Below are 461,373 nucleotides of genomic sequence, written 5' to 3'. Positions count from 1 at the left end.
CCCGGATGTGGATGCGGTCGTATCGGTGACGCCTAATAACGTCCACGCGGATATCGTCCGCGCCTGCCTGCAGGCAGGCAAGCCTTATCTGGCGGAGAAGCCGTTCACCCGCGTATTCGAGGAGGCAGCGGGGCTGCTCGAGCTGTACGAGCAGCAGCCGGTTAACGGCATGGTTGGATTCAGCTACCGTTATACGCCCGCTTTCCGTTATGCGCGGGAGCTTGTAAGGGAAGGGAAGCTGGGCAAGGTGCGGAGCTTTGCGATCCAATACCTGCAGGACTGGGGAGCGGCTCCGAATCAGACGCCGTATATTTGGCGCTTCAACAAGGACATTACCGGCACGGGGACGCTTGGCGATCTAGGCTCGCATATGATCGATATAGCGCGGTTTCTATTCGGTGAATTTAAGGAACTGTCCGCGCAGCTGCGCACGCTAGTGCCGGAGCGTCCGGATCCGGCAACCGGCCGGATGGTGAAGATCGAAGTCGACGACTTCGTAAGCTTCCAGGCCCGAATGTCCGGCGATGAGGTTGGCATCTTCCAGTCGTCGCGCAATGCGATCGGCTCCGGCAACCAGCATGAAGTATCGATTTTCGGCGATGCCGGTACGCTGCACGCGTCGACGCTGAACCCGGATCAGATTGTCTGGATTCGCGAGGAAGCGCCGGGTCAGCTGGCAAGAGCGGTAATTAACGTACCGGAGAGATGCCGGGTAACCCAATACGGCGACTTCCTGTCGCTGCTGGATGGTACGGCATCGGAGAGTCTCCCGGGCTTTATGGACGGCTACCGCAACCAGGAGATTATCGACGCGGTCATTCGCGCGAGCGAAGAGAAGCGTACGATTGTGATTTAATTGATTGGGATAGGGTACCTGCGTTTAATGGACGCAGGTACTTTTTTTATTTTTTTACTGCAGATTTGATTTCTGTTATATGGTATTATTTGGATAATTTTAAAATGATTATTTTTAGAGAGGATTGAGCCCGTTAAGCTATGAAAATACTGAAAATAGGTGTTCCTGCCGTTATTCTGCTTTTGCTTATAGCCTCGTTCTATTTTCTAAAAACTAGAGTGTGGGTGGATAGATACGAAATTAGAGGCGACGCCATCGTATTTGAAGATAATCGTTATGTCTATGAAGGATCAAGCGCCGATCATCTTGGAAAAACAATCGGTATCGCATACAACGAGGGAGAGAAAAGAGGAATAACCGATTACATTTGGCCCGAATGGGTGTATGCATACAAAGGCGATAAAACTCATAAGCGTATTTACGTAAGAGGGTTAATGGATATAGGGGGGACCTATATTAGGCAGTAACAAGACATTAAAAGCCCGTCTCGGCCTTGCGGTTAGACGGGCTTTTTGATTTTGATCATACCTTGACCTTCCGGGATGCAATGGACTTCATGCTTCTCTCGGTGGTATGATTTGTGCTGAAAATCGGACCAATCGCCGGCAGACGGGCCGAATAGGCGCGGCTTCGCCGTTAATGTTATAATGGCGGCAAATCCTAACTATCGAAGAGAGAGGGCACGGGCGCTTGAGATTCCGGAAAATTTACCGTAATTATATACAGAACAACCTGTTCGTCAAAGTCATCCTTGTCTTCGCGGTCATCGTGCATTTGACGATCATCACGCTCTCATACTTGCTATTTGGCCTCATATCCCATTCCATCGTGAACAGCGAGCTGAACAACCAGAAGCAGGCGATGGAGCGGGTGAACCGCTATATGGAGCAGAAGTACGACTGGGTGCAGAATACGGTGCAGGACATCTACCGCAACAACCTGCTCGCGAGCAATGCGTCCTACTTTCTCAGGCATTCCTACAGCGAATACGCGCAGTACATGCTTGACCAGAATTATGCGGGCGGCAACGAGAGCGCGGTTGATATTCTGAGCTATCTCGCGGACCGGATGGATGCCGATCCCGACATCCAGAACATCCTGCTGTACAGCACGGACATGCAGCAGCTGTACGCCTTCAACCGGAACGGCCCCCGGCGGCTGTACAAGACCAATCCGACCCGCTCGTACATCCCCGAGATCATGGCGGCGGAAGGGCCCGTGGCGGCGACGCCGAACATCTGGATCCGCGGGCTGATCGGCCAATGGAACTCGCAGCTGTATTCCATGCGCGTCCAAGTGAACGATAAGAATACGCTCAAAAATATCGGACAGCTGCTCGTATACTTCGATTCCGGCATGGTGAACCGATCGCTGGACCAGCAGCGGACCCCGCTTAAGGGCGAGATTCTGGTTCTATCGCAGGACGGGCAGGTGCTGTCCGATTCCGCGAACCGGTACTACGGACAGATCTTCCCGTACATGAAGCAAATCGGCTCCCTGAAGGAAACCGAGGTGCTAGACGAGCCGTCGTACATCTCCACGCTGACGCAGAACGCAGCCGGTTATTTCGTCGTTGGTATTATGCCAAAAAGCGTGATGGCCGAGGCGTACGCAGGCCTCAAGCGGACGATCATTATGATCAGTTCGATCTGCATCGTCGTCGCGGTGATCATTCCGTCCATCTTGATCGTCAATATCTCGCGGCGGACGAACCGGATCGTGCACTTCATGCGGAAGGTGGAAGGGGGCAACCTTACCGCCCGCCTGCAGGACGCCCGCGAGGACGAGCTCGGGCAGATCTCTCAGAGCTTTAACGAGATGCTCGACGAGCTGGGCCGGCATATCGACCGGGAATACAAGGCGGAGCTGAGGCATAAGCAGACGGAGCTTGCTGCTCTTCAGGCAAGGGTAAACCCGCATTTTCTTTACAACACGCTGGAGGTTATCCGGATGCGGGCGATGTCCCAGGGCGCGGTCGACGTCGGCGAGATGATCTACAGCCTCGCGGCGCTGTTCCGCAACTCGGTCAGCGCGAAGGCGGAGAACACGCTTGGCGAAGAGCTTGAAATGTGCAGGCTGTACCTGGAGCTGTTCCGGATCCGTTACAAAGACAAATTCGCCTATGAGGTCGAATGCGACGAAGAGCTGCTGCGGGTTCCGGTTGCAAAGCTGCTGCTGCAGCCAATCGTGGAGAACTATATCGTGCACGGGATGGATTCCCGGCGCAAGAACAATCGCCTGACTATCGAGGCAACGCAAGAGAACGGCCTGATCCGGGTCCAGGTACGCGACAACGGCAAAGGCATCGAGCCGGAGCAGCTTGCGGGCATTATGCGGCGGCTGAAGATGCCGGAAACCGAAGAACAGCAGTCCTTCGGGCTGCGCAGCGTGCACGAGCGGATTGAACTGGTGCACGGACCCGGCTATGGGTTAAGCATAGAAAGCACGCCCGGGAAGGGGACATCGGTGACGGTGATCTGGCCCGCGGTTGAACAACAGGAGGAAGCTGGCGATGTATAAAGTATTGCTTGTGGATGACGAACCGTTTATCACGGAAGGCTTAAGCGACGCCGTCGATTGGTCCGCCTTCGGCCTGGAGGTCGTCGGCAGCGCCGAAGACGGCGAGGAAGCGCTGGAGCGGCTGCGCGAGCTGCCGGTCGACCTGCTCATCACCGACATCTCGATGCCGATCATGACCGGGCTTGAACTGATCCGCAAGGCACGGGAGCTGCAGCCGCGGTTGAAGGTGATCATTCTGAGCGGGTTCAACGAATTCAATTATCTCAAGGAAGGCATGCGCCTTGGCATCGAGAACTACCTGCTCAAGCCGATTAACTTCGGGGAGCTGGAGGCGACGCTGACGGATACGGTACGGAAGCTGGAGGTGGATAAGCCGGAAAAGCCGCTGGAGGAAGATGAGATCGGCATCCTGCGGGACAACGTCATGACCCGGTGGGTAAACGGGCGGATCGCGTTGCCCGAGCTGGAGGAACGGACGGCCCTCCTTGGCATCGATCTCTCGAAGCCGTATGCGGCGCTGGCAATCATCCGTTTTCGCTCTGAACAAGGTGTCGCGGGTTACGGCCCGAACGATTGCATCAAGGATCTCTTGGCTCAGGAGTCCGACGGCCTGTCGTTTGTTCCCTTTCTCAACGACGAGGGCGAGCTGGTCGTCGCCTGCTGCATAAACGAGGGCATGCGGAATAAAGCTAAGGTAACGGAAGCGTTGGAAAGAGCGGCGGACAAATGGGAGAACAGGCAGCTTGGCCCGCAGATCGCGCTCGGCGGGATCGTGGCGACGGCCGATGCCGCAGCAAGCTATGCAGAAGCGCGCAAAGCGCAGCAATTTTTCCTGGTGCGGCATGACCGGCATTTGCTCGATTATGCGGATATTTCCGCGGAAACGGCGTCTCTTCCTTCGGGGTTGTTCGAATGGGAGGCGTATGCGAAGCCCATTCTCGCCAAGGACAAAGCCGAGCTGGAGGAGGTTATCGCCCGCGATTTCGCGACTATTCGAATGGCGGAAAGCCTGCATCCGGTCCGGGCGAGAGGCGCCGCCATCGAGCTCATGATTCTGATGAAGCTCGAGGTCGACAAGCTTGGGCGCGCGGATGCCGCGGACGTGTTCCAGGACGCGCTTGACCAAGCGGTGACAGCGGCAACGCTCGAAGGGGTGGAGAATGCCGTACGGACGGCTGCTTTCTTTGCGGCCGATTCGTTCTCCGGAGAAGACATGAGCCCCGTCATCAAGCAGGCTCTGCGCTACATCCAGGAGCACTATGCGGAGGCGCTGACGCTCAAGTCGCTTGGCCACCAATTCCATATTCACCCCAATTACCTCGGACAGCTCTTTCATAAGCAGACGGGGGATACGTTCACGGATTACCTGAACAAATTTCGAATCGACAAAGCGAAGGAACTGCTGGCGGACAGCCGGCTTAAGGTGAACGAGATCGCAAGACAGGTCGGGTACTGGGAGACAGGCTACTTCTACAAACAGTTCAAGAAGCATGTCGGGATGGTGCCGGGCGATTTTAAGGAGCTGCTGTGACGCTGAGGCGTCATTCGCGGTTCCTTTCTTTATTTTGTACACTTATTCTTTGTTTTCTATTATTTTTGAAAATGTTTTCATCTTCTAAGATGAAGTAGCAAGAAGTCGCGACTATTGAATGCTACACAGACAAAAGGGAGGCAACACCAATGGGAATCCGTAAAAAGGCATCGATCGGCCTGACATCCGCGATGGCCGTCATGCTCTTGCTGAGCGCCTGCGGAAGCAACGGCGGCAATACGGCCGCAAGCAACAACACTTCTTCGTCCAGCAACGCTGGCAGCAACGCTAAACCTGTCGAGTTGAACTGGTACACAATCGGCACGCCGCAGAAAGACGTCGACAAAGTCATGGAAGCGGTTAGCGAATACACGAAAGAAAAAATCGGCGCAACAGTCAAAATGACGATGATCGACTGGGGCGATTACAACCAGAAGATGCAGGTACTGACCGCTTCCGGCGCGGATATGGACATCATGTTCACCGCCGCATGGGCATTCGATTACGTGCAAAACGCGCGCAAAGGGGCTTTTGCTCCAATCGACGATCTGCTGGCGCAATACGGCAAAGGCATTACCGATACGCTGAACCCTGCCTTCCTTAGCGGTTCCAAGGTCGACGGCAAAAACTACGGCGTACCGGCAAACAAAGAGCTTCCGACATCCGAGGTATGGCGCTTCAACAAAAACATCCTTGACGAAAACAAGCTGAGCATTACGGACGTGCGTACCCTGGAAAGCCTCGAGCCTTTGCTCAAGACAGTCAAACAAAACAACCCGGACGTGACTCCACTGCAAGTGGACAAGACCTTCACGCCGTACATTCCATACGACTATTTGATCGAGAAATTCCCGCTGGCCGTGAAGCTCGACGACGCTAGCTACAAAATCGTAAACGTATTCGAAACGCCTGAAATGAAGCAAGCGCTCGAAACGATGCACAAATACTACCTGGCCGGCTACATTCCGACGGAAGCCGCGACGCTGGAATCGTCCTCGGACGTTCAGGCAACGGGCAAATGGTTTGCCGACAAGGCGACAACGCAGCCTTTCGCGGACAACGTATGGTCGACCAGCTACGGCTATCCGATCGTATCGACACCTATGAGCGACGCGCTCATCTACAACCAATCGGTTATGGGTTCCATGCAAGCCATCTCCGCGAACTCGAAGCATAAAGAGAAAGCGATGGAATTCCTGAACCTGCTCAACACCGATCCGGTCCTCCGCAACATGGTCGATTCCGGCATCGAAGGCACGCACTACAAAGTAACCGACGGCGACTACATGGAGAACCTTCCTGAGTCCAAGAACTACGACATGCCAACGTTCTCGCTTGGCAACATTATGATCACTCACCTGAACCCGGGCGATCCTGCCGACAAATGGGAACAGTTCAAGAAATACAACGATGCAGGCAAACCTGCAGCACTGCTCGGCTTCAACTTCGATCCGACGAAAGTGTCAAACGAGATCGCAGCCGTGCAAAACGCGAAGGAATCCTTCTGGGCGCCGCTCATGACGGGTACCGTCGATCCGGATAAATACTTGCCGCAAGCGATCAAGAAGCTGAACGACGCGGGTCTTGGCAAAATCATGGCCGAAGCGCAAACGCAGCTCGACGCTTGGAAAGCCGCGCAAGGCAAGTAATCATTTATAGCACCGAAGGGCGAATGTTCGGCATTCGCCCTTTTTTCAAAAAGAGAGAAACTAACGGGATACCGTACGTTGTTTCTCGTTCTAAGGGATGAAACTTGCGCCGCCGAAAGTGGACGGCATCAGCCGTTTCATCTTGGAACGAATTGCCGCAGGCCCTTGGCGCTGCAAACCGACTTCGCTTAGAAAGGGTGAACCCCATGAAGGCCTTTGGGCGTTTCTTCAAAGACATCAATCGCAATAAAGCCCTGCTCCTGATGGTGCTTCCGGCTACCGTCTGGTTTCTTTTCTTCTCGTACCTGCCAATGCTTGGCACCGTGATTTCCTTCAAGGAATACCGCGTGCACGGCGGATTTCTCTCCAGCATCATCCACAGCCGCTGGGTCGGCTTCGATAATTTCAAGTTCCTGTTCAGCACAAACGACGCGTATGTCATTACCCGCAATACCTTGCTCTACAACATCGTGTTCATCATCATTGGTCTAGTTCTGGCAGTGGCCTTGGCCATCGTTCTTTCCGAAATCGCAAACAAGCGGCTGGCGAAATGGTACCAGACGGGAATGTTCATGCCTTATTTCCTGTCCTGGGTCATCGTCGGTTATTTCGCATATAGCTTCCTCAGCTTCGACCGCGGCGTGATGAACAAAATCGTCCAGGCGTTCGGCATGGATCCGCAGCAATGGTACTCGGAGCCGAAATACTGGCCGTTCATCATCGTCATCGTGTTCCTATGGAAATCGCTCGGTTATAACAGCGTGGTCTATCTGGCCGCAATCATGGGCATCGACAAATCGCTGTACGAAGCGGCGATGATCGACGGCGCGAACAAATGGCAGCAGATCCGCAACGTCACGCTGCCGATGCTGACGCCTCTCATGACTATTTTGACCTTGCTGGCCATCGGCCGCATTTTCTACGCGGATTTCGGCTTGTTCTACCAAGTTACCCGCGATTCCGGCACGCTCTACAACGTCACGAACGTTATCGATACTTACGTGTACCGCGGCCTGAAGACGACCGGGGAGATCGGCATGAGCACAGCGGCCGGCCTGTACCAATCGTTCGTCGGCTTCGTGCTCGTCATCACGTCCAACTGGATCGTCCGTCGCTTCAATAAGGACAACGCGTTATTCTAAGACGAAAGAAAGGAGCATCAACATGGCATCCCTTAGGAAAACCAAGGACTTCCACCGGCTGACGCCGGCCTGGAACGTCATCTTCAACCTCATTGCCGGACTGTTCGCGCTGGCTTGCGTGTTTCCGTTTCTGCTCGTCATGGTCATCTCGTTCACGGACGAGAAGACGCTTGCGCTGGACGGATATTCGTTATTTCCGAAAAAATGGAGCACCGACGCCTACAGTTATCTGTTCAAGGCGGGCGACCAACTATTGCGCTCCTACGGCGTGACGATTCTCGTTACGGTCGTCGGCACGGTGATCAGCTTGGTCTTTATCTCGCTCTTCGCGTACGCAATTTCCCGCAAAGGATTCAAATACCGTAAATTTTTCTCGTTCCTCGCCTTCTTCACGATGCTGTTCAACGGCGGGCTCGTACCGACCTACATCGTGACGACGAAGCTGCTCGGACTCGGGAATTCCCTGTGGGCGCTTATTCTGCCGCTCGCGGTAAATGCCTTCTACATCATGATCATGCGTACGTTCTTCTCGACCATGATCCCGGACGCCATCATCGAATCCGGTAAAATTGACGGCGCCGGCGAATTCGGCATTTTCTTCCGGCTTATCGTTCCGCTTGCGCTGCCGGGCCTCGCGACAATCGCGCTGTTCAACGTGCTTGGTTACTGGAACGACTGGTTCAACGCCCTGCTGTATATCGAGAACCCCGACCTGGTGCCGCTGCAATCGATGCTGATGCGGATCGAGAACAGCATGCAGTTCATTCTCGCCAACAGCAACAACGCCTCCTTGGGGACGTCCGTGCTGCAGTCGATGCCGCAGGATACGTCGCGGATGGCGATGGTTGTCCTGGCGACAGGTCCAATCGTGCTCGCGTATCCGTTCTTCCAGCGCTATTTCGTGCAAGGGCTGACCGTTGGCGCCGTAAAAGAGTAATGCCTTTAAGCATCGAAGGTTAACGCAGCGAAAGATTAACATCGTCACGACATTTCACACCGCAAGCGGCCCGCGGCGCGGACAACCGCCGACGGGCCGTTTTTGCTGTGACGCATAAGCAATAAGCAAAGCGATAAAGTAACGACAAAGGGGAAAACAACCATGGAACAATTCAGATTGCCCAAAATCGATATGCCGAACCTGCCGCTGCCGCAATCCGTGCAAGCGGTGCTGGCGGAGGCGGAGACGCGCCTTGCGCACCGGCCTAAGCTGCTTCAGCTGTTCAAGAACTGTTTCCCGAATACGCTGGAAACAACGACTAAGCTGCTGGACGACGGCACAACGTTTGTCATTACGGGAGATATCCCCGCGATGTGGCTGCGCGATTCCGTGGAGCAGGTTATGCACTATGTTCCGTTTGCCAAGGACGACGCCGACCTCCAGCGGATTATCGGCGGCTTGATCAAGCTGCACATGCGCAACATTGTCATCGACCCGTACGCGAACGCGTTCAACGAAATGGCGAACGACTGGCACTGGAATACCGACGACAAGACGGACATGTCCCCTTGGGTATGGGAGCGCAAGTTCGAGCTCGATTCCATCTGCTTCTCGATGCGCCTCGCGTTCGCGTACTGGAAGGAAACCGGCCGCGCCGACATTTTTGACGCGGACTTCAAGGTTGCGATGCGCGCCGCTGTCGACCTGTGGAAGCGGGAGCAGCACCATTTCGAGCGTTCGCCGTACCGCTTCGAGCGGGACAACGGAATCATGACCGATTCCCTCATGAACGATGGCATCGGCATGCCGGTCAATTACACGGGCATGATCTGGTCCGGCTTCCGGCCAAGCGACGACGCCTGCGATTTCCATTACAACATTCCGGACAACATGTTCGCCGTTGTCACGCTGCGCCAGATGCGCGAAATCGCCGAATTCGTCTTCCGCGACCTTTCGTTCGAGAAGGAAATGGCGAAGCTGGAGCGCGAGATCAACCACGGCATTCAGCTGTACGGCATCTACCGGCATCCGGAGTTCGGCCCGATCTACGCGTACGAGACGGACGGCTTCGGCAACTACTGCCTGATGGACGACGCGGGCACGCCGGGCTTGATCTCGATTCCGTACCTCGGCTACGTGGACGGTGACGATCCGATCTACCAGAATACGCGACGTTTCGCGCTGAGCAAGGAAAACCCGTTCTATTACGAAGGCACGGCCGCGAAAGGCATCGGCAGCCCTCATACGCCTCCGGGTTATATCTGGCATATGGCCTTGTCCATGCAGGGGCTCACGGCCAAGACGGACGAGGAAATGCTTGATATGATCGCGGTTTTGGAAGCGACGGACGCCGACACCGGCTTCATGCATGAAGGCTTCCATTCGGACGATCCTGCCGTATTCACGCGCAAATGGTTCGCCTGGTCCAACAGCTTGTTCTCTCAGCTGGTCTATAAAGCGATGAAAGCGGGACTCCTCGATGCTTAATTCGACGATCATTTTCTATGATGGCGCCTTTCCGGGCGCCTCTCCCATTGACGGAGCGGAACTGGAACAGCTGCGGGGCGTCGGCGAGGTATACGGCGCCGATGCGCTGGCGGCAAGACTGGAAGGGTCGGAAGGCGGCGTATTCGTATCGCTGCACGCGCCTTATTTCCCGGTTGATGCATGGGAAGCGCTGCTCGGGTTTTTGAAACGCGGCGGCGGCTTGATCAGCTTGGGCGGCGCGCCTTTCCGCGTGCCGGTCCGCAAAGAAGCGGGCGAGTGGTTTGCAGAGCCGGAGCAAACCGCGTATCACCGGCAGCTGCGCATTCACGAGATGCTGCCGGTAAAGGCGGAGCCCGTTCTGAAGCTGGCCGCTATCGAAGAGATCCCTCTATTCAAGGGCAGAGAGGCGCTGCTTGACGCCCAGGATACGTGGAACCTCGTGCCGCATGTGACCAAATCAAGCGACCTGCCGCTGCAGATGGGGTCGGCGGGTCCGATGGACGCGCATATTTACCCCGTGCTGAAGGGCATCTCCGCCGAAGGGCGTGAAGTTGCCGCACCGGCCGTGCTGTGGGAGAACACGAAAGGCGATTTCGCCGGCGGACGCTGGCTGTTCGTCAACCTGCCGCTTGGCGCGGATTTCTTCGCGCGCGGCGGTGCCGAGGCTCTTGAAGCGTGGGCGGCGTTCTGCGCGGCCGGCGTAACCGAGCTGTGGCTGAAGCCGGGTTATGCTTCCTACGAGCTGCATGAGCGGCCGTTGCTGACGCTCCAGGCGCAGAAGCTGGGCCGCGGACCGGCAGGCAAGACGAACTGGACGTTCGACATTAAAGTCAGCCGCGCGGAAGGATCGGGCGACGTGTCTACTTACCGCCACGAGGCGGAAATCGGCCCCGAGCTGGAGCTGAAGCGCATTCCGCTGCTTGGCGACATCCAAGCGGGTTATTATCTGGTGGATTGCGTGGCCAAGTCCTCGGACGGCGAGACGCGCCTGCTTCGCCAAGGCTTCTGGGGTATGGACGCCGATTTGCTGAACACCGGCGGGCTGCTCGCGCGCGGCCGGGATTATTTCGAGAAGGATGGGCGGCCGATGCCTGTCGTCGGCATGACGTACATGACATCGGACGTCGCGCGCAAGTTCTTGTTCCTGCCGAACGTATCGGTATGGGATCGCGACATGGCGCAAATGCGCAAAGCGGGCATTAACTGGATCCGCACGGGCATCTGGACGGCGTACCGCAATATCATGCAGGTGGACGGGCATGCGTCCGAAGAAGTGCTGCGTTCGATCGACGCGTTCTTCATGACCGCGAAGCGGCACGGCCTGCAGGTAACGTTTACGTTCTTCTCCTTTACGCCGGAGACGTGGGAAGGCACGAACCCGTACCTCGATCCGCGCAGCGTGGAGGCGCAGAAGCGGTTCATCCGCTCCATCGTCAGCCGTCACCGCGAGACGACAAACGTGGATTGGGACCTGATCAACGAGCCATCGATGTTCGATCCGCCGCGCATCTTCTCCGACGGTCCGCGCTCGAGCCGCGACCGGTTTGAGAAGGCGGCTTACGCGGAATGGCTGGCGGAGCGCCACGGCTCAATCGCGAAGCTGCGCGAACGCTGGGGCATGACCCCGGGCGAGCTGCCGGATTTCGCATCCGCTGTCATACCGGAGCCGGAGGACATCAACTTCGACGTGCAGGACATGCACCAAGGCAAACGGGGTACGCGCTGGCTGGATTACGCGCTGTTCTCCATGGATATGCACAACCGCTGGGCGAAACAGCTCGTCGATGCGATCAAGGAAAGCAATCCGTCACAGCTCGTGACGGTTGGCCAGGATGAAGCGCTTGGCGCGCAGCGTCCTTCTCCGTTCTTCTACGGGGAAGAGGTTGATTACACAACCGTGCATTCCTGGTGGCTGAACGACCATTTGCTGTGGGACGGCATCTTCGCGAAGACGGCCGACAAGCCAAACGTCGTGCAGGAGACGGGAATCATGTACGTGGAAACGCCGGCGGGCTTCGCGAAGCGGTCCGAGGAAGAGCTGCGGGCGATGCTGGAGCGCAAGTACGCCTATGCCTTCGCGGCAGGCGGGGCGGGTGCCGTGCAGTGGATCTGGAACACCAACTTCTATATGGACAACGCGAACGAATCCCATATCGGCGCGCTTCGGGCGGACGGAACCGAGAAGCCGGAAGCGGACGTCTCCTACCGGTTCGGCAGCTTCATGGAGCGGATCCGCGATCTGTTCCGGGACCGCGAGCTGGAGGATGTCGCTGCCGTATTCCCGTACTCCAACGACTTCTCCAACCGCAAGCTGGCGTTTGACGCGACGACGCGCCTGACGCGCGTGCTCGGCTACGAGCTGAAGACGCCGTTCCGCGGCGTCTCGGAGTACCATCTGGACGCGCTGGAGACGGCGCCGGCCAAGCTGATCATCGTGCCGTCCGCGCATAACTTCGCTGATGAAGCGTTCGCGCGGCTGCTGGACATTGTGGACAGGACGGCTGCCACTCTCTTGTTCACGGGTCCGCTTGGGCTCGACGCCTACTGGCGGGAAGCGGATCGGCTCGCCGATACGTTCGGCCAGCGGAAGCCGGCTAACGTCGTTCGGGAAGAACGGCTCGCGATCGGAGACAAGGCGTATCCGGTATCGTACGGTCACCGGAGAATCGCCGAAGTGTTCAAGGAAGCCGGTTACGGCGCCGAAGCGGGAGCGGATCAGGTCATGGAAGCCGCTTACGGACAAGGACGCCTGATCTGGTGTCCGCTGCCGGTGGAGCTGAACGAACGCGCCGAGCCGGTCGCGGCGCTTTATGCGCACGCGCTGGAGGCATCCGGCGCTCGCCGCGAATTGGAATGGCTGAAGGGCGGCGACCTGGCCGGCGTGTACGGTCGGAGTCTTCGCTTCAAGGACGGCGAGCTCTTCGTGTTCGTATCCGAATACGCGCACGACGCGAAGATCGAAGTGAAGTCCGCCGCGACGGGAACAACGTATTCGTTCATGCTGGAACGGGAGCGCGCGGTACTGTTTGCCGTCGACCGCACCGGCCGAGTGACGGAGGTTTATCGCCCGGACGAAGTGGAAGTGCTGGCGCTGCCGGCCGAATAAGGCTTGAAATCGAAAGGAGACGATCGCCATGGCGAACGCTGATCATAGAAAAACGGCGCATATCATCTCGCACACGCATTGGGACCGCGAATGGTATCTGCCTTACGAGAAACATCACGTGCGGCTTATCGCGCTTATGGATACGCTGCTGGACACGCTGGAGAAAGACGAGGAATACCGCAGCTTCTATCTGGACGGCCAGACGATTATTATCGAAGACTACCTGCAAGTACGCCCCGAAGAGCGGGAGCGCCTGGAGAAATGGATCCGCGAAGGCCGCATTCATATCGGTCCGTGGTACGTGCTGCAGGATGCGTTCCTGACCAGCAGCGAAGCGAACGTCCGCAATCTGCAGATCGGGCACCAAGATGCCGCGCAGTACGGCACGATTGCGAAGGTCGGGTATTTCCCCGACACCTTCGGTAACATCGGCCAAGCGCCGCAGCTCATGAAGCAGGCGGGCATCGACAACGCGGTGTTCGGCCGTGGCGTCAAGCCGACGGGCTTCAACAACATGGTATCGGACTCCGCGTACGAGTCGTCCTTCTCGGAGCTTGTATGGGAAGGACCTGATGGCTCGCAGGTGCTTGGCATTCTGTTCGCCAACTGGTACAGCAACGGCAACGAGGTACCCGTGGACGAAGCGGAAGCCAAGGAATACTGGGACCGCAAGCTGGCCGATGCCGGCAAATATTCATCGACGGGGCAGCTGCTCTTCATGAACGGCTGCGATCATCAGCCGATCCAGACGGATCTGGCCGAAGCGATTCGCGTTGCTCGCAAGCTATACCCGGATACGGATTTCGTTCATTCGAATTTCCCGGATTATCTGACGTCGCTGAAGTCTTCGCTCGAAGACAAGCAGCTGTCGGTCGTGCGCGGCGAGCTGCGCAGCCAGCGGACGGACGGCTGGTCGACGCTCGTGAATACGGCGTCCGCCCGCGTCTACCTGAAACAGATGAACCAGGTCGGCCAGACGATCCTCGAGAAGGTCGCCGAGCCGCTCGCCGCGTTCGCTCATATGACGGGCAAAGCCAAGTACCCGCATCATCTGCTGAAGTACGCTTGGAAAACGCTCATGCAGAACCATCCGCACGATAGCATCTGCGGCTGCAGCGTCGACGAGGTGCATCGCGAGATGGTCACCCGGTTCGACAAGAGCCGCCATGTGGCGGAGACGATCGTCGACGACAGCAAGCATGCGGTTGCCGGTGCTGTAGACACGAGCGTTTTCGCGAACTACGGTCAGGATGCGCTGCCGCTTGTCGCGTTTAATACGACGGGATGGACTCGGAGCGGCGTCGTGGAAATCGAGCTGGACGTTGCGCGCGTGTATTTCCGCGAAGGCATCGCCCCGAATGACATGATTCGCATGATGAAGGAAATTTCCCTGGAGGGCCGCACGCTTGTGGATGCCGACGGCAATGCCGCCCCGCATACGTTCGAGGATTTGGGCTTGCAGTTCGGCTACGACCTGCCGGATGACAAGTTCCGTCAGCCGTATTGGACGCGTCGCGTGAAGCTGACGTTCGAAGCGACCGCCGTTCCGGCGCTTGGCTTGAAGACGTACGCTTGGGTGCTCGGAGCTGCAGACGGCGCTTCGTCGCCGTCTCTGGTGACCGGTCCCCGTACGCTTGCGAACGCCAACCTGAGCATCGAGATCGCCGAGGACGGAACCTTGGCGGTAACGGATATCGCCAGCGGACGCACGTTCCGCGATCTGCTTATCTATGAAGATGCCGGAGATATCGGAAACGAGTACATGTTTAAGCAGCCGGACGGCGAGCCGGCGCTGACGACCAAGGGTCTTAAAGCAAAGATCCGCGTTATCGAAGATAATGCTTACCGCGCCGCGTTCGAGATCGTTCATCATTGGTCGATCCCGGCTTCCGCCGACGAGTTGTTCGAGCAGGAGAAGCAGGAAGCCGTTTATTATCCCGAGCGCAAAGCCGGCCGTTCGAAGGACTACGTGCCGTTCACGATCCGCACCGTCGTCAGCCTGGAGCGTTCCGGACACGGCGTAGGCATCCGTACCACGTTTAATAACCAAGCGAAGGACCATCGCGTGCGCGCCTTGTTCCCGACAGACTTGGCGGCGTCCGTTCATCGGGCCGACGCGATCTTCGAAGTGGCGGTTCGCGATAACGAGCCTGCCGCCGAATGGGAGAACCCGAGCAACGCGCAGCATCAGCAAGCCTTTGCCGATGTCAGCGACGGCACGCAGGGCCTCACAATCGCGAACCTTGGCTTGAACGAATACGAAGTGCTCCGTGACGGCCGCAATACGATTGCCGTTACGCTGCTTCGCTCCGTTTCCGAGCTGGGCGACTGGGGCGTCTTCCCGACGCCGGAAGCGCAATGCCTCGGCGAGCAAACGGTGGAGCTCTTGATCCTTCCCCATGGCGGAGACGGCGCGGCGACGGGCGCGTATGCGTCCGCTTATCAGTTCCAAGCGCCGTGGACAAGCACGCAAACCGGCGTACACGGCGGAACGCTGCCGCCGGCGCACTCGTTCCTGGCTTGGGAAGGTGAAGGCATTGCGTTCTCCTCGGCCAAGATCGCGGAAGCGACGGGCGATCTCATGCTGCGCTGGTTCAACATGCGGCCGGAAGCGGCGCAGCTGCAGGCGCAGCCGAACGTCGGCTCTGCCGTAGTGGCATACGCGAGCGACGTGCTAGAGCAGGCGGGCGAAAGCCTGCAGCCGTCCGGCGAAGGCGCGAACGGCTCGTTCGCGGCGGAGCTTGGGCCGTGCGAGATCTATACGGTAGGCATCACGGCAGCGAAATGACGCCGCATGGGCACTTGTGAATTTGATATATAATGAACAGACAAAAAGCAGCATTTCCTTTTATGGGAATGCTGCTTTTTAATTTTCGATAATAATAGCATGCACTTTACAGGGATTGATTTAATATCCTGATATTTCCTATTATATAGATCAAAAGTACTAGAAATACGATTTTTTTCACGAAATTATTACAAATTGTAAACAATATTTACACAGTTTTTTTTGTTTTGCTATTCAACTTGTAGTTATATAGTACGATACTATATAAATAGTCTATGTCGAAATTTGGCAGCATTGCGAGAATCAATTTGTATTTTTCAGAAATTATTCCAAATCATAATTCCGTAAAGGGGGTTAATTACGCTTCGGTTTTGAATATGCGGCCAAATAGACAATTAAATCATACTAGGAGCGTTTTACAGATGTTGTTGATCAGACGGATGTCGTTTTTCACCAAGATGTTGCTGTTAGCTTTTATTAACATTATTTTAATCGGCACGATTCTAATCTCCTCCAGCTATATGACCCAAAAAGACATTCTGATTGAGCAGCTGCGAGGCCAGATTATTGCCATTACGCAGGAATGGGCAAAAGAAATCGACCCCGCGGTCGTTGCCCAGGCGATTGAGCAGAAGAGCTACAAAGGCTCGGCGCAAGCCCAGCTTCAGGTTCAATTCGATCAAATCCATAAATATAATCCGAATATTGCTCAAGCTTACATATTTGGTACCGAGCTTGCGGACGGCAATAAAACCTCGCTTGTCGCCATGCCTACTAGCCTCGTAGAAGCGTTCTCGGCCGAGAACATCAATATCGGCGACATGTACGAGCAGCCGGCCGCGATGGCGAACGCCGTTGCCAAGATGCTGAAGAGCGGCAAGCCGACCTTTACCAGCTTCTATTCCGACAGCTTCGGCACATGGACGTCGGTTCTTTACCCGATCGTTGACAGCCAGGGCAACAGCCTTGGATTCTTCGCTGCCGATGTGGATGCCAGCGCTGTTCCGGAGGGGCTGCACAAGCTTCTTGTGAACGGCATTACCATAATGGTCATTTTCATACTGATCATTTTCCTAATCCAATTTTTAGTGTCCCGTCGAGCGATGAAGCCGATTAAAGAGCTGGTACGCGGCATTGAAGTAGTCAGCACCGGAAATCTGAACGTAGAGCTGAAGACCGGACCGGATGATCTGGGAACCGTCAATAAAAAGTTTAACGGTATGGTCAGCCGAATTAACGATATGATGCTTCAAGTTCAGCATACCTCGCATGCCGTTACGAATTCTGCCAAGAACCTGCATGAAATCTCGGAGCTGAACAGTAAAAATACAAATCTGATCACGGCAAGCGTACAGGAAATCTCGGGAGGCATCGGGGAGCAGAAGCAGGCGACCATGGATACCGCCAGAGCGATGACCGAGCTTGCGGCGGTAATTCAGACCATCGCGGAGAATTCCTCGAAGGTCGCTCACGAGGCTTACGACATGGAGCAAAAATCCATCGAGGGCAATTCGGCGGTTAAGCAGGTTATGACGCAGATGGAGCAAATCCAGACCGTGGTCAGCAAGTCCACGAATGCCATCAAGCTGCTGGACAGCCGCTCGCAGGAAATCGAAAATATCGTATCGATTATTATGAATATCTCCGGCCAAACGAATCTGCTCGCGCTGAACGCGGCTATCGAGGCAGCGCGGGTAGGCGAGCATGGCAAAGGCTTTGCCGTTGTTGCCGGCGAGGTCCGGAAGCTGGCGGAGCAATCCGACCAGTCCGCGAACCAGATCTCCGAGCTGGTGAAGGAAATTCAGGACGTCATCCGGATTGCCGTAGAGGCGCTGGAGCAAGGCACCTACGAGGTTATTGACGGCCTGAAGATTACAAACGCAACAGAGCAGCTTTTGAACGAGATTTTGCAGGCTACGCAAAACGTAACGATGCAAATTCAAGAGGTGTCGAGTTCGACAGAGGAGCTGTCGGCAGGTACGGAGGAGCTTACGGCAACCTCCGAAAGCTTGTCGTCGGCGGTAAGCGTTACGGCCGTAAACAGCGCCAAAATATCCGATTCCGTCGAAGAACAGAAGGAAAGCATGTCCGCTATCGTGGACTCTTCAACGGAGCTTACCGCTCTGTCGGAAAAACTTCAGAAGCTTCTTAACCAATTCCAAGTTAAAGGTTAAGGCTAACCTGTTCCATCCTCGCATCGGATTCGATGCGGGGACATTTTTACTGCTCGGAAGGAGTACAGAGAGATATGACGGAGATCAATCATCACACTAAGGTAACAGAAAATTTGCTGCTATTTATCCCGCTGGATTCATCACGTCACAGCCGCACTTATTCCTACTTAACAGTAGAAGCAGCTTTTGAAGACGGCTTAAACGAGAAGCTGCAGGCTTTGAAGGATGGCAGAGAGCAAATCGCGGCGGCAGCCTATATGGCGTTGCTGTACCGATTGTCCGGAGAAACCGGCATTATGGCGGAGTGGATTACGGGCGGCGGGACGCCGGTACCCCTTCTTCTAAGCTTTGAACAGAAGCAGACTTTCGCTAGTTTGAAAGAGACCATTAACAGCCAGGCTGCTGCCGGAGCTGTCGCTTCGCCGGAGCTGCAATTCGACACCCGCTTCTCGTGCGGTCAGCCGATCGGCACGGTGCAGGAGCTGCTGAACTGGCAGCTGCTTCACGAAGACGGACGCTGGATGCTGCGAGTGGATTACGACAGCTCGGTGCTTGCGGAATCTACGATTCGCAGGTATATGCAATATTACAATATCCTGCTGGAAGCAGCTCTTGCGGATGAAGGCAGCCTGATTGCCGCTGTTGATATTTTGCTGGGTACGGACCGGGCGGTCTATGATCGGATGAACGATACGGCTTATCCTTACGATCGAACAAAAACGATTCACGGCATGTTCGAGCAGGCTGCGGCGGCTTATCCGGACCGTATTGCGGTCTCTTCCATTCATGGTCAGCTGACTTACCGCGAGTTAAACGAGAGAGCAAACAGCACGGCAAGAATGCTGCTGCACCGCGGCCTTGGCAAAGGGGATTTCGTCACCATCTTTATGGAGCGGAGCCTCGAGCTGATCGTCAGCCTGCTTGGCATCCTTAAGGCGGGCGGCGTTTACGTTCCGGTTGACCCGGAGCATCCGGAGGACCGCAACCGCTATATTTTATCGGATACCGCATCCGCCTTTATCCTGACCAAATCCGCTTATGAAGCAGAAGCAGCCTTGCTCTGCGAAGGCGTGGATACCGTAAAGGAAATCATCGCGTTAGACTCCGGCATGACGGAGGTCTACGAAGGCATATACAATGTCGAGAACGGGGTTGCCTCTGAGGATCTCGCCTATATTATCTATACATCCGGCTCGACGGGAAGGCCGAAGGGCGCGCTGATCGCGCACGAAGGCGTGGTCAACCTGGGCGAGACGGTCCGCACGGATTGCCGGATCGGTCCTGAGGACGTGCTTACGCAGTTCGCAACCTACAGCTTTGACGCTTCGGTATGGGATACGATTGGCGCTTTGTTTTACGGGGCGCATCTCTATCTGCTGTCTTCGGAGGAACGGGTATCCGTCGAGGAGTTCGCAAGCGCTATTGAGAGAACGGGGACAACCATTATTACCATTCTCCCTACCGTGTTCTTTAATCAGCTGTCCGCATATTTGTCGGAAGAAGGCTATCGCAAATTGTCGGGCGTCAAGCTCATCACCGTTGCGGGGGAGGCGTTATACGGCGAGCAGGTCCGGGCTTTCCAGCGCAAATTCCACGACGCGATCGATATCGTTAACGTGTACGGTCCAACCGAATGCACGGTTTGCACAACTACGTTTACGGTTAGAGGTTTTATTCCGGATGAAGTAACGAACATTCCGATCGGCAAGCCGATTCATAATTACAAGGTCTATATTGTGAATGAGGAAAATCAGCTGTGTCCGGTGAACGTGCATGGCGAAGTATATATTTCAACGGTAGGCCTAGCGAAAGGGTACTTGAACCAGCCCGAGAAAACGGCCGAAGCCTTTATCGATAATCCGTTTGGCGAGGGGCAAATCTACAAGTCCGGCGATATCGCAAAGCTGCTGCCTGACGGAACGGTCGAATATGTGGGGCGCCGCGACTCTCAGATCAAAATCCGCGGTCACCGCATCGAAATCGGGGAGATCGAGGACAGCTTCGCCAAAATTCCAAACGTACAGGACGTTGCGGTCATCTGCAAGAAGGATACGGACGGCCAAAATATGCTGGTCGGTTATTACACGACCCAAGACGGCGAACAGCTGCAGTCAGCGGTTATCAAGAGGATGCTTGGAACTAAGCTGCCTTCCTATTTCGTTCCGAAATGGATCGTTCAGCTGGATGCGATGCCAACCTCGCCAACGGGCAAAATCGACCGTAAAGGGCTGCAGCGCTTTAATCATATGGAGACCGCTGCCGCGGATGAAGGCTTTGTGCCGCCGGCTACGGCTATTGAACGGGACGTTGCGGCATCGTGGCAGGAGGCGCTGCGTCTGGAACAGGTTGGACGGTACGATGATTTCTTCTCGATTGGCGGCGATTCGCTGGCGATTATTCATGTGCTCGTCCTGCTGAAGCCGCAATATCCGGAGCTGAAAATCAATGATTTCTTTACTTTCCGGACAGTGGAAGCCTTGTCCTTGCGGATTGAGAAGCTTCAAGCGGAACAGCCTCAGATGGAGGAACGCTCTGCCAAGCCGGCAACCGGACCGATTGTGCCGCTTAACGAAGAGCCTCCGATTCCGGAATGGGGAGCGGAATTGACGCATGGCGATTGCGTTGAACCCAAAGCTATCTTATTAACGGGGGCTACGGGTTATCTGGGCGCCTATCTGCTGCATGAGCTGCTTGAACAGAGCGATGCAACGGTCTATTGCCTCGTCCGTCCGGGCATCGATTCCGGTCTGATCCGCATTCAGGCGCATATGGAATACTTCTTTGGCCAAGCTGCAAAAGAGCGTATCGAGGAGCGGGTGATGGCGGTAGAAGGCGACTTGGAGCAAGAGGACCTGGGGATTTCCGCCGAGATGCGGCAGGAGCTTCTCGGTAAGCTGGATGCCATTATTCACAGCGCAGCCGATGTAAGGCATTTCGGCGAGGAAGAGCAATTTGCGAAGACGAATATTGCGGGCACGCTCGCTTTGATCAATCTTGCCAAGGCTTGCTTGAAGCCGGTTCGCTTCCATCATATTTCTACACTCGGCATACCGGAGGATTTGGCGTTAAGCGGGCAATGGGAAGAGGTATTAAACGAGCAGGCGCTATGGCCTGATCTGAAGGTAGAGAATCTGTATACGAACAGCAAGATGGAAGCGGAAAAAGCGCTGATGTCCGCGGCCGAAGAAGGGCTGAGCGTCAACATCTACCGGGCCGGCAATCTGTCCTCCCATTCCGAGAGCGGCTTGTTTCAGCGGAATATCGACAGCAATTCGTTCTACCGCATGCTGAAGGCGATGCTGCTGCTCGGAAAAGCGCCAAAGGTGGAATGGGAGGTGGACTTTACCCCAATTGATTACGCGGGTAAATCAATCGTTGCGCTTGCACTCCAGTCGGCTCATTCGGGACGATTGTTCCACATTTGCAACCCGGAGACCATCCCGTATACCAAATGGGTGGATCTCATCCGCGAATACGGTTACGCTGTAGAGCTTCTGGAGCCGGACGCTTATACCAAATGGCTGTTTGACGCATCCGTTCCGAAAAACGCGGAAGGCGTCAAGCTGGCGATTGCCCAGCTGGAAGGGGACGGCGCGAAGGATTCGAGCTACCGCTACGGATGCGAATACACGTATGAAATCCTGCAGGAGCTTGGCATTGCATGCGCTGCGCCGGACAGCCGCTTTATGGGGGCTATGCTGGATCATGCCGTGAAAATCGGGTACTTCCCGAAAGCGTTGGTAACGGTATAATAAGTTTGTCCATAAGCAATAGTCTCTATGATCACCGTACATTGGATTTCATCCAATAAAATCCGGCTGACAGGATAAAATGCAGAGGCTGCGTTGGATTCACTCCAGTAAATTAGTCCATATTGAGCCGCTTTCGCCTAATTTGGCAGATTATACGGGATCCAATCCAATGTACTCGAGTAGACAAGCAAAAATGACTTATAATGCTGTACGAAATCCACTGTAGCCCTTCACACCGCTAAGGATGATCCGATAGGGATCGAATGTAGAGGTTGCTATTTAGCTCAAATCTAAAGGGAAATTCCATTGTCGTGTCATGACTAATGGGAATTTCCCTTTTCGCATTTATTCGGGACGGTTGCCTCCATGCCCTAGAAGCTGTGGCGGGCGTTTAAGTCTACGACAACGTAAAGCTTAACAACGTTCCTTTTGCGGCCGGAAGCCGGTTCACGGTCGAATCGTTAGTGATGAAGCCTAGGCGGATGGTGCTGCCCGACGTTAAACCAAGAGAAGAAAGAGGGACTGCGACTTCAATAACCGTATCGTTGCGGACATACTGGGCGGAGCTGAGCGTAGAAGCCAGGCTCCAAGTCCAGCTATTGCCCGTTCCGCTGTAGGCGAAAAGGTTTTGATTCTCCAGCAGGGTATCCACGCCGCTTGTAGCCCAGTTCGCCGGATTATAGCCGGAAGACGCGTTATTATCCGTGTTCAGGTAGAACTGGCTTTTGGCGTTCAAGCCGCTGCCTTGAATAAGCAGATACAGGTTGGTGCCGTCGTTTTTCGCTTTCATGGCGGTAATGGTGCCGCCTGCGCTGCCGTTTAGTGCCGGGACCGATCCCCAGTCGCTTGCGCTGCCGTCGATTGTTATCGTGGTAACGGCCTGAGGTGTCGCGCTGACTGCGGTTGATTTGGCGGATTCATTATTGCTTGTATCCACGGCGCTGATCTGGAACGAATAGGAGGTGCCGTTGGTTAGTCCGGTAGCGGTATAAGTCGTTCCTGTCACGGGGGTGGTATTTAACTTTGTTGTCCCCCGGTAAAGGTTGTAGCCCTGCAGATCGGATTCGGCGTTGGCCGACCAGGTTAACGTGACCTGGCTGCTGCCTGCGGAAGCGGTTAGACCAGCCGGGACGGAAGGCGCTGTCGTATCCGGCGTTGTGCCGCCTCCGCCGGTTCCGCCGCTGCCAAGCGTATAGCCGGGCAGAACGCCGCTGCTGCCGGGCAGCCGGTTCACCGCCGAGTCGTTGCTGATATAGCCGGCGCGGATCGTGTTTCCGTTTGCGAGGTTAAGCGTACTCAGCGGGATCGACAGCTCAACGACATTGTTGTTGCGCTGGAACTCGGCGGTGCTAAGCGTACGGACTGACGTCCACGACCAGCCTGCGCCGTTGTTGCGGTACACGATATTGTTCTCGATCATGTATTCGGCGCCGCTTTCCGCGCCGGAGGTGTTCCAGCCGGCCGCGTTATAACCGGTCAGCGGGTTGTTGTCCGTATCGAGGAACAGCTGGCCTTTGACATTCAAGTTATTGCCTTGGACAAGCAGGTACAGCTGACTTGCCGTATTGGACGCCTTAAGCACCTGCACATCGGAGGTGCCGGAAGCAAGCGCAGGGATTCCGCTCCAGTCCGAGGCTGCTCCGTCAATTGTTATTGTCGCTTGCGTAGTACCGCTAGGCGTTACGGATACGGCAGAACTCAGCGGAGACTCCTGACCGGCATTGTTCACAGCGGATACCTGGAAGCTGTAGGCCGTGCCGTTTGTTAAACCGGTATTGATGTAAGAAGTTCCGGTTATCGGTGAGCTGTTTACTTTCGTGCCGTTCCGGTACACGTTATATCCCGAGAGGTTCGCTTCCGTATTGGCGGTCCAGCTTAAGACGGCCTGGCCGTTGCCGGCATTTGCGGTCAGTCCTGCAGGAGCAGCGGGCGCAACAGGGGCAGCGGGAGTGGCGGATACCGCTGAGCTGAGTGCCGACTGGACGCCGTTTGCATTCACGGCTGCAACCTGGAAGCTATAGCTGGTGCCGTTTGTCAGACCCGTTGCGGTATAGGATGGGCTGGTCACAAGGGTGCTGTTAAGCTTGGTGCCGCCGCGATAGACGTTATAGCCTGCCAGATTGGACTCGGAATTTGGGCTCCAGCTTAAGAATACCTGGGCGTTGCCCGGCGAAGCCGACAGTCCGGTTGGAGCGCTTGGCACGGCAGGCGAGCCCGGAACGGTAAATTTAACAGACGAGCCGCCAAAGTTGGCTGTCCGGAACCACATCCAGATATCCTGCCCGGCAAGCGAATCCGGGAAAATATAGTCCGCGTCGAACATCAGCTCAACCGAATTGCCGGTTTGCTTCGCGATTACCGGCCATCCGTTGTTGCCGACGGTTGTGGACGGGAACTTGAACACGTCGGCCTGCCCGCTTACATGCGGGGCGAGGTACACCTTGTTCATGTTCTCGAAATAGATGCGGGAATCCGGCGTAATGGGCCAGGCCACGCCCTGCCAGCCGGTTGCTCCTTTTTTGTCGTAATCGAAGTAGAGCATTTCCCCTTGCATGTTTATTGTGGATAAGGCATCAATCTTCATCAGGAATTTATCGCCGGCGAACTTGGTGTACACCTTCGTTATGCCTTTGGCATTGCTGCCCGCCGGATCGCTGTAGATTGGCGTTTCGCTGGCCCAGTCCGAGAACTGCCCGTCGATATTGAAGCCGCCCTGCAGATCGGTCGGATGCATGCCGGCGAGCGAGGAAGAAGGCTGGCCGCTTGCATCCAGCCAGTTTTTCGCGTCTTGGTACATATTGGTGAAATTGGTGGCGCCGCTCACGTCGTAACCCATGTAGTGGCTGTTATTCACGATTTCGTTCATCCATTTGTTCGTGCTTGCGGAAGGAATCGTAAAGTCGCAGATGATGATGTTGAAGCCGTCCGGCTGATTCGCCTGGGCGTTCATGTATTCTTTCCAGAAGCCTCCAAAGTTGTCGCGGCTGCGGTAGGTAGGGGAGGCGGAATTGGTGTTCCAGTTGTCTGCGAATGCCGCGTTCTCGTCATAGAATTTGGAGCCTGACGTGATGTAGGGGTTGTAATACCAGGATTCGGTTAGGAAAATGTTAATCGCATGCCGATAGCGCTCGGCGAATTGGGAGGTGCCTTCGTCCGGGTTGAAATACCAATAGCCCCGGTTCGCCGCGACAATCTTGGTTGGATCAACGGCTTTGACCGCTTCGACCAGCTCAACCATGCCTTTGGCCGTGAAGCCGAAGTTGCCGCGCGGACCCCAGGAGGTGGTTGGGCCTGCGCCGCCGATCGGATCCGGCGTATCGACGGTATCCAGGAACACGCCGTCGTACCCGGCATCATGCTCCAGCTTGTCGGTCATGAAGGTAATAAGCTTCTTCCACGTCGGATCGCCGCCGTTTATATAACCGCCTCCGTAGGTTTTGTTCTTGTCGGCAACGCCGTCCCCGGTTTTCCAATACCCTCCGTACATATAGCGGGAGTCGTTCACCCAGGTTCCTTGCTGATCCAGATACCAAGGCATCAGACCGTTATTGCTCCAGCTGAGCAGACTACCGGTAGAGGAGTAGTCGTTCGCAATCGAGATGCCCGCGTAGCCGTTGTAACCGGAATTATAAGTGCCGTCCGGCGTTGCGCCGCCTTCCACGTTTATGTAATTGCCGGAGCTGTTGTAGTTCCAAGGATTAGGACCGTGCAGCGGTCCGCTTGGTCCGCTGTAATCCGCCGGAAGCAGGCCGACGTCCTTGCCGTTCTGAATTGTCATATCGCCGGTAAAGCCGGTAAATACGCTGGAAGTAGCCAGCTCGCCAACCGACATATAGGCCAGCACGATGACGTCGTCGGCCGTACCGAGAATGCCGTCAACGCCCCGTTTTACTTCGTTAACCTGATTGGGGGTAAACGTCTCGAAGTAGAATTGGTTCTTTGCGACGTTAATGATGCGGATGGTAGGCTCAAGGATTACAAGATCGTACATCTTTAACGTATCAAGCTGAGTCTGGGTAGCGGTATTGGTGCCGTACCAGATCATAACCCGGCTGTATTCGCTGAGACCGGGTACTTTGCCGTATAAGGGATCTTTGCCGATGGCGGCGTGTGCGGACGGCGCGAGGCCGGGAGCGCGGAATGTCGGAAACAACAGCAGCAGGACAAGGGATGCGGTGAGCATTCGGCGAGCCAAACGATGGAAGGCTGTAAGCAAAATAGTCACTCCTCTTTTTTTTGAACTGTATTTCGTCGGAAAATTCGGACAAATCACCTCCTAAATCCTTGCATAAATTTGGCGCAAAAAATCAAGAAAATTAACAAGACAAATGAAATGCTCATGCACCAACGAGGCCATTATAATCGAGCATTTACAGGAATACAACAAATAAATTCATAGTTTCCCAAGAGACAGGCTCACTGTTTCAACGTTTAGTGCCCTTAAAGGATGAAACGATTAGTTATTAGTCAGATAAAATATTTGCCGCAAAAATTATAAATATTTTCCTAAAAATGATTGAAATTTGTGTAAATATTTACTAGAATGAGGGGCAACAAGCGTCTAGTGCTTATACAAACAAAGGAGGCTGCGATTGGCAGAGCAACGTCTAGGGGAGAGTTCGTCGAGAATCGCTTCAAACGGAAGGACAAACCGAAGGGATGGGGAAACGATGGGCAAGACGGGGAAAAAGTTAGCGTTAACGGCATTGGCGGCAATGATGGGGGCTCTTCCGGCTGTCGGGCTGCCTGCGACAGCTGCGGAAGCCCGTTCCGGTGCCTCGCCGCTGTACGGGAATTTCGAGGATTGGAATGGCGGGCACACGAATCAGGCAACGGCTAATAACCGGATGGAATCCATTAAAGCCGTTAATCAGGACGGCAAGCTTTATGTCATGGCGAAGGGAAGCGGGATGAACCGCGCCAAGACGCTGTACATAAATGCCGATAATAATGCGGCAACGGGAGCGAATATAGCCGGGTGGAGGGATTCTGGCGGCATTGATTACAAGATCGAAGGCGATGCTGCATATGCGTACGAGAATGGAGATTGGGTGCAGCGGGGACAGGTTGTGCTGAAGGATAACGACACCGTGGCGGAATACGAGATTGACCTGACGGCGCTTCCGGCTGCCGATCCTGCCGGCAAAATCAAAGTGGGCCTGTTGTCGGAAGGCTCGATGCTGCCGGAGCTTGGCGAGTTAATGGTCCCTGTGCAGCCTTCCTCCTCCGGCGGCGCGGCGCAAGCGGCTCCTCCGCCTCCAACCAATCTGGCCATTGACGGGGATGGTGCCGAATGGGCTGACGTGCCTGAGCTGCTCCGCAGCACGGACGGGAAAACGACGGTGAAATACGCGGTATCGTCGGATGCCCTGCACATGCTGATCGAGGGACGCATCGACAACGGCGAATTCCCGGATTTGTGGGAGCATCTGCTGATCGACGTTGACCGAAAGCCTTCAACCGGCAATGCGATGTGGGCATGGGCGGGCACGCTGGGCTCGGAATATCTCGTCCAATCCGGTTTTCTCTATGAGGCAAACGGAAGCGGCGGCTGGCAGGAGGCGGCGACCGGACTGAGCTATGCCCGTTCCGGAACGGGTGATGCCAAGACGATTGAATGGACGCTGCCTCTTGCTGACCTGCATGCCGGCGACGCAAAGTCGGTTCATGTTGCTTTTCTAAGCAATAACTATGCCATGCCGGACCCTGCCGGCGATCCCGCGGAGATTAGCCTCATGGCGAAGCCGCAATTAACGGTGGACGGCGATCCCTCGGATTGGGCGGGTATTCAGCCACTGACCGTTACGGCGGACGGGCTGACGACGGTGAAAACATACGTGACGGACGACAAGTTATTTGCACTCATTGATGGCCGAATCGATAATGCCGAGTTCCCTAATCTGTGGGAGCATCTGTTCCTGGATACGGACAAAAATCCTTCCACCGGTACCTCCAGCTGGGCGTGGGCGGGCAAGCTCGGCGCCGAATACCTGGTTCAGACGGCCATTCTGTACGCTTCGAACGGAAGCGGCGGCTGGGATCAGACGTCTGCGGTATTCCCTTATGTCAGTGCGGGAACGGGCGATCATAAAGTGATTGAATGGTCCGTGCCGCTTAGCGAGCTTGGGATTACCGATGAACAGTCCATTCATGCCGGATTCCTGAGCAACAGCTATGCCGCGCCAGATGCAAGCGGCGATCCGGCTGTTATCCAGCTCCGCAGCAGCGGTTCTTCCATAACGGTAGACGGGGACGACAGCGATTGGAGCGGGGTGGAGCTTGGCGCCGCCGCTGGCGGTTCCTCCTATGTGCTGGACGCAGTGCAGGACGAGCGCAAGCTGTACGTCCAGGTGAAGGGCAAGAACCTCGATCTGCGTAACGTCTATTATCTGAATACGGATGGCGATTCCGCTACGGGAGCGTTAACCGGCTTATGGACGGAGGAAGGCTTCGATTACAAAATCGACCGGGGGACGTTGTACGAATACAACCAACAGAATGGATCGTGGGAGGAGAAGGGTCCGGTTTATCTGGCTGTAACGGACGATGCGATTGAAATCAACGTATACCTGGATCAACTGGGTCTTGATGAACCAGCTCCAATCAAGCTTGGCTATGCTAACCGCGGCATGCTGCAGCTGCCGATGGGCGGCAGCGCGCCGCTGACCGTGGACAATACGGTGCGGACGCAGGAGACGGCAGGAGTATTTTACCCGCGCCAAAGCTTTGAACTGCTGAACAATCCTTTTATGGGATGGGTGGCTTGGGCGAAGGATTCTTCCAAAGCGGACGGCACTCCGTATCCGCAGCAGCACAGTCTGGTGTATGCGGGGATTTCGTGGCGGGAGCTGGAGCCGGTAAAAGGGCAGTTCGACTGGGCAGGCATCGAGCAGAAATATCAGTTCGCTTATTGGGCTTCGCAGGGCAAACGGATCAATCTGCGGATTGTAATGGATACGCCTACGGCCGACCCGTCTCATAAGGATATTCCGGATTGGCTGTACGATGAGCTTGCCGCGGAAGGGAATGCCGGCACCTGGTACGATACGCAGGAGGTTGGCTCCGGCTTTAGCCCGAATTACAACAGCGAGACGCTGCTGGCCGAGCATGAGCGGATGATTGCCAAGGTAGCCGAGCGGTATGACAATGATCCGCGGATTGCTTTCGTGCAATTGGGAAGCCTGGGTCACTGGGGAGAGTGGCATACGTGGCCAAGCGGCTCCGGCGTGTTTCCGAAGCTGAGTATTTCCGATCAGTACGTTCAGCACTACCTGGACGCGTTTAAGCATAAGCAGATTGGCATGAGAAAGCCGTTCCCGATCGCAAGCGAGCAGCGGACCGGATTGTTTAACGACGTGTTCGGCATCAAATCCAGCACGGACGAGTGGGTCGGCTGGACGCAAAACGGCTGGTCGGGCATCGGAGAATTCGTGGATAATCCGGCGGATGCGGCATCTGCGCAAGCGGCTTCGGCGATGCCGGACTTTTGGAAGTATGCGTACTCCGGCGGAGAGTTTGCCAACGGCAACCCGGAAAGCTGGCTGACCGATGATGCCGTAATGGAATCTTTGCGCCAGATGCGGGTCAGCCATACCTCGTGGCTTGGTCCGTCTTCCCCGGCGCGCACGGCTTACGGAACCGACATTCAGTCCAACATCGAGACGATGCAGAAAATGATGGGCTACCGCTATGTTATCGATGCGGTTAAGCATTCGGACTCCGCGGCGCACGGAGCATCTGTTTCCTTCGAGACGGTTCTAAATAATAAAGGGGTTGCTCCGTTCTATCAGGATTGGAAGCTGGAATACAGCCTTGCCGACGCCAACGGAACAATCGTGTACAAAGAGCGGCAGAATACCGATCTGCGTACGCTTCTGCCAGGCCGGCATGTGCTGGAGCAGCAGCTGAATTTGCCAAGTACGCTTGCGGCAGGCAGCTACAAGCTGCTTATTGCCGTCATCGATCCGGCAACCGATTCTCCGGGCATGGAGCTGGCAATTGACGGGAAACGTCCGGACGGAAGATACGGGGTTGGCAGTCTGACGGTGACCGGCTCATCCGGCAGTGCGGGCAGCGGGAACGGCTCGGCGCCGACGGCGGATGACGGCAAGGTTCAGCGCCTGAACAATCCGGTTCTCACGGACGGTAAGCTTGCTGTTACGCTGCTTACAGGCAAAGAGAAACTCGAGGTGCCTCTTCGGGCGTCGGCTCTCGCGGATAATCCGTCCATTGTTGTTTCGGACGGGAAAGTAAGCTGGGAGCTGCCGGGTTCCCTGCTGGCCAAGGCGAAGGAGCAGGCTGGAAGCGGCGCGGCTTGGCTGACGATTACGGTTAAGCCCGGCTTGGATCTTGCTTCCTATGCAGCGAAGGATAACGCTGCGGCACAAGGGATCGGGCAGGCGGTTTCCTTTGGGCTTGCGGTAACTACGGCTACGTGGGAGAAGACGATTGATTTTGCGGCTACGCCCGTCAAAGTGTCCTTGAAGCCCGATTCGACGGATGTAAATGCCGTTAATCTTTACGGTATTCAGAATGAACGGTTAAAAGCGGCCTCTGCGAGCTTCCGTAACGGGTTGTTAACGGCGCTAATAACAACCCCGGGAACCTATCAATGGCTGAATTACGAGAAGGTCTTCCGTGATGTCGCGGCAGGACATTGGGCGGCGGACGCCATCGAAGCGCTGGCGGCCAAGCAAGTGATGCAGGGAGTAGACCGCGATAGGTTTGCGCCTAACCGTTCCGTTACCCGCGTAGAGCTTGCCGCCATGCTTGCAAGAATACTGGGGCTTGGGACGGTGCCGGACGGCGGAACGCAAACGCCGTTCCGGGATGTTCCGGCACAGGCTTGGTATACGAAGGAGTTGAAGGAAGTTTTGGCAGCGGGATTAATGAATGGTTACGGCGATACGTTCCGGCCGAATGCGGAAATCACCCGGGAGGAGCTGGCGGTTCTGGCGATTCGGGCGGCCGCTAAGATTTCCGGGGAAGCAGCTGCGGTAACGTCACCTAATCATGAAGACGCAAGCTATCGGGATGCGGAACAGATTAGCGATTGGGCCTCAGATAGCGTAATAAAGGCGAAGCAGCTTGGTCTATTGATCGGCGATGAGGACGGCCGGTTCCGTCCTCAGGAAGGCGTGTCGCGCGCTGAAGCGGCAGTCATTACGCTTCGATTGATGGAGATGCTGTTGAAATAAGAGTGTGCACGAGAGACTGCCCGGAAAGCCGGGCAGTCTCTTTTTGCCCCAAGAATGTTTGGTAGAAATTTCTTGGCGAATTTTGCTTAAAGTACATTTAATTTGGCGCAAATACTTAAACGAAACTTTACTTATTGGTGTCATATTTCCAAAATTTATGAAGCAATATATTTAAATATTTAGCTAAAAACCCGCGTTATTACTGATAAAAACAAATAAAAAAATTTTGGCGCAAACATGTCAGGTATTTTACCCAAAAATTGTTGACTTGTCGTGAAGGCTGCGTTATGATCAGAACATGAAAACGACTACTCGCCATGAGTTGTAACGATCCGGATCATATTTGGCGCAAAATTATCGATGGAGAGTGTAGACATGGAAAAACTGAGAATGGCATTTATCGGCGTGGGAGATATGGGCTCGCATCATTGCATCGGTTTTGATCTGCTGCCGGAGTGCAAGGTGAATTATATTTGCGACATGAACCAGACAAACGTGGACCGTACGCTTGCGGAGCTGAAGAATAGCAAGCCGGTTATCGTAACCGACTATAAAGAGCTCATACATAAAGAAGACATCGATGCGGTTGTCATCAGCGTTCCGAACTATTTGCACCGTGAAGTAGCGGTTTCTTTTCTCGAAGCAGGCAAGCATGTCTTTCTGGAAAAACCCGTTGCCCATACCCTTGAGGACTGCAACGCGATTATTGAGGCAGCCGAGACTCATAACCGGATTTTGCAGATTGGTCTCGTGTACCGTTACTCCAATGTATACCGGAGAATGGCCGAGGAGCTGGAGCGGGGCCGCCTTGGCGATGTGAAGTTGATGTGGTGCAAAGAGTTCCGCGATCCGTTCCCGCCGACGGAATGGTTCTATGACAAGAGCAAGTCGGGCGGCGCATTGGTCGAGAAGGACTGCCACCACTTTGATATTTTCAATTGGATGATCGGCTCGAAGCCGGTACGGGTATTCGCAACCGGCGGACAACACGTGATGAAGCAGGGGCAACCGAACCTGATTACGAACTCCTACAGCCATTACCCTGCTAAGCCAATCGAGGATGTCTCGATCGTCGACCATGCCTGGGTAACGATTGAATACGAGAACGGAAGCAAGGCGAATCTTGGCCTTTGCATGTACCTGAAGCCTCGCAATTTGATGGGGGACGGCCTTGAGATCGGGCTGATCGGCGAGAACGGCGGCCAGATGGTGGCGAAAAACGACAAAACGATCGACATCGTTGGCGGACAAAACTTTACCCGCGACCACCTCGATATCGACGTTACCTCGGACTCCATTATGGGCGGACATACCGGCGGACAAACGCAGCGAATTGAATTCGTGAAGAGCGTGAAGGAAGGCAAGCAGCCTTTTGCCTCCGCTTATATCGGCAGAGACGCGCTTCTGATTGCGCTGGCGGCGGAGAAATCCATCGTGGAAGAACGCTATGTTTACGTGAACGAACTAATGAAGTAAGGGGGTGCCCGGATGAAAAGCAAGCTGAGAAGATACGACACACTTATTTTCTTCTTATTTATTTCCCCTTGGATAATCGGATTCTCGCTCTTTTTCCTTGTTCCTTTCGGTACTTCCGTGTTTTACGCGTTTACCGATGCCCGCCTGCCGGGCGCGGCGAACTATAACTTCGTCGGGTTATCGAACTTCGTGGACATGTTCAATAATCCGATCTTCAGCAAAAGCTTGGGGAACACGGCCTACTTCGTCATCATTGGCGTTCCGATCGTAACGGCGGGCATGCTGCTGCTGGCCTTGCTGCTCAATATGAACGTCAAAGGCATCGCCCTTTACCGGACCTTTTATTACCTGCCGACGCTTGTGCCGATCGTGGCGACCGTCATCATCTGGCGTCTGGTCTTCAACTCGGAATTCGGCATTCTGAACGCGGGGTTGTCCGTGTTTGGGATCGGAAAGATTGACTGGATGGGCAGCGAAGGCTTGATCAAGCCGGTTATCATCTTGCTGCAGGTATGGATCTCCGGGAGCGGGGTGCTTATCTTCCTGGCCGCTCTCAAGAACGTGCCGAAGCATCTGTATGAAGCGGTTCTCATCGATGGGGCTAACAAGGTTCAATCGTTCTTCCGCGTGACACTTCCGATGATCAGTCCTTCCATTCTGTTTGTTGTCATTATCCAGACGATGTACAACTTTCAGATGTTTACGGAAGCGCTGCTGCTGACGAAGGGCGGGCCCAATTACGCGGCGTACACCTTTGTCTATAACATCTACAAATCGGCATTTACGGATTTGAAATTCAGCATGGCGATGACGCAGTCCATCTTCCTGTTCGCGCTGATCTCGCTGGTTACGTTTGTTCTGATGAAGCTGTCGAAGCGGTTTGTCTATTATGAAGGCGAGAAATAGAAGGGGGATACAAGATGACTACGTCTAACAGACGCGTGATGAAGCAAACCGGCAAATACGCGCTTCTGACAGCCGCGCTGGTGCTGTTCGCGGGACCGCTCGTATGGATGCTGTCGACGATGCTCAAGACAAAAGCCGAAACGTACAAGGTTCCTCCGACGTTGCTGCCTGAATCGCTCAACTTCGAAGCGTTCAACAGGCTGTTTGATGTACAGCCGCTGATGTGGAGGTGGATCCAGAACTCCTTCGCCATCTCCGCGCTTGTGGTGCTTGGCGCGGTATTGTCCAGCTCGATCGTAGCTTACGGCTTCTCGCGTTTTTCAACCAAATACAAGGACCGGCTGTTCCCGATCGTCCTGATGACGCTGATGATCCCGCCGTCCATTCTGATGATCCCGTCCTACGTGCTCTTTACGAAGCTGCACTGGGTGGATACGTGGCTGCCGCTCATCGTTCCGGCATGGCTTGGCGGCGCGTACTACATCTTCTTGTTCCGGCAATTTTTCATGACGATCCCTCAAGAGCTTGACGAAGCGACTTATCTCGACGGAGGGAACCGGTGGACCGTGTTTACGAAGGTTATCATGCCGCTGTCCAAACCGATTGTCGTCACCACAGTAATCTTTGCTTTCGTGAACTCATGGCTCGATTTCCTCGGACCATTCCTTTACATCAAGAGCAACAACATGTTTACCCTCAGCGTTGGTCTGCAGCTGCTCATCGGCCAGACGAGTCAGGATTTCCCGGCGCTTGCCGCCGGCGCTTTTATCAGCATTGTGCCAATCGGTCTGCTGTTCCTGTTCGCGCAACGCTATATCGTTGAGGGGGTGGTGCTCACGGGTTCGAAGGGGTAAGGACGATAGGGAGAACAACACGGGCAGGCATAAGATTTTCAATACTGCTGTTTTCAAAATAATCTAAAGGGGAACTGGATATGAAAACAAACAGAAAGTGGTTATTGGGTCTTTTTACGCTGGTATTATCCATGACGATTATTATCTCCGGCTGCGGCAGCAGCAACAATAATGGCGGTTCGAATACCGCGGCAAACGGCGGGCAAAGCGATAACGGCAGCGCCGAGCAGACAGAGAAGCCAGCCGAGCCGGTTACGATTACGTATTCGCAATGGGGAACGGCGGAAGAGCTGCAGCGTACGCAAGAGCTTCTGGACAAATTCATGGAAGCCAATCCGAGCATTACCGTTAAGCTGGAAGGCAAGGACTGGGGCAGCTATTGGGACGGTCTGACGGCTAACGCCGCTGGCGGCACGCTTCCCGATGTATTCAAAACCAGCTACGCCTTTATTGAGAAATATGCCGAGCTTGGCATCTTCAAAGAACTGGACGGTCCGCTTGCGGACAACGGCTTCGACCTGAACAATATTGACCCAAGCCTGCTCGGTCTACATAAATACAACGGCAAGCAGGTATCGCTTCCGATCGACGCGAACGTTATCGTCTGGTATTACGATAAAGCGATCTTTGCGGATCCGAAGAAAAATCCGAAGAACGCGCCCGTTCCTTCCCTTGAACCAACCTGGAATGAGATTATCGACATCGCAACCAAGCTGACGCTCGACAAGAACGGCAAGAACCCTGGCGAAGCCGGCTTTGACGGCAACAACATCGTGCAATGGGGCATGTCCGTATCGCCTGGTTCCTCCATGGATTGGTTCCTGGAGCCGGAGCTGTGGTCCAACGGCGCGAAGCTTGTGAACGATGACGGATCGCTTGCCCTGAATACCCCTGAAGCACGTGAAGTACTGGACTTCTTTATTGACGCAACGAAGAAAAAAATCAATACAACGCCTGCGCAAATCGAAGGTCTTGGCGGCCAGGTGAACCTCGGCATTACAACCGGCAAGGTTGCGATGAACCCGGGCGGCAACTGGAATACAACCAACTTCAAGGAAGCTAAGGTAGATTACGGCATTACGTACCTCCCGAAATTCAAAGAAAACAAAACGGTTGTACAACCGGCCGGTATCGCGATTTCGAGCAACACGAAGCATGAAGAGGCAGCTTACAAGCTGCTGGCATGGCTGGCAGGTCCTGAAGGTCAAACCGAGCTGGCGAAGCAAGGCTACTCGATTCCTGCGAATAAAGCGGCATCCGATGCTTATATCGCAACCGCAGGCGAAGCGAATAAAATTTTCCTCGACGCGCAGCAGTTCGGCATCATCTCGCCGTTCACGGTGAAGAAGACGGATCTGGTATGGACATACGGCGAGCAATCGCTTAAGAATCCGCTTGCCGGCGACGGCGACGTGGATGCGGCCATTAAGGATCTGGAATCCAAGCTGAAATAAGAGGGTTAAGGAAAAAGCGGGGGAAAGAGGCGTTTGGTCGCTTCTTTTCCCTTTTTTGCTTAGGCCTGAAAGCCTGAAATGACGGTGTTTCTTGACTATTGATGAATAGGGCTATACAATAGAATTTGCCGCAACTTTTGCGTTGTTGCCGCAATTATAGAGAGCATATATTCGATATAGGAACAGAGAGGAACGTATGATGGCCAAGTTGAAGGATATTGCAGAGCAGGTCGGGGTATCGATCTCGACGGTATCGCGGGTCATGAAGAATGACTCCACCCGTTCCGTCAGCGAAGAGACCCGTAAGAAAATTTGGGAAGTTGCGGAGAAGCTCGGCTACAAGGCGAACCGTGCGGAGAAGCTGGGCAAATCCGATAACAAGCTGATGGTTCATATCGGCTGTGTCGTTGCCATTCCTCAGAACAAATATAATAATCCATACTTCTCCGTTATTCTGGAGGGTATCGAGAAAGCATTGACGGAGTCCGGCCTGCGGCTGGATTTTGTATACAGCATCGAGAATCAGCAGGATATCCAGCAGCTGCAGTCCCTCGTGAAGGAGCACCGGATTGACGGCATGATTATTGTCGAGCGGATTGATGCGGATGCATACCAGTGGATCAAGCAGAACGTGAAGGCTGTTGTTGGCGTGGATTTGGCGGACAGAACGATTCCGGTCGTCTGTTACGACCGCGAAGCCGCGGCGAAGGAAGCCGTGCAGCATCTGATCAAGCAGGGACATAAGCAGATTGGATATATTGGCGGTCCGGAGCTGAATGATCCTTTCCGTCAGGAGAAGCGATTCCTCGGCTACCAAAGCGCGATGCGCGAAGCGGGGCTGGAGCTGAACGACAATTGGATCATCGACGTGAAGTGGGATGTATCCCTCAGTTACGAGCTGACCAAGCAGGCATTCGAGAAAAAAGGCTATTCGCCAACCGCCATATTCGCGGCCAGCGATATGATGGCGATTGCGGCAATGCGCGCCGCTTCGGAGCGCGGTCTTCGCATTCCCGAGGATATCGCGGTGGTTGGCGTCGATAATATCGAAATTTCCGAGTTCACTTCGCCGCCGCTTACAACCATCCACGTACCGAAAATCGAGATGGGAATGTTCGCGGTGAAGCTGCTGCTCGATTATTTGAATCATCAATATTCGCTGCCGGTGCGCATGACGATTCCGTACCGGATGGTATACCGCCGCTCTTCCGAATCCCAGCAACCGGCCATCAGCAGCGTGCAATAAAAGAGTAAAGGCGTCCTAAAGTCATCCTTGATGGCTTAAGGGACGCCTTTTTTATGCGCATGGCATTGAACTCTGCAAGTAGAACTGCGCTCCGCCTGGCCCTAGGCACAATGCGCATGCAACCGTATAGCAAACGCGGAGTTGCGATTGCACGAAGTGCAGGATAATGACCCAAAACAGTGGCTGCTGATGAGATATGCTGCATGGAATGCAGTATATTGTTCGTAAGGCGCTCAGATAAACCGTTTTTCCCCTGATATCCTGCACTCCGTGCAGGATATGGCTATTAGAGAGCCCCAAATGTACGATTACACTGCATATCGTGCAACATAAACCAAGGGATTGCTCACCCCTGCGCCCGGGCCTTGGCGGTGCGGGCGTAATCAGACGGCGGCATGCCGGTCGCTTTCTTGAAATCGCGCGAGAAATAATGAATGCTGCTGTAGCCTAACATAGCGGCAATCTCGGTCATGTTGTACTGCTGCTCGCGGATCATCGTTTTTGCTTCCTCGATCTTAAGCTGCTTGAAGTAGTCCATCGGACCAATGCCGGCCTGGGCGTGAAACACTTCCTTAAGCCGGCTTTTCCCCAAGTGAAGCTCCTTGCACAGCCTGTCCAAGGTCAACTGCTCGGCCAAGTGTTCGCGCATATAGGAGATAATCCGGTCGGCCGTTCGCTGCTCCGCTTTCTCCGTCTGGAAGGAGGCGGGCTTGCGCGCGGATTGCCGGTCGGCATCTTCCTGCTGCCGGATCAGCTGAATGAGCAGGATCTCCAAGTAATTGCGCATCGCCTGCTCGCTGGCGAAGGGGGCGTCCTCCCGGGTAACAAGCTCGTGGAGATCGGACTTGTCGTAAGGCGGTTCAAAGGAATAAAAGCCTTCCTGCATGAGCAATGACAGCAGATTCCGTTCTTTTGTCCCGAGCTGCATAATCCGGTTCTCAAAGCTCTGCATGCACGGGGAAGCGCACTCGAAAGAGAGTACGAACAGATTGGGCGGCTTATGCTGGCTGCCAACCTTCACCGTATGGAACTCTCCCGGCTTATGGAAGATGATCATGCCTTGTTCCAGTTGATGCGTCTGCTCATCAGCCCTTACTTCCACATTCCCCTTGTCCACGTAAAGCAGCTCCCAGAAGTCATGCTGCTCCCCTTCAAATATGTAGCCTTTCGCAAATTCAAAGTAATGGAACGAAATCAGCTTGCGTACCGCAAGCATTTCTTTCAACGTATGGCGAATGAATTCCACCTTTTGCCCTCTCCCTTTTTTGCCCTGTTTGCACTAATTATAAATCCTTTTCGCCCTGTGCAAAAGGTCCGGCTGATTTGCTAAAGAAGGGCTTCGCGGCTCCCTTTATAATGGCACTATAAAGAGCTGAAGGAGGCTGCCTCACTTGAAAAAAGGGATAAATATTTGGTCATTTCCGGCAGGCATGAGTATAGAGGAAAGTATTGAACTGGCGAAGGATGCGGGCTTTGACGGCATCGAGCTGTCGCTGAACGAGACAGGCCCGCTGAGCCTGGAAAGTACAACGGAAGAAGTACGAGCAATCCGCCAATTTGCGGATAACACCGGTATCGAGCTGTCGAGCCTGGCAAGCGGCTTGTATTGGGACTACCCGCCAACCAGCGAGAATGAGCAAGTGAGCGCAAAAGCGTTTGACGTTGCAAGAAAGCAGCTTGAGCACGCGGCTGCGCTGGGCGTGGACTCGGTGCTGATCGTACCTGGTGCGGTAGGCGTTGATTTTATTCCGAATGCGCCGGTGGTTCCTTATGACCGGGCGTACGACAATGCGCTGGCCTTCTTCACGAAGCTGGCGAAGGAAGCGGAAGCGGTGAAGGTATCCGTTGGCATCGAGAACGTATGGAACAAGTTCCTGCTGTCGCCGCTTGAAATGCGCGGATTTATTGACGCGGTTGGCTCCGAGTATGTCGGTTCTTACTTCGACGTAGGCAATGTTGTATATTCCGGCTACCCGGAGCATTGGATCTCGATCCTGAACAAACGGATCAAGAAGGTGCATTTCAAGGATTACCGCAGACAAGCGGGCGGACTTCACGGCTTTGTAGACTTGCTTGCGGGTGACGTAGACTATCCGGAAGTTATTCGCGCGCTGGAAGCAATCGGCTATAACGATTACGTAACGGCGGAGATGATCCCGCCATACACCCATCATACGAAACAAATCGTGTATAACACGTCGGCTGCAATGGATGCGATTTTAGGGAGGACGGAACGCTAATGCTAAAAATTGGACTGATTGGACTTGGATTTATGGGCAAGACCCATCTAGAGAACTACCTGCGTCTCGAAAGAGAAGGAGCGCCGATTCGCGTCGTAGCGCTGTGTGACGTGGACGATGTGAAGCTGAACGGCGGCGGCATCGGAGGTAATATCGATACTTCCTCGGAGAACGCGATCGATTACGGCCGGTTCAACAAATATACGTCGGTGCAAGCAATGCTGGAGAGCGAGAAGCTTGATGCGGTGGATATTACGCTTCCTACCTTCCTGCACCGCGATGTCACAACCCAATGTCTGAGCAGCGGCGTTCATGTGCTCTGCGAGAAGCCGATGGCGATGAATGCGGAAGAGTGTGACGCGATGATTGCGGCCGCGGAAGCAAGCGGCAAGCAGCTGATGATCGGGCAATGCCTGCGCTTCTGGCCGGCTTATGTCTACCTACAGGAGCTGGTCAGCAGCGGTAAATTCGGCAATGTAACAAGCGCATACTTCTACCGCGGCGGCGGCACGCCTTCCTGGGGACCTTGGGTGCTGGTGAACGAAAAGGGCGGCGGCGCTTTGCTCGATATGCACGTGCATGATACCGATGTCGTGAACTGGCTGTTTGGGAAGCCGGAAGCGGTATCGTGTTATGGCAGAAACGTAATCGCGGGAAGCGGCTACGATATCGTCTCCACGCATTATCGTTATGCGGATAACAAGATTGTATCCGCCCAAGTGGATTGGACGTTAAATGGCGACTATGGTTTTAAGATGGGCTACAAGGCTAACTTTGAGCATGGAAACGTGCAGTTCGATGGCGCTTCCGTCAAAGTTAATCCGAATGACGGAGCAGGCTTCACGGCCGAGCTGCCGGCTGATCAGGGCTATTACTATCAGCAAAAATATTTCATCGAAGCGCTTATCCACGGCTTGCCGCTGGATACGGCTACTCCGGAGAGCACAAAGGGCAGCATCGAGATCGTAACGGCGGAGCGGGAATCGGCGGATCAACGCGGCGCATGGATTGCGGTACCGTAAAGGATCGCCATGTCATGAGCAAACAGCATGATTTTTCTTTTTCAGCGGGCGCTGCCGGCTTTACGGACAAAGAATGGCGGGAGCTGCCGCCCGCGGAGATTGCTTATCAGCAATGGCTTCAAGTGGAGCAGCCGCCTGAGACGGAGGTTCGCGGCGTATACGATGAAGAGGCGCTGCACCTGCAGTTCCGGGTCTACGAGGAGTCGCCGGTCATGCGTCACAGGCGGCATGGCGATCCGGTCTATCAGGACAGCTGCGTGGAGTTTTTCGTTCAACCGCTGCCCGCCCGGGATTCGCGGTATCTCAACTTTGAGCTGAACGCCGCCGGTGTGCTGCTCTTGGAGATTGGGGAGAGCGGCGGCTCGAAACGCATGCGGATTCTGCCGGAAGCCTCAAGCCAGTTCGGCATACGCACGGCTCTTGGCTTATGGAATCCCGAATGCCGCAGAATGTATTGGGAGCTTAACCTGCGTATCCCGTTTGCTTTCATTAAATACTGGTTTCCGGATTTTCGGGCTGAACCGGGTGCTATAATGAAGGGCAACTTCTATAAGTGCGGCGATCTGACGCCGGCCCCTCATTATTTGAGCTGGTCGCCGGTTCAGTCGGATACCCCAAATTTTCATCGCAGCGACAGCTTTGGAACGCTGGTATTTAAATAAGAACGCATAAAAGCAGTGGTGCCTTGCACCGCTGTTTTTTTGTGTATATCCCGGCAATATCCGTTCAAGTCCGGTTAAGCGACTCGGTTATTCACATAGTTACCCACATATCAACGGGGTGAATATGCGGGAAAAGTAGACTTTCAACAGCTTCTATCCACATATCCACAGGTTATTTTATCCACACGTCATTAATAATTAAGGCTCTTAATTTTTTTGTTAATCCCCTTAAGAATAAGGAGTATAAGCCGCAGGGCTTTAAAAAAACACCGGCCGTTTTCTATATTTTCCAAGGTGTGGTAAGGTAATCATAAGAACGGGGTTCATTATGGATAGGAGGGAAATGATGAGAAAGAAGGGCATGTGGATAGGTGGGGCTATAGGCTTGCTGCTGATTGCCGGATGCGCGAACTCGGACACGAACGAACCAACGCCAACACCAGTGGTTAGTGAACTTGCTGAAACGCCGGTGCCTAGCATAGAAACGCCGGAAGAAGAGCCTACGGAAACGGATAATGGGGCGGTTAACGGACAATTGGAGCTGAGCCGTCTGGAGAACGTATTTGCGTTCGCGGACGAAACGGGGCAGCAATTGATCACTATTCCTAATGATAACGGGGATGAAGTGGAGGATCCCGAGCAGTTTGTTTCGGCTATCGGAAATGGCGGAGATCTAATCCATATCGAGTATGTCCGCCGACAGGAGGCCAATGACCAGGATAACAACAGACAATCGATCAATAACTTCAATAATATGGCGGGGTATATTTACAAGGTGAAGGGCGAAGGAATTCTCTTGTCGAATAAATCCTATCTGTTGGCAAAGGAAGGCGTTGTTAATCAAGGTTCCTTGGTCGACTTAACCAGTGCCGAAGACGGGCAATATGAACAGGCGGATGCCGATACAATAGCCCGGGTTCAGGAATTAAAGGGCAGAAAAGTGACATCGAGCAGCATACTTTCCGAATCGGACCAAGAGAAGATCATCCTGTTTGTATTCGAACGCGAAGGAGACGACATGCTGGCAAGCCTCGCTTACCTTGGCGACGATAAAATGCTGTTCAAGGATTTCCCCGCAACCTATAACGAATCCGGTACTTGGCGGGTAGATGGAGGAGACGACCCGGGACGATTCGAGGTACTGTTCCTGGCCCATTCAGATGAGGGAGTGCTGCTGGGAATCGCATGGGCGGGTTTCGAAGGCGAAAACCTGTTTGTCCTACAGGGAGCAGACGGCGCCCTGCAGGATACGGATCTTAAAGGCGGAAGGTATTGGTCGCCTTCATAACCATTTTGTTTTGAGAGCAGCCGAAAGGCTGCTTTTTTTTATAGAGTATCTAGGCATTACATGAACTATCCGTTTATTCGTCTGGGAAAATAAGTTTGCTTTCGAGCAGTTGACAAGAAACCATACTGAAAGTAATATACCTATAGGGGTATACGTATTACACTCAAATCTACAACCCGTCGGGCAAAGCAAATGATATTTGTTTTTCATATTGGCTAAAAAACCTACAATTTGAGGAGGCTATAACATTGCTTGATATTAAAGTAAATCAGGTACTGGATTGCAAAGGCTTGGCATGTCCGATGCCGATTGTCAAAACAAAGAAAGCGATGGATCAGCTTGAATCCGGTCAGGTGATTGAGGTTCAGGCAACGGATAAAGGTTCGCTTGCCGATATTCAAGGCTGGGCGAGAAACACGGGCCATCAATATTTGGGAACTGTCGAAGAGGGAGATTTGCTTAAGCATTATCTCCGCAAATCCAGCCCGAATGAAGTGAAGGAAGAGAAAAAACATCCTCTTACGGCGTCCAACGACGAACTTTTGAAGAAGCTGCAAGCGGCAGAGAACGTAACGATTCTCGATGTGCGGGAGTCGGCCGAATATTCGTTTAATCGCATACCCGGTGCCGTATCTATTCCGCTTGGCGAGCTGGAAGATAGAATAAGCGAACTGAAGCCGGAGGATGAGCTGTATGTCGTTTGCAGAACGGGCACCAGAAGCGATTTGGCCTGTCAGCTGCTCGCAAGCAAAGGCTTCAAGCAAGTAACGAATGTGATACCGGGCATGTCGGAATGGACAGGGCCAACGGAAAAGCTGTAAACAAACAACCCAAAAAACGGAGGTTATCTAATATGAGCACTAAAGTAGCAATTATCGCAAGCAACGGCGGAATGTTTGACGCGTACAAGGTTTTTAACATTGCAACGGCATCCGCGGCAACGGACGCAGAGGTGGCTATTTTCTTCACTTTCGAAGGCTTGAACCTGATTCACAACGAGATGCATCGTCAGCTGCCGCTCCCGGCAGGAGCGGAGCATATTGCGGAAGGCTTCAAGCAAGCCAATGTTCCGTCTATTCCGGAGCTGCTGGCAATGGCTATGGAAATGGGCGTAAAAATCATTGCCTGCCAAATGACGATGGATGTCATGAATTTGAAAAAAGAAGACTTTGTTGACGGAATCGAAGTCGGAGGAGCCGTTACTTTCCTCGACTTTGCCAAAGACGCTAACGTTTCTTTGACTTTCTAAACCATAATCCTAATTTTATATTCTCCTAAGGAGGCTTCAATAATGACGGATACAATGATTACAAAAATGACAGCGAAAGAGCTTACCCGCATGGTGCTTGATAAGCAGGATTTGTTTATTCTCGATGTGCGCAACGAAACGGATTTCAACGATTGGAAAATCGAAGGCGACAGCATTGAAATCATCAATATTCCTTATTTCGAATTGCTGGAAGGCGTTGACGACATTCTTCCCCGCATTCCGGACGGCAAAAAGATTCTTGTTGTCTGCGCGAAGGAAGGCTCTTCGAAATTCGTGGCTGAACAGCTGGCGGAAGCGGGCCGCGGCGACGTATTTTATCTCGAAGGCGGCATGAAATCGTGGAGCGAATACTTGGAGCCGGTAAAGATCGGCGATCTGAAGGACGGCGGCGAGTTGTACCAGTTCGTGCGGATCGGCAAAGGCTGCTTGTCTTACATGGCTGTATCGAATGGCGAGGCTGCGGTCGTCGATACGCTGCGAATGACGGACGTATTCGAGCAATTCGCTAAGGAGAAGGGCGCGGTAATCAAGCATACGCTGGATACGCATCTGCATGCCGATCATATATCCGGAGGCCGGAAGCTGGCCGAGACAACGGGTGCTACGTATTGGCTGCCGCCGAAGGATGCGGAAGAGGTAACTTTCGGCTACGAGAAGCTGGAGGAGGGCCGCGATATTACGGTCGGAAACACAACAATCCGGATTCAGCCGGTCTATTCCCCTGGCCATACGATTGGCAGTACGTCCTTCATCATTGACGATCAATATCTGTTGACCGGAGACATCTTGTTCATCGAATCGATCGGCAGACCCGATTTGGCTGGCAAAGCAGAGGATTGGGTGAGCGATTTGCGGGAGACGCTGTACAAACGTTATAAATCCTTGTCGGAGGATCTGCTGGTTCTGCCTGCCCATTTCGGCAAGATCACAGAGCTTGGAGAAGGCGGAAGAGTCATGGCGAAGCTGTCCGATTTGTACCGCAGTAACCCTGGTCTCAATATTGCGGAAGAAACGGAATTCCGCCGTACGGTAACGGAGAATCTGCCTCCGCAGCCTAACGCTTATCAGCAAATCCGTGAAACCAATATGGGGAAAATAACTCCAAGCGACGACGAGCAGCGCGATATGGAAATCGGTCCTAACCGCTGCGCCGTTCATGATAAATAAAAATAATCATTCATACTAGGAGGAAACAAACATGAAAACAGATCTTACGGTAGATACAAAGGGAATGGCATGTCCGATGCCGATCGTAAAAGCGAAAAAAGCATTGGATAGCCTGCAGGCAGGCCAGGTTATGGAGGTTTTGTCTACGGACAAGGGCTCGGTAAACGATTTTCAAGCGTGGGTAAAGCAAACGAAGCATGAGCTGCTCAGTCATGAGGAAGACAACGGCATTTATAAATTTTACGTTAGAAAAATTTAAATGATAGGAAATAAGCGAATACGCCTTCGCGCATTCGCTTATTTCAAGCCGTCATAGACGATGGTAACGCCAAGCGTGCAGTAGGTTTCTTCTTTGTAATGTCCCTGAGGGCAGGATTTAGTCGTGCAGGCCGTATTCGACACAGCTTGAAGCTTATCATCGCAAACAGGGCATTTATTATCAAACCAGCCTTTTATTTTGTTGAGCATCATTATACCTCATTTCATATAAAATTACTTGGTATTATTATAGCTTCTTTTATACGCTGCGTATACAGGTTTTTTGTGCAAAAACGTTGTATTGGAAGGAGGGGAACAATGGATACTCTGCTCTACATCATCATGGCAGCCCTTGGGCTTATTGGCTCCTTCTTTTCAGGTTTGCTAGGTATCGGCGGCGCGATCATTAATTTCCCGCTGTTATTATATGTGCCGCCTCTGTTTGGTGCTGCATCCTTTTCAGCCCATGAGGTTTCTTCGATAAGTATGTTTCAGGTGTTTTTCGCCTCGCTTGCCGGCGTACTGGCCTTTCGCAAGAAGGGCAAGGGCGCGCAGGCGGTTCTCCATAAAGGGCTTGTTGCTTATATGGGCAGCAGCATCCTCGCAGGAAGCTTGATCGGCGGCTTCTTGTCGGGAATGCTTGACGGAAACATGATTAATTTGATTTACGGAATCCTTGCCGTGCTTGCCGTTATCCTTATGCTTATTCCCCGCAGAGGGACGGAAGAAAAGGCAGGGGATCTGTCCTTTAATAAGTTTATCGCGGTAGGAGCTTCGTTTCTTGTAGGGATTGTGTCCGGCATTGTGGGAGCGGGCGGGGCTTTTATTCTGATTCCGATCATGCTGACGGTGCTGAAGATCCCTACGCGAACCACTATAGCGTCCTCTCTTGCCATTGTGTTCATTTCGGCGATTGGGGGAGTAGCCGGCAAACTAACCGGCGGAGGGATTCCGCTTTGGCCTACGGTGTTTACCGTAATCGGTAGTCTGATCGGGGCACCGCTTGGTTCCAAGGTGAGCTCCAAAATCAATGTGAAAATGTTGAGATACGGTTTGGTCGTGCTTATTGCGCTTACGGCTGTGAAGACGTGGCTGACGATCCTTTAATTGGAGCGGATGGGGTTATTGTAAAAGAGCTTTTTGTCATTTTATAATACCTATAGGGGTATTAGTATAAAAGAATACAAGATCGAAAGGGTGTCTGAATCAGGACATGGCAGAAAAAACGACGATTGTTTTGTTTAGCGGCGATTTGGATAAGGCGATTGCGGCTTTTATTATAGCAAACGGGGCAGCGGCCTATGATCATGAGGTTACGATCTTTTTCACGTTCTGGGGTCTGAACACGCTTCGGAAAGACGAGGTCGTCAAGACGCGCAAAGGTCCTCTGGAAAAAGCGTTTGGCTGGATGATGCCGCGAGGCGCCCGGAAGCTGGGGTTGTCTAAAATGAATTTTGGCGGCCTTGGACCGCAAATGATTAAGCATGTGATGAAGAAGCATAATGCCTTGTCGCTGCCGCAGCTAATTGAGCTGGCTCAAGAGCAAGGTGTCAAGCTTGTAGCCTGCACGATGACAATGGACCTGCTAGGACTGCAAAAGGAAGAGCTTATCGACGGATTGGAATACGCAGGTGTAGCCGCCTATCTCGGCGATGCGGTTGACGCGAAAGTAAATCTTTTCATTTAAAGGTGTTAGTATAGATGAAATTTGCTCTATACTATACCTATACCGGTATGATATAGAGAGGAAGATAACAAATGGATTACAACTATACGGATGCGATGAAGACCAGATTAAGAAGAATTGAAGGGCAAATCAGAGGCGTGCTTCGTCTGATGGAGGAAGGAAAATCCTGCAAGGACGTCGTATCGCAGCTGTCTGCGATACGAAACGCTTCGGATAAAGCGATTGCGCAGATAGTCGCGGAGAACCTGCAGCAATGCATTCTCGCTGAGCAAGCCGCTGGCAATAAAGATACGAGTAAAATTGTACAGGAAGCGGTAGAGCTGCTGGTAAAGAGCCGCTGATGCTTTCCGATCGAATATGAGAAAAGGAGAATCGTTATGGCATTTCAAGTAACTAAAACGATTTCGCCGGCAGAAGTTGCCGAGAAGCTTAAGCAGGGTGAGACCTTGTATATGGTGGATGTCCGCGAGCCTAACGAGTGGGCGGCAGGCCATGTTGAAGGAGCGAAGCATATTCCGCTAGGCCAGCTTGGCGAACGGCTGCATGAGCTCGATCCTTCCGCGGAGATCATTATGATCTGCCGCAGCGGCAACCGAAGCGGACTGGCCTGTGAATTATTAAGCGAGAAAGGCTTTAATGTTGTGAATATGACGGGCGGATTAAACGCCTGGACAAGCGAGCTGGTCTAATGAGCACGGGGACCCTGATCAATATTGTCATTATCGTGCTGATAGCATGGTTTGCTTATTCCCGCATGAAACCGGGCAAAGGCTTGAGAAACCTGAATGCCGAAGCGTTTAAGGAAGAAAGCGTTAAGTATGGAGCGTTAATTATTGATGTCCGGGAGCCCGGGGAATTCAAGAGCGGATTTATTCCGGGCGCACGGAACATTCCCTTGTCCCAGCTTTCCCGTCGCCTTGGCGATATTCCGCGGGATAAAACGCTGCTGCTATACTGCCGAAGCGGGATGAGAAGCAAAAACGCGGCGGCATTGCTGCGCAAAAACGGATACAGCGATCTTGCTCACCTGCAAGGCGGCATAAGTGCATGGAAGGGCAAGCTGGCAAAATAATAAATAGCGAAATGGCTGTCGGGTTTCCCCGGCAGCCTATTTTTGTCCTATGCTTGTTCTCGCCGGCTTGGAGAATACAGCTTTGCGCTTGCTTGTTACCAGCCGAAGTCTAGCGTTTTACCGGTTTCGCTGTAGGTCTTGATATTGCTTAACATCATCCACCAATGCTCTTTCGAATTTGCAAAGGAGGGATGATCAGGCGTCCATTGGTCATTGACAAGCGTCAGCTTGGTGCATTTGCCTACGGTCTCCATGGTGAACGTTACTCTGGATTCAAGCTCGGCATGGTTGTCCCGGTAAGAAGGGCCCGGATGCTCCCGATAGCTGAGCACTTTGCCTTGATCCGCCTCCAGTATTGTGCCGTATACATGAACCGTATTCTCGCCGTCTGCTCCGGGGCCGACGTACTCGAAGGAAGCGCCGGGCTCCAGGGTAGAGTTCAGGACAGTTCCGAAAAAGGTGCTCCGCGTTCCTTCCGGACTGACAAGCGTCTGCCAAACCTGCTCGGGCGAGGCATCGATATAGAATACATAGTTGAGTTCCATCTTTGAAATATCCTCCTTGGATTCTATCTATATTTTCTTCTAGGCTGAGGGTTCTTCTTAGATGTGTGTGGTAAACTCATTATAGATGGATGCTTTTTCTAAGTATTGTAAAAACGCGACAGGAACAGGAGTGAAGGGATGAGCCATCCGCAAAACCGGCCCAGCATGGGCGTTCTTGGATTAAACGGAGCAGGGGATCAATTCCGGCTGGAGCGTTATCCGGCTTCGGAGGTTTTGTCGCCTTTTATCATGCATTACTGGATTGTTCAATGGAACTTGGAACAGGATGACTCCCATTGGCAGCATGTTGTACCCAATCCGTGCGCCAATCTGGTGGTGGAGCAGGGCAAAACCTTTTTCTACGGACCGGGCAAGGAGAAATTTTCCTATCTGCTGAAGGGAAGCGGAATCGTCTTTGGCGTTAAGTTTCGGCCGGGCGGCCTATATCCGTTTGTGAAAAAAGAGCTGTCCGAGCTGACAGGAGGACCTATAGAGGTGGAGACCGTGCTCGGGATACAAGGCTTGGAGCTTGAAGAGCTTGTGCTTGCCCATCGGGATAGTGACCGCCGGATGATTCAATGCGTGGAGCAGCTGCTGGCCGAGAGGATCCCGCCATATGATGACCAGATCGAGGAAGTTAACCGAATCATCGATTATGCGGCAGACAATCGGGGTATAACCAAGGTAGAGCAGGTTTGCGATGCATTTGATATAAACATTCGGCGGCTTCAACGCTTATTCGCCAAATACGTTGGAGTGAATCCGAAGTCGGTTATCCGGCTGTTCCGGCTGCAAAATGCCGCCGAAGCGATGGATTTGGGGCAAGCCCAGGATTTAGCCGGGTTGTCGGTTGAACTGGGTTATCACGATCAGGCGCATTTCAGCAAAGACTTCAAGGCGGTGATCGGCCGTTCACCCGAGCAGTATTTATCGGGCGTTATAAGCTAAGGCAGGAACAAAAGGAGTGTTGGCAATGAAGAGACAAAAGCTGCTGATTGGCGGACAAGAGGTTGAGACGGCACAATATACGACGCTTTATGCGCCTTATTCAAAGGAAGCGATTGCCGAGATTGCGGATGCCGGATTAGCGGAAGCGAATCTGGCTATTGAAGCAGCGGAGGCAGCCAAGGCAATGATGCGTAAAATGCCGGCCCACAAGCGTGCCGCTATTCTGGAAAAGCTCGTGCAGCTGCTGGCCGAGCGCCGGGAAGAGGCCGCGCGGCTTGTCGCTCTGGAGGCGGCCAAGCCGCTCAAGGCTGCTTATGCCGAGGTAGACCGTACGATTCAGACTTATCAAATCGCCGCCGAAGAAGCGAAACGCATACATGGAGAGACGATTCCCATGGATGCGGTGCCGGGCGGCGAAGGCCGCTTTGGTTATACCGTTCGCGAGCCTATAGGAGTCGTTGGCGCCATAACGCCATTCAACTTTCCTCTCAATCTGGTTGCCCACAAGCTTGGGCCGGCGATTGCGTCCGGGAATGCAATCGTGCTGAAGCCTGCGCCGCAAACGCCGCTGTCCGCGTATTTTATCGCGGAGCTGCTTCAAGAAGCGGGTCTGCCGGAGGGAGCGCTTAACGTGATTACCGGCGATGGCCGTCTGCTGGGCGAGGCTATCGTGAAGGATCCGAGGGTGAACATGGTTACCTTTACGGGCAGTGCGGCGGTTGGCGCAAGCATTCGCGCAATGGCTGGCATTAAGAGGGTAACGCTTGAGCTGGGTTCGAACTCCGCGGTTATTATCGATAAAGGCGTGGATATCAAAGCCGTCGCGGCCCGCGCAGCAGTTGGAGCATTCTCCTACCAGGGACAGGTATGCATTTCGCTGCAGCGCGTTTATGTGCGGGCAGAAGTGTTTGAGGAATTCGTGGAGCGTTTTACGGCAGAGGTTCAAAAGCTTCAAGTTGGCGATCCGCTAGATCCGGCAACCGATGTATCGGCATTGATCTCGGAGCGGGATGTTACGCGGGCGCTGGAATGGATGGAGGAGGCGCGTGAGCTTGGCGCAGCCGTTGCCTGCGGCGGTAAGGCGGAAGGCGGCATTGTGCTGCCGACCGTATTGCTGAACGTCCCTTCCCATGCGCAGGTGTCATGCAAGGAAGTGTTCGCTCCGGTTGTCATTGTGAATCAGGTGGGCTCCCTTGAAGAAGCGGTTGAGAAGGTGAACGATTCCGAATTCGGGCTGCAAGCTGGCCTCTATACGAATGATCTGAAGACGGCGCTTGATCTGTCCGAGCAGCTGCAGGTAGGCGGAGTGATGATTAACGATATCCCGACGTTCCGAGTAGACCAAATGCCGTATGGCGGCATTAAGCAAAGCGGCCTTGGCCGCGAAGGCATTAAATACGCCATTGAGGATATGACCGAGCTGAAGCTGGTCGTCTTTAATCGGGGTTAGATCTTCGTGTTGGCAGGTGTCGTCCTCTCGATAGAGGGCGGCGTCTTTTTGGTCAGTCCGGCTCCCGATGCTCCGTGCTCTAACGAAACTGTGTATGCTTATTTAGCGAAAAACAACCTATTCCAGAATCTAACGAAACGTCGTATCGTTATTTGGCTGGTTTAAGCTGAAAAGACGAGTAAATACGGAGAATAGCGATATGACGTTTCCTTAGAAATGAAAAGCAGCTATTTTGGAGCAAATAGCGTTATGTAGTTTCGTTAAAGCTCTAATGGTGAAACCTTCCAGGAACCGGAGTCGTATATGCGGAAGCAGAAATGCAAGAACGAAGGAAGTAGCCATGACCGGGACCGGCTTCTCCAAAATGTTTGATATCCAGCATAACCAGTTCCTCGTTGTGTACTGCGCAAATTGCGGATACTCCAAAATTTTACAATAAGGAATCTTCGGCAGGCCCCAACCTTTTGGATTTGTTTTTTGGGTAGGGTTAGCGATTAAAAGGTACAACGATTCAAGCGGCCGTCAATCCGATGGCTGCTTTTTCGTGCGGAAATATGCGAAGCGATGATTTTCTCTAAAACGAGTAAAATATATTGTAAAACGATAAATGATATGCTACATTCAAAACGACAATTATGAAGTGAGGTGCATGTTTGTGGAACGGGGATCAACGCTCTTTTTGAAGGTGACCGTGTTTCTTATGGGGCTTCCGGTTCTTGCATTGTGTATTCTAGGGCTGCCTGCAATAATGAAGGAGGCGACGGACACATACCCGGATTATTGGGTTTATCCGATCATTATCGCGATGTACTTGTCGGCGATACCTTTTTATATGGCGTTGTATCAGGCGTATAAGCTGCTCGGTTATATTGACAGGAACCAGGCATTCTCCAAGTTATCCGTGAAGGCGCTGAAAAATATTACGTACTGCGCGATTGCGATTTGCGTGTTTTATGCGGCAGCCGAACCTTTCGTTTATTTCATTGCGGATAAGGAAGACGCTCCCGGTCTGATCGTTGTTGGTTTGGTCGTTATTTTCGCCTCATTGGTCATTGCAGTCTTCGCGGCTGTTCTTCAGAAGCTGCTCAAAAATGCCATCGATATAAAATCGGAAAATGATTTAACGATCTGAGGTGAAATAACATGGCGATCATAATTAATGTCGATGTGATGCTGGCCAAGAGGAAGATGAGCGTGACCGAGCTCTCGGAGCGGGTGGGAATAACGATGGCGAACCTGTCGATTCTGAAGAACGGCAAGGCTAAGGCCATTCGGATTTCAACCTTAAATGCCATCTGCAAGGCGCTGGATTGTCAGCCGGGAGATATATTGGAATACAGAATGAGCGAAGACGACACGGAAGATAAGGAAGAATAGATTTCAGTTAGAAGTTAAGCTGCCGGACGAAATGGCGGCTTTTTGTTTTTTCTCCAGAAAAGTAATGCAAACAAACAGGAGGATAATAAGTCATAGGAATGGAAGAAATAGATAGTTATATTCCTATTTTAGGGAGGGAGAATCTATTGATTCATGACAATGTCATTTTATCGTATACGGTAGATCTGCAAAATGATCAAATCGTGATTCATACAAGAGACGAGTCGTCCTTAAAGGAAGTTGATATTGTATTAAAAGAAGTGAGTTGTCATCATTTTGAGCACCAGTTGAAGGGCAGCGTTATTCTTGCTATGACCGTATCTAACATTTCCAGTTTTATAGCAGGGAACATTGAAATACTGCAAAATGGCAAGAATCACAGTTGGCCAACTGTTTATGAATCGTTAGACGAGCTCGAGCAAAAAATGACTGAGAGCGGATATAAATATTTTAATCTTTATTCCTCTTACGGGATGAATGGTTGGATTGTAGCTAAAGATTTGGAAGTTGTTAAAAAGGGCGAGGAGGAATAGAAAGCATGAAGTTTCGCGCTACGATCGAACTCAGCAAAAAGACAGCAACGGGCATCGAGATTCCTGTGGAGGTTATAGAGAATCTTGGATCAGGCAAGCGGCCCGCTGTTTGCGTAACGCTTGGCGATTATACTTACCGTACAACGGTGGGATCCATAGGCGGTAAATACATGATACCGGTAAGTGCAGAAGTGAGAGCAGCTGCCGGAGTTGCGGCAGGCGAAGAGGTTGACGTGAATATAGAGTTGGATAATGAGCCTAGAGAGCTTGTTATTCCGGAGGATTTCTCCGGGGCACTCGAACAAAAGCAAGAGGCGAAGCAGTTTTTTGATGGATTGTCGTACAGCAACAAGCGGCGCTTCATTCTTAACATTGAGGACGCAAAGACCGCTGAGACGCGGCAGCGGCGTATGGATAAAGCCATTAGCTTGTTAAGCGAAGGACGAATCCAATAGAAAACAGATTTAAGCCCCGTTATCACCGAGATTATAGCGGGGCTTTTTGTTTATTAAGCGTTGGTATCGGAAGTTGCGGCACTATCTGTGCTTACTTGATCCTTCGGTTTTGCTGCACCGCCACGGTGGCCGCCGTCGCCTTTAAGCTGGAACTCGCCATTTACGATGCTTTGTGCCTGTGCAACAGTACCTTCTTTCTTTGTTGCGGCTTCATCGGCTGTCAGCTTGCCGTCGGTGACAGCTTGATCAATTTGAGCGTTAATCGCAGTTTCGAGCGCGCTAACTACGGAATCGGTGCTAACTCCTTTCGCTTTAGCGATATCGGCGATTGTTTTGTCTGCCTGCAGCTCCGTTTTCAGTTCATCCTCCGTCATATTTAATGCCGTGGCAACGGTATCCAAGTTTTGTCCAAAACCGCGTCCTCCTCTGCGGCCTTCGAGTCCTTGAGCAAGTTGATTGGAGTTGATCAGGTTGTCCAGGTTTGCGGTGAACTGGGATTTTTCGTCCGACTGGCGTTGTTCAAAGGCGGTTGTCAGAGCTGCTTTTAGCTCGTCGCTTGAAACGCCCTGCTCTTTAGCGATATCGGCAAGCGTGCTGCCTGCAGCAAGCTTCTCATTAAACGCGTCACGATCCAGCTTAAGCAGCGTAAGTACGGAATCGGAGACGAAGTTCCCGCCAAAACCGCCGCGGCCATGTTTGCCATCCATTTGCTTAGTGGTATCTGTTTGAACTTGCGCGGTATTTGAAGGATTAGTGGTCGACGTTGTGCTCGATGATGCTGCAAATGCGCTTAGCGGAACCATAACCGCCAAAGTAGCTGTAATCCCGATTGTCTTTAAGTATTTGTTCATTTCAATTGCCTCCTTAGGGCTTGTAGATTGTCTTACAGGACCCATTATGGACACGGTACCTTAAATGGAACTGAAATGAATCTCTTGCTGATAATTAAACCTGCATTAGGAGGCACTATGAAAAAAACTAAAATCAAGATTCTAGCCGGATTGGCGGGAATCAGTCTGCTGCTTAACCCTATGGCCACATACGCCGAGGGAGAAAGGGCCGCCCCATGAGTCACCGAAATGACGATGGGACGGCCTCTTTTTTCGCTAACGAAACGTGGTATTCTTATTTACCGAAAATTTGCTGATTCTAAAAGCTAACGAAACCTGGTAACGTTATTCAGCCATATTGGGGTCAATTCCAGCGTAAAAGCAGCAAATAGCGATATGAGGATTCGTTACAATTTCAAACGCATCGAATTCGGGCAAATAGCGTGACGTAGTTTCGTTAGGGAACGGGCAAGCGTGTTCGTATTTGAGCTTAATGAAATTTTTAATGCGAATCCGTCTTATGGTGTCCAGGCAGCGGCGCCCGGCAAAGCCGCTCCGTAAAGACAGAGCCCCATAAGGCGACGCCAACAAGAGTAAGGGTTGCTAGGACAGACAAGAACAGCGGCGAGACGATGCCGTAGAGCAGGAACAAAGCAACAAGAACGATGATTCCAACCGTATACGGTGCAGATATTACACCGGCTACGATCCGCATAAACAGCAGATTGCCAAGCAAATAGAGAGCGGGACCCGCCATCATAACAAGCGCAGTCTTAAGCTCGGTATGCCCGGTTGGGTGCGCGAGCACCAATTCGTCCGCTACGGCCGACAAGATAATGCCCGCAACCAGAAGCAGATGAGTATAGGTATAAGCCGATCGGGCCACTCTGCCCGGATCTTCGGAATGAGCGATAAAATGATGGCCGGTCTTGGACGTCATATTGAAATAGATCCACCACATCGTGACCGTGCTGACAAAAGCGGCGGCAAAAGAACCGAAGGTGAGCATATCCCACTCGAGCTCCGCGAAGGTCGCCCCCGTAACGAGAACGGATTCGCCAAGCGCGATAATAATGAACAATCCGCACCGTTCCGCCATATGGGAGCCTTCCACGTCCCAGACGGTGGTTGGCGTTCTCCCTAGCTTAGGCGTCCAGAAGCCCATCGACGGAGAGAGGTATTCAATCACAAGCGCGATGCACCACAGAACGAGACGGTTCTCTTCGTAAGCAATCCCTCCGGCAATCCAGAAGATGCCTGACAAAGCCAGCCAACTGAGGATGCGGATAAAATTAATCCGCAGCTCGGTAGAGCCATGCTGGAGAACCCAAACGGTATAAGCGGTTCTTCCCACCTGGAACAGGGTGTAGGCACACGCAAAATAAATCCCCGTTTTCTCAAAAGCTTCCGGCAGCGACGACGACATGATAAGTCCAATCAGCATCAGCGCAATAAGCATAAACCGGACGCGTTTCGTTTCCGGATTGAGCCAGTTCATGACCCAAGCGGTAAAAATCCAGACCCACCAGATCGCCATCGTCAAAATGCCGAGATGAATGGCTCCTTCCAAAGTGAAATTTTTCAGAAAGGAATGGGATAACTGGGTAACCGCGAAGACAAAGATCAAGTCAAAAAACAATTCGATAAAAGATACTTTACCGGAATCAATACTGCCCCTGCTTCGGAACAGCATCGAATCTGCTGCCAACCTCTTCATTCGTTCTCTCCTTTGTCCTATATTTCCATAGTTTGCGTCGATTGTATCACGGGAGGCTTGAAAAGTCTTGCGTTAAACGATCTATTCAACTTTTAGATACAACGATGAAGAATTGGGGTAATTTTATCCTAAATAGGCAACACTACCGCATGGATAGGAGGGAATGCCAATGATATCGAAAGAGCTGTACAAAACAAGCGTAAAAGCGGTTGGAGGCCGTAATGGCCGGCTTGAATCGGATGATGGTCTGTTGGCCGTCAATGTGCTTCACCCGAAGGAGCTGGGCGGACCGGGGGGCGCAACCAATCCGGAGCAGCTGTTTGCCGGCGGTTATGCCGCATGCTTCGAGAGTGCGCTGAATGTAGTGTGCCGGGAAAGAAAAATCAAACCGGACAGCACATCCGTGACTGCGCATGTGACGCTGGGCAAGGATGCGGAGGACAATTTCGAGCTTGCGGTTACGCTTGATATTACCTTGGCCGGCGTGGAACGCGCCCAGGCTCAGGAGCTTGCCGAAGCGGCGCATCATGTGTGTCCGTATTCGAGAGCAACCCGCGGCAATATTAACGTTCAACTCCATGTGATTTGACCTTGCTTTGATGACAAAAGGCCCATCCGATCCTAATATCGGATGGGCCTTTCCAAAAAGGATTTTTCATAAGCGGCATGAATGATTAACATCATAGATGTTTATGGAAGCAGGGACATAGGTTGTCCCTGTTTTTTTCATGGATAGACTTATTTCTGTAACATGAGCTTCAAGGAATCAGGGTTACGTCATGGAATAGAAAAATATATCCATGTTAAGGAGGTGTTCTCTATAAAAGATTTCATGCGCTTCCTGCCTGTAATAGAATTACTCATTATTAGTATGGTGGTGTACTCCGTTGTTAGAGCGGTCATCCGTTACGGGAAATCCGCTCAGGGTCAAGACAGGCTTGATACGATTAGAGCGGTGCTTGAACCAAGGCTGGGAAATGGCTTGCTCCTGGAAATCGTCATGGCTGAAATCAACGTCCTGTACTATTCCGTGCTGGTATGGTTCCGGAAGCCAGAGGAAGAATGGCAGGAGGTCTTTTCCTATCATAAAACCTCCCAAATCAAAACCTTTATTATCGTGTTCTCCATTCTTATCTTGGCAGAGGGGCTGTTTGTGCATTTCCTTCTAGCGCAGTGGAATGAGGCTGCGGCATGGATTTTTACCATCTTAAATCTGTACGCGCTGCTCTATATGACAGGCCTCTATAATTCGGTTAGATTCAAGCCTCATAGAATAAAGGAAGAATCCCTTAAAATCCGCCTTGGCTTTCAATATGATGCGGAAACAGAGCTTTCGAACATTATGACAATGAAGAAAGCGACGGATAGGGGATTGGGCATTCCGAAGGATACCTGCTACGCGTTGTTAAAGATTGATTCGCCTCAGGTCGAGCTTACTCTGAAAGAGCCGGTGCTTATGAAAGCCTCCTATGGCAGAAGCAAATATGTCACAACGATTATATTCAGGGCCGATGAACCCGGACGTATGATGGAAGTGATCAGATCGAAAATGGAGAATTTGGATATCCAATGATTATTCAATCATTTTTCGAATCTGAATCAATTCATTGATATAAAAATCAACCTGCTGCTGGATGTTTTCGGTTTGTCTGAACTGATCAACCTCAGCCCGTACTGCGGCGAGGCTCTGCTCTTCCAGCTGACGAAGGGCAATGCCTGCTCCAATGGCCGTTATGCCGTCTCCAATGGCGGCGATAATGGATCCGATATAGCTAAGACGGGCGGCGATAATATCCACGGGGTTAACAGCCTGATTGCTGTTACTGTTGCTATTGTCGTTGCTGTTATTGTTGCTATTGTTACTGTTATTATTTTTATTATTGTTGTTGTTGCTATTACTATTACTATTACTATTACTATTACTATTACTATTGCCTTTGCCCTTACTTTTGCTTTTACCGTTTCCGTTGTTTCTCTTTTGACCGTTGTTGTTCCCCATGAATTGTACTCACCTCGCCCAAGCTCTTTATGATTTCCCCGATATTAGCCTATGCAGGAGGGGAGGGTGGGGTATGGGCGGCCTTCAGCCTAAACGAAAAAGCGCTGAACCAACGGTTCAACGCTTTTTCCTCTGAACGGTTTATTTTGCTGCTTGCAATGCTTCTTCCAGACGATCCCAAGTTTCCGAAATGCCTTGCAGCATCCCCATGTCCATAACCGTCTTCAGGGCGTCGCCCGAAGCATACACGGCACGGTTGATCAGCTTTGTCGTGCCATCCCCCAGATCAACAAACTCCAAAACGATATCCGTAGAAGGCAATTCTTCATTAATATTGCCTTCCGCATCGGAGAAGTAATCCGTGTAGCTGAAGCTGTTCGGCTCATCGATCTCTTTGTATACGGCTTTGCCCCACGATTCCATACCGTAGAAATCGCCTTGGTTCTGATCCATGCACTTCATGCAATAATGCCAAATGCCGCCCGGACGGAAATCGATTGTGCATACAGGCACTTCCCAGCCGCGTGGTCCCCACCAGCGCTTCAGATGCTCCGGTTCTTTGAACATTTTGAACACCAGCTCGCGCGGCGCAGTGAATACGCGCTCCAGCACCAGTACATTGTCATTCTCTACTCTTGATACGATTGCGTTTGTCATTTTAAATCCTCCTCATTATGGTTGTTTGGACTTGGTAACTGTTCTTTACTTTGCAGCTCCCGCAGGTAGTTCTCCAGGTTATCGTAACGCTCTTCCCAGATCCTGCGGAAGGAGTTGACCCATGAATCGAGCGAGTAGAAGGGCTCTGGCCGGAGCTTGTAAAACCTGCGGTTAGCCTCGGCTTTTACTTCCACAATGCCATTGTCGCTAAGCACTTTCAGATGCTTCGAAGCTTGAGGCTGCCTGATCCCCAGCTTATCGGCAATTTCTCCTACTGTCAGGGGACCGTCACGCAGCAGCTCGACAATAAGCTTCCGATTGGGCTCAGCCAATGCGTTTAGCGTTGTCATATTCAAGCCCGGATCATGTCCTGACATGCCTTTCACCTCTTTATGCGTCAGTCTCTCCGGTTGTTGAATTAAATATACACCAAAGGGAATATTCCTGTAAAGGAATATTTAAAAGTTTTTTCGAAATAGGCTCTGCAACATAATCCCGGATGTCCCCGTCAACATCATTAAGAGGGAGGGAATGCTATGAAAAAGCTGTTGTTTGCTGTCTTGTTGCTCGTAACGATGATCTTAGCCGCATGCCAGGACAAAGAAGTAACGGAAGTGCCGGCAGAGCCTGACCTGATTCTTCATCTCAGCAAATCGGAAGGGAAAGACTACACGCTTTATAAAAAAATCGAAGATAAAGAAACCGTAACGATGGTGATGGATATTTTATCTCAAGTCGATTGGGAAAACGCGGAAGTATCCATGTCCCGGCAGCCGGATTACAAAATTCGTACCATTAATACGGATCCAACCGTCAGTTATGAACAAGCTACATACGCGATATGGCTTTCCCCGCAGAAGGACCGCTTGGAAGTCGTGATTGAAGGGCAGTCCAAATACGGAAAAGTGACAAAGGAGAATACGGAAAAACTGCTGCCTATTCTGGAATCTCCCTGACACCTTGTGAAGGTATGCTCTTAAATACCCTGTACCGGTAAGAATAAACAAACCGCTCTTCCCAGGTAAAGCAGCTGATTCCCCGAATCGGCTGCTTTTTTCTATTCAACCTCTGATTTTTGATGAAAAATATCGGATTTTTAAATAGGAATTCGGATCTTGTTAGCAGTATGATCTTTGTGCACTGAAGTTTTGGTAATGACTGCCATGCCTGTCAGAACCCGAAGGGAGGAATGAAGCGTCAGATGATGAGCTGCTATAGGTCAGCAATCCGATTGCTGGCATCGGCTTAACGGTAGTTTTGAAAGCGATTGCAATACAGAGTGCGTAAAGCGTATTGTAAGTCATCTCAAGAGCCTACTGACGAATGATAATAGGGAAGCGGGGATATCCATTATATGCGAATAAGAAGAAGACCGTTGTACATGTCATTGTTAGCTTTTGTCCTGCTCTGGACAACCTTGCTGCCTGGCGTGCAGTTTGGCGCAAAGCCCGCTCATGCAAGCGCGGCAGATCCCGTTGTGCGGAAATTCGATTTTGGCACAGCCTCCAGCCCGGTAATGGCCGGATATACGAGGGTGCATGAGTCGCTGCTGTACACAGCGGAGACCGGATACGGCCTGAGCGTGGCGGTGGCGTCCCGCAACCGTTCGGGCGGCGATGATCTGACGAATGATTTTGTGCTCGGCTTGTCGTATTCGTTCCTTGTTGATCTGCCTAACGGCGACTATAACGTCACCGCCTATTCGGGCGATATCACGGGGAGCGGAACAACCAAGACCAACTTTGTTCTTGAAGGCGTGACGGCGGGATCGATTAGCGGCAAAGCGGCCGTAAACTCGGCTACATACCGGACTACGGTAAGCGACGGACAATTGACGGTAGACATTACGGGCTCCGGCGCGGGAGGTTATTTGAACGGTCTTGTTATTGAGGAAGCGGTAGAAGCAGCTCCTGCAGCTCCGAGTTCCCTTGCGGTGACCGGACTGACCTCTTCGAGCGTAACGCTTGCTTGGAACCGTGTTGATGGAGCGGCGAACTATTCCGTATACCGTGCAAGCAGTGCTGGCGCAACGCCAACGTTAATCGGGCAAACGCAAGCTGCAGAAACGACGTACTCGGATACCTCGGTAAATGTAGGAAGCAGCTATACGTATTACGTATCCGCCCTTAGTGCAGGCGGCTTGGAATCCCAGCGGAGCGCTCCGGTGTCCGTAAGCGAAATTCCGGCTCCGCAGCCTCCGGCCGCCCCAACTGGTGTTTCGGTAGATGAAGTCAACGCCCATGCGGTGAAGCTGAGCTGGAACGCAACGGAAGGGGCAGTCAGCTACAAGATACAGCGTTCCGAAGCGGCGGGAGGGCCTTTTGCAGAGATTGGCCAGTCGACGAATCCGTCTTATACGGACAACACCGCGGATACGTCGAAGCGGTATTATTATCGGATCATAGCGGCGAACGAGGCGGGCGAATCTCCCGCATCCGGCACCGTATCGAGCCCGGTATACGTACCGCCGGCCGAGCTGCCGGAGGGTGGGGTTCAGCGGTTTGACTTTGGCCCGGGTGCCGTTGCCGATGGCTATATCGGAGTTGCGGCAACAACCAAATACTCGCCATCGCTGAAATACGGCTTTGCCGATCCCGCAAAGGTAACGTCCTTTGACCGGGGCACAAGCGATCCGGTTAAATCCGATTTTGCCGTGCCGCAGGACACCTCCTTTATCGTGGACCTTCCGAACGGGGATTACACGGTGTCGCTTGTCGCGGGAGACGATCAAGGAGCAACGGACATTGCGATTAAGGTAGAAAATATGCAAAAGGTGCAGCAGACCGCGAAGACGGCCGGTCAATACCTGGAGATGGAATTCCCGATTGCGCTGGTTGACGGGCAATTGAATTTCGAGTTTGCGGGTACGGCGCCAAAGATCAATTCCATCGTTATTACCAAGCAGGCTGATCGTCAGCCTGGCGAGATTCCAACCGTCTATATCGCGGGCGACTCAACCGTGCAGACCTATGATCCGTATTGGGAGCCGCAAGCCGGCTGGGGCCAAATGCTGCCGCGCTTCTTCAATAACGACGTCGCGATCGTGAACAAGGCGATAGGCGGACGCAGCACCAAAAACTTCATAACGGAAGGCCGTCTCGACGAGATCCTGCGCGCGATCAAGCCGGGCGATTACTTCCTCGTTCAATTCGGTCACAATGATGCGACGATCAGCATTCCTGAACGGTACGCCTCTCCGGCTGATTATAAGAACTATTTGGAGAACTATTATATTGAAGGAGCCATTCAGCGCGGTGCAACGCCAATTCTCGTAACGCCGATGGGCCGCCGCGACTTTAATGCCGTGACCGGCAAGTTCAACGTCAGCTTCCCGGAATACGTGCAGGCGATGAAGGAAGCCGCAGCGGATAAGCACGTTGCTTTGGTGGATCTGAGCGCATTAAGCATTGCTTATTACAATTCGATTGGATTTGAAGCCACAACATCGGTATTCCTTTATGCAGATCCGGGCATCTATCAGGCATTCCCGAACGGTTCGGCGGATAATACGCATTTCCAAGAATACGGCGCCATTCAGCTTGCCCGCATGCTGGCAGGAGGCATTAAGGAGCTGGATCTTCCGCTTGCAAATTCGGTGAAAGAAATTGAGCTTCCGGCAGATGTTCCGGCCAAGATAAGCGGGTTGATTGCGGGCAGCGTGAGCAACGCAGGGGCTGTGCTCAAATGGAATGCCGACGAGACAGCGGATATTTACAAGGTGTACCGAAAGCTCGCTTCCGATCCGGCTTCGGCTTATAAAATGGTAGGAACGGCTACCGTTCCAAGCTTTACGATGGGCGGCATGGCGGAAGGGCTAAGCTACACGGTCCGCGTAACGGCCGTCAACGGACGCGGCGAATCCACGCCTTCCGATGAAGTGACCATTACAACGAAGTCGGCCAAATACCGGTACGATTTTGGCCCGGTTGGAGCTCCGGTTGCGGAAGGTTATACCGAAGTGACGCGCAGCGTCTTGTATACGCCGGAGCGAGGATACGGCTTGACGGACAGCACGGGCATGATCGACCGCGACCGCGGCTCGGCAACGGATGCTTTACGCCGCGACTTTGTGGCTTATTTCGGCAATTCGTACGAGTTCAAGGTAGATCTTCCAAGCGGTTATTACTCCGTGAAGACCTACACGGGCGACTGGATTGGCTCTACGAAAACAAACGTTGCCATTGAAGGCAAAGACTACGGCACCGTCTCGTCCGGCAAGGAAAATATCACGGAAAAAGTATACAACAACATCGCGGTTAAAGACGGTCAGATGAGTCTCGTGTTCAGCGGCCAGACCGCGCATTTGAACGGCCTCGAAATTACGCCGATTCTGCTTGCGCCAACGGGACTAAAACTGGATGAGCTGCAGCTTTCAACCGATCCGGTTGAGGCACAGCTGTCCTGGACGACAGCGGAAAGCGCGTCAGCTTACCGCGTATACCGCAAATCTGCGGATGCGGCTAATGCGGAGCTTCTTGGCGAGGTGAAGGGCACATCCTTCCGCGATACGACAGGCGACGTGGGTCAGCAATATGCATATACGGTTACGGCGGTAGACAGCGCAGGCTTTGAATCCGTTTCTTCGAACGAGCTGACTGTCTCCACTATTGATCCAAATGTACCGCTTGCTCCCGTACCGCAGGATCTGGCTGTCGCCACCATCAGCAAGAATAGCGTAAGCATCACTTGGACCGGTTCTGCGGACGCCCGTGCTTACAACGTCTACCGCGCGTCCAAAGCAAACGGCGCCTTCAAGCTGCTTGGCAAAACAAAAGAACCTTCCTACACCGATTCTACCGTATTAACAACGGTTCCTTATTACTACAAGGTAGCGGCGGTGAACGCGGGCGGTATTTCCGCTCTGTCGGAGGTGCTGGTGACGGAAGCGGTAACCACGCTGTACCGCAATATGGAATACTTGGACCGCGCACCGGTAGCGGTTAAGCAAGCAGGCGGTATTTATATCGGCTGGCGCATGCTGGGTCTTGATCCGGATACGATTGCTTTTAACGTCTATCGCGACGGAGTGAAGCTCAATAAAACTCCTATTACAGGCAGCACGAATTACTTCGACGCAGCAGGCACGGATCAGTCGCAATACCGCATCACGTTAATCATTAACGGCGTTGAAAGACCCGCAACAAAAACGTTTAACGTATGGAAGCAGCAGTACCTGTCCATCCCGCTGCAAAAGCCGGCGGATGCTTATACGAAGGACGGCCAGCCGTATACGTATAGCGCGGGTGACGCAAGCGTCGGCGACCTGGACGGCGACGGACAATATGAGATCGTTATGCTGTGGTCCCCTTCGAATGCGAAGGATAATTCGCAGGCAGGCTATACGGGTATTGTCTATATGGATGCTTACGAAATGGACGGGACGCGTCTATGGCGCATTAATCTTGGGCCAAACATCCGGGCTGGGGCGCATTACTCGCCATTTATGGTCTATGATCTGGACGGGGACGGCAAAGCGGAGGTTGTGCTCAAAACCGCGGACGGCACGATTGACGGTCAAGGCAAAGTAATCGGCGACGCGTCCAAGGATAACCGCAACAGCTCGGGTTACGTGCTGCTGGGCGATGAATTTCTGACCGTATTTAACGGGCAGACCGGCGGAGCCGTATCTACCGTCAGCTATGATCCGCCACGCGGCGATGTTGGCGCATGGGGCGATACGTACGGCAACCGCGTTGACCGATTCCTGGCTTCCGTCGCTTATCTGGACGGCGAGCATCCAAGCGTAATCTTCAGCCGCGGCTACTATACCCGCACCGTCATTGTTGCGTATGACTTCAAAGACGGCAAGCTGGCGAAGCGCTGGCGTTTCGACACGAACGACGAGGGCAACGGCGGTTATACGGGCCAAGGCAACCATAACATGTCGGTTGGCGATGTGGATCAGGACGGCAAGGACGAGATTCTGTTTGGCGCGCTTGCTATCGACGATAACGGCGAAGCGTTATACAGCACGGGCCTTGGTCACGGCGACGCTATGCATTTCGGCGATCTCGATCCAACCCGCCCGGGGCTTGAAGTATTTGGCGTACACGAGCACACGGATGCGGAATACGGCCTCGAAATGCATGATGCGGCAACCGGCGAGATCGTCTGGGGCGTACGTACCGGCATCGATACAGGCCGCGGATTAACGGCGGATCTCGATCCGAATTATCCGGGTGAAGAAATGTGGTCTTCGACGATTACGAACGAACAGCAAATTCAAATTACCGGATTGTTCAGCGCAAAAGGCGAACTCATCAGCACAAGCATTCCTTCGTCAACAAACAACGCCATTTGGTGGGATGCCGATCCGCTTAGAGAGCTGCTCGATCATAAGTGGGATACAGCGCTTAAAGCGGGTACCGGCAAAATCGACAAGTGGAATTACGAGACGAAAACGACGGAAAATCTGCTGACTGCGGAAGGCACCTTGTCCAACAACTCAACAAAAGGCAACCCTTCGCTCCAGGCCGATCTGTTTGGCGATTGGCGGGAAGAGGTGATGTGGCGTTCCGCCGACAGCTCGGAGCTGCGTATCTATACAACAACGGATGTAACCGATTACCGCATCCGGACGCTGATGCAGGATCCGGTCTACCGTCTTGGCGTTGCGTGGCAGAATAGCGGCTACAACCAGCCGCCGCACACCAGCTTCTTCCTTGGAGCGGGCATGGAAATGCCTTCGGCTCCGCGCATCCAATATGCAGCGCCGCAGCCGGAAGAGAAAGCGATGGGCGTACCGGGCAAGCCGGTGCTCGCAAGCGATAACGGCTACGATAACGGATTACTGGACGGCAGCTACAAGATTACGATGAACATGTGGTACGGCTACAACGGAACGACTTACAAGCTGTACGAGAACGGCGTGCTTATCGATACGAAGCAGCTGACGGATAACTCGCCAACGGCACAGACCGCGGCGACCGCGATCAGCGGCAAGGCAAACGGCACGTACACGTATACCTGCAAGCTGATCAACTCGTTTGGCACGACAACATGCTCGCCGCTTACCGTAACGGTCAAGGACGCATCGCCTGGCAAGCCGGTGCTGTCGAACGACAACTGGGATAACAACGGCGACTATAAAGTGACGATGAACATGTGGTGGGGCACCAACGCAACCACATACAAGCTGTACGAGAACGACGTATTAATCGATACCCAATCGCTCTCGTCTCATACCCCAAACGCGCAGACGGCGGTTACGACGATCACGGGCCGCGCCAAGGGCACTTATGAATACCGCGTGGAATTAATTAACGATGTTGGCGTAACGGAAAGCTCCGTCATGAAGGTAACGGTAAAATAACAAATTGTTAGAGGGCAGGCAGCTGACTTAAGGCTGTCTGTCTTTTTTTTCGCTTGATGCTCTTGATCCCGGCGTTTAAGGGTATACTAGGGGACAAAGGAAAAGGGAGCCTGTTATTGGAATGAGATCAATCATAGAGCAAAACAAGGTATTATTGCGGTCATTCGTATTCACGATTCTGATTTTGTTCGTGTTCGGATGGATCGCGCAGCTTGTCAGCAGGCATCAGATTGCGGCTTTTGACAATAAAATAACGGATGCCGTCCGCAGCGTGCGTTCCGATGCCATGACGGCCGTCATGAAAGGATTTACCCAGCTCGGGTCGGAATATTTGGTCATCCTTATCGTCATTGCCTTTTCATTGCTGTTTGCGTTTATTGGCTATCGGAGGGAGCTTATCTTTTATCTCGGTGTCATCGTGGGCTCGGCGTTGCTGAATCTGCTGCTCAAAACGATCTTTCATCGGACAAGACCGGACATTAACCGGATTATCGAAGCGTCGGGCTTCAGCTTTCCCAGCGGGCATTCCATGTCTGCCTTTACGCTGTACGGCATTACGATTTATTTCCTCTGGAAGCATTTGAAGTACCGATGGATGCGGGTGGCAGCGATCCTGGTTGGAGTCGTGATTATAGCCATGATCGGGATCAGCAGAATCTATCTTGGGGTTCATTATCCAAGCGATGTGGTTGGCGGTTATTTGGTCAGCGCGGCATGGCTGACGATAAGTATCGGGTTATACGAACGATTTCTGGAGCAGCGGTGGCTGTCCCGGAAGCTTCGGCTTCGCGGCGGCAAAAGTGAAGGACCTTCCTCGACATAGGATGGTCCTTTTTCATTTGCGGCAGCGGATCATCTCTTCCTCCAAGTGAGCGGCTTCATCACATGCAGCAGCGGAGTAAGGAAGCCTTTGCGGCGGTCCTTTTTCAAGTCGCTGTCGTGTTTGACGTAACGTCCCGAGCGGATTGCCCGGTCGAGTTCGGCCTGGCGCATTTTTTGCAGCTGGTCGACGGTGTGGTAGTCGTTGTAATTGTACGGCATTTCAACATCCCCTTTAATCGGTTGGAGTATTTGTTTTCTTGTTTTCATTATGCAGGTGAAACAAAGAGGTAAAAAGTGTAGAATAATTGCAATAGATTTCCCCTTTTAGCGAGGTGAGGAAAAATTGCTGGCACTGGAACGTTATTTGGCTTTATATAACCGGTTTGCGGGTGGACACGGAGCGGGCGGCACGGCAGAGGCGTCTCTGGAGCAGGTGGCGGAAGCTTTGTTTTGCACGGAGCGTAATGCCAAGCTTGTACTCCGGAAGTTGACCGAAGAGGGACTGATCGAGTGGCAGGCGGGACGGGGAAGAGGGAACCGCTCCCAAATTACATTCCGGGAAGACAGGGAGAAGCTGCTGCTTGATCTGTCGAAGCGATACGCCGAGGACGGGGAATACAACAAGGCGTTCCATCTGCTCCAGACCTTCGGGGAAGGAACGGCCGCGAACGAGAAGTTTATGGAATGGATGAGCGGCAGCTTTGGCTTCAGCAGGCAGCCGGGTAAGGAAGCGGATGTGCTCCGTCTCCCGATTTTTAAGACGATTATGACGCTTGATCCGGCCGATTTCGTTTATTCCTTATGCTCGCATATGATTCAGCAGATTTTCGACCGGCTTGTCCTGCTGGATGAGTCGACCGGACAGATTAAGCCCGGTATCGCGCATTATTGGGAGCATAATGAAGAGGCAACGGTATGGACCTTCCATCTGCGGAAGGGGATTCTTTTCCACGGCGGACATGAGCTGACGGCAGCGGATGTTGCATTTACGGCGGAGCGCCTCAAGAACGGAGGCAAACGCAACAGCTGGATCATGCGTTCCCTGAAGCAGGTGGAAGCCGTATCGGAGCGGATTGTACGATTCCATCTGATACGCCCCAACTGGCTGTTTCTGAAATACGCGGCCTCGAATGTGATGGCGATTCTGCCGGTCAATTTGCTGGGGTTAAGCGAAGAGCAGTTCTGGAAGCTGCCTTCCGGAACCGGACCGTTTCAGATAGCGGAGTGGAAGGACGGGAAGCTGCTGCTTGGAGCGAATCCGCATTATTATCAGTCCCGCGCCCACTTGGATCAGGTGGAGATCGTTCACGTGCCGCAGGAAGAAGCGAGAAAAGCCGGAATGACAAGCTGGCAGCAGTTGATCTGCGATCCGACGCTGCGGGATGTAACGGTGGAAAACGGCTGGATTCAAATCGAATCCAAAAGCTTATGCACCAGTCTGCTCAGCTGGAATATGCAGAAGGCCGGTCCGCAGCGGTCGGAGACGTTCCGCCGTATCGTCAACCGGCTCATTGATCGCCATGCGATGATCCGGGAGTTGTCCGGGTACAGGGACTTTCCGGCAAGAGGTTTTTTTCCCGAGCTAATGACCGCCCAAGAAGCTGATGGGGATAGTCTGGAGCCGGAGGAGGCTGGCAGGCTGCTGCTGGAAGCGGGTTATGACGGAACGCCGTTGTCCTTATGCGCCCACCCGGGTCATGCCGAAGACGTGAACTGGATTGCCGAACGCTGCCGCCGCGCGGGTATTTCAGTAGAGGTCCGTATTGAAGCGCCGTATACGATCCATGATGTCTTGGATGAGATTGATCTGCTGTTCCATGCGCTTGTCTTTCCGGAGGAGGATGTGAGCCTCATTGAGGGCTGCGAGCAGGAGGGAAGCTTTCTGAAGGAGCTGATGAGCCCGGAGCTTTCGCGCTGGACGATGGAAAGCTTCGATCGGGCGCTGGCAAGCGAAGATCCGGCCAGCCGCAAGGCGATTTATACCGCTATCGAGGAAAGGCTGAAAAGCGAAGCACAGGTGCATTTTGTCCTTCATATGAAATTTCATACCGACTATCATCCTTCGCTAAAAGGAGTACGGATCAATTCGCTTGGATGGATCGATTTCAAGGATATTTTTCGTGCTTGAATATAAATTCTTATTATAGGTCTGCCTCCGGCAGGCTTTTTTTTGTGACCCGGCCGGTTATTCGGGTGAAGCATGGGCGAGTCCAACCGTTAAGGCCCTGTTCTTCCAGAACACTTGCTGAACATCATCCGCTTGCGCGGCTTGGCATTGCACAATGACGGTAACCTCCGCTTTATGCTTGTTGCGGCTTCCGTGTTTTTTCGCGAAAACGGCATTGATTCCGAGCCCTAGGCAGAAGCCTATAAAGGCGAATATAAGTCCCCATATAACCGGCCCCCATGTCCATATAAATCCGAGGCTGGTGCCGATAACGGACAACCCCGTAGCAAAGGCTAAGCCAATCTCGACTCCCGTGGCAAGCGAACTCTCTTTGTTTGGCTGATCGGATTGAAAAGTCTTGGACTCCTTGTCCATGCAAACGACCAGCAGCCGCTCCCTGGATATGCCTATGCTCTCCAGCTTGGTCAACGCATGCTCAAGCTCGATGGAATGCTTGAAGGTGCCAATAATAATCATCTGTTTTCACCTGACTTGCCAAAAATTTGTACACCGGAGGAGCGATAACGCTCTGCCAGATACTGGCGCTGCTCCAGGTTAAAAAGCATATTGTGCTCTTTCGCCTTTATAAAGGCATGATACACGCAGCCCCCAATAACGGAAGGCATGAATAACAGCCAATGGGCGCGTAAAACAGCGATAGACTCCGTTAGCTTACCGGACAGGAGATCGATAAGCGATTCATGCACGCGAGACAAAGCAACATACAGCCACCACCAGAACATCGCATAGAAGCCAAGGCCAATCCGATGATTGTACAGCTGCCCCATGCCGGGAAAAAACAGCGAAAGCATGGCTGCAGACAACGGACTTTTAGGCTGGATATACTGAACCTCGGACGTAAATAGCCTCATGCTTGGCAGAGGCTCGTTTTTAAGCTGCGCGATGCTATAGAGCTTATTCTGATAGACCGCGGAGCAATAGCAGTCCCACATGGAGACGAAATAAATAATGATATACCCGATGACATACCGGGGTTCCAGAATCGCCGTGGCCTTGGCAAAATTCCCGCAAACCGTATAGACGATAGCCTCGTTGACATTGCCAAGCGTATTGAATATGACTTCTGACAACGTAAGGAAGGTCCCTCTCAAATACTGGTTCAGCAAAAAATGCCCAAAGCCGGGAAAGGTCGCCGACCACCACAAGACCATATAGGGATTGCGCATATTCAGAGAGGTAATGCCGAACAAGCTTAATTTGGCTACGGGTCGGCGCGAGGAGCTCATCGCTCAGCACTCCCTTCGTCGTGATAGCATAGTTGTTGTAATGATACGGTAGAGCCGGCCCAGCAGCTGAATAACTACGATTTGCAGCATGAGCAAGAGAATCACCAGGCCGATGCCGGATGTATATAAAATATCCCGCCGGATAAGCCACCAGTAGCCGCAGGCCAGAGAAACAATAACGATTGCTTTCCAGATCCAGTTGCCCCGCAAGGAAACTAACAAAGCAAACAAGATGGAATCGATATGGACAATGAGGGTAGCGAATGCCAGATTATCTCTTGCCGGGTCCTCAAACCATCCGGGTCTGAAGCCAATCCGGTAAAAGATCAGCAAGAAGCAGGACATGACGGTTCCCTGCAGAGAAACGTTAATCACATATAGCATAACGAACCGGAACAGATATGGCTGATCGGGCCGCAATAGAGAGTTCCAAAGCCATTTCCCCATAGGGAACAGTAAAGTTAATCCTATCCCCGTATAGATGGTTCTCCACCAGTGATGCTCGAAAATCCCTAAATGAATAAAGGCTTGTTCAATTCCCATAAAGCCCGCAGCAATAAGCAGAATCCACCGGAAGCGAACGCCGTAGACGGCAATGAATGCGCAAGTAGACGGGACGATAAACCCGTTCGATACAATAGCGCCTAGTGCGCTGTCATAAAACGAATTGTGGAGTATCCCCGGTTTATAGATGTAGCTGTTCAAAAGAACAAAGATGATGAGTTCAAAGATGTAGACAGCCCCGGCGATGCAAATGTAGAAAGGGATGAGCTTTAAGCTTTTTGTCTTGAACCAGGAAAGCGCAATGAACGCTAAACTAGCGATAACAAGGAGCAGGTAAGGGAGAAACGGTGGAATAAAATCATCTCCGGGCAACAGGATGCAGGCATTGGGATTATTTTTCCAATCTCGTTCTAATTTATTCCATTTGTATTATCTATGCAGGCAAGCTGGCATCACTGACTCTGTTAGCTGAGCTCTCTAGACGTGTCAGCTCAGCGGCTAACGAAACTCAGACACCTTATTTGCTCGAAATCGAAGCTTTTGCAATTCTAACGAAACACAGACACGTTATTTGTGACATTTCAGGCTAGTTCGGCCCCAAATTCGCAGAATAACGTTACGACGTTTCGTTAGATCTCTGAGTCAGCCGTTTAGCGCGAAATAAGGATATGACGTTTCGTTAGCATGACGGCAAACCGAGTGAAAAGGTAATGCCGAATAGGCTTGGTTTATACCTCAATTCCCTGGTATAGTCAAACTATGACTACATCAGGGAATTGAGGTATTTTATCATGTCTAACAAAACAAATGCCTGCCGCAAGCTGGACTCTTTACATATTAAGTACACGCTTCACGAATACGAGTGGGACGAGGAGCATCTGGACGTAGATACCGTTGCGGCCAAGGTGGGTCTTCCTTCAAACCAGCTTTATAAGACTCTCGTGCTAAGGGGAGATAAGACCGGTGTCATTGCAGCCTGTATCCCGGGAGATAAGGAGCTGAATCTGAAAAGCCTGGCGCAAGTGAGCGGCAATAAGAAAGTAGAGATGGTCGCGGTGAAGGAGATTCAAGGTCTGACGGGATATATTCGGGGCGGCGTATCTCCGCTTGGCATGAAGAAAAACTATCCGTTTTACCTGCACGAAACCGTGATGGATATGGAACTGGTCAGCATCAGCGCAGGCAAGCGGGGCTTGCAAATCTTCCTTAGCGGTGCCGATCTGGCTGCGGCTTCTGAAGGCAAGCTTGTTGATATCGCGCATTAAGGCAGGTTGAATGTTCTTTAATCCGGCAAGTCTAGGACTATACTTGTCAGATGAAGGATCGGTGACTCAAGGTGAAGAACATTGGAAGAGTAGGCGCGTTTATTATGCTGTTCATTGTGCTGGCAGGGGTAGTTCTATTAGTCGGCTACTATGGGAAGGTAGAGCTGCACAAATGGAAGGCGGAGCGGAATACCGAGCATTTTCTTAAGGCCGTTCAACAGCAGCAGTACGATGAAGCGGTTAGTTTGTTCGGTGAGCCGCTCGAATGGAAGAGTCTGCAAAATCTTCAGCCTATGCGGCTAATAAAATACAGCGGGGTAAAAGCCGAGTTTGACGATGGCTGCGTGTGCGGCGGTCACGCGGAGCTTACGTTTCAGGCGGACGGCCCGCCGATTACGGTGCCAGCTATTTTTGTGCTTCGAGAAGGTTATAAACCGGGACAAGTGTGTGCGCTGACCAGCCGCGAACACCGGGCTGTCATGCCACAATTAGGAAAGTGGAATAACATGGCTTGCGGGAGCGACTCCTTCTAAGAGCTACCGCTCCAGCCTCATATAGATGCTTCTCTCCCGAAAACCAAGCGACCGCCAGAACGCGTAAGCGGCTTCGTTCCAGTGCATCACCTCAATATCAAGCTGGTCCGTGTTTAAAAGGGCGGCCAGCTTCCCAAACGCCAATTTCCCATAGCCGTTCCGCCTCTGGTCCCTGCAGATAAAGAACTGCCTTACATACAAAGGCATTCGCGTGTGGTCGACGAGAGCATAACCCACAAGCACGTTACCCCGCTCAAACAGATAGGCCTTATAGGCTGTCCCCATAAAATGCTTCATTCGCTCCTTTAGCTCGTCCACGGTCATGGCATTATCATGCCGTTCATCCTCGATAAGTTGTTTATTCAGCCAGGCAAGCAGCGCCAAATCAGCCTCGCAGCCCAATCGTATTGTTAATTCGCACATCCCCAATCACCTCAATGAGAACCATTCGTTAACGGCCGCAATTCCCCTGCCAAAAACTTTTTTAAATTTTTTTATAACCGATGTCGATTATCCCGTCTGGCGTTCGTCGTTATAGTAAGAAGCACAAAAACAATGGTTAGGAGAGAATGACATGAACACAGTGATCTCGAAGGACGGAACCAAATTGCTTACGATAAAACAGGACGCGGCCCGGCGCTCGTATTGGTAGCGGGGGCGTTTAGCTACCGGAAGTTCCCGGGGCAGGTGGAGCTTGCGAATGCGTTGTCCAGCCGGTATACCGTCTACAACTATGACCGGCGAGGCCGCGGCGACAGCGGCGATGCTTCCTCTTATGCGATTGAGCGGGAGATCGAGGACCTGAACGCGATTATTGAAGCAGCAGGCGGTTCCGCTTATGTCTGGGGATTATCCTCCGGTGCGGTGCTTGCTCTCGAAGCGGCAGCAAGCGGCTCCAACATAACAAGGCTGGCGCTGCATGAACCTCCGTTTATCGTGAAAGCCGAGGACCGGAAGCCGCCAAGCGATTTCACCGAGCACGTCGGTAAGCTGATTGCAGCTGACCAGCGCGCGGAAGCGATCAAATATTTTATGACCAAAGGCATGGGAGCTCCTTCCTTCGTTATTCCGATGATGAGGATGATACCCGGCGTATGGTCAAGGCTGATGGCGGTTGCGCACACGCTTCCTTACGACGCGGCTTTGCTCAAGAGCTACATGAACGGCCAATCGCTGCCGCGAGACAAATGGCGGGGCGTTGCTGTTCCAACCGTCGTGCTGGAAGGCACGGAAAGCCCGGTATCCCTGCGGCACGCCGCGCAGCAGACGGCAGAGGTATTGCCTAACGCGAAGCTGATCAGTAAGAAAGGCCTTGGACATACGAAAAAACTGCAAACGGCCAAGATCGCGCAAGAGCTTACTTCTTTCTTTGCGGTTTAGTTTTCAGGCAGGTAATGGCAATAAGGCAAGAGAAAAGTATTAGAACAATACCAATACCTAGGAGGGAATTACCATGAGATTTATGATGATCGTAAAAGCAACGACGGATTCGGAAGCGGGCGTTCTGCCAAGCCAGGAGTTAATTGACGCCATGCAAAAGTACAACGAGGAGCTTGTAAAAGCGGGCGTATTGCTCGCTGCCGATGGTCTGCACTCCAGCGCGAACGCCGTACGGATTTCGTACCCGGAGCCAGGGGGCAAGCCGAAGGTAGTCGACGGTCCATTTACGGAAGCAAAAGAAATGATCGCCGGTTATACGCTGATCGAAGTGAAATCAAGGGAAGAAGCGATCGAGTGGGCGCTCCGCATGCCGGATCCGCATGGTTACGGCCAAGGCGAGATTGAGCTCCGCCAGGTGTTTGAGGTGGAAGAGCTGATGGAGGATCCGGAATCGCGTGCCAGAGAGGAAGCGCTGCGCAAGCAGATTGAGGAGACCAACAACGCGTGAGCGTCTCCCAAACGCATCGCACTATCGAAACGATATGGCAAATGGAGTCGCCTAAGCTGATCGCCGGCGTAACGCGGATCGTTCGCGACGTCGGGCTGGCCGAGGATATTGCCCAGGATGCGCTTGTCATCGCGCTCGATCGCTGGCCCGAAACGGGCATTCCGGAGAAACCGGGCGCCTGGCTGATGACGACGGCAAAACGCCGGGCGCTGGATCTGCTGCGGCGCAATAAGCTGCAGGATCAGAAATACGTCGAAATCGCCCGGGAAATAGATACGTATACCGAGGACGATGTAGACCGTGCTCTAGACGGGGAGATCGAAGACGATCTGCTGCGGCTGATCTTTATGACCTGCCATCCCGTATTGTCGCAGGACGCAAGAGTTGCGTTGACGTTGCGTTTGTTATGCGGCCTGACAACCGACGAGATTGCCCGTTCCTTTCTTATCGCAAAGTCGACGGTAGCCCAGCGGATTGTCAGGGCGAAGCGCACGCTAAATACGGAGAAGGTTCCCTTTGAGGTACCGGTTGGCAAAGAGCTTGAGGAGCGGTTAACCGCTGTTCTCGAAGTCATTTATCTGATGTTTAACGAAGGCTACTCGGCTACCTCCGGGCAGAACTGGACGCGCCCGCTGCTCTGTCAGGAGGCGCTTAGGCTGGGACGCGTTCTTGCCGCCTTTGTAACGGGAGAACCGGAGGTTCATGGGCTGGTCGCTTTGATGGAGCTTCAATCCTCAAGACTTAAAACCCGCGTGAATGCGCAAGGCGAGCCGATCCTTCTCATGGATCAGAACAGGGCCTTATGGGATCATCTGCTAATCCGACGCGGGCTTTCTGCCCTGGAACGGGGGCAAAAGCTGGGCCGGACGCTAGGTCCGTATGCGCTTCAGGCTTCTATCTCGGCTTGCCATGCGGTGGCACGCACCCCGGAGGATACCAATTGGATTCGAATTGCCGCGCTTTACGAGGCACTATCGAGGCAGACGCCGTCTCCGATTGTAGAGCTGAACCGTGCCGTTGCCATTGGAATGGCATTTGGCTCGGCTTATGGCTTGCAGCTTGTGGATGCCCTTTACGCCGAACCTGCGCTCTCGGGATACCATCTGCTTCCCAGCGTTCGGGGCGATCTGCTTGAGAAGCTTGGCCGTTATGAAGAAGCCGCGGCAGAATTTGAGCGCGCGGCCGCGATGACCCGCAATGAAAAGGAGCAGGCGTTATTGAAGAAACGGGCGGCAGCATGCAGGAAGGAAGGAGGGCAGGCATCATGCGTTACTTAATGATGGTGAAAGCGTCCGGGCTTACCGAAGCGGGTATTGGTATAAGCAGGGAATACAAGGCAAAAATGCTGTCATACCGGCATGACCTGAAACAAGCCGGCGTGCTTCTTGCTCATGAAGAGCTGCAGCCAAGCTCGGCCGGATTAAGAGTCGGTTATCCGACAGGCGGCGGCGAGGCGGAGGTCTGGCCGGGACCATTTTCAATTGACCAGGGACTTATCGCAGGGTTTACCCTAATTGATGTCGATACGGAAGAAGAGGCGCTGCAGTGGGCGCTGCGCATGCCGGTTCCGGCGGGACAAGGGGCATACGAAATTGAGCTTCGCAAACTTGAGGACCGGTTAGAACAACCGCGTGACCCAAGACAGGCTGCCATGGAGCTGGAACTGAAAAATTACCTGCGGATGTAGTACCCCGGTATAGACATGCTAGCGAGCCGTCGTTTGTGGTAATATAAGGCTTGGCAATTACTCTACTCTAAGGAGTGTAGGAATCAATGATTAATCGGCTTGGACAAGTAATGCTGTACGTAAACGACCAGGAAAAAGCACGGGTATTTTGGACGGAAAAAGCAGGGTTTAAAGTAATAGCCGAGGAAGAAGCCATGGGCCAAAAGTGGATCGAGCTTGCTCCGGAAGGCGCGCAGACCTCCATTATTCTGCACGATAAAGAAGTAGTTGCCAAAATGTCGCTCGGAGTAAACCTTGGCACGCCATCGTTAATGTTCTTCTCCGACAAGCTGGATGAGCTGTACAGCGAATTCAAGAACAAGAACGTTACGGTAGGCGAGCTTGTTGAGCTGCCTTTCGGCCGGGTATTTAACTTCGCGGATGAAGAAGACAATTATTTTGCCGTCATGGAAAGAAAATAAATGGTGTTAACAGCCCTAGCCCTGATGATCACGGATCATCGGGGCTGTTTTTTATGGTTTTTGTGAACGCCTATGCGTAAACCTGAAGAAATAAAACCCGATAGTATTACCGGAAACCAAATATTGAAGTACAATAAAAGTCAATCCTGGATACGCTTAAGAAGGTAGGGCCGTATGCAGCGGAAAACATGAATAAAGAAGAGGGACAATAATGGCAACGATTCATGATGTCGCAACGAAAGCCGGGGTATCGGTCACAACGGTATCGCGAGTACTGAACAACAGGGGTTACATTAGCGAGAAGACGCGCAAGAAAGTATTCGATATTATGGCCGAACTTAATTACCAGCCGAACGAAATCGCGCGTTCCTTGCTTCGAAAGCAATCCAATGTAATCGGTTTGATCATTCCGATGGTATCCCATCCGTTCTTCAGCCAGTTGGCGAATGATGTAGAATACTACGCTTATCAAGCTGGCTTCAAGGTGATGCTGTGCAATTCCCAACATGATCCGGTGAAAGAGCGGGAATATATCGATATGCTGAAGCGGAACCGGGTTGACGGCATTATCATGGGCAGCCACACGCTCGAGGTGGAGGAATATCGCCATTTGCATTCTCCGATCGTCACGATCGACCGCCAGATTGACAATGAAATCCCATCCGTGTCTTCCGATAATTATCGGGGAGGCGAGCTTGCCGCGGAGCTGCTCATTATGAAAGGATGCCGCAAAATCGCGCATATATGCGGCAACCAGGAGCTGGACATGCTGTCCAACCTGCGTACGGACGCTTTTTACGAAATCATGCGCAAGTATGGCGTTCAGCCCATTACGCTCCAAACGGACATGAACATGTTCGCGCATATGGAATACGAGCGTATTATCGATAAGCTGCTGGAGGAACACCCGGATACGGACGGTATCTTCACGACCAGCGACATTATAGCCACTTTCGCCATTAAGGGATGCATGCGGATAGGCAAAAAGGTGCCGCAGGATGTAAGAATCATCGGTTATGACGATGTAAACGTCTCCTCCTGGATGCTCCCTGAATTGACAACGATTCGACAGCCGATCGGGGAGATGGGCCGCCTGGCCGTAGAGCTTATCCGCAGGCAGCTGGAGGGAGAGCCGTTCGAGGTGGAGAATGTTCTGCCGGTGCAGCTAGTGGAGCGTTCAACGACCTAGGACGCTCTCCTGGAGGCTCATTTCAATCGATGGACCTTTCCAAACGAAGAATGTCAATCGTTTGACATGTCAAACGATTGACATATGCTAAACGTTTGACATATAATGACTCGTGTAAGCGGTTTATTGGAATGAAACGCGCTTGGCCGCCAATGATGCGATAGCCGTTTCACCTTGCCGCTATCTAAAATTTTCGATCCAAATGGGGGAAGAAACGTGAAGAAAATCAAGGGGATTCAATTATCATTGCTTGCGCTTATTTTCGTAATGGCGATTACGGCGTGCGGCGGCAACAACGCTTCGAATACGGCGGGTAAAGCCAATTCGTCCGGCAATGCAAGTGCTGCCAGCGACAAAGTGAAAATTACTCTTCTGAACTCCAAAGGCGAAATTCAAACCCAGCTTGAAGACGCTGCTAAGGCATTCCATGAAGACAATCCGGAGATTACGCTTGATATCCAGACTGTTCCAAGCGGCTCATCGCCGTTCGAGCGCGCCTCCGCATTATATGCGTCCGGCAATCCGCCGACAATGATCATGCTGGACACCGGAGACGTAGAGAAATTCAAGGACCGCATTCTTGATCTGAGCGGCGAGAAGTGGAATGGCGACGCCGTTGCGAATGCCACCGACCTCACCACCTTCGACGGCAAGAACTACGCGTTCCCGCTGGCGGTTGAAGGCTACGGCTTCATCTATAACAAAGCGGTCGTCGATAAGGCGGTTGGCGGCAGCTTCGATCCGACCACGATCAGAACGACTTCTGATCTTGAGAATCTCTTCAAGCAGATCGAGGCATCGGGCAAGAAGGCGCTTGTCATCTCGCCGATGGATTGGTCGCTTGGCGCGCATTACTTGCCGCTTGCTTACGCCGGCCAGAACAAGGATATGGCGGAAGTGAACAAATTTATCGATTCGCTCAAAGCCGGCACCGCCGATTTGGGAAGCAATAAGGTGTTTAACGGCCTCATGGATACATTCGATGTCATGATGAAGTACAACGTCGATCAGAAGTCGCCGCTTTCCGGCGTATATGAGCGCGGACCGGAACTGCTGGGCAAAGGCGAAGTGGGCATCTGGTTCATGGGCAACTGGGCTTGGCCGCAAATCAGCAGCTTCGATACCGCCAACGGTCAATACGGCTTCCTGCCGGTGCCGGTCAGCAACAATCCGGATGATTACGGCAACCAGGAAATCTCGTCCGCGGTGTCCAAGCGTATCGTAGTCGACAAAGAAAAGAGCACGCCTGCAGAGCAGCAAGCTGCCGAGAAGTTCCTGAACTGGATCGTCTACGAGCAGAAAGGTCAGGATTTCCTGGTCAACAAAGCAAGCATTATTCCGGCATTCAAAAACATAACGCTTCCAGCGGCCGATCCGCTTGGCAAATCGATTCAGGATTACATTGCAAAAGGCAAATCCGAGCAATCGATGAGCGCGCTTCCGGCAGATCACTGGTCGAAGCTCGGCGCGTCCATGCAGAAGTACTTGGCTAAAAAGGGCGATCGCGCGACGCTGGCGGCCGAAATCGAAGACTACTGGAAAAACGTAAAATAGGTTTTATTCAAGAGCACAGATTACATCGAGCAATGGATAAGACAATTGGCGTCTTATCCATTGCTTTCTTTTTAAATTCTCCGGAATGAAACGCGCCACGCCGCCAAAGGACGGCGAAGCCGTTTCACCTTGGACTGTTCCGTATCTAATCCCCCATCAAATAATTCCATACAGATCGAGAGGTATCGTCTATGATTGCGGAAAAAGGAGCGTGGAACCGGATTCGTTCCAGACTGTTGTTTACCGGTCCCACCTTGTTTGCGTTTCTAACCGTCATGATCATTCCGTTTTTCTACGGCATTTATTTAACTTTTACGAACTGGGACGGTATTTCCACGTCGCATTCGCTTGTCGGATTCTCAAATTACGGCGAAGTGTTCAAGGACCACGTGTTCTGGAAGTCGTTCGGCCTTACGCTCAAATATGTATTCATCTCGGTTATTCTGATCAACGCGGCCGCTTTTGCGCTGGCTTATGCGCTGTCGAGGGGAATGAAGGGGCAAAGCCTGTTCAGGGCGGGCTTTTTCGTTCCGAATCTTGTCGGTGGCATCGTGCTCGGGTTTATCTGGCAGTTTATTTTCTCGAACGTGCTTGTTTACTTCGGGACCAAGGCGGATATTCCGTTCTTTGGCGCTTCCTGGCTGGCCGATCCCGACAAAGCCTTTTGGTCGCTTATCATCGTCACCGTCTGGCAATACGCCGGTTACATGATGGTCATCTTCGTTGCCGGATTGATGAGCGTTCCCGGCGATATATTGGAGGCTGCAAGCATCGATGGCGCTAATGGCTGGACGAGAATGCGCAAGATGATTCTGCCGCTGATGATTCCTTCCTTCATCGTCACGATCTTTCTATCGCTGCAGCGCTGCTTCATGGTGTACGACCTAAACCTTACGCTGACGAAGGGCGGGCCGTTCAAGAGCACGGAACTGGTCTCGATGCATGTGTATGAGAAGGCGTTTCTGTCCCGGGATTACGGGGTCGGACAGGCGGAAGCGTTCGTATTGTTCCTGCTCGTTGCCGGAATTACGCTGCTTCAGGTCTATTTCAGCAAAAAATTGGAGGTGGAGGCGTAATGGTAGGAAGCAAACCCGCTATCCCTTGGTTGAAAGGCGTCGTACTCACGGTATGCCTCGTCCTGTTCATCGTTCCGTTCGTGATCTTGATCTTGAATTCGTTCAAAGAAAATCAAGCGATTACGTCGAATCCCTTGTCCCTGCCTCTGCGTCTTGAATTCACGAACTACAAGAACGCGTTCGAGCAGATGAATTATATGTCCGCTTTCTCGAATACGCTGGTGATTACGGTTGTCAGCGTGGTCATTATTTCGCTCTTTGCAGCGATGACCGCGCATTATTTTGTCCGGAATAACACGAAGTTCAATCAGTATACGTTCTTGATCATGGTTGCCTCCATGATTATTCCGTTTCAGGCGATTATGATTCCGCTCGTGAAAATTTACGGCTCGCTTGGACTGCTGGACAATAAATGGTCGCTGATGTATATGTATCTCGGATTTGGCAGCTCGCTCGCCGTCTTTATCTATCATGGATTTGTGAAGAGCATTCCGGCGGAGCTGGAAGAAGCGGCTATGATCGATGGCTGTACGCGGACGCAGACCTTTTTCCGTATCGTGTTCCCGGTGCTTGCCCCAACGACGGCGACAATCGCGATCTTGAACGTCCTATGGATATGGAATGATTACCTGCTGCCGTCTCTTATTCTGGTAAAACCGGAGGAGCTGACGCTTCCGCTCTCAACGTACAGCTTCCAGGGTACCTATACGTCGGACTATGGACCGCTGATGGCTGCTCTCGTGCTGACGATTCTTCCAATTATCGTGGTGTATCTATTCGCCCAAAGATATATCATTCAAGGCGTCATGCAAGGGTCGATCAAATGAGAATGAGCGACCGCGTTTAGAGGTAGGTTTTATCGCCAATAAAAATTTGTACTTCCGATTTGCTCGAAATTATAAATTCTTATGTGGTAAATTATCGCAAGGGTAGGATGGCATATGACACAGACTATAGAGTATTCGAGAGAGCGTGCTGACCGCTTTATCCGGGAATCGAAGCATCTGCTGCGTCCGGATTACAGGCTGAATTATCATCTTATGGCGGAGTTCGGCTGGATGAACGATCCCAATGGATTTGTTCAGCACAACGGCAAGTATCATTTGTTCTATCAGCATTATCCCTATCAATCGGCATGGGGACCGATGCATTGGGGGCATGCGGTGAGCAAGGATTTGATCAAGTGGGAATACCTGCCCGTAGCGCTTGCCCCGGATACGGATTTCGATAGCGGCGGATGTTTCTCCGGCAGTGCGGTGAGCAAAGACGGCAAGCTCTTCCTGATGTATACCGGCCATGTGGTAACCGGCCCGGATAAAGACAGCGACTACAAGCAGTCTCAGGGCATCGCGGTATCGGAGGACGGGGTGAACTTCAAGAAACATCCGTTAAATCCGGTCATCGGCTATGATCAAATACCGGATTGGGCGAGCCAGAAAGACTTCCGCGATCCGAAAGTATTCGAGCGGGACGGTCGTTATTACGTTGTGCTTGGTTCTAACGACGGCGCAGGCAACGGGCTGGTTCTCGTCTACCGGTCGGACGACCTGATGAGCTGGACGTTTGTTGGGGAGCTCGCGCGGAGCGACGGCAGATTCGGCGATAACTGGGAATGCCCGGATCTGTTCGAGCTTGGCGGGAAAGATGTATTCATGCTGTCCCCGCAGCGGATGCCGGCGCAGGGCGAGCAGTACCGCAACCTGCATTCCACGATGACGGTTATCGGCGCATTTGATGGCAAGACCGGCGGGTTCGACATGGAGAGTCATGCCCAGGTGGACCACGGCTTTGATTTCTATGCGCCGCAATCCACGCTGGATGAGAAGGGGCGGCGCATCGTTATCGGCTGGATGGATATGTGGGAAACGGACATGCCGACACAGAATGGCCACCATTGGGCGGGCGCCATGAGCTTGCCGCGGGAAGCGGTATTGGTTGGAGAACGGATTCTATACCGGCCGGTGAAAGAGATTGAGAACTATCGGCTCAATGCCTTCTCGGAGACGGATATTCAGCTGAACGGAGTACGCGAGCTGCCTGTTGGCGGTGATTGCTACGAGCTCGAGGTCGTTTTTGAAGCGGGGCAAGCCGAGCAATTCGGACTGAAGCTGCGCGTCGGCAACGGTGAGGAGACGGTATTGTCTTATCGCCCGGACGATCAGCTCCTGCGATTCAACCGCGACCGGTCCGGCATCGGGCCCGGAGGCGAGCGCCGCGCCCTGACGAGACTTGCGGACGGCAAGCTGGGCTTGCGCATTTTCGTAGATAAAAGCTCGGTGGAAGTATTCGTCGGCGACGGCGAGATCGTCATGACGGGACGGATCTATCCCGATGCGGCTTCAACGGGCATTCATCTGTTCGCAAACGGATCCTGCCGGCTGGTTTCGCTTCGGAAGTGGGACATCAAGTAAGGTTAAGGGGCAGAAGTTATATGGAGGGGAGCATACAGGTGCGGACGGTATTTACGATTGGAGAAGCGTTAATCGATTTTATCCCCCATGAGAAAGGCTGCGGCTTGAAGAAGGTGGACAGCTTCCGCAAGGCCGCGGGGGGCGCGCCTGCTAACGTGGCTTGCGCGGTCGCGAAGCTAGGCGGACGCAGCTCGTTCATCGGCAAGGTCGGAGCCGACGCCTTCGGCGACTTTCTCGTGGAGACGATGGAGCAAGCGGGCGTTGACACACGTTATGTATTCCGGACGAACGAGGCGAATACCGCGCTCGCCTTCGTTAGTCTGCAGGCGGACGGCAACCGGGAGTTCTCCTTCTACCGTCATCCAAGCGCGGACATGCTGCTGAGCGAAGCGGAGATCGGGAACGATTGGTTCGCCGAAGGCGATATTCTGCATTTCTGCTCCGTCGATTTAATCGAGGCTCCGGTCAAATACGCGCACCGCAAAGCGATTGCTTCGGCCAAGGCTGCCGGCGCGATCGTCAGCTTCGATCCGAACGTGCGGCTGCCGCTCTGGCCCGATCGGGAATCGTGCAGGCAGACGATTCTGGAGTTCCTCCCGCTAAGCCATATCGTGAAAATAAGCGATGAGGAGCTTGCGTTCATTACAGGCCATGCCGACGAACGGACCGCAATCGCCTCGCTGTTCGTCGGTAATGTGCAGCATGTCGTATACACGCGCGGTGCGGAGGGGGCGGTCTGGTACGCGCGTGATTTCGCCGTATCGGTACCGGGACAACGGGTGACGGCGATCGATACGACGGGAGCGGGCGATGCCTTTGTCGGCGCGCTGCTGTCCCTCGTCGCTAAGCATCCGGAGTTTCTCGAACGTATTCGCGAAGAGTCGGCTCGCGGCATGCTGGCGTTTGCTAACCGTGCGGCAGCCATAACCGTAACGCGTTCCGGCGCAATCGATTCGCTGCCTACGCTGGAAGAGATCGAGGATTTCGGTTAAGCAGACTATCGATTACCTGCAGGTACGGAGCCGTATACTGTTGATAGTTGAAGGACTTGAACAAAAGGTCTGACCGCCGCGGGCGATCAGACCTTTTGTTCTTGCAAGGAGAAGCAACATCTTCCTCCCTGATCACGTTGTAGGTATAAGTGGATAAGGGAGGAATTTCTAGTGAAAATAGGCATGACTCTGTTGCTATTTCTTGTTATATTACTAGCAGGCTGCGGAACAGGGAATAAGAATAGTTCGGAAACACAGCAGGCAAAGGCGAAAATCAATCCGCCAACAGAGACGACCGGCAGCTCAGCCAGTTGGCCTTTCGCACGGATGATCAAATTCCAGGATAGAATCTATGTCGGGGTGGAAGAGAAGGTAGAGTCGGTAGAAGGGAAGCTTGGGGAGATTAAGCATCTTTTAACTCAAGCAAACTTTGATGAGCCCGACGAATCCTCCAACTATTACAAGGAAGGAACCGCACTCTATCAGATTGCCGGAGTTCCGGTAGAATCCGGGATCGCCGTTGAAGCAGCACCAGGCCAATACGTCAAAGCCTTACCCGTGGAAGAGGTATTAGGAGGAAGCCGTTCGAAATGAGCAATTGGTTAAGATGGGTAGTAACCCTTGTCATCGCCATCGCGGCGGGAACTTGGTATGGACTTCATCCAAGCGTCCCGCCAGTCGTATTTTACATTGGACTTTTTATCGTGGTTTTTGGGGTCAGCATCTTCCCCGTTGTCTATCTTACTTATTTCTCGAAAAATATGAACCGGGTAGAGAAGTTTATGCTGCGTTCATCCCATAAGCCTTATTATGCCGTTACTCTGGATTTGATAAATGGCCGGATCAAAGAAGCTGAGCAGAGAATTGCGCAGATTAAGCACGAACAGCAACGTCTGGCCATGCAGATTTCGATTGATTACTAGAAACAGAATTTTGCTGCCCTGCCGCGTCAAATAGAGAACGTAAAACGGCCTGAAGCAAAGCTTTACTATACCGGGCTCATAGCTGTTATAGAAAATGACTGGGATAAGGTGGAGGCATGCAAAATTCAGATGAGAAGCAAAGCGCTCCGTTCGGTGCTTGATGCTGAAGCGGCTTTCAAAGCCGGCAGGTATGACGAAGCAAAGAAGCATGGCGACCAGGCGATTGCCGATTCGGCAGGCATGCAGCGTTACATCCTCATCAAGATGCTAGAAAGGCAATCCCGCAGCGAGCAGCGCATCAGTTATTTTTAATTGCACCTTTTATTGGACAGCTGAGGCTGTCTTTTTCTGTGGAAACCTTGAAGTTGCCTAGACAGTAATGAAATAAGACCCCGCGAGGGTCTTATTTTGCTTTTGGGCAGCTGAAGTGGTGGTGATAAGACCCTGGTAGGGTCTTATCCTCTGTGCGGGTTGGGTAAAATAGGCGAAATTTACTGCTAGAGAGGGAGTAGCCACTGTCAGTTAATGAGCTCATTCGCATAGTTAATCCCTTTGCAAAATTGCCCCTTTCTGCCCGCATCCAAGTTTAGCCCCCCTCCGCGGATGGTCATAATGGGAAGGATAGACTTTCATCCTGGAGGTAGCTCGCTTATGCATCGGCAACTGTTTACGAAACGTTCGAGCTCCAATGACAACCAAATGCTGCCCGAGTACGCCGATATTCCGATTGATCCTTCGGTTGAGAATAATTTATTGCGGGTAAAGCGCGATATGGGCGGCAGCGATGATCTTATTATGCGGCAGATCCATAATGAAGGGATAAATACGGCAGCTGCGGCGGTCGTCTATATCGACGGACTGTCTAACGCGATGGCCATTAATCAATATATCTACGATGTGCTGGACTATTCCTTGCCCCGCTATGATGGGGAGGACATGATGACGCTGGATGCGGGGACGCTCGCAAAGAAGCTGCTAAACGGCATGGGACCGGTCCGTACCGTATCCGACCTGGGCTCCCTCTACAAGAATCTGTTGTGCGGCGAAGCGATCATACTGCTCCGCGGGCACCAATATGCCTACTGCGCGGACATCCGGGAATGGAAGGGCCGGGACGTTACGGAATCAACAAACCAGACGTCTATTCGGGGGCCCCGGGAAAGCTTCACCGAAACGCTCCGTACCAATACTTCGCTTATCCGGCGGAAGATCAAGGACCCGCGTTTGTGGACGGAGACGGTCACCATCGGCCACCTTACCAAAACCGACGTCACGCTCATGTACATCAACGGCCTTGCGAAACCGTCCGTTCTGCAGCTGGTCCGCGACCGGCTGAGCCAAATCAAGATCGACGGCATTCTCGACAGCGGATATATCGAAGAGTTAATCGAGGACGATAAATGGTCGCTGTTTCCTACCGTGTACAATACGGAGCTGCCGGATAATGCGGCAAGCCAGCTGTTGGAAGGCAAAGTAGCCATTCTCGTTGAGGGTACGCCCAACGTCCTGATTGCGCCTACCCAGATGGTTACTTTTTTTCAATCGACGGAGGATTATTACCAGCGTGCCTTCTATGCAAGCTTATTACGTATTCTGAGGTTCGGAAGCGTCTTTATCTCGCTTCTGTTTCCATCGCTCTATATCGCTATCACGACGTTTCACCGGGATATGCTGCCCGCATCGCTTCTGATCTCCCTCGCCGCGCAGCGTGAAGGAGTACCGTTTCCCGCCTTTTTCGAGGCGCTTATTATGGAGATTACGTTCGAGATTTTGCGGGAAGCGGGACTTCGGATGCCGCGTGCGATTGGCCAGGCGGTATCGGTCGTAGGCACGCTTGTTATCGGGCAGGCAGCCGTAGAGGCGGGGATCGTATCCGCGGCGATGGTTATTGTGGTATCCATTACGGCGATCTCGACGTTTACGCTTCCGGCCTACAGCATGTCGATCCCGGTCCGCATCCTTCGTTTTGCGTTTATGGGGGTGGCTGCAAGCTTTGGCCTGTTTGGCATTATAATGGGGTTCTTTGTCCTTATGCTCCATCTGTGTGCCTTGCGTTCGTTTGGGGAACCGTTTATGACGCCACTGTCGCCATTCCAAAAAACCGAAATGCAAGACGCGTTATTCCGTCTGCCGAGATGGCTCCTGTTCAAAAGGCCGGACACCTCATTAGCATCCGATTCCAGCAGAATCCGCAGAAAATAGGGAGGCGTCATCATGCTCTACAAATTTGCCATTTCGATGCTGTGCCTTCTGCTGATGACCGGCTGTTGGAGCAGAAGGGAGCTGAACGAGCTTCTGATTGTCCTTGGGATGGGAATCGACTGGGAGGACGGGCATTACTTGGTTTCCTTTCAGGTGGTTAATCCCAGCGAGATTTCGAATCAGCAAAAAAGGGGAGACCGCCCTCCGGGCACCCTTTTCCAAGGAAGGGGAAAAACGTTGTTTGAGGCAGCCAGAGCGGTAACCGCGGAGGCGCCGCGCAAGGTGTATCTTGGGCATCTGCAAATCTATGTGATCGGAGAGGAAGCCGCAAGGAAGGGCATCAACGAGTTGATTGACGTGTCCGCCCGCGATAATGAAACGCGGATGGATTTTAATATCATCATCGCAAAAGGAAGCAAGGCGGAGGATGTACTAAAGCTGTATACGCCGGTTGAGAAGCTGCCAAGCTACAGCATGCAGCAGTCGCTGCAGACCTCCGCGAAAAATTGGGCGCCAACCATTGCCGTCACGCTGGATAAAGCGATAACCAATCTCTCTTCCCAAGGGAGCGAGCTTGCGTTGACCGGAATAAGAGTTATTGGCAATCCCAAAGTCGGGGAAAACAAACAAAATGTAGAGAAATTCATGCCGCCAAGCCGATTCCGTTATTCGGGCATCGCCGCTTTCAGGGATGATAAATTGATCGGCTGGCTGAACGAAAGGGAGAGCAGGGGTTATACCGATATTACGAATAATCTGGATAGTACTTCGATCGCTATACCATGCGGGGAACAGCGATATATGGGGATAGAAGTGACGTCCTCCAATTCCAAAATCAAAACAAAGGTTGTAAACGGAAATCCGGAGGTTGAAGTCTCCATCCGGACGGAGGCCAATATCGTCGAAAGATCATGCGCCGACGTGGATTTGTCGAATCCGGAGACAATCAAGCAATTAGAGAAGAAAACAAAAGAGAATATTCAAACCAATGCGGAAGCGGCCGTTAACCATGCCAAAGAAATGAAATCGGATATTTTCGGCTTCGGCACTCAGATGGAGAAGGAGCATCCTGCCTTCTGGTACCGGGTGAAGGATCAATGGCGCGAGGAATATTTTCCGAAGCTTAAAGTGAGCTACAAGATTAAATTGTATATCCGGGAAACGGGTACAACCGAGAATAGTACGATCAGATAATGAGGAGGAGGGGATCGGCAAATGGCATCACTATTTGGCGTTCTGGCTTTGGCGGCGGGAACCTTCTGGCTGGAAGCACGGGGACTAATCCGGCGGCAGCAATTCCGGGAGCTTGCCTTTTTCCTTGTCCTACTGCTGATCGGAACGGCATTGTTCTGTGTTCTGGCGCTTCAAATCGATCTTCCGAACCCCTTTTTATTGGTGAAATGGATGTACGGATGGATAGGGAAATCAAAGTCGTAGGGGTAGAAGGAAAGAAGGGAGGGGAGGTACGGAATGCCTACATACATGAATGGAAAAATATCGGTCAGACAGTTCGGTATCCTGATTGTGATTGGAACGATTGGCGACTCGATTCTCATTATGCCAACCATTACGGCAGCCGCCTCCAAACAGGACTCCTGGCTCTCCATGCTGCTTGCCTTTGTTGCGGGACTTGCTACGGGAGGCTTGTTTGCGGCTATCGCTGGCCGGCTTGACCGGATGAGCCTGTATGAAGCGATTCGGCAAAGGCTTGGAATCTGGTTTGGCGGCTTCTTTTTTATCCTCTTCCTGTTCGGTTCCTTTATGTGCGTGATCACGCTGCTCAGCGAGATGAGCCGGTTCATGACAACGCAATTAATGCCGGAGACGCCGGTTAATGCGATTATTCTAGTGTTTGCGGCGGTTGTTATTATTGCCTACCGGTATGGCATAGAGGCTTATGCCAGGATGGGCGAGCTGTTATTCCCTGTTTTTATGGGACTGTTTGCCATGCTTGTCATATTTCTGATGCCGCAGATCGAGTGGAAGAATCTTCTCCCCATTACGGCCCATGGCATCCTGCCGATTATCAACGGAGCGCTTCCCGCTTATTGCACGGCTTTTGCCGAGATGGTTGTTCTGCTTATGCTGGTTCCCTATGTGGAGGGCAGCGAAAAGCTATCGAAGCACATTCTGAAGGGCTTTGCGGTAGGCGGCATGATTTTGTTTCTTATTGTTCTCCTTAGCGTACTCGTGTTAGGGCCAGCTCTGATGGAGTCCAAATATTATCCGACCTTTGTGTTAGCCCAGAAAATTATGATCGGTCATTTCCTTGAACGGATTGAGGCGGTAATGGCCTTTTTATGGGTCATCACCGTGTTCTACAAATCGCTGCTACACTTCTTTACGCTTACAACCGGGCTCGCGCAGGTGTTTCGTCTGCAAGAGAGCAAGATGCTGACCATACCGCTTGGAATGATCCTGCTTGTCTGCACGGTGATTGGCACGCCTAATATCGTCACTTACAATCAGATCCTGATTGATTATTATCCCTGGTTTGATTTAACCTTTTTCCTTGTGCTCCCGATCATTATGCTGGTTCTCCTGCTGGCAATCAAGCAAAAACAGAAGAAGCAGCCGACACTGCAGGGGCAGCAAGGGCAGGAGGCAACCGAAAAATTAGGCGAATGATTTTCCAAAAAACGCTTGTTCCTTCCGCGGGATCATGTTAAAATGACACTATAAATAATAAAACATGAAATATGAAATATTATTGAGGTGACTGGAATGGCCCGTTTCAACTCCGAAGAAGAAGTTCTCGCCCATTACGATCCGAAGAAGTACCGGACACCGGATGGCTATACAAGCGATATTGCGGTATTTACGATCATTAGCGAGCCAATCGCACCCAATAAGCCGCCGAAGCGGACGATGAAGCTGATGCTGATCCGCCGGGCACAGCATGACCGCGAAGGAAATCCGAACATCGAAGGCGGGAAATGGGCGCTGCCGGGAGGTTTTATAGATCCCGAAGAGGTAGCATACGAAGCGGCCAAACGCGAATTGTCCGAAGAGACCGGCGTAGAGGGCATTCATATTCGGCATTACGGGGTCTATGACAAGCTGGGCCGGGATAAGCGGGGATGGATAATCTCCAACGCGCATTACGCGATTGTGCCGGAGGATTACCTCGAGAAACGCAAGGCGGCCGACGATGCGGAGGAGGTGGAGCTCTTTACGATCGAGGAGATTAAAGAGCTGGAGATGGCCTTTGACCATCGATTGGTGATTGCCGACGCTTACGAAATGATCCGGAAGGATATGCTGCTCTCGACGGTTGCCCGCAGCTTCCTGCCGCAGGAATTTACGTTAAGCGAGCTGCAAAGCGTGCTCTTAACCGTTACCGACAGCCCAAAGGTAGCGAAGTATTCGACATTCCGGAACCGTGCCGAACGCCTCCCGTTTATCGAAGTCGTTCGAATCGACGGCGAAGCCAAAACCACATCAAGAAATTCCAAGCGACCATCGATTTTGTACCGTTTCAAAGAGGGAGAACCTCTGGAGTCGATCTACTTCTAAAGGTATTGTCACAATACCTGTTCTTTTTAGAAATAATATTTCATAAAACATGAAATAAGGAATAAGAGGAGATGGCTAATGATGACGACGAATAATAAGCTTGTTACTCCGTTTGATCGTTTGTTCCGGGAGGCCGATATTGGCGGCAAAAGCAGCGCAGCTATGAATGATGTGCTGACAGAAGCCGCGAAAGAGCAGCTCCTGCCGGCTGAAGCGGATCAAGTGAAAACCCTGCTTCTGGTCATCGACCAGCAGAACAGCTTTATCGAAGGCGGCGAGCTGGGAGTTCCCGGATCGGTCCAGGACACCATTCGGCTTGGAAAATTTATGTATAGAAATTTGCATAAAATCACACAAGTCGCATTAACCAAGGACGTCCATACGCCGCTGCAGATTTTTCATCCTTGCTGGTGGACGGACCGGAGCGGCAAGCAGCCCGTCCCCGTCGAAACGGTCATTACGGTAGAGTCGGTTATAAGTGGGGATTGGACGCCGGTTTTTTCGCCGGCGAGAAGCCTTGCTTATCTTCATGAGCTTAAGGTGGGCGGGAAGCGGGAGCTTCGCATCTGGCCATACCACTGCCTGGAAGGAACAAACGGTGTGGAGTTCGAGAGCCAATTCATGAATCTGGTCTACTTCCATACGGTGGCAAGAAGAAGCACGCCGGTTATTTTGGAGAAAGGACAGGATCCGTTAAGCGAAATGTACGGCGCGTTCTACCGGGAGGATGGCGTGGCGAGCGACGCCAACCGGGCTTTTCTGGACAGCCTCACGGATTATAACCAAATTTATATCGCCGGTCAGGCACTCTCGCATTGCGTACTCGATACGCTGAAGCATATTTTGGAGCATCATGCGGAGAACCGGGCATTGACGGAAAGCATTCATCTGCTGACGGACTGCTCGAGCCCGATACCGGGTACGGAAGCTTTGACGGACACGGCGATCCGGGAACTAGTTAAGCGATACGGCATTCAGCTCGCGACGGCGGAAGGCCTGACGATATAAGCATAAGGATACGGAGGGAACCGGAGATGGACAACGGACAGCAAATCAGGAAATATGCGGACGACAGCCTTGCGCTGCATACGGACTTATACCAGGTCAATATGGTGGAGACTTATTGGGCGGAAGGAATGAGCGAGCGGAGAGCGGTATTCGAGCTCTTTTTCCGCAAGCTGCCTTTCGGGAACGGCTACGCAATCTTTGCGGGACTGGAGCGGATTATCGAGTATGTGCAAAGCTTCGGCTTTACGGATTCGGACCTGGCCTATTTGCAGGAGGAGCTTGGTTATGAAGAGGATTTCCTCGCTTACCTGAAGCAGCTTCGCTTCACCGGCAAAATTACCGCCATGCGCGAAGGAGAGCTGGTCTTCGGCAATGAAGCGATCCTCCGGGTGGAAGGTACGCTGGCCGAAGCCCAATTTATCGAGACCGCGCTGCTTAATATCGTAAACTACCAGACGCTGATCGCGACCAAAGCCTCGAGAATCCGCAATGCCGTTGGAGATGCTCCGCTTCTCGAGTTCGGCACGCGCCGCGCCCAAGAAATGGATGCAGCGCTCTGGGGCTCGCGGGCTGCCATTATCGGCGGCTGCGATGCAACTTCGAACGTGCGATGCGGCAAACGGTTTGGCGCAAAGGTATCGGGCACGCATGCTCACGCGATGGTACAGGCGATGCTTGACGAATACGAAGCGTTCCTCCGTTATGCGAGGCGGCAGAAGCAGATGAACCGCAAATGCGTCTTCCTGATCGACACGTACGATACGCTCAAATCGGGCATTCATAACGCCATCAGAGTCGTGAAGGAGCTTGGCATCAAGGAGTTGTTCGAAGGAGTCCGGCTTGATTCGGGCGACCTTGCTTACCTGTCGAAGGAAGTCCGCAAGCTGCTGAACAAGGCCGGTTTTGAAGAAACCCGGATTTATGCCTCGAATGATCTCGATGAATACACGGTCCTGAATTTGAAGTCGCAGGGCGCGGTTATCGACGCATGGGGAATCGGAACAAAGCTTATAACGGCGTATGATCAGCCGGCTTTAGGAGCAGTCTATAAAATTGTGGCGATAGAAGATGATACTGGAAAAATGGTCGACACGATCAAAATTTCGGGCAATCCCGAGAAAGTGACAACTCCGGGAAGGAAGAGGCTGTACCGGATCATTAATCTGGCGAATCACCGCTCGGAGGGCGATTATATCGCGCTGGAAGAGGAGAAGCCGCAGGAGGAAGGACGCCTTAAGATGTTCCACCCGGTGTACACCTATATCAGCAAATTCGTAACGAATTACGAAGCGAGAGAGCTTCATGCGGATATTTTCGTAGATGGACAGCTGGTCTACGAGATGCCCGGGCTCTATGAGGTGCAGGCTTTTGCCAAAGGAAACTTGGAGCTGCTCTGGGATGAATACAAGCGGAATCAGAATCCGGAGGATTATCCGGTTGACTTAAGCCAGCGCTGCTGGGACAACAAGATGAATCTCATCCATGCGATGAAGGAGAAAGCGGAAGGAGTGGCTAAAGAGACATGACGACAAAACCCCGGAAAATCGGGATCTACGGATCTTCTTTCGACCCGATAACGAATGTGCATTTATGGACGGCTTCGACGGTGGCGCACCGCAAAAACCTGGATTTAGTAATCTTTCTGCCTTCCTCCAGCATGCGCCATGACAAGAAAACGAACACAAGCGACGAGCACCGGGTCAATATGATCAAGCTTGCGATTCAGGATAATCCGAAGTTTGTTTTTGACCCCTATGAGCTTACGGTCCTGGCGGGCATGCAATATACGTTCCACACGATGAGGCATTTCCGCGAGCAATATCCTGAGGATGAGCTGTATTTTATTATGGGCGCCGATCTTCTTGTCGATATCGCGGACGGCAAATGGTCGCATGAGAAGGAATTGATTGAGGAAAATAAGTTTATCATAATGGCACGTAATGGCATTGATATGACGGAAGCGATCTCCCGTTCGCCGCTGCTTCGCAACCATGACGACGGACGGTTCCAATTGATGAGCAAAGGGCTGGCCATGGAAATAAGCTCGACTTACATCCGGGATGAATTCAGCCGGGGCGGGGAGCCGAGATATTTGCTGCCGGATTCGTGTTACGACTATATCAAGCAGAACGGTTTGTACCGTATTTAACGATTGAAGGAGGCGCATGGCGATGACCTTGCAGCAGCAGATTATTGAGAAATTGGGAGTAAAACCGCAAATCGACGCGCAGGAGGAAATCCGGAGAACGGTTGATTTTATAAAAGATTACATGACCTTTGCGCGAAAAACCGCGTTGGTGCTTGGGATTTCGGGCGGACAGGATTCGACGCTTGCCGGCAAGCTTTGCCAAATGGCGGTGAATGAATTAAACGACGAAGAGGGAGTAAAGACCTACCGCTTTATCCCCGTCCGGCTGCCTTACGGCAACCAAAAGGATGAGCAGGATGCGCAGGATGCGATTGCTTTTATCGGGGCCGAAAGCTTTATCACGATTAATATTAAGGCGGCCGTTGACGCCGGCGCGGCGGAATACGAAGCCCGGACGGGGAAGAAGCTGAGCGATTTTACGAAGGGCAACCGGAAGGCAAGAGAGCGGATGATCGCGCAGTTCGAGATTGCGGCGGAGGAGAACGGGCTGGTTGTCGGAACGGACCATGCGGCCGAGGCCATCACGGGCTTTTATACGAAATTCGGCGACGGCGCGGCGGATCTGACTCCGTTATACCGGCTGAATAAACGGCAGGGAAGACAGATTCTGAATGAGCTGAACTGCCCGGAGCATCTGTACCTGAAGACCCCTACCGCAGACCTGGAAGAGGATAAGCCGCAGCTTGCTGACGAAGTTGCCCTAGGTGTAACTTACGACGATATTGACAACTACCTGGAAGGCAAGGAAATTGGCGAAGAGGAGCGGCAAAAGATCGAAAATTGGTATATCCGGACGATTCATAAACGGGAGCAGCCGGTGACCGTATTCGACCGCTGGTGGAAGAAAGTTGACGGAAAATAGGAGTTTGGAAGCATGAAGCCTATCCGACATTCGCGAGGATGACGGGTAGGTTTTTTGTCATGTTCAACCAGGCAAACCATATAGGTCTTTAATACTGAATCCAAATAATTGCAAGAGATTGTTTTTATTTTCGCGGAAATCTGCTATTCTACTGGTGATCAGCTAAGGGATTGGGGAGTGGGAACTTTTGAAACCGGTTACAGTGTATGATATTGCGAAGGAAGCGAATGTATCGGTTGCAACGGTATCGCGGGTTTTGAACAATACAGCCCCCGTAAAGAAGTCAACGAGAGATCGCATCGTAGAATTGATGAACAAGTACCAGTTTCAGCCTAATGCATTAGCTCGAAGCCTGTCTAAGAAGGAGACGGGGATGATCGGCATCATTTTGCCGGACATCACCAATCCGTTCTTTCCGTCCGTTCTGGCGGGGTTTGAGCAAGAGGCGCGAAACAAAGGGTACACCTTCTTTCTATGCGATACCGTTTCGACGAACGGGGATTCGAAGGAGCAATACGAGCGTGAATCGCAATATCTCAGCCTGCTGATGGAGAAGCAGGTAGACGGCATCGTGATGATTGGCGGCCGGATTAACCTGGCTAAGCCTAGCGAAGCTATGGTGAATGAGGTGGTTGATATCAGCAAGCGCGTGCCGACTTTGCTTATTAACGGCAATTTGCCAGGGCAAAATATTCATTCCGTTTGCGTTGACGAGCGGGAAGGGGCCGAGCTTGCGACGCAGCATTTGATCGACCTCGGGCATCGGGATATCGCGTTTGCCGGGGGCTACCAGAGCATGGCGAATACGCTCCAGCGAGTCCAGGGCTTTGTGAAGACCATGCAGAAAAACGGGCTTGTCGTCCGGAAGGAATGGATGTTGGATGGCGGCTTTACGGTAGAGAAGGGCAAGCTGTTCATGAATTATTTGCTTAGCCTGCCAGAGAGGCCAACGGCTTTATTTTGCGCGAATGATCTGGTGGCCATCGGTGCTCTTAAAGCCGCCTATAATGCCGGTGTAAAGGTTCCGGAGGATTTGTCGCTGGTTGGCTTTGACGATGTTCCGTATGCGTCCAACAGCATACCGGAGCTGACGACGGTGTCTCTCAAATGCTATGACATCGGGAAATATGCGGCCGAGCAGCTGCATAAGATGATTACCAAAAGCAAAGTAAGCAGGAAGGCAAAGCTGAGACCGGAGCTCGTCATTCGCGAGTCAACGGCTCCGCCTATAGGCTCAAGGCTAAATGGGCCGAATGGAATATTTAGATAAATATTTCAAAAAACTTTCTTGACAACGCTTTCACGTCTGATTTAGAATCAAGGTGTCAAAGCAATACACGGTTCGAACAAAAATGAAACCCGTTTCAATGTAATCGGCAATCATCATATTTTCACATGAAATGCACGTAAGAATACCGTAAATATGACAGTTAATGTTGTTTCGGATCGAATGTGTATTTTATTTTTACTAAAAAATGAAACGGGTTTCATGAAACGGGATACATGTCACCGATCGGGGGTCGTCTAGAATGGGTTTGGATACACAGGCGATATCGGCAGTTCAGTTCGAGGCCGATGCAGTACGTATACACGGAGAACCCAAGCTGCTCTTAAGTGCCTCGCTCTTTTACTTCCGGATTCCGAGGCTGCTGTGGAAGGAACGGATGGAGCAGTTGAAAGCTTATGGCTATAACAGCATCGATGTTTACTTCCCGTGGAACTACCACGAACGGAAGGAAGGCGAATGGGACTTCAGCGGCGAGCGTGATGTCGAAGCCTTCCTCGAAGCGGCAAGAGATGCGGGATTATGGGTGATCGCAAGGCCAGGCCCTTATATTTGTTCCGAATGGGACGGCGGCGCGCTTCCTGCTTATCTGCTGGCGCAAGGAATCGAGATTCGGCAGAATGATCCGGTATTCCTGACCCGGGTCGCCGGCTGGTTCGACCGGATTATCCCACTTCTTAAAGCCTACCAGGCAGGCGAGGGCGGAACGGTTATCGCGGTACAGCTGGATAACGAACTCGACTTCTATGATTGCAAGGATCCAAAAGGGTATATCGGCGCATTACGGGATTTGGTACTGGCGCATGGGATTTCGGTTCCGCTGTTCGCTTGTGCCGGTCAAGGCGGATTGCTCCAGGCGGCGGGAATTGCAGAGGGAGTAGCCCCAACCTGCAACTTCTATCCGAACGACCGGGATCCAGAGTTCGAGCAGAAAGTGCTTCATTACGGCGGGCTTATGGAGGAGCTTGGTTATCCTCTCCTCGTAACCGAGACAAACCGCGCGCATTACCTGCTTCGCCGATTGCTCGGCTGCGGCGCCAAGCTTCTGGGACCTTACCTTCAGGTATCGGGCACGGATTTTGGCTTTACGAACGCCACGAACAACTGGGGTAAGCCGCTTGCGTTTATGACATCGGATTACGACTTTGGGGGAATGATCTCGCCGGAGGGGCATATCCGGGACGAAGCTTACGAAGGCCGGCTGCTCGGCAGATTAATCGAAGCTTACGGAAGCAAGCTGGCAGAAGCGAAAGCAGTCGGAGCGGCAGATGAGGATTTCGTTAAGGGCGGTCAATGGACTACTATTGCCGGCCCGTATGTGCTCGAACTGAAGGACGGCGGCCAACTGTTGTTCCTGACGAATTTGGATGACGAGGATAAGGAAATTACAATAGCCGGTTCTGATTCGTTTGTCTTGCGGGGAGGCCGATCATTAGCGCTGCCGTATCAAGTTCCGTTAACCGGCTGGGGAATGGCAGGGACGCTGGAGCAATCAACAGCGGAGCTCTACTACGCGAAGCAGGCGGCAGGCAATTGGGTTCTAGCGCTTCATACGGAAAGCGCCGGGCAAATTCAACTTTGCAGCACCGAGATTGCTGCCGTTGAATCCGAGAATTGCGTGACAGACATTCAAGACGGGCGGTTAAGCATCAGGTTCGATGGAATTTCGGATGCCGTATGCCGGATAAATACCCGCAGCGGAGCCATTTTGACAATAGTGATCCATGACAAAGTTAAAGCGCTTTATATGGTGGATATGGATGAAGAAGGGTTATTGCACACCTGTTCAACTGATGTTCAGCCTTCGGATGAAGAGGGGAACGATATTGCTAATTGGCAGCTTAGCCCCTTAAACGGAGCAGAGCCGATGATCTCGCCAGAGTCCAGGCAATCCAGAGATCAAGCCGTATATCTCGAACATTGCGAAATTTATCGAGGGTACGGCTGGTATGAAGCATCAGTTCCGGCGGATCGGGCGGATGCGGCAGAGGGTATACTCGTCCAAAACGGCAGCGACGTGATTTCGCTTTATGCGGATGGCCAATACGTGGGGACTACGGTTCCGGGCGGCAGCAGCAGCTATCTCCCGTTAAAAGAAAGGCTGACGCAGGGCAAGCTGGTCGCCAGAACGGAAATTTGGGGACATTCCAACTTCGATGATTCCAGGCTGCCGGGCTTAAAGCTTAACGCTTTAAAAGGACTTGCGGGCATGACGCTTGTAACGAGGCAGCATGAGCTGAGCAGCAATTGGAGCGTGTACCGTGCCGCGGACCGAACGATTCGACCGGAGCTTACGGCGGAAGCCGACCGGAAGCTGTGGCCGATTGTGAACTTGGGTGGCTGGCTGTCGCCGGATCATCCCGCCTTTGAATATTACCGGAAGAGCTTTGTTCCGGGAGAAGGGGCAAACAGCTGGATTATTCACTTTGAAGGCATGCAATCGACGGCGAAGATATTTGTAGATGGTCAGTGGGCGGGAGATATTGGACCATTTGATCCTTATCTTGACCTCTCCGGTTATCTCTCGGCGGGGCAGCCGGCAGAGCTTGCCATCTTCCTTGAAAGAGTAATTGGTCTTCCTCCCGGAAGAAGAGCGGTTATGTACGAGGGAATCAAGGCAATGGACTGGGTAATCAGCGGGGCGGAAGAGCCTGAGCTGTCAGCCCATTCGGCAGCAGCGCGTTCACAGGCGCTGGCTGCGGAGCTTCCCGTACAGCTGGAGCCGGGTCAGACGGCATGGCTGTACGGCGCCACTCCGAATTCGGATAACGGCAAAGGCTGGCGCGCTATGGTCTCCGGAACAGGGCTTAAGCTGACGGTGTTTCTCGAAGGACGAATGGTTGGACGAATTTGGACACCCGGCGAAGAGGCCCGGCCGGTTATTACGGGCGGCAGCCAGCAGTCGGTTTACTTGCCGGGCGTTTGGTTTAACAAGAAGGAAGGCCAGCTTGCCATCCTCTTGGAAGCCGTTGATCAAGCAGCACCATGCAGGCTGGATGCCATCAGGCTCCAACCGGTCTAGCCTGAAGACAAAGACTGGAAATCAATTAGTAATTGGTAAGGAGGTCTTCACATGGAAAAGGTTATACAACCCGCTATCCAGAGTAAACCGCGAACAGCCAGCTCCGGCAGGCTAAGAAGGTTTTGGAACAACAAGACTTTGCTTCTGATGTGTTTGCCGGCCATTGCTTTCTTTATTATATTTGCTTACTTGCCAATGCCGGGCGTGTATCTGGCGTTCATCCAGTACAACTATGCGGACGGGATATTCAAAAGCCCCTTTGTCGCCTTTGATAACTTCCGGTTCCTCGTCATGAACGGAGATTTGTGGCGGCTGACTTTTAATACCGTAGCTTACAATCTTGCCTTTATCTTGCTGGGGAACGTGCTGCAAATATTCGTAGCGATCCTGCTTAACGAGCTGCGGCGCAAATGGTTTAAGAAAGTGGCTCAAACCTTATTGTTCCTTCCGCACTTTATTTCGGCCGTACTGATCGGTCTAATCGCTTACAACATCCTTAGCTACGATTACGGCCTGCTGAATCATGTGCTTGCATCTCTCGGCATGGATCCGGTAAAAGTGTACTCCAATTCTCACGTATGGCCGTTCATTATCGTATTAACCTACCTATGGCAGTCAACAGGTTATGGCTCTATCGTATACTTCGCTGCCATTATGGGTCTTGATAACGAGATTATCGAAGCTTCTGAAATTGACGGTGCAAACGCTTTCCAAAGGATTATGTACATCGTAATTCCATGGCTAAAGCCAACCTTCATTATCCTGTTGCTGTTCTCGCTGGGCGGCATTATGAAAGGCAACTTCGGTTTGTTCTACAACTTGGTTGGAGCAAACAATACGGCATTGTACTCGACGACGGATATTATCGAAACATACGTATTCCGTTCGCTTATGACGAACTTCAACTTCTCTATCGGTAGTGCGGTTAGCTTATATCAATCGGTGTTCGGCTTCGTGATCGTAATAACGGCCAACTGGCTCGTTAAGAAGGCGTCGCCGGAAAACTCGTTATTCTAGGGGGTGCTGACATGGAAGAGAATATCGTAGAATCCAGAAGCATTCGGACGGATGCGAGCGAAGTCATCGTCAGATGGTTTGGCTATACCGTAATTTCCATCTTTGCACTTTGCTGTTTGCTTCCTTTTCTTCTCATACTGGGTACATCGTTTACATCCGAATCGGCCATTAAGAAATTCGGTTTTAACTTCTGGCCTAAAGAATTCAGCACGTTTGCTTACAAGATTGTATTCGAGAATCCGGATATCATCGTAGGCTCGTATATTGTAACGATTCTGCTTACCGTCGCTGGTACGGCTATCGGTCTATTCATTGTAGCGATGACCGGTTATGCGCTGCAGCGTCCGGACTTTGGTTACCGGAACGGGATCTCGTTCTTTATCTACTTCACGACCTTGTTCTCCGGCGGCCTTGTTCCTTTCTACCTGCTTATAACGCAATATTTGAGCCTGAAGGACAATTATTTAGCCGTGTTGCTGCCAGGGCTTCTCAGCCCGTTCCTGATCATTATGATGAAAAGCTTCGTCCGTTCCATCCCGCATGCCATAACGGAATCGGCGAAAATTGACGGGGCAGGGGACTTTACGATTTTCATGCGGCTTATTCTTCCGATGACGACACCGGCACTTGCGACGATTGGTCTGTTCATCGCGCTTGGCTACTGGAACGAATGGTATAACTCGATGCTGTTCCTGTCGCCGAATATGGAATACCGTCCACTCCAATTGTTCTTGTATAACGTGGTTACCAGTGCCGACTTTGTCCGCAACTCTGCAGCAGCCTCCAATGTCTCGCTTCGGGATGTGCCGCTTGAGTCGATGAAAATGGCAACGGCCGTTGTTGCGACCGGGCCTGTTATTCTGTTCTATCCTTTCGTGCAGCGTTATTTCATTAAAGGTATTACCGTAGGCGCAGTTAAAGGCTGATGTGCCGAAGGCCAAAGGGCCTCTTCACATAACGGGCAAAGCCCGATATTGAAAAACAAAGGGGAGACGTGCATGTTTAAGAAAAGTTCTGCAATCTTGCTGTCTATTTTGATGGCTTCCAGCTTGGCAGCCTGCTCCGGTAACAACAAAGATAACAAACCAGCAGCCTCCGACAAACCAAGCAACAGCGCGAGCTCGGACACAAACGCTTCAACAAACACAGGCGGCGATTCCGCCGTGGACACTTCCAAGTTCGTTAAGATTACCTATCTCGTGCTTGGCAACAAGCCTACGAACGGTCAGTTCGAGAAGGTACTGGCAGAAGTGAACAAAATCATGAAGCAAAAAATCAACGCCGAGCTGGAGTGGAAATGGATTGAATGGACGGACTGGCAAACGAAATACAACCTTGCGCTTGCTTCCGGCGAACCCGTTGACCTGATCACAATCGGTACGGACTGGCTCGATACATGGGGCAACGCACAACGCGGCGCCTTTATGAACCTGGATGACCTGCTTCCGAAATATGCGCCTCAAACCTGGAATTCGGTTCCGCAAAAAGATTGGTCGGAGTCCAAATACAACGGTAAAATCGTCCTTATTCCTGAAGATCAATATACGCAATGGGTTAACCATGGCTTCTTCTACCGCGGTGACTGGGCGAAAGAAGCCGGCATCACGGAGCCAATCAAAGATTGGGAAGGCATTGGCAAATACCTTCAATACATTAAGGACAACAAGCCTGATGTAATTCCTTGGGATGCAACTGCTCAAACGAGCACATTCGGCGGCTTCGATACATCCTACACGGATAACCTTGAACTGCCAATCTCGACAGGCTACCTGCCGGTCTTCACTGCGAAATCCTATGATGAGAAATATACGATCAACAGCCCTGTCTTCGAAGATACGATGGTCAAATATGCAACGATGATGAAAGAATGGGCAGACAAAGGCTTCTGGCGCGAAGACGTATTGAACAACAAAAACGATACCCGCGCTTCGCTCCGTGCAGGCCTGACGGGCATGGACCAGCACCATACGCAAACCTTCGGCGGTCTCCGCGTTCAAATGGACAAAGACCAGCCGGGATCCGATCTGCAAATGTTCCCGTTTGCCCGCCAAGGCGGCAAAAACTTGCTTGAGCTGTCCATCACTCACGGCGGTACTTCCGTTGGCGCACACAGCAAAAATCCTGAGCGCGCTCTGATGGCTTACGACTTGATCCGCAACGACGAGCAAATTTACCACCTGCTCAACTACGGCATCGAAGGCGTGCAATATGAAGTTAAAGACGGCAAGCGTCAACAGCCAGCTGGCTATGACGAAACAAAAGACGGCTTCTACTCCGACTTCTGGGGCGGCCGTGTCGACAAATTCGAGATTCCAAGCGTAACGACGTGGGATAAGCTCGAAGAAACGTATTACGCTGAGTATGACAAAATCAAGAAGCCTTATCCATACGGCCAATTCGTATTCGACAAAACACCGGTTGAAGCAGAGTTGACAGCCATTACGCAAGTAACGGGCGAGATGGGCCCAGCGATTGCTTACGGTAAAGCAGGCGACCCTGTCAAAGCGGTTGAACAATTCCGCAGCAAGCTGAAAACAGCCGGCTACGATAAAGTTCTTGCCGAGCTGCAAAAACAAATGGATGCATTCAAAGCAAAAATGGAATCCGGTCAATAAGCAAGGAAGGAAGCCGGGATTTGACGCTAAGCGTCAGATCCCGGTTTTTCTCATTGCTTGGCAGGGATAAAGATATCAATCTTGGAATCCTGCCGATCCAAGGAGTGGATGTCATGCCAATACTCGATATCAACAGGCCTTTCGCCAAACGTGTTATTTATATAATCATACGTATTGCCAATCTCTGATTCCGGGCCTTCATGAACGATTCTGATGTATCCTCCGGAAGGCAAAGTGTAGGTTGTCATGTCCGCGGGTATATTCTCAAAAGCATTTACTTCGAAAGCGATCACATGCTGGTAAGGGGTGTCATGCGTCCATTGGCCATCCTGATTGTAGATCTGAATCAAATAAATGCCCTCTTTATTCCGGTTCGGCAGCGCATTCCTGCGTTCGGCCAGCTGCTTACGCAACTCGCCTACAATCCGCGATTGCAGAACGCTGTTAAGACTTTCCCTAATCGAATAGCCAACCAGCTTGAGCTCTTCCTGCCCAATCCTGTCGATCTGATAAGTGCTCAATGTTTATATCCCTCCAGACATGGTAAATATAACCATTAATAGAATAACGAATATACGTTCGCTTGTAAAGAGGTGATTTTCGGCTATAACGTTTACGTTGACGTTAATATTAAACAGGAGTATTCTAAGTATAGAAACAATGTTTGAACAAGCTTGGAAGTGGGTATCAAAAGGTTAGGGATAACATTTTGAAGGAGGCATCTCTTATGTACAATCATATCCTTGTTCCCGTTGACGGTTCGCAGCAGGCAAGCAAAGCTCTTGATCATGCGATCAAGTTGGTGAAGGCGCTAAATGCAACGATACGGCTGTCCGTCATCCATGTAACGGGACGCGTCGCGATGAGTCAGGCTTTTGTTTACGTGGATGTGGGAGAGATGCTGGAGAAGGAAGAGAATGAAGTGCTCTCCGCAGCCGCCGAACAGCTGAGAGGCTCCGGAATTGATTATACGCTGCTTAGAGCCGACGGCGATCCGTCCACTCTGATCTGCAACACGGCGAAAGAGCGGAGTTGCGACCTGATCGTGATGGGCAGCCGCGGCGTGGGACTTGTCTCGGAAATCCTGCTTGGCAGCGTCAGCCATGGGGTATCCCAGCATGCTCACTGTCCGGTTCTGCTTGTAAAATAATAGATGTTAAGTGAAAAGGCTGCCCGCGGGCAGCCTTTTTTTCGCTTTCTGATTCCTTTGCGATGCGGCATATCGTTAAGAGCTCGGAAAATGAGCTTTCGTTAATGCTTAACGATGCGGCACATTGTTAAGCCGCCGGAAATCGGCCAAATTCGCTCAATATCGCATAAAAGCAGCCGTCTTAACGATGTGGCACATCGTTAAGGCGTCGAAAAAGTGGCAGCTATCTTTCCTTAACGATGCGGTACATCGTTAAGGCTTTTTGAGCTGTTGTTTTTAAGACAAGCACGAATAGTACATGAATAAGCATATCCTCGAAGTACCACAGAGTAACTGGAAATATTATTTACTCCTTCTGTCTCTCCCTATACGATCTGAAAAATCGGCTGAACCGGGATGAACTCCACCGGGACATCCGGATAAAGCAATTTCAACTCCTCGCTTAACGCGCGCATGCCCGGCTCTTCGCTTTCCGCATGGCCCAAGGTTAGCAAAGCTTTTGCCCGGCCTTGGTGCGCGGCATCCCGGATATATTCCGGCGTTTCCCATTCCGGGCCTTCCCCAACGATAAGCAGATCGAGGTTGTGTTCGCGCATAAAAGGAATTGCGGTTGAAGCGCCTCCCCGGTAACCGACCAGAATGCCCGCCCGGCTGACTGGAGCGGAAGGATCGCCCGTAATCCTGAGGAAAGGCATTCCAAGCTTTTGCTTTACATGCGCGGCAATCTCCGTGACCGTCATGGAAGATAACTCGAGAATGGCCGCGATAGGCAGCATGTCCGTCAAGCGGGATTCCCATTCCAACGCAGACAATAAGCCCGTCATAATAATGTCCGGCTGCTTCCGGTGGCAGTAATCATGGTAACGGAAAATCGCGATGCCGCTTTCTTCAATAAGCTTCAGCTTTTGCGCAAAAACCGGATCGTTCGCGATCAGCGTTTCTTCATGCCGGTGGCTGTAGGAGAGGGGCTCATGCGTAATAAGAAGATTAGCTCCGGATGCGACAGCTTGTTCGATTGCTTGCTGGGTTGGCATGAAGGACACGGCAATTCCGGTTACTTCGTAATTGGACTGGCCGGCCATCAGTTCATCCACGGTGTTAGGAATCGGGGGAACCGATGAGCGTAAGGCATCTATGATGGTTTGAACGGTTATCGGCATTAATCATGATCCTTTCTTGTTCGTTTGATTGGAGCGACAGAACCTCTATCTATTTGCTGCCGGGATAAATTTTTTCGCCCTTCTCCAGCATCTCTATAAATTGTTGAATCTTCTTCACCCGCGTCTCCTGCTTTTTCACATTGTGAATGCGGAACAGAATCGCATACCGGTTCTGCTTGTCCAATGTCTCGAAAAACTGTCGGGCCTGCTCGTTGCGCGCCAGCTCTTGGGCGAAATCTTCAGGAACGGCAGCGTTGGACTGCGATTCGTACGCTTTGTCCCATAATCCGTTCTGTTTGGCTATTTCGATGGCCTTAAGGCCGCTCGGCTGCATTTTGCCTGCAGCGATAAGGGCTTCGGCTTTATCTTTATTAATTTGCGACCAGATGCTCTTTGGTCCCCTTGGCGAAAAACGCTGAATCCAGCTTTCTTCGTCATGCTTTCTTTTATGGCTGTCGATCCAGCCGTAGCATAAAGCAACGTCCAACGCCTCGTGGTAGGTAACCGAGGGTTGCGAGGCGTTCTTTTTCGCAATTTGCAGCCAGATGCCGGACGACTGGTCGTACTGCCCGGCAAGCCATTGCTCGAATGCCGTCTGATCCGGGAAGTGGAGAATAGGCAGTTCTATTTTGCTCATTGTACAAAACTCCTTTATGCCGTTTCCTTCCAACATTATAGCATTGTCGTACCAACCGTATAAGTCTTGAGTTTACAAACTTTTCCTATAAAATGAGGATACCGTCGCATAGGCGGCTGGATGAAGAAAACAGGGAGTGGACAAATGAGCCAAGTTAGAGCTATTCGGGAGCATGAGCTGCAGGAGCTTCTGGACTTATACCGTCATTTGATTCCGAATGATCCGGAGCTTCAGGCAGCGGATGTACGAGAAATATGGAGTCAGATCCGGCAGGATCGCAACATGCATTATCTGGTTGCAGAAGACAATGGCCGGATAGCGGCAGCGTGCGTGCTGATTATTATTCCGAATTTAACAAGAGGGGCAAGACCATACGGACTGATCGAAAACGTAGTTACCCATTCCGATTTCCGGAGAAAAGGTTACGGAACCAACGTATTGCAGGAGGCCCTCGCTATCGCCTGGAAGCAAAATTGCTACAAGGTGATGCTGCTGACGAGCTCCAAACAGGAGGGCACCTTTACTTTTTACGAAAAGGCCGGTTTTGTAAAAGGGATTAAAACGGGGTTTATTGCGAAGCCGTAATCCAAAGGTTAGGAGGGATAAATTGAAACCCGCCAAACGATTAACGAACATAATCGTGTATGGTTGTCTAATCATCGTAATCGGGATTGCCGCCGCAGCAGGCATATGGTATCAGCAAACGAAGCCGCTTAATACCGACGGGCTGTCCACTTTTACGCCCCCAGATGGAAAACCTCCGGAGTATGTGGTTGGTCTGGTGAACAAGGGGCTCCGGAAAATCGACATCGTGAGTGTAACGATTAACGGAGCATCCCCATCCGGCCCCGTGCAGCGTTACGGTCAAATATAAGTATCTGGGATTTACGAAAAAGCTCACGGTTACGAGATGGTTTAATAATAATCGCTAAGCTTATCCAAGCTACGTTGGATTTCATGCAGCGTAATGCAACGTTTTGCCCCGACAACTCGGCCTACGTTGGATTTTCTGCAGGATAATCAGCTCAATCTGGATGAAAGCGGCGGATTCTTTTCACTTTTACTGGAGTGGATCCAACGTAGCTTCGAAAACCTTCCTTATAGCTTTATTTCAGTGTAGAAAATCCAACGTATGGGTAAGCGAGAAAACAGTTATACCTATATGTTATTTAATTCCATTAAAGGAGGCTTATTAGAAGTTGAGAGGAATCATTGTTTTATTAGCCATGTCATTCATGCTGTTAAGCGGATGCTCGAACGGGGGAGCGGGTGATTCTTCTTTAATGGATGACATTAAGCACAGCATGGAGAAGGCAAAGGTGAAGGCTGACGAGATCGTTCATGTGGAAGTCGTGAAGGATGGATTCCAGGTATTTTATCGCGATGGCGAGGCACTGAACACGGGATTTGTGAAAAATAACTCTGCTGCGAAGTGGACGGCTTTTTCACAGGAATCAAACAATCTTAACCCGGAAACCGACCTATCCTGGAGCGCAAATAATAAAGAAGACCTCCTTTTGTACTTCTTCTACGGCGTGATCTCTAATCCGGATATTGCCCGCGTGATCACGAAAAAACCGGACGGATCGTCCGAGAAATCAGCCAAAATCGTAACAACCGAAAGCGGCGTAAGACTGTGGTTCACTTACTACGATGAGCAGGTTGACGCACCGATGGACATCGTCGGATTAGACAAGGACGGAACTGCGGTTTATCCCTGAGTGATTCATTTCACATATCGTTCCGATTTAGTGTGATTGGAATCACATCGGCGGGATGCCTTGCTTCCGTATACTTGGATCATAACAAGTTGAAGAAAGCGGGGAGAGCTTCATGCTGAATGAAAACACGATAGCCATTATTAAATCGACTGTACCGGTGCTTGAGGTTCATGGGACGGCCATTACAAAAAGGTTCTATCAATTATTGTTTGCCAGTCATCCCAAGCTTATGAATGTATTTAACCATGCGAACCAAAGACAGGGCAAACAGCAGACCGCGCTTGCGAATACCGTTTATGCCGCTGCTTTATATATCGATAAACTTGAAACCATCCTTCCGGCCGTGAAGCAGATCGCGCACAAGCACCGCAGCCTTGGCATTACGGCTGACCAATATCCGATTGTCGGGAAAAACCTGCTGCAAGCCATTAAAGAGGTGCTTGGCGATGCCGCAACCGACAAGATTCTGAATGCATGGGCCGAAGCCTACGGCGTTATCGCGAATGTGTTTATCAGCGTCGAAGCGGAGATGTATAGGGAAGCCGAAGAGCAGCAGGGAGGCTGGGCCGGTTACCGCGCATTCCGCATCGAGCGCAAGGTTCAGGAGAGCAATGTCATTACCTCCTTCTACCTGGTACCGGAGGACGGCGGAGCGATTGCAACGTTTGAGCCGGGGCAATACGTGAGCATGAAGATGAACATTCCAAGCGAGAAAAACACACATATCCGCCAGTACAGTCTGTCGGATGCGCCTGGCAAGCCGTATTACCGGATCTCGGTCAAAAGAGAGGATTCGCAAGAAGGCAAGGATGCCGGCGTTGTCTCTGTATACCTGCATGAGCAGGCGAAGGAAGGCGAGGTGCTCTGGCTGTCCGCACCGGCCGGTGACTTCACGCTTGATCTGAAGGATACGCGTCCAGTGGTGCTGATCAGCGGCGGAGTTGGCTTGACCCCAATGGTCAGCATGCTGAATACGCTTGTAGATACGGAAGCAGACCGTCCGATTACTTTCATTCATGCGGCACAAAACGGGCAATTTCATGCTCTCAAGCAGCAGGTAGAGGAGAAAGTCGCTCAAGCGCCGCAGGCAAAAGCTTATTGGTGCTATGCGCAGCCAACGGAGCAGGACGAAGGAACGTATCACAAAGAAGGCTACGTGGATCTTCCGTGGCTGCAGGAAATTATTCCTTCGAAGGATGCCGTGTTTTACTTCTGCGGACCAACGCGGTTTATGGCTCATATCAACCGCCAGCTTCTCGAATGGGGAGTTCCTGCGGAAGATATTCACTACGAATTCTTTGGTCCAAAAGGCAGCCTGGATGAGGCGGAAAAAGAAGCCGTGGCCAAGTAATTAGCTGATCGCAAATTCAGCTTTCCTTCTTGGCCCGCAGCAGCCGGTTGATCGTCTCCCGGCGGAGACCGATAAACTGTCCGATCTCGTCCTGGGTCAGGACATCGGTCAGCTTCTCCGGTGAGATGTACTGATCGAACCACGCTTCAAGCTTTCGCAGCTTGTCCGCCGGCGTAATCGCGGTCAACTGATCGATCCGCTGCTGCATCATGCGGAGCTTGTCCTGCAGCTGCAGCCCGATTGAACGATAGCGCTCGGGATGCTGCTCAAGCTCCTCGTACCAGGCGGCAGCGGGAAGAATATCCACTTCGCTTGTGACGATTGCGATAGCCGTGCCGAAGTAAGGGTTCGGACTTATGAGAGAATGATGCGGGATGATTTCGTCCGGCACGATAATATTGACCAGAATTTGCGAGCCGTCAGGGTGAACGCGCACGATTTTGAGCAGTCCGCTGCGCAGATGGAAGAGCGGCCCTGCCTCTCCCTGCAGAAATAAAGTTTCGCCTTTATGCAAAATCATAAGCGGTGAAGCCTCCGTATAAACAAGCGAAGCCTGAAGCGGGGCTTCGCTTTTTTTGTTTTCATTATACGACAGTTTAGATTTTTATATTGCATTGCCATCCAGTTACGGTATTCTATTAGGGGAACTTGCGTTCGATAAGGAGGGATGGCTTGCGACAGTTGGAGAACGAACAGGACATTATAGAACTCGTGCTCGAGGACGAGTGGATGATGAAGGTACTGCATACGGCGGGATCATTGAATCTGCCGGACTGGTGGGTATGCGCGGGTTTTGTAAGGTCCAAGGTATGGGATTATCTGCATGGCTATACGGAGCCGTTCGCGCTGCCGGACGTGGATTTGATTTATTATGATCCTTCCCAAACGGATGAAGCGGTAGAAAAAATGCTCGAGCAGAAGCTGAGAGACGTCATGCCGGCGGTTCCGTGGTCGGTGAAAAACGAAGCGAGAATGCATCTGGTGAACGATATTGAGCCTTACGCATCCGCGGTTGATGCGATGTCCAAATTCCCGGAGACGGTAACCGCTTTAGGTCTGTCCTTGGACGACCGGAACGGAGTTGTGCTGTCGGCGCCTCACGGAATCCGGGATTTGCTGGACTTCGTTGTCCGGCCAACGCCGCATTTTAAGCAGTCGCCGGCTCTTATGCCGATCTATGAGAAGCGTCTTCTTCAGAAGAACTGGAAGAGCAGATGGAATAAGGTTGAAGCAGCGGTTACTCAGGTTTACATGATTCGGCATGCTCACTCCGTTTATAAGGCAGACGACGAATTGTACAGGCGGTTGTCTCTTCAGGGAGAAGAAGCGGCGAAACGAGTCGCCGATCTTCTGGCGGATGAACCGATTTCGGCTATTCTCTCCAGTCCGTACAAACGGGCGCTTCAAACGGTCGAGCCGTTAGCGGCACGGAAGGGCCTCCCCATTCAAGTGGAGGAAGACTTTCGGGAGCGGTTATTGGCGGACCGGCCGCAGAATGACTTTGATTACGCCATCCGGAAGGTATGGGAAGAGGAGGCCTTCTCCTGGCCGGGCAGCGAATCCAATCTTGTCGCGCAGCATAGAGGGGTACAGGCTCTACAGAGCGTACTCCGGCGTTATCAGGGAGATACCGTTGCCATCGGGACACACGGCAACCTTATGGCATTAATGATTAAGGCCTTTAACCCGGAATACGGCTATGCATTCTGGAAACAGCTAAGCATGCCCGACATTTATAAGCTTAGCTTTAACGGACTTGCGCTGACGCATATGGAACGAATTTGGAATTTAACCTAAATGGTGCCTGCAACACGGAAAATTCCTCCTACAGAGGTTCACCATGTAAATGAAAGTCATACGCTATGAAAAATCTTAATAATATGTAACTAAGAGAGGGATAACCCTCTCTTTTTCATCTAATCTTTTTCGTTAAAGTAATTAAAAGCCTTTGTTAACAATTCGGAAAGCATTAAAGTTTGCTCCTCGCCCAGGTGCTCGACAAGGCCGCTAAGGTGCTGATTCAACTGCTCGTCCGCTTCCTTTGCAATCCGTTCTCCTTTAGGCGTGAGCTCTATTCCCACGGAACGCCGGTCATCCGGGTCTACGGTACGTTCAACAAGGCCGTCGGCTATCAGCTTCTTGAGAAGCTGGGTGACGGTTGGGGTAGTGACAAGCAGCTTGTTGCTTATTTCGGATACTCTGATTTTAGGATTATCGGCATCGGTATTCATCATAATGCAGAACAAAATGCGAAGCTCGCTCTTGTTAAGACCGCTAACCGATCGTTGTCTCCACTCGGCTTTTGCAAAACGGGTAAATGATTCCCTCAAACGTTGGATAGTCTCCTGATGGTTGTCTTTGTTCATACCTACTCCCAATCCCTAAGTTGTTAATTGTTTATACTTGAAATATATCATACTTCTCATTATTATGATTATAGTTAAGTTGGTAAACTAATTATTTAACGCCAAGATAATGGGGTGGAATGATGGTAAACGTAGGAGTAATGGGTACGGGTTACGTTGGACTTGTCCATGGTGCCGTACTATCCAGTTATGGTTTTCGGGTTACCTGCATGGACGTAGACGAACAGAAAATCCGACGTCTGAACCAAGGCATTTCTCCAATCTACGAGCCAGGGCTGGAACAGCTGCTCCAAAACGGTCTTCGAGCCGGGAATCTCGTCTTTACGACAAGCGCGCAGCAAGTCGTTCAGACCAGCGATGTCCTTTTTATTGCGGTTGGAACGCCTGCCAAGGAGGACGGCAGCGCGGATCTTTCGTATGTCTGGGATGTGGTGCAGCAAATCGGCAAACATATCAACGGTTATAAAGTGATTGTCAGCAAGTCAACTATGCCGGTTGGAACGAGCAGAAGCATTGCCATGTATCTTGACGGCATGCTCAGAGGCACCCCGTACCGGGCTCACGTCGCTTCGAATCCGGAGTTCCTAAGACAAGGCAAGGCTGTCGGCGATTCGATGTCTCCATCCCGGGTTGTGATCGGCGCGGAGAGCGACGAAGCGGTGCAAATGCTGAAGAAGGTTTACGCTACTCATCTTGAGCAGGATGTTCCGTTTCTATTCACGAACTGGGAAACTTCCGAGATGATCAAATACGCGTCGAATTCCTTCCTGGCGGTCAAAATTTCGTTTATTAACGAATTGGCGCTGTTATCCGAGAAGGTAGGCGCGAAAATTCAGGATATCGCGACGGGCATGGGCATGGACGACAGGATTTCGCCGCATTTCCTGCAGGCAGGCCCCGGTTATGGAGGCAGCTGCTTCCCGAAAGATACGCAGGCAATCGTGGATGTCGGCAGGAAGAACGGCGAGGAGCTGTACGTCGTGCGTGCGGCTATAGCGGCCAATGAGAAGCAGAAGGCGAAGATGGTGAGCAAGATCGAAGAGGTATTGTCTTTTGCCGGCACTTTGAAAGGAAGAACCGTTGCGATATGGGGGCTTACCTTCAAGCCGGATACGGATGATATCCGTTATACCCCAAGCTACGAGATCATTCAGGGACTGCTGGGAAAAGGAGCCTCCGTCAAAGTCTATTGCCCGCAAGGGATGAAGCAGGCACAACGTTACTGGACGGAATGGAACGGCCGCATCCAATATTGCGACAATGAGGCGGAATGCTCGCAGCAGGCAGATGCCATCGTGCTGATGACCGAATGGGAGCAGTTCCGTCATGCCGATTGGGAGAAAATCGCCCGCGGCATGCGCGGGAACGCGTTCTTTGACATGCGGAACATGTTTGCCGGAGACGATTCCATGCATCAATGGTTTAAATACTACCCGGTGGGCGCAAGCGATCAAGGGTATCCATTGCGGGAGGCACAATGAAGACGTATTGCGTAACCGGGGGAGCGGGTTTTATCGGCTCCCATCTTTGCGAGCAGCTGCTGGACCAAGGCCACCGTGTCATCAATATCGATAATTTCAACGACGTCTACGACTATAAAACCAAAATCAGGAATATCCTGAATAGTACAAGATCGGAATTTCCTTTTCTCTATTCCGGGGAGAAGGCGGACGATTTGGCCAAGCTGCAGGCAGTCGTCGAATCGGATCATTACCGGCTGGTTGTGGCGGATATCCGGAGCTTGGACGAGCTTGATGCCGTGTTCGCCAGCGAGAGAATTGATGCAGTCATCCACCTGGCGGCAATGGCCGGGGTTAGGCCGTCGATTGAGGTTCCGCTGCTGTACGAGGATGTAAATGTGAAGGGAACGCTTCATCTCCTGGAGGTGATGCGCACGCATGGCGTACGCAAATGGTTATGCGCTTCTTCTTCGTCCGTGTACGGAAATAACAGGAAGGTTCCTTTTTCCGAGGAAGATGTCGTTGACTTCAGTATTTCGCCGTATGCGGCGACCAAGAAAGCCTGCGAAGTGCTTGGACATACGTATTATCATCTTCATCATATCGATACGATTATGCTGCGCTTTTTCACGGTTTACGGAGAGCGGCAGCGGCCTGATCTTGCCATTCACAAATTCGCGAGGATGCTGGACAAGGACGAAGAACTGACGATGTACGGCGACGGTTCCTCGAGGCGCGATTACACGTATATCGGCGATATTATCGCGGGTATTCTTGGCGCCTTGTCGTATGCGGAACGGATGGAAAACCTCTATGAGGTTGTGAATCTGGGCACGAACCGAACCATCACGCTCCGGGATTTGATCACTAGCTTGGAACAGGAGTTTGGCAAAAAAGCTCTTATTCGTACATTGCCTAACCAGCCGGGAGATGTGGAGCAGACCTATGCCGACGTATCCAAGGCGAATCAGCTGTTCGGCTACAACCCGCAGACCGATTTTGCTGAAGGAATACACAAGTTTGTTACATGGTACAGGGGGAATAGACATGGTTAAGTTATCGGTCGTTGCGCCAATTTATAACGAAGAAGAAAATATTCAGCTGCTGCACGAGGCGATTACGAATGCGGTTAAAGATAAAGTAGAAAGCTACGAAATCGTCCTCGTCAATGACGGCAGCAAAGACCGAAGCGCTATGCTGCTCGATCAGCTGGCGGAGCAGGATTCCAACGTGAAAGTGATTCATTTCGAGAAAAACTGCGGTCAGACCGCGGCGATTTACGCCGGCTTAAAAGGCTCGACCGGCGAGCTGGTCGCGCTGATTGATGCGGATCTGCAGACGGACCCGCGGGATATTTTCAAGCTCATGCCGTATATCCCGAACATGGATTTCGTCAATGGCAAGCGCGTGCGGCGCAGAGATACCGTCGTGAAGAAGGTATCCTCCCGCGTTGGGAACGGCGTCCGCAACTGGCTGACCGGCGATCAAATCTACGATACCGGCTGCCCGATGAAGCTGATGAAGCGCGAGGTGGCGGACAGCTATTATTTGTATGAGGGACAGCATCGTTTTCTCCCGACACTGGCGAAGATTAACGGCTTTAAAGTTATCGAGGTAGCCGTATCCCATCAAGAAAGACAGCATGGCGTTTCCAAATACGGCGTATTCAACAGAGCCTTCGTGGGGCTTATGGATGCAATCGTCATTGGATGGCTCCGCAAACGGGTCATTCGCTATCAAATCAAAGGCCATTAATCATGTGGTGGCATGCGATTATAGGCAATGTGTCGGCCGGCAACATGGGATGGATTATTTTTGGCTTTATCGGGCAGATCATGTTTACGATGCGGTTCATCACCCAATGGCTGGCGAGCGAAAAAGCGAAAAAAACCGTCGTTCCGCAGTCCTTTTGGATATACAGCATTCTGGGCAGCGCGGTCCTGTCCATTTACGCGATTTACCGCAAGGACCCGGTCTTTCTGCTGGGCCAACTGCCAAGCGTCTTTATTTACTTCCGCAACATATTCCTGAACCGCAAGTCGGAAGTTCAAGCCGCGAACAGCAACTCCGCTGATATGTAGTTAAAACTTTAAATTGAGAAGCACTTAAGGCCCTTTGGGGACCTTAAGTGCTTTTTTATTGGCGGCATGGAGCAGGTTAAAGTCCCTGAGGGATCTTAACCTGCACCAGAAAGTGAAATATGACCGGAAAATAGGCGTTTGTGAGATGATTAAGGCCTTTTAGGGACCTTAAGTTCGACAAATTAGCTAGTACGAAGCCTGTTAAGGTCCCTAAGGGACCTTGGCTTAACGGTTGTCGCGTGAGAAAATCGCTGGAATGATGGAATATGCCAGGGTTAGCGGTTAGGTTGGAATAGGGGAGCAGAGGACCAGGACATCACGATTATGATCGGGCAAGCCCAAGATATCTTGGCATAAATCGCTAAATATTGGCATGTTCTTCCTAAGGTTCGTGGCAGTATACTAATCGGTGCATGGCGATGAAAGCGTTGCCAGAAAATCGTTGATTGAGGAAGGAGGGCTGAAGGAGGCAAATCATGCGATTGGCTGGAGCTTTAGTACGGCCATGAACAAATATGCGAATTAGGAGGAAATAGACGAATGTATACGATGTATCGGGAAAGGGCGACGAGGAAGCTTCTTGTCTTGACGCTATGCGCGGTCATGCTGGTCTCGCTTGTATCGTCCTTGTTTATCCGAGAGGTTCATGCGGCAGGCTCTTATTTATTATCCCAAAATAAAACCGCGTACGCCTCTTCCGTAGAAGGGGGCAACGCCGCGAACCTTGCGGTGGACGGATCAACCGGCACGCGCTGGGGAAGCCAATGGGGTGTGGACCCACAGTGGCTTTACGTCGATCTGGGCGCAAATGCTGCGATTGACCGCGTGAAAATTCAATGGGAAGGCGCTTATGCAAAAGCCTACAAAATCCAGGTATCCAGCGATGAATCGACCTGGAACGATATTTATTCGACAACAACGGGAGACGGCGGCACCGATGATCTTGCGTTAACGGGAACCGGCCGCTATGTAAGAGTATTAGGCACGCAGCGGGCCCTTGCAGCGTACGGATACTCCATTCTGGAGTTTGAGGTATACGGAACCGGCGGCTCTACCGCTCCGCCGGTTGATTACGGTCCAAACGTAGCGTTGAACAAACCGGTGACGGTATCATCGACTGAAAATTCCGCCTATTTGCCTCCGGGCTCGACCGCTGCGTCCAATGCGGTTGACGGCAACCCGGCAACGCGGTGGTCGTCCAATGCAACCGACAATGAATGGATATCTGTCGATCTGGGCTCCTCTCATCAGATCGGCCGGGTGGTCCTGAACTGGGAAGCGGCAGCCGGAAGGGCGTACGACGTTCAAGTATCGAATAACGGCACGCAATGGACAACCGTCTATCGCGAGCTTCACTTTGCGGGAGGCAAACAGGAAATCCCGCTATATACAAACGGGCGTTACGTTCGGATGAACGGGATCGGCCGCGCGTCAAGCTTCGGCTATTCGCTTCTCGAATTTGAGGTCTATGATTATATCGCCGGCCAGCCGCAGCCCACGTATTCGATTCCTGCTCTGCCAACCCCAACGGTTGTGCAATCGGGCTCCGGCAGCTATCTAACCAATGATATCCATATGCCTCAGCCGAAATATCCGGCTAACAAATCATCGAACATCTCGACCCCGATTCCGTCGAATGACTGGTGGCAGTCGATTCTGATCAAGCCATACGGCGATTATCTCGTAACGCTGCCGCTGAAGTCGAAGTACTTCCAGCAAGGGCTTGGCATCCTGAATCCGGGAGCGGGCTGGCTGTCCTCGGATGGCAGAGCGGTCAATGCCGACGGCAATCCGGATTTGTACGTTATGTCCAGCAGCATTAACACTTCCAAGCTGCAAACCCGCGTAACGGGTTACGGCGACTGGTCCGTAGACGCGGTTGTAAGTGACGATGCCACGGACAAAATGAAATCGACCTTCGTCAAAGGCTCTCCTTACGTGTACAACACCTTTGCCGATCCGAGCTCGGTTGAGATCTATTCCTCCCTGATCACGCAGCTGTTTGACGACAATGGCAATGCCGTCCTGACAACCGAAGGCGCTGCATTGACCGCCGACCATATTGGCGTGAAGCTGGTGAACACGGATGGAAGCGGCGCATCGTATACGCGTTACTATGGCCTTTTTGCTCCCGCGGGAACGGTGTTCAAAAAGGTTGGGGCCAAGGTCAAAATCCAGCTCGGCAGCGGAGGGAACTACCTGTCGGTTGGCGCCATGCCTGCTGCTTCTAACCTGAATTACTATTACCAGCATGCCTATGCCTTCGTAACGGATACGAAAGTGAATTACAGCTATAACGAATCTACTTCGCAAGTGACAACGGATTATACGCTGACCACTGCTCTTAAGCGTACAGGGTTCTCGAATCAAGCGTTGACAACGCTTCTGCCGCATCAATGGAAAGTGTCTTCGACACCGCTTACCGCGCTGACTTATCCTTCGGTCCGCGGTACGTTGAAAGTGCGCGAAGGCAATACCTTTACGACGGTCGACCGCTTCTATGGCATCGTGCCTCAGTTTACGGAGCCTACGGATTCGGCATACGACAAATCGTTGATGGTGTCTTACCTGAAGGCTTTGGACGAAGAAACAACAAGCAACCTGATGGCGGCCGACGCCTATTGGCAAGGCAAGAAGCTTCATCCGCTTGCGATGGGCGTTCTTGCGGCTAACGAGCTAGGCGAGACGGCTTACCGGGATAAATTCCTATCGAGGATCAAGACGATTCTGACGGACTGGTATACGTATACAAACGGCGAACCGGACTACTTCCTGTATTACAACTCCGATTGGGGGACAACGTACTACAAATCCAGCGAGTTCGGCGCAAATAACGGCATTACCGACCATCACTTCACGTACGGTTACTATGTATTTGCTTCAGCCGTGCTTGCGACCTTCGACAATGATTTCAAAACGCAATACGGTCCGATGATCGACCATCTCGTCCGCGACTACGCGAACCCTTCTCGCACGGATTCCATGTTCCCGTTCTTCCGCAGCTTTGACCCTTATGAAGGCCATTCATGGGCAGGGGGGTATGCGGATAACGACAACGGCAACAACCAGGAAGCGGCAGGAGAGTCGCTCTTTGGGTGGGTTGGCCAATACATGTGGGCACTGACGAATGGCGATACCGCATTCCGCAACGCTGCCATCTACGGCTTTACGACGGAGCTGAACGCGGTCATGCAATACTGGTTCAACTATGACGGCGACAACTGGATTCCGCAATATACGCATAAAACGGTCGGACAAGTATATGGCTCTTCCAACTTCTTCGGCACTTTCTTTAACGGCGATCCGGTATACGTATACGGTATCCATTGGCTGCCGACATCGGAATATTTGACAAGCTACAGCCTTGTCCCGGGCAAAGCGGCCGGTCTCTACAGCGGTTTTGTAGCCGATAACGGCGGTCCGGAGACAGACTGGTATCATATCGTATGGCCAATCCAGGCGTTAAGCGATCCTCAGGCGGTCATTAACAAATGGAGCGCAACCGGCATGCAGAAGAACGAAATTTTTAACACGTACTGGTTCGTTCATAACATGCAGACGCTTGGCGCGCGCACGAAGGATGTCTGGGCAACGGGCTGGACCAGCGCTACGGTGTACAAGAAAGGCAATACGTACACCGCTCAAATCTGGAACCCGACGGCAAGCCCCGTGACGGTGACGTTTAAAAATGCGGCCGGCACAACGGGTACAGCCGTTGTAGCGGCAAAATCCCTTGTATCGGTTAATCCGATGGTGAATACCAATTCCGGCGATAACTGGCCTCCAGTCGGCAGCGGCGGAGACAACGGCAATGGAGGAAACAATGGTACCGATACAAACGTGGCGCTGAACAAAACGGTAACGGTATCGTCGACCGAAACGCCATTTGCCGGATCAAATGCGGTTGATGGCAATGCGCAGACGCGTTGGGCATCCATTGCGGGTGCCGATCCTCAAACCTTGACGATTGACCTTGGCTCCTCCCAGCAGCTCAGCCGCGTAAAGCTGAACTGGGAGACGGCATACGGCAAATCGTATAAGGTTCAGGTGTCGGCTGACGGAAACAGCTGGTCCGATATTTATACGACAACTACCGGTGACGGAGGCGTTGATGACTTCAACGTAACCGGAACCGGACGTTATGTACGGATTAATATGACGGAGCGCGGTACGATTTACGGCTATTCTCTGTATGAAGTTGAGGTATACGGCCATGCCGCAGCCACTTCGAATGCTACGCTGCTGTCCGTAGGCAAGACGGCAACCGCTTCCTCCTATCAGGATCCTTTTGTCCCGGCTTCGGCGGTGGACAATGATCCGGGTACGCGCTGGGGCTCGGCGACGGGTGCTGATCCGCAGTGGATTACGGTTGATCTTGGCGCAAGCCGCACGGTAACCAACATCAAGCTGAAATGGGAGACTGCTTACGCCAAGTCGTTTAAGCTGCAAATTTCGGCGGATGGCAACAGCTGGACGGACCTGTACAGCACAACGACGGGAACAGGCGCCGACCTTGACCAGAATGTAAACGGCAATGGCCGTTACGTGCGCATGCTGGGAACGGAACGCGGCACGCAGTGGGGATATTCGCTGTGGAGCTTTGATGTATATGGCTATTAAGGCGGCGGGGAGACTGTCCCAGCCGGGACAATCTCTTTGCTTGTTATTACGGTGCTAAGCTGAAATTAAAAGAAGACAGAACAAAAACCGCCTCTTAGGCGGTTTTTGTTCTTATCAAGCCGGGATTTTAAAACATCGGTATAATGTATCTTGCGACGAAATACAGTACTCCGAAAGTAATGATTACATACGCAAGATATTTGATGAAGGTAGATGCCACACGGCTTGGGTCGTGCCTTTTTTCGATATGGCGTTCTTCATAATTATGCTGTTGAACGGACATTCGGATCACACCCTTCGATATTTTGTAACTTCTATTATGTCTTTACCCGCAGTGGTACGGGATTAAACAGACTTATGAAAGTTAAGCTAGAGGGAGGAAACTAATATGCACCTGCTTATACAGGATCTTGAAAATTACTTAAATCGTGCGGTACTTGCAGAACGTAAAGTGAAAACGGTAAACCGGCTGCACGGCGGCGCTCAAAAGGCGGTCTATAAGGTTTCGTGCGACGATGGATTTACTTGTATCTTGTACGTTTGGGATCCGTCGGAAAATTTTATTTTACGCGACGATACAATTGAATCTCGGTTAAAAACGCTGGGTGCGTCTTTTGGGGCTGAATTGTTTGAGTATAATCATAAATATATGAGCCAGCTGGGCGTTAGTCTTCCGAACGTTTTATGCGTGGACAGGACGAAATCAAGTTATCCCTTTGACTTTGCCATAGTTGAGGATGTTGGGAACATGGATTTACCGAATTACATATTGAATTATCCTGAGTCTAAGAAAGAGGTTTTAGAAAAGCTCAATGATATGCTAATAAAGATGCATACTCATACGACTGGCAGCTATGGACAGCTTAACAAGGCAGCAGATATTGTGAATCAGTCTTCCACGCTTGAAGAAGTCGTTCTGGATCATTCATTGCAGGATTTAGAATATCTCTCTGAGAATGTAGCAAGCATTCGTAAAAATAAAGACCGATTAACGGAAGTTTTATATTCGTTATACGATGCTGTTCCGCCACGCAAAGAATACGGGTTGATTCATGGGGAATTAGGTCCGGATCATGTTTTTGTACGTTCCAACGGTGAACCTGTTCTAATAGACATTGAGGGTGTGAAATTTTTTGATATTGAATATGAGCACAGCTTTATGGAATTCCGTTTCCTTGACGATTACAACAATTTACGAAACGATAACCTGGACGCGCATCGTTTGCGATTCTACAAACTCCATTTGCACATGTCTTATGCGTCTGGCCCGCTTCGGGTTATTCAACAAGGAGACTTTCCAAATATCGCATTTATGAGAGATATCGCGGATTACAATCTAAAATCTACCCTCCGTTTCCTAAGGGAATAAGGAAAAGGCTACACATTATGAAGAACGAGCCCGATAGAATCGCGGCTGTCTGTCAATATTCCAATTATTTCCTTTGTTTAAGCGTGGATCGGGGTGTATAATCCGTTCAGACATCGGAGCGAGAAGTGGGGAATCGGTTATGAACTATGGGCTAGTCAACGCCATTATTGCGTATATCATGTGGGGAGTTCTCCCGCTATATTGGAAGCTGTTTAACGACGTGCCGGCAGGAGAGATTTTATCGCATCGGGTTGTCTGGTCGTTCGTCTTTATGGGTATTCTTGTTGCCGTCCAGCGCCGCTGGGGCGACATGAAGCGGATTGCGGCTAGCCGTGCGCTCCTGCTGCCGCTCGCCGCCAGCGGACTGCTGATCGCGGCGAATTGGCTCATCTTCATCTGGGCGGTCAACAACGGCCATGTCGTAGAGACAAGTCTCGGCTATTATTTGAACCCGTTGCTGAACGTGCTGCTGGCTGTCGTTTTCCTTCGCGAGAAGCCGAACCGCGGCCAATGGCTCGCCATTGCCATCGCTGGCGCCGCAGTGCTCATCATCGCGATCGACTACGGGCGGTTCCCGTGGGTTGCGATCTCGCTGGCCGCGTCGTTCGGCTTGTACGGCTTCGCAAAGAAGAAGATCGTGCAAGACGCTTCTGTAGGCTTGCTGTCGGAGACGGCTGTCGTCCTGCCCGTCGCGCTCGGCTACTGGATCTACTTGGCCGCCGCTGGAAAGACAACGGCATGGACGCTGCCCGCGTCCACGTTCGTCGAACTGCTGCTATCAGGCGTGGTAACGGCGTTGCCGCTGCTCTTCTTTGCGCGAGCTGCCGCCCGGATGGCGCTGTCCGCACTCGGATTCGTACAATACATTGGACCGACGATTATGTTGTTACTGAGCATATTCGTATTCAAGGAATCGGTCTCTCCGGTGCTGCTCGTCGGCTTCGCGCTCATCTGGACATCGCTCGTCGTATACGCTGTGGCATCCGTTCGCGGTACGAGACTCGCGAAGGCGAGTTGAGGGTAAAGGCGCTCAGGTGCAACCATAATGGCCATTTCCGTCCGGCCGGGCGGGGATGGCCGTCTTGAGTTTACGGTGATATCCGGCATGCCCCAACACAATCCATTAAATCGAAAAATGGATAATTTCAAACAAGAATATTAATAGTTATTTTGGAGCGATTTGAAATGAACAAAGTGATCGAGATCAATGAATTAGCGCCATCCGATATGGATCCAGCTTACGAGCTGTTCAGGATATCCATTCCCGATGCCTTTGAGCAGGAAGGATTGGCAGCGCTCACGGATGAGATCCAGCAAGAAATTGAAGGCAAAAGACGTATGCTGCACGATGCTTTGTATACTGCGGGCGCTGCGGCTTCATTTCTTGTTGCCCGTATGGACGGTAATATTGTCGGCGTCATTTCATTCGGTCCCTGCAATAATGATATTCTCAAATGTACCGACGGCCGGCTAAAGAATGTTGGCGAACTGGGCAGCCTATACGTGCTGCCAGATTATCAGGGGCGGGGAATCGGCTCCGCTTTAATTAAAGCGATGGCTAACCAACTGGCTGAACGAGGGATCGATCGTTTTTGTCTGGATAGTGGTTACCGGCAGGCTCAAGCCAAATGGCTGCATAAATTCGGTCAGCCTTATACTACTGTGCAAAATTACTGGGGCCCGGGTTCTGCACACATGGTCTGGTACTGTAAAACAGTCAATTATGTGGGTTAATTTGTAAGTTTGGCATGGAATATCGTATAGTCAAAATTGAGGAATGAGTACATCAGTTGAATATCACAATTGACGAGCAGGCATCGCAGCCTGCTCTTCTTTATTAAACTAAAGGGGAGGATTACGCAATATTGTTATCTGCTAAATTCAGATTCCCCTTGAACCTTACGTAACGTAATGATTTATAGTTATCGTAACAACAGGACAAAACACAGGACAACGGCCAACAAATTGAACAAGATAAATTCTAAATCGGAGGAGAAACGGACATGAGAAAACTCGTATTGTTCATGCATGTGTCGCTGGATGGGTATGCGTCAGATTCGAACGGGGGACTGGATTGGATTCCGTACAACGAGGAGTTAGAGAAATACGCCGAGGAGGTCGTAGCCGAAGTTGGCTCTCCCGTTTATGGCCGTACGACGTATCGGATGATGGAGAGCTATTGGCCCGCGGTGCTGGATGATCCGAATGAGTCGAGGCACAGCATAGAGTATGCTAAATGGCTGCAGGATGTTAAGAAGATCGTGATTTCTAGCACGATGGACAAGCCAGAATGGAACAATACTCTGCTGATCAAGGACAATATCGCAGAGGAAATTAAGGCTCTCAAGGAGCAGCCTGGCAAAAATCTCGTTATCTTCGGCAGTCCGGGGGCTGCGAAGACGCTGCTTGAGCTCGGCCTGATCGACGAATTCCTACTGACGATATGTCCGGTCGTCCTAGGCAACGGAAAATCGGTATTTGAAGGCGGCGTTGAGAAAATCAAGCTCAAGCTGTTGTCCAGCCGAACGCTCAAGTCGGGCATTATCGCGACCCGCTATGAGTTGGAGAAATAGTCGCGCGGAGTTTAGCCAACTATCCAAGTATTGAATATGTGTGGGAACATCTATCAAATACACAAACATTTATATCTTCTATCTCCTCTTGCTACCCAACTGGATTTGAATGACCTGGACATAGCCATTTGTGTGATAATTCTTTCGATGCTGGCGCCGGTGGGCGTAGTGGCAGCCGCTTCGGGCAAGGGGCCTCTTGCTTATGAGGATACCCAGTTTTTTCGCTTTATAGATATTACAGAGAACTTCAATGAGTAAAGGGAAGATGCTATTAATGAAGAGTTTTACAAATTGGGGAATTATTCTGGGGGTATTCGTTTTAATTCTTGCTGGATGCAGTAAAGAGATTTCAGGCGATGAAAAAAAAGCTGAGCAATACGTCAAGCAACAGGGTTATAAAGTTACTTCTCGAAAAGGCGAAGTTCAAAGGTACGTTTTAGACAAAAGCAAACTTGCCGGAGGAAGCGCGGAATCAACGCACAATCAACAGATATGGGGCGTTCAAAAAGAAGAGCCTGACCAGTATTTCGGGAAGGCAATAACCGAATATGGATTCATAGTGAAAAATCATCCCCTAGAAAAAGAATACAATACCGAAACCAACGTCTCTGTCATGATATGCGATGGCAAAGTAATAGGCGGCACTTCATTCCCTGTTCAAGGTAAAGTGCTTCTCATGGGAGCGCCCTATTCACTAGACGGCAAAACATTAGAGGAAATGACTGGACAGACTTTTAAAGAATGGTCAGATAATTGGGAAAACAAATACGGAAGATGACTGAACAAACGAAATGTTGTTGAGGTGTCCGATGATCTACTCCGAAGACGGGGGATAACTCTCTCGAATAAAGTCTAAGAAAACCTCGGACACCGGTGTCAATTGCCGGTCCTTCTTCCACACAATTCCGACCGTAAGTTTGCTTGCAGGATCGTCCACTTGCCGGCATCGTAGCGACATCATCCGACCCATCATTTAAGGAAGGAGATGAGGTGCTTGTTACCGGACACGGACTGGGGGCCTCCCATCCGGGCGGGTTTAGCGAGTACGCGCGTGTCCCGGCAGCATGGGTCGTGCCTATGTCGTCAGGTTTGACAGCGAAGGCTGCGATGGCTATCGGCATGGCCGGAATTTACCGCCGCGTTATCCGTGCACCGCATGGAGGAGAACGGTCTGAAGAGGGGACAAGGTTCCGTACTGGTGAGCGGCGCCACCGGAGGCGTCGGAAGCTGGGCAGTATCGATGCTGGCGAAGCCGGGCTATGAGGTGACAGCCAGCACTCGAAAGAGTTCTGAGATTGAATATTTAAAACAAATCGGCGCAACAGAGACGATCTCTCCGTCTGAGCTAGAGATGCCAGGGGGGAAGTCGCTTTATCGGGAGCGCTGGGCTGGAGCCGTCGATCCGGTCGGCGGCTCTGTCATTTTATTTTGCCTGTTGACAAGAGAATGAATATAAGTTATCTTTAATTCAAGATATTTAAATTAAAGACATATAGAGAACACCTTCCAAGTCGTTCAATAGCAGATCGAAGCCTCGAGCAGCAGAGGGAAATTTTTTGCCTTATATCTTTAATTAAAGATAATTAAATTAGAGATATCAACTAATTAAACCAAGGAGTGATTCTTATGTGCAACCGATTGAAGAACAACGCCAAGTAACAGAATCATCACGCTTTCGTCAGTAGCCTACTTATAATTTTGGAATGAGGTGCAGATTATGATTGCCATTCTGGGACGTATTAACGAATTGAGCAGAAAACAACATGCTGAGGGACTTAACGAGCAGGAGAAAAAAGAACAGGCGGAGCTTCGCACGGAGTATTTACGGCAGATTCGCGGCCAAGTTCACGATATGCTGTTGGGTGTCTCGGTAATCGATGACAACGGGTACGACGTAACTCCGGCGAAGCTGGCAGCAGATAAAGCGATTTTACTCAGGCATGACCGCTAGACGGATTCTTATTAAATAGGGCTGATTTACTGAGTTGATTTAAGATAAACACCTTAAATAAAAGTTTTGGGAGATGAATGAAAATGATGGATTTGGGACTTCTTATTATTCGGATAGTAGTAGGATTATTGTTTGTTGGTCATGGAGCGCAGAAACTGTTCGGCTTGTTCGGAGGATATGGTCCGAAAGGGACAGGAGGCTGGATGGAATCGGTTGGCATTCGCCCCGGTGTGGTTATGGCTGTTTTTGCCGGAGTATTGGAACTGTTGGGCGGTGCATTGTTTACGGCGGGATTGTTCACGGCAGTAGCAGCAGCGATGATTATTATTACTATGGCAGGCGCTATAGTTAAAGTGCATCGGCCTAACGGGCTGTGGGCAACGGCAAACGGGTATGAATATCCGCTGGTGCTCGTAGCTGTAGCGATCGGCGTTGCGCTGACCGGAGCAGGAGCTTACTCACTGGATGCGTTGTTGTTCTAATCTAACCGCCAATATAAGTTAAATGCCGAAAAGTCTGCTGAACTTTCTCGGGCACTCTGGGACCACTCTTAGGAGTGGTCTTTGTTACGGCTGCGGATGAGAGGATCAGCTAACGTTTTTAACAGCCTGATTTTGAAATGATTTACAAAAATGGATGGTCGTAATATTATATTTAATATGAAAAATAAAACCAAAAAGAGGGAGTGAGCTGCGTCATGTTTAATTGTGAACTCATTACAAGAGATACCGGATATTTTGCCGGATTCAGCTTTTCAGGACCTTTCCCGCAATCATTTCCTTCCGAAGCTGTGAAAGTTCAGCAACGACTTGGAAGCAGAAAGTCTGAGTTTACTCCAAACATAAACACAGACGTTGTTTTTAGTCCATATTATGTGTGTGATAATCTGGCTACGTATTTTGCTTGTTATGAAGTTGCTGAAGGCAATGCGATTCCAGAAGGCATGGTGAGCTTTAAACTCCCTGGTCATACATACGCAAAGGTGACTTGCACCAATAAATCAATCGGTGAGGGGTATGGCCATATATTTGATTGGATTCAAAAGAATGGGCATAAACAGCTAAGCGGAGCTTGTTCTATTGAAATTTTTTATATAGAAGACGCCGACGAAGAGAGAGTCGAGCTATTAATACCTGTCGAATAACAAAGAGGGAACTAAACGAGGGAAGGGAACGTTCCAATAAGCAGCCAGGACGAAGCTGCTTGCGTGGCTGCTGCATAAAGATCCGGTAACTGCCCCTATCGTTGGAGCTACGAAGGCATCAAATCTTGAGGATGCGAATGCAGCGCTTTCGGTAACGTTGACACCGGAGGAAATTGCGTTTTTGGAAGAACCTTATATACCGCACCGAGTCGTTGGTCATTCCTAAACACGAGGCTGGACGATTTACCGGTGTACGCTGTATATTCCGGCAGATGAGCCTAATTCAAATTCGGGCTTCCGGACATTGCATGCTTCCCTTATCGCCAGGACAGTTGATTTATAAATTGCCTTTTGTATAAGGGAAGCTTGCAATGAACGATAAGCGGCCGAGCCTACAAAAGCGTATTCAAGCAGACGGCTCCGACTTCGCGCACGCGGATCTCGAATAATTCGGTTCCGGTCGTACGCCCGATTAGTTCCCGGTATTCCGCTACCGCCGCATGCGGCAGAACGGCGAGAATCACGCCGGCGAAGCCGCCGCCGTGCACTCTGCAGGCACCATCGCCCAACTGCTCGATGAAACGTTCGGTGATGGCGAGCGTAATCGCAATCCCTTGTTCGCGGGACACCGATTCTTGATAGATGTTTTGCAGCCATTTCCAAGAGGAATTACCCGAGGCGGTAATATACTTTAGCACTTTCTGCCACTCGCCCGACTTAATGGCTTCTACTTGACACCCTACACGGTCATTCTCATCCAGGAAATGCAGCGCCCGCAGCACCGCCCGGTCTCCGGTAGTTTCGCGTAGTTCCGCTAGCCGTCCGTAGATCATCTCTGCCGTCAAATCGCGGCATACCTCTACGCCGAAGGCTTGCGCTACCGCCCGCATCTCGTTCGGAATCGAAGCATAATCCTTCGTCAGATCGGCATGGTTGCCGCCGGTACCGACGATCACAAGGCTGTATCCTGCTGCTTCAAACGTACCCGGAATACGCTCGATCCGAGGCTCTGTCGGCTCCTTAAAATCTATTGTGATCATGCCGCCGTACGAGCAGGCCATCTGGTCCAGCATCCCCGACGGCTTGTTCCAATAAAGATTCTCGGCATGCTTGCCGATGCGCGACATCATAACCGCGTCCAGCTCTCCGTCGTTATAAAGTGTGCTTAGAATCTGGCAGATCAGAACTTCAAAAGAGGCGGAGGAGCTGAGTCCGGACGCCGGAAGAACGTTACTGCTGACGCTGGCATTAAACCCTCCGATTCGGTACCCGTGCTGCCGGAAACCGTGTGCGATACCCCGGATTAAAGCAGCCGTTCCGCTCTCTCCTGCCTTCGGTTCCAGATCATCCAGATGGATGACGGACACGCCCGGATAACCTTCGGAAACGACGGAAATGACTCCGGTGTCCACGGCTGCTGCAGCCGCAATCGTATCTAACTGAATACTAGCCGCAAGTACCTTTCCATTGTTATGATCCGTATGATTGCCGCCTATCTCCGTGCGACCCGGCGCACTGAAGTATTTCAAAGAATCGGTCTTTCCAAATTGCGCACCGTATCCTTCCATGCATTTCCGGTATCTGTCAATCTGTTGCTCCCGTTCTTCGCTGCCGTACAATTGCTCCAGCAGCAGCTGTGCTTGAGCCGAATCAAAAAGCTGCTCGAATTGATCGTTCATCTTGAAAATTCCTCCTGATTCCACCTGTTTGAGTAGTAGTTATCATGTCCATTGTACCGAAATGCAACGTTTACAGAAAGGGAGGATAAACGAATCGATCGGCAGAGTGGGCTTGAATCGAAGGATCAACCTGGAAATAGCCCGCAACGAAAAAAGAATAACCCCAAAAAACCGCGCTCTGCGCGGTTTTTTTCTTTATGCATGCACCTTTTATTAGCGTCAGAGTATTATGTTTGCAGAAGTACCTTGACAGTCACAGTAATATGTCTTATCATGCAGATATGGAGGTGATTGCATGAGCGAGAACAAAATCACATCCGACCTGCTGAGAGGACATACGGATACGATGGTTTTAAGGCTCTTGTCCGAAGCTGACCGTTACGGTTACGAGATTGTGAAGCTGATTGCCGAACGTTCGGAAGGCGAGTATGAACTAAAAGAAGCCACCATGTACTCGAGCTTCCGGAGGCTGGAAGCCGACGGCGATATCGAGTGGTACTGGGGCGATGAATCACAGGGCGGACGTCGCAAATATTTCAGAATTACCGAAAAGGGCAAGGAGACCTACACCCGCAACAAAAGCAATTGGGAGTATGCCAAACGCGTGTTAGAAAACCTATTATAAGGAGAGATTTGACATGACAAATCCAAGATTGAACGATTATCTGAACAGCGTGTTTACCCCATACGACGGGGTGAAAAGCGTTACAGAACTGAAGGCCGACCTGCTTTCCGATTTGCAAGAGCGCTACAACGAGCTCAAAGCGGAGGGCAAGGACGACGAAACGGCTTTTAAGCTGACCATCGAGAGCATTGGCGACATCGAGCAAACGATCTTGGAAGTCGCCAACCTCTCCCGCTCGCTGGAACGTCAAGTGGTGACCAACTTTAACGGCAGCAACCTCGCAGACAGCGACTTTGCGGGCGTTAAGGCACACAAAGGACAATTCAAAGGCAGCGCGCTGCACGGCTCCGATTTCTCGGGGGCCGATCTGACCGGCAGCTCGTTCAAGAGCAGCGACGTACGCCAAGCGAATTTTGACGGCGCGAACCTGACGGACTGCAGCTTCTCCGCGCTTGATCTGACGAATGCCAGCTTCAACAAGTCGACCCTTGTGCGCACCAACTTCAGTAAATCGGGGCTGGACGGAGTCAAATTTACGGGCGCGAAGCTGACCGACGTCACTTTGACGCTGACGGATCTTAGAAAAACGAAATTCGAAGGCTGTTTATTTGACGGAGTAGACTTCAAGTTCTCCGATCTGACGGGGCAATGCTTAGACGGGCAGACGTTTATCGGCGTTAAATTTGAAAAGGCGGCTCTAACAGAAGCTTCGTTTAAGGGTGCTACCTTTAGAAACGTTTCGTTCCAGCCTGGTTTTACGTTGACGAAGAAGTATTACCGCATGATCAAAACCGTCTGCTTCGACGGCGCAACCATGGATAAATTAACTTTCGCGCAACTCAAAGGCATGGATGCCGATCTGTCGAAAGTGACCGTTATTTAAATACGCGATTACCAAGTAAGAATGGCTTCACATACTTTTTTAGGAGGTTACCCCATGCAAACCAAGTCTATTCAAGTAAAAGGTCTGCGGAAATCCTACAAGCAGCTCGAAGTATTGAAGGGCGTAGATTTCGAGGTAGAGCAGGGCAACATATTCGCTCTCCTCGGATCCAACGGGGCAGGGAAGACAACGGTAGTTAAAATTCTCACCACGCTGCTCGCGGCGGACGGAGGAACCGCAGTCGTCAACGGATTTGATGTCTCGTCGCAGCAGGATCAGGTGCGCCAGGCGATCAGCCTGACCGGACAGTTTGCCGCCGTGGATGAAATACTGACCGGCCGCGAGAATTTGATCATGATCGCCAAGCTGAGGTATCTCAAAAACCCGCGCCAGGTCGCGGAAGATATGTTGAAGCGCTTTGGCTTAACAGACGCTGCCGACAGAAGAGTATCTACTTACTCAGGAGGGATGCGCCGCAGACTCGATATCGCGCTTAGTCTTGTGGGCAAACCAAAGATCATATTTCTGGATGAGCCAACGACGGGACTTGATCCCGAAGCCCGCATCGAGGTATGGAAAGTCGTCAAGGAGCTGGCGGACGGCGGAACGACAGTCCTTCTTACTACGCAGTATTTGGAGGAGGCGGAGCAGCTGGCCGACCGGATTGCCATTCTACACGAAGGCCGGATTATTGCCAGCGGCACGCTATCGGATTTGAAAAAGCAGTTCCCTGCGACAAAGGTCGAATATATCGAGAAACAACCGTCATTAGAGGAAATCTTCCTCTCGATTATCGGCAAAAAGGAGGCCATGTAAATGGAAACGGCAAAGAAGCATTTTTTCATCGATATTAGCGTTATGCTTGGGCGTTCCATGCGCCACATTTTCCGCAGCATGGATACCATCATTACGGTTACCATTACGCCAATCGCCATGATGCTGCTGTTCGTGTACGTATTTGGCGGCGCCATAAAAACCGGTACGGATAATTATGTGAATTACCTGCTTCCCGGCATACTTTTGATGGCCATTGCCAGCGGCATAGCTTACACGGCATTCCGGTTGTTCACCGATGTCCAGAAGGGGATATTCCAGCGGTTTCACACGATGCCGATATCGCGTTCCGCCTTGCTCTGGGGGCATGTATTAACTTCGCTTGTATCTAATGCTATTTCGGTAGCGGTCATCATTCTAGTCGCCTTAATCATGGGCTTTCGCTCGTCCGCGGGAGTGCTGCCATGGCTTGCCGTAGCCGGTATCCTTGCTCTGTTTACGCTAGCTTTAACTTGGGTTGCCGCGATAGCCGGATTGTCGGCAAAGACGGTTGACGGTGCCAGCGCCTTTTCCTATCCTCTCATCTTCCTGCCCTTTATCAGTTCGGCATTTGTGCCAACCGAATCGATGCCAACCGTCGTTCGCGTGTTTGCCGAAAACCAGCCAGTGACCTCCATCGTAGAATCCATCCGTGCTTTGCTTGCAGGCCAGCCTTTACACCATGACATCTGGATCGCTCTTGCCTGGTGTGTCGGAATTATGTTCGTCGCTTATGTGTTTGCAATGAGAGTGTACAAAAAGAAGGTATAACCATTCATACAAAAAAAGCAAAAGGCAGGATGGGGCGACGTACCCTGATCCCGCCTTTTGCTTTTTTTGAAATATAAGGACGGCGCAGCCGTTTACGCTTGATGGACTAAGCTTTCCAAATCCGGCTGCAATTTGTTCCGCAGAACATACAGCATGACAGCTCCAACTAGGAACGCTACGGTATCCGCAATGACGAGCGACCAGACTACACCGTGGAAGCCGTTCATTTGATTGGCGATATAGAGCACCGGAATCAGAGTGATTCCTTGAATAATTGACATGATAAACGCGGCGGTTCCTTGCGCCGTTGCTTGGAAGATCCCCGTAAACAACGTGGTCATTCCGGTTATGAACAAGGATAAGAAGGTTACATGCAGAATGTAACTGCCCATTTCAATTAATTGGGGATCGTTTGTAAACAAACCAATCATGTGGTCGGAAATTAGATAGACGATAATGCCGAATACGACCGCCAACGCTACAATCATTTTGATCGTAAATCCGATGGTTTTCTTCATGCGCGATTTATTCGCCGTGAAGGTGAAAGCGATGAGCGGCACAACGCCTTCGCATAAGCCCATCAGGATAAACTCGGGAAACTGCAGTAATCGGGATGAAATGCCGTAAGCCGCTACGGATTGATCTCCATATTCGACAAGATAGTGGTTAAAGATGAGCGACATAGCGCCCAGAAAGATACTCATAATAAAGACGGGAACCCCGATTTTAAATACATTGCTCATAATCTCCTTGCTAGCCTTGAACCATTTCATGGAGATCGTCAAAAATGGGCTCTTTTTCCCCATATAGAAGGCAAAAAATGCACACGCAGCCAAGTTGGAAACAACCGTAGCGGACGCAACGCCGATCACCTCCCAATGGAATACGAAGACGACCAAAGCATCGAGAATAATGTTGACTACAACGCTAAGTATCATGCCGGTCATCGACGTAATAGCCGCGCCCTCCGAACGCACGATGTTCTCCAGCGTGAAGAACAATACGACGATTGGCGAACCGATGAGCATAATCGTGACATAGTCCTTTGTAAATCCGAAGGATTCAGGGGTTGCCCCCAGGCCGTGGACAATGGGATCGATTAACGGGAGGCCAACGGCAATCACGATAAGACCAAGCACTAAACTGCTGTAAAACGCGAAGGAGGACACATGCTTTACATCATCGTATTTCTTCTCTCCCAGCAAACGGGAGATGAAGGTTCCGCTGCCCATGCCGATCAAGTTGCCCAGCGCCATAATAATCGCGAATAACGGCAAGGTTAACGCGAGTGCGGTTAACATGGCGGTGTTGTTTAGGGTACCAAGAAAATAGGCATTCAAGATGGAATAGATGACGCTCATCGACGTGCCCAGCATCATCGGTACGGCGAAGTGAGCTACGGCTTTAGCGACCGGCGCTTTTTCAAAGTAATGGAGGTTTTGCGTATCCATCCGGATCACTTCTTTCTTATGTTTGTATTTGTCTAACGGTGTTAGATTGAACCTTACAGTGTTAGATGATATCATGAACTTATAAACCTGTAAACAACAAACTTACACTGTTAGATAAAAGGGCGGATACGAATGAACAAGAAGCAGAAGCAGCCTCAGATTTCGGAGGATAAGATACTGGGGTCGTCATGGGAGCTTTTGGGGGAGGAAGGGATCGAGAAGTTCAGCATGAGACGTTTAGCCGACCGGCTGGGCATTCAGGCCCCTTCTCTGTACTGGTACTTTAAGAGCAAGCAGAATCTTTATCAGCGTCTAGCCAACCAGGTATCGAAGATTATTTTGGAGGAGTTCCACTCAGACGGGGATTGGAAGGAGCAGCTGGCAGGGCTTGCGGTTACGGTAAGGATTGTGCTCCGCCGTTACCCTTGTTCAACGCAGCTTATGATGATGACGCTTCCTCACGAGCCGGACATCATCCGGTTCACCAACCGTATGCTGCTCTGCGTGGAATCGACGCCGCTTGACCAAGAGCAGAAATTACAGGCTATTCTTACGGTTATGAACTATGTTTTCTACTTCGTTTTGGACGATTACGAGCATCAACGCAATGTCTCCGCTATTGTTAAGGAGCAGGGAGAGATGCCGAGCGGGGAGATGATTCATCTTCTAGACTCGATGAGCGAGACGGATGCGGGATTGTTCCGGAGGATGTTCAAGAGCGGGCTGTTCGAGCTGATGGGGACGGATGGGGCGTTTGAATTCGGCTTGAAGCTGATTTTGTCGGGAATTGAGCAGGTGATTAAAGAACAGGAGACCGCGCAATATAAATAGGAACGGATGGACAGTCTGCCCGCTGCGGCAGGCTGTTTTTTGGTAGACCCCGAGTTGATATTCGAAAAAAGGGCGAAAGCTGGCTTGCTTTTATTCGATATTTAGAATATTATCTAAATATCGAATAGTTACTTCGGGAGGAGTGAGTAAATCTTGAATGATGCCTTTAAGGCGTTGTCCGATCCGACAAGACGGCAGATCCTTCAATTGCTGAGGGAACAAGATCTGTCCGCCGGGCAAATCGCCGACCACTTTAATATATCCAAGCCAAGCATTTCCCATCATTTGAATTTGCTGAAGCAAACCAAGCTGGTGACCGAAGAACGACAGGGACAAAACAGGGTGTACTCGCTGAACATGACCGTTGTGCAGGAAGCAATGGGCTGGTTTCTCGGCATACTCGGAACGAAAGGGGACTGAAGTAAGATGAACGAAACAACGAATCAGACTATACGCTGGGGCAAGCAAGACTGGATTTTGCTCATCGTTAATGCTGTTATTTTTGGCATCGTATTTCTCGTGTTTAACCATCAGCTTCCGGATGTCATTGGGAGCCACTACAACATTAATGGCGAGCAGAACGGCACAATGAACAAATCCAACATGTGGCTGTTATACGCCGGTGTCGGCATCGTACTGCCCGTTTTTCTATCGGTCGTCCGAAATGTCGATCCGCGCCGTCAGAATTATGCCCGGTTCAGCGAGTATTACACGCTGATGCGGTGGACGATCAGCCTGTTTATTCACGGAGTGTTTGTGCTGATGATTCTGCAAAATCTCGATTACGATCTGCCTTTTGTCAATATCGTCTTTGGCGGCCTCGGCATTATGTGGATGATTATCGGCAACCGGATGGGGCAGCTGCGCAGCAATTTCTTTATGGGAATCCGGACGCCGTGGACGATCACGGACGAGAATAACTGGCGCAGCACGCACCGGCTGGGCGGAAGGTTATGGTTTGTTGCGGGGATTCTGATGCTGTTGGGAGGTTGCCTGCTGACGGCCAAGTGGCTGATTGCTGTTCTTATTGTCAGCATGGTGTTGAGCGTCGTTATCCCGTACCTGTACTCGTATCTTTTGTATGCGGGCGCGAAAAAGAAATCGTGAATAAGGGACGAATTAAAAAGGCAGCTGCCGGGGTGATGAACCCGGGCAGCTGCTTTTATTCGTTTGCTTCCCTACACGAACTCCAATGTAGCATAAGGTAACAGCCGAAATTGGCTCATTATCCTGCATGAGATCCATTGTAGCCATTCCTGCGTAACCAGTATCTCTTTATGCTTGCTTAAGAGACGCCAAAAGTGATTTTCCGAACAAGGGAATCCACCTTCTCCGACATCGCTTCGTCGTTAATCTGGGCGAGCACGTCAGGCTTGAACAGCTGCTGCTTCTTGATCTGGTAGTAGTCCCAGATGGCGCCCCGAAGCGTGAGGTTGTGCCTCATCAAATAATGGGGATCGAGCAGCTTCTGGAACATAAGCTCGTCTTGCAGGATGATAAGCATCGCATTCAAATCGTTCATATACCCTTCGGCCATGCCCCGCTCGTAGAACGCCCGAAGCCGGCCGTTGCGGTCACTGATCGATACTTCGATCGAGGCCAGCAACTGCGGGTAGATTTCGCGCAGATCCTGGAAAAAGGGCTCCGTGCCGTAGTTCGCAATAATAAGCGTCTGCGAGAAGGTGGACTGAAAGCCCTTGATGTAAGCTTCGTGGCTTCCTTCCATCAGCTTTGCTTCATCGCAAACTACATACTTAATATAAAGGTCTGTCAGCCGCTCAATGATCTCATCGCGGGAAGGAAAATATTTATATAATGTCGCTTTGGACAAATCCATCGCCTTGGCGATGTCGTCCATGCGAAGTCCCTGAAAGCCGTTTGACTTTATGGGATGCAACAGCTTGGCGACATATTTGTTTTTAGTCGTTTCATCGGTATATCGGCAGCTTTGCGTTTCACCCGTTGTATCCATAAAGTATTCAACCTCTCTTCCTATGTAAGAGTATACACGATTTTGCCGGATAAAGAAATGAACGGATTAGCCGAACTAAACTAATTTTGTGTAAATGAGTTTACTTTGGCTAGTTTTTGCAGTATGATCATTTCTACAGTAGGCCATCCGGCCAAAAGAGATAGGAGAAGAGGAACAAATGAATACATCATCCAGCCAGAATATCCGATTCTGGCCGATTATGATTGCCATATTTTTTGGCGCCTTCCTGAGCATTCTCGGGATCAGCACCATTAATGTCGCGCTTACAATCTTTATGCAGGATTTCCACTCGGACCTGAGCACGGTGCAGTGGACCTTAACGGGCTTTATGCTTTCCCTGGGGACGATAGCGCCGTTATCGGGTTATTTGGGGGATAAATTCGGCTACAAGAACGTCTATCTGTATGCCATGATCGGGTTTGTTATTTTCTCCTTATTGTGCGGCTTTTCCTGGAATGCCGGTTCGCTGATTGCTTTCCGGATTATTCAGGGTATCTTTACGGGGCTTGTTATGCCTGCGACAATGACCATTATTTTTCAGATCATTCCGAAGGAAAAACAGCCGTTTGCCGTCAGCATCTGGGGCTTGTCCGGCATGCTTGCTCCGGCATTCGGCCCAACGCTCAGCGGCTGGCTCATTCAGCAGTTCGACTGGCGCTGGATTTTCTTCATGAACGTGCCGATCGGAATTATCGCGATCTGGTTCATTATTACGATGATTCCTGACGTGAGAGTCGGAACGGCTAAGGTTCTGGATAAGCTTGGCCTTACTACCGTTGTGCTCAGCAGCGTAGCGCTGCTGCTCGCCTTGAGCGAAGGGCGGCAATGGGGCTGGGATTCCGCGAAAGTGCTAGGCCTGTTTGGTTTCGGAGCGGTCATGCTGGCGCTCTTTATCTGGCATGAGCTCAGAACCGAGAGTCCGTTGCTCAACCTGAGAGTGTTCGGCAACTACCGTTTCTCGATTACGCTTGTCGCCAACACGATCATTACGATCAGCCTGTATTCGGGCACCTTGCTTGTTCCGTTATTCCTGCAAAACGTACAGCAGATCACGCCGATGGATACGGGGCTTATCCTGCTTCCTTCGTCTCTTGTCATGGCGCTGGCGATGCCGATTGCCGGCAAGCTGTACCCGCGCGTTGGCGCGAAATGGATGACCATCGGCGGGCTTGTGCTTATTATTCTCGGCAGCTATGAGATGACTCATCTGCATACGGACAGCTCGCATTTTTACGTGATTTTCTGGATGGCGGTGCGTAACCTAGGCGTATCCTTTGCCGCTGCGGCAACAAGCACGGCCGGCATGGAGGAAATTCCGCCGCAAATGGTGGGGCATGCCTCCTCGGTCACCAACTGGGTGCGCAACGTAGGCGGCTCCTTTGCGATTGCCTTGTTCACCTCGCTGCTGGCTTCCCATACCATTACGCATGTATCGGATCTGACGCAAGCCGGCACGGAAAACGCAAAGGTCATTCCGCTGTTTGCCTTTACCCTCAGCGTCAACGACGTGTTTACGATTGCGACTTATATCGCGGTTATCGCGATACCGTTTACCCTTATCATCCGCAAACAAGCGAAACGCTCCAAAAACGCTGCAGCCGCAGCTTAATGAAAAAGCATCATGGCCATAAAGGCCGTGATGCTTTTTTAGCGTTTAAGGATTTTTCGATTGACAGTCAAAAATCCCCATGCTACTCTTATATCAAAGTTAATCAATAGGAATTAACAAGATTAATAAAAACGTCAACCGTTCTAACGGAGGCATTCTCTTATGTGATATGAGGATGCCTCTTTTTTATTTTCGAGAAAAGTGGTGATCAAGATGAGCAGTCAAGCTGCAGCAGCGGGGAAAACGCCGGGCAGGCTGACTCTAACAGGGCTGGCGCTAGTATTTCCGGTAACATTGCTGGTCTTATGGCAGGTGCTTGGGCATTACGGTTATATTTCGGAGCTGCTGTTCCCGACCCCTTATGCGATTGCGGAAGCCGGCATTTCCTTGGCATCGTCCGGCGACCTGTGGTCGAATATCCAGATTAGCGTGACAAGGGCTTTGCTGGGATTTGCGCTGGGCGGCTCGCTGGGCTTGCTGTTTGGCATTGCGGTTGGCTTGTTCCGACGGACGGAAAAGCTGCTTGATCCCACGATCCAGATGATTCGGATGATCCCAAGCCTTGCCGTTGTGCCGTTGTTTATTTTATGGTTCGGCATCGGCGAGGAATCCAAAGTGCTGCTCATTGCCAAAAGCGCCTTTTTCCCGCTGTACATCAATACGTTCCTCGGAATCCGCAATGTGGACAACAAGCTGTTTGAAGTAGCCAGAGTGCTGGGCTTCAGCCGTTTGAAGCAAATCACAAGGCTGATTCTGCCGGCCGCTATGCCGAATATTATCTTGGGCGCGCGCTTGTCGATCGGATTATCCTGGCTTGGCCTGGTTGTGGCGGAGCTGATTGCTTCAACTTCCGGGATTGGTTATATGATGTCGGATGCCCGGCAGTTTGCGGATACGCCGGTGGTCTTCGTAGGCATCTTTATATTCGCCGTTCTTGGGCTGTTCACCGATACGCTGCTCGCCTTGATCGAGCGCCGGCTGCTCAGATGGAAGGACCGTTACAACGGCTAGAAGGGAGGCAAGGTAATTATGAGCAATTCACTCGAAGCGGTTGTTTCTCCTCAAGCGGCACCGGAAGCTGGGTTAGCCGGAGGGGAGAGAGCCGCGGGAAAAGGAGCTGCAAAGCGCAAGCGGCGGTGGTCATCGAAGCTTGCGGCAGTTGTGCTGAAAGACATCGCATTAGGGGCGGCCATTCCGGCCGTGCTTCTTGTTTTGTGGCAGATCGCCGCTTCGGCCGGGTATATCTCGCCTATGTTTATGCCATCGCCTGCCTCGATTCTTCGGGCATTCGGGACGCTGGCCGCCTCGGAAAATCTTCTGCATCATCTGCTCGTCAGCATGGGGAGAGCCGGGTTAGGTTTCCTGATCGGAGGGACGGCCGGACTCCTGTTCGGATTACTGACAGGGCTGTTCCGGAAAGCTCAATACCTGCTTGATCCAAGCATTCAAGTGTTACGGCTTGTCCCGCATCTCGCCATTGCACCGCTTATTATCCTGTGGTTTGGTTTCGGGGAAACGTCCAAAATCGCCATTATCGTGTCCGGTTCGTTTTTCCCGCTGTATATCAACACGTTTCTCGGCATCCGCAATGTAGACAATAAGCTGTTCGAAGTGTCGCGCATTCTGGGCTTCAGTCCGTTCAAACGGCTGACTCGGCTGATTCTTCCGGCTGCGCTTCCCGATATTCTGATCGGAGTTCGAATCTCGCTTGCCGTATCCTGGATTGGGCTTGTCGTGGCGGAGCTGATCGGCTCCCGGTCCGGAATCGGCTTCCTTATCAATGAGGCCAAACAGAACTCGGAAACCTCCGTTATTTTTGTCGGCATTATTATATTTGCGGTAATCGGGAAGCTCATTGATTCCATCATGAAGAGCCTTGAAATTCGCTGGCTGAACTGGCGTGACAGCTACAAGGGCTAATGCTTGAACGGCAATCCCGGTTGTTCTCGCCGGAGCAGCCGTTTTACTCAGTCAATAGTCGAAATATTCAATCAATTATTCGAGGGGGAAAACGAAATGTCGATCGTATTACCATACGGTGCTATTCAATTGCAGGCGGATGTTCTTGTCATCGGGGGCGGACCTGCGGGAACATGGGCGGCCATTACGGCTGCTTCGCAAGGCGCGAACGTTATTCTGGCCGACAAAGGCTATTGCGGCTCAAGCGGGGCAACCGCGCCTTCGGGCACCGGCGTCTGGTATGTGAAGCCGGAGGACCGGCTGCGCGAGGAAGCGAAAGCCAGCCGTTACGAAATGGGCGGCCGTCTTGCGGAGCACCGCTGGATGGACCGGGTGCTTGACCGGACGTACGAGAATATGAACCGGCTTGGCCATGCCGGCTATCCTTTCCCGAAGGATGACGACGGCGAGCTTCACAAGCGGGGACTTCAAGGTCCCGAATATATGCGCCTGATGCGCAAGCTGGTGAAGAAGGCGGGCGTCAAAATTTTGGATCATAGCCCCGCCCTCGAGCTGCTTGTGGACGAACACGGCGTTGGCGGCGCGTCCGGCGTGCAAACGCAAACGGGCGATGCGTGGACCGTGCATGCAGGAGCCGTTGTGATCGCAACCGGCGGATGCGCGTTCTTAAGCAAGGCGCTTGGCTGCAACGTGCTGACCGGTGACGGTTATTTGCTTGCGGCCGAGACGGGCGCTCAGCTATCGGGCATGGAATTCTCCAACGCTTATGCGATTAGTCCGACCTTTTCTTCGGTAACGAAAACGGCCTATTACTCCTACGCTTCCTTCTATTATGAGGACGGAACGCCGGTAGAGGGGGCTGGCTCGAAGCGCGGCCGCTCCATTATTGCCCGCAAGCTGCTGGAAGGCCGCCAGGTGTACGCGAAGCTGGATCTTGCTCCGGAGGAGATCAAGCCGCTGCTTCAGGTGAATCAGACGAACTTCTTCCTGCCGTTCGACCGCCGCGGGATTGATCCGTTCACCGATTTATTCCCGGTAACGCTTAGGCTGGAAGGGACTGTGCGCGGAACAGGCGGTATCCGCATTACCGACGAGACCTGTGCCACTTCGGTGCCCGGCCTCTATGCGGCGGGCGATGCGGCAACGCGCGAGCTGATCTGCGGCGGTTTTACCGGCGGCGGCAGCCATAACGCGGCATGGGCGATGTCTTCCGGTTCTTTTGCCGGAGAAGGCGCGGCAGCGTACGCGAAAAAGCTTGGCGAGCACGCGAATGGCCGCAAGCTGCAGAGTGCCTCCACTTCGGTCATTACGAGCACGGCGGCTGCCTCTCCGAAGAAGACGGAGGAGATTGTCCGCGCCGTGCAAGAGGAGGTAGCACCGTACGACCGCAATTTGTTCCGTACGGAGCAAGGGCTGAAGGGCTCGCTGCAACGGCTTGACGGACTATGGAAGGATCAGCGGAATCAGGAGGTGGAGCTTTCGGCAGGCGGGGTGAAAGCTCGCGAAGCGCAGGCAATGACCGCGACCGCAAGATGGATGTACAATTCCGCGCTTGCCAGGACGGAGACCCGCGGCATGCACAAGCGCGAGGATTTCCCAACGCAGGATGCCGGCCAGCATTACCGGCTTATCAGCGGCGGATTGGATCAGGTGTGGGTGAAGCCGGAAGCCGTTAATGAAGCAGCACGTTCCGAGAAGGAGGTTATCGCACCATGATTGAGGTTGTCAGCGAGAGCCGGTGTGTGTCCTGCAATCAGTGCGTATCGGTATGCCCAACAAACGTATTCGACCGCGGCGATGACGGGATTCCCGTAATCGCCAGGCAGGACGAATGCCAGACCTGCTTTATGTGCGAGCTGTACTGCCCGGTTGACGCGTTATACGTTGCGCCGGATTCGGAGCAGGTGATCGGCATTACCGAGCGGGAAGCGGAGCGGCAGGGATTGCTTGGCGGGTACCGGGAGAAGGTCGGCTGGGGCAAAGGCAGAACGCCAGTCGCTTCGCATGACTATATGTACCGGCTGTCGCTATACGCGAAATTTTAACGAGTACGCAATTATACTTAATCACTGAGAGGGGTCTGTATTTATGAGCGGCAAGGGAAGAGAGAAACAAAGAGGATTACGCGGACCGGTCAGACTAGCGCTGATCGCGGTGTTAATTATGGCAACGGCATGGCTGCAGGCTTGCGGAGCGAACAATAGCTCGAACGGGAATGCGAAGGATAGCGCCAATGCCGGCGCCAGCGCGCCAACGGGAACGGAGACGGCAGCTGCAACTGCCGCGCCGGACAAGGACAGTAAAGTGCCGGCCGTTCTTAACTACGGTTATATCGGAAGCAATGATAAGAATCTTCCCGGCGGAGCGGAAGGCTGGGGCTTTTATAAAGGCATTATCCAAGCGGAATTGAAAAAATACGGCATCGAGGAAGTGAAGCTGACGGGCTTCCCGAACGGTCCGGACCAGACGGAATCGCTCATCAGCGGACGGCTTGATTTTGGCGGCTTGGGCGATACCCCGGCCATTATCGCTTACGCTTCCGGCGCGAAGACCAGGCTCATTAATCAGACGACGATTACAAATATCGGTTACTTGATCTCGGGTCCTAACGGTCCAAAGACGGTCGAAGAGCTGAAAGGCAAAACGATTGCGATTCAAAAAGGCTCCTACATGCACCGTTACGTTGTTGGTCTGCTGAAGCAGGCTGGCGTGACGGATTACAAGCTGGTCCATATGCTTATTCCTGATGCCCAAGCGGCGCTTGCCAAGGGTGATGTGGATGCCATGACCAACACGGGTTATACCGCGCAGAAGCTGCTAGCCCAAGGCTATACGTTAATTGATGATTCAACCAAACATCCGGAGCTGCATGGCACGGGGGTAACGGTTGTATCGGAAAGCTATCTGAAGAAATTCCCGGATTTCCCGAAGGTATGGAATGAAGCCCGCCAAAAAGCGCTGGAGGATTTAAAACAACATGAAGATGAATATTACCAGTTTATTGCCGCTCTGAACAAAACGACCGTAGATCTGGCGAAGAAAGTAAGCCCAATCAGCGATATTACGGTTGAACCGTTCCCGGCAGAAGGGATTACGCGGATTACGGGCACGAAGGACTTCCTTGTCGAGGAAGGGCTGGCGAAGAAGGATTACAAGATTGAAGATTGGGAAATAAAGTAACCGATTGATCAGATAGGAGAGGAATGGTTATGGGAAAGGATACGCTGACCGTCCAGTCATTTACGTTGTACTCGAGCAAGGGCATCCGTTTGCAGGGCGAAATCAAATCCTTGGATGACGGCAAGCCGCATCCGGTTATTATCGTAAGTCATGGCTTTAGAGGCTATAAGGACTGGGCATTCTGGCCGGATGTGACGAACCGTTTGGCTGAAGAGGGCTTTTATTCGGTCAGCTACAATTTCTCGCGCATTGCCGCCAGGGAAGACGGCTTGGAAGAAGCGTCGATTGCAGCCGCATCTACCTTTTCTCAGGAGCTTGACGATTTGGAGACTGTGCTTCGCGCGTTATTAAACGGCGATTTGCCGCAGCCTCAATTGGCTGACCGGACCAAGATCGGGCTGCTTGGCCACAGCAGAGCCGGAGGAAGCAGCATCCTGACGGCCAGCGAGAAGCCTGAACAAATAGCCGCCTTAGCGGTATGGAATGGAGGACCTCCTCCATCCCGCCACCTGCCGGCGGGCGAAACGGTTAGCCTGCTGGATCTGACGGTTCAGGAGGATTGGCAGAGAAATGAAGCGCGCTTTAACATTCGCGAAGCTTTTACCGGTCTGCGTCTCCCCGCCTTGATCGTGCAGGGAGACCTGGATCGGGAGCCGCTGCTCGAACAGCTGCGGTACTTCCAAGATGAAGCTCCGCATCAGCAATACGTGCTGGTGCAAGGAGCGGACCATACCTTTAATACGGTACATCCGTATGGAGGGGCAAACGCGCAGCTGCAAACGGCGCTGCAGGCGACGATCAGCTTTTTCAAGGAGAAGCTGCTATAAGAGAGAAAGGCGCTTGAAGAAATTCAAGTGCCTCTTTTCATGGGATAAGGAGGAAGGAAGATGAGTGATTCAGCAGAGCGGCGGCTTACCGCGGATGTGCTCGTTATTGGCGGCGGACCCGCCGGAGCTTGGGCGGCCTGGAGCGCAGCCACTAATGGCGCGAAGGTCGTGCTGGCAGATAAGGGCTTCCTTGGCAGCAGCGGCGCAACGGCGCCGGGAGGCACGAATCTGCTTTATTTGCCGCCCGACGAAGAAATGAGAAAGCGTGCCGTGGAGGAGCGAATGAAGCAGGGCGGGTATTTGGCGGAGCCGGCATGGATTCACCGGGTGCTTGACCAGGTGTATACGAATCTGGAACGGATTGAGCAGTGGGGCTATCCGTTCGTCCGTGACGAGAACGGCACTCCGATGCGCGATCATCTGCACGGACCCGAATACATGTCGATTATGCGCAAGGTCGTGAAGCGTGCCGGCGTCAAAGTGCTCGACCAGTCGCCAGCCCTTGAGCTGTTGGTCGATGAGTTTGGCGTAGGCGGCGCACGCGGCGTGTCCAGGCAGGATAACCAGACCTGGGAGGTTCGCGCGAATGCCGTTGTTATCGCAACGGGCGGCTGCGCTTTTCTAAGCAACGGACTCGGCTGCAATGTATTGACCGGAGACGGTTATTTAATGGCCGGCGAGCTTGGCGTAGAGCTGTCGGGGATGGAATTTACACGCAAGTACGCGCCGTCCCCGGCTTTTGGATCCAATACCCGCTCGAGACTGCTTGGATGGGCAACGTATTACGATCATACCGGCCAAGAGATCGTTGCGGGGCGGCAGGGAGATTTTCTGGCGGAGGCTCTGCTCAAAGGACCCGTGTATGCCATTATGAACAAAGCGGATACCCCGGAGAAGCAGGCCTTCTTACGAAAATCTCACGCGATCTTCTTCCTGCCGTATGACCGCGCGGGGATTGACGTGTTTACCGAGCCGTTCCCGCTGACGCTGCGGTATGAAGGGACGGTAAGAGGCACGGGCGGCATCCGGATTGTTGGCGATGATTGCAGCACAACGGTAGGCGGATTGTTCGCCGCAGGGGATGCGGCAACACGCGAGCGCATTACCGGTTCGGCATCCGGCGGAGGCGCTTTTAACGCGTCTTGGGCAATCTGCTCGGGAACCTGGGCGGGCAAAGGCGCAGCCGCTTATGCCTTGTCTCACCGGAGCAGCGCGGCGGAACGCGATCTGAAGCCGGCCGGGCGCTACGGGCTTGGCACAGCCCCGGCTTCTTCCGTTGCGTCTTCGCAGGAGCTGATCAAGGATATTCAGAGTCAGGTTCTTCCGCTCGGCATTAATTATTTCCGCACCGAACGGGGGCTGAAGCTGGCTTTGCGTCAGCTGGATGAGGTGTGGAAGCGGGTGAATGATCAAGCGCCGCAAACGATGCTGGAGCAGGTGCGCGCCCGCGAGACAGCCGCGATGGCGGCAACCGCCCGCTGGATGTATACGGCGGCATTGTCGCGGAAGGAATCCCGAAGCGGCGGCCTGCATGTGCTGTCGGAATATCCCGGTCAGGACGAGGAGCAGCAGTACCGGCTGCTCGTCTCGGGACTCGATGAGATCCGCGTCCGGCCGGAGAAGGTGCCGGAATCCGGCGGCGGCGTTGTGCCGGCCGGGGCAGCGGCTGGCTCCGGGGGGGTGCAGGCAGGATGATAGAATTAGTCAGCGAGGAACGGTGCATTTCCTGCAATATCTGCGTTAAGGTATGCCCGACCAATGTATTTGATAAAACCGAGGATGGCATCCCCGTCATTGCGCGGCAAAGCGACTGCCAGACCTGCTTCATCTGCGAGGTTTATTGTCCGGCGGATGCGCTGTATGTCTCGCCGTACGCCGAGCAGAGCGTGGAAGTGAACGAGCGGGAGCTGGCGGAGCAAGGCGTGCTCGGAAGCTGGCGAGCCATTATCGGCTGGGGGCCGGGGCGTACGAAGATTGCGGCCATTGACACAACGCCGTTTATCGACCGGATCCTGCCTCCCCGCACGGTCCGTCCGCAAGGCGTATCGGAAGTCGTTCGTGGCGGGAGCAAAACGAACTGAAATAGAAGGAAAGAAGCAAGTCCCAGGGTAGATTAGATGCCCTGGGACTTGTTTTTTTGCCTGGCCGGTTTAAGCCGGGTCCTGTTTGTGTTTGCCCGTTAATATGCTATGCTATCAACGAAAATACTGGAATAGGACAGGAGGTTGCTAAGATGTATCATTTGCTCCTGGCTGACGACGATCCGAATATTAGAGCGCTTATCCGTTTCGTGATGACCCGTGAAGGCTACCAGGTGTATGAAGCGCAGGATGGGGCCGAGGCGGTAGAGGTCCTGCGGCGCGAGCCGGTAAATCTGGCCATTATTGATGTGATGATGCCGCGGATAGACGGCTTTGAGCTATGCGAATATATCCGGGAGCGCTATGATATCCCGATTATTATGCTCACGGCCAAAGACCAGCTGTCCGACAAAGAGCAGGGTTATCTCAGGGGAACCGACGATTACGTGACCAAGCCCTTTGAACCGGAGGAGCTCCTGTTTAGGGTTAAAGCGCTGTTCCGCCGTTATAATCAGGTATCCCACGACATTATCCGGATGAACCGCATCACCATTGACCGCAAAAATGTTGAAGTGTCCGACGGCCAGTCGGTTCTGCTGCTGCCGATGAAAGAATTCGAGCTTCTTGCCCAGCTCGCTCAATACCCGGGAAGGCTGTTCTCCCGCGAGGAGCTGATTCGTCTCGTATGGGCGGCGGATTTCGAGGGGGACGACCGGACCGTAGACGTGCATATCAAGCGGCTCCGCCAGCGGTTTGCCGATTATGCCGAGGACTTTACCATTCAGACGGTACGGGGAATCGGGTACAAGGTTGAGGTGAAAGGGAAATGAAATCTCTGTACTTTCGGGTATTTCTCATCACCGTTGCCGTTATCTTGGCCAGCAGCATGATCGGATTTCTGTTATCCAACCTGTATTACCATATGAAGCTGAAGTCTTATAACGATGAGAAGCTGGTGGGGATTGCCCAGCAGATGAGAAGCTTTATCGAGACGGATCCTACCGGGATGGAGCGTTATTTGCAAAATGCGGCTTCGCTTGGTTACGAGATTTACGTGACGGACGGCCAAGGAGAAGCCCATTTCTACGGACGAAGCTTTCGTCAGCAGGATTTGGATCAACGGGCCGTTGCGCTCGTGCTCGGCGGAGAAGTGTATCACGGAGTAGCGCAATTCCCTAACAAGCCGTTTATTACCGGGTTCTTCGATAACCGGTTAAGCAATACGGTAGGGGTGCTTGTGCAGTCTTCAGGCAAAAACTATGCCCTGTTTATGAGGCCGGACGTTCTTTTGCAGTTTGGCGAGCTTCGCACCTTTTTTGCCTTGGTCGGTTTGTATACGGTTATAATCAGCATACTCTTTTTCCTCATTAGTACGCGGTATTTGGTCAAGCCGATCACAAGACTTACGGAGGCGACTAAGCGCATCGCGCAAGGGAATTACAATCTTCGTCTGCCCACGAGAAGGCGGGATGAAATCGGCCAGCTTGCCGAGCATTTCATGACCATGAGCCAGGAGCTCGAGCGCGTGGATCAGACCCGTCAGCAGTTCGTCTCGAATGTGTCGCACGAGATTCAATCGCCGCTCACCTCGATCCAGGGGTTTGCCGCCGTGCTAAGGGAGCAAGAGCTTCCAACCGAGGAACGCAGGCATTATGCCGATATTATAGAAGCGGAAAGCCGCCATCTCTCTATCCTTGGCAAGCAGCTGCTGCTTCTTTCCTCGCTTGAGCAGGGCGAAGAGGCTTTGAATAAAAAGCATTTTTCGCTCTATAAACATATTCGCCAAGCCGTGCAGGTTCTGCAGTGGCAGCTGGAGGAGAAGGATTTGCTGCTTAAGCTGTCCGTTCCCGACTCCATTATGCTGTATGGCGATGAAGTGCTGCTGCAGCAGGTGTGGATGAATCTGATTGGCAATGCCATCAACTATATTCCGCCCGGGAGAAGCATTGAAGTTCTCGCGGAACGGACTTTGTCTCATGTCGTTATTGTGGTTTCGGATACAGGTGAGGGAATTCCGCCTGAGCATATTCCTTTCCTGTTTGACCGGTTTTACCGGGTTGACCGTGCCCGCGAGCGGACTTCGGGGCGGACAGGCCTTGGACTGGCTATCGTGAAAAAGATTGTTCAGCTGCACGATGGGAACATCGAGGCAGCAAGCTCGCCAGGAGCGGGCACAAGTATTACAGTTAGACTTCCCGATTTGTAATCATTCGTTCACGCGCCGTTCATTTTCGCTTCCTACACTAGAGACATCAAAGGAGGGAAGCATTATGTATTTGGCTATACGGGAAATGAGATTTGCTAAAGTCCGCTATACGCTTATCGCAACGATTATGCTGCTGGTCTCTTTTCTGGTCCTGTTCGTTACCGGACTCGCGCGGGGACTCGCTTATGACAATGCGGCATCCATAGAAAATATGAACGCTACGCATTTTATAATGGAGAAAGATTCCAATCATCGGTTTACAAGGTCGCAGGTCGGGGCGGAGGTTCTGGAGAAGGCACAGACGATTGCCGGCAAGAATAATGCGCAGCCGCTTGGCGTCCGGATGGCAACCGTAACTACGGGAGGAAATAAGCTGGATGTAACGCTGCTTGCCGTGGATCCCGAAGGCTGGCTTACGCCTCCTGCAGTTGAGGGAAACGCCCTTGCAGAGGCTGGCGCCGGTTCGGTATTGGTCGACAGCAAATTAAAGGATTCGGGAGTCCGCATCGGTTCAACGCTTGTTGATCAGGCCTCCGGCATGAAATGGACGGTTGGCGGATTTGTGAGCCGGGAATCGTTCAGCCATTCCCCGGCCGTATTCCTAAGCGAGCATGATTGGCAGCAGCTTCAGCTGTTATCGGCGGCCAGAAGCGGGATGGCGACTGACACGACTTATAACGCCATAGCGGTCAAAGCCGACAAACAGCAGGCAGAGCGCCTCGCAGCAGCATTGCCGGGTAACGAGATCGTCGCAAAATCGGAGGCTGTCTCGGCAATTCCGGGCTATAAAGAAGAACAGGGTTCGTTAATGATGATGATTGTGTTTCTGTTTGTCATTTCGGCGTTTGTCCTGGCGGTATTCTTTTATGTCATCACGATCCAAAAGAGCAGCCAATTCGGCATCTTGAAGGCTATCGGTACACGCGCCGCTTACCTTGCCGGAAGCGTGGCCTTGCAAGTGCTGCTCTTATGCGTGGGAAGCCTGACCGTTAGCGTGCTTCTGGTTCAGGCACTGGAAGCGGTATTGCCAAGCGGCATGCCGTTTCAGCTTCCTGCCTCTACGCTTGCACTTACAAGCGGTGCTTTTATAGCTATGTCGCTGGCTGGCTCTTTGCTTTCCGTGTGGAAAGTGAACAGAATAAACGCCTTGGATGCAATAGGGAGGACGGCAGCATGAGACAACGGATCGTTTTGCAAAAAATTACGCATTCGTTCGAGGACGGCGGTATGCAGCGCTTAGTTCTGGATAACTTAAATCTAAGTGTTGCGGAAGGCGAGCTTGTTGCGGTAATGGGGCCGTCCGGCTCCGGGAAAAGTACGTTTCTCTCCATTGCGGGAGCGCTTCTTGAACCAACAAGCGGCGATGTGCTGGTGGACGGACAATCGGTCATCGGCAAAGCTCATCAGGAGCTGTCGGACATGAGGCTTCATAAGCTTGGGTTTATTTTTCAAAGCGCCAATCTGATTCCATATTTGAAAGTGGAAGAGCAGCTGCTGTTCGTGGCGAAGCAGGGAGGCATGGACAAAGCGAAGGCAACGGGCAAGGCGAGAGAACTGCTTCAGAAGCTGGGCCTGGCCCACCGCCGCAGCGCCTATCCGGAGAAGCTGTCCGGCGGCGAACGCCAGCGCGTCGCAATCGCCAGAGCGCTAATGAATGATCCGGCCGTTCTGCTTGCGGACGAACCAACGGCAAGCCTCGACGCAAGCCGCGGGATGGATGTTGTGCGCATGATCGCGGGCGAGGCCAAGGAGCAGGGGAAGGCCGCCATTATGGTCACTCATGACGAACGGGTTCTTCCGTTATGCGACCGTGTTTTGTATCTGGAGGAAGGGCATCTGGTTGAGCATTAGTTCATTTGTTCTGGTGTTTGCATGAATACAGTGCGAGTTAACGGAGTGTGAGCTACGTTGGAATTCATCCAGTAAAAGGTGCTGATTTAGCTTGGGAACATGTGCTACGTTGGAATCTATGCAGGATAATCAGTCTATTTGGGTGTTATATGCTCCATTTCCGCAATTTTTACTGGAACAAATCCAACGTAGCTAAGGCACCGGCTCATTCCAGGCTCTTTTTACTGTAGCGAATCCAATGTACAAGGCTCTGGGGGTTCGTTATACCCCAAAGCCTTTTAATTTGAACCTTTTTCGCTGTTGCGCTCGTTCTATTCCATATGGTAATTTCTGAGAATGGGAGGGCGTGGCGTTAATGCTGAACAGAGGATTGAAAATAACCGGTATCGTTCTATTTATTGTATTAGCTTTTGCAGGTTTAATCGTATGGAAATACGATTTTCCGAAGAAGATAAAGCTTACTTATCCTGCAGTGGAGTTCCGACCAGGAGATCCGTCTACGGTCGATAAAACGACGGTGATGGTAAAAGGAACTTTGCACCGGAAGCTGTTTCGTAATCAGAGTTTTACGGGAAAGATTGAGATTGCGAAGTATGACGTGACGAAAGCGAATATGATGCGAACCACTTTTTATGAAGATACAAAAAGTGGTTGGGGAGTTACGGTTTATCTTGATAGCACCCACGATGCAACTACAGGAGCTCTCAAAGCTTGGAATATTGTGCAGTTCAGTTCAATCTGGAAAACAGGCGAATTCGAAAGCTTAAAGCTGCTGCTGTTTGAACCGGTTGGGGCTGCGTCAGGCCAAGGCAAAGATCTCCAAATCCTGGCTCCGGCCACGGATTATGATAGCGCCCTTGCTCTTTCCGAGCAGTATAAAGAGCGGGGGCAATACTAGTCCCATGCCAAAATAGAGCGAAGCTTGCGTTTGCCGTTCGGGCATCCCGCAAGCTTCGCTCTTGTTTGTTTCCCGGCTATTTGCTACAATATTAATTGTAGTTTAGTAAATTTATTAACTAAATTTATAACGAATGAGGCATTTATGGCTACGATTAAACAAATTGCAAGCGAAGCGGGCGTCTCGCCTGCGACGGTATCCCGGGTGCTGAATAATGATTTGTCGCTGAGTGTCAGCGAAGAGACGCGCAGCCGCATCTTTAGTATTGCCGAACAGCTGCAATATAAGCCGGCACGCCTCAAGCGAATGAAACAGGATCAGCTGCTCTCCACGATAAAGGTTGGCCTCGTCATGTGGTCCACGCTTGAGGACGAGCATAGCGATCCGTACTTTGGCGCCATTCGGCGCGGCATTGAAACCCGATGCGAGGAGCTTGGCATCGCAATCGATAAGGTTATCCGCGGTGTTCTGAAGTCCGAGCTGACACCGCTTTCAGAGCTGGACGGTCTTATCGTGGTGGGCTCCGTTGACGAACAAGAGATTCACCGGCTTTATCCGCGCAAGGACAGAATCATTTTCGTCAATCACGACCAGACGCCGGATGATTGCGATTCGGTTCAGCTTAACTTCGGTCAGGCGATGAAGGAAGTGCTTCGTCATTTGTACGAGCTGGGGCATACGGAGATTGGCTTTATCGGAGGCAGTCCGAATCCTATCCTGAATCGCGAAGAGGGACAACATGAGGACCCGCGGACAAGACTGTTCGCCGAGCTGCAGCAGAAGAGGGGCTTTTATAAACCGGAGCTGATGTATTTGGCTGATTGGTCGTCGAATGGCGGGTATGAAGTTATGCTTCGGATGCTGGACGACGGGTACCGGCCTACTGCCTGTTTTGTTGCCAGCGACCCGATGGCGGTTGGCGCGCTTCGCGCCCTTCATGAACGAGGTCTTCGCGTTCCAGAGGATATGGCGGTCATCGGCTTCGACGATATTGAGGTATCCGCCTTCCTTACGCCGCCGCTTACAACCGTGCGCGTCCATACCGAGCTGATGGGCCGGACGGCCGTGCAGCTGCTGCTTGAACGAGTAGAAGGAAGAGAAATCACTTCGCATATTACGATTAATACGAAATTGATCGTTCGGGAGAGCAGCGGAACAAGCAGGTAAATTTTTTATTGCATTTATGAGGAGGAACACGACAATGGCTATTATTTACGATCAGGAATCCCGCGTATTTCATCTGCAATCCAAAAATACAAGCTACGCGTTTCAAATTCTGAAGCAAGGTTATCCCGCCCACATCTATTGGGGCAAGAAGGTAAGAGGCTTGCAGCTTAACCGCCTGCTCCAGATCAAAGAAAGAGCTTCGTTCAGCCCGAATCCGGACCAGAACCAGCTGGATCTGTCGCTTGATGCTTTGCCGCAGGAGTATCCTTCCTATGGAGCAACCGATTTCCGTTCGCCGGCCTACCAAGTGAAGCTGCCTAACGGCTCGACGATTCTGGAATTGACATACCATTCCCATGAAATCTACAGCGGGAAAAAGAAACTCGAAGGCCTGCCGGCTGTTTATGTCGAGTCGGACTCGGAAGCGCAGACGCTTGAGCTGACGCTGAAGGACGACCTGACCGGACTTACGGCGGTATTGTCCTATACCGTGTTCGAGGATCATGATGCGATTACGCGTTCCGTGAAGTTCATTAATAACGGCGAGATGACGCTGGATCTTCAGCGCGCGCTTAGCATGAGCGTGGATTTTGTCCATGATCGTTTCGAAATGCTGCAATTGTCCGGCGCATGGGCTCGCGAGCGTTACGTGCACAAGCGGAAACTTGAGCCAGGCATGCAATCCGTCGAGAGCCGCCGCGGTTCCTCCAGCCATATGCAAAACCCGTTCCTCGCCCTGCTAAGCGAAGGCGCAACCGAAGACCATGGCGATGTTTACGGCGTGAACCTTGTATACAGCGGCAGCTTTATTGCGGGCGTCGAAGTCGACCAATACCACTCGTCGCGTTTGTTTATCGGCATTAATCCATTCGACTTCAACTGGAAGCTGGAAGCAGGAGCGCAGTTCCAGACGCCGGAAGCGGTTATGGTCTTCTCGCCTGACGGACTTGGCGGCATGTCCCGCATTTACCACGAGCTTTATCGCACAAGACTGGTTCGCGGGGAATTCCGCGACAAGACCCGTCCGATCCTCGTCAACAACTGGGAAGCGACGTACTTCAACTTCAACGCGGACAAAATCGAAGCGATCGCTACGGCGGGCAAAGAGCTTGGCATCGAAATGTTCGTGCTCGACGACGGCTGGTTCGGCAAACGCAATAACGATACAACGTCGCTTGGCGACTGGTTCGTTGACCGGAACAAGCTGCCGAACGGACTCGAGGATCTGGTTGCCCGGGTAAAACGTCTCGATATGCAGTTTGGTCTCTGGTTCGAGCCTGAAATGATCTCGCCGGAGAGCGAGCTGTACAAGGCGCATCCGGACTGGTGCCTCCATGTGGAAGGCCGCCGCAGATCGCAAGGCCGCAATCAGCTCATTCTCGACTTCTCCCGCCAGGATGTTAGAGACTACATCGTGAAGACGGTATCGGATATCCTGTCGAGCGCGCCAATCACGTATGTAAAATGGGACATGAACCGCAACATGACGGAGATCGGTTCCGCTCTCCTGCCGGCTGACCGCCAGCGCGAGACGGCTCACCGCTACATGCTGGGACTGTATGAAGTGCTCGAGACGATTACATCGTCGTTCCCGCACATTCTGTTCGAGAGCTGCTCGGGCGGCGGCGGACGTTTCGATCCGGGCATGCTGTATTACATGCCGCAGACTTGGACCAGCGATAATACCGACGCGGTATCCCGTCTGAAAATCCAGTACGGCACAAGCATCGTTTATCCGGTCAGCACGATGGGCGCCCATGTGTCGGCGATTCCTAACCATCAGGTTGGCCGTAACGCATCCTTGGAAACTCGCGGCAACGTAGCTTTGTCAGGCAACTTCGGCTATGAGCTGGACCTCACCGTGTTTACGGATGAAGAAAAAGAAGCCGTGAAGAAGCAGGTTGCCCTGTACAAAGAGGTTCGTCCTCTGGTGCAATTCGGCGACTTCTACCGTCTGCTCAGCCCGTTTGAGGGCAACGAGACGGCTTGGATGTTTGTCTCCAAAGACAAGAGCGAAGCGTTTGTCGTTTACGTGTCCGTTCTTCAGGAAGCGAACGCTAAGCTGGACCGCCTCCGCCTGAAAGGGCTTGATCCGAACCGCGATTACGCATTGGACGGAGAAGAAGGCGCATTCGGCGGCGACGAGCTGATGCATGCCGGCATTCAGGCACCTCTGTTCCATGGCGATTATTCGAGCAAGGTATTCCGTTTCCGCGCGGTAAAATAAATGGTAAAAATCCTGAAAGGGCGGAAGCTCCTTTCAGGATTTTTTTGTAACGATAAAAAAAGGTTAAATTTTACTGGCAAGCATATTTATAGGCCTGCGCTCGAGTACAATAGAAGGAAGAGAATAAGAGCCGAAGGAGGTTAGGAGGCAGGTGAACATTCGTATCCGCAGCTATTCGCTAGATCGGATTTTTACTATTAAAAGCCTTGCAGCCTTGTTGATTGCTTTTATGTTGGCCCCTTTGATTTTAACCTTTCATGCCATCCTTCAGCATCGCTATTCGCAATCCGTCATTGAAGACCATATTTACGCCCGGCAAGGCTACCGGATTACGGGACAGCAGCAGTCGGTGAAGCTGGAATTTCGGATTGATCCGGCCTATATCCCGAAGAAGCAAGGCGATGTGTTTGAGCTGCACAAGCTTATCTATAACCGCAATCATACGAAGATCTACCTGGAGACGGTTGCCTGGTACAACCCTCCTCAGAATTCGGACAATATTTATATCGAGTTGAAGTTTGATCCCACTTATTTGTACAGCAAAGGCAGCTTTGTAACCGACGCGATCTTTAATGAAGATCATTCCTTCAGCAACGTTTTGTTTATGCCGGACTATTATGCCGATAACCGCATTAAGCTTCCGATTAACGACGGTAACAGCAGAAGCTCTGTGTTTATTCCCGCCCGGCAGCTTGCCGGTCTTGAAGGCGGATTAACGCTGAAGTTTGAAGGATTTAACCTGGTTAAATACGAACGGGAGTAAGGAAGGATGGGCTTCTAGCCCCGTGGTGCTCCCTAGTTGTTTGAAATGCAACATATTTTACTAAATTAGCTGATCAACAGAGATATGTTGCACAATATGCAGGATATCTGCCCCCAAAGCATTAAAATGGAGGCAAATGGTCGAATATACTGTAAAAAATGCATCGGAGCGGCGGTTCCAGCTCGATTTTGCCGAATTATACTGCATTTCATACAATTTGCTAGGAGAACATCATGAGTATGGAAGGAGAGAGTCGAATGATCATCCAACGGTTAGAACTCTTTACACATCTCTTACCTGAGCAAAAGAGCTTTTATACCGGGTTGCTGGGCATGCCATTAATCGAGGAAGCAGAGGACTCCTTTACCGTGCGGGCAGGCCATACGCAGTTAACGTTTAAGCAGGCTAACGAAAGCAAAGTCTATCATTTTGCCTTTAATATTGAAGAGAATAAGCTGGAGTCGGCGGTTCGCTTTGTGCGTGAACGGACCGGGACGCTTAGCGACGGTCAGGATGAGATTTTTCATTTTGAAGATTGGAACGCCCATGCCTGTTATTTCCACGATGCCGCGGGCAATATCGTAGAATTTATTGCAAGGCATAACCTGGCTAGCCAAGCCGAGGGACCGTTCTCCATCCATGATGTGATAGGCATTAGCGAGCTGGGGATGCCGGCAGCAGCCGTGCCGGAGGTTGTTCGATATTGTCGGGATGAGCTGGGGCTTGACCCATGGCGCGGCAACGGCATTAGCTTCCAACCAGTCGGAGATGAGCATGGCCTGTTTATCGTGGCCTCCCAGGATCGGTCCTGGTTTCCCACGCAGACTCAAGCGGAGGCTGCTCCGTTTATCGTCACGATAGCGGGATCGCAAGACCGGAGATCCGTCATCCCCGGCTATCCTTACGAGATCATAACCGTAAGCCAATAGGGCATAGCCGAGTACGTTGGATTCAACCCAGTGAAATGAAGATAAAAGGAAAGATACCAGAGACTACGTTGGATTCACTCCAGTATAAGACTCAAAAATAGGCCAATATCGTCAACAAGGAGCGCATTATACTGTAGACAATCCAACGTAGACCGAGCTGCCGGCCAAAAACGGCCTGTATACTGTAGACAATCCAACGTAGACTGAGCTGCCGGCCCAAAAAACGGCCTGTTTACTGTAGACAATGTCAGCCCTGTTCCCGGGACAGGGCTTTTCCCATGCCCATTCCCTCATTGAAATTGCTTCTTGTATTCGCTGGGCGGAATGCCAACGGTGCTGCGGAAAATCCGGCTGAAGTAGAGCGGGTTGTCATAACCGACAACCGCCGCGACCTCCTTCACGTGAAGCGAAGATTCCGACAGCAGTTTTTTCGCTTCGTTTATCCGAATCTCGGTAATATATTTCATCGGCGTCATGCCGGTTACTTCCTTGAACTTGTGAATAAAACGGAATACGCTCAAGGAGCATTCGCCCGCCAGATCGGAGATACTTAAGGAATCGCTGTATTTTTCATGGATATAGGCAATCATCTGATTAATGTCGGGATGCCGTCCCTGCCCCGGCTCTTCCGCCGTTTGCAGCCTTCTGCCAAGCAGCGTAAGCATCTCGAGCAGATAGGCGTTCACCATATGACTGCCCAGCGGCCGGTGACTGTTCAGCTCTTGGATGATTTTTTTGAACAAAGCGGTTACTTCGTCCATCATGCCAATCGTGTGAACCGGCTGCTTCAGCAGGCCGAATTGCCGCAGGTAATCATAAGCGCTGTACCCGGTAAAATGAATCCAATACACCTCCGTGCCGTCCTCGGCCTGATAGCTGTAATGCTGCGGCTGCCCCGGCGTGTAAACGACAAGACTGCCGCTTGCAACCTCGATCGTCTCGTTATCGTTCGCGAATCGGAAGCGCCCTTTGCCGCCCGTTATATAGATCAGTTGAAAATCTACCCGCCCATGCTCGCGATGGCGGGACAGGCTTCTTGTCTGGAGCCTTTGGTAGCCGCACCAGTTGACGGCCAGAAATTGCTCTTTATCCTCAATTCCGCGCTCCTGCCAGCTGTGGGCATCACCGGATATACTGATCACAAGCTCACGCTCCCGGAACAACAATTTTGTGTATGTTTACAGCAATTTGATTCATTCTATATTCCCTATTATAGCTCTATAATCTAGGTGAATCGCAATTAAGGGAATGCGAAAGGGGAAAGCAGATGAACAAGGGGCGTATCATTAACCGTATCAATTTGAATTGGAAATTTCACAGAGGCGATGAGCCGCGTGCCTGGTATAAAGGCTTCAACGATTCCAATTGGCGTCAGGTTACTCTTCCTCATGACTGGTCGGTCGCAGAGCCGTTCTCGGAGGAGCATTCCAGCGGAACAGGCTATCTGCCGGGCGGCATCGGCTGGTACAGAAAAGCGATAACTTTCCCTTCCAATCTTCAAGGCAAGCGTGTTTACATCACTTTTGAAGGCGTTTACAACAATTCGCAGGTATGGTGCAACAGTTATTATATCGGAAAACGGCCTTACGGCTATAGCTCTTTTACTTATGATATAACGGAATTTGTCTCGTTTGGAGACCAGGAAACAATCATTTCGGTAAAGGTTGACCATAAGGATATTGCCGATTCCAGATGGTTTACCGGTTCGGGCATTTACAGGGATGTATTCGTGACGGTTACCGATCAGGTTCATATCGATACGTACGGCGTGTTTGTGACAACGCCCGTCGTAACGAAAGAGCAGGCCGAGGTAGCCGTTAGCGTGAAAGTGGCGAACGGTTCTGCCAAGGATGAGCTGGTAGAAATAAAGAACACTCTCCTGGATCATGCGGGGCAAGTGGTTCAGACCGTGCGCGGCAGCCTTGCCGTGCCTGGCGATTCCTCGAAAGAAACGGAGCAGACGCTGATCCTTGCAAGTCCAAAGCTTTGGTCGCCGGACAATCCTTATCTCTATACGGTCAGAACGGAGATCCTGCGGGACGGCGAGCTGATCGATCATGTCGAGACGCCTGCTGGTATCCGCTGGTTTGAGTTTGATCCGGCAAACGGCTTCTTCCTTAATGGCGTGAATATGAAAATGAAGGGCGTATGCGTGCATCACGACGCAGGCGCTTTAGGCGCAGCCGTTCCGGCCAAAGTCTGGGTCCGCCGGCTTGAGGCGCTGAAGGAAATGGGCTGCAACGCGATCCGGATGAGCCATAATCCGCCGGCTTCCAATCTGCTGGATCTTTGCGATCAAATGGGCTTCCTTGTTATTGACGAGGCGTTTGACGAATGGGAGGGCGTGAAGAACAAATGGTCGACGGGTCATAACGTGTATCCGCCGAAGCATTTTGGCTATTACGAGGATTTCCCGCAATGGGGCGAGATCGACTTGAAGGAAATGGTGCAGCGCGACCGCAACCATCCGTCGATCATCATGTGGAGTATCGGCAATGAAGTGGATTATCCGAATGACCCGTATTGCCATCCTTATTTCGAGACGATGACCGGCAACAACGATGCCAACAAACCGGCTGCGGAGCGTCAATACGATTCGAATAAGCCAAATGCGGAACGTCTCGCGGTTATCGCCAGAAAGCTTGCGAAAGCGGTTAAGGAGTGCGATACGACTAGGCCGGTAACGGCTGCGCTTGCTTTTCCGGAGCTGTCCAACCTGACCGGTTACGCCGAAGCGCTCGACATCGTCGGGTACAACTACAAGGAGCATCTGTACGAGGAGGATCTCCGGAAATTCCCGGACCGGGTAACCTACGGCAGCGAAAACGGCTCCAGCCTGCAGGCCTGGCTGGCGGTTCGGGATAACGATGCGATCAGCGGGCAGTTCATCTGGACCGGCATCGACTATTTGGGCGAAGCCAAAGGCTGGCCCGTGCGCGTAGCCGGAGCCGGGTTTATGGACACGGCGGGCTTCAGGAAAACCAGCTATTATTACCGCCAAAGCTTGTGGAGCGATAAGCCGGTTATTTTCCTCGCCGCAATGAAGACGGAGGACTCCGAGAAGGGCTCGAGAAGATGGACCGGCGGCGTGCCGAATTGGAATTGGGAAACGGGTGACCAGCTGAAGGTAAGCTGTCATACGAACTGCGAAGAGGCGGAGCTGTTCCTGAACGGCCGGTCGCTTGGCGTGAAGAAGCTGGCGGATGCGCCGGAGCTGTACCTGTCTTGGGAGACCGCTTATGAAGAAGGAACGTTGGAAGCGGTGGCGAAAGGGAAAGATGGCGGGACGCACTCCTATGTCCTTAACACGGCAGCCGAGGCGGCTCAGCTGCAGCTGCAGGCGGATGCGTCCGAGCTTCAGGCCGACGGGCTGGATGTAGCGCATATCGAAATTCAGATTACGGATGGCGAGGGTCGTCCCGTGTATCTGGCCGAGCATCCGATTGCTCTGACGATAGAAGGTCCGGGAGAAATCATAGGGATGGAGAATGGCGATATTCAGGACCTTGAGCCATTCAGCTCGCGGATACGCAAAGCTCATCGCGGCAAGCTTCTCGCTTATGTACGAGCAGCAACCGAAGCCGGGGACATTGTTGTCACGGCAGCGGCGGAGGGACTGAAAGCCTCCAAGGTAACGATTAAAGCAATCGACGTCACGGAAGCCGTACGCGTAAGCGGGCAAGATCACCAGCAATTTAAATCCTAGGAGGCTACTCAATAACATGAACGCTTTTAACGGATTAGGAATGGGACTTGGCAATTTGGCGAGAGTATCGAATGCGGTATCGAGATCGATTTCCCCGGAAAATTTTACGGGCGAGAAGGGCAAAGGAGCCATGGCGTCGGAGGGAACGGGGGCTCATGCGGCGCGAGACCTTGGCGTTGGCTGGAAGGTATCTCCTTCGGTCAGCATCGCGGGCCATCAGGAGTTTACGATGGGGGTTATCGACGGGCCCGGCGTTATCCAAAATATTTGGCTGACCTGCTCGCATCAGGCCGTAAGATCGCTTATTTTCAAAATCTATTGGGATGAGGAAGAGGATCCTTCCGTGTACGTGCCGGTCGGAGATTTCTTCTGCAACGGCTGGGGCGAACGCGCGCTTGTGAATTCGCTGCCGATCTCGGTGAATCCGGCGGGCGGCTTCAACAGCTATTGGGAAATGCCTTTCCGCAAAAAGGCGCGGATCGTCATGGAGAACCTGTCGCATGAATCGACGATTCTGTATTATCAGATCAACTACACGCTGACGGAAGTTCCGGACGATATGGCGTATTTCCATGCCCAGTGGCGCCGCAGCAATCCGGTCCAATACAAGGACGTTCATACGATTGTTGACGGCATTAAAGGTAAAGGGCATTACGTCGGCACCTATCTCGCCTGGCAGGTGAACAGCAACAACTGGTGGGGAGAGGGAGAGGTTAAGTTCTACATGGACGGCGACAAGGACTATCCGACAATCTGCAGCACGGGGACGGAGGATTACTTCGGCGGCGCCTGGAACTGGGATATGAACGGGCAGTATGTGACGTATTCCACGCCGTTCCTCGGGATGCATCAGGCGATTAAGGCCGACGGCTTGTACAAGGCGAATCAGCGCTTTGGCATGTACCGCTTCCATGTGATGGACCCGATCCGCTTCGAGGACGATCTGAAGGTGACGATTCAGGCGCTCGGCTGGCGCTCGCATGGACGCTATTTGCCGCTGCAGGACGACATCGCGTCCGTCGCGTACTGGTATCAGCTGGAGCCGCATGCGGCTCATCCGCCAATGCCGGGGATTGACGAGCTTGAGATTATTTAGGCGGTAAAATAGCAGGCTGGCCTGGGGTCATTGGACTTTGAGGGCCAGCCTTTTCTGTTTATCACTATACTATGCTAGGCCTTGCCGATGCCCTGATAATAATACCCGATTCTGCGCATCCGCTTAGCATTCATCATATTGCGTCCGTCGAAGAAGTTGGGCTGCCCGAGAAGCTTCTTCGCTTTCTTCCAATCGAGCCGTTCGAACTCGGGCCATTCCGTGCACAATATAATCGCTTCCGCTCCTCTTAAGGCTTCTTCGGCTGAGGTACAGACCTTCACCGCCCGGTAGGAACCGTGCGGCGGTAAAGCGGCAATGGGATCATACAGCCGAACGTTGGCCTGTTCGAGCAACAATTGATCGATAATCCGTAAAGCCGGCGCTTCCCGAATATCGTCGGTATCCGGCTTGAACGCAAGCCCCAGTATCGTAACGGTTTTGTCCGCGAAGCTCGTGAGCCGCGACCTCGCCTTGTCGAGCAAATAGGCGTACTGCGTGCGGTTCACTTCCATAACTCCCTCCAGGATGCCAAGATGTACATGATGCTTTCTCGAAGTCATAACCAATTCCGAGACATCTTTAGGGAAACAGGAACCGCCGTACCCCAGGCCGGCTTGCAGAAAGCTTGACCCGATCCGGGGATCAAGGCCCATTCCTTCGGCAATCTCCGTTACGTCCACTTCCAGCTCGTCGCAGAGTCTCGCAAGCTCGTTCATATACGATATTTTAGTTGCGAGAAACGAATTGGATGCATACTTGATAAGTTCGGCGGTCCGCGGCGTGGTTACAATCCAAGGGCACACAAAAGGCCAATACAGCTTTTTAAGCTGTTCCGTTGCCCGCTGGCTATCGGTACCGATCACGATGCGGTCGGGATTCAAAGCGTCTTTGACGGCCTTGCCTTCCCTTAAAAATTCGGGATTGGAAGCGACTTCGAAGGGATAGGCTGCTTGCTGCGCCGATTCAATCCACTTTTTGATCTTCTCTTGCGTTCCGACGGGAACGGTGCTTTTGGTGACGACAAGCTTATAGCCTTTCATGGAACGCCCGATATCCTCGGCGGCTTGCCTAATGTAGCGAAGGTCCGCGCTGCCATCCGGCAGCGATGGCGTTCCGACGCAAAGGAAAATAACGTCGTGTTCTTTAATGGCGATTTCCTTATCCGTCGTAAACTGCAAGCGGCCGCTTTGCACATGCTTGGCAATAAGGGCTTCAAGACCGGGTTCGTGAAAATGCAGGCGCCCTTGCTTTAGCCGTTCGATTTTGCCCGCATCGATATCAAGTCCGGTTACTTGCCAGCCGGTCTCGGCGAAAACCATTGCGGTCGTGGCTCCTACATAGCCCGTACCGATAATCAGAATTTTCAAGGTTCCTTCACCTCTTTATCCATAAGTCCCCCGGCGACAATGGAATGTTCGCCGATTATGACATTGTTAATAGGGAATGGGAGATCTTTCATATGAACCCCATTCAAAATGATGCTATTCTCGATTTGACAGTTTTCTAGCCTAGAGCCCGCGCCCACCGAGACGTAAGGGCCGATCCGGCAATCCTTCAGCACGCAGTCTTTATCGATCGATACCGGTTCTACGATTGTGCATCCCTCCATACGGACAGAGTCGTGAATCCGTTTCTTTAATGCGTCCGCGTTCAGCAATTTTTGATTGGCCTGCAGCCAACGCTCCTTCGTGCCGACGTCGATGTTCAATTGATCGGTAACGCGGTAAGCGACGTCATAATTCTGCTCGATCAACCGCTGAATCGCGTCTGTTATTTCGTACTCGCCCCGCTTGGAGGGAGCGATTTCGTTCACGGCGCCAAAGATCTCCTTCGTAAACGCATAGCCCCCTATTACAGCTAAATTAGACTTCGGATGCGCAGGTTTCTCTTCCAGACCTACGATTCGCGAATCTTGGATCTCCGCGATGCCGTAATCGTGCGGGTCCTCAACTTCCGCGAGCAGCAAGGACGCTTGTACACCGCCTTGCTCAATATCGTTCTTCAAATCCGACAACGGGGCGGAGATCAAATTATCGCCGAGCAGCAGCAGGAACGCTTCGCCCGATAAATAATCTTCCGCTTGTTTAAGCGCATTCGCGATCCCCTTTGGTTCATGCTGATAGATGTACGTAATCGAGATACCCCATGCTTCCCCTTCGCCGAATTGCCCGCGAATGTCGGCCTCTTGGGATGGATGAATGACGATGCCGATGCGATCTATTCCAAGCTCCATTAATTTCATGATTGATAATTGCAGCAGGGGCGTATTTGTGACAGGTATAAGCGTTTTTGGCCGATTATTGGTAAACGGATATAAGCGGCTTCCTTTCCCTGCACAGAGAATCAATCCCTTCAATAGCTTCTCACCTCTCTCTATCAACTTCTATTATTCTATGAAAACAGGTTTCACTTGGTATGGGCGTATACTGTACGCGGTATAAAGTAGGTCGCTGATGTTGGTCAAAACGCCGTGCCCTGCGCAGAAGTCCATTCATATCCTAAAAAGAATGCCTGTGGGAAGATTTGACCTAAGGAGTTGAGAGACATTTGAGAATCGCTCAAATATCGACGAATACGATTCCTGTACCTCCGAAGGATTACGGGGGCACGCAGCGCGACGTGCATTATTTAACGGAAGAGTTGGTCAACCGGGGGCATGAGGTGTTTCTGTTTGCCAAGAAAGGCTCGACTTCGAATGCGACCCAAACGTTCGAGTATGATTCGGATGATCCGATAAAGCAGCTCGACTTTATTATTGAAAACCTTCCGCCAGACGTGGATATCATACACGATCATTACGGCATCGTTGCGAAAGCGAACCCGCCTATTCCGACCATCCGCCAATCCCATTCCAAAGGAATCAAGGAAAACGTGCAGCTTCCGGTTTACGTCAGCAAATTCATCCGCCGTAAATATGGAAAACGAAAAGGCTATGCCATCCATAACGGCATCCGCATGGAGGACTACACCTACACGAAAGACAAAAAAAATTATCTGCTCTTCTTAGGAAGATTAATCGAGGAGAAAGGCGTCCACCTCGCCATTAAGGTTGCCAAAAAAACAGGCATGCCGCTCATCATTGCCGGCACGCTGAACGACAAAGCCTACTTCAATGCTAAGATCAAACCTCATTTGGGAAGGAAAATCAGTTATATCGGCCCCGTCGGCGGAGACCGCAAACGCGAGCTGCTCGCCAACGCAAGCTGCGTCCTGTTCACTTCGATTTGGGATGAACCCTTCGGACTCGTGCTCATTGAGTCACTGGCCAGCGGCACACCCGTATTAGGCTTTAAGAAAGGCGGCGTTGCCGAGGTGCTCAAAGGAATGCCTCGGCTCTTATGCAGAACGACGTCCGACATGGCGAAGAAGGTCAAATACCGCAAACGGCTGCCTTCGGCGAGCGCATGCAGACGTTATGTCAGAACCCGCTTCACCGACCGCATCATGACGGATCAATTCCTAAGCTTGTACCAAAAAGTCATCGATAAGAAATTGTACAAAATCAAAAAAAATACATTATGGAACCAACGTAAAGCCAAGCTTCTGGCTGCGGCTGCGCCGAATGGAGATGACAAGTAACATGATCACCGTAATCGCGTGTACCATGAGATCCTCATTCATCGATAACGTATTCGAGAATTACGACCGGCAGCTTTGGAAGGACAAACAAATGATTATCGTTTTGAATAACGACAAAATGGATATCGAACTCTATCGGGAGCGGGCAAGGAAGTATCCGGAGAACGAAGTGAGAGTGATCCAGCTTCCCGAGGAATACAAGCTTGGCAAATGCCTAAACTACGCTATCAATCTGGCCCAAGACGGCCTCATCGCCAAGTTTGACGATGACGATTACTACGGGCCCAAATTTTTGAGTGAAGCCGCCCTTGCAATCAAAAACGGCAAAGCCTCCATCGTGGGCAAAACGACCTCCTACCTTTACTTCGAGGCTGCCCGTTCGCTGATGGTTTTCCGCCAGGGGAGCGAGCAGAAATACACGCGCAACATTAAGGGAGGCACGCTGGTCTTCCGGAAATCGGTCTGGAGGCGTGTAAGGTTTCCCGAGTTCAAGAAGGTCGGCTCGGATTCCGGCTGGGTCGGGCGGTGCATCCGAAGGGGCTATCGCATTTATTCCCTATCCAAGCGGCACTATGTTTGCATTAGGAGAAAGAATACGAACAGTCATACGCAAAAGAAAAGCACGCGCCTCTACATGTCGCATTGCAAGCTTGTTCGCAAGACGAATGATTACAGACGTTACGTAAACTAAGGATGGCATGAATAAGCCGTCATTTTCGGCTTGGCAGGAGTGCGGAGTGCGATTTATAGCGGCAGCGCAAGAAGCAGACGGTTACCCCCGTCTGCTTCTTTTTTATCTTATACCGTCTGTCCCTTCCGAAGGTCACGCGGCGAGATGCCACGCAGTTGGCGGAACAGCTTCGAGAAGCTGTTAATGCTGCTGCAGCCGATCTCGGCGGCGATGTCCGTAACGCTCATCGCGGTGTTTTTCAGCAAATATTCGGCTCTATTAACGCGGTTAAGATTCATGTATTGTACAAACGTCTGGCCGGTAATCTTCTTAAACATGCGGCAGAAATGATACGGGCTCATATGGACAAATGAGGCTGCCTGTTCGACGGTTACCCGTTCGGCCACGTCGGATTCCAGGCGGGTGAGCAGTTCCTTGAACCGGTCGGTCCTCGCGCGGAATGCGTTCATCTCGGCGTCGCTGCGCTGCATGACGGTAAATTCCCGGCTAAGCCAGGTGAAGAGCAGTTGGCAGTAGGAGCGGACCGCAAGCTCATAGCCATGAGGCTTCTGCTCGAATTCCCCGGCTAGCTGCAGCGTTGTTTGCTTCAGCAGCGGGTACCACGGATCCGTCTGTTCAATGCGGCTCGCGATCATGGACATGCCGTTCGTATAAGGAGCGACCAGATCGACAATATGCGGCTCCTTCAGGCCTAGTATGGATGGATTAAACACAAGCGCGTAAATCGTAAAAGACTCGTTCGGATTCATTGAAGCGGCGGAATGAAGCTCGCCGCTGTTGACGAACAGCATGTCTCCCGGTTTGGTCGGGAACGGCTGTCCCCCGATGGTGTAGAGCACCTCGCCGCTTTCGACGTAGATTAGCTCGAAATGCTCATGCCAGTGAAGGGGCAAGGAGCAGCCTACTCCAAAGGTCGGATGAAACACATTGATCGGCAGAGCCGGATCGGTCATAAGGGTATTTTCCCATAAGTCACTTCGCATAGGCGCTTCCTCCAGTCATCAGATTAGCAAGATCGGGATAATAATCAACAAGAAGCATTAAGACATTAATCGGCGAACGTTCTATATTTGTTAATGTTATCACATTTACTCGTTGCGGTTGATATCGATTGTTGGAGCAAAATTGGTTTAAATGACCGGGAGGGTATCGGCAGCTATGGCTCAGATGAAAACAGACAGATCCATCTCTTTGTACGCGCTCGCGTGGCCAATCGCTATCGAGTTGATTTTACAGTTTCTAATGGGAACCGTTGATTCCCTGATGGTAAGCCGCTTGGGGGATAATGCGGTGTCGGCTGTGGGCGTATCCAATCAGGTGATGCGTTCCCTGCTTACGATCTTTGTGCTTATTAACGGCGGCGCGGGTATCGTTATTGCGCGCAGATGGGGAGCGGGCGACCCGACTACGGCAAGGCGTGCCGCGGCTATGGCTATTAAAGTCGGGCTTATTGGCGGGGTTCTGATTAGTCTGCTGTTCGCTTTTGGCTCGGGAACCATTGTCCGGTTAATGGGGACGCCTGCCGAAGTGGTGCCGCAGGCGACCACTTATATGTCCTTTATCGGCGGCTGCTCTCTCTTGACGGAGCTTAATATGATGCTGACCGTGATGATTCGTAACACCGGCAATACGCGCGGGCCGATGATGATTGCTATCGGAATGAACGTGGTTCACGTGCTGCTGAACTATCTGTTTATATTTGGCGAGTTTGGCTTCCCGCAGATGGGGATCGAGGGGATTGGCATCTCGACGATAATCAGCCGTTTGCTTGCGTGCGCTGTGGGAGTATGGCTCTTGCTTCGCTCATTCCCAAGCCCGTTCCAGCGGAGCGACTGGCGCGGGTTTGACCGTCCGCTGCTTAGGGAGATGGTTGGCATCGGTCTTCCGAACCTGGGAAATGCGGCGTCCTGGGGATATTCGCAGATTGTAACGCTGGCGATTGTGTCATCCATGGGGGCGGCGCAGCTGGCTGCCTTCTCCTACTTCAACATTATTCAGCAGCTGCCCTGGCTGATCGGCAATTCGATCGGCATGGCCGTCCAGATTCAGTGCGGTCAGCTGTACGGCGGGAAAAGGTATGACGAGGTCTACCGGGCTCCGTACCGCGCCGCCATGATTGGGATGGTGCCAACCTTTGCGCTGGCCGTGCTGCTGTACGCTTTTGGACATGCAACGATCGGCTGGTTTACGTCGGATCAAGAGATAACCGGCATCCTGCTGCCCCTGTTCTTCTGGTGCATGATTTGGCAGCCGATGCGGACATGGACGTATTCCTTCATCCAGTCCCTGACGGCGATTGGCGAAGCCAAGTTTGTCGCCATGAGCAGCATGCTGGGCATGTGGATCTTCGCGACTGGCGGCGCTTACGTGTTTGGCGTGCTGCTCGATATGGGCATAATGGGGGCACTCATTGGCCTGCTGCTAGACGAACTGTTCCGCGCCATCCTCGTTGGCACGCGCTGGATCCGACGCCGCAAGCTGCCTAGGCAGCAAGGGGGGTCTGCGTCTGTGGTGCAAACGGTTGGTATGAACTAGATTAAGGAAGCCACTCTTGAAGGAGTGGCTTTTTCTGTGTGAGGCGAAAATGCCTTGGCGTATGCGCTACGTTACGTTGAAAAATGTCCAATAAAAAAAACCGAAATTGATCGGTAAGTGAGGCTACGTTGGATTCACTCCAGCAAAATAGGCGCGCATGCTCCTGAACAGATCCTTTAGGCACACGAAATGCGCATTCACCCCCGATATCCGGTTGACACCCAAAATCTCCATATTATATAGTAAAAGCAAGGTTTAGCACTCTAATATAGAGAGTGCTAACGTAATCACATGATATTGGAAGGAGAACATCACACGAATGGAAAAGCAACAGTTCAAAGCGGAATCGAAACGGCTGCTGGAGATGATGATCAACTCCATTTATACGCAGCGCGAAATTTTCTTGAGAGAGCTTATCTCGAATGCCAGCGATGCGATCGATAAAATCTACTACAAAGCACTGACGGACGACCAGCTGGTATTTAACAAAGAGAGCTATTATATAAAAGTAACGGTGGATAAGGATAACCGGAAGCTGATTCTCTCGGATACGGGTATCGGCATGACGCAAGAGGAGCTGGAAAACAACCTTGGCGTTATTGCGAAGAGCGGCTCGCTGGCGTTCAAGAAAGAGAACGAAGCGAAGGACGGCCACAACATTATCGGCCAATTCGGCGTGGGCTTCTACTCCGCGTTTATGGTGGCGGACAAGGTTGAGGTTATCAGCCGAGCGCTTGGCGCGGATAAGGCATTCAAATGGGAGTCGGAAGGCGCTGACGGCTACACGATTACTCCTGCGGACAAAGCGGATGTGGGCACCGACATCATCATGACGATCAAGCCTAACACCGAGGACGACAATTACGACGAATTCCTCGAAGAGTACCGCTTGAGATCGATCATTAAGAAGTACTCGGACTTTATCCGTTATCCGATCAAGATGGATGTAAAGGGCCAGCGTCCGAAAGAAGGCAGCGAAGGCGAGTTCGAGGAATACCAAGAGGAACAAACGATCAACAGCATGGTTCCGATCTGGCGCAAAAACAAAAACGAGCTGACGCAGGAAGACTACGACAACTTCTATTTCGAGAAGCGTTACGGCTTCGACAAGCCGCTGAAGCATCTTCATATCAGCGCGGACGGCGCGGTAGTCTACAATGCGATTCTTTTTATCCCGGAAAATACGCCTTTTGACTATTACACGAAGGAATTCGAAAAAGGCCTGGAGCTCTACTCGAACGGCGTCCTCATTATGGACAAATGCGCGGACCTGCTGCCGGACTATTTCAGCTTCGTGAAAGGGATGGTCGACTCCGAGGATCTGTCGCTGAACATTTCCCGGGAACTGCTGCAGCATGACCGTCAATTGCAGCTGATCGCGAAAAACATCAAGAACAAAATCAAAAGCACGCTGCAAAGCCTGCTTAAAGAAGAACGCGAGAAGTACGTAGGCTTCTATAAGGCGTTTGGCCGTCAGCTGAAGTTTGGCGTGTACAACGATTACGGCGCGAACAAGGATACCTTGCAGGATCTGCTTCTGTTCTACTCCTCGAAGGAGAAGAAGCAGGTTACGCTGGAGGAATACGTATCCCGCATGCCGGAAGACCAGAAGTATATCTACTACGCGTCGGGCGAGTCGATCGAACGTCTCGAGAAGCTGCCTCAAGCCGAGATCGTAACGGACAAAGGCTATGAGCTGCTCTACTTCACCGACGATATCGACGAATTCGCGATCAAGATGATTGGCACGTACAAAGACAAGTCGTTCAAAAACGTGTCCAGCGGCGATCTTGGCATCGAAGCCGACGAAGCGGAAAAGCAAACCGAAGAAGAAGCGAACGACAACAAGGATCTGTTCGCGGCCATGAAAGAGATTCTTGGCGACAATGTTACGGGCGTAAAAGCTTCGAAGCGCCTTAAATCCCATCCGGTCTGCCTGTCCTCCGAAGGCGAAGTGACGATCGAGATGGAGAAGGTGCTGAAGGCGATGCCTAACGGCCAAGACGTGAAAGCAAGCAAGGTGCTGGAAATCAACGTGAACCATGACGTGTTCAAGGCGCTGAAGGATGCTTACGCAACCGATAAAACAAAGCTGAGCCTGTATACCAGCCTGCTGTTCAACCAGGCTCTTCTGATCGAAGGCTTGACGGTGCAGGATCCGGTTCAGTTCACGAACGATATTTGCAAAATCATGCTGTAAACGTCTGTCTCGGCAGACTGCAATTAAAGCCGGCCCCGCAGGGGGACCGGCTTTTTTTGCGTCCGTTCTACCATCAACCTGCCATGCATATGCTTGTATCACTATGGTAGCGTTTTCGTGAAACCGCGCGTCGGAATCTATCAATAACGCTAGCAAGCTACTTTTCGAAAAGGAGATGGTTAGCCCATGATTTACGCTGAGCCGGGTAAGCAGGATTCGAAGATTACGTTCAAGAAACGGTACGAGAATTACATAGGTGGCCGCTGGACGCCGCCAACGCAAGGCCAATATTTCGAAAATGTTTCTCCCGTGAACAACGCGGCCTTCTGCGAAGTAGCCCGTTCCACATCGGAGGATATTGAGCTTGCGCTGGACGCGGCGCATGCGGCAAAAGCCGCCTGGGGACGGACCTCCGCGGCGGAGCGCGCGAATATCCTGAACCGGATTGCCGACCGGATCGAGAGCAATCTGGAGACGCTCGCCGTTGCCGAGACCTGGGATAACGGCAAGCCGATCCGCGAATGTCTGGCAGCCGACCTGCCGCTCGCAATCGATCATTTCCGGTATTTCGCCGGCTGCATCCGCGCGCAGGAGGGCTCGCTCAGCCAGCTCGACAACGACACGGTTGCTTACCATTATCACGAGCCGCTTGGCGTTGTTGGCCAGATCATCCCTTGGAACTTCCCGCTGCTGATGGCGACGTGGAAGCTTGCTCCGGCGCTGGCTGCGGGCAACTGCGTTGTCCTGAAGCCCGCGGAGCAGACGCCGGCTTCGATCTGCGTGCTGATGGAGCTGATCGAGGATCTGCTGCCTGCCGGCGTTGTTAACATCGTTAACGGCTTTGGGCTGGAAGCGGGCAAGCCGCTTGCCTCAAGCAACCGGATTGCGAAAATTGCCTTCACGGGCGAGACGACAACCGGCCGCCTCATCATGCAGTATGCCTCGCAAAATCTCATTCCGGTAACGCTTGAGCTTGGCGGCAAATCGCCAAACATTTTCTTCGAGGACATTATGGCGAAGGATGATGCGTTGTTCGACAAGGCGCTGGAAGGCTTTACGCTGTTTGCGCTGAATCAGGGGGAAGTGTGTACCTGTCCGTCCCGCGCGCTGATCCAGGAGTCGATCTACGACAGCTTTATGGAGAAGGCGCTGCGGCGGGTAGCCTCGATCCGCCAAGGAAATCCGCTCGACACGGATACGATGATCGGAGCCCAGGTGTCCACCGAGCAAATGGAGAAAATCCTAAGCTATATCGACATCGGCCGCCAGGAAGGCGCCGAATGCCTGATTGGCGGAGGCCGCGCGGCTATCGAAGGCGATATTTCGCAGGGCTACTATATTCAGCCGACCGTGCTTCGCGGCAATAACGGCATGCGTATTTTCCAAGAGGAGATCTTTGGGCCGGTTGTTGCCGTCACGACCTTCAGCACGCCGGAGGAAGCGCTGGCCATAGCCAACGATACGCTGTACGGACTGGGTGCCGGCGTATGGACGAGGGACATCAACGCAGCGTTCCGGATGGGACGCCAGATCGAGGCCGGGCGCGTGTGGACGAACTGCTACCATGCTTACCCCGCGCATGCGGCGTTTGGCGGCTACAAAATGTCCGGCGTTGGCCGCGAGAACCACAAAATGATGCTCTCGCATTACCAGCAGACGAAAAACCTGCTCGTCAGCTACAACCCTGATGCGTTAGGCTTCTTCTAATTATGGCCGCGGAAACCGTGCTTAAGGTGCTTGCCACGGAAAGCGCGCTTGAGCTGATCGGACGGCTCCGGGCTAAGCATGGCGACGTCATGTTCCATCAATCGGGCGGATGCTGCGACGGCAGCTCGCCGATGTGCTTCCCGCTGGGCGAATTCCTGATTGGCGAACAGGACGTGTTGCTTGGCGAGATTGGCGGCGCGCCGTTTTATATGACCAAGGCGCAATACGACTATTGGAAAAACACGCAGCTAATTATCGACGTTGTTCCCGGACGTGGAGGGATGTTCTCGCTGGAAGGACCGGAGGGATTGCGATTCCTGACGAGATCCCGCGTCTTTACCGCCGATGAATTGCGAAGTTTAGGTTTGCTGTAAAATAAAAACGGTCTCCGCTTCGCCTTAATTCAGGCATCGCGAGGACCGTTTTTTTTTGTGAGCGATCAGTTCTCGAGTTCCGTGTCTTCCTCGTCATCTTCGTACGAGCCGACGCGGTATTCGTCGGTCTTCTCGCCGTCTTCCCAAATCTCGACGAACAGCGCATCACAGTTCTCGAAATCCTCCGGGTTCAGCGACTGTACTTTTTCCTGGTCATCGCCGACGTATACATTTTCCATCCCGTCCTCCGTGAACGAGACAACGACGTAAATTTTCATGATTGCTGGCCCTCCAATGCAATTCTTTATTGAAGCAGTATACCATAAACGGCTTATCTCGCACCTGCCTTCCTCATGAGATTATTGCCATAATTTGAATCAGCCCCGGAAAAATGGGTAATAGTAGTGGAAGAGTTAGGAACGGGGGGATTTAAGGTGAAGTTTACGCCCGAGCAGCGGATTACGCTGCATGGTTTTAACAATTTGACGAAATCGCTCAGCTTCAATATGTACGATATCTGTTATACGAAGACGAAGGAAGAACGCGAAGCTTACATCGAATACATTGACGAGCAGTACAATTCCGACCGGCTGACGAAAATATTGAAGCAGGTTGCCGACATCATCGGCGCGCATGTCCTGAACATTGCCAAGCAGGATTACGTACCCCAAGGTGCCAGCGTTACGATCCTCGTCTCGGAAGGGCCAATCGTGGAGGTGCCGACCGAATCGACGTTTGACGAGTCGCCGGGTCCGCTTCCGGACAATGTGGTGCTGCAGCTGGACAAGAGCCATATTACCGTTCATACGTACCCCGAATATCATCCGAGCGAAGGGATCAGCACGTTCCGCGCCGATATCGACGTGGCTACCTGCGGAGAGATTTCGCCGCTTAAGGCGTTAAATTATTTGATACATTCGTTTGATACCGACATTATGACGATCGATTACCGGGTTCGGGGCTTTACAAGGGATATTAACGGCAACAAGCTGTTTATCGACCACGATATCAATTCGATCCAGAATTACATTCCGGACGAAGTGATCGACCAATACGACATGATTGACGTAAACGTCTATCAAGAAAATATTTTTCACACCAAATGCAAGCTGCGTGAATTCGATCTCAATAACTACCTGTTTGGCTATACGAAGGACAAGCTGAGCATAGACGAGCAGAAGGAAATTACGGAGCGTCTGAAGGACGAGATGTACGAGATCTTTTACGGGAAAAATATTAAATGAGGCTGGACCGGGGGATGAGGCATCTCCCGGTTTTTTGGCGCGTCCCAAGGGTCATGAAACGCTCTCTGCCACTAATAGATGGCGAAATCGTCTTGTGATATGATTAAGCAAATTCATGTTTATGGGGGAGAACGATTTATGGCATTAGAGATCGAACGCAAATTTTTGCTGGCCGTACCGTATGAGCAGCTGGAGGGCCTGATTCGGGTACGCTCGGAGCAGCGGATTGAGCAGACTTATCTGGCGCTGGATGCCGACCAGGAGCTTCGCGTCCGCCGGATTACGGATGTGGACAGCGGAAAAGTTACCTATACGCATACGTTTAAGCAGGGCTTTGGGCTGAAACGCGAGGAGATTGAGTATGAGATCAACGAGGGGTTGTACGAGCAGGTCGTGAAGGCGTTTGGCGCCGTTGCCCTGACGAAAAACCGGATTACGGCGGAATGGAACGGCGTTGGAATCGAAGTCGATATTTACGACCAGATTCAGCTGACCGTGCTGGAGGTCGAATTCGATTCCGAAGAAGCCGCTCATACGTTTGTCGCGCCGGACTGGTTCGGACAGGACATCAGCAGCTCAAAGGAATACAGCAACAAGACCGTCTGGAAGCAGCTGCAGCGGAAGTAGGGGGCGGAAGTCATGCGAAAGCTTGTGTTTTTCGTCGGCGGTGCGGGAGCTGGGAAAACTACGCTGGCCAAGGCGCTTGCCAAAAAGCGCGGGGCGGCGGTATTTGATATGGACACGATGCTGAGGCCTGCAGCCGTACAGATTATGACGGTAGCCGGACTGGACCCGAATGACCGCGATTCGGAAGAATATAAGAAGCTGTGCCGGGATCTCGGCTATCGGATTACGATGGATGCCGCGCTGGAAAATATCGGCGTTGGCACGGATGCTTTCGTCATCGGGCCGTTTACCAAGGAGATCAGCGACCCGTTCTGGATCGTTAAGGAGCTGGCTTCGGCGGGCGCTTCTCTCGACGATGTCGATGTGAAGGCGGTTGTGGTCTACTTGCAGGATGAGGATATGCATTACAGCCGGATCGAGGAGCGCGGGCTTGCGATGGATCAATATAAGCTGGAGCATTGGGATTCCTTCGCTCGTTCGCTCGGGCGCAGAACGCTTGCGTGGGAGCTGCCGGATTCGTCGGTTTTGTATTACGACAATTCGCATCCGTTTGACGAAGCGGCGTTGGAACGGCTGGAGGGTTTCGTGTATGGCGATGTTATTTGACCCGACCATTTTTGATAATTTGAAGGTCGCCCTGGAAAATCAGCTGTACGATCTGGACAACCTGGACGAACGGATCCGGGTCGTTAACCGCGTGGACCGTCTGGATATGGCGGTGATGGGGCGCGAGTTCGCCCTGCAATTCGTGCTGGCCGGCAGTGACCGGCAGAAGCGGATCATCGGCGAAATCCGGCTGGACACCACGCTCCGCGACCTGGCCACGGAGCTGCTGGAGCTGCAGGAAGGCGAGCCGCCGGGCTGCAGTCTCCGTTTGCTGTTCCATCTGGCCATGCTGGATGCGGAATCGTTGTGCCCGCGAATTCAAACGGCCGTGAGGGAGCTGTGGGGGTCGGAGGTCTCGCTTACCCAGACGCTAAGCTTCGTATACGGAAGCGAGGGCGGGGGCGAGACGGTGTATAAGAACGCGGTGGAGCTGCGCTTCAACCGCCGCATCGACGAGGGACAAATGAATGATTTGCCCGAGCTGATTGAGCATATGCTGCTTACTCTTGAGGCGCTGGAACGGCTGTAAAGGAAGCGTTGGGATAAGACCCTGGCAGGGTCTTATCAGGCGAAAGCAGAGTAATATTAGTGATCATAAGACCCTGTGAGGGTCTTATTTGCTTAGGTGAGTCGGGGAAAGTATGTATTGCGGGCGTGCGGCAGTGGGATAAGACCCTGGCAGGGTCTTATTGAGCGAAAGCAGAGTAATATTAGTGATCATAAGACCCTGTGAGGCACTAGCCTTGCATCAATGATGACATGGCCGGCAAAATGAACGGCTTCTAAAATTTTACAGATGTTTTTTTTAGATAATCTGAAAAAAGAAGAACCTGCAACCAATTTGACGCGTTATCCATTTTATGGATATTAAATTAAGTGAGTTTTAAATGTTTCATGACACCTACAGTCGGAATGTGTACTGATTTGGGCGGCCGATCAGATTTTTGTCTTCCCCGCGAAGAGCGTAGCGCTTTGCGGCGCAGTTCCTTTTGCATCAAGGAGAACGGTTTATCCCAACTGCATCTAACCGTCTGAAGAACCTGCCAATGTGTTAATCGTGTGCCACTTGCCTGTTGAATCAGCAAAGCTATGGCATAAGCGATGAGTGCTAAATAAATTTGGTTCCAGACTCCTTGAGGTTCGTGGCTATAAACCTTTACAATTCTCAAATGCTGCTTTATCCACTTAAAAAATAGTTCAATCATCCAGCGTTGCTTGTAAATTTCAGCTACTTCCAGGGCACTCAGATCATAGCAGGAGGTAACGACGCGATAACATCGTCCCTCCTGATCCAGAAACTCGACGAGACGCAGGGTTCGTTCAGTCTGTGTATAGGCACTGCCAAGTTGAACAATGGCATCACGAACAATTACCGTATTTGTAGGGACTTCACGTTCTTGTTCTACTCGTAGAACCGCATGTTTTTCGTTAATACGAACAACAAACCGAATTTCATTTTCTAACCACTGATCGAAAAATGCATACTTCACATAACCACGATCCATCACATAAATCGTTTCCTTATCCTCGATCAATTGGTTCACCGTTTCATAGTCCGTGACATTTCCTGTGGTTGGGATCATGCTTTCCGGAATGGCTTGAATGTCCGGGACAACAAGCACGCGCATATGAAGCTTGATATGCGTTTGCTTAGGATTCACATAAGCCCATTTGGCCAACCCGGCAGGAAGATTAATGGATGTCGAGTCAATGATCCGAAGCTTTTTGCTGGACGAGGTAGACGCTAAAGTTTGCTTTACTTTAGCAATTAGATTCAAGAATACCGGCTCTAGATTTTCTGTTGGGATGGTGCGCAGTTTCCTGGAGATTTGTGAAGCACTGATAGACGGGAGATTAAGGTCTTTTTGAAGCGTGTTGCTCATCCTTAATGCCCTCGAAATTTGATCAAACGAACCCCAGTGAGCTAATTGTGAAGCAATGATTAATTTGGCGCACTGCATGGTCGTTAGCTTATGCACGCGATAATCCGCAATTGGAAAGCGGACATCATGGTCGGATAAATAGGAAAAACATTGACGAATAACAGATAAATTGTGTATGTTACCCATGGGTGAGCTCCTTTTCTGGAGAGTAGATGGGTAACGCGTCTATCTCAAGAATAGGAGCTTTTTTACGTAATGACCATGAAAATTAAATATATATTTACATTTTAAGTAACTTTTAGTTAGTTTTTTTCTCGTGTTAGGTTTGATGCAAGGCTAGTGCCTGTGAGGGTCTTATTTGCTTAGATTAGGCTGGATATGTACATGTTGCGGGTGTGCGGCGTTGGGATAAGACCCTGGCAGGGTCTTATTGGGCGAAAGCAGAGTAATAGTAGTAATCATAAGACCCTGTGAGGGTCTTATTTGCTTAGATTTAGTGGGATACCGACGGTGTTGAAGGTTAGGTGGCCTAAGAGTGTGTTGGAGATCCAACATGATAAGGTCCCTCAGGGATCTTAATCGGCTCCCTAAGGTGAAAATTGAAGTCCATAAGGTCCCTTAGGGACTCTAAAGACAATCGATATGCTTGAATTGGCAAGAAAAACGCCAATGTTTTCGCACTTAAGGTCCCTGAGGGACCTTAAGCTTCCTTACTAAGACAAAAAGAAAGCCGTTAAAGTCCCTAAGGGACCTTAACGGCGCAACTGACGGGAAGGTACGCAAGCGAGTGCGGCGCTCCAGGTTGCGTGCCGCAGGCGGGATGGCATCCCATCGCTTATGCCATCCCTATGTCCGGTGGCCGGACGCTGCACCGATGGCAAGCCCCGAGCCTTGCCCCACCGGTCCGCGGCTACAACTACCGCCGCCATTACAGCGGCAGATCCCGCCTGCTGAAGGCGATAACACCTGCGGCAAAGCACGCAAGGCCGATCGCGAGCAGCACCAGCGAAGAGAGCAGCGGGTCGCCGCTGCCTGCGGCAATGTCGCTGGGCCGGTACAGCGCGAAGATCGAGATGTAACGGAGCCATTCCACGCTGTCGCTGATTTTGCCAAGCATATCGAGGGCGAACATGCCGATCACAATAAATCCGGAGGTGCCAAGTGCCTTTTTCTCATCATTCATGACGGAAGAGATTAGGAAGGCAATGCCGCTTGCCGCTATAAACAGCATCCAGGCGACGATATTCATCTCGATGTACCGCCCGCCGTTAAACTCGAATTTATCTCCGATGAACCACACATACCCCAATAACCCGGCACCTGTTGTAACCAGCATGATAATGAGAAGTCCCGTGGACAGCACGCCTGCCTGGGTTAAGGCAACCTGCCGGCGGGTCGTTGGCGTGGACAACAGATAAGACATCGAGCCCTGGTCCACCATGCGGGCCATCAGGCCGGTCGACAGCATGATGCTGAAGATCGAGAGCAAGAGAGGAAGGATAAGCCCGTAATATTCGCCGGAGATGAAGGCTTCCATGCTGCCGAAGCCGCCTTGAATATTAAAGGCGTTAACAACGCCTTCAGGCATGGATTTAATCAGCTCATTTAAAGAGCCGGTATTCTCGGCAATGCCGGGATACAGCCAGAACATAAGCAGAATGTAGAAGGCTGAGCCAAACGCATAATTGCTCATGCCTTTTACGTGAATTTTCATCATTTGCTTGAACAGGGGAAAGTTCATAAAGCAGCTTCCTCCTTTCCGTCCTTTTTGTCCTTTTCGTTCTTCCGGTCATAGTACTGCATAAAGACGTCCTCGAGATTTTGCGCCGTAATGTCGAGGCTGCGCACCTTATATTTCGCGGCTTCATGAATCAGCTCGTTATAATTGCCTTGCACAGCTGCAGTGACTCGTCTTCCGTCATGGGACTCCACCGGCACGCGGCCGCTCTGCGCGAAAGCCTCGGCATCCTCCGGATGCTCGAACACGATCGCAATCAGCTTCCGCTGCATCGACTGCAGCTGGTGAATGTTATTGGTAGCAACGATAACGCCATCTTTTATAATAGCGGCGCGGTCGCAGGTCCGCTCAATCTCAGGGAAGCTGTGGGAGGACATGAGGAAGGTGGTGCCGCGGGCTTTCTCCTCCAGCACAAGCTCGATGAACAGCTGCTGCATGAGCGGATCGAGGCCTGAAGTCGGCTCATCCAGAATAATCAGCTCCGGTCTATGCATAAAAGCCGCAACGATGCCGACCTTTTGCTTCATCCCTTTGGACATTTTGCGGATCGGGGTAGAGACGTCGAACTGAAGCCGCTCGATCAGCTCCATGCGCCGCGCCGTGCTGTCCACGCGCTGCATGCGGGCCAGAAACTCCAGAAATTCCTTGCCGTTCATGCCTTCGATAAAAGAGATCTCCCCCGGCAAATAGCCGACCAGCCTTTGCACGATCCCTTGCTGCTTCCATGTATCCAGCCCTTTAATCGACGCGCTTCCGCGGTCGGGCTTCATGAAGCCCATAATATGGCGGATCGTTGTGGATTTTCCGGCGCCGTTAGGGCCAAGAAAGCCAAATACCTCCCCTTGCTCCACGGTAAAGGATACATCGGTAATCCCTTTGCCGCCCGGAAAAAGCTTCGTCAAACCGTCTACGACCAGCATGCTGACCGCACCTTCTTTCGAAAAATTATGAAATTTTATTAGTCTTATATTTCATCATTATGATAGGCTCGGCTAAAAGAGAAGTCAATGGGGTTATGAAATATTTATGTGCTATAATTTCATTAGTTCATATTTATTGGAGAGCCGGAGGGTAACATGAACGGATTTGAAAAAAGAGCCGAGCAGCTTAAAGCAAAGATCAGAGACGCTGTTCTCGCGATGCTTCAGACCTGTGAGCCTAAACATATCCGCATTGCCGATATCGCTGCCGAGGCAGGGGTGTCGCAGGTGACGATCTATAACTATTTTGGCAGCAAGGAGGAGCTTATCCGCGAAGTCTTCAAGCATTATGTCACGGAGCATGTTGACGATTTCGAAGTGTTCATGAGCCGCGGTCCTAGCTTTCAGCAGTTCGTGGAGTATGTGGTGAAGGCCGATACGGAAGCGTTCCGCCGCTTCACGCCGGCCTTCATTCAACAGATGATGAGCGGAGATCCGGCGTTTGCCAACTATATCGACGAGGTGACGCAGCAGAGGGCTATGCCGCTTATGCATGCTTTTATCGAGGAGTGCAAGCAGAAGGGACAAATCTCGGGCAAGGTATCGACGCAGATGATTTTGACCTATGTGAACATGTTTGTGGCGCAATCCCACAAGCTGCTGGAAGAGGCGCAGCAAAGCGGGAAGGGCGAGCAGTTTTTCGAGGAGTTTCTTCACTTGTTCTTTTATGGCGTTTGCGGGATTGAGCCGGACGCCTCAGCTTAAACATTGCTATTACCGCCCCGCTATTGGTACAATACACCGTATTAGAAGACAAGGGAGCGGTATCGATTGACGAAAGCAAAAAAGAGCGGCATCGGACAAGGAACCGGCAAGAAGGGCTGGAGCCGCTGGGATAAGGCAGCCAAGAAGAAGAGCGCGAAGCGGGTATTCAGCAAAGGGCCGAAGGCCGGAGCAGGCAAGAAGGAAGAAGCCGGCGGAGCGAATAATCCGGGCAGCGAAGAATAATAGGTTATTGCCTAATATTCACAGATCCGTTATAGTGAGTGTAATTGCATAATGCGTGCGGGTGCTGGATAAAGTCCGGCTGAGATAGGCAACTTGTTTGCCTGACCGTTAATCTGAACCAGGTAATGCTGGCGTAGAGAACCGATCGAATTACAGCCATTCGTGTATTCGCGGATGGCTTTTTCTGTTGTTCCAGCGCCCCCTCGTTAGTTACCTAAGGTTACTAAAGCAAAGGAGTGGCAGAAAGCAATGCAAACGGAAACGATAAAAACCGGTAAATTCACCGGGAGATTGTACGAGAGCTCGAAGGAGATCTGGGAACAGAGTCACCGTCATCCTTTCCTCGAGGAGCTCAAGGCAGGGACGCTTGATCCAATGAAGTTTATTTTTTACCTCAAACAAGACTACGTCTACTTAATCGATTATGCCAAAATGTTCGCTTACGGCAGCATTAAGGCTAACGACCTCCATACGATGGGGAAGTTCTCCGAGCTGTGTCATTCCATTCTGAACGTGGAAATGGGGCTGCACCGGCAATACGCCGAGCGATTCGGCGTAACAGGGGAAGAGCTGGAGAGTACGAAACCATCGCCTACCACAATCGCTTACACCAAATATTTGCTTGACGTTGCCGCGCATGGCTCCCTCGCCGAGGTTGCGGCGGCCGTACTGCCTTGCATGTGGAGCTACCGGGAGATCGGCGTCCTGTTCGCCGAAGCGCCCGGGGCGCTTGATCATCCGCTCTACCGGGACTGGATTCTGATGTACAGCTCCGAAGAGTTTGGCGAGCTGACCAACTGGTGTATCGGCATCATGGATGAGCTGGCGGAAGCTTTGCCGGAGCCGGAGCTGGCGAGGCTCGAGCAGCATTTCATCATGGCGTCGAGGCTTGAATACATGTTCTGGGATATGGCCTACCGAGAGGAAGAGTGGCCGGTGTGAACAGGCAGCTGGTTACGATAGAGCGGGCTCGGGAAGACGTCTTGCCGGGTTCGGCGGGCTTGACTGTTCAAGGCCTGACATACCGGTTTGAAGGCGAGGAGCCGCTATTCGACGGGCTAAATCTGGAAGTGCCAAAGGGGCAATTCGTCAGTATCGTAGCCGCAAGCGGCATGGGCAAAACAACCCTGTTCCGCCTGCTCGCCGGTCTGCTCCAGCCCGAATCCGGCACGATCACGGCGGCTGGCGCCGTTCCCGGTCAGCGCAGCGCCATCGGCTATATGCCGCAGCGCGACTGCCTGATGCCTTGGCGGACGGTGCAGGATAACGCCGCTATCGGCCTCGAGCTTGCCGGCGTATCTAAGCGCGAGGCAAGGCGTAGAGTGCTTGAGATGCTGCCTGAGCTTGGGCTTGCCGGCACGGAAACGAAATATCCGCATGAGCTGTCGGGCGGCATGCGGCAGCGGGTATCGTTCCTCCGCTCCTTGCTTGCCGGCGGGGAGCTGATGCTCCTCGACGAGCCGTTCAGCGCACTCGACGCGATGACTCGGGTAAGCATGCAGCAATGGCTGCTGCAGGTGTGGGAGAAGCACCGGAAAACGATTCTGTTCATTACGCATGATATCGACGAGGCGCTGCTGCTCTCGGATCAGGTGCTTGTTGCGGCTTCGAGACCAATTACGCAGCTTGAGCCGCTTGTAGTCGACTTACCGCGTCCCCGAACCTATGAGACAACGCTTGACGAGCGTTTTGCCTATTTGAAGCGAAGGCTTCTTGGGCAGCTTGGCCGAATCCCTTCCGACGCGGAAGGAGGCGCGGGCTGATGAAGCTGCTTAAGGATAAGCTTCCAATCCTTCTGTTTATCGTGCTGCTGGCGGCGATCTGGGAGCTCGGTACTCGCGTATTTGATGTTCCGGCTTATATCATTCCCCGGCTGTCGGATGTTTTTGCCGCGCTTCTAAATCACGCAGCGTTGCTGGGCAAACATTTTGCTCTGACGCTATGGGAAGCGCTGCTTGGTCTAGCTTTCTCGGTCTTGTTTGGCGTGTTGTCAGCCATTTGGATCGACAGCTCCAGCCTTGCGCGCAAGACGATTTATCCGTTGATCGTAGCTTCGCAGACTATTCCGATTATCGCGTTGTCGCCGATTATGGTCATGTGGTTTGGATACGAGATCGGAAGCAAAATTTCGGTCGTTATTCTGTTTACTTTCTTCCCGGTTGCGGTAAATACGGCGGACGGCTTCCGCACGGCGGACCGCGAGATCGGGGAGCTGCTCCGTTCCATGGGAGCGGGCAGAGCGCAGCTATTTCTGAAATGGAAGATTCCTTCCGCGCTGCCGTCCTTCTTCACCGGACTTAAAATGGCTGCAGCCATCAGCGTCGGCGGTGCCACGCTTGGGGAGTGGCTGGGCGGAGAATCCGGGCTTGGCGTCTATACGAAGCGGGCGGCGAATATGCTTCGCGGCGACGATGTGTTCGCCGGCGTGCTGCTCTTGTCGCTTATGGGAATTGCTTTGTTTGTTGCCGCGCAAATGATAGAGAGACTGGTGCTTGGGCACCGGCGGAGTTAGATCGTGTGAGCATCGCTGAACAGCCATTATTCTTAAGGAGAGATATCTTATCATGCCAGGAACTTATCGTAATCGATTCATCAAATCAGGATTGGCAGTAGGCCTTGTATTTACCTTGCTGCTGACAGCGTGCTCTTCGGAAAAGGAGAAGAACGGCAGCAGTTCCGGCAACGCCGGGAAAAAGACGGATGAGCTAACGGTGCTGCTGGACTGGTATCCCAATGCGGTACATACGTTTTTGTATGCGGCGGAGGAACAAGGGTATTTTGAAGAAGAAGGGCTTAAGGTCAAGCTCCAGACGCCTGCCGATACGAACGACGCGCTGAAGCTGGTCGCTACGGGCAAAGCCGATCTGGCGCTCAGCTATCAGACTCAGGTAGCCGTTGCCCGCTCGGAGGATATTCCGGTCGTATCGGTCGGGGCGATTGTCCGCCATCCGCTGAATCAGCTTTTTGTATCCGAAGGGACGGGGATTAAAACCCCTAAGGATCTGGAAGGCAAAAAAATCGGCTATCCTTCCCTGCCGCTTGATGAAGCCATGGTTAATACGATGGTGAAGGCGGATGGGGGCGACCCGTCGAAATTAAATTATGTCGATATCGGCTGGGATCTGATTCCGGCGATGACAACAAGCCGCGTCGATGGCATTATCGGCGGTTATATCAATCACGAGAAGCTGCTGCTCGAGAAGGAAGGCGAGAAGCTGATCTCGTTTAACCCGGCGGATTACGGCGTTCCGGATTATTACGAGCTGGTGCTGACGGCAAATGAGAAAGAGCTGGACAGCAAAGGCGATGCCATCAAACGGTTCCTCGCCGCCGCGGCGAAAGGCCAGGAATATACCGCGAGCCATCCGGATGAAGCGCTGAAGCTGCTGCTGGATAAGCAAAGCACCGACTTCCCGTTGGATGCGGATATCGAGAAGCAAAGCCTGCAAATTTTGCTGCCGTTGATGGATGCGGGGGATCAGCCTTTTGCCAGCCAAACCGAGGATTCCTGGACTAACATTATTAATTGGCTGACGGAGCATGGTCAGATCAAGAAGCCGGTGAAGGCGGCGGATGTTTTCCGCAACTTGTAGATTATAGGGTTTGACGCTTACGAAGTAAGAATCGCCGCAATGGCTTTAAAGAGCCCATTAGTGTGACAATTCTTTAAGTGAATGCTTACGAAGTAAGAATTGCCACAATGGCTTTAAAGAGCCCATTAGTGTGACAATTCTTTTTAGGAGGGTTGGCAGATGGATGAGAGACTGGAGAGATATTCAAGGCAAATGCTGTTTGCGCCCATCGGCGAGCAAGGTCAGCGAAAGCTGAGCGAAAGCTCGGTATGCGTGATCGGGATGGGCGCGCTTGGCACCGTGCTGGCGAATCATATGGTTCGCGCCGGTGTCGGACGTGTTCGCATCGTGGACCGGGATTATGTGGAGAAAAGCAATCTGCAGCGCCAAATGCTGTATGACGAGGACGATGTTAACGAGGGTTATCCGAAGGCAATTGCCGCGGAGCGCAAGCTCCGCCGGATCAATTCGGATGTGCGGATCGAGGCTGTTGTGGCGGATGTGACCGTTCACAACATTGATGAGCTTCTGGACGGCATGGACCTCGTGCTGGACGGAACCGATAACTTCCAGACCCGGTTTCTGCTGAGCGATGCCTGCTTCCGCAAAGGTATCCCGTTTACGTATGGCGGTGCGGTCAGCTCGCGCGGCATGAGCGCGATACTGGTCCCGGGCAAGACGCCTTGCCTGCGCTGCTTCCTCACGCCTGGGGACAGCGGCGGCCAAACCTGCGATACGATTGGCGTTATCGCGCCCGTTGTGGATATTGTCGCTTCCTATCAGGCGGTAGAAGCGCTTAAATATTTGGTTGCAGCGGATCAGGCCAGACGGAATAGTCTGGTTACCTTCGATTTGTGGAGCAACTATTACTATGAAATGAAGCTCGGAGAAGCGAAGAAAGACTGCTCTTGCTGCCAGCTGAAGGAATATCCGGCATTGCAGGTGACGGAGACGGATTCCACGGTATCCTTATGCGGCCGCAGCACGGTTCAGATCAGCGGACATGGACCGCTCGATCTGGGGCAATGGCGCAAACGGCTCGAACCGGCTGCGGTGAAGGTGGAGCTTAACGCTTATTTGCTTAAAGCCGAGCTGCCGGAAGGAGAACGGCTGGTGCTGTTCCCGGACGGCAGGGTGCTTGTGCAGGGAACGGAGGATATAGTCCGCGCCAAGACGCTGTACGCGAGATATATCGGATATTGATCATAGGGGAGATGAGAACAGGATGAAGAATTTTCGTCTGTATGCGATCACGGGAGAGCAATTCCATCCCGGCCGAGACATGCTGGAAGTGATGGAGGAAGCAATCAAAGGCGGCGTGGATATTATTCAGCTGCGGGATAAGGACGGCAGCCCCGCGGAGGTGCTGCGCAAGGCGAAGGCGCTGCGTGAGCTGACTCGGAAATATGGCGTGACGTTTATCGTCAACGACTATATCGACATTGCGCTGGAGGTAGACGCCGACGGTGTCCATCTCGGGCAAAACGACGTCTCGCTCACGGAAGCAAGACAACGCGTCGGAGATAAAATCATCGGCATTTCCACGCATGCGATTGAGGAAGCTTTGCTTGCCGAAGAGCAAGGCGCCGACTATATCGGCGTTGGGCCGGTATTCCCGACAAAGACAAAGGTGGACGTCGTTGATCCGGTAACGGTGGCTTATGTTCGGCAGGTAGCGGAGCAGGTCCGCATTCCTTTTGTCGCGATTGGCGGAATTAAGCTTAGCAACGTGGATGAAGTGCTTGCGGCGGGAGCAACAAGAATTTGCGCGGTAAGCGAGATTGTCGGAAGCTCCGATGTCGCGGGCACCTGCCAAGCCTTCCTCCGCAAGCTGGAAGGAGTGCGTTAATCACATGCAGCTCATCGTAAATGGCGAGGTTAAAGAGCTGGAAGCCCGTACGATCGAGGATGTAATCCTCTATTTTGGTTTGGAAAGGCGACCGGTCGTCGTGGAAGCGGAAGGCGAGATAGTCGCGAAGGAACAGTGGCCGGATACGCAAGTAAGGCCGCGGATGAAGATAGAGCTGGTTCATTTTGTCGGGGGAGGCTGAGCGTAGAATGAAAAAGGATGTATGGCATATCGGGGGACATGAGCTCACCTCGCGGTTTTTTATCGGGACGGGATTATTCCCAAGCCCTTACGTGCAGAAGGAAGCGATCCGGGAGTCGGGGGCGGAGGTGCTGACCTTTGCGATTCGCCGGATTAATCTCGCTTCAACCGAGGATGATTCGATTCTGCAGCATGTGGAAGGGGAGGGCTTCCGTTTCCTGCCGAATACGTCCGGCGCAAGCACGGCCGAAGAAGCGGTCCGCATTGCCCGGTTGGCAAGAGCTTCGGGGCTCAGCGATTGGATCAAGGTCGAGATTAGCGCTAATGAGCGCACGCTGCTGCCCGATCCGCTGGAGACGCTGAAGGCAACGGAAATTCTCGTCAAGGAAGGCTTTACGGTCCTTCCTTACACCTCCGATGATCCGATCCTGTGCAAAAGGCTGGAGGAAGCCGGAGCGGCTGCCGTTATGCCGGGTGCAGCGCCTATCGGTACCGGGCTTGGCATATTGAATCCGTATAATATCGGCCTAATCGTGGAGGAAGCGAACGTGCCGATTATCGTGGATGCGGGCCTTGGTTCGGTCAGCGACGTGGCGCAGGCAATGGAGCTTGGCGTGTCGGGCGTGCTGATGAATACGCCGGTTGCCAAAGCAAAGGATCCGGTCGGCATGGCGCGGGCGATGAGGCTGGCAATTGAAGCGGGTCGTCTGTCTTATTTGTCCGGACGGATATCGAAGAAGCGTTACGCATCGGCAAGCAGCGGTCACGAGCAGTTTATTGTGAAATAACGGGCCGATAACTTGATAGAAAGCTGGTCTAACCATGGGAGAAACGATTGTCATTATGGGCGGAGGCGTAGTTGGTCTCTCCTGCGCCTTCGAGCTCCAAAAGCGAGGACATCAGGCTATTGTCCTGGAGATTGGCCGCTGCGGCGGGCAGGCCTCCGGGGCCGCGGCCGGGATGCTCGCCCCCTACTCGGAAAATGTGGAAGGGCCTGATGATTTCTTCCGCTTGTGCCGGGAAAGCCTTCGGCTGTATCCGTCCTGGCGAGATGAAGTCCGGCAGGTGTCCGGGCGGACGTTCGAATATACGGATTCGGGCAGTCTTTATATTGCCTATCATGAAGCGGACCGTCTGGCGCTGGAGGGACGACGCCTCTGGCAAAACGAGCATGGCTCCAGCGGCATTGTGCTGGAAGGGGATGCATTGTTCCGTCAGGAGCCGATGCTGTCCCGCGAGGTGAAGGCCGCGCTATACACGCCGGAGGAAAGCCATGTTTATGCACCGGACTATGTGTTGGCACTTGAGCAGGCTTGCCGCCAGACCGGCGTTCGGATCTTCGAGCAGCTCGGCAAAGTAACCGTTGAAGAATGGCGCGATGAGCTGATCATTACTGCGCAGGAGGGCTGGAGCTTTACCGGCGACCGGCTGGTCGTCTGCTCCGGCGCCTGGGCACAGGAGCTTGAGGATGTATTGGGCATCCGGATTCCGGTATACCCAATCCGCGGTCAGATCTGCGCCTATGAAGCGGAAGTGAAGCCGGTGCGGCATATGGTGTTCTGCAATCAGGGCTATTTGGTTGCAAAAGAAAACGGTACGCTCGTATGCGGAGCTTCCGAGGATGTGGCGGGCTTTGATACAACCGTTACGGAACGGGGAATCGAGCGGCTGCGCAAATGGAACAAGCAGGCGTTTCCGTTTCTCGCCGGGCAGGAGCCGTTTCACCGCTGGGCAGGCCTCCGCCCATCCACGCAGGACGGTTTCCCTTTGCTCGGACCGCTGCGGGAATCGGGCGGCCGCGTCATTATGGCGGCGGGCCATTACCGCAACGGCATTCTTCTTAGCCCGGTAACGGCACAGGTTGTCGCCGATTATATCGATACCGGCAGCAGGCTGCCGGCGTTTGCGCCGGAACGGTTTTCCTACTAAACGATAAACGGGGTGACATAGAGATGGCGGAATACATAAACGGTAATGTCGCGCGGGCTTTGACGATTGCCGGCTCGGACAGCGGCGGCGGAGCCGGCATTCAGGCGGATTTGAAAACGTTCCAGGAGCTTGGCGTCTACGGGATGTCCGCCCTGACGGCGATTACCGCGCAAAATACGCTTGGCGTGCAGGGCGTCTTTCCGCTCGCAAAGGAAGCGGTAAAGGCGCAGATTCACTCCGTCGGCAGCGATATCGGCGTTGACGCTTTAAAGACCGGGATGCTGTTCAGTGCGGAGATTATTGAGGAAGTGGCCGAGGCAATTGCTTTCTTTGGCTGGACGAAGGTTGTTGTAGACCCGGTTATGATTGCAAAAGGCGGCGCTTCGCTCCTGCAGGTAGAAGCCGTTCGGGCTTTAACCCGCAAGCTGCTGCCGCTCACGATGATTATTACGCCGAACATCCCGGAGGCGGAGCATCTGACCGGGATGGCCATCCGGGGCAAGGCCGACAAGCTTGAAGCGGCGAAAAAGCTGTCCAGCCTCGGCGCCCGTTATGTCCTGATCAAAGGCGGGCATGAGGCCGGAGCCGAAGCGGTCGATTTGCTCTTCGACGGCAGCGGCTATAGCGAGCTTTCCGGCAAACGGATCGTCACCGAGCGCACGCATGGCACCGGCTGCACCTATTCGGCTGCGCTAACCGCCGGTCTGGCTCAAGGGCTTGATATCGAGGAAGCCGTGCGCCAGGCAAAGGCCTATATTCAAGCCGCCATTGAAGACGGCATTATCATCGGCGGCGGACATGGCCCAACGAATCATTGGGCATACCGCAAGAGAGGACTAGTCATCAGTTAGCGGGACAAGATCCAGTCTAATTCCGCGCTCCCGGTCATACATATGATTAAGAGGAGCGTGAATAAGTTGGAGGATAACAAAGTCAAGCGGTATTATCAGCTCAAGCAAAAGCAGAAGGAAATCGAGCAGGAATTATCCGAGCTGCGCGGTGAAATTATACAGCATTGCGCCGAGCTGGACCTCTCCGAACTGGAGGTAGGCAGCTACAAGGTGAAGATTGTTTCCCAGGAGCGCAAGGAATTTGATGAGAGCAAGCTGTATGCTGCTCTTCCCGATCCCGACGTATGGCGGCTGCTTTCGAAGCCCGATACCTCCAAAATCGCCGGTTTGATCAAGCTGAATGTTATATCCGAAGATACCATCAAGGATACATTTTCGGTTAAGCACTTATTTCTTCTTCAAGTGGATAAGAAGTGAGAAATCCTCTATCGAAGCATTTCGATGATGAGCGACCGCGTTTAAATGTAGGATTTATCGCCAAATAGAATTTAAGTTTCCAGTGTTTCGAAAACAGGTAAATTCTATTGTGGAGACCTTTCTATTGTGGATCCCCGTCCAACCTTGTCGGAAAATTGGGCGGGGATTTTTTGCTGATGAAATGTTGACAATATTAAGAATTGTGCGATAATTATAATAAGCTTAGTTCTCGGCAATGCCGAGAAGCGGGGAAACCAATCTTTTGGGGCGAATCAGCCGGTTTTTGGCTGTAGGGAACCATCTATCCCGAGTCCGTCAGCTAACCTCGTCAGCTTTGAGATGGGTCTTTTGCGAATAACATTGCAAACGATAGACCCTTGCTGGGTCTTTTTCTGTTTTAAAGGCCCACAATGCACACAGACCATGTTCATGCTCTGTGCTGCTGGGGTCTTTTTTTTCATTTTTCGTGGAGGTGGGATGGACTTCCCGGCATAGGTGATGCTTTTAATAACCTTTTGGAGGGATGCGAAATGGTACAACCAATGGCCGATAACGGTAGATCGGCAGGTCTGTCGGAGGCGGAAAGAGAACGGCTTAAGAAGCATTTTCGCGTCAATGATTATTACTTAAACCTGATTGACTGGGATGATCCGAAGGATCCGATCCGCAAGCATCTGATTGCGGCGGCGGGGGAAGCCCCTCACGGGATCCAGGAGTTCACTTGGGAAGCTGCCGGATGTAAGCACATTTATCAATCGATGGTTCTTCTCCCAGTGTCCCAGGCAGCAGAAGGAATTGCTTACATCGCAGAACATAATGAGATCCATAAGGTTGTGCTGACGGGAGATAGTCTGACGTTGGGTATCGCCAAGCTGACTAGAATTATCGAGCAGCTGCGGGATATCGAGCATATCGGCACGATTAGGCTGGATTCCAGAATGCCGGTTCATAATCCAATGCGGATTTATGAGGATCATGAACTATTAGAGATGTTAAGTCGGTTCTCAAGTCCTCAGAAGCGGATCTATTTGATGACTACGATTAACCATCCGAGAGAACTAACGGCCGAAGCAAAGAAAGCTTTTAATGCCCTTCACCAGGCGGGAGTTGTCGTTCTCAATCAAACCCCTATTGTCAAGGGCGTTAATAATGACCCTCTTCTGTTAGGCAAGCTGATTGATCAGCTGTCCCAGGCTGGGGTTTCGCCCTATTCCTTTATCATTAACCGCCCTAATCCTTCTTATCCCGAGTATAGTCTATCCCTGCAAACGCAGTTCTCCATCGTTCAGCAAGCAAAAGAACTAACCGCGGAGCTTGGAAAGCGGATCAGGCTTTTGATGGCCCATGATTATGGCAAGGTTGAATTGTTGGATATAGAAGGCGGCAAGGCCTACGTGAAATATCATCACTACCAAGAAGAGGGGAAAGGCCGTTTTATCATGTTGGATTGTCCTCCTGAAGCATCGTGGCTGGAGGATCTGTCGGAGCATGACGATCATATGGTCTATCTGCCGTCCGGTCAGCCTGCCAAGAATAAATAAAGGATGTTCGTAAGCAAAAGGAGAAGTAAGAAGGGATCGTATTTCACATCCCGGGAGGCTTCCGTCAATGAGAGTATACAGCCAGGAAATTGTGAACGCCCTGCAGGCTCAGCAGGAAGAAGTAAACTTGAACGGCACGCAGGTTGTTGTGAAGGTTAATCCGGAGGAGACAAGAGCCGGTTATCTGGATCCTTATGAGCTGCAGCTTATTAGAAAATGGATCGGGGAACAAAAGGCAGCACCGGCCGAGGCGCCGTCGCCGGAGGAACAGCTTCAGCTTATTCGCGATTCCATGGGATTTCCGAACCGTAATTTGAATACGGCGGAGATTTACACGAGTTATGAACGAATCCAGCTTGGCGGCAATGAAGTTGGCCTATGGCGGTATTACCCGCGCAAATCGATGCGCAAGCCGGGCAAACCTTGTCTTATTTATATCCACGGCGGCGGCTGGATCGGCGGTACCGTGTTTGCGGTTGAGAACCCTTGCCGGTTGATCGCCGAGCTGGCCGATGCCGTTGTCTTTAATATTGACTATTCGCTCGCTCCCGAGCATAAATTCCCTAACGGGTTTAACGATTGCTTTAATGCCGTTCAATATATTTACGAGCATGCCGAGGAATACGGCATCGACCGGAACCGGATTGCCGTAGGCGGCGACAGTGCGGGCGGCAACCTGTCGGCAGCGGTAGCAACGAAGGACCGGGATTTGGGTACGCGTATGGTTGCCCAGCAAGTGCTGATTTATCCGTGCGTCACCTTCCTTAACGGGGTGAACGGTTATCAGTGGGAGCTGTCCCAATTCGAGATGGCGGACGAACAAAGAGCCATGATTGATTCGATGCTGGGGATTGGACGGCCAACCGAAGCTGATCCGGAAGGCAGAAAAGCATGGGAGCTTTATCTTTCAAGCGAAGATGACGTGCGTAATCCTTATGTCAGTCCGCTTCTGGCAGACAGCACGGGACTGCCGCGCACGTTATGCGTCGGAGCGGAATTTGACGGGCTGCGCATTCAGTCGGAGGTATACAGCAGGCAGCTTGCGGCTGCCGGCGTTCCGGTAAAGACGATCCGGTATAAAGGCTGCACGCATGCTTTTATCGACCGTCTGGGCTTTGTGCCGCAGGCAGAGGATTTATGTATCGAAATCGCAAACGCTTTGAAAGCCCTATAATTGAAGAGATCGTTTTTAAAGCCCGTTCTTCCTTGATGGAAGAGCGGGCTTTTTAACGTTAATCTTGCGCGGGAATTTGAAAAATCAGGATTATAGCATAGTTGACAGCAAGCAACAAGCAAGAAAATACTCATTAAAGGCTCACGCGATTCTCAGAAAGTGTTAAGGACCCAAGAAACGTCTAGATTACAGCGTTTTTAACGCTTTCATTTTCCGCTCGGTGCCAATTTTTGCGGGTGTTATTGGGGTTCCGAGCCTATTTATAATAGCCCTATCAACAAGTTAGGGAGTGAGTAATAAATGAAATTCATGACTAAAATTGCTATGCTGTTGGTAGCTATCGCTTTGCCGGTAACAGCTCTGTTGCATACAACTGCGGATGCGGCGATGTCTGCGGATGCAAAAAGAAACAAGGTTGTTCAAACCGCAATGAATCTAAAAGGTAAAGTCAACTACGTGCACTGGCAAGACCGTCAAGAGAAAAAAGCCCCTTACGCGACAGACTGCTCCGGCTACACGGCGCTTGTATATAAATTGGCTAACGTTGGCGTTACCCTGGTTAACCGCGATGATGATGCTCAAGCAAAAGTGGGCACTAAAGTAGGCTACGGCAACTTCAAAAAAGGCGACCTCTTGTTCTTCTGGAACAGCGGCTCGAAAAACCATAAAGACGTAGGCCATGTCGGCATCTACATCGGCAACGGCAAAATGATTCATAACGCAAGCCCTTCGGCAGACGTTATTATTTCGGATGTTAACTCGAAGTATTATAAAGATCGTTTCATCGTGGGACGTCGTGTGATTAACTAGGTTTGACTGATTAGGTGAGTTAACGCTTACACTGCGCATTCGAATATTCCTTTCGACCGCTGTTGCTCGGGGGTTCCTTGAACAAGTTAAAGTTGGGGGAATCCCCGAGCAAAGGCGGGCTAAAAGCTTTCTGAAAGAAAGCTACATCGGAAGCATAATCTACGCTTCACAAGGAACATTCGAATTCTCCGTTGGAGGTTAACTACAGCTAAAAGGCAATATATTTAATTGCTTAAAAGAACAGGGGAAGGCCGTACGGAGTGATCCGTACGGCCTTTTTTTTGGCGCGTTAAATGATTTCTGCGTTGACGGAGTCGGGATCCTTTACGATATGATGGCGGACATGCTGGATCATCTTTTTTACGCGGACGGCTTCGGCGCTGGAAGGGTCAAGCTTTTTATAATGGGCGGTGAGGGGGACGACCTTGAAGGAGCTTCGGCCTCCCGTTTTGCTGATCCGTGTCCAGGTTGGAATAAATTCGATCTTCTTGATGCGGATCGTGCCGTCGTCCAGCTTGCGTACATGAAGCTGAGTGATTAAACCGGTTAGCGTATGGTCGTTGTAATAAAGGCGGGTCGAAATAATATTGCCGAGGGAATAGATGGCAAATTTGCGGATACCGGATCCGCTTTTGTAGAAGACGGCTGGCTGAATGGTATGCGAGTGGGCGCCAAGAATAATGTCCGCGCCATTTTTGAATAATAACTGCACCAAATCCTTCTGTCTCTGAACCGGGTTGTTCGAGTACTCTCTGCCTACATGCAGGCATACGATAGTCAGATCGACGTTTTTGGCCTTCATCCGCTTCAGGTCGGAGACCATCTTGGTCGGATTGATCAGGTCAACCGCCCATTTATGGTCTGAGGGAACCGGGACTCTATTTGTGGTGTTCGTATAAGCAAGGAAGCCGATTTTGATGCCTTTGATTTCCTTGACGACAAGATTCTGCGCATCGTTCTGCGTCCGGTAAGTACCGGAATGGGCAATTCCTCTGTCGTCGAGTATTCGGAGCGTACGCTTCAGTCCGTTAATGCCGTTGTCCATGCAATGATTATTGGCTGTCGAGACAAAGTCGAAGCCGAGGTTTTTTAACGTATCGGCAAAAGCATCCGGGCAATTGAACATGGGCCAGTTCGTGCGCGGATTCCGTTTTACGACACTGTAAGCGTCCTCGGAGGTTTTCCCCGCAAATACGGTTTCCAGGTTGCCGATGGTCAGATCGGCATTGCGCAGATAAGGGGCGATCGGCTCGAACAGATGGTCGAAGGAGTAACCTTTTTCCCCTTTGCAGGAGTTTATAATACGCGTCTTCATCAGGAAATCCCCGACTGCGGCTATCGTTATTTCCGTGCTCATAATTCATCTCCGTTTATTTGGTTATTGGAAGCAGGCTGCGGGCGTATTGAAAATGCGTATGCCGGCTTTGCTCCCAGGCTTTGACTCCGTATACCTGCCGCATAATCGTTTTACCGGGCTTAATATTGATCTCAAGCAGCCACAGCTTGCCGTGAACATCGACGGCGAGGTCAATGCCAAGCTCGCAAAGGCGGGCATTGTAGGCTTTTTCCGTAAACGTCGGAATATATTCCGCGAGTTCGCGGATGGATTTGGCGAGCTCTTCGCCTTTCTCTTCGCCAAATTCTTTTTTTAGATAGGAGCTTGCTTCATAGGCATGGCCGCCGCTCTTCAGGTTGGACGTGATCCGGCCGCGTTTTGCTTCCCGCACGGCAATCCCCGTCGTCTCCCAGTTCCCTTCGCTTTTCTTCAGAATCAACGCGCGAATGTCATAGATAACTCCTTGCTTGTTCCGGATATCGATCCACTGCTGCATGATTTGACGTTCCTTGCTCAGCGAGCGTCTAATCAACGAACGGATGCCTGCAGCATCCGTCATTCGCCTTTGCTCGCCTTTCTGCACTTTGTACTGTCCTTGCTCCATCGTGACGCGTACGATATCTCTGCCGCCCCAGCCGTTAATCGGCTTCAGCATGACGCTTTTGTACTTTTTTACAAAGGCTAGAAAGCTGCTGGGGTCCTTCACCTGTTCAGTAGGAAGAAGATGCGGCTTCAGAACGGGGGAAGTAACCAGATGCTTCTGGATTCGCATTTTGTTGCCGAGGCCGTAGCCGGTAAACGGGAAAGAGGGCGCTTTTTTGACCAGAGATGCTCTGGCGACTTGCGATCCTTTGTAAAATCCGATATCCATGTTTATCCGGGGGAAAGGCATTGTCTTCCTGCTCCAAGTTCCGCCGTTATATACGTGGCCTGTTATTTTTCTGGTTGTCAGATTCACATCTTTAGGGGTGTAAACGAGAATGCCGCTAAACTTCTCGGCGAGAGCAGATTTGGCATGTCTTGCGAAGCTTCCCGGATGGCCGAATCGATGGGTCATGATTCCTAAGATGTCGCTCATCTTTGTTTCTCCTGTCCTTTGGCCTTAAGCTGTAGTCGGAACTGTGTATTATCATATGAAAAATGATATTTGTCCGGCATGGGATAAACGCCCATTCCTCAAGGAGTAGGCAGGTACGGAAGGTACTTTTTGCAGGGGGAAGGAATAGTATGGAGCAAGCGACTAGCCTCATGCAGAAGGACATGTAACTGCGGTATATCAATGGAGGAGATTCCACCATGAAAGGCTATATGATTAAATATCCGGGGCGAAAATGGTTAAAGCATGTAGCATTGTCAGGCGAAGATGAGCTCCGTGATTACTTGCCGGATACGGAGCAATTTACGCCAAAGGGTTTTATCGGCATGATCGACCGTTACCCCGTCCTGTTCGTAAAGCCGGATCTCGGCATGCAGGGACAGGGCGTCATGAAGGTTTATTATAAGGATGACCGAGTCGTCATTCGGACGGAAAACAGCCGTTATTCGTTCCAATCCGCAAAATTCGCAGCCATCAAGTTGAAGCAGCTGATCGGTACCAAGCGGTATATTATGCAGCAAGGGATCGATCTGATTAAGATTAACGGGAATCCCATAGATTTTCGTATTCTTCTGCATTTGCGGCGGGATGAAACCTGGAAGTTCTTTGGCATTATGGGTAAGATGGCGGCGCCGAACCGGTTCGTGACCAACCATAGCAGCGGGGGAAAAGCGATCCAGCTGCATCGTGCGCTTGGCCTTACGAAGCAGGAATGCGAGCCATGGGAGAAGAAGCTTGGAGAGATCGCGCTTCAGATTGCGCAAGGGATGAAGAAGCATTTTCCGCTGATTACCGAGCTTGGCCTCGATATCGCAATCGATACCGAGCACCGCGTCTGGCTGCTGGAGGCAAATACGAAACCGCAGTTCCAGCTGTTCCGCCATCATTCCAATCCTAAGCTGTACGCCCAGATCGCCAATTCGGTTAAGAATATAAGAAGGGAAGGATAGGGGCGGAGCTAAAAATGATCAGAGTGACTATTAAGAATATCCTAATTGGTATATAATGGGTGATAAATAGCATGTGAAGCATACCGCTCTTTTCCGTTGCAAACGGAAGAGGGCGGTTATTTTATTTTTAGGGGGGTTAGGATGTTCGATTCATATTACGAGGAGTGGCTAGCAGTGCAGTTGAAGGCGGGAAGCAGTGATCGGCAAAGGCGGCTTCGGGAACATGGCTATGCAGAGAGGATATTTATGGAGCAAGTGTGGGTGCCGGCAATCGGACAGAGCGAGTATTTGCATGGCGAGTATGAAGTGAGTGATTTTAAGGATGGCGTGCGTTTGTTGGATTTCGCTTATGTCCGCCATCCGTACAGGATTGCGATAGAGATTGACGGTTATGGGCCGCATTGCCGGGATATCGACAGGCGGGGCTTCGCTGACCGCTTACTTCGGCAGAATCATTTGATGCTGGACGGCTGGGTCGTGCTTCGTTTCTCGTTTGACGATGTGAAGGAGCGTCCGCGTCAATGCCAGCAAATGCTGCAGCAGATGCTCGGGAAATTATACAGCCAGGAAGCCGGCAAGGATATGACATTGCATCAAAGGGAGATTATTCGAATTGTATCTTATCAATAGAAAGCCTGTATCGCCGGTAGAAGTAAGCAAGGCATTGGGGATTAGCACGCAGTTTGCGCGAAAGCTGATGCTGGATCTGGTGGACAAGCAGTATTTGATGTCGGCTTCGCAAGGCGAACGCGTGCGTTACTATCGTCTCGGGAAAAGGAAGCTTGAGCGATAAGAGACGGCGTCGCTTTTTAACGATGTGCGGCATCGTTAAGCCGGTCACGACCGGCGGAAACAAGGAGCCTAACGATACGGCACATCGTAAAGATTCGCGAGTCCGCCCATTTTAGCCGTAAAACGGGATGAAATGGACTTTTAGCGATATGGGACATCGTTAATGCTGCCGGTGCAGGTGAAATAGAAGAGCTTAACGATGCAGTACATCGTAAAGGCTCCACGGGAAGACGCTTGGCGTCTGCGAAAGTGCCCTCACCGTGTCTGCAAAGTGCCCAACAGACCGGGCGCAGCTCGTTTTAAGCCTCATATGGGTCGAATTGAGTCGAAAATTTTACTTTTGGGGAAGCGTTAAAGTATGATGGATACATAAGAAAGTTTTCGTGAGATTTTACCGTGGTATGGAGGGAATTCCCATTACGAACATGATGTTGAACGACGCAATGACGATGCTGAAGCTGACAAGCCGGACCTTTTATATTCCGATTAGCAAGCTGGTACCAGAGTTAAGAGAAGCCGTATCGTCCGCCTACCTGTGCATGAGAGCAATTGACGAGGTAGAAGACGACGAGAAGCTGCCGGCTCCGATCAAAAAAGAGCTGCTGCTTGGAGCGGCGCAAGCGATGAAATCTCAAAATATCGAGGAATCGCTTCATCAGGTGTGGCAGCCTCACCGGGATAAGCTTCCGGAAGTAACGGTGCGCATGTCCGAATGGGCGCAGCTTTGCCCGGCCGGCATTGCCCCTACCGTATACAATTATATTTCGATGATGGCTGAACAGATGGCGGACTGGGTAGGAACCTCGTGGAATATCCGGACGGAAGAGGATCTGGACAAGTACACTTACAGCGTTGCCGGAATGGTGGGCGAAATGCTGTCCGATATTTGGCGCTGGTATGACGGGACGGAGACCGACCGTGTAAAAGCGGTTGCATTTGGCCGCGGCCTGCAAGCGGTTAACATTATGCGCAACCGTGCGGAGGACATGGAGCGCGGCGTAGATTTCTTCCCGGATGGCTGGGGTCTGAAGGAGATGCTGCGTTACACCCGGCGCAACCTGAAGCAGGCGGATGAATATCTCGCAGATCTGAAAAAAGGTCCTGCGCGCACCTTCTGCCAAATCCCGTTGTCGCTAGCGCATGCGACCGTTAACCTGATTGCCGTCGGCGGCAATAAACTGACGCGGGATGCCGTGCTGAAGATCGTCAGCAAGATCAAGTAACTCCATACAAAGAAAGTGCCCCACAGCACCGTGCTGTGGGGCTAAATATTTATATAATTAAAAGGGGGGTTGAGTCTTATTATAGGCAATGTTCATTAAAGAAAGATGAACATTACATTTCGAGTATGTTACAAATATTAACCAAACGATTCCAATCGTTTAAGTGAGCCTATGTCCGCCGTCCACATGCTGGACGGTACCGGTAACAAACGAGCTTTGCATCAAAAAGAGCACGCATAACGCAACGTCCGAAGCAGAGCCGACTCGCTTGGCAGGTAGCTTTCCAGCCACCGTATCATACAGCTGCTTCCGCGCTTCCTCCGGCATTTTGCTTCGCGAAGGAGTATCGATAATGCCTGGAGAGACTACGTTGACCCGAATGGGAGCCAGCTCAAGCGCCAGCGTCTCTCCCAGGTTCGAGACGGCTGCGTTAACGGCCCCCAAAGCCGCTGAACCAGCCATCGCTTTATAGGCCACTACCCCCGAAAATAACGTAATGGATCCGCCATCCGCAAGCTTAGGGGCGCCATATTTGGCCGCATAGTACTGACCCCAGAATTTATTCTCGAACAGCTCGCGGGAACGGGCCGATTCAGTCTGAAGGAAAGAGCCGCCCGAGGTTTCGGCCGCGCTGACTACCAGATGATCCAGATTTCCAACCTTCTCGAAAAAGAGCTTCACCTGCTCCTCGTCTGTTGTGTCCAGCACATAAGCGGATGCGGCGGGACCCAATTGATTAACAGCTGCCTGCAGCTTAGCCTCCGAACGGCTTGCAATAACAACTTCCGCACCTTGCTCTATTGCCTGACGTGCCGTTTCCAGTCCAATTCCGGAGCTTCCCCCGATAATAGCGATCCTTTGATTTTGCAGCATTTTGAATCCTCCCCAATATGAATGCAAGAGCGCTATGCTCTTGCGATGAGCACAGCATAACGCCAATAGTTCCATTTGGGAAGTAGTGTTATTTTATTCATAGAGTTACCGGAAAGTAAGTTTTGTGTCAGAACAAGGATTAGCGGTTTAGTTTATTTTTCAGCCAGTGTAAGGCCAAACCGTTTCAGTTCGATAAAAATTCCCTCAAGCTGCTTGCCCCTCGCCGTTAATGTGTACTCCACTCTAGGCGGCACCTCCGGATATACCTTCCGCTTGATAATCCCTTTTGCTTCAAGCTCCTTCAGCCTGAGCGACAGCGTCTTGGGGCTGATGCCCTCCATCCCTTTAAGCAGATCGCTAAAACGCAGGGTTCCTTCGATAAGCAGATCGCGAATGATGAGGAAGGTCCATTTGGTTCCGATTACGTCCAGCGCAGCTTCAATCGGACACGGCTCCCCGGGTGTTCCTTTATTTAATGCAACAGGTTCCATCACGCTGTCTCCATCCTTCCCTCGGAAGATTTGGTCTGTCTGTTCCCATAGTAGCATAATCGATAGCCCCGGAGGAGAAGATGTCCAAGCCAAATCGCGGGACGCGCATACGATAGAAAGGCAAGTATTCTAGCATTAAAAGGAGAGAGGTAGGATGGCAGCTAAGGGGAAAGGCATCCGGGAAAATCAGGTTTATTCGAACCGGGTCGTACGTTCGGAATTTGATAGGAACTGGAGGAGTATCATTACAAGAAGCGGGTACTTTGTCTATATTGCGAAAAGAAACCATGCCCAAGTAACGGTACTGCTTTCAACAGGATCGGAAAAACTCATTACCTTCAATAAAGGCGGCAAAGTTTTTGTAGGCTCAGGCGGCGTCAGTCATTACACTAAGCCGCATTGGGTGAAAAATCTATAACGCACTAACCTCTTGGAGCCTAGGCGGTGCGGTTTCCAAGGGGTTATTTTTATAGTAAGATGGGTTTGCTAGGATTCGGATGCAGGGAGAGATAGAGCTATGAACGATTTGATGAAAACATTGCTTGCTCAGGAAGAGGAGCTTCAGTTCGATTCTTTCACCAATGAGGACGCGCTGCAATTAGGCAATATCGTGGTACAGCATGCGAAGGATGCGATCGGCAAAGGGATTGCCGTACATATCGAGAACGATGAGCATCCGCTCTATACCCACTATATGGCGGGTACCTCCAAGGACAATATTTATTGGGTGAATACGAAAAAAAATGTTGTGAACCATTTTGGCCACAGCTCTTTATATGTTGGCGAGATGTTCCGTGACAAAGGGACAACGTTCCCGGAAAGCTCGGGTCTGCCGTTGTCCGATTATCAGGGCGAAGGCGGTTCATTCCCGATTATCGTCCGCGGCCAAGGCAAAGTCGGCACGATTACCGTATCCGGTCTGACGGGTGAAGAAGACCATCAAGCGGCGGTAGACGGCATCCGCAAGTTTTTGAAGAAGGAATAGGACATCGTTATGACAAGGCACCTCCGCTTTAATCGTGCAGATTAGGTATGGAGGTGTTTTTTAGGTTTGCCTGCGGTTGAAAGGAGATAGTCCGGATGAGGGGAAAAGCTATTTTTCTTGATTTTTACGGGACGCTTGTGCATGAAGACGACGATATTTTACCGCCGATTTACGATCAGATCCTGGCAAGCATGGAGACCTCTTGCGAGCCGGGCGAGATCGGTCAATATTGGTGGAAAACGTTGTCGGGCTTGTTTGATGCCAGCTTCGGAGAACGGTTTAAGCCGCAGCGGGAGCTGGCGCTTCTGTCTCTTGCCGAGACGCTGGCGCATTTCCAGTCGGATTGTTCGGCGGAGCAGCTTATCGGCAGGCAGTTTGAGCATTGGGTGAAGCCGGAATTGTATGAGGACACGTTGCCTTTTCTCTCGACTTTCAGTCATCTTCCGATTTACATTTTATCCAATATCGATACGGCTGATATTGCGGCAGCGGCTGTTTTTCATGGGATAAAAGTGACGGACATCGTGACGAGCGAGGATGTGCGGGCTTATAAGCCGCGTCCGGAATTGTTCCTTGAGGGCATGAAGCGCTGCGGTCTCAAACCTTCGGAGATTGTGCATATTGGCGACTCCTATAGCAGTGATGTCGTCGGAGCAAGCAGGCTTGGGATTCAGACCATCTGGCTTAACCGGCTGAATAAACGGCAGCCGCAAGGGCTCGAGCCGGATTATATTTGCCATGATTTAAAAGCGGCTGAACAATGGCTGCTGCAGAGTAAGAAAAACGAAGCGAGATAACAAGCAGATGCTTTTAGGAGGATCAAGATGGATAAGCCGCTGACAGGCGTAGGCGTGGGCGTGGGTGCAACTTACGAGCATAACAAGCTGCTCGTAGACAGCTACAGGAAATGGACAGGGCAGGAATTGGTGCCCGGCGAGCACGGTAAGGAGAAGGGGCTGGAGGAGCTGTTGTTTACGGCTCCGAGAGTGATACTGTCGCATGGGACGGAGAGCGATCCGGTACTGAATTACGGCAACCGAATGGCTCTGGGGCTATGGGAGATGACGTGGGAGCAGCTCACGAGCACGCCTTCTCGACTTACGGCAGAGCCGATGGAACGCGCGGAGCGGGACCGGTTTTTTACGCAGGTTACGGCAAACGGTTTTGTCGATAACTATACCGGTATCCGGATCTCCAGAACGGGACGGAGATTTTACATCGTTAACGCTACGGTGTGGAATCTGGTGGATGAGCAGGGGATTTACAGAGGGCAGGCGGCGACTTTCCTGGATTATAAGTACTTGTAGTTTTTTTGCGAACCTTTAATTGTTACGGCTTGTCCCGTCATTTATCTAGTTACAAGCTGCTAGAAAGAGATTTATACTGGGAAGAGATTAACCGACAGGAGATGAGCCTAAGTCATTATGTTAATTCAATCCGTTAATACTTCCATTAAGGCTGTTGCTTTTACGTTTGATGACGGACCCAATCCGATATACACCCCGGAGCTGCTGGAGATCTTCGCTGAAGCCGGAGGGAAAGCAACCTTCTATATGATCGGCGAGCAAATCGCTGCTCATCCGGAGGTGGCGAGGCTTGTCCATGAGCAGGGGCATGAGATCGGCAACCATTCGTATACGCATCCCAATATGACCGAGCTGTCGGATCAAGAGTTCGAGAGCGAGCTCTCGCGGACAGAGGAGCTTATCAAGCAAGTGACGGGAACGCGGGCTGCAACGATGCGCCTGCCATATCTGGCGGGAGACGAGAGAGTGCATGCCATGCTTGAACGCGAAGGCTATCCGTCTATCGGAGCATTGAACATGGATGCGAAGGATTGGGATATGCCGGGCGTTGACCATATCCTCGATGCTACGCGCAAAGCAGTGCGTAATGGCGGTATCTTGATTTTCCATGACGGGTTCGGCGACCGTTCGCAGTCGGTAGAAGCGGTGCGCGTGCTGACGAAGGAGCTGACGGCAAGCGGGTACAAGCTGGTAACCGTAAGCGAACTGCTTCGTTTGGCAGAGTAGTGGGGCGAGAAGCTTAACGATGCGAGGCATCGTTAAGGCGGTTAAAGGGGCAATACGAGGGAGGCTTAACGATGCACGACATCGTTAAGCATGTGAAAAACCTGCGAAAAGGCGGGTAAAGCGCCAAAATCGCATAGCTTACGATACGCCGTATCGTTAAGGTAGTTAAAAAGGCAATACTCGGGAGGCTTAACGATGCGAGGCATCGTTAAGCATATAAAGAACATGGCCCTGCGCTGACTATTCAGCGCAGGGCCATGTCTTTTATTCGGCTGCAGGCGGACGTTTGCCGCTCTGCAAATCTTTTATCGAGTAGCCAAAGTCCATTTGAAGGTGGGGGTAGTCCTTGAAGCTTGTCCAGTCTCCGCCCCAGGCAAAACCAAGCTTCTTGGCTGCCGAGACGACTTCCATCCAATCGGATTTCCCGTTGCCGTTGCCGTCATATTTCATATCCCAGATCACGTCGCCATCGGGCTTGACCAGCGCGAAATCGACCGCGAGGCCGTAGTTATGGTAAGAGGCGCCGCCTTTGACATTAGTGACCACTTGTCCCGGCTCGGACCGGCCTTTCTTATAAAGGGCGTTCTGCTCTTCGCTTGAGCGGAAATCGTCGGTAATCATAATTTTGATACCCAGCCTGCCGGTCTGGGCCACAAGCTCATCAGCTTTCGCTGCAACAATTGGGTTAAGGCCGGATATTGCCGTGCTTTTTGCCGGTGCCTGATCCCGGGCAGGCGCGGGATGATCCTGAACCGATTGAATCCATCTCCAGCCCATCACAATAATCGCGACCAACACAAGCGAGGTCATAACCCGGCTTCTCTTCTGCTTCTGTTCCGGCCTGACATACGGCTGGCCTATTGGGCCAACGCTCGTATTCTGCCTTGCCAAAGGTTCGGGCATTTCTTAACTTCTCCTCTCCAGCTGTTCGTTTTCTCTCTCTAAATCTATGAATCTCTCTATTAGCATGCGCAATTATGTAAGCTTCTAAACACTCGGATTGTCCTATTGTAGCATAGTTCGACATTCGCTTGCCCCCGTCCGGGGTAGGGGACTGCAGCCCAGGCATGTCCCGCCAGACAGGCGGTGCCACGATTGAGGTTTCCCTCATGGGCTAGCCGGTATAAGGCATGTTCCGTTCGATAAGCCCCTTCCTCCATAAAACGCACAAAAGGCCCATCGAAATGGGCCTTTTGCTTGCTGATTATGCTTCGTATGCTGCCGGGATGATTCGTGCAATTAAGCTAGGGATTAATAAAATTTACCAAAGCCACAACCGCAAATAATGATCACCAACAGTATAAAGAGCACCAGGATGAAACCTGTAGAGTTAGCACCACCAACGAAACCGGACATTACAAATGCACCTCCTTCGTCTTGAATACTCTATAACTTATGACGATTTTCACCGGGGTGCTTGGGTGTTTGTTCCTGAGGCAATTGACCAATTATAAATGCAGCTCTATGACGCTTGTACCGGAATTACGGCTGCACCGGAAGCCGATTGCCATTTTCTTGCCGATGAACCCTCGCCGGAACTTTGTTACCATTAGAGAATCATGACCTTTATCTATTACAAAGAAACATCACGGAAAGCCTAGTCTGGCTGTTTGCGTGATCATTCTTTTTGGGAGGACATTCTCTTGATTGCCACCAAGTTTAAGAGATGGGTCGCGGGAGCTGCAGCATTGTCCTGCCTAATGGGAATCGTTCCAACCGTTGATGCAGCCAGCGCGGACAAGCAGCCTTTTGACGATATTGCGGGCAGCTTTGCAAAAGACTCTATCATTCGCTTATACGACAAACAAATATTATCGGGTACTTCCGCTAGAACCTTCTCGCCCAAACAACCCGTTACCCGGGCGGAATTCATTACGATCCTCGACCGCGTACTCGGGATTAAGACCGTTCACGGCGAGATCAGTCCGTTTAAGGATATGAAGCAAACAGACTGGTATTACGATGCGGTTACGGCTGCCGTCCAGGTCGGCCTGGTGGATGGGACAAGCGCACATACCTTTGAACCGTCGAAGCCTGTAACGAGGCAGGAAGCGGCGGTTATGCTTGTGCGCGCCTTCAAGCAGTCCGGCGTATCCGGCGATACCTCGTTTTTCGCGGACGCTGGCGAGATCGCGGATTGGGCAGATAATGCGGTTGGCGCGGCGCTTGCGCTTAACCTAATGGCCGGAGATGCCAACCGTAAATTTCATCCGGCAGACGGGATGACCAGGCAGGAAACAGCAGCCGTCATTGACCGCGCGCTTCAAAATATAAAATGGGCTTCCGCGCTTGCGAAATTGCAGTCTTCTACGCGCATACAGCTTGGCTGGCAATACGGCCAAACGACAGCCCAATATGAGCAGTCGGTTCTTCAAGCAAACGTAACGACGTTATCTCCGCGTTGGTATTTCTTCGACCCGGCTGGAGTTGTGGCGGACTATACGGATCAGTCCCTGGTGAACTGGGCAAGTAAAAACAAAAGACAAATTTGGGCGATGGTCGGCAATCGCTCAAGCCAGGAAGTGACGCATCAGAGCTTGTCCAATGTGACGTACCGCGGTAAAGTGGTCGATCAGCTTACGGGCTATGTGCAGAAGTACGGGCTGAAAGGACTTAACATTGATTTTGAAAATGTCGCACCCGAAGACCGTGCCTACATGACCGCATTTATTAGCGAGCTTAGCGCGAAGCTGCACAAGATTGGCGCCGTTGTATCGGTATGTGTATCGCCCGACCTTGGCAGTGACTGGACCGAAGCGTTCGATTATCAGGCGCTTGGAGCTTCGGCCGACTACATGGTATTGATGGCTTACGACGAGCATTGGAGCACCAGTCCAATTGCAGGCTCAGTCGCTTCGCTGCCCTTTGTGGACTATGCCATCACCGAGATCCTCAAGGAAGTGCCCGCGAGCAAGGTCATTTTGGCACTGCCTTATTACAATCAGGACTGGGTCACGGATAAGACCGGAAAGGTAACGGCTGCGGAATTGACGCTCATTGAGCAGAATAACATCGTCCGCAACCGTTCGCTGCTTCCGGCATGGGATGCATCGGTTTCGCAATATACGGCTTCGTATCAGCTTAACGGCCTTAAGCATCAGCTCTGGATCGAGGATGGACGCTCCCTTGCCGCCAAATACAAAAAAGCTATGGATTATAATCTGGCCGGCCTTGCCTATTGGTTCATGGGAGGAGCCAGCACCGATATTTACGCCAGTCTTAGCAATGCCGAAAGGTTCTATGGGTTAAATTTTAATTAGGTTATGGATTCATGCTCTTATTTATTTACTCGATTAACAATAAAAAGAACGCTTCCCGCACCGTCGTGCGGGCAAGCGTTCTTTTTGTTTTGGGGCGATTGCATTACCGGTTCTTTACGTATTCCAGGAACATCCCTTTGAGGATAAGCAGCTGCGGCCTTGATTCGAGATCCGATTCGAACAGCAGAATGTTGTTTTGCAGCGACAACTGCCGCGAAAAATGGCCAAAGGTGTTCATGATCGTCGTCAACGTTTCTTTGATCTGCAGATCCGGGCGGATCGAACGATCCTCGACGCCGGACTGCACAATGGCGGCAAAATGCAACGAGATCCGCCGATGCAAGGCCACAAACGTCTCCATGTCCTCGACCGGCTCCTGAGAGTGGGCAGCATAGCTGTCGAAGTCGACCATAAATTTGGCGCTAGCGCGGTTATGCTCCTCGATTAGGAAGTCGAATAGCCGTTCCAGCTTGTCCAGACAAGTCAGCGGCAGGGCGGCGGTCGCCATGAAGGCGTCATGAATCGGCTGCAGCAGCTTGGTCGCCACCGCAACGATCAGCTTCTCCTTCTTCGGAAAATACCGAAACAGCGTAGCGATGCCGATATTGGCAGCGTCCGCGATATGCTGCATGGTTGTTTTCTCGATGCCCCGGCGGATAAACTCTTGCTCGGCCGCCTCTAGAATCGCCAGCAGCCTCTGCTGTTTGCCGTCGCTCCGTTCTTTCTCGTACCGTTCTTTAGGATCCATTTGTCGTTACCTTTCATTGGCTAAGCAGCCATCAAATATATGGGTATTATAACGATGCCAACTCCTTCTAGGCAAGAAGCATTGCGCATCGCCGAACATGATGATATAGTTTATATCATAGTGATATACACACTATCATTTTATTATTCGGGGAGAGATGATCCATGAGTCGTCTAGCAGATAAAGTAGCTATCATTACAGGCGCGGGAAGCGGCATGGGCCGGGAAGAAGCGCTATTGTTCGCCCGCGAAGGCGCAAAGGTGGTCGCCACCGACATTAATGAAGCAGCGGTGTTGGCCGTCGTGAAGGAGATTGAGGCGGAAGGCGGCGTTGCAATGGCTATCGCGCATAATGTCGCGTCCGAGGAGCAGTGGACGAGCGTTGTCGCGGCGGCGGTAGAGACTTATGGCCGAATCGATATTCTCGTCAACAATGCCGGTATTTCGTTTGCGGTAGGCATGCTGGATACCACGGTCGAGCAATGGGACAAAGTCATGAATATTAACTTATCTAGCGTGTTTCTCGGGATGAAGCACGTTGTTCCTCATATGCAGAAAAATAACGGCGGTTCGATTGTAAATATCTCGTCGATCGCCGGCCTTACCGGCAGCCAAGGCGCTGGCGCATATACCGCATCGAAAGGCGCTGTTCGCATGCTGAGCAAGGCTGCTGCCGTAGATTACGGCAAGGACAATATCCGCGTTAACTCCGTCCATCCGGGCTTTATCGAGACGCCGATGAGCAAGGAATTCGTGGGCAACGAGCAAATGCTCGCGTGGTTCCTTTCCCAGACCGCATTGCCGCGCGTTGGACAAGCGGTTGAGGTTGCGAAGGCGGTCCTGTTCCTCGCGTCGGATGACGCGTCCTACCTGACGGGTATCGAATTGCCGGTCGACGGCGGTGTGACCGCGAAGTAAGGAAAATAGAGCGGATTATATCAAAGAACCACGCTGAAGGCGAAAGACGCCCGGCGTGGTTCTTTTGCTTTGAGCTATTTTATGCCATGATAAGATTATGCTTACGAAGTAAGAATAGCCGCCAGAGAGCGGCAGCAATTCTTTAAGTTTATGCTTACGAAGCAAGAATTGCCGCCAGAGAGCGGCAGCAATTCTTTGGAGGTGACAGGGTGTATTCTGATATTCAATTCGCAAGCGACCGGCCGGTATCGATGCAGGTCAAGGATTATATGAAACGGCTGATGATAACGGGCGCGCTGCAGGCGAATCAGAAACTCCCGTCCACGCGAGAGTTAAGCCTCTTGATGAATGTTGGCCGCAACACCATCGTGACCGCTTATGCGGATCTGGTGGATGAAGGATTTATATATGCGGTAAAAGGAAAAGGCAACTTCGTTGCGCAATCGGCGGGCGGCGTTGCGGCGGAAGAAGGCACCGGCAAGCAGCTTGACTGGAGCGAGCGGATTAATGATCTGGCCCGCGCGGCGGAAGAGCATGATCTGATGAAGCATGGCATTCGCGCGAAGCGGGGGGCTATTTCTTTTACCAGCATCGCTCCGGACGAAAAGCTGTTTGACCTGCAAAATGTGAAGCGCGCATTCCTCGACCGGATGTCGCTGGAAGGCAACATTATTCTGAATTACGGCTACGCCAAGGGGTATAAGCCGCTGATCGAATTCCTGATGCGTTACATGGAGAACAAAGGAGTCGATCTGGCCGGGAAGGATATGCTCGTTACAAACGGTTTTACGGAAGGGTTCGACCTTGTCCTGTCGGCGCTTGGAAAGCGCAGCGGACACGCGTTATGCGAGAACCCGACTCATCATACCGCAATAAAAAATTTAAAGATGCACCAATTCGCCATTACGGGCGTAGATATGGAGCCTGACGGCATTAGCCTAGAACAGCTGGAAGAGAAGCTTGGCGGGCAGCAATTCGACCTCGCCTATCTTGTTCCTTCGTACCATAACCCGACGGGGATCGTGATGTCCCACGAGAAACGGGCGGAAACGGTGCGGATGCTGAACGACCGCCGGATTCCGATTATCGAGGACGGCTTTAATGAAGAGCTTCGTTATTCAGGTGCTCATGTGGCCCCTCTGCTCGCTTACGGCGGCAACCGCAATAACGGAACGATTTATTTGGGCAGCTTCTCCAAAATTCTGTTCCCCGGCCTACGCGTCGGATGGATTCTGGCGGATAAGGAGCTGATCGGCTATCTGGAAAGCGTCAAACGCGCGCGCACCATTCATACATCAACTCTTGATCAATCGCTGCTCTATCAATATCTTCATAATGGCAACTTCGAGAAATATCTGAAGCGTGCGAAGGCGGAATACAAGCGCAAATACGAGCTGGCCGTGGAGAGCTGCAAGACGTATCTGCCGCTGAAAAGGCTGTCAGGCGACGGCGGGCTTCATTTGTTCGTCGAGTTCGAGGAGAGCTTCTCCACACGGGAGCTGCTGCAGGCCTGCACGGAGCAGGGCGTATTGTTTACTCCCGGCGACATTTTCTACACGGACGGCGGCGGCCGCCATACGATGCGGCTAGGCTTCTCCCGCGTCTCCGACGAGAATATCGTCATAGGGATCCAAAGGATCGGGGACGCTGCGAAAGCTATGCTCGGGAAGTAATTTGCAGGGAGCAAAGCATATGCTTTCGAGCAATATTGCTCGTTAAATTTTATCTGAGTTTAACTCTCACAAAATTTTCAGGAGGCTTATTAACAACATGATGAAAATCGGCGTTATTATGGGCGGCATTTCGTCCGAAAGAGAAATTTCTTTATTAACGGGGCAAGAAATGATCGCGAATCTGGATCGCGGCAAATACGAAGTTGTGCCGATCGAGATTAACACGAAACGCGACTTGATCGATAAAACGGCCGGTATCGACTTTGCGCTGCTCGCTCTTCACGGCAAATACGGCGAAGACGGTACGGTGCAGGGCACGCTGGAATCGCTGGGCATTCCTTACTCCGGCTGCGGCGTGTTGTCGAGCAGCGTAAGCATGGATAAAGAGCTTGCGAAAAAGCTGATCCGCTTTGACGGCATTCTGACGGCCGATTGGATTAACGTCGCCAGCATGGAGGAGCTTGCCGCGGCAAACGTGGAGCGCCTTGGCCTGCCGGTTGTCGTGAAGCCGAACTCGGGCGGCTCCAGTATTGCTACGCGTCTGGTCAAAACGCAGGATGAGATTGCGGAAGCGGTAGCGGAAGCTCTGAAATGGGATGATTCCGTAATGATCGAGCAATTCGTTGGCGGGGAAGAAATCACATGCGCCGTGCTGAACGGCAAGCTGCTTCCGATCGTATCGATTAAAGCCAACTCGGAGTTTTTCGATTTCGATTCCAAGTACCAGGATGGCGGAGCGACGGAAGAAGTGATCGAATTGCCGGCCGACGTGCAGGCCCGCGTCGAAGCGTCTGCGCTTGGCTGCTATAAGTCGTTAAAATGCAGTGTGTATGCGCGCATCGATATGATCATCGCGAACGGTGTTCCGTACGTTCTGGAAGCTAATACGCTGCCGGGCCTGACGAAGAACAGCTTGCTGCCTAAGGCGGCCAAAGCGGCTGGTATCAAGTTCAACGAGCTGCTTGACTACATCATCGATTATTCTCTAGAGGAACGCAAAGAGAAATAATCGGCTAGGGAGAGGATTAACCATGTTGACGACGAGCACATGGGTGACGCCGCTAGTCCGCGATTTGCCCCCATCGGGCATTCGCAAGTTTTTTAACGCGGCTGAGGGAAACAAGGAAATCATTTCGCTGGGGGTCGGAGAACCCGACTTCGCAACGCCCAAGGCGGCCAGAGAGGCCTGCATCCGGGCGCTCGAGCGGGGCCGGACGATGTATACGCCTAACGAAGGCCTTATGGAGCTTCGGGAGGAGATTGCAGCGTACTTGGACAAAAGCTTTGGAGTCAGCTACGAACCGGCCAAGGAAGTGCTGGTGACGGTAGGCGGCAGCGAGGCGATTGACCTGGCGATGCGGGCGCTGCTTGAGCCCGGCGATGAAATGATTATTCCGGTACCCGGTTACATTGCTTATGCGCCGATTTGCAAGCTGAACGGAGGGGTGCCGGTTGAACTGGAGATGACGGCGGCCCAGTCGTTCAAGCTGACGGCGGATGCGCTCAGGCAGGCGATAACCCCCCGTTCCAAGGTGCTCTTCGTCAATTTCCCTAGCAATCCGACCGGAGCGGTCATGTCCTACGAGGACTGGCTGCCTATTACGAGGCTTGTTGAGGAGCATAATCTCATCGTATTGTCCGACGAGATCTATGCGGAGCTGACTTACGAAGGCAAGCATGTCAGTTTCGCATCCCTGCCGGGGATGAAGGATCGGACGGTGGTGATCAGCGGCTTTTCCAAGGCTTTTGCCATGACGGGAATGCGGGTCGGCTACGCATGCGGCGGTCAGGAGTTGATCGCGGCGATGACCAAGATCCATCAGTATACCGCCCTCTGCGCGCCGATTGTAGGCCAGGTTGCGGCGATCGAATGCCTGCGGAACTGCATGGAGGATAAGGATGAGATGATAGAGGCGTTTAATCAGCGGCGGCGGATGTTCGTCAAAGGATTAAGCGAGCTTGGCCTTGCTTGCCGGGATCCGCAAGGAGCGTTTTATGCTTTCCCGTCCATCGCTGCGACCGGGCTTGGCTCGGAGCAGTTCGCTACGCGGCTGCTGCAGGAAGCGAAGGTAGCGGCAGTGCCCGGCTCGGTATTTGGCCGGGGCGGCGAAGGCTTTATCCGCTGCTCGTATGCTTCTTCGGCATCGAATCTGTCGGAGGCGCTGGAGCGCATCGGCCGCTGGATGCGGACAGCGATGTAAAGTTTTTGAGCCTCTCTCGCGGCAGGCTGGCAATTTGCCAGCCTGCCGTTTTGCGTATTTGCTTAGATGCACAACGATGCTGTAAGGGATGCAGCATACTGGGAATGGGTATACCCTGTGCTGGGTGTGTATGCTGCACCAAATACAGCATACGCGCTCGATTTCGCGCTCCGGTCCACCGCGTATCATCGCATGCGTCTAAGCTGGCGTCTCCAGATGCCATATGCCTCGCAGAATGCAGAATGCAAACTAGTGTAAGCCCAGAGTGCCATATACTGCACAGAATGCAACATATACGGCCGGATAAGGTGATCTGGAGCACCGTATGCTGTACGGAATGCAGTATATGAGCCCGATGTAGCACTCTGGAGCACCGTATGCTGTACGGAATGCAGTATATTGGTCTCGATGGGGCTCATTTAGGCCGTTTCGGACGGGATATCCTGCATATTGGGCAGGATATCCCGGGCCTTCGGCGCACATGCGGCAATATACTGCAAAACGTGCAATGGAAGCTGCCGACGTATGCAGCCGCAATCTATGTGCACTAGCAAACAGGTTATTCCGGCGAATCAGTCCTCTTGGGCTGGTTAGCCGGAATAACCTGTATTTGCATCTGTAGCAGCGGTCATTTGCAGAATGCGGAGCAGGTATGATAGGTTGGAGAAACATAGTTTAGTTGGAGAGTTGGTGATTCTATGCCCATTCACATCGGCCTTGCCGGCTGGGGAGACCAAGACGCGCTGTACGGTCCAAGCGTAAAAGCAAAGGACCGGTTGAAGGAATACGCGAAGCATTTCCCGCTAGTCGAGGTGGACAGCAGCTTCTACGCGATACAGCCCCCTGAGAGGTTCGCGAAGTGGACGGAGGAGACGCCGGAGTCGCTGCATTTTATCGTCAAAGCGTACCAGGGGATGACGGGACATCAACGCGGTCCGGCGGCAGCGGCTGCTGCGAATGATCCGGACAGCATGTTTGCTGCCTTTCGCGAATCGATTGCGCCGGTGACGGAAGCGGGGCGCCTGAGAGCGGCTCTGTTTCAGTACCCGCCATGGTTCGACTGTACCAGGGACAACGTGCGTATTCTGCGCGAAACGAAGCGCCGGATGGAAGGGATCCCTGTCGCGCTCGAGTTCCGCCATCAGAGCTGGTTCACCGAGGAATACCGGGAGCGTACGCTGGATTTCATGCGCCGGGAGGGCTGGATGCATAGCGTATGCGATGAGCCGCAGGCGGGCTTGGGGTCCATACCGACCGTGCTAGAAGCAACGGATGCCGCGATGACGGTTGTCCGGTTCCACGGCCGTAACGCCAGCGGCTGGAACCAAGGCGGGGCACCGAATTGGCGGGATGTCCGTTATTTGTACCGCTACAATTCGGACGAGCTGCAGCAGTGGGCGGAATATCTCCGGCTGCTGCAGCAGCAAAGCGAGCATATTTGCGTGATCTTCAACAATAACTCCGGCGGCGATGCGGCGGATAACGCGAAGCAGATGATGGCGCTGCTCGGACAATTGAGGCCCGACGGCCGGGATCCGCTGGAGCCGCGCGAGGAACCGCCGCAATACGAGCAGCTTGATCTTTTTTAACTACTCCAGCCATAAGAGAGAGCATGAAAGAGGCAGCCCTTGAAAAATAGAAGAACGCTGTATATCCTCACGATTGCCGTTTCTATCGGCTTTATCGGATATACGACCTTTATGAACTTTATTTACGATCCCGAAGCGAGCCGCTTCCTGCGTCATAAGACCGACTTGAAGCATGTGTCGCTGTGGTTGGCCATTATGGATGTCCATATTGCGGCGGCTTGCGCGGCCATGATTGCCGGACTTATTAACTTTTCCGGACGGATAAGAAGGCGCAGCTCCAAGCTCCATCGACTAATCGGCTATATTTACGTGCTGGCGGTGGCAATCGTTGATCTGACGTCCGGCTACATGGCCCCATCGTCTACGGGCGGAAGAGTGAACAGCATTGCGTTTAATTTTATTAATATGATCTGGCTTGTTATTACCGTAATTGCGGTTGTGAAAATCCGAAAAGGAAAAGCCGCGGAGCACAGGAAATGGATGATTCGAAGCTATGTTTTTGTCTTTACCAATTTGTTCACCCATCTGATTACAGCGGCTCTTCACAATGGCATCGGGGTGGATTATACGCTGAGCTATACGATCGCTATTTACAGCACGATTGTGCTGCTGCTTTTGCTGGCAGAGGTTGTCATCCGAGCAAACAAAATAAAACAGGAACTGTCTTGAGACCGCAGTTCCGGTTTGTTATTTTAATTGATTTTCGTCACAGTTAGTGAACTTGAACTATTTCTTACTTCACCGGAAGTATTGCTAACGATATACATCTGTATGGTGTCATCCGTATTCAACAAAAGTAGAATGTTGCTGCTTAACGTAAAAGCGTGGCTGGTTCCGAGATCCGGTACGCGATACTGCAGCTGCCCGACCGTTAAAGCTGTATCCCCATTAATGGAATACCGAATCAAGATATTTCCTCCCTCACTGCTGCCATTACTTAAAATGCTGGAAAAAGAAATTGCGTATACGCCTGCGCTATTGACCGTAATGGAATTATCGCTAAGGCTGAGAGATGTTCCGGATGATAAACCTAACGTATCGAATGTAAGAAAGGTTCCCGCTGGCGCCGCATGTGACGAGTTGGCATACAAAGAGCCGTATACCGGGCTGTATCCGGCTCCGGGAGGACCCGGGGGACCCGCCGGTCCTTGAATGCCCTGCGGTCCTGCCGGTCCTGTCAGGCCGGTTAGCCCTGTAAGTCCCGTCTGCCCCGTTTGCCCTGTTTGTCCGCTCATAACATCACTCCAACTTTTTTTTACAGTTATATGCAATTCCAAAGTTGTATCATGATTTTAAATACTAATTTCTCAAAAAACCCATCGCATCATAGGCCCCAAGAATGGACAAACGGGTAAGCTGCAGCGCCATATGGCGGGAAGAGTAGACCATCCGCTGCTCCAGCCATTTGCGGGCCATGTGGAAGGCCGAGAAGCTGATGTAATCTAGCAGCAGATCAAGCGGGACGGATTGTTTCTGGTCCATGCTGAGCGCCGTAATGCGGGCGTAGAAGGCATCGCGGATGACGCCGAGCAGGGAAGACGCATAATCGGCACCGGCTGTTGCCGGATTAATCCTAGTCAGAAGAACGCGGTAGAACACCTCATTTTCTTCGATTTGGCTGAACAGAAGGACGAAAAAAGGATCGGGCGCGTTAAAATCCGGTATGTAAGTTTCGTTCCGGTCTGCATCAATAAGTGCGGTGAGCTGACTTAATTTGTCCTTCACCATATGGTCCAGCAGATCGAATTTGTCGCTGTAATAGGCGTAAAAGGTAGAACGGTTTACGTTAGCCCTCTCCGTTATATCCTTGATGACAATTCCCTCGATATCCTTCTCCAAAAGCAAGGCCAGAAACGCCTCCGAAATAAATTGTTTGGTCCTAGCGATTCTTCGGTCCGTGACGATTTGGTTTTGTTGGACAGACATGTCTCGTTTCCCTCCAATCAGACATTTTTAATAAAAGTGTTGGATATCCAACTTTTAGGTGATCAAGAGATGGCTGATCTCTGCTTAAAGTCAGCCAGACAATTGTTTGCGGATTGTGCGGATATCATTTTCAAATCCTACAAAATGGTCAAAAGTGTTGATTTCACAACGTTTACGTCGCAAATAACGGTTGCTGCAAAATGATTATTAGCTATCATAATAAACAAAGCCGATTAAATCAATTGGGATAGTAAAAATTTTATAATCAAGATGAAAAGGGGAGGTTCGCTTGCGAGGAGAGGCTTTTCTTCAGAGCTTAAATGACGGCCGAAAAATATGGCTGGACGGCACCCAGGTGCAAAACGTGCCTGCGCATGCGGCATTCAAGGGAACGCTCGATACGATCCGGCAGCTGTTCAATATGCTGGATGACCCCGCGGTCCAAGCCAGCGTCGGTTATAAAGTGGAGAGTACCGGGCGTTATGCCCACAGCTCCTTTCTGGTTCCTTACACGCGGGAGCAGCTTGCGCAGCGCAGCGGCTCTTTCAATCGCTGGTCGCAGGAAACGCATGGCATGATGAGCCGCTTGTCGGACTATGCCAGGTCGCTTGTTACCGGCTGGTACGCTGCCCGGGACGAACTCAGCCACCTGGATCCATTATTCAAGGAGAAAATTACTCGTTACTACGAGGAAGCCCGTGACAAGGATTTGTTCCTGACGACGGCGATTATCGATCCGCAGATCGACCGCTCCAAAAATTTGGACGATGACCGGATCGCCGAGCGCTTCCTGCATGTCGTTAAGGAGACTAGCGAAGGAATTGTCGTCCGCGGTGCCAAGATGATTGCGACGGGCGCGCCTTATACGCATGACTTTATCATCTCGTCCTTCTTGAAGTTCGAGACGGCGAACCGGAGCCATGCGCATGTGCTGATCGTGCCGGCCAACTCGCCGGGACTGCATATCGTGTGCAGGGAATCCTTCGCCAGCGCAAGCGAGCGTAACCATCCGCTAAGCGCGAATTACGACGAAATGGACGCGGTGCTCTTTTTCGACGACGTACTGATTCCTTGGGAACGGGTGCTGCTGTACGGCGACGCGCAGAAGGTGCTGACCTTGAGGGCTAACAAAACCGCCAATGCGCTGGCGTTCCATCAGAACATCGTCCGCTATGTTGCTAAGCTGGAATTTGTCACAGGCGTGGCCTTTGCCGTTACGGAATCGATTGGCGCGCAAGGCTTCCTGCATGTGCAAGAGAAGCTGGGCGAGCTGCTGACGCAGATTGAGGTAATCAAAGCGCTTGTTATTGCATCGGAGGCGCAGGCAAAACCGGATAAATCGGGCGTGCTTGTGCCTGAAATATCTTATATCGATACGGCGCGCAATATCGGGACGAAATTTTATCCCCGCGCAATCGAGATTTTGCAGCAGGTCGGCGGAGGCGGCTTCGTTCAGGCGCCTTCCGGCATCGAAGACTTCTATGGTCCGCTCGCGGACCTGATGCACAAATATTACGAAGGCGCGACGGTCAGCGCGGAGAAAAAAGTGCAGCTGCTCAAGCTGGCCTGGGATCTGATCGGCAGTCCGCTCGGATCGCGGCATGAGCTGTATGAACGGTTTTACGCGGGCGATCCGGTGCGCGGCTATGCGAACCAGTTTCTTAGCTTCGACAAGGAGCGACTCACCGCTCCGGTCTGGGATTTGCTGAAGAAGGCAAGCAAGGACGGAAAGACGCTGGTGTAGTTCACAATGAAGGCTGAAATAGAAAGGATGAAGAAACGATGGAATTATTCTGGTTTATTCCGACGCATGGCGATGGACGATACCTCGGTACAAGCGAAGGAGCAAGAGCGGTTACGTACAACTATTGCAAGCAAATCGCGCAAGCTGCCGATGAACTGGGCTACGGCGGCGTTCTGCTGCCAACCGGCAAGTCCTGCGAGGATGCCTGGATTGTTGCTTCAACGCTTGTGCCCGTAACGGAACGGCTGAAATTTCTGGTTGCCGTTCGTCCCGGCCTTACGCTGCCGACGGTAGCGGCGCGGATGTCGGCTACGCTTGACCGCTTCTCGAAAGGCAGGCTGCTCATTAACGTTGTAGCGGGCGGCGATCCGGTAGAATTGGCCGGCGACGGTCTGTTCCTTGACCACGATACGCGTTACGAATTGACGGATGAATTCCTTCATATCTGGCGTAAGGAGCTGGAAGGCGAAAGCGTGGACTTCGAAGGAGAACATCTGAAGGTGGAAGGCGGCAAGGTGCTCTATCCGCCCGTGCAGAAGCCTTATCCTCCTCTCTATTTCGGCGGTTCTTCCGAAGCGGCAATGGACGTGGCGGCCGATCATGTGGACGTCTACCTGACATGGGGCGAGCCTCCGGCAGCCGTCAAGCAGAAGGTCGAGAAGATGCGAGCGCTGGCAGCGGCCAAAGGACGCCAGCTCAAATTCGGCATCCGGCTGCATGTCATCGTCCGTCCGACGGAAGAAGAAGCATGGCGTGCGGCAAACGAGCTTATTGAAAATCTGGATGAAGAGACCATCGCATCGGCGCAGAAGATATTCGCGCGCATGGACTCGGAAGGCCAGAAACGGATGAGTCAGCTGCATAACGGCGACCGTTCGCGGCTTGAGATCAGCCCGAACCTGTGGGCGGGCATCGGCCTTGTGCGAGGCGGAGCGGGAACGGCGCTTGTCGGCAGCGCGGAGCAAGTGGCTGAGCGGATCAAGGAATACGCGGAGCTGGGGATCGAGACGTTTATTTTATCCGGTTACCCGCATCTGGAAGAGGCATATCGGACCGCCGAGCTGCTCTTCCCGCTGCTGCCGCTGGCGAAACGGAGCGGCGAAGGCGACCGCGCATTTATCAGCCCGTTTGGCGAAATGATCGCAAACAACGAGCTTCCCGGACGCGCGCCGAAGGCAGAAGCGGCTGTTTCCGGCAAATAAGAGCAAAGGGGATTGGAAGATGAGCGCAATTGAATTTGGCTATTGGGCCCCCCTCGAGGACGGCGGGCTGCTGGCAACAAAGCTGCCGCAGCAGACCAGCTCCTCCTTCGAGGCAAATATCCGGTACGCGGAGCAGGCGGAGCGCACGGGCTTTGATCATATGCTGCTGCCGACCAGGTTCGTAGCCAGCAGCGATTCGGAGAATCAGTGGGAATCTCTTACCTTCGCGGCGGCGCTTGCGGTGAAGACGCGGAAGCTGGGGCTGATTGTTGCGGTGGCCTCGGGTCTTATCCCTCCCGCGATTGTAGCGAAGATGCTGACGACGATTGATCATCTAAGCGGCGGCCGGGCAGCGATTAACGTTGTAAGCGGCTGGCTGAAGGATGAATACATCGCGCTTGGCCAGCCTTGGCTGGACCATGACGAGCGGTACCGCCGCTCGGAGGAGTTCATCCGCGTGCTGCGAGAGTTGTGGACGGAAGATCAGGCAACCTACGCGGGAGACTTCTTCCGGCTGCGCGAGGCGGATTTCAAGCCAAGACCCGTGCAAGTACCGGGACCAACCATCTACCAGGGCGGCAATTCGAAAGCGGCGAAGCAGATGGCCGGACGCGTATCAGATTATTATTTTATGAACGGCAATACGCTCGAAGGGCTTAAGAAACAGGTCGATGAGGTCAGAGGTTATGCCGCTGATCATAATCGCGAGATCAAGTTTGGCGTAAATGCCTTCGTCATCGTGCGGGATACGGAAGAGGAAGCAAAGCAGGTGCTGCGCGATATCATTTCGAATGCCGATTCGGCAACGGTAGAAGCCTTCCGCGAGCAGGTGAAGCATGCCGGACAATCGTCGGGCGACCGCGACGGCATGTGGGCGAACTCGACGTATGAGGATCTGATCCAATTCAACGACGGCTTCAAGACCGGGTTGATCGGGACGAAAGAGCAAGTGGCGAGGCGAATTCTCGAATTGAAGGAGATCGGCATCAACCTGGTGCTGACAGGGTTCCTGCATTATGACGAAGAGCTGGCGTTATTTGGGGAGCAGGTCATCCCGCTTGTGCGTCAGCTCGAGCTGGAAGAGAGCGTCAGCGCAATCGGCCGGTAATCCCGGCGCGCGTGAACAATGGAATAAAGATAGATCCGATCGGACGACCGAAGGCTCTCTCCTATCCTTTTGCAGGAAAACGCGGGAAGTCTTTTTTTGTTGTCTATTAACGATCGGGAGGAATGGAATTTATGAGTTCATTGGAAAAAGAAACGGTGTCAAACCCGAGGGCGTTAGAGCCCAAGCGAAAGCTGACTTTGGTTGATGCCATTGGCTCAACCTTGGCGCAAATGGCGCCCGCGGCGGCTATTTATTACGGTCTTCCGGTTATCTTCCTGGCGACCGGCGTCGGTTCGCCGCTTACGCTCCTCTTATCGGCCGTCGCGATTATTATCGTCGGGCTCAGCCTTACCCGTTTTTCGGCCAAACATCCGTCCAGCGGCTCGCTCATCAAATATATCGGCATGTCGTTTGGCGGAGTAACGGGCACGGCTTCTTCTATTGTGTTTATCGCGGGTACGGTGTTTCTGGCAGCATCTGCTTTTATCGAGCTTGGCGGCTGGACCGCGGACTCGCTGGCGTTATACGGCATTCATATTCACTGGGCGATCCCGACGGTAGTCCTTGGCGTCTTGATCTGGGGGCTGACGATTATCGGCATCGACCGCTCGACCAAAATCGCAAGCATCGCGCTTATCATCGAAGTGCTTGTGCTGCTTGGCGTGTCGGTCTATATCCTGCTTGATCCGCCTAACGGGCTATCGGCTAAGCCGTTTGTCCCTTCATCGGTAACGGACGGTCTTGCAGGCGTGGGGCTTGGTTTCCCGCTGGCCATCTACCTGTTCATCGGCTTCGAGAATTCGGCTGCGCTGGCGGAAGAAACGCAAAATCCAAAGCGCAACGTCAAGCGAGCCGTACTGGTCAGCATCGCGATTATGACGGTGTTCTATCTGCTTGTCAGCTATGCCGTTATCGCGGGCTTTGGCAACAACAACGAGGAGCTCGTGAAAAGCTCGAATCCGTTCATGACGCTGGCAGACCGTTATTTGGGCGATTTCTCGTTCCTTGCAGTTATCGCCGGTTTTACGAGTATCGTCGGCATGACGATCGCTTGCCTGAACGGCTTCTCGCGGATCGCCTTCAACTCGGCACGCGAAGGGCTGATCACCGTAAAACTCAGCGCGGTCTCCAAATGGCAGACGCCTGCCGGCGCCTTGTCGCTGCTGAGCGGCCTCGGAATCGTATTCGCGCTGCTGTTCGGCTTTGCCGGCGATACATGGGTAACCGGCTTCGGGTACCTCGGAACGATCGGCACGATTCCGCTGCTGCTTATTTATGCGCTGCTTAATATTGCGGTTATCGTGTATCCGAACGAAGAGCTTAACGTGTTCCAGCGCTACGTGCTTCCGGTGCTTGGCGTAATCAGCATCGCGCTTCCGATCTGGGCAATGATTCAGCCGGGGCAGCCGAAGCCGGTCAGCTACTTCCCTTGGGTCATTTTTGCTATCGTCCTCATCAGCCTGGCTTATGCCTGGTTCCGGGTAAAACGCGATCCCTCGCTGCCCGCCCGCGTAGGCGCCGCAGCCGAGCCATCCGGAGAATACGAAGCGAAAGCTTCATCGATATAAAAGGTTATAAAACAAGTTATTAAGGAGGCATTTGTATGGCAACTGTTGCGGCGCAGCCGGATTACGGGCAGCTTGTGGCTTCCATCCGGGAAACCGTTGACCAAGTGATCCGCCCGAATGCGGAACGGATTGACAGAGAGGGCGTATTTCCCTCCGAGAATTTACAGGCTTTAGCGGACAAAGGCTGGAACAGCCTGATCATCCCAACTGACTATGACGGACTTGGGCTGGATTATACCGCGTTTGCGCTGGCCGCGGAGGAGATTGGCAAAGGCTGCCCTTCCACTTCCCTGATTTATGTCATGCATGTCGGCGCGGCGCAGACACTGGTCTATTACGGCTCGGAGGATCAGAAGCAGCGCTGGCTGAAGCCGGTCCGCAGGGGAGCAATTGGCACTCATTCGATGAGCGAGAAGGCGACAGGCGGGCATACCTGGTTCAATTTAAGCGAAGCGAAACGCGACGGCGAGGATTATGTTTTGGACCTGGAAAAATCGTTTACGACCAGCGGCGGCCATGCCGACTTCTATGTGCTGCAGACACGTACGCCGGGTGCGCAGCAGCCGACGGATCTCAGCTATTTTATCGTCGACGGCAAGAATCCCGGGATTACGGCCGGGCCTTGGGAAGCGCTTGGCGTGCGCGGCAACCAGAGCGGCCCGCTGAAGCTGGACAATGTCCATGTACCGCGTGCCGATCTGCTTGTCGGCGAGAACCGGGCGATTGAAATTGCGTTTAACGGCGTTGATCCGCTTTATCTGCTTGGCATCGGTTCTGCATGGATCGGGGTCGCCTCCGAGGCTTTGTCTATCGTAGTAGAACGGGTAAAAAGAACGGTGCACCGCGATTTCAACCGAAGCCTCGCGGACTATCAGGTCATCCGCCAGCAGCTGGCTAACGCGAAGATTGGCCTTAGCGCGCTGAAGCCTTGGCAGCTGTCGCTTGCCGAGAAGTATAACCGTTACGAAGCCGAGGGCCGGCCGCTTGGCGAGCTGTGGTATGAAGCGACGGAGTTCAAGATTCATGCCACGGAGGTTGCCAATCAGGTTGTCTCCATTGCGATGGATGTAACGGGTGGCTACGGGTACAAAAAAGGCACCATCGAGCGGCTGTACCGCGACGTGCGGGCAGGTCTCGTGCTTGCGCCGTCCAACCATCTGGCACGTGAATTAGTCGGCAAAGAGCTTGTCGGCCAGCCTCCCGAGCTGTTCACGCAGGGCGGAGAGTAGACGTTGAGGAGGATGCTGCATGACAACTAGTACGGCTCTGGATTATTTAACTGCGGCAAGGGAGCTTGCGGACCGCTTCCGCGAGGACGCCGCGGAACGCGACAAGGAAGGCGGCACGCCAAAGCAGCAGCGTGACTGGATCCGTCAAAGCGGACTCCTGAAGCTGCTTATTCCGGCGAAATACGGAGGGTATGGCGGGCAATGGTCCGACGTGCTTGGCGTTGTGCGCGAGTTTGCGAGAACGGACGCGGCTTTGGCGCATGTATACGGCTATCACTTCCTCTGCCTGATCGCTCCTCATCTGGCCGGAACGGAGGAGCAAAAGCGGTATTTCTACGAAGTAACCGCCGCGAACGACTATTTCTGGGGCAATTCCTCCAATCCGCTTCAGAAGACCATTGTCGGCGAGCGTTCCGGAGAGGGCGTAATCGTTAACGGTTCGAAGGGCTTCAGTTCGGGCTCGCCGGATTCGGATCTGCTTGCGATCTCCTGGAACGACAGCGCAACCGGCGAATATTACGAGGGGATTATTCCTTCCGGCCGCGAGGGCGTTGAGATCATAGACGATTGGGACAACATGGGGCAGCGTCAGACGGGCAGCGGCACCGTGAAATTTCACAACGTGCGGGTCGAGCCGCATGAAATACTCGAGACGCCGTATGCGGGCCAGACGGTGTTCTCCACGCTTGTTCCGCAGCTGTCCCAAAGTATTCTGGCGAGTATTTTTATCGGCAGCGCGGCGGGGGGGCTGGAGGAAGCAAGGGCTTATACGCTGGAGCATGCGCGGCCTTGGTATACCTCCGGGCTAGAGCGGGCTTCGGAGGAGCCTTCAACCTTAAGCCGTTACGGCGAGTGGTGGGCGGACTATCAGGCGGCGCTTGGTCTCGTGGAGAAGTCGGACCGTCTGCTTGATGCCGCTTGGGCCAAGGAAGAGGCATTGGGCGAGGTTGAACGCGGCGAGCTGGCGGTATTTGTTGCTGCGGCGAATGTGCAGGCCGGCAAAATGGCTCTTGAAGTGACCAGCCGGATTTTCGAGGTGATGGGGGCAAGGGCAACGGCGTCGAAGTTTGGCTTTGACCGGTTCTGGCGCAATGTGCGGACCCACACGCTCCATAATCCGGCGGAGTTCAAGCTTCGGAATGTGGGCAATTGGTATTTGACCGGCATGGCGCCGGTTCCCGGTTTCTATTCCTAAGGGGCTAGACTAGGCAGCTTAGATTCGAACATAGAGATTTCAGCTATTATTCGAAGGAGAGTGTATACGATGTCATTGCAATTTGCTTATTGGGTGCCGAACGTAAGCGGAGGGCTTGTCATCTCCGAAATTCCGCAAAAGACCGGCTGGTCCTTTGAAGATAACGTCCGCTACGCGAAAGCGGCAGAAGAAGCGGGCTTTGACTTTGCCTTGCTTCAGACGCGGTTCGTCGCAAGCTACGGTGCCGAGAACCAGCTCGAGGCGATTACGCTGGCGTCCGCTCTGGCTGCGGTAACCAGCAAAATCAAGCTGATTGCCGCTGTTCTGCCTGGGCTATGGCATCCCGGGACGGTTGCGAAGATGCTGGCTACCATCGATCAGATCAGTAGCGGCCGCGCTGCGGTTAACGTCGTCAGCGGCTGGTTCAAGGGGGAGTTCCACAGCTACGGCGAGCCTTGGCTTGACCATGACGAGCGCTACCGCCGCTCGGAGGAATTTATCCGCGTCCTGAGAGAAATGTGGACGGAGAACGAAGCAAGCTTCCGCGGCGACTTTTACCGGTTGAACCAGGCTCCCCTGAAACCGAAGCCGGCGGCAGCGCCTCCAGTCTTCCAAGGCGGGAACTCGGCTGCTGCGCGCCGGATGGCGGCAAGGGTATCGGATTGGTATTTCATGAACGGCAATACGCTGGAGGGTTTTAAGGCGCAGATTGACGAGCTGAAAGCCGCAGCGGCGGCTAATGGCCGCGAGCTGAAGTATGGCGCAAACGCGTTTGTTATCGTGCGCGACACGGAAGAGGAAGCGCGCCAGGTGCTTCGCGACATCGTGGAGTATGCGAATCCCGAGGCGGTGGAAGGGTTCCGCAGCCAGGTCAGCTTTGCGGGCAAAGCCTCCCCGGAGCGGGATGGCATGTGGGCAAATTCGGATTTTTCCGACCTTGTCCAGTACAATGACGGCTTCAAGACGGGGCTGATCGGAACGGCGGAGCAGGTGGCGGACCGCATTATCGAGCTGCGTAAAATCGGCGTTGATCTGATTCTGACCGGCTTCCTGCATTATGAAGAGGATATTAAGGCGTTTGGCGAGAAGGTTATCCCGCTTGTCCGCGAGAGGGAAGCGGCATTGGGACTGGAAACGTCGGCCGCGCTGTAAGGAATATAGGGACTGGAGCTTGCGGTTGAGCTCCGGTCTCTCTTTTTTTTTATGCGGAATGAAACTAATCCACTGCCTGCATTGTCTAATGTGTGAGAGGTGACAAAATTGGAAAATAACTACTGGCGTTATGTAGACCGCATCGATGCCGCCGGATTAATAGAGCTGATGGATACGTACGGCCAGGATGTATGGAATCTGGCTTATATCATTACACGAAGGCATGATCTTTCCGACGATATTGCGCAGGACGTGTTTCTGAAGGTCTATCAGACCATCGGCTCGTTCCGCGGAGCTTCCTCGATCCGAACATGGCTGCTCGCGATGACAAGGAATACGGCTATTAATTATAAAAGAACGGCCTTTATGCGCCGGGTGCTGCTTGTCGGGAGAGGCGCTGCCCATGACGGGGAAAGCCCGTCGGCCGAGCAGGAGGCTATGAGGCTGGCGTTCACGTCCGAGCTGTGGAATGCCGTCCTGGAGCTGCCCGTCAAGCTGCGGGAGGTGCTTGTCCTCCATGCGAAATACGAGCTCACGACAAAGGAAATCGCCGATGCGCTTGGGCTGCCGGAGGGGACGGTCAAAACCAGGCTGTCGAGGGCGCGCAAACGGATGAACAGCAGTTGGAAGGGGAGTGCCGCGTATGAATGAGAAGCAGCCGGAATGGTACCGCGAATTGCAGCGGGGACCGCATGTCCAGCCGACTTTTACGAGAAATAAGAAGGAAGCGATCTTGCGCCAGGCGGAGGCGATCGGCCGTGGGGAGAAGAGAAGAAGCCTCGGCATGGTTCGTTTATCGTGGGCAGCCGTGTCTTTTATTGTGATAGCCGTGATTGTTGCCGTTGCGTTCCGGGAGGACGTTGGGGCACCTGGAGGAAACGGGGGGAAAGGAGCGGTTATGTCGCCGGAGCCGAGTCCAACAGTGTCGCCGTTGCCGGATGCTCCGCCAAGTCCTTCTCCAATAGAGAAGGGGCAAGTTGTCGTGATTCCATCCAAACAGGAAGGTTATTTAAAGGATGCCTTGCCGTTCTCAACGGAAGAAGTTAAGAAAATATGGGTGAAGGAAACGCTCATTCCGCACGACCGTATGTATGTTATTCTGCAAAATCTGAACTGGCTTGAGATGACGAGGGCAGTGTCGGATAACAAGACGTTTAGCGCGGAGAGCTTAATTCGTTTCGAAACGGCGGATTCGGTGTACGCCATTCCGTATGATGTTAACACAAACGAGTACCATTTAGGCGGCCGTCGTTTTTATGCGGACGATCAAGTGATGCTGCTGATGCATGGCATTCTGCAGCCGGATTCGAAGCTGGCTGAAATCGACAAGGTTTTCGAGCAGGCGCGTCTTGAGATGGAGAACCAGGAAGGCGGGATCGACGATACCTTCTCTTATAAAGGGGAAAGGCTGGCCGTAGCCGACAAACCCTATAATGAATGGGAGCAGCTGCTTCTGCTCAGAAGCAGCGTCCAGCCCATTCTGCTTGGACATTATTACGATGATGCCGTTCAGGCAATAGGCAATGTAACCGAATATAGCGACGGAGTTATGCAGTTGAACCGGAGCATCGTGTTTATGGGCAGCAACTATGCCACATCGGACGGTCTGGCCGTCGGCATGTCGAAAGAGGAAGTTATGGAGAAGCTTGGCAAGCCGAATTTGCAGCTGGATTCCAGGTGGAGCTACAAAATTGGCGACTATTTGAAATTTCATCTTTATTTTGACCACAATAAGATTAGGTACATCGTGCTCAGTCAGCCTCTGTAACATAGGGGAAGAGGAGAGATGGAGATGAGAAAAAGAATTCTAACCGCTGTTGTTGTAACGGTCAGCGCGCTTTTGCTGGCCTCCTGCGAGGGAAGCAAATCATCGGTAAAAACAAGCGGTACGCAAGCTTCTGGGGAACAGGCTCCCTACAAGGTTGCGGCCGAGAAGCTGCGGGCACCGTGGGTGATCGCTTTTGACGGTGATGTGATCTATATCAGCGAGAGGGACGGCAATGTCGTGCGGGTTGCCGAAGGCAAGTCGACAAGGATGCCGGTCCAATTCCATAAAAACGTGCATGCCCAAGGGGAAGGCGGTTTTCTCGGTTTTGTGCTTGCTCCGGATTTTCGGGCGTCGAAGGAGGCTTTTGCCTATCACACGTACGAGGAGAACGGGAAGATCCTGAACCGTGTCATTGTGCTTAAGCTGGAGAGGAATGCTTGGGTGGAATCAAGGGCGCTGCTCGAAGGGATTCCGGGTTCGTATAATCATGACGGCGGCCGGATGGCGATTGGTCCGGACGGATTGCTGTACGTGACGACCGGAGATGCCGGTCAGGAGGAGCTGGCACAGGATAAGAACAGTCTGGCCGGCAAAATCCTCCGGATGAAGCTGGACGGTTCGGTCCCGCCGGGAAATCCTTTTGCCGATTCGTATGTGTACTCCTACGGGCACCGGAATCCGCAAGGCCTTGCCTGGAGCAGCTCGGGCATGCTGTTTGCCGCGGAGCATGGGCCATCGGGCAATCCCGGCGGACATGACGAGATTAACAGTATCGTGCCCGGCGGCAATTACGGCTGGCCGGCAGTGATTGGCGGGCAGCACCGGGAGGGTATGATTGACCCGGTCTATCATACGGGCGAGGATACGATTGCTCCTTCTGGCATAGCGATGGAAGCGGGCAATAATCTGCTGGTGGCTACGCTACGGGGAGAGAAGCTTTTGAGGTACAATACTTTAACGAAAAAGATGTCGGTTGTGCTCCGGAATGAGGGAAGGCTCCGTGATGTGCGCGTTCATAACGGCGATATCTATGTCATAACGAATAATACGGATGGAAGAGGGACACCATCTGATAAGGATGACAGGCTGCTGCTATTGGCGAAATAAGGCTGTTGACAGGAAACCATCTGGTTTCCTATAATGAAAAATGAAACCAAATGGTTTCCTAAATTTTGATGACGCCATGTTATTAAATAATCGGAGGTATGGATCATGAGTAACGGAGTTAATACATTGCCTGACGTACGTCAGACGGTTCAAGTCAATGCGCCTATTCAAAAGGTATGGAATGCGGTATCCACAAGAGAAGGAGTCTCGGCCTGGTTTATGGCGCCAAGCGAAAGCTTTAAGCCGGAGGTTGGCTGCGAATTCCATTTGGAAGCCGGCCAGTTCGGCCAATCTCCTTGCAAAGTAACGGAGGTTGATCCTCCGAACCGTCTGGCCTTCAACTGGGGCAAGGACTGGACGCTGACCTTTGAATTGAAGGAGCTGGAAGGCGAAAAAACCGAATTTACGCTTATTCACGGCGGATGGGATGCGGACAAGGTTACCGAATTCAATCAACCGCATACGCAAGTACGCGAGCATATGGCCGGCGGCTGGGTTGGCCTCGTGAAGAAGTTTGTCAGCTATGTCGAAGGACAATAATCTTGCTTCCGAGCCCAAGCATGACGTCTTCCAGGCGATCGCCGATCCAACCCGCCGCAGCCTGCTGCAGCTGTTAGTCGATCAGGAAATGCCGGTCAACGTCATTAGCGCCCATTATTCCATGAGCCGGACCGCCGTATCGAAGCATCTGCGGGTGCTGGCGGAAGCGGGCCTCGTGAAGGAGCGCAAGGTTGGACGCGAGACGCGATACCGGCTGGAGCCGGAGCCGCTGCTCGAGCTGAAGCGCTGGCTCAGCTACTACGAGCGGTTCTGGGAGAACAAGCTGCAGGCGCTCAAGCGCTTCGTCGAAGAAGACATGCCTGCCGGCGAACCGTCAGGTCCGCTCAAGGTGATTGAAGGCAAACCCCAGGAATAGCGATTAAAGCCGCGATTGGACGAGCTTATGCTCGGACCGGCCGCGGCTTTTTGCTGTGCTTTTGCCTTGGTTGAGTGGCCTCGCCAATCACGCTGCCCCCTAGCTTATCCGCCTATTGGATCCTTTCGGCGCTCGGAGCCAAACCGTTACTGTCGCTGTAAACCCCAAATGCGTCTAGCTGATGGTTATTGTACGAGTAGCTAAGTATGTAAGTCCTATAATCGCCTAGTGGTGAGGTTAGAAAGTCCATAGTTGCGAGTTACTCGCTGTAAGTTCCTAAGGAGGCTAGCAAATGCCGGAGTAAGCCGGAAATGCGTGCTGTAAGCTCCAAAGGAGGCTTATGGGAGCTGAAGTAGCGGAAAAGGGGGCCTGTAAACTCCAAAGGAAGCTAATAGCAGGCTATAGCGGTAGTAGTAAGCCGAAAATGCGTGCTGTAAGCTCCAAAGGAGGCTTATGGGAGCTGAGGTAGTGGAAAGGAGGGCTTGTAAACTCCAAAGGAAGCTAATAGCAGGCTATAGCGGTAGTAGTAAGCCGAAAATGCATGCTGTAAGCTGCAAAAGAGGCTTATGAGAGCTGAAGTAGATGGGAAAGGCATCGAAAGCTTAAAGGAGGATAACGGCAGGTTGGAGAAAGCGGTAGTATTTCGTGCAAGGCTGAAAACAGCCTAACAGTTCTATGAGCCTACGTAATGGGGAAGTGAATCAGGCTATTCCGACCGCTCCTCCAGCCTGACGTCTCGTGGAAAGTTTTCGCAGTATACTGGAAATCTACAAGCCTGCTGGCTTACAATAGACGGGATAAGGAAGCGGCTTAAGGTGGTTAAGCCGGTCGAGTGATAATTCTTTAAGATTATGCTTTCGAAGCAAGAATCATCACGACAGGCCTATATTAGGCCAGTCCTGGTGATAATCTTTATGCTTTCGAAGCAAGAATCATCACGACCGTCGGTCGGGTGATAATTCTTTTTAGGAGTGAGCGTTTTGCGTAAAATCATGTTTACAGGCGGTGGATCGGCAGGGCACGTGACCGTCAACCTGGCGTTGATCCCCCATTTTATACAAGAAGGCTGGTCGGTAGACTACATAGGCTCGGAGGCTGGGATTGAGAAGCAGCTCATCGAGCCTCTTCAGCAGGTGCGCTATCACGGCATCGCAACGGGCAAGCTGCGCCGTTATCTGGATTGGCAGAACGTGAAGGACCCGTTCAAGGTCATCAAAGGCGCCTTCCAGGCTTACCGCATTATTAAGAAGCAAAAGCCCGACGTGCTGTTCTCGAAAGGCGGGTTCGTATCGGTGCCGGTGGTCATTGGCGCACGGCTGAACAAGGTGCCGGTGCTCATCCATGAGTCCGACTTAACCCCGGGCCTCGCGAACAAAATTTCGATTCCTTTTGCGGCGGGCGTGTGCACGACCTTCCCGGAGACGCAGCAGCATCTGCCGGCAGGCAAATCGCATTATGTGGGAGCGGTGATCCGCGACCAGCTGAAACAAGGCGACGCGGCTCGCGGCCGCAAGTTCGCGGGCTTTATTTCGAGCAAGCCGGTGCTGCTCATCATGGGCGGCAGCCTTGGCGCCCGCAAGATTAACCAGGCTGTACGCGCATCGCTTGGCAAGCTGACGGAGAAATTCCAGATCATCCACCTGTGCGGCAAAGGCCAGGTTGAGGCGTCCCTGCAGTCTCCCCAATACAAACAGTTCGAATACGTAAACGAGGAGCTTCCGGATCTGCTTGCGATGTCGGATGTGATCATCTCGCGTGCCGGCTCCAACTCGATCTTCGAGTTCCTGTACCTGCGCAAGCCGATGCTGCTTATCCCTCTGACGAAGGAAGCGAGCCGCGGCGATCAAATCCTTAACGCGCGTTCGTTCCAAGCGGCAGGCTTCTGCGAGGTGCTCTATGAGGAGGACATGACGCCGGAGACGCTCGTCAGCCATGTAACCGATTTGTATGCGAACCGCGATAAATACGTGGATAACATGCAGAAAAACGACCGCAGGGACGCTTTGTCCCAGCTGATCGACCTAATCAAGAAGACGGCGAAATAATCGCTCTCATCCTTCAAATGACCGCCATTAACCAGCAAGATTGTCTTGTGGTTACGGCGGTCTTTTTCTATAATAGGGGGAAGGTTAGGCAATAGTAGGAGGGAATTACAGATGGAATATATCAGTACTCGCGGAAATGTAGGCAAAATCGGCTTTGTCGACGCTTTCCTCATGGGTCTTGCAGACGACGGCGGACTTCTTGTGCCTTACGAAATACCGGTTGTTTCCGCGGCTAAGCTGAAAGAATGGCAGGAGCTCAGCTATCAGGAGCTGGTGCTTGAAATTTTCTCGCTTTATACGAATGATGAAATTCCTTATGAAGATCTGAAGAAAATGGTATACGACGGCTATGCGACGTTCCGCCATCCGGAAGTAACACCGGTTCACAAGCTGAAGGATGACCTCTATTTGCTGGAATTGTTCCATGGTCCTACTTTTGCATTCAAGGACATTGCGCTCCAGTTCATGGGCCAATTATATACGTACGTGTCCCGCAAGCAGAACAAGAAGATCCACATTCTGGGCGCTACCTCCGGCGACACAGGCGCTTCGGCGATCGAAGGCGTCAAAGGCAAGGAAGGCATCAAGATCTGCATTCTGCATCCGAACGGCAAAGTAAGCAAAGTGCAGGAGCTGCAGATGACGACGGTTCAAGAGGACAACGTTCTGAACCTGTCCGTGGAGGGCAACTTCGACGACTGCCAGCGCATCATTAAAGACTTGTTCGCTGATCTGGAGTTCAAAGCGTCAAACCATCTGTGCGCGATTAACTCGATCAACTTCGTGCGCATTATGGCGCAAACGGTCTATTACTTCTATTCGTACTTCCAAGTGGCAAAGCAAACGGGCAAGCAAGGCGCAAAAGTGAACTTCAGCGTGCCGACGGGCAACTTTGGCGATATTTTTGCGGGATACCTGGCGAAGCGCATGGGTCTGCCGGTTGACAAGCTTATTCTCGCTACGAACGAAAACAACATCCTTGAGCGCTTCATCAAAGAAGGCGTGTACAAGCCGGGCGATTTCCGCACGACTTACAGCCCTTCGATGGACATTCAAGTGGCAAGCAACTTCGAGCGTTACCTTTACTATGTACTGAACGAAAATCCGGAGCAAATCCGTTCCCTTATGGACGGCTTCAAGTCGGAAGGGCAAATCGTCGTATCCGGCGACGCGCTCCTCAAAGTACAGGAAGAGTTCGCTGCGCATGGCGTAGACGGCCGCGAGTGCCTCGATACGATTGCAGCTTACAATAAAGAAACCGGCTATTTGCTGGATCCTCACTCCGCATGCGGCGTAGCGGCATCGGACCAACAGGCGGCAGCAGGCTCGGTAACGATCTCGCTGGCAACGGCGCATCCGGCGAAATTCAACGAAGCGATTGAGCTCGTTGGCATTGAGCAGGAGTTCCCTGCGCAAATTCAGGCGCTATTCAACAAGCCGCAGCGTCAAACACAGGTGGACGGCACGCAGGAAGCGGTCGTGCAAGAAATCTTGAAATTCTACAACGCGTAATTGACGCGAAAAAAAGAGGCTGCTTCGAACAATCCGAATGTTACATTCATTCGGTTTGCTCGGAGCAGCCTTTTCTTGTTGCGCCGACGTATCGATGTTTTGCTTAGCCGCGTTTTTGCTCCAATTCCAATAAAGCGGTCTTCATTGGAAGACCTCCGCGGTAGCCGGTCATGGAGCCGGTCTTGCCCACAATCCGGTGGCAGGGAAGGACGATCAGGAGCGGGTTGGCGCCAACGGCGGCTCCTACCGCCCGGGCAGCCTGCGGACGTCCGATGGTCTCGGCGAGGTCGGAATAAGCAGCCGTGCTGCCATACTGCACCGCGCTCATCGCTTGCCACACTCTTTGTTGGAAATCGGTTCCTACCAGATCAAGCGGCAGCGTAAAGACGTCGAGACTCCCTTGAAAATACTTCGTAAACTCATGCGTATAACGCTCCATCTCCGCGTCATGACGAATCAGCTCGTAGCCGGGCAGGCGCGCTTCGGCCCATTCGGCCAGCTCTTCATAGGAAGCCCCTTGGGAGCCGACATAACAAAGGCCGTTATCGGTCGCGGCCAAATGCAGGTTCCAATCGTCATGCTGAAGCAGGGTCCAGTATATATTTTTGCTCATGGCTGTTGTTTCGCTCCTCGGTATTGGGTTGGGGTAAGGCCGGTCACGTTCTGAAATCTTGTCGTAAAATGGGCGGCGTTCGCATAGCCAACCTGCCCTGCAATATCGGTCACGGGAAGATGTGTTGAGGCAAGCAGCTTCATCGCTTCCCGGATACGGATTTGCTGAATATAGGCTGCGGGCGTTAAGCCCGTAAGTCTTTTGAAAGTCCGCTGCAGATGATAAGGGCTCAGATGCAGCACGTCCGCGAGATGGGATAAGGTCAGCGGCTCTTGGTAGTGCGCCTCGATATAAGCGCGTGCCTGCGCTTCCCATTCCTCGTCCGGCAGCTGTTGCTGGACCGGCTTGCATCGTTTGCAGGGGCGGAATCGCTCGGATAAGGCATCCATTGAAGTCTGAAAGATCCGGACATGCGAACGGTTTGGAGGCTTCGACTTGCAGGACGGCCGGCAAAAGATTCCCGTCGTGGTCACTCCATAATACCATTGCCCATCGCAAGAGCCGTCATTCGAAAGAACGGCAAGCCATTTGTCCTCCGGGATGCCGGTCGCTTCTGTATTTCCCATTTTGCTCACCTCCAGGTTTAGTATACCTTGATTGGAGCGCAAATCGTAAGCGGGCACGAATGAAAGCGCAAGATTGCGAAAGCGGCGGACCGATTTGGTGTGGTTGAATGAATGGAGTAGAATGAAAGTAGAATAGAGGGGAGAAGGAAGGATGCCCATGACGGAGTCAGCGCTGCTGCATATCCAGGTGCCGGAGCCTTTCAGCTATAAGGAGACGGTTAATTATTTGCGGAGATCGGCGAACGAGCCGCTGTATCAGGTGGAGAGGGATGCCGTTTACCGGCTTATTCCTTCGGACGGCGGGGAAGAGCCCGCGGCGGTTGAAATCCAAGAGTCCGGCGATGGCGGACTGCTTGTGCGGGTCATTGGCGAGGAACGGGTCAGCGAGGAACGGCAGCGGGGGATCGAAGCTTACATCCGGGAGTGGTTTGATTTCGATACGGATTTGCTGCCTTTTTACGAAATGGCGGAGAAGGATCCGCTGCTTGTTCATACGATCGGACGTTTTCACGGCTTAAGGAGTGTCGGGATTTCGGATTTGTTTGAGGCGTTGTGCTGGGGGATTATCGGGCAGCAGATCAATCTGGCTTTTGCATATACGCTCAAGCGGCGCTTCGTGGAGGCTTACGGGCAAAGCGTGGAGAGGGAGGGCAGGACGTTCTGGCAGTTCCCGGTTCCCGAGACCATTGCGGCGTTAAAGCCGGAAGATATGGCCTCCATGCAAATGACCGCCAAAAAGTCCGAGTATCTCATTGGCGTAGCAAAGCTCATGGCTGAGGGTGCTCTAGACAAGCAGAGCTTGCTTGCGCTTGGAGATTTCGCTGCGATCGAAAAACAGCTGACGGGGATCCGCGGCATTGGACCGTGGACGGCTAATTACGTGCTAATGCGATGCTTGCGTTTGCCGAATGCTTTTCCGATCGCGGATGTGGGTCTTCATAATTCGATTAAAGCTTTGACGGGCAGCGAAGAGAAGCCGGCCATCAGCGAGATCAGGCGGATGGCGGAAGGCTGGAGAGGCTGGGAGTCGTACGCGACCTTTTATTTATGGCGGGTGCTGTATTAGGAAAGGAGTCAGATAAAGATGAAGTTTGACGGAATGGTCGTTGTCATAACGGGAGCGGGCAAAGGAATCGGCGCGGCGCTGGCCGCTGCCTACGCGGCCGAGGGAGCAAGGATTGCGGCGGTTGAGCGCGATGCCGAGCTGGTAAAGCGGACGGTGGACCGAATTGTGGAGGCAGGTGGTCACGCCATTGGTTTTACGATAGACGTTAGCCGCCCGGAAGAGATTGAAGCCGCATTTGCGGCGATGGACGAGCAATTTGGGCGAATCGATGTAATGATCAACAATGCGGGCTTGGGGAACTGGAAGTCGCTTTACGACCTGAGCTTGGATGAGTGGGATTATGTGCTGAATACAAATTTGCGGGGGACTTTCCTTTGCGCAAGAGAAGCGGGCAAACGGATGAGAGAAAACGGGGGAGGCTCGATTGTCAATCTGGCTTCCACAAGGGCGTTGATGTCCGAGCCGAACTCCGAGGCGTACGCGGCTTCAAAAGGCGGTATCGTTGCGTTGACGCATGCGCTGGCCGTATCGCTCGGACCCGATCATGTGCGTGTCAATGCGATCAGCCCGGGCTGGATCGAGAACAGCGATTACGATGCGCTGCGCGAGGAGGATCATTCGCAGCATCCGGCAGGGCGAGTAGGCAGACCCGCTGATATCGTCCGCGCTTGCTTCTATTTGACGGATCCGGAGAATGATTTCGTGACCGGCATCAATCTCGTGGTCGATGGCGGCATGACGCGGAAAATGATCTACGAGGAGTAGCCGGGAACTGTCGTTTCTGCTGGAGAAACGCATACTCAGCCTGGCGGGGCGCCAGTGCCGCTTCCCTTAAAGTCCAAAGAAGCTCGTATGTGCTACAATGGATTTCATCCAATGAAATAAGCCGAAAATGGATGAATGGTTCCTACGTTGGATTTCGTCCATTAAAGTCGGCTGTTTTTGAAGCAAAGAGGCGAATGGAGTGCATTACGCTGGACAGAATCCAACGTAGCCTCTATTCGCCTCTTTTTCTGGTTATTTTATTGGATCGAATCCAACGTACGTAGCAAATAGGCCGCTCGCATCGAGCTGTTCATAGCAACCGCTCTCGTGCAATTGCTCCATGCAACTCCATGCAATTCGCTCCATCGTTACGCAATTTATCCCTGCAGGCCAAATGCCTCGGCGATCAAGCGGTACGACTTCACGCGAGCATCAAAATTGTGGACAGAGCTCATGACGAGCACTTCATCGGCCTGGTACTGCTCGGCCATCTTCAGGATGCCGGCTTTTACCTGTTCCGGCGTGCCGATAACTCTCCGCTCGCGAGCCCGGTTAATCCGGTACAGGTCGGACTCCGTATACGGATAATCGTAGGCCGTCTTTACGGAAGGGAAGCTGAGCTGGTCTACGCCGTTCTCCAGCAGCAGGAAGAACAGATCCGTGCTGAGCGCAAGCTCGTTTGCCTCTTCCTCGGTATCCGCGCAAATGGCAAGCACGGCGATCATCGAAAGCGGCTTGTCGTACAGCACGGACGGTTCGAAGTTTTCATGGTAATGCTTCATCGCGGTCTCGCCGCCCGGCGTACCGAAAAACTGCGCAAACGCGTAGTTCGTTCCAAGCTGCGCGGCAATCCGGGCGCTCTCATAGCTGGAGCCAAGCAGCCAGACCTCGGGAACCTGCTCGATTGCAGGAGCGGCATGCAGTCCGGCAAAAGGATGGCCTTCCGGCATTTTTCCCCGGAGGTAACCGATTAAATCGATAATTTGCTGTGGATACTTGTTAATATCCACAAACTTGTTTTCCTGAAGCGCACGGGTCGCCGTTGGCATGCCGCCAGGGGCGCGGCCAAGGCCAACATCGATGCGGCCCGGATGAAGAGCTTCGAGCAGCTTGAAGTTCTCGGCAACCTTGTAGGAGCTGTAATGAGGCAGCATGATGCCGCCGGAGCCTACGCGGATGCGCGAGGTTGCCGCGGCCAGATGGGCGATCAGAATCTCCGGGCTGGAGAAGGATAGCATTTTGCCGGCATGATGCTCGGAGATCCAGTAACGGCCGTATCCGAGTTTTTCCGCTTCTTGTGCAAGACGGGTCGTGTCCGCCAGCGTGGAAGCCGCATTCTGTCCTTCGTTAATATGTGACTGGTCGAGAATACCCAGTTTGATCATGAGTGCGGTGCACCTCCTGTGCATGTAAGTATGTGCAACCTTGATTATACCCTAATTCGCGAACTGTTACAAAAATAAGTACAGTAGGCGTTAGGGCCGCATCCCATGCCGCAAATATTGACTTCAGGCGCTATAAAGGGTATTATTACACAAGCTTGAATACGAAAAGTAAGGGTGAAGATCTTGAATTCGAAACTTCAAATTAAGAGCGTAACCTTAGCGGACAAAGACCTGAAATCCGGTTTATTCCAGTACATTATGACGCTTGCCGACGGCTCCAGAGCAAGACTTTTCTACAGCAACAAGCCAGAGTGGCATCTGACAGGCGTAACGCGTCTGCTCAACGTTCCATGCCCGCTGTGCATGAAAGACTACTACTGCGGCTGCTTTGAGAAAAATGCAGAGCTGTTCGACCGTCAAGTGAATGAGCATGATTTTATTCCTGCTTCCATGAGAGCTTAAGCTTTCTAAAAATGATGAAACGGCTTCTGCCAGGCGTGAACCATTGTCCGCAAGGACGGTGATTCACTCCGGCAGAAGCCGTTTGTCGTTATGATGATTACGAGACGATATTTATTCCAGCGCTCCGCATACGCATTCGGTAGGGGTCACTTTTGCATGCACGCTGAAACAAGGTTCGTCTCCCAAACTCCCCGATATTCCTGATCCCACTCAGATCGGAGTCAAATGGATCCCGATTTCGGAGCTGCCTGCCATTGTGCTGTATCCGGAGATTCAAGCGGATATCATCCATTATTGCCGTGGAGAGGCTTACCGCAATTATGTGGAGGAATACGAGATTCAACAAAGAAAGCTATAATCAAACGGAAGGGGCAGGTCCGCAGTCAATAGGCGTCTGCCCCTTTGTGCATTTACATCTCCTTCAGCGGTCTGACTCCCAGCAGCTTTAGTCCGTCCTCGAGAGTTTCGGCCGTCATGCGGACAAGCGCCAGCTTCGCGGCTTGTTCGGCTGTATTGCCGGTAATGATCTTCTCGTGGTGATAGAACCGGTTGAACGTCTGCGCGAGCTCGATGAGGTAACGGGCTAAGATGGAAGGTTCATAACGCTGCGCCGCTTGCGCGAGCGCATCCGGGTAGCGCATCAAAGCCTTCGCCAGCTGCCAGGATTGATCGCCTTCGGCATAGTGGTAATCGGCAGCTACAGCATGTTGACCAGGTTCAACAGGAACACCGCTGCCTGCTCTGCGCAGCAGGCTTTGCGTTCTTGCATAAGTGTATTGCACGTAAGGACCCGTTTCGCCTTCGAAGTTAACGACGTCTTCGAGGGAGAAGTTTACTTCATGAAGACGCGAGTGGAGCAGGTCGCCAAAGATAACGGCGCCTACGCCAACGGCTTCCGCAACATTGGCTTTACCCGCGAGGTTAGGGTTCTTTTCCTCAATAATGCACAGAGCATGCGCCGCCGCTTCATCCAGCACATCCTCCAGGAAGACGACCTTGCCTCTGCGGGTAGACATTTTTTGCCCGTCCATCAGCATGAGGCCAAACGGAATATGCTTGCACTCTTTCGCCCAATCAAAGCCCATCCGCCCGAGCACCAGGAATAACTGGCGGAAATGCAAGGATTGCTCCGCGCCAACCACATACAGCAGCTCATTGCCCTGCATCTGATCGTGCCGGTAGATCGCGGTGGCTAGATCGCGCGTGGCGTAGATCGAGGTGCCGTCGGATTTTTTGATAATGCAGGGCGGCAGTCCTTCTTCGTCCAGCCGCACTACTAACGCGCCGTCGCTCTCTTCGAGCAAGCCTTGACGGTTCAACCGATCCACTACCGCATCCATTTTATCGTTATAGAAGCTTTCCCCAAGGTAATGGTCAAAAGCCACGCCAAGGCGGTCGTACAGCTTGTTGAAGGCGGCCAGACTGTCCTCGATAAACATGCGCCAATAGCGGTTGGCTTCCGGGTCGCCGCTCTCCAGCTTGACGAACCATTCCCGTGCTTCCGCCTCCAGCTCCGACTGGAGCTGCGCTTCCTCATGGAAACGGACATAAAGCTCGAGGTAGGCTTTAATCGGATCCTCGGCTTTGCCGGCGGGGTCTCCCCATTTCAGGTAAGCCGTAATCATTTTGCCGAATTGCGTGCCCCAGTCGCCTAGATGATTAACGTTAACCGTGTCGTAGCCCACCTTGCGGAGCAGGTTGTAAAGGGCGTTGCCAATCATCGTCGAGCGTAAATGCCCGATGCCAAACGGCTTGGCGATATTGGGGGAGGACATGTCGATAATGACGCGCTTGCCTCCGCCAATCTCCGGTATTCGCGCTCCGCCATCCAGCACGAATTGTTCGATCACCGCGGCGCGGTTGAACTTGAAGTTAAGGTAGGGACCGGCAGCGGATATCGTCCACTGGCTGCTCTCCGGCAGGGTAGCTGCTAATTGGCCGGCGATTTGCGCCGGGCTTTGCTTCATTAGCTTTGACAAGGCAAAGCAGGGAAAAGCGACGTCTCCGAGCTGCTCGTTAGGAGGGAACTCCAGAAGCTCCGCAATTTGCTGGATCGAAAGGGCGCAGTGCTCCGCCAGACTGGCGGCAATTTTTTCTTTTAACATAAGGGTAAGCCTCCTGAAAAAATGGTAGCAAAATAAAAACATAAAACCCCCGTCTCGTAAGAGACGGGGGTTAATCCCGTGGTGCCACTCTTGTTGCTTATAAGCAGGCGGAAGTGTTAAATAAACGCGCTGCTATAAGCATCTCGCCGTTGTAACGGTACTGAACCGGGCTGGCCTACTGTAAATGAAATTCCGTTCGGCGAGCCATCTCCCGGGTCCTCTTCGCAAAAGGCGCCATCGCCGGCTTTCACCAACCCGGCTCGCTGCTCATGGTCATCATCTTCGCTACTGTCCCGTTCCTCGATGTTATATAACGACCATCATACTTGATGTTATCTGAATAATCAATCTATTGTTTCGTTCTATGGCTAAGAATTTGAATAAACGACATGCAGGCCACGAAAGTCCGCATCACCGTAATCGGCTCGCCATCCTTATACAAGGCCATGGCGGGAACGGCGCGCAGCTCAAGCGGGGCGGCTGTCTGCGGGAACAGGTCGACGTTAACCGAAGCGACAGTCATTTCTCTGCGAAGAGAAGGGATGGCGGCCTCGAGCTCTCCGGCAATCGTATGGCATGGCGTGCAGAAGGTGCTGCGGTACAGAACAAGCACGGAGCCTCCGCTTGCGATTGCTTCCCGAAGCTGTTGATCAGTGAGCTGGTTCAAAGACATAAGATACGATCTCCCGGATATTAAGAATAGGAATGATGCCCTTCATTGTATCATCCCAGCCTCAACTGCTCAATTGCTTCGCGAATGATACGGCAGGAAAATGCCATCTGCTCATCTTCCTCCGGCGTCAAATTAAGCTCAACGATTTCTTTGGCGCCGCTACGGGTAATGATGGCGGGAACGCCTGCCGCAATGCCCGTCTCGTTGTATTCCTGCTCGAGAATGGAAGAGACGGCGATGATGCGATGCTCATCGTTCAGAACGGAGCGGGTAATGTAGGCGAGCGCATTGCCGATGCCGTAGTGGGTGGAGCCCATGCGGGTGTAAATTTCCCAGCCTGCGTTTTTGGTCTGCTCGGCAATTTCACTCAGCTTGAGATGTCCGAACCGGACTGGATGCTGGGTAAGAATATCCCGAATCGGCTTGCCTCCAATCGTCACATGCGACCATGCCGGGAATTGGGATTCTCCGTGTTCACCCAGCACGTAGCCGTGCACGCTGCGCGGATCAACGGTGAAATGCTCGCAGAGCAGCGTTTTGAGCCGGGCGGAGTCTATGGATGTGCCGGATCCTATAACCTGGCTGCGGGGCAGTCCTGACAATTTCCATACGGCGTAAGTAACCACGTCAACCGGATTAGCCGCCGCGAGAAAAATACCGTTAAACCCGCTGTCCATAATCCGCGGAATGATATGGCCATAAATATCGGCAACCTCGCTTAGCGTGCCCATCCGGTCCTGGCCCTTTGGCGGATATCCCCCGGCCGATAGAATAACGACGTCCATATCCGAGCAATCCTCGTACGTGCCGGTATAAATCTTCGTGCGGGAGTGGATAAAATCCATGCCATGCGACATGTCGAGCGCTTGCGCCGCCGCGCGGTCAGGCGTCCGTCCAATCAGCATGATCTCATCGCATATCGACTGATTGATGAGGGAATACGCGCAGCTTGAACCTACGTTGCCCACGCCGACGATCGCTACCTTGCGCGCTTTGCTTCTCATGCCCATCCAGCCCCTTGCCCCAAATGTTGTTACTTCTAGTATATGGGCTTGCATACCAATCATGTGACGGCGAAGTTACGGTCGTGTTTGTCCTTCTTCCATTGCGGTTAGCCGGACGAACATAGGTTGTGAGCATGGCGCCTTCCTTGCACGACCATGTCAAAAGTCTTGCCGCGAAAACGAACATTGGCGTTAATGCGACCTAAAACTCCATGAATCTACACATTACGACAAATATATTAAATATATTATATAGATTTATGGAGATTAGGGTAGGCTAGAAATCGAAAGAAATACCCATATTTTATTTAAAAAATAAGCTTATTTGCCCGAATAATCCCTAAAATCGTTCGATGGTCGTATTGATTGTATATATTAAATATATTATATTATTATTAGGTGTAACCGCTTTCAAGATATGAATAAAATGTGGCCGATTCCGCAATTGAACTAGCACGCTGCTTTTAAGCCTAAGCAATTGCTTAAGAAGTATGAATTGTATTACTGGCAAAAGCCTGGCCGTCGAGTGTTATTCATTTTAGGAGGTGGAAGAGACAATGATCGTGAATGAGGCAAAAGTCGAAGTCATGCCGATCCCGAAAAAAAAGAGCCAGACTTGGTCTAGAGTTTGGTATTTCAGGCATGCGTACTTGTTTATGCTTCCGGCTGTTATTTGGTATTTGGTGTTCAGCTATTATCCGATGTATGGCGTTTTGATCGCATTTAAAGATTTCAAGTACAACCTCGGAATAATGGGAAGTCCATGGGAGGGACTGCGGTTTTTCAAGCAGTTCTTGAACGATTCCAACTTTTATTCCGTCCTCAAAAATACGCTGTCGATCAGCGGCCTTAAGCTGTTGTTCGGATTTCCGGCGCCGCTTGTTCTCGCTTTAATGCTTAATGCCGTGATGCGCAGCAAAATAAAGCGGATTTTTCAAACGATTTCTTACCTGCCGCATTTTGTATCCTGGGTCGTTGTCGTGACGCTGATGCAAAAGATTCTTTCTCCCAACGTTGGTCTTGTGAATGACATCCGCGAAAAAATGGGACTCGACTCGATCTTTTTTATGGGAATGCCGTCCTTATTTTATCCTCTGGTTATCACTTCCGACATCTGGAAAGGCATTGGCTGGGGATCCATCATTTATTTGGCCGCACTGACCAACATTGATCCGCACTTGTATGAAGCTGCGGAGATGGACGGGGCGGGCCGCTGGAGCAAGCTGTTTAAAATCACGCTTCCAACCTTGGTGCCTACGATCGGCATTCTGCTGATCTTCTCCTTAAGCGGCATTCTGAATGCCGGGTTTGACCAAATATGGCTAATGCAGACGCCTGCTACGTTAAGCGTCTCTGAGATATTGGACACCTACGTGCTCAAGACGGGTATCCAGCAAGGGCAATTCGCTTATTCCACGGCGATCGGCTTATTCAAATCGGCCATCTCGCTGATCCTCATTATTACGGTTAACAAGATAGCCAAGAAGGTAAGCGACGTGTCTTTATGGTGAGGAAAGTCAGAACGGCCATTTGGGTGATAATTCATTTCAGGAGGTGCGGGAATGGGCACGAGAAGAATGTCGGCAGCCGATAAAATATATTCGACCTTGAATTATACCGTGCTGCTCCTATTTTGCCTGACGGCACTCTACCCCTTTATTTATTTTTTGGCGCTTTCGTTTAATGACGGCTATGACGCCATGAAAGGCGGCATTTACTTTTACCCCCGCGTATTTACGCTTGAGAACTATTCCAAGGCATTTAATAATCCGCAGGTCTTGAACGCCTTTTGGATTTCCATTTCACGGACGGTAATCGTTACCCTGTGTTCCGTCATGCTGACCTCCTTGCTCGCTTACGGCCTTTCGCGGAAAGGTCTGCCGGGAAGGAAATACATCGTCTTTTTCTTCTTCTTTACGACCTTGTTCAGCGGCGGATTGATTCCGACTTTCATCTTGTACCGGCAAATTCATATTATCGATACGTATTGGGTGCTGGTGCTGCCCGTGCTGTACGACTTTTTTAACGCGATTGTGATGAAAACGTTCTTTGACGGGATCCCTCCCAGCTTGTCGGAGTCGGCCCGAATCGACGGGGCAAGCGAGCTGCAGGTGTTTGCTCGTATCATTCTCCCGCTATCCATGCCGGTACTCGCAACCATAGCTTTGTTTGTAGGGGTTGGCGTATGGAACGACTGGTTTACCGGGCAGTTCTTCATCTCGAAAGAAAACCTTCAGCCTGCGGCGACGTTCCTGAACAAAATGATCAGCGAAGCGTCCTTCCAGACCATGACGGGTTCAAGCGGCGGTTCGACTATCCAAAACATGAGCCAATCCCAAATGGAGCTGCGGGGCGTAACGCCAGAAGCGCTTCGAATGACGTTTGTCATTATCATTACCACTCCGATCCTCTGCGTGTATCCGTTCCTTCAAAGGTTCTTCGTAAAGGGCGTGCTGGTAGGTTCGCTCAAAGAGTAGTCGCGAGGGGTATAAGAGGCATTGCCTTTTATATATACAATTAATAAATGAGAGGGGCTTGTCAAATGCGTAAAACCAGATTAAAAGGTTCTCTTGGCCTGGCTGCCGCGATCCCGCTGCTAGCATTGTCGATGACGGCGTGCAGCGATAATGGGGGGAACAACGAACCAAACGCGACTGCAGGGAACGCAACGAACACGGGGCAAAAAGAAGCGGATGCACCCAAACAGGTCACGTTAACGTTCCTGAGCGCATGGAATGGCGGCGGAGCGGGCTTCCCGCAAGACCAGGTGAACAATCCGGTAGCCAAAGCGATAAGAGAGAAGACTGGCGTCACGCTCAAGATGGAATCGATCACGACAAGCGAAGTCGAGAAGCTGAATACGATGTTCGCTTCCGGAACGGTTCCGGATATCGTAAACGCTCCGTACTGGTCGACAACCGGCGGTGAAGGTCAAGTTATCAAGAAAGCCGCTCTGGAAGGTCAGCTTCTTGACTTAACGCCTTATCTCGATAAATATCCGAATATTAAGAGACTGATTACGACTGGCATAGCCAAGGACTTTGCCGAGTTTGACATGAATAGCCCTGATCTCAAAGGCAAGCAATATATCATTCCGACGGAAACGCCGGACGGTTCGATCGAAAGCATTCATAACTGGAATTACGGCCTTTATGCCCGCGGCGATATTTTGAAGGCGCTGAATGTCAATGCGGCGGATATTGATACGCAGGAAAAGCTGTACGACTTGCTGGAAAAGATCAAAAACGGCAATTTCAAAGATATTAGCGGCAAGCCGGTTATCCCTGCCGGAACGCTGCACAACGGTTGGGATTCCAGTCAATTCACGAAGGGCTGGACGGGTTACAATATTTCGGACTTCCGTGAGGAAGACGGCAAGCTGACCTTCTGGGCTTTATCCAAAGACGAAGAAGACAAAATGCTGTATTTGCGCAAGTTGATCAAAGACGGACTATTCGATCCTGAAGCATTCAGCAACACCGACACGACGGCGATGGAGAAGCTGACCACCGGCAAGCTGGCCGTATTCGGAGCCCAACCAATGCTCGGGGATTTGTCAAAAACGCTGTATAAAACCAATCCGGAAATGCAATACGAGCTGCTTGGTCCTATGAAGAATAAGAACGGTGAAATCGCAACGCAGGTTGAGAAGCCGGGACGTTCCGGATTCCCTGCCATCTTCTTGAGCGCGAAGATCAAAGACCCGGATGCGGCACTGCGTTATATTGATTTCGTAAACAGCGACGAAGGGCGTCTGCTCGCTTACTGGGGCATTGAGGGCAAGGATTATACGATGGTGGACGGAAGACCGCAATGGATTCCGGATGTGAAAAAGCAATTTGACGAGAATCCGGACTTGAAACGCGATGAAGGACTTAACTTCTTGCCGGGAAGATTTACCGGCGCCTTCTCCGATACGGTGACATGGCCGAAAACGGATGATCAAAAAACGCAATGGGATAAGCTGGAGGAAAGCTTCTCGGCGAAAATGCCGATTAAAATTATTGATAAAGTAAGCGCCTCTTATCTTGAAAGAGAATGGCCGAAATATCAGCAATATCGCGACAAGATAGGCGGCTTTGATTTTAACGCGGAATTGCAGAAAGCCTACTTCGCGAAATCGGATGAAGAAGCTTTGAAAATCCTTCATAACGCCCAAGAGAAGTTCAAGGATGCCGGCGCCCTGGAGATGACGGAGTTTGTCGCTCAGAAAGCCGCAGAACGGAATGACATTGGTTTCTAAGATAAACTAGGACTATAATAAATAAACCGCCCGAGAGCTCTCGGGCGGTTTATCGTGTTTATTGTTTAATTAGCATGAAACATGCGCATCGTCACCGTCGCCGCGTAACGCGGCCGGAGCCCATCCGGATCTTCGGCGCCGATTTCTTCGGCTTGGTGAAGACCGAGCTCTTCTTCGAAGAGCTTGATGACGAGCCGCCGGTAATGACCTTGCCGGTCTTGCCGGTGGAACCGCTGCTGCCGGAGCCGACCGCCGTGGAGTCGGCATTCTTCGAACGCTTGAAGATGGTCCCAGTACGGTTCACCGTCATCGGCGGTGCTTTCTTCAGATCCTGGTCGGTTGGCTTGTGGTAAGTGGTCTGCGGTTTATAGACATCCTTCTGGGAGTAACCGCGGTAATTGCCGTGACCGTACTTGCCGTTATCGAACAGATCGTTCAGCACGCTGGCGAGCAGGTAGCCCTGCAGGAAGCTGCTGCTATAGTTGTTGCGGACATATTCCTTGGAGTCGATCTCGATTAGGGAGTCCGACGGATTATCGGGAGCCTGCTGGATCTGGACGACCTCATCGCTATAGACAAGGAACATCCTCTCGGTGCTTTCCGCAGACTGCTGCTCCGGCTTCTTTTTATCGACGAGCTGCTTGGCGACCTCCGGAACGGTCTGGTCCGCAGCCCGGTAGACGTAAGACGTCTGGCTGCCCGAACCGTTCACCGATTCAAGCGGATACTGCTCCTTTACGGTATCGGAGATGGCGCAGGCAGCAAGCATGGGAACGATGAGGCTGAGTAATAGAATAATTTTGATGCTATGAAGCCACCACTTCTTCATCCGTGCTCCTCCTAAAAGAATTGCGAAGCAATTCTTACTTCGAAAGCTTAATCTTAAAGAATAGCTTCGCCTTATGCGCCCCGGATCACGCGGACATCCGCGGGCAGCACCGATTCGCCTACGTACAGCATGAATCGTCCGTCGAGCCATTCCACGCGGAGCAGCTTCATATCGTCGGACTGATACTGCCATACGTATTGCTCGCCGCCTTGCATAAACGGCGTTTTGCCGTTGGCCGCGATCATACCCGAGAAGTTTTCTTCCATGTGATAAGCCCGGTCATCCAGCTCAAGAGTAGTTGGTACTTCGTCAAAGGTATCGAGTCTTCCGTCGATTTGCTCATACAGCGCGAAAACCGTTCTTTCGCGTTCCTCAATGGACAGATAACGGATGTCGCTTCCGTCCTGCAGCGTCAGCACAACCGCGTTGCGGCTGCGGTTCCGGCTGCTGCCGGTTACTTGATACGTGACCAGGGAGACTTCGCATACATCGCCGGGAGCAAGAGACAGAATGCTTTTCTCCGCTTTGACCGGCTCAGGCTTTGCCATAATATTTTTAATCCGTTTAAAAATGCTCATCTAGGTTTACTCCTTCGTACGATCGTTCTGTTAGACCGAAGCAATAATCAGCGCACCCGCAATGTGAAGGGACCCGGCGATTAACGCGTAGCCTACCTTGCCCTCGTGAATACCTTTGTCCAGCTGAATGCCGGCAATGGCACCGAATATAATCCGGAAAATCGCTTCAACAATCAGCAGGGTGATAAACGATGCAAGCGAGATCACAAGAGCTTCCCACATGTAAGTTGCCTGTCCGATCGACGAAGCAAGGATGTATGCCTGTGCGCCCAGCTTCATGACGAAGCGGACCGCTACAGCAATATTACCATCTTTCATTTCCTTAAAATCATGGTATTTCGTGGACAATGAGTCTAAATACATGAGGATAAAAAGCAGCAGCGCCCCAGCGCCTGTCCACACCGGAATTTGCAGCAAATCCGTCCAAGTCATGACAATTCTTCCCCCAATAAAGTAATAGAACCGCAAAATCCGCCGGCGCTGCCGTTAAGCTATGGCGCCGGCGGACATGTTTGCGTCAGTCCATTTTATTCCATGCGTGCAGGAGCTATTCCTTCTTTTCGTACTGTTTCATCAGAGCGGCAAGCTCGTCTTCAACCGCTTTGTCCTTGCCAAGAGCCGCGAACTCGTCGTCAAGCGATTTGCCTTTGGACTGGGCAAGTTCGTTCGATGCTTCGGCGCGCGCTTCGGCTTGAAGCATTTTTTCTTCCATGCGTTTCAGGCCTGCGGAAGCGGAATCGGAGCTGAAGCCCGCGAGCGATTTGTTGATGTGCTCTTGCGCTTTGGCCGCTTGGTAGCGGGCAACCAGCGTCTCGCGTTTGTTTTTCATTTCGGTCAGCTGTTTGCGCATTTCGTCGAGCTTCGCGCGGAGGTTATCGGCCATCGCTTTGTTGTTGTCAAAGCTTGTTTTGTATTCGGCGGCTTTCGCTTCAGCCGATTTCTTCTCTTCCAGCGCCCGGCGGGCAAGGTCGATGTTTTGAGCTTGAGCCGCGATATGCGCTTGCTCGCCGCGTTTTTCCACCAGTTGAGCTTGTTCTTCATACAGCTGCTTGAATTTTTTCTCGAGGGCGATTTGGGCGGCTACCGCTTTTTCGGCATCCTCAAGATCTTCTTGCATGTCACGGATATATTGGTCAGTCAGCTTGATCGGATCTTCCGCTTTCTCAATCAGAGCGTACACATTCGATAAAGTAAGGTCACGAAGTCGTTTGAAAATAGACATTTTAAACATCCTCCCGGAATTTTCATTTTTCAATATGGGGTCTTATAACACCTACATACGATTATACGCTCGAATAGGTTTCATTTCGATAGCTCGGGAAAAAGTGGTGCCCCGGTTTCATTGAATAAAATTTGAAATCTTTGGTAAAATGGATAGGCAATCTAGCCGTTTTACCTCAAGGAGATGAGAAGGAATGAGTCATGAAATTATCCGCCAATTCGAATATCATGCATGGGCCAACAATCGGCTGTTCGAGCATTTGAGGCAGCTTCCCGAAGGAGCGTATGCGGCAGAGGTGCAAAGCGTGTTCCCGTCCGTAGCCGCAGTGCTGGAGCATCTGTATGTACGAGATGAGCTGTGGCTTGCCGTCCTGTTGGGGGAGGAGACCGATCTAATTGGCCTGGTTAACCGCAAGGCGGAGGAAGTAAAGGGGATGACGGCGGCATCGCTGGAAGAACGCTACAACCGGATCGCGGACCGTTTCCGTACCTATATGGCCGGTGTAGAAGATCTGGACAAGCTGACGACCATTACGCATCCGAGATTCGGGTCCATGACGGCACCTCTATCCGGTATTATTCAGCATGTTGTGAACCACGGGACGTATCATCGGGGCAATGTGGCGGCTATACTAAGACAACAGGGCCATCCGGGCGTTGCAACGGATTATATATTTTTCCTGTACGGCCAATATAATTAATCCACAGGCTTATCCACATTATCAACATGAATAATCCCCAATAACATCGAGACTTTACACAAAGTTAATAACATATCCACAGCAGAGGATGTCCACATAAAGTCCTAGTCCGTAAGTCAGGTTGTACATGCAAAAATGTAGAGATTTGTCGGAGGTTCCCACTTGAAAAGATGGATTCGTTTGGAGTGGCTGATCGTTCTAATTGCAGCCGCTATATTATTGCCTCTGTTATTCTTCAGCCCCGTCGGTGTTGCGAATAACGGAGATTTTTACCGGATGATGCTTGCGGGCGGAATCGATTTCGCCGATCCTGGGGAATCTTACCGGGACAAGTATTTCGGATATTTTCATAGGTTGTATCATTACGGACCGTTCTCGGCGGATAGATATATTTCCTCCCAGATCATCCCTGTATTTATTGCCGGAATTATCGGTAGAGCGGTCAATTCGCAGACGTTTGACATTCGGATCCTAGCGCTGCTGTATTCCGTGCTGTATGTCGCGGCCTTGTATATTATCGTCAAATCCAATAAGCAACGTTCGGTTATCTTCAATACCGTACTTATCGCAAGCTTATCGCTTGTGTTTCTGGATGTCGGGTATGTGGCTTATTTCAACTCGTTCTTCGGTGAAGCGGTCACCGTGATCTTTATGCTGTTCACCTTCGGATTGGCTTTGGCTCTGCCACGCACGGACAAGCCTTCTATCTGGCTTTTAACGGCCTTTTATCTGTCCGCAGTCTGTCTTGTCGGCACCAAGCTGCAAAACGCTCCTATCGGACTTCTGCTCTTGCTGCTTGGTCTGCGTTATTGGAAATTGAGAGCGGACCGGGCATGGCGATGGACAGTCGGAATCTGGTCAGCCGTGCTGCTGCTTGCTACCGTTACGATGTATGCCGCTGCACCAAGCGGACTGAAGCATATTAACCTGTATCAAACGGTGTTCTTTGGTGTGCTTAAGGACTCGCCCGACCCCGCGGCGGATCTTAGGGAGCTTGGTTTGCCGGAGGAGTTCAAGGTGAATGCCGGTACGAATTATTTTCAGAAGGACACGGTAATCAAGCAGAATGACCCCCGCATTATTTCGGCGCTCAAGGAGATCAGCCATAAGGATGTGCTGCTGTATTATGCGAAACATCCGGATAGATTCCTGCACAAGCTGGAGCGCGCCGCGAAGAACGGAATGAGTATCCGGCCTTTGTATCTGGGCAGCTATGAGAAAGAGGCGGGCAAGCCTTACGGGGCGATCAGTTATGCCTATAGCACCTGGAGTACGTTCAAGCTGAAGGTTATGCCGAACAACTTTGGCTTTGTTGCGGCGTTTGCGGCAGCGTATCTCATCGTTCTTGCCGTGGAGTATATAAGGCGTTGGAGATCAGTACAGCAGCGGCTCTATCTGGAGGCATTGTTTATACTTGCCCTTGCCGGGATGTTTGGTTTTGCGGTACCTCTCGTTGGCGACGGGGAGGCGGATCTCGGCAAGCATTTGTTCCTGTTTAACGTCTGCTTCGATATGATGATGGTGGTCAGCGTACTGTATGTCGTGCGGATCATCGTAAAAAAAGCAGGGCTGCTGCGTGGAGCTTGACCTCCATGCGAACAGCCCTGCTTTTCTTTTGCGTCTGCTTAGCCTTGCGCGCCAGGACGGATGCGGACGACGCCAATCTCGGAAGCGTTGATGGCAAACGCGTTGCCGCCTTGGTTAATCGTTGCGTTTGCGGATTGGCCAACGCGGACGTTTGTTGTTCCCGAGCTCCATTTGACAATGTTCTTGTCAGAGGACTTCGTTCTTTTACGACCCATTTCAATCACCTCCTCGCCATTATTTGGACGAACAGCGAGGCTGATTAACGTTTGCGGTACTTTTGTTTCGCAAGCCGCTTCATAATTTGCACGTTAACGGCGTTGCTTGCGAGCACATTGCCGGCCTCGGCCTTTGCCGAGGCTTTTTGATAAATATTAATGACGATGTAGTGGTTGCGGCCGATACGGTATCGGTAGGACTTCACATTTTGATGATTCATAGGGGAAGCCTCCTCCTGATAGACTGGTATAGTCTATGATTGATAGGTAGGATCGGTCGCGGCTGAAGGTAGTAGAGATATAAATTGAGTATGGTTTACGCAGGAAAGTATCTCCTTCCGGTTGCTGTTGTTATCTTGATATTCTGATCGAATTTTCAGCGGATATATCAAGAGTAACAAAGGCAAGCGCTGACGCTCCTCCATGAGATACTATTCCTTCTCCACCTATCAATCGGGGTGTGGGCAGAAAAAGGGGCAGAACAGGTTTTGAAATCCTGTTCTACCCCTTATTTCAAAAAATAATCGATAGGATCCGAAGAGAAAATATCTCCCGGAAGAGTGTAACGCTTGCCTTTGAAATCGAGATAAAACCTTAGACAATTTATTCAAATATCTCGATTTCAACAGCAACTGGAGGGAGATGTTTACTCGGCGGGATCACCGTCGATAACAAAGCTCAGTAGGATCACTGTCGATTAAAACGCCCAGTTGCCGTTAACCAGGATTGGCTCGCGGGTGCCGTCTTCGGTGATGCCGTACAGGTTGAGCTCGGCGGAGCCAACCATGAAGTCGGTATGCGCCATGCTTTGGTTCAGCCCTCGCTCGAGCAGCTCCTCGCGCGACAGGCCGGCGCCGCCTTTGATGCAGGACGCGTATGCGCTGCCCAGAGCCAAATGGCACGAAGCATTTTCGTCGAAGATCGTTTTGTAGAACAAAATATTCGAATCCGAGATTGGCGAGGTATGCGGCACCAGGGCAACTTCGCCGAGGAATTTTGCTGCGTCATCGGTATCGAGCAGGCCTTTAATGGCTTCCTCGCCTTGCTCCGCCTTGAAATCGACAACGCGGCCGTTCTCGAAGGTAAACGAGAAGTTATCGACGATATTGCCGTTATAGCTGAGCGGTTTCGTGCTGGAGATGGTTCCGTTCACGCCGGTACGAAGCGGCGCCGAGTAGACTTCTTCGGTTGGCAGGTTTGGAACAAACCAGGTGCCTTGCTCATTTTGCTTGCTGCCGCCAAGCCAAATTTGATCTTTTGGCAATTCGAGCGTCAGATCGGTGCCAGGGGCAACATAGTGCAGATATTTATAGGCTTTATCGTTCAAATATTGCGCTTTGGATTTCAGCTGCTTAATATGCGCTTCCCAAGCGGCGATTGGATCCGGCTGGTCGGCACGTACCATTTGGAAGATCGTATCCCATAGCTTTGCGACCTGCTTTTCCTGCGGAAGATCGGGAAAGACCTTGGCTGCCCAAGCAGCGGAAGGAGCCGTTGCCAGCGACCAAGTAAATTTGAAAGCCTGGGACATTTGGCGGTATTTCTCGTTTGCCTTGCGCGACGTGCGGTCCGCGTTGCGGATTTTTTCCTGCGACACGCCGCGGAGCAGATCCGGATCGGCAGATCCGATCGTAATGGAGGCAGCGCCTTTTTCCGCCATCTCGAGCTTTTCGCCGGCGGACCATTTTGGCTCCTCCAAGAAGGATTCAAGCGGAGCAAGATCATAATGAATGCGGGATACGGCATCGTCATGCCAGAATACCTTCACTTGGTAGGCACCGGCTTCGTACGCTTTTTTCACGACGAGTCGAACGAGCTCTGGCGCGTCAATTGTCGCATTAACCATAACCGATTGCCCTTGTTGTATATTCGCTCCGATTTTTACGATGATGTCCGCATAGTTGTTTAATTTCTGCTCAAAAGTCAGCACGGGGCTTCATTCCTCTCTCGTTAACGTTATGTATAGTTTCCTGTGGACCCTATAGCTATAGTATGAACTTATTTTTGGGGAATTTCAAAATGGTAGAGGAGAGGCCGGATGGTTTGGTAACAGCCCGGGACGGCGTTATAATAGCAGGGAAGGCTTTTACTGAGAAACGGAGTGAATATGCATGGAATCCATTTGGCAACAGAGAAAAGGGCAGCTGGCTGCTTATTTGAAAGAGAACGGCATTGATATCGCCTTTATTACGTCTCCGACGAATGTATATTATTTTACGGGCTTTTCCTGCAATCCGCATGAGCGGTTCCTGGCATTGGCACTGGATGCGCGGACGGGGGAGGAGACGCTGTACATGCCGCTTCTCGACCTGTCGGCGGCGGAGCCTTTTGGCGGGCAAGGCAAGCTTGTGCCGATTTCGGATACGCAGGATGCTTACGAGGTGCTGAAGCAGCATACGGCATCGGGAGTCGCGGCAGCGGGCATTGAGAAGGAAGCGGTGTCGATCGCCAAGGCTGAGCGGATTCAAGAAGCTTTGGGCGGCACGCGTTTTATTGACCTCGAGGGCTTTATTCTGTCCCTGCGCACGAAAAAAAGCGAGGAAGAAATCAGCAAGGTGCAAACCGCCGTCCTTATGGTTGAAAAGGTTGTGGCGCACGCCGCTTCCCATGCCAAAATCGGCATGACAGAGCTTGAGCTGACGGCGGAGATTGAGTATCAGATGCGCAAGCTTGGCGCAGACCGTCCGGCCTTCGAGTCGATTGTGCTGACCGGCGCCCGTTCCGCTCTTCCGCATGGTACGCCGGGCTACGACACGATCAAGCATGGCGACTTTGTGCTGATCGATATCGGCGTTCAGGCCGACGGCTACTGCTCCGACATTACGAGAACGTTTGTGATGGGCGAGGCCTCAAAGGAGCAGCGCGCCATCTACGATACGGTGCTTGCGGCCAACATGGCGGGAATAGCGGCGGCGAGAGCGGGCGTTACGCTTGCTTCCGTGGATAAAGCGGCCCGCGACGTTATTGAGCAGAAGGGCTTTGCGCCGCTGTTCACTCATCGTCTCGGACACGGCTTTGGCATGGATGTTCATGAGCAGCCTTCCGTTTCGGGGCAGAATCAATCGGTTATCGAGCCGGGCCTGCTGTTTACGATTGAACCGGGCATTTATGATCCGGTGGTTGGCGGCGTCCGGATTGAGGATGACGTGTACATTCAAGCAGACGGTTCCGTCCGCGTGCTGACCAGCTACCCGAAAGAGCTGATTTTGCTGGGCAACTAGTAGAGCGATGTGGCGGTAGTGGGGTAGCCTTCGCGTGGCGCTAACGAAACTACAGCACCTTATTTGGCGGTTTTTGGGCCGCTGTGATTTCTAACGAAACTCAGTAACGTTATTTGGGGCGAATGAGCTACATTTGGCTTGAAAACGACCAAATAGCGATACCAGGTTTCGTTAGCTTTGGAAAACGGGCTGTTTTTTCGAGAATAACGTTACTACGTTTCGTTAGCCGGGGTGGGGTGCATTGGATTTGAGCCCGCCTGCAGCCCGCTTGCGTCTTTGCATCCTCGGCCCATGTAGCCGGCAAAAAGAAATCCCTGCGTACCCGCAGGGATTTCTTTTTGTGATATTTTACTGAGCACAACGTTGGGTGGGCCCTCGCGCGGCGCTAACGAAACTATAACACCTTATTTGGCGGTTTTTGGGCCGTTGTGATTTCTAACGAAACTCAGTAACGTTAATTGGGGCGAATGAGCTACATTTGGCTTGAAAACGACCAAATAGCGATACCAGGTTTCGTTAGATTTAGAAAACGGCCGTTTTTCCGGAAATAACGATACTACGTTTCGTTAGCGGGGTGAGGGAGGCTGCGAGAGTTTATTCTTGAAACTTGCGGTCCCCGACAAAGTGTAACAGATAAGTGCCATTACACTTTGCGGTTACCCGACAAATTTCAACTAAAGTACATCGTTGAAATTTGCGGTTACTTAAACATATTCTTCAAAACCAGCGCCAGATTCGCCGGCTTTTCGGCCAAACGGCGGGTGTAATACGGGTACCACATCGTACCGTATGGCACGTAGCAGCGGACGCGGTAGCCTTCCCGTGCAAGCTCGGCTTGCTTGCCCATCCGAAGGCCGTAGAGCATCTGGAACTCGAAGGCATCTTTCGAAATATGGTTCGCCTCGGCGAAAGCCTTGGTGAAGTTGATGACCTTATCATCATGAGAAGCTACGGCCGTATACACTCCGTTCGTCAGGCGATGCTCAATGAGCTTTTTGAAGTTGCCGAGCACCTGCCCCGCATTCTGATACGCCACCTCCGGGGGCTCTTTGTACGCTCCCTTCACCAGCCGCAGATTAACCTTTTCCTTGCTAAGCGCCTTCACGTCATCCTCGGACCGGTGCAAATACGCTTGAATGACGGTGCCGACATTCGTCATCCAGCCGGCATGCAGCCTCCGCACCAGATCGATGGTCGCCTGCGTATAGGGCGTATCCTCCATGTCGAGCCGGACAAAAATCCGGCTGTACTTCGCCTCCGACACAACCGCCCGGATGTTGGCGTGGCACTGCTCCTTATCCAGCGCGAGGCCGAATTGGGTCGGCTTAAGCGAGACGTTGGCGTTCACTTTACGTCTCGCGATCTCGCGGACGATCTTTAAATACTCATCCCTGTAGCCCTCGGCTTCCTTCAAGTCTTTGATGCCTTCTCCAAGATGGTCCAGCGTCACCATGATGCCCTGGCTGTTGAGCTCCTCCGTTCGATCCATCGCTTCTTCCAGATTGTCGCCGGCGATGAATTTGGAAGCGAGCTTGCGGCCGTAGCGGATGGACAAATGCTCAACAAGCTTGTTGCCCGTGATGCCCAGCATTGTTCGGCGGTAAAGGCCTGCACCCATTGTCTATCGCTCCTTTCTAAGGTTCAAGGGAAAGTCCGTCATAGATCCCTTGTATGCCAGACTTCCAGTTAAGACACATAACGTCCTGCCGGATGAACTATAAATGGAATAGTGAGCATGTATCGAAGGGGGATGCGGGTATGAGGGCAACATTTAAGAACGAGCCTTTTACGAACTTTCAGTTGGAAGCAAACAATAAGGCGTACGATGCGGCGCTTGAGCTGGTGAGATCAAAGCTGGGCCGGGAGTATCCGCTTGTGATCGGAGGCCGCCGGATTACGACAACGCGGACATCGCTGTCCACAAATCCTGCCTCCAAAAATCAGGTGATCGGCGTAGTCTCCCAAGCGGATGCCAATCTTGCGGAAGAGGCCGTTCAGACGGCGGCTCGCACCTTCGACAGCTGGAAGCATACCGAGCCGAATGAGCGGGCCAGGTATTTATATAAAGCGGCGGCCTTGCTTCGGCGGCGCAAGCATGAGTTCTCCGCATGGATGACGGTTGAAGCGGGCAAAACGCGCGCCGAGGCCGATGCGGATACGGCGGAAGCGATTGATTTCATGGAATTTTACGCCCGCGAGCTGCAGCGTATAAGCAAGCCGCAGCCTCTAACTCCTCTTGACGATGAGGAGAATCAACTTTATTATATTCCGCTTGGCGTCGGTATTGTCATTCCGCCCTGGAATTTCCCTCTCGCTATTATGGCGGGCATGACTACGGCCGCTCTCGTATGCGGCAATACGGTTGTCCTGAAGCCGGCCAGCCCGACTTCGGTTATTGCGGCGCAGTTTTTCGAGCTGCTTGAAGAAGCCGGCGTTCCTGCCGGCGTAGTCAATTATTTGCCGGGGCCGGGCAGCGAGGTTGGCGACTATCTGGTTGACCATCCGCTGACGAGGTTCGTCAGCTTTACCGGTTCCCGCGAGGTTGGACTAAGGATCAACGAACGGGCGGCAAAGACGCAGCCGGGGCAAAAATGGATCAAGCGCGTCATCGCCGAAATGGGCGGAAAAGACGCGATCATCGTGGATGCGGAAGCGGATCTGGATCTGGCCGCGGATTCGATCGTCGCTTCGGCCTTTGGCTTTTCCGGGCAAAAATGCTCCGCCTGCTCCAGAGCGATCGTCCACGAAGCGGTGTACGACGAGGTGCTTGCGAAGGTGCTGGACCGCACGAACCGGTTAAAGGTAGGCGATCCCGCCGACGCCAGCACGAATGTAGGGGCCGTTATCGATGACAAAGCATTCACCAAAATCCAGGAGTATATCGAGATCGGCAAGGGAGAAGGCAGGCTGGTCGCGGGGGGGACGTCCGATGATTCGGTTGGTTATTTTATCGAGCCTACGATCTTTGCGGATGTAGACGCGAATGCCCGCATCTCGCTGGAGGAGATTTTTGGTCCGGTGCTTGCTTTTACGAGAGCGAAGTCCTTCGATGAGGCTCTTCAAATGGCAAACAATACGGATTTTGGCTTGACGGGAGCCGTCATTTCGAGAAACCGGGCGCATCTGGAGCAGGCTCGGCGCGAGTTTATGGCAGGCAATCTGTATTTGAACCGCAAGTGCACGGGAGCACTTGTTGGCGCCCATCCGTTTGGCGGGTTCAATATGTCGGGTACGGATTCGAAGGCGGGCGGCCGCGATTATCTGCTCCTGTTCACGCAGGCGAAGATTGTATCGGAGAGATATTAAGGAATGTAAGCGTCCAGCAAAGGGAGTTTGGCTCAGCGCCGCGAATAGAATACAATAGTGGAAGCGGGTACTTGGAAATGCAGGATTTATGGATAAAGGGGATCGATCATTATGACGCAGCAGGAAACCTATATCATCGCGCTGGACCAAGGGACAACGAGCACACGTGCGATTTTATTCGATAAAGCGGGGAATCCGCGCGCAGTAGCCCAGACGGCGGTGGACTGCACGTTCCCGCATCCGGGCTGGGTGGAGCAGGACGCCGAGCAGCTGTGGGAAACCTCGCTTAGGGTTATACGCGAGCTGCTTGAGAAGGAAGGCCTAAAGGCGGAGCGCATCGCCGCAATCGGCATCTCGAACCAGCGGGAGACGACGATTATCTGGGACAAAACGACGGGCAAACCCGTCTATAACGCCGTCGTCTGGCAATCGCGCCAGACGTCGGGCATTTGCGAAGCCTTGAAGGAAGCTGGCCATGAGATGCCGATCCGGGAAAAAACAGGGCTCTTGATCGACCCTTATTTCTCCGGAACTAAGGCGAAATGGGTGCTCGACGAGGTAGCGGGAGCGCGTGACAAAGCGGCGGCCGGCGAGCTGTTGTTCGGCACCGTGGACAGCTGGCTGATCTGGAAGCTGACCGGCGGAGCGGTTCACGTGACGGATTATTCGAATGCGTCGCGGACGCTGCTGTATAACATCCATGAGCTGAAGTGGGATGCCGACCTGCTCGAATGGCTGGACATTCCGGCTTCCATGCTTCCGGAGGTGCGCTCGTCTTCCGAGGTGTACGGCACAACGGACGCGGCGTTGTTTGGCGGGCCTATTGCCATCGCGGGCGCTGCGGGCGACCAGCAGGCGGCTTTGTTTGGGCATGGATGCTTTGAGAAGGGCGAAGCGAAAAACACGTACGGCACCGGCTGCTTTATGCTGATGAACACCGGCACGGAGCCGATCCGTTCGGAGCATGGCCTGCTGACGACCATCGCCTGGGGCTTTGACGGACAGGTGGAATACGCGCTTGAAGGCAGCGTTTTTGTAGCCGGATCGGCAGTGCAGTGGCTGCGCGACGGCATGGAATTGATCGAAACCTCGGAGGAAAGCGAAAAGCTGGCGTCTTCCGTTGAGTCGACGGAAGGCGTTTACGTCGTTCCGGCTTTTGTCGGTCTGGGAACGCCTTATTGGGACAGCGAGGTGCGCGGCGCGGTATTCGGCATGACGCGCGGGACGCGGCGCGAGCATTTTGTCCGGGCAACGCTCGAGTCCATTGCGTATCAGACGAAGGATGTGCTGGACGCGATGGAGCAGTCGGCGGGCATTCCGCTGCAAACGCTTTGCGTGGACGGCGGCGCGATCCGCAACAATCTGCTCATGCAGTTCCAGAGCGATCTGCTTGGCGTGCCGGTTGAACGGCCGGTCATCAGCGAGACTACGGCGCTAGGCGCCGCTTATTTGGCTGGGCTGGCGGTCGGTTATTGGCAGGGCCGCGGGGAGATACTGGAGCAGCGGCGGCTGGACCTTGTTTTTGAGCCGGCGATGGCGCAGGAGCGGGTGGATCAGCTGTATGCCGGATGGCAGAAGGCCGTGCAGGCGGCAATGGTTTTTCGATAAGGGAATAGACCGTGGCAGTTCTTCATCATGCGTAATAGCATAATGGAGAAATGTTCGCGGTTTTCTTTTTTACGCATAAATAAAGAATTTGCGATAGGAGCTGTTCGTAATGGCAAGCGGGAACGGACATGGGGGAGGACCAGCTTTATTTAACGCTCTAAAGAGAGAGGAGCAGTTCGGGAGACTGCAGGCGGAGGAATATGATCTGCTTATTATCGGCGGAGGCATTACCGGAGCGGGGATCGCGCTTGATGCGGTTACGCGGGGATTAAAGACGGCGCTGGTGGAGATGCAGGATTTTGCCGCGGGGACGTCAAGCCGTTCGACCAAGCTGGTGCATGGCGGTCTGCGTTACTTGAAGCAGCTCGAGATCGGAGTTGTAGCCGAGGTCGGCAAGGAACGAGCCATTGTGTACGAGAACGGGCCGCATGTGACCACGCCGGAATGGATGCTTCTCCCGATCTATAAAGGCGGTACCTTCGGGATGTTCAGTACTTCGCTTGGGCTTCGATTGTATGATTTTCTGGCCGGGGTCAAACGTTCGGAGCGGCGGAAAATGCTTGGAAAAGACGAGACCGTCACGCGCGAGCCGCTGCTGAAGCGGGAGGGCCTGAAGGGCGGCGGCTATTATGTCGAGTACCGCACCGACGATGCCAGATTAACGATAGAAGTGATGAAGAAAGCCGTAGAGCTAGGAGCTTGCGCGATCTCTTACGTGAAGGCAGAATCGCTGCTTTACGAGAACGGGCGGATCATTGGTGCGGAACTAAGGGACCGGCTGACGGGAAATACGGGACAAGTGAAGGCAAAGGTTACGATCAATGCCGCTGGCCCTTGGGTAGACGCGATACGGGAGAAAGACGGATCCAAGAAGGGGAAGACGCTCCATCATACGAAAGGCGTCCATCTCGTATTCGACCAGAGACGTTTTCCGCTTGGTCAGGCCATCTACTTCGACTCGGAAGACGGGCGGATGTTGTTTGCGATTCCCCGCGACGGAAAGACGTATATCGGCACAACCGATACCGATTACAAGGAGGACCTTGTCCATCCGCGGATGACCGCCGCAGACCGGCAGTATATTTTGAAGGCCGCTAACGATATGTTCCCTACGCTCGGGCTGAAAGCCGAGGACGTGGAATCGAGCTGGGCAGGCGTACGTCCGCTTATTCATCAGGAAGGGAAAGACCCGTCCGAGATTTCGCGGCGCGACGAGGTGCTGGTGTCGCCGTCGGGCCTTCTCTCGATGGCAGGGGGCAAGCTGACCGGCTACCGGAAGATGGCCGAGACCGTTATGAATCAGGCCGCAGAGCAGCTTGCCAAATCTGGGCGAAGCGGTATAGGCGAGAGCCGGACGAAGACGCTTCCGATCTCGGGCGGCAACGTTGGCGGTTCTGAGGGATATGAGCGATTTGTTGAGGAGAAAAAGGCGGCAGCGGTCGGGGCGGGGCTCGCCGGCCCGGATGCGGAAAGGCTTGTCCGCCGGTTCGGGTCCAACATCGATACCGTGCTCAGCCTTATGCCCGAAGCGCAGGAAGAAGCGATCCGCCGAAAGCTTCCGGTTACGCTGCTTCTTGAGCTGCTTTATGCGATCCGCCATGAAATGGCCTGCAAGCCGGTCGACTTCTGGATCCGCCGCAGCGGCAGCCTCCTGTTCGACCGCAGCCGGGTTATCCGCTGGAAGGACGGCGTTCACCGTTATATGGCGGAGCTGTTCGGCTGGTCGGCTGGCGTCAGCACGGCTTATGCGGAGCAGCTGGAGCGCGAGCTCCAGCTGGCGGTGGAACCGATGGAGTAGGATTAGCATGTTATGCCGGGAATAGCGTACCCGACAGCTGGATGATGATCGTTAGCGTCACGCTGCTGAGCAGGGTGGAGAACAGCACGGCCTGGGCGGCAAAGCCAGGCTCATTGTTGTACTCAAGGGCAAGTGCGGCACTGTTGCGGCTAGTCGGAATTGCGCTTGCGATAAAGAGCGCTTGCGCCGTAACGCCTTGTACATGCATGAACTCAAGAAGCAGCCAGGCTATAAAGGGAGCTGCCGCAAGCCGGATGAGACTGCTCCATAGGACGGTAATCGTATGAAGCTTAAGCATCGTAGATGCCATTTGAGCACCAATCGTAAGCAAGGCAAAGCTGAGCATCCCGTCGGCAATGGTCGATAAAGGCGTCAGCAGCGGCTCCGGCATAGGAATGCGAGCAAGCCGCAGAACAGTACCTGCAATAATGGCATATAAGACAGGTGTTTTGACAAACTGCAGCAATGAGGTCTTAAGGCCGCTTGCCGCCCTGCTTGCATTAAGCAGACCAAAGGTAAAGGTGGCGAACAGCTCAAAGGTGACGACCATCATTTGAATTGACATTGCGAAAGGGTCATGTTTGAATGCCATGGCATTCACGGGGATACCGATATTGCCGTTATTCGTTAAAGCGATACTGTTGGAGAAGCTGGCTGCCAGGGTCTTAGGATGGCGAAGAATCCGGCTTATCCCATGACCGAGCAGGACAATTAGGATAAACTGTGCAGCGAGGAACAGGAAAATGGTACCCACCAAGGAAGCGGTCAGCTCGGCTTCATATACTTTTACGAAGGCAAGCGCGGGAATGTAGTAATACATGAGCATCTTGGAGAAGCCGCCAAGCTCGAACTTGAATTTATGATGAAGCCATGCCCCGATGATCAGCGGGATAAGGATCGGAACGATAATGTAGAGGAATGTATGCAATATATTCATAAGGGCATCTCCTTTGGTTTGCCTGAGTGAATGACCAATTGCTCGCCGGGTTCGAGTACCTGACCGGCAATTCCTTTCTGCAGGAGCATCTGGACGAAAAGAGAGGCATCCTGCTTAATGCCAGGGAATGTATTGTAATGAATGGGAATGACGCGGCGCGCTTTAATCCAAGACGCGGCAATTGCGGCGTCTTCCGGCCCCATCGTAAAACGTCCGCCAATCGGCAGGAATGCGATGTCGATATCGAAACGCTCCCCAATAAGACGCATATCGCCGAATAATCCCGTATCTCCCGCATGATAGAGGGTAATTCCGTCTATCTGGAGAATAATCCCGACCGGAGATCCGGTATAGACAATCTGGCCATCCTCGGATAGGGCGGATGACGTGTGAAGGGCAGGAGTTAGAAAGACGCGCCCAAACGGAAAGTCCCAAGCTCCGCCGACATGCATCGGCTCGACCTGAGCGCCATGCCTTCCCAGATGGACGGCCAGCTCTTCAACGGCAATAATCGGGGCATGGTTTTGTTTTGCCAGCGGAATGGCATCGGTGATATGATCGGAATGACCATGGGTCAGCAGGATGTACTGCGCTTTAATCTGTTCCAGGTCTTTGGAGATGGCGAGCGGATTGCCTGTCAAAAATGGATCAATGATGACGGAAACGGCATCATGGGTCACTTGGATACAGGAATGTCCGTGATAAACAATGCGCATAGGTAAAGCCTCGCTTTCAAAACGAATTTTATAATCATTTTATATACGAACGTTTATATTTATGTTATATTATTGACAGTGAGTAAATGTCAATCTTTTTTTGTTTATTTTTGTCAAAGGAGTCGTGGGGCCTTTGTTATCGATCGAAAAACAGTTGCTGTATCTCCTGACCAGCGGAGATGGAGCCGGGCCGGGAGCAGCCGTCAGCCGGCTTATCGAGGTGTATGAAGCACGGGGAATCTCCCATCAGATTGTGCGCAACGCTCTTTCCAGGCTGAAGAAGGAAGGCTATGCCGAATCGGCGGAGCGTTCCCGGTACAAGGCAACGCCACTTGGCGAGGAATTCATCCGGATCATTAACGCTAAGCCCAGTTTGTACGAAAAGGAATGGGACGGGCAATGGTGCATGGTTATGTTCGAGATTCCGGAATCGGAGCGCCGCAGAAGGGATAGCTTCCGATCGGAGCTGTTGCAGCTAGGTTTTGGTTCGCTTTATAAAAGCGTCTATGTCTCGCCTTGGGATTACAGGGACGAGGTCATCCGGCTCGGCCGGCAGTGCGAAGTAGCCGGATATATAACGGTTACGAGCACAAGGATTGTACATAACGACATTACGCCCGAGCACTCCTTCCGTCTATGGCCGCTTAAGGAGCTGCAGGCGTTGTATCGGGATAAAGACCGGTGGTTACAGGAGCACCTGGTACCTGCTCTGGCGGGGCTTGAACATACGAGAGACGAGGACGGACTGCAATTATTTGTCCTTTTTCTCGAGCTGGGCGAGATCATTGCGGAGCTTGGCTTGCGTGATCCCATGCTCCCGGATGCGCTGCTTCCGGACGATTGGACAGGCAAGAGGCAAATGCAGCAGTTTCAGGCAAGCCTGCGTCAAATCGCGCAAGCGATACCCGAGCAATCGCCGTACCGCGCCTTTGTGGACCATTTCCTCGGACGCTAGAGGAGATGCCGGATGAGCCAAGCGGAACCTCACTGACAGTGAGGCTCTTTGCGCTGTTCTTTTTCCTCATTGCCGGAATTCTATTTCGCTGACTATAATAAAAGCGCATACAATTCCAATCCTGATAGGTAGTGGGGGAATGACCTTGTATACGATATTGCTGGTTGACGATGAAGCGGTCGTAAGGGAAGGCATCAGGGAACGCATACCATGGGAGGAGCTTGGCTTTCAGTGCGTGGCGGATTGCGAGAATGGCGTGCAGGCGCTGGAGGAGATCGAACGGCTGCGGCCGCATATCGTGCTGACGGATATTAATATGCCGTTTATGGACGGACTGGCCTTGTCCCGCCAAGTCATGGAACGATATCCGGGGACAAAGGTCGTGATCCTGACCGGATACGATGATTTCGAATACGCGCAGCAGGCGCTGAAGCTGAAGGTGAAGGATTTTATCCTGAAACCGGTAACCGCAGCCGAGTTCTCGGCGATGCTGCATAAGCTTCGGCTGGAGCTGGACGAGGAGAAGAAGGAGCGGGAGGATTTGGCCCGGCTGCAAAGCCAGCTGCATGAGAGCATGCCGCTCCTCAAGGAACGTTTCCTCGAGCGGATGTCGACGATGGCCTTAAGCGAGAAGGAGATTGCGTCGCGCCTGCACTATTTCCGGATTCAACTCTCGGGACCCTGCTATCTGGGGCTGGCGATCGACACGGACCGGCTTGAAGAGCAGGGCGGTGCGGATACGGACCGGGAGCTGCTTCGGTTTGCCGTATACAATATCGCGCAGGAGATTATTAGCGCGGAGCCGGGGGCCGTTGTGTTCCGCAGCAGAGAGGAACGGGTGATGGCTATCCTTGGCGGGGAGCGCGAGGAGCTGCTGCAAGAGAAGGCGCAGGAGCTGGCCGAGCGTATCCGGCAATCGGCGGTGCAATTCCTGAAGCTGACTGTTTCGGTCGGAATCGGGATGACCGTCCTTGGCTATACCCGGATCAGAGAAACTTGCAAAGCAGCGGCGTCAGCGCTGGACTATCGGCTTGTGCTTGGCGACAACAGCGTCATCAGCATTCTGGACATGGAGAAACGTCGATGCTCGCCGGCCGGGCATCCGGCCGAGTTCGACCGCGAATTAATAGCGGGGATCAAGACCGGTACGGCGGATGAAGTAGAACGCGCTATTGAGGCGCTGATCCGGCATAACAAAGCGGAGTTGACCAGTATTGATCATTGTTATCTGCGTATCCAAAAGACCATCCTTGCCGTCATGCAGGCGCTTGGCGATATTGGCTGCAAGGAGTCCGAGGTGTTCGGGGAAGGCATTAACCCGATGACCGAAATCTACCGGTTCAGGACAATGGAAGAGATCGGGGAATGGCTGAAGACCGCCTGCCGGCAAGCCGTTTATAGCGTAACGGCGACACGCCACGACCAGTGCCGGTCGCAGATTGCAGAAGCGATTGCCTATCTGGAATCCAATTACGAGGATGAGAATCTATCGGTGAAAGCCGTCTGCAAGCGGGTTCATATGAGCGTCAGCTATTTCAGCGCAGCCTTTAAAGCCCATACCGGCAGAACCTTTATCGAGTATCTGACTGCCGTCCGGATGGACAAAGCGAAGGAGCTGCTGAAATTTACCGGTCTCCGAACGTACGAGATTGCCGCTAGAACCGGCTACAGCGATGCGCAGTATTTCAGCGTTTTGTTCAAGAAGCACACGGGGGAGTCCCCAACGGATTACCGTCATCGGACGGCGGCGGAACAGGCATGAGGCGCGCTTATGGAATTATTTAAATTCAAAAGCATTCAGACGAATATCGCCGCCGCCTCCGCTTGTCTCATTCTTCTTACGGCCATCCTGCTTGGCGTCATCTCTTACCAGCTATCGGCCTCGTCCGTCCGCGAGACGGCCCAGGACTATACGGCGGAGCTGATCCGCCAGGTGAATGCCAACATCCAGACCTACATTACCAGCATGGAAAATATATCGATGCTCGCGCTCAGCAACGAGGATGTCCGCGAGCTTGTAAGCGAAGCGGGTAATGGCGGGACAAGCTCGGAGGAGCTGGCGCGCGAGCAGCGGATCTCGGCGTATTTTCACTCCATTATCTCTTCGCGCAAAGATATTGCTTCGATTAACGTGATTGGCTACAACGGCCGGTTTGTCTCGGACCGCGAGCATGTCGAGCTGAATCCAAGCATCAGGCTGGCGGAACAGCCTTGGTACAAAAGCGCGCAGGAAGCATCGGGCCGGATCGTCGTGTCTTCCTCCCATGTTCAGCATATGTTCAAGGATGAATACGACTGGGTCGTATCGCTCAGCCGGGAGCTGTGGAGCAAGGATCAGACGGAGCCGCGCGGCGTGCTGCTTGTCGACTTGAACTTCAGCGTGATCAACGACACTTTGAACAATATTGACTTAAGCAAGCGGGGGTACATTTTTATCGTGGATGAAGACGGCAATATCGTATACCATCCGCAGCAGCAGCTGATCTACAGCAACTTGAAATCGGAGAAAATCGACGAGGTGCTGGCAAAGGGCAGCGGCAGCTTTACGACCGACGAAGGGAAGACCAGCCGTATCTATACGATTCAGGATACCGGCTTCGGCTGGAAAATCGTTGGCGTGTCCTACGTCAACGAATTGATCGGCAACAAGCGCGAAATGCAGCTGTCGATGGTGACCGCGGGGATCTTTTGCCTGATTGTAGGCCTGCTGCTTGCCGTCTTTATTTCGCGTAATCTGTCCCGTCCGATCAAGCAGCTGCAGGAGCATATGAAGAAGGTGGAGAAGGGGATTTTTAATATTCGGGTGCCTATCGGCAATTCAAGGGAAATTGCTTCTCTTGCCCGCACGTTTAACCTGATGGTCGTCAAGATCGAGGAACTGATGAGTCAGGTCGTCCGGGAGCAGGAAATTAAGCGGAAGAGCGAGCTGACGGCGCTGCAGGCGCAGATTAATCCGCATTTTCTGTACAATACGCTGGATTCGATCATCTGGATGGCTGAGGGGAAAAAGACGGACGAGGTTGTTCTGATGACCTCCGCGCTGGCCCGGCTGTTCCGTTCCTCCATCAGCAGGGGACAGGAGCTGGTCTCGATCCGGACGGAGATTGAGCATGTCGCCAACTACCTAACGATTCAGAAAATCCGGTATAGGGACAAGCTGGATTTCCACATCGATGTGGATCCGGATATCTACGCGTACCGAACGCTGAAAGTGCTGCTCCAGCCGCTGCTCGAGAACGCGATCTACCATGGCATCAAGAACAGAATCGGGACGGGAACGATTCAGGTTACCGGCGGCAAGCGGGACGGTTATATTTGGCTGGAAGTAAGCGATAACGGCGTTGGGATGGAGGCAGAGGCGCTCCGAACCATTCTGGAACCGAGGAGAAGCGACCGGGAAAGCAAAGGCGTTGGCGTGGTGAACGTCCACGAGCGGATCCAGCTTTATTTCGGGAAGGATTATGGCCTGGCATACAAAAGCGTACCGGATGAGGGAACAACCGTAACGGTGCGAATTGCTGCCATTGAAGGCGAATTGGCCGGAGGTGTTGGCGCATGAGCGAGTACAGACGCAGATCGGCATCCGTCGCGATTGCCGCGATTCTTATCTTGGCGGCGGTCGTTGGCATCTATAAATGGGCGGCAAGCCAACGCGCGGAGAAGCCCGTCAACATCATCGTTACGGTAAAAGCAAAAAGCTCGGCGATTGACTTCTGGAAGGTGCTCATCACCGGAGTTGAGGACGCGGCCAATGAATTTGGCGCCGATGTCACGGTTATTGGACCTCCGTCCGAGACGGAGATTGCTGTTCAGATGGAGCAGCTGGAGCAGGCCATCGGCGAGAAGCCGGATGCGATCGTGATGGCCGCTACCGATTATAACAGGCTGGTTCCTATCGCCCGGCAGATCGTGAAGGCGGGCATCAAGCTCATTACGGTCGACTCCAGCATAAACAGCGATGAGGCGCTCAGCTTTATCGCAACGGATAATATCGCCGCCGGGGAGAAGGCCGGAGAGGAGATAGCCAAGCTGCTGCCGGAGTCCGGTTCCTCGAAAATCGCGATTATGAGTTACGTTTACGGAACTTCTTCGCAGCTCGAGCGGGAGAAGGGCGTGCGCCAGTGGCTGGAAGATCATTCACAGGTTAAGGTGGCGAATACGTTCTACAGTGAGGGCCGGCTCGAGAAGGCTTACGAACTGACCAAGAAGCTTCTCTCTGATGATCCTGGCATTAAAGGAATAGTTGGGCTGAACGAGCCGTCAACCGTTGGCGCCGGGCGGGCCATCGAGGAGCTTGGGCTCAGCGGCAAAGTAAAGCTTGTTGGCTTCGACAGCTCGGTGGATGAAGTAAAGCTGATTGAAGGCGGCGTGCTGCAGGCAACGATTGTTCAGAAGCCTTACAATATGGGCTACCTTAGCGTGAAGACGGCTATCGAAGCGGTGCGGGGCAAGAAGGTTCCTAAGCGGATTGATACGGAATCGGTCATTATTAACAAAGACAATATGTACACGGAACAAAATCAGAAGCTGCTTTTCCCCTTTGTGGGAAAGTAGCTTTTTTTCTTTTTTATAAACCAGATTTTTTTCAACTATTCAAATACATTATTCCATTCTGGCAAAAGCGAAAGCGCTTTAGAATGAGCTTAGTTACAGCGGGATGGAGTGATTGAGGCATGAAGGAGAAGGACATACTCGTTCGCATGGAAGGGATCAACAAGTATTTTCCGGGCGTTCAAGCCTTGCAGGACTGCCGCTTCGAATTAAAGCGAGGCGAGGTGCACGCGCTGGTCGGAGAGAACGGGGCCGGCAAGTCTACCATGATGAAGGTGCTGACCGGCGTCTATCAGAAGGATGGGGGAAGCATCGTATACGAAGGAACGGAAATCGAGATACCGAGTGCAAAAGTCGCGCAGAACCTGGGTATTTCGGTCATCCATCAGGAGCTCAACCTGGCTCCGGATCTGACGGTAGCGCAGAACATCTATATCGGACGCGAGCCCCGGCGGGGACTTCGGCTGTTTCTGAACGAGCGGGAGCTGAAGCGGAAGGTGGAGCGGTTGTTCGAGCGGCTGAACATGGAGCTGGATCCGGATGAACCGGTCGCCGATCTTACCGTAGCGAAGCAGCAGATGGTGGAGATCGCCAAAGCTTTGTCTTACGACGCCAAGGTACTCATCATGGACGAACCAACCGCGGCGCTTAGCGATACGGAGATCGATGATCTGTTCGTTATTATAAACCAGCTTAGAGCAAGCGGAGTTGGCATCGTCTATATCTCGCACCGGATGGATGAACTGAAGAGGATTACCGACCGGATTACCGTCATGCGGGACGGTCGATATATCGACACGGTGCCGACGGCTTCCGTTACGAACGAGCAGATTATTGCGATGATGGTCGGCCGCGAGATCTATGACAGCAAGAAGCAGAACCGGATAGCGGAGAACAGCGAGACGGTTCTTGAGGTGAAGGGGCTAAGCCGCAAGGGAGCGCTGGACAATATCAGCTTCAAGCTCCGCAAAGGAGAAATCATCGGCTTCGCGGGGCTCATTGGAGCGGGTCGAACCGAGGTGGCGAGAGCGATTTTTGGCGCCGATCCGATCGATTCGGGCGAGATAACGGTACATGGCCGCAAGGTTGTGATGAAGCAGCCCTATGACGCGGTACAGGCGGGAATCGGCTATCTGTCCGAAGATCGCAAGCGGTTCGGCTGCATCGTGGAGATGGACGTGAAGACAAACGTGGCCGTCGCCTCGCTCCGGCAATACGTGAATGGGGTAGGTTGGGTGAACCGGGGCAAGATTACGGAGGCAGCTAATCGGATTGTCGAGATGCTGAAGGTGAAAACGCCTCATATCGACCAGGACGTCAAATTCCTCTCCGGGGGCAATCAGCAGAAGGTGGTTATCGGCAAATGGCTGACCCAGGGCTGCGACATTCTGATCTTTGACGAGCCGACCCGCGGAATCGATGTAGGAGCAAAAAGCGAAATCTACAAGCTGCTGAACGATCTCGCCGCCAAGGGCAAATCGATCATTATGATCTCCTCGGAGCTTCCCGAGATCCTGCGGATGAGCCACCGCATCATCGTTATGTGCGAAGGGCGCATCACGGGCGAGCTGGACCGCGAGGAAGCCACGCAGGAGCAGATTATGCGATATGCGACTCTAAGAGCTTGACCGGCGGCAGGTTTACGACATTGTCCGGTAGCAGGCAAAAACCGAGTTACAGGGGCGCTTGCAGCAAGGGGTAACCTCGGATGAGTCAAATAGCAGGAAAAAACCGAGTTACAGGGGCGCTCGCAGCAAGGGGCCACCTCGGATGAGTCAAATAGCAGGAAAAAACCGAGTTACAGAGGCGCAGGGCGCCTAAGTCCAGCTCCGAACGAGGCAAATAAGAGGAAAAAACCGGGTTACAGAGCCGCGAGCACCCAAGTCCAGCTCCGAATGAGGCAAATAAGAGGAAAAAACCGAGTTACAGAGCCGCGAGCACCCAAGTCCAGCTCCGAATGAGGCAAATAAGAGGGAAAAACCGAGTTACAGGGGCGCAAGGGCCTTAGCCTAGCCTCGAACGAGGCAAATAAGAGGGAAAAACCGAGTTACAGAGGCGCAGGCGCCTAAGCCTAGCCTCGAACGAGGTAAATTAGAGGGAAAAACCGAGTTACAGAGGCGCAGGCGCCTAAGTCCAGCCTCGAACGAGGCAAATAAGAGAAAAAAACCGAGTTACAGAGCCGCGAGCACCCAAGTCCAGCTCCGAATGAGGCAAATAAGAGGGAAAAACCGAGTTACAGGGGCGCAAGGGCCTTAGCCTAGCCTCGAACGAGGCAAATAAGAGGAAAAAACCGTGTTACAGGGGTGTGGGCACCCAAGAGCAGCCTCGAACGAGGCAAATAAGAGGAAAAAACCGAGTTACAGAGGCGCGTGACCCGTGAGTCACGCTAGCCTCAAATGAGGAGGTACGTCCATGAAAATGCAGCCAAAAGCCGAAATGGCGCAGCTTGGCGGCAAGCAGACGGCAATTATTCTGAAGCCGGGCGTTCTGCAGCAGGTGCTTGCTTTTGCCAGTCTGATCGTCCTTATTCTCGTATTCACCTTTTCTTCCAGCAACTTTTTTCAATTCTCCAATATCGTGGGGATTTTGCTCTCGACCGCGGTGACCGGCGTCCTGGCGCTGGGCTCTACGTTTGTCATTATAACGGGGGGCATCGATTTGTCGGTCGGAACGGTGATGACCTTAAGCGCGGTAATGACCGGGGTGTTTATCACGTACTGGGGGCTGCCGGTTCCGATCGGCATTATCGGGGGCATCCTGACGGGCGCCGTTTGCGGACTGCTGTCCGGCGTGATGGTCGCGAGGCTCAAGATCCCGCCTTTTATCGCCACCCTTGCCATGATGATGATCGCCAAAGGCCTGGCTCTAGTCATTTCCGGTACGAAGCCGATCTACTTCAACGATCATCCGGTGTTCAGCGAGGTGTCGCAGGGCTCGTTCTTCGACAAGATCATCCCGGGCTTTGCCATCCCGAATGCGGTTGTCATCTTCTTCATCGCCGCGATTATCGGAAGCGTTCTGTTGTCCAAGACGATCGTCGGCCGTTATAACTTTGCCCTAGGCAGCAATGAGGAAGCAACCAGGCTGTCCGGCGTTAACGTGAACTATTGGAAAATCGTCATTTACACCCTCACCGGTGTCTTCACCGGTCTGGCGGGCATTCTGATTGCTTCCCGGCTCAACTCCGCCCAGCCTGCGCTTGGCGCCGGTTATGAGCTTGAGGCTATTGCGGCGGTTGTGATTGGCGGCACCTCTCTTAGCGGAGGGAAGGGTACGATCGTGGGCACGGTTATCGGCGCTCTGATTATGAGCGTGCTGACGAACGGCCTTCGCATTATGTCCGTTCCGCAGGAATGGCAGACCGTAGTGGTCGGCATCGTCATTCTGCTTGCCGTTTATGCGGATATTCTGCGCCGCCGCAAAGCGTAAGTCCGGTTCACGCTGGAAACTCTGGCGCCTTCGCAAGTCCCGCGAGCTCCGGAACCAGAGAATTCTATATAGGATGATTTAATCTATTACCTGTATTAAACAAAACGAAAGTCAAAGGGGAGATTTCGGTGAAAAAGTTTACGGCATTGCTGTTAGTTGCTTTAATGACGGTGGTTACGCTGAGCGCCTGCGGTTCGAATAATTCGGACAGCCCAAGCAAATCCAGCGCGAACAACGGCGGGACCAAGGCAGGCGGAGATAAAAAGATTTATATCCCAATCATCTCGAAGGGCTTCCAGCATCAATTCTGGCAGGCGGTAAAAGCCGGGGCAGAGAAAGCCGCCACGGAATTCAACGTGGAGATTACATTCGAAGGACCGGAGACCGAAGCGCAGGTCGACAAACAGATCGAAATGCTGCAGGCAGCTCTCGACAAAAAGCCTAGCGCGATTGGTTTTGCGGCTCTCGACAGCCAGGCCTCTATTCCGCTCCTGCAAAAAGCGAAGGATGCCGGCATTCCGGTTATCGCCTTCGATTCCGGCGTAGACAGCGATATTCCGATTACAACGGCCTCAACCAATAACGTAGCCGCCGCTGCTCTCGCCGCCGACAAAATGGCGGAGTTAATCGGCGGAGAAGGCGAGGTCGGCGTCATTGTGCATGACCAGACCTCCGTTACCGGCGTTGACCGCCGCGACGGCTTTGTGAACCGGATCAAAGAAAAATATCCGAATATTAAGATTGTCGACATTCAATACGGCGGCGGCGACCATCTGAAATCGACGGACCTGGCGAAAGCGATGATTCAGGCTCATCCGAATATTAAAGGCTTCTTTGGCTCGAACGAAGGCTCTGCCGTTGGCGTGATCAACGCCGTTACCGAGCTGAAGAAGGAAGGCCAAATTACCGTAATCGGCTTCGACTCGGGCAAAGCGCAAATCGACGCGATCAGGAGCGGAGTGATGGCCGGAGCGATTACGCAGAATCCGGTGGGCATTGGTTACGAGACGGTTAAGGCGGCCGTTGAAGCGATTCGCGGGGAGAAGGTAGAGTCCACTATCGACACGGGCTTCTATTACTACGATAAGTCCAATATCGACAGCGACGAAATTAAAGCTGTACTATATGAATAAACAGTAAAATGGTGGAACAAAATAGCAGTCGGGTGTCATAAAAGATGACGCCGGCTGCTATTTTTTTGCCTCATTTTTTGAAAAGACCTGAGGATTGTGTTACCCTAAAAAGAAAAGGCTGGAGGTCACGATGGCAAAAGAGCACAAAAAAATATCAGCATTAGAGATTTTTAAAAGGGCCGTTTTTATCACGATTGGTTCCGTATTAATGGGTGTATCACTGGAATTATTCCTCGTACCAAATGACGTAATCGACGGAGGAATCACCGGTATCTCCATTATGGTATCCGAATTAACCCACTTACCTCTTGGTTTATTCATCTTCATCCTGAACATTCCGTTCCTGTTTATCGGCTTTAAGCAAATCGGCAAAACGTTTGCCATATCCACTCTCTACGGGATCGCCGTTATGTCGATTACCACGCAGCTGCTTCACCACGTGCATGCTTTTACGGAAGAAAAACTGCTTGCCGTCCTGTTCGGCGGGATTATTCTTGGAGCAGGCGTTGGTCTTGTTATCCGGTTCGGCGGTTCCCTCGACGGCACGGAAATTCTAGCGATTCTGGCATCGAAAAAATTCGGCATGCCGGTCGGTCAGATCATCATGATCGTCAACGTTTTTATCTTTATCCTCGCAGGTTTTGTGTTTGAATGGAATTCCGCGATGTATTCGATGGTCACCTACTATCTCGCAACCAAGGTTATGGACATCGTTGTTGAAGGTATTGAGGAATCCAAATCCGTTACGATTATTTCCAGCGCGTACGAAGAAATCGCCGAGACGATTATGACGCGCCTGGGACGTAGCACGACTTATATACAAGCACGCGGCGGTTACTCCAGAGAAGAAACGCAAATGGTTTATTGCGTAGTCAGCCGTCTGGAAGTGGCGAAGCTGAAAGCGATTGTGCATGACATTGATACAAGAGCGTTTATCGCGATTGAAAATGTTGCCGACGTACAAGGCGGCGGCTTTACGAAGAAAAGCATCCACTAACGGATTAAAGCTTGTTTAGCAGAGCAGTGAGCCGTTCCGGGTAATCGGTAATGATCCCCGCGACTCCCGCCTGGATCAGCCGACGCATCTCGGCCGGTTCATTGACTGTAAACACGTTATAGATAATGCCATGCTGGGCGGCTTCCGCAACCCAGTCCGGCAGCACGGCAAAATGCGAGGCATGCAGGGCGGAAGCTCCAATCGACAACGCGTATTTCCACGGACGGTATAAGCCTTCCATGTACAAAATGCCCGTTGGAATTTCAGGCGCGAGCCGCTTGCATTCGATAAGCGAATAATGATTAAAGCTGGAGAGAATCACCTGATCCTGCATTCCGTAAGCACGAACGGTTTCGATTACCTTTTGCTCCATTCCGGGGTAGGGTACGATGCCGTTTTTTAGTTCGATGTTAATGATCGTTCCGGTCTGCTTGGCAAGGTCCAGCAGCTGTTCCAATGTCGGAATCCTTGCATCCTTGAAATTCGGAGACAACCAGCTGCCGGCATCCAGCTTCAGCAGATCATCGGAGGGCATATCCGCGACAAGGGTGTTCACGCCGGTGGTCCGTCTCAGCATCTCATCGTGGATGAGCACCAGCTTGCCGTCCTTGGTCATCTGCACATCGGTTTCAATCCCTGTTGCGCCAAGCTCAATCGCCTTCTCGAATGCGATCATCGTATTCTCCGGATAATTGCCGGAAGCTCCCCGGTGCGCATAATTCACAAGCGTAGTCATAACCGTTCTCCCACTCCCATCTCCATCATAAAATTGAATTGATTTTACTTTACTTCTGATTTGTTTGCGGCATATTAATCTTTATTAGGATTATGCGCAAATTGCGGATTGCATACCCCTAGGGGGTATGATATGATAAGACTATGCCATACCCCCTGGAGGTATTTGAAGATGATTGAACAAGAGAAAACCGAGCATTGCCATTCTAACGAGTCGGAGCAACAAGGCTCAGAGCGGAAGAGCCATCATTCCGATAAAATGAAATCCAACCTCGTATCGCGCTTGAACCGGATTGAAGGTCAAATCCGCGGCGTTAAGGCGATGATCGAGAAGGATACGTATTGCGATGATGTGCTGAATCAGATCGCCGCGGTGCAGTCTGCGCTAAACAGTGTCGGGAAGCTTTTGCTGGAAGGTCATCTGAAAAGCTGCGTGATCGAGCGCATTCAGGCGGGAGAAAGCGAAGTTATTGACGAGCTGCTCGTTACCGTAAATAAATTGATGAAATAAGATCGGGAGGGATTTGTGTTATGGCAAATGTAACGTTAAAGGTTGAAGGCATGTCGTGCGGACATTGCGTAAGCGCGGTCGAGAAGGCCGTTACCGGAGCAGGAGCAAGCGGTACTGTGGATCTGGCTGCAGGCAAAGTAACCGTTCAGTACGATGAGAAAAAGGTATCGCTCGACGCGATTAAGGAAGCGATTGAAGATCAAGGCTACGATGTCGTTTAATCCACTATAGAGAGGCGCTGCCAGCTCCGACGGAGTCAGGCAGCGCCTTTTGTTAGGTTATAGTAGCCCTCAAGCCCCTTATCCACGCGGGATTGGGGGCTTATTGCTGCTTCCATAGGTGATTAGCCAATACCGGCTATGGGTATATTGTTAGGGATAAATGGAAGGAGCGAATGCAGCATATGAAGCATAGACGTCATCGAAAAAATCGAAACCGCACTCTGCATATCGGACTTATGGCCGTTCTTTTATCGGCTGCCTATACATCCAGCCAAACGGGTTGGGCGGCTTCCGGTTCTGCCGCCGCAGCAACGGCTTCCGCATCAGGGGCAGCCTTCAGCCAAGCCGGCACTCGGCTAACGGACGGCACCGGTCATGAGCATCACCATGCTCAGGAAGAAGGGCATAAGCAGAGTACCACCGTACAGTGGAGCTTCATGCCGAAGCAGCCTGCGGCAGGCAACAATACAACCATTCAACTAAACTTCACGGATGCGAACGGCCGTCCGGTTCAAAGCTTTGCCCTGAACCATGAGAGGGAGATTCATCTGATAGCGGTTAGCAGCGATCTGAGCGAATTTCAGCATCTTCATCCGGTTGATGAAGGGCAAGGACATTTTACGGTCGATACCGTTTTTCCGAAAGGCGGAGCATATAAGCTCTTTGCGGATTTTGTCCCGGTTGGGAAAAGCCATCAGGTTGCTCAATCGGAGGTGACGGTTGGCGGCGAAGCAGCCGCAGCCGAGTCTCTTGCGCCGGACAAGAAGCTTGTTCAGACGGCAGAAAATACCGTTGTATCGCTGCAAACCGGAGAGCTGCAAGCGGGTAAAGAGACATCCCTCGCCTTCTCCTTCAAGGATGCGGCAACAGGCAAACCGGCGCAGGATATGGAGCCTTACCTCGGCGCGGCGGGACATGTCGTCATCATCAGCTCGGATCTCCGGCATTATTTGCATGTCCATCCGAAGGAAGGGCAGACGGCCGGACCGGAAGCTTTATTCGAGACGGCGTTTCCTGCTCCGGGCATTTATAAACTATGGGGCCAATTCCAGCGCCACGGCGATATTTTTACCGCTTCATTCACGATTAAAGTCGGCGAATAAGCATAGCTGCCGCTGTCCTTGCGCAACCTAGGTCAATAATGGAAGCGAAGGGATGGTCTAAAGAACCATGAATGAGAAGGTTATTTCGATTCTCGAAGGAAAAATCCGGCATATCGACAGCGAGGACGGGGAGATTTATTTGGTTGGGCCGATCAAGCTGCCGGTTAATCTGGATGACCAAACGGCAATTTTTCATTGGTATTGCTGGCTGCTCTGCAAGGAAGAGACAGACAAGCTCGAGGATATTATACATAAGCTGTCCGGCGCCAATCTCGCGGAGATGCAGCAGTCCAGCGTGCTTGTCTACGGCGATTTCGAGCATGCGGACGAGGCGTTTATCCGGATGCACAGCATCTGCCATACGGGCGATATATTCGGCAGCAAGCGTTGCGACTGCGGCTACCAGCTGCATCAGTCGATGAAGATGATTGTGGCGCATGGGACGGGAGCGCTTTTTTACCTCGCGAATCATGAAGGGCGCGGCATCGGGCTGTTCAGCAAAGCGATGGCTTATTTGCTTCAGGAGCAGGGCTACGACACGGTTGAGGCGAACCTTAACCTCGGTTTTGTGGATGATGCCCGCAATTACGGCGACGCCATCCGGGTACTGCGCTCCATACGGCCGAAAGACAAGCCGGTTACCTTGATTACGAACAACCCGCGCAAGCTGGATGCGCTGCGCAATGCCGGGCTTGATGTCGCCGACCGGATTCCTCTCTGGGGAGATGTGTCGGAGTATAACGAGAAATATTTGCAGACGAAGATCAACCGTTCGGGCCATCTCGTCAGCGGTTGTCCGGAGCAGTAGCGGCATGCCATATAATGACTACGTCCCATCTCTATAATTCCTGTGATATAATTCAAGAAAAAGCGCAGGAAGCGGTGAGGTCGCGTGACTTGGCAGACGAATCGGGACGGTGAAGTGCCGGAAGTCATTCATGAAATCATACTTGAAAGCTTTCGGCTTGCCTTTCAGCTGTTGGGCACGCATTGGCGCACCGTCGGAAAAGGCTGGTCTTACAAGGAGCATCAGCATCCGCTGCTGGAGCTGAATATTGTGCTCCAGGGGACCCAGTTAACCGTGTTGGCCGGCGAGGAATATATCCAACAGGCCGGGGATTTGCTGCTCATCCGGCCGGATGAGGTTCATCAGAGCCGCAACGCGTCCGATGAACCGATGACCTATTTTTCGATGCATCTGGATGTGGACGACCCGGATTTGTTTGGCTTGCTGGGCCGAATTGAGCAGCATCTGTTCCGGGCGGAATCGCCGACCGTGCAGCAGTTGATGCCTCATATTGAAGAACTAATGGAGCTCTGCTCGGCGGAACCGGAAAATGATCTCGTTAGGCGGCTGGGTATCCGGGTGAAGGTCATGCAGATATTGCTGATTCTAACAATGGAGGCCAGAAGCCTGACGCAGCCCCATACGGGAAATGCCGGTAAGCCGCAGGGCGAGTCATCGGTTCCCTTATTGCGCTATCGCGAGCAGAGCTCCCTGGAGAAGAAGGTTCAGACCTTGTTCTCCGAGCCGTACATGCGCGATGTCCAGAGGGATGAGGCAACGCTGCCTTCCTTCCGCTGGGCCGGAGTCTTTACGTTTCAGATGGAGGACAAGCCGTTCTGGCAGTCGACGGACCGTTTCTGGATGAAGGAACAGCTGACAGAGAATATGAAGGAGCTTGGGACGGTTGTTGTTATCGATGATCCTCCCTTTATGAATGCTGCCGTCTTGACCTCGAAGCATGCGGTTCCTAATATGGAAGAGATTGTGCTGAAGAAAAAAAGAGAGCTTGAAGAGCGGCTGGGCATCCCGATCAAGCTGGGGTTTGGCGGGATTACCGCGGCGGTGTCGGAGCTTCGTTCCCTGTACCTGAATAGTCTCCGTCAGCTGGGGCATGCGGAGGAAACGGATGAGAAGCTGCTCCGTTATGAATTCGTGAGCCGCATTATCCGCTCGGCGATGCAAATTATGGAGACGGAGTACGGCGATAAGGGGCTGACTCTTGGTACGCTGGCGAAGCGGCTTGGCGTTACGCCCAATTATTTAAGCAATCAGTTCAGCTCGCAAACAGGCGATACGTTTACGCATCACTTGACAAGCATTAGGATTCGCCAGGCCATTCGGCTTATGAGGGAGACAAATCTGAAAATTTATCAGGTGGGGGAGCAGGTCGGGTATACCGATCACGCCTACTTCAGCCGGTTATTCAAAATGACCGTGGGGGTAAGTCCCGCCAAATACCGTCTGTCCGAGCAGTAAAATGAGCGGTATGAGTTGTAGGTATGAAACGGCCACGGCAGTCCCCGGGTAACCGGGGGTTGATGTATTTTTTTAAATAACCATTCGTAAACGCTTACATTTTATCTTAAAATAATCCAATAAATCTTAACTTTTTAACATTGCTGATGATTTAAGCCTATGTGACACTGAGTTTAGGTATTGACGACGAAGACAAACGTCTGAAAGGTGGTGCTCGCATGTACAACGTACTTGTTGTAGATGATGAACCGTTTATGCTGGAGGGCTGGAGGACCATGGTGGATTGGGAAGCGCATGGGTTCCGGCTTTGCTGGGCGGTTTCGGACGGCAGGGAAGCGCTCGAGGTTATGGAACGGGTAGTGCCGGATCTTGTATTTACCGATCTGCAGATGCCCGTTATGGATGGACTTGAGCTCATCCGGCAAATGAAGCAAAGTCAAGGGCTGAAGGATATAAAAACGGTGATCGTGAGCGGGTATTCGCGGTTTGATGCCGCGCAGTTTGCGATCCGCCATCAGATTGAGCAGTACTTGTTAAAGCCGCTTATCGAAGAAGAGATACACGAGCTGCTGGATTCGCTTCGGTTAGACCTGGATCAACGTAACAGCATGTTGGCATCGGCGAGCGAATCGTTATCCGTCGTATTTGCCAGAGCGCTGCAGGAGGAGAACGAGGAGGCGCGGACAGCCTTGCTGTCTCATCTGGGCTGCGTGCCGGAGGCGCCGGGAAGACTGATTGTTCTGGACGGAGCGGGCGGGAAGCCTGGGCCGGCTATTGAAGAAGTGGAAGCTGTATTGACAGGACTACCGGCTGGCTGCGGTTGTATGGAGGAGCCATCGGGTTCAATCGGACTGCTGGTGTGGTCCCGGCAGCAGGATGCCCTGGAAGAGGGACTCGATTCGGGCGTTAAGCGGATTGTAGAGAGACTTTCCGGCCAGTGGCCTTCTTGCGCGATCTATGTTAGCGGGGAAACGCAGGGCTGGCGGCAGCTAAGGCAGCTGTATACGCAGCTCCAGGAACTTCGGTGCATGGGCTTGTGCAAGGGACGGGCGGGGGTCTTTTGGCATGAACACAAGCATGAGCAGACGCATTGGCGGTGGGAGGATGCGGCGAGCCGGGCGGAGGCTTTATTGGCGGCGGTAGAGCGTAACAATGTTACCGCGATAGAACAGGCTGCCGGCGCACTCGTTGAGTTTATTGAAGGAACCCATAAACCGGCAAGCAGCTTGACGGCCTGTCTCTCTTATCTGCAAGGCGGGCTGCTTCGCGCTTATCATAAAGCCGGCGGGGATCCGGTCAATCCGCCGGAATGGATTTTGCCCCAAAACGGTCTGCACGTGAATGTAAGGGAACAGTTGTCGGCAGCGTGCCTGCAGGCAGCCGGGCAGATCGAGGAGCTGAACGGCAAGAGGCCGGAAGGGCGGCTTCAAGAGGCCGTTGCGTATGTAACCGCCCACTACCGGGAGAAGCTGCAGCTGAAGGAACTCTCGGAGCTGTTCCGTCTGAATCCCGTCTATCTGGGCCAGCAGTTCAAGCGGGTGACCGGTTATTGCTTTAACGACTATATGCATCTTCTGCGGATTAAGGAAGCGAAGAAGCTGCTGCTTCGCACCGATTTGAAGGTTTCCACAATCGCAAACGAGCTTGGCTATCACAGCACGGAATACTTCGGCTCCGTCTTCAAGTCCCTAACGAAAGTATCGCCTTCCGCTTACAAATCGAATCAAAAAGGGGATTGTCTTTGAGTGATGAATAAGCTGTTTTCCAATAAAATCAACGATATTCCCCTAAATCTGAAGTTTCTAATGATTTACGTGTTATGCATCCTCATCCCCATTATCGGAATCAACGTTTTTTTCTACCAGCAGAACTCGGACAATATCAAGATTCGCGAGCAGGAGAACCTTCGCAAATCGATGGACCGGGCCGCAGCGGAGCTGCACAGCATGATTGACGAGAGCGTTGCGGTCAGCCATTCCATTGAAGGCGACGATTCTCTGAACGAAGTACTCGACAAAACCTATGACAGCCCTGTCTCCTCTTATGAAAGCTATGACAGCGTGCTTCGCAATAAATTGAAACGCTATATGCCGGTTTATCCGAACATTCTTGAAATCCGCATTTATACGTATAACCGTTCCATCCAGACCGGAAGCAATTATTTTGTCATTAACGCAGCCGTAGAGAAGAGTCCTTGGCTGGAGCCGATATTAAAGCAGCCCGGCCATGCTTTTCGAGTTGTTGCTTATACGGAAGCATCCGGAACAACGGGCCCAACCAAAAAAATGAGCGTTATCAGCGATATGGACCAGGGCTTCAGCATTGTAAAACCTCAATACCGGAAGTTCCTTCGGATCGACTTGAACGTGGACAAAATCTACGATATTTTGAGCAGGGAAAGCGACAGTCTGCAGCTCGAGCTGGTAAACGAGCAGAATCAGGTTGTGGCGGAAACGGGTGGCCGCAGCAAGCCGGTTTATGATGCCGATATGTCGGATTGGGAAACGGGGAACGTTTTTGTATCGAACCTCGGCACGGTCAGTTACGTGCAAGGATGGAAATTGATAGGCAGGGCTAACAATGAACGGATTACAATTCTACTGGATGAGGCGCGACGCTCCATCCTTTGGCTTGCGGTGATAAGCACGCTTATCCCTTCGCTGTTAATATTCGTTATGCTCCGTTCTTACCATTATCGGATCAAGAAGTTAGCCCGCCATATGGACCGCGTGCGCAACGAGCGGTTTGATCAGGTTACTCTCCCGGAAGGAAAAGACGAGATTGGCGGACTTATTAACACCTACAATATGATGACCAGGAAGATCAATACGCTGATTAACGACGTCTACAAACTCGAGATTCATCAGAAGAGCCTGGAGGTCGAGCGGGTGCGGATGGAGATGAATATGCTTCAGAGCCAGATGAATCCGCATTTCCTGTTCAATACCCTAAATGCTCTTCTTGTTGTGGCGACGAAAAACGGTTACAAGGATGTGACCGAAATTATAAAAAGCCTGTCGCTTCTTCTCCGGAGGCTGCTCCGGCGGGCAGACGATCTGGTACCGCTGAAGGAGGAGCTGCAGTTCACCCTGATGTACCTGCAGATTGAGAAATTCCGTTTCGGCGACCGGTTTGATTACATCGTTGATATCGATCCGCTTGCCAATGACGTCCGGGTACCGATCATGAGTATTCAGCCGCTGGCGGAGAATGCCTGCAAGCATGGGCTGCAGGCGATTAAAGGCGGAGGAGTCGTCAGAATCGAGGCACGCATGTCCGAACGGGGGTTAACGGTTTCCGTAACCGATAACGGAATCGGCATGGAGCAGGAGGCACTGGACCGGATTCAACAGGCGGTTCGTTCGGAGCAGGCGATGGAGGGGCATGTCGGTCTGCGCAACGTGTACCGCAGGCTGGAGCTTTTTTACCATGAAAGCGTACAGTTCCGGATGATGAACGGCCCCGAGGGCGGGTTGACCGTGAGCTATCAAATTCCGCTCCAGCAGCTTGAGCATAACCAGACGAGGCCGGGTGCGGCTTCTTAAAATAGAAGGGAGGAGCAGCATGTATCGTGTCCTGCTTGTTGATGATGAGCCATTTGCCATAGAAGGCCTTCAATTATTGATCGATTGGAAGAAGAACGGATTTGAGGTGGAATCGGTCTGCGGCGACGGCGAGGAGGCAGCCCGTCTGATCCGGGAATCCAAGCCCGATTTGGTCGTTACGGATATTCGCATGCCGATCATGGACGGATTGGAGCTTATTTCTCAGATGAGGCAGGAAGGCCATAAACAGACTAAATTTGTCGTTATGAGCGGCTACAGCGATTTCGAATACGCTAGACGCGCTCTTCAGCTTGGCGTCTCGCATTATTTGACCAAGCCGATCATGAGCGATGAAGCCGATGAAGTGCTGGAATGTTTAAACAAAGTGTTAGAGGAAGAGAACCGGAAACAGAAGGCTGCCCGCTATTCGGAGCGCTGCGCGCAGCGCCGGGCCTTGAGCGCTTTGATCCGAGGCGAAGAACTGTCTGATGCGGATCAAGCCGCTATTAACCGTATTTCCATTGAAGCTGGCGGATGGGCATATGTTCGTGTTGAACTGGACGGAACGGAGCTAGCTTCTGCAGTGGATGCGGTTGAGGAAATGATTGAGAAGGGGCACGGTGAAGCAGGATTCCGGGGCTGTATCCTGAATCAGGAGTTGACCTCCTTCGGGGTGGCTTGCATCCTTCGGGACGATACCAAACCGGCTATGCGGGATGCGGCTGAGCTTGTCTACAAACGGATCCAAAAATCGGTCAAGGGAAGCTTCAGCATGGTTGTCGGCAGTTTGGTGAAGGCAGCGGAGGAGCTTGACAGCTCGCACCGGCATGCGGAGGAAGCGGGGACGTATCTCTTTTATGACCGAAGAGAGAGACCGCTTTATTACGATGAGATTAAGGAGCAGACCTTCGGCTATGATTCGCATATGTGGGAAGCGGCTGAAAAAATCATCGAAGCCGTCGAAACCAATGACGGGCAGCGGATTATCGAACGTCTGCAGCAGATTTTTGATCATTTCGCCGCTCAGAGAACGATGCCCTCCTTGATCTCGGCATTCTCTACCCATATTATGATGCAATGCTCCGCCATCTACAAAGAGCTTGGCGGAGATGCGGACCAGCTGCTCGAACGGACAGGGTATCCGCTTGCGGGGGTTAACGAGCATTCTTTGTTGAAGCTGCATGCTTTTTTACTGAGCTTTTGCCTATTATGCCGGGAAGAGCTGTCAAAGCTAAGAATCCGGCAGCAGGGCGGAACGATTGCCAAGGTCGAGGAATATTTGCGTCAGCACTACCGCGAATCCGTTACGGTGAAGGAAATCGCGGAAATTTTTTATATGAACCCGGTCTATCTGGGGCAGGCCTTCTCGCGAAAATACGGCGTCAGCATTCATGAATATATGCATGATCTAAGGATGAACGAGGCGAAAGAGCTGCTTCATAATAAGGATATTTCGGGGGCCGCGCTGGCCGAAGGACTAGGCTATTGCAGCTATCAGCACTTCCTGAAGCAGTTTGAGAAGCGTTACGGCATGAAGCTCGCCGAGTATAAAAAAACAATAACGCACCTTAAATCATAGGGGGATAATGCTTAACTCTGATTATGATGTAAACGCATTCAAATGCTTCATAATGAAGAGGTAAGAACACAATCCGTAGGAGGAGAAGCAAATGGGGGTTAAAGCAAAAAAGCCGTTATTGACAACTATGGCAGTCGCGGTTGCCTTGAGTTTAACGGTAGCAGCGTGCAGTAACGGCAATAACGGTGGCAAAAATAGTAACAGCGACGCGTCCACTGCGCCAACTGCATCTGCGAACGCAGGCAATTCGGGCACTAATGCATCGGATGAGGCATTGAAGCCAATTGAGATCTCCGCTTTTATCGGGGCTCCTGGTCAATCGCCAACACCGGACAACAAGCTGTTCAAAAAAATTAAAGACGATCTGGGCATTACGTTTAAGACGGAATTCCTGGTAGGCGATCTGGAGCAAAAGCTTGGTGTTATGATTGCCGGCGGCGACTATCCTGACCTCATTACCGCAAATCCAAAGCTTGTAACGGCGGGTGCAGTAATTCCGCTCGAAGATCTGATTGAGAAATATGCACCAAAGCTGAAGGAACACTACGCGAAATACTGGAACCGGATGAAGGATCCGTCTGACGGTCACATCTACTGGCTGCCGAACTACGGCGCATATCAAGGGAACGTAAACGAGACTTACTACAGCGGCCCTGCCTTCTGGATTCAGAAAGCGGTATTGAAGGAGTTCGGTTATCCTAAACTTCAAACCCTTGACGATTACATGAAGCTGATCCGCGATTATCAGGCGAAATATCCGGAAATCGACGGTCAGAAAACAATCGGCTTTACGACACTTGCGTCCGACTGGCGGACATTTGGACTGCTGAATGCGCCTGAGCATTTGACAGGACATCCGAATGACGGCGGCGTTGTCGTAGACAACGGCGTAGCAAGCGTTTTCGCGACACAGGATATTTCGAAACGTTATTACAAAGAATTGAACGGCCTGTACAATGAAGGGCTGATGGATAAAGAAGCTTTCACGCAAAACTATGACCAGTATCTGGCGAAGCTGACTCAAGGCAATGTCCTTGGCATGTTCGACCAGCACTGGAACTTCCAAACCGCGGAAGATTCCCTGAATACGCAAGGCAAATCCGACCGCACTTATGTAGGCTTCCCGCTTGTTTATGACACAAGCATTAAGGACTACTACCGCGACCGCGCCGTTATCAACTTGAACAACGGCTTTGGTATTTCGGTTGACGCTAAGGATCCGAAGCGTATTATTCAAGCGCTTGAGCAGCTGATGGACGAGAAATACCAGAAGATGTTCACTTGGGGCGAAGAAGGCGTTGACTATCAAGTAGGCCCAGACGGCAAATACACCAGAACGCCTGAGCAACGCAAAAACTATGAAGACCCGGCTTGGAAGCTTGCAAACCTGGGAGACGGCATTTTCGGATACCTGCCTAAGCTTGAAGGCACGCTGAGCGACGGCAATGCAACAACGCCAGGCGGAGATCCGCAAGAGTTCTATGACAGCTTGAAGGATGTCGACAAAGAAGTTCTGAATGCATACGGCCACAAAACTTGGACAGAGTTCTTCACGCAGCCGCCGGATAACCCGGTTTACTACCCAGCTTGGCAGATCGACCTGATTGACGGCTCCGATGCCTCGATTGCCAACAAGAAAATGACGGATGCTTCGCTGAAGTTCCTGCCTAGAGCGATTATGTCGAAACCGGATCAATTCGATAAAGTATGGCAGGACTACGTAGACGAGTATAAGAAAATTAACGTAAAAGCCTACGAGGACCGCATTAACGAACAAATTCAATGGCGTATTAAAAATTGGAGCACCAATTAATGTAAGGCAGCAGAAAGCGGAAGGGATGAAGCAGACTGCCTCAGCCCTTCCGCTTTATCTTTGGAGCGGAGGAAGGAAGAGAGATGGCGAAACCCGTAGATACAATAGCTGTAGAGGCTGCTGTCCAGCCTAAGAAGGCCCGCAAATCCAGGCGGTTCAAAAACCAGGGTCAGCTTATGTGGATGTCGCTGCCCGTACTCATTTATGTCATGCTCTTCTCGTATTATCCGATTTGGGGCTGGACAATGGCTTTCCAGAACTACCGGCCGGCTAAATCTTTTGGCCAGCAAGAGTGGGTTGGTTTAAAGCAATTTAAATTCTTGTTTACCGATGACGGCTTTTTGCGCGTTCTGCGCAATACGATTGGCATGAGTGCCATTAATATGGTGTTGGGCTTCGTAACGGCAATTATTTTCGCGATTTTGTTAAATGAAGTGAAGAACAAACTATTTAAGCGTTCAATTCAAACGATTTCGTATTTGCCGCACTTTCTATCGTGGATTATTGTAACAGGGATTGTTGCAACTTCGCTTTCCGTAGACGGCGGTATCGTCAATGTGGTATTGATGAAGCTTGGGTTTATTCGCGAGCCTATCATGTGGCTTAGCGAGCCTAAATATTTCTGGGGCATTGTTGGCGCATCGCATGTATGGAAAGAAGTCGGTTGGAATGCAATCATCTATTTGGCGGCGATTACTTCGATTGATCCATCCCTGTATGAGGCGGCGGAGATTGACGGAGCTAACCGTTACCATAAGATGTGGTATATAACGCTGCCGGGCATTAAGTCCATCGTTATTATTTTGCTCATCATGAACCTGGGCTGGATTCTGGAAGCGGGCTTTGAAGTGCAATATTTGCTTGGCAATGGCGTTGTTGTCGACTGGTCGGAGACAATAGATATCTTCGTTCTGAAATATGGCCTCAAGCAAGGCAACTATTCGCTTGCAACCGCGGCGGGTATATTTAAAACGGTTGTCAGCATCACGCTTATCTACGCCGCCAATACGATAGCGAAGCGGTTCGGCGAAGAAAGGCTTATTTGATAAGGAGGGGATCACGATGAAAAAAAGAACAGTCCAGCTTGAGCCAGCGATCTTTGGTACAGTCAATGCCATCATTATGATATTGCTGGCCGTAGTTACGCTCTACCCCTTCTTGAATACGCTTGCCGTATCCTTTAATGCGGGGCTTGATACGATCCGGGGCGGTATTTATGTTTGGCCGAGGGAATGGACGCTTCAGAATTATAAAGCGGTATTTATTACGGGCACCGTGTTTAATGCCTTTTATATCTCGATAGCGCGTACCGTTCTGGCAACCGTGCTCAGCTTGTTCCTTACGACGATGCTGGCTTATACGGTCAGCCGGAAGGAATATGCTTTCCGTAAGGCTATAACGATTATTATCGTATTGACGATGTACTTTAACGCGGGTCTGATCCCGTATTACTTCCTGATCAAGGACCTTCATCTGCTCAATAACTTCCTGGTATACATCGTGCCGGGACTGGTCAGCGCATTTAATATGATTGTAATCCGTACCTATATCGGGACGCTGTCGGAGAGCCTTATCGAATCGGCAAAAGTAGACGGGGCGGGGGATTTCCGTATCTTCTTGCAGGTCATTCTACCGTTATGCCAACCGGTGCTTGCGACAGTCGCTTTGTTCGTCGCGGTAGGACAGTGGAACTCCTGGTTCGACACGTTCCTGTTCACCTCCTCGAAGCAGGATCTAAGCACGCTTCAATACGAATTGATGAAGCTGCTCTCATCGGCGATGAACTCGAATAGCAATCCGGCTCTGCAAAACGGCGGCGATGCAAGCGCGGCAAAAGCGATGGTTACGCCTCTTTCGATTCGCGCTGCCATTACAATCGTCGCATCCTTGCCAATTCTCGTAGTCTATCCGTTCCTGCAGAAATATTTCGTTGTCGGCATGCAGCTCGGCGGCGTAAAAGAATAGCGGCACGACAAAAAGACCACCCTAAGATCTTAAGGGGTGGTCTTTTTGTCGTGGTTAAGAGGCGACTGCGCATTCGTTTGTTTAAAGAGGCGACCTACGCATTCGAATGTTCTTCCGATCGCCATTGCTCGAGGATTCCTTGAATCAACGGTAAGGTTGGAATCCTCGAGCAAAAGCGAACGCTTAAAGCTTTCTGAAAGAAAGCTGCTTCGGAAGCATACGCTAGCTTCTACAGAATCATTCGAATTGCTCCGTCTGCCCTTTAACCACTTGTGTTAATAAAAGGGAAAGCTCAGTTACAAGCTTACTGAGCTTATATAACGGTGTTTGTAAGGCTGAATTTCAGCCTTTCGCTAATAAGTTCGGCAGTCAGGGTAAGCTGACTGCCGAAACGTCCCCCAAAAAAAGAAAAGGTGAGGGAGCGCAGCGGAAATAACGTACTGGAGAAACGAAGTGTGCGCCTTTGCCCCCGAATTTCATCCGCAATAAGCGGATTATAATCGAAGAAATTCGGGGGCAACAGCGATCGGAAGGACGTTATTTCCGCGCAGCGGCTGTATACCTTCATCCCAACTGTATTTCACCAAGCTGCGCAGCGAGCTCACCTTTAGTAAATCTCTACATCATTAGGATTAGTCCGGCCAACTTCCTTGCTCAACTCATCGAATGATTTCACTTTGCCATGCGTTGGATGCTGCGTATGCTTACGCTGCTTCCATGCGTTCTCGCGGCGGTTTTTTGGCGATGTCATGGTCATTCCCTCCCTTCATAAGCAATAGGTTGGCGCTTTGGACGCCGAATCATGCAGGACAGAACGCTCATCATAATTTAGGCGATTTAGGAAATGATAACCGGTATTAATGAACGGTGGTGACAACAGTGCCAACGAAAACAAAGGTCAGAAGCTTGCCCGAAGGAAAATTGGATCATCACGCTATTGATCAATTTAAGGATGTTCCCATTCGGCCTTCGATTGAAGAGAACAACAAAATCATGGAGGAGCTCTTCAAGGACAGCTCGGATATGGTGCTACGCCAGTTTGAGATCGAGAGGGGTCCCAAGGCGATGCTCTGCTATGTCGACGGGATGGTAACAACAAGCGCCGTTGATGATGCAATGAAGGCGCTAATGATCCTCGAAGGCGGCGAATTTACCATTGACCTCATAACCGAGCATACGCTTCCGGTTGTCCAGGCTTCCAAGATCCAGTTCTATAAAGAACTGCTGACGAACCTGCTGTCCGGGGACAGCGTGCTGTTCGTTGACGGGCAGGATAAAGCGGTCTGCCTTGGCCTTCGGGGCGGGATACGCCGCAGCGTAGCCGAGCCGGAGACGGAAACAGTCGTTCGCGGCCCTCGCGAAGGCTTTAACGAGCATCTTCGTACGAATACGTCGCTTGTGCGGAGCAAAATCAAGTCGCCGCGGCTGAAGATGAAGTCCTTCGTCATCGGGACCGAGACGAATACGAATGTGATCCTTACTTATATGGCCGGCATTGCAAATCCAAAGCTGCTGGATGAAGTAGAGGACCGCTTAAGCCGGATTCATATCGACGGCATATTGGAAAGCGGTTATATTGAAGAGTTTATTCAGGACCAGGGTTTTTCCCCGTTTCCGCAAGTGCAAACAACGGAGCGCCCCGATACGGTAGCAGCGGCTCTTCTTGAAGGCCGGGTTGCCATACTAGTCGACGGCACGCCGTTTGCCTTAATTGCTCCGTTTGGCTTCTGGCAGTGGCTGCACGCAAGCGAGGACTATTATGAGCGCTTTATGGTGGGAACTTTATTACGTTGGCTAAGACTTTTCAGCCTGTTCTTCGCTTTGTTTTCCCCGGCATTGTATATCGCGGTTTCTACCTATCATCCGGAGATGATCCCTACGAGTCTGCTGCTTAGCATAGCGGCCTCGCGCGAAGCGATACCTTTCCCGGCCGTCGTAGAGGCGTTAATTATGGAGCTCTCCTTCGAGGCGTTAAGGGAAGCGGGCGTCCGGCTGCCTCGGATTGTTGGTCAGGCCGTCAGTATCCTGGGAGCGCTTGTAGTCGGTCAGGCAGCGGTTCAGGCAGGTATCGTATCGGCAGCAATGGTTATTGTCGTATCGATGACAGGTATCGCTTCCTTTACATTACCCCGTTACAATGCGGCGATTGCGATCCGGATGCTCCGCTTTCCGATTATGCTGCTCGCTTCAATCTTTGGCTTGCTTGGCATTATGATTGCGGCGATGGTTGTTGTTGGTCATTTGGCGAAGCTTTCGACATTTGGCGTTCCTTACCTGGCCCCTGTAACGCCGATTGATACGTCCGATATGAAAGATATCATGGTGCGCGCCCCATGGTGGAAGATGCGGAAGCGTCCGAAATATTTGAATCCCGAAAATCTTCAACGCCAGCGTCCGCAGCCTGAATAAGCAGGAGAGGAGTGTCCTATACCCGTATGATAATAATCCTATTATGGCGTGCGGTTTCCATAAGCGTGTGTGTAGGTATGCTCCTCACGCTGACGGGCTGCTGGGATCGCCGTGAAATTAACGACGTAGCTTTTGTATTGGCCAGTGCCATTGATAAAGAAGATGATCATTTCAGGGTTAGCGTGCTTATACCACTCCCTGGCAACATGGGAAGCACTGCAGGCGGAGGAGGAGGCTCCGGCGGGCAAAAACCGTATGCCATTAAGACCGAGACAGGGAAAACGGTCCGTGAAGCGGTCTCCAAGATGCAATTCCGTCTGCCAAGACATCTGTTCTTTGGACATCGGCGTGTCATCATTATTGGTGAGGAGCTGGCAAGGACAGAAGGGGTAGAATCGGTTATTGATGCCTTGACCCGCACGCCGGAAAATCGGCTAACCGCCTTTATAGCGATAACGAAAGGTAAAGCCATGGATGTACTAAATGCCGATACGCGTCTTGAACGCTTCTCTGCGGAATCCATGAGGGAACTTCTTCAATCCGAGGCAAGCGTGAGGATTACCGTGAAGGACATTGTCACCAAAATTATCGTAACTGGGGAAGATGCCTTTTTCCCTTACATCGAGAAAGTAAAGACCAGAATTAAAGGCTCTGAAGCAGAGGATGTTCTGATCGAAGGCTTTGTTTTGACGGATGACGGCAAAATGACAGGGATAGCAAAAGGAAGCGCGGCTATCGGCCTCCGGCTGCTGAATCAACAATTCCGTAAATACGATGAGACCTTTAATGACCAGGGAAATTACATTACTGTTTCCATCAACGAAGCCCGAGTCAGCATCAAACCGATTATTCAGAACGGCAATCTAACCTTTCGGATTCATTCGAAGGTGAAAGCCAGCGTCAATGAAGATAGGAACATGAACAGAAATTATGACGATTATGAGCAACGGAAGCAGATTGAGCGAATGGTTACCAATCGGGCAATAGAGGACATTAAGCTCGCCCTTGAAAGTATGCAGCGTTCAAATTGCGATGCCGTAGGATTCGGACTTCACGTGTACCGCGAGTACCCTCAGACTTGGACCAAGCAGTACCGCAAGGATTGGAAAAAGATTTTCCCTCAAGTCAAGTTTGAGGTCACCGCCGATGCAAACCTGTTCAGATTTGGGATGACCAGCGAGAATCTGGGAAGGAAGGATCAGTAGATGGATTTGGGGTTTATTGTCTTTGTGATTGTTCTGTTGATCGGCTCGGCTACGGTGAAATGGAAGAACATGAAAAACGGAGGAAGCAAAGCGATGTTTTTTACGGTGGTGGGCATCATCGCTGTATTAATCGCATTTTGCGTCAATAAAAAAATCTACTCCATTATGAACATTACCTTCATGCGGGCAATGGTTATGGGCATTTATGTTCTGATGAGGGGGCAGGGGGTCTAGAATGCAAGATCGGATGAAAGTGTCGACCATACAGATGTCAATGCTAGTTGGCTCGCTGCTGATCGCTTCCAATATGAATACGATGCCGACGGCCATTACGATGGCCGCCCAACAGGATGCCTGGTTCGCTTATTTGTTTCCGATTCCGTATGGCATTTTTATGGCCTATTTGATGTGGAGGCTGATGCGCTTCAACCCGGACAAAAATATGTACGAAATGATGCAATACTCCTGCGGCAAATGGCTTGGAGGGCTGCTCAACGGCATATTAATTGCGTATCTTACGCTGGATTTAATAAGCCAGCTGCGCATTTACAGCGACTTCTTCAGTTCTTCCATTCTGCTGCGGACGCCGCAAATCTACATTTTGCTTATGACAATGCTCCTGCTGTCCTACTACGCAGGGGGATCCATGGAGCATTTGTTCCGGACCAATGTGGTGTTTATCCTCTTGTTCCTATCCCTTTATGCTCTAACACCGTTGTTCTTGTTGAACGAAATCGATTTGCACAAGTTAAAGCCCTTTTTAAGCGGCGGGGCCGTTCAGCCGTTGAAGGGGGGAGTACTAGCCTTAAGCTCCTTCACGGACCTGATCATATTCGGGTCCTTCCTGCATCATGTGCGTAAGCCGCGCGATATTTATATCGCGATGAAAACCGGCGTCATCTATTCCGCTATGATGCTTACCATCTGGCTGTTTTGTGTCGTTGGTGTCATTAGTCCGATTCTTTCCTCAAGGGTTCTGTATATCGGTTGGATTCTAGTGCAGCAGATTCATGTTACCGATTTTCTGGACAGGATCGACTTGTTCCTCATTTCACTCTATGTTCCCGTCCTTCTCATCAAATTCGCTGCGCTGTATATTGCGATTCTGACAGGAATTGCTTCTTACACGAAGAAAAAGAAATTCGACTTTATCAATTTGCCCATGGGGATTGTCATAACCATTCTGGCGGCAATCTCATTCGACAATACGGATGAGGTTTCGTTATTCTACGCTTTTGGCATGCTGCCGATATCGTTTGGCGTACAGATTCTGTTCCTTGGAAGCTTATTTATTGGCCTTGCCTTCCGGAGGCAGAAGAGTATGCCGCCTGATATGAGGTTATCCGGTTATGGGATAGGGGTATGGCTGACGCTAGCGGGGGCGATGGCGGTCATATTCGCTGGTACGATGGTTGGCAATATGCGGGGGATCTACGGCAATATAAGCTCCACGTTGTTTATTTGCTTTCTTGTGTTATGCGTTTATATGAGCTTTCAAGAGTATAACAAATTTGCGGCACAGGGAAAAAACGGCTAGAAATGGATAGCGGCACCCGATATCGGGTGCCGCTGATTTGTGTACCTTATATTTAACCTCGGCGGCAGTACGTGTACTCGATTGCAGCATCATCAGCTGACCGCGCGGTTCATATCCCTTGTTAATTGCAACAAGATTTGTGTGAGATGTTCATCTTGCGCATACTCTGGGTTGCTTTGCGTAACGGGCAAAGCAGCTTGTAAGCATACTTTAAAACAACGAAAGCCCTGCCTCTCTTCCGTCCTTGCGGCTCCTAGACCGCGCCAGTGTGAATCAAAGTTCTTACTGTTCGTAAGGATTGGAATTAACAGAAAAAGAAAAATCTAAATTCGAGGAAATCATGAATTTTTCTGTTTTTTGGAGGGATATACAGGGGTTAAATATAACACAACTTTCTTTAGTATACATGCACTCGCCAGAAAAAGCAAGTAAAAGTAAGAAAATGTTAAGCTAAGTCCATTTGGCTGCCCACAGCTTCATTTGCTTCAGAATCGCATGCAGGTCTTCGCCTTTTGGCGTAAGGGTATATTCAACCGTAACGGGTACGGTCGGGAATACATGCCGTTCAAGCACCCCTTTTTCCTCCAGGTGGCGGAGCGTGCTTGTCAGTGCCCGAGGGCTGACCGCCGGAATCAGACGCTGGAGCTCCCCGAATCTTTTTGTACCGCAGAATAGCTCTCTGATTACAAGAAATGCCCATTTCCCGCCTATGACGTCCAATGTTTTCTCGATATTGCATTCAATCGTTTCCGGTTCCTTCGGAATGTAATTATTCGCATTCATGATCATTAAAGCTCCTTTCTTTCTTAACGAGCCAAAGTTACTTTCAGTATAGTATATATAATAGAAATAATAAATTGAAAAAACATTCACTACTTTAAAAAGAATACAGCCTGCCGTACACTTAGCCTTGAAAGAGATCAGGCGAGGAGGAAGTCAAAGATGAAATATAGAAGACTCGGCAGCAGCGGATTAAAAGTTAGCGAGATTGGTCTTGGAAGCTGGCTTACTTACGGCGACGCAACCGAGAAAGACACGGCAAGGGAATGTATCCGGCTTGCTTATGAGAACGGCATTAACTTTTTTGATACGGCTAATGCCTATAATCGCGGTGAAGCGGAAAAGGTAATGGGGGAAGCGCTGCGAGAATTCCGGCGCAGCAGCTACGTGCTGGCTACGAAAGTGTATTTTCCGATGGATGCCGGACCAAACGACCGCGGCTTGTCGCGCAAACATATCATGGAGCAATGCGATGCCAGCTTGAAGCGTCTTGGCACGGACTATATTGACCTCTATCAGTGCCACCGTTATGACCCGGAGACCCCGGTCGAAGAAACGCTTCGTGCTTTGGACGATCTTGTTGCTTCGGGCAAAGTGCTCTATGCGGGCATCAGCGAGTGGACAGCCGCGCAAATTACCGATGCGGTTGGAATCGGCAAACGTCTTGGTCTTCGGCCGCTCGTTTCGAACCAGCCGATCTACAATATGATTGAGCGTTATATCGAGAAAGAAGTGCTGCCGACAAGCGAAAGAGAAGGCCTCGGGCAAGTGGTGTTCTCTCCTCTGGCGCAGGGTGTATTAACCGGCAAATACAAACCGGGTCAAGCCGCCCCTTCCGGCAGCCGCGCGGCCAATGACCGGACTAACTTCGTGATCAACAGCTATATGCGCGAGGATGTATTGGCCTGCGTTCAGAAGCTGGAGCAGCTTGCCGGAGAACTGGGCGCTACGCTGTCGCAGTTTGCGTTAGCCTGGGTGCTTCGCCAGCCCGGCGTAAGCTCCGCGATAATCGGTTCAAGCCGTCCATTGCAAATCGAAGAGAACATAAAGGCCATCGATCTTGTCCTGACAGACGAGGTGCTCGCGCGAGCAGATGAAATTCTCGCTGAGATTAACGGATTTGCTCCTCTTCGCTAAGTGAATGATGAATGTATTCCTTCATCTAAATAGGGTATGATGGGTTCAGGTTAGATGAAGGGATGAAAGATATGAAGCTTGCTTTGCTTAGGGGGTATAACTTCTTCTATTTCTCGATGTTCGCCATGTTCTTGTCCTTCCTGCCATTATATTTCGCAGAGAAGGGCATTTCGGCATCGGAGATTGGAGTGATCCTCGGAACGGGAAGCATCATCGGAGTCGTTTCCCAGCCGTTATGGGGGATGATTAGCGATAAATATAAAAAGGTAAAGGCTGTGCTCCTTATCTTGCTTGCCGCTTCTATTGGACTTGGGATGGCGCTGTTCTCGATATCGCTTATGCCTGCGGCATTTGCGCTTACGGCTGCGATGTACTTCTTCCTGATGCCTGCCGACCCGTTAACGGAGAGCATGAATTACCGCTTGGCGGAGAAAGCGGGAGTTGGCTTTGGCACCGTCAGGATGTATGGCGCGCTAGGTTATGCTGTTGCTTCCTATATAATAGGGTACATTGGAGACAGGTACGGAATGGGCAGCTTTATGTACTTGTATGCTGCTTACGGAACTGTTGCCTTACTGCTCTGCGCCTTGCTGCCCGAAACGCCGGCAGCCGGAAAGCCGGTGGCTTGGCGGGATATGCTGCCTTTCCTGAAGGACAAGCGCACCGTGCAGTTTCTGCTGCTTGTGCTTCTGATCGCTATCCCTCACCGGATGAATGACAGCTATGTCGGCTTGTATGTGCAAAGCCTAGGCGGCGGGGTAAGAATGGTTGGATTGGCCTGGTTCATTATGACGCTGGCGGAGGTTGTGTTCTTTGCGCTTATCAACCGCTTCATCAAGCCTGGCAGGGAATTGCAGGTCATCTCCGTCGCGGCTGCTTTTTACGTGCTGCGCTTTGCCTTGTCGGCCTGGTGGCATAGTCCGGCCGCGATTGTATGGCTGCAGCTTCTGCAAGGGGTTTCGTTCGTATTGTTTTATGCGGCATCCATTCAATACCTGTATACCTTAATTCCTGAGCAATGGAAAGCGACCGGACAAACGATACTTGCGATGCTGCTGTTCGGGATATCGAGTATTATTTCCTCGACGTTAGGGGGCTTGCTCTTCGATTGGATAGGGGGACCTGCTTTATACGCGTGCATGTCGGCCTTGTCGTTTATCGGAGCTTGCTGCGGACTGCTCATTCAGAGGAATGTAAATCAAATGAAAAGGATCAGGGGAACGTAACCTGATCCTTTTTGTATATATAATAGAAGAGATTTTTTTGGAAATCGATTAATGGGTAGGAATAATGGATTGTCCGTTTTTTTGTCTGGCGCGCATATTGTCGTAATCCTTAATCTTCTGCGGCATAATATCTCCGCCCGCAAACTGGTATTTCACCAAGGTATTGAAGTCCTGAAGCCATGGGGTAAGGGAATGATTCCTCCAAGCTTCTTTTGCGTATTCATTTAGTTCGTTCACAAAATCCATATTGGCCGAAATATGCACTTCCTGGACAGCCGGTGCAAGCTCCCTGACTTTCGTGGCTACGGTCTGCTTCAGTTCATGGGAAAGCATGCTGTGATCGTTTACGGTAAATAGGGAGTTATACGGCGTGACCAGATGACGGTTATCCCAACGTTGGCTCCCTGTATCATGGTTGTACACGCCTTCGCTGGTTCCGGAAAGATCCTGCTCATCGGTATGTCCTGCGCTTTTGGTGCCAACGGCAGACCAATCGAGAGCAAGGCCTACGTAAGCATTTTTGTCGGTAAGCATAACAATGGCCGATCCAACCCCGCCTAGCTTGGATACCTCATTGGAAATTTTGTTGCTGTATTCGAAAAAGGCATTGTCATGCTGGCGGGGGTTGTTGGCGGAAGAAGTGCCGTACATTTTGCCGCCAAGCATTTTGGCGTCTCCGGATTTCCTGCTTCCGTAATCGTGATCGCTGCTTTGGATGTTCTTTTCGTAACCGCAGGCTGCAGTCATGCTTATCAATAAACAAGAAATCATCAATAAACCGGATACTCGTTTGTTCATGGGGAATCAGCCTCCATTCGGGCAGTTATAGGAATAGGGTTTGTAGGGAACGATGAAATATACACTTTGGCCTCCATACATAATTGACCATGGGTTTGGTGCACAATGTAGGGTAGGGAAACCGTGTTTAGTAGCACGTTTATAATCACTTTGTCAAAGCCGCGAAACCGTGAAAAACCTGAGTTTTTGACAGCTTTGAGAACAATTTGTGAACTCTCTGTGGAACATTGACAAATAAGTACAGCAACTTTATATTTAATTAAGTGATTTAGTTCCAGTAGTTGTCATAACATCTGTGAAACACGCAGTTTGCCGCATTATTACTAAGATGTTAGCATCTGCGAAAACGTCAAAAGTGGGGTTGATTATTGATGAATCGGTGGCAGTTTTTTAGAAAGCTTGCACCGCTTCTGGCCTTGATGGTGCTCGTGCTGTCGGCATGCGGACGAAGTGACTTGTCCACGCTGAGGCCCCAAGGTCCTGTAGCGGAAGAGCAGTTCGGACTGATGAAGCTGGCGATTTCAATCATGCTCATCGTGATTGTGGTCGTGTTTGCGATTTCTTTCTATGTAATTATTCGTTTCCGCAGACGTCCCGGCGACAACGCCATTCCGAAACAAGTGGAAGGTAACCATAAGCTGGAGATTATCTGGACAGTCATTCCGATTATCCTGCTGATCATCCTGGGTGTGCCAACTATTCAATCGGTATTTAACCTCTCAAAGGATCACACAAAAGATCCGGAGGCGGTTAAGGTTGTTGTAACCGCTCACCAATATTGGTGGGAATTCGAGTATCCTGAACTCGGAATTAAGACTGCACAGGAATTAGTAATTCCTAAAGGCAAGACGATCTCCATCGAAGCGAAATCAGCAGACGTTCTTCACTCGTTCTGGATTCCGTCTCTTGCCGGTAAAATCGATGCAAACCCTGGAGCTAACGTAAACATCATGTACTTCTCGGCTCCAAAAGAAGGCGTTTACTTAGGTAAATGCGCCGAGCTTTGCGGACCTTCGCACGGCTTAATGGACTTTAAAGTAAAATCGGTGGACGAGGCTTCGTTTGACCGTTGGACTGCTGCATTGCAAGCTCCGGTTGCGCTTCCAAGCGACCCAGCTATTAAAGAAGCATTTGTCAGCAAATGTCTGACTTGCCACGCTGTAGGCGATCAAGGCGGTCCGGCATTCCCTAACCTGACTGGTATCGGCAGCCGTGAGACTGTCGGTGGTATTCTCGTTAACACTGATGATCCGAAATATTCCAACGAAGGTTCGACTTACGACAACCTGCATCGCTGGATTGAAGATCCGTCGGCTGTAAAACCTGGCACGCTGATGCCTAAGGTTGATCTTACTCAACAAGAGCTTGACGGAATTTCAAAATATTTATCGGAATTGACTCTCGACTATCAACAATAATCATCGGTGATTAAAGGAGGTACCTACCTTGGCTCATGGACATGCGGTTAAACGTTATTCCGGCCTGATGGACTGGCTGACAACGGTTGACCACAAAAAAATCGGTATTTTGTATTTAATCGCCGGCGGTTTCTTCTTCCTGGTCGGCGGGTTGGAAGCACTTCTCATTCGGATTCAGCTGTGGAAACCGCTTAACGATTTCGTTAGCGCGGATACATATAACGAGCTGCTTACGATGCACGGTACTACAATGATCTTCCTTGCGGCGATGCCTGTCATCTTCGCATTGATGAACGCGATTGTACCGCTGCAGATTGGCGCGCGCGACGTTGCGTACCCATTCGTAAACGCAATTGGTTTCTGGACTTTCTTCTTTGGCGCCGTTCTGCTGAATGTCAGCTGGTTTACCGGCGCTGCTCCGGACGGCGGCTGGACCGCTTATGCACCGCTTTCGGGCACAACTTTTAACGGCGACCACGGTTTTGACTACTACGTGCTTGGCTTGCAGATTGCGGGTATCGGTACGCTGGTCGGCGGTATCAACTTCTTGGTAACGATTATTAATATGCGCGCTCCGGGAATGACCTTCATGCGCATGCCGATGTTTACTTGGTCCGTATTCATTACTTCGGCGCTGATCCTGTTCGCATTCCCTGCACTGACGGTTGGCCTTGCGGCCCTCATGTTCGACCGCATATTCGACGCAAACTTCTTTGATCCTTCCGGCGGCGGCAATGCCGTTCTCTGGGAGCATATTTTCTGGATCTTCGGGCATCCTGAGGTTTATATCCTGATCCTGCCGGCATTCGGCGTTATCTCCGAAGTTGTCAGCACGTTCTCGCGTAAACGGTTGTTCGGATACAGCTCGATGGTCTTCGCTACGATCCTGATCGGTTTCTTGGGCTTCATGGTATGGGCGCATCACATGTTCACGACAGGTCTTGGACCGGTTGCGAACGGCTTGTTCTCCATCGCAACGATGCTGATCGCGGTACCGACAGGTATCAAAATCTTTAACTGGCTATTCACGCTGTGGGGCGGTTCCATTAAATTCACTGCAGCAAACCTGTTTGCCGTAGGATTTATCCCAACGTTCGTAATGGGCGGCGTGACCGGTGTCATGCTGGCAGCGGCTCCTGCCGACTTCCAGTACCACGACTCCTACTTCGTCGTAGCGCATTTCCACTACGTTATCGTTGGCGGTCTTGTATTGGGTCTCTTTGCGGGTCTTCATTACTGGTGGCCTAAGATGTTCGGCCGCATGCTGAATGAAGGTTTGGCAAAGCTGACGTTCTGGACATTCTTTATCGGCTTCCATCTGACGTTCTTCGTACAGCATTTCCTTGGTCTGATGGGTATGCCACGCCGGATCTGGACTTACCTGGACGGTCTTGGCTTTAATCAACTGAACTTAATTAGTACAATCGGCGCAATGCTGATGGGTCTTGGCACCATCTTCTTCGTTCTGAATGTTGTCATTACGGCGTTCAAGCCTAAAAATGCAGCAAACGATCCTTGGGAAGACGGCCGTACGCTGGAGTGGACGATCCCTTCGCCGGCTCCGGAATACAACTTTAAGCAAACGCCGCTTGTTCGCGGTTATGATGCATACTGGAAAGAAAAAATGGATGGTCATAAAGAAATGACGCCGGCTGAACCAATCGGCTCGATCCATATGCCATCCCCGTCCATTCTGCCATTGTTTATGGCGATCGGCTTGTTTATTACAGGTCTCGGTCTCATGTACTCGCATGGCGAATGGGGTAAAATCGCAGGTATTGAAGCAGGATTCGTTGTAGGCGGTATCGGTCTGATCATTACATTTACTTGTATGATTATCCGTTCCCTGATCGATGATCACGGCTTCCATATCGAACCAGAAGAACTGCAAGATAAGGGGGTTAAAGCATGAGTGCACATTCCCATACTGAAGGCCAATTGCCTCATGAGCCTGAAAAAGCAACCCTCGAGGGTCGCAATAAGATTCTTGGTTTCTGGTTATTCCTTGGCGCGGAAACGGTATTGTTCGGAACGCTCTTCTCGGCGTTCCTTGCTCTCCGCGACCAGGTGCTCGACGGTCCGAAATCGCAAGAGCTGTTCGAGCTTCCGCTCGTTGCGCTTGCAACCGGCTTGCTCCTGACTTCCTCGCTTACGAGCGTATTCGCAACACAAGCTCTTCACCTGCAAAAGGTAAAAGCAATGGTCTCGTGGCTGGTTGTTACGGTAATTCTCGGTTTAGGCTTCCTGGGCCTAGAGATTTACGAGTTTACGAATTACGTTCATGAAGGACATGGCTTTACAACGAGCGCATTCAGCTCCTCGTTCTACACATTGGTTGGCTTCCACGGCGCTCACGTAGCGTTCGGTATCGTGTGGATCTCGCTTCTGATCGGACAATTGCTGAAGAAAGGCCTGACGGTTACAACTGCTCCCAAAGCATACGTTGCCGGCATTTACTGGCACTTCATCGACGTTGTCTGGGTATTTATCTTCACCGTCGTTTACCTGATGGGAAAGGTGGGCTAATCCATGGCAAGCAATCATACCACGGAGGAACAACGTCCGGTTCGTCATAAGGTTGAAGGACCTAAGAAACATATCGTTGCCTTTATCTTCTCGATCCTGTTGACACTGATCGCTTTCGCGGCTGTTGCAGGCGGTGAGATTAACACCGACTTCATCTACATCATTCTTATCGGCTGCGCAATCTTGCAAGTATTTGTACAGATGGCGTTCTGGATGCATATGAAGGATCGCGGTCATACATTCGCGATAATCGGTATCCTGTTTGGCGTATTCGTAGTATTCACGTGTGTCATCATGGCAGAATATTGGGCTTGGTGGTAACGTTATTGCATAATTGAAAAGAGGAGGGTCCCCAATACAGTTACGGGCCCTCCTTTTTTGCAGATATTTGAAAGGAGCTGCCATCGATGCTTGGCTTACAGTATTTCAGCTTTGAAGAGTTGTGGACCCCATGGTTTCTGTTCTTCATGATCGCCGTTGTGATTCTTTACTTCTATCTGATTGGACCATGGCGGGAGAAGCATGCACCGCACGCGGATAAGGCAACAGTCTGGCAAAAAATCATGTTTGTGAGCGCAGCGGTCATGTTCTACCTCGTGCAGGGAGGCCCGTTCAGCTTGCTGGGCCACATGATGTTTACGTTCCATATGATAGACATGTCCGTGTCTTATTTGATTGTGCCGCCAATGCTGCTGCTCTCGGTACCCGCTTTTATCTGGCAGAGAATGTTCGCTGCCCAAGGCTGGAAGAAGCTGCGCTTCATGACGCATCCGATTGCTGCAATTTTAACGTTTAACATGCTGTTCTCGCTCTATCATGTACCGCTTCTAAACGATTATGTCATGACGCATTTCTGGCTGCACCGGCTTGTTTATTTCATCTTGCTTGTTGCTGCCATGTTAATGTGGGCACAGATTGCGAATCCGGTTCCGGAATGGAATCGCCTTACCGATCTGAAAAAGATGGCCTATGTATTTGCCAACGGCGTGCTCTTGACGCCGGCTTGTGCTTTTATTATTTTCGCGAGCACGCCGATGTATGCGGTATATAGCAATCCCGATACTTGGGTGAAAGCGATGGGCTATTGCGTAAGCGATCCTTCCCAGCTGCTTACGTTGTTCGACGGACCACAGTTCTTTAATCTTCTGGGAAGCCCGGAGGAGGATCAGCAGCTTGGCGGTATCGTAATGAAGCTGCTTCAAGAGTTCATGTACGGCGTCATTCTGGCTTATATCTTCTTCCACTGGTTCAAACGCGAGCATAAGGATGATGATGTAACAAATGCGACAAATGAAGTGCCAAATGAGCTGTCCAACATGAACAAAGGCACGGTATAATAGAGCGGATGATAGGTACATAATCGTCTGTTTATGTGATAATTCTTTAAGCGTATGCTTTCGAAGCAAGAATCATCATAAACAGACTACACCTAGTCTGTTTATGTGATAATTCTTTTTAGGTGGGATAGCATTGGACAAGTACACAATTTTTCCTACGATCAGTACGAGCTTTATCGTCATAAGCGCGATTCTGGTCGCGATCGGCTGGAATCTCGCTATTAAGCGGAAGCTCGATCAACATAAGAAAGTAATGATAGCCGCGGCTATTGCAGCGCTCATCTTCTTCATCATCTATTCGTCCCGGACCGTTCTAGTCGGCAATACGGAATGGGGTGGACCGGATAGCTTGAAGCCTTATTATTTAACCTTCCTGTTATTCCACATCGTACTTGCTACGGTTGCAGCCGTGTTTGGCATAACAACGCTTGTGCTTGGATTCAGGGAAAAGTTCTCGAAGCATAGGAAGTGGGGAAAAGTCACTTCCGTGATTTGGTTCTTTACGGCAATTACAGGCGTTGCCGTGTATATCCTTCTCTATATGATGTATCCGGGCGGTCATACCAAGCCGGTTATTGACGCGATCTTTGGCTGGTAGTTGGAAGAGAGTGTGTGTCTCAGAGCATGAGGCATACACTCTTTTTTTTGATTAAAAATTGGTAAAATCTGTTGACTCTATCGTATCACCGTGTATATACTGTGTATAAGGATATATACAGTATAATGTCTGTGTTTTGGAAGGAGAGGGGCTTTTGAATTTACGGCAAGGAGCCTGGCATATTGCTAAGCATGAGCTTACGCGGGATTGGATAGGAATTCTGTTTACCTTTTTATTTAGTCTTTATCTGGCCTTAATTACAATTGCGGTCTATAACGATGCGGAAAAAATCACTTCGTGGTTGCTGGATATGATCTTTATCGTTACTTTTCCGAGCCTCGCTTTTGTAATGAACAAGACAACGATGCGCTTCTGGCGGGAGGATATCTTCACCGGTAAGCTTGCGGAATGGCGGACGCTGCCGATTCCGCTATCCCATCTGGTGATTGGGAGGATGCTGCAGCTGGTTATCGTGCTGGGATTGGTGTTGACTTTATTTTTCACGACCCAATATATACTGGTTGACCGCCTGCATGACCATCTATCTATCGGAGCTTATCTGTTGTTCGCGTTGTTCTGGTATTTTTATGCCTTATCGATGGCCGTCTTGTACGTGTACTTTGAAATCGGGCATACGGGCAAAGCTTACGCGATGTTCTGCTATATCAGCGTTGCTGTTTATGTGGCGATTTGCGCGTTGCTTGGTTTTTTCAAAGCAGGTATTGTACTGGGGCTGCTGAATGAAGCGGAGAAGGGACATTGGTGGTATACGGCAGCGGCATTCCTCGTGTGTCTGATTACCGTGTACTCGGGTTATAGGATTATCAAACGCCGGCTCAAGAACCGTCATTATACGAAAAAGATTTCGGTAAGCTCCTGATTTGGAAGAAGGTGAGACTGTGTGGCTGCCAATTCATATTAACGAACAAAGCGCGGAACCGCTCTATTATCAGATTGAAGTACAGCTAAGAGCGCTAATCGTAAGCGGGCAGCTGGAAGAAGGAACTTTATTGCCCTCCATCCGTGAGTTGGCGCAGCTGCTCAAATGCAGCGTTATTACGGTACGCCGGGTCTATCAGGATTTGGAGAATGAAGGGCTTCTCCGGACGAAGCAAGGAACCGGAACCTATGTAGCCCGGATCGAACAGAAAGCGATGGACCGGTACCGTCTGGACGCGGTTACGGAAGCACTTGAGGCGGCCGTTGATGCCGGCAAGCTTGTACAATGCACAAGGGAAGAGATAATGAAGCTTTTCCAAGAAGTGCTGGATCGAAAATTTGGAGGGTGAATGATGACCGACATTGTAGTAAGTTTGAGGGAAGTAGAGCTGCGGCGGACGCATTTTCAACTGGGACCCATTCAATTGGAAGTGCCGAAGGGGTATGTGACAGCCATTGTAGGGCCTAACGGCTCCGGTAAAAGCTCAACCTTCAAGCTCATTCTGGATTTGATAAAACCCCAAAAAGGGGATGTAAAGCTTCTGGGGAACAACATTTCGGAGGATGATGACTGGCAGACGAAGAGCAGAGTCGGTTTTTTGCCGGAGTTGTTTTCTCCGCATGACGATAAGCTGAAGGCTTCTTCCAAGACGGCGTTTGTGAAGAAGTGGTATCCCGATTGGGATGTGAATCGCTATCAGGAGCTGCTTCGGTTATTTGAGGTGGATGACGGCATTAAGCTTGGTAAAATGTCCAAGGGGATGCGGCGCAAATACGAATTTGCTTTAATTCTGTCCCATCACCCGGAGCTGCTCCTGTTAGACGAACCTTCGTCAGGTCTTGATCCTCTGGCCTGGCGGACGATGATAGATGTCCTTCACCGCTATATGGAGCCTGGCGACCGTACGATTCTGATGGCATCCCATATCGTTGAGGAAGTGAAGCGACTTGCGGATTATATCGTATTTATGATTCATGGGCGCGTGCTTGGCGTATACGAGAAGGATGAGTTGTTTGGAAGCTGGCATGCTTTTTACGTGCATGGGGAGCAGGTCAACCGCAAGCGAGTTCAAGCCATGCCGGGACAATGCGGGATTGAGGAAGCTGGCGGCGGTATGCTCCGCGTCATTACGAGGATGGCACCGGATGCCGAGGACTGGTGCGGGCAGGAAGAAATTACGATTACGCACCGGCAGGCTCTGCAGCTTGAGGATATTCTGGCCATATTGGTTGAGCAGGAACGGACGCGGCTCCGGTCATAGTTTATTAGTTTAAAAGGGAGGAATACAGAAGATGAAGCCTTTGGTAGTAGATCGGGTGCATAAGCAGTACGGGGAGAAGAAGGCGGTTAACGGAATCAGCTTTGAGGTGGAAGAAGGGGAAATTTACGGATTGCTGGGAGCCAACGGTGCCGGCAAAACAACGACGATGCGGATGGTGCTTGGACTGATCTATCCGGACCAGGGCAAGATTTTGTATAACGGTCAGCCTTACACAAAAGAGCAGCTCCGCATGCTCGGGTACTTGCCGGAAGAACGCGGACTGTATCCGCGTGTTAAGGTAAGCGATCAGCTGATCTACTTGGCGCAGCTGCGCGGGATGAACAAGAAGGATGCGGATGCCAATCTTAAGCGTTGGCTGGACCGGTTCGAGGTTCCGGACTACTACGGCAAAAGGGTCGAGGAGCTGTCCAAGGGCAACCAGCAAAAAATCCAGTTTATCGCTTCGGTTATACATCGTCCTCGCATCGTTATTTTGGATGAAGCTTTTAGCGGTCTTGACCCGGTTAACGTGGAACTGTTGAAGTCTACCGTTAAGGAATTGCGGGATTCCGGTACCTCGATGCTATTCTCGACGCACCGGATGGAGCATGTCGAGGAGCTGTGCCGCAACATTACGATCCTTCATCGTTCGAACCCGGTACTGCAAGGCAGCTTAAGAGATATAAAGAAACGTTACCCGCGGGAAAAGGTCATACTGCGCACGGAAGGCGAAGTTGCCGGTCTTGAAGGGCTGAGCGGGGTAACCGGTGTGAAGAAGCATGAATACGGCTATGAGGTTGCCATTGCGGAGGAGAGCTCGGCGTCGAATATTTTGCGCCATGCCCTAGAGCAGACGACCATTTACAAGTTCGAGATTATGGAGCCGACGTTAAACGAAATCTTTATTAAAGCGGTAGGCGGTGATTTGCATGAATAGTTTCTGGACGGTAGCAGGCTTTACGATGAAAAACAAGTTCAAAGGTAAATCCTTTCTGATTACGACGCTTATCTTTGTCGTCATCTTATGTATTGGCTCCAACCTGCCTTATATTATTTCGTTATTTGATAAAAACAGCGATAAAACGGCTAACATCGGTTATGCGATTGATGCGCGCGCTGTGGAAGGAACCCAAATCGCGGAGCAGCTGCGCAAGACGTACGCGAGCCAGGAAAAGCCGGCAATCAAGCTGATTGAATACCCGGATACAGGCTCCACGGAGCAAAACGAGAAGACATTGAAAGACGCCGTCGCGAATAAGAAAATCAAAGGCTACCTGATATTTGGCCCTGTCAATGAGACGGGCTTGCCTACGGTAACCTATAAATCCGAGAAGCTGATGGACGAGAAAACGTCGCAAGCGCTGGAGCAGGGCATTCAAATCGTAAAAACCGACATCGTCCTGAAGGACAGCGGATTAACGGATCAGCAAAAATCCATGCTGCTAAGTCCGGTAGTTATTAATACGATGCAGATTGCGGCAAGCGATGGTGCAGGAGGAGCAGGCAATGGCAAGACCGAATCTCAGCAAGGCGTAGACATGGGCTTTGTGACGTTCCTTCTTCTGTTATTGTTCTTCGGCATTATGGTATCGGGTCAGATGATTGCCTCGGAAATTACGGCGGAAAAAAGCTCGCGCGTAATGGAGATCATTGTTACTAGCGTATCGCCGCAAAAACAAATGTTTGGCAAAATTTTCGGAATGTTCGTCGTAGGCCTGACGCAGATTGTAGCTTACTTGGTTGTTGTCATTATTAACATCAACCTGCCGCATAACAACTCGGCCTTCCAGCAATACGATATCGACCTGACGAAGGTAGATCCGCTTCTTCTGGTCTATGGCTTGCTGTTCTATGTAATGGGCTTCCTGCTGTATTCCACTTTGTTCGCTGCGGTTGGTTCCATCGTAAGCCGTACCGAGGATCTGGGCCAAGCGGTAATGCCAATCACGATGCTGTCGCTGGCGGGCTTTTACATTACTACGTTCAGCATTTCCAATCCGGATACGATGCTTGTAAAAGTCACTTCGTTTATCCCGTTCTTCTCGCCTTTCGTCATGCTGCTTCGAGTTGGCCTCGCCAACCCGCCAATCTGGCAGGTTATTGTATCCATCGCGATCCTGCTCGTAAGCATCTATGCGGCAGGCTGGCTGTCAGCGAAGATTTACCGTACCGGCGTCTTGCTCTACGGTAAGCGTCCGAGCTGGAAAGAGCTGCGGAAGGCCATGAAGGCTTACAAGGTGTAACGACTATTTATTATCGCTGCTTGCTGTGAGTGAGTAACGGTTATAAATGAGACAGATGTAAGTAATAATTGAGACAAAACACAATACATGTTTGAGACAGAAAAGACCCTTGATACATCTAAAAAATGAGATGGATCAAGGGTTTTTTATATCATCTTGGTGAGCAGGGTTAAAGTATGGTTGTTTGGGAAAAGGGTTTTAATTCTAAAAATATTTTTTTATTTATAACTGAGATATTTCTTTCCACCAGTGAGTCGCATGTACTGTTGTTACACGTTAAGCGTATGACATTTGAAGAGGAGGCTATCAGACGTGAGTGAAGGGAAGACGACCAATAATAATTGGAACAAAAAGTTTGCTTCAGGAATGGCACTTGGAATTACAATCGGCGTAGCTCTCGGGGGGCGTTAGATAATATTGTAATCGGCATAGCCATTGGCGCCGGATTAGGAGCCGCATTCAGCGCAACATCTTCTAAGCCGCCTAAAAGCAAATAAGTAACAATTATGAAGAAAGAGGGCCATGGGATGCAGAGGATTAAGATGATGTATAAACTATTTTTGAGTGAGCCATGGTGGTTCAAAGTTCTTGTCATTTCCATGCTGTTCATTGCCATTATTTTTAGCGGATCATCGTTTAATGGCTATTATCAGAGTGGGGCTAAGCTTGCCGCGGCTATATTTTTCATTTCATACGGTATCAAATTTAGAAGAAACACTCGAATTGGAATTATTTTCTTCTTAGTGGCGCTTATCTCGCTATATCTGTCTTTTGAGCGTTTTAAAGAGGCAGCTAGCTTTTAATGATAACGAATTCGTAGCAGGGACTCAGCCGTGAAGCTCGAGGAGGGAGATTGGTGAATAACTTCCTTGTCACCCTTATGGAGAGAGAGACGACATAAGCATATATAAATGTATCTAAAAATATTTATTGAAACGTTTCCAAAATGGTGTTAGTATATTGATATCAAGTAAAGAGGTAATATGCATCAGGAGGTATGAGCTTGTCAAATTTGAAAGATGTAGCCGAATTAGCCGGTGTTGGGGTTGGTACCGTATCGCGGGTCATCAACAATCAGGCATCGGTTAAACCGAAGACTCGGGAAAAGGTCATAGCAGCGATAAAGCAGTTAAATTATGTGCCCAATGAAATCGCTAGAAACTTTAAAATGCAAAAATCAAATTTAATCGCATTATTGCTTCCGAGTATATGGAATCCATTTTTCTCCGAACTTGCCTACTATATTGAAGATGAACTTGATCGCGAAGGTTACAAATTAATTCTATGTAACAGCGGTGGCAAGCCCGCGAAAGAACTATATTACTTTGATATGCTCAGCCAAAACAAAGTTGCGGGGATTCTGGGTATTACTTATAACGATATTGAGAGTAGTCTGGATACAGAAATACCACTTGTTAGTATTGACCGTCACTTCTCTAAATCAGTTCCATGCGTAACGTCGGATAATTACACAGGAGGCCGGATTGCAATGCGGGAGCTATACAAAGCCGGTGTTCGTAAGCCTGCATTCCTGGGAGCCATAACTTCCGTGTTCAGTGAGACAATGCTTCGGAAAAAAGGATTTATCGACGAAGCAGAGTCACTGGGTCTAGACTATATTATTTATGAAGAGCCTGATCCGATATTGGACGATTTGAAATATTTCGGAAATTTCTTTAAGGTTAGGGAGAACCGCGAGGTTGATGGTGTATTTGCCATTACAGATCTTTTTGCTGCCAAGTATATTGATCAAGCACAAAAATACGGAATTCAAGTTCCTCAGGACGTAAAGGTAATTGGTTATGATGGCATTCAGGATAGTACGCTGTTTCATCCAATTCTTTCGACAATTCGTCAACCGGTAGAAGAGATGGCACGGACCTCCGTGCAACTTCTTTTAACCCAAATCTCTGGAAATGCGATCTCGCAGGATACGATTCGGATTCCCGTACAGTTCAGGCCTGGAGAGACAACGTAGAACTTTATACGTTAGGCCTGATTTTTTTCTCGCTAATTTGGAAACGTTTCAAAAAAGAAAATCTCTTATGCAAAAAAGATCTAAGTTTTGGAAACGTTTCAAATATAAAATATGTATTCGTTTCCTTTTGTTAAAAATGGGGATTAAACTGCATCAAAATGGAAACGTTTCAAATTAATCGAAAGTGAGGCAAACCCAGTTGAAGTCTAGACGTTTAAAATCAATTCTGAACAATTATCAGCTTTACCTTTTCTTGCTGCCCACTCTTTTGTACTTTGCTATTTTTGCTTACTGGCCGATGTATGGGGTTATCATCGCTTTTAAAGATTTTTCCGTTACGAAGGGAATCTTGGGAAGCCCATGGGTAGGATTCGAGCATTTTGAACGATTCTTTACTTCCTACAATTTTAAAGAGTTGATTGCTAACACGCTTGGACTCAGCGTACTGGGGCTTATTGTTACCTTCCCATTGCCAATTATCCTTGCTTTAATGTTGAATCAAGTCTCCAATTTGCGATTTAAGAAGTTCGTTCAGACAACGGTTTACGCACCATTCTTTATTTCAACTGTTGTCTTGTCTGGGATGATTCTGGTATTCCTCTCACAGACAGGGATTATTAATCAGGCAATCGTACACCTGACCGGTAGTAAGCCCATTTTGTTTATGACTCAACCTGAGTATTTTAAAGCTATTTACATTTTATCTGATGTCTGGCAAGGAACCGGGTTCAGTGCCATTGTTTATCTGGCAGCTTTGGCTGGGGTGAATCCAGAAATTCATGAAGCGGCTATCGTAGATGGCGCTACGAAATGGCAGCGTATCTTGAATGTCGATTTACCTTCGATTATGCCTACGGCAATTATTCTGTTGATTCTCGCGGTAGGAAATGTAATGGGTGTTGGTTTCGAGAAGGCTTATTTACTACAGACACCGACTAACTTACCAAGCTCTGAGATCATATCGACCTATGTTTACAAGGTGGGTCTGAAACAATCCCAATATAGCTTCTCCGCTGCTGTAGGTTTATTTAACTCAGTTATTAATCTTGTTCTACTCTTAGCTGTTAACAAAGCTGCCAAAAAAATGTCTAATACAAGTTTATTCTAGGAGGGACGAACCGTGTCCGTCAGTCAGACAAAATCATTAAGATCTCGAAACGATCTTATATTCGACATCCTGAACTATTTCGTTTTATCGGTAATCGCTTTAATTGTGTTATACCCCTTGTATTTCGTCTTTATCGCTTCCATAAGTAATCCCACAACGGTTCTAAATGGTGAGATGTGGATTTGGCCAAAAGGCATTACGATGGAAGGTTACATGCGTATTTTTAAAGAGGATAGCATTTGGAGAGGGTATCAGAATACCCTTTTGTACACAAGTGTAGGAACCGTAATTAATGTTACGTTCACGGTCCTTGCAGGGTACGCGTTATCCCGCAGAGATTTATATGGCCGAAATACAATAATGGTTTACCTGCTCATCACAATGTTTTTCTCTGGCGGGTTGATCCCCACTTATCTGGTTGTTAAGAAGCTGCACTTGGTAAATACGATGTGGGCTCTGATTCTTCCCAAGGCAGTTTCCCTTTTTAATGTTATTATTGCACGGTCTTTTTTCCAAGACACGATTCCAAATGAACTTCTTGAGCAAGCTAAGATTGACGGATGCTCGGATATTACCTTTTTTACCAGAATCGTGCTTCCGCTTTCTAAGGCTATTATTGCTGTATTGGCTTTGTTTTACGCCGTCGGCTACTGGAACTCGTTCTTCGATGCCCTTATTTATCTGGGAGACGAGAAAAAGTACCCATTGCAGCTAGTACTGCGTAACATTCTTGTCATTCAAAATGAGCTTGCAAGCCAATTTGTAACGGATGTTGAATCGGCGGAAGTCCAGCAGCGTGTAGCTAGCTTACTCAAATATGGTGTTATTGTTATTGCTTCACTGCCCTTATTGGTCGTCTATCCGTTTATACAGCGCTATTTTGTCAAGGGCGTTATGATCGGCAGCGTGAAAGGATAAGCAAAACAACCGAAATTAATGAAGTTCATCACACTAAGGAGGTGGTTAATGTAAGAATAACTATGGCAAGCGAATTCTAAGGGCGGTTGTTTTAACAAAGATAAAACAGGAGGAATTGAAATGAAAAGAAGGTATGCTTCAACTTTATTTCTGTTAGTTTCTGCAAGCCTGGTATTTACAGCATGTAGCAAATCCTCAAATGATCCGGAATCATCATCTTCATCTAAAAATGGCAATGCAACCACGGTGAGTGATATCAATTTAACAGGATATCCAATTGTGCAGGATAAAGTTACGCTCAAATTTGTGTCTCCTAAAAACCCGTTAGCTCCAAGTTTTGGAGACATGACGTTTTTCAAGAACCTTGAAACGCAATCCAATGTCCATATCGATTGGAATAATATTGCGAGCGACGGCTATCAGGAAAAGAAGAATCTGCTTTTGGCTACTGATGATCTCCCAGATGCCTTCTACAATGCACAATTCTCTGATTACGACTTGATTAAATATGGAAGCGAAGGAACCATTATTCCTCTGGAAAACTTGATCGACAAGTACATGCCGAACCTGAAGAAGTTGTTTGAAACACGTCCGGATTTGAAAGCTGTGGTAACGGCACCTGACGGGCATATTTACTCCTTGCCATATGCGGAAGAAATGAATCTAATCGGTATGCCTAATCAGATGTTCATTAATAAGAAATGGTTGGACCAGCTGGGTCTGCCAGTACCAACTACGCTGCAAGAGTATCATGATGCTTTAAAAGCGTTCAAAGACAACAATGTAAATGGAAAGGGAACCGTGATCCCACTCTCTTGGTGGTTCCAAGGCTGGTGCGGTAATGAAGGAGATCTGCTCGGCATGTTTGGAGCACCAGACGTAACGACTGACGATCATCGCATCGTAAAGGACGGAAAGGTTCAATATTCGCTGGCTCTTCCAGAATATAAGGAAGCAATTGCTTATTACCATAAATGGTATGAAGAAGGTTTGATCGATCCAGAGATCGCTAGCATGGACGGCGAGAAGTTGAAAGCCAAAGGTAAAACCGCTGATGAGACGCTTGGTTCCTTCATTTGGTGGGAAGGACCAGAGATTGTTGGTGAAGATCGAATGAAAGATTACGTCCTGATGCCGCCTCTTAAAAATAACGATGGTGAAGTCGTAATTGGCAAAACGAACTACTCCGAGTATTCCCGTGATTCTTTCGTTATCACAAAAGCAAACAAGCAACCAGAAATCACTGCTCGTTGGGTTGACCAGTTGTACGATCCGAAAACGGCTATCCAAGCACATTGGGGACCGATTGGTGAAGTATATAAAGAAGAGAACGGCAAACTGGTAAATCTGCCGGTTCCAGCTGGCACTACAGCCGGTGAATACCGCATTAAAGTGGCACCAGGCGGACCGACCGTGATCACAAAAGATCAATTTGGCACACTCGTCGATATGGAGCCGCGCGCGAAGCAACGGCTGGATGAACTTCAAAAGTATTACTTCCCGTATCAAGTGAAAGAAAATTATCCATTTGTATTCTTCTCCGCAGAAGATCTGGACAAAATCAACCAAATTGAGACACAACTCAAAGAGTATACAAAACAAATGAAAGCGAAATGGCTCATGGATGGCGGCGTTGATAAAGAGTGGGATGGTTACTTGAAGAAACTTGACCAAATCGGATTGCAGGAGCTGCTCCAAATTTACCAAAAGGGCTATGACGATTTTAAGAAAAACAATACTTAAAGCAAGCCGGATAAAACCCTGCAAATAAGACACAGAACAAACCGGAGCAATGCGCTGTTGTTCCGGTTTGTTGTTCCTGCAAGAGTAAGGCTTTTGCTTTCAAATGGAAGGATGAACACGAAATGATAACTCAAATCATGAATCAAAGATACCGACCGCAATTTCACTTTACACCGCAGACCAATTGGATGAATGATCCAAACGGAATGGTTTTCTTTGAAGGTGAGTATCATCTCTTTTATCAATATCACCCGAATGGGACCACCTGGGGACCGATGCACTGGGGTCACGCCATCAGTTCGGATCTTGTACATTGGGAGCACATGCCCATCGCAATGAAGCCAGATCATAACGGTTTTATCTTCTCTGGAAGTATTGTTGTAGATTGGAAGGACAGCAGCGGTTTCTTCGGTGGCCAACCGGGTCTCGTTGCCCTTTTCACTCAAGCAGACCAGTATCCGGACTCAGATCGTCCAAGACAGCGGCAAAGCTTGGCTTACAGTTCAGATAAAGGAAGAAGCTGGACGATGTACGAGAACAACCCTGTATTAGCGAACGAGGAGCATACTGACTTCCGCGATCCAAAAGTATTCTGGTATGAGCAGATGCAGCATTGGGTAATGGTTTTGGCTGCAGGCGATCGTGTTCAATTCTATACTTCTTATGATTTAAAGAGTTGGACGTTTGCAAGTGAATTTGGCATGGAGGAAGGTTCTCATGAAGGTGTCTGGGAATGCCCCGATCTAATCGAGCTTCCAATTGAGGGTACTGAAGGCCAGTGTAAATGGGTACTTATTCTCAGCATCGGAGATCATCCTGATTTTGAGGAGGGCTCCAGAACTCAGTATTTCATTGGAGAGTTCGATGGCACAAGCTTTATAAACGACAACAATTCCGACAGTATCTTATGGCTTGATCATGGCCGTGATAATTATGCCGGTGTAACATGGTCAGATGTTCAACGTCCAGATCAAGCAAAGTTGTTTATTGGATGGATGAGCAACTGGAAATATGCCAATTTAACACCAACACAGGAATGGCGTAGTGCGATGACACTTCCTAGAGAATTACGTTTGCGCAGCACTCCTTATGGCAATCGAGTTGTGCAGCAACCTGTTCCCGAACTTCTTGTATTGAGAGAACAGGGTCAGAATCTACAATGGCAGGGTATTACTATTCGTCCCGGAGATAATTTGTTGGCTGGGCTCAAAGGGGAAAGATACGAACTGATCTGCGAAATTGAAGTTGGAAATATTGAGGAAATTGGGTTTAATCTTCGGGCTTCGGATACTGAAAAGACAGTAGTCGGATATCGTACAGCTGAGAAAAGATTATTTGTTAATCGCTGTGAAGCAGGGGAAAGTGGTTTTCATCATCAGTTTGCATGCAACCATGATGTTCAACTTGAACCAATTGAAGGTCGTATTCATCTTCACTTATTTGTCGATCATTCTTCCATTGAGATTTTTGCTAATGATGGAGAGGTAGTCATTACCGATCAAATTTTCCCGGATCCTTCAAGTGTAGGATTGGAATTGTATAGCCGTGGCGGGGAAGCAATCATACATCGACTTGATTTTTATCCGCTTCAATCTATTTATGCGTGTGAACCGGTATCTAGTTAGGAGGTGAAGTGATATGTTGCTGGGAGCTATTGAAGGCGGAGGAACTAAGTTTGTTTGTGGAGTTGGCACTATGGATGGTGAAATTATAGAACGAATATCCATTCCAACCACGACACCTGAAGCTACTATGGATCAGGCCATGTCCTTCTTTTCTAATAAAGGAATCGTGGCAATAGGAATAGGGACTTTTGGACCTATAGATCTAAACCCTCAAAGTTCTGCGTATGGGTCGGTAACGAGCACACCGAAACCGTACTGGAGTGGATACCGCATTCTGGATCATATAAAGCAAAGCACGGATATTCCACTTGGTATCGATACCGATGTAAATGCAGCTGCCTTGGGAGAGTCCGTCTGGGGGGCGGCAGCTGGACTTCGTAACTGTATATATATGACGGTTGGAACGGGGATCGGTGTGGGTGCGATCGTAGAGGGGAATCTCGTGCACGGCTTAATGCACCCGGAAATGGGACATATTGTTGTGAATCGTCATCCGAAGGACAGTTATGCTGGAAACTGTCCCTATCATGGCGATTGTCTAGAGGGAATGGCATCTGGACCAGCGGTAGAGAAGAGATGGGATAGCAAAGCCATGCTATTGGGAGATTCTCATAATGCTTGGGAATTGGAGAGCTTCTATATTGGTCAGGCATTAGCAAACTACATTCTCGTTCTTTCACCAGAGAAAATCATCTTAGGTGGCGGCATCATGAATCAAAAGCATTTGTTCCCGCTGATCAGAGAACAAGTGAAAAAGCGTTTAAACGGTTATGTAGATCATCCTGTATTTGCTTCCGATTTAGAAACCTATATTGTTCCGCCTTCTCTTGGAGGTAATGCAGGTTTGTGTGGCGCATTGGCTTTAGCAAAGAAAGCATTAATGAAATAAGCAGTAGTTAGTTCTCTCCAACTATACATTGACAAGAGTCCGTATAGATGGGGGGAATTTAATCCGTCAAAATGTAAGCGCTATTATGAGGGATAATGGGGGTAGACTCGTGTTAAAAAGGAAAACTCGTTCGAAGCTTTTCCATTTCTTAATTTCTTCCTTAATTTTATCGACAAGTCTAGGTAGCGGTGTTGGTAACGTCTATGCTGAAGAAATCACACCTGCGGATAATAGCGATGCGTTATCGACTTCTTCAGTATATGCAAATACCATCGAGAATCCCGGTTTTGAAACCGGAGATATGACGGGCTGGACGATTATCGAGGGGACTGCATTCGGGAAAGACAGTGTATCAAATGAAACTACGTATTGGGCCGAAAAAATTCCATATCAACAAGAAGGAACATACCACTTAAATGGATGGAAGGCAGAAGAAGCAGCAACGGGAAGGGTAAGATCTTCAACTTTCACCCTGGATGGTTCAGGGTGGATTACGTTTATGCTTGGCGGAGGCAGACATACAGACCAGGAGTATATTGAAATCCATAATGCAGACACGGGTGAAGTGATTGCTCGTTACGGAAATACGGAATGGAATGCTAACAACTTTCCAAATGTAGACCTTGGCTTGCGTTTAGCTAACCTGGTTAAGTATAAAGCCGATTTAAGCTCTTATATAGGTCAAAATTTGTATATCGATATCGTGGATAACGGAACTACCGATTGGGGACTACTGTTTGCTGATTCCTTCAATACTTATTATGAAACAAAACCAAATGATGGTGCTAGAGCCGATAATTTGTACGATTCGAGTGTGAAAGAAATTGAAAACCCCGGATTTGAATCTGGAGATATGAGCGGGTGGACCGTTGTTGAAGGGGAGGCTTTTGGTCCAGACAGCGTATCGAATGAAACGACCTACTGGGCTGAAAAGATCCCCTATAACCAGGAGGGTCAATATCATCTGAATGGTTGGAAGTATTCGGAGGATAAGACGGGGAAACTGCGATCTACTACATTTAAATTAAGTGGAAGCGGATGGATTTCCTTTAAATTAGGCGGTGGTAAGAATACTGATTTGGTACATATCGATGTTTATGATGCCACTACCAGTGAGTTAGTAGCGCGTTACGGGAACACCGAATTTGCTGATATTAATTTCCCTAATGTTGACAAGGGCCTCCGACTGGCTAATATGGTGCAGTATAAAGCGGATTTGCGATCGTACCTAGGCGAAAATCTATATTTTGAGATTGTTGATGAAGCAACAGCTGACTGGGGAGTAATTTTTGCCGACGATTTTAAGACCTACCTTACGAGTACACCGACTGATGGTGTTTTGGCCAAAAATCTGTATACTCCTGTTCGATATGAGTTACGCAATCCTGGCTTCGAATCGGGTAGCTTATTAGGTTGGACGGTTGTTTCTGGCGACGCATTTGGACCTAGCAGTGTCTCGAGTGATGCGACTTGGTGGGCCGAAAACATCCCATTTAATCAAGAAGGCAACTACCATCTTGACGGTTGGATGTATGATGAGCAGAAAACAGGAGTCCTGCGTTCATCTACATTCACTTTGGGCGGCTCTGGCTGGATGACGTTTAAACTTGGAGGAGGTAAAAACACTGATCTTGTACACGTTGACGTATACAATGCGGATACAGATGAGTTGATCGCCAGGTACGGAAATACGGAATTTAAGGATGTCAATTTCCCGGATATTGAGCAAGGTATGCGGCTTGCCAATATGGTTCAATACAAAGCAGATTTGTCTAAGCACCTTGATGAGAATCTGTATCTTGAAATTGTTGATAATGCCACTTCGGATTGGGGTATGATTTTTGCCGATGCTTTCTTTACCTATCATGAATCTGTTCCGACAGAAGGCGTATTAGCGACAAACTTAAACTCAACCACACCAGATTTCATTGAAAATCCAGGCTTCGAGACTGGTGATTTAAGTGGCTGGACGGTGGAAGGAGATGCCTTTACGGGTGCAGTGACAAATGAGGCTACTTTTGGTGACGATTTAAAGCCATTCGGTCAAGAAGGCACCTATCATGTATCCGGTTATGGCAGAGCCGACGAGCAGACCGGTATGTTAACATCTAACCCCTTCAGGCTGAGCGGAAATGGTTTTATCCATTTTCTTTTAGGTGGCGGAGCCAATAAAAACCAACTTTACGTGGCTCTAGTACGTGCTTCAGATCATTCTGTACTGATGAAAGCGACTGGAAATCAGTCGGAAGCGTACACCCAAGTTAATTGGGATGCAACGCAGTATCTTGGCCAGGAGTTATATATTCAAGTTGTAGATCAAGACCCTACTGGACATATCAATGTCGATGATTTTCAGGTAAAAGGATCAGGATTAGTCGGCTACTGGTCCTTTAATGAAGGACAGGGTACAACCGCTAGTGATACGGTTCGTAATCAGAAGGATGCGGTTAATTATGTATTTAATGATGCGAAATATAAACCGAACAGCGAACCTTTATGGAGAGACGGTATCGTCGGTAAGGGATTGCTTTTCGATGGATACTCTACTTGGATCAACAGACCTGCGAATGAGATCGCCAAACCTGCGGATGAAATCACCATTGAATCTTGGGTTGCACCAAGGTCTTATGAGTGGGGTGACCAAGGAAAACTTTCTGCGATTGTTAATCAATATGACAGCGATAACCGCACTGGTTACATTTTGGGAATGGGCCGTCATGGAGAATGGTCATTCCAGGTAGGAATTAACGGCAAATGGGTGGAGGTATGGGCTGCAGTTGATAAGCCTCTCAAAAAATCCGAGTGGTCTCATATTGCTGCTACCTACAGCAGAACTGACGGGAAGTTAAAGCTGTACTTGAATGGTGAAGTGGTGGGTACAGCAACCGCTGAGAAGAAGTTGCCCATTTCCCCAGCGAACAAAGATTTTATGATCGGTAAAAATAACTCAGGCGTTTTGATTAACGGGGTCTTCACTGCCAATATGTTTAACGGCATGATTGACGAAGTGAAAGTGTATAATCGTTCCCTCTCTCAAGGAGAAATCCAAAGTGACTATCAAACCGTGTCATCCCGTTATGAAGGAGGTATTCTTCCAAAGCCTTCTTTGGATTTTGAACGTACGGATTACGATGGGGACCGTTACCGGCCACAGTATCACCTGATTGCGCCAGGGCATTGGATGAACGAACCACACGCTCCACTATACTTTGATGGAAAGTATCATATCTTCTATCAATTTGATCCGCAAGGTCCTTATTGGCATCAAATTCATTGGGGACATGCAGTGAGTGACGATATGGTGCATTGGAAAGACATGCCGGTTGCCCTTGCTCCGGATGCTAACTCAGAAACACCTGACGGGGTATGGTCTGGCAGTGCTGTTGTCGACGACAATGGTAATCCAGCGTTATTCTTTACAGCTGGGGATGATAAAGCTACACCAAATCAGGCAACAGGGCTTGCGAGAAGCACTTTTAAGGATGACGGCGATGTTAATCTGAAGAATTGGGTTTATAACGGATCTCCGGTAACTACCCAAGCGTCTAATTTACAAGCGGAAGAGGGTCAAGTATGGTACGGCAATTTCCGTGACCCGTACGTATGGAAGGACGGCGATACCTGGTACCAATTAGTTGGTTCAGGAATTAAGAATGTAGGTGGTACTGCTTTACTGTATACATCCGATGATATGATTCACTGGACTTATCAACATCCGTTCTTTGTAGGTGATTATGAGAAATACCATAAAACCGGGCAAGTATGGGAGCTTCCTGTATTGCTTCCACTGGGCAAAGATAACAATGGAACGATGAAATATGCATTCTTCATTAATCCGTGGTTTGACCATTATGATGCGGATAATGTGAAGTACGTCTTTCATTGGATTGGTACTTGGGATAAAGTGACTAACAAATTCATTCCCGACCACGAGGAGCCTCGCTTATTCGATTTTGGTGAACACTTTACGGGACCAAGTGGTATGGTGGATGGACAAGGGCGTTCGATATTATTCAGCATCACGCAAGATCGTCGTACCGAACAGCAGCATTATGATGCAGGTTGGGCGCATAATGGCGGATTGCCACTTGTGTTATCCTTGCTCAGCGACGATACGCTGGGTGTAGAACCGATTCCTGAATTGCAATCGCTAAGAGGTAAAAATTTGGTGGACCTTTCTCAGACTACTGTCGGAGCAGCTAATGCCAAGCTGAATAAGGTGCAAGGAGATATGTTAGAGGTTGTATTGGAAGCTAAGATGAATAACGCGAAAAAGCTGGGTCTCTCTCTGCGGAAGACCGCAGATGGCAGTGAGGAGACCAAGCTCTTCTACGATTCAGAAAAACAACTTCTAAGCTTGGATAGATGGAAATCTTCTCTGGATCCTGATGTACAGAAAGGCATACAATCTGGAAACATGGTGCTCGATGGGGATCTGTTGAAGCTGCATGTCTATCTGGATCGTTCGATGCTTGAGGCCTATGCCAACGGTAAGAATAGCATAACATCCCGCATTTATCCAACACGTGGTGATGCACTCGGCCTTGAGTTATGGAGCGAAGATGGGGCAGTTACCATTCAGAAATTACAGATTTGGGAAATGAACTCCGCTTATGGCAGCTCGGTTCCAGCTAGTTGGCCGGCTATTCAAGATCAAGCTGTGCCAGTTGGGGAACTGCCCAATGCTGATTTTGAAAAAGGTGACTTGTCCGGTTGGACGGCACAGGGACAATCATTTTCGAATCAAAATGTCGTAAAGGTTAACGATTGGGGATGGGGCGGACCATTTAATCAGGCCTCAGTCGCAAAAGACCCTGATCGCTATCATTTGTGGGGATTTACGCCAAAACTCGGAGATTCTGCAACAGGATCACTGACATCTCAAACGTTTAAATTAGGAGGAAACGGCAAAATCAGCTTCCTAGTTGGCGGTGGAATGGATATCGATAAGCTTTATGTTGCACTTGTGCGAGCATCCGATAATAATATTCTGATGAAAGCAACCGGGAACAACAACGAAGCCTACAGCCGTGTTACTTGGGACGCTTCTGCCTATAAAGGAGAGCGTTTATATATTCAGGTCGTTGACCAAGGAACAGGTGGCTTTGGTCATATTAATTTCGACAATTTGAATGTTCCAGTAGCGTTGAATGCTAATAACAATCCAGGTGCTGGAGAGATAGTGAGCAATCCGAAACCAAGTGTTATAACGCTCCCAAAAGCCAATCTGGCTGGTAAAATCTCTGTCAAAATCGACAATGATGCGAAGCAAGTGCTTCTTCCTGCAAATGCAACCATCGACAAGAAGAACGTAATCGAGCTGTCAAATGATAATGTAACCATTCAAATTCCGGGCAGTGTGTTACTCAAACTGCAGAATCTTCTATCGGTGGATCAACTGAAGGATGCGTTGATTTCCTTAAAAATGGAGCCTGTATCTGTTGCAGATCGCACAGAGCTGTTGAAGAAAGCGGAAGCCAAAGCAAAAGCGGATCTGACTGTTGCAGGGAGTATGTTCGAATTTTCGCTTTCTATTATAGACAAGGATGGAATGGAGAAAAAATTATCTCAATTTGACGAGAGCATTTCGATTGGACTCCTTGTACTAGATCAGTCCAAGAAAGAACTGAATGGCATTTATTATATGGCCAGTGACGGTTCTTTGGAGTATGTTGGCGGGGAGATACTCGATGACAAACTGTTTGCGCAAATTAGTCATTTCAGCACATACGCAGTTCTTAGCTATGATAAGTCTTTCATAGATGTGAGCGATTCATTTTGGGCGGCTGGAGTTATTAAGAAAATGGCTGCCAAGCACATTATTGAAGGTATTGATCAAACTCACTTTGCACCGAAAAAGTCTGTGACGCGAGCGGAATTCACAACGTTGATCGTGCGCGCACTTGGTCTTAAAGCACAGGGAGTGACGACCTTCAAAGATGTGGCGCAAAAGAGTTGGTATAGCAGTGAGGTGGCGGCAGCTACAGAGGCGGGGATAGTGACCGGGCTTTCTAAGACTGTATTTGCACCGGATGCAACCATTACTCGGGAAGAAATGGCCGTTATGCTCGTACGTGCTTATGAGTATCTTAAAGGTACTAAGGTAGATCCTGTCTATGTAAAAGACTTTGCTGACCAAGGAAAAGTTAGCAGTTGGGCAAAGGAGGCAGTAAGAAAAGCGCAAGCGTTGGAACTTATAAAAGGACATGGCAATAATCTATTCGTGCCGAAAGATGTGGTTACCCGGGCGGAGAGCGCACAGGTTATTGCTAATCTGATACTCAAGTAAGATGGTTAAAGGGCAAGCTGCAAATGCAGCTTGCCCTTTATTAAAGTGGGAGTTGTCGGGAAGATAACTTAACTACGTATGGTGATGAATCAAACATGTCTATTGTGAATTGGAAGGGTTTTAATGCTATCATCTCGAATATTTGACGAGAGCTAAAGAAGTGACTGAGGAGGTGTTTCTCATGTTGAAAAACTATCGGCTGACCAAAGCGGACAAGCGCGGTCTGAGCCGCTTCGATCCGAACGATACGGGCGGCTATGCAAGTAAAGAGGACATTCAAGATGAGTTTGAACACATGGAACGGAAGCTTCGCGATCTGCAGGACAAGTTATTTGCCTCGAAGACGAATGGCGTGCTTGTTTTGTTCCAAGGGATGGATTGCAGCGGGAAGGACGGCGTTATCAAGAAGGTACTGTCCAATCTGAATCCTCAAGGTTTTCGAGCGGAGAGTTTTAAGAAGCCGACTCCTGAAGAGTCTGCTCATGACTTCTTATGGAGAACGCATAAGGTTGTTCCTGCCAAAGGCTATATTACGGCATTTAACCGTTCTTATTATGAGGATGTGCTCATTACCCGGGTACATGGCTTAATACAGGACGAGGAAGCGGCAGCCCGGATGAAGCATATACGGCATTTCGAGAAGCTTCTAACAAACAATGGTGTATTGCTGATCAAAATTTTCTTGCATATTTCTCCTGAATTTCAACTCGAGAAAATCCGCGAACGGCTGAGCAACCCGGAGAAGTTGTGGAAATTCGATCCAAGCGATCTCAACGAGCGGCATTACTGGGATTCATACATTGACGCATACGAGGATGCCTTCCGGCATACGGCAACCAATCATGCTCCGTGGCATATCGTCCCGGCCAATGAACGATGGTTCCGCGACTACTTGGTGCTCCGGATTATTTTAAATTCCTTGGAGAAGCTGGACCTTTCCTATCCGGAACCGGACATCGATACGGGAAAGCTTCTGGAGCAGCTTCAATCGGACGCCTCCATGTCCCTATAGCCCATTTATAAAAGGAAAGGCAGCCGAAGATCGGCTGCCTTTTGATTACGGGAGCAATGCATCCTATCAGAGCAGGGGGAAGCCATCATGAGTGAAAAGCTTGATGCAGCTGTATTAAATAATATCGTTTGGTGTGGAATCGTATGCGAGACGCACGGTATTGCTGCAACTTCTAGAAAACATATTTGGAAGACAACATCGAAATCTCCGCCGTATTACCCGGACGTGATTACATCAAGCAGGCATGTAACCGTTGATGAGGTAATTGACATCATTGCTAATAAAGAAACAACCGGTATCAAAGATAGTTTTGCTAATCTTGATTTGTCGCCTTTTGATTTTGAAGTGTTATTTACAGCCGACTGGATTTATCATGCACCGGTGGCTAGCTTGGAGTCCATTCAACCTGGATGGTGCCATGTCACAACAGAACATGAGCTAGCGGATTGGACTTCCGCCCATGGCTTAGAAAATGTGATTAAACCTGAACTTTTAGAGCGCCGTGATGTAAAAATTTATCTAAAAAAGAACAAGGATGAAGTGTCAGGATTTATCGCTAATCTAGGCGCAAATGCCATAGGGATATCCAACGTATTTTCGAGTGCTAATATCGAAAATACGTGGTCAGATATTCATAATATAGTCTCATTAGATTTTCCGGGGTTACCCATGGTGGGATACGAAAGCGGTACTGATCTTACCGCAGCACTTAAATCGGGATGGACAACCGTAGGACCGCTTCGTGTATGGGTGAGATCGAGTAACTGATTGAGCAATTTGATTGGGGAACAATTGGAGTTATTATTGAAGGAAAACGTGTTGAATTACCCAAACAAAAGGAGATGTATAAAGCTTAAGAATAGATTCGAATTTACCACGGTTGTTTTATACCATTGGGGATATTGATTTATAAGTTTGAAATAGCCTCCTGTGTCGTCCAAGTAGCACTAGCAAATGCTTTATAATTGGTAACGGCAGCTTGAAAATCATCTTCACTAATTGTTGCGGTGGCATCGTATACAACAGCTGTTTCAAAACCAGTTTCGATTAGATGCCTCATATGTGACTCTACACAAACGTTGGAAAGCACCCCTGCAATAATGATCTTCTCTTTTTTATGTTGTCGTAACTGATATTCCAAGTCATTTGTTTGTGGGCTGGCAACCTTGTGAGGAGTTGCAATGACGGTTCTTTTATCAAAAATATAAGGTTTGAAGGAATGAACAAAATCAGCTCCAAATGACGGTGGTGTGTACGCATTTGCTACTTGATACATTCCAAGACCTAATAGCATCTTTTGTTCATTTCCTGTAAATTGCCAGCCATAATCATGAGGGTATAAATAATGGGGCGATATGAAAAGTTGGTATCCTTTATTCATGGCAGTTCTCATTAATAGTTCAAGGTTTTGTATAGTATTGTTTCGTTCAATAGTTCCTTTAGTCAGATGATAGCCTCTTCCCCCAGGACTCATAAAGTCATTTTGTGGGTCTGTGATTACAAGAGCAGTATTATTGGGATGTGGTTTAAACGGCAAATTACTTACCTCCTTCGCGGCATGAGCATGTGGAAATTTTTGCATCCTGATCAGGGGAGATAGAGGAGTTGTTTTCTAAAAGTTCAGCATTGACACGACAGCTGCACCGAACAAGTACTACATAGTCATTAAAAACTCTATAGGCATCTATATGTATTTGTAGTTTGTTTGGTTCCCTTTGTTATAGAATTTAGTGTACAACTTTGACGAAGCTGGATCGCAATGATGAAAAAAGTGCTCCGATAGTAGATGTGTATCCGGTAGAGAATTTGATTAAAGGGCTCAGTAAAACGAATCAGATTAAAATAGCCGTGGCATTGGATTTAGCTAAAACTGATCTAATATCTTGATATGAGATTAAGCAAACGGGAGACTTTAACTCAATACTTACCCTACAACGAAGCTGCCGGCATGATTGGTGGCTTTATTTCATTAACCTTCATTCATTCTAATCAAGTAATCCTGGATAATATTACGGAAATGCATGTCACGTTTACAATAAGAAACAGAGTAAAAAATTAAAAAAATTGGATATAGAGACGTATCCCATGTATGTCCTAATGAATAAGGATGGGTTTGTATATAAATCACCGTACTTAAGTAACGGGAAATGTATGTTCGATAAGAAAAGCACACAAGGTTGCCGATAATTCTGCAACTTCTTTTTCTTGGTTATAAATTCCGCTTAAGTTTTCTTGATTCCTTAGATAAAATACCAAATGTAATATAAAAATAGTGAGCATGCGCAGAGGATGAAAACATGGAAAACTTGACTGCTAATCTTTCCCTTGAGTACATTGAAGACCCATTCGATGATTCTCCGAGAACTATTACTATTTTTTGTGATGAGAACATCATTGTAGACAAAAAGGATTTAACAGAAAAGATGGAGTTTTGTTTAACAGCTTCAACGATAAAAATTGTTATTGAGAGTATAAAGAATAAAAGTTCACTGTATAAATTTTATTTTTATCTTTTAGTAATTTTTGAAGGTATATTTAACAGTTTTGGTTTAAAGAGCATTGCTAATGCAAGGTTTAAATATGTGCTTAATTTAAAAATTACAGGCAAAGATGCTTACGTATCTGCTCAGTTTGATGCTTTTAAGAGTAAAGACCCATTTTTAATATTGAAGTCAAATTACGTTGAAGTAACCGATTCTTGACGATCCAAGCCTTACGGAGCAATTCTCGGGATTGAAAAGCAGTTCGCTCATCAGCGTATAGGTCGGCTTTGACGTGCCCCATTCAGTGCTCCCCGCCGATGGATTACCCATCCGCGAAGCGTCCAAAGCTTATAGTTCAATACAGCAGCCGGCGTTTTACGTCGGCTGCTTTTTTTATTGTCAATACTTTGTCCCTTATCGAATAGGAATAAACATATACCTATTATGAGGGGTGAGCGCCATGTATTCAGCTGAAATCAGCCGTTCGAATCCGTCTTGTATCTTGTTTATTATCGACCAATCCGGGTCGATGTCTGATCCGTTTGGGGCCAGCACGAAATCCGAGAGCGTATCGGACGCCATCAACCGGTTATTGCAAAATCTCGTTATCAAATGCGCGAAGTCGGAAGGGATACGCGATTACTATCATGTTGGCGTAATCGGCTATGGCGCCGGTGTCGGTCCGGCGTTCGGAGGTGTTCTGGCGGGGAAAGAAGTGGTGCCGATTAGCGAAATTGCCGATAATCCGTCAAGGCTGGATAAGCGGTTGAAAAAAGTGCCGGATGGGGCAGGCGGGCTGGTTGATCAACTCGTCAAGTTTCCGGTCTGGTTTGAGCCCGTAGCTAATGGGGGCACGCCGATGTGCGAAGCGATGAGAACGGCTCAAACCGTTCTGACTCAATGGATCAGTGAATACACTCATTGTTTTCCGCCGGTTGTTATTCATATTACGGATGGGGAATCGACCGACGGCGATCCGGCGCTTGAAATGGAACAACTAAGAGCGCTCTCGACGGATGACGGCAATGTACTGTTATTCAATCTGCACATCTCGAATAGTCCGAGCGCGGTAGAGCTCCGTTTTCCGGAAACCGCGGATGCGCTGCCCGACGCGTATTCCAGGGTTCTTTACGAAGGTTCGAGTCCGCTGACGCCTTTTATGATCCGCGTCGCCAATCAGGAGTACGACTTGAATCTTTCCGATGGAGCGAGAGGTTTTGTGCTTAATGCGGATTTAACTCTCGTGATCCAGGCGCTTGATATCGGAACGCGTCCGGCCAATCTGCGATAGAGCTTCCGTTATGCGAATCGAAAGCGAATGTTTTCTATTGCCGAAGGCAGGTAATCGCAGAGATGAATACGAGGATGCCTCCCATAGCAGCATGCACGTTCACAAGGAGACGACAGTTTGCAGATTCGCCATAGCCGATGGGGCCAGTGAATCCTCTTATGCTGAACAGTGGGCGAATTTGCTCGTAAAGGGTTATTGCTTTGGCAGATTCGGAGGTATGCAGATCCATAGAGCAGTCTCCCCATTATCGAAAGCCTGGCAGAAAAAAATGAACGGCAAAACTCTCCCCTGGTATGCGCAAGAGAAGCTCAGCAGCGGGGCGTTTTCCACATTAGCGGGGATCACGTTCCGATTTGCGATCGATGCCGATGCTGCGGCATTTGACGCGATCGCGGTCGGCGATAGCTGTATTTTTCATATTCGAGAGGATAAGTTGATCGCCTCATTTCCTTTAAGCACAGCCGATGATTTTGGGCGTCGACCGGTTCTCATCTCGAGTAACACGGCCAATAATGCCCAGCTTCATGAGTTTGTTCACAGATGGAGCGATATTGCCGGAGCGGGAGACGAGTTCTGGTTGATGACCGATGCCCTAGCCTGTTGGCTGTTGACTCGCTACAAGGAAGATACCAGCGTAATCAGGATCATGCAAAAGCTAGCCGACGAGCACGACTTTCAACATCTCGTGCATGAAGAAAGACGGCGGCCTCACCATGAGGGCTATTTTTATCTTAGGAATGATGATGTTACGTTTATTCGATTAAAACTGGTTAAAGGGAAGTGAGGCTATTGTTCTGGCCCACTCCGCAGGATTATAGGGAAGCCATCCAAAATCCGCGTATCTGCTTCAAGGACCCAGATCTGCAGGCAAGTCTCCCTGAATTGGATAAGCTTGGCCTCCCCCGTCCGATATCGGGAAGCTTTGCCAGCGTATATAAAATGAAGTGCGGCGAGCGAGAGTGGGCGGTCAGGTGCTTCACGAACAATGTAAAGGATCAGAAGTTCCGTTACGATGCCATCAGCTTGCATTTACGCTCCAATCCTCTTCCTTATCTCGTCCCGTTCGAATATCTTTCCGAAGGCATCAACATTAACGGTCAGTGGTTTCCGGTCGTGAAAATGCAGTGGGTGGAAGGAGAGTCGCTGCTCGCTTACGTGGGGCGGAATTTGCATCGTGCCGACCTGCTGCAAGAACTCGCCGATAAATGGTTAATAATGACCCTCGATTTATGCTCGGCTAATATTGGGCATGGCGACTTGCAGCATGGAAATATATTAATCCATAATAATGAAATCATTCTGATCGATTACGACGGGATGTATGTCCCCGCTTTAAACGGCATGCCAAGCAACGAGCTAGGTCATCGAAACTATCAACATCCGGGAAGGAATGAAGAGCATTTCGGCCCCTATATCGATCATTTTTCGGCATGGGTAGTTTGGATATCGATCGCAGCCGTTTGTTCCGATCCCTCATTATGGCATTCGCTTGAAGCGGGAGAGACGGAGGAAAGCCTTCTTTTTCGACGGAATGACTTTGTTCGTCCAGATGTGTCACGGGCATTCGAGTTGCTGACGCTTGTTGAAGAAGAGGCGGTACGAAATGCTGCAACCGCCCTTCGGGCATTCACGGCAATGGAAGTGCCGGAGGTACCCGGACTCCCCGATCCCCATTCGGAGGGAAAGGATATGCAGCCTTCAAGCCTCCATATCACGTCCTTATCTAAAATTACGGCATTTAGAAATTCACTAATCATCTTGTCTGATCGGGTTTTGAAGCGGAGGCCGCGGAAGGTTGACGCTATATCGCCGCCAGAGCCTTCGTATTCCGGTGGAGCGTCTTGGGTCTTGGACCATATTACGTTGGAAGCGGCGCCGCGCAAGAAGCGATCAATGTATTTGTTTTTGCTGGACAGCTTCGTTTCGTACTTGATTTTACTCGCAGCAGCGTTAGCCGCGGCTGCTTTGTACAGCAGTGCCCCGGTCACGGCGCCGCTCTTCTGTTCGATTATAGGTTTGGGCACGGAGATGGCCTTTTTAAGTTGGCGTTATGGAAAGGTTCCCGCCGTCCGGGAAAAGAGAGCCACCCAGGAAAACATAAAGAGGCTGGAGCCTGCCCTATCCGAATTAAGCAGCGAGCTGAACGAATTAAACGATAGGAAGCAAAAATTCAGTCAAAGCGAAGAGGAATCGATACGTGATTGCATACAAAGGCTCGAGGAAGCGGCTTATCGGGAAAAGCATGAAACGGAAGCGGTAGAGAAGGAGCTTCATATTCATTTAAACGGGTTATTTGGCGAAAGACGGAACATGGACCATGAGGAAAAAACGGAGTTGTCCAGCAGACTGGCCTCATTTCAAAAAACGTGGCTGGAAGAGCAGATCATTAAACATAAGATTAGCCAGGATACTATTCCGGGTATCGACGATGAAATGAAACGCCGTTTAAGAACGAACGGAATTCGAACGCCTGCCGATTTTATGGACATTACGATCAATCAGTCCTATGGCCGCAAACAAATCGATAGGGCATATTTGATTTTAAAAAACGGTGGTTCGGTTCATATAGGCATGAGCCGATCTCAAGCGAAGGCGCTGGTCGACTGGAAAATAAAAATCGAACGCAGGTATCGATCTAAAATTCCCGCAGTCCTTCCTCGCAGCGAAATCTCCGCCATAGCGTTCAAGTATAAGGATCGGAAGTCAAAATTAACCGAGACCGAACAAACGTATAAAACCGCAGCGCAGGAGAAGCTAAATGTGATCAAACAGGCTCATCATCCTGAGCTGGATTCCTTAACAAAGGAATTGGAGGCTGCCAGAATCCGGCTTGAGACCGAGCTTCATAACTTTGACAGGCAGATCGATGAACGAAGTAAACGCCACTCAGAGAAACTGGAGGAATATCGCGACCTAAACAAACGAATGGCATCGTACATGGATGTTCATTTTTTAAGGTATGTAAAGCAAGTATTCCTGTTTCGAGAGTAAATTACCATCATCCTGAGACAACATCCCCTGCCGGAAGCCGGGAGGGGATTTTTTTTGGTCAACGGCAGCTGCTCCTGCTCTTTCTGCTATTAAAGGTAAACAATAAATTTAAATATTTGTTATTACCATATTTAGGATGAAGTCATGTTATTATCAATTAGAGAATATGAAATGAACGAATTATAAAGTCAGGAGTTGTTATCTTTTGAGCGGATATAACTGGGGGAATTGCCCTTCGGAAATAAAGAAGCAGATCATTATGGTAACGGATTTTTTATCACACGCGTTGGGTGAAAACTTGATAGGGATTTACCTTCACGGTTCAATGTGTTTAGGCAGCTTTCAGCCTTCCCGCAGTGATTTAGATATTATGGTTATAACTCAAACCTCCATAAATGCGTCTCAACGTTTTCATTTAATGAATGGATTCTTGGCTCTACATAAAAAACCATCACCAATAGAGTTAAGTGTTTTGTGTATCTCTGACCTTAATCCATGGAGGCATCCCACTCCTTACGAGTTTCACTTTAGCGAGTATTGGCGACCTAAATTTGAGGTTATAGCCCGTGAGAATGATTTGGCATTCTGGGATTTTAAGGAGGTCTGCACGGACGGCGATATCGCATGTCACGTAACTTTAATTAACCAAAGCGGTATTTGTATTTACGGACGAGCCATAAACGAGGTATTTCCTCCTGTACCTGAAGAGCATTTCTGGGATTCCATTTATTGGGGTATAGATTATTTCAGCAAACTGGAGGGGGAGCTTCTCGTTACAGGAATCCTCACACTCCTTAGAATCTGGTCTTATAAAGAAAACAAAGCGATATATTCAAAGGAAGAAGCCGGCAGGTGGGGCATTGATTTAGTTCCTTCGCAGTACCGTCATATCGTTGAAAATGCAATTGAAATACATAATGACCAAGCCCAAATAAAAAACTTTTTACCGTCTGACTTAGATCGTTTAAGGAATTATATTATCAATCAAATCAATGAACCGTCAGCGAGTAACTGAGATACGGTAATATCGCTCCCTTGGCCGAGTAACACTTCCGCTTCGCCTATAATATGATGAGTCTAGAAAGCTAAAGAGGTGAGTCAATGGCAGTCGTAAAAGCCAGGAGTCGGGATATTGATATGTTGGCAAGGTTGCTTCGAGCTGAAGCCGAGACCGAAGGCGAAATGGGCATGCTCCTTGTTGGAAATGTTGGCATTAACCGTATAAGAGGAAATTGCTCCGATTTTAAAAACATCCGGACAATTCCCCAAATGATCGAGCAGCCGCATGCTTTCGAAGCGTTGCAGCATAGTTTGTACTATCAAGGCGCAAGAGACAGGGAACGTCGTCTGGCGCAACGGTCCGTGAATGGGGAGCGGAATTGGCCGGCCGAATTCTCCCTATGGTATTTCCGCCCGGGATCTTTTGAAAATCCCGGACCATGTCCGCCAACTTGGTATGATCAGCCGCTCGTAGGACGCTGGAAGAAGCACTGCTTTTATCAACCGACCGTGCAGGAATGCGAAAATATTTATAATACGTAAATTAAAAAGCGAGCTCCGTCCCTTGAAGGACGGAGCTTTTTGTTTCACTTGGTATGTCCTGTGGAAAGAGCCGTCCGGGTTTGGTTCTGCAGCAGCGGCTTGTAGGTGCTGCAGAACCCAGCGGCGTGCTGGACGCTGCCGATATAGACCCAACCGGTTGTCATAATGAGATCCCCCTCTCTGCGAATATGGATAATTTTGCAGTGCATGCAAAAAAAAGAATCAGCATGAATTAACAATCTTTTAACCACCTTGTTCAATTTATCTACAGAACTATAACATAATCCGTTTGCGCTGGAATGGGGTTAGATTTAGGAGTGTGGTAGAGAAAATCAAGATGTTAGGGAGATATATTCTCGGCTTAGCATAGGCAAATCTTTTTTGGCGTGAGCCGCAATCCTCCGTATCCGCATTATCCAAACCGTGATATTATTCTGATAGATAGGCAGGTTTGCTTGGCAATAACGCGAATTAAGGAGTCAGCCACACTTGAAGGGAGATTCGATAATGAAATTTGGGATCAGCACCTATAGCTACTATCAAGCGCTTCAATCAGGGGAGATGGACGTTCTTGACGTAATTGCCGCGATTGCTGAAATTGGCGGAGAGCATGTTGAAATTGTGCCGCTTGGCTTCAATTTGACGGAGAATCCGGAATTAATTGAAGCGATCCGCCGTAAAGCGGACGAGGTGGGCATTGAAATCTCCAATTATTTGATAGGCGCCAATTTTGCCGGCAAAAGCGAAGCGGAATACGAGCAAGAGATTGAGCGTGTTATGCGGGAAGTGGACATTGCAGCGAAGCTTGGCGTGAGGCTGATGCGCCATGATGTGGCATCGTCGCCGGATACGTCGATCCGTAATTTCAATAACGAGCTTCCCAAGCTCGCAGAGGCTTGCCGCCGAATCGCCGATTATGCGGCAACGAAGGGAATTACAACAACGGTTGAAAATCACGGTTATTTCCTTCAAGCCAGCGATCGTGTCCAGGCGCTCTTGCATGCAACGGACCGGGACAATTTCAGAACAACCCTGGACGTCGGCAACTTTGTCTGCGTGGACGAGAATCCGGTTGTTGGCGTCTCCAATAACATTGATTATGCGGCTATGGTGCACGTTAAGGATTTCTATGTGCGTCATCCCGAAAGCGACCTTGGAGATGGCTGGTTCCGTTCGGCCCGCGGCAATTACTTGCGTGGGGCTATCGTAGGCCAAGGAGATATCGATATGCGCCGGGTGCTTGGCATTGTGAAGCAATCCGGCTATGACGGCTATATTTCCGTTGAGTTCGAAGGCTTGGAGCCATGCCGTTTTGGCGTGCAGCAGGGCCTAAATCAATTGAAGAAGATCTGGCAATCGCTGTAATAACGTGAGAGCTAATCATCATTTAAACAAGGGCGCGGCATGTCTGCTGTTCCTTTTTTGTTATTCTCGACTAGAGAATTTGTGAAATCTGAAGTAATTTTGTTACCCGCTATTCGGATTTAACATATGGAGTGTATAATCGACAATTGAGTCGAGTTCATCGGGAACGGTCGTATCCGTTACTTTTACCGTGGAGTGAGACTACTGATCGGGATAAAAAAGAGTATTTGATCGTGAAAGATCAAATACTCTTTTTGCCTATGTTCCTAAACAACGTTTACTCGTTATGCGTATCCACGATTTCTTCCATCACGGAGGAAGGCTCTTGACTGGCTGCAAGCACCTCTTGGTCGGTTTGGTTAGTGCCCTGGATTTGTTCGGCAGCTTGCGCTTGACGGTTTAATTGTTTCTCCACTTGTCCGATTCCATGGGCCCCTTGATGGCCACGGCTTGATGTCATAGGTTTCTCCACCTTTCTTGTTTGTCGTGCAACCGTTATATTCATCGGCCTGAATAGTATATCCAGCTATACCAGAATAATGATCGGAAGAATCATCGGTCTGCGTTTTGTTTTGGCGTACAGGAATTTTCCGACCGACTCTTTCAGGGTTTGCTTGTACAGATTCCATGGCTTATGGAGCTTGTTCTCCTTCTCCAGAAGCTGTTCCATTTCATTTAGCGTGATCCGGTGTACCTCCTCCATCAGACCTTCCGACTCCTTCACGAATACGAAACCGCGGGAGATGATGTCCGGTCCCGACACAATCTTATTGTCGCTCTTCCCGATTGTAACAACAATAATAAGGATGCCGTCGGCAGACAGCACCTTGCGGTCGCGCAGCACCACGTTGCCTACATCGCCGATCCCAAGCCCGTCGACATAGGTATCTCCGTTCGTGACGCTTCTTTCCTGGAAAGCCTCCGAGCCGGCAAAATCCACGACATCGCCGTTATTCAAAATAAAGATATTGCTTGCTTTAACCCCCACGGATTCGGCTAATTCTCGATGCAGATGCAGCATCCGGTATTCGCCGTGTATGGGAATGAAGTATTGCGGCTTCATGAGCGTGAGCATCAGCTTCAGCTCTTCCTGGCTGGCATGTCCGGATACATGCATGCCGGTGCTTGAGCCGGAGCCGTAAATGACTTTGGCTTTCCTCTCGAACAGGTTGTCTACGATTCGGGCGACATTCCGCTCGTTCCCCGGAATAGGGGAGGAGGCAAAAATAACGGTGTCGCCGGGATGAACGGCGATCTGCCGATGATTGCCGCTGGCAATGCGCCCTAACGCCGCCATGGGCTCGCCTTGACTGCCCGTGCACATCACGGTGATTTCGTTTCGTTTGTATTTATTGACCTCGGCGATGTCCACCAGCATATTTGAAGGCATATTGAGGTAACCCAAAGTGGAAGCGATCTCCACGACATTAACCATGCTTCTGCCGGCCAGGGCAATTTTGCGGTCCGTTTTGACCGAGGCGTCAATAATTTGCTGAAGCCGATGGACATTGGATGCAAACGTCGTTATAAAAATCATGCCGTCGGCATTATAAAAGGCCTCCTGAATATTTGCCCCAACCAGGCGTTCGGAAGGGGTGAAGCCCGGACGTTCCGCATTGGTGCTTTCGGATAACAGCGCTAACACGCCGTTTTTTCCGATCTCCGCCATTTTGTGAATATCGGCATATTGATTATTGACCGGAGTAAGGTCGAATTTGAAATCCCCGGTATGGACAACCGTTCCTTGGGGAGTATGAAATACGACGCCGAGGCAATCCGGAATACTGTGGTTGGTGCTGAAAAAGCTGACGGGAACCTTGCCCAAGGTAATCTCGGACTGCGGTTCAATCTGATGCAGGGTTGTCGAGCCAAGCAGGCCATGCTCCTTCAGCTTTCCTTTGATGAGACCAAGCGTCAGCCTTGTTGCATAAATAGGCATATTCAATTGTTTGATAATATACGGGATTCCGCCAATATGATCTTCATGGCCATGCGTCACGACAAGGCCCCGGACTTTGTCCTCGTTTTCGATGAGATACGTAATATCCGGTATAATCACATCAATGCCAAGCAGGCTTTCATCCGGGAATTTCGATCCGCAGTCCACAACGACGAGATCATCGCCGCATTCAATAACATACATGTTTTTTCCGATTTCATTAACCCCGCCAAGAGGGATAACCGACAATTTATGATTTGCCGCCATGAACCATCCGCCTATCCATAAATGTTTTTTTTCCTCATTTGGTTGGTTTTCCCGTTCTTTAGAGTCATTATTCTCGAAGAGATTGATTAAAAACGGAAGTTTAGTTATGATAATAAACGGAACGTTTGTTCTTGTTTTAGTTGTCTAGAGAGGGGGTTGCCATGGCCATCGAAATCAGAGATATCGTATCCAAGAGTATCCTAAGCGAAGCGAAGGGTTATCTCGATATAGGCTTTACCCATTCCCTTAATCCATATAGCGGGTGCTCGTTTGCCTGCAAATACTGTTATGTGAGAGAGATGCCCATCCAGAAGTTCAAGCAGATTCCATGGGGAGAATGGGTGGACATGAAGACAAATGCCGCGGACCTTTACCGGAATGAAGTGAACAAACTGCGCCGGAAAAATAAGCCGATTCATATCTTTATGTCTTCGGCAACGGATCCTTATCAGCCGATCGAACGGGAAGCGGGGATTACAAGGCGGATTTTGCAGGAAATGCTGGAGGCTCCTCCCGATCTGCTTCAGATTCAGACGCGAAGCCCGCTTATTAGGAAGGACCTCGATCTTATCGTGCAGCTCAAGGATAAATGCGAGGTTCTTGTATCGATGACGGTAGAGACGGACCGCGAGGATATGAAGCGGCTCTTTGCGCCCTATGCACCGGGTATCAAGCTGCGGCTGAAGGCTCTTAAAGAGATGCATGATGCTGGAATTATGACGCAGGCTGCGATCTCTCCGGTGCTGCCGTTTACGCCGGATTTTCCAAAGGTACTGGAAGGAATAGCGGACCGGATCTGGATTGATACGCTTACGATCGGGGATGGCTCCATGGGGAGAAGATCCAAGCGATTAGGCATGCCTCAGCTTTTTGACGACCACAACCTGACGGATTGGTACCGGAGCGATATTCATAACAGGGTGGAGACGTACTTTCGGTCGTTCTATCCAGGCGAGATGATCCATGTGTCGAAGAGCGAAGCTTTTCCGCTGAATTAAGCATGAATTTCGGTAGCCCTTTTTCGGATTTTTGGTATGATGAATGTGGTAGATTCTTCAATTAACTAATTGTTCGGAAGAGGGGGCCATATCAATGTTGTTAGGGCAAAATTCGAAGCTGGTCATGATCGGAGACTCCATTACGGATTGCGAACGGGCTAGACCTAGGGGAGAAGGGCTGTTTGGCGCAATCGGAAAAGGTTACGTGTCGCTGGTGGATGCGCTGCTGACCGCAGCTTATCCGGAGCTTGGCATTCGCGTGGTAAACATGGGGATAAGCGGCAATAACGTCCGGGATTTGACGGATCGCTGGCAGACGGATGTCCTTGATCTTCAGCCCGACTGGCTGTCTATTATGATCGGGACTAACGATGTATGGAGACAATATGATTTGCCCGCTCAGACCGAGCAGCATGTCTACATAGACGAATACGAAGCGAAGCTGGAGGCTTTGGTGGAACGTACGAGACCATCGCTGCAGGGACTTGTGTTAATGACTCCGTTCTATCTTGAGGCGAATGAAGCGGATCCAATGCGCAGAACGATGGATCAATACGGTCGGGTTGTCCAAAAGATAGCGTCCAAGTATGAAGCTCGTTTCGTGGATACGCAGGCAGCGTTCAACAAGGTTCTAGGGTCTATTTATCCGGCAACTCTCGCTTGGGACCGGGTTCATCCAAATATGTCGGGTCATGCGGTGCTTGCCCGGGCCTTTCTGCAAGCGATTGAATACGATTACAACCGCGGGTTGTAGGACCGCTTGATGTAACCGATGATAACAGTGAAATAAAGGAAAGGACCGCTGCTGGCAGCGGTCCTTTCTTGTTGTTATTTTTAATGAGCCCGGCTTGGTTTAGCCTTTTTTAATTCCTTATGGCCATTCGGATTCGAAGATTTGTTAAGCTCCGCAATCAGCTTGTCGCCTTCTACATCAAGGTTTGGAAGAATGCGGTCCAGCCATTTCGGCATGCCCCATGCTTTGTTGCCAAACACAGCCATAATAGCCGGAACAAGCGCCATGCGGACGAAGAAAGCGTCAATAAGAATACCGATGGTGAGAGCAAAGCCGATTTGCTTCAGCATGATGTCCTCGGTCAGAATGAATCCGGCGAAGACGGATACCATGATAACCGCTGCCGCCACAACGACACGGCTCGCTTGCTTATAACCTTCAACCACGCTTGTTGTTCCTTTGTGCCCATGGACATAAGCTTCGCGCATGGAGCTTACTAGGAATACCTGATAGTCCATCGCAAGGCCATATAGGATACCGGATACCATAATCGGCATAAAGCTGAGAAGCGGGCCGCCGGTATCGAAGCCAAACAGATCATGCAGCCATCCCCATTGGAATACGGCCGTCGTAATACCGAAGGTAGCCAGAATGCTAAGCAGGAAGCCAATGGTTGCTTTTACCGGAACGATAATCGACCGGAATACAAGCAGCAGAATGATAAGCGACAGGATGAGGATGATACCGATATAAATCGGGAACACCTCTGCCAGCTTTGCCGACATGTCGATGTTAATCGCGGTGAAGCCGGTAACGCCCAGCGTCACTTTGTTAGATTGAGAGATGCTGGAGTCTTGATCGCGAAGCTCTTTGACAAGCTTTTTGGTCTCGTCGTCTGTAGGACCGGATTTCGGAATAACGCTAATAATCCCGATGTCGCCGGTTTTATTAATGCCCATTGGCGTAACAACCGCAACATCGTCATGCTGCTGGATATCCTGCACAAGCTTGCCGAGAAGTTCAGGCGTAACCTTGTCGGAGGTGCTTGCAGGCTCGGCAACGAGCAGGAGCGGCGAGTTAAAGCCTTTGCCAAAGCCGGCCGAGATTGCGTCAAAGCTTTGTCTAGCCGGCGTATCCAGGTTTGCCGTATCGCCGGATGGCATGCCTAATTTCATATCGGCAGCCGGAATGGATGCAGCGCCAAGGATAACGATCACGCCAATGATCACGAGCCAGCGGCGGCGTACAACTCCGTTCGCCCAGCGATGTGCCGTGCCTTGACGGGCAACGCCTGCTTGCTCGTTGTTTTTCTTCCGTGCTTTCACGGAGACGATCCGTTCACCAACCAGACCAAGCAATGCCGGAAGCAAGGTCAGGGCTACAAGGACGTTAATAAAGACACTTGCTGCAGCGACAAGAGCCATAGCGGTCAGGAAGTCGATATTCATAACAACCATGCCGCATAATGCGATAATAACGGTTAACCCGGCGAAAAATACCGCGCTGCCCGCCGTACCCACTGCACGGCTCGCGGCTTCGCGGGCGCTAAGGCCTTGATCGAGGATCATGCGGCGCTGACGGTTTACGATAAACAAGGAGTAGTCGATTCCGACCGCGAGGCCAACCATCATGGCAAGCGCAGGCGTGATATCGGTCATCGGAATAAATTTGGAGAGGGAATAAGCGCCCCCGACACTGATACCAACACCAAGCAAGGCGGTTACGAGCGGAAGACCGGCTGCAACAACGGAGCCAAGCGTAATAAATAGAACAACCGCGGCAACAACGATACCAACTCCTTCGGTAGCGCCAATTGCCGGCTTGCCTACTAGCGTATCGCTTGGCAGAGCTTTGATTCCCAAGTTCGCTTGCTCTACGGCTGTAACGTCATCCACAACGGTGTCGATGACTTCTTGCGGAAGCGACATTTGCTGAACGGTGAATTGGAATTGGAACAAAGCCACGTTGCCGTCGGCGGAAATCATAACGCCGGGCACTGGATTGCCGTCAACGACGAGCGGTCCGTATGGGGCAGCCGCAGCTGATTGAGATTGATCGGACTGCGTTGCGCTTTGCTGCGCATTTTGCTGCTCGCTGCCGGCAGCCGCATTGCCGGATTGAGCCGCATCCGTTGCCGTTGCGCCTGCCGCGGCGGCTGCTTCAGCCGGATTGATGACATATTCAACGTCGTACACATCGTTAATAGCTTTCGTAATAGCGGCTATACGCTCCGGCGTATCGAGGCGTTCGCCCTGCGGTGCAGTGAATACGACGCTTGCTTGCCCGCCGGAAGCTTCCGGCAGTTCTTTTGCCAGCTGATCCAATACCTTTTGCGCTTCGGTTCCTTTTATCTTCATCTCGGAGCTGGTGTGAATGCCGTTAATGCCGATCAGGGCACCAACAACGCCAAGAATGGCAATCCAGGCAATGATAAAATGCCAAGGCTTGTTATAGGCTGTTTTGCCTATTTTGTACAGGAAAGTCGACATAACAGTGTGGTTCTCCTTTTTTTATAGGATAATATAAAAATCTAAAAACCTTTTTTCAAATAACCAAACATGTCATCCAAATACTGATCGAGCGAAATGGAGTCCGGCGGCTCGTCACCCGATTGACCGGGGAACCGGATGCTGCTGCTGCCATATAGCATCGGGAGAGCTGCTCCATAGGATGCGCCAACGAGCAGCTGAATGTAGCCCTTTGCATAGTTGTCTTCGAACAGATCAAGCAGCAATTGCTCGGCAAGACCTTGATGGCTATGAAGAGCGCTGAGAATGTAGGGCTCCAGGGTAGGATGCTGTTTGGACAGCTTCACGAGCTGGCGCGTTTTTTGGAACAGGCCCGCGGTAAGCTCCATTCGGACCAGATGCTCCATAACCTCAAGCGGTGTGGTGTTCTCCGTCAAGCTCTCGATCAGCTGCTGCACTTCATTCACGTCGTTGAAGGCGGAAGCCCCCATAACAACCGCTTCTTCCTTGCACGAGAAATGATTCGCAAACGTTCTTCTTGAATATCCTGCACGCTGTACAATATCCTCTACTACAAAATTGTCCATCCCACGTTCCATGGCGAGATCAAATGCCGCCTCCGCGAGCGCATTAGCCGTTGCTTCTCTTTTGATTTCACGCAAGCTTTGCTTGTTCATCGTAGATCGGCCCTGTGCCTTCACCTCACTTCGTCGTTGCTCAATGGGCAACGATTGTATAAGTATATTATTGCCCAATGGGCAATGATGCACAACGGGCAGAGTTTGACGTTTTTGTGGCGGAAGCGGGTGAGGGGACCGACAGCCCCGCGAGCGTCCCCGCCAGCCGGATCCGCAGCAGGCAAAAAGCCTGCTAATACGCCCGCGGTCAGAGGGCGTCCCCGCCAGCTGGGGCTGTAGCAGGCAAAAAGCCTGCTAATGAGCCGTGCGATGTCCCGCGCATTCGCCAATATGAGCTGCAGCAGGCAAAAAGCCTGCTAATGAGCCGAGCGATGCCCCGCGCACTCGCCGATATGAGCTGCAGCAGGCAAAAAGCCTGCTAATGAGCCGAGCGATGCCCGCGCACTCACCGACATGAGCTGCAGCAGGCAAAAAGCCTGCTAATGAGCCGAGCGATGCCCCGCCCACTCGCCGATATGAGCTGCAGCAGGCAAAAAGCCTGCTAATGAGCCGTGCAATGTCCCGCGCGATCGCCGATATGGGCTACAGCAGGCAAAAAGCCTGCTAATGAGCCGTGCAATGTCCCGCGCGATCGCCGATATGGGCTACAGCAGGCAAAAAGCCTGCCGAATTTTGCTGCCAGCCAATCCACTTATCTGCCAATATGAGCTGTAACACGAAAATTTCCTCTTACTTACTCGCTAACCCCTGTGCATTCCCGCCAATATGAGCTGTAACACGAAAATTTCCTCTTAATTACTCGCCAACTCCTGTGCATCCCCGCCAATATGAGCGGTAACACGAAAATTTCCTCTTAATTACTCGCCACCACCTGTGTATTCCCGCCAACATGAGCTGCAACACGAAAATTCCCTCTTAATTGGTCGCCATCCTGTGTACGTCCCCGCCAACATGAGCGGTAACACGAAAATTTCCTCTTAACTACTCACCAACCTCCGTACGTCCCCGCCAACACGAGATGTAACACGAAAATTTCCTCTTAATTGCTCACCAACCTCCACACGTCCTCGCCAACACAAGCTGTAACACGAAAACTCGCCACCTCAGCGGATCCAACCGAGACACCGTTCCCTCCTAGAAAGAAGAAGAAAGACCAGGAAAGGAATCCCTGGTCGTTCTTCTAACGCTATCTTTACGCTAATCCCAGCCCAATCGAGTCCAGCCATTCGATACATAAGCCGAACCAGTGGGCGCAATGCGGATTCGGCGTATTTACTTCTTCATTACACAGGGACAGGCCATGCTCACCTTTATTGAAGATATGGCACTCGAACGGTACTTGATGCTTACGCAAAGCGCTTATAAAGAGCAGTGCATTCTCCACCGTAACCGCCGGATCGTCCTCCGTATGCCAGATGAAGGTTGGGGGAGTTTCGCTGGTTACGCGTTTCTCCAGCGAATAAAAGCCCGATGTCTCATCGTCTTCAGGCGAGCCGCTGATGTTGTAGAACGATTGGCGGTGCGCGAATTCACCGGAAGTAATAACCGGGTAGCCAAGAATGAGCGCATTAGGCTTCAGAATATCTCCCTCATAGTTCAAGCGCTTCATAAGCGCGGGCTCATTCCACATCGTACCGGTGGAAGCAGCCAAATGTCCGCCTGCCGAAAAACCGCAAACCGCGATTTTATCCGCAAGAATATGCCATTTCTCAGCATGCTCTCTTAGTATCCGGATTGACTCCAAAGCTTCCGCCATCGGCTGCATATTACGCGCATCCTCCATGAAGGAGTAGCGCAATACCGCCGCATGGTAGCCAGCGTTGTAGAAGGCAATCGCTACGGGCTCGGCTTCCCGCTCGGAGCAGAAACGGTATGCTCCTCCGGGCGTGACCAGAACAATGGGGCGCGCTTTTTCCCTTAATTCCATAATGTCGTGCAGATAAAGCGTTAGCGTAGCCCCGCTGCTAATCTCAAGTTTAATGTTTTCCAGTTTCATAGATTATCCTGTCCCCCTCAACCGAGTCATGAATCGATAACAACTCTCCCAAGTTTAGCGTAAAACCAGCCGGGCTTCTCGCTCGATTTTGTGTTGTTTCGGTTAGATTTGCGCAGGGCAGGCCTTTTTATTTGAACGTTCTATGTCCGTCCGGCCAACTGTGATATGCGTCACAGCCAGCCATGACCGGCAGATGGTAGGCTGAGGCATGAACATTTTTAAGGAACCGGTACGGGAGGGATTGGAATGAGACTGGATCCGTTTAATACGGCAAGGCCAAGCTCCTTTGCAAGGCTGGCGATGAGATTGGAATCGGACCATGAACAAATAAAAGCGATGTGCAGCGCAATATGCCAGCAAAGCATTCATCATGCTACGGGGATGAGCAGTTACGTTACGATAGAGGGCTTAATCGGACTTCGGGAAGAAGCGGAGATGCTTCTGAACGAGCTGAAGCGGCATTCCGCATGGGAAGAGGAGGAATTGTTCCCCGTTCTGATGCATTATTCGCACAAGAAGATCGAACCAACGATAATGCCTTCCTTATGGGTGCTTGAGAAGGATCATGAGCTGGCCGTCCAGTATATTGAATCGTTTATCCAGGCAAGCGGCGCCTTGCTCCATGCGCTCAGGCTGGAGCCTTTAAGCGGGGCCGACCTGCAGCATGAGCTGAAGGAAGGCTGCGATTGCTTGACGCAGGGCTGCTTTATTCTGACCGCCCACTTCCAAATGGAGGAGGAGCTGCTGTTCCCGCTTGCCGAAACGATTTTGACCGACATGGACTATTTATTCTCCTAAAGTGATTTTCCAAAGTGTGAGAAATGTCATAGTGAGCCGGTTTGAATTTCTTTACGATGAAGTCATGAGGAGACGAGAGCTCCGGTACGAGGAGGAGAAGAAGATGGCTGTAAAAGAAAGCAAGCTTGAAGCCCAACACTCCGCACAAGACGAAATCAACAAATTGGTGGCGCGCGCCAAGGCGGCGCAGGAAGCTTACATGCGAATGGACCAGGAACAGGTGGACCGCGTCGTGCAGGCCATGGCGCTTGCGGGTCTCGACCGGCATATGCAGCTGGCGAAGCTGGCCGTGGAAGAGACGGGCAGAGGCGTCTACGAGGATAAAATTACGAAAAATATTTTTGCGACGGAATATATCTACCACAGCATCAAGCATGACCGAACGGTTGGCGTCATTGAAGAGAATGTCTACGAGAACTACAAAAAAGTAGCGGAGCCCGTTGGCATTATTGCCGGCGTAACGCCGGTGACCAACCCGACCTCCACCACGATGTTCAAGGCTTTGATAGCGGCGAAGACGCGCAATCCGATTATATTCGCCTTTCACCCTTCCGCCCAGAAGAGCAGCGCGGCCGCGGCGCAGACGCTTCTTGAAGCGGCGGTTGCCGGCGGGGCGCCCGAGTTCTGCGTGCAGTGGGTCGAGATGCCTTCGCTGGAAGCCACCCAACTGCTCATGAATCACCCGGATGTTGCGCTTGTTCTGGCAACCGGCGGATCGGCGATGGTAAAAGCCGCGTACAGCACCGGCAAACCGGCGCTTGGCGTAGGACCGGGCAACGTGCCTTGCTTTATCGAGCAGTCGGCTGATCTGAAGCAGGCGGTGACCGATCTGATTCTCTCCAAGACGTTTGATAACGGCATGATCTGCGCGTCCGAGCAGGCTGTTATTATCGAGGCCCCCGTCTACGATGAGGTATGCAGGCTGATGAAAGACAACGGCTGTTATTTCCTAAATGAAGAGGAAACGGAAGCGGTATCGAAGCTCGTCATTCACGGAGACCATTGCGCCGTAAACGGTAAGATCGTAGGCCAGCCTGCCGTCCGGATCGCGGAGATGGCGGGGATCGAGGTGCCTGCGGATACGAAAATCCTCGTTGCTCCGCTGTCCGGCGTCGGAACGGATTTCCCGCTGTCGGCCGAGAAGCTGAGCCCCGTGCTGGCCTGCTATAAAGCGGACACGGCGGAGCAGGGCATTGCGCTTGCGGCAGAGGTGGTCGCGTTTGGCGGCCTTGGCCACTCGTCCGTTATCCATTCCAATAATGACGAAGTGATTCAGGCCTTTGCGGACCGGCTCAAGACCGGCCGGGTTATTGTCAACTCACCGTCGACCCATGGCGCAATCGGCGATCTTTACAATACGAACCTGCCTTCCCTGACGCTTGGCTGCGGCTCATATGGCCATAACTCTACGACCTCCAACGTAACGGCCGTCAACCTGATAAACATCAAGCGGGTGGCTTACCGGACGGTGAATATGCAATGGTTCAAAATTCCGCCCAAGATTTACTTCGAGAAAGGCGCGACGCAGTATCTGGAGAAAATGCCGGATATCTCGCGGGTTCTTATCGTCACCGATGCGATGATGGTGAAGCTTGGCTATGTCGAGAAGCTGGAATACTATCTGCGCAAACGGAAAGTCCCCGTCGCTATGGAGATATTCTCGGATGTTGAACCTGATCCGTCGGTGGAAACGGTCGAGCGCGGCACCAGGCTGATGGAAAGCTTTAAGCCGGACTGCATTATCGCTCTTGGAGGCGGCTCCCCGATGGACGCGGCCAAAGCGATGTGGCTCTTCTATGAATATCCGGACACCAGCTTCCATTCGCTGAAGCAGAAGTTTCTCGATATCCGCAAGCGGGTGTACAAATATCCGCGTCTTGGCAATAAGGCCCAATTCGTTGCGATCCCCACAACATCGGGAACGGGCTCGGAAGTGACTTCTTTTGCGGTCATTACGGACAAAAAAGAAGGGCAGACCAAATATCCGCTCGCCGACTACGAGCTGACGCCGGATGTCGCGATTATCGACCCGGAATTTGTATACAGCCTGCCGAAGACGGCGGTTGCCGATACGGGAATGGATGTGCTTACCCATGCGATCGAAGCTTATGTATCGGTCATGGCGAGCGACTATACGGACGGCCTTGCGCTGCATGCAATCCGCCTCGTATTCGAGAATTTGGAGAAGTCGTATCATACGGCAGACCCGCTCGCCCGCGAGAAAATGCACAATGCCTCGACCATTGCAGGCATGGCCTTCGCGAATGCGTTCCTCGGCATCAACCACAGCCTGGCGCATAAATGGGGAGGCCAATACCATACGGCGCACGGCCGCACCAATGCGATCCTGATGCCGCATGTGATCCGCTATAATGCGCAAAAGCCTACGAAGTTCACTTCGTTCCCGAAATATAGCCATTTCATTGCCGATCAGCGCTATGCGGAAATCGCCCGCATGCTGGGCCTGTCTGCCCGGACGACGGAGGAAGGGGTAAGCAGCCTGATTGAAGCGGTGCGGAAGCTGAACCGTTCGCTTGGCATCCCGGAAACCTTCCAGGAGCTGGGCTTTGATCAAGCGGATTTCGAAGAAAGAGTTGACTATCTGGCAGACCGCGCATTCGAGGATCAGTGCACCACCGCTAATCCCCGTATGCCGCTTGTCGCCGAGCTGGCGGACATTTACCGTAACGCTTTTTACGGCAGATTCTAAGATTCATACCTGCAATTGGGGCTGCCGATCTCCGGATCGGCAGCTCTTTCTTACTTCTTAATGTCAGTCGAACGAAAGGTGTGATTAAGGTGGTATCGGGCGTCATTTTAGCAGGGGACGTTTGCGGAACGGAGAGGGCTGATGAGCGTGCTTTTCTTGTCGTTGAGGGTCAGTCCTTGCTGCATCGCCAAATCAAGGAAATGAAAAGTCTATGCGCGGAGGTCACGATTGTTACGAATCATCCTCAACCGTTTCTTCGCCATGTAGACCGGGATATTCGAATCATTAGCGATTATTATGCGGGCCAAGGCATACTGAGCGGTATGCATGCGGGGCTAGCGTTGGCGAGATACCCGGATGTATGGATGCTAGGGTGCCACATGCCTCACCCGTCGGCGGCGGCGGCCAGCCTCTTATTGTTCTGGAGGCGGGAAGGGTATGATGCGGTTATTCCTTTGATCGGCGGCCGTATCTATCCCTTGCACGGGATCTATGACCGCGCCTTATCCGAGCCGATTGGCGCTATGCTGGAGGAGGGTCATACGGACGTCGAGTATCTGCTGCAGCAAATCCATTGGCTGAAGCTGAAGGAACCGACGTTTCGGAGCAACCGGATTGACAGCAGGTTCGTCCGTACGGTTCCCGTTCGGGAGCTGTAAATATCTCTTTCTTTGTGAGGAAGATCACAGCCGCGCACCAAGCAAAGAAGTAACATGGAGACATAGAAAACGGAGGTGCTTGAAGATGGCGATGAAGGAAAACGAAGTCAGAAGAGGGACGGCCGGCAAAGAAGCATGGCGGGGGTTCGCTGACGGTAAATGGCGGAAGCAGATTGATGTCAATTCGTTTATCGAGAAGAACCTTACGCCGTATGAAGGCGGCGAACAGTTCCTCGCATCCGCAACCGAAGACACGAATGCGCTTTGGCGGCAGGTCAGCGCTCTGCTCAAGGAAGAGCGGGAGCGCGGCAGCGTCCATGATATCGATGTTCATACCGTATCCACAATCACCTCGCATGCGCCGGGTTATATCGACAAGGACAAGGAAAGAATCGTTGGCCTGCAGACCGACGCGCCGCTGAAGCGGTCCGTGCAGCCTTTTGGCGGTATTCGAATGGCTGCCGATGCTTGCGAGGCTTACGGCTATGAGCTTGATCCCGAGATGCTCCGTCTATTTACGGATATCCGCAAGACGCATAATCAAGGAGTCTTTGATGCTTATACGACCGATATGCGAGCCGCGAGAAAAGCAGGCATCATCACGGGCTTGCCCGATGCTTACGGCCGGGGCCGAATTATCGGGGATTACCGGCGCGTCGCCCTGTACGGCGTTGACCGGCTGGTCCAAGGGAAAAAGGAGGAGCTGCTGCAGCTTGAAGTCGATGTCATGTCGGAGGAGGTTATCCGGCTTCGCGAGGAATTATCCGAGCAGCTTCGGAGTCTTGGCGAGCTGAAGGCAATGGCTGCCGCGTACGGCTTTGACCTCTCCACTCCTGCGGCAAATGCGCAGGAAGCGGTGCAATGGCTCTATTTTGCCTATCTGGCCGCTATCAAAGAGCAGAACGGAGCGGCGATGAGCCTTGGACGCGTATCCAGCTTCCTCGATATTTATTTCGAGCGGGATTTGAGGGAAGGTACCTTAACGGAGCGGGAAGCGCAGGAGCTGGTTGACCATTTTGTCATGAAGCTCAGAATCGTGAAGTTCCTCCGGACACCCGACTACAATGAGCTGTTCAGCGGCGACCCGACCTGGGTGACGGAATCGGTTGGCGGCATGGGCTTAAACGGAGCGACGCGGGTTACGCGCAGCTCCTTCCGTTTCCTGCATACTCTCTATACGCTTGGGCCGGCGCCTGAGCCCAACCTAACCGTTCTATGGTCGGCTAAGCTGCCCGAGCCTTTCAAGAAATATTGCGCCAAGGTCTCGGCCGAGACCAGCTCGATTCAGTACGAGAATGATGACCTGATGCGTCCCTATTTCGGAGACGACTATGGCATTGCCTGCTGCGTATCCGCCATGCGGATCGGCAAGCAAATGCAGTTTTTCGGGGCAAGGGCGAATCTGGCGAAGGCGCTGCTGTACGCGATTAACGGCGGCGTAGACGAGAAGCTTGGCGTGCAGGTTGGTCCGGCTATCGCGCCTATTACATCCGAAGTGCTGGATTATGAGGAGGTTAAGCAAAAATTCGCCGTCGTCCAGGATTGGCTTGCCAAGCTGTACATGAACACGTTGAACGTCATCCATTACATGCATGACAAATACTGCTATGAACGGCTTGAGATGGCGCTGCATGACCGGGATATTATCCGGACGATGGCCTGCGGAATTGCCGGTCTATCCGTAGTGGCCGACAGCTTAAGCGCGATCCGTTACGCAAAGGTCCGTCCGATCAGGAACGAGAAAGGGATCGCGGTCGACTTCGAGATCGAAGGCGAATATCCGCAATACGGCAATAACGACGACCGTGCCGACCAGCTTGCGGTAGAGCTGGCTGAAGGCTTTATGAACCGGCTGCGGCAGCATAAGGCATACCGCGGAGCCATTCCTACCATGTCCGTCCTGACGATTACCTCCAACGTCGTTTACGGCAAAAAAACCGGCAGCACGCCGGACGGCCGCAAAGCCGGAGAGCCGTTTGCGCCGGGCGCCAACCCGATGCACGGCCGGGACCGCAAGGGCGCGCTTGCTTCGCTCGCTTCGGTAGCGAAGATTCCTTACGAGCACAGCCTCGACGGCGTATCCAACACCTTCTCGATTATTCCGAAGGCGCTTGGCAAGGAAGAGGAGGTACGGTTCGGCAACCTGGCCGCTCTGCTGGACGGCTATACGGCAAGCGGCGGGCATCATCTGAACGTCAACGTCTTTAACCGCGAGCAGCTGCTTGACGCGATGGAGCATCCGGAAAATTATCCGCAGCTGACGATTCGGGTATCCGGCTATGCGGTCAACTTCATCAAGCTGACGAGAGAGCAGCAGCTCGATGTGATCAACCGGACGTTCCATGGCGAAATCTAAGGTGCGGAAGGAGCATGGGGCATGAAAGGACGCATTCATTCGATCGATACCTTTGGCACCGTTGACGGCCCCGGCATCCGGTTTGTCCTGTTCATGCAGGGCTGCGCGCTGCAATGCCAATTCTGCCATAATCCCGATACCTGGGATACGGCCGCAGGCCGGCAAGTGACAGTGGAGGAGGTTTTGCAGGAGATTGAGCCTTATTTGCCTTACTACCGCGGCTCGGGCGGGGGGATTACGGTGACGGGAGGAGAGCCTACGCTGCAGGCTCCCTTCGTCGCGGCTTTGTTCAAAGCCTGCAAAGAGAGGTTTGGCCTGCATACGGCGCTGGACAGCTCGGGCTTCTGCGACCCTTCCCATGCGGCAGAGCTGATGAGCTATACCGATCTTGTCTTGCTGGATTTGAAGCAGATCGACCGCGGCAAGCATGAACGGCTGACTTCGCAGCCCAATGACCGGATCCTGCATTTTGCCGAGTGGCTGTCGTCCTTATCCAAGCCGATATGGATTCGCCATGTGCTTATTCCCGGCATAACCGATCATGCGGAGGATCTGCGCCGCTTGGGCAGGTTTGTCGGTCGATTGGGCAACGTGGAGAAGCTTGAGCTGCTTCCATATCACCGGATGGGAGTTTACAAATGGCAGACGCTGGGGCGCCCGTACCCTCTGGAGGGTGTTCCCGTTCCAACGGAGCAGGAGGTTGCCCGCGCTGCCGCCATCCTTCAGGCGGAATGCCCTCAGGGGCTTCTTCGCCATAAATAAGGAAATATTCCCCTGAAGATCAGGAGATTCCCCGATGTTGCCGCATCTCGAATGACGTTATGATGAGGATAACGATCACTCGGAAGGGGACATCCGCATGGGAACCAACAACGCTTCAATTGAAGGACAGCAGCCCGTTTTATCGCAGGACAGCTTCGAGAAGCTGGACAGCATTATGTACAAACGCAGCTATGACAAGGGAAGCTGCTTGTTCTGGGAAGGCGATGCGGCGGATAAGCTTTATTTTATTATAAAAGGCCGCGTTCGGGCCGCGAAGTCGACGGACAGCGGACGCGCGTTAACTTTGTATTTATATCAGAAGGGTGACCTGATCGGTCAGATGGATCCTTTCCCGGACTCCGTTCACGCCTTCCGGGCCGAAGTGACGGAGGATGCGAAGATTGGCGTTATCCAGCGGAAGGACCTCGAGGTGCTGCTGTGGCAGCATGGCGATCTGGCCGTCGAGTTTATGAGATGGATGGGGCTCATGCACCGCCTGACGCAGACCAAATTCCGGGATCTCATGATGTTCGGCAAGACGGGGGCACTCTGCTCGCTGCTTATCCGTCTTAGCAACTCTTACGGCAGGCCGAAGGCGGAACATATCTACATCACCCTCAAAATCAGCAATACCGAAATGGCCGATATGATCGGGGCGACGCGCGAAAGCGTCAACCGGATGCTGAGCGATCTCAAGAAGGAAGACGTTATCGCTTATGAAGACGGTCATTTTATCATCAAAAATTTGCGGTACCTAAGGGATATTTGCTGCTGCGAGAATTGCCCGAAGGAGATTTGCCGCATGTAACCCCGGCTGCTGTCAGCCGGGGCTTCTTTTCTGTCATAAGGGAATTCCCTGACTCTTGAATAAGGGAACCCCCTTACATACAAGAAATTTCTCATCCCTTACAATAGGACAATAGGTAGGCGGTATCGAATACGAAAAATGAAGGGGATAGCACCTTGGGAGAGTTATCGCAGTCTCCCGGCGAAGAGAATCTGCCGCCGGGGCTTCAGGAAATCCTTCACGGAAGCGGAAGCGACTTTATTGCGTTTGCCGGTTCTGCCGAGCATCACCGGAGCATGAAATGGAATGCGGTGATCGGCAGCCTGAACGGCAAAGTCGAACATATGAGAATTCAACCGGGAATAGGAATAGGCGGAATGGTGCTGCGTCACGGAACGGCTTGGAGGGTGGATAAAAGGACCAATAACGCCCTGCTCCGGGAATGTCCCGTCATGCTGGCCGAAAAGCTGCAAACGGCTCTGGGGCTGCCGGTTCCGGCCAGCCATTCCAATCACGCCGGCGGCATTATGCTGCTGGGCAGAAGGAAGGATCTGCCGTTTACCGAAGAAGAAGCGCAAAGAATATCTTCTTTGCTGCTTAAGAGAGGAGACCGCTAATGATAAAAATGATAATCGTCGATGATCATGCGATGGTTCGCTCCGGCTTGCGCATGCTGTTGAGCGGAACGGAGGAAATGGAGGTTATCGCGGAAGCCTCCGATGGAGATGAGGGCATCCGGACGGCGCTTCAGCTGAAGCCCGATGTTGTGCTAATGGATTTAAGCATGCCGCAGGGAAAAGATGGCCTCACGGCATCCGCCGAGCTGAAGGAGCTGCTGCCGGATACCGCGATACTGATATTGACGATGCATGACGACGATGAATATTTGTTCCGTGCCATTCATGCCGGAGCGGCCGGATACGTTTTGAAGAATGCCCCGCATGAGGAGCTTCTAACGGCGATTCGCTCCGTCGCTAGAGGCGACGCCTACCTTTATCCTACGGCAACGAAACGTTTGATGAAGGAGTACGTGGACCGGATGCAGCGGGGAGACAGCGGAGATCTCTTTCATGCTCTGTCGGAGCGCGAGAAAGAGGTTCTATCGCTAACGGCCAAAGGCTATGCCAACAAGGAGATTGCCGAAATGCTGGTGATCAGCGTCAAAACCGTCGAGACGCATAAGAGCAACGTGATGGAGAAGCTAGGGCTCAAATCTAGACCGGAGCTGATCAAATACGCGATGAAAAAGGGGCTGCTTAACTTTGATTAATCATCGATCGGGGAATAAGGTGCTCGCCGAGAATGTCGACTCCTTGCTGCTCCAGCTGGAGGAGCGGATCGAGGATTCGCAATTCCGAAGCGAGCTGCAGAGCTCGCTTAAGCAGCTTGCCGACGTGAAGCTGGCGCTTGATGCGTCTTCGATTGTGGCGATGACCGATCACACGGGCAGGATTCTTTATGTCAACGATAAGTTCTGCGAGATCTCCCAATATGACCGCTCCGAGCTGCTTGGGAAGGACCACCGGATTATCAATTCGGGCACTCATCCGAAAGCTTTTATGAAGGAGCTGTGGGCAACGATATCCTCCGGACAAGTCTGGTATGGGGATATCAAGAACAAGGCGAAGGACGGCACTTACTATTGGGTGAATACGACAATCGTTCCTTTTGTAGGCGAGAACGGCAAGCCGTATCAATACCTGGCGATCCGTAACGAGGTAACCCGGCTCAAGAAGGTCGAGGAGGAGCTTCAGGAGACCTTGTCCAAGGTAATGACGATTCAGGAAGAGGAACGGCGCAAGTTTTCCCGGGAGCTGCATGACGGCATCGGGCAAAGCTTGTTTTCCCTGCTCATTCAGCTGGATCGTGTCATTTCCGCTCCTGCTCATGGCGAGGAGCAGCTGCCCTTCATCCGCAGCCAGGTAGCGGGCATTATCGAGGAGGTACGGAGCGTGGCTTGGCAGCTGCGGCCGTCCGTGCTGGACGATCTGGGCATTGTTCCGGCGCTTCGGACGCATCTCGAAAACTATACCTCCCATTACGGCATCCAGGTATCGTTCCGGAACAATCTGCGCAAGCGCCTGTGCTTGCAGGTAGAAACGGTTATTTACCGGATCATCCAGGAGGCGCTGACCAATATTGCGAAGTATGCGGACGTATCCGATGCCGAGATGGAAATCCTGGAGGACGAGACGCAAGTAGTAGCCCGTATCGTTGACCGGGGTATCGGCTTTGATACGGCTGCGCAGACGCAAGGCGTGGGACGATACAGCATGGCGGAGCGGGCAAAGCTGGCCGGGGGCAGCTTAACGATCGAATCGGCAATAGGCGAAGGGACAACCGTTACCCTAATTATTCCAAAATAATTTCAAAGGTGTGATTTTTATCACTTCTTCGGCTTACGCAAAGCGGTAAGATGGAATCAAGAAGAAGGAGATGATAAACATGAACGAAAGAGCCTTTGTCATGATAAAGCCGGACGGCGTAAGGCGGGGACTGATCGGGGAGATCGTCAGCCGCTTCGAGAAAAAAGGGCTGAAGCCGGTATACGCAGAGCTGAAGGAGCTGTCCGAGGAAACGGCGCGCACGCATTACCAGCATTTGAAGGAGCAGCTGTTTTTCGAGGATTTGATTCAATATATAACCTCCGGTCCCGTATTCGCGATGATCGTGGAGGGAAGGTCAGCGGTAGGAAACGCAAGAGCCTTGATCGGACCGACGAATCCCGTGAAGGCGCCTCCCGGTACGATCCGGGGCGATTACGGCTCCGATATCGACGAGAATGTCATTCACTGCTCCGATTCCTTCGATCACGCGGGCATGGAAATTCAGCTGTTCTTCGGAAAAACCGGATTGCTGCAAAAGCTGTAGTTTATATGAGGCAAAAACACTGGAGTCAACCGTTATACATGGGGCGGGAGCATCCTGTGCATACGCCTCCTCGCAACTTTGTGATTTTATTCACAATATATTCATTAAGGGAGAGATTATTATGTTAAAGTTTATGCGCGAGAACGTTTATGCTGCGGGACTTGTCCTTTTGATCCGTTTATATGTTGGCTGGCAATGGCTTGACGCCGGTTTTCACAAGCTGAAAGACGGCTTTGATGCCGGCGGGTTCCTGAAAGGGGCGATTGCCAATCCCGTCATTGACCATGAGACAAAAGCCAATGTCTATCCGAACTTCGTCCGGTTTATCGAGCACGTGGCGCTGCCAAACGTGAAAGCAATCAATATTCTCATTCCGCTTGGCGAGACGCTTGTTGGCCTTGGGCTTATATTAGGCGCATTAACGGCAACGGCGGCCTTTTTCGGAATGCTGATGAACTTCATGTTCCTGTTCGCGGGAACCGTAAGCACGAATCCTTGGCTGATTCTTCTTGGAGGCCTTGTGATGATCGCAGGGCTTAACGGCGGTAAATTCGGAGCCGACTATTACCTGCTGCCGCTGCTGCGCAAGTGGACCAATAAACTGCGTAAGGGCGGACACGGCACCTTTCCTCCGGCGGATAAAGCGGCGTAACGATCATATAGGGGTGATGACATGGACGGCAACAATCGAGAAAGCGAAATTACGAAAAACATGATCAAATACTGCTATACCTGCGAGGATGCGCATAAATGCGATACGGAGGAGAAGTGCATCGCCTGCTGGGAAGCGAAAGGCATTATGAAGAAGCGGGAGAAGGAGCAGACGACGGAAGAACTGTTGAGGGAATATGCGCAGTAACCGAAATACGAGAGCGGCCAAGGGTTCCTACCCGCATGGCCGCTTCTTTGCGTTATGACGTTAGCTGCCAAAAGGTCAAAATTTTACACACTCGAAGCAAAAGTTGTCGCTCCCAGGGCTCCGGCATTCGATTACGATAGTGGAAAATCGCAAGGCAAGGGGCGAATAGACATGTGGAAGACGGCAATTGAAGAGGCAATCGCCACGATTACAAGCAATGTTGATAGATTCGGAGAAGCCTACCCTCATGTAGGGGGAGGCAGCCGATATACGTTAATAGAGAACAACGATTGGACCAACGGATTTTGGAGCGGGCTGTTATGGCTCGGTTATGAATATTCGGGTGACGAGAGATTAAGAGAGGCGGCAAGGAAAACAACAACAAGCTTCCGCCAGAGGCTGAAGGACAACGTGGTGCTGGATCATCATGATATCGGCTTCCTGTATTCCTTATCCGCGAAGGCGGAATGGATCGTTGACGGCAGCGAAACGGCGAAGGAGCTTGCGCTTGCAGCGGCTGACGTCATGATGAAGCGCTGGCGCAAGACGGGGGGTTATTTTCAGGCTTGGGGACCGGAAGGGGATCCGGTAGAAGGCGGAAGAATTATTATCGACTGCCTGCTTAACTTGCCTCTTCTCTATTGGGCCTCCGAGCAGACGGGCAATCCGGCGTATAAGAAAGCAGCCAAAGCCCAGGCGGAGAAAAGCAGACGGTATCTGGTAAGAGGCGACGACAGCTCTTATCATACGTTTTTCTTCGACCAGCAGACGGGCGAACCGGTTGGCGGCGCCACGCATCAAGGCTTCAGCAACGGTTCGACCTGGACGCGCGGACAGGCTTGGGGCATTTACGGTTTTGCTTTGTCCTATCGCTATACGCGGGATCCGTTGTTCCTCGAAACCTCGAAACGGATGGCGGTCTATTTCCTTGAGCACCTGCCGGAGGACGGCGTTGCGTATTGGGATTTCCACCTGCCGGAGGAGCAGCGGAAGTACCGGGACAGCTCGGCCTCCGCGATTGCGGCAGCCGGAATGCTGGAGTTATTGTCGCATCTGGATCCGCAGGATACTGCGTTTGATCAATTGCGCGAAGGTCTTCAACGTTCGATGGAATCGCTGGTTTCTAACTATTCGACTAAAGGCTGCGAGGAAGCGGAAGGCTTGCTGAAGCATGGTTCTTATCATGTGCGGGGCGGGCTGGCGCCGGATGATTATATGATTTGGGGAGACTATTTCTACCTGGAAGCTTTGCTCCGGCTTGAGAGAGGAATCGGCGGCTATTGGTATGAAAGGAACAGGGATCGGGACTAACCAATCCTTGGGGATGTTCCCGGTATACCGATACTGCTACAATGAGGATATATCGTATGGGAAGGCGTGCAGCCATGACGAGATTAACCTACTACCGAAGAATCCAGTTGTCCTTTCTCTTGTTTATTATTTTTCCGATCCTCGCCGTTTCGGTTATTTCGTATACGCTATTAAAGCAGAACATGATAGAGAAGTTTCAGATCAGCAACAACAGTATGCTGAACGTTATAGTCGGGGAAATCGACCGGACGATAGACGATGTGACCTTCGCCTCGCATTATATCGTGAATGACTCCGAGCTGCGGGCATCCCTTAATCTGTTCGCGGATACAAGCAGGCTGAATACGTATACCGACTACACCCGTTTCATCCGGATAAAAGACAGCTTCTCGCTGATTACGTCCAAGCCGCTGAACAACAGCATTCATATGTATCTGGTTAACCGGGCGAACTTTATCCTGTCGCCGGATTCGGAGAATTTGGCGGCGATCAACAGCAAGCTGGCACCGCTCCTTAAGAACGTAAATGCCTCGAAGCCGGTTGTGCTGCAGTATCTCGGACTCCTTCATGACAGTCCCGATGACGACGGCACGTATTATCTTGCGAGAGTCATAGGCGACGGGGGCGGCAAGCCCTATACGGCTGTGCTGCTTGTCGGAATTGAAGCCTCTTATTTCGAAAAGCTGCTGAAGCGGGTCGAATTCGGGCAGATTGCGTTATTCGACGGGACAGGCAACCGGATTGCGGGCAGTCCGGATATCCGGCTTCAGCCAACCGGCACCCCGGATTCCGTATACCGGACGCAGCTAACGCTGGACAAAACCGACTGGAAGCTCGCCTATGAGACGTCCGAGGATTCGCTTTTTGGCCAGATTTCGCGTGCCTTTTACATCGGAATCGGATTGGTGCTGGTGTTTACGCTGGTATTCTCGGTCATCTCTCTATTGTTCGCGAGGAGGCTGCATAATCCGATTCAGAAGCTGCAGCGGGTTGCCCGCCAGTTTGCTTTGGGGAACCGCGATATGCGGCTTGAAGTAAAGGGCAAGGACGATATTGCGGAGCTTGGGCATTCTTTTAACCAGATGCTTGACGAGATAGAAGTGCTGATTACGAACATCGAACAGGAACAGGAGCAAAAAAGGGTTATGGAGCTGGAAGCCCTGTTCATGCAGATCCGGCCGCATTTTCTGATCAATACGCTTAATTCGATTAAATGCAGCCTCATTCTTAGCAAGGATCAGGTGCATAGCGGCATTGTCGACTCTTTAATGAATCTGCTGCGCGCCTATCTGAAGGTAAATACGCCATCCTCGCTTGAGGAAGAGTGCAGGCTGCTCGGTTATTACGTCGATATTATGAAGGTCCGCAGCGAGATGCCGTTATCCATTGAAGCCCGCATCGAACCGGAGCTGAAGAGCTTTGTTGTGCCGAAGCTGGTGCTTCAGCCTATAGTCGAGAACGCGATCGTGCATGGCCTGGACGAGAAGGATGAACTTCATATCGTTGTTCATGCTTATCGCGAGCAGGGCCGTATTTATATGGCAATCGAGGACGACGGCTGCGGCATGGAGGAAGAGCAGCTTGTCCGTCTGAACAGGCAATTAAACGCTTCTTCGGATTTGGATACGGACGCGGAAGAGTATGTGCCGTATGAGCGGGTAGGGCTGCGGAACGTCATCCAGCGGCTGAAGCTGACGTACGGCTCGGCAGAGATGAGGCTGCGCTCCAATGCCGCAGGCGGCATTACCGTTATTTTGGCTATTCCAAGTCCAAATCCAAGTCCAAGTCCGTCCGTACAGGAGGTATCCCATGTATAAAGTCATGCTGATTGATGATGATGTCCCGATGCTTAAAGTGCTGCAGCAGATGATTGAATGGAAGCAGCTTGATTTGCATGTAGCCGGAAGCACGTTCTCGAGCGTAAAGGCGCTGCATCTGTTCAAGGAGACGATGCCGGATATCGTCATTACGGATATCGGACTGCCGAAGAAGAACGGAATCGAGCTGGCCGCGGAATTTACGGCTATAAAGCCTGGCGTCCGGATTATTTTTCTGACCTGCCACGAGGAATTTCATTATGCCCAGCAGGCGGTGAAGCTGGATGCCGACGATTATTTGATCAAGGATCAATTGACCGCCGACCAGCTGGAGGAGAGTCTGCGCAGATCGGTTACCCGTCTGAAGGGACGGACGACCGAAAGCGGAACGGATTCCGATGCCTATAGCATCGAGCTGCAAAAACGCGCGTTATTCCAGATGATAATGGACGGAGCGGATTTGGAAAAGACGCGGGCTTACGCGTCCCGCATCGGGATCGAATGGCCGTATGCGTGCTTTATGATGGGGATGATTCATCTTCGTTATTCGGATTACGAGCTGCTCTACAACCGGAGCAATATTCCGCTTATCCGTTACGCCATCTATAATATTGCCCTGGAAATTGCCCAGTCTTATAAAGGGGTAACGCCGTTTATCGACCAGGATCATTTCATGGTGCTGTACAATTACCGCCAGAACCTGGCAGGGAATGATCAGGCTTATCTGCAATCGTATCTGGACGAGCTGCTTCGTCAGGTGACGGCATATCTTAGGATTACGCTGCAAATCGTTCTTGTCACGGACAAGCTTGTCCTGCAGGCGGCCGGTTCCGTCTACCAGCAGATCAGAAGCGGCAAGCCGGAGTTTTACCGGATGGGCCAGGTGGCCGCGGCTTCATCCTCGCAGCTGCTTAGCCAGCTTTTTTATCCGCTGCCGCAGGACTTTAATGCGGCATTCCGCGGCGAGCTTGAACGCACCATTCTGGAGAAGAATGCCGTGGAGCTGCGCGGCGTATTACTCCGTTTCGGGCAGGAGGCGGGCAGCCGCAGGATCGAGCCGGAGGAATGGACCGAGGCGCTTGTCCAGCTGCTTCGCGAAGCCGAAATCCTGTTCCCGCGGAGAAAAGCGGAAGAAGACGTCTACGCTTATATCGGCGCGGCAAGAACGATGGAGGACGCGCTCGAGCTGGCGGTTGGCCGGCTGGAGCGTCTAGCCCAAGAGCAGCTTGGCCATGCCGGGGGCGCCGCCAAATCGCGGGAGCCGCGGCTACAGGTCATTCAAGCTTTTATCGACAATCATCTATCCGATAATATTACGTCCATTGATATCGCGCAGTACCTGTATTTGAATCCCAGCTACTTCTCCCGTTATTTCAAACGGCTGACGGGGCTTAGCTTCACGGACTATGTGCATCAATACAAGATGAAGATAGCCGCCAATATGCTGAAGAGCTCCGGCCAGACGCTCGAGACGCTTGCGGTAGGGCTTGGTTACTCGGACCGCGCTTATTTCTCGAAGGTGTTCAAGAAGTATATTGGCTTCACCCCAAGCCAGTTCAAGCAAAAGCATCAGCTGATCCGTAAATCATAATGTCACTAACCATAGTATCAACTGATCCGTAAATCATAGATTGCAATAGATTAGGCAAGCCCTGGATTTCTCTCTAAAATGCCGCTCCTAGAAGCGGCATTTTGCATGACCGGATCATGCCGGCCCTATTTTACGTTGCACGTAATACAGTATAATGCCGCCTATTGATCTAAAAACACGAATAATGTTGTATTTTTTGCAGTAATATTTCTCTCAAAACGGGCCTAAGAACCCCAATTCAGTTCAATATGCTGCATTTCGTACAACGTACGCAGCCGAAGTGCATGATTTCAGCGTATTATGGTGTAATTTGTGCAATGCAGGTTGAGTGGGAGGGGGCTGAGAGGAGGACTTGTGCGTGGAATATACGCTCAGCATGAATGCTTGATCCACCGGGGGAATCTAATGCAAACAAGTAGTCAGGCCGATCCTCAAGCCATAGCTGTCCCCCGGAAACAAGCTGCGCCTCTGGAGCGCGGCCTTTTTTGCGTTGCCGGCACATGGCCGCCCCGCAAAGAAAAAGGTCAAAATCTTCCCTGTATCGGGTCAGAATACTTCGCTTACAAGTTGGCTCAATCCCTTATTATGATCTCAACATAAGAGTTGAGGTGATTGTATGGAAGTCGTCAAACAAACGGCAGGCGCCAGCCATGCGGCTGAAGCCAGGAAGAGATTTTGGACGCCGTCACGCAGAGAAGCGCTGGTCGGCTGGCTATTTCTTATTCCCGAGATTGTCGGGATGCTGCTGCTAAACGTATTTGCCTTAGGGTTCTCTTTATATTTGAGCTTCTCCAAATGGGACATGTTGTCCGGCCTTCCCGGCATCAAATGGATTGGGCTTGGCAACTACAAGGAGCTCTTCCATGATCCGGCCATTGCGGAGGCGCTGAAAAACAACCTGCTGTACACCGTGATGACAGTGCCGATTCCAATTGCGATTGCGCTGGTGCTGGCCGTTGTTATCAACAACAGCGTTTTCCTGAAAAGCTACTTCAAGGTTGTCTTCTTTATCCCGTATATCTCGTCGATCATCGCGATTGCCGCGGTATGGAGCGCCTTGCTGCATCCGTCTCTCGGCCCGGTTAACCAGCTGCTAATGCAGCTTGGCATTGACGCTCCGCCGAAGTGGCTGGTTGATCCGAAGACCTCGCTGCTCTCCATCGCAATCATCGGCACATGGGCGAGCCTTGGCTACACGATTATCATTTATACCGCGGGTCTTACCAACATCTCGAACGAAATTTACGAGGCTTCCGAGATTGACGGGGCTTCTCCGCTGAAGAAATTTTTCCGGATTACGGTGCCTCTGCTGCGTCCAACGACCTTTTTTCTTGCCATTACGATGCTGATCGGCTCGTTCAAGGTGTTTGATATCATCTCGTACCTGACGGAAGGCGGTCCTAACAATTCGTCTACCGTTCTGGTGTACCGGATCTACGAAGAAGGCTTCCGCAACTACGATATGGGCTATGCCTCGGCGATCTCCTGGCTGCTATTCGCCATTATCGGCATCATTACGGCGGCAACGTGGAAGCTTGGGAAGGACTAAGAAAGGGAGGGATTACCTGTGGCAACAAAACTGTCAAAAAGCATCATTACCGTCTTGCTGGGAGCATTCTCTCTGATGTTCCTGACCCCGCTGGTCTGGATGGTCTCGTCCGCCTTGAAGTTCGAGAAGGATGTCATGCGCTTCCCGATCCAGTGGGTTCCGGAGAAAATCAACGTAATTTACAACTTCAAATCCGTCTGGATGGGCCGTGTTCCGTTCTATCATTTCTACTGGAACTCTCTGAAGGTGGCCATTATCACAACGCTTATTACGCTGCTGATCTCGTCGATGTCCGCCTACGCGCTGACGAAGCTGCGTTTCCGGGGCCGCCACATGATCTTTCTGGCGATGCTGTCCTTTATGATCATTCCCGATCAGGCGACGCTCATTCCGCGGTTTCTCATCATCCGCTGGCTGGGGCTGTACGATACGCATGCCGCGATTATCCTGATGAGCATGTTCTCGATCTACTTCACGTTTCTGCTGCGGCAGTTCATGTCCGATATCAGCGATGAATATTTGGAGGCGGCGCGCATTGACGGCGCGGGACATCTGCGGACGTTCTTCTCGATTATGATTCCGCTCTGCAGGCCGGTCTTGGCGACAGTGGCGATCATCAAATTCATCTGGACGTGGAACGATTACCAGAACCCGCTTATTTTCCTCCTGAGCAAGAAGCTGTACACCATTCCGCTTGGCATTACGCTGTTCCGGGATGATTACACGAATAACTATGCGATTATGATGATGGCTGCCTTATCGGCGATTATCCCTCTTCTGGCCATTTTCATTATCATGCAGAAGCAGGTCATTAACGGGATTGCGTTAGGCGGCGTGAAAGGGTAAGGTAGTCAAAAAAGTACTCGTTACACCTCAAAATTATACACTTTGCGCAATTAGGCGATCGTTATACTGAGTGTGTAGTCATTATAAAGTTCTAGGGGGAAGCAGAAATGAAACAATCGAAACGCAAGTTTACGGCGGTAGCGGGCTTGCTGCTGGCCGGCACGGTTGCGCTGAGCGCATGCGGAGGCAACTCGGCGAATTCGGGCAGCGAAGGCGCAGCTGGGTCGGGCAAAACGGAACCCGTAACGATCAAGTATTACAACTGGGATAACGAAGCCCAAGCGGTTGCAACCGACGCGATGCTGGATGAATTCATGACCAAGAATCCGGATATCAAGGTTGAGCATGTCGTTCTGGTACCGGGTGATTCCGTTGAAATGCTGAAAAAGCTGGACTTCCTGATCTCCTCGGGAGAGGCGGTTGACGTTGTGGCGATGCCGAACCTTGGAGCTGTCTACGAACGTGCGACAAGAGGCGCATTGGCATCCTTAAATGATTTCTATAAGCAGGAAAATCTGGTGCCTGAAGATGAATATTATGTGAATCCGAAGATTGGCGACAACTACTACGGCATGCAGCTGACTTCAAGCTTCAACTACGTGCTGCTGAACAAGGATGCGCTGGATGAAGCGGGCCTGCCGGTTCCAACCTATGGCTGGACCTGGGATGACTACCGTGACTATGCCAAGAAGCTGACCAAAGGCGAAGGCGTGGACAAGCGTTACGGTACGTACTTCCATACCTGGGAGCTGTACATGAACGCGCCGGCGCAGACCGTGATGAAGGATCCGTTCCGTTATGACGACGGTTCGACGATCTTGTCCGATCCTTCCTATAAATACTTCTTCCAGCTCCGCAAGGATATGGAGAACGTCGACAAATCGGCCAAGCCTTACGCCGATGTGCTTGCGGCCAAGCTGAACTACCGGACGGAATTCTTTAACGAGCAGGCTGCGATGATTCTGACGGGAAGCTTTACGATTCCGGACGTAGGCAATCAGGAGCAATACCCGCATACGTTCAAGACGGCATTTGCACCGGTACCGCTGCCTCCGAAAGGCGCCGAGCCGAAAGACTATGAAGGCGGCAAATATTTCACAAGCGGCAGCTCGGTTGTAATGGGCGAAAGCTCCAAGCATAAAGACGCTTCGTTTAAGCTGATGCGCTTTATGACAACGTCGGATTCCGACAAGCGCACCGAATTCTCCGGCTGGAAAAAGGCGGACAACAAAGCGCTTCTGGACCGCATCATTGGCGGGAACAAAGACCTGTACGACGTGGATTCCCTGCAAAGCACGCTGTTTGGCGACAACATCAAATACCTGGACGCTTCCAGCGTTATTACCGTATCGACATCCGAACTGACCAAGGTCATCGACGACGGCTTCAGCAAATTTATGCTGAGCAACGAATCGATCGACGACGTTCAGAAGTGGATGGTTGATCAAGCAACAAAAATAATTAATGAGAAAGAAAACAAATAATCGCTCATAAGCTAACGGAAGAGAGCTTCGGAGACAACCTGCCGGTTGCTCCGGGGCTTTCTTTCTATGCTGGGCGCATGGGCAAATTGGAGGTATAAGGTGAGCCGGTTAACGTGGAAGGATCAGAAATATTGGCTGGATGGCGAGGAGTTCCGGATTTTGTCCGGGGCGATTCATTATTTCCGGGTTGTGCCGGAATATTGGGAGGACAGGCTGCTGAAGCTGAAGGCTTGCGGCTTCAATACGGTCGAAACGTATATTCCGTGGAATCTGCATGAGCCTCGGGAGGGGAGCTTTCGCTTCGACGGGATTGCCGATGTCGCCCGTTTTATAGAGACGGCGGGCCGGCTTGGTTTGTACGTGATTGTCCGTCCCAGCCCTTATATATGCGCGGAGTGGGAATTTGGCGGCCTGCCGGCCTGGCTGTTGAAATCGTCCATGGGCTTGCGCTGCATGGATAACGAATACCTGGAAAAAGTCGACCGCTACTATGACGAGCTTATTCCGCGCCTGCTGCCGCTGCTCGATTCGCAGGGCGGTCCCGTCATTGCGATGCAGGTCGAGAATGAATACGGCAGCTACGGCAATGATACCGCGTATTTGGCTTACTTAAGGGATGGCCTCATCCGCCGCGGGGTTGACTGCCTGCTGTTCACCTCGGACGGTCCAACCGACGAGATGCTGCTAGGCGGCACGGTTGACGGGCTGCATGCAACGGTTAACTTTGGCTCGCGCGTAGCGGAGTCCTTCGGCAAATACCGGGAGTACAGGCAGGACGAGCCGCTGATGGTCATGGAGTATTGGCTTGGCTGGTTCGACCATTGGAGGAAGCCGCATCATGTCCGGGAGGCCGGGGATGTTGCGAACGTATTGGACGAGATGCTGCAGCAAGGGTCATCCGTTAATCTGTACATGTTCCACGGCGGGACGAACTTCGGCTATTACAGCGGCGCCAATTACGGCGAGCATTATGAGCCAACCGTGACCAGCTATGATTACGATGCGCCGCTCACGGAGTGGGGAGATGCAACGGACAAATACAAGGCGATCCGCGGCGTGCTCGAAAAGCACGGCATACCGGAGGGGGCGCCGTTCCCGGCACCGATTCCGAAGAAGGCTTACGGCAAGGTCGCTTTGACGGAAAAAGCGGACCTGTTTGGCCAACTGGAGCTGGCATCCTCCGGCCAGGTTCAATCGGTTAGCATCCGGCCGATGGAGCATTACGACCAGGCTTATGGCTTTATTTTGTACTCTGCACAGGTTAAAGGGCCAAGAAACCGTCAGAAGCTGCATCTTCGCGAAGTGCGCGATCGGGCCCAGGTGTTCCTGGACGGCAAGCTGATCGGCGTCGTCGAGCGGTGGAATCCGCAGCCTATCGAGATCTCGATTCCGAGAGAAGGGGCGAGACTGGATGTCCTGGTCGAAAATATGGGGCGAGTCAATTACGGGCCTTATCTGCGCGATCATAAAGGAATTACGGAAGGAATACTGATCGATAACCAGTTCCAGTCGAACTGGACGATTACCCTCCTGCCGCTCGAGTCCGAGCAGCTTGCGCGGATTCAATATGAGTCCTTGGAAGTAACAGCGGCACGGCAGCCTGACGGTTGTCCCGCCTTTTATCGCGGATTTGTGGAGGTGGACGAGCCTGCCGATACGTTCCTGCGCTTCGACGGCTGGCAGAAGGGAATCGCTTGGATCAACGGCTTCCAGCTTGGCCGTTATTGGGAAGCCGGTCCGCAGCGTACGTTATACGTGCCGGGTCCGCTGCTCCGCAAAGGGAGCAACGAAATCATTATATTTGAACTGCATGGTATAAACGGGCTTCCCGAAGTGGCGTTAACGGATGTTCCCGATCTTGGCGAGACGGCAGCGGTTGACGAGCAGGTGCTGAACTTCGTGCAGGAAGAGGAATAGAGAGAAGAATTTAAGGCGGATCGAAGACAATTCGATCCGCCTTTTTATGTAATATTGAAGTTTTTTACATTTCCGCTATTCCCTAAATCCGATTAATCCTATAAGATAAAATTAATTTAATCGCCAATATAGAAAAAGTCTATCGATAAGGTCGCGGAGGGATTATCCATGAATATTGAGAACATCGAAGCTTTTGTGTATGTCAATCATTACGGCAGCTTTAATAAAGCGGCGGAGGTGCTCTTCCTCTCCCAGCCATCCGTCACCGCCCGCATTCAAACGCTGGAGAGAGAACTCGACTGCCGGCTGTTCGACCGGCTTGGCAAGCAAATTATGCTGACCGAGAAAGGCAAGCAGTTCCTTCCTTACGCCCAGCAGATTCTTCAAACGATTCAGAAAGGGCGTCTTCATCTCCAGGAGAAGGGGGCCCGTCCGCAGGAGCTTCGAATCGGAAGCACGGTGTCCGTCTCGAACTATCTGATACCCGATTTGCTTCCGAGGCTCACTCGTTTATTCCCGCGTTTAACCTTTAAACTAACAACTGCGCCTTCGGATGACCTGGTCAAAAAGCTGCTCGACAAGGAGATTGATATCGCTTTTGTCCGAAAGCTTGTTCATCCTTCCCTGCAGTCGTTTCCTTATTATGAAGATCCTATCCGGCTGTATGTCTACGAGGGGCATCCGTTTGCGGAAGAGGGCCGGGTCTCGATAGACGAGATCCGCGATCAGCCCCTTGTTTTCTTCGAATGCGGCTCGCTTGACTGGCTGAGGCTTCACCGCGTATTCGAGCATCTGGAGCAGCCTCCGCGCATCGTTTTCCATGCGGATAATTCCGAGACGGCGAAGAAGCTAGTGCTGCAAAAGGCCGGCATCTGCTTCCTTCCGGGCTTATGCGCGAGGGAAGAAGTAAGCAAAGGCAGACTTATCCCGATTGAGATTGAAGAGACTAAGGGGATTTCCCTGCAGACGAACCTGATTGCGCTGACGGGAGAGAACGAGGAGTATATCCAGGCGCTGCTGCCTAAGGATAATTTGAGCTTTTACAGCATTTAGCACGGACCAATAGAATCAATCGATCGATAGAGAAAGTCTATTAGCGCGGTTAGGCGGATAGATGATACATTTATACCATCTTAATTCTTAGTAAGTTTATAGGAATTATTTAATTAGACATTTAAGGGGTGGAACTATGAGTGAATTGTTTAGGCAAGCGGTAGTCGAGGATGCGGAGCGTCTGCATGAAGTGACGTATGAAGCCTATTCGCTCATTCGGGAGCTGAAGCTGAATTGGCCAGCGGCGAATGCCGGTCTGGATCAGATACGGGACAACATTACACAGAATGAATGTTACGTGCTGGAGGCGGACGGCGTTATCGTTGCAACGATAACCTTATCGAGAAACGATGAAGTGAAGGCCATTACGGATCTGCCGTTTATCAAATGGTTCGCGGTCCATCCCGGCGAGCAAGGCAAAGGATACGGCGACAAGCTGCTGACCTGGGTCGAGAATACGATTATTCGCGACAAGGAAGGGGCGCCTGCGGTAACGCTTGGAACAGCCGAGAAGCATCCATGGCTTCTGCCGATGTACCAGCGCAGAGGTTACGAAAGCATCCGCTCCTTCGACTCCGGCAACGGGGACGGAACGATGCATTTGCTCCGCAAGATTGTGAACCCGGAGCTGTTCGAGAAAGCAAGCGAAGCACAAGCCACAACAAATTAATGAAAAAGACGGGGGTACTTAAAATGAAGAAAAAAGCATTAGTCGTTACAGCAGCATTGTCGTTGATTCTGGTGGCAGCAGGCTGCGGCTCAAACAATAAATCGGACAATACGCAAGCTCAAAACGGCAATAAAGCTGCTGCTAATGTATCTGCATCAAGCAATGCAGGCGGCGAAGTGAAAAAAGTCGTTATCGGAACAGGGACCGGATTCCCGAAAGTATGCTTTATTGACGAGAACGGCAAACTGACCGGCTTTGACGTTGAGCTTATCAAAGAGATCGACAAGCGTCTGCCGCAATATGAATTCGACATTAAAACGATGGAATTCTCGAATCTTCTGCTGAGCCTGGAGACGAACAAGATTGATCTTGTTGCGCATGAAATGGAGAAAAATCCGGAGCGCGAAGAGAAGTACCTGTTTAACAAAGAGTCTTACGCACACTGGAGAAATAAAATCATTGTCGCAAAGGACAATAACACGATTAACTCTCTTGATGACTTGGCAGGCAAGAAGGTTCTGACTGGCGCAACCAGCGCTGAGGCGCAGATTCTTGAGAACTATAACAAGTCGCATGACAAGAAAATTAATATCGTGTATCAAAACGGCGGAGCCAATGATACGGTCAGCCAAATTACGAGCGGCCGCGTAGACGCTACAATCGGAGCAGACTTTACGCTATCGCTGATCGACCCGCAAGCCAAGCTGAAGACAGCCGGTGATGACCTGTCTGAAGCGGATATTCTGTTCGTGCTCCGCAAGAACGATCCGGCTGAGCAAGAGCTGTCCGATGCAGTGGACGGCGCGTTGAAAGAAATCAAAGCGGACGGTACGCTCGGCAAGCTGAGCACGGAGTGGCTTGGCAGCGACTTTACGGCAGACAACGCGAAATAGCATCGTGATTCAAAGTAAGGAGAGGTGAGACCGCAAGATGGAGTATGGCTTCGATATTAATTATGTGCTCGATTTTATTCCCAAACTGCTGAGTACGCTGAATATTACCCTGCTGATCGTAGCGGGTGCTATCGGACTGGGGCTGCTTGTAGGCTTTCTTGTGGCTCTTCCCCGCCTTTACAACGTACCGGTGCTTCGGAATGTATCGATGGTGTACGTTTCCTTCTTCCGGGGCACGCCGATCCTTATTCAGCTGTTCCTGTTCTATTACGGACTTCCGGAAATATTGAAGCTCGTCTATGTCGATGTGTCTAAGGTTCCGGTTCTCTATTTCGTTATTTTAACGTTTGGCCTTAATGTGGCTGCATTTATATCGGAGACAATCCGGGCCGCCGTTCTGGCGGTTAACCGGGGACAGGTGGAAGCGGCTTATGCCGTAGGCATGACCGGGTATCAGGCTTTTACCCGGATCGTGCTGCCGCAGGCGGTAGCCATTGCGGTTCCGGTATTCGCCAACCTCGTCATTGCGATGCTGAAGGACACCTCGCTTGCCTTCACGCTGGGCGTTATGGAGATGATGGGCAAGGCGCAGACGCTTGGCTCGTTGTCCCAGCATTTTCTCGAAACCTATATTGCGCTTGCCCTTATTTACCTCGTGATCAGCATTGCGCTGGAGAGGCTGATGGTGCTTGCGGAACGCCGCTTATCCCGCCATATGCGCCGGGATACGGAAGTAAAGAACCGCTTGTTCACCCGGAGAAAAAAACGCGTGTCGCTGGGCCGTTTAAACCGTGAGCTGAAGGAGGTGCCGCGTTATGAAGCTTGATCCGGGCTTTATATGGACCGCGTTCCTGCAGTTATGGTCAGCGGTCCCAACTACGCTGCTTATTACGCTCGTATCGGTATCTGTCGGATTTGTGATTGGAACCGTAACGGCGCTTGCGCGAATTTACCGGATTCCGGTGCTGTCCCAGCTCTCGAGCGGTTATGTGACTTTTATCCGCGGGACGCCGATGCTGACGCATCTTCTGTTAATTTATTTCGGACTGCCGATGCTTGTGGACGGCCTGTCGGCACAGCTTGGTCTGGGTTGGAATTCCGCTAAAATCCCGATGATCGGCTTCGCTTATATTTCGTTCTCGATTACGGCAGGCGCTTATTTGTCCGAGGTTGTCCGTTCAGGACTATTGGCGGTGGACCGCGGGCAGATGGAAGCAGCCTGGTCGATTGGCATGACAACGCCGCAGGCGCTTCGACGCATCGTATTCCCTCAAGCGCTGGCAGCCAGCCTGCCGAATTTGTCCAATTCCGTCATCGGCATGCTGCACGGCTCAACGCTTGCTTTTACCGTTTCGGTTGTTGATTTAAACGCCAAAGCGCAGATTGTGGCTTCAACGAACTGGAAGTTCTTCGAAGCTTATATCGCCGCCGCTGCCATATTCTGGGGATTAACGATTTTGATTGAACGCGTAACCGGCCTTATCGAAAGAAGAATCCGCGTGTACAGCAAGGGAGGGGTAGCATGATTAAGCTTAGCGGTATCCGCAAGTCGTTTGGACGCCATGAGGTGCTTCAAGGCATTGATCTCACCGTTAACAAAGGAGAAGTTGTAGCTATTCTGGGGCCAAGCGGCTCAGGCAAAACCACGCTGCTGCGCTGCATCAATTACTTGGAGAAGCCAAACGACGGAGATATCCGGATTGGCGATTTCACCCTAAACGCAAAGCATGCGGGGAAAAAGGACATTTATTCGCTGCGCCAGCGCTCGGCGATGGTGTTCCAGCAGTACAATCTGTTCAGCCATAAGACGGCGCTCGAGAATGTCATCGAGGGACTGATCGTGGTAAAGAAGATCGGCAAGGAAGAGGCTCGCAAACGCGGCATCGAGCTGCTCGAGAAGGTAGGCCTTGGCGCCAAGCTGGATGCTTATCCAAGCCAGCTGTCGGGCGGCCAGCAGCAGCGCGTCGGCATTGCAAGAGCGCTTGCGCTTGAGCCGGAAGTGATCTTGTTCGACGAGCCGACATCGGCGCTCGACCCCGAGCTTGTGGGCGAGGTGCTGGCCGTTATCCGACGGATCGCCAAGGAAGGAATCACGATGATAATCGTGACGCACGAGATGGGCTTTGCCCAGGATGTTGCGAATCATGTGGTGTTTATGGACGGCGGCGTTGTCGTCGAGGAGGGCCCTCCGGCCGAGCTGTTTGGGAATCCGCAGGAAGAGCGGACCAAACAGTTCCTGAAGCGGTTTTCAACGGAGCCGAGCTATTCGATCTAGATATGTGCCTAGCCCAGTCCAGTTTGGTTGTGTGATCATCTTTATAGGAGGTTTATGGCATGTCCATTACAATAAGCATTTTGGATCAAAGCCCAGTCTACCCGGGCGAAACTTCAGCCGAAGCATTCGCTCATACGGTTGCGCTGGCGCAAAAAGCGGAGGAGCTTGGCTTCCGCCGCTTCTGGGTATCGGAGCATCATGATTCCGAGCATGTCGCGGGCTCTTCGCCGGAGGTTCTTATCTCCTATCTGCTCGCCCGCACCAATAAGATTCGGGTTGGCTCCGGCGGTATTATGCTGCAGCACTACAGCCCTTATAAGGTAGCGGAGAACTTCCATGTTCTTGCTTCCCTCGAGCCAGGCCGCGTTGATCTTGGCGTAGGCCGCGCTCCCGGCGGACTTCCGCGCAGCACGCAGGCGCTGCAGCGCAACATCGTAAACCCGTTGTCTCTGACAGACAAAATCGTCGAGCTCCGCGGATACGTGGAAGGACGGACGGAGGAAGAAGGTCCGCTGGCAGGTATTAAGGCGACTCCGATTCCGGCCGTTGCGCCGGAGCTGCATGTGCTCGGTGCTTCCGCGGACAGCGCAGAGCTTGCCGCAAGTCTTGGGCTGCCTTACGTGTTCTCCCTGTTCATCGGAGGAGACGAGCAAGCAGCCGTTGACTCGGTTCTTAAATATAAGCAGGCCTTTAATTATGAGCTGGGCGCCGCGCCGCAAGCGATTCTGGCATTGGCTGCTATTGTAGCGGATACGGATGAAGAAGCGGTAAGCCTAATCCCGCCGCAAAAGCTGGTGAAAGTGCATTTGGCCAGCGGCCGCAAGGTTACCCTCGGCACGGTAGAGCAGGCAGAAGCTTACGGTCAGCAATCCGGCGAGGAATACACCATTGAAGAAAAAGAACCGCTTATTGCCGCGGGCTCCAAGGAAACCGTACGCGGCAAGCTGCTCGCCCTGCAGGAAGCGACCGGCGTAGACGAGTTTATTATCACAACGAATATTTCACCGTTCGAGAAACGGATCCGCTCGTATGAGCTGCTTAGCGAGGCATTTGCCGAAGTAACGGCTTAAGCTGGGGAAGGTGAGGTGGACGAATGAGTAACGATACAACAACCCGCAGCGCTGCTGCGTTGGCAGGCCGGTTGACGGATATCCGCAGGGAGCTGCACCGGAATCCGGAGCTGTCCCACGAGGAATTCGAAACGACAATCCGAATCAAGAGCTGGCTTGAAGCGGGCGGCATCCGTATCGCGGATTATCCGCTCAAGACCGGCGTTATCGCCGAGATCGGGACGGGTACGCCGATTATTGCGCTTCGTGCCGATATCGATGCCCTTCCGATTCAGGAGGAAACGGGACTGCCGTTTGCTTCGGCTGTTCCTGGCAAAATGCATGCCTGCGGCCATGATTTTCATACGGCTGCCCTCATTGGAGCCGCTTATTTGTTGAAGGAACGCGAGCAGGAGCTGAAAGGCACGGTCCGGCTGATCTTCCAGCCGGCCGAGGAGAAGGCGAAAGGCGCTTGGCAGGTTATCGCCAGCGGTGCACTGGAAGGCGTGCAGGCGATATTCGGCCTGCATAACAAGCCGGATCTGCCGGTTGGCACCATCGGCATTAAAGGCGGCCCGCTTATGGCTGCCGCCGACGGCTTTGTTGTTGAGGTTGCGGGACGCGGCTCGCATGCCGCCGTACCGGAAGCCGGCAACGATCCGGTTCTGACGGCTGCACATATCGTTACCGCGCTGCAGTCTATTGTCAGCCGTAATGTCGGAGCGCTCGACAGCGCGGTGATCAGCGTGACGAAGCTGAACAGCGGTACGGCATGGAATGTGATTCCGGAGAAGGCCGTGCTGGACGGTACGATCCGTACCTTTGATCCGGATATCCGACGCCGGGTCCGCGAGCGCTTCGACCAGGTGGTAGCGGGCGTTGCAGCAGCCTTCGATACAACCGCCGCAGTTCGCTGGATTGAAGGTCCGCCGCCTGTTCACAACGATGAAGGGCTAGCGGAGCTGGCATGGCAGGAAGCCGAGCGATTGGAGCTGCTTCCCGTTAGTCCGGTACCTTCTCTTGCCGGGGAAGACTTTGCGGCTTACCAGCAGCAGGTTCCGGGACTATTCGTCTTTATAGGGACGGACGGGCCAAAAGAATGGCATCATCCGGCGTTTGATCTCGACGAACGCGCTTTGCCGGTCGCTGCTGATTTCTTGGCCGGCACGGCCATTCGCGCATTATCACACTTTGCGGCTGAACCGCAAGAACCGAAGGAGGACTTCCAATGAGTGCCATCGATATTCAAGCTTATTTGGACACGCATCTTCAATTGACTCAGGCGATCGCAGGGGTAGAAGAAGCGCAGCTGAAATGGAAAGAAAACGAAGCGAAATGGAGCATTACCGAGGTGCTGTCCCATTTGGCCGATCATAATATCGTAGTATCCTTCCGCATCCGCGACATTCTAGCGGATACGAAGGCGCAGCTTCCCGCTTTTAACCAGGACCTGTGGGTATCTGGCCAGCATTCAAACGACGGCAACGCATCCGATATTTTGAATGCATTTTGGGCGCTGCTGCAGTATAACGGTCTGCTGTTTGGCCGTCTGAGCGAGCAGGATCTGGATAAGACCGGCATCAACTTCAAAGGGGAAACGGTCCGCGTCCGCGACATTATTCAAGGTTTTACGAAGCATGTGCAGCATCATCTGGGTCAGATTGACCGGATCAAAGCCGCTTACATCGCTCAAGGACCGTCCGTTACGATATCGACAGCAAAAGGGGGAAATGCGCAATGACAGCACGCAAACAATTAAAGCTGGGCGCGATGCTTCATGGCGTCGGCAGCAGCACTTCGCTGTGGAGACATCCGGAGATGCCGTCCGATGCAAGCGTCAATTTCGAGCTGTACAAATCGTGGGTCGAGAAAGCCGAAGCCGGCAAATTCGATCTGGCGTTTATCGCTGACGGTCTTTATATTAACGAAAAATCGATCCCGCATTTCCTGAACCGCTTCGAGCCGATTACGATCTTAAGCGCGCTGGCGGCCGTCAGCAAGCATATCGGTCTTGTCGGCACGCTCTCGACTTCGTACAGCGAGCCGTTTACGGTTGCACGCCAGTTCGGTTCGCTTGACGTGATCAGCGGCGGCCGCGCAGGCTGGAATATCGTCACTTCCCCGCTTGAAGGCTCCGCGCTGAACTACGGCAAGAAGGAGCATCCGGACCACGACAAGCGTTACCGGATCGCGACGGAATACCTGGAGGTCACGCGCGGCTTGTGGGATTCGTGGGAAGACGATGCGTTTGTCCGCGACAAAGAGTCCGGCGTCTTCTTCGACCCTGCCAAGCTGCATACGCTTAATCACGAAGGCGAGTTCTTCTCCGTTAAAGGTCCTCTGAACATTGCCCGTTCGAAGCAGGGGCAGCCGGTTATTTTCCAGGCGGGAGCGTCTGATGTGGGCAAGGACTATGCCGCTAAGCATGCGGATGCGATCTTCACCGGCCATGATTCGGTTGAAGACGCGGTTTCGTTCTATCAGGACGTGAAGCGCCGCGCGGCTGCATTTGGCCGCAACCCGGATAACGTTCTCGTCTTCCCGGGCATCGGGCCGATTATCGGCAGCACGGAGGAAGAAGCGGAGCGCAAATACCAGGAGGTTGTGGACCTTGTTTCGGCGGAAAATGCGCTCATCTACATGGGACGTTTCTTCGAGCATCATGACTTCTCCCAATACGATTTGGACGCGCCGTTCCCTGAACTGGGCGATCTCGGCCGCAACAGCTTCCAAAGCGGTACGGACAAAATCAAAGCCAACGCGAAGGAGAAAGGCCTGACGCTCCGCCAAGTGGCTCTGCAGGTTGCGACTCCTCGTCCTATCTTCATCGGCACGCCGGAGCAGGTTGCCGACCGAGTACAGGATTGGTTCGAAGCCGGCGCTGCAGACGGCTTTATGGTTGGCTCTTCGGTACCGCATGGCCTTGAAGATTTCATCGAGCATGTGGTTCCGATTTTGCAGGCGCGCGGCTTGTTCCGCACCGAGTACGAAGGCGATACGCTGCGCGGCAATCTGGGCCTGCCGATCCCGGCTAACCGATATACGAAAGCAGCCGAGCACGTTTGAGCCTGAACATCAATAAAGCAGCCATAGAGGAGATGCTGGCGTATGCGGGCTCGTTGCATGACGAGCTAATCGCGATTCGCCGCGACCTGCACCGTCATCCGGAGCTGCTGTACGATACGAATCGTACGGCGGCATTGGTTGCGGGGCTGCTCGAAGAATGGGGGATCGACGTCCAAACGGGCGTCGGCCCCCATTTTGGCAAAGGCATCGTAGGCGTGCTGCGCGGCGGGCTTGAGGGCGGCCGGACCCTTCTTCTGCGTGCCGATATGGATGCTCTTCCCATTACGGAATTAAACGATGCCGATTATAAATCCTCGGTTGACGGAGTGATGCATGCCTGCGGTCATGATGCGCATACGGCTATGCTGCTTGGCGCGGCAAAGACGCTTGCGGCTTACCGGGAGAGCTTTGCCGGGGAAATCCGCTTTGTCTTCCAGCCTGCCGAAGAGGGAGCGCTGCCTAGTCCGTTGGACGGGCGCCTGCTCTCCGGCGGTAGAGATATGATCGAGGCGGGCATACTCGAAGGCGTTGACCGCTGTTATGCCCTGCATGTATGGCCGGAGCTTGATGCAGGCACGATTGGCATCCATTCGCAATACGCGATGGCGGCCTCTTCCCATTTTCACGTGACGTTTCAAGGGACAAACGGCCATCACAGCTCGCCCCATCTGGCGGCGGATGCGATCCAGATGACGGGTGCTTATATTGCCGGAGTAAACGGCATGATGGCAAACAGCATTGATCCGCGAGAGCAGGCCGTGCTTGCTTTCGGAACCGTGCGCGCCGGTACGGTCATTAACGCGATTGCCGAGCAGAGCACCATAACCGGGACTTTCCGTGCGTTCAGCAAGCAGACCGTTGCGGCTATTACGGCCGGACTGGAACGCCATGCGCAAGCGGCATCGCTTGCCTACGGCGGCTTCTATCATATTGCTCTTCGCGAAGGGATTGCGGTTGTGAATGACAGCGAAGCGGTACTTGAGGTTATCCGTGCAGGCACAGCTGTGCTTGGCGGTGAGAATGTGCGGCAGCAGCTTGAGCCAAGCCTGGCCGGAGAAGATTTCGGCTGGTACTTGGACCGGGTGCCGGGCGCTTTTATTGTGCTGGGCTGCCGGAATGAAGCGCTTGGCATTCGTGAAGGGCTGCACCGGCCCAGGTTTGATCTGGATGAGTCGGTGCTTGTTCATGGTACTAGACTGCTCGTACAGCTCACTGCGGGATCATCTTCATAGGGGTAAGGAACACCGATTGCTGCGGCAGTTGGTGTTTTTTTTGTCTTCGAAATTGTTGACCCATAGATGATACCTAACGGTCGATAGAAGAGATTTATATGCTATTGTGCAGCCGAAAGCCGGGTGTTAGAGTATTGCCAAGATAAATTCCTATTAAACAGATGGGATATGTTACTATAGCGGAATTTTATTGAGTCAAACAAAAATTTAGATAAGGGTGGAGTGTATATGTCGAAGAAGAGAGCATTGAAATTGGGAGCAATTATTCATGGCGTTGGCGGAAGCAGCTCAGGATGGAGACATCCCGATATTCCGGCGGATGCAAGCGTGAATATCGGTTTTTATAAGCAGCAGGCGCTTAAAGCGGAAGAAGGCAAATTCGATTTTCTCTTTATCGCCGACGGTCTGTACATTACGGAAAAATCGATTCCCCACTTCTTGAACCGGTTCGAGCCGATTACGATTCTGTCCGCGCTTGGAGCGGTTACCTCCAACATCGGCCTTGTAGGGACGCTGTCGACCTCCTATAGCGAGCCGTTTACCGTTGCCCGCCAGTTCTCGTCGATCGATCATATCAGCGGCGGCCGCGCAGGCTGGAACGTCGTCACCTCCCCGCTTGAAGGCAGCGCGCTTAACTTTGGCGGCAAGCCGCATCCCGAGCATAGCGAGCGTTACCGGATCGCCGAAGAGTACCTGGAGGTTGCGAAGGGGCTGTGGGATTCGTGGGAAGACGATGCTTTTGTCCGCGACAAAGAGACCGGCGTGTTCTTTGATCCGGAGAAGCTGCACCGCCTGAATCATACTGGGGAATTCTTCTCCGTTCAAGGTCCGCTGAATATCGCGCGCTCGAAGCAGGGCCAGCCCGTTGTATTTCAAGCAGGCTCCTCCGAGAGCGGACGCAATCTTGCCGCGAAGACGGCCGATGCCGTATTTACCGGTCCGGAGTCGCTCGAAGAAGCGAAGGAGTTCTATCGCGATGTGAAGCGCCGAGTGGCCGAAAATGGCCGCAATCCGGAGCATACGCTTATTTTCCCGGGCATTGGTCCGATTATCGGACGTACGCAGGAAGAAGCGGAAGAGAAGTATCAGCAGATTGCTAGTCTCGTTACGATCGAGAAGGCGCTTGATCATCTGGGCAGATTTTTCGAGCATCACGACTTCTCGCAATACGAGCTGGACGCACCGTTCCCGGACCTTGGCGACTTTGGCTCCAACAGCTTCCGCAGCACAACCGACCGGATCAAGCGCCGCGCGAAGGAACAAGGGCTTACGCTTCGCGAGGTTGCTTTGCAGGCGGCAACGCCACGGAACTCTTTTATCGGCACGCCGGAATTTGTAGCGGATAAAGTACAGGAGTGGTTCGAGGAGGAAGCGGCAGACGGCTTTATTATTGCGTCGGCTACGCCGCGCGGCCTGGATGACTTTGTCGAGCTGGTTGTTCCGATTCTGCAGGAGCGCGGTTTGTACCGCACCGAGTACGATGCCGATACGCTTCGCGGCAACCTGGGGATTCCGGTTCCGGAGAACCGTTATGCGGCAGCCCGCAAACAGGCTGGAGTGACCGTTAACTAAGGGAATAGGAGAGAGAGCCAATGAATACATTCAAATCGAAACGGAAGTCACTCCAAAGCTCGGCTGCGTTATTGTTAGTTCTGGCGCTGGTCCTGTCGGCGTGCGCTTCAAATAAAGGGAGCGGCAATAACGGCCAGCAGGCTCAGCAGCCGACGGATACTCCCGCAGCTTCCGCGGAAGCGAAGCAAGGCGGAGAGCTGACATACGCTCTCGCTACTTCGCCGGATACGCTTGATCCGCATCGCAGCGGCCTGGCCGTTGCCGTGCGAGTCATCCGTACCATTTACGACTCGCTGGTCGTACAGCTTCCGGACAATTCCATCAAGCCGTGGCTTGCTACCTCGTGGGAGATTTCGGATGACGGACTCAGCTATACCTTCAAGCTGCGGCAAGACGTGAAGTTCCAGGACGGCACGCCGTTTAATGCCGAAGCGGTTAAATATAACTTCGACCGTATTCTCGATCCGGCTACGAAAGCCGCCAATGCGGCTGCGCTGCTCGCTCCGTACCAATCCTCGGAAGTCATTGACGAGTATACGGTGAAGCTGAACCTTGCTACCCCGTCGCGCGCGTTCCTCGGGAACCTGAGCCAGGCGCTGCTTGGGATCGTATCGCCTACGGCGGCCAAGAAATACGGCGACCAATTTGGTCTGAATCCGGTTGGCACGGGGCCGTTCAAGTTCGTGAAATGGGAGCAGAATGCCGAAATTCAAGTGGCAAAGAATCCCGACTATAAGTGGGCGCCTGAGCTTGTAACGAATGCGGGCGCGCCGTATCTGGACGGCATTACCTTCAAGATCGTGCCGGAGGAAGCAACCCGGATCGGCAGCGTGCAGAGCGGTCAGGTGCTGGCGGCAGAGACGGTTCCTCCGCAAAATATCGTAGCCATAAAAGGCGATTCTAAGCTTCAGCTGCTTGGAGCCAATACGGTTGGCCTGCCTTATACGCTGTTCTTCAATCAGGAGCATGAGCCTTGGAACGATGCCAAAGCAAGACGGGCGGTCCAGCTCGCCGTTGACGTCGACAGCATTGTGAAGACGTTGTATCTGGGGACGTATGACCGCGCTTGGTCGCCGCTTACGCCGGGAACCTTCGGTTACGATCCTTCGCTCGAGAACGGAGTGAAGCCGGATCTCGAGAAGGCGGGCGCACTGCTGGATGAGCTGGGCTGGGTTAAAGGCTCGGATGGCATTCGCGAAAAAGCCGGCAAGAAGCTGACCTTGCATTACGTGGACGGAACGCCAAACCGCGAGAAGCGCAACGATATCGCGGTCATCATTCAGCAGCAGCTGAAGGCGCTTGGCATTGCGGTTGAAGTGGAGATTACGAAGGATGTGCGGACGGTCGTTTTTACCAACGGCAATTATGATCTTTATGGCAACAGCCAGGTAAACTCGGATCCAAACGCGCTGTATTCGTTCTATCACTCTACCGCTCCAAACGCTCCGAAGTCGCTCACGCGTTTATCCAATCCGGAGATCGATAAGCTGCTTGAGCAAGGCCGGGTAGAAAAGGACGATACGAAGCGCGCGGATATTTACAAGCAAATTCAGCATTACATTATCGACCAAGCGGTTATCCTGCCTATTTACGTATTCCCGTATACGGTAGCCGCGGATAAATCCGTGCAAGGACTTGTATTTGATTCGCTGGGCTATCCGCTGTTCAACGGGGTCTCGCTCAAACGATAGGGAGGCGGCTCGCTATGTACATTGCCAATCGTATTCTCTCTTCCCTGCTGGTGATCGCGGGCACCTTGGTGCTGGTGTTCGCGATCCTGTATGTCTTGCCCGGCGACCCGACGGATTCGATGATCGATCCGTCGGTTGCCACGGCCGAGCAGATAGCGAACCTGAAACATCAGTTGGGCGTGGATCAGCCCTTCTATATCCAGTTCATCCGCTACATAACCGATATGGTGCAGGGAGACTTCGGAAATTCCTTGATAAATTCGGAGCCGGTGCTGGATAAAATACTGGAGCATTTCCCCGCAACCCTGGCTTTGACGGCGGCAAGCGCACTTGTCTCGGTTACCATTGGCCTTGTTCTTGGCGTACTGTCCGCCGTTCACCGCAACGGCCCCATTGATTACCTTGCCCGTCTCGTCGGATTGTTCGGCATTTCGATGCCGACCTTCTGGTCGGGCATTCTGCTTATCGTGCTGTTTAGCCTGCAGCTTGGCTGGTTCCCGGCCATGGGCTCGGACGGATGGCGCACGCTTGTGCTTCCGGCTCTTACGCTAGGCATTGTTGGAGCCGGGTTTATCGTAAGAATGGTCCGAAGCAGCATGCTGGACATTATCGACGAGCATTTTATGCTGACGCTGCGCTCCAAAGGGTTGTCCGAGCGTGCCGTTATGTATAAGCATGCGCTCCGGAATGCGCTTATTCCCGCGGTCACGATGATCGGCATGCTGATCGGGGAGATGCTGGCGGGAACCGTTGTGATTGAAACGGTGTTTTCCCGGCAAGGCATCGGACGGATTATCGGGGATGCTTTGATGGCGAAGGATTTGCCGGTCGTGCAGGGCGTTATCTTTTTTACCGCGCTGATCTACGTCCTGGTGAACCTGATTGTTGACTTGTCCTATTCGCTAATTGATCCGAGAGTAAGGCGCTCGGCATAAGGTTATGAAGAAAGGAGCCAAGTACGTATGCGTGAAGCGGCTACGGCCCGTACACTCCCGTACAAAAGAAGCGGAGGGCGACTAAAAGCTATCCGTTTCAAACGTTTGGCGGCAAGCAATCTGTTCCTGTTTGCGGCAGCCCTCGTTATCTTGTTTATTGCGGCATGCGCGGTTGTCCCGTCCTGGATTGCCCCATATTCGCCCACCGAGATGTTAACGGACAGCCTTATGCAGCCGCCAAGCGCGGCGCATCTGTTCGGGACGGATTATTTCGGCCGGGATATATTCAGCGTGGTTGTATACGGCAGCCGGGATTCGCTTTTTATCGGCTTCGCTTCGGTTCTTGTCGGGGGATTGGCAGGCGGGGCGATCGGCGCTTTGTCCGGTTATGCGGGGGGCTGGATCGATGCGGTGCTGATGCGCTGCAACGATATTCTGATGACCATACCGGGCATCCTGCTCGCGCTTGCGATTGCGGGCGCGCTTGGCAAAAGCCTGTTTAATATCGTGCTGGCTGTAGCCATAGCGTCCATACCGGGTTATGCGCGCATTATGCGGTCGCAGATTATGAGCATTAAAGGCCGGACGTTTATTAAGGCTTCGCAGGCGGCCGGCGCATCGCCTTTCCATATCTTCTGGAAGCATGTATTGCCCAATTCGTTGTCCCCGCTGCTCGTCATGGCGACGATTGGCATCGGGACATCGATTCTGACCGGGTCGGGGCTTAGCTTTCTAGGCCTTGGCGTGCTTAAGGAAGTGCCGGACTGGGGAACGCTGCTGTCGCAGGGCCGCGGTTATTTAACGGTTGCTTGGTGGATTTGTACCTTCCCGGGGCTTGCGATCACCATGTTTGTGCTGGCTGTCAATATGATCGGCGACCGGCTGAGAGATGAGCTTGATCCGAAGAAAGGCGCAAGGTAGGAAGGGGGGAGTTCTATTGGAGGCGTTGCTTAATATTCAGGAGCTGTCCGTTGGTTTTCGAACCAAAAACGGCCTGCTAGAAGCGATTACGAATATATCCTTCTCAATACAGCCCGGGGAAACCGTCTGCCTGGTCGGGGAGTCCGGCAGCGGCAAAACGGTCACTTCCAAAGCGATTATGCGGCTCATTGATTACGAGAAGGGTTCCATCACGCGGGGGAGCATCCTGCTTGCGGGCCGGGATATTGCTGCGCTGCCCGAAGCGGAACTCCGGCAATTACGCGGGAAGCGGGTAGCGATGGTCTTCCAGGAGCCGATGGCCGCGTTTGATCCGGTCTTCACTATCGGTCAGCAGATTGTCGAGACGATCATCCAGCACGAGCGTATGAGTCGGCGCGCCGCCTGGGACCGGGGCATTCAGTTGTTAAGCCGCGTTGGCATCCCCGAGGCGGAGATTCGAATGAAGCAGTATCCCGGCGAGTTGTCCGGCGGCATGCTTCAACGGGCGATGATTGCGATGGCGCTCTCCTGCAGCCCGGATCTGCTCATCGCCGATGAACCAACTACGGCTCTGGACGTTACGATTCAAGCTCAAATATTGCAGCTGCTGCAGGAATTGCAGCAGGAGCTGGGAATGTCGATTCTGCTCATTACCCATGATCTTGGCATTGCCGCGGAGATGGCGGACCGGATTGTCGTTATGTACGCCGGACGGATCGTTGAACAGGGGACAGCGGAGGAACTGTTCGCAAGACCCCGTCATCCGTATACGAGAGGACTTCTTCAATCGATCCCGCCTCTGGACAGCGTACGCGGCGAACGGCTCTATGCCATTCAGGGATCTATTCCGTCTCTTTCCGCGCTGCCTGAAGGTTGTTTGTTCCATCCCCGCTGCGAATATGCTACGGAGCGCTGCCGGGTGGAAGCTCCGCCGCTTGTTGAACAGAGCGGAGGCGGGGTAGCATGCTGGCATGCGGAGCGGGTTGCCGCAGAGCCTGCAGTTAGAAGCAAATCGGCCGCATTGCGGGTAGAAGATCCTGCTGCGCATGAAGAGCGGTTGGAGGCTGCCTCTTCCGGCACAGACAGCGAAATCTTGTTCTCTGCGGAGCATCTGCGCAAGTATTATCCGGTGAAGCGCAAGAGCTTTACCGCTCCCCGCACCTTCATCCGGGCGGTCGACGATGTCTCGTTCTCCATCCGGCGGAAGGAGACATTTGGTCTGGTTGGCGAATCGGGAAGCGGCAAATCTACGCTGGGCCGGGTTCTTTTGCAGATGGAGCAGGCGACTTCAGGCAAGGTGCTGTTTCAGGGCAAGGAGCTGACCGGATTAAATAGCGCGCAGCTTCGTCCGTTACGGAAGGATATGCAGGTTATTTTTCAGGACCCTTACGGTTCCTTGAACCCTAGATGGACAATCGGAGACAGTATTGCCGAACCGCTTAAAGTACATGGCACATGGACGGCTGACGAGCGTCGGCATCGCGTGGAAGAGCTGCTCGGGCTGGTGGGACTTGATCCGACGAGCGCCAGCAAATATCCGCATGAGTTCTCGGGCGGCCAGCGGCAGCGGATTGGCATTGCCCGGGCAATTGCCTTGAACCCAACCTTTATTCTTGCCGATGAAGCCGTATCCGCTCTGGACGTGTCCGTTCAGGCGCAGATCGTTAATTTGCTGCAGGAGCTTCAGCAGAAGCTGGGTCTGACTTATTTGTTTATCGCCCACGGCTTGCAGATCGTAAGGCATATTTCGGACAGGATTGGCGTTATGTATCTGGGCAAGCTCGTGGAGATCGCGCCAAGCGATGAGCTGTTCCGCCAGCCTGCTCACCCTTATACGAAGCTGCTTATCGAATCGATTCCGCAGCCCGTCCCGGGTCAGCGCGGCACTGCATCGATCCAGGGCGAAATCCCTTCGCCGGCAAATCCGCCAAGCGGCTGCCGATTCCACCCGCGTTGTCCGTTCGCGACGGAAAGATGCAGGAAGGAGCAGCCGGAGCTTCGCCCGTTAGGCGAGGATCGTTATGCGGCTTGTCACTATACCTTACTATGAAGCAGACGGAGCAGAAGGAGCCGGCGGCAGCATCCTACCCGGCATTCTGGCCGGTGCTGACGGCTATTTTTATCGGATCCTTTGTCGGGATGTATCATGTCGTCTCGCTTAACGTGTCGCTGCCCGGTTTTATCCGGATATTCGGTACGGAGCTGCAGACGGTTCAGTGGATGATGACTGGCTTTACCTTGGCGAGCGGCATTGTTGTTCCTATTACCGGTTATGCGATGGAGCGGTTTGGCTGCAAGCGGCTGTTCCTGTTTGCAATCGGGGGAATTACGGTCAGCTCGTTTCTATGTGCCTTGTCCTGGAATGTCGGGGCGCTTATTGCGTTTCGCATTGTACAGGGGCTGTTTTGCGGGCTTATTCAGCCGGTGTCGCTTGCCTTGATTTACCGGACGATTAGGCCGGAAAAGCAATCCTTTTCCCTAAGCGTATGGTCCTTCTCCACGGTGTTAGGCACCGCCATTGGCCCGTCGCTCAGCGGCTGGCTGCAAAGCTTCGATTGGCATCTTATTTTCCTGGTGACCGTACCGGTAGGATTCGTCGCATGGATTGTAGGGGCGATTGTTATTCCGAAGGATTCGGCAAACGGTCTCGCCAGACTGGATTGGCCGGGGCTGCTGCTTGCAACGGGCGGAAGTCTCGCGCTGCTGCTGTTATTCGGCAACATGACCGTATGGGGATGGAACAGTCTGCTGACTTGGACGATGCTGCTTGTTGGCGTCGGCAGCTTTAGCCTATTTATATGGCAAGCCCGCCGCAGCGAGCATCCTCTGTTGCAGCTTCGGCTGCTGCTCAACCCCAGATTTTCGCTGAGTCTGATGGCTTCCCTTATCCTGTCGTTTGGACTGTATGCGGTGGTCTATTTCATGCCTTTATTATTGGTAGAGATGAAAGGTTTATCGCCGTTCAGGGTTGGCCTTTTGTTCCTTCCCGCCGCGGCATGCTTAACGGCTGCCACGTTTGCCGCCGGCAAATGGTACCGCAGAGCGGGACCGGCCAAGCTGATTATGATCGGCTGCGCAATTCTGGTTGTAAGCACTTATTATTTTAGTCAGATGCCTCCGGAGACCAGTCTTGCCGCGATTATCGTATGGCTGGCTATCCGCAATATCGGAACCGGTCTTGCCTCAACGCCAACAACCAACGCAAGCATGTCGTCCGTTCCCGACGAGTGGGTTGGGCATGCGTCGGCATTGCTTAATTGGCTTCGGCAAGTATTTAGCGCAATGGCGCTAGGCCTCTGCACGTCTTTATTTTATTCCCGGCTGTCGGTCCATCTGGCTGATTCCGGCGGAGGGGCAGAAGGGACGAAGGCATACAGCCTTGCTTACATGCATAGCATCCACGATGTGTTTCTCGTATCCAGCATTATTGTTGCTTGCGCAATTCCGATTGCATTGCTGCTGGGCAGACGGATGCCGGCACCGCCGCTTACGACGCCAAAGGAGAGTGAAAGCCTATGAAATTTATATGGTTCAGCCTGGTCATGAATTTGAAGAACCCGGTGACGGGGGAGCATTTTACAACAAGCGAAAAAATCGAAAATATAATCAAGCAGGCTGTGCTTGCCGAAAAGCTTGGTTTTGAAGGATACGGCATTGGAGAACGGCATGGAGCCCCGTTTCTCTCTTCTTCCCCTCCGCTGCTGCTGACGGCTATTGCGGCAAGAACCTCGCGCATCCGCCTGCTAACGACTGTAACGGTGCTCAGCGTGCTCGATCCGGTGCGGGTCGCCGAGGATTACGCAACGCTTGATCATCTGTCAGGCGGAAGACTGGAGATGATTATCGGCAAAGGCAATGATCCGCGGCATTATCCGCTCTTCGGTATAACGGAAGAGGAGCAATGGGACTCGATGGAGGAGCGGTATGAGCTGCTGCGTCGTCTGTGGAGGGAGGAGGACGTAACCTGGCAAGGCCAATACCGTCCGCCGCTTCATGAGGTGACGACGCAGCCAAGACCGCTGCAGAAGCCGATTCCAATCTGGCACGGGAGCGCGTCCAGCACCCGTTCCACCGAGCTTGCCGCCCGTTACGGCGAGCCGATCTTCTCCTCGAACAGCTTTCACCCGCAGGCAAAATATAAGGATCTCATCGATCATTACCGCGAGAGACTGGCGTATTACGGGCATGATCCGCGTAAAGCCGTTGTAGGCGCCGGTGCTGGCAGTTTGTATATCGCCAATACGACAGAGGAGGCCATCAAGCGGTATCGGCCTTACTATGAGGCGTTCCAGGCAACGGCCGCCGCTCAGCATAACCAATCCCCGTTCACCTCTCTTGAGGATATTATCGCTAGAGGCCCAAGCCTGATCGGAAGCCCGGAGCAGATAATCGAGAAAATATTAAACTACCAAGAAGCCTTCGGGCACCAAGTCCTGTCGCTTAGCGTGGACGGCCTATCCGAAGCCGAACAGCGGGAGCAGATGGAGCGGTTCGCTTCGGATATCGCCCCCGTACTGCGACGGGAAGTGCCAAGCTGGGTGTGGGAGGAGCAAGTGAAGGGACTGCCCGTATAGCTTGTTATTAAATAACGAAAGCCCCTATCCGAGGATGGGGGCTTCTTTGTGTACAGTAATTAGATTGGACTGTTTCCTTCGCATTAACCAATCCCCGCAGTAGATTCCCTGACAAGCGGTTTCGTAAATATATGCGAAACCTGATAGGGCTGTTCCGGATCGCTAATTCGTGACAGCAGCATTTCCGCAGCTTTCACGCCCATTTCGTTGCTGTAAATATGGACGGTCGTAAGATGGGGTTCGACGATCATGGACTCTGGTCCGTTATCGAAGCCGCAAATTGCGACATCATGGGGAACGGAGACGTTCTTGTTCTTAAGCGCTTTCATGAAGCTGACGGCAATAAAATCATTGGCGCAGATGAAGGCGGAAGGCAGCTTCTGCATCTCGTTGAGACGCTCCTCCAGCCAGGTTGGACTGGAAAAGAAGAGTCGGTCGTCGTCTACTATACATTGGCCAAGATCAAGCGGTATTCCGGCTTCGCTGAGAGCCCGGTTGAATCCCAGCCAGCGTTCATAAAAACTGAGACAGTGGTTATAATCCCCGATAAACCCGAAGCTATTATATCCGCTCGCTATTAACCTCCTTGTAAGCTGATAGATGCTATGCTGATTCTCCATCAAAAGAATATCGGCTTTGAATTCGGGATAACTTACCGTGGAAGCGCAGTCTATAAATATAGTAGGCACGCCAAGGCTTGTAATCATTTCGCTATAAGCGGGGTTAAACATTTCAATACATATGATGCCGTCCACATTCGACACATCGAAATTGTTAGGAAGCGATAACGAAGCCTGATCCACTTCTCTAATAATGTGAAAGGACAGGTTATAGCCTTCGGCGCTGATCCGCTTCTCCAAGCCGCTAATCAAAGTCGATCCAAAATGGGAGGTATTCGGAAGGTTTGCCGTCAATAAAGCGATATTCCCTGAATTTTTGGATAACAGCTGATCGCTTTCCAGATAAGAAAATTGCTTGTATTTTAACTCAATTGCTTTTTTGATTACTTTATTGCGAGTTTCCTCGGGAATCTCGCTTCGCCCATTTAACGCCTTGGAGGCGGTATTCCTGGATATGCCGAGCGCGTCAGCGATGTCTTGAATGGTTACTTTTTCTTTATTCATGCAGGTAAGCTCACCTCTTGCGATCTTTGTTCTCTTATTATTGTGATTTTGTAAACCTGATTCATCCATATAGGTAACTCAAATGTATATTAGATTGCGACAAATAGCAATATCAATTTTACAAATGCACAATATTATTTACAAATGAATCATTATTATATGGTCATAAGTAAATATTTTCGAGTGGAATGACCAACGGAACGATGCTGTTGAGCTTACAATGATCAGGTTTTTGTTAAATTTCAATGTCAAATTCCAATAAAAACCATCGTTTTTCCAAGATAAAAGGAAATATCACTTTGATTATGAATAATCTTTAGTTTCCAAATGCGCAAATTATTTTTTACAAAATGTATTGACGTTTGAATGGCTGTTTGATAAATTGTAAATGCAGCAAGCGAAATATATGGATGACAATGAAAGCCCTTACTGCACAAACATAGAACACTTTTGTAAATGGACGGAGGTAAGTCTAACACAATGGAAGCCAAACAGGCCCAAACGGTAGCAAAGCCAGGTAACGCATTGCTTGATTATTGGAGGAAACATTACTTTCTTTACATCCTGCTCGCTCCGGCGCTTATTCTGACACTAATATTCAAGTATGGTCCGATGTATGGTGCCGTTATTGCCTTCAAGGACTTTAGTCCGATCAAAGGCATACTAGGAAGCGACTGGGTAGGACTGTATAACTTCGAGAAGTTTCTGTCGTCGCCGAATTTCGACGTTATTTTTATGAATACGCTTAAATTAAGCTTTTTCGGCCTTATTCTCGGCTTTCCGATACCGATTCTTCTCGCGCTTATGCTGAATCAGATCAGGCATACCGGCGTTAAGAAAAATATTCAATTATTCCTGTACGCTCCCAACTTCATTTCGGTCGTTGTCGTGGTAGGAATGCTGTTTATCTTCCTGTCGCCGACAGGCCCGATTAACCATTTGATTACCTTGGTGACAGGTGAACCCGTGATGTTCATGTCCCGTCCCGAATATTTCCGTGGCATCTACATTTTGTCGGATATTTGGACCGGAGCAGGCTGGGCTTCCATTATCTATGTAGCGGCGCTTGCCAACGTTGATCCGGAGCTTCATCATGCGGCCAATCTGGACGGGGCGAACCTGCTTCAGCGCATCCGGCATATCGATCTGCCGACGATTCGGCCTATTATGGCGATTGTGTTCATTCTGGCAGCAGGCGGCATTATGTCGATTGGTTTCGAGAAGGCTTATCTGATGCAAACGGCCATGAACCTTCCGACATCGGAGATTATTCCGACCTATGTATACAAAATCGGGTTGCAATCCGGTGACTATGCTTATTCTGCGGCTGTTGGATTATTTAATTCGGTCATTAACGTCCTGCTGCTCATTACCGTTAATTTCATTGTCAAAAGGTTGAACGAGGGCGACGGCCTCTACTAAGAAAGGAGATGTACACATGGCTATCAAACATTCCAGACTGGATCGCTTTCTTCTTCTATTAAACGGAATTTTCCTTGCAATTGCTGTGCTCGTCGTCGTTATTCCGCTGCTCTACGTGGTGGTCGCCTCCTTTATGGATCCGTCCGCTCTGTTGAGCCGCGGCTTGTCCTTCAAGCTGTCGGATTGGTCCGTAGAGGGGTACAAGATGATTTTGTCCAATCCGGCGATGATACGCGGCTTCGGCAATGCCGTCCTCTATGCGGTTTCTTTCTCTGTCCTGACTGTGGTTGTTTCCGTCTGTGCCGGATACTCTCTGTCTGATCATCGCCTGAAGGGAAAGGGGTTGTTCATGACCCTGTTCATCATCACGATGTTTTTCAGCGGAGGGCTGGTACCTACTTATTTGCTTGTGAAAAATCTTGGCTTGCTGAATACCGTATGGGCCGTCATTGTCCCGGGGGCGGTAAACGTATGGAATATCATTTTGTCGCGAACCTTCTTTAAAGGAGTGCCTCTTGAACTGAGGGAAGCAGCCAATGTCGATGGTGCCTCGGAGATGCGGATTTTCATGCAAGTCGTCCTGCCCCTGTCGAAGCCGATTGTGTTTGTTCTTGCGCTGTACGCTTTCGTCGGGCAGTGGAACTCTTATTTCGATGCGATGATTTATCTCGACAATCCGAATCTGCATCCGCTTCAGCTTGTTCTTCGTTCGATTCTGATCCAGAACCAGGTTCAGCCGGGCATGATTAATGATCAGCTCGCGGCAGCCGAGCTGAAACGTCTGTCTGAGATTATCAAATATGCGGCTATTGTCGTATCCAGTGTACCGCTCATTATTATGTATCCGTTTTTCCAAAAGTACTTCGAGAAAGGTGTCATGGTCGGTTCCCTCAAGTAGGGACGGATCTTCACATACGCATGGCCATGCGAGAAATAGAAATCATTCATTCATTATTATTGGGAGGTCATCGGTAATGAGTACAATGAACAAATCCAGATTGGTAACCAGGACGGCTACGGCTTCAGCTCTTGCTTCAATCCTTCTTCTATCGGCATGCAGCGGCGGAGGCGGAGGCAATGCGGCCAGCAAGAAACAGGATCCTAGCGGTAAAGTAACCCTTAACTTTATTACGCAAAGCTCGGCTATCGCTCCGGCTGATCCGAATGACAAGCTCATTAACAAGAGGCTCGAAGAGAAAACCAATGTGCATATTAACTGGAAGAACTTTACGAACGATGTTTTTGTTGAGAAAAGAAATCTTGCTGTGGCAAGCGGCGACCTGCCGGATGCGATCTTTAATGCGGATTACAGCGATTATGAACTTCTGAAGCTTGCCAAGGACGGTTCGATCATTCCGCTTAATGATCTGATTGATCAATATATGCCTAACTTCAAGAAAGTGCTGGAGCAGGCTCCTCAATATAAAAGCATGATTACCGCTCCGGACGGCAATATTTATGCCTTCCCTTGGATTGAAGAACTGGGAAGCGGCAAGGAAAGAATCCAGGCCGTGGACAGCATGCCTTGGATAAACGTGGAGTGGCTGAAAAAGCTGAACCTGAAAATGCCGACCACGACGGAAGAATTGAAAAAAGTGCTGATTGCCTTCAAAACGCAGGACCCGAACGGCAATGGCCAAGCGGATGAAATTCCGTTGTCCTTCATTAATAAGCCTGGCGCCGAGGATCTGGCTTTCTTGTTCGCTTCCTTTGGATTGGGCGAGAATCCCGACCATGCGGTTGTATCGAATGACGGCAAGGTGATTTTTACAGCTGCGGACGAGGGTTACAAGAAAGCCGTTTCCTTTGTGAATGAGCTTTACAAAGAAGGCTTGATTGACATTGAGGCTTATACACAAGACTGGAGTACTTATCTGGCGAAGGGGAAAGATCAGAAATACGGGTTGTACTTCTCATGGGACAAAGCGAACATTACCGGAGCGAACGATTCCTATGAAGTGATGCCTCCGCTTGCGGGGCCTGACGGGGAAATCAATGTAACCAGAACGAATGGCCTTGGACTTGGCCGCGGCAAGATGGTCGTTACAAGCGCAAACAAGAACCTGGAAACGACGGCGAAATGGGTCGATCAGCTCTATGATCCGATTCAATCGGTACAGGATAACTGGGGGACTTACGGCGACGATAAGCAGCAAAATATTTTCGAATACGATGAAGCAAGCAAGATGCTGAAGCATCTGCCGCTGGAAGGTACGGCACCGGTTGAGCTTCGTGAGAAAACGAGTATCGGCGGACCACTCGCGATTTTGGATTCCTACTATGGCAAATATACGACAATGCCGGATGATGCGAAGAGCCGGATGGATATTATCAAGAACATTATGGCTCCGCATATGAAAGCTGACAATGTGATGCCTAGCGTATTTAACTCCATTGAAGAGCTTAACCGTCTTACAACGATCGAAACGGATCTGTTCGCTTACGTGCTCAGAATGCGTACCGAATGGTACCAGAATGGGAAGGTTAATGAACAGTGGGATGATTATTTGAAAGAGCTGGACCGTCTTGGTCTGCAGGAATGGCTCAAGATCAAACAAGACGGTTACGACAGAGCGACTAAGGGCTAGTTGCTACCAGCAGCGGTAAAGGCCGTGTTCCGGCAAGGGAACTTGCCGGGCAGGGCTTTCTTTTTGGGAAGAAAGAGAACGGGAGCAGGGGAGAGGAACAATGATGTCTATACTGGCCAAACAAAAATTCAGAGGTGCATACCATATCTCGCCTCAAGTGAACTGGATGAACGACCCGAACGGGATGGTCTATTACGAGGGCGAATATCACTTATTCTATCAGCATCATCCGTATGGAGACACTTGGGGACCTATGCACTGGGGGCATGCTGTCAGCAAGGATCTGGTCACTTGGGAGGAGTTGGACATTGCTCTGGCACCGGATGAGCATGGCACGATTTTTTCCGGCAGCGCAGTAGTCGACTGGAACAATACTACGGGGCTGTTCCCGGATGGCCCGGGCCTGGTTGCGATATTCACTCATCATCTGGAGGTTCAGGGCAGCCATCCGATTCAGCGCCAAAGCTTGGCTTACAGCAAAGACAAAGGAAGAACATGGATGAAGTATGCCGGAAATCCGGTGCTGACGCATGAGACGTTTGTTGACTTCCGCGACCCGAAGGTGTTCTGGCATGAGGAGACGCATCGCTGGGTGATGATTATTGCCTGCGGCCAGACGGTATGTCTCTACCATTCTCCCGACCTCATAAGCTGGACGTTTGGCAGCGAGTTTGGCGAGGGTATCGGATCGCATGACGGCGTATGGGAATGCCCGGATCTGTTCCCGCTGGCTATCGACGGCGATGCTTCAAATTTGAAATGGGTAATGATCGTCAGCATCGGTGCGGACCCGGCTTTCGCGGAAGGATCAAGAACACAGTATTTCACTGGTGACTTTGACGGAATGGCCTTCACGCCGGATGCAGCTTCCTCGGAAGTTAGATGGGTTGACCATGGTCGCGACAACTATGCCGGTGTCACGTGGTCGGATATTCCTGAGTCGGATGGCAGACGTTTAATGATTGGCTGGATGAGCAATTGGCAATATGCAAATCTGACCCCCACCGAGGGCTTTAGGGGAGCGATGACGATTGTCAGGGAAATGTCGCTGGAAACAAGAGAAGGCGTTGTTACCCTGGTACAGAAGCCGGCCACAGAGCTGGAATCGATCAGGAAGCCTATTCTTGCGCTGCAAGGAGCGACAGCTGCTGAAGCAGAGCATGCGCTGCAGAAGCCGCAGCTTGTCAGCTATGAAATCCATGCTGAGCTTTCAACGGAATATTCGTCTGGTTTCGTAGTCCGGACCGGGGCGGCTAACGGGACGGTTGTTGGCTTCGATGCCGTATCGGGCTGCGTTTATGTGGACCGAACAAAGTCGGGCGAGCATAGCTTCCATCCGCTATTCCGCGGTGTTCAAACCGCGAAGCTTGTGTCCGCTGGCGACAGCATAGACCTTCGCGTCTTTGTTGACTCGGCATCCGTAGAAGTATTCGCCAATAACGGGCAAGCCGTCATTACGGATCTCATATATCCGGATGCGGATGCAACGGGGATCTCGTTCTTCTCGGAGCAAGCCGATTCGGTTCTCTCTTCTCTGCGCATTTATGAGCTCATTCCGCATGTTGCGGGCAAGGCCGAATAAGCAAAAATGAGTACCGCCCGCTTTTTCAACATTTTATTGTATGAGAACCAGGAGGGGCACACGCAATGAAACTTGGTTTTATCGGCTGTGGGGTCATTTCCACGGCGCATTTAGAAGGGCTTGAGGAGTTAAAGCGTGCAGGCAAGGAGACGTTTGAGCTTACAGCCGTTTGCGATCTGAAGGCGGAACGGGCCGAAGCGTTCGCGGCCGAAGCCGAGAAGCGGATGGGGAGAAGACCCGAAGTATATACGGATTACCGCCGGATGCTGGAAGAAGCCGGTTTGGATGCTGTGTCAGTTCTGCTCGATCATGATCTTCATCATACGGTGGCGGAGGACTGCTTCGCGGCAGGCATCCACGTGCAAATGCAAAAGCCGCTCGCCTTATCGCCCTCATTCGGACGAAAGATGATCGCCGATGCGGCGAGATACGGCAAGGTATTGACGCTGGCGGAACCGAGCGTATTGGGAGCAGGCAATGTTGCGATGGCGCGGGCGATTCGGGACGGGATCATCGGGTCCGTCTACATGATCATGGATTACGCCACGGTTACGCTCGGCCGCAAATTTTTTGCCGGAACGGCTTGGCGGCATATGAAGGGAAGGGCAGGTGCGGGGTGGATCAACGATCACGGCGTCCACCGCACTCACTTTTTCACGGAAGTGAACGGTCCGATCAAAGAAGTTTTCGCTTATGCGGAAATTTTCGAGAAGCAGCTTAGCAACGGGGAAACGACGATTCATCCGACCGGCGAAGATACGTCGGTAACGGTTTTCCGATTCGATAACGGAGGGCTCGGACACTGGATGTGCAGTACGGCCGCACACGGAGAGAGCACCGGCGGAGTTTGGATCTACGGAAGCAAAGGCTGCTTCCGCCCAGGCCGCCATGCGTCCCTTGAGAACGGACAAATCATGCCGATGGCCGGAATCATCGAACGTTATGCGCCGGATGTGGCGGAGAATCCGTTCGCCCATTCCTATGCGGAGTTGCGGGAGGCGATCGTGGATGGCAAGCCGCCGATCTCAAGCGCTGAACGGGGGCTTGAAGCTCTGGGGGTTGTATTTGCCGCGATGGAGTCGGCGACGATCGGCCAGCCAGTTGCGGTTCAGGATATCCTTCTTGGCCATAAACATGCCTACGAAGATACAGTTCTAGAGGAAATGAAAACATTTAAAAGATAGTCTCGAAATTGGTGGAGGTTATGAAAAATGCGTTTAGGCGCAATCGAAGCAGGCGGAACCAAATTTGTATGCGGCATAGGAAATGAACACGGCGTCATCGAAGAACGCGTAAGCTTTCCTACCGAGCTTCCCGAACGAACGATGGGAAACGTTATCGATTATTTCAAAGACAAGCAAGTGGAAGCCATCGGGATCGGGTCGTTTGGCCCGCTGAATCTCGATCCTCAGAGCCCCTTTTATGGTCACGTCACGACAACCCCAAAGCCCGGTTGGGCGAACTATCCTTTTTTAGGGGTTCTCGGGAATTCATTTGACATCCCGTTCGGATGGGATACCGACGTGAACGCGGCCGCTTACGGCGAAGCGACTTGGGGAGCTGCGAAGGGGCTTGAAAGTTGTGTTTATTTTACAGTAGGTACCGGTATCGGTGTTGGTGTCTATTCGGAAGGGAAGCTTGTTCACGGGCTTGTCCATCCCGAAGGCGGTCATGTGCTGACAAGGCGCCACCCGACAGACCGTTTTGCCGGCATCTGTCCCTATCATGGCGATTGCCTGGAAGGCATGGCGTCCGGTCCCGCGATTGAAGCAAGATGGGGTGTAAAAGGGAGTGAAATCCCTGCCGATCATCCTGCCTGGGAGATCGAAGCGTTCTATATCGGTCAAGCCGTAAGCAATGTCATCCTGATGCTGTCCCCGAAAAAAGTGATTTTGGGCGGGGGCGTCATGCATCAGCATCAGCTATTTTGGCTTATTCGCAGCGAAGTTATTAAAAATTTGAAAGGGTATGTTCAGTCGGAGGAAGTGCTGGATCGAATCGACAGCTATATCGTTCCTCCAGGATTGGGCGAAAATGCAGGGCTGGCCGGTTCGCTGGCGCTGGGGCTTAAAGCTCTGGAAAAATCCCGGAGCAGATCGGTTACTTTTCCTGATTGACGATTATTCATTCCGTAGAAAAGAGGGAGATGCAGCTTGAAACCGGCAACGAATGTATTGAGGTTATTTTTGTCAGCCGCAATCTTTACCGCTTCGATTGGAATTTCTGTTGCCGCTCCGCAAACAGGTTCTGCAGCAGATCTTGTACAGATGAAAGCAAACGCGAGCCTGTCCGGTTGGCGGGTCACAGGAAAAGGAACGCTGGAGGAAACCGGGCAGGGCATGCTGATCACCTCCGAGCCGAGTGACAACGCGATTGTGATGTCCGAGACCAGATCGGACGATTTCATTTATGAAGCGGATATCCAAATCAAGGACGTGAAGGCCGACGCATCACTGGTCTTCCGTTCGAATGAAGACGGCTGGTCTTCTTATATGCTGCAAATTGTACCCAATGCCGGTCTTCTCCGGCTGAAGGATGCCCGCGGGGGCGACGGCAAGCTGTTTCAGGAACGGCGGGTCACTTTAAAAGAAGGAGAAATCTATCATCTGAAGGTGAAGGCCGAAGGCGACAATCTGAAAGTGTACTGGGGAAGCCAATATAAACCGATTATCGACGTGAATGACAGCGCGTACCGTACAGGCTATCTTGGTCTTCATGTTTGGGACGGATCGGCTTTGTTCCAAAACATCCAAGTCAGCAGACTGAACGGCAATTTGGGGCAGACGATCGCACGTCAAGGCACATGGCAGCCAGACCTAAAAGGGGATAAAGGTATTGTGAGCGGCCAGAGCAGAGCGGTGAAAATCTATGAAAAACTGGAAGCGGATTTTGTTTATGAAGGAAATATCGCTCTTGGCAATACGGGCGCAGAAGCCGCGCTTGCTTTCCGGACAAACGCTGACGGGTCGCAAGGTTATGAGGCACTGCTGAAGAAAGAGGGGGATCAAGTCCGCGTACGGCTGCAAAAATCGGATGGCACGATTATACGGGATGCGGTTCAAGCCTATCCAAGCCAGCCGGCGTCCGTTCACCATCTGGAAGTGAATACGGCAGGCAAACGGATTCGGGTCTTCATAGACGGCTATACGCCTGCGGCGATCGACGTCATGGACAGCAGTTTTGTAAGCGGTTACGTGGGGTATGCGGTGGGGCAGGGGACTGCAAGCTTCCAGAATACTTATGTAACGGCTGCATCGGACTACTACACGGAAAAATATCGCCCGCAATATCATTATTCGCCGATCCGGGGATCAGCAAGCGATCCGAATGGGCTTGTCTTTTTTGACGGCGAATATCATTTGTTCCATCAAGATGGCGGGACTTGGGCGCATGCGGTCAGTACGGATCTTGTTCATTGGAAGCAGTTGCCGATTGCACTGCCATGGAACGATCTTGGCCATAAATGGTCCGGCTCGGCGGTTGCGGATATGAACAACGCTTCCGGTTTGTTCGGCGAATCCGGGGGAAAAGGCTTGATCGCCTATTACACGTCCTACAATCCGGACGCTTGGAACGGCAACCAGCGGATCGGCATTGCCTATAGCGCCGATAAAGGCCGTACGTGGCAATATGGGCCGATCGTCATCGAAAACCCGGGCAAAAATGGCGATGATCCGGGAGGCTGGGATTTCCGCGACCCGAAGGTGGTTTGGGATAATGATCACAATCGCTGGGTTATGGTCGTATCCGGCGGCGATCACGTCCGGATCTTTACATCGACGAATTTGATCGATTGGACACTGACGGATTTATTCGGTTATGGCAATTACGTGCGCGGAGGGGTGTGGGAATGCCCGGATTTATTCCAGCTTCCCGTTGACGGCAGCGGCGAGATGAAATGGGTGCTCATGATCAGCACAGGCGCAAACCCGAAAACGGCCGGATCCGATGCCGAATACTTTATCGGGGAGCTGACTGCGGAAGGAAAGTTTGTGAACGATAATCCGGCAGGCAAAGTACTCAAGACGGATTTCGGCAAAGAGTTTTATGCTTCCATGACGTTTGCGGACATGCCTAATGACCGTAGGGTGATGCTGGCATGGATGACGAATTGGGATTATCCGTTCGCGTTCCCGACTTCCGGTTGGAGCGGGGAGATGACCATTCCGAGAGAGCTTTCGCTCAAACCGACTGAAGAAGGGCTGCGTTTATTTCAGGCTCCCATTAAAGAGCTCTCTGCGCTGCGGAACAATCTTTTTTCAGCTGTGAAAAAAGTCATCGGCCCGGATTCTCAAAACTTGCTGAAAGGCCAGGTATCCGGGGCTTATGAAATCGAAGCTGAATTGGAAATTCCGGCAGGCAGCACTGTAACGGAGTTCGGCTTCAACCTTCGCGAAGGGGGAGGCGGCAAAAAAACGGTTGTCGGCTACAAAACCGGCGACAGCCGCATGTTCGTTGACCGGGCCGCTTCCGGCGTGACGGATTTCTCGCCTCAGTTTACAACCTACCAAGAGGCGCATTTGACACCGGATCATTCTCGGGTGAAAATGAATGTTTTCGTGGATGAATCATCCGTTGAGGTTTTCGGGAACGACGGCCGTGTCGTCTTCTCGGATGTCATACTGCCGGATCCCGCAAGCAGAGCGATGAGCTTCTATGCCAAAGGCGGAGAAGTCAAGGTCGTCTCGATGAAAGTTTACGCATTGGACAATACGTGGAGGGAGCATGCCGATTCGTCCGCAAAAGTCGTGATGGATACCACTTTGAGTGAGCTTAGCGCCGGGCAAACGCAAACGCTGTACGCCGCCGTCGAGAACGATCCCGGCAAAGGCGCGCAGCCGATCGTTTGGAAAAGCAGCAATCCCGGCGTCGTGAAGCTGGAATCGCAGGACAAGTCGAGCGCAACCATTAAAGCGGTAGGGATTGGAGAAGCGTTCATATCAGCCTCCGTACCGAACGGCAAAGCTTCCGCTAGCGTAAAGATCAGCGTAACCGGCGACGAGTTTAAAACGAATTTGTCCGGTTGGCATGCAAATCCTTCGGGGTCCGACTGGGTATTGACCGATGACGGCATCCGCGGGAGCTATTTCACCGATGCCAACTATATGGCCCAAGAGACTGCCGGTAACTTTACGTACGAGGCAGATATGAAGCTCGCCGAGACGGGCGGGGCCGGATCGATCCTGTTCCGGGCAAGTGAAGACGGGCAGAGCGGTTATTATTTTAACCTGGATACGAGCATGAAAGCATTCCGTTTATTTTATAAAGTGGACGGACGCTTTGAGGAACGCCAGGTATTGGCGAGAGTACCATATTTCGTGCAAGCGGGCCTCGCCTACAAGGTAAAGATTATTGCCAGCGGACCGCATATCGAAATTTGCGTAGGCGGGCAGAAAATCATCGACTTGAATGACGGCACATTTGCGGAAGGACATTTCGGGGTTAACGTATTCGGAGGGCGCGCGTCCTATCAGAACGTCCATGTAAGCGATGCAAGCGATGCGAAGCTGGATACGGTGGCGATTATCAATGACGGATTAGGAAAACGGCTGTCGGCTGCCCAGTCGCAGAACGGCGAGGCCGTAACCATTGGTGAAGCGGGTGAAACCGCTTTTCAAAGCTGGGTGCTTGTGCCTACCGGGGATGAGCGAGGCTCCTATTCGATCCGCACAACGGGAGGCAAGGCGCTTGATCTCGACACAGGCCAGAATAAACTTCAGCTCTATACGTATCTGGGCTACGACAATCAACGATGGACCATTGCGAACAATGAAGACGGAACCGTAACAATCTCAAATGTCAACAACGGCAAAGTACTTGGAGTAACAGAGGACGGAACGCAGCTGTTGCTGAATGACCGTCAACCTGATTCGGACAGGCAAAGGTGGAGGCTGCAAGAAGTGACGGCCCTCAATCAATAAGTTACGCGGGTAATATGCTTTTTGTCAGGATTTAGGGGCAGTCGTCTGCACGAAGGTTGGTGCGATCGCAGCGCTGCCTACGCATGAAGAAATGAACCAATACCCGACATAAGGAAAAGGGAGGCAGCGATACGATGATCGCGTGCCTCCCTTTATGGTATTTAGTGATAAGCCGGCGTCTCGATGCCGCATGGGCCTCCGTCCGGATTCGCTTCCAGCGACAGCTCCGTGCCGTCCGCCTTATAGAGCGGATTGTACCAATGCGAGATGGACATCGCGCTGCTGTTCGCGTAGTGGGAAATAAACGCGCGGCGGAAGCGGTCTTTTGTTTTGTTCCGGTAAGAGCCGTGAATCAGGTTGCCGTTAAAGAACAGGATATCGCCAGGCTCCATAATCGCCGCGACGGGCTTTTCTTCTTTTGGCGGCTTGACGTAATGGGTTGTGAACGATTCGTTCGAATCCGATTCTTCCGGGCATACAATTTCATACGTATTTGTCTTCGGAACAAGCAGCATACAGCCGTTTTCTTCGTCGCAGCGGTCGATAGCCGCCCATGCCGCAATACAGTTGCCCGGCTCCACCTTCAGGTAGAAGTTGTCCTGATGCAGCGCTTGACCGCGCGAGCCCGGTGGCTTGTAATAGAACATGCTTTGAGCGGCCAAAGCCTCTTCTCCGTACAGATCGTGCATAATGTCGAGAACAGCCGGATGCAGCATGTAATGCTTGCTCAGATCGTTGTAACGGTGAGGATGCATTACCCGCGGATAGCGGCGAAGCGGATCTTCCTGCTCTCCGTCCAGAACCGGCTCGAAGTAGCCGGGAATTGGGGTAAGGCTGATTTTATCGAACTCGGCCTTAATCTCCTCGATTTCTTCCTTGCTCCATACGCCCTTTACGATGACGTAACCTTCCTTCTCGAACTGCTTCATCTGCTCTTCGGTGAGCACTTTAAGCGACTGGTTCATTTATATTGCCCCTCTCCTTGGTGGTTGCTGCTTCTTGTCTCTAATTGTAGGGGGTTAAGGGGAAAGGTTGAAGTCGCGATTGTGCTCATTAGTGCTTGGATTCTGCTGTTTTGCTGGACGAATGGAGGCTGACGCGTTACCCTTAAGGTAATGAGTTTGAGCGGGGGGGAGCCATGGAGAAGGAATCGAAGAACGGCGTCGTAACAGGGCATTTTTTGGAAAATGATACGTATTGCATGGCGCGTCCGGCAGGCAGGGATGACTGGCTGCTTGTTTATACGCTCGAAGGGCATGGATATTTCCGGACGCCTGCAGGCGAGAAATTATGCAAGGCAGGGGAGCTGGTACTGCTCCGCAAAAGGATTCCTCATACGTATGGTACCGTAAAAGGGGAAACTTGGAACTTCATGTGGGTGCACTTCAACCGGCTGCCGGAGCTTTCCTTGCTGCCGGATGAAGAGGTCCTGCTTTGTCCTTTGCCCTCTAGCGAGCTGCAGCGAAGGGTGCTCCGCACCTTTCGGTCGCTGCTGCACGACTCTAGGGCGCAGGGCGGGTTCTGGGAGGAGCTGTGCGACAATCAGCTAAGTGCCTTAATTCTGCTAATGGCCGGGCAGCTCGCGGACAAGCTGGATTACCGCGTCAGCCAGATCATGAGAATTTTGTCCGCGCAAATGCAGGAGCCGTTATCCATTAACCAGCTGGCGGCACGGGTAGGCTTGTCCGCCTCCCGGCTGTCTCATTTATTCAAGGCGGAGACCGGCCGTTCCATTGTGGATACGCTAAACAATATGCGTCTCGAGCAGGCGGTTCTGCTTATGCTGCAGGCTGGCCGGACGGCCGGGGAAGCAGCCTTTGACGTCGGCTTCCAAAGCTATAATCATTTTGCCGCTTTATTCCGCAGGCGGTATGGCTGCGGTCCGGCCGAGTACAAGCGGAAGGCGGATTCTATGCCTACGCCCGAGCCTTGAATTGGCTTGGCGTCAGGCCGACAAACTTCTTGAATTGCCGCATGAAATGCGTCTCATGCTCGTACCCGCAGCTCGCCGCGATAGCGGATACGGAGAGGGTACTGTTCTTGAGCAGATATTTGGCGAGCTCCAGCCTGCCGTTAATCATATCGGTGACGACGGAGCAGCCGAAAATATCTTTATAGAGATGCTGGAAATAGGACTTGCTCAGGTGCACGCGGTCTGCCAGCTTCTCTACCGTAACATGGCTGTGAGGCGAGTTATACAGCTCGTCCCGCAGCTCCGAAAACTGCCGGATATAACGGCCCGGACGCTCGGGATGCTGGGAAAGCTCATGCAGATTGCTCAGCTTCATCAGAAGCGCCCGGATATCCGTATCCAGAATTTGATCCCTCAAATGGCCGCCCTGCTTCTGCACCCGGTGAAGCTCCATGATGCTTCTCGAGATCAGCATCGGATCAACGGCCGGGACAGGAGTATCGAGCGGAAAATTCAGTTCGGCAAGCAAACCCTTCAGCTCTTCTCCCCGGCAATGAAACCAATCGTTTACGAACGGCAGCTCAAACTGCATATACGAATGCGGCGTATCCGGCTGGAACAGGATAAACGAATCGCTGTCGACCAAGATACGCGAGCCTCTTATAATGACCTCGGATTTCTTTTTGAACAGGACAAATGCATAATCCCCCGAACCATGGGGCCGTATAATCGATATTCCGTGAGGATGGACAAACCGGTAGCCGCAGCTGTTTAATTGAATGATCGTTAGCAGCTCCTTTCTTCAAAAAAGCACGATAGGTCAGTTTTTTCTCATTATAGTGAATTGAAGGCGCTTTCTCAATCCCATACAATCTTTCTTGTAGATCTATTTATATCGTCCTGTTCAAGGGTGGGAGCTGAAGTACGCATGACAATCACAGAATCTGTCAGTAAAAAGGAACGGGACGGCTGCAAGGGCTGCTCGGCCGATGTCAGAGTGACGGACGAGCAGATTCAGCGCTTGATATCCAGGATTAAACCCGATGCCTGCGTATCGGACGAACTGTACGCCAAGCGGCTTGCCGCATGCGAAGGCTGCGCAAGCATGGCTTACGATACGACCTGCATGCATTGCGGCTGCCTCGTACAGGTACGAGCAAAGCTGAAGGATAAAGGATGCCCGCATCCGCAGCAGGCGGTTCGGGCGTTATGGGAAGCAAATTACTAATCTAATGCTTACGAAGTAAGATCATCACGAACAGCCGCTCGGCTGTTTGTGCGACAATTCTTTAAGCTAATGCTTACGAGGCAAGAATCATCACGAACAGCCGCTCGGCTGTTTGTGTGACAATTCTTTTTAGGAGGCTTTTTACAGATGAACAAAGCGGTAGTACATGCAGACTGGTCGATTGGCACGATAAACAAGAACATCTACGGCCATTTCGCCGAGCATCTTGGCAGATGCATTTATGAAGGCTTGTGGGTAGGGGAAGATTCGGAAATTCCGAACACGGACGGCATCCGTAACGACGTTATCGAAGCGTTGCGCAATCTCAAGGTGCCTGTTCTGCGCTGGCCGGGCGGCTGTTTTGCGGACGAATATCACTGGAAAGACGGTATTGGTCCCCGCGAGACGCGAAAGAGAATGGTCAATACGCACTGGGGCGGCGTTGTGGAAAATAACCATTTCGGCACGCACGAGTTCTTCCGTCTATGCGAGCTGATTGGCGCCGAGCCTTATATTTGCGGCAACGTGGGCAGCGGTTCGATTCAGGAAATGTCCGAATGGATGGAATACATGACGTTCGACGGCGATTCCCCGATGGCGAATCTGCGCCGCAAGAACGGCCGGGAAGAGCCTTGGAAGCTGAAATATTTTGGCGTGGGCAACGAGAACTGGGGCTGCGGCGGCGAGATGCTTCCGGAGCATTACGCGGATCTGTACCGCAACTTCCAGACGTATGTCCGCCAATACGGCGATAACAAGCTATACAAAATCGCAGGCGGCGCCAACTCGAGCGATTACCGCTGGACCGACGTGCTGATGAACAAAGCGGAGCGCTTTATGAGCGGTCTGAGCCTGCATCACTACACGGTTCCGGGAGAATGGGCCGACAAAGGCTCCGCTACGGAATTTGACGAGAACGACTGGTTCGTGACCATGAAGAAAGCCGAATATATGGACGAGCTTCTTACCCGCCACAGCACGGTAATGGACCGTTACGACCCGAACAAGCGCGTCGGTTTGATCGTTGACGAGTGGGGCACTTGGTTTAACGTGGAGCCGGGCACCAATCCGGGCTTCCTGTACCAGCAAAACACGATGCGCGATGCGCTTGTTGCGGCAATTAACCTGCATATTTTCCATAAGCATTGCGATCGCGTGCAGATGACCAACATTGCCCAAATGGTTAACGTTCTGCAAGCGGTGGTTCTGACCGAAGGGGACAAAATCGTGCTGACGCCTACGTACCATGTGCTTGAAATGTACAACGTCCATCAGGATGCCGAGGCATTGGCGATTCATGGTCAATTCGGCAAAGTAAATGCCGACGGCAAAGAGCTGAATCAAGTTGGCGTTACCGCGTCCAAGAAGGACGGCGTTATCCATGTCAGCTTGTACAACCTGCATCCGTCCGAGCAATCGGAGATCAGCCTTGAGCTTCGCGGCGCCGAAGGCAGCTTCAACTGCACGGGCAGGCTGCTTGCGGCTGACGCGATTCAAGCGCATAACACCTTCGAGGATCCTTCTAAAGTGAGCGTGAAGCCATTCTATGAAGCGAAGATCGAGAACGGCAAATTGAGCCTCAATCTGCCTGCTGCATCGGTTGTTACGCTTCGTCTGGAGCAATAACCCAATAAAGCCGATAAGCCCTTTTTGCGAGCTTATCGGCTTTATTTTTTGTGGACACAAGAGGGCTGAGGCTTAACGCACCATACGTTGGATTTCCGCCAGTAAATGGGGGCTTTTTTCGGATACTATGGCTTCTACGCTGGATTTCATCCAGTGTATTCCTTTATTGAGGGGTTACTTGGCAGGTAGGTGCGCATTATGGTGCATTAAATCCAACGTAGACTGGAAAGTGAGGCCAAATGCGCAATTACGTTGGATGGGATCCAACGTAGTGGGGAGGTCTCAGTAGCAGTGCCGTGAAAAGCGTTCAAATGGTGGGCTCGCCGAACCTTAAGGTCCCTGAGGGAACTTAAGGCAGAAAAATTAGCCGGCGCAGGTCGAGTTAAGGTCCCTAAGGGGCCTTAATCACCCAGAACAAGCGGCAAACAGCGTTCAAATTCGGCGTCCGCCGAAGCTTAAGGTCCCTGAGGGACCTTAGGGCAGAAAAATTAGCCGGCGCTAGTCGGGTTAAGGTCCCTGAAGGACCTTAACTACTCAGAAAAAGCAGTAAACAGTGTACAAATTCGGCATCCGCTGAAGCTTAAGGTCCCTGAGGGACCTTAAGGTAGAAAAATTAGCCGGCGCTAGTCGGGTTAAGGTCCTGAAGGACCTTAACTACTCAGAAAAAGCAGTTAACAGCGTTCAAATTCGACTTCCGCCGAAGCTTAAGGTCCCTGATGGACCTTAGGGCAATAAAATTAGTTAGCGTAGGTCGAGTTAAGGTCCCTAAGGGGCCTTAATTACCCAGAACAAGCGGCAAACAGCTTGCAAAATCCTCCACTCATGAAATAAGACCCTCACAGGGTCTTATTCTGCAAAAGTAGGGTAATATGAAGTACGATAAGACCCTCACAGGGTCTTTTTCGCCAGCTCGAGTGTCGAAACTGCCCCTTTTCAGGTGCGGGTAGATGAAATAAGACCCCATCAGGGTCTTATCCATAATCAGTAGAGTAATTCGAGAGGAATAAGACCCCCGAAGGGTCTTATTCCCCAACTCTCATCAGTTAGCCTCTTAAATTGCTGCCCGTCGTAATCGCACGGTCCTGGAAGTTCTCGACGGAGGCGCTTTTCTCGTAGAAGTGAGGGACGTTGTCCTGAATGCCTTGGCGAGTAAAGAACGGGTCATCGGTGGCAAGCGGGAAGGTGACCTTTTCCCCTGTGCTGGCTGATTTGTAGATGCCAAGAATCAGCTCCAGCGTCGCGCGGCCGCTATGTCCGTCGATCAGCAACGTTTCCCCGCGCTCAATCGCGGACAACACGTTATCGATCTGCCCGACATGCCCTTCATAGGCAACCTCCGGCAGGTTGTCGTAATAGGCTTGAATCTCGGCGGTAAGTGCCGGATTCGGAGTCGGGAAGCCGTTATCCATCGAGCTGGAAGTAACAAGCTTCCATGGCGCCGAGATCCGTGCCGCTTTGCCTTGGAAAATAAGCTGCTGCTCCTCGCCGTGGTGGACGACGGAGCTCGTAATTTGGCCAAGGCCGCCGCCAGCGAACTTCAGCATCGCAATCGACAAGTCCTCGACTTCCGCATTGTCATGCGAAGTATTGCTCATAAACGCCTGCAGCTCGGTAGGCCGGCCCATCATCCATAGCAGCGCGTCGATATGATGGACGGCATGGTTCAGCGTGCAGCCGCCGCCTTCCTTCTCCCAAGTTCCGCGCCACCACAGGTCATAATAACAATGACCGCGCCACCAGAAGGAATCAACCTGCGAATGGACAACCGGGCCAATCAGCCCGCTGTCCAGCACGGACTTCAACTTCATCATCGGCGTACGGAAGCGGTTCTGGGCTACAATCGACAGCAGCTTGCCGCTTTCCTCCGCGGCCCGGTTCATCGCATCGCATTCTTCGAGCGAGGAGGCCATCGGTTTTTCGACGAGAACATGCTTGCCTGCCTTCAGGAAGTCAACGGCAATCTCCGCATGCGTATAAGGGGGAGTGCAGACGGAGACCAGATCGATATCCTGCCCCAGGAGCTCTTTGTAATCGCTGTACGCTTTAGCTTCCGTAAGTCCACACTGGGCAATACGGCTCTCGGCTTTGTCTGCGTAAATATCCGTAACCGCAACAATCCTGCATCTGTCCGAAAATCTCTGATAGGCATCGATATGGGCTCTACTGATAGCTCCGGATCCAATAATCGCTACTTTAAGCATCGTGAAATCCTCTCCTATTCCATTCGAACCGCAAGATTTTGGGCTAATACGCTAAGCTCGGCAACCTTGAAAGCATGCTCTTGAGTCATGGCATTTTCCGTACGGTGGATGCAGTCGAGAATAAGCTGACCGAAGAACGGATAGCCGACTTGGCCTCTTACCGAAAAATGAAACTCGCCCTCGTGGTTAGCCATATACACCTGATCGCCTTCGGGACTCTTGGCAAGATCCACATATTTTCGGACCTCGATGTAACCGTCCGTGCCAAGAATAAGCGTCCGGCCGTCGCCCCAAGTGCTCAGCCCGTTAGGAGTCAGCCAGTCCACCCGGAAATACGCCGCCGCACCGTTATCGCCCGTCAGCATGACATCGCCGTAATCTTCAAGCTCCGGATAGTCTTTATGATGGTAGTTGGCAATTCGGGACTGTACGACCTGCGCATCCTTGGCTCCCGTATACGACAGGAACTGCTCGATTTGATGGCTGCCGATATCGCATATAATGCCGCCGTATTTCTCCCGTTCGAAGAACCATTCCGGTCTGGATTTCGCATTCGTCCGATGCGGTCCCCAGCCCATAACCTGGACAACCCGTCCGATCGCTCCTTGCTCGATCAGTTGGCCGGCGAATAAAGCTCCTTCGTTATGGAGTCTTTCGCCGTAATAAACCATGTATTTGCGTCCGGTCTCCGAGGAAACCCGCTTGGCGTCTTCCAACTGCTCCAGCGTTGTGAGCGGGGCTTTGTCCGTAAAATAATCCTTGCCCGCCCGCATCACCCGAAGGCCAAGCGCGCAGCGTTCCGAAGTAATAGCCGCGGAAGCGACTAGCTGAATGCGGTGATCGGCAAAAATCTCTTCCTCTGAAGCAGCAACCTTTACCTGAGGGTAGGTTTTAACGAACCGGGCCACCTTGTCCGGATCCGGATCGTATACGTACACAAGCTCGCCGCCTGCTTCGATCAATCCGTTGCACATGCCGTAGACATGACCGTGATCTAGCGCGATTGCCGCAAATTGGAACTCCCCGGGCGTTACGACCGGATTTGGTTTGCCTTGCGGCGCATAATTCATGCCATCTGATTTATTCAAGCGAGAAACACTCCTTTAGTGGAATTGCTTCTAGAATATATGGAAAAAGACATCCTTTGTCATTCGATTTTGCGGTAAAATGTTTATATCTTGCAGTTATCTTGAAAGGGCGGGAGAACGGATGGTACAGACAAAAAGATGGTTCGAATACGAGTACCGCAGAACGACGAGGGACTATTTCCGCGAGGTGTTTCATGCCCATTCCCAGATGGAGCTTACGTATGTGCACGAGGGCCGGGGACTGCTCATTATCGACGGGCAATCGTATTCGATTGAGCCCAATACGCTGCTTGTATTCCCGCCGTTCCAGATGCACCGGATTCAGATTCAGGTGACGGAGACGGAGCCTTTTATCCGCAGCGTGCTGCTGTTCGAGCCGGCTGTGCTGCATGGGTATTTGAATGATTTTCCGAGTCTAAAAAGCTTCTTCCAGCGTTTAATGCTGCAGCAGGCGAATGTGCATCCGGTGAACGCCATGCCGGAGAGCGAGCCGTTTGTAGCTTTGCTCAGGCAGTTTAGTCTAACGATGGGCGGCAAGAAAGAAGTGGATTTCGAGGAAAACATGGGCGTCTTTCTGCTCAGCCTTGTACACCAGCTGAAGCAAAGCCCGGACGGCGAATCGACTTATCTGAAGAAGCATAATCTTCATGTGGAAGAGATTATCGGTTGGATCGAGAAGCATTATATGGAGCCGTTCCGGCTGGAAGACCTGGCTGGCGAGCTTCATTTGTCGCCTTATCATGTGGCTCACCTGTTCAAGGAGTCGACCGGCACAACGATTGTGGCCTATACCCAGGCGACGCGGATCCGTCATGCCTGCTCGCTGCTTCGCAAGACAACCTTGCCTTTATCGGAAATCGGCTACCGGGTAGGGATTGCGAATCCTTCGTATTTCAGTAAAATTTTCCGCCAGATCATGGGCGTGGCACCGCTGACGTATAGGCAGCATCTGATCAAATAACGAGGTGAAAACGATGATTCTATTTTCAAGGAAAGAAATTAGTCTTCGTACGTTAGAATCTGAAGATGCGGGGCTGCTGGTCCGCTGGCTTAATGATCCCGCTGTGCTGGAGTTTTACGAGGGCAGAGACAGGCCGCAGGATGCGGCATTGGTTCAGAAGCATTTTTACGAGGACCGGGAAGAGATTATTCCTTGCATTATTCAATATAACGGTGCCGACATCGGCTATCTGCAATTCTATGAGATTCAGGAAGAGGAAAGGGAGATTTACGGACTTTCGGATGAAGCGGACAGCCTCTACGGGATGGATCAGTTTATTGGCGAGCCTCGTTATTGGAACAAGGGAATAGGCTCGGAGCTGATTAAGGAAACGGTTCAATATTTGATCAAGGAGCGGGGAGCGCGGAAGATTGTCATGGACCCGCAGGCCTGGAATACAAGAGCATTAAGAGTATATGAGAAGAGCGGCTTCAAGAAGGTAAAGCTGCTGGAGAAGCATGAATGGCATGAGGGAGAATACCGGGACTGTTGGCTGATCGTATATGACCCGGGGGATGCGCTATCAAATGACCTTTTATGACCACATAGCTCTGCGGGGTAATTTAATTATTTTCCATTTCCGAGATTGAGAATCATTATTGACATCTACCCTCTAAGTACGTAATATTGAATGTGGAAAGTTTATTGATAACGTTTCTCATTTGATATCGGGGTGGATGAATGAAGTTTAAATTAACGGTTCTCATTTTCTTTTGTATGCTTCTATTGCCATCCGGCGTATTCGCAGATCAAGCATCTGATGCATTAACGGACGCTAATAATCATGTTGTAAAGGCTGCAGAATCGGCCAAGCAAAATGATTTTGTTCGTGCCAAGCAGCAATATGACCAATTTAACAAAGGCTGGTACGACTTTGAACAGGATATTAAATCCAAGTCCAAGGGCGCGTATCGCAGCATTGAAGAAACAATGGGTGAAGTTCAATATGCCTTTGCCAAGAAACCAATTTCTAAAGATAAGGTTGTTCAAAGCCTTAATAAACTAATAAGCATTAATCAAAAAGTTATATCTGGGGATTTGTCTTCCTTTACAGAGCCTGCCTCTTCCGGAAACGCAACGATTGAAGATATCCTCCAACTGCTCGACCAAGCGAATGCGGCGCTAGCCCAAAATGATGTGGAGACGGCGAAAGCCAAGATCGAGGCGTTTCGCAATTCATGGCTGGATGTCGAAGGTATCGTTCTCACGCAGTCCTCTAAAATTTATGGGGATGCGGAACGAGATATGGTATCCTCGTACGCCTTGCTTACTTCCAATCCTCCCCAAATCGCGAAGTCCGCACAGACATTAAAGGACATGCGCGAATATCTGGCGCCGCTGGCCAATAAAACCGGCTACGGGATGATTGATGTCATCACGATCCTGCTACGCGAAGGACTTGAGGCACTCCTGGTTATCGTCGCTCTCCTTGGATTCTTGAAGAAATCAGGCCATGGAGAGAAAAAGAACTGGATTTGGTATGGTCTAGGGGCGGGAGCGCTGGTTAGCGTTATTCTAGGCATCGTTGTCCAGCAATTGTTCGCTAAGGGTACATTCGGCAATAACAACTTTTTGATCGCTGGCTGTACCGGACTATTTGCCGCGGTCATGCTGATTTATATGAGCTATTGGCTGCACAGCAAATCAAGCCTTTCCAACTGGAGAGCTTATATTAATGGCAAAAGCACCAAGGCGCTTGCTTCCGGAAGCCTATGGTCGCTTGCCATTCTCTCCTTCCTTGCTGTCTTTCGAGAGGGAACGGAAACGGTGCTCTTCTTTATCGGTATGGCTTCCTCCATTAGCCTGATCAGTTTATTATCGGGTATTGCAATCGGGCTATTGATTTTGATAATTGTTGCCTTCTTGATCATAAAAGTTGGCGTGAAGATTCCGATGAGACCTTTTTTCCTCATCTCCAGCATTCTAGTATTTTACTTATGCTTCAAGTTTCTTGGCATGGGAATTCACGGACTGCAATTAGCAGGCGTATTGAAAGCTACGCACTCCGACAGTCTCCCGGTGGCCGATGTATTTGGCCTGTATCCAACTTGGGAAAATATCATTCCGCAAGGTATCCTTCTGCTGGCTGCAATCCTTGTCGTTGTCTATAAACGAGTAAAAGAGTTAAAGATTGAGCAGCAGACAAATATAAATCATATTTAATCGGGGGTTATTCATTTGAAAACATTAAAAGGGTTAACCGTACTAGTAAGTTTGGTTCTTGTTCTTGCAGCATGTTCGTCGAATTCGTCGAATTCGAGTTCTACCGCAGACGGCGCAAAGAAAATGCAGGATACTTTAACGGAGATGCAGAAGAACGTGGATGCGAACGATGCCGCAAAAGCAGCAAAGAACGCAGAAGAGCTTGAGTCGAATTGGGAGAAGTTTGAAGACGATGTAAAGGCTAATCAAGCCGATGTATACGGCAAAGTTGAAGATCCATTGGGCGCGATTCAATCCGGAGTTAAAGAAACTCCGCTGGACCAAGCCGTTCTTAAAGAACAAATCGCCAAATTAAACGACGCCCTGAAAGAAATTAAATAATCAAAAAGGAGCCGGTTCCCGGCTCCTTTTTTTGCGAAGTGGTATTAATAGGAATCGGCGGGAACTCATCATGCCGTCCATACCGCCTATACCTCTTCATTTAAATAGTCCAAAATGCGCAAACGGTTGCTCAAATTTTTGTCCTTTCTGTCGAATGGTAAATTTCTTCTAACATTTCATTGACTGTAAAGCGTTTTCATAATAGGATGAGGGTAATAAACTTTAGCTGATAAATGCCTAATTTAAGGGCAATGCCTTCCGGTTATTACTAAACAAGCCGGAACAACCCCGCTATCTCTTCTAACCCAAGGGATAGCTTTTTTTATCAGCGGAAAGGAGCTTTTTGCGTCTTTTTGTGCAATCGTTTGCTCAATTCAATGTACTAGGGAGGAATACACGCATATGATGAAGCATGTAAGGAGCAGAAAACAGACAAGAGTATGGTCGCTGCTGCTGGCGATCATGATGGTTATTCAGGTGGTGGGGCTGATGCCCAAGCAGGTTCAAGCAAGCGCTGTCAGCGGAACCTATGCGGAGGCTGGCACGATTCATTTCGTTCTTCCGAAATCGTCGGTCATCATTACGGCCAAAGGCGATTTCAACAGCTGGGGCGATCCGGCCGTAACGCTGACCGATGAAGATGGGGACGGTACTTACACGGCGGAAGTAACGGGCGATGCGCCAACCAAGGCTTATGGCTACAAGTTTCTGGTGAATGGCAACTGGCTGGATGATCCGAACCTGAGCGTTACATCGGACGAGAACAGCAAGATTCATTTGAGCTATACGCCGCATTTCAAGGTGGCGGGAAGCTTTGACGCGAATGCTTTTGCCAATCAGCATGAGATGGCGCTTAATGAGGGCAATTATACGTTTGCGGCTAAATCGCTGGCGGACGGGACTTATACCTATAAATTTATTTCGGCGGCTGACGGGCTGCCAAGCATTTGGTTCCTGGATCCTACGAATTCGGATACATCAAACGGAAATAGCAAAGTCCTTGTGGGGCAGCCGCCGGCAAATGCACCGGTTGCGGACGTATTCGCGAACCAGCCGGGAGGCAGCGCCAAATGGGTAGTGGTCGGTTCCTTTCAAGGGTGGAATAACGCTTCGACGGATACGCTTATGAGCCATTTGGTTGGCGAGTTTTACGCTTATTCGACCGTGCTTGACCCCGGCCATTACGAGTTCAAGCTGGTTAGACAAGGAACGTGGGACGGTTATTCGGATAACGGCAATAACTTTGCTTTTGACCTGGCGGCTTCATCCAAGGTGAACTTCTATGTCAATGACGAGCTTGGTAAGGTCCGGATCAGCGTACCGGGAGCAAGCGGCATTCCGCAATACACGCCGGTTCTTGATCCTGCAGAATGGCCGCGGCTTGTTGGCGATATTCAAACTGTCTTTGGCGAGCCGACTTGGGCTCCCGATCAAGCGAAGCAAATGTTTGTCGATTACAATTTCGACGGCTCGGTCTATAAGCTGCAGCGCACGCTGCCGGCAGGCCGTTATGAGATGAAGGTTGTTCAGGGCGATAATTGGTCGGCGAATAATTACGGTACGGGCAATGACAATTTTATTTTGACGACACTGGATCCGTCCGATGTCACGTTCAGCACCGTGCCTGCGGAGCGGACGATCGTGACGAATTACAAGCCGGCCGACAGCCAGTTTGACGGGATGATCAAGCGCGATAAACTTCTGTTTGATTCCCGGTCGGTTACTTACAAGAAGCCGTTTGGCGCGATAAAAGAAGGCGTAGAGGATGTAACGCTACGCATTGCGACGGAAGCGGGCGACGCGCAGGTCGTTCGCGTGGAGCTGAGTAATCCGGAAGGTCTCGCTTCCGCGTTCGACATGCACAAAGCGACTTCTTTTGATAACAAGGATTATTGGGAAGTGACGATCCCCGGCTCGACGTTCAAGGGCATCGGGGTATGGGGCTACAAATTTATTCTGATCGACGGAACGGCGAAGGTGGAATACGGCGACGACGGTTCGCGCGGCGGTACCGGCACAACGGCGGATGAAGGCGTGCTGCCTTATGATCTGACCGTTTACGATAAAGATTTTTCGACGCCGGATTGGATGAAAAATGCCGTTGTGTACCAGATCTTCCCGGACCGGTTCTATGACGGCAACAAAGATAATAACCGGGCGAAGACGGAGGACGGTTACCGCGGTCCCGCAGAAGGGGATGCGGCAACAATCGGAGTGACTCCGAAGGGCGGCTATAAGCTGCAATATTTTGACGGCGGAGTGGCGAACGATCCAACGCCGGGTCAGGTGGAAGGAACATGGTCGACCGTGCCGGAAAATCCGGACCGGATCTCGCCGGAGCAGAAGCCTTACTTCCCGGATGCCAAATCGGACGGCGTATGGACCAACGAGTTCTACGGCGGCGATATCCAAGGAGCTTCGCAGAAGCTGGAGTACCTGAAGTCCATCGGCGTAAACGTCATTTACTTCAACCCGGTTGCCTGGGCAGGCTCGAACCATAAGTACGATGCAACCGACTACGAGCATCTGGATCCGATGTTTGGCGAGCCGGTGTACAATAAGCCTGGCGATCCAAGCTCTGGGCTGGACTACGAAGCGACGAGAGTAGCTTCCGACCGCATTTTCACCGAGTTTGCGAAAAAAGCCCATCAGATGGGAATCATGCTCATTGTTGACGGCGTGTTTAATCATGTCGGGGACGATTCGATTTATTTTGACCGCTATGAGAAATATCCGGAGATTGGAGCTTACGAGTTCTGGGCGAAGGTGTACGACCTAGTGAATGACAAGGGATTGGCGCTGGATGCTGCTAAGCAGAAGGTCATTGACTCCTTTACCACTCAGATCAACCCGGCTACGGGCAAGCATTATTCGTATCCGGAAGATTTTGATTTTACAACCTGGTTTACGGTATCCAATGAAAAGGTAGACGGCCATTACAAGTACGAAGGCTGGTGGGGCTACGATTCCTTGCCTGTTATCGATGCGCCGACGCCTGCGGCGGGCGATACGGAAGGCCTTCCGGGCAACCATGAATGGAATGTTCAAGGTTACCGCGATCTCGTTATCGGCCACAATCTGACGGGCAAGACGGATGAAGAGGCTTCCGCGATGATGCAGGAGGCGAACTCTCAGCGCTGGGGGTGGATGGGGGCAAACGGCTGGCGTCTCGACGTTGCGCCGGATGTATCCGCGGGCACCTGGCAGAAGTTCCGCGAAGCGGTGAAGTCGACGGAGGGCCGCAAGGACAAGAGTGGCGAGACCATTCCGGAGCCGGTTATTCTTGGCGAGGAGTGGGGCGTAGCTACGCGGTTCCTGCTTGGGGACCAGTTCGATTCGGTGATGAACTACCGTTTCCGCGGCGCGCTGCAAAGCTTTATTCTTAGCGGCAACGCCCAGCAGTTTAACGATGCGCTGGAGTCAATCCGCGAGGATTATCCGGCCGAGGCATGGGAAGTGATGCTCAACCTGGTCGACTCCCATGATACGATCCGTTCGATAACGAAATACGATAAACCGGAATGGGAAGAGGAGCATTTGGCGATAGCGCCGGAGGCTTCGGACAAAGCGCTTAAGATGCAGGCGCTGACGGCGATTTTCCAAATGGGTTATCCGGGTGCTCCAACGATTTATTACGGGGATGAGGTTGGTCTTGCGGGTACAAAAGATCCCGACTCCCGCCGTACGTTCCCTTGGGAGCGAGTATCGGAATCCGGAGGAGCGTATACCGGGGTTGGGAAATATGCGTCTTTGTTCGATACGTATCAGAAGGCAGGCACCGTGCGCGACAACAATGAAGTGTTCCGTACAGGGGAGCTTAAGACGGCTTATAATACGGGCGATGTCATTGCTTATGCCAGGAAAACGGGCAGCCAAGGCGGTCTTGTGGTGGTGAACCGAGGCTCCTCGGATGCGTCCATTCAAGCGGATGTGGCAGGCTTCCTGCCGGAAGGACTGACGCTGAAAGACCGGCTTGGCAGCAATGCGGAAGCAGCCGTTGCCGGCGGCAAAGTAACGTTAACGGTAAAAGCGATGAGCGGTCTTATGATGACCTCGACCACTGAGCTGGTTCAGGTTCCGCAGGTAATGAATGTGCATGCGGCTGGCGGCAACGGGCAAGTGGCTTTGACTTGGGATGCGGCAGCCGGCGCTTCCGGCTATAACGTATACCGCGCCGCGATTGAAGGCGGGCAGCTGCAGCTGGTAGGACAGCCGGCAGATGCAAGCTGGACCGATAAGAATGTTGTGAATGGCAAGAAATATTACTACACGGTAACGGCCGTGACGAAAGACGGCGAAAGCCCGCTCAGCGAGTATGGCTCGGCAACGCCATCGTTCCCGGTCAGCAGCGTGGAGGTTACGAAGCAGTCGGAGGAAGTAACGCTTGGCGTTGGCCATAAGACCTCCGACATTGAAGTAACGATTGATATTCCGGGTCTGACGGACGACTCGGCTTATGCCGGCAAAGAAGCGCCAAACGTCATTGGACGCCTTGCGTTCTATAAAGATGGCGCAGGCAAAGCAGCGGCTGAAGATACGAGGCTTCGCTATAAGTCCGATACGGAAGACGGCAGGAAAGTATATTGGGCTGCTTTTGAACCAACGGAAGCGGGAACGTATCATTATTTTGCCAAAATATCCACGGATAACGGCGAGTCGTTTGCCGAATCGGCTGAGGCAGCGGTGTTGGTTAAGGCGGACAGCTCGGATACGGAAGCTCCGAAGGCTCCCGTGCTTGCGGAGATTGCGGTGGAATCCAACCGCGTACTGCTGAACTGGACGGAGGACCCCGAAGAAACAACAGTGGATCATTTCGAGATTTTCCGCAAGACGGCAAACTCGGGATTTGTGAAAATTGCTTCGGCAGCCAAATCAGCGTTGTCCTATGTAGACTTTACGGTCAGCAACGATACAGCTTATACGTACAAAGTAGCAGCCGTAGACAGTGCGTATAACCGGGCATTCTCGGGCGAACAATCGGTAACGCCAAAGCTTGTTATGGTCGACGTGAAGCTCCGCGTTCATTTGCCTAGCTATACGCCGGTTAAGGACGATATTTATTTGGCGGGCGATCTGAACGGCTGGAATTCGGCAGGCAATAAGCTGACCGTTCCAAGCGGCGCCACGACTCGCGATGTGGTCGAATACAGCTTTAAAATGATGGCGGGCAAGTCGATTCAATACAAATATACCCGCGGTACCTGGGCGACGGAGGCATTTACCTCGCATGCCCGCCTGGCGAACGATACCGTGGATGCCGGCAACTACGCGTACTCCTCGACGGATACGAATATGAGGCTGACGATCAAGAACCAGGGCGGAAATACGATGGTCGTTGACGATTACGTCCTGCGCTGGGTGGATATGCCGATGATCTTGACGATGCCGCGTATCTCTTATGGCGAGAATTTCTCGTACGATACCAAGGAAGAGTCGTTTACGCTCCGTGCCAATGTGCCGTATGGCGTGGACTTTACGATCAACGATCAGCCGCTCGCGAATGGGGCAATGGATGCTTACGGCAATGTGTATGTAGCGAATATTCCGCTTCAACCGGGCGAGAATCGCTTTAAGCTTCATATTGAGCCAAGCGCCGAAACGCTGGCGAAGGAATGGTATACGGATAAGGGCCGCGCTTCGCAAGCGACCAAAACGATGGAGCTTGTGATTACAAGAGACGGCAACGGTAACGGAAACGGTGATGGCAGTGGAAGCAGCGGCGGCGGATTGACGCCGGGCAGCTCTTCGGTGACGGTAACCGAACAGCAGCTGAAGGATGCGGTTAAGCAATCCGGCGACAGCAAAGTGACCGTTGCGGTTGATGGGAAGACGGAAGTACTCTTGCCTGCGGGGGCTGCTGAGCTGTTGGGCGGCAAGCCGTTGGAGTTGAAGCAAGGTAGTCTTACGTTGCTCATTCCAAGCGCGATGCTGCAAGAGCTGGTGAAGAAAGCGGTAGGCTCTGCGTCGAGTGCTGCTTCGCATATTGTCCTGCAGCTTAAGCCGCTGGCTGCTGCGGCGGAGCAAGAGTTGCTTAAGAAGGCTGCTGCGGCAAATGGTGCGGAGTTAAACTCGGCTTCTGCGGTAGTTGAATTCCGTCTTGCGCTAGTGGATGGCAATGGCAAGGAAGCGGCCGTATTAAGCAAGTTTGACGAACCGCTGAAGCTGACATTTAAGCTGGATAGCGGTGTAAATAAAAAGCTGACCGGTATTTATTACGTGGCGGATAACGGCAAGCTGGAATATGTCGGAGGAACGTTAAATGCGGACGGTACAATGACGGCATATATTCAGCATTTCTCCAAGTATGCGGCATTGGAGTATGCGAAGACCTTTGGAGATGTTCCGTTGACCCATTGGGCTTGGGAGATGATCAGGGAGCTGGCATCCAAGCATGTGGTAACAGGCGTAACGGCTGACCGGTTTGAACCGGAACGCAGCGTAACCCGTGCTGAATTTGCCGCGCTGCTTGTAAGGGCATTGAATTTGCAGGCGACAAAGCCGGCTGGATTCACGGATGTAGCGGCAAGCAGCTGGTATGCCGATAGCGTTGCAGCAGCGGCTCAAGCTGGCATAATCAAAGGGCGTAACGCGACAACCTTCGCGCCAAACGCAATCATTACGCGCGAAGAGATGGCCGTCATGCTCATGAGAGCGTATGAAGCGAAGAGCGGCAAGAAGCAGGAGGGTAGCACGGCAGGCAATGCTTTCACCGATTCCGCCGCTATCCATGACTGGGCGAAAACGTCCATTGATGCAGCCGTTAAACTGGGCTTCCTTAATGGCAAAGGCAATGGCCAATTCGATCCTCAAGGCAAAACGACCCGCGCCGAAAGCGCGAAGGTGATCTACAAGCTGCTAGGCTTGTAGATGACGGAAAGCTGTCCCATATGGGGCAGCTTTTTTACGTCTGTGTAGCTGCGAGACTATCACATGCCGCCCTTCTTATAAAAGGTGCTGTCGGTCGATTAGCTGGCAAAAAGCCTGTTACGATGAACGAAATAAGAGGAAAAAACCGACTTACAGAGGGGATGAGCTTGGATAGTAGGGTGCGAGGAGCGAAATAAGAGGAATAAACCGACTTGCAGAGGGGATGAGCTGGGATGGTTGGGTGCGAGGAGTGAAATAAGAGGAAAAAACCGACTTGCAGAGGGGATGAGCTGGGATGGTAGGGTGCGAGGAATGAAATAAGAGGAAAAAACCGACTTACAGAGGGGATGAGCTTGGATAGTAGGGTGCGAGGAGCGAAATAAGAGGAAAAAACCGACTTGCAGAGGGGTTGAGCTGGGATAGTATGGTGCGAGGAGTGAAATAAGAGGAATAAACCGACTTGCGGAGGTGTGAGGGAATATAGGTTAAAGGTTACTACTATTTAAGAGAATCCGTATGCGAGGCTCTATCTCACATACGGATTCTGCCGGATCATTTGCACCAGGTTCATCGCCGAGGCGGGGAGCGGCTCGTTTTTGCGGGTGCAGATGGCGATGGTGTTTTTGAGATCGATCCCTTCGACATAGACGCGGGCTAGCTCGCCGCGTTTGACGTAATCGCGGACGACGAGGGAGGAGACGAAGTTTGCGCCGTAGCCTGCGATTACGGCGGTGATCGCTTCGTGCAATCCGTTGAATTGCAAGGAGATGGTCGGAACGACGGAATTGTAGGTGCGGCATAACGACAGCAGACGTTCCCGGGTTGAGCTGCCTTCCTCGCGCATGACAAACGGCTCTTTCATCATCTCGGTCAGCGTTATCTGCTGATTGGCATACCGGTGGCCTGGCGCAACAACAAACCATAGCTCATCCTGGAACAGTTCTTCCGTCCGAATCGTGTCCGGATAATTCTCGGCCATTCCGCCAAATATGGCGATATCGACTTCGACGTCCAGCAGCTGCCGCAAGGCCCCGCTTGAGTTGGTTGTTGTGATATTCATTTCCACCTGCTCGAACTGCTGTTTGAACTTGGCGATCCAGGCCGGGATAAGAAAGTGGGCAGGCAAATAGGTAGCGGCAAGCCGGATGCTGCCGATGGTGCCGCTGCGGTAGTTCACGGCAAATTGCTCGATCTGATGCTCCACGGCAAACAGTCTTTTAGCCAGCACAGCCATTTCCTCACCAGCATCGGTTAAAGATATGCCTCTTCCTTGAGGCTTGAAGAGATTGAGAATCAGCTCTTTCTCGAACTTCTTGATCTGAGCCGTAATAGCAGGTTGGCTTATGTTCAGCAGCTCCGAAGCGCGGGTTACGCTCCCCGCAGCGGCAATCGTATGAAACAAACGCAAGGCATGCAAATTCAAAGCATAGCTCCTCCAGTCCATATATATATACAAATTGTATAAGTAAAAGAAAAACATATATTATTCTTATCATTATAACTCGCTTACTATGGAAGTAGAAAGCCATCACAAAGCGAGGAGAAGTGATCATGATGAGTACATTGCACACTTGGGAAAAAGTTGATGCTTACCTGACGGAGCAACTTATTGAGCAGGATCCAATTCTGGAACAGGTACTGGCAAACAACAAGCAGGCCGATCTGCCTGCCATCGACGTGGCGCCGAATCAAGGGAAGCTGCTTAACCTTTATGCTCAGATGATTGGCGCGGAACGAATATTGGAGATTGGTACGCTTGGCGGCTACAGCACGATCTGGATGGCAAGAGCACTGCCGGAGCATGGAAAACTAATCACACTGGAGCTGGATTCGCATCATGCGGCTGTCGCCGGTCAAAATATCGCATTAGCCGGACTTAGCCAAAAGGTAGAGATAAGAGTCGGGGAAGCGCTGGAGCAATTAGCAAGGCTGGAGGAGGAAGGGACGGCGCCTTTTGACCTCATCTTTATCGATGCCGACAAACCTAATAATCCCCATTATCTGCAATGGGCGCTGCGCTTCTCCCGTCCCGGCACGGTTATCGTTGGCGATAATGTCGTTCGGGAGGGAGAAGTAACGAACAGGCACAGCACGGATCCCCGCGTTCAAGGCGTGCGCAAATTTATGGAATTACTGGCGGAGGATCCTCGAATTACGGCAACAGCTATCCAAACGGTTGGAGCAAAAGGCTATGACGGCTTTGCACTGGGGATCGTTAAACTTACTTGATTTGGATGTGTCCTTCTCTTTCCGCTACAATAGAAGAAACGAAACCGAAGGAGTGGATGCACGATGGATCACTTCCGTGCTTTAGTAGCGGATAACAATGGGGACGAAGCACCAAAGCTGGCGATTAAAAATCTGACAACCGCCGACCTGCCTGAAGGAGAAGTAACCGTTCGGGTCGCCTACTCCAGCGTAAACTATAAAGACGGGATGGTTGGGATTTGGGGACGAATGATCAAAAGCTATCCGCATATCCCGGGCATTGACCTTTCCGGTACCGTAGCCGAGTCAACGGATCCGCGTTATAAGCCCGGGGATGAGGTTATCGTAACGAGCTACGGTCTTGGCGTAACGCAACATGGGGGGTACAGCGAGCTGGCACGGGTTCCCGCAAGCTGGGTTGTTCCGCTGCCAGCCGGATTGACTCTCAGAGAAGCCATGATCCTGGGTACGGCGGGTTTTACTGCGGCATTATCGGTCCAGCGTCTAGAGGATAACGGTCTCACACCGGAGAAGGGGCCGGTTGTTGTCGCGGGTGCAAGCGGCGGGGTAGGCAGCGTCGCCGTCAACATCCTTGCCAAACGCGGCTACGAGGTAACGGCCAGCACGGGAAGACTCAGCGAAGAGTCTTACTTGAAAGAGCTTGGCGCAACGCATGTCATACACCGGGATGATCTGACGGAAACGGAACGCAAACCGATCCGGCGTCCGCTCTGGGCAGCAGCGGTGGATCCGGTTGGGGGTAAAACACTCTCCTACCTGCTGAGCACGCTCCAATACGGCGGATCCGTTGCCACAAGCGGATTAACCGGCGGCGTTGAAGTCGAGACCTCGGTATATCCTTTTATTCTTAGAGGGGTCAACTGGCTTGGCATAGATTCGGTGGAATGTCCGATGGAGCTCCGCAGCCGGGTATGGGAGCGCCTTGCAACAGACCTGAAACCAACGATGCTAAGCAACACGATCGTAAACGAAATCCAGCTGGAGCAGTTGCCGGAGGAGCTTGCCCTTATTCTGCAAGGTCAAGTGCGCGGCCGTACAATCGTAAAGCTTGGATAAAAAAAGCCCGCTTGGCTTGCCGTGTCAACAGTAACGGCAGGCAAAGCGGGTTTGTTTTTGTGAAGACAGAATCATTTCCAGTTCCGCTCGATAAACTCGTCGCGTCCAGACTGGGCACGGTCTTCCTTGTAGTGCTTCGGATTCTTCTTATGGTAATCCTGATGATAATCCTCCGCCGGGTAGAAAGTCTCCGCCTGCCGGATCTCCGTTACAATCGGCTTGTCGAAGCGTCCGGACAACGCCAACGCCTGCTTGGAAGCAAGGGCGAGCTCCTTCTGTTCCTCGTTATAATAAAAGATGGCGGTCCGGTATTGGCTCCCGCGGTCCTGGAACTGCCCTTCATCATCGGTTGGATCAATCTGGGGCCAGAACAGCTCAAGAAGGCGTTCATAAGGGAATACCGCCGGATCGAACGTAATCTGGACGACCTCGAGATGACCGGTTGTCCCTTTTTTAACCTCTTCATAAGTCGGATCGGCCAAATGGCCGCCCATATAACCGGATACGATTCCGTGAATGCCTGGAAGCTCCTCAAACGGCGTAACCATACACCAGAAGCATCCTCCGGCAAAAGCTGCATGCGTAAGCGACATTTTACATAACCCTTTCTTTTCTTGCGTTGACTTGCCTTTCTTATTTCCTAAAAGTAACTTGTCCAGCGCAAGAAGTCAATTTCGCCGCTTCCATACGCCAATAAGCCCCATAACCTTCCGCATACAGCCGGAAAGCAATGAGGCTTAAGACTTAAGCGATAGCTCCGTCTCGAATATATAGGATTCGGTCTGCATACGAAGCCACCGCCTGATCATGGGTGATCAGGATAATGGTATGTCCTTCGGCATGCAGCTTGGCTAAGAGCGCCATGATTTCTTTTCCCGTATGTGAATCGAGCGCACCCGTAGGTTCATCCGCGAGCAGTATCGAAGGATTTGTTGCAAGCGCTCTCGCAATTGCGACCCTTTGTTGCTGCCCCCCAGACAATTCCGCCGGACGGTGATGCAGATGTCCGCTCAGCCCAACCGATTCGAGCGTATCCAGCACCGCTTTTTTTCTCTCATGCCCGGGAACTCCCCGGTAGATTAAAGGCAGCTCTACATTATCGTAGGCCGATAAAGTCGGTATCAGATTATAACTCTGAAAAATAAACCCGATTCGCCTGTTCCGCACATCCGCCAATTGATTATCGTTCATTGCCGATACCCGTCTGCCTTCCAGCATATACGTGCCGCTGTCGGCAGTGTCCAGGCAGCCCATGATATTCATGAGCGTAGATTTACCGGAGCCGGACGGCCCTTGAATGGCAACAAACTCGCCCTCCTGCACTTCCAGCGAAATATGCTGCAAGGCCGTATAACGCTGCCCGCCCATGCGGTAATGCTTCGTAATCTGCTCCATTTGAACGATGGACATCCTTTTGCCCCCTCCTAAAAGAATTGGCGCACGCTTTATGCGTCAATTCTTGCTTCGTAAGCATCCGCTAAGAATTGGCGCACGCTTTATGCGTCAATTCTTACTTCGTAAGCATCGGCTAAGAATTGGCGCACGCTTTACGCGTCAATTCTTACTTCGTAAGCATCGGCTAAGAATTGGCGCATGCTTTACGCGTTAATTCTTACTTCGTAAGCAATTACCTACTATAGAGGTTATTCAAAAAGCTTGTTCAATTTTCCGTTTTTTCGGCTTGTTTACGCTTTAGTTCTGCGGGCATTCAGCTTGCGCAAACGGATAATGCGTTTGTACATCTTTAGCGTCGGCAGCTTCTTGAAGGGAATAGCCTCGGGGGTTGTATTAACTTCAAGTATCCAAGGATGCAGCTGCTGGTCAATCGCAATGTCGAAGCCTAGCTCGGTCAAGAAGGGGTACTGAGCTTTAAGTTGATGCGCGCATTCGATGCACAAGCGATTCAGCTGAGAAACTACCTTGCGAACCAGCTCGGTTCCTCCATGCGATGCGATTACGGTTCTAAAGGGGTAAACATCGGCGCCTTGCGCCCCGTTGGTTACGGCCATGCCTTGCTGGGCAACCCGGGCAAGCATGCCGGTCATTTGCCAGCGCTCGTATTCGTTCAGCTGCATTTCGATCCGCAGGTCGTAGATTCGGTTTTTGAATCTCGACAAATGGGTACCGCTTGAATAATGACGGGGTGTTTCTGATGCATGTCTCGCTGCGCGATTATCGGTTGGAGGCTTTGGCTAACGTGGGAACGATCATCGTCGACAGCTGGGAGGAAATTTGCCGGGCGGATACGGATACGGAGCGTCTGCATTTGCATGCGGGCCTGCAGGCAGAAGATACGTTGACGCTGGCCGATGCCCTGACGCTTCCTCTGGAGCAAATCATTCGTCCTCAAGGACCAACGTTATTTACGCCAATGGGACTTGCGATCTTTGATGTCGCCATTGCGGCGCATTATGCGAAGGCTGCGGAGCGGCTTGGCGTGGGTCAGAGATTGGAATAGCAGAGTGAGGGCCGTTCCGGTTGGAACAGCCCTTTTCTTCGAGCTGTCTTGGTTTTAACGAAACGTCATATTCTTATTTTCGCTATTGAAGCTGCAGCTGGGCTCTAACGAAACGTAGTATCGTTATTTGGCTAGTTTAGTCTGATTTGGCGGGAGTTTTCTTTAAATAACGTTTCGACGTTTCGTTAGTATTTCGAAATGCCCTTAATGGACGGAATAAGAATATGAGGTTTCGTTAGAGCCGGGCTTAAAAAGCAGCAGCCCCGGAAGCTCCGGGGCTGCTGTACGATTATTTTGCCGAACGCAAGTAGAAACGGCTCGAGTTCTCCCAAATGCCGCCTGGCTCCAGGCTGACAAGCCCAATCTCATCGGCCGGTAGGTCAACATTTGGCGCATTAACGAGGTTAAGCTGCGGCTCAGGGCAGAAGAAGCCTTTCGTCGCATTGTTGTTCCATACCATCCATTGCTTGAAAGCCGTACCCGCGTCATAGACGAGGGCAACCTGCTCGCGCGTATCCGTCAGCACCATTTGGTTGCGGCCGTTGCGCGGTTCTGCCGTATAGTGGTTGTCCATCGCTTCCCAATAAGTAGGGACGCCGGTTGCTTGAATAGCCTGCTCACCTTCGGAGAGCGGAAGGAACTGGCCTGTAGGCAGCATACGCTCGCTCATTTCCCAGCGCTTGCCGATCGTCATCGTGAAGGAGCAGTCTTCCGGCGTGCTGTTTGGCGCGAATGGCGCGTTAACCGCAGTATGGAAGGCAACCATGCAAGGCATGGCGTCTTGCCCCTCATTATGTACGGAAATATGCTGAAGAAGTCCCGAATCGTTCAAAGCATAGCGCAGACGAAGGGTAAACACATGCGGCAGGAATTCGAAGATCGGATGCTTCTCGTCCACCGACAGCTTCAGGGATACGTAGCTTTCCGTTTTGTTTACGCCGTAGTCTTCAACCGTCCAAACCGCCGTATGGGCAAAGCCGTGAAGATGATTGCCTGTCTTAGGTTCGTTGATCGGGAATTTATACGTTTTTCCGTTGAAGTTGAAGGTACCGTCTTCATATCGGTTCGGCGGGAACAACACCGGAATCCCGTGAACGCCGGGATTTGCTTTAAACGCTTCCATTTCTTGCTCGGCTGGCTCGCGGAGAATATGATAGCCTTTGCTTGTGTCGCGGAATGCGACCAGATTCGCGCCAACGCCAGGAAGCACGGCAGCTTCATAAGAGCCCCATTGCAGCCATACCGCTGGCTCGCCTTTATATTGTTCCTCGAATGCTTTTCCTTGCGTGCTCATTGATAATGCCTCCTTATAATCAACCTTCCATTAGAATAACAGGATGAACTTGAACAGACAACCGCCGCATTCCAAGGATGGAATGCGGCGGTTGTCCGTACAGGCAAAGCTTATGGTGTTATGCGCAGCTCGTTGTTAATTGTGCGTTGAGTGAAAAGCTGCTGCAGCACGTATTGTTTGCGCCTAGGTACCGGTACTTGCTTCGACTCGTGATATTCCGAGCCAAAGTATACGACGCCGCCGGCAATGGATTTGATCTTGCCGATATTAATGTAGCAATTCGTATTCACCGGATAGAAGCTGCTATTTGCGGTGAGCTGCTGGATCTGTTCGGCAGTCATTCTCTTCTTTATGTTGTAGTTTCTGCCGTGGAAGCTGACTAAACCAAGAGTACCAAGCTTGAAGTAAAGCACATCCGATTCCAGTTCGAAATCCTCGTAGACATTTCGGCCGCTCAGCGTAGTATTCATCATTCCGATTCCCCCTTAGAAATGTGAACTACTGATTTGATAGCGCTTACATTATATCACGCCTATTCATGGTTGAAAAGACATTTTTTTATGGGCATCAGATTGTTTGGTTAAAAGCATTGTGAAGACGGTTGGCATGTGCTATGTTCACTTTACTGTACTCTACCTAAAGAAAGGTTGTTGGGTAAATGAGCAAGAACCAGGCTTTTACGGGCATTTTATACGTTGGCTCTTACGGTGCCGCAGCTGAACCGACGATTCGCGTATGTGCCTATGACGGTGCCGCGGGCAAGATTTCGGTCAAACAAGAAGTGACTCAGGTTGAAAATGCATCCTATCTGGCCGTTGATCCGGCTGGCCGTCACCTGTATGCGGTAAGCGAAACGGGGCAGACCGGCGATGATGCGGGAGGCTCGGTTGTATCCTTTGCGATTGAAGAAGGAAGCGGAGCGCTAACGGAGCTGAACCGCCAGCTGACACATGGTGCGGATCCTTGTTACATAACGGTTGATTCCGCGAATAACGCTGTATTGGTTGCGAACTATACCGGAGGCAACGCAGCGCTTCTCCCCATTAACGAAGACGGCACGCTTGCGCCGGCATCCTCCATTGTCCGGGAAGAGGCACCGCTTGGCTCGAACGCAGCGCGTCAGGAAGCACCTCATGCGCATGCCATTGTCGTAAACGGCAATTATGTCTATTTGAATGATCTTGGCACGGACCTGATCCATACCTTCCGAATTGAAGAAGGCAACAAGCTTGTGAAGCAAAACTCATGCAAGCTTCATTCGGGCGCCGGCCCGCGTCATCTTGTTTTTCATCAGAGCTTGTCCACCGCTTATGTTATGAATGAATTGGATTCCTCGGTTACCTTATTGAATGTGTCGGCGAGCGGCGAATTGGCGCCAGTTCAGACCGTATCCGCTCTGCCGGAAGGCTTCTCGGGCTACAACGATGCGGCAGACATTCATCTGTCGCCATGCGGACGTTACCTGTACAGCTCGAACCGCGGTCATAACAGCATTGCGGTATTTGTCGTGGATCAAGCAGACGGAAACTTGACGCTTCTGCAGAATGCTTCCTGTGAAGGGGATGCTCCGCGCAACTTCCTCGTGCTGCCGGATGGCAGCCAGCTGCTCGTTGCGAATCAGAAAACGGGCAATATTGTGCTATTCTCCGTAGATGAAGAAACCGGTCATATCCGCTCGGAAGGTACGATACTTGAAGTGCCAAGTCCGGTATGCATTCGTTTGGGTGCTGTCCGGTAAGCTTCGAACATAGAAAGAAGGAATCGGCATGTCTTTTGGCAATTCGGCGAAAATATCTCCGGCAGTCAAGCTGGGGACGGTATACTCTATCCTTTTTGCTATCAGCTCCGTCCATTTGCTCAATGATGCCATGCAATCGGTCGTATCGGCTTTATTCCCGATTTTCGAGGAGTCGCTTGGTTTAAAATTCGGCCAGATCGGCTGGATTGCTTTTACCCTTAATATGACGTCGTCGGTTTTGCAGCCTGCGGTAGGTTTAATATCTGACAAAAAGCCTGCGCCATGGATGCTTCCGGTGGGGATGGCCTGCAGTCTGGTCGGTATGGTGGGACTGGCATATGCGCCAAGCTTCTGGATGCTGCTGCTTGCGGTTGTTTTCGTCGGTTTTGGTTCGGCGGTCTTCCATCCGGAAGGCTCGCGCGTTGTATTCTTTGCGGCGGGAGAACGCCGGGGCCTTGCTCAATCGATCTATCAGGTCGGAGGCAACTTCGGCCAGGCGCTTGCTCCGTTGATGACGATCTATATTTTCGTCCCGCTTGGTCAACGTGGTGCCGTGCTTGGTACTTTCCTTGCCCTGGCTGCGATTATCGTGCTTCTCCGGGTAGTGCCGTGGTATGGAGCGCAGCTGGCCCAGAAGGGGGCACCCGTTAAGAAAAAAGCAGCCGGCGCCGTGCCGGCGGTATCTCCATACAACAAAAAAGTTATCGCGTTTGCCTTAACTTTGCTGCTTATTCTTGTCTTTGCCCGTTCTTGGTATGCGGCTGGAATCGGAAGCTTTTATAACTTCTACATGCAAGACAAATACGGACTGTCTATAAAAGCCGCCCAAGTGCCGCTCTTTGTCTTTATGGCGGCAGGCGTGCTGGGAACGTTCTTCGGCGGTATCCTGTCGGACCGGTTTGGCCGGAAGCGCATGATGCTGTTCTCGATTGCAGGTTCCGCGCCATTCGCTCTGCTGCTGCCGCATGTATCGCTTGGCTGGGTATATCCGGTTATTTTCGTACTCGGGTTTATCCTGCAGTCCGGCTTCTCGGTCAGCGTTGTTTATGCGCAGGAACTTTTGCCCGGCAAGGTAGGCATGGCATCCGGCTTGATTACGGGTCTTGCCTTTGGCATGGGCGGGCTTGGCTCGATTGTGCTTGGTACGGCAGCTGACCATTATGGCATTTTGGATACGATGGTCGCCTGCAGCTTCCTGCCTTTGATCGGATTGTTATCTATCTTGCTTCCGAAGGACCGCAGAGAATAAAGGATGACAATAAATTGGCTTTAACGCAAACATCCGGGTATTGCTTCAGGCACTTACCCCTTGATAAAGTTGCCTTAACGGCGCTTGCAACCGCTCTTAACCGGCGTGTGCAGGCGCTGTTTTTTGTTCTTACGCTTGTCTTCGGGAGGCATAACAAATCTTATTGGGGGAATTGAGATGGCTGGTCGGTTGGGTGACGTAAACGGATTTGTAAAACGCGCGGGTCAGACAATCATAAATGGTGCAGGGGAAGAGATCTTGCTGCGCGGTGTCGGATTCGGGAGCTGGCTGCTTCCTGAAGGATATATGTGGAAGTTTCCGGAAGCGGGCGACCGGCCAAGACGGATAGAGAAAATGGTACGCGAGCTGATTGGTGAGGAGAAGGCGGCTTCCTTTTGGGAGATCTACTATAATACGTACATTGCCGAAGCGGATATCCGGCGCATTGCGGAGGAGGGTTTCAACTCGGTACGTTTTCCGATCAACTGGCGATTCCTGATGGCGGAAGGCACGGAGCAATATAATGAGAAGCGTCTCACATTGCTGGACCGGGCGATTGGCTGGTGCCGGGAGCATAAGCTGTACGTTATTCTTGATCTGCATGGTGCCCCGGGCGGCCAGACCGGCGCCAACATAGACGACTCCGAAAACGATCAGCCCGAGTTGTTCTTAAACGACGATTACCGGAAATTAGCCATCGATATGTGGCGGATGCTGGCGGAACGTTACAAGGATGAATGGATTGTAGCGGGATACGATCTCTTAAACGAGCCACTGCCGGACTGGAATGCGCAATACAACGACAGGCTTATGCCGTTGTATAAGGAAATGGTGCAGGCGATCCGCGAGGTTGACGAGCGGCATATGATCATTATTGAAGGCGCGCATTGGGCGACGGACTGGTCGGTATTTGACGAAGTGATCGACGATAACCTGATGCTGCAATTCCATAAGTATTGGAACAGCCCGGACACGGCAAGCATCCAGAAGTTTCTGGACAAGCGCGAAGAGCTGAACCTGCCGATCTATATGGGTGAAGGCGGAGAGAACAATATCGAATGGTACACGGGCGCGTTCCGTCTATATGAGGATCATAACATCTCCTGGAACTTCTGGACTTGGAAAAAGCTCGGCACGACCAATTCGCCATGCTCGGTAATGATGCCTGAAGGCTGGGACAAGCTTGTTGTTTACTTGAACGGCGGAGATAAGCCAAGCGCAGAAGAGGCGGAGCAGATTCTGTGGGCGTATCTGGATAATCTCGCGCTTGACCGCTGCGTCTACCATCCGCAGGTTGTGCGTTCTCTGCTGTTCCGGACGCCAATCCGAATCCCGGCCATATTCTACGGATATTATGGGGAAGGCATCAGCTATGGAGTAGGCGAGCGAACCGTACGGCAGCTCGGCTTCCGTGACGAGGACGGTACAGATATCCGCTTTACGGACAGCGAGCGGGAGACCGCGCATTTCCAGCATGGCGGAGGTCAGTCATGGGAGCCGCAGGATTGGCTGCATGTCCGGTTGGCGCCAGGCGATTGGCTGGTGTACGAGCTGTATTTGCCGGAGGGAACGGAGTTAGAGCATGTCGTAACGGTACGCGCGAAGGCCATTGAAGGCGAGGCGGTGGCTGTTATTCGAGTGAACAACCATCTCGCAGGCATCTGTGCTTTTACCGGTACGGATTGGCAGGAGACTGCTACAATTGAACGCGTCAAGCTGGCTTCCGGCAGCTGTCGCGTAACTATTAAAGCCGAAGGTGGACCGCTTGCGGTTGAGTGGGTTAGGCTGGAACGGTAATTAACGGAAACATTTGACAAAAAATGATAGATTACGATATTATATAAATAATTTTTGAGCGAAGCACGCCAAAAGCCTTACGGGTTTTTTGTGTGCTTTTTTTCTATCCAAAATTCCGAATATGGGGGAAGCAGGCAAGAAACAGAGGCGTAATCGCGATTAAAAATCATAGGGGAGATGATAGATAGTGAGAAAGACATGGATTTCTATTGTACTAGCAGGAGTTGTTGCTGCAGGGAGTTTGGTCGGAGTAGGCGTGACGAGCAACGGGAAGAGCGCGGAAGCTGCTGCCAAGCCTTCGTTCAAGGATATCGACGGGCATTGGGCGGAATCGTCTATTGAAACGGCGGTGCAAGCCGGAGTGCTTAATGGGTACCCGGACGGATCGTTTAAGCCGAATAACACCATTACCCGGGCAGAACTGCTCAAAGTGATGGCTATGACTTTTAAAATCGATGTGGGCACTGGCGGCTCCAATTGGTATGCAGCTTATCAGACAGCTCTGACCAAGGCGGGCATTTACTTGGATGGCGATTACCCGGGCAATTTTAATAATCCGGCTACTCGCAATGAAATGGCGAAGTTGGCCGTGCGGGGAGAGTATACGGAATATCGCGGGAAAAAGTTAAGCGCAGCGGAATTGATGTTCCGCGCGGTGAACAAAGGAATTTTGTCCCGTTCCGGAACAAAGGCGGAGACGATTAACACCGAAGGCACAACAACCCGCGCGGAGGCAGCGGTGCTGGTGACAAGGCTGTTAAAGCTGGCTAACGGCGGCAAACTGACGGTTGACCAAGGAGCATCCAGCGCAGCCGAGATTTCTTGGCATCGGCATAATATGATTACGATGTTTGATCAGGATGATTTGGTGAAGCTGCCTTATTCCGTGGATATTAGCAAGAAGTATAACGTGACGATAGATAAGTTGATTATTTTGGATCCTGCGGATACGAAAGGGTATTATGCGGAGTATTTGAAGGGTGCGACTTATTATCCAAAAGACAAATCAGATAAACCGACTGATAATTATTTATTTGCTTATAAGATAATTGGGAAGAGCCTAGTATCGGACGGATCAGGGATTTCTATGAGTGCAAGCTTTTATACATATACGGAAGGGAATACAGGTACAGTTGATCTTGCTCCACAATATATGTATGAGGATGGGAAGTTAATTGAAAGAGAAGGCCTGTTCTATAATAATAAGGAGTTTGCATTCAACAAAATCAATCATTCAGGGAATAACTTTATTTTTGATCTAATACCCAAAGAGTACATTCAAAGTCAAATTGAAAAGTATGGGGGCTTCCCGATTCATTTAAACAAATTTAATGTCGCATTAGGGAGTGGGGAACAAATCTACTTGACAGGTGTGAAGGATCAGTGGGCGCATTAAAAAAGAATTTGCCACATATTCTTATTCTTTCGATATTACTCAGTCTATTTAATTTTCAAAGTGTTGTAAGCGCAGCTCCAGGCATTAAGAAATCACAATCTATTACTTTTAAATCTAGCGAAGAATATAATCCCAATGTTTCACTATCTAATATCTCAATAGATCTGATGATACCGTCAGGTTATCGACCTAAATCTTACGAATTATGGATGATGGTTGCAGATAGCAACGGAAAAACAACATTAAGGCAGCAATCTTCTGGTTCAATAACTTCTAGTAAACTTAAATTAAGTAAAGTTAGCGGGACGAAAATTAAAGCCATTGCAACTGGTCAACAATCAGATATGTATGTTGTTATAAATCGAAGATCAAATGGCAAGCAATGGATTGTTGAAGGTAATGATGTAGGTCCTTATAATGTAACACCCAAGTCAGAAGATGCTTGTTGGAGCGGAAGCCTCTCGATATGTCCAGGCCTCTTGCAGTCAAAAGATGACAATGGTCAAACTATTAGCAATAAGCTTAGAACACCCGAAGGTTGGATTAAGGCTATAAGTGATGGGGTAGATGCACCTGTTTATTTCATTTCACCTGTTGATGGGTCTAATATTTATAAAACTAGCTTAATCCAATCCTCAATTGATGTAACAAAAGCAACACCTTCAGGTAGAGCTCAGCACAAAGTTCTGGATAAGGGCAAAGGGACCACAGGCAAAGGTATGCTAACTGTTGCTATTCCACCTGTGAAAGGCTCTTATCTTGAAGATACTACTTGCTCAGGATGTACAGGGAATGCGATTGCAAGAAAATATCCAATGAGAACTGATTTAGACTGGTCCGCAGAAACCTACTACTACGAAGGCGAAGTCCGAGTCACCTATGAGCCAATCCCACCAACCAATACGCCAACAGTTTCCTGCGACTGTTCGGCCGAACCCGACACGATCACCTTTGCCGACAAAGACATCCCGGTCACAGCTACTTTAACAGCCAGTATTTCTGGTAAAGGCACCAAGACCATCAAAAACTGGACGGTTTATGGCCGAGCCAGTGACGGCAGCCAGTACACAACTTCAACGGTAGGGTATGGCCTAGATAAGGTCGAGCAGAAGTTCAGCTTCACCATATCCAAGGCCAGGCTAGATGGAGTAGATAGCTATACGGAGACATGGGTTATGCGTGCCCGGGTAAATTTCACAGACGGCACAACGGCGGAGCAGCCAATAGAGTGTACGACAACCGTGACTAAGCCTGGTGCCGTAACGCCGAGTCCGGGAGGTACGCCAACACCGCCGCCAGCTCCTCCAGTCTCGGCAGATGTTGAGTTTGTACCAAATACCATCCTTACAGGCGACCAATCAACTCTAGATAATAACTCCGACGGCTACACATCGATGAGTTGGACATTCTCGAGCAATCTACAAGAGGTTATAACGGATGCCAGCCAATATCGTTATCCCAATGTGAAATTCAATAAACCTGGCTTTTATCAAGCGAAAATCATGGTTACCAATGGCACAGAAACGAAGTGGGATACAGCTTCGCTGCAGGTTCTGGATCCAAAGCCGGTTGCGGTTGTAACAGGGCCAACGAAGGTTATTCAGGGAAGGGACTTCTCAAGCAGCTTCCATCTGTATAATTCATATACCCCGCTTGCAGAGCGTGGGGTAACCATTGATTTTAAGAAAAATCAAACGCGTTACAAAAAAGTCGGGGATCCAGGCTATACGGATGGCTGGCCATCCAAGGGACCTGCAACTCTTGGCAATTATTCCGTAGAAGGCAAAGTTATTGATTCCCAGGGACGCGAGAGTGATTGGGGAACGCATCCATTCGAGGTTGTTCCCGATCAGCCGCCAATGGTAAGCATCATGACTCCGGAACAGACCTATCGTTTTAACGAATCGATGATCTATATTGATGCTGAAAGCGTAGATGGCGATAAGCTTGAATCCATGACAATCGAAGAGCGTTACGATCATGATAATGACGGCAACTACGAAGAAGAGCCGTGGACCACGATTTATACAGGACCGTTCAAGGATACGTATCCCGTCACTTATACGACCGTAGGGAAGAGGCAATATCGGGCAAGCGTGACGGAGGATTTCGGGTTGTCAGCTATGTCCGAGATTGCGGCAACGAATGTTCTGAACTATGCTCCGTTTGTGAATTTTGAGGTGTCAGGCCTGACGCAGCAGCCTGATCAAGGTGATGACAGCGCACCTGAAGATCTCTCTTATTCTGGCGAATCCATCATGCGTTCGTGGAAGCTGCTCCAGCCGTATACGACAAGCACCAATAATCCTATTGGATGGAAAACGAATAACGGCGCATTGCAGACCAAAAATGCCAAGCTGGTCGATTTCTTTATTAAGTACCCGAATATGGGGTTAGGTGCAAATGGCCGCTCGAAATACGAATTGGCGAGCGATTTGACGAATTTGCCAGTATGGGGTCTGCCGAAAGGCGCAGTAGCTGTCCCGTATATTTATGCCGGTCATCGCTTATATTCTCGCGAGAATGACAATATGGTTGAGAGGAATGCTAAAAACGGCTCGGAACTAAGAAGATTTTCTATGAGTGCGGTTAATGGGTATACCTATATAGGAGCAGACAAGAGTGAGAATTTTTACTTTGGAGCAATCATAGATCCTTCGTCTGGTAAATATTCCGTTAGAAAGATCAATAATCAGGGCGAAGTGGTTGGCAATTATGATATACCCACTCAAGTTGGCAGCTATAATATGTTGACCTTTGAAGTTTCCGATGACGGGAAATACCTTTATAGTTCATGGCGGTTTAGAAATCCTGATAATAATTACTATTACACCATTCACGCCATCAAGTATTCAATGGTAGATAAGTCCGTTCAATGGGATGTTAGTACGGCAGGCTTGCAGTACAGTCCAACCTTCTTGCAAAATTACAAAGGCGTTATAGACTCCGATGGAGATTTTTATTTAACTTGGTCTACTCAAACATCTTATGACGGTTATGAAATTTATGAGATGGCCGTCAATGGAAACACGGGAGCCATGGGGTATGGTGCACAAAGAGCCAGTAACTCGGATATCTCGTATATGGTCGCATCGAATGAAACGGATTTCGGTATTATAGGCGGAGATAAGTACAAAATTCTTTATTTTACAGTATCGGGTTATATTCAATATTCCGGCGGAGATAGCAATATGAATACGACTATATACGGTTATTACTGGAATAAAAAAACGGGTGCTCTTTCCATGATCTATTATCCAGGCACTCCTAGACCCACGAGCTGGACTATGGAGTATTGGGAGACCTGTAAAACATGGTGCGGTGCAATGAGTTGGGAAAACACTTGGGGTGTAGGAACTCCTATTATTTATCCTAATGGCAATGTTTACGCAACTCAGCGATATCAGACCGTGGATTATATTTTTGATCAGTACTTAAATATGATTAGGAAGACTTCGAGCAGCAACCTGATTAGCAATACGAAGGCTTTTTTAATGCCAAGCGGTAACATCGCATATCCTGATAACGGGGTTATCGCAAACTATCCTACCATATATAAGCCATATGCTTCTATTATTGCGAATGGTAGAAGTGCTATTGACCCCAATAATAACGCCAGGGGTAGTAAAGTATATAGAAGCGAAATTACGGATACAAGTTATTCGTGGACGTCTAGTGTTTTAAAAGATCCAACGTTAAATACATCGATATTACCGGATGGATCGTTTTACGGGTTTTCGGCAACGGGCACGAGTTCCGGCGTACAATACGTATTCCCGTTTGTATCTGCAAGCGGTAAGAGTGACTATCCCAAAGCAATCGATGATACTACCATCGAAGCGGTGGATTCCTCTTGGGCAGGTCTTTGGTATGATCCGGCGACAAGACTGAAGAACGAACGTCTTTCCTTCAATGTAGCTGTCAATGACGCGACAAATGACAAACCTATCGGTGCAGCCATTCATATTCAGGACGGAAAGAATATGTACGCAACCGAGTGGACCAAGGACAAGCTTACTTTATTTAAAGTCGCGGCAGGCACAAAAACGGCTTTGCAATCGGTAGACTATCCAAGATCGCCGTTTGTAACGTATCCGTTTGAGCTTGAAGCCAGTAACGGCACTTTGCGCGTCTATATCAACCACGTTAAATTAATTGAAATTTCAGACATTACGTATAAGCAAGGTTCGGTAGGCATCATGTCTCTTGGGCAGCAGCAAGCTAAGTTTAGCGATGTGAAGGTCAAGAACTATGGGGATTACTATGTAGAAGAAACCAAACAGTCGGTTCTGGTAGGCGAAGAGATCAAATACGAAACCATTTTTGATGATATCGAAAAAGATCCGGAGTCGGCCGAAGAGTGGAACTATCAGCATGATCCGAATTATTTTGCCAACCCGCTTGGTTTAAGCGTATTTGAGGGTAAAAACTTCGAGGTCAAGCTTCCAACGCTGGACAAGCCTGGCCTCTACCGCATCACGTTTAAGGCAAAGGATAGTCCCGGCATGGATGAATATGAGGCATGGTCGGAACCGGTAACCAAAGAGCTGTATGTACATCGCCGTCCGATTGCGCGCCCGGATGTCCGGTTCACGGGGATTGTTTACCCGGAAGGGGAGACGCTCGACTACTCCACGTTTGATACTTCGTATGACCCGGATATCCCGGATTACCTGGCGGACCGGAAGTTTCGGACCCGATGGGCCGATGAAATGGCATGGACTGCAGGGAAAAGGGAGCTGTATACCAGGCCGGGTGTAGAGCTCATTATTCAAGAGCAAGTGCAGGACGGCTTTGGCGTATGGTCCTATTGGGCGGAGACTCGTGTATACAAGGATGCGCTCCCTGCCGCTAATCAGCATAGGCCGCAGATGATCATTACTTATCCAGGCGGAACTTTGGCTGGCCCGACGTTGCTTGGAGGCGAGCCGATTTTGCGGTGGACGTACAGTGATGCCGATCGCGATCCGCAAGAGCAATTCTACCTAAAGGTCTCTTACGCGGACAATGGAGCAACCATTATGGAAGGGACATACCCCGGCAACGACACTTCGTTCATCCTTGATGAAGGGATCAAGCAGGGACGAAAAGTAAAAGTACAGGGCCGCGTTTATTCCAAAGGATACTGGTCGGATGACAGCAATATCGTATATTTCATTCTGAACACGCCGCCGGTGACGCATTTGCTGTCTTTTAACGGGGCCAAGGCTTCTGAACCTGTCTATACCAATAATAATCGTCCACTGTTAAAAGTATCCGTTACCGATGTGGACGGTCAGCCGGTGTCCAAGGTTGATTACGAGGTCTTTTACAATGCAAGTTCAGAGCTTGCGGTAGACACAAACAACGCAATCAGTGCAACTTCCTACACACCTCCCGCATTGCAGGAAGGACTTCATAATTGGAGGGCAAAAGCAAGCGACAGCTTTGCTTGGGGCGGATATTCGGAGAATGGCTATTTCTTTGTCGATACCGTTCCGCCGAATGATACGAATGAGCAGCTTGAGATCAAGCCTACATCGGTAAAAGTCACGTTTAATCCGTTTAGCGATGCGGCGCCTTCATCCGGTCATGCATCGAGAGCCTTTTATATGCAAAAGGTGAATGATGACGGTTCAACGACTAACATTGATTTGAACAATAACGGAACGACGGAATACAGCATTCCTCTTTCCACTGCAACGACCGGTTATACGGTAGGAGGACTGCTGGCCGGAGCGAAGTACCGGCTGATGGTAGTAGACTGGGACATTGCGGGGAACATGGGACAATACGAATATATTTATTTCACGACAAACCGGCCGCCATCCGCAGAATTCGACTGGTCTCCAAAGCCGGTATACGAAGGAGATACGGTAGTGTTTACTACTGCCGCATCCGACCCGGACAGCAATGATCTGGCTATCACGTATAGGCTGACCAGTCCAACTGGCGTAACCAGAACCTTCAGCTATAACTTCAAAGCACCTTATCCGTCTTTGGGACCAAGCCAACGCATGACGGAAACAGGAGACTGGACGATGCTTCTTACTGTAAGCGATGGTATGGAAACCGTGCAGACGGAGAAAAAAATAAAAGTGCTAGCGCTTGGATTAACGGGCTACGTGAAGCATACCGACCAGTGGGATGACAAACGCAAGGAGTTCAATAAGAAGCAGAGCGGCAGAGAGGATTCGCCGCGGGGGGATAACGTGTTCTGGGCAGGCGAGATGTTCCTGCTGTCAGCTTCAACAACAAACACCGGGACGGCAACAAAAGCAGATCGGGTTGAAGTTGCGATGAAGAGCTATTCCGCGTCGTTAACGGCTTCGAGCAGCACCCGTTCCAATTGGCAAGGAGAACTATGGGAAAATGCATTCAACGATTTGAAGAAAGGCCCGCTAATCTTTGAGTTCACGGCCTATTACAATAACGGCATAGTGAAGCGGGACACGGTTACCGTACAAATTGAAGGGAATGTCTACGACATCGTAGGCGTTCATAGGGTGAAATAATTAAAAAGGCTGCCCCATCTGAGGGCAGCCTTCCTTCGTACGTTTATCCGCTCTTGATTTTCGTGAAAAACTTGCTGATCGCATAATACGCAGCGCCTCGTACGGCAGACTGATCCTGCAGCTCCGCGAACAGAATACGAAGCCGCTCGCGGTGATAAGGCAAAGTACGGCGGGTAACGGATGTTTGTACCGCTTCCTCAAGCCACGTTTTTGCACGGCTCATGCGATTGCCGATGATAACAACGTCGGGATTGAACACATTAACGATGTTTGAAATGCCAGCGCCCATATATTCGCCAATCTTATAGAACAACGCGCGGACTTCCTCGTTGCCAGCTTCCGCTGCTTCGAGAAGATCCTCTAAATTGTCGTAGCCAAGCGGGGCAGCTTGCTCGAGAAGGGCATTCTCGGAAGCATAAAGCTCCCAGCAGCCTTCATTTCCGCATCGGCAAGGCTTGCCGCTATATTCAATGGACAGATGCCCAAGCTCACCGGAGAATCCGGTTGCCCCTTTATATAATTCTTTATTAAGAATAATTCCCGTACCAATGCCAATCCCGACGCTGACATAGATCTGATGGGCGATACCGCGGCCGATGCCGTATTTCTGTTCGCCTTGCGCGCCTGCGTTTGCTTCATTATCTATCGTAACGGGCAGTTGGAACTCTTCCTCCAGCATTTGCTGCAGCTCGACATGCCGCCATTCCAGGTTTGGGGCGAACAGGATGGAGCCCTGATCATCCACAATGCCTGGCACGCCAATACCGATTCCCACAATTCCATAGGGGCTAGCAGGTGCTTTGGCTATCAATTTTTCTATGCATTGAACCAGTTCCTTAAGGGTAAATTCGAGCTGATGCTTCTTTAGGCTTTTCTGAAGCTCGGCAACGACATTGCCCTCAAGGTCGGAAAGCACCCCGCGAATGTAGTTGACGCCAAGGTCGATGCCTACGGCATAACCGGCTTTACCGTTAAACAGAAGCATAACCGGTTTGCGTCCGCCGCTTGATTCCCCGGGACCAATCTCTAATATCAGATCACTGTCGATCAAATCCTGAACCAGATTGGAGACAGTTGCTTTGTTCAGCCCTGTAAGCTCCGAAATTTGCGCCCGCGAGAGGGGGGCATGTTTCAGCACGGCTTCCAGCACGATGGATGTATTTATTTTTTTGATTAGGGTCAAATCGCCTGTCGTAGTTACTTTCAACTGCAATTGCCTCCGTCCATGTCCTCCATTCAGCCTATTGTACCAGAATTTCACCGTGTTTGGCTGTTGTAAAATAGTTTAACATAAAAACTTAGTTTGTTTAATAGACAAACTAAGAATGTATACAAAAGAAGTTAGGTTTGGTCCAAAGATTAAGAAGCCGGACGAAGGGGGAGGGCTATGCAGGGGAGAAACAAGACGATCCATTTTTTGAGGTAAATCTGATATCAAATTTACCTCTTATTTATGTTGGCGCTTCGAAAGTATAAAGCGTTTAAATGCATTGATTTCATTTAATTCTTCTTCGGTCCAATCCTCGCCATCGCTTTCTTTATTTTGATCAAACGTCAAATCCATCCCGTTTTCTTCTATCAGGTTACTCTTTTTCAAACCAAATCTGTTGGCTATCTTCTCGATTGCACCCATGCGAGGCTCTTTAAGGCCTGTTTCCCAAGCAGAAACGGCTTTATTAGTAACACCTGCAATATCAGCGAGATCCTGCTGCGTTAGGTCGTATTTTTCACGTAGCTTTTTTAAATTTGCGCTGATACTCAACATAATCACTCCATATTTATTATAAGTTTATTGTACAAAAAAGGTCGATTAAAATCAACTTAAAGATAGACAAAATCATATATTTGACGTTGACAATCTACTTTAAGAAGAATATTATAGGAACAACATTAGGCAAATAGGGGGGATGTTTTCAGAAAAGCAATAATGAAATTTTTTTTTGAATATCAGTCTACTTTAGGTAGACAGAACTACTTAAAGTAGTCCGAATCATCTCAAATCTAATTATTAATAGTATAGCAAATATTGCGGGATATAAAAGGATCTAATCAAATATGCGGACTCAGCAAGGCGAAATGATTGATGAATGTTCATCAATTAAATTTGAGGGAAGCGAGTGAGATGACATGGACTGGAATTCATTATCGGTTGTAATCGGAGTTTGCACAGGTTCGAGCGGAATTATTTTAGGCTGGTTGGGGAGATCCCGGTCCATACGAAATGAAACGGCTGCTGAAGCTGGCAGGGATGCTGCCTTGCGTATGGACGTTGAGTATATAAAGCGCAGTGTCGCTGATGTGCGATCGGAACAGCGAATACAGGGGCATCGGTTCGACATATTGGCTGAACGAGTTACCCGAATTGAGGAATCGTCCAAGCAGGCTAATCAACGGATTGATCGATTGGAATCTGAAAATTAACGGGCCGTCCAGATAACTCTTTCGCCCCTATTTGCAAATTATTTTCAACTTGCAATAGGAACATATGTTTGGTATATAATAGGAACACACGTTCCTATTATATAGTCAATCTATATAGAGTGAAGCGAGTCGCTTGTTTTTGGAATCGGCATCTTCAAATATGAGGATCAGCTATTATCAGGAGGGTAGTGTGATTCGAGTGGTTTTTACATTTAAAGAAATTCGCCTGGCGAAACAATTGGAGGTTAATGAAGTTGCTGCACTTATCGGTGTGCCGTATGAATTGTTAATGGAATACGAGAAGGACAGCCGCTTGATTCCATGCAGCATTGCCATGGAATTATGTGCTCTATATCGAGTTCCTACAATTGATTTGATTTATATCGGTAAGCTGCCCGATTAGCATGGGCATTTTTTATTCCCCCTTACTTCAGTGTAATGAAGCGAGCTAAGGGGAATATTACTCCTGAAAAATGGTGAAAAAATATTTCGATAAATCTTAGTTTGTTTAATAGACAAACTAAGTTACCCGTGCTATATTATTGGTGAGCGTTTTCAAAACACATTTAGCTAACGAGAAGATTGAACTTATACTCGTACATTTTAAAGGAGGATATTCATCTCATGACGTATTTCGCTAACATCGGCAAGATCCAATTCGAAGGCAAAGGCTCCGACAATCCGCTTGCATTCAAACACTACGATCCAAAACAAGTGGTACTGGGCAAAACAATGGAAGAGCATCTTCGCTTCGCGGTTGCTTATTGGCACACTTTTAACGCTAACGGTACGGATCCGTTCGGCAACGCAACGATGATCCGCGGCTGGGACAAATTTGACGGTCTTGACCGTTCGAAAGCACGCGTAGAAGCTAACTTCGAATTCCTGGACAAAATCGGCGCGCCGTTCTACGCATTCCATGATGTGGATATCGCTCCTGAAGGTGCTACGCTGCAAGAAACGAACAAAAACCTCGACGTTATCGTCGCAATGCTGAAAGACCATCAACAACAATCCGGCAAGAAATTGCTGTGGAATACGGTAAATATGTTCTCGAACCCGCGTTATGTACACGGCGCTGGCACAACTTGCAACGCTGACGTATACGCATACGCTGGCGCGCAGCTGAAAAAAGGCCTTGAGGTCGGTAAAGAGCTGGGCGCTGAAAACTATGTATTCTGGGGCGGCCGCGAAGGTTATGAGAACCTTCTGAACACGGACATGGGCTTCGAGCTTGACAACCTTGCTCGTCTGTACCACATGGCTATCGCTTATGCAAAAGAAATCGGCTTCGACGCTCAATTCCTGATCGAGCCTAAGCCAAAAGAGCCTACTAAACACCAATACGATTTCGATTCTGCAACAACAATCGCATTCCTGCAAAAATACGGCCTGAAAGACTACTTCAAGCTGAACCTCGAAGCTAACCATGCAACTCTTGCTGGCCATACTTTCGAGCATGAAATCCGTACTGCTGCAATTAACGGCATGTTGGGCTCCCTTGACGCTAACCAAGGCGACCTGCTGCTCGGCTGGGACACAGACGAATTCCCAACAGACCTGTACTCGACTACACTGACGATGTTCGAAGTTCTGAAAGCCGGCGGTCTGACTCGCGGCGGCGTTAACTTCGACGCGAAAGTGCGCCGTGGCTCGTTCGAGGATCAGGATCTCTTCCTGGCTCATATCGCTGGTATGGATTCCTTCGCATGGGGTCTGAAAGCAGCTGCGAAGCTGATCGAAGAAAGAATCTTCGACCAAATCGTTGAAGACCGTTACAGCAGCTTCAAATCCGGCATCGGCGCTGACGTTGTTGCCGGTAAAGCATCCCTGGCTTCCCTTGAAGCTTACGCTTTGCAAAACAACCCGATCGTTAACAAATCCGGCAAGCAAGAGCGCATGAGACTGATGCTCAGCGAAGTTATTTTCAGCGTTTAATTAGCTGAGAAATAACTTAGGCAACGGGAGGATTATGTCAATGAGTTATGTAGTTGGTATAGATTTAGGCACAAGTGCCGTAAAGGCATTGCTCGTTGACAAGAACGGAACGGTAGCTGCGGAAGCATCCCGCAGCTATCCGCTGTTCCACGAGCATTCCGGCTGGAGCGAGCAAAAGCCGGAGGACTGGGTTCAAGCCACAATCGAAGCTTTGAATGAAGTTGCTTCATCCAATGGCATCGCTGCTGACCAGATCGAAGGCATCAGCTTCTCCGGTCAAATGCATGGCCTTGTGCTGCTGAACGCAGACAACAAGCCTGTACGCAACGCAATCCTGTGGAACGATACGCGTACGACGGAGCAATGCCGCGAGATCGAGCGTACGCTTGGCGACAAGCTGCTTGGCATTACCCGCAACCCGGCGCTTGAAGGCTTCACGCTGCCGAAGATTCTGTGGGTCCGTCAATATGAGCCGCAAGCCTTCGAGCAAGCGAAGCTGTTTGTGCTGCCGAAAGACTATGTTCGTTATGCCCTGACAGGCGAGCTGCACATGGATTATTCCGATGCTGCGGGTACTTTGCTTCTTGATGTTGCGGCAAAAGAATGGAGCGGCGACGTGCTTGCTGCATTTGGCCTTCCGGCTAGCTTCTGCCCACCGCTGGTAGAATCGCATGGTCTCGTAGGCACGCTGCTTCCTGAGATTGCGGAGCGTACCGGCCTTCAGCCATCAACAAAGGTATTTGCCGGCGGTGCCGACAATGCTTGCGGCGCTATTGGCGCGGGCATCCTGTCCGAAGGTCTCACGCTGTCGAGCATCGGTACTTCTGGCGTTATTCTCGCTTACGAGAATGACAAGAACAAAGACTTCCAAGGCAAGGTCCATTTCTTCAACCACGGCAAAGAGAACTCCTTCTATGCGATGGGCGTAACGCTTGCTGCAGGTTACAGCCTGAGCTGGTTCAAGAAAACCTTTGCTCCTAACGAATCCTTTGACGAAATGCTGCAAGGCGTAGGGGAAGTTAAACCGGGTGCAGGCGGATTGATCTTTACGCCTTACCTCGTTGGCGAACGTACGCCACATGCCGATCCGGCTATCCGCGCAAGCTTTATTGGCGTAGACGGCTCGCATGAGCGCATTCATTTTGCCCGTGCGGTGATGGAAGGGATCACGTTCTCGCTTAACGAGTCCGTTGATATGTTCCGCAGCGTTGGCAAAACGGTCGACAAGGTTGTTTCCATCGGCGGCGGCGCGCAAAATCCGGTATGGCTGCAAATGCAGGCGGACATCTTTAACGCTACGGTAGTTGCGCTTGAGAATGAGCAAGGCCCTGGCCTTGGCGCGGCAATGCTCGCAGCTTACGGCTGCGGCTGGTTCAATAGCCTTGAGGCTTGCGCGGAGCAATTCGTGAAGCATGCGGCTTCGTACGAACCTCAGCCTGAAGCGGTAGAGACGTACAAAGGTTTGTTCCGTATTTACCAGCAAGTTTACGCGCAAACGCGCGGCATGAACGAAGAGCTTGTTGCTTACCGCGGTTAATCACCGCACCATATAACGCGAGTTGATACCGTTTCTTCCGGTTAGCCGGGAGGAACGGTTCTTTTTTTGGCTTGCAGTCCGCTTCACATGTTCGTATAGCAGGGAAAAAGCCTGCTGGAGCTTGGCACGAGGGTAAAGATTAAGCAAAGAGGCCGTACCCAGCAGGAAGGGTACGGCCTCTTTAAGGGCTAGGACTTGCTTTCGGATACGACTTCTTCCTTCGTATCGGAGACAAGCTCCTTTGCCGACGACTTGAACTCATGCAGCGTACGGCCTACGGCGCGGCCTAACTCAGGCAGCTTGGAAGGGCCGAAAATAATCAACACGACAACAAGAATCATCATAAGGCCCGGGAAACCAACGTTTTGCAGCATACGATCATCTCCGTTTCATTCATTGTTATTGTTCACTCTAATAAGAATTAGTCTTGGTTATGATTGCTTGGATAAGCGGCAACAGCCTCAATTTCGATCAGCCAATCCGAATTGACAAGGCTTGCGACGCCAACTGTGGAACGAGCTGTTTTGACTGGATTTTCTTTCGTATTGAAGTATTTGGCGTAGGCTTTATTCCATCCGTCGAAATCGAATTTTCCTCCTTTTGCGGCATCCGGCGCTATGTATACGCGCAGATACGTGACATCCTTCATAGAGAGGCCTTGCTCTTTCAGCAGGGTTTCGATATTTTTCAGAACGCTGAGGCCTTGCTTTTCGGTATCCCCGTAACGCTCGTAGATTGTTTTGCCTTCCTTGTTCACGACGGAAGGTACCGTTCCGCTTGTTTCGAAGGTTGCTGTGCCTGCCGGCATCGCTACCGCGCTCGAGATCGCGGAAGACGGATTGCCGTAGAATTCAGGCTCGTGAATAGGGGCGAGCGGGTATTTATTTGGCGTAACGGCCGCGTATACGCTGGCCGTCGCGGCGAGGCAGGAGATCACAACCGCGCCGGCGAGTACTTTCATTTTTCCAGTCATCTTCATCATAGATCCCTCCTTTGGCTATTCCTTCATAACGCGCTCATGGATGTCGGTGACAACCGAACGCGCGGATTCAATGCCGCCTGCCATCCATGCCGTAATGTAGCTGATATGCTCGCCAGCGAGATAGACACGGCGGTCAGGCTTGCAGAGCACCGGATAGTTGGTCTTGCGATCGTCCTCCGAATAAGAAACCCAGCTGCCTTCGTTATATTTGATCGTCTTCCAGTTCACGGAGAACGAAGACTCGAATTCGTTATAGTATTGCGGGTGAATTTTTGCTCCTTGTTCAAGCGCGTGCGCTTCTCGTTCTTTAAAGGATAACGCGCCGATCTTATCCGCGTTGGAGCCTTGGGCGTAGTAACCGAGCAGCAGACCCTTCTTGGCAAAATAATTCGTTGGAGGATAATAGATCGACGAGATATCCATATTCGTCAGCGTATTGCCGCCGTAGATCTGGTCGTCTTCCTCCCAGAACCGCCGTTTGAATTGAAGTCCGATTTTACCCGCGTTCGCGTATTTCGTATTGTTGATAGCCTTCGTCATCTCCGGTGACAGATCATGCTTGATGTTCTTCAGAACGGAGAGCGGGATCGTACAGATCAGGAAGTCGCCTTCGATTTGCTTGGCTTCGCCGTTCAAGAGGTCGGTATAGGTAACCTGCACCTTATCTCCGACATGTTTGAACTCGGTCACTTCGGAGTGGAATTTAATCCGGTTGCCAAGCCTTTTCTCGAAAGCCTTCGGAATCGCGTCAATGCCTCCGACAGGGTGGAACATCATCATTTGCTGATCATAGCTGTACTCGCTTGCGAAGAAGTTGCCGAAGCCGGAATTAATGATCGCCTTCATTTCGAATGGATCGCGGATGACGCCGGCATCAAGCCTCGAGCCCGGTTCATCTTTATAGCCGCCGCGGGACGAACCCTTGTAGAAAAGGTCTGCGTCAAGGTTGCCTTCGGAGCGAAGGTAAGCGACGATTTTCTCCTTTTCCTCCGCCGAAACCGGAAGATCCAGTCCAGGCTGATTGATGGATTTGGCGAGCAGCTCGTTGACGTAACCTCTTACATCGGCTTTGGCGGCCCGCTTGCGGACGCGGGTGCCGGACAAAGCGCCAACATTCTCATTGTAATAGTAGGCACTTTCGTTGACGTTGTTGAACGGCTCCATCGCGATGCCGAACTCGCGGCAGTAATCCATTGTGACGTGGAACTGAGGAATACGCATCGGCCCTGCGTTCAGGTACATGCCGTCATCAAACCGCGCAACCTGCTTTTGTCCGCCAAGCTCGGTTACCGTTGTGCCCCGGCGCACCGACCAGTTCCGGCCCCCGGAACGGGCGCGGGCTTCAAGAATCGTACAGTTATAGCCGGCATTGCCGAGCTCGTAAGCTGCTGTCAGGCCGGCGACGCCAGCGCCGAGGATAACGACTTTTTTGCCTGATCGGTTTGTACCCTTCAGATCCCAGCTGGATGGAGGTTCATACTCCGCTGCTTTCAGCGTCTCCGGCGTAAATAACCCCATCGTTCCCATTACGCTAAACACTGCGGCGGCTCCGCCGATCTTGCCTACCGTCGTCAGAAATTGTCTGCGCGACAGCTCGTTTGGTGTCTCTTTCGTTTCCATGCCCGTCAACTCCTTCGCTTGATCGATTTGCTCGTCTCGGAAAGAAATGTAGCATGCTTTTTCAAGTCCTCGCCAACTTTTTGTTAGAAAGTCTTACATAAATAAAATTTATTGAAGAGATAAAAATAATCAATCGAATTTAAGCCGTTAGGTAATTATAACCATTTATAGGTGTAGGTTGAGACTCCATATCTCATAAAAACCCAAGTCATTCAAGCATTTGAACATGCAGGATGTTCGTTTTGTTCGTTTGCGAGCTTCAGGTTCGTACAAGCTGACCAGGGCTATCGGTCCCATTGACGAAGAAACAGACCGCTGATATATTTCGAATCAAAGAATTTGTGTTAGGAAACATTACATAACCATTGGGGAGGCGTTTGACGATGAAGGACAAAGTGATGAGTATTGGAATCGTTAGCGACTTAACTGGTTTGACGGAAAGGCAAATTCGATATTATGAGGAGAAGCAGCTGGTTTTTCCGGTAAGGACCAAAGGCGGCGCGCGCAAATATTCCTTTGAGGATGTTGACCGTCTGAAGGAAATTAACGACAAGCTGAGGGACGGCTTTCATACCTTCGAGCTAAGAAAGCCCGGAAGGTTGTGCGGCGAATGAAGAGAATTGAGGAGACTATGACGCTGCTTGGACATCTGACGGAGCTGCGGAGCCGGATCTGGAAGAGTCTTATTGTGGTGCTGCTGTCGCTTGGGGGCGGGCTATATTTATCGCCGAAGGTGCTTCGTTATCTGAAAAGCGTGCCGCCTGGCTCGGAAATGACATGGAATGTATTCTCGCCATGGGACGGCATCCGCATGTATATGTCGGTTGCGCTGGTGATCGCCTTGGCGGTATCGCTGCCGTTTATTTTGTACCAGCTGTGGAGCTTTGTGAAGCAAGGGCTCCATCCCGGGGAGCGGGTCGCCGCCTTGCGGTATGTGCCGTATAGCGTGATCTGCTTTTTTACCGGGCTCGCCTTCGGTTACTTTGTGGTCTTTCCGATGAGCTTCTCCTTCACTTCCAAAATAACAAAAAGCATGGAGCTTGCAGAGACGTACGGGGTTGCGCAATATTTCGGGTTTATGTTCAACATTGTGCTGCCGCTAGCGATTGCTTTCGAGCTGCCGGTTATCGTCATGTTTTTGACCAAGATCGGCGTCCTGACGCCTAAAGCTCTGCATAAAATGAGAAGATACGCTTATCTGACGCTTGTCATCGTAGCCAGTCTGATTTCCCCGCCGGAGCTGATCTCCCATCTGCTGGTATTTGTTCCGCTTGTGGTCCTGTACGAGATTAGCGTTTTGCTGTCGCGGATCGTTTACGGAAAAAGAAAAGCAGCGTCACTTGCGGAGGTATCCGGAGCATAAAATAATCAGATAACAGCCTTGGCTTATAGCCAGGGCTGTTTTTGAATTCCAGCCATTTCAACTTGTCGGGAAAGATTAAAAGCTTTTGCTTTTTATCCGCTAATTGAACTGCCGCAGACAGAATGCGAGCAAATACGGCAAAATCATGGATTTACTGCATGGTTATGAAGTTGGTTGTATTTTACATGTGAGATATACTAACAACATAGTCGAGCGAGTCCAGAGGAGGGCTTTATATGCCGCAATCATTCACAAACAGATGGAAATGGAACATCTCAGTAAGCCAAAGGCTGACGTTATCCTTCCTTGCGATCGTAATTATTTTGGCGGCGAACGGCGCGCTCAGCTTTAACCGGATGAGCAAGCTGACAAGCAACGCGCAGGAGATTTCGCAGGTATGGCTGGCTAATATCAAGGCCATTAACGAAATCAATTATTTGAACGAGCATATGCTGACCATCCAATACAAGATGGCATGGGAAAGCAACCCGCTGAAGCGCAAGCTTCTGGAGGAGGACGGCGAATATACGATCGTTATTCTGCAAAAGAAGCTGCAGGAATTTATGTCGCTTCCGAAATCAGGCGATGACATGAATCTGTCTCGCAACCTGGAAGGGGAGTGGAAGGCATACCTCGCCTTATACCGAAATGTCATCCGTTACTCCAATATGGAAGATGAGAAGCAGATCAGCGATTCCTTGATGGCATCGGAGCAGTCTTTCAGCACGATGCAGTCTTACATAAATACGCTTATCCGGATCAATGAGGAAGGGGCAAAGGCTGCCGAGCAATCCAGCGAAAAGATTAACCGCGAAGCGGTAGCGACCATTGCCATCAGCCTCAGTGCCGCACTTGTTCTGGTTCTCGCTCTGCTCTATTATGTACGCCGGACGATCTCCCTGCCGATCAAGCGTTCCTCGGATGTTATTTCCGAAGTGGCGGCGGGTTCGCTTTCGGTTGCTATTCCGAAGGTAAGGAATCGCGATGAGATAGGGATTATGGTGCAGGCGTTGGGAGAGATGGTCGGTTCTCTGCGGACTACGATGCAAAGCGTGCAAGCTGCCTCTACCAACATCTCGGCAGCTTCGGAAGAGATGCTTGCGGTCTCCGAGCAAAATGCCGGCACGGTCGAGCAAGCTTCGGCCATGTTCCGCGAAGCGGCATCGGGCTCGCAGGAGCAACTCCACAGCTTCGAGGAAATTTCCCGTTCAACGGAAGAGATGGCGCATGAAACGCAACGGATTGCGGAAAGCAGTTCTATCGCGGCGGAGCTCTCGGCAAATGCTGAGCGGCAGGCGAAGGAAGGGGCCGAGACGATAGGACAAGCCGTCCGGACGATGACGGACATTGATGACACCGTTCGGTCAGCATCCGAGCATGTCGCGCTGCTCGAGAATCGCATGAACAACATTGGCAGGATCACCGATTTTATCGGCTCGATATCGAAGCAGACCAATCTGCTCGCGCTTAATGCGGCGATAGAAGCGTCAAGGGCCGGTGAAGCAGGGAAGGGGTTTGCGGTAGTGGCGGAAGAGGTTCGCAAATTGTCGGTCCAGACGGCGGCCTCCGTCTCCGATATTGCCGCCGCTATAGGCATGATTAAAGAAGATACGATTCTGACCGTTCAAAAAATGAATGCGAGCCGAGCGGAAACGATAAAGGGGCTGGAAAAAATAAATGCAGCCGGCCGCTCCTTCCGTCAAATTACGGATGCGGCAGGCGAGGTGTCCGGCAAGATTGAAGAGGTTGCGGTTGCTGCCGAGCAGCTAGCCGCAAGCTCGGAGGAAGTGTCCGCCTCTATCGACCAGCTCACTGAAATCGCGCGCCGTACCTATGATATTGCGAGGGCAGTCGCGCAAAGCGCGGACAAACAAACCGCCTCCGCTGAAGAAATTGCTTCTGCCGCAGGCGGTTTGACGGATATCGCTCAAGACTTGAACGATCTGGTCATGAAGTTCCGTTTCTAATAATTGTCTAATAACGTTTAAAGCCGCTCCATATCGATTCCGGCTTTACCCCCAGCTCCCCGGCTATCAGTTCGGCCGTAAGGCGCTGGGGCTTTTTTATTTTGCCGTTGCGGATTTTGGAGATGGTCGTAAGCGAAATCAAGGTAGATTGCGCCAATGAAGTGGCCGTAATATTTTTGCTCAGCATCAGCATGCGGAGCTTGTAGGCGGCATCCTCTTCCCGAGCCGACTGAAGCATGCCGGTCAGCAGAACGACATAACCCTTGAACTCTTTGTTGCCATGAAAGAAGGGCTTGATAACGACGGTTGTCATCCGGATCTGGTCGCCGAGATACAACCTCACATCGGTCTGCTCGGTTGTACCGTGAGTACGCGAGTATTCCATGATACGCTTGAGCGCTTTGCGGCTTTCTTCCGCGATATGGTCGAATACGGGCTGGTTCACCAGGTTGATGGGCTTGAAGGGCGAGTAATACCGGGTTGCGCTTGTAATCCGGAATTGCTCGGATACCCCAATGCTCATCAGAACCTGATTATCCATCGCATATTGTTCGATATATTTTTCTTCCGACAAGTCCTTGCAGATAATAATGAAGCAAGTCTGTTCGCTGGACGGCAGCCGTCGGCTGGTGAAGCGTACGGGAATGGAGGTGGTCGATTTGGAGATCAACTCCTGCTCAAGCGGCTGTTCATGATCTTCGCTGAGCTGGGTCATAAGTCCGCCGAAGCTAAAGCCTCTCCTTAACAGCCCGTCAGGGTCTGCGTCCATCAGCTCCGTTTTTTTGTATCCGGTTAGCTTGGTAAAGGCATAATTAATATCACGTATATACCATCGATTATGCTCTAGCTCGACGATAAACATCGGATCAGCCAAAAAATAAAACACATTCTCCATTGTTTTGTCACCTTCCTGGAAGTTATTATATGAATCCTTCTATAACATGACGTATAGTGTTAATAAACCTAACGTATAAGAGTATAACTTAAATTATATAAAGTTTTGTTGAAATGACAACACCTTTCATTCATAAAAGTGGGGAATGTTAGGGAATCTTAATATATTGGAAGCCTATTGAAGGAGATGAGATGATGAGTTCGGCTATTTTATTTGATTTCGCTGACTCCTTTAGCGCTGCGCTTGCGCGGGATACCCTGCAGGAGCTTGGATATGAGCCGTTAATGCATGAGGGAAACCGCCTGCATATTCATGTCGACGGAAGCGACCTGACCTCGGCGCTTGAGATTGCCATGTCGCATGGCGGCCGGCTGGTGGACCAGTCCGCCATCCAGAACGAAGCAGTCACGGACACGGCTTATTCCCTGAATGCCATTACCATTCCGGCGCATATCGTTAACGAGGATTGGATCGGGGCAGAGGAAGAGACAGACCTGCGCAATTGGGATGACGACGCGGATACAAGCAACGAGTTTTTGCCGGATCCCGGCGAGTACAGCCATTTCTCGGGAGATGTGCACACCTAAACGGGACAAAAGGAAAAGCGCGGCGTCAGCTGCTTAAAGCAGCCGATGCCGCGCTTGTTCCTGCGCTGTGGCCCGTAGTGAATGCGGCCGTAATATTGTAGCCTCCGGTATAACCGTGAATATCGAGCACTTCCCCGCAGAAGTAGAGCCCTTGGATGAGCTTCGACTGCATCGTTTTTGGATCGATCTCCTTCAGATGCACCCCGCCGCCAGTAACAAAAGCCTCTTCGATCGACAAGGTTCCGTTAACCGCAACAGGGAATTGCTTCATCCGTTTGGCCAGCTCGCGCCATGGTTCCTTCGGAATGTTGTCGTACGTGATGTCGCCGTTTATCTCGCATTGGCGTAGCAAGAGCTCGAGTAATCTTTCCTGCACATAGCCTTTCAATACGTTCTTGACAGCCTTCTTGGGATCTTGCTTGGCAAGCTTCAGCGTCTCGTCGAAGATTTCGGCCTCCGAGCGGTCCGGCAGCAGATCAATGGTGACAAGCACCGTCTTTTTGGCGCCATCGCTTTCCAAGGCTTTCTTCAGCTCCTTCACGACGAACTGGCTGCAGCGCAGCGCTGCAGGTCCGGATAAGCCGAAATGCGTGAAAATCATATCGCCTTCATGGGAGACAAGCTTTTTGTTCTTGGCATTCCATACGGTCAGCGTAACGCCGCGGAGCGACAGGCCTTGCAGCTCCTTGCTGCGAATCCACGGCTCAGCCGAGGTGAGGGGCACTTCCGTCGGATATAAATCGGTAATCGTATGACCGGCTTTTTTCGCCCATGGATAGCCGTCGCCCGTAGAACCCGTATGCGGAACGGATTTACCGCCGGTAGCGACGATCACGGTCTTGGTATGGATAATTTCGTTAGAAGCGAGTTTGACGCCTGCGACAGCGCCGTTCTCGTACAGCACTTCCTTGACAGGCATATTCGTTCGGATCTCGACGCCTTGCTCCTTTACCTTCCGGATCAGAGCATCTACAACCGTCTTCGCCTTGTCCGATACCGGGAACATTCGTCCGCGGTCCTCTTCCTTCAAGGCAATACCCATTCCTTCGAAGAAGGCAATAATCTCCCGGTTGCCGAATTGATTTAAAGCACTGAACAGAAACCGTCCGTTGCCGGGAATATTGCGGATCAGTTCATCCATTTCATTCGCGTTGGTTACGTTGCAGCGGCCTCCGCCGGAAATACCCAGCTTTCGTCCAAGCTTGTCCCCTTTATCGATAAGAAGGGTGGACGCGCCAGCGCCGCTCGCGGCAACGGCAGCCATTAATCCGGACGGCCCGCCGCCGATAATGATCACATCAAACATCGTTGCATAACTCCTGACTCATACGTTTTCTTCTTTTATGTATTGTAACATTCTTTTTCATATTTATTGAATATAATGATGAACAACTTTAACCCATAAAGGAGCGAAGCGCGCATGGAGCGGAACGATTGGCGGTTCAGCGGGGCGGAAGGGATCGAAATTTACGCTAGAGAGTGGCTGCCGGGTAACCGGGAGCCCAAAGCCGCCGTTTGTATTATACACGGCATGGGAGAGCATGGGGAACGGTATTCGGCAGTTGCGGAGCGGCTGACAAGCGAAGGTTATGCCGTGCTTGCGCATGATCAGGAAGGCCACGGGCGTTCCGCGGGAAAGCGCGGACATTTATCCTCCATAGAAACGGCGGTTCATAACACGGGGCTTCTGCTCGAGCAGGCCAGAACCCGACACCCGCAGCTTCCTTATTTTCTTTACGGCCACAGCATGGGCGGCAATGTGGCCTTCAATGCCGTGCTGCGCCTTAAACCTTCGATTGACGGTCTCATTCTGAGCAGCCCGTGGCTGCGTTTGGCGAAAGGCCCTAATGCCGCAATGAAAGCTCTGGCCAGACTGCTTGTGCGTGTTGTACCCAAGCTGTCGCTGTCAACGGGGATCAGTCCCGATGATCTGTACCGCCCCGGTTATGATCAGGCGGTAACGTTCCTTGGAGACCCTTTATGCCACAGCGCCATTACAATCAGGACCTTTCACATCATGACGGATGCCGGAGAATGGGCTATCAGGCATAGCGGAGAGCTGCATGTTCCGGTGCTGCTGCTGCACGGGACGGGAGATAAAGTGACCTCGTTTGAGGCAAGCAAGGAGGTTGCGGAGCACCTCGGGGATCGCTGCAAATTCGTTGCGTATGAAGGAGGATACCATGAGCTGCATAACGATCTGTTTGCCGTTCATTTATTAAATATTGTTACCAATTGGCTGGGAAGGCGATTGTAAAATATTGAGAGTTGTGATTTAATCGGACTATCAGGTGAATAGGTGAAGACAGGGTATATTCCATAACATGACGTGTTTTCGTTGGGAGACTGATCGTTCGTGTTGAAAGAATTGCTGTTACAATTCTTTATTACGCTAGTGCCTGCCTTTGCCTTTCAGTTATGGCATAATTCGAGCCGTTATTGGCGGAGAATTCCCGTTATTATTGGGCTGTCCAGCTGTATTTCGATGGCATTGTGCATGTTGTTTACCAAGGACTATTACGGCTGCGAACTTAATTTTCGGCTTATGCCTTTGTTAATCGGTTCTTTATACGGTGGACCATACTTTCTATTGCTGCTTAGCGGCGTATATACAGCACTTCGGGTCGAATCCCTCGACAGCATCGGGGAGACGGTTGTGTTTGTCTCCTTCATGCTTGTCTACGTTCTTTTTATGCCGTCTATAATAAAAGCGTTCCAGCGCTCAGACCGGCGGCGCAAGCTCAGAATCGTCATGCAGCTCATCGCGGGGATGTGCGTATTTGTTATTCTTTCCTACACGGTTGCAGTAGTTAACATGGGGATGCCGATCGATCTCGAATTTGTGCTGATTGCTCTCCTTACTGTGGCGATGACGGTCATTTCCTCGTGGATTTCGGTCTATACGGTAGAGACGTTCAAAGAAAATGCCCAGCTGCATTATGATGTGAAACGGATGTCGCACAGCTATCGGCAAGAAGTGGAGAAGCTTGAGCAGTTTATTAATCAGACGAAGATTGCGATTGTGCTTGTCAACCAGTATGGCAAAATCACGCATCTGAACGAGATGGGTGTCCAGATGCTGGCCGGCGGGCAGCATATAATCGGCCAATATTTTTATGAGTTTTTCGATAACGGACTTCAAGACTCGAGTGCAAAGCTGCTCCGCGAAGCGCTTAACGGGCAAAGCCCTGTTCAGGAGTATCCGCAAGTCGAGAATGGCAGAACGCTGCTCAAGGCTGCTTTTTGTATTCGCAACCTGCAAACGGATGCAATAACGGGGGCGGTTCTGACTGCGCATGACATAACGGAGCTGTCCCTGCTTCGCAGCGAGGTTGGCAGAATGGAGCGCCTCAGCCTAATCGGTCAAATGGCAGCGAGCATTACCCATGAGATCCGAAATCCGATGGCGGTAATCCGCGGCTTCGTGCAGCTGATGCGGGAACGAAGCCCAGATCACCAGCAGGCCTATTACGGCATTGTGATGGACGAGCTGGACCGGGCTAATACGATTATAAGCGACTTTCTCTCACTGGCTCAGAATCGGGCGCTAACGATGGAGGAAGGCTCGCTGCATGATATTATCCGGGAAATGGTTCCGCTATTAAACGCGGATGCCAATCTGCGGGGCCAGACGATCGAGGTTGAGCTATGCGATTTTGTTCCTGCTATTCAACTAAATGAGAAGGAGATCAAGCAACTGCTCCTGAACCTGGCTCGCAACGGGATGGAGGCGATGAGCGAGAAGGGCCGCTTGTCCATCCATACGACATACATAGAAGATAAAGAAGAGATCGTCCTCCGCATCCAGGACCAAGGTGTCGGCATCTCCGACGAGCAGAAGCAGCGCATCTTTGATCCGTTCTTCTCGACCAAGGCGCAAGGAACGGGTCTTGGGCTTTCGTTATGCGTGAGCATTGCCGAGCGTCATAACGGTCGCATCGATGTCGAATCCGAGAAGGGCGTCGGAACAACGTTTATCGTCTCGTTCTTCAAGCAGTCAGCTTGAGGGAAGCAACATAAAGCACGTGCCTGACGCGCATACTATCGTAGTTAGTACAATTAGTCATACACGGGAGGACGACTACGATGACGAAAAATAAAAAAGGCGATTCGATTGAGCAAACCGAGCAGGCAAGAAAAAATAAATCCGGGGCAGCCGCTCCAGGCGAAGCTGGCTACGATAAGAAGCTGGATGGGCCAAATCGCCCTTCGATCTAAAGGAACGAGCAATGGGCAAGGGCAAAGAGGACGATCCGTCGCTTGATCCGTTCGAAATCTCGTTCCTTCCGGAATTCCGCGAGGGAAGAGGCCCGCGCGAGCCGTTTGTCAACGAGCATGGCGTAGTGATCGGGGATCATGATTACGATTCTCCGAATTCACCTCTTAACGAATGGAGCACCGATACGGATCCGGCGGTGATGGCCGGCGACCAGTGGGTCCATCCTTTTAAGGATATCGGGTTCCAAACCGCCGAGAACCGGGACTATTTCGAACGGGGAATCGCACCCCGGGCGGGGATTTTCATGCATCAGGACAAAAACAGCGCCTACCGTGCCGGAGATCCTGTTCCGGACACGGAAGAAGCGTCGCAAAAGCAACCGGAGTGACTTTGCTCCGGTTGCTTTATTTTCATAGCGGGCGGTATAATAGTAACTAAAATAAGGTTATTACAAAGGAGTGTGTTTTCAAATGTCGATGTCATTTGAGAGATATATGCTGGATATGGTTCAACCTATGCGCGATGATCTGACCCGGATCGGGATCACGGAGCTTCGCACGCCCGAGGAAGTTGCGGATGCGCTTCCGGATGCGAAAGGAACAACGCTGGTCGTCGTTAACTCGGTATGCGGCTGCGCGGCTGGTCAATGCCGTCCTGGCGTAGCCGAAGCGCTGCAGCACGATGTTACACCGGATCATCTGTACACCGTGTTTGCCGGTCAGGATAAGGAAGCAACGGCGAAAGCCCGCGAGTACTTTGCTCCGTATCCGCCATCTTCTCCTTCTATCGCTCTGATGAAAGACGGCGAGCTGGTTCACTTCATCGAACGCCATCAAATCGAGAACCGTTCCGCCGCTGAAATCGCGGCTGATCTGACTGAAGCATTTGACCGTTACTGCCGTTAATCGGCAGTGGGAGTAGGGGGAGCCTGGGCTATGAGTTTACAACAGGAAATAATCGAGCGCTTCGGCGTACAGCCGGAGATTGATCCTGCTGCGGAGATCCGCAAACGCGTCGACTTCTTGAAGGAGTATGTGAAGAAGTCGGGTACAACGGGCCTCTTGATTGCGATCAGCGGCGGGATCGACAGCGCGGTTACGACTGGCCTCTGCAAGATGGCAACGGATGAGTTGTCTGCTGAAACCGGCCGGGAGTATATGACGCTTGGCGTGTTTCAGCCTTACGGGGAGCAGGTCGATATTCAGGACAGCTATGCGACGGCGGAAGCGTTCCAGCTGAAGCATAAAGTAGAGACGAATATCGGCGAAGCCGTGGATGAGATCGCGCTGGAAACCGAGCACGCGCTTAAAGCGATCGGAATTTCGCGTCACCTGAGCCGCGGCGGCAAAGGGAATGTAAAAGCAAGAACGCGGATGGTTGTCCAATACGCGCTTGCGTTTGATCTCAACCTGCTTGTTGTCGGCACGGACCACGCGTCTGAAGCCATCACCGGCTTCTTCACGAAGTGGGGCGACGGCGCTGTAGATATTACTCCGCTCAGCTCGCTGAACAAGCGTCAGGTTCGCCAGCTTGCAAGCGTGCTTGGCGTGCCTCAGAGCATTCTGGACAAAGCGCCAACCGCCGGGCTTTGGGAAGGGCAGACCGACGAATCGGAGCTTGGCATCCTGTATGACGAGAACAGCGCTTATCTGGAAGGCAAAGAAATCGGAGCGGAAGCGAAAGCGAAGCTCGAGAAGCAATATTTGCGCACCGAGCATAAACGTTCCCCGATTCCGGGCATTTGATTGAAGCGATGATAGCGGGGATCGGACATGACGTAACGGATATGGACCGGGTGGAGGCGCTGCTTGCCAGCAAAGCGGGAGCCCGGTTCCTAGACCGGATATTGACGAGTCGGGAGCGGGATCTTGCCGGCAACTATGAAGGCAAGCGTCTGGCGCAATTTACGGCTGGGAGATTCGCGGCGAAGGAAGCCGTAGTGAAGGCTCTGGGCTGCGGAATCGGAGCCAAGGTAGGCTTTTCCGATATCGATATTTTGCGCGGACCCGAAGGGAAGCCGGAATGCACGTTATCCGGCGGCGCCTGGGAGAGGCTTGCACTGATGCCGGAGAGGCATCGCATTCATATTACGATTACCCATGATCGCTCGATTGCCTCAGCGGTGGCGATTGTGGAACGGACGGAATAGAGGATTGAATGGAAAAGGCTGATCGGTAAGCGGCTATTTAAAGCTGTTTAACGGATCAGCCTTTTTTCAAATTCGGACGGCGAAGCCGTTTCACCTTGCGGGGTCATTTATTTCTTGCCTGCAAGCCAAGCTGCGAGACCGGCGATCTGCTCGTCCGTCAGACGTTCCTCGAAAGGCGGCATCGAGGATCCGCCCTTATTGATCTGCTCGACAATCTCGGGCTCCGTCATTCGTGCGCCTACCTTTTGAAGATTCGTTTGCGCGCCCATCCGCCCCTGCAGATCGGAGCCGTGACAGCTGACGCAGTTCGCTTTATAGACAGCTCCGGTCTTCCCGGGAGCATCCATATGGCTGGTTGGGATGGCTGTGCCGGAGCCGCCGCTGCCGCTGCCGCAGGCTGCGAGAAGCACGGCAAGAACAGAGGATACAATTAATCCTTTTGCTAGCATGTTTTTCCTTCTTTCTAGTATCTAGATTATAATAAGTCCAACATAATGTTAGAACTTCCAATATGATTTTGGCTTTATTGCTTATATAATAGAGTAAATAATTAGCGAAAGCCAGACAACAGGGGTAGTCATGGATACGAAAATACAGATATTACAAAGACAATTCGATCATTTGAAGATCGACGTCATTATGGCTGCTTATTCGGAGAGGGAAGCCGGCTGGCTGAACAACAATGATGAAATCGATTATTACAGGGTTTTCTATCTATTGGAGGGACATGCTGTTCTCGAGACAAAGGGAGTAGGCTACGATCTGACGCCGGGTAGAATTTACGTGCTTCGCCCAAAGCAGAAAGTCAGCTATAATATTGCTATCAAGCAAACGATTAAGGCCTATTGGTGCCATTTCCGTGTTCGGAATGCTGAGGATATGAAGTTTATGAAGCTTCCGAAGCTTCCTTTTTCCTCTTCCGTTGCCATTCAGGATGAGAGTCATGTGGTTGAAATTATGCAAAAAATGATTCAAGCTCAAGAGTTCCCGACCGTATCGACTAATCTCAGGCTGCATTCCGGCATACTGGAGCTGATAGCGTATCTATTGGATCATAGCTCCTGGGATGATTTGAATGATGCTTATTTTATCGGCAATGAGGTTGGAAAAGAAAAATGGGATGATGTCCTCTTATATATTGAACAAAATCTGCATCAAAACATTCAAATCGAGGATTTGGCCAAGGTTGCCTATCTTCATCCCAATTACTTGATTACATCCTTCAAATCGATAATGGGCTGCTCGCCGATTCAATATGTAACCGAGCGGCGTCTTGAGCTGGCTAAAAAGCTGCTTAAAGAAACGGATCTGCCGATTTCCGAAATTGCCGGCAAGGTGGGAATGCTGAATCATTATCTGCCGAGGCTGCTTAAGCGGCATACCGGAATTACGCCAAAGCAATACCGCCGGTTTATGCAGCAGGAGCTTCCAAAGACTCTGGAGGCTGCCGAACACAAAGAGGTGAACAACTAGACAAATGGAAGCGATTAATAAGGAAGAGGCACAGGCGTACTTCAGCCGCGAGTTGCTCGCCTGGTACCGGACCATCAAGCGGGACCTGCCATGGCGGATGAATCAGGATCCATACCGAGTATGGGTATCGGAAATCATGCTGCAGCAGACCAGGGTGGACACGGTTATTCCGTACTATGAGCGGTTTATGAATAAATTCCCTACGGTACGCGCGCTTGCCGAAGCGCCGGAGCCGGAAGTGCTGAAGTGCTGGGAAGGGCTCGGTTATTATTCGCGCGCCCGTAATTTGCAGGCTGGAGCACGCGAAGTGGTCGAACGGTACGGCGGTGTTGTGCCGGATGACAAAGCGGCGGTGGCTGGTCTTAAAGGCGTTGGTCCTTATACCACCGGCGCCATTATGAGTATTGCCTTTAACCGTCCGGAGCCTGCGGTAGACGGCAACGTCATGCGGGTTCTGTCGAGGTACTTCTGCCTGGAGGACGATATTGCGAAGCCTTCGACGCGCGTCGGTATTGAAAAGCTTGCTGTATCCCTCATTCCGGAAGGGGCTGCGGGAGATTTCAATCAGGCGCTGATGGAGCTTGGCGCGCTTGTCTGTACGCCAAAATCGCCAAGCTGCCTGCCATGTCCGGTGATGGAGCATTGCGAGGCCCGTCTTGCCGGACGCGAAACGGAGCTGCCGATTAAGACAAAAGCGAAGCCGCCTCGTCCGGAGAAGCGGGTTGCCGCGATTATTGCCGGCACGGGCGTGAATGAAGGCAAGATTCTGGTGCGCCAGCGTCCGGAGACCGGACTGCTTGCGCAGATGTGGGAGCTTCCTCATTTGCTCGTGCCGAAGGAGCAGGAGAAGATCGTTGATGCCGCAGGGGCGACGGACGGCAGTACGGCGGCTGCGGGCGAATGGCTGACCCGGTCGATGGAAGAAGAGACAGGTCTTCTGATCCGTCCGGAGCGCTGGTTGATGGATGCGGATCATGTATTCAGCCATATCCATTGGAAAATGAGAATTTACCTGGCTGACCTTGGTGCACATGCGGAAGCTGCAGGCGCTAGCCTGGCCGCGGAGACTGCGGCTGCTTATGAAGCAGGCGGCAAGCAGGGAGAATACCGGTGGATTGGTCCCGAGGATATGGAAACATTGGCTTTTCCGAATTTATTCATTCGCATATTGCGGGAATATTGGACGTAAAGGGGACGGTTAAGATGAGCAAAATGCTGGATTTGCTGCTTGAGCACAAGATTGTGGCGATTTTGAGAGGCATTGAAGACCATCAAGCGGACGCTGCCGGACAAGCTATGATTGACGGCGGCATTCGTCTAATGGAAATTACGATGAACACGCCTGGCGCGGCCGTGATGATCGAGCGCTGGCGCAGCCGCTTTGACGGACAAGCCGCAGTGGGGGCGGGTACCGTGCTGGACGTGGAGATGGCGAGGACGGCCGTTGCCGCAGGCGCGCAATTCCTGATCTCGCCGAATCTAGATGAAGAGGTCATTGCTTACGGAAGCGAAAGAGGGGTCTCCGTATGGCCTGGCGTCATGACCCCGACGGAAATCGTAAAAGCCTGGAAGGCCGGTGCCGAAGCGGTAAAGCTGTTCCCGATGGGAACGCTTGGCACCAAATACTTATCGGAAATCCGCGGACCGCTCGATTCCATACCGATTATGGCGACCGGCGGCGTAGATCTTCATAATATCGCCGATTATTTTGCCGCGGGCGCCAATGCTGTCGGAATGGGCGGCAAGCTGCTTAATCTGGACTGGGTGCGCGAGGGCCGATTCGATCTGGTAACGGAGCGCGCACGCCAGTTTGTTGAAGCCGCAAGCAAGCTGTAGACGCTGCTGTTGAATATTAGTTTGCCCGAAGATGGCTGCCCAGCCATAGCTTGGCCTGCTCCAGCATCTTGAGCGTGATCTGATGGTTGACTCCGCTGTACTCGACCATGCGGAGACGCCCGGGAGCGGTGCAGGCCTTTTTGTCCATAAAATACCGCTGGCTGTGAATCGGTACGGTTGTATCCTCTTTTCCGTGCAGCAGCAATAATCCTCTTTCATCCTCAAAGGTTAATAAAGAAATCGGATCATGCTTAGCGAGAGCGGCGCGTTCATCTTCGCTTAAGGCCGGCTTTCCGGCGTATTTCAGATACGCTTCATAAAACTCCGTCCATGCGCAGGAGCCGTTAATAACGACGGCTGCCGCAACATCCGTATTTTTTGCGAACGCTCCCGCTGCCACAAAGCCCCCCGCCGAATGACCGATAATGCCGATCTTCCCGTTGTTTAGCCCGCCTAGCTGTTCAGCCATTTCCACGGCTTCCTTGGATCCCTGCAGAACAATTTCCAGGAAGGTCTGTTCGAGCACGGCAGGATCCGCGTAATTCAAAGTGCCCCGATATCCGTGATGGAGCAGCTCCGGAACGATGACCGTATAGCCCCAGCCCGAAATGATGGACGCAAAAAATAAATAGCTTTCCTGCGTTGATCCCCATCCGTGATATAAAATGACGGTTCCATCCGATTGCCCGATTATTGGATCAACCTGCAGACAGGTGACGCCGGCAAGACTGATTACTTTATGATTAGTGCCGCTCATTCTTTACAGCCCCCGTTCTTATGTAAGCTCACCTCATTAGACTACCATGCTCTCCTTATAAAAACAAAGTGCCTGCGGCACGGGGCCGCAGGCTGCAAGAGAGAAATATAATAAAGGGGGGTCATGTCTAATAGTATAGGTTGTGTAAATGAAAGGAATCTGAGTGCAGTGTTACAAGAACATTACAATGCGGTGACTCTATGAGCATTTACTCAGACTAGTGGTGTAAATATATAATGTTCTTTAATTAAAAATATAGTTTTTTAATAAATCGCCGGTAGGAAAAATGAGCTGGCTATTCGATCTTATCAAATGTATCGTTCGATAAAAGAGTTTACCATTTCATATTTCAATTGTTCTAGCGGAATGCCGTTCGGATGCATGGAGTACATCAACATGATACCGTGCAACGCGGTCGAGAAGTGAAGGGACTCCAATTGCGGATTCACCGCATTAAGCTTTTGGAAAATTTCAGCTTGGACTCTAGATTGACGTATCATCTCATCATTTAACATCTGACTACAGACCGATACTATCTGGTCTTCTTCCGGATGGGTCTGTAGATGCAAATAAAAGCGGTACGCTCTCGGCTGTTCTTTTACGTTGCGAAGGGCGTGTTCGGCAATATACTGAAGTTGTTCTTTGGGAGAGGGTAGCTTGATCGCCTCCTCCATTACTTGTCTGATTTCTTCTTTACGGTTTTCCACGAGCTCCATAAGGAGATCTTTTTTCCCTTTATAGTAATTGTACAGTAAGCCTTTTGATATTCCGGCATTCTTAGCTACGTCCTCGATAGATGTGCTGTGGAATCCCTTTGTAATAAATACATCAATCGCCGCGGCTCGGATTTTTTCTTTCGAGATGTTGCGGATCCGTTCATTCTCTTCCGGAGTTCTTGGCATTAGAGGTCACCTTTCTTTAGTTCTACATTCATGATAAACGATTGAAAAAGTTCCGTCAATTTTTATTGACTGAACATACGGTCAATGATAAATTTAGGAAGTGTAACTCATATTTGGAGGGGATGAAATGGACTTACATTACGAAGTACTGGGTCAAGGCAAACCAATAGTCATGATTCATGGCGGAGGCGCTGATTCGAGAGATTGGCCGTACTTGGCTCCACTACTAGCAAAGCATTACAAGGTGATCACGTTCGACAGTCGAGGTTGCGGACAATCACCCTCCCAAACCGAAGCTGCCAATTATATTATGGATGTCCTTAATTTATTAAATCATCTTTCCATCGAGAAAACAGTGATTATCGGTCATTCCATCGGGGGGCAAATCGCTACGGAATTCGCTCTGTCCTATCCTCAATATCTGCAAGAGCTCGTCTTAGTCGCGCCTGCTTTAGCCGGGTTCGTTCATTCACTAGACCTATTAGAATCATTCCAAGCCATTCAATCTGCCGCACCCGATGTATCCAAAATGACCGAACTTGTCGTCAACTCACCCTTCTGCTCCGTTATTAAGGACAGTACTCATAGCAAGTTGATGAGAGTGATGACGGAGCATAACATCAGGAAGATGTTTGAATGGGCAGCCTTTGGAGCCGTGTGGCCGAAGCCTCCCGCAATTGAAAGGTTGCATGAGATAAGCACAAGGACGTTGTTCATTCGCGGCACACGCGATCACGAAGACAGTGTAAAAATCGAAACACATTTTCGGGCGGTTCCGAATATTCAGTTCGTTGCCGTCGCCGGTGGGGATCACATGTTAAACCTTACCCATCCGGAAGAACTTTATATGAATATCGTTACTTTCCTGGGTGAACCAAATAAGCAGGCATAGTGGCATGCATCTTGCAAAGGAAAATAGCTTCAAACAAATAAAATAAGTAGATTCTAATCCCTCTTAGTTTATTCTAATTGGCATTACGAGCCTGATTTGTTTACCATAAGGTGCATAACCTTTTTTTCTGCTCCTCTAAAGCGGCCGGGTAACCGCTCTAGAGGAGCTTTTTATTGTATAGGATGACTAGAGCATTGCCCCATTAGAAGTCGCTTAAAGGATGAGCTGTCGTTTTCTTAACGAAGTCAGAATAGTTATAACTAAAGTCTTCTCATCGATTGGGATACCAGCGGATGGGGCTACCTGGGCGAGGATCTTGCAAGCCTGATCGCGGATGAACCGGATATCGACCACATGGTTGAACACTATCAACGATGCATCCCCGCGTATTACAAAGGCTTTTCGGAGTATGCGGATGTATCCCGAATCGCCGATCATTGCGTGTACGAGATAATCCTTCTCGTATTCGGGTACAGGCTTGTGGAGGGGTATCTCCACGCGGAGGCTGATGACGTGAAGACGAAGCATGTCCATACTCTCCAAAAAATTTACGAAATGAAGACATTGGATGGTCACATCTAGTTACATGGCCCGAACTGATTCGAAAGTATAGATAGTAAGTGCCCGACTTTGCGTTATAGCAAGGCGGGCACTTTTATTGTTTTGAACCGCATGATGACCTATGGTTTTTGGACAGCTTCTAAGCGGCTAAGGACGTCTGTTCTGATTTCCTAAACCGAAGGTTGCTGCTGACGATCCCGCCTAATATAACGATAACGCCAACCCATTGCGGCAGGCTTATAGGCTCCGCGAGCACGAAAGAGGAAAGGATAACGACAATCGGCAGTTCGGATGCCGTCAGAATCGTTCCCAATCCCGAGCCGACATGCGGCATGCCAATCGAAAACAGAAGGGGAGGAAGCACGACCCCAAATACGCCCAGCGCTAATCCATACGGGAGAAGCCCCGTTACAACATTCCAATCCAATAAAAAGGTCGGCGGGAATACGATAAATATCGTGATAAGGCCACCCGTGGAAAGAAGCGCGCTTTTTAACAGGGGAGGAGTTGATGGTTCAACCGTGCTGCTCAAAAACACAAAGGTAGAAAAGGTTAACGCGGCAAGCAATCCCCATAGGCATCCTGTCCATGACAGCGACATATTTTCCTGAAACAGTATATTGGCGGCGAGAACGGAACCGATCAGCGTGAGCGCTATGGACATTAGCTTATTTCTTGTCGGCTTTTTCTTAAGCAGCAGCCACTCCAATAACGTTCCGATCCAAACGAATTGAAATAAAATGACGATAGCGAGCGAGGCATTAAGCGTCTGCAAGGCTTGATAATAAAAAATGCCCGTTAATCCAAACGGTATTCCGGATAACAGTAGTTTTAAGGCTTGTTTGCGGGTTGGCGCTTTCCTGTTAACCAGCAGAACAATCAGCCAGCTTAGGACCGCTCCGAAAAGATACTGGCCGCCGGTTACCGCGGAGACGGAAAAGCCCGCCGCATACGCCAGTTTTACAAAGGTGGACAAGACCCCGTAACAGCAGCCTCCCAAACATACGATTAACGCGTAGTGCCATAATTTCATGATGCTCCTCCTTTTTTGAACGCAAAAAACCACACAAATGACGCGTACCGGCAGTACGTGCCTTTGTGTGGCGAAAATAGAGATTGCTCTCCAGAAAAGTCCACAGCTTCCCTAATGAGTTTTAGTATTGACGTTTCGGTTACAAGTATAAAAACAGATCCGGAACGTTGTCAATGTCTAATTATTGCACGCAGCAGCAGGAGTAGAGGCCGGCGTGGTTTTTTTCGTTTCAGGTGAGCGTACTTCCAAGCATGCTTATCGATTTGTCTGAGCTCCCAATTTTTATGCTTCATCTGCTCTTCAAAGAAAATAGGATGATTCAACAACTCATTCACGTCCCTTTACGATATGGTTGATCGAACGAATGTTTCCATTATAAAAAAAGAAGTATGACAGCATCCTGTCACACTTCTTCGTAACGGTTTAACATTTTTCCAATTTTCTCTTTTATTCGTTGCCTGAGCGCGGGCGGTTCCAGTACAAGGGCGTCCTCGCCAAAGCCAAGCAGCTTCTCGATCAGCCAGTCCGTGTCGATCGCCTGAGCAATCGTCAGCGTAAGGGAGCCGTCATCGTTAAACTTCTTCTCGTCCAAATAAAATTCATCCAGCACTCTTGCAAGCGATCCGCCGGTAAAATGAATGACGGCATGCCCGGTCTTCTCCTGCTCCTGATAGCGGCCGCCGGAGAGGATATCCTCGGTATGGATGTTATGCTCCCGCTCGAAGTTTTCCGGCAGGGCTAATAGATCCGACATTCTTGTCAACTTAAACACCCGATAGTCGTCCCTGGAGCGGCAGTAGCCATACAAATACCAGGCGTCGTATTTGAGCAGAAGACTAACAGGCTCGACGACGCGGTCCTGACGTTCGTCCTTCGCATTCAGATAATGGAAGCCGACGAGCTGGCGGCCGTTAATGGCGGAGTGGAGAGTGCGGAGATGCGCCGTGTACGATCTCCAGCTGCCGAGGTCCATCGTCAGGCTTGGGGCTCTGCCGGAATCGGTCTGAACGGTCTTTAGCCGTTGAATCGTCTCCTGCGCCTTCTCATCCTCGAATACGGTAGTGGTGCTTTTGAGAAGAGTAATTAGAGAGGCGATATCGTCGGAGCTGAGCAGGCTTTTGTCCATCTTGTATTCCTTCATAATGCCGTATCCGCCGTTAACGCCTTGATAGGAGACAACGGGAATGCCGGCCGCGCAGATCGCCTCGATGTCCCTGTAGATGGTTCTTTGCGCAACGCCGTATTTGCTGGACAACTCCGATGCGGACACTACTTCATTATTAAGCAGCATATAGATGATCGATATCAATCTTTCCAGCTTCAAAAAACAATCACCGCCTCCTAGTTTGCGCTGTTAAGATCGTAGTGCACGGGGCTTTGTTTTGTCTATAAAAAATAGCCTCGGCCATATAAAGGCCAAGGCTATTAGGTTAAGCGTTAAAATGGAAGCTCGATTGAAACTTCGCGTTTGGCGGCGGAGGAGCGAAGCACCCCGTCGATAATGGCTTGCTGAATGACGATCTGCGAGCCCGGAATAGGGGCGGGACGTCCTTCTCGCACGGCTTCGGAGAAATCCCGCACCTTCTCGTTGAAGAGGTTAAGGTCGGTATTCGTAACCGGAATCGGCGTTTCGGTCTGTTTGCCCATAAAATCATGGAACAGCTTCATTTCGCCGACGCGGCCATCCCATACGCCGGACCAATTGCCCGTTCCGTAAGGATTCACTTTAAGTCCGCCGTCCGTTCCGAGGAACATGGTGGAGCCAAGCGTATCCATGTGCATAGCCCAAGAGATCTTGAATTGAAGCACCAGATCGTTCTCGAAGCGTACAAGCGCTACTCCAAAATCCTCAACTTCGAATTTGCTCGCTTCCGGATGATGAATGGGATTAGTGCCGAAATAATTGGAAGTATACGCCGATACCGTAAGCGGCTTCGGATAACCAAGCGCATTAAGCGCCATATCGAGCGAGTAGCAGCCGATATCAGCCATAGCGCCTGCTCCGGCAAGCTGCTTGCTGATAAACGTTCCGCCAGGCATGCCGCGTCTGCGGCCGCCGCCGGTTTCCACGTAATAGACCTTGCCGAGCTTGCCGGATTGGACGATTTCGTTAACGACCTTCATGTTAGGGTCGTAACGGGGCTGAAAACCGATCGTCAGCATTTTTCCCGTATCGCTCGCGACTTGAACCATATCAATGGCCTCGTCCAAGGTAACGGACATCGGCTTTTCGAGCAGGACGTTTTTGCCTGCGCGCAGCGCGTCAACGGTTGTTACGTGATGGGAGGCATTGGGCGTACAGATGCTGACCCCGTCCAGATCAAGCTCGAGGAGCTTGCGATGATCGTCGAAGCCGATAGCTCCCGGCAATTGCTCGCGCGTCACGAATTGATCCGCTTTACCTGGAATCACATCGGCAACGGCGACAATCTCAACGTCGGGAAGCTGTTTGTAGGCTCTTACGTGAGCAGAAGCGATACCGCCGCTGCCGATAATTCCGATACGTTGCATTTTTGACATGAATCTAATCCCTGCCTTCTCGTGAACTGTGGTCATTGGAAGCCGAGCTTTACTGCAGATTGATCTTTCTGATCTTCTCCATAGCAATCTTTGGCTCCCGGTTAATCGTAAGCAAGCCGTTAACCTCCTGCTGCACGTCCGTAATTTGCGTGTAGCAGAATCCGCTTACATAATCGAGATTCTTGATCGCTTGGGTAATTCCTTCATAACGGGCCAAAAATTCTTCTTCATTTTTTACTTGGTTGCCGTAGCCCCAACCGGATTCGCTCGTAAAGGCGATGCCGCCGTATTCGCTGATGATCACCGGCTGGCCTTTGTAGCTGTAGCCGTTGGCGAAGGGATAACGGTATTTATCGTGCGCGAAGTCGTTGCTGAGCAGCGCATCCTTATCCTTGTATCTGGCTTCGAGAACCGGGCCAAGCTCCTCGTAGTCATGAAGCGTAATAATATCCGAGATCGTATGCTCCCAGCCGTCGTTAACGACTACGGGTCTCATCTGATCGTAGGACTTGGTCAAATGATAGATCGATTCGGTGAATTGCTGCTGCTTCCGGTCTGTGAAGATTTGTCCGATCCCCCATGATTCGTTAAACGGAACCCATGTCACAATGGAAGGGTGGTTGTAATGCTGGCGTACAACCTCCATCCATTCCTTCGTGAACCGGTCTACGGCGTCATCTCCGAATTCGTAAGCGGCGGCAATCTCCGACCAAACAAGAAGGCCTTTGCGGTCCGCCCAGTATAGGTATCGCGGATCCTCGAGCTTCTGATGCTTGCGCACGCCGTTGAAGCCAAGCGCCAGTGTTTTGTCGATATCTTCAATAATGGCTTCTTCGGATGGCGGAGTCAGATGCGTATCTTCCCAGTAGCCTTGGTCAAGCAGAAGGCGTTGGTAGAGCGGCTGCTTGTTGAGCAGGATACGGTCGCCTTTAATCTGAATGCGGCGCATGCCGAAGTAGGAGTATACGGTGTCTACCGGCTGGCCGTCCTTCTTCAGAATAACCTCCACATCGTACAGGTTCGGATGATTCGGATGCCAGGAATGAATTTTCCATTCGTTGACGTCGTTCATGACGCTCAGTTCGACTTTCAAGAACTTGCGGTCAACGTTGGTTTCCGAGGAGCGGATCAGATTCCCGTCGTAACGAATAACGGTCTGGAGCGTCAAGCCATCGAAGGAACGTACCGTGCTGCCAAGCTCGTATTCGAACGTAACCGCAGCTTCTTCCAGCTTTGGCGTAATTTTAGCTCTATTCACATGGTTGCCGTCGACATATTCCAGCCAGACGGACTGCCAGATGCCGGTTGTCTGCACGTACCAGCAGCCGTAGTTCTTCTCGATCCAGCGCTGCTTGCCGCGCGGCTGCATCGTGCTGTTGCTGTCTTCCACGCGTAGCGTGATGCGGTTATCCCCGCCAATCTGCACGG

General features: G+C 51.4%; 410 protein-coding genes, 3 pseudogenes, 1 riboswitch and 1 other annotated feature (2 of these 415 cut by a window edge). Of the genes and pseudogenes, 325 read left to right on the top strand and 88 right to left on the bottom strand.

Translation table 11 applies throughout. From position 1 onward, the window contains the following. The 12 genes from WFK81_RS05660 to WFK81_RS05605 form a co-directional block, all read left to right on the top strand. Positions 1 to 856, top strand: the 3' portion of a protein-coding gene (locus WFK81_RS05660) for a Gfo/Idh/MocA family protein (RefSeq protein ID WP_336785441.1). Its footprint begins 194 nt before the window's first position; only the last 856 of its 1,050 coding nucleotides appear in the window; its start codon lies beyond the left edge, outside the window; its stop codon occupies positions 854 to 856. 140 nt (positions 857 to 996) lie between these two features. Beyond that, on the top strand, positions 997 to 1,323 hold the full coding sequence (locus tag WFK81_RS05655; RefSeq protein ID WP_336785440.1) for a hypothetical protein: 327 nt from the start codon (positions 997 to 999) through the stop codon (positions 1,321 to 1,323). A gap of 223 nt (positions 1,324 to 1,546) precedes the next feature. Beyond that, on the top strand, positions 1,547 to 3,376 hold the full coding sequence (locus WFK81_RS05650) for a sensor histidine kinase (RefSeq protein WP_336785439.1): 1,830 nt from the start codon (positions 1,547 to 1,549) through the stop codon (positions 3,374 to 3,376). Then, positions 3,369 to 4,907, top strand: coding sequence for a response regulator transcription factor (locus WFK81_RS05645; protein WP_336785438.1), 1,539 nt, complete (start codon positions 3,369 to 3,371; stop codon positions 4,905 to 4,907). Before WFK81_RS05650 ends, WFK81_RS05645 begins: the two co-directional genes overlap by 8 nt. Positions 4,908 to 5,056: 149 nt before the next feature. Beyond that, positions 5,057 to 6,556: an ABC transporter substrate-binding protein gene (locus WFK81_RS05640; RefSeq protein WP_336785437.1), complete on the top strand. Its 1,500-nt coding sequence runs from the start codon at positions 5,057 to 5,059 to the stop codon at positions 6,554 to 6,556. A 206-nt stretch (positions 6,557 to 6,762) separates the two neighbouring features. Next, positions 6,763 to 7,698, top strand: a complete 936-nt coding sequence (locus tag WFK81_RS05635; protein WP_336785436.1) for an ABC transporter permease — start codon at positions 6,763 to 6,765, stop codon at positions 7,696 to 7,698. 22 nt (positions 7,699 to 7,720) lie between these two features. Beyond that, the gene (locus tag WFK81_RS05630) at positions 7,721 to 8,635 is read left to right on the top strand and encodes a carbohydrate ABC transporter permease (protein WP_336785435.1); all 915 of its coding nucleotides are present in this window, start codon (positions 7,721 to 7,723) and stop codon (positions 8,633 to 8,635) included. A gap of 162 nt (positions 8,636 to 8,797) precedes the next feature. Further along, positions 8,798 to 10,123 carry a glycoside hydrolase family 125 protein gene (locus tag WFK81_RS05625; protein WP_248758573.1) on the top strand — a complete coding sequence of 442 codons (1,326 nt, stop codon included), beginning with the start codon at positions 8,798 to 8,800 and terminating at the stop codon, positions 10,121 to 10,123. Further along, positions 10,116 to 13,229 (top strand): beta-galactosidase, encoded by a 3,114-nt coding sequence (locus WFK81_RS05620; RefSeq protein ID WP_336785434.1) that lies wholly within the window; start codon positions 10,116 to 10,118, stop codon positions 13,227 to 13,229. Before WFK81_RS05625 ends, WFK81_RS05620 begins: the two co-directional genes overlap by 8 nt. Positions 13,230 to 13,257: 28 nt before the next feature. After that, complete coding sequence (locus WFK81_RS05615; protein WP_336785433.1) at positions 13,258 to 16,017, top strand: alpha-mannosidase; 2,760 nt, start codon at positions 13,258 to 13,260, stop codon at positions 16,015 to 16,017. Positions 16,018 to 16,439: 422 nt separating this feature from the next. After that, entirely contained in the window at positions 16,440 to 18,191 is a 1,752-nt protein-coding gene (locus WFK81_RS05610) for a methyl-accepting chemotaxis protein (RefSeq protein WP_336785432.1), read from the top strand. Between the two features lie 74 nt (positions 18,192 to 18,265). Beyond that, a complete protein-coding gene (locus WFK81_RS05605; protein WP_336785431.1) occupies positions 18,266 to 21,943 on the top strand; it encodes a non-ribosomal peptide synthetase family protein in 3,678 nt (1,225 codons plus the stop codon). A 397-nt stretch (positions 21,944 to 22,340) separates the two neighbouring features. Here WFK81_RS05605 and WFK81_RS05600 read toward each other — a convergent pair whose 3' ends face one another. After that, positions 22,341 to 26,126, bottom strand: a complete 3,786-nt coding sequence (locus WFK81_RS05600) for a fibronectin type III domain-containing protein (protein WP_336785430.1) — start codon at positions 26,124 to 26,126, stop codon at positions 22,341 to 22,343. 409 nt (positions 26,127 to 26,535) lie between these two features. On the opposite strand from WFK81_RS05600, the gene WFK81_RS05595 reads away from it, so the two are divergent. The 6 genes from WFK81_RS05595 to WFK81_RS05570 all read left to right on the top strand — a co-directional run bounded on the left by WFK81_RS05595 (position 26,536) and on the right by WFK81_RS05570 (position 37,076). Then, a complete protein-coding gene (locus WFK81_RS05595) occupies positions 26,536 to 31,140 on the top strand; it encodes an S-layer homology domain-containing protein (RefSeq protein ID WP_336785429.1) in 4,605 nt (1,534 codons plus the stop codon). A gap of 375 nt (positions 31,141 to 31,515) precedes the next feature. Continuing rightward, entirely contained in the window at positions 31,516 to 32,616 is a 1,101-nt protein-coding gene (locus WFK81_RS05590; protein WP_336785428.1) for a Gfo/Idh/MocA family protein, read from the top strand. A gap of 12 nt (positions 32,617 to 32,628) precedes the next feature. Next, complete coding sequence (locus WFK81_RS05585; RefSeq protein WP_127492528.1) at positions 32,629 to 33,522, top strand: carbohydrate ABC transporter permease; 894 nt, start codon at positions 32,629 to 32,631, stop codon at positions 33,520 to 33,522. Positions 33,523 to 33,536: 14 nt separating this feature from the next. Then, the gene (locus tag WFK81_RS05580; protein ID WP_127492530.1) at positions 33,537 to 34,376 is read left to right on the top strand and encodes a carbohydrate ABC transporter permease; all 840 of its coding nucleotides are present in this window, start codon (positions 33,537 to 33,539) and stop codon (positions 34,374 to 34,376) included. 80 nt (positions 34,377 to 34,456) lie between these two features. Next, entirely contained in the window at positions 34,457 to 35,830 is a 1,374-nt protein-coding gene (locus WFK81_RS05575) for an ABC transporter substrate-binding protein (RefSeq protein ID WP_336785427.1), read from the top strand. 199 nt (positions 35,831 to 36,029) lie between these two features. Continuing rightward, positions 36,030 to 37,076, top strand: a complete 1,047-nt coding sequence (locus WFK81_RS05570) for a LacI family DNA-binding transcriptional regulator (RefSeq protein ID WP_336785426.1) — start codon at positions 36,030 to 36,032, stop codon at positions 37,074 to 37,076. 346 nt (positions 37,077 to 37,422) lie between these two features. On the opposite strand, the gene WFK81_RS05565 is transcribed toward WFK81_RS05570, so the two are convergent. Beyond that, positions 37,423 to 38,322 carry an AraC family transcriptional regulator gene (locus WFK81_RS05565; protein ID WP_336785425.1) on the bottom strand — a complete coding sequence of 300 codons (900 nt, stop codon included), beginning with the start codon at positions 38,320 to 38,322 and terminating at the stop codon, positions 37,423 to 37,425. Positions 38,323 to 38,467: 145 nt separating this feature from the next. Here WFK81_RS05565 and WFK81_RS05560 point away from each other — a divergent pair, with 145 nt between their 5' ends. The 8 genes from WFK81_RS05560 (at position 38,468) to WFK81_RS05525 (ending at position 44,984) form a co-directional block, all read left to right on the top strand. Continuing rightward, positions 38,468 to 39,316, top strand: coding sequence for a sugar phosphate isomerase/epimerase family protein (locus WFK81_RS05560; protein ID WP_336785424.1), 849 nt, complete (start codon positions 38,468 to 38,470; stop codon positions 39,314 to 39,316). Next, entirely contained in the window at positions 39,316 to 40,338 is a 1,023-nt protein-coding gene (locus WFK81_RS05555) for a Gfo/Idh/MocA family protein (RefSeq protein ID WP_336785423.1), read from the top strand. Before WFK81_RS05560 ends, WFK81_RS05555 begins: the two co-directional genes overlap by 1 nt. Before the next feature lie 14 nt (positions 40,339 to 40,352). Then, complete coding sequence (locus tag WFK81_RS05550; protein ID WP_336785422.1) at positions 40,353 to 41,000, top strand: carbohydrate-binding family 9-like protein; 648 nt, start codon at positions 40,353 to 40,355, stop codon at positions 40,998 to 41,000. A 346-nt stretch (positions 41,001 to 41,346) separates the two neighbouring features. After that, positions 41,347 to 42,288 carry a hypothetical protein gene (locus WFK81_RS05545; protein WP_336785421.1) on the top strand — a complete coding sequence of 314 codons (942 nt, stop codon included), beginning with the start codon at positions 41,347 to 41,349 and terminating at the stop codon, positions 42,286 to 42,288. A 248-nt stretch (positions 42,289 to 42,536) separates the two neighbouring features. Continuing rightward, positions 42,537 to 43,109, top strand: coding sequence for a sulfurtransferase TusA family protein (locus WFK81_RS05540; RefSeq protein ID WP_336785420.1), 573 nt, complete (start codon positions 42,537 to 42,539; stop codon positions 43,107 to 43,109). 32 nt (positions 43,110 to 43,141) lie between these two features. Then, complete coding sequence (locus WFK81_RS05535; protein ID WP_336785419.1) at positions 43,142 to 43,537, top strand: DsrE/DsrF/DrsH-like family protein; 396 nt, start codon at positions 43,142 to 43,144, stop codon at positions 43,535 to 43,537. Between the two features lie 42 nt (positions 43,538 to 43,579). Then, positions 43,580 to 44,725 carry an MBL fold metallo-hydrolase gene (locus tag WFK81_RS05530; protein WP_336785418.1) on the top strand — a complete coding sequence of 382 codons (1,146 nt, stop codon included), beginning with the start codon at positions 43,580 to 43,582 and terminating at the stop codon, positions 44,723 to 44,725. A gap of 31 nt (positions 44,726 to 44,756) precedes the next feature. Next, entirely contained in the window at positions 44,757 to 44,984 is a 228-nt protein-coding gene (locus WFK81_RS05525; protein WP_336775500.1) for a sulfurtransferase TusA family protein, read from the top strand. A gap of 38 nt (positions 44,985 to 45,022) precedes the next feature. On the opposite strand, the gene WFK81_RS05520 is transcribed toward WFK81_RS05525, so the two are convergent. Next, entirely contained in the window at positions 45,023 to 45,193 is a 171-nt protein-coding gene (locus tag WFK81_RS05520; RefSeq protein ID WP_336785417.1) for a hypothetical protein, read from the bottom strand. Between the two features lie 108 nt (positions 45,194 to 45,301). Between WFK81_RS05520 and WFK81_RS05515 the strand changes: the two genes are divergently transcribed. From WFK81_RS05515 to WFK81_RS05495, 5 genes are all read left to right on the top strand, one after another. Then, complete coding sequence (locus WFK81_RS05515) at positions 45,302 to 46,090, top strand: sulfite exporter TauE/SafE family protein (RefSeq protein WP_336785416.1); 789 nt, start codon at positions 45,302 to 45,304, stop codon at positions 46,088 to 46,090. 106 nt (positions 46,091 to 46,196) lie between these two features. Then, complete coding sequence (locus WFK81_RS05510; protein ID WP_127492556.1) at positions 46,197 to 46,670, top strand: DsrE/DsrF/DrsH-like family protein; 474 nt, start codon at positions 46,197 to 46,199, stop codon at positions 46,668 to 46,670. Between the two features lie 71 nt (positions 46,671 to 46,741). Then, positions 46,742 to 47,011 (top strand): metal-sensitive transcriptional regulator, encoded by a 270-nt coding sequence (locus WFK81_RS05505; RefSeq protein ID WP_127492559.1) that lies wholly within the window; start codon positions 46,742 to 46,744, stop codon positions 47,009 to 47,011. Positions 47,012 to 47,047: 36 nt separating this feature from the next. Beyond that, positions 47,048 to 47,359 (top strand): rhodanese-like domain-containing protein, encoded by a 312-nt coding sequence (locus WFK81_RS05500; protein ID WP_336785415.1) that lies wholly within the window; start codon positions 47,048 to 47,050, stop codon positions 47,357 to 47,359. Beyond that, entirely contained in the window at positions 47,359 to 47,742 is a 384-nt protein-coding gene (locus WFK81_RS05495) for a rhodanese-like domain-containing protein (RefSeq protein WP_336785414.1), read from the top strand. The genes WFK81_RS05500 and WFK81_RS05495 overlap by 1 nt, the downstream gene beginning before the upstream one ends. A gap of 95 nt (positions 47,743 to 47,837) precedes the next feature. Here the strand turns inward: WFK81_RS05495 and WFK81_RS05490 are convergent, their stop codons facing one another. Continuing rightward, positions 47,838 to 48,287 (bottom strand): SRPBCC family protein, encoded by a 450-nt coding sequence (locus WFK81_RS05490; RefSeq protein WP_336785413.1) that lies wholly within the window; start codon positions 48,285 to 48,287, stop codon positions 47,838 to 47,840. A gap of 138 nt (positions 48,288 to 48,425) precedes the next feature. Here WFK81_RS05490 and WFK81_RS05485 point away from each other — a divergent pair, with 138 nt between their 5' ends. The 7 genes and pseudogenes from WFK81_RS05485 to WFK81_RS05455 all read left to right on the top strand — a co-directional run bounded on the left by WFK81_RS05485 (position 48,426) and on the right by WFK81_RS05455 (position 53,050). Beyond that, on the top strand, positions 48,426 to 49,235 hold the full coding sequence (locus WFK81_RS05485) for an AraC family transcriptional regulator (protein WP_336785412.1): 810 nt from the start codon (positions 48,426 to 48,428) through the stop codon (positions 49,233 to 49,235). A gap of 25 nt (positions 49,236 to 49,260) precedes the next feature. Next, complete coding sequence (locus WFK81_RS05480) at positions 49,261 to 50,685, top strand: aldehyde dehydrogenase family protein (RefSeq protein ID WP_336785411.1); 1,425 nt, start codon at positions 49,261 to 49,263, stop codon at positions 50,683 to 50,685. 271 nt (positions 50,686 to 50,956) lie between these two features. Continuing rightward, positions 50,957 to 51,170, top strand: a pseudogene (locus WFK81_RS05475) (zinc ribbon domain-containing protein). A gap of 170 nt (positions 51,171 to 51,340) precedes the next feature. Continuing rightward, entirely contained in the window at positions 51,341 to 51,817 is a 477-nt protein-coding gene (locus WFK81_RS05470; protein ID WP_336785495.1) for a DUF2975 domain-containing protein, read from the top strand. A gap of 11 nt (positions 51,818 to 51,828) precedes the next feature. After that, the gene (locus WFK81_RS05465) at positions 51,829 to 52,062 is read left to right on the top strand and encodes a helix-turn-helix domain-containing protein (RefSeq protein ID WP_336785410.1); all 234 of its coding nucleotides are present in this window, start codon (positions 51,829 to 51,831) and stop codon (positions 52,060 to 52,062) included. A gap of 98 nt (positions 52,063 to 52,160) precedes the next feature. Continuing rightward, the gene (locus WFK81_RS05460) at positions 52,161 to 52,595 is read left to right on the top strand and encodes a hypothetical protein (RefSeq protein ID WP_336785409.1); all 435 of its coding nucleotides are present in this window, start codon (positions 52,161 to 52,163) and stop codon (positions 52,593 to 52,595) included. A gap of 5 nt (positions 52,596 to 52,600) precedes the next feature. Beyond that, complete coding sequence (locus WFK81_RS05455) at positions 52,601 to 53,050, top strand: YdeI/OmpD-associated family protein (RefSeq protein WP_336785408.1); 450 nt, start codon at positions 52,601 to 52,603, stop codon at positions 53,048 to 53,050. 53 nt (positions 53,051 to 53,103) lie between these two features. On the opposite strand, the gene WFK81_RS05450 is transcribed toward WFK81_RS05455, so the two are convergent. Both WFK81_RS05450 and WFK81_RS05445 read right to left on the bottom strand, forming a co-directional pair. Next, a complete protein-coding gene (locus WFK81_RS05450) occupies positions 53,104 to 53,901 on the bottom strand; it encodes a hypothetical protein (protein WP_336785407.1) in 798 nt (265 codons plus the stop codon). Positions 53,902 to 54,382: 481 nt separating this feature from the next. Then, positions 54,383 to 55,597, bottom strand: coding sequence for a low temperature requirement protein A (locus WFK81_RS05445; protein ID WP_336785406.1), 1,215 nt, complete (start codon positions 55,595 to 55,597; stop codon positions 54,383 to 54,385). Between the two features lie 169 nt (positions 55,598 to 55,766). On the opposite strand from WFK81_RS05445, the gene WFK81_RS05440 reads away from it, so the two are divergent. The 3 genes from WFK81_RS05440 (at position 55,767) to WFK81_RS05430 (ending at position 57,629) form a co-directional block, all read left to right on the top strand. After that, positions 55,767 to 56,186: an organic hydroperoxide resistance protein gene (locus WFK81_RS05440; RefSeq protein WP_336785405.1), complete on the top strand. Its 420-nt coding sequence runs from the start codon at positions 55,767 to 55,769 to the stop codon at positions 56,184 to 56,186. A 282-nt stretch (positions 56,187 to 56,468) separates the two neighbouring features. Continuing rightward, a complete protein-coding gene (locus WFK81_RS05435) occupies positions 56,469 to 57,170 on the top strand; it encodes a hypothetical protein (RefSeq protein WP_336785404.1) in 702 nt (233 codons plus the stop codon). Positions 57,171 to 57,242: 72 nt separating this feature from the next. Continuing rightward, positions 57,243 to 57,629, top strand: coding sequence for a hypothetical protein (locus WFK81_RS05430; protein ID WP_336785403.1), 387 nt, complete (start codon positions 57,243 to 57,245; stop codon positions 57,627 to 57,629). Between the two features lie 108 nt (positions 57,630 to 57,737). On the opposite strand, the gene WFK81_RS05425 is transcribed toward WFK81_RS05430, so the two are convergent. Both WFK81_RS05425 and WFK81_RS05420 read right to left on the bottom strand, forming a co-directional pair. Continuing rightward, entirely contained in the window at positions 57,738 to 58,253 is a 516-nt protein-coding gene (locus tag WFK81_RS05425; RefSeq protein ID WP_336785402.1) for an SRPBCC domain-containing protein, read from the bottom strand. Beyond that, positions 58,250 to 58,630 carry an ArsR/SmtB family transcription factor gene (locus tag WFK81_RS05420; RefSeq protein WP_336785401.1) on the bottom strand — a complete coding sequence of 127 codons (381 nt, stop codon included), beginning with the start codon at positions 58,628 to 58,630 and terminating at the stop codon, positions 58,250 to 58,252. Before WFK81_RS05420 ends, WFK81_RS05425 begins: the two co-directional genes overlap by 4 nt. A gap of 159 nt (positions 58,631 to 58,789) precedes the next feature. Here WFK81_RS05420 and WFK81_RS05415 point away from each other — a divergent pair, with 159 nt between their 5' ends. The 3 genes from WFK81_RS05415 (at position 58,790) to WFK81_RS05405 (ending at position 66,388) form a co-directional block, all read left to right on the top strand. Continuing rightward, complete coding sequence (locus WFK81_RS05415; RefSeq protein WP_336785400.1) at positions 58,790 to 59,209, top strand: hypothetical protein; 420 nt, start codon at positions 58,790 to 58,792, stop codon at positions 59,207 to 59,209. Between the two features lie 425 nt (positions 59,210 to 59,634). Continuing rightward, positions 59,635 to 65,565, top strand: coding sequence for a rhamnogalacturonan lyase family protein (locus WFK81_RS05410; RefSeq protein WP_336785399.1), 5,931 nt, complete (start codon positions 59,635 to 59,637; stop codon positions 65,563 to 65,565). Between the two features lie 121 nt (positions 65,566 to 65,686). After that, on the top strand, positions 65,687 to 66,388 hold the full coding sequence (locus tag WFK81_RS05405) for a phosphatase PAP2 family protein (RefSeq protein WP_336785398.1): 702 nt from the start codon (positions 65,687 to 65,689) through the stop codon (positions 66,386 to 66,388). Positions 66,389 to 66,417: 29 nt separating this feature from the next. Here WFK81_RS05405 and WFK81_RS05400 read toward each other — a convergent pair whose 3' ends face one another. Next, positions 66,418 to 66,606: a hypothetical protein gene (locus WFK81_RS05400; protein WP_336785397.1), complete on the bottom strand. Its 189-nt coding sequence runs from the start codon at positions 66,604 to 66,606 to the stop codon at positions 66,418 to 66,420. Positions 66,607 to 66,730: 124 nt separating this feature from the next. Between WFK81_RS05400 and WFK81_RS05395 the strand changes: the two genes are divergently transcribed. Then, positions 66,731 to 68,515: an SgrR family transcriptional regulator gene (locus WFK81_RS05395; protein WP_336785396.1), complete on the top strand. Its 1,785-nt coding sequence runs from the start codon at positions 66,731 to 66,733 to the stop codon at positions 68,513 to 68,515. Positions 68,516 to 68,572: 57 nt separating this feature from the next. Here WFK81_RS05395 and WFK81_RS05390 read toward each other — a convergent pair whose 3' ends face one another. Genes WFK81_RS05390 through WFK81_RS05380 form a run of 3 tightly spaced genes read right to left on the bottom strand, consistent with a single transcriptional unit; the run spans position 68,573 to position 70,677 of the window. Beyond that, a complete protein-coding gene (locus WFK81_RS05390; protein WP_336785395.1) occupies positions 68,573 to 69,031 on the bottom strand; it encodes a hypothetical protein in 459 nt (152 codons plus the stop codon). Then, positions 69,028 to 69,801, bottom strand: coding sequence for a hypothetical protein (locus WFK81_RS05385; RefSeq protein ID WP_336785394.1), 774 nt, complete (start codon positions 69,799 to 69,801; stop codon positions 69,028 to 69,030). The genes WFK81_RS05390 and WFK81_RS05385 overlap by 4 nt, the downstream gene beginning before the upstream one ends. A 3-nt stretch (positions 69,802 to 69,804) precedes the next feature. Next, entirely contained in the window at positions 69,805 to 70,677 is an 873-nt protein-coding gene (locus WFK81_RS05380; RefSeq protein WP_336785393.1) for a hypothetical protein, read from the bottom strand. 419 nt (positions 70,678 to 71,096) lie between these two features. Here WFK81_RS05380 and ybaK point away from each other — a divergent pair, with 419 nt between their 5' ends. Together ybaK and WFK81_RS05370 are read left to right on the top strand one after the other, a co-directional pair. Beyond that, the gene (ybaK, locus tag WFK81_RS05375; protein WP_336785392.1) at positions 71,097 to 71,570 is read left to right on the top strand and encodes a Cys-tRNA(Pro) deacylase; all 474 of its coding nucleotides are present in this window, start codon (positions 71,097 to 71,099) and stop codon (positions 71,568 to 71,570) included. Between the two features lie 71 nt (positions 71,571 to 71,641). Continuing rightward, positions 71,642 to 72,103: a hypothetical protein gene (locus tag WFK81_RS05370; RefSeq protein ID WP_336785391.1), complete on the top strand. Its 462-nt coding sequence runs from the start codon at positions 71,642 to 71,644 to the stop codon at positions 72,101 to 72,103. A 3-nt stretch (positions 72,104 to 72,106) separates the two neighbouring features. On the opposite strand, the gene WFK81_RS05365 is transcribed toward WFK81_RS05370, so the two are convergent. Then, on the bottom strand, positions 72,107 to 72,526 hold the full coding sequence (locus tag WFK81_RS05365; protein WP_336785390.1) for a GNAT family N-acetyltransferase: 420 nt from the start codon (positions 72,524 to 72,526) through the stop codon (positions 72,107 to 72,109). Positions 72,527 to 72,790: 264 nt separating this feature from the next. On the opposite strand from WFK81_RS05365, the gene WFK81_RS05360 reads away from it, so the two are divergent. The 28 genes from WFK81_RS05360 (at position 72,791) to WFK81_RS05225 (ending at position 101,960) form a co-directional block, all read left to right on the top strand. Continuing rightward, positions 72,791 to 73,483, top strand: coding sequence for an alpha/beta fold hydrolase (locus WFK81_RS05360; protein ID WP_336785389.1), 693 nt, complete (start codon positions 72,791 to 72,793; stop codon positions 73,481 to 73,483). Positions 73,484 to 73,556: 73 nt separating this feature from the next. Next, positions 73,557 to 73,991, top strand: coding sequence for a YciI family protein (locus WFK81_RS05355; RefSeq protein WP_336785388.1), 435 nt, complete (start codon positions 73,557 to 73,559; stop codon positions 73,989 to 73,991). Further along, complete coding sequence (locus WFK81_RS05350) at positions 73,988 to 75,268, top strand: RNA polymerase sigma factor (protein WP_336785387.1); 1,281 nt, start codon at positions 73,988 to 73,990, stop codon at positions 75,266 to 75,268. The genes WFK81_RS05355 and WFK81_RS05350 overlap by 4 nt, the downstream gene beginning before the upstream one ends. Next, entirely contained in the window at positions 75,256 to 75,678 is a 423-nt protein-coding gene (locus WFK81_RS05345; RefSeq protein WP_336785386.1) for a YciI family protein, read from the top strand. The genes WFK81_RS05350 and WFK81_RS05345 overlap by 13 nt, the downstream gene beginning before the upstream one ends. An 86-nt stretch (positions 75,679 to 75,764) precedes the next feature. Continuing rightward, positions 75,765 to 76,139, top strand: a complete 375-nt coding sequence (locus WFK81_RS05340; RefSeq protein ID WP_336785385.1) for a VOC family protein — start codon at positions 75,765 to 75,767, stop codon at positions 76,137 to 76,139. Positions 76,140 to 76,350: 211 nt separating this feature from the next. Beyond that, on the top strand, positions 76,351 to 77,328 hold the full coding sequence (locus tag WFK81_RS05335; protein WP_336785384.1) for a LacI family DNA-binding transcriptional regulator: 978 nt from the start codon (positions 76,351 to 76,353) through the stop codon (positions 77,326 to 77,328). 216 nt (positions 77,329 to 77,544) lie between these two features. Continuing rightward, positions 77,545 to 78,882: an ABC transporter substrate-binding protein gene (locus WFK81_RS05330; RefSeq protein WP_336785383.1), complete on the top strand. Its 1,338-nt coding sequence runs from the start codon at positions 77,545 to 77,547 to the stop codon at positions 78,880 to 78,882. A 191-nt stretch (positions 78,883 to 79,073) separates the two neighbouring features. Beyond that, entirely contained in the window at positions 79,074 to 79,958 is an 885-nt protein-coding gene (locus WFK81_RS05325; RefSeq protein WP_336785382.1) for a carbohydrate ABC transporter permease, read from the top strand. Continuing rightward, positions 79,958 to 80,785 (top strand): carbohydrate ABC transporter permease, encoded by an 828-nt coding sequence (locus WFK81_RS05320; protein ID WP_336785381.1) that lies wholly within the window; start codon positions 79,958 to 79,960, stop codon positions 80,783 to 80,785. The genes WFK81_RS05325 and WFK81_RS05320 overlap by 1 nt, the downstream gene beginning before the upstream one ends. 114 nt (positions 80,786 to 80,899) lie before the next feature. Continuing rightward, complete coding sequence (locus WFK81_RS05315; RefSeq protein ID WP_336785380.1) at positions 80,900 to 82,369, top strand: glycoside hydrolase family 32 protein; 1,470 nt, start codon at positions 80,900 to 80,902, stop codon at positions 82,367 to 82,369. Positions 82,370 to 82,389: 20 nt separating this feature from the next. Continuing rightward, complete coding sequence (locus tag WFK81_RS05310) at positions 82,390 to 83,361, top strand: carbohydrate kinase family protein (RefSeq protein WP_442956019.1); 972 nt, start codon at positions 82,390 to 82,392, stop codon at positions 83,359 to 83,361. A gap of 171 nt (positions 83,362 to 83,532) precedes the next feature. Beyond that, complete coding sequence (locus WFK81_RS05305; protein WP_336785379.1) at positions 83,533 to 83,955, top strand: hypothetical protein; 423 nt, start codon at positions 83,533 to 83,535, stop codon at positions 83,953 to 83,955. Further along, positions 83,952 to 84,284, top strand: a complete 333-nt coding sequence (locus WFK81_RS05300) for a hypothetical protein (protein WP_336785378.1) — start codon at positions 83,952 to 83,954, stop codon at positions 84,282 to 84,284. The genes WFK81_RS05305 and WFK81_RS05300 overlap by 4 nt, the downstream gene beginning before the upstream one ends. A 129-nt stretch (positions 84,285 to 84,413) precedes the next feature. Then, complete coding sequence (locus WFK81_RS05295; protein WP_336785377.1) at positions 84,414 to 84,596, top strand: hypothetical protein; 183 nt, start codon at positions 84,414 to 84,416, stop codon at positions 84,594 to 84,596. Positions 84,597 to 84,935: 339 nt separating this feature from the next. Continuing rightward, entirely contained in the window at positions 84,936 to 86,486 is a 1,551-nt protein-coding gene (locus WFK81_RS05290) for a spore germination protein (RefSeq protein WP_336785376.1), read from the top strand. 12 nt (positions 86,487 to 86,498) lie between these two features. Next, on the top strand, positions 86,499 to 87,680 hold the full coding sequence (locus tag WFK81_RS05285; RefSeq protein ID WP_336785375.1) for a Ger(x)C family spore germination protein: 1,182 nt from the start codon (positions 86,499 to 86,501) through the stop codon (positions 87,678 to 87,680). Between the two features lie 21 nt (positions 87,681 to 87,701). Next, a complete protein-coding gene (locus WFK81_RS05280) occupies positions 87,702 to 87,923 on the top strand; it encodes a hypothetical protein (protein WP_336785374.1) in 222 nt (73 codons plus the stop codon). Between the two features lie 33 nt (positions 87,924 to 87,956). Beyond that, positions 87,957 to 89,114 (top strand): GerAB/ArcD/ProY family transporter, encoded by a 1,158-nt coding sequence (locus WFK81_RS05275; RefSeq protein WP_336785373.1) that lies wholly within the window; start codon positions 87,957 to 87,959, stop codon positions 89,112 to 89,114. 96 nt (positions 89,115 to 89,210) lie between these two features. Next, positions 89,211 to 90,002 carry an NUDIX domain-containing protein gene (locus WFK81_RS05270; RefSeq protein ID WP_336785372.1) on the top strand — a complete coding sequence of 264 codons (792 nt, stop codon included), beginning with the start codon at positions 89,211 to 89,213 and terminating at the stop codon, positions 90,000 to 90,002. Between the two features lie 81 nt (positions 90,003 to 90,083). Then, complete coding sequence (locus WFK81_RS05265) at positions 90,084 to 91,010, top strand: hypothetical protein (RefSeq protein ID WP_336785371.1); 927 nt, start codon at positions 90,084 to 90,086, stop codon at positions 91,008 to 91,010. Between the two features lie 26 nt (positions 91,011 to 91,036). Next, a complete protein-coding gene (locus WFK81_RS05260; protein WP_336785370.1) occupies positions 91,037 to 92,536 on the top strand; it encodes a nicotinate phosphoribosyltransferase in 1,500 nt (499 codons plus the stop codon). Next, the gene (nadD, locus tag WFK81_RS05255; protein WP_336785369.1) at positions 92,533 to 93,159 is read left to right on the top strand and encodes a nicotinate-nucleotide adenylyltransferase; all 627 of its coding nucleotides are present in this window, start codon (positions 92,533 to 92,535) and stop codon (positions 93,157 to 93,159) included. Before WFK81_RS05260 ends, nadD begins: the two co-directional genes overlap by 4 nt. 22 nt (positions 93,160 to 93,181) lie before the next feature. Beyond that, the gene (gene nadE, locus WFK81_RS05250) at positions 93,182 to 94,021 is read left to right on the top strand and encodes an ammonia-dependent NAD(+) synthetase (RefSeq protein ID WP_336785368.1); all 840 of its coding nucleotides are present in this window, start codon (positions 93,182 to 93,184) and stop codon (positions 94,019 to 94,021) included. 187 nt (positions 94,022 to 94,208) lie between these two features. Continuing rightward, positions 94,209 to 95,291 carry a LacI family DNA-binding transcriptional regulator gene (locus WFK81_RS05245; protein ID WP_336785367.1) on the top strand — a complete coding sequence of 361 codons (1,083 nt, stop codon included), beginning with the start codon at positions 94,209 to 94,211 and terminating at the stop codon, positions 95,289 to 95,291. Between the two features lie 259 nt (positions 95,292 to 95,550). Continuing rightward, the gene (locus WFK81_RS05240; protein WP_336785366.1) at positions 95,551 to 98,328 is read left to right on the top strand and encodes a beta-galactosidase; all 2,778 of its coding nucleotides are present in this window, start codon (positions 95,551 to 95,553) and stop codon (positions 98,326 to 98,328) included. A gap of 51 nt (positions 98,329 to 98,379) precedes the next feature. After that, positions 98,380 to 99,345: an ABC transporter permease gene (locus tag WFK81_RS05235; protein WP_336785365.1), complete on the top strand. Its 966-nt coding sequence runs from the start codon at positions 98,380 to 98,382 to the stop codon at positions 99,343 to 99,345. A gap of 11 nt (positions 99,346 to 99,356) precedes the next feature. After that, a complete protein-coding gene (locus WFK81_RS05230) occupies positions 99,357 to 100,271 on the top strand; it encodes a carbohydrate ABC transporter permease (RefSeq protein ID WP_336785364.1) in 915 nt (304 codons plus the stop codon). Between the two features lie 72 nt (positions 100,272 to 100,343). Next, a complete protein-coding gene (locus tag WFK81_RS05225) occupies positions 100,344 to 101,960 on the top strand; it encodes a DUF3502 domain-containing protein (RefSeq protein WP_336785363.1) in 1,617 nt (538 codons plus the stop codon). Positions 101,961 to 102,010: 50 nt separating this feature from the next. Here the strand turns inward: WFK81_RS05225 and WFK81_RS05220 are convergent, their stop codons facing one another. Next, entirely contained in the window at positions 102,011 to 102,481 is a 471-nt protein-coding gene (locus WFK81_RS05220) for a GyrI-like domain-containing protein (RefSeq protein WP_336785362.1), read from the bottom strand. 206 nt (positions 102,482 to 102,687) lie between these two features. Here WFK81_RS05220 and WFK81_RS05215 point away from each other — a divergent pair, with 206 nt between their 5' ends. Continuing rightward, entirely contained in the window at positions 102,688 to 103,110 is a 423-nt protein-coding gene (locus WFK81_RS05215) for a universal stress protein (protein WP_336785361.1), read from the top strand. 365 nt (positions 103,111 to 103,475) lie between these two features. Here WFK81_RS05215 and WFK81_RS05210 read toward each other — a convergent pair whose 3' ends face one another. Continuing rightward, a complete protein-coding gene (locus WFK81_RS05210; protein ID WP_336785360.1) occupies positions 103,476 to 104,270 on the bottom strand; it encodes a Nif3-like dinuclear metal center hexameric protein in 795 nt (264 codons plus the stop codon). A gap of 49 nt (positions 104,271 to 104,319) precedes the next feature. Continuing rightward, positions 104,320 to 104,907: a YdeI/OmpD-associated family protein gene (locus WFK81_RS05205; RefSeq protein ID WP_336785359.1), complete on the bottom strand. Its 588-nt coding sequence runs from the start codon at positions 104,905 to 104,907 to the stop codon at positions 104,320 to 104,322. A gap of 144 nt (positions 104,908 to 105,051) precedes the next feature. Between WFK81_RS05205 and WFK81_RS05200 the strand changes: the two genes are divergently transcribed. The 4 genes from WFK81_RS05200 (at position 105,052) to hmpA (ending at position 107,979) form a co-directional block, all read left to right on the top strand. Then, on the top strand, positions 105,052 to 105,492 hold the full coding sequence (locus WFK81_RS05200) for a GNAT family N-acetyltransferase (protein WP_336785358.1): 441 nt from the start codon (positions 105,052 to 105,054) through the stop codon (positions 105,490 to 105,492). 22 nt (positions 105,493 to 105,514) lie between these two features. Then, a complete protein-coding gene (locus WFK81_RS05195) occupies positions 105,515 to 105,781 on the top strand; it encodes a hypothetical protein (protein WP_336785357.1) in 267 nt (88 codons plus the stop codon). A gap of 325 nt (positions 105,782 to 106,106) precedes the next feature. Beyond that, positions 106,107 to 106,628, top strand: a complete 522-nt coding sequence (locus WFK81_RS05190) for a hypothetical protein (protein WP_336785356.1) — start codon at positions 106,107 to 106,109, stop codon at positions 106,626 to 106,628. A gap of 112 nt (positions 106,629 to 106,740) precedes the next feature. After that, positions 106,741 to 107,979, top strand: a complete 1,239-nt coding sequence (gene hmpA / locus WFK81_RS05185; protein ID WP_336785355.1) for an NO-inducible flavohemoprotein — start codon at positions 106,741 to 106,743, stop codon at positions 107,977 to 107,979. A 16-nt stretch (positions 107,980 to 107,995) separates the two neighbouring features. Here hmpA and WFK81_RS05180 read toward each other — a convergent pair whose 3' ends face one another. Next, positions 107,996 to 108,499, bottom strand: coding sequence for a Crp/Fnr family transcriptional regulator (locus WFK81_RS05180; protein WP_336785354.1), 504 nt, complete (start codon positions 108,497 to 108,499; stop codon positions 107,996 to 107,998). Positions 108,500 to 108,651: 152 nt separating this feature from the next. On the opposite strand from WFK81_RS05180, the gene WFK81_RS05175 reads away from it, so the two are divergent. After that, a complete protein-coding gene (locus WFK81_RS05175; RefSeq protein ID WP_336785353.1) occupies positions 108,652 to 109,776 on the top strand; it encodes a nucleotidyltransferase family protein in 1,125 nt (374 codons plus the stop codon). A 119-nt stretch (positions 109,777 to 109,895) separates the two neighbouring features. Here WFK81_RS05175 and WFK81_RS05170 read toward each other — a convergent pair whose 3' ends face one another. Further along, the gene (locus tag WFK81_RS05170) at positions 109,896 to 110,345 is read right to left on the bottom strand and encodes a MarR family winged helix-turn-helix transcriptional regulator (RefSeq protein WP_336785352.1); all 450 of its coding nucleotides are present in this window, start codon (positions 110,343 to 110,345) and stop codon (positions 109,896 to 109,898) included. Between the two features lie 122 nt (positions 110,346 to 110,467). Between WFK81_RS05170 and WFK81_RS05165 the strand changes: the two genes are divergently transcribed. From WFK81_RS05165 to WFK81_RS05095, 15 genes and pseudogenes are all read left to right on the top strand, one after another. Beyond that, a complete protein-coding gene (locus WFK81_RS05165) occupies positions 110,468 to 111,826 on the top strand; it encodes a UDP-glucose dehydrogenase family protein (RefSeq protein ID WP_336785351.1) in 1,359 nt (452 codons plus the stop codon). Continuing rightward, entirely contained in the window at positions 111,823 to 112,860 is a 1,038-nt protein-coding gene (locus WFK81_RS05160) for a GDP-mannose 4,6-dehydratase (protein ID WP_336785350.1), read from the top strand. The genes WFK81_RS05165 and WFK81_RS05160 overlap by 4 nt, the downstream gene beginning before the upstream one ends. Further along, a complete protein-coding gene (locus tag WFK81_RS05155; RefSeq protein ID WP_336785349.1) occupies positions 112,853 to 113,560 on the top strand; it encodes a glycosyltransferase family 2 protein in 708 nt (235 codons plus the stop codon). The genes WFK81_RS05160 and WFK81_RS05155 overlap by 8 nt, the downstream gene beginning before the upstream one ends. A 2-nt stretch (positions 113,561 to 113,562) precedes the next feature. Continuing rightward, complete coding sequence (locus WFK81_RS05150; RefSeq protein ID WP_336785348.1) at positions 113,563 to 113,886, top strand: lipid-A-disaccharide synthase N-terminal domain-containing protein; 324 nt, start codon at positions 113,563 to 113,565, stop codon at positions 113,884 to 113,886. Positions 113,887 to 114,426: 540 nt separating this feature from the next. Continuing rightward, positions 114,427 to 118,506, top strand: coding sequence for a galactose-binding domain-containing protein (locus WFK81_RS05145; RefSeq protein ID WP_336785347.1), 4,080 nt, complete (start codon positions 114,427 to 114,429; stop codon positions 118,504 to 118,506). Between the two features lie 388 nt (positions 118,507 to 118,894). Then, positions 118,895 to 119,875, top strand: a complete 981-nt coding sequence (locus WFK81_RS05140) for a phosphotransferase family protein (RefSeq protein WP_336785346.1) — start codon at positions 118,895 to 118,897, stop codon at positions 119,873 to 119,875. Positions 119,876 to 120,014: 139 nt separating this feature from the next. After that, positions 120,015 to 120,893, top strand: coding sequence for an EamA family transporter RarD (gene rarD, locus WFK81_RS05135; protein ID WP_336785345.1), 879 nt, complete (start codon positions 120,015 to 120,017; stop codon positions 120,891 to 120,893). A gap of 167 nt (positions 120,894 to 121,060) precedes the next feature. Further along, complete coding sequence (locus WFK81_RS05130; RefSeq protein ID WP_336785344.1) at positions 121,061 to 121,609, top strand: GNAT family N-acetyltransferase; 549 nt, start codon at positions 121,061 to 121,063, stop codon at positions 121,607 to 121,609. A 269-nt stretch (positions 121,610 to 121,878) separates the two neighbouring features. Beyond that, a complete protein-coding gene (locus tag WFK81_RS05125) occupies positions 121,879 to 122,448 on the top strand; it encodes a dihydrofolate reductase family protein (protein WP_336785343.1) in 570 nt (189 codons plus the stop codon). Positions 122,449 to 122,722: 274 nt separating this feature from the next. After that, positions 122,723 to 123,226, top strand: coding sequence for a hypothetical protein (locus WFK81_RS05120; RefSeq protein ID WP_336785342.1), 504 nt, complete (start codon positions 122,723 to 122,725; stop codon positions 123,224 to 123,226). A gap of 143 nt (positions 123,227 to 123,369) precedes the next feature. Further along, on the top strand, positions 123,370 to 123,711 hold the full coding sequence (locus tag WFK81_RS05115; protein ID WP_442956018.1) for a hypothetical protein: 342 nt from the start codon (positions 123,370 to 123,372) through the stop codon (positions 123,709 to 123,711). Between the two features lie 454 nt (positions 123,712 to 124,165). Further along, on the top strand, positions 124,166 to 124,399 hold the full coding sequence (locus WFK81_RS05110; RefSeq protein ID WP_336785341.1) for a DUF896 domain-containing protein: 234 nt from the start codon (positions 124,166 to 124,168) through the stop codon (positions 124,397 to 124,399). A gap of 83 nt (positions 124,400 to 124,482) precedes the next feature. Further along, a complete protein-coding gene (locus tag WFK81_RS05105; RefSeq protein ID WP_336785340.1) occupies positions 124,483 to 124,881 on the top strand; it encodes a DoxX family protein in 399 nt (132 codons plus the stop codon). Positions 124,882 to 125,096: 215 nt separating this feature from the next. Further along, positions 125,097 to 125,543: a GyrI-like domain-containing protein gene (locus tag WFK81_RS05100; RefSeq protein ID WP_336785339.1), complete on the top strand. Its 447-nt coding sequence runs from the start codon at positions 125,097 to 125,099 to the stop codon at positions 125,541 to 125,543. 58 nt (positions 125,544 to 125,601) lie between these two features. After that, a pseudogene (locus tag WFK81_RS05095) lies at positions 125,602 to 125,769 on the top strand (aldo/keto reductase); the annotation flags it as partial. Between the two features lie 166 nt (positions 125,770 to 125,935). On the opposite strand, the gene WFK81_RS05090 reads toward WFK81_RS05095, so the two are convergent. Further along, complete coding sequence (locus tag WFK81_RS05090) at positions 125,936 to 127,222, bottom strand: galactokinase (RefSeq protein WP_336785338.1); 1,287 nt, start codon at positions 127,220 to 127,222, stop codon at positions 125,936 to 125,938. A gap of 295 nt (positions 127,223 to 127,517) precedes the next feature. On the opposite strand from WFK81_RS05090, the gene WFK81_RS05085 reads away from it, so the two are divergent. From WFK81_RS05085 to WFK81_RS05070, 4 genes are read left to right on the top strand one after another with little or no spacing between them, the layout of a single operon-like run. Further along, positions 127,518 to 127,847: a PadR family transcriptional regulator gene (locus WFK81_RS05085; protein WP_127492710.1), complete on the top strand. Its 330-nt coding sequence runs from the start codon at positions 127,518 to 127,520 to the stop codon at positions 127,845 to 127,847. Positions 127,848 to 127,860: 13 nt separating this feature from the next. Beyond that, on the top strand, positions 127,861 to 128,730 hold the full coding sequence (locus WFK81_RS05080) for a pentapeptide repeat-containing protein (RefSeq protein ID WP_336785337.1): 870 nt from the start codon (positions 127,861 to 127,863) through the stop codon (positions 128,728 to 128,730). A gap of 54 nt (positions 128,731 to 128,784) precedes the next feature. After that, positions 128,785 to 129,546: an ABC transporter ATP-binding protein gene (locus WFK81_RS05075; protein WP_336785336.1), complete on the top strand. Its 762-nt coding sequence runs from the start codon at positions 128,785 to 128,787 to the stop codon at positions 129,544 to 129,546. Then, complete coding sequence (locus WFK81_RS05070; RefSeq protein WP_336785335.1) at positions 129,547 to 130,314, top strand: ABC transporter permease; 768 nt, start codon at positions 129,547 to 129,549, stop codon at positions 130,312 to 130,314. A 92-nt stretch (positions 130,315 to 130,406) separates the two neighbouring features. Here the strand turns inward: WFK81_RS05070 and WFK81_RS05065 are convergent, their stop codons facing one another. Next, positions 130,407 to 131,765: an MATE family efflux transporter gene (locus WFK81_RS05065; protein ID WP_336785334.1), complete on the bottom strand. Its 1,359-nt coding sequence runs from the start codon at positions 131,763 to 131,765 to the stop codon at positions 130,407 to 130,409. 132 nt (positions 131,766 to 131,897) lie between these two features. On the opposite strand from WFK81_RS05065, the gene WFK81_RS05060 reads away from it, so the two are divergent. From WFK81_RS05060 to WFK81_RS05050, 3 genes are all read left to right on the top strand, one after another. After that, a complete protein-coding gene (locus tag WFK81_RS05060; protein ID WP_336785333.1) occupies positions 131,898 to 132,596 on the top strand; it encodes a TetR/AcrR family transcriptional regulator C-terminal domain-containing protein in 699 nt (232 codons plus the stop codon). Between the two features lie 153 nt (positions 132,597 to 132,749). Continuing rightward, positions 132,750 to 133,016 carry an autorepressor SdpR family transcription factor gene (locus tag WFK81_RS05055; protein WP_336785332.1) on the top strand — a complete coding sequence of 89 codons (267 nt, stop codon included), beginning with the start codon at positions 132,750 to 132,752 and terminating at the stop codon, positions 133,014 to 133,016. A gap of 6 nt (positions 133,017 to 133,022) precedes the next feature. Beyond that, positions 133,023 to 133,703: an SdpI family protein gene (locus tag WFK81_RS05050; RefSeq protein ID WP_336785331.1), complete on the top strand. Its 681-nt coding sequence runs from the start codon at positions 133,023 to 133,025 to the stop codon at positions 133,701 to 133,703. Between the two features lie 178 nt (positions 133,704 to 133,881). Here the strand turns inward: WFK81_RS05050 and WFK81_RS05045 are convergent, their stop codons facing one another. Beyond that, positions 133,882 to 134,568: a TetR/AcrR family transcriptional regulator gene (locus tag WFK81_RS05045; RefSeq protein WP_336785330.1), complete on the bottom strand. Its 687-nt coding sequence runs from the start codon at positions 134,566 to 134,568 to the stop codon at positions 133,882 to 133,884. A gap of 178 nt (positions 134,569 to 134,746) precedes the next feature. On the opposite strand from WFK81_RS05045, the gene WFK81_RS05040 reads away from it, so the two are divergent. The 18 genes from WFK81_RS05040 to WFK81_RS04955 all read left to right on the top strand — a co-directional run bounded on the left by WFK81_RS05040 (position 134,747) and on the right by WFK81_RS04955 (position 154,247). Beyond that, positions 134,747 to 136,198: an MDR family MFS transporter gene (locus tag WFK81_RS05040; RefSeq protein ID WP_336785329.1), complete on the top strand. Its 1,452-nt coding sequence runs from the start codon at positions 134,747 to 134,749 to the stop codon at positions 136,196 to 136,198. A 213-nt stretch (positions 136,199 to 136,411) separates the two neighbouring features. Then, complete coding sequence (locus WFK81_RS05035) at positions 136,412 to 137,209, top strand: ABC transporter permease (RefSeq protein WP_336785328.1); 798 nt, start codon at positions 136,412 to 136,414, stop codon at positions 137,207 to 137,209. A gap of 18 nt (positions 137,210 to 137,227) precedes the next feature. Further along, positions 137,228 to 138,118 (top strand): ABC transporter permease, encoded by an 891-nt coding sequence (locus WFK81_RS05030; protein ID WP_336785327.1) that lies wholly within the window; start codon positions 137,228 to 137,230, stop codon positions 138,116 to 138,118. Between the two features lie 96 nt (positions 138,119 to 138,214). Next, positions 138,215 to 139,834, top strand: coding sequence for an FAD-dependent oxidoreductase (locus WFK81_RS05025; RefSeq protein ID WP_442956017.1), 1,620 nt, complete (start codon positions 138,215 to 138,217; stop codon positions 139,832 to 139,834). Next, a complete protein-coding gene (locus tag WFK81_RS05020; protein ID WP_336785326.1) occupies positions 139,831 to 140,163 on the top strand; it encodes a ferredoxin family protein in 333 nt (110 codons plus the stop codon). The genes WFK81_RS05025 and WFK81_RS05020 overlap by 4 nt, the downstream gene beginning before the upstream one ends. 43 nt (positions 140,164 to 140,206) lie before the next feature. Next, on the top strand, positions 140,207 to 141,298 hold the full coding sequence (locus WFK81_RS05015; protein WP_336785325.1) for an ABC transporter substrate-binding protein: 1,092 nt from the start codon (positions 140,207 to 140,209) through the stop codon (positions 141,296 to 141,298). Between the two features lie 29 nt (positions 141,299 to 141,327). Beyond that, on the top strand, positions 141,328 to 142,125 hold the full coding sequence (locus WFK81_RS05010) for an alpha/beta hydrolase family protein (protein WP_336785324.1): 798 nt from the start codon (positions 141,328 to 141,330) through the stop codon (positions 142,123 to 142,125). A gap of 60 nt (positions 142,126 to 142,185) precedes the next feature. After that, positions 142,186 to 143,820 (top strand): FAD-binding protein, encoded by a 1,635-nt coding sequence (locus WFK81_RS05005; RefSeq protein ID WP_336785323.1) that lies wholly within the window; start codon positions 142,186 to 142,188, stop codon positions 143,818 to 143,820. Next, entirely contained in the window at positions 143,817 to 144,206 is a 390-nt protein-coding gene (locus WFK81_RS05000; RefSeq protein ID WP_336785322.1) for a ferredoxin family protein, read from the top strand. Before WFK81_RS05005 ends, WFK81_RS05000 begins: the two co-directional genes overlap by 4 nt. Before the next feature lie 152 nt (positions 144,207 to 144,358). Next, positions 144,359 to 145,036: a response regulator transcription factor gene (locus tag WFK81_RS04995; protein ID WP_336785321.1), complete on the top strand. Its 678-nt coding sequence runs from the start codon at positions 144,359 to 144,361 to the stop codon at positions 145,034 to 145,036. Continuing rightward, positions 145,033 to 146,412 (top strand): sensor histidine kinase, encoded by a 1,380-nt coding sequence (locus WFK81_RS04990; RefSeq protein ID WP_336785320.1) that lies wholly within the window; start codon positions 145,033 to 145,035, stop codon positions 146,410 to 146,412. The genes WFK81_RS04995 and WFK81_RS04990 overlap by 4 nt, the downstream gene beginning before the upstream one ends. Positions 146,413 to 146,476: 64 nt before the next feature. Beyond that, positions 146,477 to 147,589, top strand: coding sequence for an ABC transporter permease (locus WFK81_RS04985; protein ID WP_336785319.1), 1,113 nt, complete (start codon positions 146,477 to 146,479; stop codon positions 147,587 to 147,589). Continuing rightward, positions 147,586 to 148,263 carry an ABC transporter ATP-binding protein gene (locus WFK81_RS04980; RefSeq protein WP_336785318.1) on the top strand — a complete coding sequence of 226 codons (678 nt, stop codon included), beginning with the start codon at positions 147,586 to 147,588 and terminating at the stop codon, positions 148,261 to 148,263. The genes WFK81_RS04985 and WFK81_RS04980 overlap by 4 nt, the downstream gene beginning before the upstream one ends. Positions 148,264 to 148,618: 355 nt before the next feature. Beyond that, positions 148,619 to 149,161 carry a hypothetical protein gene (locus WFK81_RS04975; RefSeq protein ID WP_336785317.1) on the top strand — a complete coding sequence of 181 codons (543 nt, stop codon included), beginning with the start codon at positions 148,619 to 148,621 and terminating at the stop codon, positions 149,159 to 149,161. 144 nt (positions 149,162 to 149,305) lie between these two features. After that, positions 149,306 to 150,328, top strand: a complete 1,023-nt coding sequence (locus WFK81_RS04970; RefSeq protein ID WP_336785316.1) for a LacI family DNA-binding transcriptional regulator — start codon at positions 149,306 to 149,308, stop codon at positions 150,326 to 150,328. A gap of 34 nt (positions 150,329 to 150,362) precedes the next feature. Next, positions 150,363 to 152,555: an alpha-galactosidase gene (locus tag WFK81_RS04965; protein ID WP_336785315.1), complete on the top strand. Its 2,193-nt coding sequence runs from the start codon at positions 150,363 to 150,365 to the stop codon at positions 152,553 to 152,555. A gap of 151 nt (positions 152,556 to 152,706) precedes the next feature. After that, on the top strand, positions 152,707 to 153,318 hold the full coding sequence (locus tag WFK81_RS04960; RefSeq protein ID WP_336785314.1) for a hypothetical protein: 612 nt from the start codon (positions 152,707 to 152,709) through the stop codon (positions 153,316 to 153,318). Positions 153,319 to 153,650: 332 nt separating this feature from the next. Further along, positions 153,651 to 154,247 (top strand): VOC family protein, encoded by a 597-nt coding sequence (locus WFK81_RS04955; RefSeq protein WP_336785313.1) that lies wholly within the window; start codon positions 153,651 to 153,653, stop codon positions 154,245 to 154,247. A 290-nt stretch (positions 154,248 to 154,537) separates the two neighbouring features. On the opposite strand, the gene WFK81_RS04950 is transcribed toward WFK81_RS04955, so the two are convergent. After that, positions 154,538 to 155,389 (bottom strand): helix-turn-helix domain-containing protein, encoded by an 852-nt coding sequence (locus tag WFK81_RS04950; RefSeq protein ID WP_336785312.1) that lies wholly within the window; start codon positions 155,387 to 155,389, stop codon positions 154,538 to 154,540. Between the two features lie 125 nt (positions 155,390 to 155,514). Between WFK81_RS04950 and WFK81_RS04945 the strand changes: the two genes are divergently transcribed. Both WFK81_RS04945 and WFK81_RS04940 read left to right on the top strand, forming a co-directional pair. Then, positions 155,515 to 157,953 carry a glycoside hydrolase family 2 TIM barrel-domain containing protein gene (locus WFK81_RS04945; protein ID WP_336785311.1) on the top strand — a complete coding sequence of 813 codons (2,439 nt, stop codon included), beginning with the start codon at positions 155,515 to 155,517 and terminating at the stop codon, positions 157,951 to 157,953. 16 nt (positions 157,954 to 157,969) lie between these two features. Beyond that, on the top strand, positions 157,970 to 159,049 hold the full coding sequence (locus WFK81_RS04940; protein WP_336785310.1) for a glycoside hydrolase family 172 protein: 1,080 nt from the start codon (positions 157,970 to 157,972) through the stop codon (positions 159,047 to 159,049). A gap of 74 nt (positions 159,050 to 159,123) precedes the next feature. On the opposite strand, the gene WFK81_RS04935 is transcribed toward WFK81_RS04940, so the two are convergent. Both WFK81_RS04935 and WFK81_RS04930 read right to left on the bottom strand, forming a co-directional pair. Beyond that, positions 159,124 to 160,416 carry a UDP-glucose dehydrogenase family protein gene (locus tag WFK81_RS04935; protein WP_336785309.1) on the bottom strand — a complete coding sequence of 431 codons (1,293 nt, stop codon included), beginning with the start codon at positions 160,414 to 160,416 and terminating at the stop codon, positions 159,124 to 159,126. Then, complete coding sequence (locus tag WFK81_RS04930; RefSeq protein ID WP_336785492.1) at positions 160,413 to 161,396, bottom strand: sugar phosphate nucleotidyltransferase; 984 nt, start codon at positions 161,394 to 161,396, stop codon at positions 160,413 to 160,415. Before WFK81_RS04930 ends, WFK81_RS04935 begins: the two co-directional genes overlap by 4 nt. A 200-nt stretch (positions 161,397 to 161,596) precedes the next feature. Here WFK81_RS04930 and WFK81_RS04925 point away from each other — a divergent pair, with 200 nt between their 5' ends. After that, positions 161,597 to 162,628 carry a glycosyltransferase family 4 protein gene (locus tag WFK81_RS04925; RefSeq protein WP_336785308.1) on the top strand — a complete coding sequence of 344 codons (1,032 nt, stop codon included), beginning with the start codon at positions 161,597 to 161,599 and terminating at the stop codon, positions 162,626 to 162,628. Position 162,629: 1 nt separating this feature from the next. Beyond that, positions 162,630 to 163,319: a glycosyltransferase family 2 protein gene (locus WFK81_RS04920; RefSeq protein ID WP_336785307.1), complete on the top strand. Its 690-nt coding sequence runs from the start codon at positions 162,630 to 162,632 to the stop codon at positions 163,317 to 163,319. Between the two features lie 107 nt (positions 163,320 to 163,426). Here WFK81_RS04920 and WFK81_RS04915 read toward each other — a convergent pair whose 3' ends face one another. Further along, the gene (locus WFK81_RS04915; RefSeq protein WP_336785306.1) at positions 163,427 to 164,302 is read right to left on the bottom strand and encodes an AraC family transcriptional regulator; all 876 of its coding nucleotides are present in this window, start codon (positions 164,300 to 164,302) and stop codon (positions 163,427 to 163,429) included. Positions 164,303 to 164,477: 175 nt separating this feature from the next. On the opposite strand from WFK81_RS04915, the gene WFK81_RS04910 reads away from it, so the two are divergent. The 4 genes from WFK81_RS04910 to WFK81_RS04895 all read left to right on the top strand — a co-directional run bounded on the left by WFK81_RS04910 (position 164,478) and on the right by WFK81_RS04895 (position 170,135). Further along, on the top strand, positions 164,478 to 165,854 hold the full coding sequence (locus tag WFK81_RS04910; RefSeq protein ID WP_336785305.1) for an MATE family efflux transporter: 1,377 nt from the start codon (positions 164,478 to 164,480) through the stop codon (positions 165,852 to 165,854). A gap of 319 nt (positions 165,855 to 166,173) precedes the next feature. Further along, entirely contained in the window at positions 166,174 to 168,054 is a 1,881-nt protein-coding gene (gene htpG, locus WFK81_RS04905) for a molecular chaperone HtpG (protein ID WP_336785304.1), read from the top strand. Positions 168,055 to 168,240: 186 nt separating this feature from the next. After that, positions 168,241 to 169,761, top strand: coding sequence for an aldehyde dehydrogenase (gene adh / locus WFK81_RS04900; RefSeq protein ID WP_336785303.1), 1,521 nt, complete (start codon positions 168,241 to 168,243; stop codon positions 169,759 to 169,761). Between the two features lie 2 nt (positions 169,762 to 169,763). Further along, positions 169,764 to 170,135: a DUF779 domain-containing protein gene (locus tag WFK81_RS04895; protein ID WP_336785302.1), complete on the top strand. Its 372-nt coding sequence runs from the start codon at positions 169,764 to 169,766 to the stop codon at positions 170,133 to 170,135. A gap of 65 nt (positions 170,136 to 170,200) precedes the next feature. Here WFK81_RS04895 and WFK81_RS04890 read toward each other — a convergent pair whose 3' ends face one another. Further along, positions 170,201 to 170,413 (bottom strand): hypothetical protein, encoded by a 213-nt coding sequence (locus WFK81_RS04890; protein WP_336785301.1) that lies wholly within the window; start codon positions 170,411 to 170,413, stop codon positions 170,201 to 170,203. A 156-nt stretch (positions 170,414 to 170,569) separates the two neighbouring features. Here WFK81_RS04890 and speD point away from each other — a divergent pair, with 156 nt between their 5' ends. The 4 genes from speD (at position 170,570) to WFK81_RS04870 (ending at position 173,141) form a co-directional block, all read left to right on the top strand. Continuing rightward, positions 170,570 to 171,379: an adenosylmethionine decarboxylase gene (gene speD / locus WFK81_RS04885; RefSeq protein ID WP_336785491.1), complete on the top strand. Its 810-nt coding sequence runs from the start codon at positions 170,570 to 170,572 to the stop codon at positions 171,377 to 171,379. 138 nt (positions 171,380 to 171,517) lie between these two features. Next, a complete protein-coding gene (locus WFK81_RS04880; protein ID WP_336785300.1) occupies positions 171,518 to 172,006 on the top strand; it encodes a CYTH domain-containing protein in 489 nt (162 codons plus the stop codon). 12 nt (positions 172,007 to 172,018) lie between these two features. After that, positions 172,019 to 172,612, top strand: coding sequence for an AAA family ATPase (locus tag WFK81_RS04875; protein ID WP_336785299.1), 594 nt, complete (start codon positions 172,019 to 172,021; stop codon positions 172,610 to 172,612). Next, positions 172,596 to 173,141: a hypothetical protein gene (locus tag WFK81_RS04870; protein ID WP_336785298.1), complete on the top strand. Its 546-nt coding sequence runs from the start codon at positions 172,596 to 172,598 to the stop codon at positions 173,139 to 173,141. Before WFK81_RS04875 ends, WFK81_RS04870 begins: the two co-directional genes overlap by 17 nt. A 343-nt stretch (positions 173,142 to 173,484) precedes the next feature. Here the strand turns inward: WFK81_RS04870 and WFK81_RS04865 are convergent, their stop codons facing one another. The 3 genes from WFK81_RS04865 to WFK81_RS04855 form a co-directional block, all read right to left on the bottom strand. Further along, on the bottom strand, positions 173,485 to 174,681 hold the full coding sequence (locus WFK81_RS04865; protein ID WP_336785297.1) for an IS4 family transposase: 1,197 nt from the start codon (positions 174,679 to 174,681) through the stop codon (positions 173,485 to 173,487). 742 nt (positions 174,682 to 175,423) lie between these two features. Continuing rightward, positions 175,424 to 176,236: an ABC transporter permease subunit gene (locus tag WFK81_RS04860; RefSeq protein WP_336785296.1), complete on the bottom strand. Its 813-nt coding sequence runs from the start codon at positions 176,234 to 176,236 to the stop codon at positions 175,424 to 175,426. Then, on the bottom strand, positions 176,233 to 177,153 hold the full coding sequence (locus WFK81_RS04855) for an ABC transporter ATP-binding protein (RefSeq protein ID WP_336785295.1): 921 nt from the start codon (positions 177,151 to 177,153) through the stop codon (positions 176,233 to 176,235). Before WFK81_RS04855 ends, WFK81_RS04860 begins: the two co-directional genes overlap by 4 nt. Before the next feature lie 156 nt (positions 177,154 to 177,309). On the opposite strand from WFK81_RS04855, the gene WFK81_RS04850 reads away from it, so the two are divergent. From WFK81_RS04850 to WFK81_RS04775, 16 genes are all read left to right on the top strand, one after another. Beyond that, the gene (locus WFK81_RS04850; protein WP_336785294.1) at positions 177,310 to 177,918 is read left to right on the top strand and encodes a TetR/AcrR family transcriptional regulator; all 609 of its coding nucleotides are present in this window, start codon (positions 177,310 to 177,312) and stop codon (positions 177,916 to 177,918) included. A gap of 66 nt (positions 177,919 to 177,984) precedes the next feature. Beyond that, positions 177,985 to 178,161: a DUF3934 family protein gene (locus tag WFK81_RS04845; protein ID WP_336785293.1), complete on the top strand. Its 177-nt coding sequence runs from the start codon at positions 177,985 to 177,987 to the stop codon at positions 178,159 to 178,161. A gap of 249 nt (positions 178,162 to 178,410) precedes the next feature. Then, positions 178,411 to 179,103 carry a thiaminase II gene (gene tenA / locus WFK81_RS04840; RefSeq protein WP_336785292.1) on the top strand — a complete coding sequence of 231 codons (693 nt, stop codon included), beginning with the start codon at positions 178,411 to 178,413 and terminating at the stop codon, positions 179,101 to 179,103. Beyond that, a complete protein-coding gene (locus tag WFK81_RS04835; RefSeq protein ID WP_336785291.1) occupies positions 179,100 to 179,924 on the top strand; it encodes an ABC transporter ATP-binding protein in 825 nt (274 codons plus the stop codon). The genes tenA and WFK81_RS04835 overlap by 4 nt, the downstream gene beginning before the upstream one ends. Further along, positions 179,924 to 180,673 carry an ABC transporter permease gene (locus WFK81_RS04830; protein WP_336785290.1) on the top strand — a complete coding sequence of 250 codons (750 nt, stop codon included), beginning with the start codon at positions 179,924 to 179,926 and terminating at the stop codon, positions 180,671 to 180,673. Before WFK81_RS04835 ends, WFK81_RS04830 begins: the two co-directional genes overlap by 1 nt. Positions 180,674 to 180,725: 52 nt before the next feature. Next, a complete protein-coding gene (locus WFK81_RS04825; protein ID WP_336785289.1) occupies positions 180,726 to 181,754 on the top strand; it encodes an ABC transporter substrate-binding protein in 1,029 nt (342 codons plus the stop codon). A 159-nt stretch (positions 181,755 to 181,913) separates the two neighbouring features. Further along, the gene (locus tag WFK81_RS04820) at positions 181,914 to 182,936 is read left to right on the top strand and encodes a thiazole biosynthesis adenylyltransferase ThiF (protein ID WP_336785288.1); all 1,023 of its coding nucleotides are present in this window, start codon (positions 181,914 to 181,916) and stop codon (positions 182,934 to 182,936) included. A 22-nt stretch (positions 182,937 to 182,958) separates the two neighbouring features. Continuing rightward, complete coding sequence (gene thiE, locus WFK81_RS04815; protein ID WP_336785287.1) at positions 182,959 to 183,582, top strand: thiamine phosphate synthase; 624 nt, start codon at positions 182,959 to 182,961, stop codon at positions 183,580 to 183,582. A gap of 4 nt (positions 183,583 to 183,586) precedes the next feature. Continuing rightward, a complete protein-coding gene (thiS, locus tag WFK81_RS04810) occupies positions 183,587 to 183,784 on the top strand; it encodes a sulfur carrier protein ThiS (protein ID WP_336785286.1) in 198 nt (65 codons plus the stop codon). A gap of 7 nt (positions 183,785 to 183,791) precedes the next feature. Then, entirely contained in the window at positions 183,792 to 184,571 is a 780-nt protein-coding gene (locus WFK81_RS04805) for a thiazole synthase (protein WP_336785285.1), read from the top strand. 34 nt (positions 184,572 to 184,605) lie between these two features. Further along, the gene (gene thiO, locus WFK81_RS04800; RefSeq protein WP_336785284.1) at positions 184,606 to 185,712 is read left to right on the top strand and encodes a glycine oxidase ThiO; all 1,107 of its coding nucleotides are present in this window, start codon (positions 184,606 to 184,608) and stop codon (positions 185,710 to 185,712) included. Between the two features lie 23 nt (positions 185,713 to 185,735). Next, positions 185,736 to 186,563 (top strand): bifunctional hydroxymethylpyrimidine kinase/phosphomethylpyrimidine kinase, encoded by an 828-nt coding sequence (thiD, locus tag WFK81_RS04795; protein ID WP_336785283.1) that lies wholly within the window; start codon positions 185,736 to 185,738, stop codon positions 186,561 to 186,563. Positions 186,564 to 186,629: 66 nt separating this feature from the next. Then, the gene (locus tag WFK81_RS04790; protein ID WP_336785282.1) at positions 186,630 to 186,980 is read left to right on the top strand and encodes a hypothetical protein; all 351 of its coding nucleotides are present in this window, start codon (positions 186,630 to 186,632) and stop codon (positions 186,978 to 186,980) included. A 209-nt stretch (positions 186,981 to 187,189) separates the two neighbouring features. Then, positions 187,190 to 187,328: riboswitch (cyclic di-AMP (ydaO/yuaA leader) on the top strand. Between the two features lie 182 nt (positions 187,329 to 187,510). Further along, positions 187,511 to 188,521 carry a KamA family radical SAM protein gene (locus tag WFK81_RS04785; RefSeq protein ID WP_336785281.1) on the top strand — a complete coding sequence of 337 codons (1,011 nt, stop codon included), beginning with the start codon at positions 187,511 to 187,513 and terminating at the stop codon, positions 188,519 to 188,521. A gap of 67 nt (positions 188,522 to 188,588) precedes the next feature. Further along, positions 188,589 to 189,695 carry an alpha/beta hydrolase gene (locus tag WFK81_RS04780; protein WP_336785280.1) on the top strand — a complete coding sequence of 369 codons (1,107 nt, stop codon included), beginning with the start codon at positions 188,589 to 188,591 and terminating at the stop codon, positions 189,693 to 189,695. A gap of 300 nt (positions 189,696 to 189,995) precedes the next feature. Then, a complete protein-coding gene (locus WFK81_RS04775) occupies positions 189,996 to 190,505 on the top strand; it encodes a C40 family peptidase (RefSeq protein ID WP_336785279.1) in 510 nt (169 codons plus the stop codon). A 289-nt stretch (positions 190,506 to 190,794) separates the two neighbouring features. Here WFK81_RS04775 and WFK81_RS04770 read toward each other — a convergent pair whose 3' ends face one another. Beyond that, positions 190,795 to 191,862, bottom strand: coding sequence for a CapA family protein (locus WFK81_RS04770; RefSeq protein WP_336785278.1), 1,068 nt, complete (start codon positions 191,860 to 191,862; stop codon positions 190,795 to 190,797). A 13-nt stretch (positions 191,863 to 191,875) separates the two neighbouring features. Beyond that, a complete protein-coding gene (locus tag WFK81_RS04765; protein ID WP_336785277.1) occupies positions 191,876 to 192,919 on the bottom strand; it encodes a YheC/YheD family endospore coat-associated protein in 1,044 nt (347 codons plus the stop codon). Positions 192,920 to 193,137: 218 nt separating this feature from the next. On the opposite strand from WFK81_RS04765, the gene WFK81_RS04760 reads away from it, so the two are divergent. The 4 genes from WFK81_RS04760 to WFK81_RS04745 all read left to right on the top strand — a co-directional run bounded on the left by WFK81_RS04760 (position 193,138) and on the right by WFK81_RS04745 (position 195,902). Beyond that, positions 193,138 to 193,887 (top strand): YheC/YheD family protein, encoded by a 750-nt coding sequence (locus tag WFK81_RS04760; protein WP_336785276.1) that lies wholly within the window; start codon positions 193,138 to 193,140, stop codon positions 193,885 to 193,887. A gap of 141 nt (positions 193,888 to 194,028) precedes the next feature. Next, positions 194,029 to 194,517: a DNA-binding response regulator gene (locus WFK81_RS04755; RefSeq protein WP_336785275.1), complete on the top strand. Its 489-nt coding sequence runs from the start codon at positions 194,029 to 194,031 to the stop codon at positions 194,515 to 194,517. Next, positions 194,501 to 194,680: a hypothetical protein gene (locus WFK81_RS04750; RefSeq protein WP_336785274.1), complete on the top strand. Its 180-nt coding sequence runs from the start codon at positions 194,501 to 194,503 to the stop codon at positions 194,678 to 194,680. The genes WFK81_RS04755 and WFK81_RS04750 overlap by 17 nt, the downstream gene beginning before the upstream one ends. Before the next feature lie 400 nt (positions 194,681 to 195,080). After that, positions 195,081 to 195,902: a phytoene/squalene synthase family protein gene (locus WFK81_RS04745; RefSeq protein ID WP_336785490.1), complete on the top strand. Its 822-nt coding sequence runs from the start codon at positions 195,081 to 195,083 to the stop codon at positions 195,900 to 195,902. A gap of 159 nt (positions 195,903 to 196,061) precedes the next feature. Here WFK81_RS04745 and WFK81_RS04740 read toward each other — a convergent pair whose 3' ends face one another. Beyond that, positions 196,062 to 196,775, bottom strand: a complete 714-nt coding sequence (locus WFK81_RS04740) for an SDR family oxidoreductase (protein ID WP_336785273.1) — start codon at positions 196,773 to 196,775, stop codon at positions 196,062 to 196,064. A gap of 152 nt (positions 196,776 to 196,927) precedes the next feature. Then, positions 196,928 to 197,266 carry a winged helix-turn-helix transcriptional regulator gene (locus WFK81_RS04735; protein ID WP_336785489.1) on the bottom strand — a complete coding sequence of 113 codons (339 nt, stop codon included), beginning with the start codon at positions 197,264 to 197,266 and terminating at the stop codon, positions 196,928 to 196,930. A gap of 154 nt (positions 197,267 to 197,420) precedes the next feature. Between WFK81_RS04735 and WFK81_RS04730 the strand changes: the two genes are divergently transcribed. From WFK81_RS04730 to WFK81_RS04710, 5 genes are all read left to right on the top strand, one after another. Continuing rightward, on the top strand, positions 197,421 to 197,684 hold the full coding sequence (locus WFK81_RS04730) for a hypothetical protein (protein ID WP_336785272.1): 264 nt from the start codon (positions 197,421 to 197,423) through the stop codon (positions 197,682 to 197,684). A gap of 99 nt (positions 197,685 to 197,783) precedes the next feature. Beyond that, the gene (locus WFK81_RS04725; protein ID WP_336785271.1) at positions 197,784 to 198,251 is read left to right on the top strand and encodes a heme-degrading domain-containing protein; all 468 of its coding nucleotides are present in this window, start codon (positions 197,784 to 197,786) and stop codon (positions 198,249 to 198,251) included. Between the two features lie 95 nt (positions 198,252 to 198,346). Further along, positions 198,347 to 199,048, top strand: coding sequence for an HAD family hydrolase (locus WFK81_RS04720; protein WP_336785270.1), 702 nt, complete (start codon positions 198,347 to 198,349; stop codon positions 199,046 to 199,048). Positions 199,049 to 199,075: 27 nt separating this feature from the next. After that, a complete protein-coding gene (locus WFK81_RS04715; RefSeq protein WP_336785269.1) occupies positions 199,076 to 199,558 on the top strand; it encodes an MEKHLA domain-containing protein in 483 nt (160 codons plus the stop codon). Between the two features lie 117 nt (positions 199,559 to 199,675). Beyond that, positions 199,676 to 200,284 carry a polysaccharide deacetylase family protein gene (locus WFK81_RS04710; protein WP_336785268.1) on the top strand — a complete coding sequence of 203 codons (609 nt, stop codon included), beginning with the start codon at positions 199,676 to 199,678 and terminating at the stop codon, positions 200,282 to 200,284. Positions 200,285 to 200,548: 264 nt separating this feature from the next. Here the strand turns inward: WFK81_RS04710 and WFK81_RS04705 are convergent, their stop codons facing one another. Beyond that, positions 200,549 to 201,187 carry a M15 family metallopeptidase gene (locus tag WFK81_RS04705; RefSeq protein ID WP_336785267.1) on the bottom strand — a complete coding sequence of 213 codons (639 nt, stop codon included), beginning with the start codon at positions 201,185 to 201,187 and terminating at the stop codon, positions 200,549 to 200,551. Positions 201,188 to 201,927: 740 nt separating this feature from the next. Between WFK81_RS04705 and WFK81_RS04700 the strand changes: the two genes are divergently transcribed. Then, the gene (locus WFK81_RS04700; protein ID WP_336785266.1) at positions 201,928 to 203,544 is read left to right on the top strand and encodes an S-layer homology domain-containing protein; all 1,617 of its coding nucleotides are present in this window, start codon (positions 201,928 to 201,930) and stop codon (positions 203,542 to 203,544) included. A 103-nt stretch (positions 203,545 to 203,647) separates the two neighbouring features. On the opposite strand, the gene WFK81_RS04695 is transcribed toward WFK81_RS04700, so the two are convergent. Then, a complete protein-coding gene (locus WFK81_RS04695) occupies positions 203,648 to 204,292 on the bottom strand; it encodes a TetR/AcrR family transcriptional regulator (RefSeq protein ID WP_336785265.1) in 645 nt (214 codons plus the stop codon). 164 nt (positions 204,293 to 204,456) lie between these two features. Here WFK81_RS04695 and WFK81_RS04690 point away from each other — a divergent pair, with 164 nt between their 5' ends. The 6 genes from WFK81_RS04690 to WFK81_RS04665 all read left to right on the top strand — a co-directional run bounded on the left by WFK81_RS04690 (position 204,457) and on the right by WFK81_RS04665 (position 211,341). Then, positions 204,457 to 205,209 (top strand): SDR family NAD(P)-dependent oxidoreductase, encoded by a 753-nt coding sequence (locus WFK81_RS04690; RefSeq protein ID WP_336785264.1) that lies wholly within the window; start codon positions 204,457 to 204,459, stop codon positions 205,207 to 205,209. A gap of 209 nt (positions 205,210 to 205,418) precedes the next feature. After that, positions 205,419 to 206,882 carry an aminotransferase-like domain-containing protein gene (locus tag WFK81_RS04685; RefSeq protein WP_336785263.1) on the top strand — a complete coding sequence of 488 codons (1,464 nt, stop codon included), beginning with the start codon at positions 205,419 to 205,421 and terminating at the stop codon, positions 206,880 to 206,882. Between the two features lie 100 nt (positions 206,883 to 206,982). Then, complete coding sequence (locus WFK81_RS04680) at positions 206,983 to 207,891, top strand: D-alanine--D-alanine ligase (RefSeq protein WP_336785488.1); 909 nt, start codon at positions 206,983 to 206,985, stop codon at positions 207,889 to 207,891. Between the two features lie 22 nt (positions 207,892 to 207,913). Beyond that, positions 207,914 to 209,083 (top strand): aminotransferase class I/II-fold pyridoxal phosphate-dependent enzyme, encoded by a 1,170-nt coding sequence (locus tag WFK81_RS04675; protein ID WP_336785262.1) that lies wholly within the window; start codon positions 207,914 to 207,916, stop codon positions 209,081 to 209,083. A 698-nt stretch (positions 209,084 to 209,781) separates the two neighbouring features. Continuing rightward, positions 209,782 to 210,672, top strand: coding sequence for a DUF72 domain-containing protein (locus WFK81_RS04670; RefSeq protein WP_336785261.1), 891 nt, complete (start codon positions 209,782 to 209,784; stop codon positions 210,670 to 210,672). Positions 210,673 to 210,711: 39 nt separating this feature from the next. Continuing rightward, positions 210,712 to 211,341, top strand: a complete 630-nt coding sequence (locus WFK81_RS04665) for a DUF2306 domain-containing protein (RefSeq protein ID WP_336785260.1) — start codon at positions 210,712 to 210,714, stop codon at positions 211,339 to 211,341. A gap of 23 nt (positions 211,342 to 211,364) precedes the next feature. Here the strand turns inward: WFK81_RS04665 and WFK81_RS04660 are convergent, their stop codons facing one another. Beyond that, positions 211,365 to 211,907, bottom strand: a complete 543-nt coding sequence (locus WFK81_RS04660) for a hypothetical protein (RefSeq protein WP_336785259.1) — start codon at positions 211,905 to 211,907, stop codon at positions 211,365 to 211,367. A 64-nt stretch (positions 211,908 to 211,971) separates the two neighbouring features. Beyond that, complete coding sequence (locus tag WFK81_RS04655) at positions 211,972 to 212,598, bottom strand: TetR/AcrR family transcriptional regulator (RefSeq protein WP_336785258.1); 627 nt, start codon at positions 212,596 to 212,598, stop codon at positions 211,972 to 211,974. 289 nt (positions 212,599 to 212,887) lie between these two features. Here WFK81_RS04655 and WFK81_RS04650 point away from each other — a divergent pair, with 289 nt between their 5' ends. The 14 genes from WFK81_RS04650 to thrC all read left to right on the top strand — a co-directional run bounded on the left by WFK81_RS04650 (position 212,888) and on the right by thrC (position 229,144). After that, on the top strand, positions 212,888 to 214,342 hold the full coding sequence (locus tag WFK81_RS04650) for a 4-hydroxyphenylacetate 3-hydroxylase family protein (protein WP_336785257.1): 1,455 nt from the start codon (positions 212,888 to 212,890) through the stop codon (positions 214,340 to 214,342). 38 nt (positions 214,343 to 214,380) lie between these two features. Next, complete coding sequence (ssuD, locus tag WFK81_RS04645) at positions 214,381 to 215,544, top strand: FMNH2-dependent alkanesulfonate monooxygenase (protein WP_336785256.1); 1,164 nt, start codon at positions 214,381 to 214,383, stop codon at positions 215,542 to 215,544. 19 nt (positions 215,545 to 215,563) lie between these two features. Beyond that, positions 215,564 to 216,652 (top strand): dimethylsulfone monooxygenase SfnG, encoded by a 1,089-nt coding sequence (sfnG, locus tag WFK81_RS04640; protein ID WP_336785255.1) that lies wholly within the window; start codon positions 215,564 to 215,566, stop codon positions 216,650 to 216,652. A gap of 131 nt (positions 216,653 to 216,783) precedes the next feature. Then, a complete protein-coding gene (locus WFK81_RS04635; protein WP_336785254.1) occupies positions 216,784 to 218,220 on the top strand; it encodes an APC family permease in 1,437 nt (478 codons plus the stop codon). 35 nt (positions 218,221 to 218,255) lie between these two features. After that, positions 218,256 to 219,449, top strand: a complete 1,194-nt coding sequence (locus WFK81_RS04630) for an acyl-CoA dehydrogenase family protein (RefSeq protein ID WP_336785253.1) — start codon at positions 218,256 to 218,258, stop codon at positions 219,447 to 219,449. Between the two features lie 19 nt (positions 219,450 to 219,468). Continuing rightward, positions 219,469 to 220,644: an acyl-CoA dehydrogenase family protein gene (locus WFK81_RS04625; RefSeq protein ID WP_336785252.1), complete on the top strand. Its 1,176-nt coding sequence runs from the start codon at positions 219,469 to 219,471 to the stop codon at positions 220,642 to 220,644. A 69-nt stretch (positions 220,645 to 220,713) separates the two neighbouring features. Further along, positions 220,714 to 221,796 carry a dimethylsulfone monooxygenase SfnG gene (gene sfnG, locus WFK81_RS04620; RefSeq protein WP_336785251.1) on the top strand — a complete coding sequence of 361 codons (1,083 nt, stop codon included), beginning with the start codon at positions 220,714 to 220,716 and terminating at the stop codon, positions 221,794 to 221,796. A 108-nt stretch (positions 221,797 to 221,904) separates the two neighbouring features. Then, positions 221,905 to 222,447: an RNA polymerase sigma factor gene (locus WFK81_RS04615; RefSeq protein WP_336785250.1), complete on the top strand. Its 543-nt coding sequence runs from the start codon at positions 221,905 to 221,907 to the stop codon at positions 222,445 to 222,447. Beyond that, on the top strand, positions 222,440 to 223,564 hold the full coding sequence (locus WFK81_RS04610) for a hypothetical protein (RefSeq protein ID WP_336785249.1): 1,125 nt from the start codon (positions 222,440 to 222,442) through the stop codon (positions 223,562 to 223,564). The genes WFK81_RS04615 and WFK81_RS04610 overlap by 8 nt, the downstream gene beginning before the upstream one ends. Positions 223,565 to 223,588: 24 nt before the next feature. After that, complete coding sequence (locus tag WFK81_RS04605) at positions 223,589 to 224,671, top strand: PQQ-dependent sugar dehydrogenase (protein WP_336785248.1); 1,083 nt, start codon at positions 223,589 to 223,591, stop codon at positions 224,669 to 224,671. 105 nt (positions 224,672 to 224,776) lie between these two features. Further along, the gene (locus WFK81_RS04600; protein WP_336785247.1) at positions 224,777 to 225,211 is read left to right on the top strand and encodes an SRPBCC family protein; all 435 of its coding nucleotides are present in this window, start codon (positions 224,777 to 224,779) and stop codon (positions 225,209 to 225,211) included. Beyond that, complete coding sequence (locus tag WFK81_RS04595; RefSeq protein WP_015846915.1) at positions 225,195 to 225,587, top strand: ArsR/SmtB family transcription factor; 393 nt, start codon at positions 225,195 to 225,197, stop codon at positions 225,585 to 225,587. Before WFK81_RS04600 ends, WFK81_RS04595 begins: the two co-directional genes overlap by 17 nt. A gap of 992 nt (positions 225,588 to 226,579) precedes the next feature. Continuing rightward, entirely contained in the window at positions 226,580 to 227,632 is a 1,053-nt protein-coding gene (locus WFK81_RS04590; protein WP_336785487.1) for an undecaprenyldiphospho-muramoylpentapeptide beta-N-acetylglucosaminyltransferase, read from the top strand. A gap of 111 nt (positions 227,633 to 227,743) precedes the next feature. Further along, positions 227,744 to 229,144, top strand: coding sequence for a threonine synthase (gene thrC, locus WFK81_RS04585; protein ID WP_336785246.1), 1,401 nt, complete (start codon positions 227,744 to 227,746; stop codon positions 229,142 to 229,144). 103 nt (positions 229,145 to 229,247) lie between these two features. On the opposite strand, the gene WFK81_RS04580 is transcribed toward thrC, so the two are convergent. Both WFK81_RS04580 and WFK81_RS04575 read right to left on the bottom strand, forming a co-directional pair. Further along, positions 229,248 to 229,757 carry a methylated-DNA--[protein]-cysteine S-methyltransferase gene (locus WFK81_RS04580; protein WP_336785245.1) on the bottom strand — a complete coding sequence of 170 codons (510 nt, stop codon included), beginning with the start codon at positions 229,755 to 229,757 and terminating at the stop codon, positions 229,248 to 229,250. Next, the gene (locus tag WFK81_RS04575) at positions 229,754 to 230,323 is read right to left on the bottom strand and encodes a bifunctional transcriptional activator/DNA repair enzyme AdaA (protein ID WP_336785244.1); all 570 of its coding nucleotides are present in this window, start codon (positions 230,321 to 230,323) and stop codon (positions 229,754 to 229,756) included. The genes WFK81_RS04580 and WFK81_RS04575 overlap by 4 nt, the downstream gene beginning before the upstream one ends. Positions 230,324 to 230,480: 157 nt before the next feature. On the opposite strand from WFK81_RS04575, the gene WFK81_RS04570 reads away from it, so the two are divergent. Beyond that, positions 230,481 to 231,389, top strand: a complete 909-nt coding sequence (locus tag WFK81_RS04570) for a DNA-3-methyladenine glycosylase family protein (protein WP_336785243.1) — start codon at positions 230,481 to 230,483, stop codon at positions 231,387 to 231,389. Between the two features lie 18 nt (positions 231,390 to 231,407). Further along, entirely contained in the window at positions 231,408 to 232,154 is a 747-nt protein-coding gene (locus WFK81_RS04565) for an SDR family NAD(P)-dependent oxidoreductase (protein WP_336785242.1), read from the top strand. 377 nt (positions 232,155 to 232,531) lie between these two features. Here the strand turns inward: WFK81_RS04565 and WFK81_RS04560 are convergent, their stop codons facing one another. Continuing rightward, a complete protein-coding gene (locus WFK81_RS04560; protein WP_336785241.1) occupies positions 232,532 to 233,539 on the bottom strand; it encodes an LLM class flavin-dependent oxidoreductase in 1,008 nt (335 codons plus the stop codon). A 183-nt stretch (positions 233,540 to 233,722) separates the two neighbouring features. Here WFK81_RS04560 and WFK81_RS04555 point away from each other — a divergent pair, with 183 nt between their 5' ends. After that, positions 233,723 to 234,001: a hypothetical protein gene (locus tag WFK81_RS04555; RefSeq protein WP_041613660.1), complete on the top strand. Its 279-nt coding sequence runs from the start codon at positions 233,723 to 233,725 to the stop codon at positions 233,999 to 234,001. Positions 234,002 to 234,411: 410 nt separating this feature from the next. Here WFK81_RS04555 and argS read toward each other — a convergent pair whose 3' ends face one another. The 3 genes from argS to WFK81_RS04540 all read right to left on the bottom strand — a co-directional run bounded on the left by argS (position 234,412) and on the right by WFK81_RS04540 (position 237,783). Then, positions 234,412 to 236,106, bottom strand: a complete 1,695-nt coding sequence (gene argS, locus WFK81_RS04550; RefSeq protein WP_336785240.1) for an arginine--tRNA ligase — start codon at positions 236,104 to 236,106, stop codon at positions 234,412 to 234,414. Between the two features lie 56 nt (positions 236,107 to 236,162). Continuing rightward, positions 236,163 to 236,416 (bottom strand) — a binding site (T-box leader). A 39-nt stretch (positions 236,417 to 236,455) separates the two neighbouring features. Next, positions 236,456 to 236,779, bottom strand: a complete 324-nt coding sequence (locus WFK81_RS04545) for a thioredoxin family protein (RefSeq protein ID WP_336785239.1) — start codon at positions 236,777 to 236,779, stop codon at positions 236,456 to 236,458. A gap of 50 nt (positions 236,780 to 236,829) precedes the next feature. Continuing rightward, positions 236,830 to 237,783: an L-lactate dehydrogenase gene (locus WFK81_RS04540; protein ID WP_336785238.1), complete on the bottom strand. Its 954-nt coding sequence runs from the start codon at positions 237,781 to 237,783 to the stop codon at positions 236,830 to 236,832. Between the two features lie 557 nt (positions 237,784 to 238,340). Between WFK81_RS04540 and WFK81_RS04535 the strand changes: the two genes are divergently transcribed. From WFK81_RS04535 to WFK81_RS04525, 3 genes are all read left to right on the top strand, one after another. Further along, positions 238,341 to 239,294 (top strand): ABC transporter permease, encoded by a 954-nt coding sequence (locus tag WFK81_RS04535; protein WP_336785237.1) that lies wholly within the window; start codon positions 238,341 to 238,343, stop codon positions 239,292 to 239,294. Between the two features lie 51 nt (positions 239,295 to 239,345). Further along, positions 239,346 to 240,260: a carbohydrate ABC transporter permease gene (locus tag WFK81_RS04530; protein ID WP_336785236.1), complete on the top strand. Its 915-nt coding sequence runs from the start codon at positions 239,346 to 239,348 to the stop codon at positions 240,258 to 240,260. 65 nt (positions 240,261 to 240,325) lie between these two features. Continuing rightward, entirely contained in the window at positions 240,326 to 242,026 is a 1,701-nt protein-coding gene (locus WFK81_RS04525; RefSeq protein ID WP_336785235.1) for an extracellular solute-binding protein, read from the top strand. Between the two features lie 91 nt (positions 242,027 to 242,117). Here WFK81_RS04525 and WFK81_RS04520 read toward each other — a convergent pair whose 3' ends face one another. From WFK81_RS04520 to WFK81_RS04505, 4 genes are all read right to left on the bottom strand, one after another. Further along, a complete protein-coding gene (locus tag WFK81_RS04520; RefSeq protein WP_336785234.1) occupies positions 242,118 to 242,855 on the bottom strand; it encodes a DUF4247 domain-containing protein in 738 nt (245 codons plus the stop codon). Between the two features lie 71 nt (positions 242,856 to 242,926). Continuing rightward, on the bottom strand, positions 242,927 to 243,433 hold the full coding sequence (locus WFK81_RS04515) for a DUF4178 domain-containing protein (RefSeq protein ID WP_201008341.1): 507 nt from the start codon (positions 243,431 to 243,433) through the stop codon (positions 242,927 to 242,929). A gap of 30 nt (positions 243,434 to 243,463) precedes the next feature. Then, on the bottom strand, positions 243,464 to 243,865 hold the full coding sequence (locus tag WFK81_RS04510; protein WP_336785233.1) for a DUF350 domain-containing protein: 402 nt from the start codon (positions 243,863 to 243,865) through the stop codon (positions 243,464 to 243,466). 115 nt (positions 243,866 to 243,980) lie between these two features. Continuing rightward, a complete protein-coding gene (locus tag WFK81_RS04505) occupies positions 243,981 to 244,655 on the bottom strand; it encodes a PspA/IM30 family protein (protein ID WP_336785232.1) in 675 nt (224 codons plus the stop codon). Positions 244,656 to 244,848: 193 nt separating this feature from the next. On the opposite strand from WFK81_RS04505, the gene WFK81_RS04500 reads away from it, so the two are divergent. Both WFK81_RS04500 and wsfD read left to right on the top strand, forming a co-directional pair. Next, positions 244,849 to 245,355: a DinB family protein gene (locus WFK81_RS04500; RefSeq protein WP_336785231.1), complete on the top strand. Its 507-nt coding sequence runs from the start codon at positions 244,849 to 244,851 to the stop codon at positions 245,353 to 245,355. A 162-nt stretch (positions 245,356 to 245,517) separates the two neighbouring features. Continuing rightward, positions 245,518 to 246,942 (top strand): glycan biosynthesis hexose transferase WsfD, encoded by a 1,425-nt coding sequence (wsfD, locus tag WFK81_RS04495; RefSeq protein WP_336785230.1) that lies wholly within the window; start codon positions 245,518 to 245,520, stop codon positions 246,940 to 246,942. 38 nt (positions 246,943 to 246,980) lie between these two features. On the opposite strand, the gene WFK81_RS04490 is transcribed toward wsfD, so the two are convergent. From WFK81_RS04490 to WFK81_RS04480, 3 genes are all read right to left on the bottom strand, one after another. Next, complete coding sequence (locus WFK81_RS04490) at positions 246,981 to 247,157, bottom strand: hypothetical protein (RefSeq protein ID WP_336785229.1); 177 nt, start codon at positions 247,155 to 247,157, stop codon at positions 246,981 to 246,983. Positions 247,158 to 247,201: 44 nt separating this feature from the next. Continuing rightward, positions 247,202 to 247,378 carry a hypothetical protein gene (locus tag WFK81_RS04485; RefSeq protein WP_336785228.1) on the bottom strand — a complete coding sequence of 59 codons (177 nt, stop codon included), beginning with the start codon at positions 247,376 to 247,378 and terminating at the stop codon, positions 247,202 to 247,204. Between the two features lie 476 nt (positions 247,379 to 247,854). After that, positions 247,855 to 249,087: an aminopeptidase gene (locus tag WFK81_RS04480; protein ID WP_336785227.1), complete on the bottom strand. Its 1,233-nt coding sequence runs from the start codon at positions 249,085 to 249,087 to the stop codon at positions 247,855 to 247,857. A gap of 181 nt (positions 249,088 to 249,268) precedes the next feature. Here WFK81_RS04480 and WFK81_RS04475 point away from each other — a divergent pair, with 181 nt between their 5' ends. Continuing rightward, positions 249,269 to 250,378: a M24 family metallopeptidase gene (locus tag WFK81_RS04475; RefSeq protein WP_336785226.1), complete on the top strand. Its 1,110-nt coding sequence runs from the start codon at positions 249,269 to 249,271 to the stop codon at positions 250,376 to 250,378. Positions 250,379 to 251,078: 700 nt separating this feature from the next. Here the strand turns inward: WFK81_RS04475 and WFK81_RS04470 are convergent. Further along, positions 251,079 to 251,996 carry a proline dehydrogenase family protein gene (locus tag WFK81_RS04470; protein WP_336785225.1) on the bottom strand — a complete coding sequence of 306 codons (918 nt, stop codon included), beginning with the start codon at positions 251,994 to 251,996 and terminating at the stop codon, positions 251,079 to 251,081. A 140-nt stretch (positions 251,997 to 252,136) separates the two neighbouring features. Here WFK81_RS04470 and pruA point away from each other — a divergent pair, with 140 nt between their 5' ends. The 3 genes from pruA (at position 252,137) to WFK81_RS04455 (ending at position 257,090) form a co-directional block, all read left to right on the top strand. Then, a complete protein-coding gene (gene pruA, locus WFK81_RS04465) occupies positions 252,137 to 253,684 on the top strand; it encodes an L-glutamate gamma-semialdehyde dehydrogenase (protein ID WP_336785224.1) in 1,548 nt (515 codons plus the stop codon). A 111-nt stretch (positions 253,685 to 253,795) separates the two neighbouring features. Next, positions 253,796 to 255,292, top strand: coding sequence for a glycerol kinase GlpK (glpK, locus tag WFK81_RS04460; RefSeq protein ID WP_336785223.1), 1,497 nt, complete (start codon positions 253,796 to 253,798; stop codon positions 255,290 to 255,292). A gap of 109 nt (positions 255,293 to 255,401) precedes the next feature. Continuing rightward, entirely contained in the window at positions 255,402 to 257,090 is a 1,689-nt protein-coding gene (locus WFK81_RS04455; protein WP_336785222.1) for a glycerol-3-phosphate dehydrogenase/oxidase, read from the top strand. 10 nt (positions 257,091 to 257,100) lie between these two features. Here WFK81_RS04455 and WFK81_RS04450 read toward each other — a convergent pair whose 3' ends face one another. Together WFK81_RS04450 and WFK81_RS04445 are read right to left on the bottom strand one after the other, a co-directional pair. Continuing rightward, a complete protein-coding gene (locus tag WFK81_RS04450) occupies positions 257,101 to 258,027 on the bottom strand; it encodes an AEC family transporter (RefSeq protein WP_336785221.1) in 927 nt (308 codons plus the stop codon). Continuing rightward, positions 258,024 to 258,743, bottom strand: a complete 720-nt coding sequence (locus WFK81_RS04445; protein ID WP_336785220.1) for a metal-dependent hydrolase — start codon at positions 258,741 to 258,743, stop codon at positions 258,024 to 258,026. The genes WFK81_RS04450 and WFK81_RS04445 overlap by 4 nt, the downstream gene beginning before the upstream one ends. A gap of 133 nt (positions 258,744 to 258,876) precedes the next feature. Between WFK81_RS04445 and WFK81_RS04440 the strand changes: the two genes are divergently transcribed. From WFK81_RS04440 to WFK81_RS04405, 8 genes are all read left to right on the top strand, one after another. Then, positions 258,877 to 259,698 carry a PaaX family transcriptional regulator C-terminal domain-containing protein gene (locus tag WFK81_RS04440; protein WP_336785219.1) on the top strand — a complete coding sequence of 274 codons (822 nt, stop codon included), beginning with the start codon at positions 258,877 to 258,879 and terminating at the stop codon, positions 259,696 to 259,698. A 145-nt stretch (positions 259,699 to 259,843) separates the two neighbouring features. After that, positions 259,844 to 261,460, top strand: coding sequence for a response regulator (locus WFK81_RS04435; RefSeq protein ID WP_336785218.1), 1,617 nt, complete (start codon positions 259,844 to 259,846; stop codon positions 261,458 to 261,460). A gap of 9 nt (positions 261,461 to 261,469) precedes the next feature. Beyond that, positions 261,470 to 263,257 carry a cache domain-containing sensor histidine kinase gene (locus WFK81_RS04430; RefSeq protein WP_336785217.1) on the top strand — a complete coding sequence of 596 codons (1,788 nt, stop codon included), beginning with the start codon at positions 261,470 to 261,472 and terminating at the stop codon, positions 263,255 to 263,257. Beyond that, entirely contained in the window at positions 263,254 to 264,252 is a 999-nt protein-coding gene (locus WFK81_RS04425; RefSeq protein WP_336785216.1) for a substrate-binding domain-containing protein, read from the top strand. Before WFK81_RS04430 ends, WFK81_RS04425 begins: the two co-directional genes overlap by 4 nt. Positions 264,253 to 264,371: 119 nt before the next feature. After that, positions 264,372 to 265,877 carry a sugar ABC transporter ATP-binding protein gene (locus WFK81_RS04420; protein WP_336785215.1) on the top strand — a complete coding sequence of 502 codons (1,506 nt, stop codon included), beginning with the start codon at positions 264,372 to 264,374 and terminating at the stop codon, positions 265,875 to 265,877. A gap of 808 nt (positions 265,878 to 266,685) precedes the next feature. Next, the gene (locus WFK81_RS04415) at positions 266,686 to 267,678 is read left to right on the top strand and encodes an ABC transporter permease (RefSeq protein ID WP_336785486.1); all 993 of its coding nucleotides are present in this window, start codon (positions 266,686 to 266,688) and stop codon (positions 267,676 to 267,678) included. A gap of 164 nt (positions 267,679 to 267,842) precedes the next feature. Further along, entirely contained in the window at positions 267,843 to 268,811 is a 969-nt protein-coding gene (locus WFK81_RS04410) for an ABC transporter substrate-binding protein (protein WP_336785485.1), read from the top strand. A gap of 130 nt (positions 268,812 to 268,941) precedes the next feature. Continuing rightward, positions 268,942 to 269,808, top strand: a complete 867-nt coding sequence (locus WFK81_RS04405) for a YitT family protein (RefSeq protein ID WP_336785214.1) — start codon at positions 268,942 to 268,944, stop codon at positions 269,806 to 269,808. Between the two features lie 4 nt (positions 269,809 to 269,812). Here WFK81_RS04405 and WFK81_RS04400 read toward each other — a convergent pair whose 3' ends face one another. Continuing rightward, on the bottom strand, positions 269,813 to 270,544 hold the full coding sequence (locus WFK81_RS04400) for a glycerophosphodiester phosphodiesterase (RefSeq protein WP_336785213.1): 732 nt from the start codon (positions 270,542 to 270,544) through the stop codon (positions 269,813 to 269,815). Between the two features lie 171 nt (positions 270,545 to 270,715). Here WFK81_RS04400 and WFK81_RS04395 point away from each other — a divergent pair, with 171 nt between their 5' ends. The 11 genes from WFK81_RS04395 to WFK81_RS04345 all read left to right on the top strand — a co-directional run bounded on the left by WFK81_RS04395 (position 270,716) and on the right by WFK81_RS04345 (position 283,543). Next, the gene (locus WFK81_RS04395) at positions 270,716 to 271,054 is read left to right on the top strand and encodes a metal-sensitive transcriptional regulator (RefSeq protein ID WP_336785212.1); all 339 of its coding nucleotides are present in this window, start codon (positions 270,716 to 270,718) and stop codon (positions 271,052 to 271,054) included. 20 nt (positions 271,055 to 271,074) lie between these two features. After that, positions 271,075 to 271,275: a copper ion binding protein gene (locus WFK81_RS04390; protein WP_132310782.1), complete on the top strand. Its 201-nt coding sequence runs from the start codon at positions 271,075 to 271,077 to the stop codon at positions 271,273 to 271,275. Positions 271,276 to 271,457: 182 nt separating this feature from the next. Then, entirely contained in the window at positions 271,458 to 272,378 is a 921-nt protein-coding gene (locus WFK81_RS04385) for a hypothetical protein (RefSeq protein WP_336785211.1), read from the top strand. A 67-nt stretch (positions 272,379 to 272,445) separates the two neighbouring features. Continuing rightward, complete coding sequence (locus WFK81_RS04380; RefSeq protein ID WP_336785210.1) at positions 272,446 to 273,186, top strand: GTP cyclohydrolase II; 741 nt, start codon at positions 272,446 to 272,448, stop codon at positions 273,184 to 273,186. Between the two features lie 84 nt (positions 273,187 to 273,270). Then, on the top strand, positions 273,271 to 274,641 hold the full coding sequence (locus WFK81_RS04375; protein WP_336785209.1) for an AraC family transcriptional regulator: 1,371 nt from the start codon (positions 273,271 to 273,273) through the stop codon (positions 274,639 to 274,641). 218 nt (positions 274,642 to 274,859) lie between these two features. Next, positions 274,860 to 276,386, top strand: coding sequence for a response regulator (locus tag WFK81_RS04370; protein ID WP_336785208.1), 1,527 nt, complete (start codon positions 274,860 to 274,862; stop codon positions 276,384 to 276,386). Between the two features lie 3 nt (positions 276,387 to 276,389). Then, positions 276,390 to 278,186, top strand: a complete 1,797-nt coding sequence (locus WFK81_RS04365) for a sensor histidine kinase (protein ID WP_336785207.1) — start codon at positions 276,390 to 276,392, stop codon at positions 278,184 to 278,186. Positions 278,187 to 278,205: 19 nt separating this feature from the next. Continuing rightward, on the top strand, positions 278,206 to 279,765 hold the full coding sequence (locus WFK81_RS04360; RefSeq protein ID WP_336785206.1) for a response regulator transcription factor: 1,560 nt from the start codon (positions 278,206 to 278,208) through the stop codon (positions 279,763 to 279,765). A 91-nt stretch (positions 279,766 to 279,856) separates the two neighbouring features. Beyond that, positions 279,857 to 281,578 (top strand): ABC transporter substrate-binding protein, encoded by a 1,722-nt coding sequence (locus WFK81_RS04355; protein WP_336785205.1) that lies wholly within the window; start codon positions 279,857 to 279,859, stop codon positions 281,576 to 281,578. A gap of 83 nt (positions 281,579 to 281,661) precedes the next feature. Continuing rightward, positions 281,662 to 282,624, top strand: a complete 963-nt coding sequence (locus WFK81_RS04350; RefSeq protein WP_336785204.1) for an ABC transporter permease — start codon at positions 281,662 to 281,664, stop codon at positions 282,622 to 282,624. 16 nt (positions 282,625 to 282,640) lie between these two features. Then, positions 282,641 to 283,543: a carbohydrate ABC transporter permease gene (locus WFK81_RS04345; protein ID WP_336785203.1), complete on the top strand. Its 903-nt coding sequence runs from the start codon at positions 282,641 to 282,643 to the stop codon at positions 283,541 to 283,543. 607 nt (positions 283,544 to 284,150) lie between these two features. Here WFK81_RS04345 and WFK81_RS04340 read toward each other — a convergent pair. Further along, complete coding sequence (locus WFK81_RS04340; RefSeq protein WP_164775478.1) at positions 284,151 to 284,294, bottom strand: DUF6254 family protein; 144 nt, start codon at positions 284,292 to 284,294, stop codon at positions 284,151 to 284,153. 128 nt (positions 284,295 to 284,422) lie between these two features. Between WFK81_RS04340 and WFK81_RS04335 the strand changes: the two genes are divergently transcribed. Genes WFK81_RS04335 through WFK81_RS04320 form a run of 4 tightly spaced genes read left to right on the top strand, consistent with a single transcriptional unit; the run spans position 284,423 to position 288,694 of the window. Beyond that, the gene (locus WFK81_RS04335; protein ID WP_336785202.1) at positions 284,423 to 285,952 is read left to right on the top strand and encodes a spore germination protein; all 1,530 of its coding nucleotides are present in this window, start codon (positions 284,423 to 284,425) and stop codon (positions 285,950 to 285,952) included. 26 nt (positions 285,953 to 285,978) lie between these two features. Then, positions 285,979 to 287,157 carry a Ger(x)C family spore germination protein gene (locus tag WFK81_RS04330; protein WP_336785201.1) on the top strand — a complete coding sequence of 393 codons (1,179 nt, stop codon included), beginning with the start codon at positions 285,979 to 285,981 and terminating at the stop codon, positions 287,155 to 287,157. Continuing rightward, entirely contained in the window at positions 287,158 to 287,391 is a 234-nt protein-coding gene (locus WFK81_RS04325; RefSeq protein ID WP_336785200.1) for a hypothetical protein, read from the top strand. Position 287,392: 1 nt separating this feature from the next. Continuing rightward, on the top strand, positions 287,393 to 288,694 hold the full coding sequence (locus WFK81_RS04320; RefSeq protein WP_336785199.1) for a GerAB/ArcD/ProY family transporter: 1,302 nt from the start codon (positions 287,393 to 287,395) through the stop codon (positions 288,692 to 288,694). 450 nt (positions 288,695 to 289,144) lie between these two features. On the opposite strand, the gene WFK81_RS04315 is transcribed toward WFK81_RS04320, so the two are convergent. Further along, on the bottom strand, positions 289,145 to 289,483 hold the full coding sequence (locus WFK81_RS04315) for a winged helix-turn-helix transcriptional regulator (protein WP_015846857.1): 339 nt from the start codon (positions 289,481 to 289,483) through the stop codon (positions 289,145 to 289,147). A gap of 153 nt (positions 289,484 to 289,636) precedes the next feature. Here WFK81_RS04315 and WFK81_RS04310 point away from each other — a divergent pair, with 153 nt between their 5' ends. Next, positions 289,637 to 290,611, top strand: a complete 975-nt coding sequence (locus WFK81_RS04310; RefSeq protein ID WP_336785198.1) for an aldo/keto reductase family protein — start codon at positions 289,637 to 289,639, stop codon at positions 290,609 to 290,611. Between the two features lie 62 nt (positions 290,612 to 290,673). Beyond that, complete coding sequence (locus WFK81_RS04305) at positions 290,674 to 291,837, top strand: MFS transporter (protein ID WP_336785197.1); 1,164 nt, start codon at positions 290,674 to 290,676, stop codon at positions 291,835 to 291,837. A gap of 48 nt (positions 291,838 to 291,885) precedes the next feature. Here the strand turns inward: WFK81_RS04305 and WFK81_RS04300 are convergent, their stop codons facing one another. Next, the gene (locus WFK81_RS04300) at positions 291,886 to 292,635 is read right to left on the bottom strand and encodes a hypothetical protein (RefSeq protein ID WP_336785196.1); all 750 of its coding nucleotides are present in this window, start codon (positions 292,633 to 292,635) and stop codon (positions 291,886 to 291,888) included. Between the two features lie 371 nt (positions 292,636 to 293,006). On the opposite strand from WFK81_RS04300, the gene coxB reads away from it, so the two are divergent. The 21 genes from coxB to WFK81_RS04195 all read left to right on the top strand — a co-directional run bounded on the left by coxB (position 293,007) and on the right by WFK81_RS04195 (position 319,288). Beyond that, positions 293,007 to 294,053, top strand: coding sequence for a cytochrome c oxidase subunit II (coxB, locus tag WFK81_RS04295; RefSeq protein WP_442956016.1), 1,047 nt, complete (start codon positions 293,007 to 293,009; stop codon positions 294,051 to 294,053). A 67-nt stretch (positions 294,054 to 294,120) separates the two neighbouring features. Then, positions 294,121 to 295,965 carry a cytochrome c oxidase subunit I gene (ctaD, locus tag WFK81_RS04290; RefSeq protein WP_336785484.1) on the top strand — a complete coding sequence of 615 codons (1,845 nt, stop codon included), beginning with the start codon at positions 294,121 to 294,123 and terminating at the stop codon, positions 295,963 to 295,965. Beyond that, the gene (locus tag WFK81_RS04285) at positions 295,962 to 296,579 is read left to right on the top strand and encodes a cytochrome (ubi)quinol oxidase subunit III (protein WP_336785194.1); all 618 of its coding nucleotides are present in this window, start codon (positions 295,962 to 295,964) and stop codon (positions 296,577 to 296,579) included. The genes ctaD and WFK81_RS04285 overlap by 4 nt, the downstream gene beginning before the upstream one ends. Positions 296,580 to 296,582: 3 nt before the next feature. Next, positions 296,583 to 296,900 (top strand): cytochrome C oxidase subunit IV family protein, encoded by a 318-nt coding sequence (locus tag WFK81_RS04280; protein WP_015846850.1) that lies wholly within the window; start codon positions 296,583 to 296,585, stop codon positions 296,898 to 296,900. Between the two features lie 86 nt (positions 296,901 to 296,986). Beyond that, on the top strand, positions 296,987 to 297,916 hold the full coding sequence (gene ctaG / locus WFK81_RS04275) for a cytochrome c oxidase assembly factor CtaG (protein ID WP_336785193.1): 930 nt from the start codon (positions 296,987 to 296,989) through the stop codon (positions 297,914 to 297,916). 133 nt (positions 297,917 to 298,049) lie between these two features. Next, entirely contained in the window at positions 298,050 to 298,514 is a 465-nt protein-coding gene (locus WFK81_RS04270; RefSeq protein ID WP_336785192.1) for a DUF420 domain-containing protein, read from the top strand. Between the two features lie 154 nt (positions 298,515 to 298,668). After that, positions 298,669 to 299,394 carry a hypothetical protein gene (locus WFK81_RS04265; RefSeq protein WP_336785191.1) on the top strand — a complete coding sequence of 242 codons (726 nt, stop codon included), beginning with the start codon at positions 298,669 to 298,671 and terminating at the stop codon, positions 299,392 to 299,394. 19 nt (positions 299,395 to 299,413) lie between these two features. After that, entirely contained in the window at positions 299,414 to 299,803 is a 390-nt protein-coding gene (locus WFK81_RS04260) for a GntR family transcriptional regulator (protein WP_336785190.1), read from the top strand. Between the two features lie 3 nt (positions 299,804 to 299,806). Next, complete coding sequence (locus WFK81_RS04255; protein WP_336785189.1) at positions 299,807 to 300,715, top strand: ABC transporter ATP-binding protein; 909 nt, start codon at positions 299,807 to 299,809, stop codon at positions 300,713 to 300,715. 31 nt (positions 300,716 to 300,746) lie between these two features. After that, a complete protein-coding gene (locus WFK81_RS04250) occupies positions 300,747 to 301,652 on the top strand; it encodes an ABC transporter ATP-binding protein (RefSeq protein ID WP_336785188.1) in 906 nt (301 codons plus the stop codon). Next, positions 301,645 to 302,958, top strand: coding sequence for an ABC transporter permease (locus tag WFK81_RS04245; RefSeq protein WP_336785187.1), 1,314 nt, complete (start codon positions 301,645 to 301,647; stop codon positions 302,956 to 302,958). Before WFK81_RS04250 ends, WFK81_RS04245 begins: the two co-directional genes overlap by 8 nt. A 527-nt stretch (positions 302,959 to 303,485) precedes the next feature. After that, entirely contained in the window at positions 303,486 to 303,761 is a 276-nt protein-coding gene (locus tag WFK81_RS04240) for a hypothetical protein (RefSeq protein WP_336785186.1), read from the top strand. Positions 303,762 to 303,961: 200 nt separating this feature from the next. Next, positions 303,962 to 304,936 (top strand): LacI family DNA-binding transcriptional regulator, encoded by a 975-nt coding sequence (locus tag WFK81_RS04235; RefSeq protein WP_336785185.1) that lies wholly within the window; start codon positions 303,962 to 303,964, stop codon positions 304,934 to 304,936. 199 nt (positions 304,937 to 305,135) lie between these two features. Continuing rightward, entirely contained in the window at positions 305,136 to 306,044 is a 909-nt protein-coding gene (locus tag WFK81_RS04230) for an ABC transporter permease (RefSeq protein ID WP_336785184.1), read from the top strand. Positions 306,045 to 306,056: 12 nt separating this feature from the next. Further along, positions 306,057 to 306,962 carry a carbohydrate ABC transporter permease gene (locus tag WFK81_RS04225; RefSeq protein WP_336785183.1) on the top strand — a complete coding sequence of 302 codons (906 nt, stop codon included), beginning with the start codon at positions 306,057 to 306,059 and terminating at the stop codon, positions 306,960 to 306,962. Between the two features lie 120 nt (positions 306,963 to 307,082). Then, positions 307,083 to 308,705, top strand: coding sequence for an ABC transporter substrate-binding protein (locus WFK81_RS04220; RefSeq protein ID WP_336785182.1), 1,623 nt, complete (start codon positions 307,083 to 307,085; stop codon positions 308,703 to 308,705). A 122-nt stretch (positions 308,706 to 308,827) separates the two neighbouring features. Then, positions 308,828 to 310,330 (top strand): glycoside hydrolase family 32 protein, encoded by a 1,503-nt coding sequence (locus WFK81_RS04215; protein WP_336785181.1) that lies wholly within the window; start codon positions 308,828 to 308,830, stop codon positions 310,328 to 310,330. Positions 310,331 to 310,343: 13 nt separating this feature from the next. Continuing rightward, a complete protein-coding gene (locus WFK81_RS04210; protein WP_336785180.1) occupies positions 310,344 to 311,219 on the top strand; it encodes an ROK family protein in 876 nt (291 codons plus the stop codon). Positions 311,220 to 311,328: 109 nt separating this feature from the next. Next, positions 311,329 to 317,508 (top strand): S-layer homology domain-containing protein, encoded by a 6,180-nt coding sequence (locus WFK81_RS04205; protein ID WP_336785179.1) that lies wholly within the window; start codon positions 311,329 to 311,331, stop codon positions 317,506 to 317,508. Positions 317,509 to 317,689: 181 nt separating this feature from the next. After that, positions 317,690 to 318,520 (top strand): PPK2 family polyphosphate kinase, encoded by an 831-nt coding sequence (locus WFK81_RS04200; protein WP_336785178.1) that lies wholly within the window; start codon positions 317,690 to 317,692, stop codon positions 318,518 to 318,520. 87 nt (positions 318,521 to 318,607) lie between these two features. Beyond that, positions 318,608 to 319,288, top strand: coding sequence for a hypothetical protein (locus tag WFK81_RS04195; RefSeq protein WP_336785177.1), 681 nt, complete (start codon positions 318,608 to 318,610; stop codon positions 319,286 to 319,288). 139 nt (positions 319,289 to 319,427) lie between these two features. Here WFK81_RS04195 and WFK81_RS04190 read toward each other — a convergent pair whose 3' ends face one another. Then, positions 319,428 to 320,057, bottom strand: a complete 630-nt coding sequence (locus WFK81_RS04190; protein ID WP_336785176.1) for an isochorismatase family cysteine hydrolase — start codon at positions 320,055 to 320,057, stop codon at positions 319,428 to 319,430. A gap of 760 nt (positions 320,058 to 320,817) precedes the next feature. Between WFK81_RS04190 and WFK81_RS04185 the strand changes: the two genes are divergently transcribed. The 7 genes from WFK81_RS04185 to WFK81_RS04155 all read left to right on the top strand — a co-directional run bounded on the left by WFK81_RS04185 (position 320,818) and on the right by WFK81_RS04155 (position 328,192). Continuing rightward, a complete protein-coding gene (locus tag WFK81_RS04185; protein ID WP_336785175.1) occupies positions 320,818 to 321,222 on the top strand; it encodes a hypothetical protein in 405 nt (134 codons plus the stop codon). Positions 321,223 to 321,463: 241 nt separating this feature from the next. Further along, positions 321,464 to 322,294 carry a vWA domain-containing protein gene (locus tag WFK81_RS04180; protein ID WP_336785174.1) on the top strand — a complete coding sequence of 277 codons (831 nt, stop codon included), beginning with the start codon at positions 321,464 to 321,466 and terminating at the stop codon, positions 322,292 to 322,294. Positions 322,295 to 322,304: 10 nt separating this feature from the next. After that, a complete protein-coding gene (locus WFK81_RS04175; protein ID WP_336785173.1) occupies positions 322,305 to 323,078 on the top strand; it encodes a protein phosphatase 2C domain-containing protein in 774 nt (257 codons plus the stop codon). A 5-nt stretch (positions 323,079 to 323,083) separates the two neighbouring features. Then, positions 323,084 to 325,285: a hypothetical protein gene (locus WFK81_RS04170; protein ID WP_336785172.1), complete on the top strand. Its 2,202-nt coding sequence runs from the start codon at positions 323,084 to 323,086 to the stop codon at positions 325,283 to 325,285. Between the two features lie 205 nt (positions 325,286 to 325,490). After that, the gene (locus tag WFK81_RS04165) at positions 325,491 to 326,300 is read left to right on the top strand and encodes an aminoglycoside adenylyltransferase domain-containing protein (RefSeq protein WP_336785171.1); all 810 of its coding nucleotides are present in this window, start codon (positions 325,491 to 325,493) and stop codon (positions 326,298 to 326,300) included. An 86-nt stretch (positions 326,301 to 326,386) separates the two neighbouring features. Next, a complete protein-coding gene (locus WFK81_RS04160; protein WP_336785170.1) occupies positions 326,387 to 326,827 on the top strand; it encodes a cell wall hydrolase in 441 nt (146 codons plus the stop codon). A 507-nt stretch (positions 326,828 to 327,334) separates the two neighbouring features. Then, positions 327,335 to 328,192, top strand: coding sequence for a sugar phosphate isomerase/epimerase family protein (locus tag WFK81_RS04155; RefSeq protein ID WP_336785169.1), 858 nt, complete (start codon positions 327,335 to 327,337; stop codon positions 328,190 to 328,192). A gap of 277 nt (positions 328,193 to 328,469) precedes the next feature. Here WFK81_RS04155 and WFK81_RS04150 read toward each other — a convergent pair whose 3' ends face one another. Both WFK81_RS04150 and WFK81_RS04145 read right to left on the bottom strand, forming a co-directional pair. Further along, a complete protein-coding gene (locus WFK81_RS04150) occupies positions 328,470 to 328,652 on the bottom strand; it encodes a hypothetical protein (RefSeq protein ID WP_336785168.1) in 183 nt (60 codons plus the stop codon). 66 nt (positions 328,653 to 328,718) lie between these two features. Continuing rightward, the gene (locus WFK81_RS04145) at positions 328,719 to 330,398 is read right to left on the bottom strand and encodes a ribonuclease J (RefSeq protein WP_336785167.1); all 1,680 of its coding nucleotides are present in this window, start codon (positions 330,396 to 330,398) and stop codon (positions 328,719 to 328,721) included. Between the two features lie 161 nt (positions 330,399 to 330,559). Between WFK81_RS04145 and WFK81_RS04140 the strand changes: the two genes are divergently transcribed. After that, the gene (locus WFK81_RS04140) at positions 330,560 to 331,396 is read left to right on the top strand and encodes an SPL family radical SAM protein (protein ID WP_336785166.1); all 837 of its coding nucleotides are present in this window, start codon (positions 330,560 to 330,562) and stop codon (positions 331,394 to 331,396) included. Positions 331,397 to 331,490: 94 nt separating this feature from the next. Next, a complete protein-coding gene (locus tag WFK81_RS04135) occupies positions 331,491 to 332,150 on the top strand; it encodes an SGNH/GDSL hydrolase family protein (protein WP_336785165.1) in 660 nt (219 codons plus the stop codon). An 80-nt stretch (positions 332,151 to 332,230) separates the two neighbouring features. Here WFK81_RS04135 and WFK81_RS04130 read toward each other — a convergent pair whose 3' ends face one another. From WFK81_RS04130 to WFK81_RS04120, 3 genes are all read right to left on the bottom strand, one after another. After that, entirely contained in the window at positions 332,231 to 334,618 is a 2,388-nt protein-coding gene (locus tag WFK81_RS04130; protein ID WP_336785164.1) for an MMPL family transporter, read from the bottom strand. A 41-nt stretch (positions 334,619 to 334,659) separates the two neighbouring features. Further along, on the bottom strand, positions 334,660 to 335,274 hold the full coding sequence (locus WFK81_RS04125) for a TetR/AcrR family transcriptional regulator (RefSeq protein WP_336785163.1): 615 nt from the start codon (positions 335,272 to 335,274) through the stop codon (positions 334,660 to 334,662). Between the two features lie 1,153 nt (positions 335,275 to 336,427). After that, a complete protein-coding gene (locus tag WFK81_RS04120; protein WP_336785162.1) occupies positions 336,428 to 337,231 on the bottom strand; it encodes an alpha/beta hydrolase in 804 nt (267 codons plus the stop codon). 246 nt (positions 337,232 to 337,477) lie between these two features. On the opposite strand from WFK81_RS04120, the gene WFK81_RS04115 reads away from it, so the two are divergent. The 37 genes from WFK81_RS04115 to WFK81_RS03935 all read left to right on the top strand — a co-directional run bounded on the left by WFK81_RS04115 (position 337,478) and on the right by WFK81_RS03935 (position 379,479). Continuing rightward, on the top strand, positions 337,478 to 338,029 hold the full coding sequence (locus WFK81_RS04115; RefSeq protein WP_336785161.1) for a hemerythrin domain-containing protein: 552 nt from the start codon (positions 337,478 to 337,480) through the stop codon (positions 338,027 to 338,029). Between the two features lie 103 nt (positions 338,030 to 338,132). Continuing rightward, positions 338,133 to 340,739: a bifunctional acetaldehyde-CoA/alcohol dehydrogenase gene (gene adhE / locus WFK81_RS04110; RefSeq protein ID WP_336785160.1), complete on the top strand. Its 2,607-nt coding sequence runs from the start codon at positions 338,133 to 338,135 to the stop codon at positions 340,737 to 340,739. Positions 340,740 to 340,828: 89 nt separating this feature from the next. After that, positions 340,829 to 341,398, top strand: a complete 570-nt coding sequence (mobA, locus tag WFK81_RS04105) for a molybdenum cofactor guanylyltransferase (RefSeq protein ID WP_336785159.1) — start codon at positions 340,829 to 340,831, stop codon at positions 341,396 to 341,398. Positions 341,399 to 341,483: 85 nt separating this feature from the next. Next, complete coding sequence (gene pflB / locus WFK81_RS04100) at positions 341,484 to 343,754, top strand: formate C-acetyltransferase (RefSeq protein ID WP_336785158.1); 2,271 nt, start codon at positions 341,484 to 341,486, stop codon at positions 343,752 to 343,754. A gap of 21 nt (positions 343,755 to 343,775) precedes the next feature. Beyond that, positions 343,776 to 344,516 carry a pyruvate formate-lyase-activating protein gene (gene pflA / locus WFK81_RS04095; RefSeq protein WP_336785157.1) on the top strand — a complete coding sequence of 247 codons (741 nt, stop codon included), beginning with the start codon at positions 343,776 to 343,778 and terminating at the stop codon, positions 344,514 to 344,516. Positions 344,517 to 344,613: 97 nt separating this feature from the next. Continuing rightward, entirely contained in the window at positions 344,614 to 345,324 is a 711-nt protein-coding gene (locus WFK81_RS04090) for a Crp/Fnr family transcriptional regulator (protein ID WP_336785156.1), read from the top strand. Positions 345,325 to 345,479: 155 nt separating this feature from the next. Next, complete coding sequence (locus tag WFK81_RS04085) at positions 345,480 to 345,920, top strand: hypothetical protein (RefSeq protein WP_336785155.1); 441 nt, start codon at positions 345,480 to 345,482, stop codon at positions 345,918 to 345,920. Beyond that, positions 345,920 to 346,573, top strand: coding sequence for a response regulator transcription factor (locus WFK81_RS04080; protein ID WP_336785154.1), 654 nt, complete (start codon positions 345,920 to 345,922; stop codon positions 346,571 to 346,573). The genes WFK81_RS04085 and WFK81_RS04080 overlap by 1 nt, the downstream gene beginning before the upstream one ends. Further along, the gene (locus WFK81_RS04075) at positions 346,566 to 347,669 is read left to right on the top strand and encodes a sensor histidine kinase (protein WP_336785153.1); all 1,104 of its coding nucleotides are present in this window, start codon (positions 346,566 to 346,568) and stop codon (positions 347,667 to 347,669) included. Before WFK81_RS04080 ends, WFK81_RS04075 begins: the two co-directional genes overlap by 8 nt. 79 nt (positions 347,670 to 347,748) lie before the next feature. Next, positions 347,749 to 348,174, top strand: coding sequence for a nucleoside-diphosphate kinase (ndk, locus tag WFK81_RS04070; protein ID WP_336785152.1), 426 nt, complete (start codon positions 347,749 to 347,751; stop codon positions 348,172 to 348,174). Positions 348,175 to 348,295: 121 nt separating this feature from the next. Further along, positions 348,296 to 348,826, top strand: coding sequence for a DoxX family protein (locus WFK81_RS04065; RefSeq protein WP_336785151.1), 531 nt, complete (start codon positions 348,296 to 348,298; stop codon positions 348,824 to 348,826). A 21-nt stretch (positions 348,827 to 348,847) separates the two neighbouring features. Further along, positions 348,848 to 349,033, top strand: coding sequence for a hypothetical protein (locus tag WFK81_RS04060; RefSeq protein WP_336785150.1), 186 nt, complete (start codon positions 348,848 to 348,850; stop codon positions 349,031 to 349,033). A 171-nt stretch (positions 349,034 to 349,204) separates the two neighbouring features. After that, complete coding sequence (locus WFK81_RS04055; protein ID WP_336785149.1) at positions 349,205 to 350,344, top strand: glycoside hydrolase family 88 protein; 1,140 nt, start codon at positions 349,205 to 349,207, stop codon at positions 350,342 to 350,344. 74 nt (positions 350,345 to 350,418) lie between these two features. Continuing rightward, the gene (locus WFK81_RS04050; protein ID WP_336785148.1) at positions 350,419 to 352,161 is read left to right on the top strand and encodes a sensor histidine kinase; all 1,743 of its coding nucleotides are present in this window, start codon (positions 350,419 to 350,421) and stop codon (positions 352,159 to 352,161) included. Beyond that, a complete protein-coding gene (locus WFK81_RS04045; protein WP_336785147.1) occupies positions 352,154 to 353,752 on the top strand; it encodes a response regulator transcription factor in 1,599 nt (532 codons plus the stop codon). Before WFK81_RS04050 ends, WFK81_RS04045 begins: the two co-directional genes overlap by 8 nt. 616 nt (positions 353,753 to 354,368) lie before the next feature. Beyond that, positions 354,369 to 355,301 carry a carbohydrate ABC transporter permease gene (locus WFK81_RS04040; protein ID WP_336785146.1) on the top strand — a complete coding sequence of 311 codons (933 nt, stop codon included), beginning with the start codon at positions 354,369 to 354,371 and terminating at the stop codon, positions 355,299 to 355,301. A 75-nt stretch (positions 355,302 to 355,376) separates the two neighbouring features. Continuing rightward, positions 355,377 to 356,147: a carbohydrate ABC transporter permease gene (locus tag WFK81_RS04035; protein WP_336785483.1), complete on the top strand. Its 771-nt coding sequence runs from the start codon at positions 355,377 to 355,379 to the stop codon at positions 356,145 to 356,147. Between the two features lie 107 nt (positions 356,148 to 356,254). After that, positions 356,255 to 357,631 carry an ABC transporter substrate-binding protein gene (locus WFK81_RS04030; protein WP_336785145.1) on the top strand — a complete coding sequence of 459 codons (1,377 nt, stop codon included), beginning with the start codon at positions 356,255 to 356,257 and terminating at the stop codon, positions 357,629 to 357,631. A 99-nt stretch (positions 357,632 to 357,730) separates the two neighbouring features. Next, entirely contained in the window at positions 357,731 to 359,548 is a 1,818-nt protein-coding gene (locus tag WFK81_RS04025) for a glycoside hydrolase family 35 protein (protein WP_336785144.1), read from the top strand. Between the two features lie 168 nt (positions 359,549 to 359,716). Further along, on the top strand, positions 359,717 to 360,601 hold the full coding sequence (locus tag WFK81_RS04020) for a LysR family transcriptional regulator (RefSeq protein ID WP_336785143.1): 885 nt from the start codon (positions 359,717 to 359,719) through the stop codon (positions 360,599 to 360,601). A gap of 136 nt (positions 360,602 to 360,737) precedes the next feature. After that, positions 360,738 to 361,271, top strand: coding sequence for a GNAT family N-acetyltransferase (locus WFK81_RS04015; protein ID WP_336785142.1), 534 nt, complete (start codon positions 360,738 to 360,740; stop codon positions 361,269 to 361,271). Positions 361,272 to 361,294: 23 nt separating this feature from the next. Next, positions 361,295 to 362,164 carry a transporter substrate-binding domain-containing protein gene (locus tag WFK81_RS04010; RefSeq protein ID WP_336785141.1) on the top strand — a complete coding sequence of 290 codons (870 nt, stop codon included), beginning with the start codon at positions 361,295 to 361,297 and terminating at the stop codon, positions 362,162 to 362,164. A gap of 37 nt (positions 362,165 to 362,201) precedes the next feature. Beyond that, complete coding sequence (locus WFK81_RS04005; RefSeq protein ID WP_336785140.1) at positions 362,202 to 362,990, top strand: amino acid ABC transporter permease; 789 nt, start codon at positions 362,202 to 362,204, stop codon at positions 362,988 to 362,990. Further along, complete coding sequence (locus WFK81_RS04000; protein ID WP_336785139.1) at positions 362,980 to 363,690, top strand: amino acid ABC transporter permease; 711 nt, start codon at positions 362,980 to 362,982, stop codon at positions 363,688 to 363,690. The genes WFK81_RS04005 and WFK81_RS04000 overlap by 11 nt, the downstream gene beginning before the upstream one ends. Continuing rightward, the gene (locus tag WFK81_RS03995; protein ID WP_336785138.1) at positions 363,687 to 364,439 is read left to right on the top strand and encodes an amino acid ABC transporter ATP-binding protein; all 753 of its coding nucleotides are present in this window, start codon (positions 363,687 to 363,689) and stop codon (positions 364,437 to 364,439) included. The genes WFK81_RS04000 and WFK81_RS03995 overlap by 4 nt, the downstream gene beginning before the upstream one ends. 59 nt (positions 364,440 to 364,498) lie before the next feature. Next, positions 364,499 to 365,509, top strand: a complete 1,011-nt coding sequence (locus WFK81_RS03990; RefSeq protein WP_336785137.1) for an LLM class flavin-dependent oxidoreductase — start codon at positions 364,499 to 364,501, stop codon at positions 365,507 to 365,509. A 23-nt stretch (positions 365,510 to 365,532) separates the two neighbouring features. Next, entirely contained in the window at positions 365,533 to 366,720 is a 1,188-nt protein-coding gene (locus WFK81_RS03985; RefSeq protein ID WP_336785136.1) for a M20 peptidase aminoacylase family protein, read from the top strand. Further along, complete coding sequence (locus tag WFK81_RS03980; RefSeq protein WP_336785135.1) at positions 366,717 to 367,229, top strand: DinB family protein; 513 nt, start codon at positions 366,717 to 366,719, stop codon at positions 367,227 to 367,229. Before WFK81_RS03985 ends, WFK81_RS03980 begins: the two co-directional genes overlap by 4 nt. Then, on the top strand, positions 367,226 to 368,554 hold the full coding sequence (locus tag WFK81_RS03975) for an LLM class flavin-dependent oxidoreductase (RefSeq protein ID WP_336785134.1): 1,329 nt from the start codon (positions 367,226 to 367,228) through the stop codon (positions 368,552 to 368,554). Before WFK81_RS03980 ends, WFK81_RS03975 begins: the two co-directional genes overlap by 4 nt. Further along, positions 368,551 to 369,786 (top strand): M20 metallopeptidase family protein, encoded by a 1,236-nt coding sequence (locus WFK81_RS03970; protein WP_336785133.1) that lies wholly within the window; start codon positions 368,551 to 368,553, stop codon positions 369,784 to 369,786. The genes WFK81_RS03975 and WFK81_RS03970 overlap by 4 nt, the downstream gene beginning before the upstream one ends. A 228-nt stretch (positions 369,787 to 370,014) precedes the next feature. Then, entirely contained in the window at positions 370,015 to 371,358 is a 1,344-nt protein-coding gene (locus WFK81_RS03965; protein ID WP_336785132.1) for an LLM class flavin-dependent oxidoreductase, read from the top strand. A 20-nt stretch (positions 371,359 to 371,378) separates the two neighbouring features. Beyond that, entirely contained in the window at positions 371,379 to 373,049 is a 1,671-nt protein-coding gene (locus WFK81_RS03960) for an ABC transporter substrate-binding protein (RefSeq protein ID WP_336785131.1), read from the top strand. 14 nt (positions 373,050 to 373,063) lie between these two features. Next, positions 373,064 to 373,984: an ABC transporter permease gene (locus WFK81_RS03955; protein WP_336785130.1), complete on the top strand. Its 921-nt coding sequence runs from the start codon at positions 373,064 to 373,066 to the stop codon at positions 373,982 to 373,984. A 27-nt stretch (positions 373,985 to 374,011) separates the two neighbouring features. Continuing rightward, complete coding sequence (locus tag WFK81_RS03950) at positions 374,012 to 374,905, top strand: ABC transporter permease (protein ID WP_336785129.1); 894 nt, start codon at positions 374,012 to 374,014, stop codon at positions 374,903 to 374,905. A gap of 16 nt (positions 374,906 to 374,921) precedes the next feature. Beyond that, positions 374,922 to 376,955: an ABC transporter ATP-binding protein gene (locus WFK81_RS03945; RefSeq protein ID WP_336785128.1), complete on the top strand. Its 2,034-nt coding sequence runs from the start codon at positions 374,922 to 374,924 to the stop codon at positions 376,953 to 376,955. Next, the gene (locus WFK81_RS03940) at positions 376,952 to 378,424 is read left to right on the top strand and encodes a DHA2 family efflux MFS transporter permease subunit (RefSeq protein ID WP_336785127.1); all 1,473 of its coding nucleotides are present in this window, start codon (positions 376,952 to 376,954) and stop codon (positions 378,422 to 378,424) included. Before WFK81_RS03945 ends, WFK81_RS03940 begins: the two co-directional genes overlap by 4 nt. Next, complete coding sequence (locus WFK81_RS03935; protein WP_336785126.1) at positions 378,421 to 379,479, top strand: LLM class flavin-dependent oxidoreductase; 1,059 nt, start codon at positions 378,421 to 378,423, stop codon at positions 379,477 to 379,479. The genes WFK81_RS03940 and WFK81_RS03935 overlap by 4 nt, the downstream gene beginning before the upstream one ends. A gap of 83 nt (positions 379,480 to 379,562) precedes the next feature. Here WFK81_RS03935 and WFK81_RS03930 read toward each other — a convergent pair whose 3' ends face one another. Next, positions 379,563 to 380,603 (bottom strand): LacI family DNA-binding transcriptional regulator, encoded by a 1,041-nt coding sequence (locus tag WFK81_RS03930; protein WP_336785125.1) that lies wholly within the window; start codon positions 380,601 to 380,603, stop codon positions 379,563 to 379,565. 480 nt (positions 380,604 to 381,083) lie between these two features. Here WFK81_RS03930 and WFK81_RS03925 point away from each other — a divergent pair, with 480 nt between their 5' ends. From WFK81_RS03925 to WFK81_RS03895, 7 genes are all read left to right on the top strand, one after another. Next, positions 381,084 to 382,025, top strand: coding sequence for an ABC transporter permease (locus tag WFK81_RS03925; RefSeq protein WP_336785124.1), 942 nt, complete (start codon positions 381,084 to 381,086; stop codon positions 382,023 to 382,025). 16 nt (positions 382,026 to 382,041) lie between these two features. Beyond that, positions 382,042 to 382,923 (top strand): carbohydrate ABC transporter permease, encoded by an 882-nt coding sequence (locus WFK81_RS03920; protein ID WP_336785123.1) that lies wholly within the window; start codon positions 382,042 to 382,044, stop codon positions 382,921 to 382,923. Between the two features lie 76 nt (positions 382,924 to 382,999). Continuing rightward, positions 383,000 to 384,613 carry an ABC transporter substrate-binding protein gene (locus WFK81_RS03915; protein WP_336785122.1) on the top strand — a complete coding sequence of 538 codons (1,614 nt, stop codon included), beginning with the start codon at positions 383,000 to 383,002 and terminating at the stop codon, positions 384,611 to 384,613. A 103-nt stretch (positions 384,614 to 384,716) separates the two neighbouring features. Beyond that, positions 384,717 to 386,195 carry a glycoside hydrolase family 32 protein gene (locus WFK81_RS03910; RefSeq protein ID WP_336785482.1) on the top strand — a complete coding sequence of 493 codons (1,479 nt, stop codon included), beginning with the start codon at positions 384,717 to 384,719 and terminating at the stop codon, positions 386,193 to 386,195. 65 nt (positions 386,196 to 386,260) lie between these two features. After that, positions 386,261 to 387,379, top strand: coding sequence for a Gfo/Idh/MocA family protein (locus WFK81_RS03905; RefSeq protein WP_336785121.1), 1,119 nt, complete (start codon positions 386,261 to 386,263; stop codon positions 387,377 to 387,379). A gap of 27 nt (positions 387,380 to 387,406) precedes the next feature. Continuing rightward, positions 387,407 to 388,312, top strand: a complete 906-nt coding sequence (locus WFK81_RS03900; protein WP_336785120.1) for an ROK family protein — start codon at positions 387,407 to 387,409, stop codon at positions 388,310 to 388,312. A 150-nt stretch (positions 388,313 to 388,462) separates the two neighbouring features. Further along, positions 388,463 to 392,116 (top strand): GH32 C-terminal domain-containing protein, encoded by a 3,654-nt coding sequence (locus WFK81_RS03895; protein ID WP_336785481.1) that lies wholly within the window; start codon positions 388,463 to 388,465, stop codon positions 392,114 to 392,116. A 161-nt stretch (positions 392,117 to 392,277) separates the two neighbouring features. Here the strand turns inward: WFK81_RS03895 and WFK81_RS03890 are convergent, their stop codons facing one another. Further along, positions 392,278 to 393,081 carry a phytanoyl-CoA dioxygenase family protein gene (locus WFK81_RS03890; protein ID WP_336785119.1) on the bottom strand — a complete coding sequence of 268 codons (804 nt, stop codon included), beginning with the start codon at positions 393,079 to 393,081 and terminating at the stop codon, positions 392,278 to 392,280. A 173-nt stretch (positions 393,082 to 393,254) separates the two neighbouring features. Here WFK81_RS03890 and WFK81_RS03885 point away from each other — a divergent pair, with 173 nt between their 5' ends. After that, on the top strand, positions 393,255 to 394,049 hold the full coding sequence (locus WFK81_RS03885; protein ID WP_336785118.1) for a helix-turn-helix domain-containing protein: 795 nt from the start codon (positions 393,255 to 393,257) through the stop codon (positions 394,047 to 394,049). Here WFK81_RS03885 and WFK81_RS03880 read toward each other — a convergent pair. Beyond that, the gene (locus WFK81_RS03880) at positions 394,033 to 394,674 is read right to left on the bottom strand and encodes a helix-turn-helix transcriptional regulator (protein ID WP_336785117.1); all 642 of its coding nucleotides are present in this window, start codon (positions 394,672 to 394,674) and stop codon (positions 394,033 to 394,035) included. The two genes, WFK81_RS03885 and WFK81_RS03880, sit on opposite strands and share 17 nt — an antisense overlap. A 282-nt stretch (positions 394,675 to 394,956) precedes the next feature. Here WFK81_RS03880 and WFK81_RS03875 point away from each other — a divergent pair, with 282 nt between their 5' ends. Continuing rightward, positions 394,957 to 395,256 (top strand): DUF6171 family protein, encoded by a 300-nt coding sequence (locus WFK81_RS03875; RefSeq protein ID WP_336785116.1) that lies wholly within the window; start codon positions 394,957 to 394,959, stop codon positions 395,254 to 395,256. Between the two features lie 147 nt (positions 395,257 to 395,403). Continuing rightward, the gene (locus WFK81_RS03870; protein ID WP_336785115.1) at positions 395,404 to 396,882 is read left to right on the top strand and encodes an alpha-N-arabinofuranosidase; all 1,479 of its coding nucleotides are present in this window, start codon (positions 395,404 to 395,406) and stop codon (positions 396,880 to 396,882) included. Between the two features lie 1,043 nt (positions 396,883 to 397,925). Here WFK81_RS03870 and WFK81_RS03865 read toward each other — a convergent pair. After that, positions 397,926 to 399,083, bottom strand: coding sequence for a Gfo/Idh/MocA family protein (locus WFK81_RS03865; RefSeq protein ID WP_336785114.1), 1,158 nt, complete (start codon positions 399,081 to 399,083; stop codon positions 397,926 to 397,928). A 14-nt stretch (positions 399,084 to 399,097) separates the two neighbouring features. Continuing rightward, positions 399,098 to 400,171, bottom strand: coding sequence for a Gfo/Idh/MocA family protein (locus tag WFK81_RS03860; protein ID WP_336785113.1), 1,074 nt, complete (start codon positions 400,169 to 400,171; stop codon positions 399,098 to 399,100). Between the two features lie 121 nt (positions 400,172 to 400,292). On the opposite strand from WFK81_RS03860, the gene WFK81_RS03855 reads away from it, so the two are divergent. From WFK81_RS03855 to WFK81_RS03835, 5 genes are all read left to right on the top strand, one after another. Beyond that, positions 400,293 to 401,132 (top strand): AraC family transcriptional regulator, encoded by an 840-nt coding sequence (locus tag WFK81_RS03855; protein ID WP_336785112.1) that lies wholly within the window; start codon positions 400,293 to 400,295, stop codon positions 401,130 to 401,132. 13 nt (positions 401,133 to 401,145) lie between these two features. Beyond that, complete coding sequence (locus WFK81_RS03850) at positions 401,146 to 401,712, top strand: GNAT family N-acetyltransferase (RefSeq protein WP_336785111.1); 567 nt, start codon at positions 401,146 to 401,148, stop codon at positions 401,710 to 401,712. Between the two features lie 140 nt (positions 401,713 to 401,852). Continuing rightward, positions 401,853 to 403,334 (top strand): FTR1 family iron permease, encoded by a 1,482-nt coding sequence (locus tag WFK81_RS03845; protein ID WP_336785110.1) that lies wholly within the window; start codon positions 401,853 to 401,855, stop codon positions 403,332 to 403,334. Positions 403,335 to 403,349: 15 nt separating this feature from the next. Continuing rightward, positions 403,350 to 403,715: a hypothetical protein gene (locus tag WFK81_RS03840; protein ID WP_336785109.1), complete on the top strand. Its 366-nt coding sequence runs from the start codon at positions 403,350 to 403,352 to the stop codon at positions 403,713 to 403,715. Between the two features lie 402 nt (positions 403,716 to 404,117). Further along, positions 404,118 to 410,582, top strand: a complete 6,465-nt coding sequence (locus WFK81_RS03835) for an alpha-amylase family glycosyl hydrolase (protein WP_336785108.1) — start codon at positions 404,118 to 404,120, stop codon at positions 410,580 to 410,582. A 526-nt stretch (positions 410,583 to 411,108) separates the two neighbouring features. Here the strand turns inward: WFK81_RS03835 and WFK81_RS03830 are convergent. Beyond that, positions 411,109 to 412,005 carry a LysR family transcriptional regulator gene (locus WFK81_RS03830; RefSeq protein WP_336785107.1) on the bottom strand — a complete coding sequence of 299 codons (897 nt, stop codon included), beginning with the start codon at positions 412,003 to 412,005 and terminating at the stop codon, positions 411,109 to 411,111. Positions 412,006 to 412,136: 131 nt separating this feature from the next. Between WFK81_RS03830 and WFK81_RS03825 the strand changes: the two genes are divergently transcribed. Further along, a complete protein-coding gene (locus WFK81_RS03825) occupies positions 412,137 to 412,811 on the top strand; it encodes an O-methyltransferase (protein WP_336785480.1) in 675 nt (224 codons plus the stop codon). A 63-nt stretch (positions 412,812 to 412,874) separates the two neighbouring features. After that, positions 412,875 to 413,867: an NADPH:quinone oxidoreductase family protein gene (locus WFK81_RS03820; protein WP_336785106.1), complete on the top strand. Its 993-nt coding sequence runs from the start codon at positions 412,875 to 412,877 to the stop codon at positions 413,865 to 413,867. Positions 413,868 to 413,938: 71 nt separating this feature from the next. On the opposite strand, the gene msrA is transcribed toward WFK81_RS03820, so the two are convergent. The 3 genes from msrA to WFK81_RS03805 all read right to left on the bottom strand — a co-directional run bounded on the left by msrA (position 413,939) and on the right by WFK81_RS03805 (position 415,984). Further along, a complete protein-coding gene (gene msrA / locus WFK81_RS03815) occupies positions 413,939 to 414,460 on the bottom strand; it encodes a peptide-methionine (S)-S-oxide reductase MsrA (protein ID WP_336785105.1) in 522 nt (173 codons plus the stop codon). Positions 414,461 to 414,611: 151 nt separating this feature from the next. Next, positions 414,612 to 415,277, bottom strand: a complete 666-nt coding sequence (locus WFK81_RS03810) for an ABC transporter ATP-binding protein (protein ID WP_336785104.1) — start codon at positions 415,275 to 415,277, stop codon at positions 414,612 to 414,614. Positions 415,278 to 415,552: 275 nt separating this feature from the next. Beyond that, on the bottom strand, positions 415,553 to 415,984 hold the full coding sequence (locus tag WFK81_RS03805) for a YheC/YheD family protein (RefSeq protein ID WP_336785103.1): 432 nt from the start codon (positions 415,982 to 415,984) through the stop codon (positions 415,553 to 415,555). A gap of 11 nt (positions 415,985 to 415,995) precedes the next feature. On the opposite strand from WFK81_RS03805, the gene WFK81_RS03800 reads away from it, so the two are divergent. Beyond that, on the top strand, positions 415,996 to 416,325 hold the full coding sequence (locus WFK81_RS03800) for a hypothetical protein (protein ID WP_336785102.1): 330 nt from the start codon (positions 415,996 to 415,998) through the stop codon (positions 416,323 to 416,325). Positions 416,326 to 416,614: 289 nt separating this feature from the next. On the opposite strand, the gene WFK81_RS03795 is transcribed toward WFK81_RS03800, so the two are convergent. Both WFK81_RS03795 and WFK81_RS03790 read right to left on the bottom strand, forming a co-directional pair. After that, on the bottom strand, positions 416,615 to 417,619 hold the full coding sequence (locus tag WFK81_RS03795) for an aldose 1-epimerase (RefSeq protein ID WP_336785101.1): 1,005 nt from the start codon (positions 417,617 to 417,619) through the stop codon (positions 416,615 to 416,617). 110 nt (positions 417,620 to 417,729) lie between these two features. Beyond that, positions 417,730 to 418,092 carry a LytTR family transcriptional regulator DNA-binding domain-containing protein gene (locus WFK81_RS03790; protein ID WP_336785100.1) on the bottom strand — a complete coding sequence of 121 codons (363 nt, stop codon included), beginning with the start codon at positions 418,090 to 418,092 and terminating at the stop codon, positions 417,730 to 417,732. Between the two features lie 185 nt (positions 418,093 to 418,277). Between WFK81_RS03790 and WFK81_RS03785 the strand changes: the two genes are divergently transcribed. From WFK81_RS03785 to WFK81_RS03765, 5 genes are all read left to right on the top strand, one after another. Then, positions 418,278 to 419,357 (top strand): lactonase family protein, encoded by a 1,080-nt coding sequence (locus WFK81_RS03785; protein WP_336785099.1) that lies wholly within the window; start codon positions 418,278 to 418,280, stop codon positions 419,355 to 419,357. Positions 419,358 to 419,385: 28 nt separating this feature from the next. Further along, entirely contained in the window at positions 419,386 to 420,606 is a 1,221-nt protein-coding gene (locus tag WFK81_RS03780; protein WP_336785098.1) for an MFS transporter, read from the top strand. A gap of 177 nt (positions 420,607 to 420,783) precedes the next feature. Beyond that, the gene (locus WFK81_RS03775; protein ID WP_336785097.1) at positions 420,784 to 422,403 is read left to right on the top strand and encodes a cellulase family glycosylhydrolase; all 1,620 of its coding nucleotides are present in this window, start codon (positions 420,784 to 420,786) and stop codon (positions 422,401 to 422,403) included. Between the two features lie 187 nt (positions 422,404 to 422,590). Continuing rightward, positions 422,591 to 423,799 carry an S-layer homology domain-containing protein gene (locus tag WFK81_RS03770; protein WP_336785096.1) on the top strand — a complete coding sequence of 403 codons (1,209 nt, stop codon included), beginning with the start codon at positions 422,591 to 422,593 and terminating at the stop codon, positions 423,797 to 423,799. Between the two features lie 815 nt (positions 423,800 to 424,614). Further along, positions 424,615 to 430,293, top strand: a complete 5,679-nt coding sequence (locus WFK81_RS03765; protein ID WP_336785095.1) for a hypothetical protein — start codon at positions 424,615 to 424,617, stop codon at positions 430,291 to 430,293. 43 nt (positions 430,294 to 430,336) lie between these two features. On the opposite strand, the gene WFK81_RS03760 is transcribed toward WFK81_RS03765, so the two are convergent. Continuing rightward, positions 430,337 to 431,500 carry an ROK family transcriptional regulator gene (locus WFK81_RS03760; protein WP_336785094.1) on the bottom strand — a complete coding sequence of 388 codons (1,164 nt, stop codon included), beginning with the start codon at positions 431,498 to 431,500 and terminating at the stop codon, positions 430,337 to 430,339. Positions 431,501 to 431,740: 240 nt separating this feature from the next. Continuing rightward, complete coding sequence (locus WFK81_RS03755) at positions 431,741 to 432,055, bottom strand: helix-turn-helix transcriptional regulator (RefSeq protein ID WP_336785093.1); 315 nt, start codon at positions 432,053 to 432,055, stop codon at positions 431,741 to 431,743. 849 nt (positions 432,056 to 432,904) lie between these two features. On the opposite strand from WFK81_RS03755, the gene WFK81_RS03750 reads away from it, so the two are divergent. The 3 genes from WFK81_RS03750 to xylB all read left to right on the top strand — a co-directional run bounded on the left by WFK81_RS03750 (position 432,905) and on the right by xylB (position 436,189). After that, the gene (locus WFK81_RS03750) at positions 432,905 to 433,117 is read left to right on the top strand and encodes a helix-turn-helix domain-containing protein (RefSeq protein WP_336785092.1); all 213 of its coding nucleotides are present in this window, start codon (positions 432,905 to 432,907) and stop codon (positions 433,115 to 433,117) included. 221 nt (positions 433,118 to 433,338) lie between these two features. Then, positions 433,339 to 434,652, top strand: a complete 1,314-nt coding sequence (gene xylA, locus WFK81_RS03745) for a xylose isomerase (RefSeq protein WP_336785091.1) — start codon at positions 433,339 to 433,341, stop codon at positions 434,650 to 434,652. A gap of 40 nt (positions 434,653 to 434,692) precedes the next feature. Beyond that, complete coding sequence (gene xylB / locus WFK81_RS03740; RefSeq protein WP_336785090.1) at positions 434,693 to 436,189, top strand: xylulokinase; 1,497 nt, start codon at positions 434,693 to 434,695, stop codon at positions 436,187 to 436,189. Between the two features lie 188 nt (positions 436,190 to 436,377). On the opposite strand, the gene WFK81_RS03735 is transcribed toward xylB, so the two are convergent. Genes WFK81_RS03735 through WFK81_RS03725 form a run of 3 tightly spaced genes read right to left on the bottom strand, consistent with a single transcriptional unit; the run spans position 436,378 to position 438,791 of the window. Then, complete coding sequence (locus tag WFK81_RS03735; protein WP_015846706.1) at positions 436,378 to 436,563, bottom strand: twin-arginine translocase TatA/TatE family subunit; 186 nt, start codon at positions 436,561 to 436,563, stop codon at positions 436,378 to 436,380. Positions 436,564 to 436,610: 47 nt separating this feature from the next. Beyond that, positions 436,611 to 437,168 (bottom strand): RidA family protein, encoded by a 558-nt coding sequence (locus WFK81_RS03730; RefSeq protein ID WP_336785089.1) that lies wholly within the window; start codon positions 437,166 to 437,168, stop codon positions 436,611 to 436,613. 18 nt (positions 437,169 to 437,186) lie between these two features. Further along, complete coding sequence (locus tag WFK81_RS03725) at positions 437,187 to 438,791, bottom strand: flavin monoamine oxidase family protein (protein WP_336785088.1); 1,605 nt, start codon at positions 438,789 to 438,791, stop codon at positions 437,187 to 437,189. A gap of 383 nt (positions 438,792 to 439,174) precedes the next feature. Here WFK81_RS03725 and WFK81_RS03720 point away from each other — a divergent pair, with 383 nt between their 5' ends. The 3 genes from WFK81_RS03720 (at position 439,175) to WFK81_RS03710 (ending at position 442,121) form a co-directional block, all read left to right on the top strand. Then, the gene (locus tag WFK81_RS03720) at positions 439,175 to 439,405 is read left to right on the top strand and encodes a MerR family transcriptional regulator (protein WP_336785087.1); all 231 of its coding nucleotides are present in this window, start codon (positions 439,175 to 439,177) and stop codon (positions 439,403 to 439,405) included. After that, positions 439,402 to 440,154, top strand: coding sequence for a twin-arginine translocase subunit TatC (gene tatC, locus WFK81_RS03715; protein ID WP_336785086.1), 753 nt, complete (start codon positions 439,402 to 439,404; stop codon positions 440,152 to 440,154). The genes WFK81_RS03720 and tatC overlap by 4 nt, the downstream gene beginning before the upstream one ends. Positions 440,155 to 440,390: 236 nt before the next feature. Then, positions 440,391 to 442,121 carry a methyl-accepting chemotaxis protein gene (locus WFK81_RS03710; RefSeq protein ID WP_336785085.1) on the top strand — a complete coding sequence of 577 codons (1,731 nt, stop codon included), beginning with the start codon at positions 440,391 to 440,393 and terminating at the stop codon, positions 442,119 to 442,121. A gap of 7 nt (positions 442,122 to 442,128) precedes the next feature. Here the strand turns inward: WFK81_RS03710 and WFK81_RS03705 are convergent, their stop codons facing one another. Further along, on the bottom strand, positions 442,129 to 443,016 hold the full coding sequence (locus WFK81_RS03705; RefSeq protein ID WP_336785084.1) for a helix-turn-helix domain-containing protein: 888 nt from the start codon (positions 443,014 to 443,016) through the stop codon (positions 442,129 to 442,131). Between the two features lie 194 nt (positions 443,017 to 443,210). On the opposite strand from WFK81_RS03705, the gene WFK81_RS03700 reads away from it, so the two are divergent. After that, a complete protein-coding gene (locus tag WFK81_RS03700) occupies positions 443,211 to 443,603 on the top strand; it encodes a hypothetical protein (protein WP_336785083.1) in 393 nt (130 codons plus the stop codon). Between the two features lie 25 nt (positions 443,604 to 443,628). Here WFK81_RS03700 and WFK81_RS03695 read toward each other — a convergent pair whose 3' ends face one another. After that, positions 443,629 to 444,909 (bottom strand): NAD(P)/FAD-dependent oxidoreductase, encoded by a 1,281-nt coding sequence (locus tag WFK81_RS03695; protein WP_336785082.1) that lies wholly within the window; start codon positions 444,907 to 444,909, stop codon positions 443,629 to 443,631. 114 nt (positions 444,910 to 445,023) lie between these two features. Here WFK81_RS03695 and WFK81_RS03690 point away from each other — a divergent pair, with 114 nt between their 5' ends. The 7 genes from WFK81_RS03690 to acpS all read left to right on the top strand — a co-directional run bounded on the left by WFK81_RS03690 (position 445,024) and on the right by acpS (position 449,971). Further along, positions 445,024 to 445,860, top strand: coding sequence for an alpha/beta hydrolase (locus WFK81_RS03690; RefSeq protein WP_336785081.1), 837 nt, complete (start codon positions 445,024 to 445,026; stop codon positions 445,858 to 445,860). Positions 445,861 to 445,959: 99 nt separating this feature from the next. Continuing rightward, entirely contained in the window at positions 445,960 to 447,609 is a 1,650-nt protein-coding gene (locus WFK81_RS03685; protein WP_336785080.1) for an ATP-binding protein, read from the top strand. Positions 447,610 to 447,689: 80 nt separating this feature from the next. Beyond that, positions 447,690 to 447,821 (top strand): hypothetical protein, encoded by a 132-nt coding sequence (locus tag WFK81_RS03680; protein WP_336785079.1) that lies wholly within the window; start codon positions 447,690 to 447,692, stop codon positions 447,819 to 447,821. A gap of 11 nt (positions 447,822 to 447,832) precedes the next feature. Continuing rightward, positions 447,833 to 448,210 (top strand): DUF3905 domain-containing protein, encoded by a 378-nt coding sequence (locus tag WFK81_RS03675; protein WP_336785078.1) that lies wholly within the window; start codon positions 447,833 to 447,835, stop codon positions 448,208 to 448,210. Positions 448,211 to 448,292: 82 nt separating this feature from the next. Further along, positions 448,293 to 448,727, top strand: a complete 435-nt coding sequence (locus WFK81_RS03670; RefSeq protein WP_336785077.1) for a BrxA/BrxB family bacilliredoxin — start codon at positions 448,293 to 448,295, stop codon at positions 448,725 to 448,727. 30 nt (positions 448,728 to 448,757) lie between these two features. Beyond that, on the top strand, positions 448,758 to 449,567 hold the full coding sequence (gene nadE / locus WFK81_RS03665; protein WP_336785076.1) for an ammonia-dependent NAD(+) synthetase: 810 nt from the start codon (positions 448,758 to 448,760) through the stop codon (positions 449,565 to 449,567). Then, the gene (gene acpS, locus WFK81_RS03660; protein ID WP_336785075.1) at positions 449,564 to 449,971 is read left to right on the top strand and encodes a holo-ACP synthase; all 408 of its coding nucleotides are present in this window, start codon (positions 449,564 to 449,566) and stop codon (positions 449,969 to 449,971) included. Before nadE (WFK81_RS03665) ends, acpS begins: the two co-directional genes overlap by 4 nt. A gap of 107 nt (positions 449,972 to 450,078) precedes the next feature. On the opposite strand, the gene WFK81_RS03655 is transcribed toward acpS, so the two are convergent. After that, complete coding sequence (locus WFK81_RS03655; protein ID WP_336785074.1) at positions 450,079 to 450,420, bottom strand: c-type cytochrome; 342 nt, start codon at positions 450,418 to 450,420, stop codon at positions 450,079 to 450,081. A gap of 130 nt (positions 450,421 to 450,550) precedes the next feature. On the opposite strand from WFK81_RS03655, the gene WFK81_RS03650 reads away from it, so the two are divergent. The 3 genes from WFK81_RS03650 to WFK81_RS03640 are packed head-to-tail and all read left to right on the top strand — an operon-like array spanning position 450,551 to position 453,280. Continuing rightward, a complete protein-coding gene (locus WFK81_RS03650; RefSeq protein WP_336785073.1) occupies positions 450,551 to 451,444 on the top strand; it encodes a helix-turn-helix transcriptional regulator in 894 nt (297 codons plus the stop codon). 4 nt (positions 451,445 to 451,448) lie between these two features. Then, the gene (gene mutY / locus WFK81_RS03645; RefSeq protein ID WP_336785072.1) at positions 451,449 to 452,633 is read left to right on the top strand and encodes an A/G-specific adenine glycosylase; all 1,185 of its coding nucleotides are present in this window, start codon (positions 451,449 to 451,451) and stop codon (positions 452,631 to 452,633) included. A gap of 14 nt (positions 452,634 to 452,647) precedes the next feature. Continuing rightward, complete coding sequence (locus WFK81_RS03640) at positions 452,648 to 453,280, top strand: bifunctional 4-hydroxy-2-oxoglutarate aldolase/2-dehydro-3-deoxy-phosphogluconate aldolase (protein WP_336785071.1); 633 nt, start codon at positions 452,648 to 452,650, stop codon at positions 453,278 to 453,280. A 16-nt stretch (positions 453,281 to 453,296) separates the two neighbouring features. On the opposite strand, the gene WFK81_RS03635 is transcribed toward WFK81_RS03640, so the two are convergent. Continuing rightward, entirely contained in the window at positions 453,297 to 454,037 is a 741-nt protein-coding gene (locus WFK81_RS03635) for an alpha/beta hydrolase family protein (RefSeq protein WP_336785070.1), read from the bottom strand. A gap of 308 nt (positions 454,038 to 454,345) precedes the next feature. Beyond that, a complete protein-coding gene (locus WFK81_RS03630; protein ID WP_336785069.1) occupies positions 454,346 to 454,939 on the bottom strand; it encodes a TetR/AcrR family transcriptional regulator in 594 nt (197 codons plus the stop codon). Positions 454,940 to 455,066: 127 nt separating this feature from the next. On the opposite strand from WFK81_RS03630, the gene WFK81_RS03625 reads away from it, so the two are divergent. Both WFK81_RS03625 and WFK81_RS03620 read left to right on the top strand, forming a co-directional pair. Then, positions 455,067 to 455,831, top strand: coding sequence for an alpha/beta fold hydrolase (locus WFK81_RS03625; RefSeq protein ID WP_336785068.1), 765 nt, complete (start codon positions 455,067 to 455,069; stop codon positions 455,829 to 455,831). A gap of 270 nt (positions 455,832 to 456,101) precedes the next feature. Then, positions 456,102 to 456,413 (top strand): annotated as a pseudogene (locus WFK81_RS03620) (aminoglycoside phosphotransferase family protein); the annotation flags it as partial. Between the two features lie 118 nt (positions 456,414 to 456,531). Here the strand turns inward: WFK81_RS03620 and WFK81_RS03615 are convergent. The 4 genes from WFK81_RS03615 to WFK81_RS03600 all read right to left on the bottom strand — a co-directional run. Further along, the gene (locus WFK81_RS03615) at positions 456,532 to 457,425 is read right to left on the bottom strand and encodes an EamA family transporter (RefSeq protein WP_336785067.1); all 894 of its coding nucleotides are present in this window, start codon (positions 457,423 to 457,425) and stop codon (positions 456,532 to 456,534) included. A gap of 403 nt (positions 457,426 to 457,828) precedes the next feature. Then, entirely contained in the window at positions 457,829 to 458,749 is a 921-nt protein-coding gene (locus WFK81_RS03610; RefSeq protein ID WP_336785066.1) for a helix-turn-helix transcriptional regulator, read from the bottom strand. A gap of 113 nt (positions 458,750 to 458,862) precedes the next feature. Next, entirely contained in the window at positions 458,863 to 459,945 is a 1,083-nt protein-coding gene (locus WFK81_RS03605; protein ID WP_336785065.1) for a Gfo/Idh/MocA family protein, read from the bottom strand. Positions 459,946 to 459,994: 49 nt separating this feature from the next. Further along, a protein-coding gene (locus WFK81_RS03600; protein ID WP_336785064.1) for a glycoside hydrolase family 2 protein crosses the window boundary here: on the bottom strand, positions 459,995 to 461,373 show its 3' portion. Its footprint extends 385 nt past the window's final position; 1,379 of the gene's 1,764 nt are visible here — the last part of the coding sequence; its start codon lies off the right edge, out of view; the stop codon is at positions 459,995 to 459,997.

Source organism: Paenibacillus sp. MMO-177, from assembly GCF_037147795.1.
GTDB lineage: Bacteria > Bacillota > Bacilli > Paenibacillales > Paenibacillaceae > Pristimantibacillus.
This window is presented reverse-complemented; position numbering and strand designations above follow the sequence as displayed.

What these genes read in the sequence shown, in the direction of transcription:
- WFK81_RS05445 (WP_336785406.1), bottom strand. Translation starts at nt 55,597, where the DNA reads ATGAAGAGGTTGGCAGCAGATTCGATGCTGTTCCGAAGCAGGGGCAGT.
- WFK81_RS04330 (WP_336785201.1), top strand. Translation starts at nt 285,979, where the DNA reads ATGATAATAATCCTATTATGGCGTGCGGTTTCCATAAGCGTGTGTGTA.
- ybaK (WP_336785392.1), top strand. Translation starts at nt 71,097, where the DNA reads ATGTCTAACAAAACAAATGCCTGCCGCAAGCTGGACTCTTTACATATT.
- WFK81_RS04605 (WP_336785248.1), top strand. Translation starts at nt 223,589, where the DNA reads ATGAGAAAAAGAATTCTAACCGCTGTTGTTGTAACGGTCAGCGCGCTT.
- WFK81_RS05500 (WP_336785415.1), top strand. Translation starts at nt 47,048, where the DNA reads ATGGCATTTCAAGTAACTAAAACGATTTCGCCGGCAGAAGTTGCCGAG.
- WFK81_RS04820 (WP_336785288.1), top strand. Translation starts at nt 181,914, where the DNA reads ATGGATGAGAGACTGGAGAGATATTCAAGGCAAATGCTGTTTGCGCCC.
- WFK81_RS04325 (WP_336785200.1), top strand. Translation starts at nt 287,158, where the DNA reads ATGGATTTGGGGTTTATTGTCTTTGTGATTGTTCTGTTGATCGGCTCG.
- WFK81_RS03625 (WP_336785068.1), top strand. Translation starts at nt 455,067, where the DNA reads ATGGACTTACATTACGAAGTACTGGGTCAAGGCAAACCAATAGTCATG.
- WFK81_RS04880 (WP_336785300.1), top strand. Translation starts at nt 171,518, where the DNA reads ATGGCATTAGAGATCGAACGCAAATTTTTGCTGGCCGTACCGTATGAG.
- WFK81_RS03835 (WP_336785108.1), top strand. Translation starts at nt 404,118, where the DNA reads ATGATGAAGCATGTAAGGAGCAGAAAACAGACAAGAGTATGGTCGCTG.
- WFK81_RS04525 (WP_336785235.1), top strand. Translation starts at nt 240,326, where the DNA reads ATGCGTAAAACCAGATTAAAAGGTTCTCTTGGCCTGGCTGCCGCGATC.
- WFK81_RS05415 (WP_336785400.1), top strand. Translation starts at nt 58,790, where the DNA reads ATGAAAAAGCTGTTGTTTGCTGTCTTGTTGCTCGTAACGATGATCTTA.
- WFK81_RS04050 (WP_336785148.1), top strand. Translation starts at nt 350,419, where the DNA reads ATGACGAGATTAACCTACTACCGAAGAATCCAGTTGTCCTTTCTCTTG.
- WFK81_RS05270 (WP_336785372.1), top strand. Translation starts at nt 89,211, where the DNA reads ATGGCCCGTTTCAACTCCGAAGAAGAAGTTCTCGCCCATTACGATCCG.
- WFK81_RS04250 (WP_336785188.1), top strand. Translation starts at nt 300,747, where the DNA reads ATGAAGCCTTTGGTAGTAGATCGGGTGCATAAGCAGTACGGGGAGAAG.
- WFK81_RS05205 (WP_336785359.1), bottom strand. Translation starts at nt 104,907, where the DNA reads ATGAGCAAAATAGAACTGCCTATTCTCCACTTCCCGGATCAGACGGCA.
- WFK81_RS04490 (WP_336785229.1), bottom strand. Translation starts at nt 247,157, where the DNA reads ATGGGTCGTAAAAGAACGAAGTCCTCTGACAAGAACATTGTCAAATGG.
- WFK81_RS05020 (WP_336785326.1), top strand. Translation starts at nt 139,831, where the DNA reads ATGATTGAGGTTGTCAGCGAGAGCCGGTGTGTGTCCTGCAATCAGTGC.
- WFK81_RS04115 (WP_336785161.1), top strand. Translation starts at nt 337,478, where the DNA reads ATGAGACTGGATCCGTTTAATACGGCAAGGCCAAGCTCCTTTGCAAGG.
- WFK81_RS04570 (WP_336785243.1), top strand. Translation starts at nt 230,481, where the DNA reads ATGACGGAGTCAGCGCTGCTGCATATCCAGGTGCCGGAGCCTTTCAGC.
- WFK81_RS04125 (WP_336785163.1), bottom strand. Translation starts at nt 335,274, where the DNA reads ATGAACAAGCAAAGCTTGCGTGAAATCAAAAGAGAAGCAACGGCTAAT.
- WFK81_RS03775 (WP_336785097.1), top strand. Translation starts at nt 420,784, where the DNA reads ATGGCTGGTCGGTTGGGTGACGTAAACGGATTTGTAAAACGCGCGGGT.
- WFK81_RS03690 (WP_336785081.1), top strand. Translation starts at nt 445,024, where the DNA reads ATGGAGCGGAACGATTGGCGGTTCAGCGGGGCGGAAGGGATCGAAATT.
- WFK81_RS04760 (WP_336785276.1), top strand. Translation starts at nt 193,138, where the DNA reads ATGAAAGGCTATATGATTAAATATCCGGGGCGAAAATGGTTAAAGCAT.
- WFK81_RS05515 (WP_336785416.1), top strand. Translation starts at nt 45,302, where the DNA reads ATGGATACTCTGCTCTACATCATCATGGCAGCCCTTGGGCTTATTGGC.
- WFK81_RS04635 (WP_336785254.1), top strand. Translation starts at nt 216,784, where the DNA reads ATGAGTTCATTGGAAAAAGAAACGGTGTCAAACCCGAGGGCGTTAGAG.
- WFK81_RS05590 (WP_336785428.1), top strand. Translation starts at nt 31,516, where the DNA reads ATGGAAAAACTGAGAATGGCATTTATCGGCGTGGGAGATATGGGCTCG.
- WFK81_RS05010 (WP_336785324.1), top strand. Translation starts at nt 141,328, where the DNA reads ATGGGAAAGGATACGCTGACCGTCCAGTCATTTACGTTGTACTCGAGC.
- WFK81_RS05605 (WP_336785431.1), top strand. Translation starts at nt 18,266, where the DNA reads ATGACGGAGATCAATCATCACACTAAGGTAACAGAAAATTTGCTGCTA.
- WFK81_RS03855 (WP_336785112.1), top strand. Translation starts at nt 400,293, where the DNA reads ATGGTACAGACAAAAAGATGGTTCGAATACGAGTACCGCAGAACGACG.
- WFK81_RS05040 (WP_336785329.1), top strand. Translation starts at nt 134,747, where the DNA reads ATGAATACATCATCCAGCCAGAATATCCGATTCTGGCCGATTATGATT.
- WFK81_RS05230 (WP_336785364.1), top strand. Translation starts at nt 99,357, where the DNA reads ATGGAAGAGAATATCGTAGAATCCAGAAGCATTCGGACGGATGCGAGC.
- WFK81_RS04895 (WP_336785302.1), top strand. Translation starts at nt 169,764, where the DNA reads ATGGCCGCGGAAACCGTGCTTAAGGTGCTTGCCACGGAAAGCGCGCTT.
- WFK81_RS04035 (WP_336785483.1), top strand. Translation starts at nt 355,377, where the DNA reads ATGTTCCTGACCCCGCTGGTCTGGATGGTCTCGTCCGCCTTGAAGTTC.
- WFK81_RS04730 (WP_336785272.1), top strand. Translation starts at nt 197,421, where the DNA reads ATGGCAGCTAAGGGGAAAGGCATCCGGGAAAATCAGGTTTATTCGAAC.
- WFK81_RS05215 (WP_336785361.1), top strand. Translation starts at nt 102,688, where the DNA reads ATGTACAATCATATCCTTGTTCCCGTTGACGGTTCGCAGCAGGCAAGC.
- WFK81_RS04135 (WP_336785165.1), top strand. Translation starts at nt 331,491, where the DNA reads ATGTTGTTAGGGCAAAATTCGAAGCTGGTCATGATCGGAGACTCCATT.
- WFK81_RS05530 (WP_336785418.1), top strand. Translation starts at nt 43,580, where the DNA reads ATGACGGATACAATGATTACAAAAATGACAGCGAAAGAGCTTACCCGC.
- WFK81_RS04805 (WP_336785285.1), top strand. Translation starts at nt 183,792, where the DNA reads ATGAAAAAGGATGTATGGCATATCGGGGGACATGAGCTCACCTCGCGG.
- WFK81_RS05180 (WP_336785354.1), bottom strand. Translation starts at nt 108,499, where the DNA reads ATGATTTTGCATAAAGGCGAAACTTTATTTCTGCAGGGAGAGGCAGGG.
- WFK81_RS04970 (WP_336785316.1), top strand. Translation starts at nt 149,306, where the DNA reads ATGGCTACGATTAAACAAATTGCAAGCGAAGCGGGCGTCTCGCCTGCG.
- WFK81_RS05450 (WP_336785407.1), bottom strand. Translation starts at nt 53,901, where the DNA reads ATGAACAAATACTTAAAGACAATCGGGATTACAGCTACTTTGGCGGTT.
- WFK81_RS05210 (WP_336785360.1), bottom strand. Translation starts at nt 104,270, where the DNA reads ATGCCGATAACCGTTCAAACCATCATAGATGCCTTACGCTCATCGGTT.
- WFK81_RS04915 (WP_336785306.1), bottom strand. Translation starts at nt 164,302, where the DNA reads ATGCGAAGTGACTTATGGGAAAATACCCTTATGACCGATCCGGCTCTG.
- WFK81_RS05485 (WP_336785412.1), top strand. Translation starts at nt 48,426, where the DNA reads ATGAGCCATCCGCAAAACCGGCCCAGCATGGGCGTTCTTGGATTAAAC.
- WFK81_RS04515 (WP_201008341.1), bottom strand. Translation starts at nt 243,433, where the DNA reads ATGAGCATTTTTAAACGGATTAAAAATATTATGGCAAAGCCTGAGCCG.
- WFK81_RS03900 (WP_336785120.1), top strand. Translation starts at nt 387,407, where the DNA reads ATGCGTTTAGGCGCAATCGAAGCAGGCGGAACCAAATTTGTATGCGGC.
- WFK81_RS03885 (WP_336785118.1), top strand. Translation starts at nt 393,255, where the DNA reads ATGGAGAAGGAATCGAAGAACGGCGTCGTAACAGGGCATTTTTTGGAA.
- WFK81_RS04150 (WP_336785168.1), bottom strand. Translation starts at nt 328,652, where the DNA reads ATGACATCAAGCCGTGGCCATCAAGGGGCCCATGGAATCGGACAAGTG.
- WFK81_RS05130 (WP_336785344.1), top strand. Translation starts at nt 121,061, where the DNA reads ATGAACAAAGTGATCGAGATCAATGAATTAGCGCCATCCGATATGGAT.
- WFK81_RS03915 (WP_336785122.1), top strand. Translation starts at nt 383,000, where the DNA reads ATGAGTACAATGAACAAATCCAGATTGGTAACCAGGACGGCTACGGCT.
- WFK81_RS03870 (WP_336785115.1), top strand. Translation starts at nt 395,404, where the DNA reads ATGAACAAAGCGGTAGTACATGCAGACTGGTCGATTGGCACGATAAAC.
- WFK81_RS04690 (WP_336785264.1), top strand. Translation starts at nt 204,457, where the DNA reads ATGAGTCGTCTAGCAGATAAAGTAGCTATCATTACAGGCGCGGGAAGC.
- WFK81_RS05300 (WP_336785378.1), top strand. Translation starts at nt 83,952, where the DNA reads ATGAGCAATTGGTTAAGATGGGTAGTAACCCTTGTCATCGCCATCGCG.
- WFK81_RS04680 (WP_336785488.1), top strand. Translation starts at nt 206,983, where the DNA reads ATGAAAATCGGCGTTATTATGGGCGGCATTTCGTCCGAAAGAGAAATT.
- WFK81_RS04215 (WP_336785181.1), top strand. Translation starts at nt 308,828, where the DNA reads ATGATAACTCAAATCATGAATCAAAGATACCGACCGCAATTTCACTTT.
- nadE (WP_336785076.1), top strand. Translation starts at nt 448,758, where the DNA reads ATGAGTTTACAACAGGAAATAATCGAGCGCTTCGGCGTACAGCCGGAG.
- WFK81_RS05140 (WP_336785346.1), top strand. Translation starts at nt 118,895, where the DNA reads ATGCACCTGCTTATACAGGATCTTGAAAATTACTTAAATCGTGCGGTA.
- WFK81_RS05510 (WP_127492556.1), top strand. Translation starts at nt 46,197, where the DNA reads ATGGCAGAAAAAACGACGATTGTTTTGTTTAGCGGCGATTTGGATAAG.
- WFK81_RS05075 (WP_336785336.1), top strand. Translation starts at nt 128,785, where the DNA reads ATGCAAACCAAGTCTATTCAAGTAAAAGGTCTGCGGAAATCCTACAAG.
- WFK81_RS03820 (WP_336785106.1), top strand. Translation starts at nt 412,875, where the DNA reads ATGGATCACTTCCGTGCTTTAGTAGCGGATAACAATGGGGACGAAGCA.
- WFK81_RS05325 (WP_336785382.1), top strand. Translation starts at nt 79,074, where the DNA reads ATGATTGCGGAAAAAGGAGCGTGGAACCGGATTCGTTCCAGACTGTTG.
- WFK81_RS05630 (WP_336785435.1), top strand. Translation starts at nt 7,721, where the DNA reads ATGGCATCCCTTAGGAAAACCAAGGACTTCCACCGGCTGACGCCGGCC.
- WFK81_RS04625 (WP_336785252.1), top strand. Translation starts at nt 219,469, where the DNA reads ATGACAACTAGTACGGCTCTGGATTATTTAACTGCGGCAAGGGAGCTT.
- WFK81_RS03695 (WP_336785082.1), bottom strand. Translation starts at nt 444,909, where the DNA reads ATGTTTGATGTGATCATTATCGGCGGCGGGCCGTCCGGATTAATGGCT.
- WFK81_RS04395 (WP_336785212.1), top strand. Translation starts at nt 270,716, where the DNA reads ATGATTGAACAAGAGAAAACCGAGCATTGCCATTCTAACGAGTCGGAG.
- WFK81_RS05460 (WP_336785409.1), top strand. Translation starts at nt 52,161, where the DNA reads ATGGAAGAAATAGATAGTTATATTCCTATTTTAGGGAGGGAGAATCTA.
- WFK81_RS04185 (WP_336785175.1), top strand. Translation starts at nt 320,818, where the DNA reads ATGGAAAACTTGACTGCTAATCTTTCCCTTGAGTACATTGAAGACCCA.
- ctaG (WP_336785193.1), top strand. Translation starts at nt 296,987, where the DNA reads ATGCTTGGCTTACAGTATTTCAGCTTTGAAGAGTTGTGGACCCCATGG.
- WFK81_RS05585 (WP_127492528.1), top strand. Translation starts at nt 32,629, where the DNA reads ATGAAAAGCAAGCTGAGAAGATACGACACACTTATTTTCTTCTTATTT.
- WFK81_RS05420 (WP_336785401.1), bottom strand. Translation starts at nt 58,630, where the DNA reads ATGTCAGGACATGATCCGGGCTTGAATATGACAACGCTAAACGCATTG.
- ctaD (WP_336785484.1), top strand. Translation starts at nt 294,121, where the DNA reads ATGGACTGGCTGACAACGGTTGACCACAAAAAAATCGGTATTTTGTAT.
- WFK81_RS04065 (WP_336785151.1), top strand. Translation starts at nt 348,296, where the DNA reads ATGTTAAAGTTTATGCGCGAGAACGTTTATGCTGCGGGACTTGTCCTT.
- WFK81_RS04245 (WP_336785187.1), top strand. Translation starts at nt 301,645, where the DNA reads ATGAATAGTTTCTGGACGGTAGCAGGCTTTACGATGAAAAACAAGTTC.
- WFK81_RS04030 (WP_336785145.1), top strand. Translation starts at nt 356,255, where the DNA reads ATGAAACAATCGAAACGCAAGTTTACGGCGGTAGCGGGCTTGCTGCTG.
- WFK81_RS04370 (WP_336785208.1), top strand. Translation starts at nt 274,860, where the DNA reads ATGTACAACGTACTTGTTGTAGATGATGAACCGTTTATGCTGGAGGGC.
- WFK81_RS05345 (WP_336785386.1), top strand. Translation starts at nt 75,256, where the DNA reads ATGCGTTACTTAATGATGGTGAAAGCGTCCGGGCTTACCGAAGCGGGT.
- xylA (WP_336785091.1), top strand. Translation starts at nt 433,339, where the DNA reads ATGACGTATTTCGCTAACATCGGCAAGATCCAATTCGAAGGCAAAGGC.
- WFK81_RS03845 (WP_336785110.1), top strand. Translation starts at nt 401,853, where the DNA reads ATGAAGTTTAAATTAACGGTTCTCATTTTCTTTTGTATGCTTCTATTG.
- WFK81_RS04385 (WP_336785211.1), top strand. Translation starts at nt 271,458, where the DNA reads ATGAAGCATAGACGTCATCGAAAAAATCGAAACCGCACTCTGCATATC.
- WFK81_RS04350 (WP_336785204.1), top strand. Translation starts at nt 281,662, where the DNA reads ATGGCGAAACCCGTAGATACAATAGCTGTAGAGGCTGCTGTCCAGCCT.
- WFK81_RS04505 (WP_336785232.1), bottom strand. Translation starts at nt 244,655, where the DNA reads ATGTCTATTTTCAAACGACTTCGTGACCTTACTTTATCGAATGTGTAC.
- WFK81_RS03825 (WP_336785480.1), top strand. Translation starts at nt 412,137, where the DNA reads ATGAGTACATTGCACACTTGGGAAAAAGTTGATGCTTACCTGACGGAG.
- WFK81_RS05385 (WP_336785394.1), bottom strand. Translation starts at nt 69,801, where the DNA reads ATGAGCTCCTCGCGCCGACCCGTAGCCAAATTAAGCTTGTTCGGCATT.
- WFK81_RS04345 (WP_336785203.1), top strand. Translation starts at nt 282,641, where the DNA reads ATGAAAAAAAGAACAGTCCAGCTTGAGCCAGCGATCTTTGGTACAGTC.
- WFK81_RS03975 (WP_336785134.1), top strand. Translation starts at nt 367,226, where the DNA reads ATGACAGCACGCAAACAATTAAAGCTGGGCGCGATGCTTCATGGCGTC.
- WFK81_RS05535 (WP_336785419.1), top strand. Translation starts at nt 43,142, where the DNA reads ATGAGCACTAAAGTAGCAATTATCGCAAGCAACGGCGGAATGTTTGAC.
- WFK81_RS05555 (WP_336785423.1), top strand. Translation starts at nt 39,316, where the DNA reads ATGCTAAAAATTGGACTGATTGGACTTGGATTTATGGGCAAGACCCAT.
- WFK81_RS04830 (WP_336785290.1), top strand. Translation starts at nt 179,924, where the DNA reads ATGAAGCTGCTTAAGGATAAGCTTCCAATCCTTCTGTTTATCGTGCTG.
- mutY (WP_336785072.1), top strand. Translation starts at nt 451,449, where the DNA reads ATGGAAGCGATTAATAAGGAAGAGGCACAGGCGTACTTCAGCCGCGAG.
- WFK81_RS05405 (WP_336785398.1), top strand. Translation starts at nt 65,687, where the DNA reads ATGAGATCAATCATAGAGCAAAACAAGGTATTATTGCGGTCATTCGTA.
- pflB (WP_336785158.1), top strand. Translation starts at nt 341,484, where the DNA reads ATGGCGATGAAGGAAAACGAAGTCAGAAGAGGGACGGCCGGCAAAGAA.
- WFK81_RS05645 (WP_336785438.1), top strand. Translation starts at nt 3,369, where the DNA reads ATGTATAAAGTATTGCTTGTGGATGACGAACCGTTTATCACGGAAGGC.
- WFK81_RS05025 (WP_442956017.1), top strand. Translation starts at nt 138,215, where the DNA reads ATGTCGATCGTATTACCATACGGTGCTATTCAATTGCAGGCGGATGTT.
- WFK81_RS05265 (WP_336785371.1), top strand. Translation starts at nt 90,084, where the DNA reads ATGACGACGAATAATAAGCTTGTTACTCCGTTTGATCGTTTGTTCCGG.
- WFK81_RS04175 (WP_336785173.1), top strand. Translation starts at nt 322,305, where the DNA reads ATGCGAATCGAAAGCGAATGTTTTCTATTGCCGAAGGCAGGTAATCGC.
- WFK81_RS03965 (WP_336785132.1), top strand. Translation starts at nt 370,015, where the DNA reads ATGTCGAAGAAGAGAGCATTGAAATTGGGAGCAATTATTCATGGCGTT.
- WFK81_RS04210 (WP_336785180.1), top strand. Translation starts at nt 310,344, where the DNA reads ATGTTGCTGGGAGCTATTGAAGGCGGAGGAACTAAGTTTGTTTGTGGA.
- pflA (WP_336785157.1), top strand. Translation starts at nt 343,776, where the DNA reads ATGAAAGGACGCATTCATTCGATCGATACCTTTGGCACCGTTGACGGC.
- ndk (WP_336785152.1), top strand. Translation starts at nt 347,749, where the DNA reads ATGAACGAAAGAGCCTTTGTCATGATAAAGCCGGACGGCGTAAGGCGG.
- WFK81_RS03785 (WP_336785099.1), top strand. Translation starts at nt 418,278, where the DNA reads ATGAGCAAGAACCAGGCTTTTACGGGCATTTTATACGTTGGCTCTTAC.
- WFK81_RS05550 (WP_336785422.1), top strand. Translation starts at nt 40,353, where the DNA reads ATGAGCAAACAGCATGATTTTTCTTTTTCAGCGGGCGCTGCCGGCTTT.
- WFK81_RS04715 (WP_336785269.1), top strand. Translation starts at nt 199,076, where the DNA reads ATGGATAAGCCGCTGACAGGCGTAGGCGTGGGCGTGGGTGCAACTTAC.
- WFK81_RS04425 (WP_336785216.1), top strand. Translation starts at nt 263,254, where the DNA reads ATGAGCGAGTACAGACGCAGATCGGCATCCGTCGCGATTGCCGCGATT.
- thrC (WP_336785246.1), top strand. Translation starts at nt 227,744, where the DNA reads ATGGAATATATCAGTACTCGCGGAAATGTAGGCAAAATCGGCTTTGTC.
- WFK81_RS05285 (WP_336785375.1), top strand. Translation starts at nt 86,499, where the DNA reads ATGCTCTACAAATTTGCCATTTCGATGCTGTGCCTTCTGCTGATGACC.
- WFK81_RS03680 (WP_336785079.1), top strand. Translation starts at nt 447,690, where the DNA reads ATGACGAAAAATAAAAAAGGCGATTCGATTGAGCAAACCGAGCAGGCA.
- WFK81_RS04360 (WP_336785206.1), top strand. Translation starts at nt 278,206, where the DNA reads ATGTATCGTGTCCTGCTTGTTGATGATGAGCCATTTGCCATAGAAGGC.
- WFK81_RS04410 (WP_336785485.1), top strand. Translation starts at nt 267,843, where the DNA reads ATGACGGTGGTTACGCTGAGCGCCTGCGGTTCGAATAATTCGGACAGC.
- WFK81_RS05050 (WP_336785331.1), top strand. Translation starts at nt 133,023, where the DNA reads ATGAACGAAACAACGAATCAGACTATACGCTGGGGCAAGCAAGACTGG.
- WFK81_RS03935 (WP_336785126.1), top strand. Translation starts at nt 378,421, where the DNA reads ATGAAATTTATATGGTTCAGCCTGGTCATGAATTTGAAGAACCCGGTG.
- WFK81_RS04475 (WP_336785226.1), top strand. Translation starts at nt 249,269, where the DNA reads ATGGAATCCATTTGGCAACAGAGAAAAGGGCAGCTGGCTGCTTATTTG.
- WFK81_RS05620 (WP_336785434.1), top strand. Translation starts at nt 10,116, where the DNA reads ATGCTTAATTCGACGATCATTTTCTATGATGGCGCCTTTCCGGGCGCC.
- WFK81_RS04965 (WP_336785315.1), top strand. Translation starts at nt 150,363, where the DNA reads ATGGCTATTATTTACGATCAGGAATCCCGCGTATTTCATCTGCAATCC.
- WFK81_RS05310 (WP_442956019.1), top strand. Translation starts at nt 82,390, where the DNA reads ATGGAGGGGAGCATACAGGTGCGGACGGTATTTACGATTGGAGAAGCG.
- WFK81_RS03635 (WP_336785070.1), bottom strand. Translation starts at nt 454,037, where the DNA reads ATGAGCGGCACTAATCATAAAGTAATCAGTCTTGCCGGCGTCACCTGT.
- WFK81_RS04995 (WP_336785321.1), top strand. Translation starts at nt 144,359, where the DNA reads ATGTATCATTTGCTCCTGGCTGACGACGATCCGAATATTAGAGCGCTT.
- WFK81_RS04825 (WP_336785289.1), top strand. Translation starts at nt 180,726, where the DNA reads ATGCCAGGAACTTATCGTAATCGATTCATCAAATCAGGATTGGCAGTA.
- WFK81_RS05610 (WP_336785432.1), top strand. Translation starts at nt 16,440, where the DNA reads ATGTTGTTGATCAGACGGATGTCGTTTTTCACCAAGATGTTGCTGTTA.
- adhE (WP_336785160.1), top strand. Translation starts at nt 338,133, where the DNA reads ATGGCTGTAAAAGAAAGCAAGCTTGAAGCCCAACACTCCGCACAAGAC.
- WFK81_RS05170 (WP_336785352.1), bottom strand. Translation starts at nt 110,345, where the DNA reads ATGAACAAAGACAACCATCAGGAGACTATCCAACGTTTGAGGGAATCA.
- WFK81_RS04200 (WP_336785178.1), top strand. Translation starts at nt 317,690, where the DNA reads ATGTTGAAAAACTATCGGCTGACCAAAGCGGACAAGCGCGGTCTGAGC.
- WFK81_RS04145 (WP_336785167.1), bottom strand. Translation starts at nt 330,398, where the DNA reads ATGGCGGCAAATCATAAATTGTCGGTTATCCCTCTTGGCGGGGTTAAT.
- WFK81_RS04310 (WP_336785198.1), top strand. Translation starts at nt 289,637, where the DNA reads ATGAAATATAGAAGACTCGGCAGCAGCGGATTAAAAGTTAGCGAGATT.
- nadE (WP_336785368.1), top strand. Translation starts at nt 93,182, where the DNA reads ATGACCTTGCAGCAGCAGATTATTGAGAAATTGGGAGTAAAACCGCAA.
- WFK81_RS05495 (WP_336785414.1), top strand. Translation starts at nt 47,359, where the DNA reads ATGAGCACGGGGACCCTGATCAATATTGTCATTATCGTGCTGATAGCA.
- WFK81_RS05235 (WP_336785365.1), top strand. Translation starts at nt 98,380, where the DNA reads ATGGAAAAGGTTATACAACCCGCTATCCAGAGTAAACCGCGAACAGCC.
- WFK81_RS04910 (WP_336785305.1), top strand. Translation starts at nt 164,478, where the DNA reads ATGGCTCAGATGAAAACAGACAGATCCATCTCTTTGTACGCGCTCGCG.
- WFK81_RS04430 (WP_336785217.1), top strand. Translation starts at nt 261,470, where the DNA reads ATGGAATTATTTAAATTCAAAAGCATTCAGACGAATATCGCCGCCGCC.
- WFK81_RS04870 (WP_336785298.1), top strand. Translation starts at nt 172,596, where the DNA reads ATGGCGATGTTATTTGACCCGACCATTTTTGATAATTTGAAGGTCGCC.
- WFK81_RS05465 (WP_336785410.1), top strand. Translation starts at nt 51,829, where the DNA reads ATGGCGATCATAATTAATGTCGATGTGATGCTGGCCAAGAGGAAGATG.
- WFK81_RS03735 (WP_015846706.1), bottom strand. Translation starts at nt 436,563, where the DNA reads ATGCTGCAAAACGTTGGTTTCCCGGGCCTTATGATGATTCTTGTTGTC.
- WFK81_RS04955 (WP_336785313.1), top strand. Translation starts at nt 153,651, where the DNA reads ATGCCATTAATCGAGGAAGCAGAGGACTCCTTTACCGTGCGGGCAGGC.
- WFK81_RS03985 (WP_336785136.1), top strand. Translation starts at nt 365,533, where the DNA reads ATGAGTAACGATACAACAACCCGCAGCGCTGCTGCGTTGGCAGGCCGG.
- WFK81_RS05570 (WP_336785426.1), top strand. Translation starts at nt 36,030, where the DNA reads ATGGCCAAGTTGAAGGATATTGCAGAGCAGGTCGGGGTATCGATCTCG.
- WFK81_RS05635 (WP_336785436.1), top strand. Translation starts at nt 6,763, where the DNA reads ATGAAGGCCTTTGGGCGTTTCTTCAAAGACATCAATCGCAATAAAGCC.
- WFK81_RS04015 (WP_336785142.1), top strand. Translation starts at nt 360,738, where the DNA reads ATGAGTGAATTGTTTAGGCAAGCGGTAGTCGAGGATGCGGAGCGTCTG.
- WFK81_RS04520 (WP_336785234.1), bottom strand. Translation starts at nt 242,855, where the DNA reads ATGAAGAAGTGGTGGCTTCATAGCATCAAAATTATTCTATTACTCAGC.
- WFK81_RS03995 (WP_336785138.1), top strand. Translation starts at nt 363,687, where the DNA reads ATGATTAAGCTTAGCGGTATCCGCAAGTCGTTTGGACGCCATGAGGTG.
- WFK81_RS05435 (WP_336785404.1), top strand. Translation starts at nt 56,469, where the DNA reads ATGGTGGTGTACTCCGTTGTTAGAGCGGTCATCCGTTACGGGAAATCC.
- WFK81_RS04775 (WP_336785279.1), top strand. Translation starts at nt 189,996, where the DNA reads ATGAAATTCATGACTAAAATTGCTATGCTGTTGGTAGCTATCGCTTTG.
- WFK81_RS03920 (WP_336785123.1), top strand. Translation starts at nt 382,042, where the DNA reads ATGGCTATCAAACATTCCAGACTGGATCGCTTTCTTCTTCTATTAAAC.
- WFK81_RS05100 (WP_336785339.1), top strand. Translation starts at nt 125,097, where the DNA reads ATGTTTAATTGTGAACTCATTACAAGAGATACCGGATATTTTGCCGGA.
- WFK81_RS05045 (WP_336785330.1), bottom strand. Translation starts at nt 134,568, where the DNA reads ATGGATACAACGGGTGAAACGCAAAGCTGCCGATATACCGATGAAACG.
- WFK81_RS03615 (WP_336785067.1), bottom strand. Translation starts at nt 457,425, where the DNA reads ATGAAATTATGGCACTACGCGTTAATCGTATGTTTGGGAGGCTGCTGT.
- WFK81_RS04710 (WP_336785268.1), top strand. Translation starts at nt 199,676, where the DNA reads ATGTTAATTCAATCCGTTAATACTTCCATTAAGGCTGTTGCTTTTACG.
- WFK81_RS04020 (WP_336785143.1), top strand. Translation starts at nt 359,717, where the DNA reads ATGAATATTGAGAACATCGAAGCTTTTGTGTATGTCAATCATTACGGC.
- WFK81_RS05155 (WP_336785349.1), top strand. Translation starts at nt 112,853, where the DNA reads ATGGTTAAGTTATCGGTCGTTGCGCCAATTTATAACGAAGAAGAAAAT.
- WFK81_RS03780 (WP_336785098.1), top strand. Translation starts at nt 419,386, where the DNA reads ATGTCTTTTGGCAATTCGGCGAAAATATCTCCGGCAGTCAAGCTGGGG.
- WFK81_RS05240 (WP_336785366.1), top strand. Translation starts at nt 95,551, where the DNA reads ATGGGTTTGGATACACAGGCGATATCGGCAGTTCAGTTCGAGGCCGAT.
- pruA (WP_336785224.1), top strand. Translation starts at nt 252,137, where the DNA reads ATGAGGGCAACATTTAAGAACGAGCCTTTTACGAACTTTCAGTTGGAA.
- WFK81_RS05315 (WP_336785380.1), top strand. Translation starts at nt 80,900, where the DNA reads ATGACACAGACTATAGAGTATTCGAGAGAGCGTGCTGACCGCTTTATC.
- WFK81_RS05390 (WP_336785395.1), bottom strand. Translation starts at nt 69,031, where the DNA reads ATGATTATTATTGGCACCTTCAAGCATTCCATCGAGCTTGAGCATGCG.
- WFK81_RS05060 (WP_336785333.1), top strand. Translation starts at nt 131,898, where the DNA reads ATGAACAAGAAGCAGAAGCAGCCTCAGATTTCGGAGGATAAGATACTG.
- WFK81_RS04000 (WP_336785139.1), top strand. Translation starts at nt 362,980, where the DNA reads ATGAAGCTTGATCCGGGCTTTATATGGACCGCGTTCCTGCAGTTATGG.
- WFK81_RS03810 (WP_336785104.1), bottom strand. Translation starts at nt 415,277, where the DNA reads ATGTCCATCGTTCAAATGGAGCAGATTACGAAGCATTACCGCATGGGC.
- WFK81_RS05295 (WP_336785377.1), top strand. Translation starts at nt 84,414, where the DNA reads ATGAGAAGCAAAGCGCTCCGTTCGGTGCTTGATGCTGAAGCGGCTTTC.
- WFK81_RS04890 (WP_336785301.1), bottom strand. Translation starts at nt 170,413, where the DNA reads ATGAAAATTTACGTCGTTGTCTCGTTCACGGAGGACGGGATGGAAAAT.
- WFK81_RS05200 (WP_336785358.1), top strand. Translation starts at nt 105,052, where the DNA reads ATGAGCCAAGTTAGAGCTATTCGGGAGCATGAGCTGCAGGAGCTTCTG.
- WFK81_RS04470 (WP_336785225.1), bottom strand. Translation starts at nt 251,996, where the DNA reads ATGGGTGCAGGCCTTTACCGCCGAACAATGCTGGGCATCACGGGCAAC.
- WFK81_RS04005 (WP_336785140.1), top strand. Translation starts at nt 362,202, where the DNA reads ATGGAGTATGGCTTCGATATTAATTATGTGCTCGATTTTATTCCCAAA.
- WFK81_RS04945 (WP_336785311.1), top strand. Translation starts at nt 155,515, where the DNA reads ATGAACAAGGGGCGTATCATTAACCGTATCAATTTGAATTGGAAATTT.
- WFK81_RS04675 (WP_336785262.1), top strand. Translation starts at nt 207,914, where the DNA reads ATGTTGACGACGAGCACATGGGTGACGCCGCTAGTCCGCGATTTGCCC.
- WFK81_RS03790 (WP_336785100.1), bottom strand. Translation starts at nt 418,092, where the DNA reads ATGATGAATACTACGCTGAGCGGCCGAAATGTCTACGAGGATTTCGAA.
- argS (WP_336785240.1), bottom strand. Translation starts at nt 236,106, where the DNA reads ATGTTAAAAGAAAAAATTGCCGCCAGTCTGGCGGAGCACTGCGCCCTT.
- WFK81_RS04740 (WP_336785273.1), bottom strand. Translation starts at nt 196,775, where the DNA reads ATGCTGCAAAATCAAAGGATCGCTATTATCGGGGGAAGCTCCGGAATT.
- WFK81_RS04780 (WP_336785280.1), top strand. Translation starts at nt 188,589, where the DNA reads ATGAGAGTATACAGCCAGGAAATTGTGAACGCCCTGCAGGCTCAGCAG.
- WFK81_RS05575 (WP_336785427.1), top strand. Translation starts at nt 34,457, where the DNA reads ATGAAAACAAACAGAAAGTGGTTATTGGGTCTTTTTACGCTGGTATTA.
- WFK81_RS04355 (WP_336785205.1), top strand. Translation starts at nt 279,857, where the DNA reads ATGGGGGTTAAAGCAAAAAAGCCGTTATTGACAACTATGGCAGTCGCG.
- WFK81_RS03650 (WP_336785073.1), top strand. Translation starts at nt 450,551, where the DNA reads ATGGATACGAAAATACAGATATTACAAAGACAATTCGATCATTTGAAG.
- WFK81_RS05525 (WP_336775500.1), top strand. Translation starts at nt 44,757, where the DNA reads ATGAAAACAGATCTTACGGTAGATACAAAGGGAATGGCATGTCCGATG.
- thiD (WP_336785283.1), top strand. Translation starts at nt 185,736, where the DNA reads ATGGCGGAATACATAAACGGTAATGTCGCGCGGGCTTTGACGATTGCC.
- WFK81_RS04450 (WP_336785221.1), bottom strand. Translation starts at nt 258,027, where the DNA reads ATGAATATATTGCATACATTCCTCTACATTATCGTTCCGATCCTTATC.
- WFK81_RS03670 (WP_336785077.1), top strand. Translation starts at nt 448,293, where the DNA reads ATGTCGATGTCATTTGAGAGATATATGCTGGATATGGTTCAACCTATG.
- xylB (WP_336785090.1), top strand. Translation starts at nt 434,693, where the DNA reads ATGAGTTATGTAGTTGGTATAGATTTAGGCACAAGTGCCGTAAAGGCA.
- thiS (WP_336785286.1), top strand. Translation starts at nt 183,587, where the DNA reads ATGCAGCTCATCGTAAATGGCGAGGTTAAAGAGCTGGAAGCCCGTACG.
- WFK81_RS03675 (WP_336785078.1), top strand. Translation starts at nt 447,833, where the DNA reads ATGGGCAAGGGCAAAGAGGACGATCCGTCGCTTGATCCGTTCGAAATC.
- WFK81_RS04755 (WP_336785275.1), top strand. Translation starts at nt 194,029, where the DNA reads ATGTTCGATTCATATTACGAGGAGTGGCTAGCAGTGCAGTTGAAGGCG.
- WFK81_RS05145 (WP_336785347.1), top strand. Translation starts at nt 114,427, where the DNA reads ATGTATACGATGTATCGGGAAAGGGCGACGAGGAAGCTTCTTGTCTTG.
- WFK81_RS04725 (WP_336785271.1), top strand. Translation starts at nt 197,784, where the DNA reads ATGAACGATTTGATGAAAACATTGCTTGCTCAGGAAGAGGAGCTTCAG.
- WFK81_RS04705 (WP_336785267.1), bottom strand. Translation starts at nt 201,187, where the DNA reads ATGCCCGAACCTTTGGCAAGGCAGAATACGAGCGTTGGCCCAATAGGC.
- WFK81_RS03605 (WP_336785065.1), bottom strand. Translation starts at nt 459,945, where the DNA reads ATGTCAAAAATGCAACGTATCGGAATTATCGGCAGCGGCGGTATCGCT.
- WFK81_RS04010 (WP_336785141.1), top strand. Translation starts at nt 361,295, where the DNA reads ATGAAGAAAAAAGCATTAGTCGTTACAGCAGCATTGTCGTTGATTCTG.
- WFK81_RS03705 (WP_336785084.1), bottom strand. Translation starts at nt 443,016, where the DNA reads ATGGAGAATGTGTTTTATTTTTTGGCTGATCCGATGTTTATCGTCGAG.
- WFK81_RS04415 (WP_336785486.1), top strand. Translation starts at nt 266,686, where the DNA reads ATGGCGCAGCTTGGCGGCAAGCAGACGGCAATTATTCTGAAGCCGGGC.
- WFK81_RS05165 (WP_336785351.1), top strand. Translation starts at nt 110,468, where the DNA reads ATGGTAAACGTAGGAGTAATGGGTACGGGTTACGTTGGACTTGTCCAT.
- WFK81_RS05280 (WP_336785374.1), top strand. Translation starts at nt 87,702, where the DNA reads ATGGCATCACTATTTGGCGTTCTGGCTTTGGCGGCGGGAACCTTCTGG.
- WFK81_RS04630 (WP_336785253.1), top strand. Translation starts at nt 218,256, where the DNA reads ATGGCAACTGTTGCGGCGCAGCCGGATTACGGGCAGCTTGTGGCTTCC.
- WFK81_RS04545 (WP_336785239.1), bottom strand. Translation starts at nt 236,779, where the DNA reads ATGTCTTTGAACCAGCTCACTGATCAACAGCTTCGGGAAGCAATCGCA.
- WFK81_RS04575 (WP_336785244.1), bottom strand. Translation starts at nt 230,323, where the DNA reads ATGGGAAATACAGAAGCGACCGGCATCCCGGAGGACAAATGGCTTGCC.
- WFK81_RS04420 (WP_336785215.1), top strand. Translation starts at nt 264,372, where the DNA reads ATGAAGGAGAAGGACATACTCGTTCGCATGGAAGGGATCAACAAGTAT.
- WFK81_RS03850 (WP_336785111.1), top strand. Translation starts at nt 401,146, where the DNA reads ATGATTCTATTTTCAAGGAAAGAAATTAGTCTTCGTACGTTAGAATCT.
- WFK81_RS04720 (WP_336785270.1), top strand. Translation starts at nt 198,347, where the DNA reads ATGAGGGGAAAAGCTATTTTTCTTGATTTTTACGGGACGCTTGTGCAT.
- WFK81_RS04540 (WP_336785238.1), bottom strand. Translation starts at nt 237,783, where the DNA reads ATGAGAAGCAAAGCGCGCAAGGTAGCGATCGTCGGCGTGGGCAACGTA.
- WFK81_RS03910 (WP_336785482.1), top strand. Translation starts at nt 384,717, where the DNA reads ATGTCTATACTGGCCAAACAAAAATTCAGAGGTGCATACCATATCTCG.
- WFK81_RS04090 (WP_336785156.1), top strand. Translation starts at nt 344,614, where the DNA reads ATGGGAACCAACAACGCTTCAATTGAAGGACAGCAGCCCGTTTTATCG.
- WFK81_RS05320 (WP_336785381.1), top strand. Translation starts at nt 79,958, where the DNA reads ATGGTAGGAAGCAAACCCGCTATCCCTTGGTTGAAAGGCGTCGTACTC.
- rarD (WP_336785345.1), top strand. Translation starts at nt 120,015, where the DNA reads ATGAACTATGGGCTAGTCAACGCCATTATTGCGTATATCATGTGGGGA.
- WFK81_RS05520 (WP_336785417.1), bottom strand. Translation starts at nt 45,193, where the DNA reads ATGCTCAACAAAATAAAAGGCTGGTTTGATAATAAATGCCCTGTTTGC.
- WFK81_RS04560 (WP_336785241.1), bottom strand. Translation starts at nt 233,539, where the DNA reads ATGATCAAACTGGGTATTCTCGACCAGTCACATATTAACGAAGGACAG.
- WFK81_RS05580 (WP_127492530.1), top strand. Translation starts at nt 33,537, where the DNA reads ATGACTACGTCTAACAGACGCGTGATGAAGCAAACCGGCAAATACGCG.
- WFK81_RS05410 (WP_336785399.1), top strand. Translation starts at nt 59,635, where the DNA reads ATGTCATTGTTAGCTTTTGTCCTGCTCTGGACAACCTTGCTGCCTGGC.
- WFK81_RS04860 (WP_336785296.1), bottom strand. Translation starts at nt 176,236, where the DNA reads ATGAACTTTCCCCTGTTCAAGCAAATGATGAAAATTCACGTAAAAGGC.
- WFK81_RS04850 (WP_336785294.1), top strand. Translation starts at nt 177,310, where the DNA reads ATGAACGGATTTGAAAAAAGAGCCGAGCAGCTTAAAGCAAAGATCAGA.
- WFK81_RS05640 (WP_336785437.1), top strand. Translation starts at nt 5,057, where the DNA reads ATGGGAATCCGTAAAAAGGCATCGATCGGCCTGACATCCGCGATGGCC.
- WFK81_RS04600 (WP_336785247.1), top strand. Translation starts at nt 224,777, where the DNA reads ATGAGTAACGGAGTTAATACATTGCCTGACGTACGTCAGACGGTTCAA.
- WFK81_RS04455 (WP_336785222.1), top strand. Translation starts at nt 255,402, where the DNA reads ATGGCAAGCGGGAACGGACATGGGGGAGGACCAGCTTTATTTAACGCT.
- WFK81_RS04045 (WP_336785147.1), top strand. Translation starts at nt 352,154, where the DNA reads ATGTATAAAGTCATGCTGATTGATGATGATGTCCCGATGCTTAAAGTG.
- WFK81_RS05080 (WP_336785337.1), top strand. Translation starts at nt 127,861, where the DNA reads ATGACAAATCCAAGATTGAACGATTATCTGAACAGCGTGTTTACCCCA.
- WFK81_RS05125 (WP_336785343.1), top strand. Translation starts at nt 121,879, where the DNA reads ATGAGAAAACTCGTATTGTTCATGCATGTGTCGCTGGATGGGTATGCG.
- WFK81_RS03980 (WP_336785135.1), top strand. Translation starts at nt 366,717, where the DNA reads ATGAGTGCCATCGATATTCAAGCTTATTTGGACACGCATCTTCAATTG.
- WFK81_RS04315 (WP_015846857.1), bottom strand. Translation starts at nt 289,483, where the DNA reads ATGATCATGAATGCGAATAATTACATTCCGAAGGAACCGGAAACGATT.
- WFK81_RS05400 (WP_336785397.1), bottom strand. Translation starts at nt 66,606, where the DNA reads ATGCCGTACAATTACAACGACTACCACACCGTCGACCAGCTGCAAAAA.
- WFK81_RS04530 (WP_336785236.1), top strand. Translation starts at nt 239,346, where the DNA reads ATGGGCACGAGAAGAATGTCGGCAGCCGATAAAATATATTCGACCTTG.
- WFK81_RS04865 (WP_336785297.1), bottom strand. Translation starts at nt 174,681, where the DNA reads ATGGGTAACATACACAATTTATCTGTTATTCGTCAATGTTTTTCCTAT.
- sfnG (WP_336785251.1), top strand. Translation starts at nt 220,714, where the DNA reads ATGTCATTGCAATTTGCTTATTGGGTGCCGAACGTAAGCGGAGGGCTT.
- WFK81_RS05290 (WP_336785376.1), top strand. Translation starts at nt 84,936, where the DNA reads ATGCATCGGCAACTGTTTACGAAACGTTCGAGCTCCAATGACAACCAA.
- WFK81_RS05600 (WP_336785430.1), bottom strand. Translation starts at nt 26,126, where the DNA reads ATGCTCACCGCATCCCTTGTCCTGCTGCTGTTGTTTCCGACATTCCGC.
- WFK81_RS05440 (WP_336785405.1), top strand. Translation starts at nt 55,767, where the DNA reads ATGATATCGAAAGAGCTGTACAAAACAAGCGTAAAAGCGGTTGGAGGC.
- WFK81_RS03925 (WP_336785124.1), top strand. Translation starts at nt 381,084, where the DNA reads ATGGAAGCCAAACAGGCCCAAACGGTAGCAAAGCCAGGTAACGCATTG.
- tenA (WP_336785292.1), top strand. Translation starts at nt 178,411, where the DNA reads ATGCAAACGGAAACGATAAAAACCGGTAAATTCACCGGGAGATTGTAC.
- WFK81_RS05480 (WP_336785411.1), top strand. Translation starts at nt 49,261, where the DNA reads ATGAAGAGACAAAAGCTGCTGATTGGCGGACAAGAGGTTGAGACGGCA.
- htpG (WP_336785304.1), top strand. Translation starts at nt 166,174, where the DNA reads ATGGAAAAGCAACAGTTCAAAGCGGAATCGAAACGGCTGCTGGAGATG.
- WFK81_RS03730 (WP_336785089.1), bottom strand. Translation starts at nt 437,168, where the DNA reads ATGAAGATGACTGGAAAAATGAAAGTACTCGCCGGCGCGGTTGTGATC.
- WFK81_RS04365 (WP_336785207.1), top strand. Translation starts at nt 276,390, where the DNA reads ATGAATAAGCTGTTTTCCAATAAAATCAACGATATTCCCCTAAATCTG.
- WFK81_RS03765 (WP_336785095.1), top strand. Translation starts at nt 424,615, where the DNA reads ATGAGAACTGATTTAGACTGGTCCGCAGAAACCTACTACTACGAAGGC.
- WFK81_RS04380 (WP_336785210.1), top strand. Translation starts at nt 272,446, where the DNA reads ATGAATGAGAAGGTTATTTCGATTCTCGAAGGAAAAATCCGGCATATC.
- WFK81_RS05355 (WP_336785388.1), top strand. Translation starts at nt 73,557, where the DNA reads ATGAGATTTATGATGATCGTAAAAGCAACGACGGATTCGGAAGCGGGC.
- msrA (WP_336785105.1), bottom strand. Translation starts at nt 414,460, where the DNA reads ATGTCGCTTACGCATGCAGCTTTTGCCGGAGGATGCTTCTGGTGTATG.
- thiO (WP_336785284.1), top strand. Translation starts at nt 184,606, where the DNA reads ATGGGAGAAACGATTGTCATTATGGGCGGAGGCGTAGTTGGTCTCTCC.
- WFK81_RS05070 (WP_336785335.1), top strand. Translation starts at nt 129,547, where the DNA reads ATGGAAACGGCAAAGAAGCATTTTTTCATCGATATTAGCGTTATGCTT.
- WFK81_RS04770 (WP_336785278.1), bottom strand. Translation starts at nt 191,862, where the DNA reads ATGAGCACGGAAATAACGATAGCCGCAGTCGGGGATTTCCTGATGAAG.
- WFK81_RS04405 (WP_336785214.1), top strand. Translation starts at nt 268,942, where the DNA reads ATGGCAAAAGAGCACAAAAAAATATCAGCATTAGAGATTTTTAAAAGG.
- WFK81_RS05335 (WP_336785384.1), top strand. Translation starts at nt 76,351, where the DNA reads ATGGCAACGATTCATGATGTCGCAACGAAAGCCGGGGTATCGGTCACA.
- WFK81_RS03630 (WP_336785069.1), bottom strand. Translation starts at nt 454,939, where the DNA reads ATGCCAAGAACTCCGGAAGAGAATGAACGGATCCGCAACATCTCGAAA.
- WFK81_RS04140 (WP_336785166.1), top strand. Translation starts at nt 330,560, where the DNA reads ATGGCCATCGAAATCAGAGATATCGTATCCAAGAGTATCCTAAGCGAA.
- WFK81_RS04320 (WP_336785199.1), top strand. Translation starts at nt 287,393, where the DNA reads ATGCAAGATCGGATGAAAGTGTCGACCATACAGATGTCAATGCTAGTT.
- sfnG (WP_336785255.1), top strand. Translation starts at nt 215,564, where the DNA reads ATGAGCGCAATTGAATTTGGCTATTGGGCCCCCCTCGAGGACGGCGGG.
- WFK81_RS05225 (WP_336785363.1), top strand. Translation starts at nt 100,344, where the DNA reads ATGTTTAAGAAAAGTTCTGCAATCTTGCTGTCTATTTTGATGGCTTCC.
- WFK81_RS03875 (WP_336785116.1), top strand. Translation starts at nt 394,957, where the DNA reads ATGACAATCACAGAATCTGTCAGTAAAAAGGAACGGGACGGCTGCAAG.
- WFK81_RS04610 (WP_336785249.1), top strand. Translation starts at nt 222,440, where the DNA reads ATGAATGAGAAGCAGCCGGAATGGTACCGCGAATTGCAGCGGGGACCG.
- WFK81_RS04300 (WP_336785196.1), bottom strand. Translation starts at nt 292,635, where the DNA reads ATGAACAAACGAGTATCCGGTTTATTGATGATTTCTTGTTTATTGATA.
- WFK81_RS03960 (WP_336785131.1), top strand. Translation starts at nt 371,379, where the DNA reads ATGAATACATTCAAATCGAAACGGAAGTCACTCCAAAGCTCGGCTGCG.
- WFK81_RS04940 (WP_336785310.1), top strand. Translation starts at nt 157,970, where the DNA reads ATGAACGCTTTTAACGGATTAGGAATGGGACTTGGCAATTTGGCGAGA.
- WFK81_RS05655 (WP_336785440.1), top strand. Translation starts at nt 997, where the DNA reads ATGAAAATACTGAAAATAGGTGTTCCTGCCGTTATTCTGCTTTTGCTT.
- coxB (WP_442956016.1), top strand. Translation starts at nt 293,007, where the DNA reads ATGAATCGGTGGCAGTTTTTTAGAAAGCTTGCACCGCTTCTGGCCTTG.
- WFK81_RS05030 (WP_336785327.1), top strand. Translation starts at nt 137,228, where the DNA reads ATGAGCAATTCACTCGAAGCGGTTGTTTCTCCTCAAGCGGCACCGGAA.
- glpK (WP_336785223.1), top strand. Translation starts at nt 253,796, where the DNA reads ATGACGCAGCAGGAAACCTATATCATCGCGCTGGACCAAGGGACAACG.
- WFK81_RS04510 (WP_336785233.1), bottom strand. Translation starts at nt 243,865, where the DNA reads ATGACTTGGACGGATTTGCTGCAAATTCCGGTGTGGACAGGCGCTGGG.
- ssuD (WP_336785256.1), top strand. Translation starts at nt 214,381, where the DNA reads ATGGAATTATTCTGGTTTATTCCGACGCATGGCGATGGACGATACCTC.
- WFK81_RS03905 (WP_336785121.1), top strand. Translation starts at nt 386,261, where the DNA reads ATGAAACTTGGTTTTATCGGCTGTGGGGTCATTTCCACGGCGCATTTA.
- WFK81_RS05160 (WP_336785350.1), top strand. Translation starts at nt 111,823, where the DNA reads ATGAAGACGTATTGCGTAACCGGGGGAGCGGGTTTTATCGGCTCCCAT.
- WFK81_RS05455 (WP_336785408.1), top strand. Translation starts at nt 52,601, where the DNA reads ATGAAGTTTCGCGCTACGATCGAACTCAGCAAAAAGACAGCAACGGGC.
- WFK81_RS05120 (WP_336785342.1), top strand. Translation starts at nt 122,723, where the DNA reads ATGAAGAGTTTTACAAATTGGGGAATTATTCTGGGGGTATTCGTTTTA.
- WFK81_RS04980 (WP_336785318.1), top strand. Translation starts at nt 147,586, where the DNA reads ATGAGACAACGGATCGTTTTGCAAAAAATTACGCATTCGTTCGAGGAC.
- WFK81_RS05005 (WP_336785323.1), top strand. Translation starts at nt 142,186, where the DNA reads ATGAGTGATTCAGCAGAGCGGCGGCTTACCGCGGATGTGCTCGTTATT.
- WFK81_RS04785 (WP_336785281.1), top strand. Translation starts at nt 187,511, where the DNA reads ATGGTACAACCAATGGCCGATAACGGTAGATCGGCAGGTCTGTCGGAG.
- WFK81_RS04390 (WP_132310782.1), top strand. Translation starts at nt 271,075, where the DNA reads ATGGCAAATGTAACGTTAAAGGTTGAAGGCATGTCGTGCGGACATTGC.
- WFK81_RS04040 (WP_336785146.1), top strand. Translation starts at nt 354,369, where the DNA reads ATGGAAGTCGTCAAACAAACGGCAGGCGCCAGCCATGCGGCTGAAGCC.
- WFK81_RS04590 (WP_336785487.1), top strand. Translation starts at nt 226,580, where the DNA reads ATGTTTACAGGCGGTGGATCGGCAGGGCACGTGACCGTCAACCTGGCG.
- WFK81_RS03655 (WP_336785074.1), bottom strand. Translation starts at nt 450,420, where the DNA reads ATGCTAGCAAAAGGATTAATTGTATCCTCTGTTCTTGCCGTGCTTCTC.
- WFK81_RS05260 (WP_336785370.1), top strand. Translation starts at nt 91,037, where the DNA reads ATGGACAACGGACAGCAAATCAGGAAATATGCGGACGACAGCCTTGCG.
- WFK81_RS04445 (WP_336785220.1), bottom strand. Translation starts at nt 258,743, where the DNA reads ATGCGCATTGTTTATCACGGACATTCCTGTATCCAAGTGACCCATGAT.
- WFK81_RS04280 (WP_015846850.1), top strand. Translation starts at nt 296,583, where the DNA reads ATGGCAAGCAATCATACCACGGAGGAACAACGTCCGGTTCGTCATAAG.
- hmpA (WP_336785355.1), top strand. Translation starts at nt 106,741, where the DNA reads ATGCTGAATGAAAACACGATAGCCATTATTAAATCGACTGTACCGGTG.
- WFK81_RS03930 (WP_336785125.1), bottom strand. Translation starts at nt 380,603, where the DNA reads ATGAATAAAGAAAAAGTAACCATTCAAGACATCGCTGACGCGCTCGGC.
- WFK81_RS03865 (WP_336785114.1), bottom strand. Translation starts at nt 399,083, where the DNA reads ATGCTTAAAGTAGCGATTATTGGATCCGGAGCTATCAGTAGAGCCCAT.
- WFK81_RS03890 (WP_336785119.1), bottom strand. Translation starts at nt 393,081, where the DNA reads ATGAACCAGTCGCTTAAAGTGCTCACCGAAGAGCAGATGAAGCAGTTC.
- WFK81_RS05625 (WP_248758573.1), top strand. Translation starts at nt 8,798, where the DNA reads ATGGAACAATTCAGATTGCCCAAAATCGATATGCCGAACCTGCCGCTG.
- WFK81_RS05425 (WP_336785402.1), bottom strand. Translation starts at nt 58,253, where the DNA reads ATGACAAACGCAATCGTATCAAGAGTAGAGAATGACAATGTACTGGTG.
- nadD (WP_336785369.1), top strand. Translation starts at nt 92,533, where the DNA reads ATGACGACAAAACCCCGGAAAATCGGGATCTACGGATCTTCTTTCGAC.
- WFK81_RS04655 (WP_336785258.1), bottom strand. Translation starts at nt 212,598, where the DNA reads ATGTCTGTCCAACAAAACCAAATCGTCACGGACCGAAGAATCGCTAGG.
- WFK81_RS03640 (WP_336785071.1), top strand. Translation starts at nt 452,648, where the DNA reads ATGAGCAAAATGCTGGATTTGCTGCTTGAGCACAAGATTGTGGCGATT.
- WFK81_RS04400 (WP_336785213.1), bottom strand. Translation starts at nt 270,544, where the DNA reads ATGACTACGCTTGTGAATTATGCGCACCGGGGAGCTTCCGGCAATTAT.
- WFK81_RS05505 (WP_127492559.1), top strand. Translation starts at nt 46,742, where the DNA reads ATGGATTACAACTATACGGATGCGATGAAGACCAGATTAAGAAGAATT.
- WFK81_RS04670 (WP_336785261.1), top strand. Translation starts at nt 209,782, where the DNA reads ATGCCCATTCACATCGGCCTTGCCGGCTGGGGAGACCAAGACGCGCTG.
- WFK81_RS05545 (WP_336785421.1), top strand. Translation starts at nt 41,347, where the DNA reads ATGAGAAAGAAGGGCATGTGGATAGGTGGGGCTATAGGCTTGCTGCTG.
- WFK81_RS05090 (WP_336785338.1), bottom strand. Translation starts at nt 127,222, where the DNA reads ATGAACGATCAATTCGAGCAGCTTTTTGATTCGGCTCAAGCACAGCTG.
- WFK81_RS04160 (WP_336785170.1), top strand. Translation starts at nt 326,387, where the DNA reads ATGGCAGTCGTAAAAGCCAGGAGTCGGGATATTGATATGTTGGCAAGG.
- WFK81_RS03895 (WP_336785481.1), top strand. Translation starts at nt 388,463, where the DNA reads ATGAAAGCAAACGCGAGCCTGTCCGGTTGGCGGGTCACAGGAAAAGGA.
- tatC (WP_336785086.1), top strand. Translation starts at nt 439,402, where the DNA reads ATGAAGAGAATTGAGGAGACTATGACGCTGCTTGGACATCTGACGGAG.
- WFK81_RS05085 (WP_127492710.1), top strand. Translation starts at nt 127,518, where the DNA reads ATGAGCGAGAACAAAATCACATCCGACCTGCTGAGAGGACATACGGAT.
- WFK81_RS04985 (WP_336785319.1), top strand. Translation starts at nt 146,477, where the DNA reads ATGTATTTGGCTATACGGGAAATGAGATTTGCTAAAGTCCGCTATACG.
- WFK81_RS04990 (WP_336785320.1), top strand. Translation starts at nt 145,033, where the DNA reads ATGAAATCTCTGTACTTTCGGGTATTTCTCATCACCGTTGCCGTTATC.
- WFK81_RS05035 (WP_336785328.1), top strand. Translation starts at nt 136,412, where the DNA reads ATGAGCAGTCAAGCTGCAGCAGCGGGGAAAACGCCGGGCAGGCTGACT.
- WFK81_RS05275 (WP_336785373.1), top strand. Translation starts at nt 87,957, where the DNA reads ATGCCTACATACATGAATGGAAAAATATCGGTCAGACAGTTCGGTATC.
- WFK81_RS04920 (WP_336785307.1), top strand. Translation starts at nt 162,630, where the DNA reads ATGATCACCGTAATCGCGTGTACCATGAGATCCTCATTCATCGATAAC.
- WFK81_RS04220 (WP_336785182.1), top strand. Translation starts at nt 307,083, where the DNA reads ATGAAAAGAAGGTATGCTTCAACTTTATTTCTGTTAGTTTCTGCAAGC.
- WFK81_RS03990 (WP_336785137.1), top strand. Translation starts at nt 364,499, where the DNA reads ATGTCCATTACAATAAGCATTTTGGATCAAAGCCCAGTCTACCCGGGC.
- WFK81_RS04765 (WP_336785277.1), bottom strand. Translation starts at nt 192,919, where the DNA reads ATGAGCGACATCTTAGGAATCATGACCCATCGATTCGGCCATCCGGGA.
- WFK81_RS05105 (WP_336785340.1), top strand. Translation starts at nt 124,483, where the DNA reads ATGATGGATTTGGGACTTCTTATTATTCGGATAGTAGTAGGATTATTG.
- WFK81_RS03940 (WP_336785127.1), top strand. Translation starts at nt 376,952, where the DNA reads ATGAAGCAGACGGAGCAGAAGGAGCCGGCGGCAGCATCCTACCCGGCA.
- WFK81_RS05065 (WP_336785334.1), bottom strand. Translation starts at nt 131,765, where the DNA reads ATGGATACGCAAAACCTCCATTACTTTGAAAAAGCGCCGGTCGCTAAA.
- WFK81_RS04060 (WP_336785150.1), top strand. Translation starts at nt 348,848, where the DNA reads ATGGACGGCAACAATCGAGAAAGCGAAATTACGAAAAACATGATCAAA.
- WFK81_RS04080 (WP_336785154.1), top strand. Translation starts at nt 345,920, where the DNA reads ATGATAAAAATGATAATCGTCGATGATCATGCGATGGTTCGCTCCGGC.
- WFK81_RS04305 (WP_336785197.1), top strand. Translation starts at nt 290,674, where the DNA reads ATGAAAGATATGAAGCTTGCTTTGCTTAGGGGGTATAACTTCTTCTAT.
- WFK81_RS04155 (WP_336785169.1), top strand. Translation starts at nt 327,335, where the DNA reads ATGAAATTTGGGATCAGCACCTATAGCTACTATCAAGCGCTTCAATCA.
- WFK81_RS03955 (WP_336785130.1), top strand. Translation starts at nt 373,064, where the DNA reads ATGTACATTGCCAATCGTATTCTCTCTTCCCTGCTGGTGATCGCGGGC.
- WFK81_RS03950 (WP_336785129.1), top strand. Translation starts at nt 374,012, where the DNA reads ATGCGTGAAGCGGCTACGGCCCGTACACTCCCGTACAAAAGAAGCGGA.
- WFK81_RS04180 (WP_336785174.1), top strand. Translation starts at nt 321,464, where the DNA reads ATGTATTCAGCTGAAATCAGCCGTTCGAATCCGTCTTGTATCTTGTTT.
- adh (WP_336785303.1), top strand. Translation starts at nt 168,241, where the DNA reads ATGATTTACGCTGAGCCGGGTAAGCAGGATTCGAAGATTACGTTCAAG.
- WFK81_RS05015 (WP_336785325.1), top strand. Translation starts at nt 140,207, where the DNA reads ATGAGCGGCAAGGGAAGAGAGAAACAAAGAGGATTACGCGGACCGGTC.
- WFK81_RS05365 (WP_336785390.1), bottom strand. Translation starts at nt 72,526, where the DNA reads ATGTGCGAATTAACAATACGATTGGGCTGCGAGGCTGATTTGGCGCTG.
- WFK81_RS05615 (WP_336785433.1), top strand. Translation starts at nt 13,258, where the DNA reads ATGGCGAACGCTGATCATAGAAAAACGGCGCATATCATCTCGCACACG.
- WFK81_RS04485 (WP_336785228.1), bottom strand. Translation starts at nt 247,378, where the DNA reads ATGAATCATCAAAATGTGAAGTCCTACCGATACCGTATCGGCCGCAAC.
- WFK81_RS04240 (WP_336785186.1), top strand. Translation starts at nt 303,486, where the DNA reads ATGCAGAGGATTAAGATGATGTATAAACTATTTTTGAGTGAGCCATGG.
- WFK81_RS05110 (WP_336785341.1), top strand. Translation starts at nt 124,166, where the DNA reads ATGATTGCCATTCTGGGACGTATTAACGAATTGAGCAGAAAACAACAT.
- WFK81_RS04340 (WP_164775478.1), bottom strand. Translation starts at nt 284,294, where the DNA reads ATGACATCGCCAAAAAACCGCCGCGAGAACGCATGGAAGCAGCGTAAG.
- WFK81_RS03720 (WP_336785087.1), top strand. Translation starts at nt 439,175, where the DNA reads ATGAAGGACAAAGTGATGAGTATTGGAATCGTTAGCGACTTAACTGGT.
- WFK81_RS04660 (WP_336785259.1), bottom strand. Translation starts at nt 211,907, where the DNA reads ATGAGCGGACAAACAGGGCAAACGGGGCAGACGGGACTTACAGGGCTA.
- WFK81_RS03700 (WP_336785083.1), top strand. Translation starts at nt 443,211, where the DNA reads ATGAGTTCGGCTATTTTATTTGATTTCGCTGACTCCTTTAGCGCTGCG.
- WFK81_RS04535 (WP_336785237.1), top strand. Translation starts at nt 238,341, where the DNA reads ATGATCGTGAATGAGGCAAAAGTCGAAGTCATGCCGATCCCGAAAAAA.
- WFK81_RS04195 (WP_336785177.1), top strand. Translation starts at nt 318,608, where the DNA reads ATGAGTGAAAAGCTTGATGCAGCTGTATTAAATAATATCGTTTGGTGT.
- WFK81_RS05490 (WP_336785413.1), bottom strand. Translation starts at nt 48,287, where the DNA reads ATGGAACTCAACTATGTATTCTATATCGATGCCTCGCCCGAGCAGGTT.
- WFK81_RS04855 (WP_336785295.1), bottom strand. Translation starts at nt 177,153, where the DNA reads ATGCTGGTCGTAGACGGTTTGACGAAGCTTTTTCCGGGCGGCAAAGGG.
- WFK81_RS04055 (WP_336785149.1), top strand. Translation starts at nt 349,205, where the DNA reads ATGTGGAAGACGGCAATTGAAGAGGCAATCGCCACGATTACAAGCAAT.
- WFK81_RS04565 (WP_336785242.1), top strand. Translation starts at nt 231,408, where the DNA reads ATGAAGTTTGACGGAATGGTCGTTGTCATAACGGGAGCGGGCAAAGGA.
- WFK81_RS04285 (WP_336785194.1), top strand. Translation starts at nt 295,962, where the DNA reads ATGAGTGCACATTCCCATACTGAAGGCCAATTGCCTCATGAGCCTGAA.
- WFK81_RS05150 (WP_336785348.1), top strand. Translation starts at nt 113,563, where the DNA reads ATGTGGTGGCATGCGATTATAGGCAATGTGTCGGCCGGCAACATGGGA.
- thiE (WP_336785287.1), top strand. Translation starts at nt 182,959, where the DNA reads ATGAAGAATTTTCGTCTGTATGCGATCACGGGAGAGCAATTCCATCCC.
- WFK81_RS04130 (WP_336785164.1), bottom strand. Translation starts at nt 334,618, where the DNA reads ATGTCGACTTTCCTGTACAAAATAGGCAAAACAGCCTATAACAAGCCT.
- WFK81_RS05340 (WP_336785385.1), top strand. Translation starts at nt 75,765, where the DNA reads ATGATTAATCGGCTTGGACAAGTAATGCTGTACGTAAACGACCAGGAA.
- WFK81_RS04695 (WP_336785265.1), bottom strand. Translation starts at nt 204,292, where the DNA reads ATGGATCCTAAAGAACGGTACGAGAAAGAACGGAGCGACGGCAAACAG.
- WFK81_RS04875 (WP_336785299.1), top strand. Translation starts at nt 172,019, where the DNA reads ATGCGAAAGCTTGTGTTTTTCGTCGGCGGTGCGGGAGCTGGGAAAACT.
- WFK81_RS04580 (WP_336785245.1), bottom strand. Translation starts at nt 229,757, where the DNA reads ATGAGCAAAAATATATACTGGACCCTGCTTCAGCATGACGATTGGAAC.
- WFK81_RS04255 (WP_336785189.1), top strand. Translation starts at nt 299,807, where the DNA reads ATGACCGACATTGTAGTAAGTTTGAGGGAAGTAGAGCTGCGGCGGACG.
- WFK81_RS04745 (WP_336785490.1), top strand. Translation starts at nt 195,081, where the DNA reads ATGGAGGGAATTCCCATTACGAACATGATGTTGAACGACGCAATGACG.
- WFK81_RS05000 (WP_336785322.1), top strand. Translation starts at nt 143,817, where the DNA reads ATGATAGAATTAGTCAGCGAGGAACGGTGCATTTCCTGCAATATCTGC.
- WFK81_RS04975 (WP_336785317.1), top strand. Translation starts at nt 148,619, where the DNA reads ATGCTGAACAGAGGATTGAAAATAACCGGTATCGTTCTATTTATTGTA.
- WFK81_RS03710 (WP_336785085.1), top strand. Translation starts at nt 440,391, where the DNA reads ATGCCGCAATCATTCACAAACAGATGGAAATGGAACATCTCAGTAAGC.
- WFK81_RS03725 (WP_336785088.1), bottom strand. Translation starts at nt 438,791, where the DNA reads ATGGAAACGAAAGAGACACCAAACGAGCTGTCGCGCAGACAATTTCTG.
- WFK81_RS03795 (WP_336785101.1), bottom strand. Translation starts at nt 417,619, where the DNA reads ATGAGCACGCAAGGAAAAGCATTCGAGGAACAATATAAAGGCGAGCCA.
- WFK81_RS04595 (WP_015846915.1), top strand. Translation starts at nt 225,195, where the DNA reads ATGTCGAAGGACAATAATCTTGCTTCCGAGCCCAAGCATGACGTCTTC.
- WFK81_RS04735 (WP_336785489.1), bottom strand. Translation starts at nt 197,266, where the DNA reads ATGGAACCTGTTGCATTAAATAAAGGAACACCCGGGGAGCCGTGTCCG.
- WFK81_RS04120 (WP_336785162.1), bottom strand. Translation starts at nt 337,231, where the DNA reads ATGAAACTGGAAAACATTAAACTTGAGATTAGCAGCGGGGCTACGCTA.
- WFK81_RS04500 (WP_336785231.1), top strand. Translation starts at nt 244,849, where the DNA reads ATGAGTCATGAAATTATCCGCCAATTCGAATATCATGCATGGGCCAAC.